The following is a 461,373-nucleotide window of genomic DNA, read 5'->3' on the forward strand; positions in this document are numbered from 1 at the left end:
TGACCTTCGACAGCCCTTCCGCCGATATGAACCAGTGGCGGAAAGCCGTGAGCCTCACCCTGGAGGGGCGGCGCTTCGACAGTAAGCGGCTCTATCAGTTGATCCTGCGCGACAGCGAAACGGGCGTGGAAGAGACGCGCTTTGACGTAACCATCGATCTGGCCTTCAGCAATGACTTCTGACGCACTCAACGCCGACATCGATACCCTGCTGAATCGACACTTCGCCGGCAAGGTGGTCCGTAAGGATCTGACCAAGCTGATCAAGGAGGGGGCGAACGTCCCCGTCTATGTGCTGGAGTATCTGCTCGGCATGTACTGCGCCTCGGATGACGAGGCGATCATCCGCGACGGCCTGGAGACGGTGAAGACCATCCTGGCCGAGAACTATGTGCGCCCGGACGAGGCGGAGAAGGTCAAGTCCAAGATCAAGGAGCGCGGCAGCTACAAGGTCATCGACAAGGTGACGGTGCGGCTCAACGAGAAGCGCGACCTCTACGAGGCCCTGCTGTCGAACCTGGGGGTCAAGGATGCCGAGATCCCCGGCACCTACGTCAAGCAGTTCGAGAAGCTGCTGGTCGGCGGGATCTGGTGCATCGTCACGGTGCACTATTTTTTTGAGGAAGGGCAGAAGGGTTCTCCTTTCACCATTGGCGACCTCAAGCCGATTCAGATGCCCAACCTGGATCTGGAAGGGCTGTTCGAGGGGCGCCGGGCCTTCTCTGAATCCCAGTGGCTCGATGTGCTGTGCCGCTCGGCGGGGATGGAGCCCGCCAATCTCGCGGAGCGGGTCAAATGGCACCTGCTGGCCCGGATGATTCCCTTCGTTGAGAACAATTACAACGCCTGTGAGCTGGGACCCCGCGGGACCGGCAAGAGCCATCTCTATAAGGAGATCAGTCCCAATAGCATCCTGATCTCCGGCGGGCAGACCACGGTCGCCAACCTCTTCTACAACATGGCGCGCCGCCTGGTCGGCCTGGTCGGCGTCTGGGATGTGGTGGCCTTCGACGAGGTGGCGGGCATCTCCTTCAAGGACAGGGACGGCGTCCAGATCATGAAGGACTTCATGGCCTCGGGCTCCTTCGCGCGCGGACGGGATGCGGTCCAGGCATCGGCGAGCCTGGTGTTCGTGGGCAACATCAATCAGCCGGTCGAGACCCTGGTGAAGACCAGCCACCTGCTGGCTCCCTTTCCCGCGAACATGATCGATGCCGCCTTCTTCGACCGCTTTCACGCCTACATCCCCGGCTGGGAAGTGCCGAAGATGCGCCCCGAGTTCTTCACCAATCAATATGGCCTCATCACCGACTATCTCGCCGAGTTCATGCGCGAGATGCGCAAGCGTAATTTTTCCGATGCCATCGACGGCTTCTTCAAACTCGGCAGTAACCTCAACCAGCGCGACACCATTGCGGTGCGGCGCACGACCTCGGGGCTGTTGAAGCTGCTGTATCCGCATGGCGAGTTTGACAAGGACGCCGTGCGCCGCTGTCTGGAGTACGCCCTGGAGGCTCGGCGGCGGGTGAAGGAGCAGTTGAAAAAGATCGGCGGCATGGAGTTCTACGACGTGCATTTCTCCTATCTCGATCAGGAGACACGGGAAGAGACCTTCGTCAGCGTGCCCGAGCAGGGCGGCGACCGGCTGATCCCGGATGGCCCGCTCAATCCGGGTGTGCTGCATACCATCGCCACCGGCAGCGGCGGACATCTGGGTCTCTATCGGCTGGAGACCCAGACTACGGCGGGCAATGGCAAATTCAATGTCTCGGGCCTGGGGTCGAGCAGCCTGGCCAAAGAGGCGGTCAAGATTGCGTTCGACTACTTCAAGGCCAACCTCTGCCGGGTGAGCAGCCTGACCAAGGCCGGCGAGCACGACTATCACCTGCACACCGTCGAGCTGCACCACACGGGGGCCGCCAAGGCGCTGACCCTCACGAGCTTTGTCGCGCTCTGCTCGGGCATTTTGCAAAAACCCCTGCAAAGCCAGATGGTGGTCTTGGGTGACATGAGCCTGGGCGGCAGCGTCATTCCAGTCGAGAATCTTGCTGGATGTTTGCAGGCCGCCTTTGACTCCGGGGCCAGGCGTATTTTGCTACCAATGGCCAGCGTCGTGGATATTCCGACCATTCCGGGCGAGCTGTTCGCCAGATTCCAGACCTCTTTCTATGCCGATCCGGTGGATGCGGTGTTCAAGGCGCTGGGAGTGGAGTAATCCGAGACTGACCAGGACGCATGGCCGAAGGGGCGGCAATCACTCGATCATCTGACTCAACCCATGCCCCGGCTTGACCATGGGTAGTACGTCTTCCGTCTTGTCGATCCAGATGTCCACCAGGGTGGGGCCTGGGGTGGCCAGGGCCTCCTGGATGCCCTCCCACAGTCGGGCGGTCTGGATGATGCGCGTGGTGCGGATGCGTGGATAGACCTGTTCCAAGCCTAATAGATCGGGAATCTGACGGCGGCAGGCGGGGTCGGTCAGGGTGCAGTCGGGTTTGCACTCGGCGCTGCGCGCCAGGCAGGTCTCGTAGTGATGGCCCCCGTCCATCATGTCTTCCCACTGGCGCACCATGCCCAGGAAACTGTTGTTCAGAACAAACATCTTCACCGGGATACGGTTCGCCGCCACCGTTGCCAACTCCTGGATATTCATCTGAAAGCTGCCATCGCCGTCGATCAGCACCACAGGCTTGTCCGGGTTGGCGAACCAGGCGCCGATGGCCGCGGGTAGGCCAAAGCCCATGGTGCCCAGGCCGCCGGAGCTGATCCACTGCCGCGGCCGGGAAAAGCGGTAGTACTGGGCCGCCCACATCTGATGCTGTCCAACCCCGGTCACCAGGGTTGCGTCGCCCTCCGTGAGGCTGGAGACGGCCTCGATCACCGCCTGAGGCTTGATGTGCTCGGTCTGAAGATAAGGCTTGGGCATCTGGAGGCGCCAGTGGGCAATGCGGGCCATCCAGTCCGGGTGTTGGGCGCGCTGGCCGGAGGCAAGGCCATATTTGAGGAAGCTCTTGAGGTCCGCAGTCAGGGATAGGTCGGCGTGGATGCGCTTGTCCAGTTCGGAGGGGTCTATATCCACATGGGCGATGCATTTGCCCTTGGCAAAGTCCTTGACCGCCACGCGATCATCGAAACGGCCCCCCAGGGTCAGGATGAGGTCCGCATCGCGGAGGGCATAGTTCGCCGGGATGGCCCCGTGCATGCCTGGCATGCCAAGGTTGTAGGGGCTAGGGAAGGGGATGGCCCCCAGGGCGTTAAAGGTGGTGGAGACCGGCACATCGTAGCGCTCGGCGAAGACTTGCAGGGCCCCGGCCGCGCCCGCATGAATGATGCCGCCGCCGGCCTTGATGACCGGCCGCCGCGCCTTGGCCAGGGCATCGAGAATGGCGTCCGCGGCCTGGCTGTCAAAGGGGCAGGGCTCGCGGTGACGCACGCGCGGGCTATTGCCCGTGCCGGCGGTCGATAATTGGACGTCCTTGCAGATATCCACTACCACGGGTCCAGGCCGTCCGCCTTGGGCGAGGGCGAAGGCCTCCCGCAGCACCCACTCCAGGTCGCGCACATCCTTGACCAGATAATTGTGCTTGGAAATGGGCCGGGTCATGCCGATGGTGTCAACCTCCTGAAAGGCGTCCGTGCCGATGGCGAAGCTGGGCACCTGGCCGGTGATGAAGAGGGTGGGGATGGAATCCTTGTGGGCGTCGGCGATGGGGGTGACCAGGTTGGTGGCACCGGGACCCGAAGTAGCCAGGGCCACCCCCACCCGGCCGCTAACGCGGGCATAGCCCTCCGCAGCGTGTCCCGCCCCCCCTTCCTGGCGGCAGAGGATGAATTGCGGTGACTTTTGGCCGCGCCGCATGCGCTTATTCAACTCCACATGCAGGGGGATGACGGCCCCGCCCGTGTGCCCGAAGATGTGCTCCACGCCGAGATCAACGAGAACATCGAAAAAGAGGCTGGCGCCGGTCTGGCTGGGGCTGGACATGGTGGGGAACCGCTGGCTGGGGAATGACAGGGCCTATCCTGACGCCGTTAGCGCCCTGGAATCAAGATGAGGTTGTCGGGAATTTACGAGTTGTCAGGCGGCAGCCTTGGTCGGCTTGTAAAAGATATGGTTGCCAATGCGGGTGGTCTTTTTGAAGGTGCGTGACCAGTCGGGTTTGACGCGGGTCGCGTGGAAATAGAGGGCGCCCTCGGTGGGGTCCTTATGCAGGCCAGCCAGGGTCTTGCGGGCAATTTCCAGGGAGTCTTGCCAGGCGTCCGAGTCCTTGGGAGGCGCTTTGGGCTTCTGGCACCACCAGGAAAACTGGCAACTCTTTCCGTCGCGCTGCTTGACGACACCACAGACCGACTTCGGGAAGGCAGCGGACTTGACGCGGTTGAGGGTGACGGCGGCCACGGCCTGTTTGCCGGTATGCGACTCCGCGCCGGCCTCGTGAAAAATGTTGAGGGCCAGACAGTGCAGTTCCCCATCCAGGTTGCCGGCGCCCTTGTCCGCTTGGGAGTTCGAGGATTTCACCTTTTTGATTGAGGGGTTGCGGGGCTTTTTGGCGTCGCCGTCGCCGCTGGCCTCGGCATCCCGATCGGCCTCCTGGCGATTTTTGGGATCCTCGTCAAGGGCGACGGGGAGCGGGGATTCATGGTCCAGGTTAGCCGAGGCCGGGTTCATCGGGGCGGAAGCCATGATGCTAGCCGCGAGAATCAGGGTGCGGACGTCCAGGTTCATGATCGAAACCTCATGACAAATCATTAAGTCAGGAGGTGGATATCCTAAGGGTTTCCCTATTCCCAGTCAAGGCGTAGGAATCTATTGGTAATTAATATGTTTATAAACAATTAGTTATTAGAGTAATGCCGAGGGTCTAAGGACTGGAATGGCCTGAGGCTGTAAACCCGTTCCATCATGCGCGTCAGGCCTTGCGCGCGGTAGCGCGGGGTGGTGGCGAAAAGATCCAGGGCCGCGATTTCGGTGAGGTTGAAGCGGTCGGCGAAAAGAGCGCGGACCTCGGGCTCGGTTACGGCGAAGGGCGGTCCTGCCCGCTCGGTCTGTTCATAGTCCAGGGTTATAAGGAGTCCGCTGACCGCTGGCGGTAGCAGGTTACGCAGGTGATGGGCGTAGGCGGCCCGCAGGGCCGGTGGCAGGGCGATCAGGGAGGCACGGTCAAAGAGGGCGGTCACGTCCGCGACCTCTTCAGGTCCCAGGTCAAAGAAGTCGCCACACAGAATTTCCAGTTCGTCGACGCGGTAACGCCTGAAGGGTGGTTCCTCGCTAATGCTGGGCGTGAGGCCGTTTTCGGTGAAGAAGGCCTCGACCCCGAGGGTGCTGATCTCAACCCCCAGAACTCGGAAACCCTCGCCCGCCAGCCAGAGCATGTCCCGGGTTTTGCCGCAGAGGGGTACCAGGACGCGAGCGCCGGCCTTCACCCCGGGAGGAGGCCAGTAAGCCTGCAAGTGGGGGTTGATGTCGTTCTGATGCCAGCCGGTCTCGCCCTTGAGCCAGCGTTGATGCCAAAAGTCATGATTCATGGTGGCTGGGTTTCCCGTGGGTCGGTGGGGTACGGGCCAAAATGACGCGCCTCTTCCTGAAGGGGAACTGGCTTGCGGGTAGCGAGGCCCTGATTGAGTGGGGCTCATTTTTAGTTTCGCCTTCAGGCTGTTACTCCCGTCAGCCGGTGGGCCAATCCGCCCCGGCCTGGTCCAGAAAGCGGCTGGCATCCTCCGCCAGGGGGCGCAACAGGTGGGCGGGGAGCTGATCGCCCGCCTGTCCCCGGGCGATGGCGCGCATGAGCAGCGCCGCCTGCTCCTGGGTCAGGAGGCCTTGGGGCAAGGCCTCGCCAAGAGCCAGATGCCAGCCTGCTGGGGGCTCGGCGCCTGCTCCTGGCCAGCCGCCTGGGCGGCGGTGCAGAGGAGGGCGCCGAGAATGAGTTCGGCGGCGGGGCCAGGACAGGATTGGGCGATGAGGACCTCGGTGGCCTGAAGCCTTTCCCGTGCCTGGCGAAGCAGGCGGGGGAGGGGCGGAGTGGGCGCCGGGGCGACGGTGGCATCAAAGAGGGTTTCGGTCTCGATGGCGGGAGAGGTGGTGCCCAGGCGCTGGAGGCTGATCAGGGTGCGGCGGTCGATGAGGGCGACGGGGACTGGGTCGGACCGGTCGCGGGCGGCGAGATCGGCGGCCTCGTCCACCTGGTCCAGGACCACCAGCAGGCCACCCCGGGCGCCGAGAATCCGCTCAATGCGCGGTCCGAAGGTCTGTTGGATCAGGAGCAGAGTGGTGCGCACGGCCTCCTCCAGCCCCGGATTTTCCCGAGTAGAGGTCGGAGTGGGGGCCTGCCCCTCGGCTGGCATCGTGAGTTCGTCCGGGGAGTCGCCCAGGCTGTCCGCCTCGGCGAGGGGTTCCATCGGGGTCGATGCCTCGGTCTGGGCCTTGGGCCCCTGACCCAGATCCTCGGCCAGGACCTCCGCCAGCTTTTTCGAGACGCTGACGACGTCCTCGGTGGCCTCCGGATCGACGACATTGTCGAACAGGTGGCGCTTGCCCTTGACCAGGTCGAGGACGCGCTCCTCGTAGGAGTCGGCGGAGACCAGGAGCAGGACCTGGACGGTGCGCGTCTGGCCCAGGCGATGGACCCGGGCGATGCGCTGGTCGAGGACCGCCGGGTTCCAGGGGACGTCCAGGTTGATGAGGACCGAGGCGCTCTGGAGGTTGAGACCCGTGCTCCCGGCGTCGGTGGAGATGAAGACCTGAATGGCGTCGTCGTCGCGGAAGCGATCCATGAGGTCGCCGCGCCTGGCACTGGGAACCCCGCCGTGGAGGCGCACATAGCCGAGGCCGAGACGCCGCACCCGTTCCTCCACCATCTGGGTCATGAGTTCCCACTGGGAGAAGACGACGGCCTTGAGGCCGGACTGGTGGCACAGCTCGTCCAGGATATTCTCCAGTTCGTCGAGTTTGGGGGCGCCCTCCGTGACCTTGTCCACCAGGCCCGCGGCATCGCAGGCCATGCGCGCCCTCTGCAGGGCGGCCATCATGCGGTTTTGTTCGACGGGGGTGAGGGGGCGTCTCTTCAGGATATTGGCGTACTGGGTGGCGGCCTTCAGGGCATCGTCATGGATCTCCGCCTGCTTGGGGGTCAGTGGCAGGTCCAGGCGTTGTTCGATGCGGTCCGGGAGCTGGTCGCGCACCAGGGTCCAGTCCCGCCGGAGCATGACGGGGGCAAGACGGCGGCGGAGTTCCGATAAATTGCGGTAGCCCAGCAGCTTGCCCCGTTCGTCGGTGATGTGAAAATCGGCCAGGTAGCGCCAAAGAGGGCCCAGGACATGGGGGTCCACGAGCTGCATCAGGCTGTAGAGGTCCTCCAGGCGGTTTTCGAGGGGGGTGCCGCTGAGGACCAAGGCATGGCGCGAGGGGATGCGTTTGACGGCGGCGGCGATTTTGGTGCGCCAGTTTTTGATGCGTTGGGCCTCGTCCAGGATCAGCAGGTCCGGCCGCAGGTCCTGGGCGATGACGGAGAGGTCCCGCATCACCAGCTCGTAGTTGAGGATGAACCAGCCCTTGCCCCCCCGATATTGCACCTGCCGGGTTGCCACCGGACCCTGGATGACGCGGGCTTCCCCACCGCTGAATTTGTGGATCTCCCGCGCCCATTGCTGCTTGAGGGAGGCCGGACAGACCACCAGGATGCGCTCGACCTGGGCCTCCCGCTGGAGCCAGGTGGCGGCGGCGATGGCCTGGAGGGTCTTGCCCAGGCCCATGTCGTCCGCAAGCAAGGCGCGGCCCCGGCCGGCGAGGAAGGCGACGCCCTCGACCTGGTAGGGGTAGAGGCGGGCGTTGATGCCCGGCAACCGGCCCTGGGTGGCGGTGTTGCGGGCGCGGATGTCCGCCGCCCGCACCTTCTGGGCGGCGATTTCCGCCAGGCGCCGGGCATATTCCAGGGCATCTTCCCCCAGGTCGATATCACCACGGCCGGCAACGAGTTCCGCGAAGCGCAGGAAGTCCTCGGGCAGGCGCCGCCGGTAGTGGCCGTTGCTATCAAAGTGCTCTTGGAGCAGGGGGCTCAGGGAGGTTTCGGTCTCGGCCCCTCGATGCAGGCGGATGACCGGTGCCTGGGCCAGATCCCAGTCCAGGAAGACATAGGCGTACGGGGGCGGCAGGACCCCGATCCGCTTGAAGTCCTTACGCTTGCGGATGCGGTGCAGTACCGCCTCGATATGCTTGCAGGTGCCGAGTTGGTTGGTGGCGAAGTCCGGGCAGGTGCAGTGGTTGGCGCGCCGCTCCAGGGACCGGATGTGGACCCGGTAGTGGCTATCGAAGTGGCTGCTGGGGCTGACCGAGTGGGCCCGCCACTGGCCGAACCAGGGGTCGCCGGAGACGGGCTCAACCACTACCTCGGCACGGCCACGTTTGGCCCGCTCCTCGATGGCGCTGTCCAGGGCGCCGGTCAGTTCGCCAGGGCTGTCGCCCCCGTGGGCGAAAAGGGCGGCGATGCCGTGAACGCAGATCGCCCCTTCGCTTGGGTTCTCGCCGCAGGCGCAGGCACAGAGCAGATTGCCATCCGGGTCATAGGCCAGGCTCAGGCCCAGGATCTCCTCCGTTTCGGCGTCCTCCACCTCCGCCCAGAGGGCGTTGGCCTCCAGGCCGAAACGGGTGACCCGCTGGTCCCGAAAATGCTGGAGCCCCGCGCGGATAAGGCTGGGAGCGGCCAGGGCATGGAGCTGTTCGTTATCGAGCAGGAACGGGTCCTGGTCGTTAGGAGAGAGGGAGGGCTTGTCCATCGAAAGGGCCTGGGATCTGGATGCGGAGGAGGGGGATAGGATTGACAAAGATCGTAGGCTTGCCGAGGCGGTGGGACCTGGGCGCGCAATCCGGGCCCCTGGCACTCCATCCCTGCCAGGTTGGCCGTGGGGGCCAGAACCCGGCTGGGCGGAATTGGCTCTAACGGCCGAGGGAGGTCAGCACCTCCCGAGCGGCGGCCAGGGTGGCGTCAATGTCCGCCTCGCTGTGCGCGGCGGAGACGAAGCCGGCCTCGAAGGCGGAGGGGGCCAGGTACTGACCACGGGCCAACATGGCGTGGAAGAAGACCCGGAAGCGGTCCACATTGCAGGCCGTGGCCCCCGCGTAATCCGTCACCTGGTCCGCCTCGGTGAAGAAGATGCCGAACATGCCGCCGACCTGGTTGGTGGTCAGGGGGATACCCGCGTCCCGGGCCGCCTGTCGCAAACCCGCCGTCAGCCGCTGGGTCTTGGTGCCCAGGTCCTCGTAAAAGCCCGGGGCGGAAATAAGCTCCAGGGTCTTGAGGCCGGCGGTCATGGCGACCGGGTTGCCGGAGAGGGTACCGGCCTGATAGACGGGGCCCAGGGGCGAGATCTTCTCCATCACCTCGCGCCGGCCGCCAAAGGCGCCCACGGGCATGCCGCCGCCGATGATTTTCCCCAGGGTGGTCAGGTCGGGTGTCACCCCATAGAGGGCCTGGGCGCCGCCAAGGGCGACGCGGAAGCCCGTCATGACCTCGTCGAAGATGAGCAGGGCGCCATGGGCGTCGCAGATTTCCCGCAGACCGGCCAGGAAGCCGGGGACCGGGGGGATGCAGTTCATGTTGCCGGCGACCGGTTCGACGATGATGCAGGCGATCTCGTGGCCGAGGCGGGCGAAGAGGTCGCGGACCGGGTCGAGGTCGTTATAGGTCAGGGTCAGAGTGAGTTCGGCCAGGGCGGCGGGGACGCCGGGGGAGCTGGGCTCGCCCAGGGTCAGGGCACCCGAGCCGGCCTTGACCAGCAGGGAGTCGGCATGGCCGTGATAGCCGCCCTCGAACTTCAAGAGTCGATCGCGGCCGGTGAAGCCGCGCGCCAGCCGGATGGCGCTCATGGTGGCTTCGGTGCCGGAACTGACCATGCGCACCAGGTCCATGGAGGGCACCAGTTCGCAGACCCGGTCGGCCATCTGAGTTTCGAGTTCAGTGGGGGCTCCAAAGGAGAGGCCGGAGTGGATGCGGGCGCCGACGGCGGCGATGACCTCGGGGTGGGCGTGGCCGAGGATCATGGGGCCCCAGGAACCGACGTAATCGATGTAGCGTTGGCCATCGGCGTCAAAAAGGTAGGGACCGCTGGCACGCTCGAAGAAGACCGGATCGCCGCCGACGCTGCGGAAGGCGCGCACCGGCGAGTTGACCCCGCCGGGTATGTGGCGCTGAGCCGCGGCAAAGAGGTCGTGGGATCGGGACATGGCGGTGGGTCTCCTGGTCAAGGGGCGGGCCGGGGAAAAGGGTCGGTGCAGGCGTGGGCGCCCGTCCATGATTGAAGGCTCGGCATTTTCCGGGGTTAAGGCGCCGATGGCAACCCGTGGCAGGGTAGGTTCTCCAGCCATTTTGCCGACAGGGGCCCCAGGGCATTGCTCATCGCGGGGTGCATGGCTTGTCCAGGGCATAGAGGCGATTAGGTGTCCACTGGCCCTGGCCGGTGCGGGTCGCGCGCTTGAGACTCTGCCAAGTGTAATCCTGGGCCTCCGCCACTGCCTTTTCCATGGTCTGCCCCAAGGCGAGGCGGGCGGCGATGGCGCTGGCCAGGGTGCAGCCCGAGCCGTGGTATTCCGCGGGCAGCCGTGGCCAACTCCAGGCGTGCTGGCTGCCGTCTTGGCCGTAGAGCCGATTGATGACTTCGGGGCTGTCGTCGTGGGTACCGGTGATGAGCAGCCATCGGCAGCCGCTGGCCAGCAGGCGCGCGGCACAGTCATCCGGGGCCTGGACGCCGCTCAGGGCTTGGGCTTCCGGAAGGTTGGGGGTAGCCAGGTGGCAACGGCCGAGCAAATGCGCTCGCATCTGATCAAGTAGATGGGGATTCGCCACCCGCTGCCCGGTGCCCGAGGCGAGTACGGGATCCAGGATCAGGGGAAGTTCAGGGCGTTCGTCCGCCAATTGGCACAGCCATCGCGCCAGGTCGGGACTGCCCAAGAGACCAATTTTGATCGCCCGGACCTGGCTATCCGCCAGGATGAGGCGGCATTGGGCCTCTACCTCCGCCACCGGCTGGGGCCAGAGTCCGCGTAGGCCTTGGGTATCCTGGCGGGTGAGGCAGGAAACGACGGTTGCCGCATGGATGCCGTTGGCGCGGGCGGCCTCGGCGTCCGCCTGAATGCCGGCCCCGCCACTGGGGTCATGTCCGCCGATGCAGAGGAGGATGGGGGCTAGGTGAGATTTGGACATGTCTGATAGGCGGGGGAAGGAACCATGGGAGTCATGTTAAACCAGGCGGGAGCCAGGTAAGGGCCGAAATCTCGGCTATGCTTCCTTCAGCACCGCCATTTCCCATCGAGATTCCAGATGATTCCGCCCGATGAGGTAATAACGGGCCTTGCCCAAAGCTATTGCCGGCTCATCGAAGCCGCATGCCATAACGAGCCCAACTGGTTGGCCCAGGTGGCTGACCTGCTGCCACGCCTGCACGCCGCCCTGATCGCCCTTCCTGGCGATGATCCCGCGATGGCCGGCGGTCCGGTGCCGGATTTGGATGCCCGCTTCGAGTTGTTTGGCTGCCTCCGCGATCGGCTCGGCGACCGGGACCACTATTGGCTGGAGTTTGATCCCATTGGGGATGGGGAGGCCATGACCGGAAGTCTGGCGGATGATCTCACCGACATCTATTACGAACTCCGGCAGGGTCTGTCACTCGCAGAATCCTTGCCCCTGGGTGCCGGGCAAGGCTGGCTCATGGGCTTTGAGGCGCACTGGGGGCGACATCTCTGCGACGCCGAGCGCCACCTCTCCAACCTGGCGGCTCAGGGCCGATTGGTCTCGTGAGTGGCGAGGGTGGGTGCTTCTTTGGTATCTTAGGCCCAGTCCTTACCCCTTTACGGAGATGATTCCATGTTAGCGGCCCTTTCCGAACAAGACCTTTCCCTGACCGGCACGGCTCACAGCAAGATGGGCGAACTCTTTAACCAAGTTGAAGAAGGCATCCAGGGGGTGCGCGTATTCGCCACGCCTGGGGGGTGCAGCGGCATTAGCTTCGGCATGACCTTCACCGATAGCATCAATGACAATGACGGCGTCCTGGACTGCGAGGGTTTCAAGGTGGTCGTCGATGACAGCACCTTGCCCTACCTGCGTGGCGTCGAGATCGACTTTGTCGATCGCGGCGATGGCGCCGCCACCTTTGTCTTCAACAATCTGCCGTCCATGGGCGGTGGCTGTGGCAGTTGTGGCTCGGGTGGCGGAGGCGGTGGCGGCGGTTGTTCCTGACCTCGGCGGAATAACAGGCTGGCGCCTGTCCTGGGTCGCCAGGGTCACAGCTCGGGAGACCGGCGTACGCCGGTTTTCCTTCCTTCAGCGGCATGGATTGATCGGGAATGGAGCGCGCTAGACCATGATCAGTGTCGGCATCGTCGGCGGAACGGGTTATACAGGTTCCGAGCTTCTGAGAATCCTGGCGCGCCACCCCCAGGCATCCTTGGTCGCCATCACCTCGCGCGGCGAGGCTGGCCAAGCGGTGGCGGACCTCTTCCCGCATCTGCGCGGCCAAATCGATCTTATGTTCAGCGAGCCCGATGTGGGTCGTTTGGGCGAGTGCGATCTGGTCTTTTTCGCGACCCCCAACGGTACGGCGATGAAGATGGCCCCCGATCTGTTGTCACGGGGGGCCAAGGTCATCGACTTGGCCGCCGATTTTCGCTTGAAGGATCCCGCGATTTGGGCGCGCTGGTATGAGATGCCCCACGCCTGCCCCGAGCTATTGGCCGAGGCGGTTTATGGCCTGCCGGAGGTCAATCGCGCTGCCATTCGCGAGGCGCGGTTGGTGGCCAATCCCGGTTGCTATCCTACCGCGGTGACTCTAGGCTTTCTCCCGCTGCTGGAGCAGGGGTGGGTCGATGCCGGGTGGCTGGTGGCGGATGCCAAGTCCGGGGTCAGCGGTGCCGGGCGCAAGGCCAGCGTGGGTATGCTCATGGCGGAGGTCGGCGAGAGCTTCAAGGCCTACGCCGTGAGGGGTCATCGCCACCAGCCGGAGATTTTTCAGAATCTGTCCGGAGTAGCGGGTCCGGGTCTGCGGCTGACGTTCGTGCCTCATCTTTTGCCCATGATTCGTGGCATTGAGGCGACGCTCTATGCACGTTTGAAGGGGCCGGAACATAATCTCCAGGATGCCTACGAAAGCCGATATCGCGCGGAACCCTTTGTCGATGTCCTGCCAGCCGGTTCCCATCCCGATACCCGCTCGGTGCGGGGGTGCAACAGCTGCCGCATCGCCGTGGCGGAGCCCCTCGGCGAGGGTGTTGTCGTGGTCCAGTCTGTAATTGATAATTTGGTGAAGGGCGCGGCGGGGCAGGCCGTGCAAAATATGAATCTCATGTTTGGGCTAGACGAGACCGAAGCGCTGGGAGCCTTGGCCCTGCTGCCCTGAGTTTGCAATCATGGATAAATCCTGGCGGGTACCATCGCCTCGCATCGTCCTTGATCAGGGTGGGGGCTGGGGGTTGCGGCTGCTATTGGTCGTCCTGGTACTGGGTGCCATCGCCGGGGCCTTTTTTGCGGGAGTTTTCCTGGCACGCGAGGAGGGTAAACCCCAAATAGCCCTCTCCGCGACCCTGAGGCAGGAAAACCAGGCACTGGTCGAGGAGATGGCCGTCTTACGCGGGGATAAGACGGCGATCGAACTGAGTCAGCGTATCGACCAGGATACCCTCCTGGCCGCCCAGCAAAGCCTGAAGGCGGAGCAGGAGGTTCGGCAGACCCTGGAAAAGGATTTGTCCGCGCTTAAACGCTTGATCCGCGAGGGTGGTGACGGCATCCTAAAAATTCAGGACTTTGTGCTGATGACCGTGGGTGAAGGCCTGTATGAATACAGTTTCACCACCAGCCAGGTGATATCGGATTATCCCGAATCCGTCGCCACGGCCTCCATCAAGCTGGTGGGTAAGCGAGGGGGCAAAGAGATCGAGCTAGGTCTTAACAAGCTTCCGGGCTCGGAACCCCTGTCTCAGGCGCTGAAATTCAAACACTTTCAAAATGTGAGGGGGACCATCAGGGTTCCGGCTAATTTGGAACCCGAGGCAGTGACTATCGAGATTAAGCCGACCAGTAAGCAGTTGATTCCAATCACCGAATCCTTTCCCTGGCCGAAATCGCCGGAAGCTGGAGGCTGACCTTGGGCAAGAAGCTGAATTTGGCTAAGAAGAAGAAATTCAGGTTTCCCCCCTACGATACCCTTATTGGCAAGGGTGCCGAGGTTCAGGGCAACCTGCGTTTCGTCGGTGGCTTACATGTGGATGGCAAGATCCATGGCGATGTCGTCGCTGAGATAGCCCCTACGGGCGAGGCGGCGGTGAGTCTGTCCGCGACCGGGGTCATTGATGGCAACCTGGAGTCGCCCTACGTGGTACTTGATGGGCGGGTTACTGGGGATGTCCGCGCCTCCGAACGAGCCCTCCTGGCCGCCGGGGCCCGTATTGAGGGCACCCTCTATTATGGCGCCCTGACGATCGATGAGGGTGCCGAGATCCATGGCGGTTTGGTGCGACTGGATGCCGATGGCGTTCCCTTCGGGCAGATCGCGGACACCGGGGTCACGGCTGATCCAGCTAATCAGGCTTGAATATCGGGAGGGGCAAGCACACTTACTTATATTGAGACTCCGATCTTCCTTACTACGAGGTTCTAACCCATGACGGCTGATTTCGCATTGGAAGCCCCACTCATTTTTACCTCCGCCGCCGCCGCCAAGGTGGCCGATCTGATCCAGGAGGAAGGCAATCCCAGCCTTATGTTACGCGTTTATATCCAAGGCGGAGGTTGTTCAGGATTTCAGTACGGATTCACCTTTGAGGAAATCCTGCAGGATGGCGATACCGAGGTCATGACCGACGGTGTCAAGTTGGTCGTGGATCCCATGAGTCTGCAATACCTTACGGGGGCGGAAATCGACTATACGGAGGGGTTGCAGGGCGCTCAGTTCGTTATCCGCAACCCCAATGCCACCACCACCTGCGGTTGCGGCTCATCCTTTTCGGCCTGATCGGCGGCAGCCAGGATGGGTGCCGCTGTCCCAATCTCATGGCAATCAACTTCTTGTGGATCCGCCTATAACTAGGGGCCTTACTGCTCTTCGGCTACCCGGGTTCAATGGCCGTGGGTGGCAGCGGGGGTAGAATTAATGGGATGACGTCTGGATTCCTGTCCTCTTCACCTACAAAGGATGGCCATCCCAGCCAGGAAGGGGCGAAGGCAATGGCAAGCCCGAGGACTAGGGCCAGGGTGAATACGAGGAGAACCGGCATGACCAAGCTACGCTTTCGCTTCCGGTAGCTCGGTTCGACCTGTCGAAATTTGTAGTCGCGCATGGACAAAGCCGACGCCATTTATTGAAATTTCAGGAAAATCAGTGGGTCTAGTTTAACCCTTTAGCCCTGACTTCGAAACCTTCTTTTCCTGATCCTTTATCAGCCGTTTCCCGGAACCGGGCCGCCGGACCCGGTTTCGACTATCATCCCACCGCCCTATCCAACCCCCCCCATATCTTATCCGGAGAACTTGTCCATGATTGCTGTTGACGAGGCCGTGAGCATCCTGTCGCGCGGGACCGAGGAGATCCTGGTAGAGGATGCCTTGCGCAAGAAGCTGGCTAGTGGCCGTCCCTTGCGGATCAAGGCGGGATTCGATCCCACCGCGCCCGACTTGCATCTGGGGCATACGGTTCTTATCAATAAGTTACGTCACTTCCAGCAACTGGGGCACGAGGTGCTTTTCCTGATTGGTGACTTCACCGGCATGATTGGTGATCCCACGGGTAAGAACGTCACTCGCAAGGCTCTGAGCCGCGAAGAGGTTCTGGACAATGCCCGGACCTATGAGGAGCAGATTTTCACCATGCTGAGTCCGGAGCACACGCTGGTGGTATTTAACTCCAGTTGGATGGGGGAAATGCGGGCAGCGGACCTGATCCAATTGGCCGCCCGCCACACGGTAGCCCGCATGCTGGAGCGCGATGATTTCTCCAAGCGCTTCAAATCGGGACAGCCAATCGCCATCCATGAGTTTCTTTATCCCCTTGTCCAAGGCTATGACTCGGTAGCTCTGCGGGCGGACGTGGAGCTCGGTGGCACCGATCAGAAATTTAATCTTCTGGTGGGGCGGCAACTTCAGGAATCCTATGGCCAGGAGCCCCAGGTCGTCATCACCATGCCGATCCTGGAAGGGCTGGATGGTGTCCAGAAGATGTCTAAGTCCCTGGGAAACTACATTGGGATCGCGGAGCCACCGGATCAGATGTTCGGCAAGCTGATGTCGATCTCCGACGACCTCATGTGGCGCTACTTCGAGCTCTTGAGCGATGTCGCCCAAGAGGAGGTTGCCGGGTGGCGGCGGTCGGTGGCAGAGGGCGTGAATCCTCGCGATATCAAGTTCCGCCTGGGGGAGGAGATGGTCTGCCGATTCCATGGCAAGGTAGCGGCGTCCCGGGCCTTGGAGGAATTTATTGCGCGGTTTCAACAGGGCGTCATGCCGGAAGCCATCCCCGAGGTCACGGTCATGGCACAGAGCCAGGGCTTGCCAATCGCCAACCTGCTCAAGGATGCCGGCTTGGCCAAGAGTACTTCGGATGCCTTGCGCCTCATTGATCAGGGTGGGGTGCGTATCGACGGAGAGCGGGTGGAGGACAAAGGGCTGAGCCTCCAGACCGGGTCTGTCCATGTTTTCCAGGTTGGTAAACGGCGGTTCGTACGGGTGTCCGTGACAGCCGCCCCGGTCTCGGCTGCGAATAACTGAGCGTGAGGCAGGGTTGGGCAACCCTGCTCCGAGGTCAGCCGCCGGATAACAGCTTCCGGGAAGCAAGCGGGGTTAAGGGCTAGTTGGTCTATTTACTTATGCGGGCGATTTCTCTTTATAATCAGATTAATATGGCATCGGTGCGGCACGTTATCGGGAGGAATCGGCGGCTCTTTAGCGGGGTACCCCCATAATCCGCTTGACAGTCCCGCGTCACATCCTGAGAATGCGCAGCTTCCCGTCGGGTCCAGGGTGGACCGGGAGTTCAGAGCGGGAGCGCCACCGTAGATTTGGCGTCAGGGTCGAGGGGGAGGCCGCCGGACGCGCGCCGCCGTCAGCACCGAGTGCTTGACAGCCCCCCGCCCCCCTGTATAATAGGCGGTCTTCCCTGAGGGAAGCGTTACCGACACGGTAACCAGCTCATTAACAAACTGTTCGGATAACTTGTGTGGGTGCTTCGTTGGCGCCGAGCGATCGGCATAAACGACGGAGCATCTTTGAAAAAAGGTCAGCTGTCGAGCAAAGGATAGGCTCTCGCGAGAGAGCAAGTCATGAACTGAAGAGTTTGATCCTGGCTCAGATTGAACGCTGGCGGCATGCTTAACATGCAAGTCGAACGCGAACGGGCTTCGGCCCAAGTAGAGTGGCGGACGGGTGAGTAATGCGTGGGAATCTACCCTCGAGCGGGGGACAACCCGGGGAAACCCGGGCTAATACCGCATACGTCCTACGGGAGAAAGCGGGCCTCTACACTATGCTCGCACTCGAGGATGAGCCCACGTCCGATTAGCTAGTTGGTAGGGTAAAGGCCTACCAAGGCCACGATCGGTAGCTGGTCTGAGAGGATGATCAGCCACACTGGGACTGAGACACGGCCCAGACTCCTACGGAGGCAGCAGTGGGGAATATTGGACAATGGGCGCAAGCCTGATCCAGCAATGCCGCGTGTGTGAAGAAGGCCTGCGGGTTGTAAAGCACTTTCAGTGGGGAAGAACGGATACGGGCCAATACCCCGCATCACTGACGTTACCCACAGAAGAAGCACCGGCTAACTCCGTGCCAGCAGCCGCGGTAATACGGAGGGTGCAAGCGTTAATCGGAATTACTGGGCGTAAAGCGTGCGTAGGCGGCCTGTTAAGTCAGATGTGAAAGCCCCGGGCTTAACCTGGGAATGGCATTTGATACTAGCGCGCTCGAGTCTGATAGAGGGGGTGGAATTCCAGGTGTAGCGGTGAAATGCGTAGATATCTGGAGGAACACCGGTGGCGAAGGCGGCCCCTGGATCATGACTGACGCTGAGGTGCGAAAGCGTGGGTAGCAAACAGGATTAGATACCCTGGTAGTCCACGCCGTAAACGATGTCGACTAGCCGTGCGGTCCATTTAAGGATTGCGTGGCGCAGCCAACGCGATAAGTCGACCGCCTGGGGAGTACGGCCGCAAGGTTAAAACTCAAAGGAATTGACGGGGGCCCGCACAAGCGGTGGAGCATGGTTTAATTCGATGCAACGCGAAGAACCTTACCAGCCCTTGACATCCTCGGAATCCTGCGGAGACGCGGGAGTGCCTTCGGGAGCCGAGAGACAGGTGCTGCATGGCTGTCGTCAGCTCGTGTCGTGAGATGTTGGGTTAAGTCCCGTAACGAGCGCAACCCTTGTCCTTAGTTGCCAGCGGGTAATGCCGGGAACTCTAAGGAGACTGCCGGTGATAAACCGGAGGAAGGTGGGGATGACGTCAAGTCCTCATGGCCCTTATGGGCTGGGCTACACGTGCTACAATGGTCGGTACAAAGGGCTGCAACCCCGCGAGGGTGAGCCAATCCCAAAAACCGATCGTAGTCCGGATTGCAGTCTGCAACTCGACTGCATGAAGTCGGAATCGCTAGTAATCGTGGATCAGCACGCCACGGTGAATACGTTCCCGGGCCTTGTACACACCGCCCGTCACACCATGGGAGTTGGTTGCACCAGAAGTCGGTAGCTTAACCTTCGGAGGGCGCTGACCACGGTGTGGTCAATGACTGGGGTGAAGTCGTAACAAGGTAGCCGTAGGGGAACCTGCGGCTGGATCACCTCCTTAAAGCACACGCCGCGACCGACGCGTCGGCGAAGCCCCCCACACAAGTCATCCGAACACCGCGTCCGCGGACCCCAGGTCAAGCGACGGGTCTATAGCTCAGTTGGTTAGAGCGCACCCCTGATAAGGGTGAGGTCGCTGGTTCAACTCCAGCCAGACCCACCAGTCACGGGGCCATAGCTCAGCTGGGGAGAGCGCCTGCTTTGCAAGCAGGAAGTCGGGAGTTCGAACCTCCCTGGCTCCACCACCCCGGACCGCCACCCCGCAGTCAAGCCCCGAAGCCGGCGTGCCGGCCTCGGGGCTTTGCTTCGGCAAACCCGCTCATTAACAACATAGAGAGATCGTAAGGCACCTGTTAGCGGCAACGCTGACAGGACACGTAACCATGTTGCCCGAGAGCCCAGAACGTTTGGGGTTAGAGGGTCAAGCAACAAAGCGCATACGGTGGATGCCTAGGCGGTAGGAGGCGATGAAGGACGTCGTAGCCTGCGAAAAGCCTCGGGGAGCTGGCAAACAAGCCTTGATCCGAGGATGTCCGAATGGGGAAACCCACCGGCCGTAAGGCCGGTATCGTTCGCTGAATTCATAGGCGGACGAAGCAAACCCGGGGAACTGAAACATCTAAGTACCCGGAGGAACAGAAATCAACCGAGATTCCCTGAGTAGCGGCGAGCGAAAGGGGACTAGCCCTTAAGCCCGATCACCCATAGCAGAAGCTTCTGGAAAGGAGCGCCATAGCGAGTGATAGCCTCGTACGCGACATGGCTGGTCAGGTGAAAACGAGTAGGGCGGGGCACGAGAAACCCTGTCTGAACATGGGGGGACCATCCTCCAAGGCTAAATACTCCCTACCGACCGATAGTGAACCAGTACCGTGAGGGAAAGGCGAAAAGAACCCCGTAGAGGGGAGTGAAATAGATCCTGAAACCGTATGCGTACAAGCAGTCGGAGCCCGCCAGGGTGACGGCGTACCTTTTGTATAATGGGTCAGCGACTTACATCTCAGCGGCAAGCTTAACCGAAGAGGGAGGCGTAGCGAAAGCGAGTCTTAAATGGGCGTTTGAGTCGTTGGGAGTAGACCCGAAACCGGGCGATCTACCCATGGCCAGGGTGAAGGTGCGGTAACACGCGCTGGAGGCCCGAACCCACGTCTGTTGAAAAAGACGGGGATGAGCTGTGGGTCGGAGTGAAAGGCTAATCAAGCCCGGAGATAGCTGGTTCTCCCCGAAAGCTATTTAGGTAGCGCCTCGCGTCTCACTCTCGGGGGTAGAGCACTGTTTCGGCTAGGGGGTCATCCCGACTTACCAAACCGATGCAAACTCCGAATACCGAGAAGTGCAATCGCGGGAGACAGACGGCGGGTGCTAACGTCCGTCGTCAAGAGGGAAACAACCCAGACCGCCAGCTAAGGTCCCTAAATCATGGCTCAGTGGGAAACGATGTGGGAAGGCCCAGACAGCCAGGAGGTTGGCTTAGAAGCAGCCACCCTTTAAAGAAAGCGTAATAGCTCACTGGTCGAGTCGGCCTGCGCGGAAGATTCAACGGGGCTTAAGCCATGTACCGAAGCTGCGGAAGCACGTTTACGTGCTTGGTAGGGGAGCGTTCCGTAAGCCTGTGAAGGTGTGCTGTAAGGCATGCTGGAGGTATCGGAAGTGCGAATGCTGACATGAGTAACGATCAAGGGGGTGAGAGTCCCCCTCGCCGAAAGCCCAAGGTTTCCTGCGCAACGTTCATCGGCGCAGGGTTAGTCGGCCCCTAAGGCGAGGCCGAAAGGCGTAGTCGATGGGAAGCGGGTTAATATTCCCGCACCTGCTGTTACTGCGATGGGGGGACGGAGAAGGCTAGGTCATCCGGGCGACGGTAGTCCCGGTTCAAGCGTGTAGACAGGTGGCTCAGGCAAATCCGGGCCGCTAATGTCGAGGCGTGACGACGAGCCTCCACGGAGGCGAAGTGATTGATGCCCAGCTCCCAAGAAAAGCCTCTAAGCTTCAGGTAACAGGGGACCGTACCCCAAACCGACACAGGTGGGCAGGGTGAGAATCCCAAGGCGCTTGAGAGAACTCTGGTGAAGGAACTAGGCAAAATAGTACCGTAACTTCGGGAGAAGGTACGCCCCTAGTACGTGAAGGCCCTGCGGCCGGAGCGGACGGGGGTTGCAGTGACCAGGTGGCTGCGACTGTTTACTAAAAACACAGCACTCTGCAAACGCGTAAGCGGACGTATAGGGTGTGACGCCTGCCCGGTGCCGGAAGGTTAAGTGATGGGGTTAGCCGCAAGGCGAAGCTCTTGATCGAAGCCCCGGTAAACGGCGGCCGTAACTATAACGGTCCTAAGGTAGCGAAATTCCTTGTCGGGTAAGTTCCGACCTGCACGAATGGCGTAACGATGGCCACGCTGTCTCCACCAGAGACTCAGTGAAATTGAAATCTCGGTTAAGATGCCGAGTACCCGCGGCTAGACGGAAAGACCCCGTGAACCTTTACTATAGCTTCACACGGGACTTTGAATCGACTTGTGTAGGATAGGTGGGAGGCTAGGAAGCCCGGACGCCAGTTCGGGTGGAGCCACCCTTGAAATACCACCCTGGTCGATTTGGAGTTCTAACCTCGGTCCGTGATCCGGATCAGGGACAGTGTGTGGTGGGTAGTTTGACTGGGGCGGTCTCCTCCCAAAGCGTAACGGAGGAGCACGAAGGTACCCTCAGCGCGGTCGGAAATCGCGCATTGAGTGCAAAGGCATAAGGGTGCTTGACTGCGAGACAGACACGTCGAGCAGGTACGAAAGTAGGTCTTAGTGATCCGGTGGTTCTGTATGGAAGGGCCATCGCTCAACGGATAAAAGGTACTCCGGGGATAACAGGCTGATACCGCCCAAGAGTTCATATCGACGGCGGTGTTTGGCACCTCGATGTCGGCTCATCACATCCTGGGGCTGAAGTCGGTCCCAAGGGTATGGCTGTTCGCCATTTAAAGTGGTACGCGAGCTGGGTTTAGAACGTCGTGAGACAGTTCGGTCCCTATCTGCCGTGGGCGTTGGAGATTTGAGGGAAGCTGCTCCTAGTACGAGAGGACCGGAGTGGACGTACCTCTGGTGTTCCGGTTGTCACGCCAGTGGCATTGCCGGGTAGCTATGTACGGACGGGATAACCGCTGAAAGCATCTAAGCGGGAAGCCCCTCCCAAGATGAGATCTCCCTGGACCCTTGAGGTCCCTAAAGGTCCGTCACAGACTATGACGTGGATAGGCGGGATGTGGAAGCGCGGTAACGCGTGCAGCTAACCCGTACTAATTGACCGTGCGGCTTGACCCTCTAACACCCAAGCGCTTTGCGCGGGGTGGGGACGTGTCCCTCACGCCAACGATCTCTCTATTCCCAAGGGGGTGGCCCACCGCCACCTCCTACCCTTTTCCCTGGCGGCCATGGAGCACTGGTACCACCTGATCCCATCCCGAACTCAGCAGTGAAACGGTGTATCGCCGATGATAGTGTGGGGCCTCCCCATGTGAAAGTAGGTCACCGCCAGGACCTTTTCTTAAAACCCCGCCTTGTTACTCAGGGCGGGGTTTTTCGTTGTAGGGGGTTGGGGGGGACGCCCACTCGCACGAAATTACGGGTCTTGACATGAAGACGAAATTTGTTTGGTTGTCTCTAGGCGCCTTTGCCCTTGGTTTGACCGTCCTTTCTCTTTACAGGGTCTGGCCAATTCTATTTCCACCCATCGTCACCATCGCTCCCCTGGTTCCTGGTTGTGATCTGCGCCAGGGTCCCTGCACGGCTGGCTTGTCGGGGGGCGGCAAGGTTCGTTTTGGGATCGAACCGCGCTCGATGCCTGTTCTCCAGCCCCTAGTCTTGAGTGTCCGTATCGAAGGCATCGGGGTCCGTGTGGTTGAGGTGGATTTCTCGGGCACGGACATGAATATGGGCTACAACCGGGTCCAGCTAGAGGCGGCGGATTCTGGTGACTGGCAAGGTCAGGTGACCCTGCCCATTTGTGTGCGCAATCGCATGGATTGGGAGGCGAAGGTCCTTCTCTCCACGGAACTCGGCCTGATGGCCGTCCCATTTCGCTTCATTACCTTCAGTTCACCCCCCGAAGGTTGACGGGAAAAGCCTTGCGTCGCCGCATCCGGTAGAATTCGGCCCACCTCCGTCAATGGCTCGGCTGCATTGGCCAGCCAATTGATGCATCTGCTTACCTATCGGAGACCTCAATGCCCCGTTATCGCTCCCGCACCACCACCGAAGGTCGCAACATGGCTGGCGCTCGCGCCCTGTGGCGCGCCACGGGCATGACCGATGCTGACTTTCAAAAGCCTATCATTGCTGTCGCCAACTCCTTCACCCAGTTCGTTCCGGGCCATGTCCATCTGAAGGACATGGGTCAGTTAGTAGCTCGAGAAATCGAGCGGGCCGGGGGCGTGGCCAAGGAATTCAATACCATTGCCATCGATGATGGCATCGCCATGGGCCATGGCGGCATGCTCTATTCCCTGCCGTCGCGCGACCTCATCGCTGACTCAGTGGAATTCATGGTCAATGCCCACTGCGCCGATGCCTTGGTCTGTATCTCCAATTGCGACAAAATCACCCCCGGGATGTTGATGGCCGCCCTGCGCCTCAACATCCCCGTCGTCTTTGTTTCTGGCGGTCCCATGGAGGCGGGAAAAGTCATGCGTCAAGGGACCGAGATCCACCTGGACCTAGTGGACGCCATGGTGGTGGCGGCCAACCCCGGGGAAAGTGACGCCCTAGTCCAGGAATACGAGCGTTCCGCCTGTCCAACTTGCGGCTCATGCTCTGGCATGTTTACCGCCAACTCTATGAATTGTTTAACAGAAGCCCTAGGGCTGAGCCTTCCCGGCAATGGGACTCTGGTGGCGACGCACGCCGATCGCGAGGCTCTCTTTCTTGAGGCGGGGCGCTTGGTGGTTGACCTCGCCCGCCGCTGGTACGAACAGGATGACGCCAGCGTTCTGCCCCGTTCCATCGCCAACTTCCAGGCCTTCGAGAACGCCATGAGCCTGGACATCGCCATGGGCGGTTCCACCAATACCGTGCTGCATTTACTGGCCGCCGCCCATGAAGCCGAGGTGGATTTCACCATGAGCGATATCGACCGGCTCAGTCGCAAGGTTCCTAATCTGTGCAAGGTCGCACCTTCGACCCCGAATTATCATGTGGAAGATGTCCATCGTGCCGGTGGTATTATTGCGATACTGGGTGAGATGGATCGAGCGGGGCTTCTGCATAGTGAGGTGCCAACCGTCCATGCCGAAAGCCTAGGCGTGGCGCTGGACCGCTGGGATATCAGTGGCAATGCGAGTGATGAGGCGCGTTCCCGGTTTCTGGCCGCCCCCGGTGGTATTCCAACTCAAGTCGCCTTTAGCCAGAATGCCCGCTGGCCGAGCCTGGATCTGGATCGTGTCCAGGGCTGCATCCGCGATCTCGAGCACGCCTACAGTCGCGACGGGGGCCTGGCCGTGCTGTTTGGGAATCTTGCGGAGCAGGGCTGTATCGTCAAGACGGCGGGGGTGGATGCCACTATCCTGACCTTTACCGGGCCGGCGCGCATTTTCGAAAGCCAGGATGATGCGGTCGCAGCCATCCTTGCCGACCAGGTGCAAGAGGGTGATGTGGTCCTGATCCGCTACGAAGGTCCCATGGGGGGGCCCGGCATGCAGGAAATGCTTTATCCGACCAGCTATCTCAAATCCAAGGGACTCGGCAAGGCTTGTGCCCTCATCACCGATGGGCGCTTCTCCGGTGGCACCTCCGGTCTCTCCATTGGCCATGTCTCCCCCGAGGCCGCCGGGGGTGGGACCATTGGCCTGGTGGCGGAGGGCGATCTTATTGCCATCGATATCCCCAATCGACGCATAGATCTCCAGGTCCCGGCCGATGAGCTGGACCGGCGGCGCCAGGAGATGGAGGCCAAGGGGGCCTCGGCCTGGCATCCCGTCTCGCGGCAGCGTCAGGTCTCCCAGGCCTTGCAAGCCTACGCCGCCATGACCACCAGCGCCGCTCAGGGAGCCGTTCGGGATCTATCCCGGCTGAAGTGAGGCGGGGCCACTTCGGATAATCTGACCGTTAGAAACATCCGGAGGCGAGCTTTGCAGGCCGCCTCCGGACTGCCCTCCTTGTGGTTTTTTACAGCTTCGGGATTTGCGCCATGACCTCGGTTGGCAGACTGAGCTTGGCGGCCCGTTCGATGAAAAACTTCGCGAGTGCCTGCTGGTCCTTTTCAAAGGCTGACTGGTCCTTCCAGGTCGAGGCCGGATCCAGAATCGTGGCGGAGACGCCCGGGCAAGTAGTTGGTACCTCGAAGCCAAAGACCGGATTCGTCCTGAAGGCCGCCTGATTCAACTCACCACTCTGAATGGCCCGGATGATGGCGCGGGTTACCGGGATATCGATCCGCTTGCCCACCCCGTACTTACCGCCGGTCCAGCCCGTGTTCACCAACCAGACGGGCACCTGGTGCTTGCGTAACTTCTCCATGAAGAGATTGATGTAGGTGGCGTGGGGTCGCGGGAAGAAGGGCTCGCCGTAGAGGGCGCTGAATACCGGTTCCGGCTCCTTGACCCCACGTTCGGTCCCCGCCACCTTGGCGGTGTAGCCCAGGCTATAGTGAAAGGCCGCTTGCTCGGGGGATAGCCGCGCCACGGGTGGCAGCACCCCGAAGGCATCGGCCGTGAGGAAGATGATGCAATCGGGGTGTCCCGCCTTGCCGGAGAAGATGGCGTTCGGGATGGCTTCAAGGGAAAAGGAGGCGCGCCCATTTTCCGTGTAGCCGCCATCGTCATAGTCGATGTGCCGGGTGAGGGGGTCCCAGGCGACATTTTCCACCGTCGTGCCATGGCGCTCGGTGGCCGCGTAAATCAGGGGCTCATCCTGCGCGGAAAGGCGGATGGTTTTGGCGTAGCAACCCCCCTCAAAGTTATGGACCCCGTCGTCGCTCCAGCCGTGCTCGTCATCCCCCAGAAAGAGGCGCTCCGGGTCCATCGACACGGTCGTTTTTCCCGTTCCAGAAAGCCCAAAGAAGACCGTGACGGCCCCTTGTTGCCCTACGTTGACGGAGGCATGCATAGGCAGAACGCCCTGATCCGGCATCAGGTAGTTGAGGACGGTGAAGATGGATTTCTTGATCTCCCCGGCGTAACCCGTGCCACCAATCAGGATCAATTTGCGTGCAAAACTGATCAGAATAAAGTCATTGGACTTTAGACCCAACTCGTGGGCGGTGGGCTCGTCCAGACCCAGATTGGGTAGTCCGATGACGTTCCACTCTGGCTCGAACCCCGTCAATTCCTCATTCGAGGGCCGGATGAACATGTTGCGCACGAACAGGGTCTGCCAGGCGGCGGTGCCGATAAAGCGTACCGGTATGCGATAACGCGCGTCGGCGCCAGCGTAAACATCCTGCACATAGACGCTATAGGCGCGCACATACTGGCGAACCCGCTCGAAGACCCCATCGAAGGACGCTTCGCTGATGGGCTGGTTGATGTTGTTCCACGAGACGCTGTTATGGGATGTAGCGTCGTCGACGATGAAGCGATCTTTGGGCGAGCGGCCGGTATGCCCGGTCCGGACCGCGAAGGCCAGGTGGTGGAGCAGGTGCCCCTCGCGATTCTTCACCGCCTCCTCGACCAACCTGGGGGTTGGCCAACGAAAGCAAACCACATCAGGGTTAATGCCCAGATAACTCAAGTCCACATTACCCATGGAAATCTCCTGTCTAGGATTAAAGTTCGATAAATGAAAGTTCGCCTGGCATGACCTCGCCGACTAGCGCCGGGGATGGGGCGGACAAGGTAGGCTGCGCAATTCACACGCCAATAGGAGCGGTTAACGTGGCGCCAAGGCGCCAAGGAACCGGATCTGGTGTATGGCTGCAACGGGTTGATCTGAATTGAACTCACGACCTTAGGGGACGGGCCCTTGCTACCGGACTGGCCGGTGGTAGCCAGCATGGCGGGGTGGCCAGGTCCTTGATCCCGCTTTTGGCGAGAAAGGCTATGAGCATCCGTCGGGAATCTCAGGGCAGGAGGACCGGTTGCGACGGGTTCCAGTCCGGAGCTCGGTGCTCGGCGACCACCGTGGTAAAAATCCCGCCGCGCACGTTGAATTCGGCGGTCAGGCGCATGAAGCGGGGGAGGGTGGCTCCAACAAGATCCGCCAGCATCAGATTGGTGACGGCCTCATGAAAGGCGCCCTGGTTGCGGTAGGACCAGACATACAGCTTTAACGACTTCAGCTCCACGCACAGACGGTCCGGGACGTATTCCAGGGTCAGTTCAGCAAAGTCGGGCTGCCCCGTCTTGGGGCAGAGGCAGGTGAACTCGGGCACCCGGATGCGAATGGTGTAGTCGCGTTCCGGGGCGGGATTAGGGAAGGTTTCCAGGTCTCGGCTGGGGGCGCTCGGCATTTCAGGCTCTTGATGGTGCAAAACTCAAGGGGCATTTTAGCAGATCCATCCCCCGTCCAAGCTAGCCAATCGCTTGGGGAAATACTTCGCCGTCCTTTGGTCTCGGGGTCGCGCGGTTTTGCCCTGCAACCCCGGGTCCTGTATCTTGCGCCGATGCGGTTGGAGAAGATCAAACTTGCCGGTTTCAAATCCTTCGTGGACCCCACGACGGTGCTCTTCCCGAGCAACCTGTCCGGGATCGTGGGGCCGAACGGCTGCGGCAAATCGAACGTCATCGACGCCGTGCGCTGGGTCATGGGCGAAAGCTCCGCCAAGATGCTGCGCGGCGAGTCCATGGCCGATGTCATCTTCAACGGTTCCACCAGCCGCCAGCCGGTGGGTCAGGCAACCATCGAACTCCTCTTCGATAACGCGGATGGCGGTGCCGGGGGCGAATACGCCCAGTACGCTCAGATAGCTGTCAAGCGCCAGGTCAGCCGCGACGGCCAATCCAACTACTTCCTCAACGGCGCCCGCTGCCGGCGCCGGGATATTCAGGATCTCTTCCTCGGTACCGGTCTGGGCCCCCGCAGTTACGCCATCATTGAACAAGGTACGATCTCGCGCCTCATCGAGGCACGTCCCGAGGATCTGCGGCTCTTCCTGGAAGAGGCCGCGGGCATCTCCAAGTACAAGGAACGCCGCCGCGAGACCGAGACCCGTATCCGCAACACCCGCGAAAACCTTGACCGCCTCAACGATCTGCGGGAGGAGGTCGCCAAGCAACTGCTGCACCTGGAACGCCAGGCCGCCACGGCGGAGAAATACAAGCACCTCAAGGAAGAAGAGCGCCTGCTCGACGCCCAACTCAAGGCCCTCCGCTGGCGGGCCCTGGACCAGGATCTGCGTCAGCGCGACGTGATTCTGGATGAGAAGGAATTGGGCCTGGATGCCGACCTGGCCCGCCAGCGTCACCTGGAAGCGGACATCGAGGCCAAGCGTGCCCATTTTGCCGAGGCCTCGGACCACTTTAATGGTGTTCAGGGCCGTTATTACGCCGTGGGGGCCGAGATTGCCAGGCTGGAGCAGGGCATTCAATTCGCCCGCGAGAACCGCCGCCGCCAGGAGGTCGAGTTGGCTCGTCTGGAACGGGAAAGCGCGGATGCCGCGGGCCTCCTAGAACGTGACCAGGCAGCATTGACGGATCTGGACCAGCGGCTGGCCCAAGACGAGCCGGCACTCCTGGCCGCGGAAGAAGATCGCGAGGCCGCCCTGGAACGCGTCGAGGTAGCGGAAGCGGCCCTCAAGACCTGGGAAGCCCAATGGGATGACCTCAATCGCGAGGCGGCGGGCCCGGCCCAACAGGCCCAGTTGGAGCGTGCCAGGATCAATCATACGGAACAGCGCCTGGGTCAGGACCGGTCCCGTCTGTCGCGTCTGGTAGGGGAACTGAGCCGCCTCGCTACCGATGAACCGGAAGAGCAGATCGAAGCCCTGGAGGAGCGCGAGGGGACCCTGAACGGCGAACTGGCGGCCTTCGGCGGTGAGCGTGACCGGCTGGCGACGGCCCTGGGCGAGCTAGAGGCCGAGCGGCGTGACCTGACCGCCCGTCTGGACGCGGCCCGTACCCAGCTTCAGGCGGCCCGGGGCCGCCAATCCGCCCTCACCGCCCTCCAGGAGGCGGCGGTCGCCGACGGCGATGGTGAGACCGCCACTTGGGTGGCCGCCCAAGGCCTGGTCAAGGCCCCCCGGCTGCTGGATGAACTCAAGGTCGAGCCCGGCTGGGAGCTGGCGGTGGAGTCCGTTCTGGGCCTGCAGCTCAAGGCCATCTGCACCCCGGATATGACGCGCCACGCCGGGGCCCTGGCGTCCGCCAAGGGTGCCATGGCCCTCTTCGACACCCAGGCCCCGGCTGGCCCACAACCGGCGCCCGGCAGCCTGTTCGACCAGGTCGCTTGCCCCTGGCCCCTGCAAGGGCTCCTGGATGGCGCGCGGCCGGTCGCGACCCTCACCCAGGCCCTGGCGGAGCGCCCGGGGCTCTTGCCTGGTCAGGTCCTGGTCACCCGGGAGGGTATCCAGGTCGGTCCTAACTGGCTGCGCGCCCCGGCCCAGGACCACCCCCTCGGCGGCGTTCTGGTCCGCGGCGAGGCGCTGAAGGCCCTGGAGCACCAGATTGCCGATCTGGATTCTCAGGTACTGGCCCTGGTCGAGGCCCAGGAAGAGACGCGCGACCGCCGCCGCGCCCTGGAGGCCGAGCGCGAGGCCCTGGGGACCCGGGTCGCGGATCTGAATCGGGCCATCGCCCAGGTCCGTGCCGACCTTACCGGACGCCGCGCCCGCCTGGAACACCGTAACGAGCGCCGCCATGCCCTGGAGTCGGAGGGACGCGAGTTGCAGGAGTCTCTGGAGGAGGCCCTGGAGGACATGGGGGAATCCCGCGAGCGGCTCCATGCCGCCCTGGAGGCCGTCGAGATCCACACCGAGCGGCGCGAGGCCCTGTCCAGTCATCGCGAGGGTCTGCGCGCCGAGGTCGCCACGGCCCGTGGTCAGGAGCGGGACGGGCGCGAGCGGGAGCATCGACTGCGGGTCGGCATCGAGTCCCGTCGTGCCAGTCGCGAGGCCATAGCGCGGGGTCTGGAGCGTGCCCGTGAGCAGGGTGACCAGCTCATGGAGCGCGCCACCGAGGTGCGCGAGGCACTGGAGGACTTGGTCGAACCCCTGGCGGACCAGGAGGAGCGGCTCGAAGAACAGCTTGGCCTGCGCCTGGAGGCGGAGGCGGCCCTGAGCGCGGCCCGCGATGGCATGGAGGCCCTGGACCAGGGGGTGCGGGCCTTGGAACAGGAGCGCCATCGCGTGGAGGAGGCCATCCGCGTTGCCCGCGCTACCCTGGACGGTCTGCGTCTGGAGCGCCAGGAGCGCCTGGTTCTGCGCCGCACCCTGGAGGAACAACTCCAGGCCCAGACCTTTGATCCCCTGACGGTGCTGGGCGCCCTGGAGGACCCCGCCGCGGACGCAACGGAATGGCAGCGGCGTCTGGAGCAGGTGACCCAACGTGTCGCCCGCCTGGGCAACATCAACCTGGCCGCCATCGACGAATACCAGGCCCAGTCCGAGCGTAAGTATTATCTGGACGCCCAGCACGATGACATCTTTCGCTCACTGGAGACCCTGGAGACGGTGATCCGCCGCATCGACCGCGAGACCCGGGGCCGCTTCAAGGACACCTTTGACCAGGTCAATCAGGGCCTGCAGCAGCTCTTCCCCCGCCTCTTCGGTGGTGGTCATGCCTATCTGGAATTGACCGGCGAGGATCTGCTGGAGACCGGCGTCTCCGTCATGGCGCGCCCGCCGGGCAAGCGCAACTCCAGCATCCAACTCCTGTCCGGCGGCGAAAAGGCCCTCACCGCCGTGGCTCTGGTCTTTGCCATCTTCCAACTCAACCCGGCGCCCTTCTGCATGCTCGACGAGGTGGACGCCCCCCTTGACGACGCCAATGTCGGGCGCTTCTGCGAACTGGTGCGCTCCATGTCCGATCAGGTGCAGTTTATCTTTATCAGCCACAATAAGATCACCATGGAGATCGCCGACCACCTGATGGGCGTCACCATGCACGAGCCCGGGGTCTCCCGCCTGGTTGCCGTGGACGTGGAGGAGGCGGCCCGCCTGGCGGCCAGTTCGTGAGACCCTAACCATGCCCCGCACCCCCTCGACTGCCGCCCCTCACGCCCCGGGCCGCTCCAAGAGCAGCCGCCGCTGGCTCGATCGCCACTTCAGCGACGAATACGTCAAGCGCGCTCAGAAAGAGGGCTATCGCTCCCGCGCCGTCTTCAAGCTACTGGAGATTCAGGAGAAGGATCGCCTCTTGGCCCCGGGCATGCGGGTCGCCGACCTGGGCGCCGCCCCCGGGGGTTGGAGCCAGGTCGCCGCCCGTCTGGTGGGTGACAAGGGGCACCTGGTGGCGCTGGACCTCTTGCCGATGGACCCCTTGCCGGGCGTAACCCTCATCCAGGGCGATTTCCGTGAGGAGGAGGTGCTGACCCAGTTGCGGGAGACCCTCGCCGGCGAGCCCCTGGATCTGGTGCTCTCCGACATGGCCCCCAATATGAGTGGCACGGCGGCGGATCAGCCGCGCCTCATGTATCTGTGCGAACTGGCGCTTGATTTCGCCGTCCAACATCTGAAACCCGGAGGTGCACTGGTCATCAAGACCTTCCAGGGCGAGGGCTTTGATGACTTCCTGAGAACCCTGCGCCGGCATTTTCGCCAGGTCGCCAGCCGGAAGCCCAAGTCGTCCCGCCGCGAGAGCCGGGAACTTTATCTGGTGGCCCGGGGCTTCGTGCCCACGGGCTTTGTTTCAGGTTAGGTTGGCCCCATATTTCCCGGGTATGATGCGGTATCGCCGCATATTTTTTGCCTCAGCCGAGGCGCGAGAGGGTAGCAGCCGTGAATGATATGGCGAAAAATCTCCTGCTCTGGGTGGTCATTGCGGTCGTCCTCATGTCCGTGTTCAACAATTTCACGGCCACTAAGACGGTGCCAAAGTCCATGCCCTATTCCGACTTTATCGATCTGGTGCGCCAGGGCGATGTCAAGTCGGTGACCATCAGCGGGCGCACGATCGAGGGCGTCAAGGAGTCTGGCGAGCGCTTCTCTAGCTTCGCCCCGGATGACGACGGCCTAGTGGGCGAGTTGCTCAAGAACAATGTCGCCATCAGTGCCCAACCCCCGGAGAAGCCGGGCGTGTTGATGTCCCTCTTTATCAACTGGTTCCCGCTCCTCATTCTGGTCGGGCTCTGGATCTTCTTCATGCGCCAGATGCAGGGTGGCATGGGGGGACGCGGGGCCATGTCCTTCGGCAAGAGTCGAGCGCGCATGTTGTCCGAGGACCAGGTCAAGGTTACCTTCCAGGACGTGGCCGGGGCCGACGAGGCCAAGGAAGAAGTTACGGAGATCGTGGATTTTCTCCGTGACCCCAGCAAGTTCCAGAAGCTCGGTGGCAAGATACCCAAGGGCGTGCTGATGGTGGGACCACCCGGCACCGGCAAGACACTGCTGGCACGGGCCATTGCCGGCGAGGCTAAGGTGCCCTTCTTTACCATCTCGGGCTCCGACTTCGTGGAGATGTTCGTTGGCGTCGGCGCCTCGCGGGTGCGCGACATGTTCGAGCAGGCCAAGAAGCATGCCCCCTGCATCATCTTCATCGACGAGATAGACGCCGTGGGCCGCCATCGCGGCGCCGGCCTGGGCGGTGGTCACGACGAGCGCGAGCAGACGCTCAACCAGTTGCTGGTGGAAATGGATGGCTTTGAGGGCAACGAGGGCGTGATCGTCATCGCCGCCACCAACCGCCCGGATGTGCTGGACCCCGCCCTGTTGCGGCCCGGTCGCTTCGACCGCCAGGTGGTGGTACCCCTGCCGGACGTGCGTGGGCGTGAGCAGATCCTCAAGGTCCACATGCGCAAGATCCCCGTGGCGGACGACGTCAAGGCCTCCGTTATCGCCCGGGGCACGCCGGGTTTCTCCGGCGCCGATCTGGCCAACCTGGTCAACGAGTCAGCCCTTTTTGCCGCTCGCGGCAACAAACGGGTGGTGGACATGGAGGACCTGGAGAAGGCCAAGGACAAGATCATGATGGGCGCAGAGCGCCGCTCCATGGTCATGTCCGAGGATGAAAAGCGCCTCACCGCCTATCACGAGGCCGGGCATGCCATCGTCGGGCGCCTGGTGCCGGAGCACGACCCGGTGCACAAGGTCAGCATCATCCCCCGTGGCCGGGCTCTGGGTGTCACCCTCTTCCTGCCGGAGGAGGATCGCTACAGTTACACCAAGCAGCGGTTGGAGTCGCAGATCTCCAGCCTCTTCGGGGGGCGTATCGCCGAGGAGATCATCTTCGGGGCTGATAGCGTCACCACCGGCGCCCAGAACGACATCCATCGCGCCACCGACATTGCCCGCAACATGGTCACCAAGTGGGGCCTCTCCGAGCGCCTCGGGCCCCTGACCTATGGTGAGGACGAGCAGGAGATCTTCCTCGGCCATTCAGTGACTCAGCACAAGAATGTGTCCGACGAGACCACCCACGTCATCGACGAGGAGGTGCGCAACTTCATCGACCGCAACTACGAGCGCTCCCGGCGCCTGATCACCGACAATCTGGACAAGCTGCACGCCATGGCGGCGGCCCTGATGAAGTACGAGACCATCGATCACGAGCAGATCGACGACATTATGTCGGGCAAGCCGCCGCGACCGCCCCGTGACTGGATCGAGGACGAGGGGCGGCGACCCCGGGGCGGCACCCATGCCGGTCCTGACGCGGCCGCCACGGGCGAGGGGCCCATCGGGGGCCCCGCCAGCGAGCATTGAGCGGAACGGCAGCCTCGGCGCCCGAAGTTGGCCAGGCGCGATTCATGCCCCACGGCATCCCTCGGGCCCGGTGACTGATCCGGCCTTGCAAACCTTTGGCCTTCTTGACTGTGGCGGCCGGTCCCTGGACTTGAGCCGCCCGGTCGTGATGGGCGTACTGAACGTCACCCCGGACTCCTTTTCCGACGGAGGCCTCTATGCCAACCCCGATACCGCCCCGCGCCAGGGCGAGCGACTGGCTGCGGAGGGCGCTGACATCCTGGATGTGGGCGGTGAATCCACCCGTCCCGGCTCCCGCGGCGTCTCGGTTCAGGAGGAGATCGATCGGGTGGCCTCGGTCATTGAAGCCCTGGCCACGCGTCTGGCATTGCCCATTTCCGTCGATACCAGCAAGCCCGAGGTCATGCGCGCCGCCGTGGCCGCTGGTGCCGGTCTCATTAACGATGTCCATGCCCTGCGCCGGCCCGGGGCTCTGACCACGGCGGCGGCGTTGGCGGTCCCGGTCTGCTTGATGCACATGCGGGGCACGCCGGCCTCCATGCAGGAGGCCCCGGTCTATGCAGACCCCGTGGCCGAGGTTGCCGACTTTCTGTGCGAGCGGGTCCGGGTCTGCGAGGGCGTTGGCATTCCGCGTCAACGCCTGATCCTGGATCCCGGATTTGGCTTCGGCAAGACCCTGGCGCACAACCTGGCCTTGCTTGGGGGCCTGGGGCGGCTGGCCGAACTGGGTCTGCCCCTCCTGGTGGGCCTGTCGCGCAAGTCCATGATCGGCGCCCTCACCGGGCGTGAGGTCGATGACCGCCTCGCCGGCAGTCTGGCCGCGGCGGTGCTGGCGGTGGAGCGGGGGGCGATTCTGATCCGGGTCCACGATGTGGCCGCCACGCGAGACGTCGTTAAGGTAGCCTGGGCCCTGATGCAGGCCTCGGGCGAGAACTGAGGGGGAGAGGAGAGCGCGATGCGCAAGTATTTTGGCACTGACGGCATTCGGGGTCGGGTAGGCGAGGGGAATATCACCCCGGACTTCATGGTCAAGCTGGGCTGGGCGGCGGGCCGGGTCCTGGGCCCTGGTCGTGGCAGTAAGGTACTGATTGGTAAAGATACCCGCATCTCAGGCTATATGTTCGAGTCCGCTCTGGAGGCGGGGCTGGCGGCGGCTGGCGTCGATATCCGGCTCCTCGGCCCCATGCCGACTCCGGCCATCGCCTATTTGACCCGCACCCTGCGCGCCGCTGCGGGCATCGTCATTAGCGCTTCGCATAACCCCTACGATGACAATGGCATCAAGTTTTTCTCCGCGGGGGGCGACAAGTTGCCGGATGAGGTGGAACTGGCCATCGAGGAGGCCTTGGATCAGCCCTTGATGACGGTGGACTCCGCCTCCCTGGGCAAGGCCCGGCGCGTCGAGGACGCCCCCGGGCGCTACATTGAGTTCTGCAAGAGTACGGTTCCCTCCGCCCTGTCCCTCAAGGGGCTTAAGCTGGTGGTGGACTGCGCCAACGGCGCCACCTATCACACTGCGCCCTGTGTTTTCGAGGAACTGGGGGCCCAGGTCACGGCGATCGGGGTCGATCCCGATGGCTTCAACATCAATCGTGGTGTCGGCTCCACCTCCCCTGAGCGGCTGCGGACCATGGTCCTCAAAAAGAAGGCGCATCTGGGCATCGCCTTTGATGGCGATGGGGATCGGGTGCTGATGATGGACGCCCAGGGCCGCCTGGTGGATGGCGACCAGCTTATCTTTATCATAGCCAAGCAACGCCAGTCCCAGGGCACCTTAGGGGGGGATGTGGTCGGGACCCTCATGAGCAATCTGGGCTTTGAGCACGCCTTAGAACGCCTGGGCATCGGCTTTTCCCGCACCCGGGTGGGCGATCGCTACATTATGGAGCGCCTCAAGCGGGATGGCGGCCTCCTTGGCGGGGAGCCCTCGGGCCACATTATCTGCCGGGACCGGACCACCACGGGTGACGGTATCGTCGCCGCCCTCCAGGTTCTGGAGGCCCTCGTGGAGTCCGGCCGGCCCATCGAAGAGCTGGTGGCCGAGGTCGAACTCTATCCCCAGATCCTCATCAACGTCCGCCTTGACGAGCAGCGGGAGATCGTGGGCCTGCCCGCCATGCAGGCGGCGGTCGCCGCCGCCGAGCGGGAACTCGCGGGCCAAGGCCGCATACTCCTGCGCCCCTCCGGCACCGAGCCCCTGATCCGGGTCATGGTCGAGGGCGATGACCCGGTCAAAGTCGAGACCATCGCCCAGCGGTTGGCGGACCTGGTGCGGGAGTTGATCTGAGTGGCTATTGTCAGCAAGAGCGCCTTGGTTCACCACTCCGCCGCCCAGATGTTCCAACTGGTCAGGGACGTCGAGGCCTACCCTGGTTTTCTGCCCTGGTGCCAGGCCACCCGCATTCTCAGTCGGGAGGAAGGCCGCCTCTGTGCCGAACTGGTGGTGGCCCGAATGGGCATTCGTCAGACCTTCTCGACCTGCAATCGCTTTGTCGAGGATGAATGGATGGAGTTGGATCTGTTGGATGGGCCCTTCAAATATATGCGGGGGCGCTGGAGCTTTCTCTCCCTCCGGGAGGATGCCTGCAAGGTTGCTCTGACCATGGACTTTGAATTCGCGGGGGCCCTGATCGACAAGGCCTTTGGCGCCGTCTTCCACCAGATCGCCAATTCCCTGGTGGATGCCTTCTGCAAGCGGGCGGACGAGGTGTATCGTGGCTGAAGAGGGGATTCAGGTGGAGGTGGCCTATGCCCGGCCGGACGCCCAGGCACTCCTGTCGGTGACCGGCGACCCGGGCATGATGGTGCGCGAGGCCATTGAGCGTTCTGGGGTTCTGAAGCGCTTCCCGGAAATCGATCTTGCAATCAATAAGGTGGGTATCTTTGGCAAGCTGGCCAAGTTGGACCAGCTCTTAGTCAGCGGCGATCGGGTCGAGATCTATCGCCCCCTGATCGCGGACCCGACGGCTCAACGCAAGAAGCGGGCGGCGGCGGGAAAGGCTATGCGCAAGGGTGGGGGGGAAGAGGGCGCGGACTGAGGAATGGGGCCGCGAGTTGCCCTGCTAAAAGGCGGTGATCCCTTCCGCCTTTAAGCCCTTGCCCTCCCTTCCCCCGCGCCCCTGATGGCCGAACCAGGCCTGCTCGGCGCGAGGGGCGGGAAGGAGAAGATGCGGAGCTATCAGTAGCCACCCTTGCGGGCTATGTAGGGCAGCCCGGCGACACGGTTACCCTGCTTGCTGGGGGCCAGGGGGAAGAGCTTATAGAGGTCCTTGCTGCTGACCGTCTTGCCCCACCGCTTGCCCATGTCCTTATTGATCTGACGCTCCATCGGCTGGTTGCCGTTGTCGTTCTGAAATTCGTCCCGCAGATATTCCAGAACGTCCCAGTGTTCCTGGGTCAGTTCGATCGCCTCGATGGCGGCCAGCGCCTGGGCCACGTCCCTGTCCCAATCTTGATAGTTGACCAGATTGCCGTTGTCATCGGTCTCGATGGTCCTGCCGTTAACTTCAATGGCCATTGTTGTGTCCTCTCGTCAAGGTGTGCCGCTATAGCGGCGGAATAACCGGGCCCTGATGGGTGCCTTAATCCCTGTCTGGCTTGGCTGGCGGGGTCGCCCTCGTCGGCAAGCCTGTTAATAGCCGCTAATTTTATGAAATTGCGCGGCGTTCGTCATCCATCCTTCAAGGCCTTGAGCGAGCGGGAGGCCCGGAATATTTGACCGCACCCTTCATGATCCCGGCCAGAGGTTTGCCGCTCCGCGTACCCCCGAGGCGTCGCCGTACCGGGCCGGTAGGAGGCGGGTGGCCACCTGATCCGAGAAGATGTGCGCCCCCCAGCGGGCGGGCACGTTGCGATAGAGTCGCTCCAGCCTGGATAGGCCGCCGCCGAGCACGATGACGTCCGGGTCGAGCAGGTTGATCACCCCCGCCAGGGCTCGTGCCAGGCGGGCCTCATAGAATTGCAGACTGCCCTCGCAGGCCGGGTCACCAGTGGCCGCCGCCAACCCGATGGCGACAGCGTCCAGTGTCCCTCCCTGCCGGCGCGCATGATCCGCCGCTAGCCCCGGGCCGGAGAGATATGTCTCGATGCAGCCGAGGCGCCCGCAATAACAGGCTGGCGAGGGCAGGTCCTGGGCCTCCGGCTGGGGCAGGGGGGAGTGCCCCCACTCACCGGCGATGCGGTTGATGCCGGTCAGCAACCGGCCATGGGCCACGATGCCGCCGCCGACCCCGGTACCCAGAATGGCCGCGAACAGGGTGGGGGCGCCGGCGCCGGCGCCATCGGTGGCCTCGGAGAGTGCCAGGCAATTGGCGTCATTCTCCAGCCGGATGGGACGCCCCAGACGCGTCTCCAGATCCTGTTGCAGCGGCTGGCCGTTCAGGCAGGTGGAATTGGCGTTGCGGACGAGCCCGGTCCGGGGCGACACCGAGCCCGGGATGCCGATGCCAACCTGGGCCCGGTCACCCAGCGCCTCCTCCGCCGCCCGTACCAGGCCCAGGATGGCGTCCTGGGTCCCCGCATAATCCCCTTTTGGGGTCCAAACCCGCTGGCGCCAGAGTTCCTGGCCCTGGACATCCAGGGCCACTCCTTCGATCTTGGTCCCTCCCAGGTCAATGCCGACGCGGATCATGACTCAATGATGTCTGGGTGAGGGCCTGAAAGCAGTAGCCCGGCGCTGGGCCGGGCGGAGGGGGCTTAGACGCAACCCGTGGGCTTAGGCAGGCCGCCCCATTTGCAGATGAGCTTCATGGGCCCTTTCTTGAAAATATCGTAGAGTTCCTTGGTGGAAATATTGAGTTCCTTGGCGAATTTTCGGATGGGGGGGACAACGCCATCGTTTTCGTACCTGGCGCGGGCTTCGCGGATGTAACTCATGATCTGATCGTCGATCTCGAATTCATCGGCCTTAGCGAGTTGGATGGCGATTTCCTCGCTCCAGTCGTCACGATTGATGAGAAAACCTTCGCCGTCCACGGGAACGCTGACTGTCATTTAGTGCCTCCGGTTAATATTTGGCTGGAAAACCCTGGGATGTTAGAGCCTAAATTGGGATCTTGGCCACGGATTCCAATCCCGGGGCCTAGCAAGCCTCCGCTTGCGAGCCTGCTGTCATGATGGCGGGGCGGTACCCAGGGCGATCCTTAGGCGGCCCGCGCGGCGCGAGCGGCTTCGATGGCCTCCAGGACCCCATCCCAGAAGCGGAGGCGGGCGCAAAGCGCCTCCTCGGCGGCGGTTTCGGCCTCATTAATCTTGACGGGATCCTGGTCGCAGAGTATTTCCAACATGCGCAGTGATATAGGCCCGTGGAGCTGCCCATCGAGATGAATGTGGCGCTCCAGGTAATAGTGGAAGCTGGGGGCCTGATCCACCCCCATCCGGCTCAGCTCTATGAAGCGGCGGAACATGTCCGGGATTATCTGCTCGCGACCCAGGGCGAGGGCGGCGGCGACCTCGTGGGGTTTGTCGTCGCGGATGAAGGCGAAAGTGGTCTCGGAGAAATAGCGGGCGGGGAGGGGGACCAGGTCCGAATAGAGGGCCTCGTCAACGCCGCGCTGCCGCACCTGGTCGAGGAAACGGGTCGCCAGCTCGCCGTCGCCGCCGATCTCCGTCAAGGCCCTGACGTAGAGTTCGAAATGGCTGGCGTAGCCGGCCTCGCCGCCGCTGTGGGCAATATCCGACTCTTCCTCCAGGACCAACTGATTGATGAAATGCCGCAGCGCGGGGTCCCCCTGGGGCATCCAGGGGACCTGGGTGGGGGCCAGGTGCCGCTGCAGATACTTGACCAGGGACATGAAATCCCATACCGAGAAGAGGTGGTGCCCCATAAAGACCCTCAGGTCGTCACGGGTTTGCAGGGATGCGTAAATGGGATGACTGGCCAGCCTGTCCCGCAGGGGGAGCAGATGGTCGAGATTGAGTGCCGTCATGCTAATGTTCTCCGCAGGCCGCCCGAAACCGCCCGAAACCGCCCGGCAACCAGACTGGGATCCTGATCGGGACTGGATCGGGAAACAAGTTTCTCCGCGATCATAAGTAATTGCAAATATACCTTGGAGGTCCTGCCCCCCGGAAAAGATGGGGATGGGGGCCGAATCTGTTAAGCTTTTCGCCCGGTGATGCCGGTACCCGCCGGCCAAACACGTCTTGAACCTTGAGATGAACACCGCCTACCCCCTCGCCTTTGTGATCGGCTTACTCAGCGCTATGCATTGCTTAGGGATGTGTGGGGGCATCGCCGGGGCCCTGAGCCTCCTGCCCCCGGCGGGAAAACGCGCCGAATGGCCGGTTTTCCTCGGTTTCCTGCTGGCCTTCAACAGCGGCCGGGTCTTGAGCTATGCCCTGGCGGGGGCCCTGTTCGGCTCTCTCGGTGGCGCTCTCCTGGGCACGGGTCACCTCTGGCTCCATGATGGCTTGCGCTGGCTCGCAGCGCTGGTCATGGTCGGGGTCGGGCTCTCGATCGCGGGCTGGCTACCACGCCTGGACCGGATCGAACGCCTGGGCGAACCCTTGTGGCAACGTCTGGAGCCCCTGGGGCGGCGCTTGCTCCCCGTGGATTCCCTACCCAAGGCGACCCTTTATGGCGCCATTTGGGGCTGGCTCCCCTGCGGGCTGGTTTATACCATGCTCCTTGGCGCACCAGCCCAGGGGGGGCCTCTGGCGGGAGCCCTCTACATGGCCCTCTTCGGTCTCGGCACCTGGCCCGTCCTGATCGCCACCGGGCTTTTCGCGGGTCGCCTTCATCGCTTCGCGGGTGATGGGCTCCCACGGCTTCTGGCAGGCCTGTCGGTGGCTGGACTCGGGCTTTTTACCCTGACCTTCCAGGGCTACAATATGGGCGCAAATGGCTGATGCCTCCGAGGTCCATCTGGTTGCATTGAACCGAACCTGTTAATTCTTGGAAAAATCTGGTGGAACAGGTCATGACTGAATCCGGGCCCCAAAGACTGATCGGCGACGCGCCGGTTTTTCGCCGGCTCCTGAATGCCGCCCGACTCGTGGCGGCCACGGAGGCCAGCCTGCTCCTGATGGGCGAGGACGGGACTGGCAAGGAATCCCTGGCGCGAGAGATTCACCGGCTCGGTACCCGGCGGGAGGGTCCCTTTGCGGTGGTGCGGGTCGCCGGTCTGACCCAGGAGGATACCGTGGTGGCCCTGGACGGGGCCTTTTTCGCGGCCCGAGGCGGCAGCCTCTTTGTGGATCAGGTAGGGGAACTCACCGCCAGTGGTCAGGCACGCCTCCTGCGCTGGCTGGAGGGGCTGGCGGAAGAGGTGCGGGTCATGGCCGCCAGTCGCCAGGATCTTTGGGATCTGGTGCGCGTCGGTAGCTTTCGGGATGACCTCTATTATCGATTGTGCGTTGTTCCCCTCGAATTGCCACCCTTGCGGGAGCGCATCCAGGACATTGGGCCCCTCCTGGAGCTTTTTTTGACCAGCGCCGCCTTGATCCACGGAGTTGCCCGACCCCGGTTTTCCCTCACCGCCCAGCGCCAATTGCGTCGCTATGCCTGGCCGGGCAACCTCCGCGAGTTGCGCAACTTCTGCGAACGCATGGTCATCCTCTGTCCAGGTCGCGATCTGGGGCCCGACAACCTGCCCCCGGAGATCCGCCAGGGCGGCGTGGTCGGGGAGGATGGTCCTGGCTTTAAGCTCCCGGCCTCTGGCATCAAGCTGCAGGATTTGGAGATCGACGTCATCCGCCAGGCCCTCGCGCTGTCGGGAGGCAACAAGAGCCGCGCCGCCCGCCTGCTCGGTCTGACCCGAGATACCCTGCTCTATCGCCTGAACAAGTACCTGATCCGCGCCTAAGCCCCGCTAGCCGCCCCTGGCCTGGCGGAGGCGCCCGAAGGCAGGGACACCGCCCCGCCTAATTGATTGAACCCGTGATGGGGCAGTCGGCCATGCCGTCGAAAATGGATTTGAGGCCCTCGGAATTCAGGGAGCCATGTACCTCGGTCTCCAGGTATTCCTGCTTGTTGGCCTCGGACTCGAAGTAGATCTTGATGCTACTGTCGCCGCTGCCCTCGATGATGAAGGGGGCCTCTTCCAGGTTCGTAACATCGTTGAGGGTGATGGGGTCGCGGGTGAAGGTCATCATACTGGTGGATCTCCGTGTGGTTTTCTCGGGGCCCAGGGCCTGAGCGGTCCCTGGGATGGGTTGTGTACTCGGCGCTGGTCACGCCTGGGTCCGGTAAACCCAAGACTTAGGTATTTTGGGTATCAATGGCGCCTTTCCTGGTCGAGGGAGGTGCCTGGAAACCTTAGATGGGCAGGGCGCCGCGCCAGCCGGGCTTGGCCAGGAGCATCTGTACCGTGCCCAGGTCCCGCTCCCGGAACCCGCCCTCGCAATAACTGAGATAGAAGTGCCACATACGCAGGAAGCGTGTGTCGAAGCCGAGCCCCCGCACGGCATCGAGACGGCCGAGGAAGTTGTCCCGCCAGCGGGCCAGGGTCTCGGCATAGTGGGGGCCAATATCTTCCAGGTGGACGGTACGCAGATCGCAGGCCCGGGTCATGGCGCCGGCGAGGGCGGTCACGCTCGGCAGGAAGCCGCCCGGGAAGATGTGCTTCTGAATGAAATCGACCTCCTTGAGGGCCGCCTCGTAACGCTGGTCGGCGATGGTAATGGCCTGCAGCAGCATGGCCCCCGCCGGCTTGAGCAGCCGCCCGCACTGGCGGAAGTAGGTCTCCAGGTGCTCGGCGCCCACCGCCTCTACCATCTCGATGGAGACCAGCTTGTCGAATTGGCCCTGCTGATCCCGGTAGTCGCACAGGCGCACCTCGACGCGGTCCGCCAGTCCCGCCGCCGCGACCCGCTCCCGGGTCAGTGCCAACTGCTCTTGCGACAGGGTGAGGCTGGTTACCCGGCAACCGTGGCGGCCGGCGGCGTGGAGGGCGAAGCCACCCCAACCGGTGCCGATCTCCAGCACCTCATCCCCGGGCTTCAGCTCCAGTTTGCGGCAGATGCGCTCCAGCTTGGCGGTGGAGGCCTCCGCCAGGGTCATGTCCGGGCGTTCAAAGACCGCGCTGGAGTACATCAGAGTCTCGTCCAGCCAGAGGCGGTAGAAATCATTGCCCAAGTCGTAATGGGCGGCGATATTGCGGCGGCTACCGAGGCGGTCGTTGCGGCGGGCGCGATGCAGCAGGGCGCGCAGGGGGGCGGAGAGTCGGGCGAGCCCCCCTTCCATGTCCATCATCGCCGGCCGGTTGCGCAGCAGCAGGCATACCAGGCCGGTCAGATCCGCGCAATCCCAGTCGCCCGCCATGAAGGACTCGCCGGCGCCGACGGTGCCGCCAAAGGCCAGGGCCGGCCAGAAGGCGGGATGGCGTATCTCGACCTGAATCAGGGGTTCTCCGGTGCCAAAGCGCCAGTCGCGTCCGGCTTCGCGCACCAGGAGTTGGCCAGACCGGAGACGAGCCAGCTTGTCCAGGACCAACCGACGGGCCAGGGCCTGGAGGGCGGAGGCGCGCCGGGGCGCCGTCAGGGGGAGAAGGGCGGTAAGAATCTCTTCGTGCATGCGCTTACGCCTGGCCAGGCGCCTCCTTGGGGGGTTCGGGGGGCGGGTGGTCGATGATGGGCACGCCCTTGAGCCAGAGCCGGAGGGCTTGCCAGTGGATATTGAAGATGACCTGGAACGTCATGGCCGGGTAGCGCCAGAGGACCCGGGCCAGGCTGCGGCCGTCGATCTCCCGGCGCGCCAGTACCAGGGTTGCGTCGAGGATGTTCTCCGCCCCGCGCCGGTCGTCCATGTGGACCGTGAGGCGTTCCCTGGGTAGGTTCAGGTGCCAGTGGTATTCCATGTCCATGGGCAGGAAGGGCGAGACGTGCAGGCCCTTGGGGAAACGAAACTGGGGCTTCTGTGGTCGGCCCCGGTTGGCGCTCATGGGCAGCACATAATGGATACGCTCACCCCAAGGGGTGCTGGTCACCTCGCCGACCACCGTCTCCAAGGTCCGGCCGTCCGCGGCGTAGCAGTAGTAAAGGCTGATGGAGTTGAAACAATAGCCGAAGGTGCGCGGGTTGGTGAGGATGCGCACCGGGCCATCCGGACGCTCGCCCGTTTTGGCCGCCACCAGTTGGCGGATGGCCTCGTCCAGGGGCAGGGCCGGGTCGCCGCCGTAATCGGCGCGGCGGAACCAGACCAGGTTGGGGCCCCGGGTGGACCAGAGCCAGCGCCCCTTGAAGACCTGGTCCAACTCACCGAGGTCTAGCCAGAGCATGAAGAGCGGGTAGCGGAATTCATGCCGTTTGGGGGAATAGCGGCGGTGGCGCAGCCAGCCTTCGTAGAGGCAGCTTTCCATCAGGGGGTGCCCGTGGGGTAGGGGTTACCGGCCAAGGGCGCGGCCAGGGTCCTGGCGGCGGCGTAAGCCGCTAGCCCCCCGGTGGACGGCGGCGGGGATCCGTCGCGGGCCGATAGCGACCTGGCGGTTGTCTGGAAAGAGGCGCCGCGGGTCAAGGTCGTCGCCTCCGGCTGACGCTGGGTGTAGCCGGGGTTCATCCCTGGGCGCGGGGCGGATCCTGGCGGCAGGCCGAAATCCGCGCGGAAGTGGTCCAGCGCCGCCAGGGCGCTGACCAGGCCGTCCTCGTGGAAGCCGTTGCGCCACCAGGCGCCGCAATAATAGGTGCGGCCGGTGCCGTTGATCTCCCGCTGGCGGGTCTGGGCGGCGGCCCCCTCCAGTGTGAAGAGGGGGTGGTGATAGGGTACCCGCGCCAGCACCATAGCCGGGTCGATGCCCTCGCTGGCATTCAGGGTGACGCAGAAGGTCTCGGGGGCATCCAGCCCTTGCAGGATGTTCATGTCGTAGGTGAGGGCCAGACGCCCACCGGGGCCCTCGGGCATGAGGTAATTCCAGGCCGCCCAGGCCAGGGGCCGGCGCGGCAGCATGCGGGTATCGGTGTGCAGCACCGCTTCATTGGGCTGGTAAGGGATGGCGGCGAGAACCTCCCGCTCCGCCGGTCTGGGGTCCCCGAGCAGGGTCAGGGCCTGATCGCTGTGACAGGCCAGGAAAATGGCGTCGAAGGTCTCGGCGCCACCGGCGGGGCTGTGGAGTATGACCCGATCCTCTTGACGCTCGACGTGCGTCACCGGGCAGGCCAGTCGCACCCGCTCCCGGAAGGGAGCGACGAGGCGATCCACATAAGACCGGGAACCACCCCGGACGACCCGCCAGACGGGGCGATCCTTGACCGCCAGCAGGCCGTGGTTGAGGAAGAAGCGGATGAAGAAGCGCGCCGGGAAGCCCAGCATGAGTCTCGGGTCCGTGGACCAGATGGCGGCGCCCATGGGCAGGATGTAGTAATCCCTGAAGAGGCGGCCATAGGCGTTGGCGGTGAGGTAGTCGCCGAGACTGAGTTCGTTGCCTTCCTCCGCCAGGAGCTGGGGGGCCTCGCGATTGAAGCGCAGTATGTCCCGCAACATGCCCCAGAAGCGCGGCTTGAGCAGGTTGGCGCGTTGGGCGAAGAGGCTGTTGAGGGTAGCGCCATTGTATTCCAGGCCGCTGGGACCGCAGGAGACGCTAAAGCTCATGTCGCTGGCTTGGCTGGCCACCCCCAATTCGTCCAGTAGGGCGATGAAATTCGGGTAGGTCCAGTCGTTGAAGACGATGAAGCCGGTATCGATGCGGTAATCGCGCCCACCCAGGGTGATCTCATGGGTATGAACATGGCCGCCGACGTGGCTAGCCGCCTCGAAGAGGGTGATGTCATGCTCGGGGTGCAGGCGATGGGCGGCGGTGAGGCCGGCGATACCGCTGCCGACGATGGCGATCCTCACGGCTTGGCCTCCCAGCGCTGGGGCACGTCCCGCACCGCCGCCAACGGGTAGCCCAGGGCCAGGAGATGCTCATCCACCGCCTGGCGCTCGGCCGCGCTGATCTCGGGGGTGCGCGCCATAACCCAGACATAGTCCCGCTTCTCGCGGGAGATGACGGTGATGCGGTAGTCCGGTGTCAGGTAACTGATGCGGTAGTCGGCCTTGAAGGGCCAGAGGAACTGCATGCCCCAGATGGCGTTGCTCTGGGTGTCGGTGACATAGCCGGTGGGGGTCATCTTCTTGGGCTCGCCCTCGAAGCCTCCCTCGCGGAAGGTGAAGGTGGTGGCGATGCTGCCATCGGGGTTGATGGTGTATGACTCGATCGCGTTCCAGGCGTTGCGCTCTGGCCAGGTGGGGATGTGGGCGATGAGATACCAGTCGCCCATGAAGCGATCCAGATCCACCTGGGGAACCGTCGTCAGGGGTGGTAGGGTTGCGGATTGGCAACCGGCGAGCAGGCCGGCGCACAGGAAGCAGAGGAGACGTTTCATTATCAGGGCTCGCGAGTGTTTGGGCTGGCGGCGCCACCCAGGTCGGCAGTGCCGGTGGAGTCGGCGCTAGCCGGCCGGGGCGGCCAGGGGAAGAAGGCGCTGGTGCGGGCGATGTAGTCCCGGTAGGCGGGGCGGCGCTCACCTATATCCTGTTCCAGCAGGGCGACGCCGGAGACCTTGAGGAGCAGCACCGTCATCAGGAGGGGCGAAATCAGGGTCCAGGCCCCACCGGCGGCGAGGGCCACCAGCCAGACGCCCCACCAGACGCAGAACTCGCCGAAGTAGTTGGGGTGGCGGCTATAGCGCCAGAGGCCCCGATCCATGACCCGTCCGGCGTTGGACGGGTCGGCCTTGAAGCGCGCCAGTTGCTGGTCGGCGATGCCTTCGATGGCGATACCAAGGAGCCAGAGCCCGGCGCCGAGGTAATCCATCAAGCCCAGGGGTTGAGCGCCGGCCAGGGCCGCCATCAAAGGCCAGGCGACGATCCACGCCAGGGCCGCCTGGAGGCCGAACACCAGATAGAGGCTCTTGAATTCGAAATGGGGCTGGTTGCGGGCACGGATGGCCTGGTAGCGGTGGTCCTCGCCGTGGCCCCAGTTGCGCCAGGTGATATAGCCCGAGAGGCGGATCATCCAGAGGCTGGTTAGGAGCAGCACCAGGGTTTCCCGAGGACCGGTCTGGGGCGCAGCGAGGGCATAGACCCAGGCCCCAAGGGTGATTATCACCGCCCAGAGGCTATCGACGATGCTGACGTTACGCAGGGCCAGGCTCGCCAGCCAGGTCGCCACGCCGGCAACCGCCATCCAGGCCAGGGCCAGGAAGGCGATGTCCCAGGCAAAGGGGTGATTCATGGGGCTCTCCTCCGTACCTTCTGGCTCCCTTCCCCCCGGTGGGGGAGGGTTGGGCTCCGCACTTTCTGGCCCCATCCCCCCTGGTGGGGGAGGGTTGGGGGGAGGGGGGGGTCGCTGATGGGCGCGCTCAGCAAGCGGGCCAGGGCCAGCAGGAGCGGAGTCAGGATGCCCCAGCCCAGGGCCAGGGCGACGAGGCCGGCGGTGGGGTCGAGAAAGCTCATGGCCCCCAGTTCGCCGCCTCCCCAGTAGGCAGAGGGTCCCCCCACCAGCCCCAGCAGTGCGGCCAGCCAGGGTCGGGTTTGCAGGCTGACCAGGGAGACGTTGAGGGTGGTGGCGAAATTGGCCCAGAGCGCCGTCATCCAGAGGGGCGGCAGTCCCGGGCCAAGGCCACTCGCCAGGTCGCCGCCACTGAAGCTGACCCAGCCGCTGACCAGCAGGAGGCTGTCGAAAAGGAAACCGATCAGGGCCGCCAGGCCAATAAGGAGGGCCTCCGAGCCCAGGGGCCGGACCCGACCCAGGTGCCAGGCCAGGAGTAGGGCCACGACCCCAAGACCGAGTTCCGGCCGGCCCTGGGCCGCCGTCAGCACCAGTGCCCACCAGCCTGCCTGGAAGGCCACCAGATTCAGGACCCAGGAGGGCTGGTCCCGGCCCGGGGCCGGGGAGGAGGGCGAAGCGCCAATGTCGGTCATGCCGCTAGCTCCCGCCGTTCGAAGAGGTAATGGCTTACCCACCAGCTCTGGCCCCGGTCGTAGGCGAAGGTCTCGGCGACGGCGAGAAAAAAGAGGCGCCAGCGTTGGCACCAGAGCGCGGCCTGGTCCGGGCCATAGGCAGCGGCGAGGATGGGCAGAATGGCGGTCCGGCGCTGGTCCAGGTTGGCCAGCCAGGCGTTGGCGGTCCGCTCGTAGTGCTGCCCGGACCAGCGCCACTGGTCGAGTAGGCGCAAAGAGTCCTGGAAGCGCAGGGGCAGGGCATCGCTGGGCATGATGCCGCCCGAGAAGAAGTACCGGCTCATCCAGTCGTCGTCGCCCTGATCCTCGAAGGGGTAGGGCCGGTCGCGATGACAGAAGATGTGCATGAAGAAGCGCCCACCCGGGTGCAGCCAGCCCTGGATGCGCTGGAAGAGGGTGCCCCAGTTGCGCATGTGCTCGAACATCTCCACCGACACCACCCGGTCAAAGCGGCCCTCGGTGTCGAAATCGTTCATATCGGCGGTGATGACCTGGATGTTGGTCAGGTCGCGTTGGACGGCGAGGTCCTCGATGTGCTGGCGCTGGGCGCGGGAGTTGGAAACGGCGGTGATGTGGGCCGTCGGATAATGCTCCCCCAGCCAGAGGGTCAGGCTGCCCCAGCCGCAGCCTAATTCGAGGATAGCCTGGCCATCCGCCACGCCGGCTCGCTCGCAGGTCAGGGCCAGGGCGGCGGTCTCGGCGGCCGCCAGGTCCGTTACTCCCGGGGGCCAGTAGCAGCAACTGTATTTGCGGCGCGGCCCCAGCACCTGGTCGAAAAAGGCGGCGGGCACCTCGTAATGTTGGGCATTGGCCAGTTCGGGTAGGGGGGCGATGGGGGATTCGGCCATGGCGTCGATGAAGGCCCGCGACGCGGTAGCCGTCGCTTCGCCATCAGCGGCGGCGATCTCCTCCAGGCGGCGGCGGCACAGCCAGCGGATGCCCTGGCGTATCAGCCGGTCGGGTACATAGCCCTGTTCCACCCAGTCGATGGCAATGCGCGCGGGGGCAATCATGGGTTTCTCGGACTCCTTAACTCGCCTTGCGATAGCTTTTCTGATAAGTGGCACCAATGCGCTTGAGGGCGTCAGAGGCGTCCCGGCCGACGCAGACCTCGATCAAAATCAGGAAGTTGGGGCTGGCCAGGGCCTCCGTCAGGGCCTCCTCCAGTTCGCCCTCGGTGCTCACCAGGAAGCTGATGGCGCCATCCCCGAAAATATAGGGCAGTTCCGCGTAACGCCAAGGCTGCAGGTCGTTGTAGATCTGATCCTGGTGCAGATAGCGCTCGATCAGGTAGCCGTCGTTGTTGACCAGCAGGATGATGGGCCGGCAGCCCTGGCGCAGCAGGGTCGAGACCTCCTGGGCCGTCATCTGAAAGGCGCCATCGCCCACCAGGACCACGGGTCGCTTGTCCGGTCGCGCCAGGGAGACGCCCAGGGCGGCGGGCGTGGCGTAACCGATGGACATGTAATAGGCCTGGGTCAGGAAGTTGTCGGCCTCCTCGATGTGCATCTCGCCCACGGCGCAGATGACGTCGCCAATATCGGAGACCAGGATCATGGAGTCGTCCAGGAACTGTTCCACCCGCTGATAGAATCGCCCCGCGGACAGGGGCTGGTCGGCCTCCGCCACATAGGAGAGGACCTGGGCGCTGGGGCGGACCGGGTGGGAGTCGAGAAAGCGGCGGGGGTGCGCTCGCTCCGCCAGGCCCTGGACCAGGTCCGCCAACTGGACCCCCGGGTAAAGGTGCTGGCCGATACGCACCTGGTCGAGGTTGGCGCGTACCAAGCCTGGCTGGGCCAGCTTGGAGGTGTAGAGGCCCGTGTCCCAGTCGGTGAGCCAGACGCCGAGTTCGATCAGACAGTCGGACTCCTCGATCTGGGCGCGGGTCTCGGGGCGGCTCATGCCCCCTTGATAAATACCCAAGCACTGGGGATGCAACTCCGGCAGGCAGCCCTTGGCACTGACAGTCATGGCGTAGGGCAGTTCAATCCGCTCGATCAGTTGCAGCACCGCCGTGCCTAAACCAAAGCGGGCGATCTCGGTGCCCACCAGGATCGCCGGATTCTTCGCCTTGTCCAGATGCGCCACCACCTCCGCCACGCACTCATCCAGGGTCAGGGGTTCGGAGATCTTCTCGACCTGGAAAGAGATGGGCGCCGGCCGCCGGCAGGGCATTTGCGCCACGTCCATGGGCAATTCCAGATAGACAGGCCGCTTCCAGGACAGGCACTGGGTCAGAACCCGGTCGATGTCGTCCGGGGCCGATTGGGGGCCGGAGAGCAGGGCACAGTCCACCGTCAGTTTGCGGTAGATGGCGAGCTGCATTTCGTGGTCTCCCGCCAGGTGGTGGACCAGGGCGCCGCTCTGGCGTCGGGCCATGGCCGGGGCGCCGCTGATGATGACCAGGGGGACATGCTCCGCGTAGGCCCCCGCCACCGCGTTCAGGATGCTGAAGCCGCCCACGGCATAGGTGACGACCGCCAATCCCGCGCCCTTGACCCGGGCGTAGCCATCGGCGGCGTAGCCCGCGTTCAGTTCATTGCAGTTGCCAACCCAGGCGATGGGGCTGGTCACCAGGTGATCGAGAAAGTCGAGGGTGTAGTCGCCGGGCACCCCGAAGGCGTGTTCGATCCCGATCTCCTGGAGTCGTTGGATGAGGTAATCGGAAACCGTAAAGGGGGCGGCGGGCGCGGTCATGTCAGGGCTTCGGGGGTTAGGGATGGAGGGCGGGTGTTAGTGATCAAAATATGAGGGGCAACCAGGGGCCAATCCTAGTGTTTGGCACCCAGGGCTTGGGCCCGGGCCAGGGTGGCGGGGTCGCCGCCGGTAACCCGCTCCCAGCCCTGGAGGTGTCGCTCGATCAGATCGCGCAGGAAGCGGATGTGCCCCGCGCCGTCATTGAGGCAGGGGATGTACTGGTAAGATACGCCACCCGCCGCCAGGAAATGGTCGCGGTTTTCCATGGCGACCTCCTCCAGGGTCTCCAGACAGTCGGCGCTGAAGCCGGGGCATACCACCTGGACGCGGCGGATGCCCTGGGCGGGCAGGGCTTTCAGGCTCTCGTCTGTGTAGGGCTTGAGCCAGGCCTTGACCCCCAGACGACTCTGGAAGGTGACGGCGTAATCATGGGCCGTCAGGTTCAGGCTTTCGGCCAGGAGCCGCGCGGTCTTCTGACAGTGGCAGTAATAGGGATCACCCGCGTCAAAGTAGGCCTGGGGCAGGCCATGGAAGGACATGATGAGCCGCTCCGGACGGCCATGGGCCTCCTGAAAGGCCTGTACCGAATCCGCCAGGGCCTGGATGTAGCCGGCATCGTCGTGATATTGGTTCACGAAGCGCAGTTCCGGTATCCAGCGCCAGCCGCGGAGCCGGGCGGTCACGGCGTCGAAGACACTGGCGGTGGTGCTGCCCGAGTATTGGGGATACAGCGGCAGCACCAGGATGCGCCGCGCCCCGGCCCGGCGCAGGGCCTCCAGACCCTTGGCGATGGAGGGGTTGCCGTAGCGCATGGCCAGTTCCACCCGGATATCCGGGCCCAGGGCCTCGGCCAGTCGCTGGTGCTGCGCCCGGGAGATGGCCAGTAGGGGCGAACCCTGCTCGCTCCAGACGCTGGCGTAGGCGTGGGCCGATCGCCGAGGGCGGGTGTTGAGAATGATACCGTTCAGAATCAGCCACCAGAGAGGCCTGGACATCTCCACGACGCGGGGGTCCCAGAGGAACTCCTTCAGGTAGCGCCGCACCGAGACCCGATCCGGACCATCCGGGGTGCCCAGATTAGCCAGCAGTATGCCGGTGCTGGCCACCTGGTCATGGGGGTAATCGGGCTCCGAGAGGTATTTCATCACGGTTGGGACTCCAGGGGATTAATGCTCAGGTCGGCGCCGGGCCCAAGCCGCGAAGAGGGGATCGGACAGCTCCAGCTCGCCGGCGCGGGCATCGTCCTCGGGCCGGGGCAAGCCGCGGCGGCTGAAGGTATTGAAGTGGTCCAGGCGCTCATCTCTCATCAGGCTGGCCAGGACGTATCCCAGGCGTTCGAAGGGATGAATCTCGGTCCAGACCTGGATGGCCTTGGTTGGAAACCAGCGATCGGAAAAGGTAATGATACAGTAACCGCCTGGCTTCAACACCCGGGCGATCTCCGCCACCATCCGCTGGGGTTGGGTCAGATATTCGAAGGAAGCGGTGCAGACCACGGCGTCGAATTGGGCCTTGGCGAAGGGCAGGCTCGGCTCCTGGTTCAGGTCCCGGATGACCCGCTCGGCCAGGCGCGGGTTGGCCTCCAGTTCGGCGCGGTTCATGCCCAGCCCCGTGACCTGGCAGGAGGGATCGAGGCGATCCAGATGGGAGACCCAGCTCGACATGAGGTCCAGGACTTGGCCCCCCGGGGGGATCAGCGAGCCGTAGAGCCGCTCGATTTGGTCGCGGCAATGACTGTCAAGGTGGTGGACCAGGCGGGTGCGTTCGTAGAAGACCTCGTCCATGCGGCTATCCAGGCGGCCCAGGGCCTCGGGATACCAGAAATCACTGGTCCCGGCGGGCAGGGGCAGTTGCATCCCGGGTCCTTCGCCCGCCGCGAGCAGGGCGATATCGTTACAGATGCCGCCATGCTCCTCGCCGGCCTGCCAGCTACCCAGGACCCTGACCCCGAGCCGCACGGGTACCGCCGCCAGAGGATGGCGGCTGTCGATGCCGATCCGCTGCTCCGACAGTCCCGTGACCCGTAAGGGCCGGCGGTCCTCGGAAAAGAGCCCCCGCTGGCCGGCCATGAAGCCCCGGGGATAGAAACGCCCCAGGCGCGGCTCCAGGTCGCGGCGCGCGATCTTGCGGGTGCGGAAGGCAGCGCGGGGGGCGGTGAAACATTCCCCCTCCTGATAATCCGTGAGGGTGCCGGGCCCGAAGACGGCCTCGACCCGTTCGCCAACCGGGAGTCCCATGAGTACCCTGTCCAGGGCGCCAGGAAAGTAATCTCGCCAGAGGTTGGACTTGCGGATGACGCGGCTGTCACGGCAGGTCACGTCGCCGGTCTCGAACTGGAGGTCCAGTTCCAACTCCATCAGTGCCCCCGGCGCCACGCGCTCAAGCGCGCGCTCGGCAATCTGGCCGCTTTCGAACGGGGGTAACGCAAGGTGGTTCAGGCTGATCATGGCGGCTACCTATCGCGTATCAGGTTTGTACAAATATTGTATAATTATGGTATAACAATTTGGCGCGTCACGGCAAGCCCTCCCGGCGATCATATTTCTCGCCGGGGTGACAGGGGTTGGCTGGGCGTGCCTATCCACCGGGGCTGAGGCCCCAATGGGTCAAAGGCTGGAACAGGAAAGGATTATGAGTGAGGGCTTGGTGGGCGAGAACGGCGAGCGGGAGGGGCTCCGGCAGGGTCTCTATCCGATCCGCACCGTCTCCCGCCTCACGGGTGTCCCGGCGGTGACCCTGCGGGCTTGGGAGCGGCGTCACCGTCTGATCAGCCCTACCCGCACCGACAAGGGCCATCGGCTCTATACCGAGGCCGAGGTGGAGCGTATCCGGCAGGTCCTGGCGCTACTCGATCGGGGGGTGGCGGTGGGGCAAGCTGGCTTGCTCCTGGAGCCCGTGACCCGCGAGGACGCCGTGGCCGCGCCGACCCGGGTCAGGCTGAGTCTGGCGGAGGCTCCCCCCCAGGACAGGAGTCCGGCTGGGGATCCCTGGCCGCGCTATCTGCAGGCCATGCTGGAAGGGACGCGCCGCTTCGACGCCGCTGCCTTGGAGGCCATTTATAGCGACGCCCTGTCGCTTTATCCGATTGACCAGGTTTCCCGGCACCTCACCCGCCCGCTGTTGGAGCGCCTGGGCGCCGAATGGCCCGACCAGGAGGCCAGCATCGCCCGGGAGCACTTCTTCTCGAATTTCCTGCGTAATAAGCTGGGAGCCCGCTTCCATCATCTGAACGCCCTGTCCCAGGGGCCCCGCCTGGTTGCCGCCTGCCCGTCCGGGGAGCATCATGAACTGGGGCTGCTCCAGTTCGCCCTGATCGCCGCCGGTCAGGGCTACCGCCTGGTCATGCTCGGGGCCGATGTCCCCGAGGCGGAGATTGCCGCCGCCGTTCACATTGCCGCCGGGCGGGCGGTGGTCCTCTCTCTTTCCGCCCGGGCCGAGCCGGAGACCCTGGCGCGACAAGTCGCGACCCTGGTCGCCTTGACGTCCGTGCCCGTCCTGGTGGGCGGTGCCGCCGCGGATCTCTGGCCCCAGCATATCCAGGCGGCCGGCGCCCGGGTCCTGGGCACGGATTTCGACCTGGCGCTGCGGCGCCTGGGCGAATGCCTGGGGTCGCCCTAGGCGACGCGGCGATTTAGGTTTTCAGCACCCTCGGACATCCAGGAGTCCCATGTCAGCGCCTCCCGTCATCCTTTGGTATCGCGACGATTTGCGCCTTGCCGACCACGCCCCCCTTCTGGCGGCGGTGGCGAGTGGCGCCCCCATCATCCCCCTCTATATCCTCGACGAGGCGAACCCGGGGAGATGGCGGCCCGGCGGTGCCAGTCGCTGGTGGCTGCATCACAGCCTGGCCGCCCTGACCGCGGATCTGGAGGGACTGGGCAGCCGCCTGGTCATCCGGAGTGGCGACAGCCTGGAGGTCATCACCACCCTGGCCCGCCAGCATCAGGCCCGGGCCCTCTATTTCCACCGCAGCCATGAGCCCGCCCAGGCGGCCCTGGAGGAGCGCCTCTGGCGGGAACTGGGCGAGAGCCTGGAGATACGGCGTTTTCGCGGCCGCCTGCTCCAGGAGCCTGAGCAGGTCCGTACCGGTGCGGGGGACCCCTTCCGGGTCTTCACCCCCTTCTGGAAGGCCTGCCTGCGGCTCCCGGAGCCGGAGGCCCCGTTGCCCGCCCCCGCCCGTCTGGCACCACCCCCACCCGAGGTTACCGGTTTGGCGCTGGAGAGCCTCCCGCTTTTGCCTGGGACGCCCGACTGGGCCGTCGGCCTGCGGGAGCAGTGGCGGCCGGGAGAGGCCGGCGCCGGCTGGCGCCTGGAGACCTTTTGCGAGGAGGCCCTGCGGGGCTATGCCGAGGGCCGCGACCAGCCGGGCCGGTCGGGTACCTCCCGACTCTCCCCCCATCTGCACTTTGGCGAGATCTCGCCGCGCCAGGTCTGGCAGGCTGTGCGCGGGGTACAGGCCACCCTGGCCGCCACCACTCGGGGCGGCGACGCCTTCCTGCGGGAACTGGGCTGGCGCGACTTCTGTCATCATCTGCTCCATCACTGGCCCCAACTCCCGGAGCAGCCCTTCAACCCGCGTTTCGCGGATTTTCCCTGGCGCGAAGACGGTGAGGCCTTCAGGGCCTGGACCCGGGGGCAGACCGGCTATCCCCTAGTCGATGCCGGCATGCGGGAACTCTGGCACACCGGCTGGATGCACAACCGGGTGCGCATGGTTGCCGCCTCCTTCCTGGTCAAGCACCTGCTGGTGCCCTGGCAACAGGGCCAGGACTGGTTCTGGGACACCCTGGTGGACGCGGATCTCGCCAATAATGCCGGCGGTTGGCAATGGGTCGCCGGCTGCGGCGCCGATGCCGCCCCCTATTTCCGGATCTTTAACCCCGTCCTCCAGGGTCAGAAATTCGACCCCGGCGGTGACTATGCCCGCCGCTGGCTGCCGGAATTGCGCCGCTTGTCCGATAAGGATATTTACGCCCCCTTCGCCGCCAACCCGGCCAGCCTCGCCGCCGCCGGCGTCCGCCTCGGGGTGGACTACCCCGAGCCTTTGGTGGTACATGATTTCGCCCGCCGTAGGGCTTTGGGGGCACTGGGTACCCTAAAGAGTGCGTGATCCGCCGTGGAACTCTCCCACTCAAGGATCTTTAACTCGGATAGTAGCCTCTCGGGGGCTATATCTTGTTCATTTGGCCATGTCACCGCCCCAAATGAAATGTAAACTTGATTGAAGTAATTGATGCTCTTCAGCTCTTTAAATATACCTTTATTAAGATAAGGCTTCATATCGAATATTCCTTTTCTACCATCCTGAAGCTCAACATAAATTCGAAAATCTTCAAGAGGCCGGACAACCGTGGCGTCCCAATACATAGATCACCTCATAGCGGCGCAATTTTGTAAGGCTTTTCCTCGTTAATAGCCAACTCCCAATCAGCCATCAATTCATCTCTGTGAAGCTCGATCCAAGCCTGTACGAGACGGAGTTGCTTCCTCGGTAACTCGCCTGCTAAAACCTCCCCATCCGCTATGTCCATGGAAGCCTCGTATTCGGCATACTTGGCATGAATATGGGGTAAATTATGCTGAATATTATCAAGAAGGTACATCTTGATGATGATTCCGTAAAACATCGATATTATCGGCATGACCAATTCTCAAGCTGGATAATGAGTCAAATATAACCGAACCTTAAGGTTGCGGCAGGTAGGGTACGAGATTACCTCTGCCATAGGGACGTCGGTTCCCCGGCGCTCTAGCGCAGGCCCGGACCTGGGGGTTTCCCGCACTCGGTTCTTCGGATGTTCCCGCTTCTCCCAAGCAAACTTAAACGCTTTTCCCGGCACTGGGCAAGCGGAATTGCCGCCCGCGCGCCTGGCCTCTCCCTCACGCTCCCTAGACCCGAAGTTCGGCGGCGTCCCGCCAACTTCGTCGCCCTAGCCCGGTAACGCGTGGGCCCGGGGGTGCGGTCACCCTCAGCCGTTCGAGTAGCACTTCGGACAGGGATAGCCGATGAAGGTGTCGATTTTCGGTCGCGCGACTCCTTGGCCGGCCGAGGTATTTGTTAGGATTCCGCGAAATTCCTCTGACCAGACCCCAATAATCCCGGTTCATGCTGCTACTATTCAGTTCCCGGAGGTCGGCGGATCTGGCCTTGGCCAGTTCACCGGGATATCTGGCAAGGATGCCGCCCCGTGACCCGGCTGGGGATGGGGCTGGCAGGTGTGAAACGCCCCCATCCATCCTAAAATATTGAGACAACCTGGCGTGGTCCCAGTCCAGGTCAACAGACCGGAGAATCAAGAAAATGAAAGTCAGCCTGATCGGTGGCACCGGATTTGTCGGCTCCCATATCGTCCCGGCGCTGATCGCTGCCGGACATGTGCCGCGCCTCTTGATGCGTAAACCCGAGAGCGGGCAGGGCCTACCGCTGGATCGCTGCGAGGTGGTCTTGGGCGATGTGGAGGACCTGGGGGCGGTGACCCAGTGCGTCACGGGCGCCGACGCCGTCATCTATTTGATTGGATTACTGCGGGAATTTCCATCCCGTGGGATCAGTTTCGAGGGGCTCCAGTCGCGTGGCGTCGCCCTGACCCTCTCGGCCTGCAACCTGAAGGGCGTCGGGCGCTTCCTGCTCATGAGCGCCAATGGCGTCAAGCCGGATGGTACCGCCTACCAAAGCACCAAGTTTCGGGCGGAGGAGGCGGTCAAGGCCTCGGGTTTGCGCTGGACCATCTTCCGGCCCTCCGTCATCTTCGGCAGGCCCCAGGGGCGGATGGAGTTCTGTACCCAGTTGCGCCGGGACATCATCGATACTCCGCTCCCGGCGCCGCTCTTCTACCCGGGCCTCTTGCCCATGGGGGCTGGTAGTTTCCAGCTCGCCCCCGTGGCGGTGGAGGACGTGGCTCAGGCCTACGTCCGGGCCCTCGCCAAGCCGGAGACCGAGGGTCGTACCTTCGAACTGTGCGGGCCGGAACCGAAAAGCTGGCGGGAGATTCTGGAGACCATCGCCGCCGCGGTGGGTAAGCACAAAATGATGCTGCCGGCGCCCGCCCTGGGGGTCAAGACGGCCGCCGCTTTGTTCGATCGCTTCCCCTGGTTTCCCATCACGCGGGACCAGATCACCATGCTGCTGGAAGGCAATGTCTGCGCGGAGGCGAGCGCCTACCCCCTGTTAGGCATCCAGCCCCAGGCCTTCACCGTCGCCAGCCTGGAATATCTGAAAGAAAACTGACAGCTGCCGGCGATCTGGGTCATGGCGGCGATTCGCGGGGCGTGCCGCCGGCCTCCTTTAATTTCACCAATGATCGGCGGCGTACCCTGGGGTGTGCCCCGGCAGACACCCTGGAGAGGGGTTGGAGCGACCTTGTCGAAATCGAAACGCAAACCCCTGCCGGCGGAACCCGTCGAGGTAATGATCGAGTCCCTGACCCACGAGGGCCGGGGGCTGGCCCGGGTCGAGGGCAAGGCCGTCTTTGTCGATGGCGCCCTAGCGGGGGAGCGGGTTCGCTTCCGCTACACCCGGCTGCAGCGCCATTTCGACGAGGGTCGGGTGGTGGAGGTGCTGGAGCCCTCGCCCCAGCGCGTGACACCCCTCTGTTCCCACTTTGGGGTCTGCGGCGGTTGCAGCCTGCAACATCAGGCCCCGGAGGCCCAGATTGCCATGAAGCAGGAGATCCTGGCGGATGTGCTGCGTCGCATCGGCGGGGTCGCGCCGGAGCGCTGGCTGCCACCCTTGGCGGCGGGGCATTGGGGCTATCGCCGCAAGGCGCGGGTGGGGGTCCGCTATGTGGCCAAGAAGGGTAAAACCCTGGTGGGCTTTCGTGAGCGGGGCTCGGGCTTTCTCGCCGACTTGACGCGTTGCGAGGTACTGCACCCGGATGTGGGTGAGCGGATCCAGGCCCTGGCCGAACTGGTGGACGGGCTGAGCATCCGCGACCAGGTGCCGCAGATCGAGATCGCCAAGGGCGAGGGGCCCTGTGTCCTGGTGTTTCGGGTGCTGGCGGCCCCCTCCGCGGCGGACCTGGCGCGTTTGGAGACCTTTGCCGCCGCGCATGAGGTGCGGGTCTATCTTCAGGACGGCGGCCTCGAGACCATCCGCCCCCTGCCGGGCCAGGCGGTCGATCTGCATTACCGCCTGCCGGACTTCGGGGTCCAGATCCACTTCGAGCCCTCCGACTTCACCCAGGTCAATCTGGAACTGAACCGCCTCATGGTGCGGCGGGCGGTGGACCTCCTCGACCCAGGTCCCGAGGAACGGGTGCTGGATCTCTTCTGTGGTCTGGGCAATTTTACCCTGCCCCTGGCGCGGCGCGCGGGTGGGGTCGTGGGTGTGGAGGGTGACGCCGGCCTGGTTGAGCGCGCCCGGCGCAATGCCCAGGCTAACGGCATCGAGAACGCGACTTTTCAGGTCGCCGACCTTTATAGCGCCAACGTCGCCATGCCCTGGGCTGGCGACCGTTTCGACAAGGCCCTGCTGGACCCGCCCCGGGCCGGCGCCCTGCAAGTTCTGGATTATCTGCCAGCCTTGGGCGTCCGGCGGCTGGTCTATGTCTCCTGTTTTCCCGCCACCCTGGCCCGCGACGCCGAGCGCCTGGTGAAGGGCCTCGGCTATCGCCTGCTGGAGGCGGGGGCCATGGATATGTTCCCGCACACCGCCCATCTGGAGTCCATGGCGGTGTTCGAGCGGCCCTGATGCCGACACCAGCAGGCCGGCGACGGTCTTGGTGGTAGCCGTCCCTTTTCTTCACCTCCATCCACAACATCCGGAGTTTGTCTGAATCATGCCCGTTGAAATAGAGCGCAAGTTTCTGGTCGAAGGCGATGCCTGGCGTGGCCAGGTGGCCTCCGAGTCCCACATCATGCAGGGTTATCTCGCCAGTAGCCCGGAGGTGACGGTGCGGGTCAGGGTCAAGGGCGATCAGGCCTTTCTGACCATCAAGGGGGAGTCGCGGGGCGTGACGCGCAGTGAATACGAATACCCCATCCCGGTGGTGGATGCGGAGGAGATGCTCCGCGATCTGGCGGTCCTGCCACCCATCGACAAGGTCCGCCACCGCATCCCCCTCAATGGGCATGTCTGGGAGCTGGATGTCTTCGCCGGCGAGAACGCGGGTCTGGTGATGGCGGAGATCGAGTTGTCGGCGGAAGACGAGGCCTTTGTCATGCCCGATTGGGCGGGCCAGGAGGTTTCGGATGATACCCGCTACTTCAACGTCAATCTGGCCAAGAATCCCTATCGGCGTTGGTGATATCGTTCTGGCGGCGGCTCGCCAGGGGTCGCGGCCATGCGCCGCCGCCCCGTCCTGGGCTGGCCTGCCTGCTGGTCCTGGCGGTGGTTGGCTGCGGGTGCGAGGCCGGCGACCTCCCCATCCGCATGGGCCTGGCCGGCCCCCCCCGTAACCTGGACCCGCGGCTGGCCACCGATGCCACCTCCGAGCGGGTCAATCGCCTCCTCTATCGCCGACTGACGACCTTCGACTCCGAGTCCCTACCCTCGCCCGAACTGGCGCGCTGGGACGCGCTGTCGCCCACCCATTACCGCTTCACCCTGGGGGCGGAGGGGCGAGACTTCAGCGACGGTAGCCGCTTGACCAGCGCGGACGTCAAGGCCACCTTTGACTCGGTGCGGGACCCGGCGACCGCCTCCCCCCACCGGGCTACTCTGGCGACCATCGCCGAGATCACCACCGAGGGACCGGATCTTCTGGACTTCCATCTACGCGAGCCCGATCCCCTCTTTCCCGCCTATCTGGGCATGGGCATCCTGCCGGCGGCCCTGATCCAATCCGGTCATCCCTTTGCGGAGGCGCCGGTGGGCAGCGGGCCCCTGCGCTTCGAATCCTGGCCCCAGCCAGGCCGGCTGGTCCTGAGGCGCCAGCGGGATGGGCAAGTCCTGGAACTGCTGGCGGTCAAGGACCCCAATGTCCGGGTCATGAAGCTGCTGCGCGGCGAGATCGATCTGTTGCAGAACGACCTCTCGCCGGAGTTGATCGGCTTTCTGCGCGGTCGGGACGAGGTCCGGGTGGAACGGGCGCCCGGGGTCAATTTCTCCTATCTCGGCTTCAATTTGGAGGACCCGGTGACGGGGCTGCCTCAGGTGCGTCAGGCCCTGGCGCACGCTATCGACCGCGATGAGATCCTGCGCTACCTCCTCCAGGGCGACGGCCGCCTGGCGACAGGCCTGTTCCCGCCGGAACACTGGGCCGCCAGCCGGGATCTCCCCTCCCCCATCTTTGACCCGGACCGTGCCCGCGCCTTGCTGGCGGAGGTCGGCTATGGTCCGGAACGGCCCCTGCACCTGAGCTACAAGACCTCCAGCGACCCCTTTCGCATCCGCTTCGCCACCATCATCCAGGCCCAGTTGGCGCGGGTGGGCATCGAGGCGCGCATCCAGAGCTACGACTGGGGGACCTTCTTTGGCGACATCAAGGCCGGTCGTTTTCAGCTCTATGGCCTGACCTGGGTCGGCATCCGCACCCCGAACATCTTCCGCTACGTCTTCCATAGTGCCTCGGCGCCGCCGGAGGGGGCCAATCGGGGGCGTTACCGCAACCCAGAGGTTGATCGCCTGATCGAGACCGCCCATGCCGAGCCGGACCTGGGGCGGCAGGCGGTGCTTTATCGCCAGGTCCAGGCCCTCATCCTCGCGGACCTGCCCTATATCCCCCTCTGGTACGAGGACCAGTTTTACGCGGCCCGCCGCGAGGTTCGGGGCTACCAACTGGCGCCGGATGGCAACTATGACGCCCTAATGGCGGTCGAACTGGCCGGAGAGACCCTCCCGCGGGCTGGGGTGAAATAGCCCGACTTGTCGCCCCATGCCGTTTTGGCGGGGTCGCGCTAGCCGTCGCGGTTGCCAGCAAGTACCCGGATGGCGGAGATTTTGCATTCCGGAACGTCCCGCCCCCATGGCGGTTGCTCAGGTTGCGGATTCCATGGACAATTGGAGCAACTTCAGCCAGGGTAGCCACCGTGATCGATCCGGAAGGTTTTCGCCCAAACGTGGGCATCATTCTGTGCAACGCCGAGCGCCAGTTGTTCTGGGGCCGGCGTATTGGTCAGAATGCCTGGCAGTTTCCCCAGGGTGGCATTCGCACCGAGGAATCCCCGCTGGATGCCATGTTTCGCGAACTGGAGGAGGAGGTTGGGCTCCAGCGCCATCAGGTGACCCTGCTGGGCAGCACCCGGGGCTGGTTGCGCTATCGCCTCCCCAAGCGCTTTATCCGCCACCATTGCGGCCCCGTCTGCATTGGGCAGAAGCAGCGCTGGTTCCTGCTGCGGGTGGATTGCGGCGAGGATGCCTTCTGCCTCGACCGGTGCCGTAAGCCGGAATTCGATGGCTGGCGCTGGGTGCGTTACTGGCAGCCCCTGCGCGAGGTGGTCTATTTCAAGCGCCACGTTTACGAACAGGCGCTTGATGAGTTAAGCCCCCTCCTCTATCCGGAAGGGGTACCCGAGCGGCATTGGCCCTTGTCCCGGCTAGACCAGAATCCCTTGCTGTAACTGCTGAGGGGTGTTGGCGTGAGCCCTCACCGGGCCGTATGTCTTCGTCAAGAGCACTCACGCATTGAGATGTGAATTATCCACGGATTAGCCAGGCTTGGAGCGCGCGGCCCACCACGCCATCGCCCTTGACTAATTTCCCCGTCACGGACCCTTTTCCCCGGATGCTGTTTTCATGCTGGAGCAACTTCTTCGTATCGTCCAAGAGGTCAACGAGGCCCCCGATCTCGAAAAGGCCCTGGCCATCATCGTTCGCCGGGTCAAGAAGACCGTCGGTGCCGATGTCTGCTCCGTCTATCTCAGTGACTTTGACAAGCGCGAGCAGGTGCTGCAGGCCACCGACGGCCTCAACCGCTCCGCGGTCGGACGGGTGCGACTGCCGCTAAACCGGGGCCTGATCGGTCTGGTCAGCGAGCGCGCCGAACTGGTGAATCTGGATGACGCCTCCACCCACCCCCGATACCTGTTCATCCATGAGACGGGCGAGAAACGCTATCGGGGCTTCCTGGGCGTGCCCATCATCCAGAACCGTCGGGTGCTGGGGGTCCTGGTCCTGCGCCACCGCGAGGCGCGCCGCTTCGGGGATGACGAAGTCACCCTGGTGGTCACCATCGCCTCGCAACTGGCGGGGGCCATTACCCATGCCCGCGCCAGTGGCGAGTTGGCCCGCCTGCAGGGGGCGGAGGACCTGCCCAATCGTTTTCTCCAGGGCCTGGCGGCCTCGCCCGGCATCGCCATTGGCACGGCGGTTGTGGTCTATCCCCTGGCGGATCTGGATGCGGTACCCGACCGTGTGGCGCAGGACCCCGCCCATGAGGAGGCGGCCTTCCGCGAGGCTGTCGCCGCCGTGGTGCGTGAGATCGACCATTTCGCCAAGCGTTCCGCTCGGTCCCTGCGCCCGGAGGATCGCGCCATCTTCGATGCCTGGCGCCTCATGTTGGAGAGCGATATTTTGCTGGATGGCACGGTGGAGCAAATCCGGGCCGGCAACTGGGCCCCAGGCGCCCTGCGCCACGTTATCGCCGAGCATGCGCGCGTCTTCCAGGCCATGGATGACCCCTATCTGCGCGAACGCGCCTCGGATGTCCGCGACCTGGGCCGGCGTATTCTGATGCACCTGCAGAATGTGGAACCCCGGCATGTCACCTATGGCCCGGAGACCATCCTGGTGGGTGAGGAGATCAGCGCCATGCAGCTGGCCGCCGTGCCCCGTGAATCTTTGGCGGGCATTGTGTCGATCAAGGGCTCCAGTTCCTCCCACATCGCCATCCTCGCCCGCGGCCTGGGCGTACCCGTGGCCATGGGCGTGGCCGATTTGCCGGTGGGTCGCCTGGAGGGCAAGGAGGTGGTGGTGGATGGCTACCGTGGCCGCGTCTATCTTGCCCCCGGTCCGGTGGTGCGGGCGGAATATCAACGTCTGCGCGATGACGACCTGGCCCTCACCAACGAGTTGGAAAATTTGCGGCCCCTGCCCTCGGAGACCCCCGACGGCTATACCGTGCCACTCTTTCTGAACAGCGGCCTGGTATCGGAAAATCGCCCCATCGGTATCGAGCAGGCCGACGGCATTGGCCTATATCGAACCGAGTTGCCCTTCCTGGTGCGGGACCGTTTCCCCGGGGAGGCGTCGCAGTACAGCAATTACCGGCAGGTGCTGGAAACCTTCCACCCCCGCCCGGTGACCATCCGCACCCTCGACATCGGCGGCGACAAGCCCTTGCCCTATTTCCCCATCGAGGAGTCCAATCCCTTTCTGGGCTGGCGAGGTATTCGCATTACCCTGGACCACCCGGATATCTTCCTCACTCAGGTCCGCGCCATGCTGCGTGCTAACCTGGGCCTGGGCAACCTGCACCTGCTGCTGCCCATGATCAGCTCGGTTGGGGAGGTGGACGAGGCCAAGCGCCTGATTCGTCGGGCCCGCGACGAGTTGCTGGAAGATGGTCACGAGATCGAGATGCCGCCATTGGGCGTCATGATCGAAGTGCCCGCGGCGGTCTATCTGATCGACGCCCTCGCGCGTCGGGTCGATTTTCTCTCCGTGGGCACCAATGACCTCACCCAGTACCTCTTGGCGGTGGATCGCAATAATTCTCACGTCGCTAAGCTCTTCGATGAACTCCACCCCGCCGTCCTCAAGGCCCTGGAACTGGTGGTGGCCGGCGCCCGCGCCCATCATCGCGAGGTCAGCATCTGTGGCGAGATGGCCGGTAATCCCTTGGCCGTGCCGCTCCTTATTGGCATGGGCGTGCATGCCCTGAGCATGAGCGCTGGCAGTCTGTTACGCGTCAAATGGGTGGTGCGCAACTTCAGCCGCGCCAAGTCGCGTGAATTGCTGGAGATTGCTCGTCAATGCGAGGATGCGGGCTGTGTGAGGCGGTTGATGATGGAGGCCCTGGAAGAGGTCGGGCTGATCGGTCTGGTGCGGCCTGGGAAGTGACGTTGGGGTCAAGGGGCGGCTGACAGGGCCGCCAAGGCGCTATCACCTTGCCGCCCGGCGCCGCGGCCTTTATGGAGAGTTAGCCCCCATGGCCATCAAAGCCGACCGCTGGATTCGCCGCATGGTCGCGGAAATGGGCATGATCGAGCCCTTCGAGCCCGGTCAGGTGCGGGAATCCCCCGCCGGCGACCGTCTCATTTCCTACGGCACCTCCAGCTATGGCTACGATATCCGCTGCGCCGATGAGTTCAAGATCTTCACCAATATCAATTCCGCGATCGTCGATCCCAAAAACTTCGACGCCAATAGCTTCGTAGATCTTAAATCCGATGTCTGCATGATCCCCCCGAACTCCTTCGCCCTGGCCCGCACTGTCGAGTATCTGCGCATCCCCCGCGACGTCCTGGTCATTTGCCTGGGCAAGAGCACCTATGCCCGCTGCGGGATTATCGTCAACGTCACCCCCCTGGAACCCGAATGGGAAGGCCACGTCACCCTGGAGTTCTCCAATACTACCCCGCTGCCAGCTAAGATCTACGCCAACGAAGGCGTGGCCCAACTTCTCTTTTTCGAATCCGACGAGGGCTGCGAGACCTCCTACCGCGATCGCGGCGGCAAGTATCAGGGCCAGCGGGGGGTGACCCTGCCAAGACCTTAGGCAGGGCGTAACCAAAGTTTCAAAAAGACCGCGGGTTAGCCTATAATTCCACTTCTTTCGCGCCCTTAGCTCAGTTGGTAGAGCATCTGACTTTTAATCAGGTGGTCGTGGGTTCGAGCCCCGCAGGGCGCACCATTTTTCAAACACTTAGGCCGCCTTTGCGGCCTTCATTTTTCGGTGCGGCGGAAAGTGGGCGTTCGCCTTTCCGCGCCTTCTCCGATGGGTTCCCTACATCCCCCACAGCGGAAATGGCCCTCAGGATACCGCCTTGGCGGTTTGATGGATCAGGGCCCGACCCAAAAAGCGCTTGAGTTGCCAGGCACGGTTGATCATCCAGGCATAAAGGCCCAAGATGGCCATAAAACCCAAGAACATCAGGTGCTCGGGGACGCTATGAACATGACCCGCCAGACCAATGCCGGCGATCGCCAGGGCTACCAGCAGTATGATCCCCAAGGCCTGTTTGGGCGAGAAACCGGCGGCGAGCAGAATGTGATGGCAGTGCTGGCGATCGGCGCGGAAGGGCGATTGTCCCTTGGCGATCCGCCGTCCCATGATGACCAGGGTATCAATTAGGGGGAGGGCGATGAGCCAGAGGGCCGTCACGGGCGCCATGAGCCGGTCCGGTCCCTGAGAGAAATGGATCAGGAACCAGCAAAGCGCGAACCCCAGGAACAGGCTGCCGGCATCGCCCATGAAGACCAAGGCCTGGCCCCGGGGGCGCAGATTGAAGACCAGAAAGGCGAGCAGGGTGGCGATCAGCGGGGCCAGCAGGCTGGCTTGGTGGTCCTGTCCGCTCATATTCGCGATCAGCACCAGGGCTGAGAGGGCGATCAGCGCCAGGGAGGCCGAGAGGCCATCGACTCCGTCGCTCATGTTGATGGCATTCATTATCCCGGTCGCGGCGAAAAGCGTGAAGGGAATCGCCATCAACCCCAGAACCACCAGCCAATCAGGACCGAAGAGATAGCCGAGGTCCGTGACGACCACGCCGGCCCCCACCGCCATCAGGCAACCGGCCCCCAGTTGAGCCAGGATCCGCGACCTGGGCGAGAGTTCCCTTAAGTCGTCCAACACCCCCACCATCACCAGGATGAGCGCCCCACCGAAAAAGGCGCGAAAGGGCGACAACGGCAGGCCAGAGGCGAGGGCGGCCAGAAAAAAGGCAGTGACGATGGCGATACCGCCAATCAGGGGGGTGGGTTTGGCGTGATGCTTACGACCACCCGGGCGGTCCACCAGGCCGATACGGGTGGCAATGGGGCTTAGCACCCACAGCAGCACCACCGTGACGCCGAAGGCCATGCCGCTAGCGAGGCCTAATCCTTCAGACATGAGGTGGCCTCCGGCTCGGTTGGGAAAGGGGTGACTGGGTCATGAAGGGTCGTCCAGGAAGGGGTTGGCGATCTGGTCTGCGGCCGGCCCGGCGGGGTGGGGTTTGGCTGCCAGAGTTTCGACCCCGGAGGCCGCCCCGGACAGGTGGGGTGTCCGGCGTTTGTGCCGGCGCCGGCCAGGGGCGCTGTCAGTCTGATCCGCCTCCGAAAAGAAGACACCCGCCAGCAGGGCGAAGACGACCATGATGGCCGGGGTGTGCAGGTTGTAGTCGAAGAATTCATGGATCAACAGCATCAGCAGGCCAATACCCGCGGCAACCTGGACGAAGCGATACCTGGACCAGGTATCGCGACTGTAGATACGCGTCCACTGGAAGAGGTAGAGGCCAAGGAGCAGGAGGATCAGCAGGGCGGCCGGGATGCCGCCATCAAAGACCCATTCGACGTAATCGTTGTGGGCACGGTTAATGAACCAGGGTCCCAACTCCAGCGGCTGGAAGGCCGGAAAGACCGTGGGGAAGGTTCCCGGCCCGCTGCCGAAGGGCAGGAAGGTCCCGAGCCCTTCGATGGCGGCGGCGGAAATGGTCCAGCGGGCGTCCTCGAGGGCCCCCCCGAAGGAAAAGCGGTCCAGGACCGGTGCCAGGCCAATGCTGACCCCGATGCCGACGACGATGGCCACCAGGGTGCCGGTGGGACCGTACACATTGTCGCCGCCAATGCGCCGCGAGAAGAGGAGGGTCGTCAGGAGGATACCGAGCATGGCGAGGGCGATGCCGGTGCGGGAACGGGTGAAGATGATGCCGAGCACCAGCAAGATGGCCAGGGCACCGTAAACCAGGGCCGTGTGGCCGCGCAGAGAGGCCAGAAAGGACACCTTCCGGCGCCAGCCGCTTTTGCGATCGCCGCGATCACGGCCGAGATAATAAAGGAGTAAGGCCAGGGCAATCGGCAGCGTCATCACCAGGAGCCCGGCGAGATGGTTGCGGTTGGGAAAGGTTCCGGCCGCGCCGCTGCCCGAGGGGTCGAAGCCGAACAGTAGCAGTCCGCCCTGGCTGGCGCCGAACTGGACCAGGGCGAGGGTGGCCTGAAAGGCCGCGATGGCCAGCAGCAGGCTAATGAGGCGTAGCTGACTCTGCTCGCCCAGGGAGCGGGTGGCCAGGTAGACGGCGATGGGAATCAGGAGCACCAGCCAACTCGTTTGGGTCTGGAGGGCGACCAGTGTCAGGGCGCCGTCCAGACTCTCTCCGGATACCAATCCCAGGTTGGCGCGATAGGCGCCCTGTCCGGGTACGCCGTCGAGAACCCCGGCGGGCAGATAAACCAGATAGAGTAGAGGCAAGAGCAAAATCAATCCCAAGGTTATGATTTCCATGGAATTGACCGATATTTTTCCGGGGTTCCACAGGGCTAAACCCAGCAGGGAGACCGCCAGGAGTTCCAGCGCCAGCAGGGGGAGGGGGGCCAAGCCAGCGCGGAAGAGGGGCGCGAAAAGCAGGGTGATGATCAGGAGACCGAACAGCGCCCGTGCGCGCGGGGAGGCATGAAAGGGAGAGGATGCTGTCATGGGTCTGGGTGTGCCTGAGGCTGGGGACGTTCGATAAAAAGTATTGGCGTGTTAGAAACAGGGTGTCTAATTTTAATAAAATCAATAAGCTAAGTGAATAAGGGTGGCAAAACCAATAGGGGGAAGACACCCGCGCCGCTGCGGCACCTTGGGACTGGACATCCTTCCACCTAGTGTTTTCCGTAGCCTACTCTGGTTTCCGAGGCCTGAACAGGGGGTTGTTCGCGACCAAATACGACATTTTTGGAATTTTCCATCGTCTTTACTGTACGTTATGCACCTTGTCCCTGGAGATTATTTTCATCAAGCGCTGTTGGTGCTTTACGAAACATTCGAATGATTGTTATGCTCGCGAGCGGTTAGGGCTCTTCGGGGCCTTAAACTTGCGCGGAACCCCAACCCACCGGAACAGATGCCATGAAGATTACGTTGGTCCGTACGATCGCCTGTGCGGCTATCCTCCTTGTCATTCAAGGCTGTAAATCCTCGGGGGGGGTGACCGGCATGGGGAATGAGGGGTCGTCGTCAGGTGCCTCAACCGCGAGTGCCAAGGTGGTTCCCACCGTCCAGGGCTTGCCTCCGGACCCGGGCCCCGCCGCCATTCCCCGGATCAGCGAAGGTGATCTGTTGCAACTCGCGGTCTTCCAGGCTCCGGAGATGTCCACGAAGGAAAGGGTCATGGCGAGTGGGGAGATTTTTCTCCCTCTCATCGGTGCCGTCAAGGTTGCGGGGCTGACTCAAGAAGAGGCGGAGCAACTCATTACCCGCAAGCTTTCGGAAAATTACCTTCAAAATCCACAAGTCAACCTCTTCGTCGAGGAATCCGCCAGCCTCAAGGTCACGGTGGTCGGGGATGTGGGCGCCCCCGGCGTCTTCCCCCTCAAGGGGCAGATGACCCTGATGGAGGCTATCGCCTTGGCGCGTGGCGTCAAGGGTACGGCCAAGGACGAGGTGGTTCTCTTCCGTAAAACAGAGCCGGCGGGAATTAGGGCTTATATCATTGACATAGGCGAGATTGAAGAGGGCTCGTTGGGCAATCCTCCCTTGATTGGCGGCGACACGGTCCATGTCGTGCAGTCCGGGACCATGGTCTTTTTTGATCGCCTCTTTGGCAAACTCGCCCTGGCTCCGGTGGCCTTTTAGCATGAGTGATAGCAATCAGCCCCCTGTTCCCGCCGAGGCCCCGCCGCCTGCTGGTCCTCTGGCTCGGCCGGGCCAGCGGGCCTTGATACCCCGCCCCTATCCGCAGGTCCCTGCGGTGGCGACCGCCACCCCTGACGAAGAAGACTTCATTGATCTGCGCCACCTGTGGGGCATTCTCCTGCGGCGCAAGGGCACCGTCTTGCTGGCCGCGGCCCTGGTGGTGCTGATCGGCCTTATTTATACCTTCACCGCTACGCCCATTTACCGAGGCACCCTGCTCCTGCAAATCGAACGCCAGGAGGGGCAGGTCGTGAATTACAAGGATGTCACACCGGATGAGGACGCTCGGTCCGGCCAGGATTTTTACCAAACCCAATACGAACTCTTGAAGAGTCGCAACCTGGCGCGGCGGGTCATCGACCAGCTTGGCCTGGAGCCCCAGGCCTGGAAAAAGACCGCGGGAGATAGTAATTCCTTCCTGGGAAACCTTGCCAGCTCCCTCCAGGTCTGGCTGGCCGGCATCCTGGGGGCCGAAACCAAGATGTCCGCGGACCCCGGTCATGCCGAGCCGGAGTTGCCACCACCAGCGTCCCAGGAGACCGCCCTCCTGGCCAATCTGAACATCGAGCCGGTCCGTAACTCCCGGCTGGTGAAAATTTCCTACGAGAGCCCCCGTCCCGCCGAGGCGGCGGCGGTTCCCAACGCCATCGCCAATAATTTCATCAACATGAACCTGGAGCGCCGCTTCGAAGCCTCCTCCTACGCCACTCGCTTCCTGCAGGAACAGTTGCAGCAGGCGCGCGTTACCCTGGAGGATTCCGAAAAGCGCCTGGTGCAGTACTCCCGCGAGCGCGAGATTATCGATTCGGAAAACCGACTCTCGACCCTCATGGCCCGGCTCCAGGAGATGACTACCTCCCTGGTCAAGGCCGAGGCCGCCCGCATCGAAGCCGAGGCCGCCTACCTGGGCCTGACCAAGGCCGATAACCCCGGGGTCGCCGGCCTACTTGACAGCGCGGCCATCGAGAAGTTGAAGGGGCGCCGCGCCGAGTTGCAGGCTGAATACGAGCAGAACCTGGAGGTCTATAAGCCCGGCTACCCCAAGATGCAGCAGATCCAGCGGCAGATCGCGGACATCGACAAGACCATCGCCAAGGAGGTCGCCGCCATCGCCGGCAGCATCCGCCTGAAGTTCGAGACCCGCCAACTCGAGGAAGCCAAGCTCAACCAGCGCATCGCCGAGATCAAAGAGGAGGTTCTGACACTCCAGGATCGCAGTACCGACCACCAGACCCTCAAGCGCGAGGTCGAGACCAATCGCGAACTCTACGAGGGCCTCCTGCAGCGCCTGAAGGAGGTCGGCGTGACCGCCGGCATTGGCACTAACAACGTCTCGGTGGTAGATGCCGCAGAGGTTCCGAGAGGACCCTATAAGCCCAGCCTGTCCAAGAATCTGGCGATCGCCCTGGTGCTCGGCCTGCTGCTGGGCGTGGGCCTGGCCTATCTGCTCGAGACCCTGGACGACAGCATCAAGACCAGCGAAGACGCGGAGCGGCGTCTCGGTGTGCCCGTACTTGGCCTCATGCCCATGGCCGCCGGGGAGGAGTATGGTCTGGAGGGTGAAACGCTGGCCTTGCTGGTGAATCGCGACCCCAAGAGCCCCCTGGCCGAGGCGGCCCGCTCCCTGCGTACCTCCCTGCTCTTTTCCACCTCCGAGGGCGCTCCGCGTATCTGCCACTTCACCAGTGCCTCCCCATCGGAGGGCAAGACCACCTCGGCGGTGGTCATGGCCATCGTCTTCGCCCAGGCGGGCGGCAAGGTGCTGCTCATCGATGCCGATCTGCGTAACCCCTCCCTGCATCGCACCTTTGGTCTGGCCAACACCGAGGGCCTGACCAACTTCCTGGCCGGGGACATCGAGCCGGCCAAAATCGCGCGGCCGACCGAGGTGGCCCGCCTCTTTACCATTACCAGCGGTCCCCTACCACCCAACCCGGTGGAACTCCTCTCCAGCCCGAAAATGCTGGATCTCCTGCATCTGGCCGTCGAGCGGTTCGACTATGTGATCATCGATGGGCCGCCGGTGATCGGGTTGGCCGATGCCCTAGTCCTGGCCAATCTGGCGACGGCCACCATCTTCGCCATTCATACCGGCGAGACCCGGGCCGGGGCTATGGAGGGGGCCGTCAAGCGCCTGCGGGGCGCCAATGCCCATGTCATCGGGGGCATCATGACCATGGCTGGCCGGCCTGGGGGCGGTTACGGCTACGGCTATGGTTATAGCTACGACTATCACTACACCTATGCCTACGGCAACAAGTCCGGCGCCGAGGCCCTGCCGGACAAGGCGGGGGCTTGAGGCACATAGCCATGGAGGCGGTGCTGATCGAACTGGCGCTGGCCTACTACCGGGAGCCTTTGCGTTATCCGCGCCTCACCGATTCCCGCCAACCCCTGCCCACGGGTTTTGCCGCCCTGGTGCCGGCCTTCGGCGTGGCACTGGTCCCCCGGCACCTCCCGGCCACGGCGGCGGCCCTAGGCGCGAGTCCGGAGGAAATACTCGCGGCCGCGCGCTTCCTGGTCCGTCAGGTCCTCCTGGCGCCGGGGGCCTCGCCCTGGCGCATGCTCGGCTTCGAGGCGGAGGCCCCGCCAGCCCGGGTCCGTCAGCACTATCAACTTCTGATCCGGCTTTTCCACCCGGATCGCCAGGCCCGTATGGGCGACCTGGACACGGATTACGCGGCGCGCCTCAATCATGCCTACCATACCCTGCGCGGGGATGCGGCGGCGATGGAGGACGACCTGGAGGCCGATGCCGAGACCGAGGAATGCCAGTCGTCGGGCGTCGCCAGCGATGAACTCAGGCGGTTTTTTCAGCCGCAGCAACGCCTTGACTCGGGTCAGGCCCCCAGGGTCAAACGGGGGCAATGGCGTCGCCTGACCCGGCGGTCCCTGCTGGTGGCCGCCCTGGGTTTAATCGTGGGCGTGGCCGTGTTCATTCTGGTGAGCCTGATGTCGCCCGCCAACCCGCATCTCCAGATGTCGCCCAACCGAGCCGCCCAGGAGACGGCAACCGAACGTCAACCTTACTATCTCCAGGGAACGGCTCTCAAGACGTCCGACGGGAAGCCGGCATTGATCCAGCCCCTCGATGCCGAGGTCTTGTCCCCCTCGGCGAGCCCCCTGGTCTCCCCACCGCAACGCACCTCGGTTACGGGATTGGTGGGGCCGGAGGGTGATCGCCTGGCGGCCATGGAGCTTCGGCAGGGAGAAATCGCCGAGGAAATGGCCCGCATGGTGGCGGAGCGCGAGGAACTCGCTCGTCAACAGGTTGAACAGGCCCGGCAAAGGCAGGAGGAGGCCCAACGTCTGGATGCGCGTCGTCGGGTGGCCTTGGCGGAGGCGGAGCGTCAAGAGCGCCAGGTGGCGGAGGCCGAGGCCCGGCTCCAAGCGGAACGAGAGGCTTTGGAGCAGCAGCGCGGCAAGCTGTCACGGCAGGAGGGCGGGGGGGCCAGTGCCTGGGAGGCCGAACAAGGGGCCGCATTAGTGGAGGCCGAGCGCAAACTGCTGCTGGCCGTCGAAGCCGAGGCCCGCCTCAAGGCCGAGCGCGAGGTCCTGGAGCGGCAAAAGGCCGAGCAGGCCCGGCGCGAACAGGAGCTGGCCAAACAGCAAGAGGCGGAGCGCCAGGTGGCTATGGCGGAGACGCAGCGCCGGCAGCGGGAGGCCGCCGAGGCCGAGACCCGCCTCAAGGCGGAGCGTCAGGCCCTGGAAAGACTGAAGGCGGAACAAGCCCAGCGCGAAAAGACGGAGGCCAAAAGCCGGGAGGCTGAACGTCAGGCCGAATTGGCGGAGGCGAAACGTCAGCAGCGTAAGGCCGCCGAGGCCGAGGCTCGCGCCCAGGCGGAGCAAAAGGCCCTGGAGCGACAAGCAGCCGAGCAGGCCCGCGGCGAGCAGGCCCGCGTGGTGGCGGAAGCCGACCGCCGCCGCGAGGCGGAATCGAAGCCGGCTCCTCCGGTGGCCGACCCCAACAATGTCGTCGCTCGTCTGACCCATGTCTATGGGCAGGGCGACCTTGAAGGTCTCGTGAGTCTCTTCACGGCCGATGCCCAGGTGTCCGGAGGCCGGGGCAAGGCCTTCATTCGTGGCGATTATGCCGCCTTCTTTGCCCAGTACCCCTATCGTCAACTCCAGATCAAGGGCCTGAACTGGCAAGCGGGCAAGGATGGGCGGCTGGTGGGTAGGGGGAGCCTGGCGTTGAAGACCCGGCAGAACTCCGAGGAGGCCTGGTGGAATGCCACCGGTACCATTCGCTTCGAACTCCTGCCCGTGGCGGGTGGTTACAAGATTTCCGGGATGGAGCATAAAATTAATTGAATATTAACGGGATGGGAGTTACGAAGACGGGTGCCGGGGTGCTCGCCTGGCGGGTGCTGATCATCCTCATCGCCGGATTTCTGGCCTGGCGGATTGTTGTCTCCGGGCTGGCGGACCATGCCCTGGAACAGCTTCGGAAGGGGGATAAGGCGGCGGCCCAGCGTGTCCTCGGCCTCATGCCGGGGCAAGCGGATGCGCTCTATCAGGAGGCTATCGACCAGCGCCCAACCGATGGGGCTGGCGCCGAGGTCCAGCTTGTCCAGGCCTATCGCCAGAACCCGACCCGCGCCCGGCCCCTCATGGCCCTGGCGGATCTGGCCCTGGCCAGGGGCGAAGTGGAGCGAGCCGATGCCTTGGTGGAGGCGGCGGTAAAACTCGAACCCGTTAACCACGCGATCCACCGGAGCGCTGCCGTATTCTGGCTCAATCGCGGCCAATTGGAGCGGGGATTGCAACACCTCTCCCTAGCCCTCGAAGCCTGGCCCGAACCCAATCAGGACCTGCTGGATATCTTCGTGCGCTTCGCCGAGGACCCCGAGGTCCGTATGGCCCTCAAGCCCCTGGCTCAAAACCCACCCTCCTGGTGGCCCGCCTTCTTCCAGCGGTTGGCGCGGCGGGCCTTGAATGTCGAGGCGGTGCGCTTTGCCTATGGCCTGCGCGCCCTGACCTCCCGCACTCCGGTGACGCCGGAGGAGCGCCAGGCTTACATCCAGCGCCTGCTCAAGGAGTCCCTGATCACCGAGGCCTATCTGACCTGGGTCAATGGCCTCTCCGCCGAGGATCGTAACCAGATGGGGTTGCTGCATAACGGTAGCTTTGAATTGCCTCTGGGCAAGGAGGTCTTCGACTGGCAATGGAGCCCCCATCGCCAGGTAGTGGCCAGGACCGCGGCGGCCGTCGGTGTTGCGGGCGAGCGGGCGCTGCAACTGATATTTCGCAATCAGGAGGGTCGCTTCCAGCACCTCCATCAGGCCATCTACCTCGAACCCGGCACCTATCGTCTGTCCGGCAAGGTCCTGCTAGACAGCCTGACTAGCCAGGGGGGACTGCGGTGGACCTTACGGTGTCTCCGACCACGTCAGGCCGTATTGGGGGAGAGTGAGCGCTTCCTGGGTTCGGAGAAGTGGCGCGGTTTCAAGATGGATTTCGAGGTGCCCGAGGGCTGCCAGCTCCAGGAAGTTCGGCTGGAATCCGCGGGTAGGCAGGGCCTGGAACAGCGGGTCGGCGGTGAAATCTGGTTCGACGGCCTGGCCATTCGCCGTACGATCGGCCTGACGGCCGCCGCGCGAGCGGACGGCCTGGCACGGGGTCGCGATACCGGACCGGGGTCCGAGTCCGATGCGAATGCCATGGGCCAGGAGGGGTCGCCCGAGCAAGATAGCCAGGTGCCTGCATCCAAGGATGCCCAGGATGATCGGACCCTGGATCAAGGCCTCGGCAATGCCGAGGCCCCAAATTCACCTCTGGTCGATAAAGGCGAAGAGCCGGGTGGGTCCGGCCAATAAAAAGAATCCTTTTCGGGGGTTAGGGGCCAACCTCACGTTGACGCCCCTGGGCATCGAGCTCAGGTGCGGAATGCAAGGAAGCCGTTGACAGGGGGTTACGGCATATCTAATATGCCAATAACTGGATTTTTTTAGCTATCGGACCATGGGCCTGGTCGCGAACACAACATTCAATTAGATGGAGAAGAAACAATGAAGATACGTAATCAAATCAGTATGGCCGTATTGTCAGGCCTTGGCTTCATAGGCATGGCGGTAGCCGCCGATCAGGCTCAAGTTGCAACACTGGTTCGCATCGATGGCGCGGCGGTTGCCAGCCAGGATGCCAAATATGTACCCGCCCGCGAGGGCATGACCCTAAAGGAAGGTGACCGTCTCATGGTTCTGGAGGGCGGCAGCGCCATCCTGGCCTTTGCCGATGGCTGCCAATACGAATTGGGTGAGATGGCCATGCTCGCGGTGCAGGGCGTCAGTACTTGCGCGGCTAAGGGTGTTGGCGTTTACAAGGTCGATCCTAAGTCCGGCGTCGCCGACGGCGCTCTTCCCCAGGCCCAGTTGGCCGCCATTGGCAATAAGAAGGCTCGCAGCAAGGCCCAATGCGATGCCGCCGCCAAGAATGCCAATCCCAAGGATGATTGCGACTGCGAGGAGCGCCGCAATAACGATGACAAAAACGATGATTGCCCGCCCGTAGCCGTGGTTGGCAGTGGTGCGGCAGTGGCTGGTACGGGAGGTGCTACGGGCGGCATCCTGGGTATGGGTGCCGCAGCTACGGCAGCGGTTGTGGGCGCAGGGTTTGTTGGCGTCGCCGCAGCCGCAGCCGCCACTAATGACGACGACAATAATAACCCCACCCCCCCTCCCATCAGCAACTAAACCGTTCCGACAATAAGAAATGCCAGCCCTAGGTCGAGGGCTGGCTTTTTTATGTCTAGGAATCGACGGGTATTGTGGTTTACCGGGTTAAATCTTACCCACCGGATTTTGCCCGAAACCAGCGGGAAAACCAGCCGCCACTTGCCTGCGCGCGCTCACGACTCCTATCCCATTCTGGTCCCCCAAGACCTCGGGGGGGAATAACGCTCCCCGGCTCCTGGTCGGCGATGATCGCCCGGGGGCGATCCAGGACCAGCCGCGCCGCCTCTTCCGGTCCCACCCATTTGGCCGCCGCCTTGCGACCTTCCGCCAACAGGGGAGGGCGGCGCTGGAAATGATGGGCGTCCGTGGCCAGGAGGTGCACCAGACCGTCGTCCAGGAAGCGCTCCGCCCAGTATTGCGGCTGCTCGCGAAAACGCCCGGTGACAGCGCCAGCCGTCACCTGAATCCAGGCTCCCTGGCGCGCCGCCTCCACGAACCAGCCATAATGCTTGTCATCCAACCAGGTCAGACGCTCCGGGTGGGTGATGACCGGCACAAAGCCCGCGGACAGGGCATCGAAGATCGTATCCAGAAAGCGTGGCGGCACCGTGTGATGGGGTGGCTCGAAGAGAAAATAACGTGAGCCGTGCAGGCAGGGAAATCGCCCGGATTTCAGGCCATCCAGGAGTTCCGGGACGATTTGGATATCGGCGCCGGTGGTGATCTCCAAGGGGATGCCGGCCTCCCGCAGATGCAGGCGAAAGGCGTCGACCGCGGCCGAGATAGAGTGGGCATCGTTCTCGAAGAGCCCGGGGTAGATGTGTGGGGTGCAGGCGGTCAGGGTGATGCCGTCCCCGACGGCCACCCGGGCCATCTCCAGCGCGGTCTCGAGTTCCGTAGGTCCATCGTCGATGCCGGGCAGCATATGGCAGTGCAGGTCGATCATGGGGGGGGGCTGGGGTTCCTTGAACTTGCGGACGGATTGTACGCATTTGCGGCCCCCGGGCCCAGGATCAAGCCTTCCTGGGTGGTGGGGTCGCGGGGGCCCGGCAAGGCCAGGCCCCCTAACCGGCTACTGACAGGCCTCGCACTCCGGGTCGAGGATGGAGCAGGCCTTAGGGATCTCGGCCTTGCCGGCGGTCTTGGTGGTGAGGTAATTGCCGCCGACGGCGCTGGGGCGGGTCCTGCCGGTGTTGGTCATGGTGGACTTCTCGACGTGGGTGGCGCCCATGGAGCGCAGGTAGTAGGTGGTCTTGAGACCCCGCACCCAGGCCAGTTTGTAGAGGTTGTCGAGCTTCTTGCCGTTGGGCTCGCTCATGTAGAGGTTGAGGCTCTGGGCCTGGTCGAGCCACTTCTGGCGGCGGCTGCCGGCCTCCACCAGCCAGCGGGCGTCGATCTCGAAGGCGGTGGCGTAGAGTTCCTTGAGGGACGCGGGAACGCGGTCGATGGCCTGGACCGAGCCATCGAAGTACTTGAGATCATTGACCATCACCGCATCCCAGAGACCCAGTTCCTTGAGGTCCCTGACCAGGTAGGGATTAACGACGGTGAATTCGCCGGAGAGATTCGACTTGACGAAGAGGTTCTGGTAGGTGGGCTCGATGGACTGACTGACGCCAGCGATGTTGGAGATGGTCGCCGTGGGGGCGATGGCCATGCAGTTGGAGTTGCGCATGCCGACCTGGAGGACCCTCGCCCGCAGGGCCGCCCAGTCCTGGGTCTGGCTGCGATCCATCTGCAGGAAGCCGCCGCGGCCGGTCTCCAGGAGATCGATGGAGTCCAGGGGGAGGATGCCCTGGCTCCAGAGACTGCCCTCGAAACTGGAGTAACGGCCCCGTTCCTCGGCGAGATCGGTGGAGGCGCGGATGGCATAGTAGGCGATGGCCTCCATGCTCTCGTCGGCGAACTGGACCGCCTCCTGGGTGGCGTAAGGGATGCGCAGCTTATAGAGGGCGTCCTGGAAGCCCATGAGGCCCAGCCCCACGGGCCGGTGGCGGAGGTTGGAGCGCCGCGCCTGGGGGACGTTGTAGAAGTTGTAATCGATGACGTTGTCGAGCATGCGCATGGCGGTGGTGACCGTGCGTTGGAGCTTGGCGTTGTCCAGGCCCTGGGCGCCGACGTGGGCGGCCAGGTTCACCGAACCCAGGTTGCAGACGGCAATCTCCTGGTCGTTGGTGTGCAGGGTGATCTCGGTGCAGAGATTGGAACTGTGGACCCGGCCGACGTGTTGATTGGTATAGCGCAGGTTGCAGGGGTCCTTGAAGGTGACCCAGGGGTGGCCGGTCTCGAACAGCATGGCCAGCATCCGGCGCCAGAGGTCCACGGCCTTCAGCCGCTTGCTGACCTTCATCTCGCCGCGGGCGGCGCGATCCTCATAGGCGGCATAGGCGGTCTCAAAGGCCTGGCCGGTGAGGTCATGCAGATCGGGTGTCTCGTCCGGGGAGAAGAGGGTCCAGTCGCTATCCTCCGCCACCCGCTTCATGAAGAGATCCGGCACCCAGTTGGCGGTGTTCATGTCATGGGTGCGGCGGCGGTCGTCGCCGGTATTCTTGCGCAGATCCAGGAATTCCTCGATGTCCAGGTGCCAGGTCTCCAGATAGGCACAGACGGCGCCTTTGCGCTTGCCCCCCTGGTTGACCGCCACGGCGGTATCGTTGGCCACCTTGAGGAAGGGCACCACACCCTGACTGCGGCCGTTGGTGCCCTTGATGTGGGCGCCCATGCCGCGTACCCGGGTCCAGTCGTTGCCCAGGCCGCCGGCGAACTTGGACAGGAGGGCATTGTCCTTGATGGCGCCGTAAATGCCGTCGAGGTCATCCGGGACCGTGGTGAGGTAGCAGGAGGAGAGCTGGGGCCTCAGGGTGCCGGAGTTGAAAAGGGTGGGGGTGGAACTCATGAAGTCGAAGCGGGACAGGAGTTCGTAGAACTCGATGGCGCGTTCCTCGCGGTCGATCTCGTTGATGGCCAGGCCCATGGCCACGCGCATGAAGAAGGCCTGGGGCAGCTCGAAGCGCAGGCCTTCCGCGGTATGGATGAAGTAGCGGTCGTAGAGGGTTTGGAGGCCGAGGTAGGTGAACTGGAGGTCTCGCTCGGATTGGAGGGCGGCGCCCAGGCGGGCCAGGTCGAACTGGCCGAGGCGGCGGTCCACCAGCTCCAGGTCGCCGGCCTGCTTGATGTAGGCGGCGAAGTAGTCGGCATAGCGATCGGCCAGGTCCGCCTGAGTTTCGGCGCCCTGGCCCAGCCCCAGGAAGCCGAGGGCCTCGCGGCGCAGGATGTCGAGGAGCAGGCGGGCGGCGACCTGGCTGTAGTCCGGGTCCTTTTCGATCAGGGCACGGGCGCTCATGACCAGGGCCTGGGCGACATCGGCCTCGCGGACACCGTCAAAGAGGTTGCGGCAGGTATCGGTGAGGATGGCCTCGCCATCAATGGCCTCGCTATCGCGGCAGGCCTCGCTCAGCAGGCGGCGCATCCGGGCCAGATCCAGGGGATGGAGGCTGCCGTCGGGGAGGGTGACCCGCAGACCAGGGGTGGGCGTCGCTGGGGTCTCGGCCGCGACGGCCGCGGCGCGGGCGGCGCGTTCCCGGGCGCGCTCCTCGCGGTAGAGGACATAGTCACGGGCGATCTTGTGCTCCCCCGCGCGCATCAGGGCCAGCTCCACCTGATCCTGGATATCCTCGATGTGGACCGTACCCCCGCTGGGCAGCCGGCGGGTGAGGGCCATGACGACCTGATCCGTGAGTTCGCGCACCCGATCGTGAACGCGGCTGGAGACCGCGGCCGTGCCACCCTCGACGGCGAGGAAGGCCTTGGTCATGGCCACCATGATCTTGGTGGCGTCGAAGTGGGTAACCTGGCCGTTGCGGCGGATCACCTGAAATTTGCCGGAGGCGGGTAAGCCGCCCTCGGTCTGGCTGGCGTGGGTCTCGGCCGCTAGCGGGGTGGCGGCATTCGGTGCGACGGCGGTCGGGTTGTCGGCCATGGCTCTCCTCAATGATGGGGCAGTCGGTGGTGGCAGGGATCTTGTCGGGGCTTTACCGACCACTTCCGGGTGCAACGGGGGCTGTGGCTAGCGGGGTCGATAAGGTGGGATAGCACAATATCCAGGGTTAGTGATCATCGTCAACCACTAGATATTGTGGTTAAGAGTGCTTGTGGTGGTGAATAGGCTGTGGAAGGCCTGTGGATAATTTTCGGGTTCCCGGGTCCGCCGGCGGTCCCTTTTCCCGGCGCTGGCGCGACTTGGGAGCGGCGGCGCTTGTGGATAAATCAACCCTGGACGCGGCGGGGCGGGCATGGGTTGCCGGAGCTAAAATGACAGCGCCAGGAATCACAAAAGGGGGCTATGGCGGGTATAATCCCGCGACGATCACTGAAGGGGGACGGCGCATCCCGAGCGGGGGACCGCCAGATCGGCTGATATTCATAAAAATCCAACGGAGAACTGATTCCATGCAAGTCAGAGACGTCATGAACAAGTCGGTGCGCGCGGTGCGTCCCGATACCCGGGTGATGGAAGTAGCCTCCCTGATGTGCCTTTACCGTTACCACGGTTTACCGGTCACGGAGGAGGACGGCACCCTCATTGGCTTCATCGCCGAGAAAGACCTGCTCCACCATCTCTTCCCCACCTTCGAACGCCTGATGGAGGAGGGCCTGGGCAACGTGGATCTCGATCTGGAAATGGGCCGGTACGCGGAGGTTCTCGACCTCTATGTGTCCGATCTCATGACCCGCAATCCCATCGCGGTGACGCCGGATATGCATGTGCTGCGGGCCACGACCATCATGGTCCGCAACAAATTCCGCCGCATCCCGGTGGCCGAGAATGGCCGCCTGGTGGGGGTTTTGAGCTTGGGTGATGTCCACAAGGCTATATTCCACGCCAACGTAGCGGGCACCCTCAAGTCCCGTTAGCCGGGCCCTGGGCTCCGGTTACGCGCCCGGCCCCTGGCGCGATTGGCTGGGAACCCTAGAGCAGGGGTCTGGTCACACTCAGTCTGGAAAAACAAACCTGGCCCGCGGCATTGCCGGCCGGGTTTCCGAAACCGTGATGGCACATGGCGCGAGCCCCTTGGTGGGCTCCTTCTCCGGACCTTTAGGAGGCAGATATGAAGACGCGGATTGTCCATGGGTGCCGCTGGCTCGCCCTGACCAGCCTGGGGTTGGCCCTGGTGGCGGGTCCAGTGGCGGCATCCACCTCGGCCGAGGTCGCCCAGGCCGAGTACGACGAGGTGCTGGCGCTGACCCCGAATCCCGCCAACGGACACAAGGCCTACATCACCTGCGCCGTTTGTCACCGGCCCGAGGGCTGGGGAACTCTCGATGGGACCTATCCGCAGATTGCCGGCCAACATCGGACCGTCATCATCAAGCAGTTGGCCGACATCCGGGCGCGCAACCGCGATAATCCCCTCATGTACCCCTTTTCGGTGCCGCAGGTACTGGGCGGTCCCCAGAATATCGCCGATGTGGCGGCCTATCTGGCGCAACTCCCCATGAATCCCCAAAACGGGGTGGGGCCGGGCACCGATCTAGAACTGGGTGCCCAGCTTTACCAGGACAATTGCGCCAAGTGCCATGGCGACCGGGGGCAGGGGGACGAGCAGGAGCATGTCCCCGCTGTCGCGGGCCAACACTTCAATTATCTGGTGCGCCAGTTCGATGCGATTCGGGACGGCCGACGCAGGAACTCGGATCCCAAGATGGTGGAGCAGATCAAGGGTATGGCGCCGCGCGAGGAAATGGCGGTCCTGGACTATACCTCGCGCCTGCGTCCTTCCGCCGAACGTCTCGGCGCGGCGGATTGGCGAAACCCGGATTTCCGGGGCTATGTCTATCCGAGTCCGCCCGCGAACGCCACGGTCCCTGGCCTGCCCGCAACCCCAGCGCCAACTACGCCACCCCGGCCCTGATGATGATCCCGTCCTCTACGCTGGTTGACCCCAAGGTTGGCGCCAGGGCCGCGGCCCTAGGTTGAACGCTGTATGACCCTCATGCTCATTGTCCTACTGCCCTTTCTGGGCGCAGTGGGGGTGGCCTGGGCCAGCAAGCAGGGCCGAGCCGCCGCCATTCTCGTCACCTTCCTGGTCGTTCTGGCCCCGGTGATCCTGCTGTTCTCCCTCCTGGATCCCCTGGTGGCGGGGGAGACGCGCATCGAGCGCTGGGACTGGCTGCCAGGGGTGGGGCTGGATATCTCCTTCCGTCTGGATGGCCTGGGCCTCCTCTTTGCCGGCCTCATCCTCGGCATTGGCGGTTTGGTCGTCCTCTATGCCCGCTATTACCTGTCCGAAAAGGACAACCTGGGGCGTCTTTACTCCTATCTGCTCCTATTCATGGGCGCCATGCTGGGGGTGGTGCTGTCGGAAAACCTGATTCAGATGCTGATGTTCTGGGAACTGACCAGTCTCAGTTCCTTCCTGCTCGTCGGTTACTGGCGCCAGCGCGCAGACGCCCGCCGGGGTGCCCGCATGGCCCTGGCGATGACCGGTGCCGGTGGCCTGGCCCTCTTTGGCGGCATTCTGCTGCTTGGCCAGATGACGGGCAGCTATGAGCTGAGCGTCGTCCTGGCCTCGGGGGATCTCATCCGCGCCCACCCCTTTTACGGGCCGACCCTGCTCCTGATCCTGCTGGGGATTTTTACCAAATCCGCCCAGTTCCCGTTCCACTTCTGGCTACCCCATGCCATGGCGGCCCCCACGCCGGTCTCCAGCTATCTGCATTCGGCGACCATGGTCAAGGCCGGGGTCTTCCTGCTGGCGCGCCTCTTTCCGGCCCTGTCGGGGACCTGGGAATGGAACTATTTCGTGACGGGCTTTGGCATGATGACCTTGCTGACCGGTGCCGTCATCGCCCTCTTCCAGCACGATATCAAGGGTCTACTGGCCTATTCCACCATCAGCCACCTGGGGCTCATCACGGTCCTATTCGGCATCGGTACCCCCATGGCGGCGGTGGCCGGGGTCTTTCACATCATCAACCACGCCACCTTCAAGGCGGGCCTCTTCATGGCCGCCGGCATCATCGACCACGAAACCGGCACCCGAGACATGCGGCGCATCAACGGGCTCTGGCGCGTTATGCCCTACACGGGCACCCTGGCCATGGTGGCGGCCTCGGCCATGGCCGGCGTGCCTCTCTTCAATGGCTTTCTGTCCAAGGAGATGTTCTTTGGCGAGGCCGCCGCGGTCGCCGGGACCCTGTGGCTCGGTTGGTTGGTGCCGGTAGCGGCCACCCTCGCGGGGGCCTTCGCGGTCGCCTATTCCCTGCGGTTTGTCCACGATGTCTTTTTCAATGGGGAGCCGGTGGACTTACCCCACCAGCCCCACGAACCCCCGCGCTGGATGCGGGTACCGGTGGAGGTGCTGGTCGTCCTTTGCCTCCTGGTGGGCATGGCCCCGGCCCTGACGGTGGAACCGATCCTGAATCTGGCGGTAGAAGCCGTGCTTCAAGGGCCGCCACCAGTCCATGACCTGGCCCTCTGGCATGGCTTCAGCCCCGCCGTCTTCATGAGTCTCATCGCCATGACCGGCGGCGTCCTCATCTACGCCGCGCGCAAGCCCCTCTATGTCTGGTGGGATCGGGTGGGGGATCGGCTCGACGCCCGGCGGGGCTATGATTGGGCACTGAACCGCTTGGTGCTTCTGGCCCAGGGTGTCACGGCCTGGCTGGGTAAGGCCTCCCTGCAACGGCTGCTGTTGACCTTTCTCATCTCGGCCTTGGTGCTGGGGACCGCAGGTTGGCTGGGATCGGGTTCCTCCTTGACGGGGCCCTTGCCCTTGCTGCCCCTCGACGTCGTCAGCCTGGTGGCCAGTATCATCATGGTCGGGGCAGCCCTCGCGACCCTGATCTGGCATTGCCAGCGCTTTCTCGGCCTCATCCTCCTGGGTGCCGTCGGCCTGATGGTCGCCCTGATTTTTGTCATCTTCTCCGCCCCCGACCTGGCCTTGACCCAATTGTCCGTCGAAGTGGTGACCGTGATCCTGCTGCTCCTGGCCCTCTTTTTCCTCCCCCAGGCCTCGCGCCCGGAGACCCATCGCCTCAGGCGCATCCGGGACCTGGTGGTGGCGCTGTTCGCGGGTCTCGGCATGAGCGCCCTGACCTGGGCCCTCCTGACCCGGCCCTACGAGAGCATCGCCGGCTACTTCCTGGAGAACAGCATTCCCGGCGGCGGGGGCCGCAACGTGGTCAATGTCATCCTGGTGGATTTTCGTGGCTTCGATACCCTGGGCGAGATCACGGTCCTGGCCCTGGCAGGTCTGGCGATCCACGCCATGCTGGAGAATCTCCGGCTGGCGGGCCAGCCTGGCGATGGCCTGGACCGGCTCTGGGACCGGGACGCGCATCCCATCATCCTGTCTTCGCTGGCGCGCCTGGTATTGCCCCTGACTTTGCTGGTGGCCGTCTTTATTCTGCTCCGGGGCCATAACCTACCGGGTGGTGGCTTTATCGCCGGCCTCGTCACGGCCATCGCCCTCATTCTGCAGTATCTGGCCAATGGCGTGGCCTGGACCCAGAAGCGCTTGCCGGGCAGGATGCAGCCCCTGATCGGCACTGGCCTGCTCATCGCCACCCTCACGGGCGTGGCGAGCTTCCTCTTTGGCTATCCCTATTTGACGACGACCTTCGGTCATTTCGACTGGCCCCTGGTGGGTGAATTCGAGCTGGCCTCCGCCATGATCTTCGACCTGGGGGTGTGGCTGGTGGTAGTGGGGGCGACCTTGTTGATCCTCATCCATCTGGGCTTGATGCACGATGCCACCCGGGAGACCGGGCCTGGCGGCGCGCCGGAGGCGATGGCCGCGGGGAGGGACGGCTGAATGGAGGCCATCATCTCTCTCCTGGTCGGTGTGCTGACCACCTGTGGCGTCTATTTGCTGCTGCGGGCCCAGACTTTCTCGGTGGTGCTGGGGCTAACGCTCCTTTCCTACGCCGTCAATCTCTTTCTCTTTGCCTCCGGGCGGCTGGTGATCGGCCGGCCGCCGGTGATTGGCCTCGGCCCCTCCGGGTACACCGACCCCTTGCCCCAGGCCCTGGTGCTCACGGCGATCGTCATCGGCTTCGCCATGACGGCCTTTGTCATCCTGCTGGCGATCAAGGCCCGGGCGGAGTTGGGGACCGACCAGGTGGATGGGGAGGCAAACCATGAGTGATTTGGCCATAGCTCCGGTCCTGGTCCCCTTGGTGGTGGGGGTGGTGCTGCTCTTGTTCCGGGAAGGGAACCTGCGCTGGCGCCGCGGCCTGGGGCTCCTGTCCGTGGCGGTACAGGTCCTGCTGGCCATGGCCTTGCTGGATGCCACCCTGGACGGTGCCATCCTGACCCATGCCCTGGGCAACTGGCCCGCGCCCTACGGTATCGTCCTGGTGGCGGATCGGCTGGCGGCCTGGATGCTACTGATCACGGCCCTGGTGGCTCTGTTCGCCCTCTGGCACGCCTGTCAGGGCCTGGATGCCCAGGGCCGGCACTTTCATGTCCTCTTCCAGTTGCAGTTGTTCGGCCTCAATGGCGCCTTCCTCACCGGCGATCTGTTTAACCTCTTTGTCTTCTTCGAGGTCCTGCTGCTGGCCTCCTACGGTCTGGCCCTGCATGGGGGTGGCGCCGCCCGGACCCTGGCGAACCTGCACTATGTGGTGATCAACCTGGCCGGTTCCGCGCTCTTTCTGATCGCCGCCGGCCTCCTCTACGGCCTCTTCGGCACCCTGAACATGGCTCATCTGGCCCTGCTCATGGCCCAGACGCCGGAGGCCAACCTGGGTCCGGTGCGCACGGCGGTCCTGCTGCTGTTTGGCGTCTTCGCCCTTAAGGCGGCGCTCCTACCTCTGCACCTCTGGCTGCCCGCCACCTATGGCCGCGCCAGTGCCCCGGTGGCGGCCCTCTTCGCCATCATGACCAAGGTCGGGGCCTACGCTATCCTGCGCATCGCCACCCTGATGCTCGGCGCCGCCGCCCCGGGCTTCACGGGCCTCTACCAGGACTGGCTCCTGCCCCTGGCCCTGGTGACCCTGCTGGCCGGCATGGTGGGGGCCCTGGGTGCCCGGCGCCTGACGGATCAAGCCGCCTATCTGGTGATCGCCTCGGTGGGGACCCTGCTCATCGCCTTCGGTCTCGGCGGTCGGGACGCCATCGCCGCCGGTCTCTATTATCTGCCCCACTCGACCTTTGCCGCCGCCGCCCTCTTCCTGCTGACGGACCGCATCGCCCAGGGGCGGGGGGCGTTCGGCGATCGCTTCGAGCCCGCGCCGGATATCCCCTCGGCCCCCCTGGTCGGTGCCCTCTTTTTCCTGTGCGCCGTGCTGCTGGCGGGTCTGCCGCCCTTCTCGGGCTTTATCGGCAAGTTCCTACTGCTGCGGGCGTCCCTGGCCCATCCGGCCTGGCCCTGGGTCCTGGGGGTCGTCCTGACGAGCGGCCTCCTGGGCATTCTGGCCCTGGCCCGCTCCGGGAGCCTGCTCTTCTTCCGGTCGGCGGCGGTCCCGGGGGTGGTCGCGGTGGGCAACCGGCCCGTGACCCTGGGCCCCGCCATCGGTCTACTCATGCTGACGTTGATTCTGACCTTTGGGGCCGGAACCTGGCTGGAGGTGACGACCGCCATCGCGGATCAGTTGCTGGAGCCGGGGCTCTATATCCAGGCGGTCCTGGCAGAGGGGTGATCCGGGGATTGGACCACCGCCACCCGGCCTTCCCGCTACAGAGGCCGAACAATGACTGGCGCTGGGATTATCTTTCAAGCAAGCGGCCTCTCACCGGGGTTCGCATGGGTTTCGTCAACCCCCTATACTTCAACCTTCGATGCCGTTTGGTGGATGCCGATTTCATCAACCAAGATGACAATAACCCCCAGAGAGGAAACACCATGCCGAAAATACGACACCTATTATTGGGACTGGCCCTGGTTTTGATGTCCGCGGTAGTGCTGGCGGAGGATCTCGTCGTTTACCACATCGATGATGCGACGGTGGCCCCCAAGGCCTTGCGCAATGTCCAAAATCATCTGGATGTTGATCCCCTCGCCAAAATCTCCGTGGTATCGCATGCCAATGGCGTGGATTTCCTCATGACCGATGCCAAGGATCCCAAAGGCAATCCCTACGAAAACCTCATCAAGCCACTCGTCCAGCGGGGCGTAACCTTCGAGGTATGCCAGATCACCCTCAAAAACCGTAATCTGAAGCCGGAGCAGTTTATCAGCGAGGTGGTGTACACACCCTCCGGCGTGGTGCGGCTGGCCCAACTTCAGCACGAGGGCGCGGCCTATATCAAGCCTTGAGAGTAGATGAGAATCTTGATGACCCCGTTCCCGCGCTGGCTGCCCCAGCCCCGGCTGACCCTGGTCCTCGTCCTGGTATGGCTCCTGCTCAACAACAGTCTGGCGCCGGGGCATATCCTGCTCGGGCTGTTGCTGGGCTGGCTGATCCCACTCTTTACCTGGCGCTTTTGGCCAGAGACCCTACGGTTGCACGCGCCTCTGACCCTGCTGCGCTTCATCGGCGTGGTCCTGTGGGACATCCTGGTGGCCAACCTGACCGTGGCCCGGCTCATCCTGGGCCAACCCGGGAAGCTGAGGCCGGCCTTCTTCGAGGTGCCCCTGGACCTCAAGGGCGAGATCGGCATCAGCCTTCTGGCCAACACCATCAGCCTGACGCCAGGCACCGTGTCCCTGGAGCTCAGCCCGGATCACCGTAGCCTGCGGGTACATGCCCTGGATGCCCCAGACCCGGATGCCCTGATCCAGGAGATCAAGGCGCGCTACGAGGCCCCACTGAAAAAGGTGTTCGAACCATGCTCGCCATCGTCCTGAACATGGCCTTTGCCCTGGTGGCCGTGGCGATCGCCCTCGGCTTTTGGCGTCTCCTGGTAGGTCCCAGTGCCCCGGACCGCATCCTGGCCCTGGACACCCTCGCCATCAATGCCATCGCCCTCTTGATCCTGCTGGGGATCCGGTTGGGTTCCGGCCTCTATTTCGAGGCCGCCCTGCTGATTGCCCTCATTGGCTTCGTCAGTACCGTGGCCCTGTGCAAGTATCTCTTGCGCGGGGATATTATCGATTAGCCCGGCCCCGGGAGTCTCTCAAGATGCTGGAACTGTTGCTGTCCTTCCTGATCCTGGCCGGGGCTATTTTTACCTTCATTGGCGCCCTGGGGCTGGCGCGCCTGCCCGATTTTTACACCCGCCTCCATGCCCCCACCAAGGCCACGACCCTGGGAGTGGGGAGCCTGCTCATTGCCTCCGCGATTAATTTCAGTACCCAGGGCCCTGGCATCAGCCTGCACGAGATTCTGGTTACCCTCTTTCTCTTCATCACCGCCCCCGTCTCCGCCCACCTGCTGGCCAAGGCGGCGCTGCACCTGAAGGTGCCGAGGGTTGGGCAAAGCGCGAGACCGGGGGATTCATCCCAATAGCGGCTGGGGGGCCTGGAAACAAGCGGGGATAAGCCGCCAGGGTTCTCGGGCGGCCAGGGCAGGGGGAGATTCGTCGGCGGGCGGGCTGATTTCCCAGAGCCCGTCCCTCTTTGGCACATAACAGGAGGGTCGGGTGGGGGCTGGCGGGGGTGTCGACAGCAGGGATGCTGTCGCCAAGCCTACAGGGACGTATTCACGGCGTCCCCCGCCAGACACCACCCGGCCCGGGAAACCGAAAACACAGGTGTTGTTGGGTATACATCAGGGTGCGAAGGGCATCCAGGGCATCATGCGTCCGGCGCGGCCCATGGTGGAGTCCAGGTTACTGGTGATAACGCTCATTTTGACGTTGATTTGATTGAGTTCGCCGACGATGGCGGGCAGGGCTGCCATTTGACCGCTCATGACGCGCATGTTCCGTTCCATCTCCGGCAGGGTATCCATGGTCTTGGTCATACGAAAGAGCATCAGGGCCACCAGGGCGCCGGCCTGATCGGGCTCCCAGGTCTGCATGTAATGGTCCAGCCATTCCGCCTCCTTAGCGAATTTCTCCAGTTCCGCCCGTGTTGCCTCCGGCAGCATGGCCAGGAGTTCCCGGCGTTGGGCGGCACGGGCCTCCGGGCTCATCGCGGTCGCTGGCGCGGTAACGGGGGCCTGGGGCTCGGCGCTGGAAATGGCCTGGTAGCCGGACCAGCCCGCCAGGATCGCCATCAATCCCAGTCCCAGGGCCATGAGGCGCAGACGGCTTGACTGGTGACGGGTTTCGGCGCGGGCGATTTGCAACTCATGGAGGATGAGCCGCAAGCCTTCCTCCCCGAGGATGGGCTGGGTTTGCTCCGCCGGGGACGCAGCGAGGGGGCGTGGCATGGGGTTCTCCGAAGGGCCTGGGTTGATGGCCGGGGATGAAGGATCAGTGTGGGTACGAATCTCTAACCGCATCAGGGTACTCGGCACGTCTTTATAACTGCCCGCCCTGGGCGAGAATGATCTCACGCACCGCCGATTCCACCACCCTCATATCCGTCAGGGGGTAGGGCGGGATGGCGAGTTGGCGCAGGCGTTCCTGGTAATTAACGCAGTAATCGAAGTGGAAGCCGAGAAAGCCCTCCTCGCGCTTGACGCCCTGTATATCCTTGACATATGCGGCATAGTTGGCGGTTTGGGCCATGTGATAAGGGGTCGGCGCCAGGCCCCGCCGAAAGCCCTCGACATGGGCATCCCAGGTTGGGTAAAGGGCGGGGTTGGCGAAATGCAGCACCCGGGAGGCCGCTACCAGAGACTGGAGGCAGCCGGCGACCGCGTTAACGTCCTGCTCGGCAAAGTCCGTCTGCTCGCCCCGCGACCGGCTGAAGGCCTGCACCGCCGCGGTCAACCAGCCCTGCTCGATGCGCAAACTGCTTGGCAGGGACCCATGGGCGAAGGTCGCCGCGAGCAGGAAGGCGTCGGCGGCGCGATCGGTCGCTTGGATCGCCGCCAGCAGGGCCGGGTAGGCCCGCAGCAAGGCGGCCTCCCGGGAGCCATCGGCGAGTTTATTGACGCGCACCAGGTCCACCGCCTGGTCCAGGGTGGCAAGCGTGATATGGGTGAGGTCCGGAATCCGCCTGCCTGAATCCGGTGTCGCCGCGCCGCCCGGGGCGCGAAAGAGGTGCCTTGCTTTCATGGCGATTAGGTTGACAGATCGGCGCGGCGAGGTCGAGGGGCCGAGGCGGGAAAATGCCGGGCGCTTTGCCCTCGGAGGGGTCTGAACAGGCCATACTCCGGCTTGAGGTCGCTGCCTGGGTGTCCCGTTGGGCAAGAGAGCCAAATATTAGGCCGGGCGGATGAAAATCCCGGGGCCTTGGGGCAATATGGTCCGGTATCACGTCCACTGCTCTCAGGAGACACCATGTACCGCATCCGCGCCATTCTCGGAGGCTGGCTGATTGGCCTCGCCCTCATGGTCCTGGTACCCCTCGTCACCGGGGCGCAAGAGGGGCCGAGGGCTCGCCAGCAGGCCGAGGTCACCCCAACGCCCCGGATCTGGTCCGGTTCTCCGGGCATGCGGCTATGGGGACGGGGCTGGCAAGACTCCCTCCCTGGGTCGGGCGCGGGACAACCTCGGCTGGCGGCCATGGCCGATGGCGGTTATGTCCTGGCCGGCACGGTACCCGGGCCCGCGGGTCACGAGGCCTGGGTCGCGCGTTTTGACCCCCAGGGCGCGCCAGTCTGGACGCAAGTCCTGGCCGGTCCCTTCGACCTCCAGGTACAGGGGCTGGATGCCCTGTCGAATGGCGGCCTCTTGTTGGCTGGCGATTTAGGCCCGGCCCGGCCGGGTTTCCTGATGGCCCTGGACGCGGCGGGCGAGACCCTCTGGTCACGGACCACGACCGCGGATGAGGCCGCCACCGACCACTTGCTGGGACTGGCCACGGGTACCACCGGCCTGGGGCTTGCCGTAGGGCAGACCCGGCGCGCGGAGGGGACCGAGGTCGGCCTCCTCACCTCCGTTCCGGCGGATGGTTCCTCCGGATGGCGGTTGGAAGCCACGGGAGCCTGGTCCGTCCGGGCCCTGATCCAGGATGGCGATGGCTGGTTGGTGGCTGGCGCCAGCCTGGAGCCGGCCCAGGCCGCCTGGCTGGCGCGGGTCGATGCGACGGGAGGGATCGACTGGCAGCGCACCTATGGCCCGGCGGGCAGCGGCGCCGTCGTGGCCCTGCTGCGTCTGGCGGATGGCGCCGTCCTGCTTGCGGGGCACCCGGCCGAGGGTGGTGAAGTCTGGCTGCGCCGGGTCGATGGTCGGGGGGAAATCCTCTCCGAACAGCAGCCGCGACTGGCCGGCGATGGGGTGGCACCCGTCCGCTCCCTGCTTGGCCTGGCCCCGGCCGAGGATGGCGGCTATTGGCTGGGGGGGGAGACACTGGGCGGCGATGCCTGGCTGGCGCGCCTCGACCCCGCCGGCGAGACCCTCTGGGTGCGCCACTATGGTGGGGAGGGTGCTGATCGCTTCACCGCCCTCCTGTCACGCCCGGGCGGGGTGCTGGCCGCGGGCCTGAGTGTCTCTGGCCAGGGGGCAGGCGCCCCAGGCCTCTGGCTGGCCACACTCGATGCCCAAGGTACCCCTGGATGTCACCCCCCCTGTCCGACCGGGCGGCCAGGATCCTGGCCCTTGTCCAGCAGGGGCTGGGGCCTGAATCCGGCCTCGCCGCCGGCGGCGAGTTCGAGGTCCGGGAGGCGACCGATGGCACCCTGCGGCTCTGGCTCCCCTTTGCCCGTCTGAAGGACACCTCGGCGGAGGCCGAGGGGCAGCAACTCGAACTTGGCACCCTGGCGTTGCTAGCCCGCCCTCCGGAGACCGCCAAGGGGCCCTGGCGCTTCACCCTGGCAGGGCCGGCCACCCTCTGGATTCCCGGGGATGACGGAGGGGATGTCGCCCGGCTGACCCTGGCGCGGCGCGACTTTGCCCTGGAACTGGACCCGGACTCCGGCCTGACGACGGCGATCGACCTGCGGTTGGCGGGGGTCGAGTTGCGCCTGGACCCGCCGGCACGGCTGGCGGGCCTTTACCAGGACCAGGCCCTGGGGATCGACGCCGCGACGCCCCCTGCGGGCGAGGAGGCCAGCCCCCTGGCCAGCCTGGGTCTTGGCGAATTTACCCTGGCGGTCAAGCTGACACCCGATGCCGCGGGCCGTTGGGGTGGGAGTTTGCGACTCAGGCTCGCTGACCTGGCGGGGCGCGATGGGCAAGGCCAGGAAAGGGGCCATCTGGGCGGATGGCGGCTGGATGCCGACTATGCCGACATGGATCTCACTATGCTGGAGGCCCTCTCGGGGCGGCTGGAGGCCCTGCAGCTTCAGGAACCCGTCCCCTTGCTGGAGGAGGTCGGCGCCCTGGTGGAGGCCTATCTGCGGGCTAGTGGCCAGGCGCGGGGCGAATGGCTCCTGACCGATCTGGCCATGCCTCTCGATGGCGCGGGCGAGTACCTGCGTCTGGGCGAGTTCGGCCTGGTGGGTTCCGTCGCGCCGCCCCTGGACCAGCCCCTGGCGCGGGATCTGCGGCTGCAATTCCACCTCAAGGGGCTGGACCTGATGGCGGAGGCTAGCCAGGTCGCGTTGGGGGAGGCGCGTTTCGAGGTCGGCATGGAGCGATTGGCGCTCGCCAACCTGGTCGAGGCGGTCCTATTCGCCCTCCAGCATCCAGCCGCCGGCCCCGCGGCCCTGCCGGAGTGGCTGCCCCGCATCCTGGGTGGCATCGAAGTCACCCTCGCGACCAACGGCCTCCGGGCCACCCTGCCCGCGGAGGCCCCCCTGGCCATCGAGGGCCTCAGGCTCCATCTGGCCCTGAAGGGGCTGGACTCCCCGGTGCCCGTCCTGGCCTTGGCCTATTCACAAGAGGGTGTCTCGGGTCTGGAGCTGGTGCTGCCACCCTGGGCGCCCCGGACGGTCAATCTCGATCTGGCCCTGAGCGGCCTGCCTCTGGCCGAGCTGCTGGCCGTCTCCCTGGGGAAGACGCCCGATCCTCTGGCCGCCCTCACGCTGATGGGCACCCAGCCGGTTCGGCTCGACATCAACGACATCACCCTCGATCTGCCCGCCGGCGGGATGCGGCTGCGAGGCCAGGCACTGACCCAGGTCCCGGCCACGCCCCAGGCCTTGCCCGAGGGGACCCTGACCGCGAATATCGAACTGCGCAATCTCGATGCCCTGGCCCGACTCATGGACGCGGCCGCGGACCCCGCCGAGCGCGAGAACCTGGCCGCCCTGGTGGCCTTCCTGCGGCTGGTGGGCATCGAGCGTCCCGCCGCTGAGGGCGGCCAGCTACTCAGCTTCGCCCTGGAAGCCAACAGTCGGGGCGAGGTTGTGGTCAACGGCAAGGACCTGACCCCGCTTCTCAATAACTCGGCCAGCCCCGTTCGCGGTATGAATCGCTAGCGCCGCGTCCGGACAGCAGGCAGAGTCGCCCATGATCAAGATCAGACCCGGGACGGACGCGGATCGGCCCCAGATCATTGCCCGCATGGCGGAGGTCTTCGGTCCCGAGCCCGCGGCGCGGGCGGAACGCCTCTGGGACTGGCAGTGGCACCAGGACCCCCGTCTGCCAACCCCCGGGTATCGGGGGGTCGTCGCCGATTGGCGCGGCCAGATCATTGGCAATCTGGCCACCATTCCCGCCGGGCTGCATCTTGGCGGGGAGCCTGTCACTGCCCACTGGTGCGTGGAGGTGCTCACCCACTGGGGTCTGATGCGCCAGGCTCTCCGCGACCAGCGGCGCCAGGCCGGCAGGGGACCCGACTTCACCCAGGGCATCGCCGCCGCCCTCTTTGGCCACCCCGCCGCAGGGCCCATTCAGCTCGCCAAGCACATCGCCGATCCCATGATGGTCATTCTGCACCGCATCGGTTTCACCGCCCTGCCGGGCACCTGTTCCCTACGGCGCCGGGTCTCGCTACGCCATACCCTGGCACGCGGCCTGGGCCGGCCGCTGGGGGAGCTGATCGGCGCGGTGGCGGATCTGGGCCTGCCCCTCGGCCCCCGGTCCCGGCTGCCGATCGAGGTCTTGACGGGGGGGTTCGACTCCCGTTTCGACCGCCTGTGGGAGCAGGTCCGGGGCCAATACCCCGCCCTATGCCAGCGCGATGCCCGGACCCTGGACTGGCGGTATCGACAGCACCCGGAAGGCGACTACCGGGTCCTCACGACCGGGGCTGGGGAAGAGCTGCGTGGCTACCTGGTACTGCTCACCTATCAAACCCGGGGCCGGCGCCGGGCCAAGTTCGTGGACCTGCTGACCGCCCCCGAGGATACCGAGGCGATCCGCGCCCTCCTGAGCGGCGCCCTGCGCTGGCTGCGCGACTGGCGGGCGGAGAAGGTCGAGACCTTCGCCGGCGGGAACGGCGTCGCCGCCATCCTCGGCTCCATGGGTTTTACCCCGCCTCTGAATAAGGCCGGCCAACCCCACCCCCTGATGGTCCGAGGTCTGCCGGCGGCCGCCGAGCGGATCTACGTCACCCAGGGTGATGGCGATGGTGGTTGAGGTCGGCGAGAATCTAACCCCATGCAACCCTTGCTAGGCATTCACTCCCGTCTGGTCCGCGCCCTCCAGAAACGCCGCGATGACCAGAATGAGCGTACCCACTGGCCCCAGTGGTTCCTCCTTGCCGGCTTGCGTGCACGGGAGGCCTGGAGTCATCCGGACCCCGCGGGGCTGACCCCCCTCTGGCCCCCGGCGGATACCTTTTGGGCGGACCCCTTCGCCTGGTCGCTGGGCGGGCGGCGCTTTATCTTTCTGGAGGAATATCCCTTCCACACCCAGCGCGGCCGGATCAGCGTCCTCGAATTGGGCCCAGACCTGACGCCCCGGGGACCGGCCGTGCCCGTCCTGGACGAGGACCGGCATCTGTCCTACCCCTTTTTGTTCAGCTTCGAGGATGAGCTCTATATGGTCCCCGAGTCGGCGGCCTCCCGCCGGGTGGACCTGTATCGCTGCCAGTCCTTCCCCGACCGCTGGACTTACGTCCGGACCTTGATTGCCGGGTTCCCGGCGGCGGATGCGACCCTCTTCGAGTACGAGGGGCGCTGGTGGCTCTTCTGTAGCGCGCGGCAGGGCAGGGCGCGGCTCAATAACTCGCTACTGGCCTTCCATGCGGACTCACCCTGAGCGAGCGCTGGCTCCCCCATGCCCGCAACCCCCTGGTGCGGGACTATGGGGGCGGTCGGCCCGGCGGTCGGGTCTTTGTCGATGAGCAGGGCCGCCTCCTGCGCCCGGCCCAGAATTCGGTGCCACGCTACGGCTATGGCCTGGTCCTGCAGCAGGTGCAGGCCCTCACCCCCGGGCATTATCGTGAAAGGCGGGTCTGGCAGACGACCGGCGCGGCGACAGGCGGCTGGCGCGCCCTGCACCACCTGGATTGGCACCAGGGTCTGCTCGTCATGGACGCCCAGCGCCTCATCCCCCGACCGCTAACCGCATGATGGCCATCAATGCCTTGAAATTCTTGCCACCGGGCCCCGGCCGCCGCGACCGCCTGGCCCTGCCGCTCCTGGTCCTCTTCGCCTTCTCGGCCTGGAGTATGACGGCGATCGCCAATCTGGCCCTGGCCCTGCTCGGCCTGCTGTGGCTCCTGGAGGGGCGCCGCGCCGGGGTAAGCTGGCGGCGGGACCCGGCCCTCGGGCTGCTGCTCGCCGGGGTCCTGCTGATGACCCTTCTGGCCGGGCGGGCGGCGCTGCTGTTTCCCGACCTCGCCGCTCAGCAGTGGTCCGCCATTCCGGGCTGGATTCGGCCCCTCCTCTTCGTCGTCCCGGCCTGGTGGTTGCGCGGTGATCCCGTCCGGATTCGCTGGGTGCTGGTGGCGGCCCTCCTGGGGCTGCTGGTCGGGGTGCTGCAGCGGGCGGATGGGGACGACGTGGCGGCCATCCTCGCCCTGCTGCGGGGGCAGGTCGGCTTCGACGCCCGGGGCGACTTCGGCTTTACCGCCCTCGGACTCGGCTTTCTCGTCTCCATCGCCCTGCTGGGTTTCTTCAGCTTCCGGCGCGAGATCACGGGGCTGTGCCTCGGGGGCCGGCCCCGGCCACTCCTGGGCTGGGTCCTCTGGACCACGGGCGTGGCCCTCCTCCTCGCCATCCTCCTGGTCTTGCAGACGCGGGGGGCGGTGCTGGCCCTGGCCCTCGTCATCCTGGTCTCCCTGCTGGTACGCGTCAGGACCGACCCGACCCAGCGCGGCGGGACGCGGCGGGGACTGGGCCTGTCCCTCCTCGGCGCCGTGCTGCTGCTGGCCCTGGCCGGTGCCGTCCTCTGGACCAGCGGCGACCGGATCGCCGGCGATGTGGCGGCCCTGACCCAGCCTGACGCCCAAGGTCATTACGACTATGGCTCCTCCTCTGGCACCCGGCTCAATCTCTACCGGATCGGTGTCGCCCTGATCCGGGAGCGCCCCCTGCTGGGCTGGGGGCCCGGCACCCGCGGTCCCCTGGATCTGGTCCCCGCCGGGGTGCTGGAGTGGTCAGCCTATGATCGCGCCCATGCCCCGGAGTGGGCCCATCTGCACAGCGTCCCCATCGAAATTTGGGTGCGCTTCGGGTTGCCTGGCCTGGTCTTTGCCGGCCTCTTCCTCGCCCTCATGGTGCAGAACTATGGGGTGATGTGGCGGCGCGTCCCGGATCCACCCCTGTTTCGCTTTCTGCTCCTGGGGGGCATCATGACCCTGTTCTTTTGCCTCTATGACTTTCGCCTGATCCGCGTGGACTTCGGCCTGTTCTTCGTCCTCTTCTTCGGCATCCTCCATAGCTTTCGGTTTGCGCCGCCCGCCCAACCGGGCCAGCCGGCCGGTACGGAACCATGAGGATCGCCAAGATCGCCCTGCTGGTGAGCGATTTCGAGGACGGCGGGGTCGAGCGCAATTTCACCAGCCTGGCCGCGGGCCTGGCCGCCCTGGGCGTCGAGGTCCATTTCCTGGTGGGCAACCCGGATCATCCCTACCTCCAGGAGTTGGGCCAGGGCGTGCGCATCATCCCCGTGGTGGGCGATCCCACCCCGCTGCTGCGGATCTATCTGCCCCAGCAGCAACCGCCGTTCCTCCTGACCGGCAAACTCTCCGACGATTTCGCGGCCCTGGGGGTCAAACGCCTCCTGGGGCTGGAGACCCGCCTGGTCGCCGCCGTGGGCACTCCCCTGTCCGGACGCTTCGCGGCCCATCGCTGGAACTTCCTCAAGACCCTGCGGGAGACACGGCAGATCCGCCGGGCCTATGGGCAATTCGATGGCCTCACCGCCCTGACCGCCACCGTGGCCCGGGATCTGCGCGACTATTTCCGCATTCGCGGCGTGCCGATCGCGGTCCTGCCTAACCCCATCATTCCGCCAGACCTCGCGACCTTGGCGGCGGCACCTTGCGGGCATCCCTGGCTGGCACCCGGCCAGCCCCCGGTGGTGCTGGCGGTCGGGGGGTTACGCAAGGTCAAGGACTTCCCGACCCTGCTGCGCGCCTTCGCCAGACTGGCTATAGGGCGGGAGGTCCGGCTGCTCATCCTCGGCGAGGGCAAGGAACGGGGGCGCCTCGGGCACCTGGCGGCGCGCCTGGGCATCGCGGAGCAGGTCGCGCTCCCGGGTTTCGTCGCCAACCCCTTCCCCTTCATGGCCCGCTGCCGGGTGCTCGCCCTCTCCTCGGTGCGGGAGGGACTGGGCAATGTGCTGGTGGAGGCCATGGCCCTGGGGACGCCGGTGGTCGCGACGGCCTGCACCGAGGGGATCCATGACCTGCTCCAGGGCGGCGACTTGGGGGGGCTGGTGCCGGTCGGGGATGATCAGGCCCTCGCCCGGGCGCTCCAGGCGGCGCTCGACCGCCGGCCCGATCCCGAGGTCATGAGGCGGGTGACCCGGCCCTTTGGCCGCGAGGCGGCCTCGCGGGCCTATCTGGACTTTTTTACCGGGCTCGTCAAATAGGCGCCGATGCGTAGCCGGGCCGCCACAAGCTTGTGGGGGCGGCAGCCGGGTGCTAACGGGTGCATATTGACCCCATGATTTACCTGCTCAACACCCCCATCCTCACCGCCTACGGCGATTTTCGTTTCACCGGACCCCTCGGCCTGGCGACGGCCCGCCAGCGCTTGACAGCGGGTTTCATCTCGGCCATTGGCCATGAGGCCGCGGCGGATTTTCTGTCCACCCTGCTGGGCTGCCCCGTGCCGGTCAACCGCGTCGCCGTCGCCATGGCCCCCGGCGATACCGCCCTGGTGCTGCGTCTCCGAGACCGCCTGCCGGAGGGTAAGGTCCTCGCTGCCCAGGAACTGGCGGCGACGCCCTACGAACTGGGTTGGCTGGAACGGTTGGCATAAGACGTTGCCCCTGGCTTAACCCCCTTTGAGAACCTCCCATGTCCCTGGACGCTGTTAGCCTCACCACCCCGCCGGCCCTACCGCCCCTGATGCGTCTGCGCGCCACGCTGCGCGCCCTGGACCCCATCCGCCAGCCGCCCTATGCCGGTTCCGCCTGGCGGGGCCTGCTGGGCCATGGCCTGCGCCAGGCCGCCTGCGTCACCCGCGCCGCCGATTGCGCCGGCTGCCTGCTCCTGACGCACTGTGTCTATCCGCGCGTCTTCGAGCCCCCGGCCCCCGCCGGTGCGGAGGGCCGCCGTTTCGCCGCCCCCCCGCGGCCCTTTGTGCTGAACCTCGACCCCCAAGCGCCCCGGGACTACGCCCCCGGTGATCCCCTCCACCTGGGCATCACCCTGCTGGGGGAGGCCACCCACCAGGTGCCCTACCTGCTCCACGCCCTGCAACTCGCCGGCCAGCGCGGGCTGGGCCACGCCCAGGGGCATTTCGCCCTGGAGCACCTGGACCAGGAGACCGACCCCGGCACGGACGACTGGCGCCGGGTCTATGCCCCGGCCACGGGGCACTATCTCCCCCTGGTCCCGGCCAGCCCCCGGCCCCCGCCGGCCCCGCCCCAGGCGCGCCTGCGCCTGCTGACGCCGCTGCGGCTCAAGCGCCAGGGCAAGCTGGTGGGCCCGGCCCAGTTCACCCTGCGGGAACTGGTGTTCAATCTCATCGGCCGCCTGCGCCTCCTCGCCCAGCACCAGGGCGGCGACACCCGCTGCCTGGACCCGACGGCCCTGCTCCAGGCGGCGGACACCCTCAACCCCGACCGCGGCGCCTTGCACTGGCACGAATGGACCCGTTATTCCTCCCGCCAGCACACCCTGATGGAACTGGGCGGTCTGCTCGGCCACCTCGACCTGGCGGGCGCCGGCCTCGCCGACCTCTGGCCCCTGCTGTGGCTGGGCCAATGGGTCCATGCCGGCAAGGGCACCACCTTTGGTCTAGGCGCCTATCGCCTCACGCCCCCCTAACCACAAGCTTGCGGTCCCGGCGCGCCGGCGCTAGGGGGGCATGGCATGCTGGCCTCCGTACCGCAGGCGCTGATTTGCCAGGATCACGCAGGAGCAGCCGATAGTCGCCAGGGAGCACCGGACGCCACGGTTCTTTGCCACCTTGCCACACGACGAGTACCATCGCTCAGATAATATAAAGGGACGACCATGACGGATCACTCCTAATCCCCGTCGGATCCTGCCCGCCGTGGCCGGGCTCATCCCCCAGGTCTACCATCTGGATGCGGCCCTGCCCTACGAGGATTACCTGGCCCGGGTGGCGAGCGTCCCTGAGCACCTGGAAAGCAGCAAGCATGAAACGCAGATGGAGCTGTATGAAAACAACTGAGCAACTCGATCCGCAGACGCGGGTGGCGCTGGAGCGATTCAAGCCGATCCTCAGCGCCCGTTACGGCCCGCACTTGCGGGGTCTGTATCTCTTTGGGTCGCGGGCGCGTGCCGACCACCGTTCCGATAGTGATGCGGATCTCGCCGTGGTCCTCGACGTCGCGGATGATCCCATTGGCGAGCAATGGTCACTCATCGACCTGGGGTACGACATCCTGCTCGACACCGGGGTGCTTATCCAACCGTGGGTGTTAACCCAAGATCGCTGGAATAGGACGCCGGACCCATCACGCGGCCTCGTCGAAGCCATTCGCCGGGAGGGTATCGCACTCTGATCGAGCGACTCCTCGCGGTCTTGATCATAATTCCGGCCAAGGATGGATCCATGCCGGCAAGGGCACGACCTTTGGCCTGGGCACCACCTTTGGTCTAGGCGCCTATCGCCTCACGCCCCCCTAACCACAAGCTTGTGGCCCCGGCATCCATCCGCCGAATCGGGCATGCTGTCCTCCGTACCGCAGGCGCTGATGGGCAAATCAACCGCCAGGGAGACTGGGAAGTCGCGGTACTTTCCACCCCCGCCGCCGGGGGGTAATATCATCGAAAAAAAGGCACCGCCCTCATGGCCACTCGCTTTGCGCGTCGGATACTCTTGGCCGTGACCGGGCTCACCCCCCAGGTGGTGACCGAAACCCTCTATGCCCTGGCGGTGCAGCGCCAGCCGCCTTTCATCCCTACCGAAATCCACCTGCTGACCACCGCCGAGGGCGCCGAGGCGGCCCGGCTGGGCCTGTTGAGCGCCGACCCCGGCTGGTTCCATCACCTGTGCCGGGATTATGAGCTGCCGGCCATCGACTTTGACGCCCGCCATATTCAGGTACTGCGCGACGCCGACGGCGCGCCGCTGGACGACATCCGCACCCCGGCGGACAACCAGCGCGCCGCCGACACCATCACCGAGCTGGTCCGCCACTTCACCGCCGATCCCGACGCCGCCCTGCACGTCTCCATCGCCGGGGGGCGCAAGACCATGGGCTACTACCTCGGCTATGCCCTCAGCCTCTTTGGCCGCCCCCAGGATGTCCTGTCCCACGTCCTGGTCAGCGCCCCCTTCGAGGGCTGCCCCGCCTTTTACTACCCGACGCCTTACCCCAGCGTCATCACCCTGCGCGACAACAAACTGGCCGACACCCGCGACGCCCAGGTGACCCTGGCGGAGATCCCCTTCGTGCGGTTGCGCGAGGGCCTCAACCCGCGGTTGTTGACCGGCGCCGCCAGCTTTGGCCAGGCGGTGGCCGCCGCCCAGCGCGCCCTGCAGGCGCCGGAACTGGTGATCGACCTGGCGGGCCGGCGCCTGCGCGCCGCGGGCGAGTGGCTGGACATGAAGCCGGTGGAACTGGCGTTTTACAGCCTGATGGCGCGCCGTCAATGCCAGGGGCGGGACGGGGTCCGGCGCGGCGACGCGGGCCTCGACGCGGCCTTCCTGAAGGAATACCGCCAGATCGTCCCGGAATACTCCGGCGAACTGGAGCGGTGCGAGGCGGCCCTGGCCGCCGGCATGAGCGTGGAATACTTCGACCAGCGTAAATCCCGCGTCAACAGCACCCTGGCGGCGGCTTTAGGCCCCGCCCTGGCCGCCCCCTACCTGATCCAGGGCGAGGGCCGGCGGCCCAGAACCCGCTATGGGCTGCGCCTGATGGCCGGGGCCATCCGGTTTGGGGCCAGCGAGGCCCCGACAAGCTTGCGGGGTGGGGCGGAGGCCGCGCCCCCAGCGGATACTTGAATCCAGCGCCAGGGGGGCGACCCCGGCAATCTCTAGCACCTACCTATTCTGTGGACCGCGATACTTAACCATGGACAATCAGCCGTTACTCGACGCCACCGCCCGCCTCGCCTTCTGCGCCTATCCGCGAATCCTCGGCGGCTCGCCGCCGGACACCCCGGCGATGACCCTGGAAGGGACCGCGGGCCTTTTGGAGGGATTAGCATGAAAACTACCCTGGTGAGTTTTTTGGGCAAGAACACGGGCGATCCGAAAACCGGTTACCGCACCGCTACCTACCGTTTCGCCGACGGCCATGACCACGTCACCCCCTTTTTCGGCCTCGCCCTGGCGCGGGACCTGAACCCCGACCTGATGGTCATCCTCGGCACCTCTGGCAGTATGTGGGACGTGCTCATCGAACACCTGGCGGAAGACGAGAAGGACGAGGCAGCCGAAGAAACCCGCCTCGAACTCATGGAAGCCGTACGCAACGCCACGGTGGACGCCGCCCTGCTCCAGCGCGTACAACCCCTGGCCGAACGGCACATGGCCCGCCCCCTCATCCTGCGTCTCATCCCCTATGGCCGGGACGACCAAGAACAGGCTGGCATCCTGCAAGCCATCGCCGCGGCCGTCCCGCCGGGTCGGGTGCACATCGACCTCACCCATGGCTTCCGCCACCTGGCCGCCCTGGGGCTGCTTTCCGCCTTTTTTCTCGAATGTCTCGCCCGCCTGAAGGTGTCCGGCCTCTATTACGGTGCTTTGGACATGACCCGTGACGGCGTTACGCCGGTACTGCGACTGGATGGCCTCCTCGCCATCCAACGCTGGATCGACGCCCTCGACCGTTTCGATCAGAGCGGCGACTACGGCGTCTTCGCGCCCTTGCTCGTGGCCGATGGCATCGCCGAGGACAAGGCCCGCTGCCTGGAGGATGCCGCCTTTCATGAGCGGACCTTCAACCTCTCCGGCGCCCGGCGGAAGCTCATGACCTTCCTGCCTCTGCTCGATGCCGGTCTGCCCGGTAGCGCGGCGCTATTCCAGAATCAGATGAAGGAACGCCTGGCTTGGGCGCGTGAGAGCGATCTCGCCGTCAACCAGCAGCGCCTTGCCTATCTCTACCTCGACCGGCGTGACTATGCCCGCGCCGCGATCTTCGGCTGGGAGTCGCTGATTACCCGCGAATGCGGAGCGCGGGGTTATGACAGTCAGGATTACAGGTCAGGACGGGAACCGGCCACGGATGCCCTCGATGCCGAAGTCCGTGCCCGTGCCAAGCGGCTGCCACCGGACTGGATCACTGCCTACTGGACGCTCAAGAGCCTGCGCAACGGGCTCGCCCACGGCAATCCCGCCTCCGTGGATCAGGTGCGGAAGATCATCGCCAGCCCCACTCGCCTGCCGGACGAGCTGCGCCGCGCCTTCGACAGGCTGTTGAACTGACGTCGCAAGCTTGCCGGGTCTGCGTTATCACCCTGGGCGCGCCATCATCCGAAAAATCTTCAGAGACAATCTATGAATATCTATGAATACACCCTCCGTTTCAACACCCCCGCCTTTCTCGGCAACGCCGAGCAGAACGCCCAATGGCGCACCCCACCCATCAAGGCGCTGCTCCGACAGTGGTGGCGGATGGCCTATGCCGCCGATCAGGGGTTTCGGGTCGATGTGGCGACCATGGGCCGGGAAGAGGGTCGGTTGTTTGGAGTCGCCAGTGATGGCGAGGGCGATAGTCGCAAGAGCCTGGTGCGCATCCGCTTGGACAAGTGGGCTGAAGGCTCTCTGAAAAGCTGGGAAGGGCCGGACCAGAGCGTTGCACATCCCGAGGTGAAGAATCCAGTAGGTTCGCAACTCTATCTTGGCTATGGCCCGCTGAAGTTTCTTAAGGGAACTGCGCTCAAGGCCAACGCCGCCATCCAGGCTGGCGATTCAGCCGCGATCTCCCTGGCGATACCAACGGCGCATCAGGATGCCGAACTCTCCCGCCTGCTCGAACGCAATGTCCCGCTCATCGAACGCGCCTTATGGCTCATGGACCACTACGGCACCCTGGGTGGACGCAGCCGCAATGGTTGGGGCTCCTTCGCCCTCACGCCGAAAGAAGGCACGCCAGACTTGGCGGGCAACCCGCCGCTACGCCCCTGGGGTGACTGTCTGAAACTGGATTGGCCGCACGCGCTCGGCCAGGACGACCAGGGCGCCCTGATCTGGCAAACCAGCCCGTTCGAAGACTGGAAGCCACTGATGCGAGAATTGGCTGTCATCAAGATCGGGCTGCGGACGCAATTCATCTTTACGACTGGGAATGAGGCCTCCCAAACGGAAGCGCGCCACTGGCTGAGTTACCCCATCACCAACCACTCGGTGAAAGCCTGGGGCAATAACGCTCGATTGCCCAACAGCCTCCGTTTCAAGATCCGCAAGACAGCGAACGGCAAGTTTGTCGGCGCGATTTTTCATGTGCCTTGCCTGCCACCGTCCACTTTCATTCCCAACCAAAATAGCCAAGCCATCAAGCAAGTGAGCCAAGCCATCAAGCAAGTGTGGTCCCAGGTACACCAGTTCCTGGATGGACCAACACCACTATTGACCCGCATTGGGGTATAAGTCATGACCAACGACCTCATCTGGCAAACCAAGCTGGCCGCGCGTGTCCACGACCCGGCGGAGAAGGCGCTGGTGCTGCTGCGCGACCCGGCCGGGCACGAGGGCGGTACGTCAAAGGCACTGACCCGCTTGCTGGGCCTGTCCGACCTCGGCGCGGCAACCCTTGACTCGGACAACGCCGAGGCGCTGTCCACGGTGATCTTCAAGAAGGGCTTACCGTTGGCCCTGTACCGGCATGTCCAGCGCGCCGACTGGTGGGCGGCGGCGGCGGACCGGCCCCAGTGGCCGATGCAGGCCATCACCGTCACCACCCGGAAAGGTGAGCAGAAAACCTTTGGGGTTGCCCCGTGGGCGCAGGTGCGCTGGACCCAAAAGCCGGTGTTGATCCACCCGCTGACGGGCGAGCAGTTCGACCTGGCGAAACAGGGTGGCCTCAGCGACACCGATTTCAAGGACATCAAGCAACGCAGCTTCGACCATTTCTCGCGCCTGCTCACCCGCTTGTCCCTGGCCGACCTCGCCGAAGACCCCCGCAAGATCTTGCTTACCTACTGGCGTTTCGGCCCGGAACTGGCCGAAGAGGCAGACAACGGCAAACTCGGCGCACTGTGGGGCGTACTGCCCGCCGATACCCGGGTGCCGGACCACTCGATCTGGGATCACCTGGACTTGACCTCGGCCTTCGCCGGCGCCTTTGCCGCTGACCCGGATGGCGAGGCCGCGCTGCTGGCGCTGTCCATTGGCCCGGTGCAGGGCTTCATCGCTAGCGCGCGCACCACCTCCGACCTCTGGGCCGGTTCCCATCTCCTCTCGCGCCTGGCCTGGGAGGCGATGAAACCCGTTTGCGAAGCGCTGGGGCCGGATGCCATCCTCTTCCCGCGGTTGCGCGGCGTGCCGCAAGTGGATCTGTGGCTGCGCGACCGGATGAACCTGCCCGACGCCCTGTTCAAGGACTGCGAATGGATGAAGCGCGGCACCGATGCGAACCCCCTGTTCTCCGCCGCCTTGCCCAACCGGTTCGTGGCGATCGTGCCGGCCAGTCAGGCGCAAGACATCGCCGACCAGGTTACCCAAGCGGTTCGCGGTTGGTTGCAATCCCAAGGGCAGGATGTTGTTTCCCGTTTGCTCAAGGAGGCCGGCTTTGATGTCGAATCCACCGGTCACCCCTACCAACAGATGCAGGAACAACTCCAGGGCTTCCCGGAGGTGCATTGGGCGGTGGTGCCATTCTCCCTGATTCACCCGCGTAACCCAGCCAAACAGACCGATCTGGATGTCAGCCAGCTTGCCCATGCGATGGCGCCTTTCTTCGGCGTGGCCGCCGGCCAGCCCTGCGGTTTTCTCAACAAACCCGCCTGGCGGGCGCTGCAACAGGCAATCGACTGGGGCGATGGCACCACCTTCTTCGCCCCCAACCCTGGCGTGCTTTATCCGGCGGTGTATGACCTGGCGGAACGGGTGCTGGCGGCGGCAAAGACCGTGCGCCCTTTCGACCAGACGGAACAACAAGGCTGGCGTTGCTCGCTGACCGGCGAGGCCGAATGGCTGACCACCGACCCGGCGCAACTGCGGAAGTCCTATCGCCAGCAGACCGATACCCTGTGGGCAAGAGTGGCGGCGCACAATCCCGCTTGGGCTAAGAAGGGCGAACACCTCAGCGCCTTGCCCGCCATCAAACGCCTTTGGCCAACCCTCTTCACCGAGGAAGTCCGCAATGCGCTGGGGGCGGGCGAACGCGGCGAGCAGGAGACCTTCCGCCGCTTCGTTGTCTCCACCCATACCATGGCGCTGGCGCATCAACTTGACCAATGGCTGGAGCGCGGCGGCCTGACCTGCCCAGGCTTCAAGCAAGCCCGTAACCAGGCCGGTGCGGTGGCTTTGCCGCGCCGGCTGATGCTCCGACACCTCAATAACCCGGCCCTGGCCGATGCCAAGCGCCTACCCGGCTTGCTGGAGGCGGCACGCGATGCCGAGGATGACGCGGCGCTGGAACAGGCCCAACGGCTGGTGCGGCAAACCCTCGCCCCCCGCTCCCCCGGCCCCTCTGCCGCCGAGGAGCAGAGCTTCAGGCTCGAAACCTATTACGCCCTCCTCATGATGGACGGGGACCGTATGGGCGCCTGGCTCGCCGGCGGCGACGACTATGCCATTCCTTACCGCCAGAGCTTTCACCCACAAGTGCAAGACGGCTTTGATAAGTTCGCCGTCAAGCAGAAGCTGATCCAGGCCTATGGAGCGCAACCCCGGGCGCTCTCGCCCAACCGGCATCTGGCCATTTCCGGCGCGCTTAACGACTTCTCCCTCAGCGTGGTGCGTCATGTGGTCGAGGAGGAACATTTGGGCCGCGTCATCTATGCCGGTGGCGACGACGTGCTCGCCATGTTGCCGGTGGCCGACCTGCTCACCGCCATGCAGCGGCTGCGGCTGGCTTATTCCGGGGACGACCCGACCCATGAAGGTGGGCGCGACCCGCGCGGCCTGACCCTGCACCAGGGTTTCGCCCTGCTCAAAGGCAAGCTGATGCGGATGATGGGCACTCAGGCCACCGCCAGTTGCGGTGCCGTCATCGCCCACCACCAAGCCCCCTTGGGCGCGGTGATGCGGGAACTGCGCGCCGCGGAACAGCGCGCCAAGAACGAGGGCGGCCGCGATGCCTTTTCCATCACGGTCATCAAGCGTTCCGGTGGCTCCCTCTACCTCACGGCCAAATGGGGTGAGCCGGTGGCGCTGCTTGCCGATCTCATGGCCTTCCTGCGTGACCCTGGCGTCTCACGCCGGGCGGTCTACAACAGCCTGGCATGGCTTACCGACCTGCCCGAACCGGCAGGCGATGGCGCCATGCTCGCCACCTTGCTGGCCTATCAGTTGGCCCGACAGGCGGACAGGGGGGCAAAGGTGTTTGCTCCGGATCTGGCCCGTCGGCTGGCCGCGCTCACCCTGCGGCAACCCGGGAAGCGGCTGGTCTGGCTACAAAACTTTATGACCGTGGCCGAGTTCCTGGCCCGGGAAACCCGCGCGGGAGAACCAGCATGAACGCCGTTGAATACCGCTTTCTCGAACCGCTGGATGTGCTGTTTCTGCGCGGCAACAAGCTGTTTGGCGACCCCGGCAGTTACGGCGAATCGCTGGTGCCGCCCTGGCCGTCAGTGGCGGCGGGGGCCTTGCGTTCGCGCATGCTGACCGACGACGGCGTGGACCTGGTCGCTTTTGCCGCCGGTCGCGTGGTGCATCCGGTGCTGGGCACCCCCGACCAACCTGGCACTTTCCAGGTCACGAGCTTCCAGATGGCGCGCCGGCTGGCCGATGGCCGGGTGGAACCGCTGATTGCGCCGCCCGCCGACCTGGTCATCGGCGAACAGGATGGCAAGGTCAAGGCGGTGCGCGCCCTCAGCCCCACCCGACCCGCCGCCGGGGTGCTGTCCTCATCGCCCCTGCCGATGCTACCGGTGCTGGCCGAGACCGAACGCGGCAAGGCGGCCGCGGGTTACTGGCTGACCGCAGCCGGTTGGCGCACATACCTGGCGGGCCATACGCCGCTGCCGGGCGACCTCATCAAATCCAGCCAACTCTGGTGCATCGACCCGCGCGTGGGCGTGGGCCTTGATGCCAGCACCCGACGCGCCGCCGACGGTCGGCTGTTCTCCGTGCAGGCGGTGGCGATGCAACCCGGCGTGGGTTTTCTGGCCGGTATCGCGGGCGCCGCGCCACCCGCCAGCGGCCTGGTCCGCTTTGGCGGCGACGGCCGGGCGGCGGCCATCCACCCCGCCGCGCCGCAGACAGCCGCGCCGGACTATGGGGCCATCGCGCGCGCCGGACGTTGCCGCTTGGTGCTTGCCACGCCGGGCATCTTCCCCGCGGGCTGGACATTGCCGGGCACCGATGCCGCAGGCCGATTCCACCTGGGCGAAGTCAGCGGCCGTCTCGTTTGCGCCGCGGTCACCCGCGCCGAGATCGTTTCCGGCTGGGACTTGGCCCTTTGGCAGCCCAAGTCCGCCCGCCGCGCCGCCCCCGCCGGTAGCGTTTATTGGCTGGACGACGTCGTCGCCACGCCGGAGGCGCTCCGCAAGCTTGCCGCATCGGGTTTGTGGGACGCCGGAGGCGAGAATCGGCAACGTCAGGCCGAGGGTTTTAATCGTTTTACATTTGCCGCTTACTGATCAGGGAGACCTTCATGTTCGAAAAACACGCCGCCGTATTTTTTTACGCCGTTAGTCCCATCCACATGGGCGCCGGTCAGGCGATTGGGGTAATTGACAACCCTATCCAGCGGGAGCGCCATACCGGCCACCCCTGCTTTGCCGGTTCCGGCATCAAGGGCGCGGTTCGGCATGGCTTCGAGGCGCTTTCCAAAGGGATGACACTGGAAAAACCCTTGAAAGAATTGATCGACGTGCTGTTTGGCCCGGATGCCGGTAGCAGCGACCTGCATGCCGGGGCGGTCAGCTTCGGCGACGCTCAACTCGTGGCCTTGCCGGTGCGCAGCCTCAAGGGTGGCTACATCTATGCCACCTGTCCGCAGGCGCTGTCCCGCGCCCAGCGGTTGCTGGGGCTGATCGGTATCAAGACAGACTGGCCGGCGTTGCCCGTGGTGACGGAAGGCGGCTGCCTGCTTGCCAATTCGACTCTGGCCACCGAGCGCCAAATCAACGGGAGGCAGGAACATGTGTTGCACCTGGAAGCCTTCGAATACACAGTTGCAGGAGCAGGCTCTGCCCGCGATCAGGTCGCCAAGATCGCCGCCGACCTTGCCGCCAAGGCCTTTCCGGTGGACGCGGCCTATGCCTTCTTCCGCGATAAGTTCAGCCAGGATCTGGTGGTGCTGTCCGATACCGACTTCGCCTACTTCGCCCAGAATGCCATGCTGGTGGAACCCCACGTCTGCATCAACCCCGACACCGGCACGGCCAAGGGAACAGGCCTTTTCTACACCGAAAACCTGCCCCCCGAATCGCTACTCATCGCGCCCATGCTGGCCAGCCAGACCCGCACCGGCCAGCGGGACGATCGGATGGACGCCCTGGGGGTGCATTTGAAGATGAAGACCCTGCTCGATGGCCGCCTGCTCCAGATCGGCGGCGACGTCACCACTGGACGCGGTCTGGTGGTGACCACGGTCGTGGAGGGTTGAGGCGATGAAACCTAGCGCCACATCCGCCCCCCCGGCCACGGCCGCCAAAAACCGGCTGACCCTCGAACAACAACGCGCCCAGGATGCCTGGACCCAATGCGCCACCTACACCAAGGAACACGTCAACGTCGCCAAGGGCCTGCCCGCCCTCATTATGAATTCCGGGTTGATGCAGGTGCTGGCGTTCTGCCATGAGAAGGGTCAGAAAGAATCCGGCCGTCACAACGAAGCTGTCGCCAGCCATTTACGCCACTGGCTACAACGACGTTTTCCGCAATGGATCCAAAGTGCCAACTTTGCGCCCTTCATGGAAGCCCTCATGAAAGCCAAGCCCAACGACTACCAGGCCATCACCGCCGAAGCCTTCGCCTGGCTGCGCTGGATGCGGCAAATGGCCGCCGCCCGCCAGGGAGGGGAGTAACATGCCCGTTGCCGCCGCGCCCGCCTATCTGGGTAAGGATTTCAAAGAGGCCTCGCCGGGGATGCGCTTTGGCATGTATCTCCAGCTATGGAACGAAGGCTCCTGGACGAAAGCCAAGGAAAGGCCGCTTGATGGGGCCAAACGACTGAACGACAACGACCGTAATACCATGCGCGGCCTGCTGGAGCGCCAACGACGAGTGTTCGACATAGCGGCCGCGCCCAGTGCGTCCTACCGCCTCGACGCCCTCGCCATTGCCCCCTTCACCACCGGCCTGGGTAACGAGCACCCGCTGGAAAACGGCTTTGCCTTTCTCAGCCCCTACGGCCTGCCCTACCTCCCCGGCAGCGGGGTCAAGGGCGTGCTGCGCCAGGCGGCGCGGGAACTGGCCGGCGGCGACTGGGGCGAGGCGCAGGGCTGGGATGATGCCGCCATCGAAATCCTATTTGGTCGAGAAGCCACCGACGGTGCAACCGACCATCTACGCGGTGCCCTGATGTTTTGGGACGTCATCCCGCAAATTGCCCCGGCAGATCCGAAAAGGCCCGACCAGATCAGCCTCGCGGTTGAAATCATGACCCCGCACCAGGGCCACTACTACCAGAACGGCGCCTCGCCGCACGAATCCGGCCAGCCCAACCCCATCAGCTTCCTCACCGTACCGCCGCAATCCCGCTTTGTCTTCCATGTGCAATGCCATCTGGCCCACCTTGAGCGCCTCGCGCCCAGGTTGGCGCAAGACAGCCGCTGGAAAACCCTGCTCGCGGCCGCTTTTCAGCATGCCTATCAGTGGCTAGGGTTCGGGGCGAAGACCGCCGTCGGTTACGGCGCCATGCAGGAAAACCCTGAAGCCCGGGCCGAAAGCGAACGGCAACAAGCCGCGGCCCAAGCAGAAGCCCAGCAACGAGCCGAGGCGGCCCACCGTGCCACCCTGTCACCCGAAGACCTGGCCTGGGAAGAACACCAGCCGGTCGTCGCAGCCTTCCGGCAGCAATTCGAGACCGCGAGTAAAAGCCCCTACCAGCCCGGCAGCCAGTTCGATAACCAGCGTAAGAACTTCATGAATGTGGCCTTGACCTGGGAAGATGCGACCAGCCGACAAGCCGCCGGGGAGTTGCTCAAGGCAACGATGACCAAGGCTTGGGGTACGCCGGGCAAAAAAGACAGCAAGCAACGACTGATGGATGCCGCTGTCGGGCTGTGTCCCTTGACGAGGTAACTCCATGTCCAGCGTTTTACTCACCTTCCTCGGCCGCGTCCCCAAAGACCAGCAGGGTTACCGCGTCACCCGCTATGACTTCGGGGACGGCCAGCCCCAGGCGGCGGCCGAACACCTGGCGCGTCTGGCCACCATGAGCGCGGAGGAACAGGCCCTCGCCACCAGCCGCGCTCTCCTGGAACGTGACCGGACCGAGGGGCGCGCAAAGAGGCGGGCGGTGAGCTGGCCAACGCCCTGATCTAGGCCGTGCGAGAACGGGCATAGGGGTGTCGACCAGCCAGCCGATTGAGAATATGGTCGGCAAAGCCTAGAATGACATTTGTAAAACAATTTGGAGTAAGGATAGATGTACGCCATAAAAATATCGGAAGGCGGGCGGGTCGTGGTCCCGGCGGAGGTGCGTAAGGCCCTGGGCGTGACGGAGGGCGAAACGCTCCTGGGCGAACTGCGCGATGGCGCCTTGGTGTTGACCACGCGCCGCGCCCAACTGGCGGCGTCCCGCCGTCTGTTTCAGCAGTCTTTTCCCCCGGGTAGTCCCTCCCTGGCGGATGAACTCATCGCCGAGCGGCGCGAGGCCGCGGCGAACGAGGACCGGTAGGTGGTCAGCGTCCTGGATACCTCGGCATTGCTCGCGGCCCTGCAGGGCGAGCCGGGCCAGGAACAGGTGGATGCCGCCTTGTTGGGGGGTGAATGTTGCATGTCAACGGTCAACCTGGCTGAATTTGCCGGTAAATGCCTGGCGGGCGGCCTGGCGGACAGCGATCTTGAGCGCTTGCTGGCCGGATTTGATCTGACCATCCACGCCTTTGATCGCGCGCAGGCGCTGACCACGGGCAAGCTGCGCGCCACGACCCGCCATCTTGGCCTCTCCCTCGGCGACCGCGCCTGTCTGGCCCTGGCCATCGAGCTGAACGCCACCGTCATCACCGCCGACCGCCTCTGGACCCAAGTCGCGCCTCTGGGCATCCGCATCGACTGCATCCGACCCGACCGGCATTGAGCACACCATGACCCGCCACACCGCACCCCAGGTCCTCATCACCTTCCTCGGCCGCGTCCCAAAGGACCAGCAGGGTTACCGCGTCACCTGCTATGACTTCGGGGACGGCCAGCCCCAGGCGCCGGCGGCCTTTTTTGGCTGGCCTCTGCGCCAGCACCTGGGCGCCGAGCGCCTGGTAATCCTGGGCACGGCGGGCAGCATGTGGGAACACCTGTTCGAAGGGGACTACGACTTTGGCGACGCGGACGAGGAGGCCTGGCTGGCCCTGGGCGAGGCAGTGGAGCTGAAGAACGTCACCGCCGCGCATCTGGGACCTTTGACGCCGCTGCTGGCCCAACGCCTCGGTTGCGAGGTGCGGCTCGAGATCATCCCCTATGCCCAGGACCCCGCCGAACAGGTCGCGCTGTTGCGCATCATGGCCGCCCACGTCGAGGTCGGGGATCGGGTCCATCTGGATGTCACCCACGGCTTCCGGCACCTGCCCATGCTCGGCGTCCTCTCCGCCCTGCACCTGCGCATTACCCGCCAGGCCCACATCGAGGGGATCTGGTATGGCGCCTACGACCCCGACACCGGGGCGGCGCCGGTCCACAACCTGGTAGGCCTGCTCAACATCGCCGATTGGGTGCAGGCCCTGCATACCTACGACAAGGATGGCGACTATGGCGCCTTTGCCGACCTGCTCGACCTCGGCCGGGGCCAGAGCGGCCGGTTGTTACGGGAGGCCGCCTTTTTCGAGCGCACCAGTAACCCGGTCAAGGCCCGCGAAAAGCTCAATACCTGGGGTGGGCTACCGGACCGCTACCCCAACGGCGATAGCACGGCCGAGCTGTTCCGCGACGAACTGGAGAAGCGCCTGGCCTGGGTGCGGGGCGGCAACCGCGCCGCCTGGGAGGGCGCCCTAGGCTGGCAGCATCTGAAGCGGGGGGATTATGTCCGCGCCGTCATCTATGGCATGGAAGCGGTGATTAGCGGGGAGGTGACGCGCCAAAATGACGACTTGAATAACTTTGATCACCGGGATTACCACCGCAAGGCACTCATGACCAAGGATGACTTCAAGACCCTGAGCGGGCTGCGCAACGCCTTGGCTCATGGGGTCCGCCCCTACGACCAGCGACTGGCCCACATGATCGGCAACGCCAAGGAACTGCAGGCCAGCCTGCGCGGGCTATTCCGCAAGCTGGGGGTGCCCCGCTGACGACCTAGGGGGTCTCCCGCAAGCTTGCCATCCCTGCCTGGTGACCGCCGCTCTGTCAGCATGACCACCACGGACCGCCCGGTCCGCCACTGTTCAGCCGGAGACCTCGCCATGCTCGCCTTCTGGATTTCCCTCCTCCTCTTCCTCTACAAGCTGGGCCAGCGGGGGTAGCCCGCGCCGCAGCCATGGCCAACCACGCGCCACAGCTCTTTCTGCTCGCCTACGACATCGCCGACCCGCGGCGCCTGGCCCGCGTCCACCGTACCGTCAAGCAGCAAGGCATGCCCCTGCAATACTCCGTGTTCCTGATCGCCGACACCCCCGCCGTCCTGGATGGCCTCTTGGCGGAGCTGGACGACATCATCGACCCGCGGGCCGACGATATCCGCGTCTATCCCCTACCCAGCCACCTCGATGCCGAGCGGTATGGCCGGCAGTTTCTGCCCATGGGGGTGATGCTGCTGGGCGATGACCGGCTGGACCGCCAGCTTGGCGCCCTGATGGACAGGGAGCCTGCGCCAGCCTCAGCGGGGAGCGGCGCCCCGCAAGCTTGTGGTCCCGGCCCCGCGTCCCCCCTTGTGGCAGGCTAAGTCCCGTCAACCATCCGAGCGCCACACGGCTGATGCCGGCGGAGACTCCTACCATGTCGACCCTCTATCTCGATCGTCGCGAACTGGCCCTGAAACTGGAAGGGCGCGCCCTGGTGATCTACGCCAGCGGCGAGCGCCAGGGCACCGTGCCCACCCATCTGCTGGACCGGATCGTGATGCACAGCGCGGTTGCGCTGGACTCCAGCCTGCTGGCGCGGCTGGCGGACGATGGCATCGCCATCCAGCTCCACGGCGGCCAGCACGGCGCCAAGGTGGCCCTCATCCATGGCCGGGGACCAGGCGATGCTACCCGGCGCATTGGCCAATACCGCGCCTACGAGGACGACGCCTGGCGGCAGCGTTGGGCGCGCTTGCTGGTCCTGGCCAAGGTCAAGGGTCAGGTGGGATTACTGCGCCAGGCCCTGGCCGAGCGCCCCGAGCAACGCCGGCCCTTGACCCAGGGCCTGGAGCGTCTCGGTCAGGCGCGGGAGCGCCTGCGCCAGGAGCCGCAGCCCGCCATCGCGCGCCTGCGCGGCCTGGAAGGCGCGGCGGCCGCGGCCTATTTCCAGGCCTATGGCGCCCTGTTCGCGCCCAGCCTGGGCTTTGCCGGCCGCAACCGGCGCCCGCCCCGCGACCCCGTTAATGCCGTCCTGTCCCTCGGCTATACCCTGATGCACTTCGAGGCGGTCCGCGCCTGCCAGACGGCGGGCCTCGACCCCTTCATTGGCTTTTTCCACGAGCTGGACCCCGGCCGGGAATCCCTGGCCTGCGACCTGGTGGAACCCCTGCGCCCCCGGGTGGACGCCTGGGCGTGGTCCCTGTTCCGCGCGGAGGAACTGCGGGAGGACCATTTCGACCGCCACGGCGAGGCCTGCCTGCTCGGCAAGGCCGGCCGCGGCCACTTCTACGCCGCCTTTGAACCCATGGCCCAGTTGCCGCGCCGCTGGCTGCGGCGCGTCACGCGCCGGCTGGCCCAGGGTCTGCATGAGCGCGGGAGGGTCACCCTGCCCAGCGAATGGCCATGATCATCCACACCGCCCGACCCTGTGGCGAACCGGCGCCACGCCCCCGGGATGATGACGCCCGCCCCCTGTACATAGCGCCGGGTGGCGACACCCAGATCCAGCTCGATGGCCCCGCCCTCAGCATCCAGCGCGGCGAGCGCGCCGAACAGCTCTTCCCCTTACGACGGCTGTCGCGCATTCATTGCGCCGAGGACACCTACTGGACCACGGAGGCCCTGATGGCCTGCGCCAAACGGGGCATTGCCATCCTGTTCGTGGATGAAACCGGTAGCGTGGTCGCGCGCCTGCTCGGGCGGCCGGGCCTCCATGACCACCTCGGCCACCGCTTGGCGGAGTTCCTGCTCCTGCCCCAGGCCATGGGCATGTATGAGCACTGGCGCCAGACCTACGAGCGGCGCGTCGCCGCCTGGACCGGTACCCGGCTCGGGTTGGCGACCAGCGAACGGGACCCCGTGCGCTGCCGCGCCGGCCTGCAAGCCCTGGCGGCGCATTACGCCGGCGACCCACAGGAGATGCGCACCCGCCAATGGCTGCGGGGCATCGCCCTGGGCTGGATGCAGGCGCACCTCCAGGAACTGGGCCTGGGCGCCCAAAGTGAATTGGCCCAATCCGGGGCCCCACCCCTGGCGCGGGATTTGACCGAGTTACTGTATTGGTATCTGGAACCGGCCCGCATCGGTTGGCTCAAGCGCCGCTGGCTCGCCGCCGAGCGCCAAGGCGTGGCCGTCAGACCACCCGCCCATGCGGAGGTCGTGCGCATCTTTGAAGCCCACGCCACCCGCGTTGCCGCCCATGGCCTGGAAATAACCGGCAACCTCCACCGCTGGCTGATCCATGAGACCTAAAGAACCACCCCCCGGGCAACCGGGACCCAGGCCTGACCTATGACCGAACGTACCCTCTACATCGCCGCCTACGATGTCTCCAGCCCCAAGCGCCTGCGGGCCGCCCTGCGAGTACTCAAGGATTATGCCAGCGGGCGCCAGAAATCCGTCTTTGAGTGCTTCCTCACCCGCGCCGAACGGCAAGAATTGCTCGAACGTATGCAAGACCTGTTGGACCCCGAACAAGACCGCTTTGTCCTGGTACGGTTAGACCCCCGTGGCAAGATCCGGGCACGCGGCAAGGCCGTCATCGTGAAAGATCCACCCTGGTTTTACATCGGTTGAGTAATGTGCTCGCCGGGCGACGGGAAACCCTTGGCGTGGTTAGCCTTCTGCGCTACGCTAAAGGCGGTTGGTAGGCCGCCAACCCCCTAAAGTGGCCCGGTTCTCCATAGATTTTGCTTATGACGCTGCACGTCAGCTTTGCGGATTTGGAAATCTTCTGGAACCCCCCTGGCAGGGGTCTGATTGTAAAGCGTTATTTTGGGGGAGGGTCCGAACGTAGACCCGATCTTGAGGGGATTAAGACCTCGACAACGCCCCAGACGAAGCCGCTGTTGCTCTGTCCGAACGTAGACCCGATCTTGAGGGGATTAAGACCGGGGATGAGATCGTTATCCATTATTTTTTCCTCCGTCCGAACGTAGACCCGATCTTGAGGGGATTAAGACGCAAGCTGCTGGATCACTTCAATGCTGTTCGCCGTGTCCGAACGTAGACCCGATCTTGAGGGGATTAAGACAATAAATGCCTGCGAGTTTTCGCGTGCCTTACTAAGTCCGAACGTAGACCCGATCTTGAGGGGATTAAGACGTAGGTGTTCATTCTTTCTCTCTCTCGTGGTGGGGTCCGAACGTAGACCCGATCTTGAGGGGATTAAGACAAAATATTTCATCCTTACCCGTTGACGGCGATTTAGTCCGAACGTAGACCCGATCTTGAGGGGATTAAGACACCAGATTACGCAATTGTTCGGTGAGATAGACCAGGTCCGAACGTAGACCCGATCTTGAGGGGATTAAGACACGCCATAGGCTTGGCAGCCTTATCGAGTGCCTTGTCGTCCGAACGTAGACCCGATCTTGAGGGGATTAAGACCTTTTTCGCCGTGCCGCATCCAAGCGTTGACGGTGGTCCGAACGTAGACCCGATCTTGAGGGGATTAAGACTACACACAGATCGTATGGGTAATGTGGGCGCCGAGGGTCCGAACGTAGACCCGATCTTGAGGGGATTAAGACGCGGATGCGGATTCGATAGCCGCGTTGATCTTGTCGGTCCGAACGTAGACCCGATCTTGAGGGGATTAAGACGCCATCGGTTTAGCGGACTTGTCTAGGGTTTTGTCCCGTCCGAACGTAGACCCGATCTTGAGGGGATTAAGACATCTAGCGCGGGTTGCTTGCATTGTCGCTTGCCTGGTCCGAACGTAGACCCGATCTTGAGGGGATTAAGACGGAATTCCAGGGAAAGGTCCAAAGCGCAGCCAGCCGTCCGAACGTAGACCCGATCTTGAGGGGATTAAGACACCACGAAATCTACTTATCGGCTTAGTTCTGCCGGGTCCGAACGTAGACCCGATCTTGAGGGGATTAAGACCCAGAGCGAACGGACGGGGCGGAAAATCGAAACCCGTCCGAACGTAGACCCGATCTTGAGGGGATTAAGACTTGATTGCGCGGTAGCCATCCGCATCTTTTCTATCTTGTCCGAACGTAGACCCGATCTTGAGGGGATTAAGACTTGGCTATCGCCCAATGCTGCTCCGACAGCTTTGTCCGAACGTAGACCCGATCTTGAGGGGATTAAGACCGGAAATGCGTTTTCAATGTGTCTATGTAAGTCCGGTCCGAACGTAGACCCGATCTTGAGGGGATTAAGACAGGATACGCTTGGCCAGGTCAAATTTAGCCTGAGACGTCCGAACGTAGACCCGATCTTGAGGGGATTAAGACCGGTTGCCAGTTCATGGTGTGCTACTCAGAAGCGTCCGAACGTAGACCCGATCTTGAGGGGATTAAGACATGCGACCCTGATCCCATAGAAACGCGATCATGTCTCGTCCGAACGTAGACCCGATCTTGAGGGGATTAAGACCAGTCGAAGCCGGGTAGGGTCTGCCGGTCGGTTTGGTGTCCGAACGTAGACCCGATCTTGAGGGGATTAAGACGGGGAATTCCCGGGAAAGGTCCAGGGCGCAGCCAGCGTCCGAACGTAGACCCGATCTTGAGGGGATTAAGACTTCCGTCCGGCGTGCAGGTTGGTGCTCGACCGCACGTCCGAACGTAGACCCGATCTTGAGGGGATTAAGACTTGGTTGCGGCCTCCTTTGGCCGATCAGAAGATGTGTCCGAACGTAGACCCGATCTTGAGGGGATTAAGACCAGGATAGGACGAATGGCCATATCCAAAGCGTCCGAACGTAGACCCGATCTTGAGGGGATTAAGACGCCGCCGCCGGGTGGACGACGACAACTCCATCGAAGTCCGAACGTAGACCCGATCTTGAGGGGATTAAGACGCCAGATCCAAAGCACCCCCAGCAAGATCGCGAGAGTCCGAACGTAGACCCGATCTTGAGGGGATTAAGACGCTCGGCAAGCTGGTCGTCCCGCCACTTCTCCGCCGGTCCGAACGTAGACCCGATCTTGAGGGGATTAAGACAGAACTCGGACGATGCCAACCCTTCTCTCGATACCCGGGTCCGAACGTAGACCCGATCTTGAGGGGATTAAGACCTCCTGGTACTGCCGAGCGTACACCCAAGGATAAGTCCGAACGTAGACCCGATCTTGAGGGGATTAAGACTCATAAAAGGTCTCCTACTCCAGCGCTGAAATAAGTCCGAACGTAGACCCGATCTTGAGGGGATTAAGACGTTGGCACTTCAACCCACCCATGACCAGCATCCTGGTCCGAACGTAGACCCGATCTTGAGGGGATTAAGACCTAACGTCAACCCCGCGGGTAATTTCCCGCATAAGTCCGAACGTAGACCCGATCTTGAGGGGATTAAGACTGGAACCATGGCGGACGATTCGATGATTGTGCCAGGTCCGAACGTAGACCCGATCTTGAGGGGATTAAGACGTTGGTAAGCGAGTAATTTATTATCAGTGTCAGTTGGTCCGAACGTAGACCCGATCTTGAGGGGATTAAGACTAAAGGTCTTCGCGGTGATGTTAGTAGACATGATAAGTCCGAACGTAGACCCGATCTTGAGGGGATTAAGACATGATAAGCTCCTAGATTGTTAAAGACCGGGTTCAGGTCCGAACGTAGACCCGATCTTGAGGGGATTAAGACCCGGACTTGGGCGAGTAGCGCGCAGACTTTTTGGTCCGAACGTAGACCCGATCTTGAGGGGATTAAGACCTTCAAAACTTGCGTACATGTCAATTCGCCTGTGTCCGAACGTAGACCCGATCTTGAGGGGATTAAGACCCGCACTGTTTGATGGTTGCGATGGCCATCGCCACCGTCCGAACGTAGACCCGATCTTGAGGGGATTAAGACTGAAGGACATTTAGGCGACTTCGGTAGCGACTTCGGTCCGAACGTAGACCCGATCTTGAGGGGATTAAGACCCATGGAGCTGGACGGGCGCCTGTATGAAGCCCAGGCCGCCCTGTCGGCAGCGATTCGCAATGTGCTGATGACTGTCAAAACCGCAGTATCTTCCAACAAGAAAAGCATAGGAGCCTACGCATGAACCTTGACCACACCCCGTCCCCGATCGTCGTCGCCGACTTCGGCACCTGGCTGGACTACTGCATCCTCGGCGCCGGGGAGATGGGCCGGCGGTTGCCGGAGCGCCGGGGCGTTGAAGACCGCACCTACGACCGGCCGCTGACGCCCCAGCAGCAGCGCACCCGCGAGGAGTGTCGGACGGCGGCCGCCCGCCAGGGGGCGCGCGCATGAAGACGCTGCTGCTCGGCCTCCTGTTGGCCGCCTCGCTGGCGGTCCACGCTTATTCCCAACTGCCGGTGCCGCTGACCGGTAGCCTCTGCCCGACCGGCTACTACCGCAACAACGGCTATTGCGTGGCGCTCAATGAGCGCAGCAAACCCGCCGTGCCGCTGGTCGGCACCCTCTGCCCGACCGGCTACTACCGCAACAACGGCTACTGCCTGAAGAATAAGTAGCCAAAAAAAAGCCCCCAGGGAAGAGGGCTGAACGAGCCCGGCCAGTGGGCCGTAGGCTCGATGAGATGAGCACTACTCGGACAGAGGTCCGAGCGTAGACCCGATCTTGAGGGGATTCCGCATCAGCCTCACCTGGCTGAATGCCGACGGCAGCCTGAATGCGGCTCAACCGCTGGACGCCTTCCTCGCCTTCTGGCGCCGCCACGGCCAGCCGCTCTTGGGCAGTGCTCCCTATCACGAGATCGCCCCGCACCCGGGGCTGATGGCCTTCCTGCACCGCGTCGTCAACGGCGACGGCACCCTGGAGCGGGAATACGCCATCGGCTCGGGACGCATGGACCTGTGCCTGCCGAGCGGCGGGAGTTGCTAGACGGCATGCGTGGTCTGCTTGATCCACGCGGCAAGATTCGCGCGCGCGGCAAGGCCGTGATTCCCCAAGAAGGCCAAGATGGCCTGACTTGGGGAATGCCCGGGTCGCGCGGCGCCCGCGCCTGGTCTAAAATCAATCCCGGCGGGACCTCCGTACCTCTTTTCGAACCCCCGGTGAGTTTGCACTGTTAATGGGCGTTGATCTCGCGATATTTTTTGCCACCTCCGGCCACAGTGGCGTGGACCGGCTGGCCCGGAATCTGGTCTCCGCCCTGGCCCGCCGGGGCTACCGGGTGGACGTGCTCAAGGTGCAAGGGCATGGGCCGAATTTCCAGGAGGTTCCGGAGGGGGTGCGCATCATCGAGCTGGGGACAGCCCACGCCTATTCCAGTCTGCCGGCGGTCGTCCGCTATCTGCGCCGCGAGCGGCCCGCAAGCCTCTATTGCGACAAGGACCGCATCAATCATACCGCCATCCTGGCCCGCGCCCTGGCCCAGGGCCTGGCGCGCCCCAGCACCTTTCTCGCGGTCGGCACGGGTACGACCCTGTCCATCGATTGCGCCCGGCGCGGCTGGTTTCATGCCCTCAGGACGCGCTTTTCGACGGGGAAGCTCTATCCCTATGCCGACAGGGTCATCGTGACCTCCCGGGGGGTGGCCGAGGATATGGCCGCTTACACCGGCCTTGCGCGCGACCTGATCGAGGTGGTGCCTTGCCCCGTGGTGCCCGCCGCGGTCTTCGCGGGCCGCTGCCAGCCGCCCCGGCACCCCTGGTTCGGCGATGGCGGTCTACCCATCATCATGGGGCTCGGCGAATTGTGCGAGCGGAAGGATTTTCCTACCCTGATGCGCGCCTTCGCCCTGATCCAGGGTGAATACCCCTCGCGCCTCATGATTCTGGGGCGGGGCAAGCATCGCGACCCGCTCCTGGCCCTGGCCCGGGAGCTGGGCATCGCCGGGGCACTGGATCTGCCGGGTTTCGTGGAGGCCCCCCTGGATTATCTGGCCCAGGCCAGCCTCTTCGCCTTTACCTCGACGCTGGAAGGGCTGGGGTTTGCCTTGATCGAGGCCCTGGCCGTGGGGGTCCCCGCGGTCGCGACGGACTGTCCCAGCGGGCCCCGGGAGATACTGCAAGACGGCAAGTTTGGCCCCCTGGTGCCGGTGGGCGATCACCAGGCCCTGGCGGCCGCCATGCTGGCGACCCTGCGCGACCCGCCGGACCCGGATTTCCTGAGGCAGGCCGCCTGGCCCTATGAAATCGAGAATGCCACCAGCGCCTACGTCCGGGCGCTCAATCTTCGACTCCTTTAAGTGGATTAGCCTCATGTGCGGCATCGTCGGCCTCTTCAACCGTAGCGGCCCCGTGCGGATCGCGGCCCTCGAGACCGCCGTGGCGCGTCTTGCTCATCGGGGACCCGATGACCAGGGGACCTTTGTCTCGGGTCATTTCGGCATGGGGCACACCCGGCTGTCGATCATCGATCTGGCCGGCGGGCATCAACCCCTGAAGACCGCCGACGGCACCCTCACCCTGATCGCCAATGGCGAGATCTATAACTTCATCGAGTTGCGCGCCCTGCTGGAGTCCCGGGGCCACCGCTTTCTCACCCATTCCGACTGCGAGGTGATCCTGCACGCCTACCGGGAATACGGCGAGAATTTCCTGAAGCATATCCTGGGCATGTTCGCCTTCGCCCTCTTCGATAGTGCCCATGACCGCCTGATTCTGGCCCGGGACCGCCTTGGCATCAAACCCTTGTTCCTGGCCGTGCGCGGCAGCGGCGTGGCCTTTGCGTCGGAGATCAAGGGCCTGCTGCCGCTTCTGGACGAGCTTCCCGATATTGATGCCCTGGGATTGGCCCGCTACTTCCAGAACCAGTTTGCCGGGGGGGCAACCACCCTGCTGCAAGGGGTGGAGCGGGTGCTGCCGGGGGAAAGCGTCTGGATCGAGCAGGGCCGCATTGCCCGCCGCTACCGCTACTGGTCGCCCCTCCAGGTGCAATGCCTGGACCTGGGTTTCGAGGAGGCCTCGACTCGCTTCGACGCCCTTATGGAGGTGGTCATCACCGAACATATGCGTTCGGATGTCCCCTTTGGGCTCTTCCTGTCCGGGGGCGTGGATTCCGCCGTCTTGTTGGCCCAGTTGAGCCAGCATTCCGATCGGCCGATCCGCACCTTCTCCGTCGGTTTCCCGGGGACCTCCGTGCAGGATGAACTCCCCCTGGCCCAGATGATTTCACGGCGTTTCGGCAGCCAGCATCGGGAGATATGCCCTAGCTCTAGGGATATCCTCCAAAGTTTTCCCCTGACCATCTGGGCGGCGGACGAGCTCATGCGCGATAACGCCAACATGCCCACGGCCCTGCTCGCCCAAGCCGCCGGTCAGGAGCTGAAGGTGGTGTTTTCCGGCGAGGGCGGTGACGAGGTCTTCGCGGGCTATGGCCGCTATCGCAGCTCGCCCCTGGAACTGTGGTTCAAGAACCTGCTGAACCCCGGCTCCATGGGTTTCCGGACCCGAGGCACCTTTCGGGGGGGGTGGCCGCGGCAATTGTTTACCCGGTCGATGCGGGCGCAGTTGCCGCTGATCAGGCAGCTAGTGGTCGATGGCTGGCGGCAAACGCCCGCGGCCTGGAGCGACCTGCAGCGCAGGCAGTACATCGATCTCACGCAGGCACTGCCGGACAACCTGCTGGTCAAGGCGGATCGCATGATGATGGCCTGGGGCCTGGAGGGGAGGGTGCCCTTCCTCGATCATCGCCTGGTGGAATTTGGCCTGGGCCTGCCCGACAAGCTGAAGGTCGCGGGGGGCGTGGGCAAGCTCTTCCTCAAGCGCTGGGCCCGGCGTGATCTACCCGAGGAGTATTTGTTCGCCCGCAAGCGCGGGTTTTATGTCCCCCTGGGTGACTGGATGGGGGCTGACCTGCTGGGCCGCTTGAACACCCTGCTCCCGGAACATCCGGCCCTGCGGCCCTGGTTCAGGCCGGATGGGGTGCGGGCCTTGATCGCCCGCTGCCGGGATACACGCAACGGCAGCGCCATGCTGTGGGCCATCATTCAGTTTGTGATCTGGACCCACTTTCTGCGGCAGGGCTTTGCGGAGCGACCGGCGGCCCTGACCGATCCCCTGGAACTGATCCGTGACTTGCAGGGCTTCGAGCCTTGATCCCTCAGGCCAACTGATACCGATCCTTCATGTCCTGGTAAACGAGGTTGGAGACGGAACGGATGGCATTGCCGCGCTGTTTCATCCAGCCGAAATACTTTTTGACGGGGACCGGGCTTTCGATGATGGCGACGAAGGTATAAGGGTAACTGCCGCCATTCTCACCCGGCGCCACCACGATGCCCATGTCGCCACAGAGCATGGCGGTGGATCCCGTCTTGTCGTAAACGCGGACATTGTCTGGCATGGAGTCCACTCCATCGACGATGCGATCGCGATTAGACAGGGAGAGGAGGGCGCGCATCTCGTCGGCGTAGGGCAACTGGCTCCGCCAGAAGGCGGCCAAAAAGCGGTGATAGTCGCCGGCGGAGGCCAGGTTACGGTAAGTGCGCCCCCCTGCCGGGATCTGCTCCACGATGCGGATGTCCTGGAAGATGTCGGGCCCATTCTGTTTGAGCACCCGCTCCACGTCCCCGGGTCCCCGGTTGCCGGCGTTCTGGCTGACCAGGGTCATGATGCGGTTGGTGGACTTGTTGCAACTGGAGCGGATCATGCGCTCCATGGTCTTGCGGACCTCGGGGGTGTAGCTGATCCGGCTCGACTGGCTGGCCTGATAGAACCAGGCCTGGCAGACAAAGGGCTTGATCATGCTCGCCGCCTGGCGGGGCACGTCCTCGTTGATGGCGACCAGCTTCTCGCGGCTGGTGAAGTCATAGACGGACCAGGAGACCTTGTCCCCGGCGCCAATCAGGCCTTGGGCGCGCAGACTGGCGATGTGGTTGACGACCCGGCTTTGCAGGCTGCCATAGGCGCTGCCATAGGCCACCTGGGCCTGGGCCTGGGTGAGGGGCGCCAGGGTCAGAGGCGCCACTAAGAGGCCCGCGGAACCCAGGGCCAGGGTCCGGAGGAATTCGCGACGGCTTGGGTTTGCGCTCATGGTCGAAGCAGCCTCCTGTTGGGGCGGTTGGGCGGATACAAGGGCGGGAGTTGAATGGGGTGTCGAATTCAAGGCCGGGCGCGGCCTGGGCTCGCGCCCCTCATGGAATGGAAAGGAGCATAGCCCCGCATCCGGGGCGGGGCAAGGAGGGACGCGGCGTTTTTTGACCCAGGTCAGGGTCATTGGGCGGGTTATTCAATTTTGCGGCAGGGCCGGGGGCTAAGCTGCTCTTCCCGAGCCCTTGGCCCCGGCCATCATGGGAGCGTCAGGTAATGACATCCGGCGCGGCGCGGCCAGTCCGGGCCTGGATTTGCGCCAGTTCATTGGCGATGAGGATGAGGGGTGCCAGGGCCTCCTGGGTGTCCTGGCCATGGCGTGTCGGGTCGGGCTCGTAGGATTCCAGATAAAGGCGCAGGGTGGCGCCCTCGGTGCCCGTGCCCGAGAGGCGGAAGACGAGGCGCGAGCCGCCCTCCAGGCCAATGCGGATGCCCTGGCGGTCCGAGCGGCTGGCGTCCACCGGGTCCGTGTAGGCGAAGTCGTCGGCGTAGGTCACCTTGAAGTCACCGAGCCGCTTGCCGGGCAGGGTCGGGAGGAGGGCGCGCAAATTGTCCATCAGGGCCTCGGCGGCCGGGGCGTCCACGGCCTCGTAGTCATGACGGGTGTAAAAGTTGCGACCGTAGCGCCGCCAGTGTTTCTGGACGATATCGGCGACGGCCTCCTGGCGTGCCGCCAACAGGTTGAGCCAGAAGAGGATTGCCCAGAGGCCATCCTTCTCGCGCACATGGTCCGAGCCGCTGCCAAAGCTTTCCTCGCCGCAGAGGGTGATGCGGCAGGCATCGAGGAGGTTGCCGAAGAACTTCCAGCCGGTGGGGGTCTCGTAACAGGGGATGCCGAGCCGTTCCGCGACCCGGTCGGCGGCCTGGCTGGTGGGCATGGAACGGGCCACGCCGACGATGCCGTCCGCGTAGCCGGGCACCCGATGGGCATTGGCGGCCAGCACCGCCAGGCTATCGCTGGGGGTGACGAAGAAGTCGCGGCCCAGGATCATGTTGCGGTCGCCGTCGCCATCGGAGGCGGCGCCGAAATCCAGCCCCTCCGGCCCCTGGCACAGGGCCACCAATTCCTGGGCGTGTGCCAGGTTGGGGTCCGGGTGACCGCCGCCGAAGTCCTCCAGGGGCACGCCGTTCATCACGGTGCCCACGGGGGCGCCGAGGCGGTTCTCAAGGATCTCGGTGGCATAGGGGCCGGTGACGGCGTGCATGGCATCCAGCTTCATGCGGAACTCGCCGCTGGCGAAGAGGCGGCGAATGGCCTCGAAGTCGAAGAGGCTGGCCATGAGATCGGCGTAATCGGCCACCGGGTCCAGGACCTCTATCCGCATCTTGCCAAACTTGCCGAGGCCTAGCGTGTCGATGTCCAGTTCCGGGGCCGCGCAGGTGCGGTAACGGTCCAGGCTCTGGGTGCGCCGGTAGATGGCCTCGGTGATCGCCTCGCTGGCGGGCCCGCCGTTGGCAGCGTTGAACTTGATGCCAAAGTCCTCGTCTGGGCCGCCGGGGTTGTGGCTGGCGGACAGGATGATGCCGCCTTGGGCGCCATACTTGCGGATGAGGTGTGAGGCGGCGGGGGTCGAGAGGATGCCACCGCGCCCCACCAGGACCCTGGCCACGCCATTGGCGGCGGCCATGCGTAAAATGATCTGAATGGCGGTACGATTGTAAAAACGGCCGTCGCCGCCGACGATCAGGGCGCCACCGGCGAGCTCCTTCTGGGTATCGAAAATGGCCTGGACGAAGTTTTCCAGGTAGCCCGGCTGCTGGAAGACCTTGACCTTCTTGCGCAGCCCGGAGGTACCCGGACGCTGGCCCGGGAAGGGCTTGGTGGCGACGACTTGCGGCTCCATCGGTGAAAACCCCTTGAAGTTGTATGAATCGGCCTTATTCGGGCGCCCTGATACTATGGGTCAGGAGGCGCCCCGTACGGGCCGCTATTGTAGCGCCCTGGCGCCAGACCTGACATCACCCCCGACCCTAACAGAAGGTATAGATCCCCATGACTGTAGAGGCCCATAAGGAAACCCTGGAATTCAAGGCCGAGGTGAGCCAAATACTCGACCTGGTCATCCGTTCTCTCTATTCGAATAAGGAAATCTTCCTGCGCGAGCTGGTGTCCAATGCCTCGGACGCGGGCGAGAAGCTGCGCTTCGAGGCCCTCACGGACGACGGCCTGCTGGCGGAGGACCCGGATCTGCGCATCCGGATCGAGGTGGACAAGGAGGCGGGGACCCTGACCGTCAGTGACAACGGGATTGGCATGAGCCGCCTGGAGGTCATGGACACCATTGGCAGCATCGCCAGCTCCGGCACCCGCCGCTTCCTGGAGGCCATGACCGGCGATCAGACCAAGGACAGCGCCCTCATTGGCCAGTTCGGCGTCGGTTTCTACTCCGCCTACATCGTCGCCGACAAGGTCAGCCTCATCACCCGCCGCGCCGGCCTCGCGCCCGAGCATGGGGTGCGTTGGTCCTCCGATGGCCGCGGCCAGTACGACATCGAGACCCTGGAGGTGGCCGAACGCGGTACCCGCGTCACCCTGCACCTGAAGGAGGACGAGAAGGAATTCCTCGAACCCTGGCGGCTGCGCACCATTATCTCCAAGTTTTCCGACCACATCGCCCTGCCAGTGGAGATGCTCAAGGAGACCTATGGCGAGGAAGAAGGAGAGGGTGAGGAGAAGAAGGAGGCCAAGGCGCCCGAGTGGGAGCGCGTCAACCAGGGCACGGCCCTCTGGATGCGCAACAAGGCGGAGGTGACGGACGAGGAGTACAAGGACTTTTACAAGCACATCTCCCACGACTTCGAGGAACCCCTGGCCTGGGTCCACAACCGGGTCGAGGGCACCAACGAATACAGTGCCCTGCTGTTCGTGCCCAAACGCGCCCCCTGGGACCTGTGGGACCGCGACCAGAAACACGGGGTCAAGCTCTATGTCCGCCGCGTCTTCATCATGGATGAGGCGGAGAAGCTCATGCCCCACTACCTGCGCTTCGTCAAGGGCGTGGTGGACTCCGACGACCTGCCCCTCAACGTCTCCCGCGAGATCCTGCAGCACAATCGCAAGATCGACACCATTCGCGGTGCCAATATCAAGCGCGTCCTGAGTCTGCTGGAGACCATGGCCAAGGACGAGGCGGAGAAGTACCAGGAATTCTGGAAGGAGTTTGGCAAGGTGATCAAGGAGGGCCCGGGCGAGGACTTCCCCAACCGTGAACGCATCGCCAGCCTCCTGCGCTTTGCCACCACGCACCAGGAGGACGACGACCAGAGCCTGTCCCTGGACGCCTACATCGAGCGCATGAAGGAAGGGCAGGACAAGATCTACTACATCACCGCCGATACCCCCGCCGCCGCCCGCCACAGCCCCCACCTGGAGGTCTTCCGCAAGAAGGGCGTCGAGGTGCTTTTGCTTTCGGACCGGGTGGACGAGTGGCTGGTGTCCTCCCTGACCGAGTACAAGGGCAAGCACCTGCAGTCCGTCACCAAGGGTGACCTGGACCTGGGCGACCTGGCGGACAAGGAGGAGAAGGAGCAGCGCGAGAAGGCCGCCGAGGAACATGGCGATCTGCTCAAGCGCCTCAAGGACGCCCTGGGCGACCGGGTGGACGCCGTGCGCGCCAGTACCCGCCTGGTCGATTCCCCGGCCTGCATCGTGGTCGGTGAGTACGATATGAGCGCCAACCTGGCGCGGGTCCTCAAGTCCGTGGGCCAGAACGCCCCCGCCTCCAAGCCGACCCTCGAAGTGAATCTGGATCACCTGCTGGTCAAGCGTCTTGAGTCCGAGAGCGACACGGGGCGCTTCGGCGATCTGGCCCTGATCCTCTTCGACCAGGCCCAACTGGCCGAGGGTGGGCAACTCGATGATCCGGCCGCCTTCGTGGGCCGCCTCAACAAGCTCATGACGGGTTTGATGCTGTCGGGGCGCTAAGGCCTGACTGCCCCAGCTAAGGTGGCGCCGGCCCTGGGTCGGTGCCACCCTTATCGGTCTTCCCGCGGTAGGGTCCCGTCCGCATTACTCCGGCCCACCCTCTCAACCATTGGGCCACGGGCCCCCGCGTGGCACAATTACCCCATCGACCCAGGCCACCCAGGCGCCCGCCATGTCCCTTCCCCCGGAAAACCTGACCCACGCCCTGTCCGACCTCACTCGGCTGAGGATTCTCATGCTCCTCTTGCCGTGCGGGGAGCGGTGCGTCTGCGATCTCACGCTAGCCCTGGAACTGCCCCAGCCCAAGATCTCGCGCCACCTCGCCGTTCTGCGGGAGACGGGGTTGCTGCTGGACCGCCGGGCGGGACTCTGGATTCACTATCGCCTCCATCCCGATCTACCCGCCTGGGCCCTGGATGCCCTGGCCGCCTTCCGCCGCGGGTGTAACCGACAGGAACCCTTCGACGCGGATCAGGCGCGCCTGGCCCGCCCCGCGGGGCAGGGTGGGGAGACTCCGACATGCTGAAGGCATACCGGCTGCAGGATTCCCGTCTCATCACCCTCAAGCCCGAGGCCGATACCGAGGGTCACTGGCTGGCCGAGGCCCAGTGGATCGAACTGGTGAAGCCCAAGCCGGAAGAACTGGCCCAGGTCAAGCCGTTCTGCAAGGTGCCTCTGCCCAAGATGCGCGAGCTCGATGAGCTGGAATCGGGCTCCCACCACCAGGATTTTGATCAGGGGTTTCAACTCCACTGTCTATTTTTCCACCGCCCGGATGGTGAACCGCGCAATACCAACGCCGCCTTCATTCATGACGGTGAGCGGCTGGTATCCCTCTGTTCCCAGGTCTTGCCCCACCCGCGCCTGTTGCGCCGCCGTAACAAGCTCGGCATGAAACCCCTGGCTGATCCGCTGGAGATCCTCCTGGCTCTGCAGGACATCAAGGTCGAGGGCCTGGGAGACGAGACGGAACAGGCCTATCTCACCCTCTCGGATATCCAAAAGGAGGTTCTGGGCCGGCGCAGCGAGGACCTGGAGGATGCCGTGGACGGCCTGGCGGATCAGGAGGACCTGATCGGTAAGATTCGCCTCTGCCTCATGGATGCGCAGCGCGATATCCGCTTCCTGATCCGTCAGCCCCAGATGCCTAAAAAATATCGCAAGCTGGGGGCTGAATTGCTGCTCGATGTCGATTCGCTCATGCCCCACAACGACTTCCTCTCGGAGAAGGCGGACTTTCTGCTCAACGCCACTCAGGGTTTCATTAACATGGAGCAGAATCGCCTGCTGAAGATCTTCTCCGTCGCCGCCCTTATCTTCCTGCCCCCGACACTGATCGCCGGCATCTACGGTATGAATTTCGAATCCATGCCGGAACTGAGCTGGGCCTGGGGCTATCCCATGGCCCTGGGTCTCATCGCTATCGCCGCCGTCGTCCCCATCCTGTACGTCAAGCTCAAGGGCTGGTTGTAGCCAATCAAACCAGCCGTTATCCGGAACATCCAATAACATGCGCTATTTCCTGCTTGCCTCGCTCCTGCTTGCCCCTTTCGCTCCCGCCGCTGAAAATTTTCAGACCTACCATAACTCCCGTTTTGATTACGCCATCGAGTATCCCGCCAACCTCCTGATTCCACAGGGTGAAGCCGATAATGGCGACGGTCAGGTCTTTGTCTCTCCCGATCAGCAAGCCCGTTTTAAAATCTACGGTACCCATAATGTGCTAGAGGAATCCATCAAGGACCTCTATCACAAGGAATCCCAGGATGTCGCAACCGGAAAAATCACCAAGAAGGTGACCTATAAACGCCAGAAGAATAACTGGTTTGTTATTTCCGGCTACATCGGCAACAAGATCTTCTATCAGAAGACCCTGCTTTCCAATGACCAGTTCAAGACCTTCTACATGGAATACCCAGAAACCCAGCGTCACCTCTATGATCACATCCTGGGACGGATGGCAAGTTCCTTTAAGGGGTGACGGCCATTCCAGTTGGGTGATCCATACTTGAAAGGGGGGTAGTGCCCTAATCGGTAGGATGGCGGCGAGCTTGGGCCTTTATTAACAGCCTGTTAGGAAAATGCGTCCTACGCATTGGGGCGCTACTAGCACCCGCGGGTAGCTTGTCGTGCCGGTGTTACGAATGCCAGTCAACCAGCCCCGTATAGGCGGTGCCGAGCACGATCAGCCCAAAGACGATGCGGTACCAGGCAAAGGCGTTGAAGTTGTGGTGGGAGATGAAGCGCAGCAGGCCCTTGATGGCGAGCATGGCGAAGATGAATGACGTCACGAAGCCCACTGCGAACACCGGGAAGTCATCCAGGGACAGGATGTCGCGGGCCTTGTAAACATCCAGGACGGTGGCGGCCAGCATGGTGGGAATGGCGAGGAAGAAAGACAGCTCGGTTGCTGCCTGGCGGGAAAGCCCGAAGAAGAGGCCGCCCAGGATGGTGGCCCCCGCCCGGGAGACGCCGGGGAACATGGCGATGGCCTGGGCAAAGCCCACCTTGAGGGCCTCCCGCCAGGTGATGTCCTCTACCGCGGCGAAACGCACCGGCAAGTCGCGCTTTTCCACCCAGAGGATCACGAAACCACCCACGATCAGGGCGAAGGCCACGGAAATGGGATTGAAGAGGTGGGCCTTGATCAGGGAGTGCAGCAGAAAGCCCAGCACCGCCGCCGGCATGAAGGCGATCAGGATGTTGAGGGCGAAACGCTGCTCGGGCCCCTGCGCCCACATGCCCTTGATCACCCCCAGGAGCCGGGCTCGATACAGCCAGCAGACCGCCAGGATCGCCGCGAACTGGATGACGATCTCAAAGACCTTGCTCTGATCGTTGGTGTAGTCGAGCAGACTGCCGGCGATGATGAGGTGGCCGGTCGATGAAATCGGGAGGAATTCAGTCAGTCCCTCGACGATGCCGAGGATCAGGGCCTTTAACAGCAATGGCAATTCAAACATCTGAGGTTCCTGGGTGTGACTTGGCCGAGAGGGTTAAGGGTAGCTGGACCCGTGGGTAGAGGTCGGGTCGGGACCGCCGCCCGATGGGAGGCGCGATTGTAGCAGTCGCTCAATCCGGGGGCCGGTCGATGAGCGGTCAGCCTGGGAACAGGAGTCGCAGCGCCGTCCAGGAGGCCAAGGGCGGCGGCTCCCGGCTGGCAAGGGCAGCCACATAGCCGGGTTGCGGCGCGAAATGGATAATTTCCGGCGGGGGGCCGCCGGGCTCGGCGGGCTGGAACAGGCCCCGCCCATCCAGCTTGACGCTGGCCTCCAGGGCCGTCCAGAAACAGGTGAAGAGGGCAGGGCGTTCCGCCTCGGTAGCGGCGAGCAGCCGCGCGACCTCCGACGCCGGGAAGAGGCGGCGGGCAATCCCCAGCAGGTTGCGGTTGGCCGTCGGTCGCTCGCAGTCGATGCCCACCGCCCGATCCCAGCGCAGGGCGACGAGGGCCAGATCGCCGCTGGTGGTCAGGTTGAATTCCAGGGGCCCGGCAACGGCGGGCTTGCCCTGGGGCCCCTGCTGGAACGCGATGCGCGCGGGCGGGGTAGCGAGGGGGGTCGCCAGAATCAGCCGGAGCCCCGCATGGGCGCGGATATAGGCCCCGCGGTGCCCCGGCACCAGGCGTCGATCGGCCCGGGCCTGCTCCGCGCCGGACAGCAGTGGCCAGAGGGCCTCGGGATCGCCATTATCGGCGCCGCAGGGGATGATCCAGATCTGGAGATCCTGGGGCCCGAGAAGCGGTCCCGGGCGAGCAGCAATCCAGGGTAGGGTGGTTAATGCCAACATCTCGGGGTGTCGCTTGCGGAAATAACGAGAGCCATAGCGTCTTCGGGCATTAACGGGAGGGTCACCCGGCCCGGAAATCCAGGCACTCAAGTTGCTCCGGTCTCACCCGGATCAGGTTACTGGCCTGGTTACCCCGGTCCCCGACGTTGGAGTCAGCCCACCCGCTCCCTATAATGAGCGACCGCCACTCAGGAGCTAGCCCCGTGGAGCCCCACGACCACAAGTCCCCGCATGCCGTCATCGAAGCCCTCTGCGCCAAGGGCTGCCGCCAGGTGTGGCGGGAAATCCAGGCCCTTGAGGCGGGCGATCCCCCCGAGGAGGCCCGCGGGCTCACCGATGCCGAATGTGACCAGGTGTTGACCGAACTCAAGGCGATCATGGCGGTTTACGATAGCTGTCGCCCGGACCCTGGTCCGGACCCTTTCCGCGGACATGGATAAAGATGCAGAAGATCATTGATCGGATCAGCCAGGAACTGGCGGCACGCCCGGAGCAGGTAGCCGCCGCCGTCCGTCTGCTCGACGAGGGCGCTACGGTACCCTTCATCGCCCGCTATCGCAAGGAGGTCACCGGCGGCCTGGATGACATCCAGTTGCGCCTGCTGGAGGAGCGCCTGAGCTATCTGCGGGAACTGGAAGAGCGGCGCGACCTGGTCCTGAGGAGCATCGAGGAACAGGGCAAGCTGAGCGCCGAACTCCAGGGCGAGATCCTGGCGGCGGACACCAAGCAGCGCCTGGAGGATCTCTATCTGCCCTTCAAGCCCAAGCGCCGCACCAAGGCTCAGATCGCCCGGGAGGCGGGGCTGGAGCCCCTGGCCCTGGGCCTGCTGGAGGACCCCAGCCAGAACCCGGAGGCCCGGGCGGCGGGCTTCATCGACGCCGCCAAGGGGGTGGCTGATACCGCAGTGGCCCTGGAAGGGGCCCGCCAGATCCTCATGGAGCGCTTCGCCGAGGACGCGGAACTCACGGGCCGGTTGCGGACGGGCCTCTGGGAGCAGGGCCAACTGCGCGCAACCCTCATCCCGGGTAAGGAACAGGAGGGCGCCAAGTTCTCGGATTATTTCGACTATGGCGAGGCCCTGGCCAAGATCCCCTCCCATCGCGCCCTCGCCCTGTTTCGCGGTCGCAACCAGGGGGTGCTGGCCTTGGAGCTGATCCCCAGCGCCGGCGAGGACCCGGACGCGGTCTGGATTCAGGCGGTGGCCAACCACTTCGGTATTCGTGACCGGGGCCGGCCGGCGGATGCCTGGCTGCGAGAGACGGCGCGCAAGGCCTGGCGGGTCAAGTTGCTAACGCGCTTGGATCTGGATCTCAAGTCGCGCCTGCTGGAGGCGGCGGAGGAGGAGGCCATCCGCGTCTTCGCCCGCAATCTCTCCGCCCTCCTGCTGGCGGCCCCCGCCGGCCGGCTGCCCACCCTGGGCCTGGATCCGGGCCTGCGCACCGGGGTCAAGGTGGCGGTGGTGGACGGCACCGGACGGGTGGCGGCCACGGACACCCTCTATCCCCATGTGCCCCGCAACCAGTGGGATCAGTCCATCGCCCGCCTCGCCGTCCTGGCCAAGGCCCATGGCGTCAAGCTCATTAGCATCGGCAATGGCACCGCCTCCCGGGAGACGGACCGCCTGGCGCGGGATCTCATTAAACGCCACCCGGACTTGGGTCTGCGCTCTCTGGTGGTGAGCGAGGCCGGGGCCTCGGTCTATTCCGCCTCGGAGTATGGGTCCCGCGAGTTGCCTGACATGGACGTCTCCCTGCGCGGGGCCGTGTCCATCGCCCGCCGGCTGCAGGACCCGCTGGCGGAACTGGTCAAGATCGAGCCCAAGGCCATCGGTGTCGGCCAGTACCAGCACGACGTCAACCAGTCACGCCTGTCCCGGGCCCTGGAGACGGTGGTGGAGGACTGCGTCAACGCCGTCGGCGTGGACCTGAATACGGCCTCGGTGCCCCTCCTGTCTCAGGTCTCGGGCCTGAGCCGGACCCTGGCGGAGAACATTGTTCGACACCGCGAGGAGCGCGGCGCCTTCCCCAACCGCGCCGCCCTGCGTGCGGTGCCACGGCTGGGGGACAAGACCTTTCAGCTCTGCGCCGGCTTCCTGCGCGTCCCGGACGGGACCGAGCCCCTGGACGCCTCCGCCGTGCACCCCGAGGCCTATCCCGTGGTGCGCCGCATCCTGACCCAGGCCGGCAAGGGCATCCGCGAGCTTATCGGCGACGTGGCGACCCTGCGCCGCCTCAATCCGGCGACCCTGACGGACGACCAGTTCGGTCTGCCCACGGTCAAGGACATCCTGGCGGAACTGGAGAAGCCGGGCCGGGACCCGCGCCCGGAATTCAAGGCGGCGGAGTTTAGGGAGGGGGTCGAGACCCTGGATGATCTCAAGGAGGGCATGGTGCTGGAGGGCACGGTGACCAACGTCACCAATTTCGGTGCCTTCGTCGATATCGGCGTCCACCAGGATGGGTTGGTGCACATCTCGGCCCTGGCGGACCGCTTCGTCAAGGACCCCCACGAGGTGGTCAAGACGGGGGATCTGGTGAAGGTCAAGGTGATGGAGGTGGATACACCCCGGAAGCGGATCGCCCTTACCCTGCGGCTGGGAGACGAGCCGGGGGCCAGGACCGCCACTCCGGAAATGCGCGGTGGGTCCGATGCCCGGTCCCGGCCTGGCACCAGCCCCCGTACCGACGCCAGAGCCGAGCGGGCAGCGCCCCATCGCAAATTAAGCCCCGAGCCGGCATCCGGACCAGCGGCAACTGCCCCCGGGGGGGCTATGGCCAGTGCCTTCTCCCAGGCCCGGGATGGCCTGAAACGCCGCTGAAGCGAGGTGTAAAGGGAGGGGAGCCGGGAAGGGGGCCTCAGGCCGCCTTTTGGGTCTCCTCCTGGGCCTCCAGGCTGCGCATCAGGGGATAGAGGTGCTCCGTCTCGCGCTGAATGCGGTCCAGGACCAGGTCGAACATATGATTGGTATCCTCGACGAAGGTCTGATAATCCTTGATACGCAGTTCGCAGAGGCGCTCGACGGCATACTGCTTGAGGTAGGCGGCGAAGATGCGCTTGATTTCTGATGAGCCAGCCAGGAAGCGATCGGCGCTATTGCGCATCGTCTGGCTCTCATGGGTCAGCAGCCGGCGGCAGAAGTCCCGGTCCACCTTCTCCATGTGATTACGGACCAGCTTTACATAGTCAAAAAAAATGCACTGCGCGATCTTGGTGTCGCACATGAGGCGATCCTGGATGAGATAGCGGAAGACATTATTTTTCTCGGTAATCTCATGAATCTCTTCGTGCAGTGTCGTAAAGGTGGCCATGGCGTGAATTCCTGTGGGAGCGAGCCAGGTAGCAGGTGGCACCAGGGTGACTGGCTTGGGTGGTCATGCGTTTCTGGATGCCCGCCACCGGGCGATCGAAGCGATCTGGGCGGCGGGCAAGAATGGAAAGTTTAGCCCACCCGGCGGGGTCATGCCATGAGTTTGGAGCCCAGGGATTTGACTCACCTCAAGGCGTCCGCGCGCCCCGGGGTTTGTCATGTTTCCGTTTAAGTCCAAGATAAGAGCCAGGCGATGCGAAGGGGGGCGACATGATGGATAAATCCGGTAATGGGCGGGGCAGGAGCACCCAAGGGGATTTCGGGCCGGGAGGGGTCGGGATGGCCTTGGGCCGCTACCTGGATAAGATGCGCGGCCGGACCCTGGAAGGGCCGCCTCCCGTGCCCCTGAGCGAGGTCCTCTGGTCCTGGCTGGGCGCCTGCGGTGGTATCGGCGTCCTGTCCTTCATCAATCAGGCATTCCTGCCCAGTGGCGACAATCTGCTCCTGATTGGCTCCTTCGGTGCCTCGGCCGTGCTCGTCTATGGCGCCCCTCGGGCACCCCTATCCCAGCCCCGCAACCTGGTCGGGGGACATATTCTCTCCGCCACCATCGGCGTCATCTGCTTCCAGGCCCTGGGCTTTCTGCCCTGGCTCGCGGCACCCCTGGCCGTGGCCACCGCTATCGCGGTCATGCACCTGACTCGCACCCTTCACCCGCCGGGGGGCGCCACCGCCCTCATCGCCGTTGCCGGTTCGGACCAGATCCACGCCCTGGGATTCCTTTATATCCTCATGCCCGTCGGCGTCGGCGCCCTGGTGCTGCTCCTGGTCGGGCTCCTGGTGAACAACCTCCCCCGCCAACGTCAGTACCCGGAACACTGGCGCTAAGCCGCGCCACCCGGGGTGCCAAGGGCCTCACTTGCCCGCGGTTACCCTGGTGCCGAAGCCGGCGGCCCCCGCCCGGGAGGCCATTGACCAGTGGCGGCCGGAAAAAGCTTGCTGTTATACTGTCAAGGTAGCCTGACACATGAGATAGTGAAGTGGACATGACACCACCCTTGCCGCGGGGCACTCCGAGGCCTACCGACCGACCCGCTCCCCACGCCGTCATTATCGGCAGTGGCTTCGGTGGCCTGGCGGCGGCGATCCGGCTGGGGGCGCGCGGCTACCAGGTCACGGTCCTGGAGCGGCTCGACGCAGCGGGCGGCCGAGCCTACGTTTTTCACCAGGACGGTTTCACTTTCGACGCCGGGCCGACCATTGTTACCGCGCCCTTTGTGCTGGAAGAACTCTGGAGCCTGTGCGGCAAGCGCTTCGCCGACGATGTCGATCTGAGGTCTATGTCGCCCTTCTATCGTATCCGCTTCGACGATGGCGACATCTTCGACTACAGCGGCGACCCGGATCAGGTGCGCGCCGAGATAGCCCGCTTTGCTCCCGGTGACGAGGCGGGTTACGACCGCTACATGCAAGAGAGCGAGGCCATCTACCGGGTCGGCTTTGAACAGCTCGGCCATGTCCCCTTTAATACCGTATGGGACATGGCGCGGATCGCTCCGGACATGGTCCGGCTGGGCAGCTACCGCAGTGTCTACGGACTGGTTTCTAAACATATCAAGGATCCGCGCCTGCGCATGGTCCTCTCCTTTCATCCCCTGCTGGTCGGCGGTAATCCCTTTACGGTCACCTCCATCTATGCGTTGATCTCCTTTCTGGAGCGGCGCTGGGGTGTCCACTCCGCCATGGGCGGCACCGGCAGCCTGGTGCGCGGCCTGGTGGGGCTGATCGAAGGGCAGGGGGGGCGGATTCGCTGCGGCGCCGAGGTGAGCGAGATCACCGTCGAGGGCGGTCGGGCGACGGGTGTCCGACTCTCTTCCGGCGAGCGGATTCCCGCGGATATCGTGGTCTCCAACGCCGATGCCGCCTGGACTTACCGCCATCTGGTTCCCGCTGGGGTCCGGCGCCGCTGGACCGATCGGCGCCTTGATCGCGCCCGTTACTCCAACGGCCTCTTTGTCTGGTATTTCGGTACCCGCAAACGCTATCCGGAGGTGCCCCATCACTCGATCCTGCTTGGTCCCCGCTATCGCGGTCTGATCGACGACATCTTCAAGCATAAGCGTCTCGCCACGGATTTCAGCCTCTACCTGCACCGCCCTACGGCGACCGATCCCTCGCTGGCGCCGGAGGGTTGCGATACCTTCTATGCCCTCTCCCCGGTGCCTCATCTGGGTAGTGGCACGGATTGGGCTCAGGCGGCGGAGCCTTATCGGGCCGCCATCGCCCGTTATCTCAGCGAGAGCGTCCTGCCGGACCTGGAGGCGCAGGTGATAAGCTCTCGTGTCGCGACCCCAAGGGACTTTCAGGACCGCCTCCTGTCCTACCGGGGGGCCGGTTTCAGCCTTGAGCCAGCGCTGTCCCAGAGCGCCTGGTTCCGCCCCCACAATCGCAGTGAAGACATTGATCGCCTCTATCTCGTGGGCGCCGGCACCCATCCCGGGGCCGGTCTCCCTGGGGTCATCTCCTCCGCCCGCGTACTCGACATGGTGGTTCCCGATGCATCAGACCTGGCTTGATCCCGCTCTCGCGACACCCGAGGACCTGGCCGCCTGCCGGTCCCTGCTCTGCGGCGGCTCCCGCTCCTTTTATGCCGCCTCTTTCCTGCTCCCGCGCCGCCTGCACGAGCCCGCCACGGCCCTCTATGCCTTCTGCCGGGTGGCGGATGACGAGATCGACATGGACGGTGGGCATAAGGACGCGCTCGGCCGGCTGACGGGGCGCCTGGACCGCATTTACGCACGTCGCCCGGACCCTATTGCCGCGGATCGCGCCCTGGCGGCCGTGGTGGCGCATTACGATATGCCGCGTACCCTCTTGGATGCCCTGCTGGAGGGCTTCGCCTGGGATGCGGAGGGGCGGCGCTATGCCGACCTGAGCGCCATCTATGCCTACTCGGCCCGCGTGGCCGGCAGTGTAGGGGCCATGATGGCGGTGCTGATGGGGGTGCGCTCCACGGAGGCGGTCGGTCGCGCCTGTGACCTCGGCGTGGCCATGCAGCTCACCAATATCGCCCGGGACGTCGGTGAGGACGCCCGTAACGGGCGCCTCTATCTCCCCGAGGAATGGCTGCGGGAGGAGGGTGTTGAACCTGACGCCTGGCTCGCGAATCCGGTCTTCTCTCCGGCCATTGGCCGGGTGGTCCGACGCCTCCTGCGGGCGGCGGATGTCCTCTATGCCCAAGGGGACGTCGGTATCGCGGGTCTGCCTTTTAGCTGTCGTCCCGGCATTTACGCCGCGCGCTTCATCTATGCCGAGATCGGGCGCGAACTGGAACGGCTGGGGTGCGACTCAGTGCGGCAGCGGGCGGTGGTCCCCGGTGGACGCAAGGCGGCGCTCCTGGCGCGCATCCTGAGATGTTCCATTTTGCCCCGGGGCTGTGAGTCTATTCTCTCCGTTCCCGAGACCGATTTTCTCGTCGAGGCCACGGCCTGGGCGGGGGCCGTGGGGACCTTGCCGGGCCTCCCGCGCACTCACACCCTGTCGGGGCTGTCCCTCGCCCAGATCGAGGCCCGGGCGGTCTGGGTTCTCGATCTGTTCGAACGGCTGGAGCGGCGGGACAGATTGGCAAGGGCGGCGCTGAGCGGGGGGAAGCAGGTCGCCGCGGCCCTGCAGGGCTGAGGCATGGACAAAGGCATGCTGCCCTTGCTGGAGTTGCTGCTGATTGTCGGGGTTGTTTTCGGTTTCGGCTTCTGGCAACTTGCCGCCCTCAAGCGCGACGAGCAGCAGCAGAAGCGGGAGAGCGCCAAACAGCCGAACCACCCGGCGGCGGCGCCGCTTAGCCAAGCCGACGCAAAATCCTCTGATAACCATTAACCAATTGGAGATATCGCTATGAAATCCTATGCATTCCTGGGCGGTGCCGTGATCGGCCTCATTGTCGGCACCGTCCTTGGCTTCTTCTTCCTGCCCACCTTTCTCGCCTAATGCCCGGATCTTAGGACCGGGCGCGGGGCATCCGAAACGGCAGCAGCATCTGGACCCAGGGCTGGCGAAAGCGGTCCAGGGACAGGCTTTCGTGGATAGCCGTGACCTTTTCGCCCCGCAGGCACGAGGCCACCAGGGAGCGGGCGTAGAAGGGGGTATCCTCCAGCGTCTCGATGATGGTGGCGGGGGCCTCGGGGTCCGCGCGGGTGCCCCGGTGGATACGCCAGATCCGGGTCCGCGGTAAAGAGACCCGGCCCGGCGCCTCGAACTCCCTCACCTCCCCATGGCGATCAAAGTGCAGCGCCAGGTTCGCGCCGGTCCCCCCTGCCGTCCCCACGGCTCCGGCTTGCCGCTGGAGATCGACGTGATAGAGCACCGAGGTTCCGTCCAGGGAAGGGGCCCGCGACCAGTCCCAGCCATGGAAGGCCGCCTCCAGCGGTTCGTCCCCCGCGTTAGCGTCGAAGTAGGCGGGTCCCGACCAGTTCAGGGCCGGGCTGCTCATCGCCACTTCCACCCGGGCACAGGGGGCGATGGGGGTCCAGCGGTGGCGGCCCGCGGGGTCCAACGGGGCCTGATAATTGACCAGTGCCTCGGGAAAGAGCCGGATGCGTCCCCGTAGCCGGCTGGGAATGGGCATGGTGACCTCCGCGATGTCGATGGTCAGGACATCCTGGTCCCACCGCAGGGTGCTGGGGCCAATGGCGAGGGAAGAATCATCCCGCGCCAGTGCCGAGCGGGGCCGCTCCGTAAGGCTCCAGCGTTTGCCACCGCGTCCATAGAGGGCAACGTTGAGACCGCAATGGTTCAGAGGGTCGGCGGGCCCCCGCCGTCGCGCCCAGGCGTAATAGGGCGAGAAGACGCTGCCGATCATGGCGATGAGGGTGAGACCCTGGTGGCCGTCGTCGCTCAGGGCATCCAGGTACCACCAGGCGTAGCTCCCCGGGCCTAACGCCGGGTCGAAGCGAGGTCCGCGAGCACGCAGTTGGCCGCCAGTCGCCCGGACAGGGCCGCCATCGGCACCCCCGCTCCCGGATGGACGCTGCCCCCCGCCAGGTAGAGCCCCGGCAGTTTGGTGCGCGTGCCAGGCCGGTTGAAGGACGCCTTCCAGCCATGCGAGGCCTGGCCGTACAGGGCCCCCCCGGTCGCCGGAAAGAGCCGGTGAAAATCCGTTGGGGAGGTGATGCGGCAGGTCTCGGGGTTCAGGCGAATCCGCAGACCACAGCGTTCCAGGAGGTGGAAGGCGTGATTCTGGCATTGCTCGATCTCCGGGGGACTAAAGGAATGAATGTCGCCGATGGCGGGGGCATTGACCAGGCAGAGCAGGCGCTCTGGACCCGCGGGGGGCGGGCCATCCTGGCCTGCGCGGTCCTGGGCGCAGATATAGACGGTGGGCCCCGTCGGCAGTCGGGCGTCGCGGAAGATGGCGTTGAATTCACCTGGGTAGTCCCGGGAGAAGAAGACCGAGTGGCGTAGGAGGGGAAAGCCCTGGGTCTCGGCCACCAGGTTCCAGGTCAAGGCCGAGAGGGAGCGCTCCGTCCCCGGGGCCGGGGGGGCGAGGCCACGGACTGCCTCGCCGAGCAGGCCCTGGTGGAGGGCGGCCACGTCCACATTGGTTACCACGGCGCCCGCTTCCAGATGCTCCCCGGTCGTAAGCCGGACACCGCGCACGCCCTGGCGGTGGGTGATGATCTCGGCGACCTCGGTTTGATAGCGGAAGGTCACCCCCTTCGCCTCGGCCAGCCGGGCGATGGCCGCCGCGGTCTGGTGCATGCCGCCTTCCACCGTCCAGACCCCTTCCTGCTCGACGTGGGCGATGAGCATGAGGGTGGCGGGGGCCAGGAAGGGCGAGGAGCCGCTATAGGTGGCGTAGCGCCCGAAGAGTTGACGCAGCCTGGGGTCCTTGAAGTGGCCACCGAGGGCCCCCCAGAGGGTCTCGAAGGGCCGGATATTCCAGAGCCGCCGGGCACCGAAGGGTCCGATCCGGCCCGCCAGGCTCAAGGGTGTGGGTCGCGAAGCGCGGATGAAGGGTTGCTCCAGGGTCTCGTAAATATTCCGGGCGGCTTTATGGAACCCGAGATAGCGGCGCGCCTCGGCGGCACCAGCGAAGTCCCCGATGGCCTCCGCGGAGCGCTGGGCGTCGGCGAACAGATCGAGACGCCCCCCCGTGTCCCAGGCGTGGCGGGCAATGATCTCCAGGGGGAGCAGTTTCAGGTGGGCGTCGAGGCGGGTGCCCGCGTCCGCGAAGAGGTCCTCGAAGACCCAGCGCATGGTGAAGACGGTGGGTCCGGCGTCGATGTACCGGCCTCCGACCTCCAGCTCCCGCATCTTGCCCCCGGGCCGCGAGGCGCGCTCAATGACGGTTACCGCCACGCCCCGGCTGGCCAGCAGCACGGCGGCGGCCAGCCCGGCCATTCCGGCCCCGATAATAAGGACAGCACCCTTTGACATGGGCCGTCGCCTCCGGCGATTAATAAATTGACGGCTGGAAAGTGTAAGTCTATCTTAACATGCTTGAATGTCATGGGTGGTTTACACCCGGATGGCCATCCGCATAATAATTGACCATGAGCGTTACCACCAGAATCGATCAGGCCTTGCAGGCGGCGGTGACCCAAGCGACCCTTGGCGGCTGTCCACCGCGGTTGGCGGAGGCGCTGCGTTACAGCCTCTTCCCGGGAGGGGCGCGCGTCCGGCCCCGTCTCTGTCTGGCGGTGGCGGCGGCTAGCGGGGACGAGGCTCCGGAGCTGGCCGATGCGGCCGCGGCCGCCATCGAATTGCTCCACTGCGCCTCCCTGGTCCACGACGATCTGCCCTGCTTCGACGATTCGCCCCTGCGGCGCGGCAAGCCTTCGGTGCATCACGCCTTTGGCGAGCGCCTGGCGGTACTGGTGGGGGACGCCATGATCGTGCTCGCCTTCCAGACCCTGGCGCGCGGGGCGGTGGCCATGCCCGAGCGGCTGGTGCCCCTGCTGCTGACTGTCGGCGACGCCGTTGGCATGCCCCGCGGCATCGCCGCCGGCCAGGCCTGGGAATGCGAGCCGCGCGTGGCCCTCTCTGATTATCACAACGCCAAGACCGGGGCCCTGTTCGTCGCGGCCTGCGTCGCCGGCGCCCAGGCGGCAGGGGCTGATCCCGCGCCCTGGCGGCGGGTGGGCGAGTGCTTGGGCGAGGCTTATCAGGTGGCCGACGACCTGCGGGATGCCGTCTGTGACGTGGACGAACTGGGCAAGCCTGTCCAGCGTGATGCCGTACTCGGCCGTCCCAGCGCCGTGGAGGAGCTTGGCGTCGCGGGCGCCGTTCAACGGCTGCAGGACCTGGTGGCCCAAGCCGGGGCCAACGTTCCCCCGTGCCCGGGCGGGGAGGGACTCAAGGCCCTCATTGCCGGGGAGGCCACGCGCATCTTGCCCAAGGAACTGGTCGGAAGCGCGGCCTGAGATGTCCAGGGTTCTGGAGGATTGAATAGTGACAGGTCATTTAACGCCCCCTGGGTGGTTCACCAGCCCGCGTGAGCGCTGGCTCGACCTGCGTAATCGCCTGCTCGCCAGCCCCGCCTTTCAGCGCTGGGCGGTGGATTTTCCCCTGACGCGGCCCATCGCCCAACGGCGGGCCCGGGCTCTATTCGATGTCACCGCCGGCTTCGTCTATTCCCAGGTCCTGTTCGCCTGTGTGCGGCTGGAACTCTTCCCCCTCCTGGCCCAGTGCCCCCTCTCCCTGACCGATCTGGCCAGCCGCCTGGGGCTGCCGGAGCCCGCCGCCAGAAGATTGCTGGAGGCCGCCGCGACCCTGGGTCTGGTGGACCCCCGCTCCGAGGGCCGTTATGGCTTGGGTCCCCAAGGGGCTGCCCTGCTGGGCAACCCCGGCATCGCGGCCATGGTCGAACACCATGCCATGCTCTACGCGGATCTGGCGGACCCGATCGCCCTGTTGCGCGGCGAACAGCGTCGTACCGATCTCGGGGCCTACTGGTCCTATGCGGGTGCCGATCAGCCCGCGTGTCTGACGGAGGAGCGCGTCGCGGACTACACCACCCTCATGGCCAGCTCCCAGTCCCTGATCGCTGGCGATGTCCTGGATGCCTACCCCCTCAAGCGCCATGCCTGCCTCCTTGACGTCGGCGGCGGGGATGGCGCCTTTACCTCCGCCGTGGCGGCGCGCTGGCCACATTTGCGCCTCATGCTCTTTGATCTGCCGCCCGTGGCGGCTCGGGCCGAGGCCCGCTTCGCGCGGGAAGGGCTGGCCCATCGGGCCCAGGCCCATGGCGGGGATGTGATGAATGACCCCCTGCCCCGCGGGGCGGATATCGTCAGTCTGGTCCGGGTGATCCATGACCATAACGACGATGCGGTGCTGCGCATTCTGACCGCCGCGCGCCAAGCTCTCCCCCTCGGGGGAACCCTGATGCTGGCGGAGCCCATGTCCGGAACCCCTGGGGCCGAGCCCATTGGTGAGGCCTATTTCGGCTTCTACCTGCTGGCCATGGGGAGCGGACGGCCGCGTACCCCGGCGGAACTGGAGGGGCTGCTGGGCCGCGCTGGCTTCTCGCGGATACGGCTGGTGCCGACGCGGCGACCCATGCTGACCCGCCTCATGACCGCCGAGGCCGTCTGAAGTTGTAAATCACGCTTGACACTTATTGTAGTCAAGTTAAACTGACATGAACGCGTTTCGCCTGGGCTGAAACGCCATCTCTATCCCGAGCGAGATCACTGGTGAATTTCGATACCTTGGCCGTCGTCCTTGATCAGCCCGAGCAACTTCAGCTCAAGCGGCTCGATCTCTCTCCCCCGGGAGAGGAGGATGTCGTGGTTGACGTCGAATGGAGCGGCATTAGCACGGGTACCGAGCGCCTGCTTTGGTCGGGCCTCATGCCGCAATTCCCGGGTATGGGCTACCCCCTGGTCCCCGGTTATGAATCCGTCGGCAGAGTGGCCTCGGCCGGGAAGCTGTCCGGAATCCCGGTGGGTGAGCGCGTCTTCGTCCCTGGGGCGCGCTGCTTCGGCGAGGTCCGGGGCCTCTTTGGGGGCGCCGCGGCGCACTTGGTGGTGCCGGGATCGCGCGTTGTCGCGGTGGATGAGCGTCTGGAAGAGAAGGCGATCCTCATGGCCCTGGCCGCGACCGCCTACCATGCCTTGGCCACCCCGGGGGCCCGGCGCCCCGATCTGGTGGTCGGTCATGGGGTTCTGGGTCGCCTCTTGGCGCGGATTGCCATCGCGGACGGTGGCGAGCCCCCGATGGTCTGGGAGAAGAATCCCGAGCGGACCAGCGGCGCCTTGGGTTATGAGGTGCTCTCGCCCCAGGATGACCCCCGCCAGGACTATCGCGCCATCTATGATGTCAGCGGCGACGCCCATATCCTTGACAGCCTGATCGCCCGGCTGGCGGCCGGTGGTGAAATCATACTCGCCGGTTTCTACAGTGCCCCGGTCGCCTTCAGCTTTCCCCCCGCCTTCATGCGCGAGGCCCGCCTGCGGGTCGCAGCGGAGTGGCGGGAGCCCGATCTCGAGGCCGTCAAGACCCTGATCGACGCTGGCCGTCTGTCCCTGGACGGCCTGATCACGCACCGCCGGAAGGCGACCGATGCGGAAGCGGCCTACCGCACCGCCTTCACGGACCCGAGTTGCCTCAAGATGATCCTGGACTGGAGGGGTCTCGCATGAGCCCGGCGAGCGTACCCCTGGCCTCTATCACCGCGCGGCCCGCGGCCGACGAGCCCTTCTCCGTCGCGGAGGCGGGTGGCTTGAGCAGCGGGGGTGGCACGGGCAAGCGTGCTCAGATCATCGCTATCTACGGCAAGGGCGGCATTGGCAAGAGCTTCACCCTGGCCAACCTCTCCTACATGCTGGCCCAGCAGGGCCGGAAGGTTCTGCTCCTCGGCTGCGACCCCAAGAGCGATACCACCACCCTTCTGTTCGGTGGGCGCGCCTGTCCGACCATCCTGGCGACCTCGGCCAGCAAGAAGGCGGCCGGCGAGCAGGTACACATTGGTGACGTCTGCTTCAAGCGGGACGGGGTCTTCGCAATGGAATTGGGCGGGCCCGATGTTGGGCGCGGTTGCGGTGGGCGCGGCATCATCCATGGCTTTGAACTCCTGGAGCGGCTCGGCTTCCACGACTGGGACTTCGATTACGTCCTGCTCGACTTTCTCGGCGACGTCGTCTGCGGGGGCTTCGGCCTGCCGATTGCCCGCGACCTGTGCCAGAAGGTCGTCGTCGTTGGCTCCAACGATTTGCAATCCCTCTATGTGGCCAACAATGTCTGCTCGGCGGTGGAGTACTTCCGCCGACTGGGGGGCAATGTCGGTGTCGCCGGCATGGTCATCAACAAGGACGACGGCACGGGCGAGGCACGGCAATTCGCCGAGGCCGTGGGTATTCCCGTCCTGGCCACCATCCCCGCCAACGACGAGATTCGTCGCCTGAGCGCCAGTTACCAGATCGTGGGGCGTCCGGGCGATACCTGGGCCCCCCTGTTCGAGCAGTTGGCGGACAATCTGGCCGAGGCTCCCCCCCTCCACCCCAGGCCTCTCGGTCAGGACGAACTCCTGGCGCTCTTCAGCGGCCGGAATACGGGGGTCAGCGTGGTCATGGAGCCAGCGACCCCCAGCGATATGTGCGGCAAGGTGGCCGTCGCCAAGCCTTCTCTGGAGGTCATCTACGACGAGTCCTGAAGGGCCTCGCCGAGACATACCAAGATGACCTCCCAGCCTCATCTACCAAAGGCCGTTTTCAGAACCGCGGAAGCCCTTGCGGGTGGTAGCGGACCGCTTGAGTCGGCGGCGCTGCCTGGGCTGAAACCGGGCCGCGCGACCGGGACTCCGGCGGTCAAGGCGAATACTCTGATGCCTCGGGGGCCCCATGGTCAGCCCCAAACCATGTGCCCCGCCTTTGGCGCCCTGCGGGTGGGGTTGCGGATGCGCCGCACGGCTACGGTGCTCTGTGGTTCGGCCTGCTGTGTCTACGGGCTCAGCTTCACGGGCCACTTTTATGGCGCGCGCCGTTCGGTTGGTTACGTGCCCTTTGATTCCGAGTCCCTGGCCACGGGTCAGATCTTCGAGGATGTCAAGGCGGCGGTCTTTGAATTGGCCAATCCGGATCTCCACGATGCGGTCGTGGTCATCAATCTCTGTGTCCCCACCGCCTCCGGGGTGCCTTTGCGCCTGCTGCCACGCCAAATTCGCGGCGTGCGCATCATTGGTCTGGACGTCCCCGGATTCGGGGTGCCGACCCATGCGGAGGCCAAGGACCTGTTGGCGGGCGCCATGCTCGCCTATGCCCGGGCCGAGGCGGAAATGGGACCGGTCCAGGCCCCTCGGGGTGGCCGCGGCGCCCTGCCCACGGTGACCCTGGTGGGCGAGATGTTCCCCGCCGACCCGGTCGGCATCGGCATGTTGCTGGAGCCCCTGGGCCTGGCGGCGGGTCCCACGGTGCCCACTCGCGAGTGGCGGGAACTCTATGCCGCCCTGGATTGCGCCGCCGCCGCCGTCCTTCACCCCCAATACACCAACGTCGCCGCCGAGATGCAGGCTGCGGGTCGCGCCGTGATCGGCTCGGCCCCGGTGGGGCGCGAGGGCACCGCCGCTTGGATCGATGCCGTCGCCCAAGCCTGCGGCATCGCGCGGGACCAGGCTGACGCCGCCAAAAACCGGGTGCTACCGGCCATCTCCGGCGCCCTGGCGCAATGCCCGATCAAGGGTCGTATCACCCTGTCCGGCTACGAGGGGTCCGAACTCATTGTCGGGCGGCTGCTGGTCGAGAGCGGGGCGGACCTGCGCTATGTGGGAACCGCTTGCGGTCGTACCCCCTGGTCGGCAGCGGATTGCGACTGGCTTGAGGCCAAGGGTGTGACGGTGTGCTATCGCGCCACCCTGGAGCAGGATCTGGCGGCGGTCGCGGAGTTTCAACCGGCTCTGGCCATCGGTACGACCCCCGTCGTCCAGCAGGCCAAGGAATGGACCATCCCCGCCCTCTACTTTACGAATCTGATCTCGGCCCGGCCCCTCATGGGCCCTGCGGGGGCTGGCTCCCTGGCGCAGGTCGTCAATGCCGCCATGGCCAGCAAGGGGCGCTTCACGGCGATGCGTGACTTCTTCGCGCCTGAGTTGGGAAGCTCGGTAGCGGCGGCCGTCGCCGCATCCCCTGGCGCGCTGTCAAGCCGGACGGGAGGGGCGGTCTCGTGCTAATCCGCGATCTCGATCGGGCTGGAGGCTACTGGGGTGCCGTCTACGTCTTCAGTGCCATTGACGGGCTACAGGTCATCATCGACGGGCCCGTCGGTTGCGAAAACCTCCCGGTGACGGCCGTCCTGCACTATACGGACGCCTTGCCACCCCGGGAGCGGCCCATCGTGGTCACCGGCCTCGGCGAGGAAGAACTCGGCCAGACCGGCACCGAACAGGCCCTGCATCGCGCCTACGCCAGCCTGGATCAATCCCTGCCGGCGGTGGTGGTCACGGGCTCCATCGCCGAGATGATTGGCGGGGGCGTGGTGCCCGATGATGGGAAGATCAGGCGCTTCCTGCCGCGCACCATCGACGAGGACCAGTGGCAGACCGCCGATCGGGCGATGTCCTGGCTCTGGAACGAGTTTGGGGCCCAGGCTGGCCGCGGTGCCAGGCGGGCGCGGCCAACCCGGGGCGCCGGCCGGCCGCGCGTGAACCTGATCGGACCCAGCTACGGTTGCTTCAATAGCTGGTCGGACGTCGCCGAGATCCGCCGCCTGGTCGAGGGCATCGGCGCCGAGATCAATCTGGCCTTCCCTCTGGGCACGCACCTGTCCGAGATCCCGCGTCTGGCGGATGCCGAGGCCAACATCTGTCTCTATCGTGAATTCGGGCGCACCCTCTGCGAGGCCCTGGATCGGCCCTATCTCCAGGCCCCCATGGGGCTCCACGGCACCACCCGCTTCCTGCGTGCCCTCGGTGAGGTGCTGGGACTCGACCCCGAACCCTTCATCGAGCACGAGAAAAAGACGACCCTCAGGCCGGTCTGGGATCTGTGGCGTTCGGTCACCCAGGACTTTTTCGCCACGGCCAGTTTTGCCGTCGTGGCGGGCGAGACCTATGCGCGAGGGCTATGCCGCTTCCTGGGTGATGAGATGGGCTTGCCCTGTACCTTCGCCTTTACCCGCCGCCCGGGCGAAAAGACCGATAACGATGCGGTGCGGATCGCGACGCGGGAGCGGGCGCCCCTGATTCTGTTCGGCAGTTACAACGAGCGCATGTATCTGGCGGAGGCAGGCGCGCGCACCGCCTATATCCCCGCCTCCTTCCCGGGAACCTTGATCCGGCGCCACACGGGTACGCCCTTCATGGGCTACGGTGGGGCAACCTATCTGGTGCAGGAAGTCTGCAACGCCCTGTACGACGCCCTGTTCCACATCCTGCCCCTCGGAACTGAACTGGATAAGGTGGATGCGACCCCGTCCAGGCTTCACGAGGAGCTGCCCTGGGACCCGGATGCCAAGTCGCTGCTGGACGATTTGGTCCAAAGCCAGCCGATGCTGATTCGGATCTCGGCGGCCCAGCGGTTGCGCGAGGCCGTGGAGCGGGGGGCCAGGACGGCGGGTGAGCGACGCGTGACGGTGGAGCGGGTGGCGATGTCCTCCGATACCCTGGGATGGACTTCCTAGAGCAAGGGGCGCGGGGAGTAGCGGAATTATTCCGTCTTGCCGTGAGGGGGGATGGGGCTATTTGGGTCTAGCGCCTGGCTATGTCAGGGGGCCCGGGGCCATGACGTATGGCGTCGTGGCGATCCTGGCCACGCGGATTGAGCGTGGCAACGACAGCATGGTCATTCTGAGATCGGGAGAAAACATTATGAGCGAAGTAAAAACGAGTCTTTCCGGGCTGACGGATAATGAGGCGAAGGAGTTCCATGGCGTATTCGTGTCCAGCTTCCTCGCGTTTACGGCGGTAGCGGCGATAGCCCACATCCTCGTTTATATGTGGCGCCCCTGGTTCTGAAAAACGGCTGAATCCATCAATACTTTCATTAATATGGGGAGCAACAAATGATAAATGCGCTCACAAGCAGAATGTACCAGATCTGGTTGATCTTCGATCCGCGCCTCGTGCTGGTGGGATTGGGCGCTTTCCTGATCTTCCTGGCCGTGGTGATACACACCCTCCTGCTTAGTACGGACCGGTTCAACTGGCTTGAAGGCGTTGGAACCAAGGGCGCCCCCACCGCCGTCCATTACGTGGCGCCGCCGGCCAAGTAGTTTCATCGGCGAGGGTAGCGAGCGAGGCAGTCACCAGCCGCCACGCCTATTTCGTTGTCCGGGCCGTTAATAGGAGGCAGCTCGTCTGGCGCCTCCCGATCAGAGGGTTAAACCATGGCCATGTTAAGTTTTGAAAGAAAATACCGCGTTCGCGGAGGAACGCTGATCGGGGGAGATCTTTTTGACTTCTGGGTGGGGCCTTTTTATGTCGGCTTCTTCGGAGTCACGGCGATCTTCTTCGCACTGCTGGGCACGCTACTGATGATCTGGGGCGCGGCTCTGGGGCCGACCTGGAACCTCTGGCAGATCAACATCACACCCCCGGATCTCAGCTATGGTCTGGGGTTGGCGCCGCTCAGGGAAGGAGGACTCTGGCAAATCATTACCATCTGCGCCATTGGCGCCTTCGTCTCCTGGGCCCTGCGTCAGGTTGAGATTTGTCGCAAACTTGGCATGGGCTATCACGTACCCTTTGCCTTCAGCGTAGCGATATTTGCCTATGTGACCCTGGTCGTCATTCGCCCCGTTCTGTTAGGCGCCTGGGGCCACGGCTTCCCTTATGGCATCATCAGCCATCTCGATTGGGTATCCAATGTTGGGTATCAATTCCTGCATTTCCATTACAACCCGGCGCATATGCTCGCCATTACCTTCTTCTTCACGACGACCCTGGCCCTGTCGATGCATGGCTCCCTGATCCTTTCGGTCACGAATCCACGCGAAGGTGAGCCGGTTAAGACCGCCGAGCACGAGAATACCTTCTTCCGGGACGAAGTGGGCTATTCGATCGGGGCTTTGGGCATCCATCGGCTGGGTCTTTTCCTCGCCCTGTCAGCCGCCTTCTGGAGCGCCATCTGTATCGTGCTCAGCGGTCCATTCTGGACGAGAGGCTGGCCCGAGTGGTGGAACTGGTGGCTCAATCTGCCGATCTGGGCTTAATACGGGGTTATTGTCATGGCTGAATATCAAAATATTTTTACGCAGATCCAAGTTCGCGCCCCAGCACATGCCGGTCCGCCCCTGGTTGGGGGACATTGGGCACGGCAGGGTGGGCCCTTCTTCAATTACTGGGCAGGTAAGATTGGCGATGCTCAGATAGGTCCTGTTTATCTGGGCGCCACGGGGGTTTTCTCTCTGGTCTTTGGCTTCATCGCCTTTGAAATAATTGGACTCAATATGTGGGCCTCGGTTGACTGGAGCCCCATCGAGTTCATTCGCCAACTGCCGTGGCTGGCATTGGAGCCGCCACCCCCTCAGTATGGTTTGAGCATCCCGCCGTTACATGATGGTGGTTGGTGGCTGATGGCGGGCTTCTTCCTGACGGCTTCCATCATTCTCTGGTGGATCAGGACCTATCGGCGCGCTATCGCCCTGGGGATCGGTACTCACATGGCGTGGGCCTTTGCCGCAGCGATCTGGCTCTATCTGGTGTTGGGCTTTATTCGCCCGGTCCTGATGGGCAGTTGGGCGGAGGCGGTGCCATTTGGTATCTTCCCGCATCTGGATTGGACCGCAGCCTTCTCCATACGCTATGGCAACCTCTTTTATAATCCCTTCCACATGCTGTCCATTGCCTTCCTCTATGGTTCCACTCTGCTCTTCGCCATGCATGGGGCCACGATTCTGGCGGTGAGCCGCTTTGGTGGCGACCGCGAGATCGACCAGGTTGTCGATCGTGGTACCGCCTCGGAAAGAGCGGCCCTCTTCTGGCGCTGGACCATGGGCTTCAATGCCACCATGGAGTCGATCCATCGTTGGGCCTGGTGGTTCGCCGTACTGACGGTTATCACGGGCGGAATCGGTATCCTTTTGACCGGAACGGTCGTCGATAACTGGTATCTCTGGGGAGTGAAGCACGGTACCGCGCCAGCCTATCCGCTGGTGCCGCACGCCTTGCCGGATCCCGCCTTGCTGCCGGGAGGTGCGCAATGAACCGAGCTCATTTTTCTCGCAGGACCCTGCCTCTTGCCGTCGCCGGAGCCGCCTTGGTCGGTCTCGCTGGTTGCGAGCGGCCACCGCAGGAAACAGTGCAACTGGGTTATAACGGCCTAGGCATGGAAGCGGTGGTCAATCCGCGCCTTCTGGCGGCCAAGGTGGCGGAGAACATCCCCCCCGAGCCGGAGCCGCCCGCCGCGGTCATTCCCGCCAAGGCGTCGGAGATTTACCAAAACGTCCAGGTTCTCGGCGATCTGAGTATCACTGAATTCAACCGGCTCATGCTGGCCATCTCCAAGTGGATAGCCGCCGACCTGCCCGAGGCGGAAAGGTGTAATTACTGTCATTCCACGGAAAATCGTGCCCTGGATGACAAGTACACCAAGATCGTCGCCAGGAACATGCTCAAGATGACCCTGGATACCAATTCGAAATGGAAGACGCATGTCGCCGAGACCGGGGTCACCTGTTACACCTGCCATCGGGGCAAGCCTATTCCGGCAAATGTCTGGACCACGGATCCCGGTCCCGGACATCCGGATATGAATATGGCTTCGGGTCAGAACATCGGATCGGCGACGGTGGCTTACACCTCCTTGCCTTATGATCCGCTGACGCCCTTCCTGTTGCAGGACTATGATATAAACGTCATTCCGAAGGATGCCTTGCCCCCTGGGGAGCCAACCAGTCGCAAGTCCATCAAGCAGGCGGAATGGACCTATGGTCTGATGATGTATACCTCCGACTCCCTGGGAGTCAATTGCACCTTCTGCCATAACAGCCGTTCCTTCTTTGACTGGGATCAGAGTACACAGCAGCGGACTACGGCCTGGTATGCGATTCGTCATGTGCGTGACATCAATAATGACTATATTTTGCCATTGAAGGATGTTTTGCCAGACAATCGCAAAGGGATACTGGGGGATCCCCTCAAGGTGGGGTGTGCGACCTGTCATCAGGGCGCTTATAAGCCCCTCTTTGGCGCAAGCATGTTGAAGGATTACCCTGAATTGGCGGGGCCGGCGAATGTCAAGGTAGCGGATGCGCCGAAAGCGGAGGCGGCTCCCGTAATAGCACCGGCACCGGCACCGGTAGCCGCACCGCAACCGGCCACCCTAGCGGCGCCGGTAGCTGCACCGCAACCCGCACCCCTAGTGGCGCCCGTGGCCGTGCCGAAACCGGCACCCGTGGCCGTTCCCCAACAGGCACCGGCACGGGTAGGGGCACCACAACCTGCCCCAAGGGCGGCGGCTCCGGTCGTGGCTCCGGCGCCAGCAGCGGCTCCGGTAATGGTACCTAAACCCGTACCAGCGGCGGCACCGGCTCCGGTTCAGGCACCGAAACCCATGGCGGCACCGGCGGCGGTAGCTCCGGCTCCCGCAGTGGCACTGCCAGTGGCGCCGGCGCCAGCGCGGCATCCGGCTTCGGCCGTCCCGCCGCCCCCGGCACCGGTAATTTCCCCGCCACCAGCACCCGCGGTAGCACCGGCCCCAACGGCGCCCAAGTGAAGGGGATGAACTCGATGCCTGAACCGCCGTGTCCATAGGGCTAAAGCGGGGTCTCGTGGGCATCGAACAGTCAGCAAGTTGTAGCACAAGATAAGGGAATAGCTTGGTTGGAGTTAGGTGGCGTTGGTTGTTTCGAATCCTTGATCCAGCCCACGCCACAAAACGGAAAAGGAATTCATGGCCCGGGTACATTACGGGCGACCTATTACCCTGACCTAGGTCAGAGTACCCTCGCCGCGCGGGGTTAGCGCGGGAACGGCCAATTTGGCTATTTTTTAAATCCGGAGGGTAATCCAATGGCGGAAGAGAAAAAAACCAGTCTGTCCGGACTGACGGAAGAAGAAGCGAAAGAGTTCCACAAAATCTTCGTCTCAAGCTTCCTCGGGTTCACGGCAGTTGCAGTTGTGGCCCACATTCTGGTCTGGGCTTGGCGTCCCTGGCTTTAACCAAAGTCACTAAACCCATACCGATCTTTGTATAGGAGTCCCAAGCATGTACCGTATATGGCAGATCTTTGATCCGCGTAGAACCTTGATTGCGTTGTTCGCATTCCTGTTTACTCTGGCCATTTTGATTCACTTCATTCTGCTCAGCACTTCCAAATACAACTGGGTGGAAGGTCCTGTTGCAGCTCCGGCGGCGGCGCAGATGGCGCCTCTTCCCAAAGGGCAATAACAATAACGCCCGCGGTCAGCGTGGCGGATTCGGGTCGATCGATTTCGGCCCGGACCGCCCCAAGGAAAGGATGCGCGCCGTATATGAAATCCGTACTCAAAAAGGTTCGGTTAGGGACGACTGAACCTATTCAAGTCATGGACATTACTACCCAGATCAAGCAACTCCTTGCCGAGAGTGGGGTTAGTAACGGCCAGCTTACCTTGATATCCAGTCACACCACGGCCTTTGTCAGCCTCAATGAATTCGAGCCGGGGCTGCAACAGGACATGGTTGAATATCTGGACAGGGTTGCCCCGCCTGGGGCTGGCTACCGGCATGATGTCAATCCCGTCGATGGGAGGCTAAATGCCCATTCCCATTTGGCGGGCCTTTTTTTGAATCCCTCCCTGACTATCCCGATCGTCAAGGGTAGGCTCTTGTTAGGGGGCTGGCAGTCGATTCTCTTCATCGAACTTGATGGCCCTCGGGAGACGCGATCCCTTCACGTCCAGATTCTTGGGGTTGATTGAAGGTTGAACGCCGCCGATGTCGAGGGTTTTTTCGCCAATCCGCGCGATTTAGACCCCGAAAGCTATCTCTGGCTTGACTATTACATCGAGTGTGTCGGCGATCCGCGTACCGCGGCCGCCCATTTTTGTAGCGAGCAGTCCACCGCCCAATGGCAGCGTGTCGGCCATTGTGAAGACTTGCGGGCCCGGTTCGCGGCCAAAGTCGTCGATTTGAGTGTGGAGGCCCGGCTGCCGAGCCTGAGCTACCTCCCATCCTTGGCGTGGGGGAGGGCCCTATCCACGCCTGCCGTCTGAAGATTGCCCACCCTCATGGCAATTTTGGGCCCCGGATTCCCAACCTGCTGAGTGCCGTGTGCGGCGAGGGTACCTTTTTCTCCCCGGGCATTCCGATCGTGAAGTTGCTGGATATTGAATTTCCCCACTCCTTTCTCGCCCAGTTTCAGGGGCCTCAATTTGGTATCGAGGGGATCAGGGCGCGCTTGGGGGTGTTTGATCGACCCATCTTCTTTGGCGTGATCAAACCGAACATCGGTCTGCCGCCGGAGGCCTTTGCCGAAGCCGGCTATCGGGGGTGGGTGGGCGGCCTGGATGTGGCCAAGGACGACGAGATGTTGGCGGACATGGACTGGTGCAGCCTGGAGCGCCGTTCCGCGCTGCTGGGTGCCGCGCGGCGGCAGGCCGAGGTAGAGACGGGGCAGTCCAAAATCTACCTGGCCAATATCACGGACGAGGTGGATCGGTTGTGCGATCTCCACGATATCGCCGTCGGCAATGGCGCCAACGCCGTGCTGGTCAATGCCATGCCGCTGGGACTGAGCGCGGTGCGTATGCTGAGACGGCATGCCCGGGTGCCCCTGATCGCCCATTTTCCTTTCACCGCCGCCTTCAGTCGTCTGCCTCATTACGGGGTGCATTCGCGGGTGATTACCAAACTGCAACGGCTGGCGGGTTGCGATGCCATCATCATGCCCGGCTTCGGCTCACGCATGATGACCCCCGAGGCGGAGGTGGTCGACAACGTCGCTGCCTGCCTGGCCGAGATGGGACCCATCAAGCGCTCTCTGCCGGTGCCCGGGGGTAGTGATTGGGCCGGCACCCTGGACATGGTTTATCGCAAGGTCGGGTCCGTGGATTTTGGCTTCGTGCCCGGCCGGGGCGTCTTTGGACACCCCCTGGGGCCCGGTGCCGGGGCCGCCAGCATCCGCCAGGCCTGGGATGCCTGTCGGTTGGGTATCGCCATTGAGCAACATGCGGAGGCAAATCCCGCTTTACGCAGTGCCATCGCGGCCTTCGGCGAGGTGCCGCCGGTTCCCTTGGCCGTCACCGAGCATCAGCCATGAGTCCGGGGGCCCCACCCTTCGCCGAGCCTGTTGGCCTACCGGCCTTTCCAGGACCCGATCGCGAGGAGCGGATCATCCTGGTGGATGGCCGTGATCAGGAATGCGGCACGGGGGGGAAGCTGGAGGTGCACCAGCAGGGTCTGCTGCACCGGGCCTTTTCCATTTTCATTTTCGATACCGAGGAGCGATTGCTGCTCCAGCGCCGGGCGGACGGCAAATATCACTTCGCGCGGCTCTGGTCCAATAGCTGCTGCGGGCATCCCCGCCCCGGCGAGCGGACGGCGGATGCGGCGGCGCGGCGGCTGGAAGAGGAGTTTGGCTTCATAACGCCGCTTGACCAATTTGCCCAAGTCACCTATAAGGCCACTGATCCGGTTTCCCGTCTCGTGGAGCACGAATACCTCCACGTCTTCCGGGGTGTCTATGCCGGAGAGCCGCAGCCGAACCCCGATGAAGTCAGCGCCTGGCGCTGGTTGGCGTTGCCAAGAGTGGGCAAATGCCTGCGGAGATGCCCCCAATCCTTTACACCCTGGTTTGCTCTGCTGTTCCAAAGGGTCTTTGAGGAAACCAGCTAGCGGAAACAACCGGAGTAAGCCATGGGCAAGGCCCACCTAGGACTGATTGGTCTCGCGGTCATGGGCCGCAATCTGGTCATCAACCTCAGCGACCATGGCCATCAGGTGGCCGTTTACAACCGCACCTGGGCGCGGACCCAGGAGTTCCTGACGGGGGAGGGGGCCGGGCGCGGTATCCTGGGTTGCGACTCCCTCGCGGAGTTGGTCGGGGCCCTGCGCTCGCCGCGGCTGGTCATGTTGATGGTGCGCGCGGGCCCCGGGGTCGATGCGGTCATCGATCAGTTGGTGCCGCTGCTGGCGCCCGGTGACGTCATCATCGATGGCGGCAATTCCCATTACCCGGATACGGCGCGCCGCTACGCCCGGCTTGCCGTGGTTGGGTTGCGCTTTCTCGGTATGGGCGTGTCGGGCGGGGAGGAGGGGGCGCGCCACGGGCCCTCCCTCATGCCAGGGGGCGATCCGGAGGCCTGGCCCCTGGTGCGGGATATCTTCCAGTCCATCGCGGCGGTGGCGGAGGGCGAACCCTGCTGCCAGTGGGTGGGCGAGGGCGGTGCCGGACATTACGTCAAGATGGTGCACAACGGCATCGAGTACGGCGATATGCAACTCATCGCCGAGGCCTATCAGCTGCTGCGTCAGGGCCTGGGTCTGAGTACCGACCAGGTCGCGGCGGTGTTCGCGCGCTGGAATCAGGGCCTGCTGGAGTCCTACCTCATCGAGATCACCGCCGCCATCCTCGCCGTCCGCGACCCGGATGGCGTACCGCGTGTCGATCGCATCCTCGACAGCGCGGGCCAGAAGGGCACGGGCCAGTGGACCGCCCTGGATGCCCTGGAGCAGGGTATCCCCCTCACCCTCATTGGCGAGGCGGTCAATGCCCGCTTCCTCTCGGCTCTAACTGACGAGCGCGAGCGCGCGGCTCAGGCCTTTCCGGCCGCACCTCAGGCGGGGGATTTGGATCCCTCCCAGCCCTGGGTCGAGTTCGTCCACGATGCCCTCTACGCCGCCAAGCTGGTGTCCTACGCCCAGGGCTTCATGCTGCTGCGGGCGGCCAGCAACCGCTTCGGCTGGCGGCTCGCCTATGGCGACATTGCCCTCCTCTGGCGGGGTGGTTGCATCATCCGCAGTCGCTTTCTCGGCGATATCAAGCGCGCCTACGACCGTGCCCCCGACCTGGAGAACCTGCTGTTCGACGACTTCTTCGCCGCCGCCATCCGCCGGGCCGAGGCCGGCTGGCGCCGGGCGGTGACCCTGGGTGTCCAGCTTGGCATCCCCTTGCCGGGTTTCGCCGCCGCCCTGAGCTTCTTCGATGGCTACCGCAGTGCGCGCCTGCCGGCCAATCTCCTCCAGGCCCAACGGGATTATTTCGGTGCCCACACCTATGCCCGCCGGGACGCCCCCGCCGTCGAGCGCTTTCATACCGACTGGACCGGCGATCAAGAGGAGCGCCGGATCGATGAGTGACGCCTGCGCCTATGTGATCTTCGGGGCCACCGGCAACCTGGCGACGACCAAGCTGCTCCCCGCTCTATACCACCTCGATCAGGCCGACCGTCTGGGCCCGGGCCTGCGCATCATCTGCTCCGGCCGGCGGCCCCTCACTGCCGAGGCCTGGCTGGCCCAGGTGCGCGAGGCCATCGCCGCCAAGGCGCGGGGTGGCCTTGACGAGACCCTGTTCGCCCGGTTTGCGCGGCGCGTCGAATACTTTCGCGGCGATCTCGAGGACCCGGGGCTCTACCAACGGCTGGGGGAGCGGCTCGCCGAGGTAGGCGCGAGCAAGGTCGCCTGCTACATGTCGATCGGGCCGGACCAGTATGGCGGCGTGATCAGCCAGCTGGGCGAGGCGGGCCTGCTGAGCGAGGAACGCGGCTGGCGCCGGGTCGTCATCGAAAAACCCTTTGGCCATGACCTCTCCAGCGCCGCCGACCTGCAGCGCCGCCTGGGTCGCTACCTCCAGGAGTACCAGATCTACCGCATCGACCACTACCTGGGCAAGGCGACGGTGCAGAACGTCCTGGTGTTCCGCTTCGCTAATCTCATGTTGGAGCCGGTGTGGAACCGCCATCATATCGATCACGTCCAGATCACCCACTCCGAGACCCTGGGGGTGGGTTCCCGGGCGGGCTTCTACGATGGCACCGGCGCCCTGCGCGACATGATCCAGAGCCACCTGCTGCAGCTCCTCACCCTAGTGGCCATGGAGCCGCCGGTGTCCATGGAGGCCGAGGCCCTGCGCGACGAAAAGGTCAAGGTGCTCAAGTCGGTGCGGCCCCTGGTCAAGTCCGCCGTCCACGCCCAGGCCTTTCGCGCCCAGTACGCCGCCGGTGAAATCGCGGGTAAACCAGTGCTGGCCTATGTCCAGGAGGACCGCGTCGATCCCCGCAGCGTCACGGAGACCTACGCCGCCCTCAAGCTCTACGTGGACAACTGGCGCTGGCGCGGCGTGCCCTTCTACCTGCGCACCGGCAAACGCATGGCCGAAGCCCGCTCCCTGGTGTCGATCTGTTTCCGTCATCCGCCGCTGCAGCTCTTTCGGGGCACCCCGGTCGAATGCATGAATCCCAACTGGATCCTGCTTGGCATTCAGCCCGAGGAATGCCTGCGGGTGCAGCTCACCGCCAAGCAGCCGGGGCTGGAGATGCTCACCCAGCAGATCAGTCTGGACGCCCAATTCCGGGGCGACCCCTCGCAAACGACCGATGCCTACGAGGGCTTGCTGCTAGATGTCATCGAGGGCGACCGCTCCCTCTTTCTGCGTTACGACGAAGTCGAGTCCGCCTGGCGGGTCGTGGAACCGGTGCTGGACGTCTGGGCCATGGAGCGTGACTACATTCCGACCTATCCCGCCGGCAGTTGGGGCCCCAAGGATGCCCGGCGGCTGTTCGACCGCGAGGAACACCGCTGGCGCCAAACCCTGGATCCTGACGAGGTCACGGATTGAATCCGGCCCTGATGGGCTGGCGGGTCTTGGCGGATGCCGATGCCGTGGCGCTGGGGGCGGCGCGACTGATCGCCGAGACGGCCGCCGAGGCTATCGCGCAACGGGGCCGGTTTCGCCTGGTGCTGGCCGGCGGGCGGACTCCCGAGGCGGCCTACCGGCTGCTGGCCCAACAGGGCGCCGACTGGAATCTCTGGGAATTTTACTTTGGCGATGAGCGCTGTCTGCCGGCGGATCACGCCGAGCGCAATAGCCAAATGGCCGAGGGGGCGATCCTGTCCCAGGTCCCGCTGAACAAGCGCAAGGTCCATCCCATCCCGGCGGAGCAGGGGGCCGAGGTGGCGGCGGCCGCTTATGCCCGGATCGTGGCGGCGGCGGTCCCCTTCGACCTGGTGCTTCTCGGCGTCGGCGAGGACGGCCATACCGCCAGTCTTTTTCCGGGACAGCCTCTGAATCCCGAAGCCCTGACGGTGGCGGTCCATGGGGCGCCGAAACTACCCCCCGATCGGGTCAGTCTGGGCCTGGGGGCTCTCCAGAGCAGCCGGTACCTGCTGGTGCTCGCCGCCGGCGCCGGCAAGCGCGAGGCCCTTGAGCGCTGGCAGGCTGGGGAGGAATTGCCTATAACCCGCGTCTGCCATGGCCAGCGGGTCACCGTCCTGTTGGATGAGGCTGCCAACCCGGGGGCCTAACGGAGGATCACATCTCCGGTTGCGGCCGTAACGGACGCCGGACCAATCCCGACGATACCCTAAAGTGCGGTCCCAAGGCCCGCGCGGTCCGTCGGACCCACGCCCCCTTGCAAGGTACTGCATAGCGCTCTACATTGACGACTCTCACCTTCAGCATGGCTATCCGTATCATGGCCAACGCTTCAACTAGCCTCATGGTCCGTCTCGACCCGGACAGCAAGACCTGCGTCGCCCGGGCGGCGGGACTGCGCCACGTGAGCGTCAGCGACTATGTCCGCTCGGTCGTTGTCGCCCAGGCCCGTCGCGAGATCCATGCCGCGGAGCAGCAGGTCATCGTGTTGACACCGGCCGAGCAGCAAGCGTTCTGGCAAGCGCTTCAAGAGCCGCTCGCCCTCACTGCCGCGCAGCAGGCCCTCGGCGCGCTGATACGCGGCGAATGAGCGCCGTCCGTTTCCCGCCTGGATACCGCATCGAACCACTGCGACGGGATCACCAGAGATCGGCGTTTCGCAGTGGCCAGGCTCAGGTCGATGATTGGCTCGCGAGCAAGGGGCTGCAGAATCAGGAGAAGCACCTTTCCGCAACCAAAGTCCTGATCGATCCGGTCTAGACTATCGCGGGGTTCTATACTCTCGCCACGTCTCAGGTCGATTTTGCCGATCTACCGCCGGAACTCATCCGGCGCCTACCGCGCCGCAATCTACCAGTTGCCGTCGTGGCCTGGTTCGGCATTCGAGACTCCGATCAGTGTCACGGCCATGGGCGCTGCCTGCTCGCCCAGGCCCTGAGGGATAGCTACGACGCTGGCCAGACCTTTCCCTTCGTCGCGGTGATCCTCGATTGCATCGATAACGAGGCCCAGAGATTCTACCGGCGTTGGGACTTCCGCCCTCTACCCGGCCATAACAACAAACTCTTTCTGAGCTGGAGCCAGCTCCAAGCCATGGTGACGGGTCGCTGACAGGCGCCGACCCCTTGCAGACCCCAGCGCTTCGCCGGCTGGGGTCCGTAGACGAGTGGTTAGCGGACACAGTCGTCGTGGCCATGAACTACGTGTACTATCCCCGAAATTCGCCTATCTTCGTCACATTTCGGCACCGTGCGAGACAGGGTGGGAAGGTTCGTAATCGACCCATTGCTGGGCCAGGAGCCGCGGCACCTCACGCTCGCGCCCGGTCAGCAGGGCCCGGTCCAATCCCGCCTTGGCGCTGCACTCCTCGAAAACGGCTCGCGGAATCTGAACCTCGTAGAACAGGTTACGCAGGAGCCCCAGGGCTTCGACCCCGGCCAGGGCGATGAGCGGTCCGGCGTCAATCAGGACGCCAGCCATGCAGAGAGGTCTTGCTGTTCGTGGGCGGTGGTTTCGTTAGGTGCGGCGACATCTATTCCGAGCGAGCCCAGATGACGGATAAAATCGGCGAGGGCCAGCCCGCTCATTTTCGACGCCGCGCCGAGTGAGAGAAGGCCGTCGCGCAACAACCCGGCGGCGAGGGCAGGACGGAGGCCCTGTTCAGCTTCGGTAAGGGAGGCGTCAAGATGCAGCAACACCGCGTTGGGCTCGTGCCCCTTGAGGATCAGCTCCGGGGCAAGCTCCGCCTCCCGCAGTGCGCGCGAGGGGCTTTTCTTGAGGTTTTGAACAGGCACAATGGGAACGATAACGGGAAAGGCGACCGCACGGCGGGCTGGGGTCAGGGGGAACCTAGCATCGAAGGAAGGTGATCTGCAAGGGAAAACGCAAGCAATACCCCATTAGTCAAGGCCCACCGGGAATTCCGGGGCCAGTATACCTATTTCGCCCGAATGCTCTGGTTTCGGTGCGAGCCAATCTGGCGCCGGGTCTCCCAGCCCAGCCGGAGCAACGTCGCCAAGTCGCGCTCGGGCTCGGCGGTAGACCACTGGCCCATGCGGCGGCCAAGAGCGAAGAGCCGGTGGCTGGGGCTCCTACTCCCCGTGCTCAAGCCACTTTGCGAGCACCCGAGGGCTCAACACACCCCCGCGATACGTGCGGGCACTGTCGGGACCGGCCAACCCGAGGCAGATGATCGTCGCGGAACTGGGCCCTCTGGTCAACGGCCGCTGCGCCGCAGAGGCCGACGAGGACAGGTCCATCGAGAAGTTGCTCGCGGGACAGGGTGCCATCGCGTAACCTGGGCGCAAGGTCGCCTGATTGGCAGGGCCTGGGGATTCCGGCGCGGGTCATCGGACACGCCGGGTTGGTTCCATCCGCCCATGCAGTACGCGCACGATCTCGATCAGACCTGGCATACCGCCCTGGACTCGAAAGTAGATCACATGGCTCTGTTGCGGATAGCTGTACAGCCCCTTGCCGATGTCCGGCCTACGCTTCCACAGCGACATGTTGTCGCGGAGCCAGTCGAAACGGCCCATCATGGCATCAAGGTACTGATCGGCCTGCTCGTAGTTTCAGCGTTCGGCCGAGTGGACCCAGATCCCCGCGAGATCCGCTTGCGCCTTGGCCGAAAGCCGATAGATCACGTCTTCATAAGGCGCTCGCGGCCAGCGGCCTTGATCCGCTCGGCGAGCCTCGGTAGCTCGTTCGCCGCGAAGTCGGTAGAGGCGCCACGCTCAAGGTCCGCGAGCCCCAGGTGGATTTCCGTGCGCAGTTGCCGGAGTTTGATGTCGTTCAGGTCGTCGTACTCCTCCTTGGAGAGGACGACAGCAACGGCTCGACCGTGGCGCTCGATGACCACGGGCTCGCTCCGGGCCCTGTCCAGCAGTTGGCCGAAGCGTGCCTTGGCGTCGTGGGCGGAGATGTTCTGCATGGGGACTTCCGATAGCTTGGTCCGATTTGGCCAAATTAGGTGAATGTTCCGCGAACTGCAAGCAGCGCAGCAGCGCCCCCGCCGCTTGGGCCGCAGCCCAGGGGGCGCCCGGGGTCTACCGCGTAGCCCCCGCCCTGACTGCCCTGCGCCCGCGGCCCCTGGCGCGATGCCCCGGGCCTACTCGACCGGGGCTATCCCGGCCGGGTTGGCGAAGCGCACCAGGCCGGCCAGGGTGTCGATGCGCAGCTTCATCATGATCCGGGCGCGGATGGCCTGGATCAGGTCGGCGCTGGCCTCGTTCTTCAACACATAGGCCCTGGCTTCGGCCGCCATCATGCGTTGCAGATAATGGGCATCGGCATACATAGAGACGGCGACGATGCAGGTCGCCGGGGCGGCGACGCGGATCGATGCCGCCGCGTCGATGCCGTTCATGCCCGGCATAGCCAGATCGACCACCGCCACGTCGGGCCTGAGCGCGGTGGCCAGGTGCACCGCCTCGGCCCCGTCGGCGGCCTGGGGCCAGGACCTGCCAGCCCGGCTCGCGGGTAATCAGGGACGCCAGCCCTTCGCGGAACAGGGTGTGGTCGTCGCACAGGATCAGGCTGAGGGTCACGGTGGGGCTCGGCGTTACGTGGCGGGGCCCTTGCTTACGCGGGGACCGCGACAGCGCCGGCGGGGGTCCGGCCAGCGTGTAGGTCATCGGGATGCCCCAGCGCGCCTGGGTGCTGGCGGCCAGCCACTCCAGGGCGGCGGGCAGCCCCTTGTGCTCCAGTACCGGCTGGCTCAACCCGAACTGGAGGGTGCGCAGCAGGGTCATCGCCGCTTCGATGAGGTCGTCCGCGGTCCAGACCCGCGTCGGGTCGGCGACGACGCCTTTGACCACGATGCCCGTGTTGGCATAGTCCAGGATGCCCCTGCGCACCCCCGCGAGCTGATCGACGGTGATGCCGGGGATGGCGAGGTACCGGGTAGCGAGGTCCGGCAGGACCTCCCCGATCCTGGACTCGAGCTTCAGCCTGCCCGCGGCGACCTGCTCCAGGACGGCAACGACGGTGGAGGTCTTGGTCACGCTGCCGATGCGGCGGTGATCGTCGATGGTCGCCTTGGCGCCGCCCTTGACCCCCTCGCCGGAGGCCTGCGTGTAGAAGCCCTTGGCCGAGTCCCAGACCCCGATCCACAGGCCCGGCAGGTCCGGGTTCTGGGCCAGCGCGTCCCGCGCCAGCTCGTCGATCACAGCGGCGTCCGCGGCACTCATGGGCGTGGCGGTGAGACTGGGTCCGGAGCGTTGGTACGGCACCCGGACATGGCTAAGGTGACGATCTTGTGGCACCGCCGGGAAACCAGGCGGCAACAGTTTTGAGTCCTCAGCGGGGTGACGCCGAGGGTGCGCGACAGAGCAGCGCCAGTAGCTTGTCCCCGCCAAGAGTCCGGGGAGGGCCATGCCGAGCAGCAAGGGGCGCGCGGACCCGTCATGGGCCAGGCTGACCACCGAGCCGACGGCGGTGCCGAATCCGAAGCGCGCTGCCCCGGAGAAGGCGGATGCAGTGCCCGCTATGCGCGCAAAGAGGGTCATGTAGGCGGCCATGGCGTTGCCGAGCGCCATCCCGACCATCCCCTGGTTGAGGAGTGTCGCCAGCACGATCGCCCAGAGAGGCGGCATCCCCAGCAGGGCGAGAGCAAGCAGCACCAGGGCGGCCGGCATCTGCACCATGAGACCAAGGCGCCGGAGGCGCGCCGCCCCCAGGCGCGTCACCAGGCGGGTGTTGATCGCTTCGTGACCTTGGCCGCCGCCACGTTGGCGCCGAACAAGACCCCGAACCAGGAGGTCGGCACCTGGTGCAGCACGATGTAGACATAGGGAGAGGCGACGATGAAGGACATCATGCTGGCTAAGGTGCCGGCGCCGGTAAGTAGATAGCCTATGCCGAGCCGATGGCGCAGCAATCCCCGGTAATCCCGGGGGGTGGTTTACAGCAGCGGTTCCAACACCGGCCAGACATTGGCGAGGATCCGGGGTTGGGCCTGGGCGGTGGGATGCAGGCCATCGGCCTGCATGAGGCTACGATCCTCGGCGATGCCGGCGAGGAAATCCGGGACCAGGGGCACCCCTTCGGCCTGGGCGACCTCCTGGAACAAAGCTTGAAAGACGTCGTTGTAGGCCGCACCGTAGTTGGGCGGCAGGCGGATGGCGCTCAACAGGACCTGGGCGCCACTCTCCCGCCCAGCCCGTATGATCGCCGTCAGATTATCCCGGATGACCCCGAACCCCAGCCCGCGCAGCCCGTCGTTGGCCCCCAGTTCGATCACCAGCAGGGCGGGCTGGTGCTGGACCAGGAGGGCCGGGAGTCGGGTCCGCCCCCCGGCGGTGGTCTCCCCCGAGATGCTGGCGTTGACGACGCGGTATGGAAGACCCCGTTCCCGGAGGCGCTCCTCCAGGAGCCACACCCAACCTTGCCTGGGGTCCAGGCCATAACCGGCGCTCAGGCTATCGCCGAGCACCAGGATGACTGGGGCCGGGGACGCGGGGGTCGGCTCCTCCCCCAAGGCCAGGGCGGGCAACCACAAACCAATCAGTAGGAGTAGAGGCATCATGTCAGCACCCGCGGCGGCGGCCGTTTCCAGGGCGGTGGGATTGGCCAAACATGTTACAGGCCCAGCCGGCGTCTTGACCATCCTGGAAGGGCTCGACCTGGACATCCAGGCCGGGGAAGCCGTGGCCATCCTCGGTGCCTCGGGGTCCGGCAAGTCCACCCTGCTGGGGCTCCTGGCCGGCCTCGACAATGCCTCCGCCGGTTCCGTCTGGCTCTGTGGCCAGTCCCTGGATACCCTGGACGAGGATGGCCGCGCCGCCCTGCGCGGGGGCCGGGTCGGCTTCGTCTTCCAGAACTTCCAGCTCCTGCCGACCCTCACCGCGCGGGAAAACGTCTTGCTGCCCCTGGAGTTGACCGGGGCGGCGGATGCCCCCCGCCGCGCCGACGAGGCCTTGGAGCGCGTCGGACTCACCCCCCGGGCCCGCCATTACCCCCGGCAACTCTCGGGTGGTGAACAGCAGCGCGTCGCCATCGCCCGCGCCTATGCCCCCCGCCCCCAGGTGCTCTTCGCCGACGAACCCACCGGCAACCTGGATCAGGTCACCGGCGACCAGATCATCGACCTGCTGCTGGACCTGCGCCGCCAGGCCGGGGCCGCCCTGGTGCTGGTCACCCACGACCCCCGGCTCGCCACCCTTTGCGACCGCCGGCTACGCATGACCGCCGGCCATCTGGAGCCCGCCCCATGATGACCTGGCGTATTGCCCTGCGACTGCTGCGCCAGGATGGACGCAGTGGCGAACTCCATCTGCTCGCCGCGGCCCTGATCCTGACGGTCGCCGCCATCACCGCCGTGGGTTTCTTCACGGACCGGGTCGAACAGGCCATGACCCGCCAGGGCGGCGACCTCATCGCCGCCGATCTCCTCCTGGAGTCATCCACGCCCCTGCCGGCCACCTATCGTCAGCGGGCGGAGGCGCTGGGCCTCGCCACGTCCCAAATAATCGCCTTTCGCAGTATCGTCATGGGCGAGCAGGGGCCGCAGCTCGTGGAGGTCAAGGCCGTGGAGCCCGGCTACCCCCTGCGCGGGCGGCTCAAGGTGCGCGATGGCTTCGACGCCCCCGAGCGGGCCGTCACGGCGGGACCGCCCCCGGGCCAGGTCTGGGTCGAATCCCGGCTGCTGCTGCTCCTGGACGCCGACCTGGGCGCGGAGGTTGGGCTGGGGGCCGCGCGCCTGCCCCTGGGCGCCATCCTGGGGGAGGAGCCCGATCGCGGCGGCGCCCTCTTCGCCCTGGCCCCCCGGGTCATGATGAACCTCGCCGACCTACCGGCCACGGGCCTCGTCTCCGAGGCCAGCCGCGCGGAGCATCGCCTGCTGGTGGCCGGGGACGCGCGTGCCCTGGAGCGCTTCAAGCGGGAGCTTGAGCCCCTGCCAGCCCATCTGCGCCTGGTGGACAGTGCCAGCGCCCGCCCTGAATTTGCCTCCGCCGTGGAGCGTGCCGGGCGCTTCCTGCGCCTGGCGACCCTGGTCACCCTTCTCGTCGCCGGGGCGGCCATCGCCCTGGCTAGCCATCGCTTCGTCGAGCGCCAGATCGATGCCGTGGCCATCCTGCGTTGCCTCGGGGCGCCGCATCACCTGCTGCGGCGGGTCTTTCTGCTGCGGCTGGTCCTGTTCGGGCTCCTGGCTAGTCTGGCGGGCTGTCTCCTGGGGTGGCTGGGCCAAGTGGGGCTGATGGCCCTGCTGGCCGACTGGTTCCCCGCCGACCTCCCGCCACCTTCCCTAACTCCAGTGCTCGCCGGCATCACCACGGGGTTGATCGCCCTCCTGGGCTTTGCCCTGCCGCCTTTGCTGCAATTGGCCAAGGTCACGCCCCTGCGGGCCTTGCGCCGCGACTTGGGACCGCCCCGGGGTTCCACCCTGCTCGCCGTGGCGGCCGCCGTTCTGGCCATCGCTCTTCTTATTCTCTGGCAGGCCGGTGATCCCCGGCTCGCCGGTCTGCTGCTGGCGGGGGTGGTGGGGGCGGTCGCCAGCCTGGCCGTGAGTGTGCTGGTCCTGGTGCGGCTCGCGGCGGGACTCGCCGGGCGTGCCCGGGGCGTCTGGCGCCTGGGTCTGGCGGGCTTCACCCGCCGCCCTGGCGGGGCCGTCCTCCATATCACCGGCCTGGGCCTGGGCATCCTGGCCCTGCTCCTGCTGGCGGTGGTGCGCGTCGATCTGCTGCGGGCCTGGCAGGAGCGGCTGCCGGCGGGGGCCCCCAATCACTTTCTGATCAACGTCCAGCCCCATGACGTGGCGCCCCTCAAGGACTTTCTGGGCGAGGCGGGCATTGGTCCGGTGGCGCTGTATCCCATGATCCGGGGCCGGCTGGTGGCCATCCAGGGGCATGCGGTGGAGCCCTCCGCCTATGCCAATCCCCGCGCCCAGCAACTGGCCGCGCGGGAGTTCAATCTGAGCCAGAGCCTCGCCTTGCCGTCCGATAACCAGTTGGTCGCCGGCGACTGGTGGGCGGGTGCCGAGGCGCCGCCGCAGTTTTCGGTGGAGGAGGGGCTCGCCGAGACCCTCGGCATCCGTCTGGGCGACGAAATCACCTTCCTCATCTCCGGCCGCGAGCTCAGCGCCCCGGTCACCAGTCTGCGCAAGGTCCAGTGGGATAGCTTCAACGTCAATTTCTTCGTGGTCTCATCGCCCGCCCTGCTGGGGGGGGAGGCCGCTACCTTCATCACCAGCTTCCACCTGTCCCAGGAGCAGGAGACCCTGATTCCAGATTTGGTGCGGCGTTTCCCGAGTGTCACCCTGCTCGACGTGAATGCCATCCTCAATCAGGTACGCCAGGTCGTCGAACGCGGGGTGTTGGCGGTGGAGTATGTCTTTCTCTTCACCCTGGCCGCCGGGCTCCTGGTCATGTTTGCCGGCATCCAGGCCAGTCTCGAGGAGCGCCGCCTCGAACATGGCATTCTGCGCACCCTGGGGGCCGGCCGCCGGGCCCTGCTGACCAGTCTCGCCGTGGAGTTCACGGCCTCCGGCATCCTGGCCGGCATTCTGGCCTCCCTCTTCGCCGAGGTGACCGGCTGGCTCCTGGCGGAACACCTCTTCGGCCTGGAGTTCAGTTTCAACCCCCGGCTCTGGCTTGTGGGCGTCCTGGGCTCCGGCCTCTTTATCGGCCTGGCGGGAACCCTGGCAACTTACCCTTTGCTGATCCGGCCGCCCCTGAAGACCCTCCGCGCCGCGACCTAAGGCCGGTAACCGCTGGTTAGAGCCATCGGTTACGGGTAGTGCTACTCGCTGCTGTTACTCCGGGTGTTCATCAATGCGTCCACTGGAAGGAGGCGGTGGCGGCGCCATAACCGGGAACCTTCATGGTCCGCTGATGTTTTGTGCCGCCGTAATCCAGAGTCACGAGATACTCACCCTGGGGGACCTTGGCAAAGAAGAGGGGCCCCGTCGCCTCGGCCTCCAGCAGGGTCCTGTGGCTGGAGGCTTCCTGGACGCGGACGCCAATGGCCAGGGGCTTGTGATCCGCGCCAGTGACCGTGAAGACAAGCCGCAGATTGTAGGGCTCCTGGCTGGCCTCCAGGCGCGCCTTCTCCTCGGGGTCGCCTCCGCCGCTGAGGTAGGGGATACCGCCGCGGCTCATGAGGGGCCGCATGGGCGGGATCGCCGCGGAGGCCTGGCCCGGCGCGGATTGGATGCCCCAATCGCTGGTTCCCGCCTCGGGAAGGGCGCTCAGGGGTCCGGCCCAGTAGATGTTCTCGACCGTCGCCCCCTGGGGCGTAATTCTGATATGGCGCGTCTGGATCTGGCCCTGGTTGTCAAGGGTTAGGACATAGGGGCCAGGGGGTAACTGGGCGTAGAACCAGGGGCCATTGGAGGTGGCGTCAAGCAGGGTCGCGCCCCTGGGGTCCTGGACCCTCACCTTGACGGCGGACAAATAACTGCCCGAGCCGCTGACCGCGAACAGGAGCCTCAGATTGTATTGGGATTTGGCCGCTTCCATGCGGGCGCGCTCGTCATAGCCGACCCCACCACTGATATAGGGCACGCTGGAGGCCCCGCCGGGGGCGGGCGCCGCTACGGCCATCTCGGTCGGTACGGGGGCGTAAAGGGGGGCGGCGGGCTGGGCCGGGGCAGTACCGGGGGCCGGGGCAATGACCCACTCCGCCCGGTTGACGCCAGCGGTCTCGCCTTCGCGGATGGCCTGCTCCAGTTCGCGCTCATCCAGGGTCGGCGCGACCGATGGGTCAGGGATGGTACTGACGGGCGATGGCTGAGCGCTGACCGCGGTTCCGCCCAGACCCACCAGCATCACGAGTGGGATCAGGCTGGCTTGAATGGCATTTTTCATGGCGATCTCCAGAGCAATTGAAGGGAAAGAACTGGTTTTTGTAGGCTTTAAAGGTCTCAATAACCAGCGCCGATAGCGCCTCGGGGCTCACAGGAGGGCCGGGTGGGGGCTGGCGGGGGTGTCGGCAGCAGGGATGCTATCGCCAAGCCTACAGGGACCTATTCACGGCGTCCCCCGCCAGACACCACCCGGCCCGGGAGAGCGAAAACTCAGCAGTGCTGGGCACAAATCATAGTCGAGGGATTGGGTCCCGCCAACTGCCGAGGAGGACCAGCCCGAGCGGTTGCCTGTCTTCGAGGGCAGCGGCCACCGCTTCGTGTATGGGGCTGAGGGTTGCTTTTGCAAAGCCCCCGGCGGGCGTCGGGGAGCGGTGGATCCAGATGACTGCTTGAATTTCTGGCCAGAACCCCTAACATCCGCGCGTCCCTAGCACTTGGCGATGTACGAGGATTTAACATGCCATTCTACGAATACCGCTGCGAACACTGTGGCCACGCGATGGAAGCCCTGCAAAAGCTCAGTGATGCCCCCCTGGTCAATTGCCCCGCCTGCGGTCAGCCCGCCCTCAAGAAGCTGATATCCGCGGCGGGCTTCCGCCTCAAGGGTGGCGGCTGGTACGAGACCGATTTCAAAAAGAGCGGCAAGAAGAACCTGCACGACTCGGGCGGCAAGGAGTCGAGTGGCGGTGCCGAGTCCAAGAGCCCGGCGAGCAAGTCCGAGACCTCCTCCGACTCGGCTCCCAAGAAGGCGCCGGAGAAGAAGGCCGCCGATTAAGCCGCCTCCAGGATGCCGGTCGGGCCCTGCACGCTGGCCTTGACAGGCTTCGCGGCCCGCCTCCCGGCACTTCCCCATCAACTCCATCGAAAGCCCGGATGGGCGTTCCCCCTAACCCAACAGGTAGTAAGCCCATGTTTGAACGCTGGATTGAAAAATCCCTCTTCGCCAGCCGCTGGATCCTCGCCCCCATTTACCTCGGCCTGACCATTGCCATGCTGGCAGTCGGCGTCAAGTTTTTCCAGGAGGCCTTTCACGTACTCTTCTACGTCTGGACCATGTCGGAAGCGGATATGGTGCTGGCGGTGCTGGCCATGATCGACATGGTGCTGGTCGCCAGCCTGGTGGTTATGGTCATGCTCTCGGGTTACGAAAATTTCGTCTCCCAGATCGAACTGGCCGACGAGGGCAAAAAACTCGACTGGCTCGGCAAACTGGATGCCACCGCCCTCAAGCTCAAGGTCTCGGCTTCCATCGTCGCCATCTCCTCCATCCATCTGCTGCAAATCTTCATGAATGCCCAGCAGACCCCGAATGACAAGATTCTCTGGTACGTCATCCTGCATTTGACCTTTGTCGTCTCCTCCGTCCTCATGGCGGTGATGGATCGGATTGGCGGTCACCGCGCCCACTGATCTCATCCCCCTCCAGCCGATGCACCGTGATCTCCGGCTGGCAGTTGAAGCGGACGGGGACCACGCAGGAACCCGCGCCGACGGAGGTATAGCCCTGCATCTCGCCCCACCGCCAGGGGCCTCGGCCCAGGTGGCGGGGACAATGGGCGTTGTAGGTCAGCGGAATACCCCCGGGCAGACAGATCTGGCCGCCGTGGGTATGTCCGCAGAGCATCAGCTTGAAGCCGGCATGGGCGGCGTGGCGGTAGATCTCCGGTGAGTGGCTGAGCAGGATGGCCACGGCCCCCGGGGGGATGTCGTCTGCGGCCTTTTCCAGGTTGTCGGCCTGGTAGTAATGGGGGTCGTCGATGCCCGCCAGATAGAGGCAGGTCCCCTCCCGCTCCAGGGGCAGGGATTCATTGAGCAGGACCCGCACCTCCAGGGCCTCCAGGCCTGGTACCATTTCGATGAAATCGTGGTTACCCAGGACCCCATAGACCGGGCCCGTCAGGTGAGGCCTCAGCCGCTCCAGGGCGGTGATCGCGGGCTGGCAGTCGCCGTGGGTGCGGGCGCGGAAATCCCCGGTGATGACGCACAGGTCGTGGGGGGTCGCCGCCACGCGGCTGATCAAGGCCGCCTGGATCTCCGGGTCCATGTCGAGATGGATATCGCTCAGATGCAGCAGGCGCAGGCCATAAAAAGGCCTGGGCAGGCCCGGAATCCTCACCCGATTGCTCCGGACCTGGATATCCGCCGCGTTGCGTCGGCCCCGGCCGTAGAGGCCGGTCAGTTGCAGGGCCAGGCGCATCAGGCTGTGAATGGAGTACCAGTTCTCGATGTGGAAGAAGTTACGCCCCCGGCCGAAGATCTGGTCCACATGATCACGCTGGATGCCCTGGCGTAGCCAGAGATGCAGGCGGCCCACTCGCTGATTAAGCTGGTTTTGGGTCTCCGGAGAGGGTTCGGGGTAGCGTTGTTGCGGCGTCATGGTGGCTAGGGTCTTGGGCGGGTCTGAAGGGCAAGCGGGCGAGAGGGGCGGCGGGATTGCAATGGCCGTCAGCCCATGCCTTAATTCTAGATGAGGATCCGCCTGGTCAGGGTCCTGTTCGCGGTGGCCGGGACCCTGGGCGGGCGGCGCCTTTTGCCCTCTGTCGCTACCGCCGCTTGTCTTCCTCCTCGGGCTTTGTTAGTTTGTCTGTCCGCCCAGGCTCGTGCCAGGGCGGATTCGATGGCGGACCCGTCGGTCCCCTCGCAACGCGAAACCGTGAACCCGGTCAGGCCTGGAAGGGAGCAGCCGCAGCGGTAGATGTGTGTGCCGGGGTGTGGCTGGCGGGGCCCGCCGCCCTCAATCGACCTTCCCGAGCCCGCCTGTCCCCTTGCTTTCCAGGGCCAGCGCCGTCTCCGCGCGTGATCCAGCGCCCGCCATGGGTTAAACTCCCCCATCCTCCATCGCCAACCACCAGCCCTTATTCATCCCGCATGTCCTATCAGGTTCTGGCCCGCAAGTGGCGCCCCCGGTCCTTCGCGGACATGGTCGGACAGGCCCATGTGGTGCGGGCGCTCGGCAATGCCCTGGATCAGGACCGGCTGCATCATGCCTATCTCTTCACCGGCACCCGGGGTGTCGGCAAGACCACGTTGGCGCGGATCCTGGCCAAGGCCCTGAACTGCGAGGCGGGGGTCAGCTCCACGCCCTGCTGTCAGTGTCCCTCCTGCCGGGAGATCGATGAAGGGCGGTTCGTGGACCTGCTGGAGGTGGACGCCGCCTCCCGCACCCGGGTCGATCAGACCCGCGAACTGCTGGACAATGTCCCCTTCGCCCCGGTCAAGGGCCGCTTCAAGGTGTACCTTATCGACGAGGTCCACATGTTTTCCACCAGCAGCTTCAACGCCCTCCTGAAGACGCTGGAGGAGCCGCCGCCCCACGTCAAATTCCTCCTCGCCACCACGGACCCGCAAAAGGTCCCGGTGACTGTCCTGTCGCGCTGCCTGCAGTTCAACCTCAAGCGCCTGGTGCCGGAGGAGATCGGCGCCCAGCTCGCCCACATCCTGACGGTCGAGGGCCTGCCCTACGAGGATCAGGCCCTGGCCCTGCTGGCGCGGGCGGCGGACGGCAGCATGCGCGACGGTCTGAGTCTGCTCGATCAGGCCATTGCCTTCGGCGGCGGCCGGGTGGGGGCCGAGGACATCCGCGCCATGCTCGGCACGGTCGGGCGCGACATGAGCCTGAATCTGCTCTCCGCGCTGGCCAGCCGGGATGGTGCCCGCCTGCTCGAGGAGGTGGGGCGCATCCACGAGTTGACCCCGGACTTTGGGGGCCTTCTGCAAGAACTGCTGGTCTTTCTGCACCGCATCGCCCTCTTCCAGCAGGTGCCGGCGACCCTGGCCGCCGATGACCCGGAACGGGAGACCCTGGAGGCCCTGGCGCGGGTCCTGGCCCCGGAAGACCTCCAGCTTTTTTACCAGATTGCCCTCCTGGGGCAGGCGGACCTGCCCCTGGCCCCGGACCCGCGTACCGGCATGGAGATGGTGCTGCTGCGGATGCTCGCCTTCCGGCCGGTGGACCAGGAGGGCAAGGGTAGCCTAGTCGCGGGCGGCGTCCAGACGCGTCCGGGCGCTCCGTTGCCACCGCGACCGGCGGTGCCGACCGGCGCGGCGGGCTCGGGACCGGCGGGGGAGCAGCGCCTGGATGTGAGTCCTGGCGTTCCCCCCGTTACGGCTACCCCCAGCGCCGAGACGGCGCCTGTTCCCGCTCCCGCTCCAGGTCGCGCCTCCCCGGCGAGCGCCGCCCTGGCGGCGGCCCGTCTGGCGACCACCCTGGACAAGCCTGGTTCGGGCCGGTCCAGAGCCCCGGCACCGGCCCCAGGGACAGTAAGCGCCAGAGCATCCGGCCCGGGCGGCGCCGCCCCCACCTCAGGAGTAGCGACGGCCCCGGCCCCCGCGCCAGTAGCCATCAGCGCCACAGGCTCTGGCGTCGCCCTCCAGGCCCAGCGACCCGGGGTGGCCTTGGCCGCGCCTAAATCCGTCCCGACCCGCCCCCGGTCCGCGCCGGTCATGGACCCGGTGCCCGCGGAGGATGGCCCGCCGCCGGATCTCTGGGCGGATTGGGACGCGGCTGTCGTGGCGCCAGCCGTGGCGGTTGGTGGCCAGCCAGCCCCCACCGCCCCGCTCGCGCCAGTCGCAACCTCCGGCCTGGCCCCCAACACCAGCCCGCCCGCCAGCGCCCCCGCCGCTCCCCGTCTTGAGGACAAGGAGCACTGGCACGCCCTGGTAGCGGCGCTCGATCTGGGTGGCCTGGCGAGCGAACTGGCGCGCAATTGCGAACTGGTGGATTGGGATGGCCAGCGCTTGCGACTCATCCTGGATCAGGCCTCCGAGCGGCTGCGGGTGGAAACCACCGAACAGCGCCTGCGCTCGGCCTTGGCGGCGGTCCTGGGCGAGGGGTTGCGTCTGGAGATCCAGGTCGCGCGGCCCGAGGGCGAGACGCCCTCCCAACGGCGCGACCGCGCGCGGCGGGACCGCCAGCGGTCGGCGGAGGAGGCCATGGCCCATGACCCGATCGCCGCCGCCTTGCGCGACACTCTGGGCGCCCGCCTCATGCCCGGCACGGTCCGGCCTCCGGGCTAGGCCGGGGGCCGGGGGCCAAGGGCCAGGTGGGATCGGGAAACGACACGAAATTCTTGGATAAACAGAGGTGAATCAAGCGTGAAAGGTGGATTAGGCAATATCCTCAAGCAAGCCCAGAAAATGCAGGAAGACCTGCAGAAGACCCAGGAACGGCTGGGGCGGGAAGAGGTCACCGGTGAGTCCGGCGGCGGCATGGTCAAGGTCACCATGAATGGTCGGCACGAGGTCAAGCGAGTCGAGATCGACCCCTCCCTGCTGACCGACGACAAGGAGATGCTGGAGGATCTCGTCGCAGCGGCCGTCAACGGCGCCGTGCAAAAGGTGGGGGAAATGACCCAGGAGGGGATGGCGAGCCTGACCAGCGGTCTGGGTAACATCCCCTTGCCCCCAGGTTTCAAGATGCCTTTCTGACCCGTCTCGGGACTTAGGCCGAAACCCACCACCATGTCGGACCGTTCGCTCCTCAATCAGCTCGTGGACGCCTTGCGTTGCCTGCCCGGCGTGGGGCCAAAATCCGCCCAGCGCATGGCCTTCCATCTGCTGGAGCGGGACCGGGACGGTGGCCGCCACTTGGCCAGGGTCATGGCCGAGGCCATGGAGCGAGTGCGCCGCTGTGACCGCTGCCGCACCCTGAGTGAGCAGGCCCTCTGTGGTCTGTGCGCCAACCCGAACCGGGACCCGGGCCTCCTGTGCGTCATCGAGCATCCCTCGTCCATGGTGGCCATCGAGCAGGCGACGGGCTACCGGGGGCTCTATTTCGTGCTCGGTGGGCGCCTCTCGCCCCTGGATGGCATCGGGCCGGGGGAACTGGGGCTGGATGCCCTGGAGGCACGCCTCGCCGAGGGTCGGATCCAGGAATTGATTCTGGCCGTCAGCCCCACCGTCGAGGGCAGCGCCACCGCCCAATATATCGCTGGCATGGCGGCGGATCACCAGGTGCGCACCACCCGCATCGCCCATGGCGTGCCCCTGGGGGGCGAACTGGAATATGTGGATGGCGGCACCCTGGCGCATGCCTTCGCCGGGCGCCAGGGGGTATGAGGCCCAGGCCTTTTTTTCTTCGGGAGACGAGATGTTGGACACTATTTTCGGTAAAATCGCCCGCGGCGAGATTCCCGCGGATATCCTGTACCAGGACGAGGACGTGGTCGCCTTCCGGGACCTGAATCCCCAGGCCCCGACCCATGTCCTGGTGATCCCCCGCAAGCCCATCCCAACCCTCAACGACCTGGAGGAGGGCGATGCGGCCCTCGTCGGCAAGCTCTTCCTCGCCGCGCGCAGGGTGGCGGAACAGGAAGGCATAGCCGCCGCCGGCTACCGGGCCGTGATTAATTGCAACGCCGCGGCGGGGCAGACCGTCTTCCATCTGCACCTGCATCTGCTGGGTGGACGGCCCTTGCGGTGGCCACCGGGTTGAAGCGCGGGCGGCCCCCGGGCTGGCCCCGGGTGCCTTTGCCGCTTTTTCTTTCCGCCCCAAACGGATAGGATGAGCGATGTTTTTTCCAGGCTGCCTCCGGGCCGCCCTGGCATTGTTTCCGGAATCCAAGGAACTCCTCGACCCGATGGCGTTTAAATCAACAACAGGGGCGACAAGCCCCACCCCGGTCTTTGAACTCAAGGCCGCGACCTTTACCCTCCCCGTGATTCGGCTCCTGGGGGTTGATATGGACGTCGTGGCGGACCAGTTGGCGGTCAAGGTCGATCAGGCGCCCGACTTCTTTCGCAACACCCCCGTGGTCATCGACCTGTCTGGCCTGCCCCCGGGTTCCGGACAACTGGAATTTCCCCAGCTCGTCGGCCTGATGCGCGGCTTCGGCATGATCCCGGTCGGAATCCGGGGCGGGACCGACGAACAGCACGAGGCCGCCCAGGCCATGGAGTTGGCGATCCTGGGCGATGCCTTCGTGCGCCGCACCCCGCCCGCGCGGGAAACGGCGAGTCCGGCCCCCGCCCGCTCGGCCACCGCCCGGTCCGTCCCCGAAGAAGCGGCCCCGACCGCCAGCCAGCGCCTGGTCACCCGTCCGGTGCGCTCCGGTCAGCGGGTCTATGCCGCCGGCGGCGACCTCTCGGTCATCGCTCCGGTGAGCAATGGCGCCGAACTGATGGCGGACGGCAATATCCACGTCTATGGTCCCCTGCGGGGCCGGGCCATGGCAGGCATGAAGGGTGACACCAGCGCGCGCATCTTCTGCCAGGACCTGCGGGCCGAGCTCATCTCGGTGGCGGGTCATTACCGCATCAGCGAAAATATCCCGGAAGATGTCAAGGGCGTTCCCGTCCAGATCTTCCTCGACCAGGATGTACTGCGCGTTGAAAAAATCTAAGCGGATTCATGCACCAATCCAATCCGCCGCAAGTACCAGACAACCCCCGCGCCTAAGGGAGGGCGAGACATTGGCGAGAACTATCGTAATTACATCCGGCAAGGGCGGCGTGGGTAAGACCACCACCAGCGCCGCGCTGGCCATGGGCCTGGCTCAGCGTGGGCACCGCACCGTGGTCATCGACTTCGACGTGGGCCTGCGCAACCTCGACCTCATCATGGGGTGCGAGCGGCGGGTGGTCTATGACTTCATCAACGTCATCAATGGCGAGTCGAATATCAATCAGGCCCTGATCCGTGACAAGCGGTGCGATGCCCTCTATGTCCTGCCCGCCTCCCAGACCCGGGACAAGGACGCCCTGACCAAGGAGGGCGTCGGCAAGGTCCTGGAGGACTTGGGTAAGAGCTTCGACTACATCGTCTGCGACTCCCCGGCGGGGATCGAGCATGGCGCCCATATGGCCATGTACTACGCCGACGACGCCGTGGTGGTGACCAACCCCGAGGTCTCCTCGGTGCGTGACTCGGACCGCATGCTCGGCATCCTCTCCAGCAAGTCGCGCCGCGCCGAGCAAAACCAGCCGCCCATTCGCGAGTATCTGCTCCTCACCCGTTATTCCCCGGAGCGGGTCGCCAAGGGAGAGATGCTCAGCGTGGGCGATGTGCGCGAGATACTGTCGCTGGACCTGCTGGGCGTGATCCCGGAGTCCAAGGCGGTCCTCACCGCCTCCAACTCCGGCGTGCCCGTCATCATGGATCGGGAGAGCGATGCCGGCCAGGCCTATAGCGACGCCGTGGCGCGCTATCTGGGCGAGGATCTGCCTCACCGCTTCCTGGAGATCAAGAAGAAGGGCTTCTTCAGTCGGATGCTGGGGGGTTAAGGTATGGGTCTGCTCGACTTATTCCGATCCCACCGCAACAAGGGCACCGCCGCGATCGCCAAGGAACGGCTGCAGATCCTGGTGGCCCATGATCGCGCTACGCGCAATCAGCCCTCCTATTTGCCGCAACTGCAACGGGAACTCCTGGAGGTCATCCGCAAGTATGTGGATGTGGACATGAACTCCATCTCGGTCAACTACGAGCAAGACGAGACCCGCGAGGTCCTGGAACTCAATATCGTCTTGCCAGAGGCCGCGGCCCCGAAAGGCCACTGACGTCGTGGCCGGTGTCTCCCCTCGCCGGCGTCCTTTTTCAAGCCCTTGGCCTGCCCTGGGTCTGATCCTGCTCGGCTGGCTGGGCCTGTTAGGCGGTGCCCCGGCCTGGGCCCTGGATCCGCCGCCCGCGCCAGATCCGGCCTCGCCCGCCCTCCTGCTGGCGAACAGCTACCATCCGGGTATCGATCTTGACCGCTTCTGGGTCAGCGAGAAGTTGGATGGCGTGCGCGCCCGTTGGGACGGCGCACGGCTCATCAGCCGGGGCGGCCGGCCCATCCAGGTGCCGGCCTGGTTTCTGGCGGGATTCCCCACGACCCCGCTGGATGGCGAACTCTGGATGGGGCGGGGCACCTTCGAGCACATGTCCGCGACGGCGCGCCGGGGGGAGCCGGACTCCGTCGCCTGGGGCCAGGCGCGCTTCATGGTCTTCGACCTACCCGACCAGGAAGGGCCCTTCGGACAGCGGCTGGCGGCCTTGCGTGTCCTGCTAACGCCATCCCCCAGCCCCTATCTCGTCCTCATCGAGCAGTTCCGCGTCCCTGACCACGCCAGTCTCATGGCACGGCTGCGGGAGGTCGTGGCCGGCGGCGGCGAGGGCCTGATGCTGCATCGGGAAGATTCCCACTATCGGGCCGGGCGCTCCGATGACCTGCTGAAGGTCAAGCCCTATCTGGACGCCGAGGCTCGGGTAGTTGGCCATCTGCCCGGCAAGGGCCGCTTCCAGGGCATGCTGGGCGCCCTCCTGGTGGAGGAGGCCGACGGCACCCGCTTTCGCCTGGGTACCGGCTTTAGCCACGGCCAACGGCGCGATCCCCCCGGGCTGGGCAGTCTGATCACCTTCAAATTTCAGGGCCGCACCGCCAAGGGTATTCCCCGCTTTGCCAGCTTCCTGAGGGTCAGGCTTGAGGAGTGAGTCGACACTCCTTGTCGAGTCTTATTGTTGCTGGAAAAATTGAGACGGGATGCCTTGGCGGTGGAGAGTGCTGGTGCGGTCCGTTGCCGGAATTCGGTTGGTAACTTGGTTTTCCGAATATCACTTTGTCTGGGGCGCTGGGGTGGTTGGTCGTCCCGGACCCGGAGGTGGTGGAGAAGGCCGGCCGGCGGCGGTTTACGGCCAAGTATCAGCTCCAGTTGTTGGCGGAGCAGGCCGGCCCTGATGGCTGCGCGGCCGAGACGCTGGGCAACGCGCCCGGCGCCGCCGCTGAAGCTGACCCCTGAAGAACGCGATCACGCCCTGGCCATCCGGCACGCAGAGCGCTTTGTCGATGCCTCGCCCCACACCAGCCACGCCACCCGGCTCGACGAGCTGTCCTCGCCGCTCAGGCGGGCGAAGTCCTCCCGTTGCTGGCCCGGGTTTTCGAGCGAAATTTCCAAACGAAGCCCTTTCAGCGGCTCTTGGGTCTGCTGATGGGATGCGGTGGTCAGGGCGAAGAGCGCGGCGACCCGCGCCTTATTCTTGCCAAATGAAGTGAACCACGGTTTAATCAGTCGGCACCACCGGGGGTGATTAGCGTCAAAAACCCCGCTCTCCAGACCGGACCCCCTCCTGGCACCTGAATCCCCGCATTCCCTGCCGGTATGACCAATTTTGAGGGCGTCATTTCGGCAGGGAATGCCGGAACTCAGTAACCCCGGTAGGTCGCCGGCCGGCTATCATCCTGGAGGGGGAGATAGGCGGGTCGATACAATTCATTGTAGGGCGTCATAACTTTGCACCGAACAATGCACGGAGACTCTATGAACCCGAGCGCACACTCTGCTGATGAATCCGCTATTCGCTCCGTCCTCGACGCTTGGACGCGCGCCACTCGTGAGGGCAGACTCGACGACGTACTCACGAATCACGATGAGAAAGTGCTCATCTACGATGTGCTGCCTCCAATGAAGTATTCGTCAGCGTCCGAGTATCGGAAGACCTGGGACGAGTGGCAGCCAGATGCGCAAGGTGAGATGCGATTCGAACTCGAAGGCCTAGAGGTCACAGTAGGTACCGACGCGGCCTTTGCATACGGGATTCTCCAGTGTGGCGGCACCTTACTTGACGGAAAGGCTTTTCGGGATACTGTGCGTGCCACATTCTGTTTCTCGAAGAAGGATGGGAAGTGGAAAGTCGTACACCAACACATCTCAAAGCCCTACGATCGTGGTTGAGCGCTTCCGGTGAAGTGGAACACGTCCAATAATCGGCTCAACGGCGGCATTGGGCAGCCTTACGCGTTCGTGCGCAGACACTTGCCGCTATGAAGAAAGCAACCCCCGCATCAAGCCCTGACGCCTACGTCTCTGCGCTCTCCGGGTGGCAGCGCGTCACGGTGGAAAAGCTAAGGGCCGTTGTTCTGCCCACTGCCACCCTTGATGAAGTCATCAAATGGGGGCATCTGGTGTATCTGTCAAACGGACCCGTGCTGCTCATCCGCGCCGAAGAACATCGCGTCCTGTTCGGCTTCTGGAGAGGGAAGCGTCTGCGTGAGATCGATCCGCCCTTAAAGCTCGGCGGGAAGTACGAGATGGCCACAATCGAATTGCACCAGAACGAGGAAGTCATCAGTAGCACGGAGCGCCGCCTTGTTAGCGAGGCGGTCAGACTGAGCAAGAACCTTGGCAATCCCACCAACGTTTAGTGCCATGAAGATGCCGCCCAACAACAGGTTGCAGCAGACGGTCCGCTGCGCGGCCCGCCGCTGAACCGGAGGTTAGGCCTTAATGAACAGGTCTTCTACATGAGAATGCTAGAAGAGAGGGAAATAGGGGACAGACCACGTTTTCTGCATGAGAGTCATGCCGCCTGCGACGAAACTATCTGATGGGAAAGACACAGAGAGTACTACAAGCCGTCTTAGGCGGAACCGCTGACGCAAATGTTGCGTTCAAGGGCTTATGCAATCTTCTTACGCGGTTGGGGTTTGCTGAGCGCGTCCGGGGAGACCATTTTATATACACGAGGCCGGATATCGAAGAGATTCTAAACCTGCAACCTATCGGCTCAAAAGCAAAGGCGTATCAGGTGAGGCAGGTCCGTAACGTAATTCTGAAATACAAACTCGGTGAGTCCAATGTCAATTAAATATGAAATAATTATCTACTGGAGCGCTGCCGATAGCGCATATGTTGCGGAAGTTCCGGAGTTGCCTGGGTGCATGGCTGACGGCAATAGCTATCGAAAGGCTTTGGAAAACGCTGAAATTATTATTCAAGAGTGGATTGAAACGGCAAGGGATCTCGGTCGTACTATACCGGAACCCCGCGGGAAGCTAATGTATGCCTAACATGGCGCTCAACCTCGCTCCCTTCGGTCGCTGGACGCTGCGCGATAAAGCCGCGCAGCGCCGGTTAGCTCTACGTTCGGCCACCAGCCTGGTCCGAGGCCGATTCCTTGAAACGCCGAGCCAGTCCGAGAATCGAGGCAGATATGCGGTTAGCTGAATTCATCCTGAGTAATATGGAAGCCATCCTGGTGGAATGGGAGGCTTTTGCCACCACCCTCCAGTCGGCCGGGACGAGGATGACGCTGCTCGCCTTGCGCGATCATGCGCAGCAAATACTAGCAGCCTGTCGGACTTAGGTCCTGCCTTCCGGCGGAGCCGGGGGTACAATGGCGTCGTACTCTAAAGATGGCTGGCGAAGATGAGCAAGTTCCACCTGATCGACCGCGACATCGACTTCCTCCTGCCCCCGTCGGTGCAGGAGTGGCTGCCCGAGGGGCATCTGGCGCGCTACGTGGTTGAGGTGGTGGAAGGGCTGGACCTGAGCGACCTAGAGCGAGCCTATGCCGGCAAGGGCAGTGCCGCGTATCACCCGGCGCAGCTGCTGTCGTTGTTGATCTACGGCTACGCCACTGGCTGTTACTCCAGCCGCAAGATCGAGCGAGCGACCTATGACTCGCTGGCGTTTCGTTACATTGCCTGCAACCGTCACCCCGACCACGACACCCTGGCCACCTTTCGCAAGCGCTTCGGCAAGGAGTTCGAGACCGTGTTTGTCGAGGTGCTCCAGGTTGCCCGCGAGAACCAGTTGAGCCGCTTCGGCACCGTCAGCCTCGACGGCACCAAGATCCACGCCAATGCCAGCCGTCACCGCGCCCTGTCCTATGGGCATGCCGAGACCATTGAGGCGCAATTCAAGGCCGAGGTCCAGGAACTGCTGGCATTGGCCGAGCAGGCGGACGGCGTCAACGTCCCCGATGGGATGAGCGTGCCCGAGGAGCTCAAGCGCCGCGAGGACCGCTTGGCGGCTATCGCCGAGGCTAAGGGCAAGCTCGAGGCGCGCGCCGCCGAGCGCTACGCCCGCGAGCAGGCCGACTACCAGGCGAAGCTCGCGGCCCGCGAGGCCAAGGCCAAGGCCAGTGGCAAGAACCCTGGCGGCAAGGCCCCCAAGCCACCGGAGCCCGGCCCGCGCGCCAAAGACCAGATCAACCTCACCGACGAAGCGTCCCGGATCATGGTCGTGGCCGGCGGTGGCTTCGAGCAGTGTTACAACGCCCAAGCCATCGTCGATACCGAGACCCTGCTGGTGCTCGTTCCCCAGGTGACTCAGGCGGCCAACGACAAGCAACAGGTCGTGCCCATGGTCGAGAAGCTTCAGGCGCTCCCCGAGGGCCTGAACCAACCCGAGCAATTGCTCGCCGACGCCGGGTACTTCAGCGAAGCCAACGTGGACGCCTGCGAGGTCGCTGGCATCGCGCCGCTGATGGCGGTCCAGCGCGATGAACACCATCCCCCTGTCTCAGAGCGCTTCGACGAACCACCCGAACTGCCCGCCAACCCGACCCCGGTGCAACGCATGACGCGCCGCCTCAAGACCGGGGCCGGCCGAGCCGCCTATGCGCTGCGCAAGAGCACCGTCGAGCCGGTCTTTGGCATCATCAAATCCGTGATGGGCTTCCGCCAATTCCTCACCCGCGGATTGGACAACGTTCAGGGCGAATGGACCCTGGTGTGCCTGGCGTGGAATCTAAAACGCATGGCCGTATTGCGTCCGCAGTAAGGGAAAAACCCGAGAAACGTGCGCTTTTGGCCGAAAATCGTCTCGTTTATGCAACAAATGGCCTTCGGGGGGCCTTCAAGGGGCGACTTCGAGGAGCAAGTCCGACAGGCTGCTAGAAGCTGTGGTTGCAGATTTATCAGCGCCCCAGACGAGGCAAGCGCAGGCCGACAAGTCGCAAGGTCGGGCACTCAAGCCGGTGGATGCCCCGGAGACGGCGGCCGAAACGCACGCGATCCTGCGGGCGGAAAGCGGCTTCGACATCAACCAACTGGCCGCCGAATACCGCGCCCTCCGCGCCAGCGTCCTCCGCCTGTGGATGGACGCATGTCAGCCCGACAGCCCCAACATGGACGATATCATCCGCTTCAACGAGGCCATTGACCAGGCGGTCGCCGAATCCATCAGCTTCTTTTCCGCCCAGGTGGAGCAGGCGCGGAACCTGTTTCTCGGGATGCTGGGCCACGACATGCGCAGCCCGCTGAACGCCATTCAGATGACCGCCGCGTACCTGGTGGCTCTGAACGCCGGGGAGGAGGTGTCCGCCGCCGCGTCCCGCCTTTTCCGCAGCGGCGCGTCAATGAAGGCCCTGCTGGACGACCTCGTGGACTTCAACCGAACCCAAATGGGCTTGGGGATCACCATCTTGCCGAAGGACGCCGACCTCGCGGCACTATTCGCCGACGAGCTGGAGCAGCTGCGCGGGGCGCACCCGAGCCGCCAACTCGAACTGGAGGTGGTCGGCGACACCCGGGGCCACTGGGATGGCCCGCGCCTGCAACAGGTGCTCCGCAACCTCGTCACGAACGCGATCAAGTACGGGGTGGCGGACGCGCCGGTTCGCGTAGCGCTGACCGGCGAGGAGGCCGACGTCCGGTTCGAGGTCACGAACCGCGGGCCGGCCCTCGAGCCATCGGCCTTGGACCAGATCTTCGACCCACTCAGGCGAGGCCCCGCACAGGAGGACAACCGCAACGCCGACGGCGGCCTCGGGCTCGGACTGTACATCGTGCGCGAAGTGACCCGGGCGCACGGGGGCCAGGTGGGTGCGCGTTCCATCGGGGGAAAGACCGTTTTCGCGGTGCGTTTGCCTCGCCGCCATGCGGGTGCGCCGACGTGAGTGGCCGAAAACGGGGGCGAGATCAGCGGCCGAACTTGGCGCTGCAGCGGACGGGGGCCGCATGTCGGGTTCGCGAGCTCCAAGCTCGGCGTCTCTTGCTCCTGCGCGTTTGGGGGTTGCGGATCTTTCCGGTCTGAAATTTGCCCTGGCGATTGCCCTGTTTCGGCAGGGCAATGTGTCGCTGGCGGAGAATCCCGGAACCATGCCAATGAGAGATCTATCCTCAATGGAACCGCCAAAGAAGGAGGGAAGCTCTTCCAGCCACTCTCCTGCTTTCGCGCCTTTTCGCGGATTTTATCGCCTGTGGTCTGCCTACGGGAGTGCTCAAAAAGGTCTAAATTACCAAACGAACCCATTCCGCGGGCTCAGTCCCGAGGCAATTCCATCGGCGCCTTGTTGCGGGGATTGGCGCGGAAGAAGGCGGCGACGTTGCCGATGCGGTCGATGAGGTCGCTCTGGGTGCGGCTGGCGATGGTCGCGATGAATTCATCCCGCAGGTCCCGGTCGCCAGCGGCGATCTTGACCTTGATGAGTTCGTGATGATCGAGGGCGATCTCGATCTCGGCGAGGACGGGCGCGGTGAGCCCGGCCTGGCCGAGGCTGACGACGGGTTTGAGGTGATGGACCTGCTTTTTGAGCCAGCGCTTCTGGTGCTCGGTGGGCCTCATGGGGGCGTTGCTCCGGTGCGGAATGGGGTAAAGGAGCGCATTCTAAACGAGTACCCCGGACGAAGCTCGGTAACTGTCCAGGACCTGGACATAGTTGCCGCGCTCGAATTCCGCCGGATTGGGTACGGCCAGGGCGCTCATGCGGCCCCGGAAATCCGCCAGGGTCTCGAAGCCCTGATCCGCCATCCAGCTTTCAATCCCCTCGCGGACCCGCCTCAGGGCGTCGGGTCCCTCCCGCAGTAGCAGGCTGCACAGATGGACCACGTCCGCGCCAGCGAGCAGCAGCTTGAGGGCGTCCTCGGCGGTGTGAACGCCGCCGGTGGCCCCCAGTGACAGCTCGACCCGGCCATGGAGGAGGGCGATCCAGCGCATCGCCAGCAGGGATTCGGGGGAGGTGGAGGGGTAGAGGGCCGGGCGCAGGCGCAGGCTGTCGAGATTTATGTCCGGCTGGTAGAAGCGGTTGAAGAGGGCGACCCCGTCGGCTCCCGCCGCCTCCAGCCGTTTCACCATGTTTGCGACGGAGCTGAAATTGGGCGACAGCTTCATGTTGATGGGCAGGCTGACCTGATGGCGCAGGGCGTCGAGCAGGCCCAGGTAACGCTCCTCCACAGCGGCGCCGCTCTCCTCGGGGTTGGCGGCGACGTAATAGACATTGAGTTCCAGGGCGTCGGCGCCGGCCGCCTCCAGGGCGCGGGCATAGGCGATCCAGCCACCCACCGTCACGCCGTTGAGGCTGGCGATGACCGGAATCCCCAGGGTCTCCTTGAGCCGGCGCAGATGCTCCAGATAGCTGTCCAGGGCGGGCGGATAGTCGTGGTAATTGGGCAGGAAGTTGGAGGCCTCGGCGAAGCCGGTGTGCTGTTCGCTCAGGAAGCGGACGCTGGTCTCGGTCTCGGCGGTCAGGGCCTCCTCGAACAGGGACCAGAGGATGATGGCGCCGGCGCCGGCGTCCTCCAGTTGCCGGCAGGTGTCGAGGCCGCGGCTGAGGGGCGAGGCCGAGGGGACCAGGGGGCTGGTGAGGTCCAGGCCTAAATAGTGGGTGCTGAGGTCCATGGGAGGCCCCTCCAAGGGGTGGGTTGCCAAGGGGTGATCGAAAGGGGTTAGGGGGCGGACTCGGGGCCGGCCGGGCGTCGGGCCGGTAGGGCTGGGGTCCCGGGCCCGGCGCCACGGCGGTCAGGGGCCAGGTCTCACCCCTGCTTGGCCACCGCCAGGTGGGCCAACTGTTGGTAGAGGCTGAAGCGGGTCTCCACATGGCGCTGGGCCAGGCGCAGAAAGCGCTCCGCGTCCTCGGGGTGGGTGTGGTTGAGGACGCTGAAGCGGGCCTCCGTGGCGATGAAGTCCCGGTAGGGTAGGCTCGGCGGCTTGGAATCCAGGCTGAGGGGGTTCTCGCCGACGGCGGTCTTGCGGGGGTCGTAGCGGAACAGGGGCCAGTGGCCGGAGTTGACCGCCATGTCCTGCTGGCGCAGGTTGTTGGACAGGTCCACGCCGTGAGCGATGCAGGGTGAATAGGCGATGATCAGGGAAGGCCCGGGGTAGGACTCGGCCTCCAGGAAGGCGCGGATGGTCTGGAGGTCCTTGGCGCCGAAGGCGACCTGGGCCACATAGACGCTCTCGTAGGCCATGGCCATCATGGCCAGGTCCTTCTTGAAGGTCGCCTTGCCGCCGGCGGAGAACTTGGCGACCGCCCCCAGGGGCGTGGCCTTGGAGGTCTGGCCGCCGGTGTTGGAATAGACCTCGGTATCGAGCACAAGGAGATTGATGTCGCGCCCGGAGGCCAGGGCGTGATCGACGCCGCCATAGCCGATGTCGTAGGCCCAGCCGTCGCCGCCGATGATCCAGACGCTGCGCCGGGCCAGATTCTCGCAGAGGGAGGCGAGGGTCCTGGCCTCCGGTTGGTCCAGGCCCGCCAGCCGCTCCTTCAGCAGGGCGATGCGCTGGCGCTGCTCGAAGATACCCGCCTCGCTGGCTTGGTCGGCCTCCAGCAGGCCCTTGGCCAGTTCCCCACCGACGCGGTCCGCCAGCCCCGCCAGTAACTCGCGGGCGTGGACGGTCTGCTTGTCCACCGCCAGGCGCAGGCCCAGGCCAAACTCGGCGTTGTCCTCGAAGAGGGAATTGTTCCAGCTCGGCCCCCGGCCCTCCGGGTTGGTGGCGTAGGGGGTGGTCGGCAGATTGCCGCCGTAGATGGAGGAACAGCCGGTGGCGTTGGCGACCAGCATGCGGTCGCCGAAGAGTTGGGTCGCCAGCTTGATATAGGGGGTCTCGCCGCAACCCACGCAGGCCCCGGAGAATTCGAACAGGGGCTGGAGCATCATGGCGTGCTTGATCTTGCTCGCGTCCAGGCGGGTACGATCGAATTCCGGCAGGCCCAGGAAGAAGTCCCAGTTGGGGCGCTCCAGGTCCCGGCGCTGGTCGATCGGGACCATGTTGATGGCCTTGCGCAAGGGATTCTTGCGGTTGCGGATGGGGCAGACCTCGACGCAGAGGCCACAGCCCGTGCAGTCGTCCGGGGCGACCTGATAGGTGACCCGATAACCCTCGGGAAAGTCCTTGCCCTTGATGGGGGCGTGCTGGAAGCTGGCCGGCGCAACCGCAAGGCGTTCCGCCGGATAGACCTTGGCGCGGATGGCGGCATGGGGGCAGACCAGGGGGCACTTGCCACACTGGGTGCAGAGGTCTTCCTCCCACAGGGGCACTTCCAGGGCGAGACCGCGCTTTTCATAGCGGGTGGTGCCCAGGGGCCAGGTGCCGTCGGCGGGCATGAGGCTGACGGGCAGGCTGTCGCCCTGGTTCGCCATCAGGAGGGCGGTGACCCGTTGCACGAACTCCGGGGCCTCGGTTGGCACCCGGGCGCTGATGCTGAGGGTGCTGGTGACCTTAAGGGGGATCTGGACCTGGCGCAGGCCCGCCAGGGTGGCGTCAATGGCGATGAAGTTACGCTCCAAGAGGCCCTGGCCCTTGCGGCCATAGGTCTTTTTGACCGCCTCCTTGATGCGGGCGATGGCCTCGGTCTGCTCCAGGACGCCCGAGATAGCGAAGAAGCAGGTTTGCATGATGGTGTTGATGCGCCGGCCCATGCCGGTACGCTCGGCGATGCCATAGGCATCGATGACGAAGAGGTGCAGGCCCTTCCCGATAAGTTGTTGCTGCAGGTGCCGGGGCAACTCGTCCCAGACACGCTCCGGCGGGGTCGGGGTGTTGAGCAGGAAGATGCCGCCCGGGGCGGCCTTGTCCAGCATCTCGTAGCGTTTCAGGAAGATGGGCTGATGGCAGGCCACGAAACCGGCCTCCCCATCACCCACCAGATAACTGCCCCGCAGGGGCCGGGCGCCAAAGCGCAGGTGGGAGATGGTGACCGCCCCGGCCTTCTTGGAGTCGTACTGGAAATAGCCCTGGCCAAAGTTAGGCGTCTCCTCGGCGATGATCTTGATGGAGTTCTTGTTGGCCGAGACGGTGCCGTCCGAGCCCAGGCCATAGAAGACGCAGGCCGTGACCCCCGCCATCGCGTCGGGGCGGAAGGCCGGGTCCCAGTTCAGGCTGGTGTGGCCCACATCGTCGATGATGCCGACGGTGAAGGGGTGCCGGGGCCGGTCCCTGGCCAATTCCTCGAAGATACCCAGGACCATGCCCGGGGTGAATTCCTTGGAGGAGAGGCCATAGCGCCCGCCCACCACCCGCGGCAGTTGCTCCCGCTCGCCCTGGGTGACCGCCTGGGCCAGGGCGGTGAGCACATCCTTATAGAGGGGCTCGCCGTCGGCGCCGGGTTCCTTGGTGCGATCCAGGACGGCCAGGTGGGTCGCCGTGGTGGGGATGGCGGCGAGCAGTCGCTCGGGGGAGAAGGGCCGGAAGAGGCGCACCTTGACCAGGCCCACCTTGTCGCCGCGCGCGACCAGATGCTCCACCGTCTCCTCGGCGGCGCCGAGCCCCGAACCCATGAGCAGCAGGACCCGCTCCGCGTCCGGGGCGCCGATATATTCGAAGGGCCGGTAGTGGCGGCCGGTGAGGGCGGCGAAGCGGTCCATGACCCCTTCTACGATGGCTGGCAAGGCCTGGTAATAGGGGTTGACGGTCTCGCGTCCCTGGAAGTAAACGTCGGGGTTCTGGGAGGTGCCGCGCAGGACCGGGTGATCCGGGTTCAGGGCCCGCTCCCGATGGGCTCGCACCAGGTCGTCGTCGATCAGGGCGCGGATGGTCTCCAGGGCCAGGCGCTCGATTTTATTGACCTCGTGGGAGGTGCGGAAGCCGTCGAAAAAGTGGACGAAGGGCACCCGTCCCGCCAGGGTCGCCGCCTGGGCGATGAGGGCGAAGTCCATGACCTCCTGCACCGAGGCCGAGCAGAGCATGGCGAAGCCGGTGGTCCGGCAGGCCATGACGTCGGAGTGATCACCGAAGATGGAGAGGGCCTGGGCGGCCAGAGAGCGCGCCGATACATGCATGACCAGCGGCGAGAGTTCGCCGGCGATCTTGTACATGTTGGGGATCATCAACAGCAGGCCCTGGGAGGCGGTGAAGGTGGTGGCCAGCGCCCCCGCCTGGAGGGCGCCGTGGATGGCCCCGGCCGCCCCGGCCTCGCTCTGCATCTCGATCACCTCGGGTACCGTGCCCCAGAGATTGGGTACCTTGAGGGAGGACCACTCGTCCGCCCATTCGCCCATGGCCGTGGAGGGGGTGATGGGGTAGATGGCGATGACTTCGTTGGTGAGGTGGGCGACGTAGGCGGCGGCCTCATTGCCGTCGAGGGTGACCATGGACTGCTTTGACATGGCGTGGTTCCGGGCATAGGTAAGGGGTGTGGTCCCCCGAGGGTTACTCTTGATTGTAAACTGAAGTTGTCCCTACGTAACATTAGGGTAATCTAATTGGCCCTGCCTCATGAGGGTGGCGGTTCAGGTGGTGTCGGGCTCGGTGTTAGGGTGGATCGCCGCCTTGCGGCGGGGCCGCGGGAGGAATGGGGGTATGCGTGGAGGTCCGGGATGGTGGTGGCGCTGAGTGACGGAGAGGTGGCGGCTAGCCCGCTCGGGCTGACCTTTCGCCCCATGGCGGACCCGGATCTGACCGCCGTCATGGCGGTCGAGGTGCAAGCCTACCCCCACCCCTGGAGCCAGGAGATTTTTCGCGATTGCCTGCGGGCTGGCTACCACGCCTGGGTCTTGCAGGTCGGCGACCGCCTGGTGGGCCACGGCGTCATGTCCATCGCCGTGGGCGAGTGCCAGATCCTCAATCTCTGCGTCCACCCCGACTGGCAGGGCCGCCAGTTCGGCCGCCGCCTCTTGCGGCGCCTCCTGTCCATCGCCAGCCAGCGCCAGGCCGACACTGCCTTCCTTGAAGTCCGCCGTTCCAATCATGCCGCCATTCATCTTTACCAGATAGAAGGCTTCTGCGAGGTCGGCCTGCGCCGCAACTATTACCCCAAGGGTCAGGGGCGGGAGGATGCCATCCTCATGGCCAAGCCCTTGTTGGGCGCGTTGGCGGATTAGGGGGCCGGGTCGGCGGCGTCCGGGTCGGCTAGCCCGTCGCCCCGAGCCAGGGGACCCAGCGCCAGGATGCCTCCCAGGGAGAAGCGCCACACCCGTTCCACCAGCTCCTCGACTCTGTCCTCCAGGGGCGGCTGGTCTGGATTCAGGCGGCTTATGAGGGGGCGGGCGAGGAAATAACGGAGGATCTGGCCACTGACGCTGGCGGCGGCGTCCACGACCAGGGGGGTCCGGGGATGCAGGTCGAGCAGGTCGGCCACGATGGTCAGGAGTTCATCGTTGCTGGGTTTGATGTGGAGGGCGACGATCCGATCCAGGGTCTCGGTGGGGTGGGCCATCTCCGCCAGGTAGATGGCGCTAAGGTCGGCGTGGTCGGCGGCGTCACCCTTGTCCCCCAGGATCTCCTCCAGGGCTGCCTGAATATAGACCCGGAGCCGCTCCGCCGCCGGGGCCGCGGCGGGCAGGTAGCGGGCCCGCCGCTGGCGGAACATGCCCGAGACCTGCTCGAAGATGGCGGCGTAAAGGCCTTGTTTGTCGCCGAAATAATAATGCACCGAGGCCAGGTTGGCCTGGGCGCGGCGACAGATGTCGCGGATGGTGCCGCCGGCGTAGCCGCGCTTCGCGAAGACCTGGATGGCGGAGCGCAGGAGGCGCTCGCGGGTATCGGGAGAGGTGGGTTCGGTGGACAAGGGTCTGGCCTCGGTCACGCCTGGGAGGAAGGAACAGATTAATGCTTTTGGGGGCCGGGATCGAGTCATGGCGCCCGGCCCGGTGGACCTGGGGTCTGTATTCAGATCAACTCATTGAAATAGATAATTATAATGGGCAGGGCAGGCAAAGAAGGGCCACCAGGTACCGGGTGCCTGTTGTAGAATCCTCCCTCAAATTGACCAGTGGACGCTCACGAGGATCGAGGTTTGGGACAATCCAGGGTGCTTAATCAGGGGGCCAGGGTCAAAAGGCGTCGCCGCGGGCTCCTGGCGCGCCTCGGCCTCATGCTGGCGTCGGGGGTGGCTTTGGGGCTGAACCTGGCGGCGGTGGGGCTGCTGGGGGTCGGGATTCTGATCGCCACCACCCTGGCCGACCTGCCGCGGACGGACTCGCTGCGCGAGGTGCGGTTGCAGGAGCCCATGCGGGTCTTCAGTGCCGATGGCGTCCTCATGGCGGAGTTCGGGGCCGAACGACGCCAGCCCGTGCCCTATGCCGAGGTCCCGCAGCGGCTGGTCGAGGCCTTTCTGGCCACCGAGGACAACCGCTTCTTTCAGCACGAGGGCGTCGACCTCATCGGCCTCAGTCGCGCCGCCCTCAGCTTTCTGCAAACCGGCGAGCGCAGCCAGGGCGGCAGCACCATCACCATGCAGGTGGCGCGTAATTTTTATCTCTCCCCGGAGAAGACTTTCCGCCGCAAGCTCTCGGAACTCCTGCTATCCCTCCACATTGAGCGGACCCTGACCAAGCAGGAAATCCTGGAGCTGTACTTCAACAAGATCTTTTTCGGCCATCGCGCCTACGGCATCTCCGCCGCGGCCGACATCTATTACGGCAAGAGCCTGCGTCAACTCACCCTGCCCCAGATGGCCATGCTGGCGGGTATTCCGAAGGCGCCCTCGGCGAACAACCCGGTCTCGAACCCTAAGCGGGCCCTGGAAAGGCGCGACTTCATTCTGGGGCGGATGCGCGAGTTGGGTTACATCACCCCCCAGGAATATCAGGAGGGGGTGGCCGCCCCGGATACCGCCCGGCTGGCGCGCCGGCCCATCGAGCTGGAGGCGGGTTATGTCTCCGAGATGGTTCGTCGGGATTTGGTGGCCCGCTATGGGGAGGAGGCCGCCTATGGGAATGGCTTCCAGGTCACGACTACCCTCGATTCCCGCTACCAGCGGGAGGCCGAGGGCGCGGTCCATCGCGCCGTGCTGGATTATGACCAGCGTCATGGCTACCGGGGCGCCGAATCCAAGCATAAGCTGGCGGGACTCAGTGACGAGGCCCTCGACACCCTGCTGGGGAAGGCCGGCAAACTACCGGAACTGACCGCCGCCCTGGTCCTGCGGTCCGGTGACAAGGAGGCGGAGGTCTACCTCGGCCAGGGCAAGCGGGCCAAGTTGACCCTGGGCCAGATGAGATGGGCCAGCCGTTACCACAACGAGGACGCCAAGGGCGCGGCGCCGGGCAGGGTCGCCCAGGTGGTGGCCAGCGGCGATCTGATCCGGCTGCGCAAGACCGCCGGCGGGGGCTGGGAGTTGTCGCAGGCCCCGCACGTCTCGGGTGCCCTCAGCGTCCTGGACCCGACCAATGGGGCCCTGCTGGCCCTGGTGGGCGGCTATGACTTCCAGGACAGCAAGTTCAACCGGGCCGTGGATGCCCGCCGCCAGCCCGGCTCCAGCTTCAAGCCCTTCGTCTATGCGGCGGCCCTGGATCAGGGCTGGACCCCGGCCAGCCTCTTGCAGGACAAGCGCCTCGAAATTCGCGTTAATAAAGGCAAGGTCTGGCGGCCCGACAATTTCGACGGCAAGACGATGGGCCCGATCCGGCTGCGTCTCGCTCTGATCAAATCCCGCAACCTGGCCTCGGTCTGGCTGCTCCGGGAGATCGGGCTGGATTCGGCCCTGGATTTCGCCACCCGCTTTGGCTTCGATGTCGCCAGCCTGCCCCACGGCCTGACCCTGGTCCTGGGCACGGCGGCGGCCTCGCCGACCCAGATGGCCGCAGCCTATGCGGTCTTCGCCAATGGTGGTTTTCGGGTCATACCCCACTTCGTGGATAAAATCCTGGATGGCAACGGTACCCTGATCTTCGCAGCCAGGGCCCCCCAGGCCTGCGCCGACTGCTGGTTCAGCTACCCGGAGGCCCCCGCCGGGGCTCGTGCCCTGGGCGCCGCGGCGGGGCCAGCCCCGGAGGCACCGCGGGTGCTGGACCCCCGCGTGGTCTGGCAGATGAACTCCATCATGGGCGATGTCATCCGCCAGGGCACCGGCCGCAAGGCCCTGGAGCTCAAGCGCGAGGATATCGCCGGCAAGACCGGCACCACCAACGAGGTGCGGGATTCCTGGTTCTGCGGCTATCAGAAGGACCTGGTGGCGGTGTCCTGGATGGGCTTCGATGATTTTTCGCCCCTGGGTAAGGGGGAGACCGGTGGCCAGGCGGCACTGGGACTCTGGGTCGATTTCATGGGCCAGGCCCTGGCGGGTAAGCCCGAGGCCACCCTGGAGGTCCCCGCCGGTCTGACCGAGGTGAGGGTCGCCAAGTCCGATGGTCGCCTCACCCGCAAGAAGGGGGATGCCAGCCTGCCGGAGTGGGTGCGCCAGGAGGATGCCCAGGCCCCCGAGGGCCCGGCGCCGACGGGTGAGACCCAGGAGTTCGTCACCGAGGATCCTGGCTACTATGAAAGACCTAAAAGGCCCACGCCCTCCGGCCCGCCCTCCGGCGCGCCACGTCTGATCGACGATCTCTTCTGAGTATCCCGGCGCCCGGGGGCGAGGTGCTATGATTTGGACCGAATCAAGGCGGGCACGACATCCTTGCCCCTGAGTTCTTTTGGCTTGACGGCTGACTTATGCGCCGTCGCCTCCCCAGCCCCTGACCGCCATACCCGGATATTCACCTAATGGATTCAAACCCCATTCTCGTTAAAAACACCCCGACCGATAACATCAACTACTCTGAGTGTAAGATCATCCTGCAGCCCCAGCACTTCCTGAGTGCCCAGGGCTTCAAGGACTTCTGGAAGATCGTCAAGCGCACCGCCAAGAAGCATGGGGTGGAGGTTCTTGAAGACAAGAATGCCTTCGTCAATCAGGTGCGCGAGGTCCTCTTCTATGACACCCCGGATCATGACCTCTACAACAACCATTTCATCGTGCGGCTGCGCTCCTTTTATAAGGGGGGCTGGCCCGATGGCCTGCCGGAATTGACGGTCAAGTTCCGCCACCCGGAATTTGCCGCCGCCGCCGCCGTGAATGTGCGACCGGCCACCCCCGGCTCCCTGGCCCGGATCAAATTTAAGGAAGAACTCCTGCCCCTGCGCGAGGGTCTGGGTGGTTTGCGTTTCATCTATTCCCACAACTGCGTCATGTCCATGCCTCGGGAGCAGATGAACCTGGCCGTGGCGGATTTGACGCGTTCCTTCCCCGCCCTGGCCCAGGCGCAGGCCAATCCCGATCACCGCATGACCCTGGTCAACGACTTTGCCGTCGAGGAGGTGCAGGTCAATATTGGCACCCTGGGCTTTGGCCATGGCATCAAGGCCAAGACGACCATCGCCGTCTGGCGTAATCGCCAGCATGAGAACGCTATCTGCGGCGAATTCGCCTTTCAGGCCAAATACGATCGCCGCGAGGAACTGCACAAGGACAGCATCAATCGGGCCGCCAACTTCTATAAGGCGCTGCAAATGGATGCCTTTGATTGGGTGTCGCTGGGTACCACCAAGACCGCGATTGTCTATGGGCTGGGATCCAAGGTTTCCACCAATCATGAATGATTCCCCTACCTCCGTAGCCTTGCCAACCCGGTATTGAAGGTCCTGTCAAGTATTGAAGGTCCTGTCAACCCACTTTAAAGGGGCAATAATTCGTTGGAATATTCTGTGCAGCACTACTTGTTGGGACTATTCGCGGTCGCGAACAACTTTCCCGCCCTGGCCCCCTTTCTCGCCCTCAGCATGGGCTTGAACCGGTTCCAGAAGCTGGGGCTGATCACCCTCGGCTCGGTGGGCGCCTTCATCATCATGACCACCAGCATGCTCGCCGGCACGGCGATCCTGGGCTTTTTCGGCATTACTATCAGTGCGTTCCAGATCGCTGGCGGTATCCTGCTGGGGGGCACCGGCATGAGCATGCTGAACGCCAAGGGGGCTGGCGATGTTCACGGCAAGGAGGTGGAGAGGCCCGCCATCGATCGCTCCACCCTGATCTCCACCATGATCGTGCCCGTGACCCTGCCCCTGACCACGGGTGCCGGCACTATTTCCACGGTCACTGTCTTTGCCCACGAGGCCGTCCAGGCCCACGCGGACCTCTTTCTCTTCCTGGCGATCTGCGCCATGACGGTCATCATCTTCCTCATCTTCCTGTTCGCCATGTCTCTGATGAGGTTCCTGGGCGAGGTGGGCATGAGTGTCCTGATCAAGGTGATGGGCCTCTTTACCCTGGCGATTGGCGTGCAGTTCATCGTTAACGGCGTCACCAGGATTTACCCCTCCCTGCCTGGCCATTGAGTAGCGCCCCAAGCCCCCGGGGCCTAGCCGGGAGCCGGTGGCTGCCGCGGGGCCTCCAGGCGCACCAGGATCTTGGTGAGGTGGTGCAGGGCCCAGGCGACGAATTCGAAATCCACGAAGAGGGCGCTTTGATCGAGGGACCCGCCGGATGGTGGGCCCAGTTGCTGGCGAATCTCCGCCATGAAGTCGCCATGGATCTTGGTGCGATCACGGATGGCGGTGATGGCGGCGATATCGTCGTCGTCCATGGCCTTGGCCATGGCACCCAGCAATTCCAGGAGGCTGTTATCCAATCCCTGGCGCTGGTCGGGGGCGATGACGCCCGGGATTTGGGCGCGGGCGACAAAGAGGCGCGCGGCTTCCTCCAGGTGGCGGATGCCACTGAGGGCACCGCGCAGGGCGTGGAGCTTGAAGGCATCGCCCTCGCTCATGGGGGCGCGGGAGGCGAGCTGGCTGGCGAATGTCTCGATCGCGTTCGACAGCTTTTCGAAGTTGGCCGAGGGCCCGGAATCCTCGGAGGCATCCCGCGGGGCCCCCGGCTCCCCCGTCACCATCCGCAGCAGCCGCGCCAGTTCCTTGCGGATCAGGGCCAGGGCGGTGGCGGCATCATTGAGCGCCTGGGTGTTCAGAAACTTAGGCGCCCCGGGTACATCGGGCGCCTCGCTGGGCCAGATTTTCTTCAGAAGCCGGGTGACCAGGGGGATGAGGGGCGATATCACCAGCGCGGGGATCAGATTCGAGAGCAGAAACAGGATGGCCAGGCGCTTATCCGTCGCCGCCGAGATCTCCCCGGACAGGGCCAAGACCAGGGGGATGCCCGCCTGTTCCAGGTAATAGAGCCCGACCATGAGGCCGCCACCAAGGAGGCAGAAGAAGTCCTCCATCCGCACCAGCCGGAGGGCCTGACCCCGCAGGCCGGTGGCGAGCATGAGCCGCAGGGTGATGGCCCCCAGATTGGTCCCATAGATCATCAGCGCGGCATCCGGCAAGTCCAGTGCCCCGGCATTGGCCAGGGTAATGATCATCATGGTCGCGCCCGAATTGGATTGGAGGATGGACGCCACCAGGATGCCGCTCAGGAAGGCGAGGGGCGGGGAGGAGACAGCCAGGCCGATGGCATCGCGGAACCAGGGCTCGTCCTTGAGGGGCGCCGCCCCCGCGCTCATTTGTTCCAGGCCGAAGAGAATGAGGCCGATGCCGATCAGGACGCTCGCCACCGTCTGCCAGGAGCGATTCCGCACCACCCCCATCACGATCCCCGCCCCACCGACGAGGAAGGCCACCGCCGGGTGAATGTCCAGGGTGGCGACGAAGGCGAGGACCGTCAATCCGACATTCGACCAGACGATGACCAGGCTGGCGGCATTCGCCGTCAGCAATTCCGCCGCGACCAGGCTCACGCAGATAAAGGTGACTGCGGTGGCGCTCTGCATCAGGGCCCCCGAGGCCAGGCCTAGGGCCAGGCGGGGCAGGGGGCGGCGCGTCGTCCGGGCGATGCCATCGCGGAACCGGCCACCACTCAGGGCTTTGAGGTTATCGCCGACCAGATGCAGGCCGATAAAAAAGAGCCCCAGACCGAGGACAAGGGCGTTAAGGGGGGGCATGGCGCTCCGGGCTCCGCAAGAGACACCCCAGGGGACCCAAGGTGTCTCGGGGTGAGGTCATCAGCCGGCTTGCTTGAGGCTCTTTTCCTTTTTCCTGACCAGCTTGGCGATCTTTTTCTGGTTCTCGGGAGATTCCTCCGACAGGGCCTTGGCGTAATCCTGCTTGATCACCTCCAAATCCACCTCGGTCTTGGGGAGTTGCAGATTCATCCCCTCGATGGCGGCGACGATGACCTCCGAGATAGCCAGGTCGCGGAACCACTTATTGTCCGAGGGGATCACGAACCAGGGCGCCTCCGCCGTGCTGGTCTGGGCGATGGCCTCCTCGAAAGCCGCCGTGTATTCGTCCCAGAGCTCCCGCTCCGCATAGTCCGTCTTGCTGATTTTCCACTCATGATCCGGCTCGTCGAGGCGGACCTTGAAGCGGGCGAGCTGGGCCTCGCGGGAGATATGCAGATAGAACTTGAGGACCGTGGTGTCGTTGCCCGCGGCGAGGAGGTGTTCGAAGTTGCGAATATGTTCGTAGCGCGACTTCCAGACGACCTTAGGCACTAACTGGTGGACCCGGACGACCAGGACATCCTCGTAATGCGACCGGTTGAAGATGACGATGTCCCCCTTGGCGGGGGCATGGGGGTGGACGCGCCAGAGAAAATCGTGGGCGGCCTCCTCGGCGGTGGGCTGCTTGAAGGAGGCGACGCGCGTCCCCTCGGGGTTGAGGCCGGACATGACATGGCTGACCACCCCGTCCTTGCCCGCCGCATCCAGCCCTTGCAGGACGATCACCAGGGCGTTGGTCTTGGTCGCGTAGAGCTTGGCCTGGAGTTCGCGCATCTTGACGAGGAGTTCCTCCTGGCGTTGGGCCGCATCGGCATGGTTCTTATAGTCACCCGTGTCCGCGGGGTCGATCTTGCCGAGCTTGACCTTGGCGCCGGGGACGATCCGAAATTTGTCTATTTTCATGGTTACCAGGTTTTCCCTTGATGGAGATGGCCAGGATGGGGGCGCAGCGCTGGGTATTGTCATTGCCAGACGCTGACGGACTGCTACGTCATATTACCGAAAAAATTTTCCCGAGACGTGATCGGGTCTGACGGGCTTGCCCCTAGCCGGCTTTAACCTGGGGCTTGCCAATATATCCGTTTCTTCGTATATTTTAGCGGACAGATGTAACCACCCACTCACCCGGAGAAATCAGCATGACGATTCGTATTGGCATCAACGGTTTTGGTCGCATGGGCAAACTGGGCTTCCGCGCCGGCTGGGGGAGTCAGGAGTTTGAGATCGTCCACGTCAACGAGATCAAGGGCGATGCCGCCTGTCAGGCCCACCTGCTGGAATTCGACTCGGTTCATGGTCGCTGGTACAAGGACCAGATCAGTTCCCGCCCCGACGCCCTCATCGTCGCTGGCCAGGAGGTCGGCTTTAGCATGGGCGCCACCCTCGAAGAGATCGACTGGGGCGCCAAGGGCATCGATATCCTGGTGGAGTGCACCGGGCGCTTCAAGACCGCGGAGGCCCTCCAGCCCCTATTTGATCAGGGCGTGAAGAAGGTGGTGGTGTCCGCCCCGGTGCCCGATCCGGCCCTGAACCTCGTCTATGGGGTCAACGACCACCTCTACGACCCGGCGGTGCATGACATCGTCACCGCCGCCTCCTGCACCACCAACTGCCTGGCGCCGGTGGTCCAGGTCATGCACGAGAAGATTGGCATCCTGCGCGGTAGCATGACTACCATCCACGACATCACCAATACCCAAACCATCGTGGATCGTGGCCACAAGGACCTGCGCCGGGCCCGCGCCCTGGGGCAATCCCTGATCCCCACCACCACCGGCTCCGCCAAGGCCATCACCAAGATCTTTCCCGAACTCACCGGTAAGCTCAACGGCCACGCCGTGCGCGTGCCCCTGCTCAACGCCTCCCTCACCGACTTCGTGTTCGAGGCGGCCAGGCCGGTGACGGCGGAGGAGGTCAATGCCCTCTTTAAGGAGGCCGCCGCCGGCGAACTCAAGGATATTCTGGGTTACGAGGAGCGACCCCTGGTCTCCGTTGATTTCAAGGGCGATCCGCGCTCCTCCATCGTCGATGCCCTCTCGACCATGGTCATCGATAACACCCAGGTCAAGATCTACGCCTGGTACGACAACGAGTGGGGCTATGTGAACCGCATGATGGATATCACCCGCAAGCTGGCGCGGATGCTGTAGCCATGGATGCCGCCCTGCGCACCTACCTGGTCGTCACCGGCGCCTATTGGGGCTTCACCCTGACGGACGGGGCCATCCACATGCTGGTGGTCCTGCACTTCCACAATCAGGGTTTCACCCCCCTGGAGATCGCCTTTCTGTTTCTCCTCTACGAGGTGTTCGGCATCATCACCAACGGCATGGGGGGCTGGATCGCCTCCCATGTCGGCCTCAACCGCACCATGGTCGCGGGCGGCTTCCTCCAGGTCCTGGCCCTGGGCATGCTGGCGGTGGACCCGGCCTGGTTGACCGTCACCTATGTCATGACCGCCATGGCCCTGTCCGGTATCGCCAAGGACCTCAACAAGATGAGCGCCAAGTCCAGCGTCAAGACGGTGGTGCCCAAGGGGGCGGACGCCGAGACGCGGCTCTTCAAGTACGTGGCCATCCTCACCGGGTCGAAAAACACCCTCAAGGGCGTCGGCTTCTTCCTGGGGGGGCTGCTGCTCTACACGGTAGGCTTCCGGTGGGCCCTGGCGGGCATGGCGACGTCCCTTTTTGTCCTCTATGTTTATGTCGCCTGGGCCTTGCCGTCCGGGCTGGGGACGACCAAGGTCAAGGCCAAGATCAGCCAGATCTTTTCCAAGACCCGGGAGATCAACGTCCTTTCCGGGGCGCGCTTCTTCCTGTTTGGCTCGCGGGATGTCTGGTTCGTGGTGGGCCTGCCGGTCTTCCTGGCCTCGGTGACCGGCTGGAACCATCTGGAAGTTGGCGGCTTCCTGGCCCTCTGGGTAGTGGCTTATGGCTTCGTCCAGGCGGGGGCACCGGCCCTGCTGCGCCAGGGCCATGGCGGCAAGGGACCTCAGGGTAAGAGCGCGCGCAACTGGGCCCTGCTCCTGGCGATCTTCCCGGCGGGCATCGCCCTGGCCCTGATGAATGGCCTTGATCCCGCCCTGTCGCTGATCATCGGCCTCTTTGCCTTCGGCGCCGTCTTCGCCATCAACTCCGCCGTCCATTCCTACCTGATCCTGGCCTACTCGGACCAGGACAAGGTGGCCATGAACGTCGGCTTCTACTATATGGCCAATGCGGCGGGCCGATTGACCGGGACGGTGCTGTCCGGCTGGGTCTATCAGACCCATAGCCTGGAGGGCTGCCTCTGGGTGTCTACCGCCTTTGTCCTGGCGGCGGCGCTGATTTCCTTCATGCTCCCGCCGGTGAAGGGGGAGGAACTGGAAGTCAAGCCGGCAACCTGAGAAGAAAGCGCGGCCCCTCACCCAGGCCGCGCGCTCTTCCTGGTAACCCGGTTGCTAAGTTTTACTGGATCAGGCCGCCCCAGGCGGCTTCCTTTGTGAGAGCGTGCCATGAATTCCAACGTCTTATTTGTCTGTTCGGGCAACTCCTGCCGTTCGCAGATGGCCGAGGGCTGGCTGCGGGCCTTGAGCGCGGGCCGCATCGCGACCAACTCCGCAGGCATCAGTCCCCATGGCCAGAACCCACGGGCTATTGCCGTCATGGCCGAGGCCGGAGTGGATATCTCCGGACAGTCGTCCAAGGAACTGACCCAGGAGCACCTGGATTGGGCCGATCGGGTTATCACCGTCTGTGGGGATGCGGAGGAGACCTGCCCCCTGCTGCCACCCGGGACCCGCAAGGAGCATTGGCCCCTCCCAGACCCGGCCAGGGCCACCGGCAGTGAAGAGGAGATCCTGGCGGTGTTTCGTGCCAGCCGGGATGACATCCACCGCCGCGTCGCCGATCTGCTCGTTCGCCTCAACCACTAAGCCGCCCAGAGGAGAAATATCTTGAGTGCCCAATGTGAAGTCGCCGGCAAACAGGCCGCTGGCGCTCCCCTGAATCCCTTTGAGCGCTGGCTAACCCTGTGGGTCGCGCTCTGCATCCTTGTCGGTATCGGGCTCGGCCAGTTCTTCCCCGCCCCCTTCCAGTTCCTGGGCCGGCTGGAGGTCGCCCAGGTCAATCTCCCGGTGGGGGTGCTCATCTGGGTGATGATCATCCCCATGCTGATGAAAATCGACTTCGGTGCCCTGGGCCAGGTCAGGTCCCATTGGAAGGGCATCGGCGTGACCCTCTTCATCAACTGGGCGGTCAAGCCCTTTTCGATGGCCCTGCTGGCTTGGGTCTTCATCCGTCAGGTCTTTGCCCCCTGGCTGCCGGTTGAGCAATTGGATAGCTATGTCGCCGGGCTGATCCTGCTGGCCGCCGCGCCCTGTACCGCCATGGTCTTCGTCTGGAGCCGGCTCACCGGCGGTGATCCTTATTTCACCCTGTCCCAGGTCGCCCTCAACGACGCCATCATGATCGTCGCCTTCGCGCCGATCGTGGCGCTGTTGCTCGGGCTCTCGGCGATCGTCGTGCCCTGGGCTACGCTCTTGACGTCGGTGGTGCTCTATATACTGATCCCGGTCGTCCTCGCCCAGGTTTGGCGCTACTGGTTGCTTCAACAGGGGCAGGCCCGCTTTGACGCCACTCTGGCGACCCTGGGCCACGCCTCCATCGTCGCCCTGCTGTTGACCCTGGTGTTGCTGTTCGCCTTCCAGGGCGAGCAAATCATCAAGCAACCCCTGATCATTGCCATGCTGGCGGTGCCGATCCTGATCCAGGTCTTTTTCAACTCATCCCTGGCCTATTGGCTGAACCGCCAGGTCGGCGAGCAACACAGCGTCGCCTGCCCTTCGGCCCTGATCGGCGCCAGCAACTTCTTCGAGTTGGCGGTGGCGGCGGCCATCAGTCTTTTCGGCTTTCAGTCCGGTGCCGCGCTCGCGACCGTCGTCGGGGTCCTGATCGAGGTGCCGGTGATGCTGCTGGTGGTCAAAGTGGTCAATGCCAGCAAGGGCTGGTACGAGGCAGGCATCTCTTCGCAATCAAGGGGATGGTCATGAACAAACTCGAAATCTTTGAACCCGCCATGTGCTGCTCCACGGGCGTATGCGGTGTCGAGGTCGATCCCGTGCTGGTCCAATTCAGTGCCGACCTGCACTGGCTGGCGGGGCAGGGGGTCGCAGTCAGCCGCTACAACCTGTCCCAAAATCCTGGGGAATTCGCGGTCAATCCGCTGGTGCTCCAGGAGTTGGCGGCTGGGATGGAGCGGCTGCCCCTGACCCTGGTCGACGGGCATATTGTCGCAATCGGCGCCTATCTATCGCGGGACCAGTTGCTCCAGAAACTGGCTTTACCGCCAACAGCTACGGCAACGGCCCCCCCGACCAAGCCCCACCTCAAAATCCCCGTCAGCGGTTGCTGCACCCCCGGCAGCGGGTGCTGCTGATGGCTATCCCGGACGCCCGCACCCGCCACCTCTTCTTCACCGGCAAGGGCGGCGTCGGCAAGACCTCGCTCGCCTGTGCCACCGGCCTGGCGCTCGCCGATGCCGGGTGCCGGGTGCTGATCGTCAGCACCGATCCCGCCTCCAATCTGGATGAGGTGCTGGGGGTGGCGCTGGGTCAGATCCCGACGGCCATTCCCGACGCAACCGGACTCTTCGCGCTCAACATCGATCCCGAGGCCGCCGCGCACGACTACCGGGAGCGGATGGTCGCACCCTATCGCGGCCTCCTGCCCGCCGCGGCCATTACCAGTATGGAGGAACAGTTCTCCGGCGCTTGTACCCTGGAGATCGCCGCCTTCGATGAGTTTTCCAAACTGCTCGGTGCGCCGGAGGCTACGGCCGGGTTCGATCATGTCATTTTCGACACCGCTCCCACCGGCCATACCCTGCGCCTGCTGACCCTGCCCTCGGCCTGGAGCGAGTTCATCGACTCCACCACCGGCGGCGCCTCCTGTCTCGGTCCGCTGGCCGGGCTGGAACAACAGCAGGCGCTCTATACCGCAACGGTGGCCCAACTCGTCGACCCGGCGCGGACCACCCTGGTGTTGGTCAGCCGCCCGGAGACCGCCGCCCTGCGCGAGGCCGAGCGCACCCGCGAGGAACTGGCGGCGCTGGGGGTGGGCAATCTGCATCTGGCGCTCAATGGCGTCCTGGCCGTGGCCGAGACCGACGATGCCATCGCCGACGCCATGATGCGCCGCGGCGCCGCGGCGCTGGCCGCGCTGCCTGCCGGGCTCGCCGCCCTGCCGGCGACCGTTACCCCGCTCCTGCCACTGGGCACGCTGGGGCTCGATGCCCTGCGTCAGATGGCAAATCCAGCGCGGGTCCAGCCGTCGAGCGCCGAGCAGGACACCGACTGCCCCCTGCCGGGGCCCTTGTCATTGCTGGTGGACGAGCTGGCCCAGGCCGGACGCGGCGTCATCCTGACCATGGGCAAGGGCGGCGTCGGCAAGACCACGCTGGCGGCGGCGATCGCTGTCGCGCTGGCCCGTCGCGGTCATCCGGTGCATTTGTCCACCACGGACCCGGCCGCCCATGTGGCCGAGGCCCTTGGTGAATCCCTACCTGGCCTGAGCGTCGGTCGCATCGACCCGGTGGCCGAGGTCGCCGCCTATCAGGCCGAAGTGCTGGCCAAGGCCGCCGCTAACCTCGACCCCAACGGCCGGGCCATGCTGGCAGAGGACCTGCGCTCGCCCTGTACCGAGGAGATCGCGGTCTTCCGCGCTTTCGCCCGTGCGGTGGATGGCGGTCAGGACGGCTTCGTGGTGCTCGATACCGCGCCCACCGGCCACACCATCCTGCTCCTCGATGCCGCCGAGGCCTACCATCGCGAGGTCTCGCGCACCCAGGGCGACCTGCCCGAGGCGGTGCGCCAACTGCTGCCGCGCCTGCGCGATCCCGTCTTCACCCGGGTACTGGTCGTTACCCTGCCCGAGGCGACACCGGTCCATGAGGCCGAGCGTCTGCAACAGGACCTGCGTCGCGCCGGGATCGAGCCCTTCGGCTGGGTCATCAACCAGAGCCTGCTGGCCAGCGGCACCCACCACCCGCTGCTGCGCCAGCGCGGCCTGGCCGAGGCCCCCTTTATCAGCCAGGTGGCTACGACACTCAGCCAGCGGTGCGTCTTGGTTTCCTGGCGGTCCGAGCCGCCCGTCGGGGTGCGCGGCCTGGAACAGTTGACCCAAGCGGCGGTCTCTTGATAACCCTCTCCATCATGGAATCCATAGCATGTCTCATCCCTACGATAAGTTGACCCTCGCCAACGGTGGCACCCTCATCTTCACCCCTTGCCCCGGAACCAAGGACACTACCCTGGATGATGCGGTCCTGACCCTGAAGGAAGCGGGTGCCCAGGCCCTCATTACGCTGATGCCGGCGGACGAAATGACAAAATTCGCCGCTGCTTCCTTGCCTGGCTGTTGCGCCGATTACGGTATCTCATGGTTCCACCTGCCCGTGGAAGACGATCAGGCCCCGGATGAGCGCTTCGCGGGCGCCTTCGCCACCCATAAAGAGGCTCTGCTGTCCTTGCTGGAGCAGCAGGGGACCCTCGCCATTCACTGCCGGGGCGGCTCGGGCCGTACCGGCTTCATGGCGGCTATCTTGCTCCGCGAGTCCGGCCTGCCCTGGGACGAGGTCGTGCGCCAGGTCCAGGGCTTGCGGCCCCACGCCTTGAAAATGCCCGTGCATCTGGACTACCTGGCACAAACTTATCCCTGAGGGTTGGACACGCCGGCGCCAGCCTTGCTGGCCGTGACCGAGCCATGGCTCACCCTCCCCAACCCACCGCCGCCCCCCGGCGGGAGATCACCATGAAGTACCGGACCACCCTCCTCAGGCTCATGGCCGTCGTCGCCCTGATCGGCGGTGGCATGGCCATGCAGCACTGGGTTGGCAATCGCCAGCCCGCGGAAACCGCGGCGGTAGCGCCGCCCCACCCCGAAGTCGCCGTCGCGGCACGCCTGCCCACCCTGATGGAATTTGGCATGGAGAGCTGTGCCAGTTGCCGGGCGATGCAGGGCCAGCTCGATAAGCTGCGGGCCCGTCACCCCGAGACGCTGCGGGTGGTCACGGTCAACCTGAAGGAACAGCGGGCGCTGGCCGACCAGTGGCGCATTCGCGCCATGCCGACGCAAATCCTGCTGGATGCCGAGGGCCAGGAAATCGATCGGCACTTGGGCTTCATCACCGCCGAGGCCATCCGCGCGCGCTTTGCCACCGCCGGCCTATCCTTGGACGGTCCCGAGGGGCTCGCCCCATGAGCGGGATGGCCATCTTGTCGGACGCCCTGGGCGCCACCCCCCTGGTGGCTTTGCCCGCTGCCCTTGCCTGGGGCCTGGCCAGTATCTGGCTCAGTCCCTGTCACCTGGCCGGGGTGCCACTGGTGGTTGGCTGGCTGGCCACGACCCCCGCGGCCAGGTCCGCGGTCGGCTCGCCACCCGCCACCGCGGTGACGGGGCGCCGCCATACCCTCATCGTGCTGGCCTTCGCCTTCGGAATTTTGCTGAGCCTGCTGCCCCTGGGCGCGGTGGCGCTCCTCCTGGGCCGCCTCGCCGGTGACCTGGGCTTTTCGGGAAACTGGCTCGCGGCGCTGCTCTGCCTGGTCGGGGGACTGTACTTGCTGGACTGGTTGCCCTTGCCGAGCATCGGCAAGGGCTTGCCGCAGCCTACCCGGCGCGGTCCCTGGACCGCGCTGCTGCTGGGGTTGGTCTTTGGCCTGGCGTTAGGGCCCTGCGCCTTTGCCTGGATCGCCCCCGTGCTGGGCGTCGCGGGGCTGCAGGCCGCCGGTGGCTTGATTTTGCCGGCACTCCTGTTGGCGATGTTCGCCCTTGGCCACCTCTTGGGCGTCTTGCTCGCCGCCGGCTCCCTGAGCCTGGTGCAACGCTGGTTGGATGCCCTGGGCCAACATCGGGGACTGGCCTTGGGGCGCGCGGCTTGCGGCCTGTTGCTTCTGGTGATGGCCGGGGCGCTGATCAAGGGTGCCTGAGATGCCACCCGTCACCGCCCAACCGAGCCTGACCCGGTCGTGTCTCATGACCGCCTGGACCGCGCACCAGCGCGAAGTCCGTGCCTGGTTGGTGCATCAAGTGAGGGATGTCAGCCTGGCCGAGGATCTGTTGCAGGATCTTTTCATCAAGGCGTTGGCTAATGACCAAAAGTTTTGCGAAATGGCCAATTCCCGCGCCTGGCTCTATACCGTGGCACGCCATGCCCTGACCGATCATCGGCGGCGGTGTAAGTCGTATCAAGCCTTGCCGGAAGACCTGGTGGCCCCCCAGGAGGAGACGGCACCCGTGGCGGCCCTGGCCAACTGTCTGCCAAGGGTACTGGCGGACCTGGCACCGGATGACCGCGAGGCCATCACCCTCTGTGACCTCGATGGGCTGAGCCAGGAGGCTTATGCCCGCTTGAAGGGCCTCACTCTTCCCGGGGCCAAGTCGCGCCTCCAACGGGCCCGTAAACGGCTGCGCGATCAACTGGCCACCGCTTGCCAGGTGCGCTTTGATGAGACCGGGAGGGTCTGCTGCTTCATCCCGCGACATGGCCGCGGCCATGCCGTTGCGATGCCAGTCAGTCGGCCCTCTAACGACAAACCTGGGACCCGTAATAAGGGTCTCGGTCCAACGTCATGAGGCGATCGTGCGGCGCAGCCTTGCTCCAGGCGGGACCGGATCGCGAGCCGATGGATGTTTTTTTGCGCCCATGGCAACCTCTGGCGCATCTTTTTTTCACCTCGTTCGTCTTCCGACTTATCCCCACCTTTCTACTTGATACCGAGGAATGCCATGGCCATGACCCGTCGCGATTTCCAGGCTCTTTTATTCGGCGTGCTCGGTAGCGCCCTTTGGCCCGGCGCCTGGGCAACGGTATGGGTGGAAGACCGGGATTGGCAGGCTCTGCCGGTTCCGGCTGGTAATTCCCCGGGGCCGACGGTCAAGGTTACGGAGTTCTTCTCCTACGGCTGTCCCCATTGCGCCGCTCTCAATCCCCTTATTACCGCCTGGGCCCGGCAATTGCCCGCCGATGTGGAGTTTCAGCGCTTGCCCGTCACCTTTGGACGCACGGCCTGGACGAGCCTGGCGCGTCTCTATTACGCGCTGGAAATGGATGGCAGCCTGGCGCGTCTGGATCAGGCGGTCTTCGCTGCCGTTGGTAAGCAAGGGGTCAACCTCTACAGCGAAAGGGCGATCCTGGACTGGGTGGGCCAACAGGGCCTGGACACGGCGGCCTTCCAGGAGATCTTCGCCAGCTTTGGGGTCGAGATCCGGTTGCGCCAGGCCCAGGCGATTGCCGAGCGGTTTCGTGTCGATGCCGTGCCGAGCATCGTTGTCGATGAGCGCTATCGCGTCATCGGCGATGCCGGCCGGGGCCACGAGGGCCAACTGGCCATTGCCACTGGGCTGATCGAGCAGGCCCGGGCGCGGCGCCAGGCCGAGGCTTTGGGGGGGTCGGGTTCATGATCAAGAACGCCCATGCGACGCGCGCCTTCATGGCCTTTCTGGTGACCTGGTCATTCATCCTGCTCACGGTGACGGGTATCGTTCTCTACGTGGTCCCCCATGGTCGGGTGGCCAACTGGACCTTCTGGTCCCTGGCGGGGTTGCACAAGGAAGGTTGGGCCGATGTGCATATCCTGTTCGGAGCCATCTTTATCCTTGCCGGGGTCTGGCATCTCTATTTCAACTGGAAGCCATTCATGAACTATCTGGCCCAGCGCGCCCGGGGCCACTGGACATTGAAGCGCGAGTTACTGACCTCGCTCGCGGCCACGCTCGCCTTGACCCTCGGTGCCCTCTATAGCCTCCCGCCCGTGAGTTGGCTGTTTGACCTGAATGACGCCGCCAAATCCGCTTGGGGCCGGGGGCCCGGACAAGAGCCACCCTATGCGCGGGCCGAGGCTACGCCCTTGCCGATGCTGGCCGAACGACTGCACCTGGATCTGATAGCGGTGCGCGGTGAGTTGGGCAAGGCCGGCATCGATGCCTCCGATCCAACCGCCAGTCTGGAGACCTTGGCCCGCGCCCATGAAATGACCCCTGCCGGGCTATTTGCCTTACTGCCTAAGCCACCACCCCTGGCCATCGCCGGTCGCGCCGATCCCAAGGCGATCGAGGCGCGTCTGACCGGCATGGGTATTGGCGCCAAGACCCTGGCGGATTTCGCCGGGCAGGAAGGCCTGCCCCTCGCGGATGCTCAGCGCCAACTTGCCGCGGTGGGTATCGAGGCCACGGGGGAAGAAACGCTCAAACAGTTGGCCGAGCGTCACGGCACCCGTCCGATCGAGATCGCCAAGAGCCTGTTGGTTACAGGTTATCACCCGCTGGGTCAACCCTGAGTGGTCCGCGCGGCCCAGCCATGCCGGTCCGTGGCCAGCCCCTGGGGTCATCCCCGGCCGTCGGGAGATCTGACGTGAGTCACCAGGAACACCATCACCCGGAAGCGCCCGATTTCAGCCGTGCCTTCGGCATTGGCATCGGTCTTAACCTGCTCTATGTCGCCGTGGAGGCCTTTTACGGTTGGCAGGCGGATTCCCTCGCCCTCCTGGCCGATGCCGGCCATAACCTGTCCGATGTGGGCGGGCTGGCAATGGCCTGGGGCGCCGCCCTGGCGGCACGGCTCGGGGCCAATCCCCGCCACACTTATGGATGGCGACGTGGCTCCATCCTCGCCGCCTTCGCCAACGCCACGGTGTTGCTGGTCGCCATGGGCTCCCTGCTCTGGGAGGCGATCGACCGGCTGCAAGCGCCCGTCGCAACCGCCAGTCTGACCGTCATCCTGGTCGCGGCGGTGGGCGTGGTCGTCAACGGCGTCACGGCAGCCCTGTTCCTGTCCGGGCGCCGGTCCGACCTCAACCTGCGCGGCGCCTTCCTGCATATGGCCGCGGATGCCCTGGTCTCCCTCGGGGTGGTCGCCTCCGGGACGCTCTCGTGGTGGCTGGGCTGGGGTTGGATCGACCCGGTGACCGGTATCGCCGTGGCTTTGGTCATCCTGGCGGGGACCTGGGGCTTGTTCCGGCAGTCCCTCCATCTGCTGTTCGATGGCGTTCCGGATCAGGTGGACCTCCCCGCTCTCACGACCTGGCTCGGCGAGCGCCCGGGGGTGGCCGAAGTGCATGACCTGCATGTGTGGGCCATGAGTACCACCGAGACCATCCTCACCGTCCACCTGGTCATGCCCGAGGGGCATCCCGGCGACGGTTTTCTTGCCGAGATGGCCACCGCGCTGCACGAGGGTTTCGCTATTGACCATCCCACGGTACAGATCGAGATTGGCCGGTCGGAGGGCGGATGTGCCCATCCGCTCACCTGTCCGCCGCGGTCCTGAGCGGGCCCCCAGGGTAAACCCACTGCATCCTTTTGCCATCCCCTGCGTCTTCTCCTTCACAGCGGCGATCCTGCCGCCATCAGCCACCCACCAGAGAACCGAATCGTGCCGCGTACTGCAAGCGAGGTCTTCAGTCAACCGCTGGAATACCCTGTCCATGCCTTTGCCGGGCCGCGCGAGCCGCGGGCGACGTCGTGACCTTGTTGCTGCTCGCCGCTCTGGCCACCTTTGCCCTGACCACCCTCTTCAGCATGGCCGGGGTGGGGGCGGCGCTGGTCCTGATCCCGGTGTTTCTGGCCTTCGGCATCGAACTGCACACCGCCATGGCCACGGCCTTGCTACTCAACGCGGTGGGGATGGCGGTCGCCTCCGTTACCTTTGTGCGCAAGGGCCTGGTGGATTGGCGGCTGGTACTGCCCATGCTGGTGCTGGCGGTGGGTCTTTCCCCCGTCGGGGTCTGGGCCGCCCATGGCATGGATCCTATCCCGCTTCTCTGGCTCTTTGTGGGGTTCCTGCTCTTTGCCGCGGGGATGCTGTTGCTGTATCGCCCAAGGCCGCGCCCTTCCCAGGCGACCCTGACGGCGACTCTGGCGCTGGGGCTGCCGGTGGGCGGGGTAGCCGGCTTTATCGGCGGCCTGTTGGGGGTTGGGGGCGGTAACATCATCGTCCCGGCCCTGGTGGCAGCGGGCATTGCGCCTCAGCGTGCCTCCGCCAGCGCTTCCTTCGTGGTGATTTTCGCCTCCTTGAGCGGCTTTCTCGCCCAGGTCCAGGTCGCCCGCATCGACCCCAGCCTGCTCGGCGTGACCGCGCTCGCCACCGTCGCTGGGGCGGCCCTGGGGGCGTGGCTGGCGACGGAGCGCCTGTCGGGCCCGCAGTTGAAGCGCATCATCGCCCTCGTGTTGCTCGCCGTGGCGGCCAAGACCGCCTGGGGGCTGCTCTAACCTCACCGGCGGGGTTTCCCGCCGGATCTCCACCTCCAACCCGGCACCAGGAGTCACTCTAATGATCGACGACCATCAAACGCTAATCAAGGCGCTCGAATTCCACGGCCATCGCTGCTGGGCCAGCGTGGCAGGAGTCCGTGCCGGGCTTGCCGCCCTGCGCGAACTGGGTGTCAAACGCTCGGGAGGTCGCCAACTACATGCCTTCGTCGAGATTGGCGAGGATCACGGTGGCATCTGCTTCGGGGATGGGGTGCAGTACGCCACCGGCTGCACCCTCGGCAAGGGCAATCTGGAAAAGACTCCTTACGGCAAACTCGCCGTGACCGTCATCGAACGGTCGAGCAACCGGGCCCTGCGCATCGCCTATAAGCCGACCCTGCAACAGCAGATCGCGACCTCCGCCTTCATGGTCAAGCGCGGCCAGGGGATTGAGCCCGATGATATTCCCGAGGCCGAGGCGATCGAATTGGTCGACCTGATCTGGAATGCGCCAGAGACGGAGGTGCTGACAGTGGGCGGTATGTTCCAGTTCGAGCGCGACTGGCTGCCGGAGGTCATGGGCTTCGTGCCCTGCGCCGCCTGTCATGAACTGACCGCGCGGGCCTATCTGCGGGTGGTGGGCGCAAAGCATCTGTGCATCCCCTGCTCGGGGTATGAGCGGTGAGCGCGGTTCGCGCCACTGGCCCTGTTCCATATCCGCGCCCTGGGGCGCTCCACCTTCCGGATTCGAAAACTCGTCGTCATGACCCTGTCATCCCGTGCCCCGGGGCCCTTGTCGGCCCTGATTCTCGCCTTTTTTTTGGTCGCCTGTGATCGCGGTGGCCAGGTCCCAACCAAAGCCACGCCCGCGCCGGTGGCGGTGACCCTGGAGACCCTGCAAGCAGGAACCTTTACCCGTTGGTTAACGGTGACCGGGACGGTGGAGCCGACCCGGGTGGCGGGGTTAGCCTCTCCGGCGGAGGGCCCGGTGATGAATTGCCAGGTGCGCGAGGGCGAACTGGTCAAGGCTGGGCAGGAGTTGGCGCGCATCGGTCGCCAGGTTTCGGCGACTGCCTTGGTCACCGCAGCCCGAGAAGAAGTGCGCCAGCGTGAACAGGAACTTGGCCGGGTGCAGGAGTTGGTCACTCACAAGTCGGTCTCCCGCGACCAACTCGACAGTGCCCGCGCTGCCTTGGAGCGGGCCCGCGCCGGGCTCGCCCAAGCGGAACAGGCGACTAGCGACTACTCGATCAGCGCGCCCTGGGACGGCGTGGTATCGCGCGTGCGGGTATCCGACGGAAACTACATCGCGCCGCGCGCGCCCCTGATCGACCTCTTTGACCCCAGCAGCCTGGTGCTCCGGTTGGCGGTGCCGGAGGCCGAGGCCTTTGCCCTGGCCCCCGGGGACCGGGTGCGGGCGACCTTCGATGCCATTCCCGAACGCCGCTTCGATCTGGTGATCATTCGCGCCTGGCCTGATCTGGACCGACGCCTGCGCACCCGGCAATTCGAGGCGCAATTGCCGACCGGGACCGAATTTGCTCCCGGCATGTTTGCCCGGGTGCGGGCCGTCCTGGAGGAGGTGCCGGCGGCCCTGACGGTCCCCGCCGAGGCCCTGCTAGGGGATGCCAAGTCTCGCTTTGTCTTTGTCTATACCCCCGGGGAGCCGACCGGCAGGGCGCGGCGGCGTCCGGTCGAGACCGGCTTCGACCAGGATGGCCGGGTGTGGGTGCGCGGTGGGCTGACGCCGGGGGAACAAGTGATCGTTGGGGGTATCGAGCGGGTACGCGACGAAGGGCCGGTCCGGCTGGAGGGCATTGGGCAGCCGCCTGGGGGGCCCGCGCCATCGCCCCACGCGGCTCCGCCATCCCCGGTGGCGCGATAAAACCGGAATAAAATCCTTATGCTCCATACTGCTATCACCCGCCGCGTGTCCACCGCCGTGCTGGCCCTCGGGCTGGCCCTGTTCGGGGCCTTGAACCTCGGCCAACTGCCGGTCGACTTTCTACCCTCCATCAAATATCCCCTGATCAAGATCTCGATTACCTGGCTCGGGGCCACCCCGGAGGACATCGATCGCAACCTGGCGGACCCCATCGAGCGTCAGCTTGCCTCGGTGGATGGGCTGGATTTCCTGAATTCCAGCGCCCTGGAAGGGCTCTACCAACTGGATGTCAATTTCCGCTATGGCGTGGACGTGGACACCGCCTATCAGGACGCCCTGGCTGCCTTCGCCCGCGCCCAGAAGGACTTACCAATCGATATCGATCCGCCGGTCATCATCAAGGCCGACCCTTCCCAACTGCCCGTGGTGCAGGTAGCCTTTGAGTCGGATCGTATGGATCTCACCCAATTGCGTACCTGGGTGGACAATTGGTTGACGGACCGGTTGCTAGCCGCTGGCGGCTTGGCGGCGGTGGACATCGCCGGTGGCTTGAAGCGAGAGATCCGCATCCTCCTCGACGCGGGGGCCCTGGAGAAGCACGGCATCAGCCTGGAACTGGTGGAGCGGCGGCTGCGCGAGGAAAACGTCCAACGCCTGGGCGGCCGGGTCACGGGGCTGCATCAGGAGACCATTGTGCGGACGGTTGGGGAGTTTGCCGACCTGGAAGCGATCCGTCAGATCGTCCTGCTACGCGAAGGGGTGTTAAGCGTGCGATTGGGCGATATCGCCCAGGTCGAGGACAGTCATGAGGAGGTGCGACTCATCACCCGGCTCAATGGCCGGCCGGCCGTCAAGGCCAATATTATCAAGCAGGCGGACGCCAATACCCTGGTGGTGGTGCGCAACCTGGAGCAGCGCCTGAGTGAACTGGCCCCGGGCTTCCCCGCGGGGCTGTCCTACAAGCTACTGGAAAATCAAGCTGATTACATCAACGACTCCTTGCGCGGGGTGCGTAATACGGCGCTGGAGGCCCTGGTCCTGGTGGTGCTGGTTCTGTTTCTCTTTCTGGGCAGCCCACGCCAGGTCCTGATTATCGCCATTGCCCTGCCTTTTGCCTTGCTCGCCAATTTTTTCCTGATGCGTCTGGCGGGCTTCTCCCTCAACATCTTCTCTCTGGGCGGCTTGGTGGTCGCCATCGGCGTGCTACCCGATGCTTCCATCGTGGTGGTGGAGAACATCACTCGGCTGCGTGGGTTATCGGCGGGCGGGCAGGGGGTGGCGCCCACTGCCAAGGGGTCGGCGGCAACCCCTGAGTCGCTGGCCGAACGAGGGACCCGCGAGGTCGGCGGCGCCATCCTGGCCGCGACCGTCACCTTCATCGCCCTCTTCGCGCCCTTTTTGCTGGTAGCGGGGATGATCACGCTGCTGTTCAAGGAGTTGGTGCTGGTGGTGCTCGGGTTGATGGTCATCGCCGGGTTGGCCGCCATCTCCCTCACCCCCATGCTCGCCGCCACGCTGGCGCCAACCCAACCCGCGCCCGGGGCCTGGAGCGAGCGATTCAACCGCGGGCTGCAGGCCGGCTATGGCTGGCTCCTGGGTCTGGCCTTGCGTCAGCGGGTCTTGACCTTGGTGCTGTTCCTGGGTCTGGCGGGGTTGGGAGTCTATCTCTTCCAGCAGGCAGGGGCTGAATTCTTCCCAGCGGTTGATGATGGCCGGGTGATGGTCAAGGTCCGGATGCCGGCGGGCGCGGCCCTGGGGCGACTCGACGCCATCAATGCCCAAATCGAGGCATTAGTCCGCGATGATCCGCGGGTGCGCAGCGTCTTCACCCTGAGTGGCGGGGCGGTGCGCGGCCTCTATACCAGCAAGATTGGTAACGAGGGCCAGGTTGATATCGAACTGGTTCCCGCCGCCGAACGCGATATCACCACCGCCGCATTCATCCGCGAGCTTCGCCCCAAGGTCGCCAAACTCCATGCTCCCGGCGCTATCCTGGGTGTCAGCCAGGCCAAAATGCGGGGCATTCGCAGCCTTGGCCAGGCCGAGATCGAGGTTGAGATCAGCGGTGCCCAGATCGCAACCCTGTTTGACCTAGCCAATTCCGTCGCTGGGCAGTTGAGCGAAGGTGCGGAGTTGACCAATGTCACAGTCTCCCTGGACTACTCCAAACCCGAGTGGCAGGTACGGGTGGACCGCACCCGTGCCGCTGATCTCGGCCTCACGGTGGCGGCGGTGGCGGCGGCCCTGCGTGGCTATATCGGTGGTGACGTGCCGACACGTTTCCGCGAGGCGAATAAACTCTATGATCTGCGGGTATTGGTACCCGAACGTTCGCTTGCCTCCCGCACCGACGTGGAGAACATGATCCTGAGTACCCCGACCGGCGATACCGTGCGTCTGCGCGAGATCGCCACGGTCAATGCCGCCGCTGGCCCGGTGGAAATCGTGCGCCAGAACCAGGTCAAGCAAGTCATCGTCCGGGCCGATCCCCAGGGCACCAGCCTGAGCGCGGCTCAGGCGGTGGTCAACGAGGCCTTGACCGCGGTGTCCTGGCCGGCCGGCTATACCTGGACCATCGGCGGCAAGGCCAAGCAAATGGCGGAAATGCAGTCAGTGGTTAAGCAGATCCTGGCCCTTGGCCTGTTTTTTTCCTTTATCGTGCTGGCGGTGCAGTTCAATAGCCTGCGTCTGCCACTGGTGGTGCTGCTCGCCGCACCCTTTTGTCTCACCGGACTGGGCTTCGGTCTGTGGTTGGCGGGCCAGCCCTTTGGCGCTACCGTCATCATCGCCGTCATGGTGGTGCTGGCGGCGAATGTGATCGACGGCGTGCTGCTGATCGAGACCGCGGAACATTTGCGGCGGGGCGGCCAGGGCCTGATGGACGCTACCCGGGAGGCCGGCCTCAGTCGGCTGCGCCCCCGGCTTATGACCGTACTGCCCGCCACCTTGGGTTTCGCGCCGCTGGCCTTTGCCTTGGAGGAAGGGGGCGAGCTGTTGCGGCCCATGGCCGCGGCGGCCATCGGCGGCCTGTTGATGAATGTGCTGGTCGCCCTGCTGCTGGTCCCGGTACTTTACACCTGGCTGACACCCCAGCGTGACTCACTGAAAGACGGATAAGGGGATGAACGCATGAACGCCTTACCCAGTCGCCACATCCAGGTCTTGGGTTTCGATTGCCCCACCTGCCGCAAGACCCACGATCGCATCGCCGCGGTAGCGGCCCGGCTGGGGGTGGTCCTTCATCTTGAGAAGGTCAGCGATCCACGCCAGATCGCCGCCTATCGACTGCTGGCGCCACCGGGGGTGGTGGTGGCGGGCCGGCTGGTGTACTGCGGCGGTCTGCCAAAGGATAGGCTGATCGAGGCTTGGCTGATGGAATCTCAACCAACGTCTGGGACAGAGGAATGAGCCTGATTGTGCAATATTTTGTACAAAGGCATCCGTTGTGAAGAAGGCGGGATTGAATTTGATTTTCCTGGCCCGGAAAACCACGGCCAGGCAGCTCCTCTTTATCACCCTGATGGCCTCTGGCCCAGTGGCGGGGGAGGATTTGGACGCCCTGCTCAACCAGGGCCATTGGGAGCGTCCACTCCCCCTCCAGGGCCCACCGCCACTCGTCTTTGGCGACGTCGAGGTGTTGACGGACCTATCCGCCGGCGCTTGTGCCCAGTGCCACCCTCTCCAGTATGCCGCCTGGCGCGACTCGCTCCACGCCACCGCACTCTCCGCTGGCGTGCTTGGGCAGCTTGATGCCTTTGACGAGGCCACCCGGCGTGACTGTCTGGCCTGCCACGCCCCTCAGGTAGTGGCGGCGGAAGGGAGGGAGCCGGAGGGCCTGGCTGGGGTAACCCAGGCGGTGGGGATCGATTGCTCGGTCTGCCATGTCCGCGCCCATCGCCGTCACGGTCCCCGCGCCCTCGCCGAGACTCCCCATGGGCCGGTGGTTGAGTTGCCGCTCTTCCGTCGAGCGGAATTCTGCGCCCCCTGTCATCAGTTCGATTCGACCGGGCTGGTAGTCAACGGCAAGCCGCTGGAAGATACCTATGCCGAGTGGTTGGCATCGCCCCAGGCGGCAGCGGGAATCACCTGTCAATCTTGCCATATGCCCGATCGGGCGCATGGCTTCAAGGGTATCCACGACCCGGAGATCACCCGTCGCGGCTTGGCGCTGGAGGTGAGGCGCACGGTGCGGGGCTTGGCGGTAACGGCGACCAACGTCGGGGCCGGGCACCGACTGCCTACCTACGTTACCCCCCGCATCCGCGTCCAACTGGAGGGTGAGGGTGACGTGCGCCGTGAGCATGTGATCGCCCGGTTGATGCGCTGGTCCAGAGAGGCGGGCTGGGAGGAATTGAGCGACGACCGACTGGCGCCGGGGCAATCGGTCGAACTGGCCTTGGACTTGCCGATGGGGGCGCGGGGCCGGGTAGTGGTGCGGGTAGAACCGGATTGGGACTATCATGAGCGCGTCTATCCAGCCTTGCTCAAGATGCTGGACGAGGAACTGAGCGATGTGGCCCGCGCCCTGCTGGAGCAGGCCATGGCGGCCTCCGGGCGCACGGCCTACGATCTTTACCGCTTCGCCTGTCCCCCCTGGCAGGGGCACCAAACCTCCTGCATCGAACACTCCGCCGAGGAAGCCCCATGAGCCACCGCCCCGCCCCTTGTCTGTTCGCCGGGCTGGGCCTCGCCTTGGCGCTGCTCCTCTCGGCTTGTGGTAAGACTGCCCAGCCCCCGCCCGCCCAGGCTCCCGCCGCCGGCGCGCCGCAAGGCGATGCCCTGCTTTTTGCTATCCACCCCTACGACACCCCTAGCCGTCTGTTGGCCCGTTTCCAGCCGCTGTGCGACTACCTGGGCGCGGAGATTGGACGCCCGGTGCGCCCCTACATCGCCCACTCCTACGACGACCAGATCCGCCTGATCACGGGCGGTCAGGTGGACCTCGCCTACCTTGGCCCCGCCCCTTACCTGAGTGCCAGTGGACGCATTCGCGATGATCCGACATGGGGCGGGCTCGAACTCGTGGCCGCCGAGACCCTGCATGGGGTGGCGGGCTACCGCAGCGTGATCCTGGTCCGCGAGCAGAGCCCTATCCAGACCCTTGCCGACCTGCGCGGGAGGCGTTTCGCCTTTGCCGACCATCGCTCCTATGGCGGTCACTTCATACCGCGCGCCCAACTCTGGGAAGCGGGGCTCACCCTGGCCGACCTGGGGGACTACAGCTACCTGGGCCGTCACGAACGGGTCGCGCTGGCGGTGGCTCACGGTGACTTCGATGGCGGGGGGTTGCGCGAGGACGTGGCGCGCCTTTACCTGGACCGAGGTTTGCGTATCATCGCCACCTCGCCCCTGCTGCCACCCCATGTGATCGTGGCCCGTCCGGGGCTGGACCCTGACCTGGCGGCCGCGGTGCGGCAGGCCCTCATCGAACCAAGCCCGGCCCTGGCATCGGCCCTGGCCGCCCTGGGCGAGGGCGAGGGCTTCGCCGCCGTGGAGGCCGGGGCCTTTGAACCCGCCCGCCAGATGGTGAAGGCCATCGAAGGGGCGCTCCCGGCACTGGAGGCGCCATGAAACAGCCCACTACCCTCTCGGCGATGCTTACTCTTTATATCGGTGGTGGCCTCCTCGCCCTTGGACTGCTGCTCGGCCTGATCGCACTCCAGGGGGGCGGGCGGCTGCTGGAACAGGCTTTTCAGGACAAGGCCGAGGCCTTGGCGCGCCAACTCGCCACCATTAGTCTCGACGCCCTGCTGATTTACGACTACGGTACCCTCGAGCGTTATCTGCATGACCTTCAGGCCCAGCCGGGGGTGCGCTACCTCAGCGTACGCCGCGCTGACGGCGAGACTCTGGGCGAGGCCGGGATCGCCCCCCAAGGGGCGGCGGGGGTGGTGGTCTGGCCCATCCAGTTAGGGGCCAACCATCTGGGCGAGGTCACCGTAGCCTATGACGTCAGCCCGGTACGGGAGGCGGTGCGGCGCATCGCCCTGCTGGGTGCCCTGAGTCTCATGGGCGCGGTGGGGCTGCTCTACTTCTGGTTGCGCCGGGTGCTGGAGCTACGCTTGGTGCGGCCGGTGCAGGCCTTGGCCGACCAGGTCGGGGCCTCGCCGGACAACCCGGCCCTGCCCTGGGCGCGGATGCCCGAGGAACTGCGCCGGGTCGCTCAAGCCTTGGTCGGCATGTGCGCCCAGGTAGAGGAGTCGGGGCGCCAGCGGGAACTGGCCGAACGCCAGGCCCGCGCCGCCACCGAGCGGATGTGCCGCGACCAACGTCTGGCCAGCGTCGGCCAGATGGCCGCCGGGCTTGCCCACGGCCTCAATACCCCACTGGGCAATATCATTGGCTACGCCCAGCAGGCAAGGCGAGGGGCCACCGACCCCCGGCTGGTGGAGCGTTTAGGGGTGATCGAAGAGCAGGGTGGGGTGTGCGCCAGCATTGTACGCAACCTGCTCGACTCGGCGCGTCCGCCAGAGGCCCGTCCCCATCCCCTGTTACTCAGCGACAAGCTCGATGCCTCCGTGCTCCTGATGCGCCCGGTGCTGCGTGACCAGGGGGTTGGGCTGATCGAAGTCAGCGGTAGGGCGGCTTCACCCATCTGGGCCGACCCGACCTGTGTCGAACAGGTGCTTTTCAATATCATGACCAACGCCGCCGATGCTGGCGCTCACACCCTCCGACTCCAGGTCGAGGAGGATGCCCGGCAGGTGCGGCTGACCCTGCGCGACGATGGTGGCGGTATGTCAGAGGCGATCCGCGCCCGGCTGTTCCAGCCCTTTGTCACCGGCAAGCCCCCCGGCAAGGGGACCGGCCTAGGGCTGCACATCTGCAAGACCCTGCTCAATTCAGTGGGAGCCGACATCGAACTCCTGGAGACCGGCCCCCAGGGCACCGCCTTTCGCGTCACCTGGCAGGTGGCCGGCGGTGAGGGGGTGGCCCCATGAGCCGTCGCTACACCCTGCTGATCGCCGAGGACGACCAGCGCATGGCCGAATTACTCGCCGAACTGGCTGTCGCCCAGGGATTTGAGCCGCGTCTGGCCGCCGATGGTGTCGAGGCCGTCGGGATTTTGGAGCGCGGCGAGGCCGAAGCCTTGTTGACCGATCTGCGTCTGCCGCCCCCGGACGGAGTCGCCCTGCTCAAACTCGCCCGGCGACTTGATCCCGAGCGGCCCGCCGTGCTCATCACGGGCCATGCCACCCTCCAGGTGGCGGCGGACGCCTTTCGCGGTGGGTTGTTCGATCTCATCACCAAGCCCTTTGACACCGCCGAGGTGGAGGCCCTGCTCGGGCGTATTCGCCGCCTCCTCGATCACCATGCCCGTGGGGAGGCCCTGGATGCCCTGCTTGCACGTATGGAGGGCAACCCGGTCCCGCCTATCGTCCAGAGCCCGGCCGCCCGCGCGGCCCTGGCCCTGGTGGAACAGGTCGCCCCCCTCAATGTCCCGGTGCTCCTTGATGGCGAGACCGGCACCGGCAAGAGCGCCACCGCCCGCCTGATCCACCAGGCCAGCCCGCGCCACCAAGGGCCCTTTTTCACCCTGAGTTGCGCGGCCCTTGCCGAGGAGTTGACTGAAAGCGAGCTCTTCGGCCATGAAGTTGGCGCCTTCACCGGCGCCACCAAGCGCAAGCGCGGCCTCTTGGAGCTGGCCGAGGGCGGTACCCTGCTGATCGATGAAATCAATAGCGCAGGACTCAAGGTTCAGGCCCGACTGCTTCAGTTCATCCAGGAACGCACCCTGCTGCGGGTGGGTGGCACCCAGGCGGTGACTGTGGACGTGCGCCTGATTCTCGCCGGCAACCAACCCCTGGAGCCGATGGTGCTCGCCGGGGCCTTTCGCCAGGACCTTTGGTACCGCATCAATGTCTTTCCCATCAAACTGCCGCCACTACGGGAGCGGCGCGAGGATATTGCCCCTCTGGCCGAGGGGATGCTTGCTCGCTTCGCCCGGGAACTTGAACGTCCGGCCCGCCGATTCCACCCCGAGGCCTTGGAGGGGCTTATCGCCTACGACTGGCCCGGCAACATTCGCGAGCTGGAGAACCTGGTCCAGCGCGCCGTGATCCTCGCTCCCGGGGAGACGGTAACCCTTGCCCACTTGCCCCTGGAGTTGAGGCCCGCCCCCGCGCTCCTGGCGTCCCTCCCAGCCCCTATCCCCCTGGATGCGACCCTGGCCGAGGTGGAACGAATCTGGATCGCACAGACCCTGGCGCGCTGCGGCGGCAATAAGAGCGAGGCGGCGCGACGCCTGGGGATCGACGCCTCCACCCTGTATCGCAAGCGGAGAGGTTAGGGTGAGGGGACCGGGAGCCTGGTAACCGCCCATGCAAAATGCCATGCTCTGGCATTTTGCATGGGGCATGGGACCAGGCCCATTGCATTACTAATTGAATTTGTTCGTATTAATAATTGGCATCACTCCTGCATAAGAACTTGGAGCCGGGCACAGACCCGGATATCCCAATCCAAGATTCAAGAACTGGAGGAGTGTTATGCAACCATCCTTAACCCGCGCCTTGGGGCGCACTCTCTTCGTGGTCCTCTGCGCGGCCATGGCCTGGCAGGTCCAGGCGGCACAGGTACCCGGCCCGGTGGTGGATACCGAGTGGCTGGCGGGCAATCTCAACCAGGTCGTGGTGCTGGACGTGCGCCGCGACCCCCAAACCTTCATCCGCAAGTCCGGGGGCGGTGGCGAGGTAGCCGGGGTCCAGGCCTGCGGTGCCAAGGGCGCCGCGGGCGGGGTCTCCGGCCACATCCCGGGCTCCGCCCTGCTGGAATGGAAGGAGATCGCGGTCAAGACCAAGACCGATGGCATCGAGCTATTCGACAGCGTCCCGGACAAGGCCTCCTTCGAGGCCTTGATGCAACGCAGCGGCGTCAAGAAGGACAGCGCCATCGTGATCACCAATCCCGGCGATGGGGTCCCGGCGGTCGCCGACGGGGCACGCCTCTATTGGACCCTCAAGTACTTCGGCTATGACAACGTGGCCCTGCTCGACGGCGGGGTAGCCAAGTGGGCCGCCGAAAAGCGCGACATCGAGTTTGGCCGACCCAAGACAGTGGCCGGCAACTGGACGGCTGGTGCGGAGCGTCGGGAACTGCTGGCGACCCTGGACGATGTACAGGCCGCCAGCACATCCGGCAGCGCTCAGATCGTCGATATCCGTACCCCCGAGTTCTACCTGGGCCTGACCCACAAGGCCGACAAGGTGGCCAAGAAAGGCCACGTCCCCGGCGCCAAGAATCTGTCCTTCCTGGTCCTGGCCAAGGAAAGCGACAAGGGGACGACTTTCTACGCCGTGGACGACCTCCGCCGCGTATCCACCGAGTTGGGGATCGATCCCAACAAGCCTGTCATCACCCACTGCAATACCGGCCACCTGGCCGCCGCCGGTTGGTTCGTCATGCACGAACTCCTCGGCGACAAGCAGGCGCGCCTCTACGACGGCTCCATGAACGAATGGGCCGCCGACCCGGCGCGCCCGGTCAGCAACAAGGCCGACTAGGCACAATTCTCTGCCAGGGATGGCAAAGGAACCGCCGTCCCCGCCCCAGTAGCCAGGCAGTGCAGTTTCGCGTCCGCGGATGCGTCGCTGTACCCCAACCAACAAAAAGACCTCAAAGGAGAACCGCTTCATCATGCACGCATCGACAGCCGTATTCGTGGGGGACGCCCCCCAAGAGACCCTCGGCAAACGCCTGCTCACCCGCCAGTGGCCCTTCTGGCTCGGCGGGCTGCTGGTCGGCCTCGCCGAGATCCTGTTCTACTTCCACACCGATATGTTCATTGTCGTCACCACCGGACTGGCCCAGATGTTCGCGGTCTCCGAGGTGCATCTGTTCGGGATCGACTGGGTAGCCCGTATCTATGAGCCCGGCGTCCACTGGACCATCATCGCGGCGGTGGCCGGGGCGCGCCTGGTGGCCGTCACGGAAAAGGAGTCCCGCGGCTGGGTGAAATACAACTGGAAGATGCTGGTCCTCGCCTTCATCGGCGGCCTGCTGTTCTCCTTCGGGACCCGCTTGGCCGCCGGCTGCACTACCCATCACTTCATGGGCGGCCTCCCCGCCATGAGCATCGCCTCCTGGGTGGTGCTTTTGTCGGGCATCCCGTTTGCCTTCGTCGCCTTCCTGATTGCCATGAAGGCCGGCCTGGGCGGTTATTTCAAGCACCAGGAGACGCTGAGCACGGCCCGCCACAACCTAAGCAACCCGCTCAATCCACAGCCCGGGTACGACCCCGATTACAACCCCTGGCTGAGCCCCCTGCGCTGGGCACTGAACGCCTTCCTGATCCTTATCCTCCTGGCCCTGCCCATCTGGTTCGGCGTGACCAGCTGGATCTCCGGCTCGGTGAATCAGATCGGCTGGACCGAGGTGATCTGGATGGCCATCCCCGGCTTGCTCCTGGGCTACGGCATCGCCAAGACCGGCTTCGGCACCGAGTGCTCGGTCATGGCCCCGGAGGCGACCTTCACCAAGGAATCGTTTTACCTCGCGGGTGGGGTACCCCAGTGCACCTACCGGATGTTCCGCGGCATGTTGCCCCTGCAAGGCTTCATGGTGGCCGTCGTGACGTTCAACCTGTTCATCGTGGCCTGGTGGCTGCTGGGTCTGGGGACCATCCCCAACGCCTCGGGGCAGGCGGGTCTGTACTGGGGCCACATCCTGGGCGGTCCGCTGCTCGGCATGGGGGCGGTCTTCATGATCGGCTGCGAGGTACGCACTTACGCCCGCCTTGGGCTTGGTTATTCCACTGCCCTGGTCGCCCTGCCCGGCTTTTATGTTGGCTACCTGCCTTATACTTTTTTCAAGGAACCGATTGACGCCGTCGTCTTCGGCGAGGGCCTGACCCAGTTCATCACCATCCCGGAATGGGCAGCCTACACGCTGGGCGGGACCGAAGTGCAGTGGGTCATCGCCTACAGTCTGGCGATGATCGGCATTCTGATCATGTCGTTCAAGGCGGCCCACGGCTTCCTTGGTCTCAACTTCAAGCAGCTCTTCTACCGCAACACGGATGAGATCGTTTACGCCTCGCTGCGGGAGCCCCAGGCGATCTGAAGGCGGCCAGAGACGGCGTGCAAGAATCGGAACCAGCCCCGGCCACGGCTGGGTTGGTTCCGGCGGGTGAGCAACAACTTACGGCGCATAATAGGGGTTGTCCACTGCAAGGACGTCACCGCTAGGGCTGAATATGACTGACTGCCAGTCCACTCGAGACAACCACCACAAGGCATCCCGGCAACATTTTTTTACGAGGAGTGATTCAGATGGCAAGAACCTTTCGTTCCCTTTCCGCGGCCCTGTTACTGGGTGCCGTCTGTGCTGTACCCATTTCCGCCCAAGCCCTGACTAGCATCTCTAAGGAGACCGATGTGGAGGCGGTGGCCCTCAAGGTCGCCAATGAGACCGTACAGGGCGGTTACAAGCTGATCACCATGGAGGAGGTCAAGAAGCTGATCGACGCCAAGGACGCGTTTGTCCTGTTGGACGCCCACCCCAAGTGGGAGTTTGAAATGGGCTATATCGACGGTGCCCGTCACTTCGGCTTCCAGTCCAACATGAGCGGTGAATGGGAGAAAGACGTGGACGCCCCGGGGGCTACCCAGGACGACTACCGTAAGGTACTGGGTCCGGACCTGGACATGAAGATCGTGATTTACTGCGGCTTCACCAAGTGTGGACGTTCCCACAATGCCGCCACCTGGGCCAGGAAGCTGGGCTACACTCAAGTTTACCGTGCTCCCGGAGGCATCACCGCCTGGAAGGACCTGGGCTACCCTTACCAGGTGGTGCCCAACCCGGGCAATGGCTACCCTAACAAATAGCCCGTTCGCGCCCTGTCCGGAACGCCTTGCCCCGCCACTAGCGGGGCATTTTCTTGGTGTAATCGAAAAATCGAGGAGACCCCGATGTTGAGACGTTTGCTAATTTCAGTCCTCCTGTCCATTCTCGCCTTCGCTCCCGCGGCCCAGGCCGCCCGCGACTTTCTGGTCGACGCCGATTGGCTCGCCGCCGAGCAGGCCAACAACCCTAAACTCATCGTCCTGGAGGTGCGCTATCACCCGCACCGCTATTTCACCGTCGGGCATATCCCAGGCGCCATCCAAGTACAGCGGTTTAAGGATTTGGGCGACAACGACGGTCGTTCCATCATGCTCTTCCCGTCCCAGGAGGACTTCCAGGCCACCCTGCGCCGCTGGGGTGTGAATGACGACTCCACCCTGGTGATCTACGACGACTCCCGCTCCGCCCTGGCCGCTCGGCTTTACTACCTGTTGGGGCTCTACGGCTTCGATATGGCGCGAGTTAAGGTGCTCAATGGCGGAGCCCTGGAATGGAGCGGGTTCAACAATCTGACGCAGGAGCCTACCCCCAACCCAGCCCCCGGCTTCGTCACCCTCAAGGGCGCTAACCCCGCCCTGTTCGTGCCCTGGCAGGAGGTTTATGACGACGTGGTCTCCCGCCGCGACCCCGGGGTCGTGCTGGTGGACGCCCGCCCCGCCGATATGTATAGCGGCAAGACCATCCGCCATTCGGTGCAGGGTGGGCATATCCCTGGCGCCCTCAACGTCGTCTCCCTGGACGGCACCGACCCACTAACCCAAAAGTGGCGAGATGAGACCGAGTTGGCCGGGCTCTACCAGGCTGTTTCCAGGGACAAGACCGTATACCTCTATTGTCACGATGGCTTTCGGATGAGCCTTGGCTGGTTACAGCTCCATGCCATGGGCTTCCAGGATATCCGTCTGCTGGATGGCGGCTGGGGGGTGTGGGACCGTGCTTTCACCCTGCCGGTGGTGACCGGAGACCAGCCTTACGATGAGGAGTTCGCCCTCTAGCTCAACCCTTACCGTCGGCCTCGTGGATGCCGACGGCCTCGTGGATGCCGAGCCTCCTGCTCTTCTCCCATAGGGTCTTGCGGCTGATACCTAGACTCTCGGCGGTGCGGGCAACCTGCCAGTCGTTCGCCACGAGGGCCTTGCGAATGTAGTTGCGCTCGCACTCTTGGAGATAACCCGCCAGATCCCCCGAGCCAAACCTTGCGTTCTCTTCCAGGATTTCCTCCTCGAAGAAATGCCAGGGCTCAAGCACCTGGTCGCTGGCCATGATGCAGGCGCGCTCGATACAGTGCATCAGCTCCCGGATGTTCCCAGGCCAGGGGTAGTCCAGGAGGGCCTGCTCCGCCCGCGCGCTGAGGGAGCGCCGCTGGCCGCCCCAGCGCACCGCGAACTCGTCGAGAAAGATCCCGGCGAGCCACAGGATGTCGTCCTTGCGTTCGCGCAGCGGCAGGATCCTGATCTGGATGACATTGATCCGGTAGAAGAGGTCCTCGCGGAATTGGCCCTGGCCGACCATCTCCTTGAGATCGCGGTTAGTGGCGCAGATCAGGCGCAGGTTGACCGCAATCGAGCTCTCGCCGCCGACGCGCACGATGCGCCGCTCTTGGATGGCCCGCAGTAGCTTGACTTGCATGGCCAGCGGCATCTCGCCGATCTCGTCGAGGAACAGGGTGCCGCAGTGGGCCTGCTCGAAGACCCCCTTCTTCGCGCGGATGGCCCCGGTGAAGGCACCCTTTTCATGTCCAAATAGCTCCGCCTCGACCAGGGTCTCGCTGACGGCGCCACAGTTCACCGCGATGAAGGGGCACCGCTCGTCCTCGCGAGCCATGCGATGCAGCTCGCAGGCGACCCGCTCCTTGCCGACCCCGGATTCGCCGCTGAGCAGGATGGTGTTGGCGTGCCGAGCGATGCGCGGCAGCACTTCCTCCACTCGGCGCATGGCCTGGGATACTCCGAGGCGCGCCGCCCCCTTCGAGGCTTGGTGGTCGTGGAGGCGCACCAAGGCACCGATCTTCTCGATCAGGTTCTCCAGGTCGAAGGGCTTGGTGATGTAGTCGGCGGCGCCCTGCTTCAGGAGTTGGACTGCGCGGTCGATCGACCCGTAGCCGGTGATGAAGATAAAAGGCGGCAGGGGGGCCTGGCCTTGGCGCAATTGGGCGAACATCTCCCCACCGTCCCGGTCGGGCAAGCGGATGTCGCTGATCACCAGCGCATAGGGCTTGACGCCGATCCAGGCCACTGCCTCGGTGGCCGTCTGGAACCAGTCGAAGGCAATCCCCTCCAGCTCGAAGCGCTGACAGAGGGACTCCCCCATGATGGGGTCGTCTTCCACGAGACAAATCGGTAGGCCGGAATTCTTCATGTGCAGGGTGCCGGTAGCGGCAAAGAAACGGCAAAACGTGTGTCGCCCGGCACGCTTTCGACGACGATCTCGCCGCCAAGCTGGGTGACGATCTGGTAGGTGACCCAGAGACCCAGGCCATGACCGGATTCACGCCCGGTCGAGAAGGGCTCGAAGAGGTACTCCGCACGCTCCGGGGGAATGTAGCCTCCGTCGTTCCTGACTACTAGATGCAGATGGGTGCTGTCGCGATAGACCTGGCAGCCCATCTGGCCCCGCTCCCCGATCGCCTGGGCCGCGTTCAGCATAAGGTTGATCAGAATCTGGCGCACCAGTGTCGAAGGCAACGGCAGGGTCTCGACGATGTCGTTGTCCCAGGCGAAGTCGGCGCGCTTGCGTTGGATGTCGGCCTGAATCAGGGTATGGGTGTCCTCGATGTCCTGGCGAGTCAGCGGGTGGGTCTCCACCCTGGCCTCGACCAGCAGGGCGGCGACCGTGTCCCTGATCTGCACCAGGCCGCGCTCGAGCAGATTGATGGTGCGCTCGGCAACGGGGTCGAGCTTACCGTGGTGCTTAAAGGTGTCGATGGCATTGAGCATGCCGCCCAGCGGGTTGTTGATCTCGTGGGCGATACCCGCCGAGAGGCGTCCGATGGCCGCCAGGCGTTCCGACAACATGACCGCGCGCTTGAGCGATTCCTTTTCCCGCAGCTCCCCGACCATGCGCTTGAAGGCAGTGCCCACCTGTCCGAGCTCATCGCGCGATTCCTCGACCTGAATCTCCTCGTCGTCGGGGATGCGCGCGCCCACCTTACCCATGCTCTGCGCCAGCCTCACCATCGGCACGGCAAAGCGCTGGGCCCAGAGCCAACTGGCCGGGATCAGGAACGCGATCACGACTAGGGTGACGAGGGCGGCCCGCCGTGCGATGGCGAGGAAGCGCGGCACGAAGACACCCTTCGAATAACCCATCACCAGATGCCCGAGCAAGACCCCGTCGGCGACGATCGGGGTCACCATATAGATCTTGTCCGACCCGGGGATCTCCACCGGCCGGGTCTCGAATTCGCGGTACTGGGTCAGGGCCGGCGCCAGCGCATGGAAGTCGGGGTTGATCCGCGCCGGATCGGCCAGCATCGGGTACTGGCTGGGTTGGGTCGAGACATAGACCTGCTGGCGGGGGTCGAGCACCAGCACTACCTCCACCCCGAGCTGGGCATACTCCTGGGGGTGGGTCTGGAATGGCGAGTTGATGATCTCGAAGGCCCGCCACAGGTCGTCGTGGGTGATGGGGGTGACCAGGGTCTTGGCCAGCAGCCGGCCCAGGCTCGCGGAATTGGCCAGGAGGTCCTGCTTGAGCTCGTCGTACTCCCGGACGATCAGCGAGGTGGTCACCGCGGCCGCCGTGACGATGACCAGCACGCTGCCGCGCAACGGGATCTTGTAACGGAAGCTGAGATCACGAAGCCGCCGCATGGGACGCCGCGTCGACCGCCTTGACCATGTGGGCGATACCCTCGAACAGGGCCTCTTCACCCGCGACGAAACCGTCGAGATTCAGCCGCCGCAACAGCGCGGCGCCATCGGCATCGCGCCCCATCTCCAGCAGTACCTGGCGCATCGCCAGGAGGGGTGCGGGCTCGGCCCCCCTTCGCGCGACCAGCGGCGGAAAGCCGAACTCGGGCGACTTCACCACGATGCGGGTCTGCCCCGTCAGTTGCGGCTGGAGCCGCTGCACCGTCTCCCAGACATAGCCATCGACCGCACCCCCCTGGGCCAGGCCGGCCGCCACCGCCTCCAGGACCTTGCGGTGCGCCCAGGTGAAGAAGGTGCGGGCAAAGAAGGCCTTGGGCCGCTCCTGCAACTGGACTAGGGCATAGTTGGGATAGAGCCAGCCCGAGTTGGAATCGGGGTCGGAGAAGGCGAAGACCTTGCCGCGCAGATCGAGGATGGAGCGCGTCACCGTATCCGACGCCAGCACGATCAAATAGGACCGATAGAGCGGCTTGCCCTCGAACAGCGGTACGGCGAGCAACTGGAGGTCCGCGGCCTGGCGCACGTAGGGATAGCCGCAGACCCAGGCGTAATCGAGCCTGTCCGTGCGCAACAGGTCCATGATCTCGCGATAGGTGCCGCGCTGCACGAAGCGCACCGGGTGCAGCAGCCGCGCCTCCAGGTACAGGCGCCAGTCGCTGAGGAAGGCGACCTGATCGTCGAGAAACACCGGGGTCAGACCGATGCGTAACGCATCGGTGCGCTCATCGGCCCGCGCGAGCCCCCAGGGCGTCTGGGTCGCCGCCATCGCCGCCATCAGGAAAGCCCGGCGCCTCACCTGCACACCTCCGGATCTGGTCTCTTATCGATTGGGCCAAGGGTTCCTGGCCCTCTTAGATTGGACCAGCAATGGGACGGCGGCGCAAGCTACTGCGCCGCCTGGTCCAACAGGTGGCGACACCCCATGGGACCCGGTCACGGGGTCTTTGCAGCATGGGAGGTTGCGCCCGCGTAACGCGGCGCCGGGGCGCGGTTACGCGGGCGTAACCTTCCGCCCTGCGTAATCACATTAAACACATAAAAAAACATTATGTTAATGATTGGCTCGCGACTTGCGGTGTGGTTGGCGTGCCCCGGGGAAGTGGTATTTCCGGGAACCAATAGGCCGCAGAGGGTTGTTACGGGCTTTAACGATGACCCAGGAGTGAAGCTATGAGCGAAGAGTTGAGGCTTTCGCCGATCGAGACACGGGGCGTGGCAGGCAAGCGACGCTTTGCCATGGTAGTGGACGTGCGCCGCTGCATCGGCTGCATGGCTTGCCAGGTGGCGTGCAAGGCGGAATACGACACGCCGCTGGGCGTCAATCGTACCTGGGTGCCGTACAAGGTCGTGGGCACCTATCCCACCGTCAAGAAGCACTTCCTGCCGCGGCTGTGCAACCACTGCGACGATCCCCCTTGCGTGCGCGCCTGCCCGGTGGATGCGACCTACAAGGTCGAGGACGGCGGCTTTGTCCTTCAGCGCTACGAGCGCTGCATCGGCTGCAAGGCCTGCATGGCCTCCTGCCCCTACAACGCCCGCTTCATGCTGCCGGCCCACCGCACCTACACCGCAATCACGAACGTGGTGGACAAGTGCACCTTCTGCTTCCATCGCGTGACCCAAGGGTTGGTCCCGGCCTGTGTGCAGACCTGCATCGGCCGCTCGCGGATCTTCGGCGACCTCAACGATCCGGCGAGCGAGGTCTCCTACCTGGTGGCGACCCACGCGACCCAGGTCCTGCGGCCCGAAGAGGGTACCAAGCCGCACATCTTCTACATCGGCGCCGACCGCAACCTGACCGAGCACGGGCGCAATCTCTACAACCGCCCCAAGGTCCTCGACGAGGACCAGCGGGCCTTCAACAAGCACTTCCGGGACCTAAGGGGGACATCATGGGCGACTACACCGTATTTCACGCCATCCCCTGGACGGGGGCCTACGCCATCTACTTCTTCGTCATCGGCATCTCGGCGGCGCTGTTCTTCTTCTCCGCGCTCTCCTACTACCGGGACGAGTTCAAACCGATTCGCATGAGCGCCTTCCTGTTGTCCTTCGCGCTGCTGCTGGTCGGGGGTGTGCTGTTGATCGAGGACCTGTCGCAGCCGGGGCGCTTCCTCAACATCATGAATCCGGCCTATCTCAGCTTCAAATCGCCCCTGGCCTGGGGCGGGCTGAACCTGATCTCGTTTGGGTTGGTGTCGGTGCTCTATTTCCTCGCCATGCGCCTCGGCAACGAGCGTCTGGCACGGACCCTTGGGGTCCTGGGGTCGTTGCTCGCCGCCGGCCTGCCGATCTACACCGGCTTCGACCTGACGGTCCATCAGAACCGGCCGGTGTGGAACACCCCGCTCATGCCGGTACTTTTCCTCGGGCTTTCCTTCCTGTCCGGGGCCGCCGTGGCCTCCTTCCTCGCCTGGAAGGACCAGCGGTTGCTCGGCTGGCTGCGCCAAAAGATGCTGTGGTCCGGCGCCGTGGTCGCCGCCATGCTGATCTCGCTCATGGGCACCACGGCCTATGGCGGCACTGGCTCGGAGCTGACGTTCATGCTCATGACCACGGGCACCCTCGGGATCGTCTTCGTCGGCCTCGGGATGTTCGCAGGGCTGGCGGCGCCGCTGGCGCTCTTGCTGGCGCCCTTTGGCCGTGAGCAAACCGGCATCGCCATCGCCGCCCTGCTGCTACTCGTCGGCGGCATGGCCCTGCGCTACGCGATTCTGATCGGCGGCCAGCTCGTCCAGACCCAATATTATTGAGATTTCGGAGCCACAGTCATGTTCAAGCTGAATCGACGGACCTTCCTCAAGGTTGGTGGCGGCACCGCCCTGGCCGCCGCCGCGGCCCCGAGACTGCTCACGGCAATGGAGCTCGACCTGGGCGGCAAGGATGTGAGCCCGGTGGACTTCACGGAGCGCAAGGCCATCCCCATGAACTGCCACGTCTGCAACATTCAGGACGGGGCCATCGCCTATGTGGAGAAGGGGCGCGTGGTGAAACTGGAGGGCAACCCGGAGCACGTCTCCACCCGCGGCCGGCTCTGCGCCAAGGGCAACTCGGGTATGTGGTACAGCTATGACCCGGACCGCATCCTCTATCCGCTCAAGCGGGTGGGTGCCCGCGGCGAGGGCAAGTGGAAACGCATCACCTGGGACGAGGCCCTGGGGGAGGTCGCGCAGAAACTCGACGCCGCCCTCAAGGAGGACCCCAACACCATCATGCTCAAGTGGGGGCGCAACCGCACCGGCGGGACCCTGGAGCGGTTTATGAAGACCCTGGGCTCGGCGACCGTGCTCAACCATACCTCGGTGTGCGAGTCCTCCAAGAAAGTCGGTCAGGAGCCCTGCTGGGGCCCGGACATCGAGACCCCGGACTTCGCCAACACCAAGTACGTTTTGAACTTCGGCTCCAACGTCCTGGAGGCGTCCTACTTCCACAACCCGCTGTCGCAGCGCGTCACCGAGGGCCGCGTCGACAACCAGATGAAGATCGTCACCTTCGACGTGCGGCTGTCCAACACGGCGGGGTTCTCGGACGAGTGGATCCCGGTCTTCCCGGCCACCGATGGGGCCGTGGCCCTGGCCATGGGTCACGTCATCCTGCGCGACGACCTGCAAGACTCCGATTTCATCAACACCTGGACCAATGTCACGGTGGATGAACTCAAGGAACACTACAAGCAGTACACGCCGGAATGGGCGGAGAAGCTCTCCGGGGTCCCGGCTGCCACCATCGAGCGTATCGCCCGGGAGTTTGCCACCACCAAGCCGGCGACCCTCTTCACCTACCGGGGTCCGGCCAAGCACCTCTACGGTTCCTACAACGAGAAGGCCTGCATGATGCTGCCCATCATGACCGGCAACATCGAGCGCAAGGGTGGCTACTGCCTGCCGCGCGGCATGGGCTGGCTCCAGCCCACGCCCGAGCCGCCCAAGCCGGCCAATGGGTCGGTGCTCGCCCATCCGCCCGAGTATCCGTTGGCGTCCCATAAGGTGTCCCACCTGACGCCCTTCTGGATCGCCGAGGGCCGGCAGAAGATCAATGTCTACTTCACCTATCAGGACAATCCGGTCTATACGAATCCCGGTGCCCAGGCCGTCTGGGGCAAGCTCTTCCGCGACGAAAAGCTGATCCCCTACTTCGTTTCCATGAGCTCCCACATGGGCGAGGAGACGGCCCTGGCGGACATCATCCTGCCCGACTGCCCCTACCTGGAGCGTTGGGAACCGGAGTCCATGCCCAACTCCCTGTGGCCCTGGCTGGGCATCCGCCAGCCGGTCCATGCCTCCCTGGGGGAGTCGCGGGAGAACCGCATCCTGCTGCGCGACATCATCCACAAGCTGGACCCGGACGGCAGCCGCGGCATGAAGCAATACTGGGACTTCAAGGACGGCGAGGACTACATGCGTCGGCACTTCGACAATGTCCCGGGCCTCAAGGAGGCCGGCGGTCTGGACTTCCTCAAGAAGCACGGGGTCTGGCCCATCTACGGCAAGCTCGACCCCAAGACCGGCAAGGTGGTGGACAAGACCGGGCGCGAGATCAAGGCTGAGTACGGCCTGCACAGGAAGGAGTTGAGCGCCGAGGACATGACCGGGGCGGTCGTGGAGGCCGGCGGCCTGATCGTGAAGAACGGCAAGGCCATCGGCGTCCAGCGCAACGGCAGGAACGTCGTGGGCTTCTCCACCCCAGACCGGCTGCTCAACGTGCGGGTGGAAGAATGGGCCAAGTACGGCTTCAACCCCATGCCGACCTTCAAGCAGATTCCCTGGCACAAGGAGATGACCGACGACGAGCTGATCCTGTCCACCTACAAGATTAACGTGCACAAGCAGTCGCGCACGGCGGCGGTGAAGTGGCTGGCGGAGATCATGCACAGCAACCCGGCCTGGATGAACCCGGTGACGGCTAAGAAGCTCGGGGTCAAGACCGGCGACCTGGTGCGCATCCAGACCAAGGTCGGCCATCTGGTGACCAAGGTCTATGTCACCGAGGGCATCCACCCCAAGGTGGTGTCCATCCCCACCGCCTTTGGTCATTGGGAGTATGGGCGGCTGGCGACCCTGCGGCTCAAAGAGAAGCCCGCCTTCGGCGGCCAGGACGACCCCGACCTGAATAACGTCTGGTGGGATGACAAGGGCGTGCATCCGAACGCCATCATCCCGGTGGTGGCCGATCCCATCGGGGGCTCCCAGGGCTGGTACGACACGGTCGCCAAGGTGACCAAGGCCGGGCCGAACGACCAGTACGGCGACGTGCAGGGCGACTGGGACAAGCATGTCGAGGCCTTCAAGGAGACGCTGCGCTACGCCTACACGGGGGACCTGCACCGCAAGATGCACCCGGAGATGGTGGCCTGGGCCGGCCCCGAGAGTGTCAAGCCCAGCGACCACGGCGGCGGCCATTAAGGCGCAGGCCAGGACCACGCGGCCGCCGATCCTGTAACGCCGCCCTTCCCGGCCCACCCCTGGTGGGCCGGGACCTATTCGGGGAACCCAAATGCTGACCGGACTTGCCTTCGAACCCCAACCGCCGGCCGCGCCCATCCCGTCTGAGTTGGCGCCCGACGAACTCCGGGAGGAGTGTGTTGCGCGTGCGCGCCTCTACCGCTTACTTTCGGCGGTATTCGTCGAGGAGCCGACAGAGGCCTTTCTCGATGCCCTGCGTACCCCGGAATCCCTGGCCGCCCTGGCCGAGGCCGGGCTGGCCTTCGACGAGGACTTCGTTGCCACCGAGACCCCTGTGCTCGCCGACCAACTGGCCTGCGAATTCACCACGCTCTTCGCGGCCTCGGGTGGGTTCCCGCCGGTGGAGTCGGTGCGGCTTACCGGACGCTACCAGCAGGAGCCCTATTTTCGCGTGAAGCAGGGCTACCGCCAGGCGGGTTTCCTCCTGGGCAAGGGGCGCTTCGCGGTGGTGGAGGACCAACTGGGCGTGGAGTTGATGTTCGTCGCCGAGCTGCTCGAGCGCTGCGTCGTGGCCCTGGATGGCGATGACCGCGCCGCCTATCAAAGCTGGGAACGGGAAATCAAGCGTTTTTGGGCCCAGCACCCGGGCCTGTGGGTGCGGGGCTTCGGCTCGCTGGTGGCGCGTGCCTCCGAGCATTCCTTCTATCGGGAGATGGGGAAACTGCTCCAGGCCTTCGCCGAGGCGGAACTGGCCCTGCTGCGGTTGCGGGTCGAGGACGTCGATCAGGGCAAGGCCGTGGTACCCAAGGCGGAGGTCCAGGTGGAGTTCAACCCGGACGAGCCGGTGTGCGATGGCTGCGGGGCTGGGGATGCCCTGCGCGAACTGCGCGCCTGAACCGGGGAAGGCCCGCCATGGCGACCCTGCTGGACCTCAATCCATCCCTGCCGACGATCCTCCTGGACGAGCGCCCGGCGACCTACCCCTGGGAGGACCTGGCGTATCTCTGGGATCGCAACGACATGGGCGGCGTCCACGACTGGCTCAATGCCCGCTGGTCGCGGCTGGTGGAGACTCGGCTCCTGGGTCAGCGCGACCCGGAGGCGGAGTTTCTCCAGGCCCTGGCCTTCGCGGCACTGGCCCTGCATTTCACCCAGAACCGCAATCAGGAGGGGGCCCTGCTCCTGCTCGACGACGCCCTCCTAGCCCTGGGCCGCTATCGTCCGGGTCTGTTCGGTGTCCGTGTCGAGCCCATCATCGACACCCTCAATGAGCTGCGCCCCATGATCGTCGCCCTGGCCCCGGACGACGATTGCCCCATGCAACCCTTTGTCTATCGCCGCTTTGAGCTTCGTCGTACATCATGAACCCAGCCCCAGACCAGACCGTTACCCTGTGTTGCCTCGGCGACGACCCCAGCACCCCCCCGGCGGGGCCGTTCTTTTTCGTGGATGGCGACGTCCTCTCGGACGGGCTGGACCGCTGTCTGGGGATCGTGCTGCCGCGGGCCGGGGAGGCGCGGGCGCGCGAACTGCTGGTGGCCGGGGCGCCCCGCGTCCTGATGGGCGAGGCGGCGCTGCGCGACCCGACCCTGGTCCAGACCCTGGCCCAACAGTTCGGCCCGGATCGGGTCGGGGTCTATGTGCCGGCGGCGCGCCAGCGGGTGAGCTGGAGCCTTGACTCGGTCTGCAACGCGGACTTCAAGGTCATGGCACCAACCCAGTGCGAGCCCGCCTGGGAGGTTCTCCTGGCCGATGACACCCCCAGCGGGACCCATGTCGCCTGGTGGGTCCGGGAGATGTTCAAGCGCGGCGCCGCCCTCGCCCTGGTGCGGGCCGATATGGTCGACGACGCCGACCTCAATATCTGCGCCGGGCTCGCCGAGGAATGCGGTGACCGGCTCTGGTTTGGTCCGCGCCACCAGGCGCCGGACGCCCTCGGCGACTGGATTGCCTATGGACATGCGCGGCAATTGGTCTTCACCCAGGCTATCTACGAGGGCCACGAGGCCGTCCTGGCGTTTGTTGCCAGGCCGGAACACCCGGTGCCGCGCCGGGAGATCGCGGCATGATCGCGCCCGCGAGCACTCTTCGGCGGGCCGTCCTCGCCACGGCACTGCTCCTCGTCGCCCCCGCCTGGGGGGATGGCGTTGGGCTCTATGACAAAGCCGAGCTCGAGACCGCCTTCAAGCAGTCGGCCCCCTGCTGTGTCGTAGACGCCCGCTCCGAGGCCACCCGCGGTGCCCGACCCCTGGCAGATGCCGTGATCTACCGCCTGGGGGTGCGGATCGCCCCCACCGCGGCCGTGGTCGTCATCGGCGACAACGACGTCCAGGCCATGGCGGCCGGCAAGGCCCTGGCGGCGACCAGCGGGGCTAAGGACGTCTACGCCGTCAAGGGTGGACTGGCGACTTGGCAGGCCCTGATGCCCCCGGCGCCCGAAGCAGCGGAAGGCGTCATGCCATCCACCTTCATTATCCCTAAGAACACCTGCGAGCACGGCCCCCCCTTGCAAGAGCTGCGGTTCGATCGCCAGTGAAGCTGTCGCAACCTGAGTTCCGGGCCGGCCGCTGTACCCGCTACCGCTTTCGCTATAGCCTCTGCCGACGCTGCGCCGATGCCTGTCCCCACGAGGCCGTCACCCTCTCGGAGGAAGGGGTCGCGCTGGACGGCGCACAGTGCCAGAACTGCGGCCTGTGCGTCTGCGCCTGCCGCACCGGGGCTCTGGCGGCGGCGAATCTCCCCCTGATCGATCTGCTTAAGAAGGCCATCCGGCTGCCGGCCTTCTCCTTTGCCTGTGCCCCCTCGGGCATGGGGGGCGACGCCCTGGTCCCCTGCCTCGGGGCCCTGGACGCCGCCGTCCTGGGCTATCTGGCGAAGCGGCGCATCCCGATTGAACTGAGGGGTAGCCACCACTGCGGGGACTGCCCCCACGGGGAGCGGGGGGCGGCGCAACTGGCGATCAATCTGGACGCCTTGGGCGCACTCCAGGAGGCCGCGGGCGAGGCCGAGGACTGGCTGACCCCGATCCTGCCGGTGCCGGTCGGCGCGCAAGGGGCCGAGCCTGAGACCTTCGTCGCCTCCCGGCGGCAGCTCTTCCGGCGGTTCCTAGGCCCTGCCGTGGGCGAGGCGGGGAGCGATGGCGAGCCGGCCGCGGTGGCGATCCCCGACCGGGCGATCCGCGCCGGTGCCCCCATGCTCCCCGAGCAACGCGAACTCCTGGGGATCGTCGGCAAGCTGGCCAACGCCGAGCCCTTTCTCCTTCGGCCCCACCAGGCCCTGCCCCTCATGGACCTGGACCTGGCCCCGGGCTGTACCGCCTGCGAGGCCTGTTTCCGGGTCTGCCCGACCGGCGCCCTGCTGGTCGAGGAAAGTGCGGAGCGCTGGGCACTCAGTTTCGATTTCAACCGCTGCGTGGCCTGCGAGGTCTGCCTGGAGGTCTGCCAACCCGGGGTGCTGCGCCCGCTGGATCCCATTGATGCTGCGTCGCGCCCGGCGCGCATCAGGCTTCACGGCCTGACCAAGCAGCGCTGCACCCGGTGCGACCGTCACTTCGTCTCCCCCGACCCGCGGGAGCTGTGCGACATCTGCGCCGACGACGAGGACGCCTTCGCGGCGATCTTCGGCTAACGCACCCATCAACCGCCAAGTCGATTCGAGACCAAAATGGAGTGGGAATTTACCCCCGAGGCCGTCGTAAAGGGCGACGCAACCTACTGCCTGGAGGACTTCCGCCGCGACCTGGCGCTGGAGGTGCGCGGGAACCTGGGACCGGTTTCCGCCGCCGAGTTCCAGCGCACCTACGAACTGATCTACGACCTCTGCTATTGGCTCGCCACTGGCAAGCCGTTCGAGGGGTTTCTGCTGACCCTGGAGGATGATCCCGCCGGTATCCGGCTGGCGAAGGCGGTCGAGGTAGCCATGCAGAACAATGTGGTTATGCTCGGCGCCATCCTGCAGCGCATGATTATGGACCGGGTCGAAGGCGGCATGCCCCTGGACGACGCCCTGGCGGCGGTGGACGCACAGCATCGGACGGTCGCGGAAGTGTCAAGGCAGTTGTCGCATTAGTCATGCCGCACGTACTTGGTCTATGACGGTGCTCGGTGTGCAAGGCCGCCGCCTCCGCCAGGGCTCGGTCTTTGCGCTGCAACTCCAAAAGTGGCGCGATGAGAACGAGGCGGCTCGCTTCCGTGCTAACAGGTTGATCCGCATGATGGCCCGGTCCATGCTAAAAAACAGCCTATAACCCAAGCGGACCGGTCGAGATGCCAGGGCGTCCCCTGAACCACCTGTCTTTCTTCTGGAGTTTTACCTGTCCTCCTTGTCAGGCCGCGCGTCCTTTTTTGGAGGCCCTGCCGCCCCTGGTTATCAGGCTGGGCCTTGCCCGCAGCCTGCGCGGCCTTGACGCCCAAAAACCCTAACGGGTTTCTTTGGTTAAGAGGCCGATTTCATACTCCAGGTTGTAACGGCCAAAGACGAGATTGGCTTCATGTGTGAGCTCCTCGCACAGATCCTGAGGGTCCTCGCCCGCCGCGATGCGCTGGTTGACCAGATCTTCGAGCGCCTCTTTGAAACTGGTAGTCATGATGTTCTCCCGTTGTGGTTAACCCGCTTTAAAGTCTAGCAGCCCCAGCGGGAGGAAGATCGAACCGGCGAAGTAAACTTTAGGGCGTGCCCAAACCACGCCTAGAGCACCGACATCCTCGCGCCCGCTCTGGGCGCGAGGAGGGTTTGAAAAGAGGGGGTGAGCGGGGGAGGCAAAAGGGTCTTTGCGGAGTGCTCTGGTTACCTTTCCTCGTGATAGCCGGTGATCATCATCTTGAAATGGGTGCTGACTCGAGACCCACAGCTACCCAGATAGATGTGGCCGATGATAAAGGCGATGAGAAAGACCCCGATGATGTAATGCAGCATGGCAACGGGAATGAGACCATCCATGCCCATGACCTGCTTGGGGGCGAAGTCGGGCCAGTTAAAGATGAGCCCCGTCACGATCAAAAGAGGCATGAGGGCGTACATCACCAGCCAATAGATGATTTGCTGCATGGCATTGAAGTTTGCCTGTTCCGTGGGGTGGTAGGGTGGTTGTTCACCCCGGAAGATACCCCATGCATAATATCCAATCTGTCGATTTATCTTTTCACCAAAGCCCCCGGGTTTGGGGACGTACTGCCACCAGTTGCCCGTGACGATGTTGGCGATGACGAAGAAGATATAAAGGGCGGCCAAGGCCAGCCCACCGATACTATGGACGCGTGCCGCCAGTTCGAAGGGCACCAGTGGTAGATCCGGGTCGGAAAAATGCAGGCTGAGACCCGTGATGGCGAGAATGATCATCAGCAGGGCATTGGTCCAATGCCAGAGGCGTATCCATAGGGGAAGAATGAAGATGCGTTCGCTCATTACCAGTTACCTCCGGCGCCGGAAAATGCCGGCCAGGATGCGAATGAGGCCATGGACGGCGACGCCGGCCAGGGTCAGGCCGAGAAGCCAAACCGCCAGGCGGTCGAGGTGCACATTGCGCGTTGCGCCAATAACATAGGCGTCCCCAAGCAGGGCGCTGTTAAGGAATCCCAAGTCGTTAGCCTCTGCCTGGGTGTATCGGTACAGACGCGTTCGCAGTTCAGTGTCCTGGGAATGACAGGTCACGCAGTCACGTTGGGCCCGTTCCTTGTCCAGGATCTCGTGCGAGAGGGCGAGCTTGCCATGAGTGGAAATGGGCGTGTGGCATTCGACACAACGCACGGCTTGCCAATGCCGTTGAGTATTGGGCAGGAACTCATGGATGCTGTCGATATCGGGTCGCGTCTTGCCCTCGGTCAGTTTACCGCTGAATTTCGCAAATTCCTCGTCGGAATCGTGGCAGGCCATGCATCGGGCATTGTCCAGCGATACGGTTTGGCGCGGGTCTCCGACGTTTTGCGCGATCCGGTCGACGTGGGGGTCGTGACAGGTGTTGCAGTTGAAGTGCTCGGACAGATTGCGGGCATGCACGCTCTTGTCAAATTGAGATTGAACCCGGAAGGCGAGCTGCGCGTGGCATTCAGCGCACTCCAAGGCCTTGCCACCCTTACCCTCCTGGTGCGGGTACTCTACATAAGCCTTGCCATGGCAGGTTTTGCAGGCCATGCCGGCGTGATCCGACTTCTGGAACTGGAAGGGGTCCAGCAAGGCCCCCGCGAGCCGTTCCAGGTCCATGCCGCTACGCGGCGGAAATAGCAGGGCTTGCTCGGTGTGGCAGGCGATACATTCCCCGTTCCAGGTGCGCACCATCAGTTGCGTTTCGGGGTCCTTAGGGGGGGCGCCCAAAGGCTCCTCGCTGGTTGCCGGAGAGGCGACCAACCCAGCAATGACCACAATGGCCGCCTGCGCCATCGTACGAAAAGTTCCAATCCTGTTCATGCCGCTACCCTCTTAGGCCGACGGTCACTGGAGCCCGTTCGCTGAGAGGAGACCTTGCTGGTGTCCATGGCGAGGACATCCCCGGCGATTATGGCTCCGGTGACGCGCGCCAGGGCCGCGTACAGGGGTTCACGGGATTGGCGCGCCAATTCCTGACAGTAATGGGGGACCCACTTCAACAGGTGTGCGCCAAGGAAGTCGCTCTGGCGTTCCCGTGCCCATACCGCCTCGCCAGTTTCTCCGTTGGCGGTCGCCTCGGCCTCGGCGTTGCACAGGCTCGCCAGGAACCTGAGTTCACTGGCGATGTGATCGCAAGGCCCGCACGGGCTCGTATCCTCGAAACCGGCCTCGCTATAGGCCGTTGCCACGGCCAGGGTACTATCGCCGAGGATACGGGATTCCCGCCACACGGATTCGTAGGGTGGGGGAGGTGCATAACCCTGACGTAGGCCCAAAAAGAGGCGGGCGTGTTCGATGGCAAGCCGCTGGCTCAGGTCGTCGAGGTCCGATTCAGCAACCGCCGTCAAGGCCTGGCGCAATTCACCGCCAATATCTGTCTTGTCCTCCGGGCTGTTGGCAGCGGTGCTGGCCAGTCTTGCCAGGACTGGGCCCGCGATCGGTTGACCAAAGAGCGAGGCGAGAAACCAGTAGGTCTCGGCGCGCCGCCGTTGCTGTTGGATGGAATTATCCCGTTGCGCCATGGTTAGTTACCCGGGAAGGCGTAAAAGGGGGTTGCCAGGGCACCCTCGCCCCGGTGGCAACCCAGGCAGATACCCCGATCCACCGCGCCGGGATAGGCGGCGATGGGGAACTCCTCGCGACGCAGGAACTGCGCGTCCTTGGGGAATACCACCCCGACATGGCAGGAGATGCAGTTATAGGCCATGAAGCGGGCATGGATGCGGTGGAAGCGCCCACCGACCTCCAGGGTGTACTCATCGCCGGGGGAAATATCGCCCTCACGGATGAGATCGGCGAGGATGCCGGCCCCCAGCGGGGACTTGGCGTAGGGGCCTTCCGCCGTGGTCGTGGTTTGATCGGCGGCCAGGGCGGTTCCCAGCAAGGTGAGCCCGGCCAGGCCGATGAGGATGGGTCTCAGGGCTGTTTTCATCGCTTCTCCCCCCCTTCCAGGACGTAATAGACCTGAGGCGCCGTGCCATATTCACGCTTGAGTTGCGCCGCCCTTTTGTGGCCGATCATCTTGGAGACCTTGGAATCCGGATCATCCAGGTCGCCGAAAAAGCGGGCATCCACGGGGCACACCAGGTCGCAGGCCGGGGTGTATTGAGGTTCCTGTCCAATGCGGTCGGCCTTGCCATCCGCCAGGGCCTGTTCCAACCGATGCCAGCAGAAGGTGCATTTTTCGGCAACCTTGGGCTTCTTGCGATGGGTCCAGTGCCGCTCGGCGCCGGGAATAGCCTCCAGGGGCGTCGCCTCCTGGCCCGGATAGAGGTTCTCGATGGTGTTAGTGATTTGCGGTACGCCATAGGGGCAGACCGCCGCGCAATAGCCGCAGCCAATGCACTTCTCGTAGTCGATGAGTACCACCCCCAGTTCGTTCTTGGAGATGGCAAAGGCCTTGACACCGTCGCAGGCCGTCTTGCATGGCGGGTTTTCGCAGTGCATGCAGTTCATGGTCACGAAGGTGCGGTAGAGATTGGGGTAGGTCCCCTGCTCGGCTTCGATCATGACGTTCCAGGGGGCACCCGGGGTGAAGTGATTCTCCACCGCGCAGGCAGCCACGCAGGACCGGCAGCCCATGCAGCGCTTCGTGTCGATCACGCGTACTAGCTTCATGTTTACCGCTCCTTCCCTTAGGCGGGATAAATGTTGCACTTGGTATCGTTATAGGAGTTCATGCCCGAGATCCGGTCGGGATGGAGTTCGAGCACGCTATTAACGTCGATGCCCTTGCGTGCGTAGGCGGGGAAGCCGGGGGAAGACTGGCCGTAGTGATAGGAGATGCCGAGGGTATCGGGCCTGATGCCCTCCGTAAGTTGCACCCTGCCTTTCACCATGCCGACGCGGGTCTCGATGATCACCTCGTCACCCTCTTTGATGCCCAGGTCAGTGCCGGCGGCGGTGTTCATGAGGACCCGGTTGTCGTCAATGCCCTTGCCAAGTGCCTGATTTAGGATGGGGTTGGTATTGTGGCAGGCCATCTGATTGCGATACATGCGCTTAAAGGTGATCAGATAGAAGGGCAGGTCCGCGGCCTCCCGGTGGGGCGTGGGAAAGGCGTGCTCCTTGGTCGGAATAGGGGAGTAGGCAATGGCGTACTGGTCCAGGTCGATGTTACCGATACCCTTTTCCGAAACCGTCTTGCGCAGTTTTTCGAGGGTGTGGGTCATTTGGTCGGCGTAGAACTTCATTTTTGGCTTGCCTGGACCCTTGAACTGGGCCTCGACGCCTTTCAGATAGGTATCCGCTGGCTTGACCTTCTTGCCGATGAAGCCATGCTTCAGGGCCGTCTCGAAGGGTTCACCCTTGGTCTTGTCGGCCCAGATCACCTCCACCGCCTCGCGCGCGCTGTAATCCCGGCCTGGCTGGAAGACATGTTCCTTGAGTTTCCAGGCGTTGTTGATCTCGGCGATATAGGCGTCGCGCAGGTCCAGGCGTTTGGCGAGTTCCCAGAGAACATCGTAGGCATCGTGTTGGATGCCATAGACATTGGCCACCGGCTGACGAATGGCCGTGTGCTTGGTGGTCGGCGTCCAGCGCGTCGGCGAGAGGTGCCAGGCTTCGAGATAGGTAAGGTCCGGTAGCACCATGTCCGCCATCCAGGCCACCTCGCTCATGTGTACCTCGATGACGACGTTGTAGGTCTTCTGGAGGGAGCGGAACTGGGTGGTGGTGTCCGAGGTGGAGACCGGCCGGTTGGTGGCATAGAAAATTTGCATCTCGGGCTCGTAGGGCAACCCATAGGCGGCGGGGTCCAGCACCGTCAGCGCCACCTGCTGACAGACGTCGTGGTGACCGTTGGGGAAATAAACGCTCTTGGCCAGGTCCGCCCGCTTAGGCGGGTATTCGCATTTGGCGGTTTCCATGTACTCGGGTTTGTCATAGACCTTGCCGAGTACCATGCCGCCCACGGCATCCGGGTTGCCGATCAGCATTTGCAGCATGAGACCGGCGCGCCAGGTCTGGACCCCGTGCTCCTTGGCCGAGAGCCCCCGCCAGGTATGCACCATGACCGGCCGGTATCTGTGGGTCAAATCGCCCACCTTTGTGGTTTCACCGATGTGCGCCGCGCGGGCGATATCCGCGGCCAGTTGGCGGATGGTCTCCGCGGAGACCCCCGCTACCTCGGCGGCATAGTCCGGTGTCACTTCCTTCAGACTATCGGCGAAGACATCGAAGGCGGTGCGCGCCTGTATACCTTTGACTTCGTGGCTGCCGCGCAGTGCCGGGACCACACCTTCGGCAAAGGCCGTTGCCCCCTGGGTTACGCTGTCCCATACCAGGGGTTCCCCCTTGTCGTTGACCAATATTTTGCCATCATCCCCCACCAGTTGCGGAGCGTTGGTGTAGGTGATGAGGAAATCAGCGTCGAAGGCCCCGGCCTGAATCAGCAGGCCCGAGAGCGCCAGTAGGATGACGGCATCCTTGCCCGGCCGTACCGGAATCCATTGGTCCGCCTTGGCCGCGACATGCGAAAACCTGGGTTCGACCGCCACCACTTTCATGCCCCGCTCATGGGCATCGGTGACGGCGTGATCCAGCCAGCGGGCGTACTGCTCGGCCTCGAAGTAGTTGGAGCCGAAGACCAGGAGGAGGTTACAGCGCTCTACATCGGGAAGAAACCCGTGGTATCCCCAGGTCATGTCGTCCGCCACATGGCGGGCTGCTTCGCAGGAAGTGGTGCGGTGGATGACATTGGGAGTACCGAAAACCTTGCAAAAGGCCTTGGGGAACTGGTCGCCAATCAGGTATTTACCGTGGCCGTGCTGCCAGATCAGCTTTGAAGGATTGTCCTTGCGGATCTTGTCCAGCCGCTCCGTCAAGGTTTGGAAGGCTTCCTCCCACGAAATCGGGACCCATTTGGGGTCCTGATCCATGCCCTTGAGGGGATTGGTGCGCTTGAGTGGCACCTTGACCCGATAGGGGTTGTAGACCGAGAAGACACCGGAAACCCCCTTGGGGCAGATACCGTGGTTGTAGTAGTCGCGGCGAGCGGAGTCGGGAAAGATGGAGCGGATGACGCCGCCTTGCTTGTGCACCTCGATGCCGCAGAAATTGACGCACTGCACGCAGGTGGATTTGAAGATCTCGTCGGGCGAGCGGTTTCCCGCCAGGGCCGAGCCCACTTTCGGGAAGGCAATCAGGCCACCCGTGGCTGAGACATAACCAGCCATGGCGCTGATTCCCTTAATGAAATCGCGTCTTGTGATCATTATAATCCCATGTTTTTAATGGTTGATAGAGGCTGCGGGGAGGGTTTTTGGGTTTTTCATTCGATCAGGAGGCGGACTCGTTGCCACCCTTTGCTTATCCAACCACAGAATTGATAAATGTCAGCGACAATAAGCCTGTTACTTGATCTCAATCAATCAGGCCGTTTCCAGGTCGGCTTGACCACAGGATTCTGGGTGCGATCCAAATGAGCGCCTGATGGCGCGACTGAAACAGCACCCGCAGTTGCGCGGCCGGGTCGAGCGCCTGGTTGATCTTGTCGAGGACGCTGGGGATGACCTGCGCCAAGCCAACGAGGCGGAGCGGCGCGTGATCGAAGAGGTGCGCGGGCTCGGCCGAGAGCTGTTGGGGGACTGGGCGGATAGGCAGGTGGCCAAACGGACGGATGAGATGGAGCGGGCGCCAGGAATCTGGCGCGAGGGTAAAAAACTCGGCTGGCACAGTACCTTCGGCGACATCGAAGTAGACGAACCGCATTACCGGGAGGGGCGGCGGCGACCGTTTGCACGCAGTGCCCAAGTGCAGCACCGCGGCGGCTCGTTGCCGTTGCAGCGGGTGGTGACGGACCTGGGGGCGGATCTGCCGTTCGCACCGGCGACAGGGCGGCGTGGATCGCCGATCAGGTCGCCACGCGCTTCGGCACCCAGGGCCGTTATACGGTGGACTTCTTCCCTGTCGGCGATTATCTCGCCGATGCGACCAAGGGTTGCGCCGGGCTCGCGGGAAGGAGCGCGTAGCGCGACTGGAGGCGAGCCCGGCGCGGCCGCCATCGTTACGCGCTGGTCGGCGGGGCGGAAGAAAGCGGTGGTGCTGCGGCTGTTGCGCGGCGAGCCAGTGGATGTCGTTTCGCGGGAGGTCGCGGTGCCGATCTTCAAGCTCGAACGCGGGCGCGGCCGGGCGCTGGCGGGCATCGACGCGGGCCTCAAAGAACGCGAGAACGACCCGCTGGAAAACGCGCTCGACGAAGCGAAGCGGCGGATCGGAGAACTCGTCATGGAAGTCGAGATTCTGCAGAAGGAAAGGCGGGCGAAACGCCCTTTGGTCGGTCGGAGGTCGTCGCGATGAGCCGCGAGACCTCTGAAGGTGTAGGCAAGCCCTACGGCCTGGAACGGGTGTGCCGGGCCCTTGAATTTCCCCGCTCGACGATCTACGCCCAGCAGGCGCGGGAATCGGCCAACGTGCTTGCTTTGCGCCCGCAGCGCCGGGGACCGAAGCCAAAGATGGCCGATGCCGATCTCCTGGTCGCCATCCGTGCCGATCTGGACGCCTCGCCCTTCACCGGCGAGGGTCACCGCAAGGTCTGGGCGCGTCTGCGCATCCTGCGCGCCATCCGCGTCTCTCGCGCCCGCGTACTGCGCCTGATGCGCGAGAGCAGCCTGCTGTCGCCGCATCGCCGACTCCAGGGCGATCCCAACCTGCACGACGGATCGATTGGCACCGATCGCCCGAACGACATGTGGGGCACCGATGGTATCCGGATCGAGACGGTCGATGAGGGCTGGGTCTGGGTCTTCTCGGCGGTTGATCATTTCGATGCGTGCTGTGTCGGCATCCATGTCGTGAAGACCGGCAACCGCTTTGCGGCCTTGCAGCCCATTGCGCAGGGACTTCAAACCGAATTCGGCGCCACCGGGGCGGAGGCCGGACGTGGCCTGACGTTGCGCATGGATCACGGGACGCAATATACGGCCGATGACTTCCTCAATCAGATCAGGTTCTGGGGCATTGCGCCGAGCTTCGCCTTTGTTGCCGAACCACAAACCAACGGTATCGTCGAACGCTTCAACCGCACGCTGAAGGAGCAGACGATTCATGGGCGCGTCTTCCGCAACCTCGAAGAGGTCAGGAATGCTGTTACCGCGTTCAAAGATCGATACAATCGTCATTGGCGTCTCGAAAAACTGGGCTTCATGTCACCCCTCGAAGCCCGTCAGGCTTATGCCATACGAAAGGCCGCCTGAGTTGCAAAACCGTGTCCAGAAAATGCGAGCCGGTACATAGATCTGCATACACTTCGCAAGACCACCCGCGGCCCCAAGCATCCGCCCACCCCGCGCACGCGGTTCCCAGGCTAACTGCATGTCTCGACCGCCCGCTGACTCGCTGGCTACAAGCCAAGGTCAACATGACCTTATAAGGGTTAGAGTTGGTCTCCTAAGAGTAGGTCGGCCCACGCCTTGGCAACTTTCTGCTGTCCCGACGCACTAAAATGGCAATCGTCATGGCGATCAAAATCGCCAAGCAAAGCGTCTGTATTTACGCCGCTTCTGATTCCTTTCTGGGCATTTGGAAGCGCCATTTGGGCGCGTACTATAGGATTATCCGCTGAATGAAAACGAGTTCCTCCATTGCTTGCTTCCAAGCACTTTGAAGCTACAGAAACAAATACGGGGGCTTGAATTTTATGGTCGCGCAATGAATCAACCATCGATATAAATTTCTGATAATACGACTCCTCGCTTGTGCCAATAACATAATTGAACTCTCCTTGGTGCCAGAGAGTATGTGTTACATGATAGTTGTCATGCTGTAGTTGAACTACGGTACTTATCATAACAGCATTAAGGTCGCCGCCTCGCGACCAACGAGAAATGTCTGAGCCGCTTAAAGTCACCGGGGCCAACACGACTTGGTCAAAGGCACCAGAAGCGACTAGGAGGTTACCTAGCTGGGTCCAATACTCTCCATTGCTACCACTCGAGCCCAATAGGGGCGATGCGGCGATGAAGCATTGCCCATCAAAAAAATTGATTACCTTTGCACCATGTGCGGATTGTAACCGCTGCCCTCCGTGATTGCCGGCATTGGACTGCCCGATCAGTAACAATACTGCAGTGCGATCGGTCTGCTGAGGACACGGAACGGCGGATTTTTTATCATCCGAAACAAGCCGCCCCACTTGGTCGAAAGCAAAACGGCTAGGCGCATTTGGCGGAGGAGGAATGATGAGCGCCTTGACAGCCTGCAAAGCAGGAAGTGGAAAAATATTGTAACGCTCACTATATACGCCAAACAAATAAGTGATAAGCAAGACCGCTACGCCTACAGACAATCTCGTGTATATACCCAACAGATTTCCCCTTTCAGCTTTACAGACCAATGATCTCGAAATTCTCAGTCAGCAGGGTGCGTAACCGCTGGGCATGATGGCCAGGATTCGCAATGAGCGGCTGCACCTGCGGGTCTCCTGCGCCGACCCCCACCGCCCCTAACAGCGCCTTACCCACGCGGACATCAACGGCCTGCGGCGGGAGTACCTCCCCAAGGGGATAGACTTCTCCGGGCTGTCCCAGCGCTACCTGACCCAGGTCGCCGCCGCGCTGAACACCCGCCCCAGAAAATGCCTGGGCTTCCTGACACCCGAAGAGGTCATGTCGGCCGAAATCAACCAACTAACCCGTACCGTTGCACTTCAAACTTGGGTAGTGCTCAAATGCGCAGGACGTATTTTGCCTAACAGGCTGTTAATAAAGGCCTAAGCTCGCCGCCATCCTGCCGATTGTGGCACTACCCCCTCGTACGAACTGACGTCCGCACTCCTGGCAACGGTAAATTTGCTTGTGGAGTGGGTTAAATCCGTTTTTGACAAGGTGATCAGAGTTGTAAGCGGGGCAGTGCACGTGAGAATGAACCTAATGCCGAAAATATTATGGTTGCAAACTCTGCTAAGCAACCCTAGTGATAATGGGGTGCGGTCCAAAGTGATGTAGTAGGTTAAAATACAGCGCTAATTGTATACAAATACGAGAACCGCAGTGAGCGATTCGCTGACGCCCGAAGATGAGCGCCTGATGGCGCGACTGAAACAGCACCCGCAGTTGCGCGGCCGGGTCGAGCGCCTGGTTGATCTTGTCGAGGACGCTGGGGATGACCTGCGCCAAGCCAACGAGGCGGAGCGGCGCGTGATCGAAGAGGTGCGCGGGCTCGGCCGAGAGCTGTTGGAAGCTGGGCGGACGGGCAGGTGGCCAAACGGACGGATGAGATGGAGCGGGCGCCAGGAATCTGGCCCGAGGGTAAAAAAACTCGGCTGGCACAGTACCTTCGGCGACATCGAAGTAGACGAACCGCAATACCGGGAGGGGCGGCGTGGATCGCCGATCAGGTCGCCACGCGCTTCGGCACCCAGGGCCGTTATACGGTGGACTTCTTCCCTGTCGGCGATTATCTCGCCGATGCGACCAAGGGTTGCGCTCCCGACGCCTCCAAAATCTGGCTTGAGCTTCAGAAAAGCGTCTGAAAAACAACGATAGCGCCGCAGTCCTGGCGGCATTGAGCGAGGCGCTGGAGCCCGCCGCCGTGCCCGATGCGGACGCCCCGGTGCGGACCTGTCATCGCTATCTGAGCAACCGGATCGCTCAGATCGACTACCAAGGCGCCCTCGCGCAGGGGTTGCCCATCGGCTCCGGCGAGATCGAAAGCGCCCACCGCCACATCGTGCAACAGCGCCTCAAACGCCCCGGCGCCTGGTGGGCGCCCGACAACGCCGAGGCCATGCTCGCCTTGCGCGTTGCCAGCGCCAACGGGCACTGGTCTGGGTACTGGCAAGACCTCAAGCAAGCAGCGTGACAGATCCGGCGACCACATCAGTTTGGATCGCTCCCGGCCACACCTCCATCCTGGCACTGCTCCTGACCCTGGTGTTGTTGTTCGCCTTCCAGGGCGAGCAAATCATCAAGCAACCTCTGATCATTGCCATGCTGGCGGTGCCGATCCTGATCCAGGTCTTCTTCAACTCGTCCCTCGCCTATTGGCTGAACCGCCAGGTCGGTGAAAAGCATAGCGTCGCCTGCCCCTCGGCCCTGATCGGCGCCAGCAACTTCTTCGAACTGGGGGTCGCGGCGGCCATCAGCCTCTTCGGCTTCCAGTCCGGTGCCGCGCTCGCGACGGTCGTGGGGGTCTTGATCGAGGTGCCGGTGATGCTGCTGGTGGTCAAAGTGGTCAATGCCAGCAAGGGTTGGTACGAGGCGGGCAGCCCTCCATCGCAACGGTGAACAACATGAAAAAACTGGAAATCTTCGACCCTGCCATGTGTTGCTCGACCGGCGTCTGCGGCGTCGAAGTCGATCCGGTGCTGGTGCAGTTCAATGCCGATCTGCAATGGCTGGCGGACCAAGGCATCGCGGTCAGCCGCTACAACCTGTCCCAGGCGCCCCAGGTCTTTGCAGCCAACCCGGAGGTACTGAAGGAGCTACTGCCACTGGGCAGGCTGGAGCTCGATAGCCTGCGTCAGATGGCAAATCCAGCGCGGGTCCAGGCGTCGAGCGCCGAGCGGGACACCGACTGCCCCCCTGCCGGGGCCCTTGTCATTGCAGATCTGGCGCACTACCCCCGGCCAGGCCCAGCCCACCGCCAGCTAGGCGGCCCACTCCAGGGACAGGCCGGGTTGCGCTGAAAGACCATCGACCCGGAAAGCGGCGCTAAGCCTCTGGCTGGGTGTCTGGGCCAGTTCCAGATGCCAGGACAGCGGCGCCTGTTCGAGCCCCCAGGGCAGGGACAGGAAGACGGCCAACGGCAGGCCCAGGGAGAGCGGGCCGATGCCGGGTGGCGACGCCTGCCGGCGTGGTCATGTGTCGGCGCGCTGCTGGTGCCAGTGTCGCCAGGCGAGCACCAGCAGGGTTGCGGCCAGCAGCGGTAGCACGAAGCTACCCATCACCGCGCTATAGCCTTGCAGGCCATCATGGCCGGTGGCATACAGGATCAGGTAGGCCGTATAGGCGACATACAGGCCGAGAAATAAGGCCCCTTCCCAGCGGTCGATACGGTTACCGGTGAAGAAGATGGGCAGGCAGGCCAGCGCCACCGCGACCATGATAGGAAGGTCGAAGGCCAGCAGGGCCGGCGCCACCGCCAGGTCGGTGGGCGCCAGGCTGGCCGACAGGCCCAGCACCGCCAGGATGTTGAAGATATTGCTGCCGACCACGTTGCCCACGGCGATGTCCCGTTCGCCCCGGATAGCCGCCATGATGGAGGTGGCTACTTCTGGCAGGGAGGTACCGGCGGCGACGATGGTCAGGCCGATGACCATCTCGCTGACGCCCAGGTCGCGGGCGAAGCCCACCGCCGCCTCCACCAGCCAGTTGGCACCCAGCACCAGCAGCGCCAGGCCGGACAGAATCAGCAAAATTTGGACACCCCAGTGAGCGCGCCATCCCGGCCCAGCGCCATCAAAGGCCTCGGCATACTCGGCGTCCACCTCGGCCTGAACCGCCGCGGTTTCACGCCGGCTCTGGCGGATGAGCATGACGGTGTAGCCCACGACCAAAACAAACAGCAGCAACCCCTCCCAGCGGCTCATGCCGCCATCCGCCGCCAGCAACCAGAGCAGCAGGGAAGCCCCGATCATTACCGGCACTTCCTGGCGGATAACCTGCTGGTGCACCACGAGCGGGACAATCAGCGCTGAAAGGCCAAGAATGAACAACACATTGAAGATGTTGCTGCCCACCACGTTGCCCAGGGCAATGTCCACCTGGCCGGACCAGGCCGACTGCACCGATACCGCCATCTCGGGCGCGCTGGTGCCGAAGGCGACCACGGTCAGACCCACCACCAGCGGCGAGATACCGAAGGCCATGGCCAGTCGGGAAGCGCCGCGTACCAGCAACTCCGCGCCCAGCACCAGGGCGATTAATCCGATTATGAATCCAGTCATGTCATGGTCCCCATCACATCCAGGCGCGCAGCATTTTTTCCACCTCAAAACCAAGAACCAGCAGCCAGGCCAACATGGCGATCCCCACCGCCGCCGCGGCGATATCCTTGATGATGCCAATTTTATCGTTATGCCGGGTCTCGACGAAATCGCAGAGCGCCTCGATGGCGCTGTTCATGATTTCGGCGACCAGCACCAGGGCGGTGACCACGATAATCAGCAGGGCATCGACCCAGTCGCGTGCCAGCAGGGCCAACGCCAGCACCGCCAGCGACACGAGCAACTTCCAGGCCACGCTGAAGTCATAGATGACGGCATAGCGCAGGCCGGAAAAGATGGTGCGCAGCTTTCTCAGCGGGTGGTAACCAGGCTCGCCGGTGCCGAGAAATTTGTGTCTCATGGGTTGTCTTGCGCCTTTTTCACCGTCTTGTCGTCCCCGCCAGATTTGACCGCTCGCCCAAAGAGCAAGGCGTACAGGCCAAAAACCCAGAATGCGGCGGCCAGCCCGCCGGCCAGGACATCGCTGGGGAAATGCACTTGCAGATAGATGCGCGACAGGGCGACGCATATCACCAGCGCAGCGAGCAAGACCCCAACCGTCAACGGCCGCCGGCTTGTTCGATGGCGCAGGAGGATCAGAAACAACGCCACGGCCGCCGCCATAACCTGCATGGTATGGGCACTGGGATAAGACCAGTCGGCGGGCATGGCTGTCGTGAAGGGATAGAGCGCCGGTCGCGGCCGCGCCACCCAGAGTTTGACCAGATGCGCCAGCAGAGCGGAACCGATCAAGGCCAGAGGCATGAAGGCGGCTTCAAGCCGATGCCCGCGACGCAGACGCCACCATGCCGCCAAGCCGGCCAATGGCGCCAGCACGAACAGCGAACCCAGCCAGGTGACTGCGGCCATCGCCCGATCCAGCGGCCCACTGCGCAGATCGTTTACCAAGCTCAACCCCCAATGATCCAAGGTGGTCAGGCCGCATTCGCTGCCCGGACAAACCTGTACAGCACCGATGGCGAGCACGGCAAGACTCAGCAACCAATAAGGCAAGAAATGCGTGCGCATGCTCGGCCTTTCAAATCAAAGGATAAAGGAAAGGAAATTTACCCACCCGGGTGGTCACCTGCGGCCGGCGTGGCGAGTAGGTTACAGGCGTTGGGGGGCCGGTGACCAGCGCTGCGTGCGGGCCGAGCGGGACGGACGGGCGTCAGGTGGCAGTCTGGGCGAGGCCGAGCGGGCGAGCGGGGGGTGCGCCGGCCAGGCTGATCCGCGGCGGCTCGGCGGGTTTGCCGATGTGGGTGAGCATCCGCGGCGCGCCCGTAGGCGGTGGTGGCGGTGCGCAGTGGTGAATGGGGTGCAGCTTGTGCGCGCAGGGCGAGGCGCTGGTCTGGGTCTCTGCAGTACAGGGGAGGTGGGGCGATACCGCCAGGGTAACGAACAATACCCCAATAATTGGGGATCGGAGATGACCATGGATGAAAAGTGGGCTTGACGATATATTCGTATGTGCGTATATTTTAATTCCCTTACCCGTCTTACCCTTCGACCCCTTCTAAGGCGTCAACGAACATCTTTACGATCCGGCTGACCAAAATGTCGTCACCGCCGCCTTCTGCACCACCCAGTGGCCCTGGCCCCTGGGTCAAGATCATGCCTAGGGTAAGTGGACGCTCGGCGGTGGTGCCGCCCACATCGTCACCTTCATCGATATCCACCTCGCCGTTTTAATAACTCAGGGTTATGTCAGGAGCATGGCGCTATGAAAAATATCAAGGTGTTGGGTTCGGGTTGTCGCAATTGCGAGGTCACCGCCAAAGCTATTGCCCAGGCGGCCAGGGAGGCGGGGGTGGCGATCGAACTGGAGAAGATCACCGATCTCCAGGCCATCATGGCCTTCGGTATCATGTCCACGCCGGGGGTGGTGGTGGACGGACAGGTGGTCCATAGCGGCGGCATCCCGGGGCCGGATCAGGTCAGGTCGTGGGTGAACGATTGAGGCATTCTCGGCACTGGGCGCTAGTACCTGGAATTACGGACGACAAACATGACTGCTAGGACCGCCACCCGCTTTCCGACCCCCTGGATCTGGAGTCTTCCCCTGGCCGCCATGGTCTGGGTGGCGCTCTATATCCATCTCCCCGCTTTCGCGGACCTGGGGGTAGCGTTGCTCGGCCTGTCGCGGGACACGCACCTCGGCGAGGCGGTCCATTTCTTCCTGTACGATACTCCCAAGGTATTGTTACTTCTGGTCGGCATCGTTTTTGTCATGGGTGTCATCCAGACCTTTTTTGCCCCGGAACGCACCCGTGCCCTGTTGGCTGGTCGCCGGCTGGGGGTGGGTAACATGCTGGCCGCCAGTCTCGGTATCGTCACCCCCTTTTGTTCCTGCTCGGCGGTGCCGCTGTTCATTGGCTTTCTATCGGCGGGGGTGCCCCTCGGCGTGACCTTTTCCTTCCTGATCGCCGCGCCCATGATCAATGAGGTGGCCCTGGCCCTGCTGCTTGGGCTCTTTGGCTGGTACATCGCGGCCATCTACCTGGGGCTGGGGTTGCTGGTGGCGATCGTCTCCGGGCTGGTGATCGGGAAGCTAGGTATGGAACCTTATCTCGAGGACTGGGTGCGCGCCATCCACCTGGGCCAGGCGTCGGCTCCAAACGGCGCGGGATATATCTGGCGCGAGCGTTTCCAGGCAGGCCTGCGCCATGTGCGGGAGATTCTCGGCAAGGTCTGGCCCTATGTCCTGTTGGGCATCGGTCTGGGCGCCCTGATTCACGGCTATGTCCCGGGTGATTTCATGGCGAGTTTCATGGGGCGAGAGGTCTGGTGGGCGGTGCCCGCGGCGGTGGTCCTGGGGGTGCCCATGTACACTAATGCCGCAGGCATAATCCCCGTAGTCGAAGCCCTCATCGGCAAGGGGGCGGCGCTGGGCACCACGCTGGCCTTTATGATGAGCGTGATCGCCCTCTCCGCCCCGGAGATCATGATTTTGCGCAAAGTGTTGCGGTGGCCGCTGATCGCGACCTTTATTGGGGTGGTGGCCGCCGGCATCATGTTGGTAGGCTACGTGTTCAATTGGGTGCTGTGACCCGGGAGAGGGAGAATAGATGTCGTTTGTGCCTACGTCCGAGTTGAAGGGAGTGTCCCATGACGATCGATAGAGATCGCAAAACCTGGCTGATCCTGGCCGCGGGCAGTGCCGCCCTGGCCCTGGCCAGCATCCTGGTGACCCATTGGCTCGGCTTGCAGCCCTGTCATCTGTGCATTTTCCAGCGGCTGCTCTTCATGCTGATCGCCGTATTGGCCCTGGTTGCGGCCCTCTCGCCGGGACCGGGTCTGGCGCGCCGGATCACGGGTGGTTTAGTCGCTCTCGTCGCGGCGGGTGGTACGGTTACGGCGGCCTATCAGACCTGGCTGCAGGAGCAGCCCCCGGGCGCGGTGGCCTGTCTTGGCAGTGAACTGGATCCGATCGAGCGGCTGGTGGAGTGGCTGGGTCAACTAGAACCCGATCTGTTCCTGGCGACCGGGTTCTGCGAGGATAAGGCCCTGGTGGTTTTGGGCCTGTCCCTGGTCCAGTGGGCGCTGCTGTTTTTTATCCTGGTTCTGGTCACCAGCCTCTGGTCCTGGCTTCGCGCCTTCCCAGGCCGGGGGCAAGGCCTGTCATAATCAGTCAGCACCAGCGGTGCGGACGGCCAATCCCCGGAATCCGCCGCTTGCCAGGCCCCATTTACTCCCTCAAGGTACGCTATGGTCATGACCCGTCGCGATTTTCATGCTGGTTTGGCGGCTGCGCTGGCCATGGCCGCGATGCCCCGGGCCTGGGCCTGGCCTTGGGGCGAGGATTGGGTGGAAGGTCGGGATTGGGAAGCCCTGCCTGACCCGGTGGTGCATACTCCGGGGCAGGTGGTCAGGGTCAGTGAGTTTTTCTCCTATGGTTGCCCGCATTGCGCCGACCTGAATCCCTTGATCACGGCCTGGGCCAAGGAACTGCCAACCGACGTGGAGTTTCAGCGCCTGCCCGTCACCTTCGGCCGCGCGGCCTGGACCATTCTGGCCCGACTTTACTTTGCCCTGGAACTGGAAGGTGCCCTGGAGCGTCTGGATCAGGCGGTGTTCGATGCCATCGGCATCCAGCGGGTCAACCTCTACACGGAAAAGGCGGTCCTGGACTGGGTGGCCAAACAGGGGCTTAACCCGGAGGCCTTTCAAAAGCAGTTCAACAGCGTCGCCGTGGGCACCCGGTTGCGCCAGGCGCAGGCCAGCGCCAAGCGTTTTCAGATCAACTCGGTGCCGAGCATCATTGTCGATGAGCGTTATCGGGTCATCGGCGATGCCGGCCGGGGTCACGAGGGTCGGCTCGATATCACCGATTGGCTGATCAAGAAGGCCCGCCAGGATCGCCCGGCCCAGGAAGCGGGCGGGGCGAGCACCTGATCCGGAACCTCCTCAGAAGACCCGGGTGGCGGCGAAGGCCGCCAGCACCAGGAAAAAGATCCCGCTGACCTGGTGGAGCCGATGGATGGGGATGCGTCGCAGCAGGGTGACGCCCAGCCAGACCCCCAGGGCCGAGGTGGTGATCAGGGCCAGGGTGGCGCCGATCCAGACCGCCAGGGCGGGCAGGGTGCTGGCCAGGCCGGCAATGGCGATCTGGGTCTTGTCGCCCATCTCCGCCAGCAGGAGCATGAGGAAGGTGGTGGCGAAGATGCCATGGCCGGGCTTTTCCTCGACCTCGCCATCCTCCCCCACCTCCTCCTTGGTCAGCAGAGACTTGATGCCAAAGGCCCCGAAGAGTATAGCCACGGCCCCGGCCAGGATCTTTTCCGGTATCCATTGCGCCAGACCGGCGCCAAAGACCACCGCCAGGGTATTGAGGATGAGGAAGGCGGCGATGGCGCCGAGCAGTACGGGCAGGTGTCGATGGCGGGCAGCCAGGGTCATGCAGACCAGTTGGCTCTTGTCCCCGATTTCGGCCAGGAAGATGAGGCCGAAGGTGGAAAAAATGGCGGTGAGGGTCTCTAGTGCGGACATGTCATTGATCTCGTTATTGGGCTGGTAGAAGGGGGCAGCGGGAAACCAGAGGGAGGCCTTTCAGGCCGGCGCGGCGCGGGGCGGGGGCATGGCGTCCGGGCAAACCTGGATCTCGATGGTCGAGTGGACGATCTCCTCGTGGACCGCCAGGCGCTGGCGAATAGCGTCCGGGGTGATGGCAAGGTCGTGGGTGAGGACCGTGAGGGCGCAGGCATAGACATTCTTGCCCACCCGCCACACATGCAGGTCGGTGATGCGTGTCTCTCCCGCCTCGGGACCGGTTTCCACGACCTCGCGGATTTCATCGACCACCGGGTGATCCATTTCCCGATCGAGGAGCACCTTGCTGGTCTCGATAATCAGCCCCTTGGCCCAGATGGCCACCAGGATGGCCCCCAGGATGCCCATGGCCGGGTCGAGCCACATCCAGCCGTAAATCCAGCCGCCCATCAGGGCGACGATGGCCAGTATGGAAGTGGCCGCGTCGGCGATGACGTGCAGATAAGCGGACTTCAGGTTCAGATCGGGATTTTGCCCCTGGTCGTGGGGGTGATGCTGGTGATGCCCGTGATCCTGGTGATGATCATGATGATGATGGCCATGATCATGGTGATGCGCCTTGCCAAGAATGAGCGCGGACACCAGGTTGACCAGTAAGCCCAGCACCGCGATGACGATGGCTTCCTGGTACTGGATCGGCTGGGGGGATAGGATGCGCTCGACGGAGCCCACCACCATCATGAGGGCCACGCCCAGGAGGAAGATGGCGCTGGCGAAGCCCCCCAGCACCTCGATCTTCCAGGTGCCGAAGGTAAATCGCGGGTCCCGGGCGTAGCGCCGCGCCGAGGCGTAAGCCATCGCCGACAGGCCGATGGCCACCGCATGAGAGCTCATGTGCCAGCCGTCCGCCAGCAGGGCCATGGAGTTGTACCACCAGCCGGCGGTGATCTCGATCACCATCATGGCGGCGGTGATCCACATCACCAGCCGCGTGCCCCGTTCGGCGGCCTCGCTGCCAACGTCAAAGACGTGATCGTGCTGCCAGTTCGCAAGATTGTCGATATGCATTCTCATTCTCCTTACCAGTCCGGTGCCGCGCGAGCATCAGGCCAGGTCGCCCTGCTCATCGGTGCCGGGATTCCGCGATATCCGATTGAACAATTTTGTATAAAACTCATGCCGCTGGCGGTGGGGAACCTCGGGCCCGGGGACGACGCCAGACGGGAAACATCCCGTGGAGTGGCCAGGAAGGCAACCGGCAAGGGGAAAGGCGGGTGGCGGGGGACCGGAGGATAGCGGCCAGGGTCGGGATCGGGTGACCGATTGCAGGGTTGGCGAGTATGCCGGGAGAGGAGACGAGGAGCGGTGCCATGAGTTTTCCTAGGCCGGACTTGAAGACAAATGACCATGATCCCTCCTCGGCCAATCAGGAGGCATCATGGTCAAAGGTCTCGCCAAGCCAGGAAACTGCTTACGCCATGACCTGCCGGTCAAGTATGTTGACGTAAGCCTCTAACAAACGCAGAGCGGCTACTCCCCAATGACGTGGGTATTCTAACGGACGGGGTCTCGCCGGTCGATGGTTTTGCGGCCCCTCCGGGCCCGTCGGCAGGGGTGCTGAATCAGGAGGTTCCCCATCGGATGCCAGCCCCCACCTGGCCCGGGAACCCAAAAACTCAGCTGCATTGGGTTCAGGCGGATGCCAGGGGCTTGACTGCCTCGATGGTGGCCGCCACCAGATAGTCCTCCACCCCTCGGCCGGGCGCCCAGTCGCGGATGAATTCCCGGGACTGATCCTTGGGCTGGATGGCGATTCGGGTGAAGCCCGCCGTGGCGAGTATGGCATCCAGGTCCTCGATCCGCGCCGCGCCGGCCATGCAGCCGGAGTGCAGCCTGGGGTCATCCCGCCATTCCGGGGGAAGTTCGGCGGTGGCGACCACGTCCGAGATGGCCAGCCGTCCACCGGGCTTGAGGACGCGGAAGGCCTCGCGAAAGACCTGGGGTTTGTCCGGCGACAGGTTAATGACGCAGTTAGAGAGGATGACATCCACCGAGGCATCCGCCAACGGCAGATATTCGATCTCGCCGAGACGGAACTCCACGTTAGTGAAGCCGCCCCGTTCGGCATTGTGTCGGGCCTTGCTGACCATGTCCGGCGTCATATCGATACCGATGACGCGGCCCGTGGCGCCGACTTCGCGGGCGGCAAGGAAGGCGTCGATGCCACCGCCCGCGCCCAGGTCGGCCACCACCTCCCCAGGCCGCAGGGCGGCGATGGCGCCCGGGTTGCCGCAACCCAGTCCCATGTCCGCTCCGGCCGGCATCAGGTCCAGATCTACCTGGCTGTAGCCGAGGCGCAGGGAGACCAGGGTGTTGATGCTCACCTCCGGGGCGTCGCAGCAACAGGCGGGTGCGGGGGTGGGGCCGCAACAGCCGCCCGCCCCGCCGCCCTGGGCCACGCGGGCATAGTCCTCGCGAACCTGGCTACGGATGGCGTCATCAGCTTTACGTGCTGGCGTGGCGGATGGATTTTCACTGGAGTTCATTGGCATGGGATCCTCGGAATGATTTTATTTAACCCGCATCCGCAGCCGGTTGAGCCCCTCGACGTGCTCGTAGGCGATGTCCTCGGCATAGTTGCGGATGATGGCGAGGGCCAGGTCGTCGGGGAGATAGGCGGTTTCGAGGGGGTTACCGGCGGGACCGGCGCTGTCCAGACGCAGCTCCAGGCTGCGGAGCTTTTCGGAATAGGCCAGCACCAGGTCGATGCCGTGGGGTCCGGGACCGGTCAGGAGGATGCCCAGGATCTCCTCCGCCAGGAGTTGCGCCGCGTGAGCGGCGCGGTGCGGGATCAGGTGCTTTTCGCAGAAGCCCTCGATCTTGCCGACCAGGGCGTAGAGGTCGTAATCCGCGGTCTCGACCCGCCAGGCCAGGCTGCGGACCTTGCCGATAAAGTCGCGGGTGCGCTCCCGCTGGGGGTTGTCGAAAATCTGCTCGGGCGGGCCCTCCTCGTAGATCAGGCCCTGGTCCATGTAGAAGACCCGGGTGGAGACGTCGCGGGCGAATTCCATCTCGTGGGTGACGATGGCCATGGTCATGCCCTGCTTGGCCAGGCGCCGGATCACCGCCAGCACCTCGCTGACCATGGTCGGGTCCAGGGCCGAGGTGGGCTCGTCGAAGAGGATGATCTCCGGCTCCATGGACAGGCAGCGGGCGATAGCCACGCGCTGCTTCTGCCCGCCGGAGAGTTCGTCGGGAAAGCTGTGGGCCTTTTCCACCAGGCCCACCATGCGCAACAACTCCAGGCCGTTCGTGGTGGCCTCCGCCGCCTTTTTGCCGAGCAGGCGCACCGGGCCGATGGTGAGGTTCTCCAGGGCAGTCAGGTGGGCGAAGAGGTTGAAGGACTGAAAGACCATGCCCATGCGCCGCCGCAGGGCCGGTACCCTGGCGCCGGGGGCTAGGATGTCCTGGCCGTCGATTTCGATGTGGCCGCCAGAGGGCTGGTCAAGCAGATTCAGGCAGCGCAGGAAGGTGCTCTTGCCGGTGCCGGAGGGCCCGATGATGGAGATGACCTCACCCTGGTCGATCTCGACATTGATATCCTTGAGGACTTTCAGATCGCCAAAACGCTTGGAAAGATGTTCGACCCGGATCATGCGGATTTCACCCCTGGCGGTTGGCGAGGAATAGGCTGAGGCGCATGATCGGGCATTGAGATGCCCAAGGCAACCAGGCGGGTTTCCCGGCTCGGCGGGCGGATGACAACCTCGCCCTGTTTTGGTACCCCTAAGGGACTGCTGGACGCCTATCATACCCAGCGTCAGCCCCTCCTCGGGCCCTGGCGGTGGGGCCGGGTGGCCGGTGGCGGCTGTCGGGGGACGCCGTGAATACATCCCTGTAGGCTTGACGACAGCATCCCTGCTGTCGACACCCCCGACAGCCGCCACCGGCCACCCGGCCCGGGAATCCCCTAACCCCGCTGTTTTGGATATCCCAAGGATTTAGCTTGAATAATCCTCTCCTGGACGCCAACCTGGACTGGTCGGGGCGTGACGCTGGATCGCGCGCATCATGATGACCTGGGGCCTCGTCTCCCTGGCCATGATGTGGGTGACGACGGCGGAGATGTTCTACCTCCTGAGCTTCCTGCCGGGCATTGCCGAGGCCGGTTTCTTTCCCGGCATCATCCTCTACCTGACCTATTGGTTCCCGGCCGAGCGCCGGGGGCGGATCAACGCCTTCTTCATGATCGCCATCGCCCTGGCGGGCCTGATAGGCGGACCCCTGTCCGGTTGGATCCTCGATAATTTTGATGGCCATTTCGGCTGGGCTGCCTGGCAGTGGCTCTTCCTGCTGGAGGGGCTGCCCACCCTGCTGCGCGATAGTGGGACCTCGGACCCGCTCATGATCGGCTTGCTGAGCGCCATCCCCTATGCCCTGGCGGTACGTACCCACCATGGTTTTGGTCGGCAAAGCGGCGGATCGCCGGGGCGAACGGCACTGGGCCCTGGTCCTGCCCGCCCTGGCCGGCTCCCTGGGCCTGGGCTTGAGTCTGCTGTGGGCCGACAACCCCTGGCTGGCGCTGGCCGCCCTGAGCCTGGCCACCATGGGGATCATGAGCGCCCTGCCAGCCTTCTGGAGCTTGTCGGCCGCCCTGCTGATCGGCACCGCCGCCGCCGCGGGTATCGCCCTGATCAATGCGCTGGGCAATCTGGCGGGCTTTCTCGGCCCGGTGGCCATCGGTTGGTTGCGGGATGCCACCGGGAATCCCGGGGCCGGCATGCTCCTGCTAATCCTGGCCCTCGTCCTGGGGGCCATCCTCGTGCTCCGGATACCGGCCCGGCTCGTCAATGACGATCGGAAGGCGGGGTGACGTGGCTTGGATAGGCCCTGCGCGAGGATTCAACCACAGGGGATTCAGGCCAGACCTCCCGGTCTCGCCCCATGGCGTCACGCCAGCTCCAGGGCAGCGCACCCCGCGCCAGCGCTGGGTTTTGAGTTAGCAGCGGGTGGTAGTGCCCCGATCAGCAGGATAAGAATTTATAACATGCTGATTAATATCTATAAGTTTTGTCATCATCCTACGGATTGGGGCACTACCCTGATTTCTTTGGGGGCAGAAGCAACGCCACGCAGAAGGTCCTCAAGGCTGCCCGCAAAACCGCCCTGGAAGAATTGCGTAAGGAAGCGGAGGAACTGGGGGCCAACGCCGTGATTGGGGTCCGCCTGGATTACAGCGAATTCAGTGGGGATGGTAAATCGATGCTGTTCCTGGTCGCTTCCGGGACGGCGGTGGTTGTTGAACGCAGCACCAGCCCTTTTAAGGTGTCATTTTGAATTCGACTCGGAGGCGGCAAGCAACCTGGCGGTCGAGATGTGCGGTTTACCTTTGAACTCGGTGCGTGGTGTCGGCGGCGACTTCGGTCCCCGCGTGGTCTTTCGAAGTTTACGCAGATCCACGTGTTGCGCCAGCAGGAGTAAATACCCCGCCAACTGCTCCGTGCTGGCCTGGGCGAAGGGCGCCCACTCCGCTGCGGACACCGCGATCTCCAGACCGGTCATCGTGGTGGCAATTTCCTGCGCCAGATAGTAGGCCGACACCGTGTTATCGATGTCCAGCGTGGGATGAGCGGCGCGTAACGCCGCCATCACCACGGCGTAGAGATTGAACGCGACGAGTGCCAAGCAAAAACCAAACAGCGCCGCCTGCGGGTAACCCAGCGTTTCAATTTCCGAGTTGAGATAGCTTTCCAGCTTTTGAAAGGCCGTTTCGATGCCCCAGCGCGTCCGATACAAGGCGGTAATCGTGATGGCGGCGGCCGCCGTTGACGGCAAATTCGGTAAAAGAGTGAGTGCGGTATCGCCGTTACGGGTCTTGGCCTTCAGCTTCACCGTCACCCGGCGCAGGGTCCACGTCTCGCCGCTGGCTGATGTCAATTGCACGGTTTGCTCATACACATCGCCCGTCGCCGACGCGCCACTAAACTTGATTTTCTCCAAGGGGTTAGTCATGAGATTGGCATGCTGGCGGATGATAAAAAACGCCGGTTGCCGGTGGATCTTGAACAGCAAGCGTGAGACGCAAAAATGGCGATCCGCCACCCACACATCGCCAGGGGTGACGGTGGGGATGACTTGGTCTATAAGGCCCGTTCTTGGGTATGACCATCCGCACCGGGAAAGACATCAATCGCCATAGCCAGTTGTGGATCGAAGACCACCCGTGATTTGCCCGGCAAGGGGCCGGCGGCCGTCGCGCGCAACGGCTTCAGGCGATGCTCGCTGGCGGCCAGGCAGTTACCATCCAAGTATTTCAACCGATACCCAGGCAACAAGGGGGCGCGCGCCCTCGCGCGCCCTGCATGGTCACGATCACGGCTTGGGCCTCACGGGCGATGTAGCGGACCAGCGCTTGGGAGGTGGTCAGTTCGACCCCTTGCCATTTCGCGTAAACGGCGACGATCGAGGTCGCGATGTGGGCATGGCGATACGCCGCGTGCACGCTAGCTTGCGTCTTACAGACGATGTGCAGCATCAGTCCCACGAGCGACGAGAACAAAATGTCACGCGTATATTGGGTCTGGCGCGTGACCTCGAACCATTGGTCCAGTTTCTCGGCATTGAGCAACTGCTCCAGCAGGGCGCGGACCATGACGGTGGCGGGGCTTCTCTCGGCAAATTTCTGGAGGATCTCACCAAACATGGCGGCGGCAGTTCGCGGGTAGCGCTAAAAATCTCCTTATATTACAATATGCTGATGGCACCTTAAAAGGGCTGAACGCAGCACTTGACCCGCACGGCGGGATCTCATGAGTAGCGCATGATGCTGTGGTTTTAACGCGGGGTCCCGGTCCTCAGTCGATGAATACCGCCTTTGCCGACAACATTCTCAACATCTACGTTACCGGCCTGTTAGTGCGCATTGACTTCGGTACCGTGGTCAGGGTCATTAACCCTAATGGTCAGGAAGAAACCAAGACCACGATTACGCAGCAACTGGTGATGACCGCGGATCGAGCCCAGGAACGGCAAACCTTTCTGAATCGCTGAGAGCAATCCATCATGAACCACTCACGGCTGGGGATGAGCGTACCGAGGTTGGTGGTCTTGCTGCTGTGGGCAACCAGCACCCCGGGTGCAGAACCCATCGTGCGGCAAGGCGCCGTGTGTCCACCGGGCTATTATCGCAACGGCGAATACTGCACTCCCGCCCGGCCCGACACCCAGCCAGCGATCACCCGGCAAGGAGACGTCTGTCCTCCCCACTACTCGCGGAATGGTGACTACTGCGTCCCTACCAGGGCGGGCACTGACCCACCGCTCACCCGACAGGGACCCACTTGTCCACCCCATTATTACCGGAACGGTGATTACTGCGTGAAGAATCGATAGATCGGCTATGCCGTATTTACTCACCCGGTGCCCATCCTAGCTTTGATAGACATTGGTGTAGCCGTTGTAATTTGAGCATCTCCAGATTATCCACAAACCAATCATTCGCAAATTGGGCGATGACACTGGCAAATGCCTTGGCATGAATGGACCTTACTTGGCCTAACGAGAGGCCCAATCGTTGCCTTTCCTGTAACACATAAGCAAGTTCCTGGTCGGTGATATCCAGATCCGCCACCACCGTTTTCAAGGTGTCAAAATAAGCAGCAATGGGGTGTTGGGTGCGCTGCTCATGAACAGCGATTACCTGATCCGAGCGCGAACGAAATTTTCCGTTGGTCTTAAGATTGAGTGTCGCGGGATGCGGGAAAGGGGTGTGGGTGAAACTATCATTGAATTTATACTTTTTGAGTCCCGCCAGATCGCCAAAGGTCTTTATGCCTCTATCCAGGGCTATTTGTTCATAACGGCGATACAGCCTCCCCGAGGCCAGCGCATCATGGGCAGCAATATGACCACCATTAAGGGCTATGCCTTGTGCCCGGCAGGCTTCCTCCAGTTTGCAGCGACCGCCCAGACCCAGCATGGACCGCAGATACATCAAACAAAAATGGGGGGGATCGAAAGAAACGCCGGCATTCTCTAGTTCAAAATTCAGGAACTTGATGTCAAAGTAGACGTTGTAAGCCGCCAAAACACAGCCATGCAGGACCCCGATCAGATCGCCAACTAAGTCCGCAAACCGAGGAGCATCGACTACATCGGCATCGGTTATCCCATGAATCTCCGTCGCGCCCATCCGCCGCATGGGATTAACCAGGGTGTCCAGGACCAGTCGAGGTTCTTCACCAGGATCAATCCTGGCCACCGAAATCTCCACGACCCGATCCACGCCAGGGGTCAATCCCGTCGTCTCGAAATCGAAAACCGCGATGGGCGATTCTGAGATGTTGCGAGTTAAAATTTCTGAGTTTCCGCCCATTTTAATGACCACCTGGTTGAAAAATAATGAGCATTCAGCGCATGAAAGGATGGCTTGCCGGGATGACAGGTGTGCCACGATCCGCAATCATCAAGCCCGAGTAGGATATTCATGACCCGCCGTTAGCACCAGGAACAAGAGCCGCCAGAGTGCCCATGAGGTTTTCCCGCTTCCAGCCTAGTTACTGTTGAATGAAATCATGCTGTTGAAAGGTATAGTGGACCCCGAAAATCGGACAACGGTTTAAGCTAAGGAAAAGCGATGAATCATGAGGGTCCAAATGATGAGCGACACCAAGACACGTAAGGTTCACAGTGCTGGCTTCAAGGCGAAGGTCGCCTTGGAAGCCGTCCGCGAGACCAAGACGTTGAACGAAATCGGCCACGAGTATGGGGTTCACCCGGTGCAGGTGAGCCACTGGAAAAAAGCGCTCCTGGAGAAAGCCGGCGAGCTGTTTGAGGGGAAGCGCGGTCCGCCGGCGGTCAGTGAGCAGAGCGACCCGGAGCGGCTCTATAGTGAAATCGGGCGGCTCAAAGTCGAACTGGACTGGCTGAAAAAAAAGTCCGGGCTGAGCCTGTCGCGATAAGGCAGGCTTGGATTTCAAGTACAGACCCCCTGCCGGTGCTTCGGCAATGCCGCTTGGCGGAAGTCTGTCGTGCGACTTATTATGACCATCAACATCCGCGCCCGGCTGACGCGGAAGACACGCTACTGCTCCGACTCCTTGACGAAGAATATACGCGCCATCCCTTCTTCGGCAGTCGGCGGATGGTTCCGTTTCTGCGGGAGCGCGGCTGGGTGGTCAACCGGAAACGGGTGCAGCGCCTGATGCAGCGCCTGATGCAGCGCTTGGGCTTGGCGGGCATGGCCCCCGGTCCACACACCCGTCAGCCCCATCCCCAGCATCCGGTGTATCCCTATCGGTTGCGAGGGGTGGCCATCACCCGGCCTAATCCGGCGTGGAGTACTGATATTACCTACCTTCGACTCACCCGGGGCTGGGGCTATCTGGTGGCGATTATCGACGGGTATAGTCGTAAGGTATTGACGTGGCGACTGAGCAATACTCTGGAGGTGGGCTTTTGTGTGGACAGTCTCCAAGAGGCGCTGCGCCGCTTTAGCACACCAGAAATTTTCAATACGGATCAAGGATCACCGTTCACCAGCCAAGCCTTCATCGCCGTTTTGAAGGCCCATTCGATTCGGATCAGCATGGATGGACGGGGCCGCGCGGCGGACAATATTTTTGTCGAGCGGCTGTGGCGCACGGTCAAGTATGAGGACATTTATCTCAAGGACTATGCAACCTTGGCCCACCGCCAAGAGGGTCTGAAAACCTATTTCGCGTTTTACAATGGCGAGCGACGACACCCGTCGCTGGGGTATCAAACCCCGGATCAGGTTTACCTGACTGGGCGGGGCGGTGGGGCGAAAATCATCGATAAATTTGATCGTCCTTCACCGTCAGCGCCTCCCGGTAACACTCAGCAAGCATTCTGCTGGGCATGAACCCTTAACTTAAACTTTGATGATCTTTGTCTTGACGATGGGGTCCACCTCACACCTCAAGGGTAGGGTAGAGAGTTATTTCCTGCCGGTAAACCCGTCACCTGGTAAGTCTAACCTTAATCACGGCTTCTAGAATAATCCCACTTGCTGACGGGTTGACCCACCATTCCCGCTTGTAGAAATCCCCTTGCGCTCACTGTCCGGTCACGGCGCCTCGATCTTAACCAAAGCGCCAACTCCTCCTACCCGGTTCCTGGCGATGATGCTCGCTAATGTGAAGCCTGGCACTGACCCTTGGAGGACCCAAGGGCCAGTGGTGAGGTCAACGAGGGGTTGGTTTCAGTTCCTTCGCCGTGGTGCTGCCGACTTTCCAGGGGGCTTAGATGATCGAGGGCGTTCGTGGCGGAGGATGATGAATATATTCGGGAAGGCGTATGCACATTTTCCGGCACAGCGGAAAAGAAAAGGCGCCCTAAAGCGCCTAAGTCTATGAAATATGGAGCCGATGAGGAGATTCGAACTCTCGACCTACTGATTACGAATCAGTTGCTCTACCAGCTGAGCTACATCGGCATTAAACGACAAGTATAAGAAATCCCTCGTGAGCGGACAAGGCTCATGGTGGCTTTGTTAGCCCAAAGTAGTAATGTCCCCTTTGTGCAGTTTAGAAATGTCCCCTTTTGGTTAACGGGGGGGGCGATGCCAGAGGAGATGATCGAGTTGACGAAGCGAGCGCTACACCGCCTGAAGGTCGTCGAGGCGGTCACGGACCGGCGGCTGACACAGGCGGAGGCCGGGCGGCAAATGGGACTCACGACGCGGCAAGTGAAGCGTCTGGTGGCGGCCTACCGGGCGCAGGGGGCCGCGGGATGGTCTCCCGGCGCATCGGGGGAGCCGTCGAACCGACGGCTCAAGGAGCCGCTACGCGAGGCGATTCGCGCCCTGCTGGTGGATCGTTACCCGGACTTTGGGCCAACCCTGGCCCAAGAGAAGCTCGCCGAGCTGCATCAGATCGAGGTCTCCGTCGAGACGATCCGCCAGCTCCAGATCGAGCTGGGGCGGTGGCGACCCAAGCGGCGCAAGGCCGCGCGGGCACATCAGCTGCGCGAGCGGCGAGGGCGCTTCGGCGAGCTGATCCAGATCGACGGCTCACCCCACGACGGGTTTGAGGGGCGCGGCCCGCGCTGTACCCTGATCGTTTTCATCGACGACGCCAGCGGGCGCCTGGTGCAGTTGTGGTTTGCCCCCAGCGAAACCACCGCAGTCTACATGCAAGTGCTACGGTGGCATCTGGAGCAGTACGGGCGGCCGGCAGCGTTCTACTCCGACCGCCATAGCATCTTCCGCATCACCCGGGTGGAGCCCGCCAACGGCGCCACCACCACCCAGTTCGGACGCGCCCTCACCGGACTTGAGATCGAAGCGATCCACGCCCGCACCCCGCAGGCCAAGGGGCGCGTAGAGCGGGCCAACCAGACCCTCCAAGACCGGCTGGTCAAGGAGTTGCGTCTGCGCGGCATTAACGATCTGGAGAGCGCCAACGTCTACCTGCCGGAGTTCATGGCCGACTTCAACCGGCGCTTCGCAGTCGCCCCCAGTTCAGGAGAGGACGCCCATCGTCCCCTCGTGCATCGCCCGCGGGAACTGGACCTGCTGCTCTCGGCGCAGGAGGAGCGGACCCTGTCCAAGAACCTCACCGCGCCGTACCGCAACGTCGCCGATCAGCTGCAACACCCTGGACCGGGATACCGCCGACGTGGGGCCAAGGTGACCGTCTGCGCCCTGGCCGATGGCGAGGTCGCGCTGCTCCAGGAGGGCCGCTAGCGGCCTTACACCACCTACCGCACGGGGGAGCAACCGCCGCCGGTCGCGGACGAGAAAACCCTCAACGAGCGGGTCGATGGCGCTCTTGACAAGCCACAACGGCAGCGTGCCAAGCCGGCCCTCGATCACCCGTGGCGCCAGGCCGTGGCGAGGGCAGCCGCCCGCACCGCCACCTCATCCGCCGCCCCCTGACCCCACGACCACACGCCGCCGGCTGGGGGCCAGACGCCCGTCGCCCTCGGGCTCCTGCCGTCTGGCCCGCCCAGCCGGCGTACCCCCCGGTTCTACCCCCTCCCTAGCCGAGCCGAGCCGCTAACAGGGGACATCTCTATTTTGGACAGAAGGGGACATTTCTACTTTGGGTTGACAGGCTCATGGTGGCTTCCCTGGCACCTTGGGCGATGATTAAGTCCAAGCGCTCCAACGCGGCCAGGATTATCAGAGGCATTTACCGGCCGCCGGCGGGCAAACCAGTTCCCGGGGGAGGGCGAAGACGACCTGCTCGCGGATGCCGGACTGTTCCACCACCTCGCCGGCGCCCCATTCCTTGAGCCGGGCGATGACGCGTTCCACCAGAATTTCGGGGGCGGAGGCCCCGGCGGTGACGCCGACGGTGGGGGCATTCGCCAACCAATCGCGTTGAATGTCCTCGGCGCCATCGATGAGATAGGCGGTGATGTCTTGTTTCTGGGCAAGTTCGCGTAGCCGGTTGGAGTTGGAGCTATTGGGGGAGCCCACCACCAGCAGGAGTTCACAGCGCCGGGCGAGATCCTTGACCGCGTCCTGGCGGTTTTGGGTGGCGTAACAGATGTCGCTCTTGCGCGGGCCCTGGATGAGGGGGAAGCGCGCCTGGAGGGCGGCGATAATCGCCTGGGTGTCATCCATGGATAGGGTGGTCTGGGTGACATAGGCCAGGTGTTCCGGGTCGTGCACCGGGAGGTTGGCGACGTCGGCGACTTCCTGGACCAGATGGATGCGGTCCCCGGCGCCGCCCTGTCCCATGGTGCCTTCCACTTCCGGGTGGCCGCGATGGCCGATCAGGATCACCTCGCAGCCATCGCGGCAGTGTCGCGCGACCTCCAGGTGGACCTTGGTGACCAGCGGGCAGGTGGCGTCAAAGACGCGCAGTTGGCGAGCGGCGGCGGCGGCCCGCACCTGTTGGGCGATGCCATGGGCGCTGAAGATGAGGGTGGCGCCAGTGGGGACTTGGTCCACTTCATCGACGAAAACGGCACCCCGCTCCCGCAGGTTCTCGACCACGAAGCGGTTGTGGACGACCTCGTGGCGCACGTAGATGGGGGCGCCGAAAAGATCCAGCACGCGCTCGACGATCTCAATGGCGCGATCGACGCCCGCGCAGAAGCCGCGGGGATTGGCAAGGAGTATGTTCATGGATTCCGGAATGGCGAGACCTAGGTTGGATACAAGGAGGGATGGCGACTGTCGGGATGGATAAGCGGTAGCGTCGTCATGGGGGCTGATCCAGGCCAGTGCTAGGCGGGGTCCGTGACCGCGAGGATCTGGTAACGCAGGCGCAGGACCCGACCAGAGAGGGGGTGGTTGAAGTCAACCTGGACCTGGTCGCCCTGGAGGTCCTTGATGATGCCCGGGGTTTCGACCCCGGGGGGGGTGGTGAAGACGACCAGGCTGCCGGGCTGGGGCACGGCGTCCGGGAATTCGGTCTTGGCCAGCCAATGCAGATTATCCTCGCGCCATTGCCCGAAGAGCTGGTTGCCGTCGGCAAGGCGCTCGACCTCCGCGCCCGGGGTCAGACCCAGGAGGCCGTGCTCGGTGCCCGGGGTCAGGGTCCCATCTCCCAGGGTGAGCTCCAGCGGGGACTCGCCGAAGGTGGAGAGCGCCTCGGTGCCATCGCCGAGGTGAATGGAGAGGTGTAGGAGCACCCGGGACCCTGACCGGATGCTCGGCTGGGAGTCGCTAGGGTTCGGGGCGCCGGGTGGCAGGATGGCCGTCACAGTAGTTCTTGGGTGATGAAGACATAGGCCATGCCGATGGCGACCGCGCCCACGGCGGCGTAGAAAACCAGGATACAGATGCCGGGCAGGGGGTTGCACAAGCGGCGATAACGACAAAGTTTGCAATTTTTCAATCTGACCACTTCCAATTTCCAAGCCGCGAGGATGAAGGGGGAGGGCTGAGGGCGAGCTCTGGCCTGCGCATCAGCTTGGGCCTAAGTATCCCCCGGGCAATGGAAAAAGATCAACTCAGTCGTGATGGCCCCTGCTTTCCCGTTTGAATGGCTAGGGTCCCGGCTTTACTATCCCCCGTAGCCCATTTCCAGTCCATTGAGGAGCCGCGTTTGAGCAGAGCCAACCCCACCCCCGCCATCGGTTTCGTCAGCCTGGGCTGTCCCAAGGCGACCGTCGATTCGGAGTGCATCCTTACCCAGTTGCGGGCCGAGGGCTATGCTATCTCATCGACTTACGCCGATGCGGATCTGGTCATCGTCAACACCTGTGGCTTTATCGACGCGGCGGTGGCGGAGTCCCTGGAGGCGATTGGCGAGGCACTGGCGGAAAACGGCCGGGTGATAGTCACGGGCTGCCTGGGGGCGCGGGCCGAACTGGTGTGGGAGGCCCATCCCAAGGTCGCGGCGGTGACTGGCCCTCAGGCCTTCGCGGCGGTGATGTCGGCGGTGCATGCCCTAGTGCCTGCCCCGCACGACCCCTTTTTAAGCCTCCTGCCGCCCCAGGGCGTCAAGCTCACGCCCAAGCATTATGCCTACCTCAAGATCTCGGAAGGCTGTAACCATCGCTGCACCTTCTGCATCATCCCCAGTCTGCGGGGCGATCTGGTCAGCCGTCCAATTGGCGCCGTTCTGGACGAGGCCCATCGCCTGGTGGAGGCGGGGGTGCGTGAACTCCTGGTGATCGCCCAGGACACCAGCGCCTATGGATTGGATCTACGCTACCGGACCGATATCTGGCGGAGCCAGCCGTTGCGTACCGACATCGAGACCCTGGCCCGCCAACTCGGAGAACTGCCGGCCTGGGTGCGGCTCCACTATGTCTATCCCTATCCGCAGGTGGATCGGCTGATCCCCCTGATGGCCGAGGGACATATCCTGCCTTACCTGGACATGCCCCTCCAGCACGCGAGTCCGCCAATCCTGAAGGCCATGCGCCGGCCGGCGGCGGCGGAGCGGTTGCTGCAACGCCTGGCGGGCTGGCGCGAGATCTGTCCCGAACTGGTCCTGCGCAGCACCTTCATCGTCGGCTTTCCGGGGGAGACGGAGACGGATTTCAACCTGCTCCTCGACTTTCTGCGCGAGGCTCGACTCGACCGGGTGGGCGCTTTCGCCTATTCCCCCGTCGCGGGTGCCGCCGCCAATGCCCTGCCGGACCCGATCCCCGCGCCTTTGCGGGAGGAGCGCTTGGCGCGGTTCATGGCCGTTCAGGCGGAGATCAGTCGGGAAAAGCTCGCTCAGCGCGTCGGCCAGCGCCTCATCGTTCTGGTGGACGAGGTCGAGGAAGGGCGCCTGGTGGCCCGCACCGCCGCCGATGCGCCGGAGATCGACGGCAAGGTCATCATCCCCGGGGAGTGGGAATTGGATCCCGGTGATTTCATCGAGGTCGACATCACCCGTTCAGGCCCGCATGATCTGCTCGGGGTGCCGGTGCAGGAGGGGTCGTGAGTCTGGTAACACCTATTTAGGAGAGGCTTTATGTTCAATGCCATTGTGCTGACCCAGGAGGAAGGCAAGACCCAAGCGCAAGTCCAGGTCCTCGACGAGGCCGACCTGCCCGCGGGTGACGTGAGTATCCGCGTCGCTTATTCCACCCTTAATTACAAGGACGGTCTGGCGATCACCGGCAAAGCGCCGGTGGTGCGGAGCTTTCCCATGGTGCCGGGCGTCGATCTGGTCGGGCAGGTGGAGGCGAGCAGCCATCCGGACTGGCACCCGGGGGATGCCGTCATTCTCAATGGTTGGGGCGTGGGGGAGCGCCATTGGGGGGGGCTGGCCCAGAAGGCGCGCCTGTCCGGCGATTGGCTGATTCCTCTGCCCAAGGGCTTGAGTTCCCGTCAGGCCATGGCCATCGGGACGGCGGGTTACACCGCCATGCTCTGCGTCCTGGCCCTGGAGCGTCACGGCATCCGGCCCGCTGATGGCGATATCCTGGTCACCGGCGCCAATGGCGGGGTCGGTGGCATCGCCATCGCCGTGCTCGCCAAAAAAGGCTACCGCGTCATCGCGACCACCGGCCGGATTATGGAATCTGCTTACCTGCTCGGCCTGGGCGCCGCCGAGGTCATCGACCGGGCGGAACTAAACGGCCCGGGCAAGCCCCTGATGAAGGAGCGCTGGCTGGGGGTCGTTGATACCGTCGGCAGTCACACCCTGGCCAACGCCTGCGCCTCGACCCATTACAACGGCGCTGTTGCCGCCTGTGGTCTGGCCCAAGGCATGGACTTCCCCGCCACGGTCGCGCCCTTCATCCTGCGCGGGGTCACCCTCTATGGCATCGACAGCGTCATGGTCCCCCGGGAGCGGCGCATTCAGGCCTGGGAGCGGCTCGCCGCCGATCTGGACCCCCAACGCCTGGAGGCGATCACGCGGGAAATCGGGCTGAACCAGGCTATCGCCGCCGCCACGGACCTGCTGAACGGCGAGGTCCGTGGGCGTTTAGTCGTCGATGTGAATGCGTGAGCGGCTGGGCGGCCTGCGGATCAGATCAGATCGGGCGTCGCTGGTGGGGTCGGTGAATTGGGCACCAGACCAATCTCGTCGCCGTCCTCCAGCTTGGTGAAGCCCTCGGCAAACTGACGGTTAACGGTCACCCGCAGCCGCTCCATATTAAAGATAGGGGTAGCGCCCTTGCGGCGCTTGCCCAGCCAGATCAGGAGGCTGTTCACGTCCGTGACGCTGGCGGGCAGGGTCGCATCCTCGGACTCCTTGCGCATTTTCCTGGCCAGCCAGGAGAAGTACAGCAGCCGCGCGCGCTTTTCGCCTCCGCCCGGCTCTTGGCGCTGGTAGCCCGCCTGCTCCAGGCGATGCAGGTAATCGGCCCAGTTGGCTGCTTGGTGGGTGCCGAGGGCGTAGAGGGTGTCCCAGGAATAGATACCGGTGTCGTGGCCGTCATCGAAGAGGATGCGGATGGCGTACTGCCCCTGAGGGTCGATGCGCTCGATATTGACGGCCTCTTTGCCGGTGACCAGCGTATCCGGCCCGGCGGCCTTGGAGAAGACCCGCAGGTATTCGCAAGGCAGTTCAAAGCGGGCGCCATCACTGAAAACGATGCTCAGCAGTCGTGATTTAGCATGCAGATTGATCTCGGTTGGCAGCAATTTGCCGGCTTCATCATTCATGGTTTTCAAGTCCCAACCGGTTGCATCTCCCCGCCGGCGGGGGCTGTCGGTCCCATGGTCCGGCAGGCGAGCCGGCGAAGTTGTTTGCGGGCGCCGGCAAAGACCCCGGAAACCGCCGCCAAGGCCTCCTTCTGGGCCTCGCGCACCATCAATTGCCGCCGCCCGGGGAGGTCGGCGGCCAATTCGCAACGGACGCGATGACCTCGGGCGGGATCGAATTCCTCACTGATACCGATGCGTAGCGCCACCGGGGTCGTGGGGTAGCGTTGCTGGAGGCGTTCCGCCTCGGCGGTGATGTAATTGCGGATCTGGGGATCGAGGGCGAGGGTGTCTCCGCTGATATGGATGGCGGGACGGCTAGGACTTATAGGATTCATCTATGGCAGGAAAGACTCCAGGATGGCCGATCCGGGGACCGGTAGGACACGTTTGAGTGGTTGGGACGGGTTGACGCATAAACGCCGATGACCCATGGGGCTTGGGTGCCCATGCGGGACGAATAAAAAGGAGTTGGACTGGGGGTGCCAGTAGCCTGAAGTATCGGCACCTGGGCTGCCGCTATCTTAGATGGGGCAGAATCATCAAGGGCGCCACAGGCTTTTGTTATTGGCTATAAGGATGGCCATAGCGGAGCGGAAATGCAAGCACCTCGTGATGGGATGGCACTTAAAGGCGACGCGCGACCCCGTCATTCCTCGCAGGAATAGCCGTGGATGACCAGTCCTTCCTCCAGATGGTCAGCGACCATGGGGTGAGAGAGCAGGTAGTGGGCGGTATTGTCATGCTCTTCGTAATCGTCCTGAGCATCGGCGAGGGCGCTATCCCATTCCTCGATCGCGTAATCACCGCGGCCCAACCACATGAGGGCGATGAGTTCCGCCTGCAGGTCCGGGTCCAGGTCCGCCACCGCGGCCTCGACCTCCTGGACGGTCAGGTCTTCGTGGTGATCCGCCAGGATCTGCATGGCCCAATCGTCGCTGGAACCCGCGGGTGAGTCGGGGATGACGACCTGCTCCTTGGCTTGAAATTCCCGAGCCCGGGCGATGATATGGCAGACGGTTTCGATACCGAGGTTAAGCATGATGGGGTTCCTGAATGGCTTGGCGGAAGTTTACACGTTCGACGCTCTTGAAGTCCCGGAGGATTCTCCGGGTTACCCGCCAGGGGGATGGGCTTAGCCGTTGCGCGGCAGGTACCGATCCCGGTAGGACAGGGTGTCTCCAACCGTTTCGGCCTGGAGGATGGCGTGGACGATGGCGCGGGTGAGGGTATCGGCCGCCGCGGCGCCGGCCCGGATGAGGCCGGCGGGGACGGAGCCCCAGGCGGCGTCTTCCTGGAGGGCCGCGAGGGAGATCTGGCCGGTGGCCAGGGAGAAAATCGTGTCGCCGTCGAACAGGGTGTGGGCGGGGCTGATGGCCCGGGCCAGGCCGTCCTGGGCCATCTGGGCGAGTTTAGTGGCCTGGGCCTTGGTCAGCTCCAGATTGGTGGCCACCACGCCGATGGTGGTGTTGCGGATGGGCTGGGGAGTCTGGGTTTCCGCGCCGGGGTGGACACTGGGGCAGGGCAGGGACCCGAATTCGTCGCCGATGCCCAGATAGGCCCCGAACAGTTCACCCGTGATGGGGTTGACGACACTACCGAAGGGATTGACGGCGACGAGAGCGCCGACGATGACGCCCTGGCCCAGATCGATACTGGCGGACCCCAGGCCGCCCTTGAGGCCCCCCGCGATGGTGCCCGCGCCCGCGCCGACGTTACCCAGGGGGAAGACGCCGGCCGTCAGGTTCTCGCAGGCCTGGCGGCCAAACTCCGCCGTGGGCCTGTCCCGGAAGTCCCGGCCAAAGCGGCCAGGGTCGAAAAGGACCGCCGCCGGGACGATGGGAACGACCTGGCCGTCGCCCATGGGCCAGCCCAGCCCCCGAGCCTCCAGCCAGCTCATGACCCCATCCGCCGCGGCCAGACCGAAGGCGCTGCCGCCGGAGAGGACGATGGCGTTGACCCGATCCACCAGATTGACCGGATCGAGAAGGTCGGTTTCTCGGGTGCCGGGGGCGGAGCCGCGTACATCGACACCGCCAACCGCGCCGCCCCGCGCGAGGATGACCGTCGTCCCGGTGTGATGGGCGGCGTAATGGCCAACCTCGATGCCGGGTACGTCCGTTATCAGGTTGTTAAGACCGGTCTTGGGTGTGTGCGCGTCGGAGTGAGTCATGGCCTGGAGCGATAAAGGGGCTGATTAAAATAGGCAACCATAAAAAAGGCATCGGGGCGTACCCCGATGCCTGTGTCGGCCCGGTGGCCGAACCGCTGTAATCAGGGCTTCGCGATCATCTTCTCGGACTCGGCAATCAAGACCGGGGTCTTGAGGTCATCCGGCAGGTGGGCGAACTTCTTGACCAGGGATGGCCACAGCAGGCTGTAGTAAAGCTCGCCACGGACCAGGGCGACGTCCTTGGCGGGGATATCGTAGCTCAGGACGCGGGTCTCGTGGGGCTTGAGACGGGAGTCCGCGCCGGCCTTCTTGGCCTCGGGGGGCGGTACCGGCTTGCCTTCGTCATTGACCAGGGTCAGGAAGAAGTAGGCTTCAGGATCGCCTTCGCTGGGGTGACCCTCGGCATTCCGCCAGACGACCTGCCCCTTGGCGTCGTAGGCGGTGACCTTGAGGTACATGTTGCGGAAGGGCGCCCCCGTGGGGAGTACATGGGGTTGCTGGTTGGTCAGGCTGGCGCTGATGGCGAGTTTGCCATCCTTCTTGGGTTCGACGCCGAGGTCGAAGAGGACGGCGCGTTCCAGCATGGGCTGGTCATGGCCGCCGCCGATGCTGTGATCCGCCAGGCCGCCCGCGATAGGCATGTGGCAGGAAATGCAGTTCACCTGAGTCCGGGACTGAACATATTCGTCGCCCGTACCGCAGAGGGCCACGCCATGGGGGTTGTTGCGCTTGTCATGACAGCCCATGCAGGCGTCATTGGTGCGCATCAGTTTGGGGTTACCCTCCATGGGCAAGCCGGGAATCGTCTTGCCCTCGAACTCCACGGGTTCGCCCAAGTGGGGATTGGGCTTCTGCTCGCCGCTGGCACCCGCGCCGCCGAAGGGGTCGTCACCCTTGGTGAGTTTTTGCAGGCCCTGATTGAGGCCGGTGGGGGCCTGAATCTTGTCGGAAAGCACATAGGCGTTGATGCCCAGGCGCAGTTTGCCGCCCTCGTCGTTAATGCCCTTGTAGCTGGCCAGGGTATGACAGGCCACGCAATTGACGCCCTCGGCATAGGCCGGCTTGGCGTCCAGCTTGGTGGTCTTGTCACGGGCGGCGTTGGGTGCGTGGCAGGCGAGACAGGCCGGGTATTGCTTATTGGCCTTGGCGACCTGGCCTTCTTCCGTCGGGGAGCCGACCTCCGAGTTGTAAAAGGCCGCGTGGATCGGGTCTTTCATGGCGGAGGACTGGGCGTGCATGGACCCGCTCCACTGCTTATAAATCTCCTGGTGGCAGTTTTTGCAGACCTCGGCGGAGACCTGCTGGATGGGTTCACTGGCCCAGGCGCCGCTGGCGCCGAGACCAAAAAGCGCCGCCAGGAGGGCGGGCTTGATCAGGAAGGTGGGACTGGGCATGGTCGTGTGTCTCCTCGTGCCTCTTTAGGGTGTTAGGGGCGGTCATTGCCGGCCTGGAGACTATAGTTGTCGCCCATGGCTCTCCCGTCAACCAAGTAGTTTTATAAGCTATTGTGTTTGCTAATATAATCAAAATTTAAAATACTAATATATTTGCTGATTTAGCCTAGCCGCAGCATAATTCCTCCCTGATAACGCCCCGCCGGCGGGAGTCTGGCGCGGTCCTGGTAACGCATAAGTCGGCGTTAACCCAGAACAATAACAAGCCCCAGGCTGTTTCACGAGAGGAGGAATCACGGATGCCCGACATCCCTATCGGTTTGATGGCCGCTGCCCGGATCGGTGCCGCGCTCGGTTTATTCTGGTGTGCGGGGCCCCTGATGGCGGCCAAGGTGCCCCTGGACCCCAGTCACTGGGGCAATCCGGTGGGCGAGGAATGCGTGAACTGCCACACCAAGTCCTCGGCGGGGTTGGCCCAGGAGTGGCGGGAGAGCGCGCATGCCAAGGCTGGGGTCAATTGCATGGACTGTCATCAAGCCGAGGTGGCGGACCCGGACGCCATCAAGCACGAGGGTCAGTTCATCGCCACCATCGTGTCGCCCCGGGATTGCGCGCGCTGTCACGAGGCCGAGTTCCGGGACCAGCAGGGTTCGGTCCATGCCGAGGCCTACAGCCTCATCAAGGACCGCATCCCGGCCCTGGCCGAAAACTTGACCGGAATGGCGGTGCAGGCCGCCGGCTGCGACCAGTGTCACGGTTCCCGGGTAAAGGTGAAGGGGGATGGCACCCTTGACCCGGACACCTGGCCCAATTCCGGCATTGGCCGTATCAACCCGGATGGCTCCAAGGGCTCCTGCTCGGCCTGTCATGGCCGGCACCTCTTCTCCAAGGCCCAGGCCCGGGAACCGGAGGCCTGCGCGCGCTGCCATTCCGGGCCGGACTCGCCCGACGCGGAGATTTTCGCGGCCTCCAAGCATGGCATGATCTTCGCGTCCCAGCGGCAGCGCATGAACCTGGATGCACCCGAGTGGGTCGCTGGCAAGGACTACACGGCGGCGCCCACCTGCGCCACCTGCCACATGGGGGCGGCCGGCAAGTTGCCTTCGACCCACGACGTGGGCATGCGTAATGCCTGGGCCCTTAATTCGCCCGTGTCCCACCGCCAGTATCTGGTGCTGCTAGAGGATGGGGGTAAGCTGGAGATCCCCGCGGGGGCACCCGTGCCCAAGCGGGGTGAGGAAATCCCTAAGCTGGACGGCAGCCTTGCCAAGGTGAAAGCAGTGGTGACGCCCGAGCGCCGGCGCGAGGTCATGAGCATGGTGTGCCTGGAATGCCATAGCAAGGCCCTCACCCAGGGTTTCATGAAGCAGTTCGACAATGTCGTGGAATTGTTCAATACCAAGTTCGCCGAGCCGGCCAAGGCCATCATGGCTGACCTCTACCAGGGTGGCTATCTGACCCCGCTCGCCTTTGACGAGCCCCTGGAGTTCACTTACTGGGAACTCTGGCACGACGAGGGCGCCCGTGCTCGGCATGGCGCCTCCATGGCCAGCCCCAATCATGCCTGGTGGGAAGGCATGTATCTGGTTGGCCGTAACTTCTATGGCCGCTTCCTGCCCCAGGTCCGGGAAGAGGCGGGGGCCGAGGCCCAGGCCATCATCAACCGGCATCTGACGGACGAGGCGGGTCATGGCTGGCTGGCCCATCCCGACCAGGTCAACCCCATCCTGGGCCTTGGCCAGCGCGAGGCAGGCGATGATGGCTAGGTTCCTCGCCGCGATCCCCATCAGCCGCCCCATCTTCATCGCCCTGATCCTGGGCGGTCTGGCCGGGATGCTGTTCATGGTGTTTTTGCTGGAGTTCGACCACTACTCCAGCACCAATGAATTTTGCACCTCCTGTCATTCCATGACTTACGTCGAGGAGGAATACCAGAAGTCGGTCCACTACAATCCGGTCTCCGGGGTACGGGCCGGGTGTGGGGATTGTCATGTCTCGGCGGGGGTGTTCGCCGCTACCTGGGACCACATCAAGGGCGGCAAGGACCTGTGGAAGCAGCTCTTTGGCGCCGATTATGATGATCCGGTCGTCAATGCCCTGCATCTGCCCGAGGCCGCCTTTGTGACGCGCCAATGGTTCCGGGATACCAACTCGGCCACCTGTCAGCGTTGCCATGTCCTGGAGGCCATCCAGGGCAAGCGCGCCGATACGGCGGCTATCCATCGCGAGGAGACCCAAGGTAAAAGCTGCATCGACTGTCATGAAAATCTGGTCCATCGGCATGTCCCCAGCCAGGAGACCTTTAAACGCGAGGCATGGAACCAGATGATAGAGGAGGAATTTGGACTGCTGCCGGGCACGGCAGAACGGCTGCTGGCGGAATAGCCGGCGGGGGATTAGCCTCGGGATGATCCGGTCAGGCCGGACCGTCCCATTCTCGATAATAAAGCTGTCGTGAGCCCGCCTGTCCTCACTTACGGCATGAGGACAGGCGCTGGTCGCTGCCGGGCAGGAGGGCGATGATCAGGGTGATCGCCAGGACGGCAACGGCGGCTAACCCCGAGAAGAGGGCCAGACCCATGATAGGGGCGGGGAAGCTGAACAGTCGCGCGGCGAACTCCAGCGTCAGACTGGCGAGGAGCAGGAAGGCGGAGAGGAGGACGGCGAGGCGCAAACCTTGACAGTTGAGCATGTCAATCTCCAGTGGTGTGTAGATAAGTAAATACTAATACACTAACTTTATTTTAGCAAGAATCCCATCAAAAACTGTTGAATTACATCCTGCCATTGTCGCCATTTGCGACCCGCTTGGCCTTGGTGCTGCTGGTGGCCGTGCTGACCCTGGTGGGTTGCAGCGCGCTAACTATCGCCTACAACCGGGCCGATTTTTTCATGAAGGCCTACGCCAAGGATTACCTGGACCTGGAGCCGCTACAGGTCGCGAGCTGGGAGCCCTTGCTCACCCGGGAGCTGGCGCGCCATCGCGCCGAGGAACTACCCCATTTGGCCGCCTATGCGAACCAAGTTCTGCGGGCAAGCCGGCTCGGTTTCGACGAGCGCAACATCACCTGTCTGATCGATTCATCCCGCGACCTCTACCAGCGTCAGGCGCGCTACGCGGTGACCCTGGTGACGCCCCTGCTGGTGGGGCTGAGCCCGGCGCAGATCAAGAGTCTGGACAAGCGGTTCAAGGAGGAGGCCGAGGAGGATCTGGCGGAGTTGGCCGAAGGCGGCGGCGCGGGCGAGCGTAAGCAACGGACTCGGCGCCTGGTGGATGCCATCGAGGACTGGACAGGCCCTCTGGCGAGCGCGCAAGAGGCCCTGGTGGCCGAGGCTATGGGCCGCCTGCCCGAGACCCGGAGGCTCTATCTCGACTATCGCGGCCGGCAACGCGGCGACTTGATCGCCTTGCTGGAAGCCAGGGCGGGAGAGGCCAGCATCAGTGCCTTCCTGACGGCTTGGCTGGTGGATTGGCGTGATATGCCGCCCGCGCTGGATCAGGCGAGAGGCGCCATGAATGCGGGTATCGCCGAACTCTTCATCCGTCTTGCCGCCAGCCTGGATCAAACCCAGCGTGATCGGTTGGACAAGCGATTGCGCGACCTGCGCGACGATCTTATGGAACTCCAGCGGCAACCCCAGATGGCGACCCTGTCCTGCTAGCGGGTCCCGCCGGGCCTGATAGCCGGAGATCCCGTTGGCTGGGAGGGGCGCGCGACGGGCGGCAAGGCGGCAAGGCGGCCTGGACCCTCGGCCTCAGGCTCAGGCCTCTAGGAACTCCAGAGAGAGATGCTTATCGGGGACTCCCCTGTCCCGCAAGCCTGCCGCCAGCGGTTCGATCCGCGCTCGCGGACCCGCCAGATAGAAGCGCCGGCTGATCGGATCGGGGTGGTCGGCGATCACCAGGGCCAGGATGTCCTCCAAGCTGGCATCGACCATGGGCGTCACGAAAAAGTTATCCAGGGCGTCCTTCATGGCCCGGTACCAGCGCCACTGGTTTTTGCAGGAGAAGGGCTCCCCGGCGGGGCATGCCAGTAGAGATGGAAGGATTCGATCAGATCGATGGAGACGCCATGCTCGATCAGGCCCCGCACCGGGGCTATGCCCTCGCCGAAGGCGATGAAGACCGCCGGCGCCGGGGAGGATTCATCGAGGACGAAACGGCCCATGGGGCCCTCCAGGTTGACGAGGTGGCCTGGCCGCACCTGGTCGCTGAAGAGGGCCTCGGCAAAGGGGTTGCCAGGCCGTCGCCGGACCAGAAACTGAAGGTGGCGAGGATCGCAGGGACAACTGGCGATGGGGAGTTCGGCGCTGGCGCCATCCTCCAACCGCAGCAGGGCGCGCTGGCCGGCCATGAAGCGGAGGGTGTGGGTGCGGGGGGTCTGGATCTGGAGACCCAAGAGGTCCGGGTCCAGCACCTCCTTTTTGCGCACCGAGGCGCGGATCTCCTGACACGGCAGGTCATCGACACTCAGGGCCTCCGCCGCCTCCAGCACCAGGTCGGTGACGGCGGTGTTGGAGCAGGCCAAGATATAGCCCATCTGTTTTTCGCGGGTACTGAGGAGGTAGTCGTGGTCGCGCATCTTCCAGACCTCGCCGCTCACCACCCGGGCCTTGCAGGCGCCACAATTGCCGCTGGAGCAGCCGTAGGCGAGATTGAGGCCGGCGCGTACCGAGGCATCGAGAATGCTCTCGTTGCCCTCGACGAAAAAGTCACGTCCACTGGGGATGATCTTGATATTGGCGGCCATGAGACGCAGGAAGGTGTCCTTGGCAAAGAGCTGGGCTTCGCGGTCGGGCTGGGGGCCGGCCGCCAGTTCCAGGCGGGCTTGGGCCAGCCAATCGGTGAGTTCCTGGGCCAGGGCCCGGGGATCCGCGCCTTGGCTGACCAGGGTGGCCAGCCGCGTTTCGACTTCGTCGAGGAGGGCCTGGGCGGCATCCAGGGCCGTCGCTTTGGCCACCAGGGCCTTGCTCATGGCCTTGAGGCGGGTCACCAGTACCTCCGGGACTGGGCAGCATGGTGTCGGCATCATGGGAACGCGGCAGGGCCTCGGCCTTGATGCGCTGTACCCGCTCAAGGGCGTCGTCATTTTCCAGGCTCACCCGCGGAAAGACCCGTAACAGGTCGCTAACCGCGATTTCACCCTCGAAGGTGGTCAAGTCGCCGCGCCGTATGTGTCTCTGGATCTCGGCACGGGTCACCCCGGCGAGACGCGCGGATCGGGAGAGGCTCAGGAGTTGGGTCATCGGCAAATCCCGGGGGGGTTGGTGGTGGCGGCCTACCCCCGCCAGGGCCGGCCTGGTGGACTACTTCCTTGTCTTGGCCTTGGGGATATTTATACCCCCTTGCTGGCTGCTTGGCCAGCCAGGGGCATCTGGGGGAGGAACTTGAGCTAGCCTCGGGCTGTCTTTAACGAATTGCCTAGCGGCCTGCTTAAGCCTTTGGCCAGCGGCTAAGGGGTTGCTCAGGGTATTTCATGGCACATTTCAACCATCACCTCTTCAGGAGCAAAACTCATGGTAAATGGTCTCTTTGATCAACTGTTGAAGTCTGGACAGGATCTGCTCAACAAGCAGCAGACCGGTGGACAGGGCGCTGGGCCGGCCAGCGGTGGGGGCGCGCTGGACGGCCTTGGCGGCCTATTCGGCAAGGATCAGGGCAGCGGTGGCGGTGGTGGGGTAATGGACGTCCTGGGTGGCCTCTTCAATAAGGGCCAGGAGGGTGGCAATTCCTCACTGAGTAGCTTCCTCACCGGCGCCGGTGGCGGCGCCCTGGCGGGAAGCGCCCTGAGTCTGCTGCTGGGCAATAAAGGCGGGAGAGAGATCGTCGGCAATGTCCTTACCTACGGGGGCATGGCGGCGGTGGGGGCGATTGCCTACAAGGCCTACAACAATTGGCAGGCCAACCAGGCCCCGGGCACCACCCAGGCCGAGCCCCAGACCCTGGACCGTCTGCCCCAGGCCCAGGCGGAGCAACATCAGCGGGCGATACTCCTGGCCATGGTCACCGCCGCCAAGGCCGATGGTCATGTCGATGAACGCGAACAGGGCTTGATGAAGGAGGCCCTAACAAAGCTGGGCGGCGGCAATGCCGAATTTGAACAGTGGCTGGCCACCGAGCTGAACAAACCCCTGGACCCCGCCGCGGTGGCGCGGGCCGCGACCACCCCGGAAATGGCGGCGGAGATCTATATCGCCAGCGTCCTAGTGGTCAATGAGGAGCATTTTCTGGAGCGGGCCTACCTGGAGGAGCTGGCGCGCCAACTCCGTCTGGAACCTGGCCTCAAGGCCGAGTTGGAGCAGCAGGTCAAGCTGGCGCTGGCCAAGGGTTAGCAATAGACCGATAACCAAAGAGTTTTCTGGCCTGCAGGGCCGGGTGGCGGCGGGTGGGGGACGCCGTGAATAGGTCCCTGTAGGCTTGGCGACAGCATCCCTGCTGTCGACACCCCCACCCACCGCCACCCGGCCCTGCTGCTGTTATGCCGAAGATGGACGAGTTCTGGATATCCCGATGGGTCCCGATCAGGGCGCCGTATCGTCGCTGAAACCATAGTCCACCGGGACCCGCAGATAAAAGAGGTTTAGCCCCTGACCCTTGAGGTGGGCCAGAAAACGGTCGGCCTCCTCCGAGGTGGTGACGAAGCTGACCTCTACCGGCAGGTCGCCGGCCAACTCGAAGAAGTGTTCTTCATGGAGTCGCCCCTGGCGGCCAAAGCCCGCCAGGGCGCGGAAGGCGGAACCCCCCTGGAGACCCAGGCGCTGGGCCTCCTCCAGCAGCCACTCGTAGGCCAGCAGGTGGTGGTGGCGGCGATTCTCCGCTACGTAGAATTTGAGAAAACAGCCGTTCATGGGTCGTGTCTCAGTGAGGGGTGAGGAGGGCATGGGCCAGGCCCATGCCGAGGGCGGTCAGGAGCAGGGAGCCGAACAGATGCGCCGCCGCCGCAGACAGGCCCAGTAACCACTCACCGCGCGAGAGGAGGGTCACTACCTCGGCGGAGAAGGTGGAGAATGTCGTGAGGCCCCCCAGGAAGCCGGTGATCACCAGGAGACGTATCTCCGGGGGCAGGCCGGGGTGGCGGTTGAGCCAGATCAGCAGGAAGCCCACCAGGAAGCCGCCCAGCAGGTTGGCGGTCAGGGTGCCAAGCGGGACGCTGGGAAAGACCGGGTTCAGACGCTGACCCAGGAACCAGCGCAGTAGGGCCCCAAGCCCGGCGCCGACAAAGACGGAGAGGGCGGCAAGCTGGCTCATGGCACTCCGGGGATGGGTCGGGGGTTGGTACCGCCGGCGGGCCGATCCATCGGTGGTGGTGCGCCCCTAATCCGGCCGAATGGCATCAGGTTCTACCGCCCGGCTAGGCCGCGGCCTGGACCAGCTTCGCCTTCAGCAGGGCCAGGGCCGGCTTGGGATCGATTTCAATCAGATAGCCCCGTTTGCCGCCGTTGATATAGATGCGCGGCAGTTCGGCGATGCTGGACTCGGCATGGACCGGCATGGGGTGGCGGGTACCGAAGGGGGAGGTGCCGCCCACCTGGTAACCAGAATGGCGGTCGGCGGTCTTGGGGTCGCAGGGCTGGATGCGCTTGACCCCCAAGGCCCGGGCGAGGAGGCCGGTGGCAACCTCGCGGTCGCCGTGCATCAGCATGATCAAGGGGTTGCCAGCCTCGTCCTCCATGACCAGCGTCTTGATGACCCGATGCTCGTCAACCCCCAACTCCCTGGCCGAGTGGGCGGTGCCACCCCCGGCCTGGTAAGGATAAGGGTGGCCCACGAAGGGAATGTCGGCGGCGCGCAACAGGCGCACCGCCTGGGTCACGGGTTCCTTCTTCTTGCTGGACAACAACTTCCGACCTCTCGGTTCCGTCTGGGATCAGTGCTCGCCCACCGGGCCAGCGACATGGCCAGGACCACTGGAGGGACCCTTGGTGGCCGGGCGTTCGCCGCTGGCGGTCCCCCCGGGGCCACCGGTGGGGTTGGTACCGCTGTCTTCGTCCTCGGGGGCAAGGGCGGGTCGGCCCGCCATGATGTCGTTGATCTGGGACAGGTTGATGGTCTCGAATTGCAGCAGGGCCTCGGCCATGGCATGGAGCTTGTCCATCTCGCTGAGGAGGATTCCCCTGCTGCGCTGGTAGTTGCGATCAATGATGGCGCGGATCTCCTGATCGATGGACCGTGCCGTTCGTGCCGAGATCTTGCTGGTCTGGGTCACGGAGCGGCCAAGGAATACCTCGCCCTCGTCATCGGAGTAGGCCAGGGGCCCCAAGCCATCGGACAGGCCCCAACGGGTGACCATGTTGCGGGCGATCTCGGTGGCGCGCTCGATGTCATTCGAGGCCCCCGTCGTGACGGATTCAGGCCCGAAGATGAGTTCCTCCGCCAGTCGGCCCCCGAAGAGGGTGGAGATCTGGCTTTCGAGCTGGCGCTTGGTCATGCTGTAGCGGTCCTTTTCCGGCAGGAAGAGGGTGACGCCTAAGGCTCGGCCACGGGGGATGATGCTGACCTTGTGCACCGGGTCGTGGTCCGGCACCAGGCGGCCGATGATGCAATGACCGGCCTCGTGATAGGCCGTCAGCTTCTTCTCGTGGTCGGACATCACGACGCTGCGGCGCTCGGTGCCCATCATGATCTTGTCCTTGGCCTTCTCGAACATGGTCATGGTGACTTGGGTCAGGCCGGTGCGCGCGGAGAAGAGGGCCGCCTCGTTCACCAGATTGGCCAGGTCGGCGCCCGAGAATCCCGGGGTGCCACGCGCCAGGGTGCGGGCCTCCACGTCGTCGGCGATGGGCACCTTACGCATGTGAACCTTGAGGATGGCCTCGCGTCCGGCCAGGTCCGGCAAGCCCACCACGACCTGACGGTCGAAGCGGCCCGGCCGCAACAGGGCCGGGTCCAACACGTCGGGCCGGTTGGTGGCGGCGATGACGATGATGCCCTCGGTACCTGCAAAGCCGTCCATTTCCACCAGCATCTGGTTGAGGGTTTGCTCGCGCTCGTCGTGACCACCGCCCAGGCCTGCGCCCCGGCGGCGGCCCACGGCGTCTATCTCATCGACGAAGACGATGCAGGGGGCCTGCTTCTTGGCCTGCTCGAAGAGGTCGCGTACCCGCGATGCGCCGACACCCACGAACATCTCCACGAAATCCGAGCCCGAAACGCTGAAGAAGGGCACCTTGGCCTCGCCCGCGATGGAGCGGGCAAGGAGGGTTTTGCCCGTACCCGGGGGGCCCACCATCAGCACGCCCTTGGGGATCTTGCCACCCAGCTTCTGGAACTTGCCGGGGTCCCGGAGGAAGTCCACCAGTTCCGAGACCTCCTCCTTGGCCTCCTCGACGCCCGCCACATCGGCAAAGGTGACCTTGACCTCACCCTCTGCGTGCTGGCGGGCGCGGCTCTTGCCAAAGTTGAAGAGACCGCCCCCGCCGCCACCCCCGCCGCCACCCATCCCCCGGCGGACGAACCAGAACCAGACGCCGATGAGGACCAGGAAGGGGAGCCAGGAGGCGAGCATCTGGGCCAGCAGGCCCGGGCGATCCGGCGGCATGGCCCGCACCGTCACCTTACTATCCAGGAGATCGCGCATCAAGGCGGGGTCGCCGGGGCTGTAGGTCTCGAAGAAGCTGCCATCCGTGCGCGTCCCCTGGATATCCTGGTCCTGGATGGTCACCTCAGTCACGGCGCCATCCGCGACGTCCGCGAGGAACTCGCTATAGGTGATGCGACTGGGATTGGGCCCGGGGTTAAACTCGAAGCCGTTGATCAGCATCATCAGCCAGAGGCCGGCGGCGAACCAGAGGAAAATGGTAATGGGCTTGTATTTCATCGGCTTGATCGATCTCTTTGGGTCGGTTGGGCAGCGTAAAAACGCTTTGAGTGACAAAATCGGGGTCGAAGCCGTCAATTAAAAGCGGCGCAGACATAATTGCGGCCAGGAGGCGGGCGGCCTGTCTAAAATCCTGGCCATATTTTCAACATGTTAACCCAAACGCGTTATCCTTGGCGGCTTCCCGGCGAATTTCCCCTGGGATTCGTCACTGGGCAGGGGCCGGCGTACAATTTTCGGCACCCACCCTTCCGCAGGCACGGTACCATGAACGCGAATCACCTTCAGGACGAGGAAATCCGCCGCCTGCGCTGGCAGTGCCGGCGCGGCATGTTGGAACTGGATGTTGCTTTGCTGAGGTTTCTGGACGAGGACTACAGGTCCCTGGATACCGTCCAGCGAGCCACCTTCTCCCGCCTGCTCGAGGCCCAGGACCAGACCCTGCACGGCTGGCTGATGGGGCGCGACCAGCCCGAGGAGGCGGATGTCCAGCGATTGGTGGCCCGCATCCGGGCCTTCGGGCGCGATGCGCGGCCCTCCCCCCGGTTAAATCCTTAAGCCAAACCCTGAAATCTGCCGGAAAGTCTGTAGCCAAGGTGGGTCAGGCGGGAGTCGCCTCGCTGGCCACGGATGTCGAACAGGCGTTGCCAATTTCTAGCCCATTAAATAGCGAAGCGAACCATGCGAGACGGGATGAAAGGGCGGGTGATGGCTGTCGTGATGCTGATCGGGCTCTGGTTGGTCGCTGGTTGCCGTCCGAGTTCCGACCCGGCGGCGACCGGGGACTTGCCGCCTTTTGTCCTCACCGCCCAGGTCGAGGACATCTCGACCGATACCTGGAGCCTGACCGGCGCGATTCGCCCACGCTACGAACCCGCCCTGTCCTTCCGCATCGCCGGCGAGATCCAGGAACGCCTGATCAATGCGGGCGAGCGGGTTGAGGCCGGCCAGGTCCTCTTTCGCCTGGATCCGCGTGACGTCACCCAGCAGCGCCGGGCCGCGGAGGCCACGGTGGCGAGGGCCCTGGCCGAGCAGGAGAATGCCGAGCGGGAGCGCGCGCGCCTCACCGACCTCATCCCCAAGCGACTGGCCAGCGAGCAGGATTACGACCGGGCCGTAACCGCCGCCAGCGCCGCCGAGCAGGGCCGTCTTGCCGCCGAGGCCAATCTGGAACAGGCCCGCAATGCCATTGGCTACGCGACCCTCACGGCCCCGCGCCCCGGGGTCATCCTCGAGGTCATGGGCGAGGCCGGCCTGGTGGTCACGCCGGGCCAGGTGGTCGCGCGTCTCGCGGAGGATGGGCGCCTGGAGGTCGAGGTCTATCTGCCCGAGGACCGCCGGCAGGGCTTGCCCACCCAGGCCCAGGCGCATCTGCTGGGTCGGGACCAGCCCGTGACGGCGGAGCTGCGCGAGATCGCGGGCAGCGCCGACCCCATCACCCGTACCTGGCGTGCCCGTTTCCGCCTCCCTCCCCTCGACCCCGAGCCAGGTTTCGGTACCACGGTCACTTTGCTGTTCTCCTCGGCGACGGGTCATAACCCGAACCGGGTTCGGGTCCCCAGCGGCGCTATTCTGGAACGTGGCGAGGGCCCCCTGGTCTGGCGGCTGGAGGCGGGACGCGTCGTGGCCGAGCCGGTCACCCTGCTGCGGATTGTTGGGGAGCATGCGGAAATCCGCTCGCAATTGGCCCCAGGCACACCGGTGGTCGCCCTGGGGGTGCATCTGTTACAGCCTGGCCAGGCGGTGCGGGTGCGCGCGCCATGAGCCAGAACCCAGAAGGGGAGTCGCGCCAACCCGCTACCAGGGCCGCTACCCCCTCGCGCTTCAATCTCTCGGCCCTGGCGGTACGGGAGGGTTCGGTCACCCTCTTCTTCATCCTCCTCACGGCCTTGGCCGGTCTTCTGGCCTTCCTGCAACTGGGGCGGGCCGAGGACCCGGCCTTCACGGTGCGCGTCCTGGTGGTCTCCGCCTTCTGGCCCGGAGCCAGCGCCCAGCAGATGCAGGACCTGGTCGCCGATCCCCTGGAGAAGCGTCTCGGCGAGGTGGAGTATTTTTACAAGCTCGAGACCACCTTGCGCGCCGGCCGGCTGGATATCCTGATGGAATTCCAGGACTACACCCCATCCGAGCGGATCGCGGGCCTCTTCTACGAAGTCCGCAAGCGCATGCTGGACGAGGCCGGCAAGCTGCCAGCCGGGGTGCGGGGGCCCTTTGTCAACGACGACTTCTCGGATGTTTATTTCGCCCTCTATGCCCTGTCCGCCCCCGATCTGCCAGGGCGGCTGCTGGTCCGCGAGGCCGAGGGGATACGCGATCGGCTGGCCCGCGTTCCCGGCGTTCAAAAGGCCCGGGTCCTCGGCGAGCGCCCGCAACGCGTCTTTGTTGAACTCGATAACGCCCGGCTGGCCAACCTGGGGCTGACCCCCGCCGCTATCCGCGACGCCCTGGATGCCCAGAATCGGTTGTTGCCCGCCGGGCGGGTGGAGACGGCGGGACCACGGCTCTATCCGCGCCTGGACAACGAACTGGATGACCTTGATCAGATCCGGCAGGTACCGGTGCGGGTCGGTGGCCAACTGCTCGCCCTGGGCGAGATCGCCGAGGTCCAGCGCGGTTACGAGGACCCACCGGATTATCTGATCCGCACCAGCGGCACCGACTCGGTCCTGCTGGGGGTGGTGATGGGGCGCGGCGAGAATGGCCTGACCCTTGGCGAGCGCCTTGCGGCCTTCGAACAGACCCTGGGGGAGGAACTGCCGCTCGGCTTCCGCTTCACCAGCATCACCAACCAGGCGGACGCCATCGCCCGGGCGGTGAACCTTTTCCAGATCAAATTCATGGTCGCCGTCGCCGTGGTGATGCTGGTGAGCTTCCTGGCCTTGGGGTGGCGAGCCGGGCTGGTCGTCGGCATTGCCATCCCCTTGACCCTGGGACTGACCTTCCTCCTCATGGGCATCCGGGGTATCAACCTGGACCGCGTGACCCTGGGGGCCCTCATCATCGCCCTCGGCCTACTGGTGGACGACGCCATCATCGCCATCGAGATGATGCTGGTGAAGATGGAGGAGGGCTGGGATCGGCTGCGGGCGGCGGCCCATGCCTGGACGGTGACCGCGGCGCCCATGTTGAGCGGTACCCTGGTGACCGTCATTGGCTTTGTCCCCATCGGCTTCGCCCGCTCCGGCGTGGGTGAATACGCCGGCAACATTTTCTGGGTCCTGGCCTTTGCCCTGCTGGTCTCCTGGCTGGTGGCCGTGACCTTCACGCCCTATCTCGGGGCCAGGCTCCTGGCCGTGCCCCAGGCCGCCCCTGGGCATCAGGCCTCGGCCTACGATAGTCCCCTCTACCTGCGGTTAGGTGGCATCATCCGTGGCTGCGTGCGTCACAAGCTCTGGGTTGTGGCGGCCACCGTCGGTGTCCTGATCCTCTCCATCCTGGGCCTGGTCACGACGGTGGAGAAGCAATTCTTCCCCTCCTCCGATCGGCCGGAGGTCCTGGTGGATATCAGTCTCCAGGAGGGCAGCGGCATCCGCGCTACGACGGCCGTCGCCGATCGCGTCGAGGCGATCCTGAAAGATGCGGCGGGGGTAGAGTCGCTTTCCTCCTATATCGGTGCCGGCGCACCGCGCTTCTTCCTGGCCCTCAACCCCGAACTACCCAACCCCGCCTTCGCCAAGTTGATCATCGTGGCCCACAGCCCCGCGGACCGGGACAACCTCATGGAGCGGATTCAGTCACATATCGATGCCGGGGACTTCCCGGAGGCCCGGGTGCGGGTCCACAAACTCCTCTATGGCCCACCGGTGATCTGGCCGGTGGTCTTTCGGGTGGTGGGGCCGGACGCCCAAGTCCTGCGCAAGATCGCGGGCCAGGTGCGTGAGCGGGTTGCTGCTAACCCCAACACCCTGAATGCCCATCTCGACTGGGGCGAACGGGTGCCGGTGGTCCGGCTGAAGCTCGACCCGGAACGGCTGCGTCTGATCGGCCTCACGCCGCGCGAACTGGCCGGCCAGTTGGAGTACGAACTCTCGGGCCTGCCCGCGACCGAGATCCGCGAGGATGTCCGTAATGTCCAGCTGATCCTGCGTGGCCTGGTCGATACCACGGGGGCGGGGGTCGGCCGCCTGGCCGATATCAATATCAAGACCCTGGATGGGCGCTCCGTCCCCCTGGGCCAGGCAGGTGTCCTCTCTATCGATTTTGAGGACCCCGTGCTCAAACGCTACAACCGCGAGCCAGTTCTGGCGGTGCAGGCCGATGTGACCGATGCTCAGCCCCCGGATGTCACTCAGGCCATTTGGGCCGATCTCCTGGATGTGATCGCGACCCTGCCGCCCGGCTATCGTATTGATATTGGGGGTTCGGTGGAGCAGTCCGGCAAGGCCGATGCGTCCATCCAAAAGGTCCAACCCATCATGCTGGGTCTGATTCTCATTGTCATCATGCTGCAGATGCGCAGCTTCTCGGGAACCCTGATGGTGATCGCCACCGCGCCCCTGGGCATCATTGGCGCTACCCTGGCGCTGCTGATCGCCGACCGGCCCTTTGGCTTCGTCGCCCTGCTGGGGCTCATCGGGCTGGCCGGCATCCTGATGCGCAACACCCTGATCCTTGCCAAGCAGATCGAGGATAACCTGCATCAGGGCATGGAGGCAGCCAGCGCCGTCATTGATGCCACGGTGCGGCGCTCGCGGCCGGTCGTCCTCACCGCCGCCGCCGCCGTCTTCGCCTTCATCCCCCTGACCACCGACACCTTCTGGGGTCCCCTCGCCTTTGTTCTCATCGGCGGCATCATCGTCGGTACCGCCGTCACGCTCCTCTTCCTGCCAGCCCTTTATGCGCTCTGGTTTCGGGTCCGCCTCCCGGCATGAGGGTAATCCTGGCCGATGAAATCCCATAAAAAAAGGCTCCACTTGGGAGCCTTTAAAATTTGGTGCCGAGGAGAGGACTTGAACCTCCACGGGCTTTCGCCCACAAATACCTGAAACTTGCGCGTCTACCAATTCCGCCACCCCGGCAGGGGTCTAGAGGCCGGACAAGGGATGCCGAACTCCAGGAAGCCGCCATCCTAATGAGACAGAAGGGGCTTGTCAAGGTTACACTAGCCGTCAATTCAGCCAGCAGCAAAGACCTGATAAGAGTGACCAAGCGCAGCAAAGAAGCCTCACCCCGCCTCGCCGACCCGCATCGCGCACGCGAGGCGCGCAAGTACGCGAACCCCATCCCCAGCCGTGAATTCATCCTGGAGGCCCTGACCCAGGCCGGGGTTCCCCTGGTCTTCGATGAACTCAGGCAGCTTCTTGAACTGGATGGCGAAGAGGATCGGATCGCCCTGGAGCGCCGCCTGGGGGCCATGGTCCGGGACGGCCAGTTGGTGCGCAACCGCAAGGACGCCTTCTGCCTCGTCAACCGGCGTGATCTGATCGTCGGGCGCGTCATCGGCCACCAGGATGGTTTCGGCTTCCTGATCCCGGACGAGGGCGGCGACGACGTCTATCTCGTTCCTCGCCAGATGCGCGCCCTCTTCCACAACGACCGGGCCGTGGTGCGCGTCACCGGCCGTGATGCTCGGGGTCGGCTGGAAGGCTCGGTGGTGGAGATCCTGGCACGCAACACCCGCACGGTGGTTGGGCGCTTCTATCGGGAGAGCGGGGTCGGCTTTGTGGTGCCGGACAATAAACGCCTGGCCCACGACATCATCATTCCCAGCGACCGCCTGGGCGAGGTGGAGCAGGGCCAGATCGTCGTCGCCGAGATCACGGACCAGCCCACCAAGCGCACCCAACCCATCGGCCGCATTCTGGAGGTGGTGGGGAACAACATGGCCCCGGGCATGGAGACGGATATCGCCATCCGCACCCACGACCTGCCGGTGGAGTTCCCCGACGAGGTGCTGGCGGAGATCGCCGGTCTGGGCGCCGAGGTGCCCGAGGCGGCCAAGGCGGGGAGGGTGGATCTGCGCAAGATGCCGCTGGTGACCATTGATGGCGCCGATGCCCGCGACTTCGACGACGCCGTCTTCTGCCAGCGCCGGCCCAAGGGCTGGCGGCTGCTGGTCTGCATCGCCGATGTCTCGGCCTATGTGGAACCGGGTAGCGCCCTTGACCTAGAGGCCCACAGCCGGGGCAATTCCGTCTATTTCCCGGATCGCGTCATCCCCATGCTGCCCGAGATCCTGTCCAATGGTCTCTGTTCCATCAATCCCGAGGTGGACCGGCTCTGCCTGAGCTGTGAACTGTTGGTGGGCCTGGACGGCAAGGTCACGCGCTCCAAGTTTTATCCGGCCGTGATGCGCTCCCAGGCCCGCCTGACCTATGACCAGGTGGCGGCCATGGTGGTGGAGGGCGACCCAGACCTGTGCGCACGCTTCGCCACCGTCCTGCCCCACCTGCGCGAACTGCACGCCCTTTACCAGGTCCTGCTCCAGGCCCGCAAGGAGCGGGGCGCCATTGATTTCGACACCACCGAGACCCGCTTCGAGTTCACTGACCAGGGTCGCATCGCCGCCATCCACCCCCTGATCCGCAACGATGCCCACCGCATCATCGAGGAGTGCATGCTGGCGGCCAACGTGGCGGCGGCGCGCTTCTTCGAGCGCCAGAAGATGCCGGCCCTGTTCCGCATCCACGAGACGCCCAAGGAGGAAAAGCTTAACGATCTGCGCCAGTTCCTGAACGAGCTGGCGCTCACCCTGCCGGGCGGCAAGAAGCCCACCACCCAGGATTACGCCGCCCTGCTGGAGTCGGTGCGCGAGCGGCCCGATCATCGCCTGATCCAGACCGTATTGCTGCGCTCCATGCAGCAGGCCATGTATAGCTCGGACAATGTCGGCCACTTCGGGCTGGCCTATCCGGCCTACACCCACTTCACCTCCCCCATCCGCCGCTACCCGGACCTGATTGTCCATCGCGCCATCAAGCATCTGCTCGATGGCGGCAAGGCCGAGGATTTCGACTATACCAAGACCGCCCTCCAGAGCATCGGCGAGCACTGCTCCGGTACCGAGCGCCGCGCCGACGAGGCCACCCGCGACGCCGAATCCTGGCTCAAGTGTGAGTACATGCAGGACAAACTGGGGGAGGAGTTCGACGGCACCATCACCAGCGTCAATTCCTTTGGCATTTTCGTCGAACTCGATGGCATCTATGTCGATGGTCTGGTCCACATCACGGCCCTGGACAACGACTATTACCACTTCGATCCCATTGGCCACCGCCTGACCGGTGAACGCACCGGTACCGTTCATCGGCTGGGGGACCGGTTGCGCATTCAGGTCGCCGCCGTCAATCTCGATGAGCGCAAGATCGACTTTGTCCTGGCCAAGACCACGGAGCAGGCGCGGAGCGGTTCCGGGACGCGACCGAGACGGCGCAAGACCTGATCGGGTCCCGGGGACGGTTGCCCCATGGCCGTCCGCGCTTGCCTGGACGGCTCGGGGCCTAATCCCAGCCCCTGTTCCCGCCTACCCCACCTCGGGAGTAACCATGCCGTCCCCGTCCACATCCGCCCAGCTACCGCCATCCGATAGTCCCCGGCCGGGACAGCGCGGCGAGTTGCTTGTCGTCCTGCAGTTCGTCCTCTTCTTCGCCTTTCTCTTTGTACCCGCCTGGAATCCCTGGCTGAGTCAGGACCTGATGGCCAGCACCACCTACCCCCGTCTGGGCCTCCTGGTGATGTGCGGGCTGATCGCCCTAGCCATTGGCCTACTTGGCCTTTTCAACTTGGGCCGCAACCTGACGCCCCTCCCTTATCCTCTTGACCATAACCAATTGGTAACCCAGGGCATCTATGGCTGGGTACGCCATCCCCTCTACAGCAGCCAGTTATTCGCCGCCCTCGGCTGGGTTTGCTACAGCCTGAGTCTCGGTCATCTGCTCCTGCTAGTCGCCGGCTTTTTCTTCTTCGACTACAAGGCCCGCAAGGAGGAGGGCTGGTTAAGCCAGCGTCACCCGGAATATGCCGATTACGCGAAACGGGTCAGCAAATTGGTGCCCTGGGTTTATTGAAGCAGCCTCGCCCTCCTGGGCTAGGGTAGGTGTGCCATGCGGAACTTGAAGACGGGAGCCAGCAAATCGGTAATCTAGCCGTTTAAGGTGGCCTTAAGGCTGGCTTGATACTCTGACCGCTCTTGGATCGAGGAGCGGAAGCTTACCTGGCCCCTTGATAAAGCCCTCCGGTCCGCGCTTGGCGGCCGACCTTTTCCATCCTCCTTGTCAGGAGAACATATCTTGAGCATGCCACACAAGCTCACTCCTCTGGTGTTACTGCTGCCGCTCGTGGCACTTTAGGCCTTGGCGGCGACGGTATCGTCCACCTCGCAGAGTTTGATCCCGGGTCAAGCATCCACCCTCTCGGTCCCCAGCATCCAGGGAACCCTGAAGCTAACCGACTCGGATAGTAAGGTAGCATCCACCTGCTACCGCGTCCTGCGGGCTGTTGACCAACGCGCCCGCCGCGGAAAACCCACTGCGCCCGCCCGCGTGCGCCCGGCGCCCTTGGCGGCCACTGGCCCCCATCAGGTCTGGGAATGGGACATCACCTCCCTGACCACCACCGTGCGCAGGGTCATCTACTATCTTTACCTGATCATGAACGTCTACCGCCGCAAGATCGTCGGCTAGGAGGTCTACGATCGCGAGTCCGCCGACCCTGCCGCCAGCGTGGTCCGAAGGTCCATCTGCGCGAGGGGGTGGGCACCGGTACCTTGGTGCGGTATGCCGATTCCGGCAATTGGGTGCAGACCTTTATGCACGGGTACCACACTGAGCACCGCCATAGCGGCCTGAAGTTCGTCACCCCCAACCCGCGCCATCGCGGTAAAGACATCGACTTGCTGGCCCAGCGCTATGCCCGCTATCAGGCGGCCAAGGCGCAACATCCCGAACGCCGGAGTGGTGTCAAGCGCAACGGGCAGCCCGATACCACCGTCTTCCTCAACCCCGGGAAACCCATCAAAGCGGAGCACCAGAACCAAGCACGCGCGGCATGATGCTAAGACCCGTATGATTATATACCGAGACGGAGTTGCCCGTTATTCTAAGCCAGGGATGTGCTTCGCCTTTTGGGAGAAGATGCGCGGTGTGCCCGACAGGCAGCACGCCCGACGTCGAAATGATCCACCCGGAGACCGGCCAGCGATAAATCTGAACCTACATAAATATGCGCGGACCACGCCCGCGATTCGCCAGGAGCTGCGTGAATCCACCAAGTCAGAGCGCGAACTGGCCCGCGAGTACCACCTGAATCGCGGCACGGTACGTAAATGGCGGCGCCGCGACAACGGTCAGGATGCCTAACATCGTCCTCATCGTCTGCACACGACCCTGACACCCGCCCAAGAGTTAGTAGTCATTGAGTTGCGTAAAACCTTGCTCCTACCCCTGGATGATCTCCTCGCAGTGACACGCGAATTTATCAATCCGAACGTGTCGCGCTCGGGTTTGGATCGCTGCCTGCGGCGGCATGGCGTCTCCCATCTCCAGGCCCTGATTCCCCAGCCGGAAGACGACGATCAACCCAGATAAAACCTTTAAAGATTATGAATCTGGCTTTATCCATGTCGATGTCAAGTAGCTGCCGCGGATGCCGGATGAAGACGCGCATCGCTAGCTGTTCGTCGGCATCGATCGCGCCTCACGCGGGGTGTGCGTGGCAATGCTCGGCGAGAAAACGGCAGCTAACGCGGCCGCCTTTTCCCAGCGACTCATCGTGCATGCGCCCTTCCAGGTGCAAAAAGTCTTGACCGATAACGGCAAGGAATTTACCGACCGCTGTTGCGCCACCGGCGAACGCGATCCCACCGGAAGTCATCGCTTTGATCGCACCTGCGCTACCCACGGCATCGACCACCGGTTGATCAAGTCCCGTCATCCCCAGACCAACGGCATGGTCGAGCGCTTCAATAGCCGCATCAGCGAGGTGCTGGCCACCACCCGCTTCGATGCGGCCCAGAACCTGGAGGACACCCTGTGCCGCTCTGTACGGCGGTATCATCATCAGATTCCCCAGCGCGCGTTAGGGCACATCACGCCGGTTCAGGGCCTGCAAGGTGGGCAGGAGAAATGCCCCAGATTGTTTAAAAAGAAGGTATACAATCTCATGGGGCTTGACAATCACTATCAATCAACTGGATCTGTACCTCGGCGAGCGCGTCAAAGCGCTCACGGGCAACAAACAGACCCCCACCACCAAGCCCCAAACAGTCACTGATTTCCCCATCGCCCTTAGGCGCTAATTGGGCTTCAACCAGTGCATCCGGGGCGATCACCATATCCTCAGTCATGCGGGGGTGGTCGAGATTTTGAACTTGCAACCACTGAACGGCACGGCCAAACCCTGCCTGGCCAAACCAGTACGCCAGGTCAACCTGGTCTATCAACTAACCCCGTGGCCGGCTGATATATGCGTGATGCGGGGAAAAGGGGAAAAGTGGCCAGGGTCGAATGGCACTAGGAAAATCAGATTATTTTCAATTAATTTTCAATTAATTAGGTGAGCACGTCCCCGAGCCATTGCGCGCGGCAGCGTTTGCTCATCGCTGCCCTTACCCACGCAGGGACCAATGCCATGGCCAGGATATGGGTGACGCTGGCGGAGATGTTCTCCTTCCGCGCTTCCCGCCGGGCATTCCCGGGAGCCCCGCTTGGCCAGGGGTATGATTCATACTCGCGACATATTTTGCAGCTAGGCCCCCTCGGTACGGGGGGCGCGAGCCGTCAGCCCTGCAGAAAGTCCCGCACGATGGCGATCTGCGCCTCGTCGAGAAAGGGGGGTGCATGACCGACATCGGGGATCTCGGCGAGGGTCGCGCGGGGACCCCGGGTGGCCATGGCCTGCCAGACCTTGGTGGTCAGCAGATCGGAATCGGCGCCGTGGATGGCCAGGGTGGGGCAGCTGATGGCCTCGTAAAGGGGCCAGAGGTTGGGGTTCTGGGTGGGATCAACGGCGCGCAGGGACAGGGCGATGCGTGGGTCATAGCGGGTCCGCCACCGGCCTTGGGCGTCCTGGACCAAGCCAGGTAGCAGAATCTGGTGCCACTGAGCGGGGCTCAGATTGCCAAAGGGCGCCAGGGCCTGGCTTTGTTGGGCCAGGGCCTCTTCCAGGCTGTCCCAGCGTTCGTCACGACCGACATAGTGGGCGATGCGTGCCAGGGATCGGCCCGAGATCTCGGGACCCACGTCGTTGAGGATGAGCCGCTGGATGGGGCTCTCGGGCTGGGCGGCGAGGGCCATGCCGATGAGTCCGCCCATGGAAGTCCCCAGCCAATCGACCTTGGTTGCGCCAAGGTTTGCCAGCAGGGCCAGCATATGCTGGGCGTAGGTGGGGATGCCGTAGCCAGCGTGGTCATCGAGCCAGTCGCTGAGGCCGCGACCGATGACGTCCGGGCAGATGACCCGGTAGTCATCGGCCAGCGCCTCCGCCAGGGTGTCGAAATCCCGCCCACAACGGGTCAGGCCATGGACGCAAATCAGCAGCCTGGGGTTGTCGATGTCCCCCCAGTCGGTATAAGCCATGCGCAAGGGCTGGGTCTGGCCCGGACAATTAACAAAGCCTTCGCGAAAGCGGGACATGGGCTTAGAGGGGGACTCGGTAAAGCAAGAGAGGGGTGGCGCCGGCGAGAAGCCGACCCGGCGCCGGAAGCCATGGGGCCTTACGCCAATTCGGCGAGGGCGGCTTCCTTGGTGTCGCAGATGCGCAGGATGGTATGGAAGCCGGAGAGATGGAACACCTCCCGCACCTCGTCGGTGAGGCCGGTGAGGATCAGGCGGCCAGACCGGGCCTTGACCTGCTTGGCGACCATCAGAATGCTGCGCAAGCCGGCGCTGCTGATGTATTCCAGGCCATTGAGCTGAATGACAAAGTCCGAGGCCTCCGGGGTGGCAGCCTCGGCGAAGGCCTTGTCGAAGAGGGGCGCCGTGACGGCGTCCATCCGCCCCTTGAGTTCGATGATCCGGATGGCGCCTTGCTGGCTATGGGTAATATCCAATTGCTTACTCCTGGCTGGGGGTTGCCGTTAAAGTCGCGCCGTCGAGGCGCGGAGTGAAAGTTGGCACGGATTATATCGCCGAGATAGGCTGGCGGGGAGGATTTTGCTGTCGGCGGGCGAACACCGTCCGGAGGGGGGCCGGGGCGGGTTCCCTCGCGGCGCGCGCCTGCTGGCGCGGCCAGCCGGGAGGCGGCATGGGCCCCCCTGGCCAGGGTTCCACCTGGGTTGAAAGCTGTCATACTGGCTAGATTCCGCTTACCCGATCCCTGCCGAGCACTCCGACGACTCCCTCTCCCCCACCCCTCTTGCGTGTCGAGGGCCTTGAAACCCATCTCGGCCAGGGTCATCCCCCCCTCAGGGTAGTGGATGGCCTGGATCTGGTGATCAGCTCCGGCGAGACCTTTGCCTTGCTGGGGGAGTCGGGTTGTGGCAAGTCTATGACGGCCCTGTCCCTGATGCGTCTGCTGCCCCCGTCGGGCCGCATTGCCGCTGGGCGGGTCTGGCTCGGCGGAACCCCGCTGTTGGCCTTGCCGGAGAGCGCCATGCGCCGGGTGCGGGGCGGGCGCATGGGCATGATCTTCCAGGAGCCCCAGACCTCCCTCAACCCCGTCCTGACGGTGGGCCGCCAGATCGCCGAGGCCGTGACGGCCCACGCCGATCGTGATCGCCGGGCGGTGGCCGCCCGGGTTCTGGAACTGCTCAATGCCGTCGGCATCCCGGACCCGGGGCGGCGTGTCGGGGAATATCCCCATCAACTCTCCGGCGGCATGAAGCAGCGCGTCATGATCGCCATGGCCTTGGCCGGCGATCCGGAGCTGCTGATCGCCGACGAGCCCACCACGGCCCTGGACGTGACTATCCAGGCCCAGGTGCTGCGCCTGCTCAAGCGGTTGCAGGCCGAGACCGGGCTGGCGGTGCTCCTCATCACCCACGATCTTGGGGTGGTGGCCGAGACCGCGGACCGGCTGGCGGTCATGTACGCCGGTCAGATCGTCGAAACCGCCAGCAGCGCCGATTTCTTCGCCCATTCCGCCCATCCCTATAGCCGGAATCTCCGGGACAGCCTGCCCGCGCCGGAAAAGCGCCAGGGCCGGCTGGCGGTCATCCCCGGCCGGGTGCCGCCCCTGGATCAGGTCTTTGTGGGCTGCCGGTTTGCGGATCGTTGCGACCGGGTGATGGCTGTCTGTCGGGAGCAGGCTCCGGTATGGGTGGCGCCCTGGACGGGACATGGGGTGCGATGCCATCTCTGGGACCCCGGGCAGCCGGGGGTTGGCGTTCAGACCCCTCTACCCAGCCCTCCCTCACCCGGGGGGAGGGGATCGGCAGGGTTACCGGGGGGGCGGCCGGTGGCGGTGGCGTCGCTCCCCCTGGCCGAGCCAGAAAGGGCCACCGCTGCCCTGGTGGTCCCGGTGGCCCTGGGCGAGACGATTCTGGCCGTGCAGGGGCTCCAGGTCCATTTCCCCATCCACAAGGGCCTGTTTCGCCGTATCGTGGGGCAGGTGCGGGCGGTCGATGGCATCGATCTGGAACTCAAGGTGGGCCGCACCCTGGCCCTGGTCGGAGAATCCGGCTGCGGCAAGACCACGGCGGGCAAGGGGCTGCTCCAGCTCATCCGCCCCACCGGTGGCGCCATCCACTACCAGGGTCGGGACCTGGCGGGTCTCGGCCCTGGCGCCATGCGGCCCTATCGCAAGGACCTCCAGATCATCTTTCAGGACCCCTTCGCCTCCATGAACCCGCGCCTGCTGGTGGGGGACATTATTGGAGAGGGCTTGCAGGCCCTGGGTCTGGCCCGCGGCCGTGCCGAGCGCCGCGCCCGTGTCGCCGCCCTGCTGGACGAGGTCGGCCTCGCCGCCGATGCCGCCGACCGCTATCCCCACGAATTCTCCGGCGGTCAGCGCCAGCGGGTCTGCATCGCCCGGTCCCTGGCCGTCGCCCCTCGGCTCATCGTCTGCGATGAGCCCACCAGCGCCCTGGATGTCTCGGTCCAGGCCCAGATCCTCAATCTGCTCAAGGATCTCCAGGAGCGCAAGGGCCTTGCCTACCTCTTCATCACCCACAACATCTCGGTGGTCTCCTATCTGGCCCACGAGGTCGCGGTCATGTACCTGGGACGTATCGTCGAACGCGGGCTGGTCCATGAGGTCCTCGACGACCCCAGGCACCCCTACAGCCGCGCCCTCCTGTCGGCGGTACCCCGGCTCGCTCCGGACCCCAGCCGGCCGGTTATTCGCCTGGAAGGGGACCTGCCATCCCCCGCCGCCCCGCCGCCCGGTTGTCACTTTCATCCCCGTTGTCCCGAGGCCCTGCCCGAATGTGCCCAGGCCTATCCCCCGGCGGTCCGCTGGGGCGGGACACGGCAGGTGCATTGCATCCGGGTCCGACCGTAAATTGCTCTTTGATGAACCCCGCGTTCGGTCTGTTCAGTGCGCCAGGTGGAGGAAAGAGGTGCCAAGCTCAGGGTTGCGAACAGTCCCCATTAGGTCCTAGTATAAGTAAATGATGTAAGAGTAATGAGGGATGGTCCCTCCCGGTCCTGATATCTAATAGTAAGATTTATAAAATTTTATCTTGATTCCTACCGGATAGGATCGGCGTATTTATCCACTAGCGCCAGGGGTTGGCATGTCAATTTCATCCCATGAGGCTGTCACCCGGATGGTTGCCCGCTTGCTGGCGACCCACGGCCATGAGCCAGAACTCCTCCTCCAGCACCTGATCGCGATTCAGCAGGCCTTCTCCTATGTGCCCCCGGCGGCCGTCGAGGCGCTGTCGGCGGCCATGGGGGTGACGCGTTCCCGCATCCTGGCCTCCATCGATTTTTACGCCTTCCTGCACGCTCGGCCCCGCGGCGATTTCGACATCCTCTTCAGCGACAACATCACCGACCGCCTGCTGGGTAGCGAGGGGTTGCGCGCCCGGCTCTGCAAGCGGCTGGGGGTTGGCCTCGATGAACCCCGCGAGGATGGGCGGGTGACGATTGGCCTGACCTCCTGCACCGGCATGTGTGATCAGGGACCCGCCATGCTGGTCAATGGGCTGGCGGTGACGGCCCTGACCCCGAGACGCATCGACCGCATCGCGGAACTGGTGGAGGCCGGGGTGCCCCTGGAGCACTGGCCGCCCAAGTTCTTCGTGGTGGAGGACAATATCCACCGTGTCGGTGACCTGCTGAGCAATGCGGAAAAGATGGGCGCCGGCCTGCAGCGCTTCCTGGAGCTGGGCCCGGTGGGAGCCATGGCGGAGCTGGAGGCCTCCGTCCTGCGGGGCCGGGGTGGGGCGGGTTTCACCACGGCCCTCAAGTGGCGCATCTGCCGGGATACCGCCAGCGATGAACGCTACGTGGTCTGCAACGCGGACGAGGGCGAGCCGGGAACCTTCAAGGACCGGGTGCTCCTCAACCGCTACGCCGATCTGATTTTCAAGGGCATGACCCTGTGCGCCGGCATCGTCGGCGCGCGCAAGGGCTACCTCTATCTGCGGGGTGAATACCGCTATATGGTGCCGCGCCTCAAGTGGGTGCTGGAGCGGCGGCGGGAGCAGGGCCTGCTGGGGTGGGACATCGCGGGCCAGCCGGGTTTCGACTTCGACATCGACATCCACCTCGGCGCCGGGGCCTATGTCTGCGGCGAGGAGTCGGCCCTCATCGAATCCCTGGAGGGCCGGCGCGGCGTCGTTCGCAAGCGGCCGCCCTATCCCGTCGTCAGCGGCTTCCTGGGGCGGCCCACGGTGGTCAACAACGTCGAGACCTTCCTGGCCGCCGCGCGCATCATTGAGTGGGGTGGTCACTGGTTCCGGGGCGCCGGTACCCAGCAATCCACCGGCAGCAAGCTGCTGAGCATCAGCGGCGACGTGGCCCGGCCGGGCATTTATGAATATGATTTCGGCACCCCGGTGAGTCAGATCCTGGCGGATTGCGGCGGCAGTGGCGCCCAGGCCGTCCAGGTCTCCGGCGCGGCGGGGGTGACCCTGGCGCCGGCCGAGTTTCACCGCTCCCTGTCCTTCGAGGACCTGCCCACCGCCGGCTCCTTCATGGTGCTGGGTCGGGAGCGCGACCTCATGGACATGACCCGCAACTTCGCCCGCTTCTTCGCCCACGAGAGCTGCGGCTTCTGCACCCCCTGCCGGGTCGGCTGCCGCCTGCTGGAGGCCCTGGTGGAGAAGGTCGCGGCCGGCAAGGCCTCCGCCTACGACCTTGAGGAGCTGCGCAACCTGGGCAACCTGATGCGCCAGACCAGCTACTGCGGCCTGGGCACCACGGCCTCCAATCACGTCCAGGACATCCTCGACAAGTTCCCCGACACCTTCCACCGGCGCCTGAGCGGCCCGGACTACACCCCGGCCTTTGATCTGGATGGCGCCCTCTCGGTGGCGCGGGCCATCAGCGGGCGCACCGATGCCGGTGCCCACCTGGAGGCGGTATGACGCCCTTCAACCAGTTCCGGATCGACGGCCAGGCGATCCCCTTCACCCCCGGCCAGACCATCATGGACGCCGCCCTGGCGGCGGGGGTCTATATCCCCCACCTCTGTCACAACCCGGAACTCGCCCCCCACGGCAGTTGCCGGGTGTGCGTGGTGCGGGCCGGCGGGCGCCTGGTGTCCTCCTGCACCGCCCCGGCGGCGGCGGGCCTGGAGGTGGAATCCGCCACTCCGGACATCCAGGCCAGTCGGCGCACCATCCTGCAGCTGCTGTTCGTCGAGGGCAACCACATCTGTCCCGCCTGTCAGAAGACCGGCGCCTGCCAGCTTCAGGCGGTGGCCTATTACACCGGCATGCTGGCCCCCCACTTCACCCACTTTTTCCCGCGTCGCGACCTGGATGCCTCCCATCCGGACTTCGTCATCGACTTCAACCGCTGCATCCTCTGCGAGTTGTGTGTGCGCGCCAGTCGTGACCTGGACGGCAAGGACGTCTTCGCCATCAGCGGGCGGGGCATCGCTAGCAAGCTGGTCATCGAATCCCCTACCGGCCGGCTCGGCGATAGCCGCTTCAGCGCCGAGGACCGCGCCGCCCACGTCTGCCCGGTCGGCGCCATCCTGCCCAAGCGCGGCGGCTATAGCGTGCCCATCGGCCAGCGCCTCTACGACCGCGCCGCCATCGACACCGTCGGCGACGTCGCTGCCAACGAAGACAGGACCACCCCATGAGCGCCAAGATCAAGGTCGCCACCACCTCCCTGGCGGGGTGCTTCGGCTGTCACATGTCCTTGCTCGACATCGACGAGCGCATCCTGGAGCTGGTCGAACTGGTCGAATTCGATCGCTCCCCCCCTCACCGACATCAAGCAGATCGGTGCCTGCGACCTGGGCCTGATCGAGGGCGGGGTCGCCAATGCCGAGAATGTCGAGGTGCTGCGGGAGTTCCGCCGCCACTGCAAGATCCTGGTCGCCGTCGGCGCCTGCGCCATCAGTGGCGGCGTCCCCGCCATGCGTAACTCCTTCGCCCTGGCGGATTGCCTGACGGAGTCCTACGTCACCGGCATCGGCATCCACAACCCCGGCGTGCCCAATGACCCCGAGATCCCCCTGCTCCTGAACCAGGTCCATCCCATCCACGAGGTGGTCAAGGTCGATTACTTCCTGCCCGGCTGCCCGCCCTCCGGGGACGCCATCTGGACCTTCCTGACCGAGTTACTGGCCGGCCAGCCCATCAGCCTGCCCTACACCCAGTTGCACTACGACTGACCGGCCCGCGCCACCGAGGACACCGCCATGCACCGCCACCCGGAAATCACCCGCCTGGAGACGGCGGCCCAGCCCGCCGGCCTCAAGCGCATCGCCATCGATCCCTTGACCCGGGTCGAGGGCCACGGCAAGGTCACCCTACTGCAGGACGCCGATAACCACATCCAGCAGGCGCGCCTGCACATCGTCGAGTTCCGGGGCTTCGAGAAGTTCATCCAGGGGCGGCCCTACTGGGAACTGCCGGTGCTGGTGCAGCGCCTGTGCGGCATCTGCCCGGTGAGCCACCACCTGGCCGCCGCCAAGGCCACGGATCAGTTGGTTGGCGTCGATGAACTGACGCCCACGGCGGACAAGGTCCGGCGCCTTATGCATCTGGGCCAGACCCTCCAGTCCCACGCCCTGCATTTCTTCCACCTCTCCTCGCCGGACCTGCTCTTCGGCTTCGATGACGCCGTCGCCCACCGCAACATCATCGGCGTCATCCAGGACTATCCCGAGATCGCCAAGCAGGGGGTACTGCTGCGCAAGTACGGCCAGGAGGTCATCCGCGTCACCTCTGGCAAGCGCATCCACGGCTCCGGCGCCATCCCCGGCGGCGTCAACAAGGCCCTCACCACCGAGGAGCGCGACTACCTGCTCACCGACAGCGACCAGATGGTCACCTGGGCCGAATCCGCCGTGCAGCTCATGAAGCGCGTCTTCCTCGGCAACCCCGACTATCACTACCGCTTCGGCGCTGTCGATGCCAACACCCTGAGCCTCACCGGGCCCGAGGGGGCCTTCGAGCTCTACCATGGTGGCCTGCGCGCCCGCGACCCCCGGGGCCGCACCCTCTTCGATGACCAGGACTACCGTCACTACGAACAACTGCTGCACGAAGAGATCAAGCCCTGGAGCTACATGAAGTTCCCCTTCATCGCCGCTCTGGGGCCCGCTACCGGCTGGTACCGGGTCGGACCCCTGGCGCGGGTCAACAACTGCGACCGCTTCGATACCCCCCTGGCGGAACAGGAGCGCGAGGACTTTCGCGCGGCGGGGGAGGGGCGGCCCCTGCAGGCGGCCCTCGCCACCCACTGGGCGCGGCTCATCGAACTGCTCTATTGCGCCGAGGCCATCCGGGAACTGCTCCGGGACCCGGACCTGCTGGGCGACGACCTGCTGCGGGTGGGCGAGCGCCGGCTCCAGGGCATCGGCGTGGTCGAGGCTCCCCGTGGCACCCTCTTCCACCACTACGCAACCGACGCCGACGGCCTGGTGACCCAGGCCAACCTCATCGTCTCCACCACCAACAACAACCAGGTCATGAACGCCGCCATCCGCCAGGTGGCCGCCCACTACCTGGACGGCCAGGAGCTGACCGAACCCCTGCTCAATCACATCGAGGTCGCCATCCGCGCCTACGACCCCTGCCTGTCCTGCGCCACCCATGCCGTGGGCAAGATGCCCCTGGAACTGGAGTTGGTGGACACCACTGGCCAGGTGGTGGATCGCCTCTGCCAGCGCGCCAGCGGGGCCATCGAGCGGCCCGGGGTCGGAGACTAGCGGCCGCGCCTGGGGTCCGTCGCCCATGGCCCCGATCCTTATCTTCGGTTACGGCAACCCCTCCCGGGGCGATGACGCCCTGGGACCCGCGCTCATCGCCCGCCTGGAGGCCTTGCAGGCCACGCGAGGGGCCGGCCAGCCGCCCCCCTGGGACCTCCTCACCGACTTCCAGCCCCAGCCGGAGCATGCCCTGGACCTGGTCGGGCGTGAACGGGTGATCCTGGTCGATGCCGACGTCAGCCTGGCGGTGCCCTACCGACTGGAGCCTATCGTCCCCGACCGGGATGCCAGCTATACCACCCATGCCATGAGCCCCGGCGCCCTGCTGTGGGTCCATACCCAGATCGGCTATGGCCCGCCCCCGCCCTGTTTCCTGCTGCGCATCCGGGGCCATCACTTCGCCCTCGGCGCGCCCTTGAGCGCGGGGGCGGTGGCCAATCTGGCCCGAGCGGAGGGGGTTTTACGGGGGTTTTTGGGGGTGGGGTGAGGGTTGAGGGGGGCTGAGTGGGGTTGCTGAGCGTCCCGGTCGGCTCTATGCTGGTGAGTAACACGGCCCCTTTCCATTGAACCGCCTCGGCGGGGAGATGGCTAAGGGGTTTTTTGTTGCCGGCGATAAACCGCTGACCGTGCCCCCGGATGGACTTGCGTGGGGGCGACTTACGCTTTGGTCACCTGCGGATTCTGACGCTAGCCCATTTGCTGAGGGACTACCCATGAGCACCCTGACCATCCGCTTGCCGGACGACACAGCCGCTCGTCTTAAGACTCTGGCCCACCCTCCAGGGACTGAGCATGAACAAGCTCATCGAAGAATTGAGCGCCCAGGTCCTGGCCGCCTGGGACACGGAAAACCACTTCCGAACTCTGGCCGCCACCGGGGATGTCGCCCAGGCCTTGGCCATCCTCGACCGCCTGGATGCCACTGACCGGCAGACCCACTAAGCCCACCTTGACCGCACTAAAGCCCGGTCGTCTCCGCCGGATAAACTCGGGTCGTTTTATCAAGGGTGAGGAGGCCATTCGCCTGGATTGACGGCGATCGCTTCGTAAGCCAAGTACAGTCTTCTCGCCCTCCCTGGCAAGAATAAGGCTGTGATGTGGTCAGACCGATCAGCGCCAGTTCAGCACCAGGAACTGCTGCCTGCTGCCTTTCCGGAGCAGCAGCAGGGCGCGCTTGTCGGGGCTCTGTTCGATGGCCAGCTTGAAGCTGGTGGCATCCTTGACCGGCTGTTGGTTGACCTGCAGGATGAGGGTGCCGGGCTCGATGCCCGCCTGCGCCGCTACCGAGCCGGGCTTGACCGTCGTTACCACGACGCCTTCGCCGACCGCTACGTCGAATTGTTCAGCAAGTTGCGGCGTCAGCGTCTGCACCTTGAGGCCCAGGGCCTCGGCATCCAGGGCCTGGCCCTGGCGGGTACCGCTGGCTGCTAGTGCCTCCTCCGTCAGGGTGCCAATGGTCACCGGTAGCTCCAGGGTTTGGCCGTTGCGCAGGATACTGATCCGCGCCTGTCCCCCGGGCGGGGTGAGGGCGATGCGATTACGGAAGGCACCGACATCGGTGACCGTCTCGCCCTGGTGGCCGATGATCACATCACCCTGACGCAGACCGGCCGTGGCGGCCGGTGAACCCGGGGTGACTTGGGCGACCAGGATGCCTTGGGCTTGCCCCAAGCCGAAGGACTGCGCCAGTTCCGGGGTGAGCTGCTGAATCATGATCCCCAGATAGCCGCGGGTCACCTCGCCGGCCTGGATGAGCTGGTCGGCCACCGCCCCGATCAGGTTGCTCGGGATCGCGAAACCCACCCCCATGTAGCCGCCGTTGCGGCTGACGATGGCGGTGTTCATGCCGACCACCTCGGCATCGAGATTGATCAGTGGCCCCCCGGAGTTGCCCGGGTTGATGGCGGCATCGGTCTGGATGAAATCCTCGTAATCATTGATCCCCAGGCTGGTGCGCCCCGTGGCGCTGACCACGCCAACGGTCACGGTATGACTGAGCCCGAAGGGATTGCCGACCGCGATGACCCATTCGCCGATATCGAGCCGTGAGGAATCGGCCAGCGGCAGGGGCGGCAGGCCACCAGTCGGGATCTCGATGATGGCGATATCCGAACGCGGGTCACGCCCGGTGATCGTGGCCTCGAATTCGCGCCCGTCGCGCAGCTTGACGCGGATCTTTGCCGCGTTCTCCACCACGTGATTATTGGTCAGGATGTAGGTCTTGTCGGCCGGCATGCCGGATTTGGGGCTGAAGATAAATCCCGAGCCCTGGCCAACCACCTGACGTTTGGAGCGCGGCGCTTCCCGTTGTGGTAGTCCTGGATGGCGATCGCCGAAGAAGTGTTCGAAGAAGTCCTGGCCGTAAGGCAGGGGATGGCTGAAGGGCAGGGCGCCCGGGGGTTGATCGGCACCCACCGGACCGGCGCCGCCCTCGGTCTGGATGTTGACCACCGAGGGTGACACTTGCCCGGCGACCGAGGCGAAGGCCTTGCCGCTCTGCCGCAGGCTCTCGATGCCGCCATTGGCGGCCAGAACCGATGCGGTACCGAGCAGGCTGATCAAAAGCATGCCCAGGACTGCAAGCGTCCGCCGACCTCCGCCCGCGCCGGTGGCCAGCAACCGCGAGACAGGGCGGTGCTGTTCGCTGGGTGGCTGGATTTTTTGGATGAGGTATCGTTGCATCAATCAGGCTCCATTCAGTGTTCGGCACCTCCGCCGGTCGGTCATGCCTGACCGCTAGGGGACGCCAAACGGGTTAAACTGCGGGGCATGGCGGCCAATACCCGGCCAGCCAGGTAGCGACCTCTGCCGCCGGCTTGCCCGCCACGGGCGGTAAGACGCCAGGGCCAGGCAGGTGGTTCCCCGGCTTGCACCCTCGGCCGACCGCATCCTGGATGACCCAACCATCGAAGCGGTCCTTTGGGTCCAGGCGGGTGGGCCCTTTTCGGGTAGGATGTGGCCGGCCTTTGCTCATTCATCCCCTTCAGGTGCTTGATCCATGCGACCCTGGCGATTTCTGATCTTTGCCTCCCCATTGCTCCTCGGCTATCTGTTTCTTATCGGATTCATGACCATGAGCCAAGACCAGTTGCTGTACCTGCCCGATCCCACGCCGCCATCGGCCGCGAACCTGCGCTCGCGCCTGGGGCCGGCCCTTGCAACCTGGCCCTTGGCCAGTGGGCCGGCTTTTCGGGGCTATGTCCGCGCCGATGCCATGGCGACTCAGGGTTGGCGTGGCACCCTGGTGCTGTTTCATGGCAATGCGGGCAGTGCCCGGGATCGGACCTGGTACCTGAACGCTCTCGAACCCCTGGGACTCCGCGTCATTCTGGCGGAATATCCCGGCTATGGCGGGCGGGAGGGCACCCCGAGCCAGGCTTCCCTGGTGGCGGATGGGCGAGAGACGGTCCGCCTGGCAAGGGCGGCCTTTGGTGAACCCTTGTGGGTATGGGGCGAATCCCTCGGCGCCGCCGTGGCCGCCCAGGTGGCGGTGGCTCCCGAAGGGCCGGCCAGGGGGTTGGTGTTGATTACCCCCTGGGACAACCTGCCCGATCTGGCCCAGGCGCTCTATTGGTACCTGCCCGCGCGGTGGCTGGTGCGGGATCGGTATGACACGCGGGCCGCCCTCCAGCCTTTTCAAGGGCCGAAGGCGGTGCTGATCGCTGGCCAGGACCAGATCGTGCCGCCGGCCCATAGCCAGGGCCTCTATGCGGCCTTACCCGAGCCCAAGCGGCTCTGGCTGTTTCCGGAGGCCGGCCACAATGATTGGCCCGCCTACGCGGCGGCGGCCTGGTGGGGAGAGACGGTGGCGTGGCTTGAAGCGAAGGCCCCTCAAGCCGTGAACACTTCGACCATCAGATAGCCGGTGTAGGCGATATAGGCCAGGAGCAGCAGGGTGCCGTCCAGGCGGCTGATCCGTCCCGGCCTGCCGCCATAGCCCCGGCCCAGGACAAAGAGCGACAGGGTCAGCACCGCCATGGTCATGATGTCGCGGCTAAAGACTTCCGGTCCGACGGTCAGGGGGCTGATGGCCCCGGCGATGCCGACCACGGCCAGGGTGTTGAAGATATTCGAGCCGATGATGTTGCCCAGGGCCAGGTCGTGCTCCCCCTTGCGCGCCGCGACGATGGAGGAGGCGAGTTCCGGCAGCGAAGTGCCCACGGCGACGATGGTCAGGCCAATGATCAGGTCGCTGATCCCCAGGCCCTGGGCGATCGCGACCGCGCCCCAGACCAGGAGCCGGGAACTCAGGATCAGCAGCACTAGGCCGGCGAAGGTCCAGAACAGGGCCTGGCGGGTGGTCATGGCCAGGGCGGCGACTTGTTCCTCTACCTCGTGATCCAGGGTATCCGCCGTCTTGCGCAGACCTTGCCAAATCATCCAGCCCATGACGCCGGCGAAGACCGCCAGCAGCGTCCAGGCATCCCCGCGGGTGATGTGCCCCGCTCCAGACCTGCCATGCCGCCAGGGCCGTGACGGCGGCGAGGATGGGCAGTTCTTTGCGAAGCACCTGTGAGTTGACGACGATGGGGCTGATCAGGGCCGTGATCCCCAGGATGAGGGCGATATTGGCGATATTGGAGCCGTAGGCGTTGCCGAGGGCGATGCCGGAACTGCCCTGATAGGCCGCCAGGGCGGAGACCGTCAACTCCGGCGCCGAGGTGCCGAAGCCCACGACGACCATGCCGACGAGGCGCGGCGGCATGCCGAAATGATGGGCGGAGGCGGCCGCTCCATCCACGAACCGATCGGCGCTCCAGACCAGGAGGGCCAGGCCAACGACAAGGGCGATAAGGGGAAGAATCATGGTGGGCTAGGGAAAAATTGAAACATGAGTCCGTGATATAGCGATCGACCCCGCCTTGCAGGAGGGAGACGCAGCGCGTTCCTGGTCTCCGATCCCTTCTGGGGCGATCCCGCGGCTATTCAATAGCCCCGAAAGTACCAGCGGTTATCCCAGCCGTTCAGGGGGGTGTTGGGTTTGTCCGGTGAGGCTTCCGGGTTCGGGGGGGCAGGCGGTGCTGGGGTTTGCCAGGGACCCTGGCCAAGAAAATGTTCGCGGTCGCGTTCGATCTGTCCCAGGAAGATGTCGTGACGCCGCTCTTGATCTAAAAGAATGGCCTCTGCCCTGGGGTTATGCTGGCGGCGGCGGGCATCCCGGGCCTCCCGCGAGGCGCGGCGGCGCTCTTCCCAGGCCTGGCGCTGAGCGCGCACGGCGTCAAGCCATTGATCGCCCGTTGCGCTTGCGATGGGCTGGTCGGTGGGGGGGAGTGGATCCGCCCCGGAGGACTCGGTGGCACTCGGGGGCGAGGAAAAAAATGCAAAGGATAACAAAATAATACAAAAGCGGATCGCCTTGCTCATGTCGCTGACCACCCTCTAAAGTGCCCGCGCGACGGCTATGCCGACGACTGCCGTGGGTCTGAAATTCAATATTTAATTATTTACCAAATTTACCCAGGGATGCCTTGTCCTGCATCAAGTTTTTGGATGTTGCCCCGCGCGATTACGGGACGGGCGAGGGGGCTGGCGGGGGGACTCAATCCCCCGCCTGCTCCAGACGGCGGTGGATCTCGGAGCGCAGCCAGCGCAGGGAGGTCTCGGCGGTGATGGGGGTATCGTTGCGGGTGGTGATGAAAAAGACGTCATCCACCAAGGCCCCGACGGTGGCGATCTTGGCGTTGTGGAGCCGGATGCCACCCTCCTCGAAGATGGCGCCGATCTCGGCCAGGAGGCCCGGGCGGTCGAGGGTGGCGAGACGCATGAGGGTGCGATGATTGCGCGGGTCCGGCAGAAAGCTGACCTCGGTGACGGTGGGGAAGTTCTTGAGCTTGCGGGGCAACCGGCGGACGCCCTGGATTTCATCCTCCGGGTGGGCAAGGACCTTGCGCAGGGCATCCGCCAGTCGTCGCATGGCGACCGGGTCCGTGAGAGGCTGGCCCTGGTAGTCGAGGACATGGAAGGAGTTGAGGGCCATGGCATCGTCCGTGGTCATGATGCGGGCATCGACGATGTTCAGGCCCTGCTGGTCGAGGACGGCGGTGGCCCGGCTGAAGAGGAGGTTGCGGTCCGGGGTGTACATGAAGACCTCGGAGCAGCCGCGGGTCGTCACGGGGCGGATGGCGACCAGGGGCAGGTTGCCGGGGGGATTGGTCAGAACCAGCCGGGTCTGCCAGGCGATCTCGTCCGGGGCGTTGTGTTGAAAGTAATCAAGGCTGAACTTGATCCAGAGGAGGGTGCACTGGTTACGGCTCAGACCATAAGCACCCACCTGGCGCAGGGCCTGATCCTGCTTTTGCTGGATGAGGTCGTCCTGGGCCAGGGGGTTTTCCAGGCCCCGTTGCAGGGCGAGGCGGGTGGCCTGGTACAACTCCTTGAGGAGGGAGTCCTTCCAGGCATTCCAGCGCCCGGGATCGGTGGCGCGCATATCGGCCACGGTGAGTAGATAAAGGTAGTTGAGCCGATCGACGTCGCTCACCAGGGTGGCGAATTCCTGGATGACGCGGGTGTCGCTCAGGTCCTTGCGCTGGGCGGTCATGGACATGACCAGATGCTTTTCGACCAGCCAGGAGACGAGGCGGCTGTCAAACTCCGGCAGCTCATGGAGTTGGCAGAAGTCCCAGGCATCGCGGGCGCCGAGGACGGAATGATCGCCGCCGCGGCCCTTGCCGATGTCGTGGAAGAGTCCCGCCAGGTAGAGGAGCTCCAGCTTGGGGATCTCTTGGGCGACGTTGGCGCGGAAGGGCGATTCTTCATCGCCCTCGGGGTTGGCGAAGTCGCAGAGGTGATGCAGCAGCCGCAGGGTGTGCTCGTCCACGGTATAAACATGGAAGAGGTCGTACTGCATGCGCCCCACGATATTGGCGAAGGCCGGCAGGTAGGCCGCCAGGACTCCGTAGCGATTCATACGGGAGAGGGCCTCGGCGGGACCCTTGGGATGGCGCATGATCTCCATGAAGAAGCTGCGCGCCCGCAGGTCGGCGCGGATGCGGTCGTCGATGAGGTGGCGGCGCTCCCGGATGAGGCGGATGGTGCTGGCCCGTACGCCCCGGATCTCGGGGTGGGTCTGGAGCAGGTGAAAGATCTCCAGCAGCGCCACGGGGTTGTGGCGGAAGACGTCCGGGTGGGTCACCTCCAGGAAGCCGCCGACGGCCTGGAAACGCCGGTTGATAACCACCGGCGGCCCCAGTTGGTCCCGCAACAAGATGGCCTCCTGAAAGAGCTGCAGCAGCATCTCGTTGAGCCGGTTCAGCTCGATGACGGTGCGGTAGTACTGCTGCATGAACTGTTCGACGGCCAGGTTGTGGTTGCCGTCATCCACGAAGCCAAAGTCGCGGGCCAGGCTGCGCTGGTAGTCGAAGAGGAGCCGATCCTCGCGGCGTCCGGCCAGGCGGTGGAGTTGAAAGCGGATGCGCCATAGCCGGGCCTGGCCCTCGATCAGGGTGAGGTACTCCCCTTCGGTGAGAAAGCCATGCAGGACCAGGTCGTGGAGGGTGTCGGCGGCAAAATGGCGCTTGGCGACCCAGCCGATCATCTGGATATCACGCAGGCCGCCGGGATTTTCCTTGATGTTGGGTTCGAGGTTGTAGGCGGTGCCACCGTACTTGTGCCAGCGTTGCCGTTGCTCGGCGGTCTTGGCGGCGAAAAAGGCGTCACTGGGCCAGAGGCGGTCCGGCCCGGTGGCGGCGCGCATGGCGGCGAGGAGCTGGGCATCACCCGTGATCAGGCGGCCCTCCATGAGGTTGGTCATGACGGTGACGTCGGCCCGCGCCTCCGCGACGCACTCGTCCAGGGTGCGCACGCTCTGGCCGACCTCGGTGCCGATGTCCCAGAGGAAGGTGATGAAGGCCTCTAGGGGGCCATCGAGGGCGGCCCGGTCTTCGCCCTTGTCCTCGCCCAGGAGGATCAGGATATCCAGGTCCGATCCAGGGTGCAGCTCTTCCCGGCCGTAGCCACCGACGGCGACCAGGGCGAGGGGTAGTGCTCCGGGGCTGGCCGGGGGCAGGTGACGCGCCCAGGCGCGGGTCAGGATGGTATCGACCAGGAGGCTGTGGGTCCGGACCAGATCGGCGGCGGGGACGCCCTGGTCAAAGGCCTCGAAGAGGCGTTGGCGGCCCTCGCGCAGGGCCTGGCGAAAGGCGGGAATGGGCTCGGAGCCCGCGGTCAGGGCCTCGTCGAGACGCGCTTGGGCGAATGCCACCAGGGCCTCGGCCTTGGACCCCATCCTCATGGCTGGCTCGGCTCCCCGCGCTCCTCGTGGCGCAGGGTCAGGACCTCGTGGCCATCGGGGGTGACCAGGACCGTATGTTCCCACTGAGCCGAGAGGCCGCGATCCTTGGTGACGACCGTCCAGCCGTCCGGTAGCAGCTTAATGTAGCGTTTGCCCGCGTTGACCATGGGCTCGATGGTGAAGCACATGCCGGCACGCAGCACCATACCCGCGCCGCGCTTGCCATAGTGCAGAACCTGGGGCTCCTCGTGGAAGTCGCGGCCGATGCCGTGGCCACAGTATTCCTCCACCACGGAGAAGCGGTGGCTCTCGACGTAACTCTGGATGGCATGGCCGATGTCACCCAGGGTCGCCCCGGGGCGGACCTGGTCCAGGCCGATCCAGAGGGCCTCGTGGGTCACCTTTACCAGGCGGCGGGCCAGAATGGAGGGTTCGCCGAGGCAGAACATCTTGCTGGTGTCACCGTGATAGCCATCCTTGATGACGGTGATGTCGATGTTGAGGATGTCGCCCCTCTTGAGTTGCTTGTCGCTGGGGATGCCATGACAGACCTGATGGTTGACCGAGGTGCAGATGGAACGGGGAAAGCCGCGGTAGTTCAGGGGGGCGGGGATGGCCCCCTGCTCCTGGACGATGTAGTCATGACAGCGGCGGTCGAGTTCCTCAGTAGTGGTGCCGGGGACCACGTGTTCCTCAATCATCTCCAGAACCTCCGCGGCCAGGCGTCCGGCCACGCGCATTTTCGCGATTTCGTCCGCGGTCTTGATGGTCACGCTCATGCTGGGGCTGGTACTTCCGGAGTGGCGAAAGGTGGGAATGGTTCGGGAGACAAGCCGGGATTGGCTTGAAATTGCTCGAATCCAGTCGCTTATGGTATAAAAGGCGACGCTGATCGGCAAACCGATTCGCCATTTTTGGCTGTTGGATGTTTGCCGTTAGGCCCCAAGGCGCGAGAAACAAAAGGTTTTTCGCGCTATTTTTTGGCTCGCGCCCGGCGCGGGCCCTGTCATCGCCACACACGGCTCGTCACCGGGATAACCGGGTGCCCGCTTGCGCGGGTTGTTTCCTGGGGAGGCGTGGAGGTTCAACCCAACCAATCGAGGTTTTTATCATGAGCCAAATATCCATGCGGGACATGCTGGAGGCTGGCGTCCACTTCGGACACCAGACCCGTTACTGGAACCCCAAGATGGGGGCCTATATCTTCGGCCACCGCAATAAGATTCATATCGTCAACCTGGAAAAGACCCTGCCCCTTTTCCGCGAGGCCCTGAATTTTATGGGCTCCCTGTCCGCCAACGGCGGCAAGGTGCTCTTTGTCGGCACCAAGCGCGCCGCCCGTGACGCCATCCGCGAGGAGGCCATCCGCTGCGGCATGCCCTTCGTCAACCATCGCTGGCTCGGCGGCATGTTGACCAACTTCAAGACCATCAAGCAGTCCATCAAGCGCCTCAAGGACCTGGAGGCCATGTTCGAGGATGGCTCCGTCAACCGCTTCAATAAAAAGGAGGCCCTCGGCCTGAGCCGGGAGAAGGAGAAGCTGGAGTTGAGCTTGGGCGGTATCAAGGAGATGAGTGGCTTGCCGGATGCCATCTTCATCATCGACGTGGGCCACGAGAAGCTGGCCGTGACCGAGGCAAACAAACTGGGTATCCCGGTGGTGGGCGTGGTGGACACCAACAATGATCCCGGCCCTATCGACTATGTGATTCCCGGCAATGATGACGCCATCCGCGCCGTGCGCCTCTACATCTCCGGCTCCGCCAACGCCATCCTGGACGGCCGGCAAAGTGCCGCCGCTATGGCCGGCCGGGTTGATGACTACATGGAGTCCGCGCCGGCGGCGGTCGCCGGCTGACGTCCTGGCCCCGGCCAAACCTCATCAGGGGCGAACCCCCTGCCCGGCCCCTCGGGCAGGTGCCCCTGAATCCAGTTTTCGCCCCGCGCCGGACCTAAGGGCCGCGCCGGGCACTTTCGCGATACCAGATTTTCGGAGATTTGTTTGATGGAGATTACCGCCTCATTGGTCAAGGAGCTCAGAGAGCGTACCGGGGCCGGCATGATGGAGTGCAAAAGGGCCCTGGTGGAATCCCAGGGTAGTATCGAGGCCGCCATCGAGGCCATGCGCAAGTCCGGTCAGGCGAAGGCCGCCAAGAAGGCTGGCCGCATCGCCGCCGACGGCGTGGTGGTCATCAAGGTCGCCGCCGATGGTAAAAGCGGCGTCATGGTCGAGGTCAATAGCGAGACCGACTTCGTCGCCAAGGATGCCAACTTCAAGGATTTCGCCGATGCCGTGGGTGAGGCCGCCTTGGCCGCCCGGGTGGCGGATGTGGAGGCCCTGAGCGCCCTGCCGATTCGCGCGGGCGAGGCGACCACCATCGCCGAGGCCCGGGAGGCCCTGATCGCCAAGATCGGCGAGAATATTCAGGTGCGCCGCCTGGTCCGGTTCGAGGATGCCCAGGGCCAGTTGCACAGTTACCGCCATGGGGTACGCATTGGCGTCCTGGTGGAGATGGAGGGCGGTGACACCGAGCTGGGCAAGGACATCGCCATGCATGTCGCCGCCAGCAACCCCCTCTGTGTCGATGCCACCCAGGTTCCCGCCGGGGTGCTGGAGAAGGAAAAGGATATTTTCCGCGCCCAGGCCCTGGAGAGTGGCAAGCCGGCGGAGATCATGGACAAGATCATTGACGGCCGCGTCCGCAAGTACATGGAGGAGATCACCCTGCTGGGTCAGCCCTTCGTCAAGGACGTCGAGGTCACGGTGGAAAAGCTGCTCGGCCGCGCCGGAGCCAAGGTCCATCGTTTCTCCCGCGTCGAGGTGGGCGAGGGCATCGAGAAGAAGCAGGAAAACTTCGCCGACGAGGTCATGGCTCAGGTGCGGGGCGACTAGCCAGGTGATGGGGGGCGCGCAACGGCGTAAGTCGGCGTGGGCCCCCTCCCTGGGGCCAGGCGGCCCCTGGAACGGCGCCGGTCTGGCCCCTCCGCCCCTGTCGCAGCGGTCCAATCTACTCACGCGGAACACCCTAACGGAGACTTCAACCCGTGTCCCAACCAGCCTATCGGCGGATTCTGCTCAAACTTAGCGGCGAGGCCCTCATGGGCGGCGGCCAGTTCGGTATCGATCCCGGCGTTATGGGCCGGCTCGCCGCGGAGGTGAAGGGGCTGGCGGACACGGGCATTCAGCTCGCCCTGGTCATCGGTGGCGGTAACATCTTTCGGGGCGAGGGCTTGGCCGGAGCCGGCATGGACCGGGTCACCGGTGACCACATGGGCATGCTGGCCACGGTCATGAATGCCCTGGCCATGCAGGATGCCCTGGAGCAGATGGGTGTCGCCACTCGCGTGATGTCCGCCGTGCGCATCAACCAGGTCTGCGAGGATTACATCCGCCGGCGCGCCATGCGTCATCTGGAAAAGGGGCGGGTGGTCATCTTCGCTGGCGGCACGGGTAACCCCTTCTTCACCACGGATTCCGCCGCCAGTCTCCGCGCCGTCGAGATAGGCGCGGAACTGCTCATTAAGGCCACCAAGGTCGATGGCGTCTATTCCGCCGACCCCATGAAGGACCAAGCGGCCGTCTTCTACCCCCGCCTGACCCATGATCAGGCCTTGCGCGAGAACCTCAAGGTCATGGATACCACGGCTATCGTCCTGTGCCGGGATAATCGGATTCCCATACGCGTCATGAACATCCATCAATCCGGGGCCCTGATGCGCCTGATCAAGGGCGAGGCCATCGGTTCCCTGGTCGAGAGCGGAGACTGAGATGATCAACGATGTCAACAAGGACGCCGAGTCGCGGATGGCGAAGAGCGTCGAGGCCCTAGGCCTCGAACTGGCCAAGATCCGCACCGGTCGCGCCCACCCCTCCCTGCTGGACCACATCCGGGTCAATTACTACGGCAACGAGGTGCCCATCAAGCAGGTGGCCAACGTCACCGCCGAGGATGCCCGTACCCTGGCCGTGGCCCCCTGGGAAAAGGGCATGGTGACGGCGGTCGAGAAGGCCATCATGCAGTCCGACCTGGGGCTCAACCCCAACACCGCCGGGGCCGTGATCCGGGTGCCGATGCCGGCGCTGACCGAGGAGCGCCGCCGGGATCTCATCAAGGTGGCGCGCTCCGAGGCGGAGCAGGGCCGGGTGGCCATCCGCAACATCCGGCGCGAGGCCAATAACGAATTCAAGGAGATGGTTAAGGAGAAGATGATTTCCGAGGACGACGAACGTCGGGGCCAGGAAACCATCCAGAAACTGACCGATAAATATGTCAAGGAGGTCGACCTGCTCTTGGAGGAAAAGGAAAAGGACCTCATGGCCATCTGATCCGACGGACCAGGACACGAGCACCGCATGGCCGAAAATATGAGCGAGCAGGCGGGCGCGGGCGCCGTCCCCCGGCATGTCGCCATTATCATGGATGGCAATGGCCGGTGGGCCCGGGCGCGTCAACTGCCCCGTGGCGCCGGGCATCGCGCGGGAGTTAAGAGCGTCCGGGCCGTGGTCGAGGAAAGCATCCGCCAGGGGGTCGAGGTCCTGACCCTCTTCGCCTTCAGCAGCGAGAATTGGCGGCGGCCCAGACCCGAAGTCGATTTCCTCATGCAACTCTTCCTGACCGCCTTGAGATCCGAGGTGAAAAAACTCAAGCGGAATGGTGGGCGCTTGCGCGTCATCGGCGATCTCGGGGCCTTCCCCGAACGTCTGCGCTCAGAGATCGCCGAGGCCGAGGTGGCGACGGCCACCAATACCAAACTGACCTTGCAAATCGCCGCCAACTATGGTGGCCGTTGGGACCTGGCTGATGCGACGCGCCGTATCGCCCAGGCAGCCGTCGCGGGGCAGCTGGACCCGGTCACCCTCAATGAGGCCACCCTCGCAACCCACCTGGCGACCGCTGGCCTGCCGGATCCCGACCTCTTCATTCGTACCGGTGGCGAGCGGCGGTTGAGCAACTTTCTGCTCTGGCAGTCGGCTTACGCCGAACTTTATTTTACCGATCTCATGTGGCCGGACTTTGGCGCCGCGGCCTACGCCGAGGCCCTGGCCGACTACGGGCGGCGCCAGCGTCGCTTTGGCCAGACCTCCGAGCAGGTGATGGGACAGGGCTCCCGGGCTCTCGATTCGGCCCCTGAATCTCCCCACGATCCGGACCGGGTATCCTCGTGGCCCTGACCAGCCTCCAGCTTCGCGTTCTGACCGCCTCGGTCCTGGCCCCGATCGTCCTTCTGGCGGTGCTGGCCCTGCCACCGTGGGGCTTCGCCCTGGCCCTGGGCCTGATCCTGCTGGGTGGTGCCTGGGAGTGGTCTTCCCTGGGGGGCTTGACCAGGCCAGCGGTGCGGCTGGCCTATGTCGCCCTCCTCGGCGCCGCCCTGATCCTGCTCTGGCTTCTGCCCAAGGCGGGGGTGGTGCCCCTGCTCCTGCTGGTCAGCCTCTGGTGGTGGCTGGTCGCGGTCTGGCTCTTCCGGCTGAAGCAGATCGAACCGGGCGTGGGTCCAGCCCCGGGACGCCTGCTGGCGGGGCTGCTGGCACTGACCGGTCCCTGGCTGGCCATGACCCAGCTCCACGGCGCCCCGTCCCAGGGCCCCGCCCTGGTACTCTTTCTCCTGATCCTCATCTGGACGGCGGACATCGCCGCCTACTTTTCCGGCCGCCGCTGGGGCAGGACCAAGCTGGCGCCCGTCCTCAGTCCGGGCAAAACCTGGGCGGGGGTTCTGGGGGCCGGGGCGGGCGCGACCTTGCTGGGCCTGGTGCTGGGCTACTGGCTGGATTTGGCGCCCCTCGCCACCCTGGGTGCCCTCCTGCTGTGCCTGGCCACCGCCTTCATCTCCGTGGTGGGCGATCTGTTTGAAAGTCTCCTCAAGCGCCGCCAGGGTGTGAAGGATTCCGGCCATCTCCTGCCCGGTCATGGCGGCCTCCTGGATCGCATCGACAGCCTGACCGCCGCCGCGCCCTTTTTCGTCCTGGGTCTGATCTGGCTGGGAGTCCCGACATGAAGGGGATCTGCGTTCTGGGGGCCACGGGCTCCATCGGCATCAGTACCCTGGACGTGGTGGGACGCCACCCAAAGCTTTATCGCGTGGTGGCCCTAACCGCCAACCGGGATGCGGAGCGCCTGGCCGAGCAGTGTCGCCGCCACCGGCCGGCCCTGGCCGTCCTGGCGGATGTCGGGGCGGCGGAGCGCCTGCGTGGCCTGCTCGCGGACATGGCTGGGGCCCCCGAGGTGCTGACGGGGCCCGAAGCCCTGGCCCAGGTGGCCGCCCTGCCCGAGGTCGATATCGTTATGGCGGCTATCGTCGGCGCCGCCGGTCTGCTGCCCACCCTGGCCGCCGCCCGGGCCGGCAAACGACTGCTGCTGGCTAACAAGGAGGCCCTGGTCGTCGCCGGCGAGATCCTAATGTCCGCCGCCGCCGCCAGTGGCGCCCTGCTGCTCCCAATCGATAGCGAACACAACGCCATTTTTCAGTGTATGCCCGCGGGTTACGAGCATGGCCTCGACCAGGTTGGCGTGGAGCGGATCTTCCTCACCGCCTCCGGTGGTCCCTTCCGCGACTGGCCCCTGGCGGAACTCGAACGGGTGACGCCGGACCAGGCCTGCGCCCACCCCAACTGGCGGATGGGGCGCAAAATCTCGGTGGATTCCGCCACCATGATGAACAAGGGCCTGGAACTCATCGAGGCGTGCTGGCTGTTCGGCACCCGCCCGGAACGCATCCAGATCGTCATTCACCCCCAAAGCGTCATTCATTCCCTGGTGCAGTACGTGGACGGCTCGGTACTGGCCCAGTTGGGCAACCCGGACATGCGCACCCCCATTGCCCATGCCCTGGCCTGGCCGGAACGCCTGAGTTCCGGCGTGTCACCCCTGGATCTTTTCGCCGTCGGCCGCCTAGACTTCGAGCCACCGGGGCTGGATCGATTCCCCTGCCTGTCCCTGGCAATCCAGGCCGCCGAGTCCGGGGGTACGGCCCCCACCATCCTCAATGCCGCCAATGAGATCGCCGTGGCGGCCTTTCTGATGGGGCGCATCCGCTATACCACCATCGCCCGCCTGGTCGGCGCGACCCTGGAGCGGGTGCCAGCCCAGGCCGTCAGTCGGGATGGGCTGGAGAGTCTCTTGGAGGCGGATCGCCAGGCACGCGCCTTGGCGGAACAATTGCTGCCAACCCTGGTCGAATAAAAGACCATGCCAGACCTGCTCCATACCATCCTCTCCTTCATCGTCGTCCTCGCCATCCTCATTGCGGTGCATGAGTTCGGCCACTTTTGGGTGGCTCGACGCCTGGGGGTCAAGGTTCTGCGGTTTTCCATCGGCTTCGGACGACCCCTGCTGCGTTGGGTGGGGCGGCGGGATGGCACCGAATACGTTTTGGCAGGCATCCCCTTGGGCGGCTACGTCAAGATGCTTGATGAGCGCGAGGAAGAGGTTGATCCGGCAGAGGTCCATCGGGCCTTCAACCGACAGAAACTCTGGAGGCGCGCCGCCATCGTACTGGCCGGTCCCCTCTTCAATCTCCTTTTCGCCATCCTGCTCTACTGGGGCATTCTGGTCACCGGGGATACCGGCAGTCGCGCCCTGATCGGCACCGTGGCTACCGGCTCCATCGCCGCCGAGGCGGGGCTGGAGGCCGGAGACGAACTGCTGCGGGTGGGTGATCGCCCCACCCCGACCTGGGAGGCAGCGGTTTTTGCCCTCATGGCCGAGGCCCTGGACGGCCGGGATCTGCCGGTGCGGATACGTGATGCGGAGGGGGACGAGCGGACCTACGTGCTCAATGGCCAGGCCCTGGCGGCCCTGCCGGAAGATCCGGCCATCCTTGGTAATCTTGGCCTGGCGCCCGCCCGCCCCCTGCTCCCGCCGGTGCTGGGCGAGGTCATTCCCGGCGAGGCGGCCGCGGAGGCCGGTCTCCAGACCGGCGATCTGATCCTCGACACCAACGATAAGCCCGTCACCAGTTGGGACGCCTGGGTCGCCATGGTGCGGGACCATCCGGGCCAGACCCTCCGGGTGCGGATCGCCCGCGGCGGCCAGGAGCTGGAACTGGCCCTGACCCCGCGCACCGCCCCAAGCCCCACCGGGGAGATTGGCCGGGTCGGTGCCGGGGTGGAAGTACCCGAGGAACTGCTGGCGCAATATCGCGCCGTGGTGCGGCTGGGGCCGGTCGATGCCTTGGGCGCCGCCGTCGCCAAAACGGCGGACATGAGTTGGCTGATGCTCAAGGTCATGGGCCGCATGCTGACGGGCCAGTCCTCCATCGAGAACCTGAGCGGTCCCATTTCCATCGCCGAAAGCGCCGGGCGCAGCGCCAATCATGGCTGGAGCTATTTCATCAAATTCCTGGCCGTTGTCAGCATCAGTCTGGGCGTGCTCAACCTCCTGCCTATTCCAGTCCTGGACGGGGGGCATCTGCTGTTCTTTCTGGTCGAGGCGATCAAGGGCGGACCCCTGTCCGAACAGGTGCAGATGCAGGGTCAGCGTATCGGAGTCGCCCTGCTCGCCGCCCTCATGTCCCTGGCCTTCTTCGTCGATATTCAACGCCTGTTGAATTAAGAGGACCCGGCTGGCGCTCCTCGCCCGCCTTTTAGGTCCCCGCCGGGGGTATTCCTTGGCCGCAGGGCCGCCATGGTGGTTTTGTTCGTGATTCCCTTCGCCTATACTAGCCCGTCATTATTTTGGCCGTCGAGGCAGGCGGCTTCTCCGCACAGGGGGATGAGCTTTGGGCGTTTCCAAGAGAAGTTTTTCAGGGGTGGCCCGCCATGCCCTGGTCCTGATCGTCCTGGCGCTGGGCCTGCTGTTGAATGGGCCCCTGACCGCCTTGGCGGACACTTTCAAGGTGACCGACATCCGTATCGAAGGCCTCCAGCGGATTTCCGCCGGCACCGTCTTCAGTCTGCTCCCCGTCAAGATTGGCGATAGCACCACGGAAGAGGTCACGGCCAAGAGCATTCGCGCCCTTTATGCCTCGGGATTCTTCGAGGACGTGAAGGTCGAGCGCGACGGCACCGTCCTGGTCGTCACGGTTCAGGAACGACCCGCGGTCTCGGAGATCATTCTGACGGGCTACAAGGATATCGACGAGGAGGCATTGCGCGCCGCCCTCAAGGAGATCGGCCTTGCGGAGGGCCGTGTCTTCAACAAATCCATCCTGGACCGCATCGAACAGGAACTGAAGAATCAATACTTTTCACGCGGCAAATACGGAATCGAGATCCAGACCACGGTATCACCCCTGGATCGCAACCGGGTACGGGTCACGATTGATATCATCGAGGGCCTGACGGCGCGCATCAAGCAGATCAACGTCATCGGCAACGAGGCCTTCCCCGAAAAGGAATTGCTGGGACTTTTCAAGCTTGGCAAGTCCAATTGGGCCTCCTGGTATTCCAAAAACGATCAGTACTCCAAGCAGAAGCTGGGCGGCGACCTGGAGACCTTGCGCTCCTTCTACCTGGACCGGGGCTTTATCAAGTTCGAAATCAAATCCACCCAGGTCTCGATCAGTGCCGACCGCAAGGAAATCTACATCACGGTCGTTATCAATGAAGGCGACATCTTCATGGTCAGCGATATCCAACTCGCTGGCCAGCCGACCTTGCCGGCCGAGGAGGTCTTTCCCTTGATTCACATGCGCCGCGGCGAGCCCTTCTCGCGCAAGGCGACGACCCAGAGCGCGGAGCGGGTATCCCGCCGCCTCGCGGACGAGGGCTATGCCTTCGCCAATGTGAATACCATCCCCGAGATCAATGATGAAAAGAAAGAGGTCAAGGTCATCTTCTTCGTTGATCCTGGCAAGCGGGTTTATGTCCGGCGCGTGAATATGAAGGGTAATACCCGTACCCGCGACGAGGTCCTGCGCCGGGAGATGCGGCAGCTTGAAGCAGCATGGTTCTCCTCGGAACTGGTCAAGGAGTCTCGGGAACGCCTGCAACGCCTGGGCTTCTTCGACGAAGTGAATATCGAAACCCCGGCGGTCCCGGGTTCCCCGGATCAGGTGGACGTGGATGTCACCGTCAAGGAAAAGCCTTCCGGCAATCTCATGGCCGGTGTGGGCTATTCCCAGACCCAGGGCATCCTCTTCAATACCAGCGTGACCCAGAATAACTTCATGGGCACGGGTAAGCGGGTCTCCTTTGCCTTCAATACCAGCGATGCCAATACGGTTTACGAATTGGGCTACACCAATCCCTATTACACCATCAACGGTATCAGCCGCGGCTTCATCCTGTCGTACCGGGAGACCGATTTTGAAAATCTGGATCTCGCTCCCTACTCAACTGATTTGGGCATTGCTGGCATCAACTGGGGCCTGCCCATTTCAGACGTCAGCCGCGCCGGTTTGGGACTCCAATATCAATACATCAATTTGAAGCCGGGCTTTTCGACAGTGGCCGAGGAGTTTGCCCTCATTAATGGCGATAGCTACAACAATTACGTCCTGAATGCCTCCTATACCAAGGATTCGCGTGATACCACCGTCTTTCCGACCAAGGGCCTGCTGCAAAACCTCGCCCTTGAGGCGGCCGGGCCAGGGAGTACGCTGGAGTACTGGCGCCTCACCTATCGCCACCGCCACTATTACCCCCTGGCGCGGCGATTTACCCTTTCCATGCGTGCCGATCTGGGTTATGGGGACGGTTACGGGGATACCACCACACTGCCCTTCTTCGAGAACTTCTACGCCGGTGGCTCCCGGTCGGTGCGTGGCTGGGAGGAGAATTCCCTGGGACCGCGCGAGGTCGCTGGGGTAGGCGATCCCATCGGCGGTAACATCAAAATTATAGGGGGTATGGAACTCTTCGTGCCGCCGCCCATTTCCGGAGATTTCGCCGATACCATCCGGCTCAGCGCCTTCTTTGACTTTGGCAACGTCTGGACAACCTCTTCCATGAACGGTCTGATCGCGCCCGATGGTTTTGCCCTGGAAGACCTGCGCTATTCGACGGGGGTGTCCGTGGTCTGGCTGTCGCCCGTCGGCGCCATCTTCGCCAGCGTCGCCTACCCCATTAACGAGAAGGAGGGTGACCAGACCCAGGTCTTCCAGTTTGGTTTGGGCTCTGCCTTCTAGGGTGATGAGCATCATGTCGAGGTTTTACTTTCTCCTGGTCACGGTCTGTCTGTTGGGGTCCACCGGGGCCCAAGTGCGGGCGGCGGATTATGTGGTGGCCGCGATCGATCCCGACCGTATCGTGGAAAGATCGCCTCAGTACGAGCAGGCACGCAATGAGTTGCAGCAGGCGGTCGCCGACCGCGAGCGGAAGTTACGCGAACAGCAGGAAGAACTGACGGCCTTGCAGGCGCGTCTGGAACGGGATGCCGCCCTCATGAGCACCGAGGAGGCCCAGCGCCTCTCCAACGATATCCGTAATCGGGATCGCAAGCTCAAGTACGCCCAAGGTGAAGCGCGGGAGGATCTCACCCTCCGCCAGAACGAGATGCGCACCAAGCTTGGCAAGCAGGTGGAGGAAGTGGTGACCGAACTGGCCAAGCAACGCGGCATTGACCTCATCGTTAGCGGCAAGGACGTCTTCTATTTCAGTGAACGCATCGACATCTCCGACGAGGTGGTGGAACGGATGCGGGCCAAGCACCAGGCCAAGTAGGCATAACCCGGCCCCTTTCCCCGTTCCGGCGATCATTATCTTGGAATATTCCCTCGGAGAACTCGCCCAGCAACTTGGTCTCGCGCTAGAGGGAGACCCGGATGCCAGGGTTGGTCGTATCGCAACCCTTGCCGATGCCGGTCCAGGGGACCTCTGTTTCTATGCCGACAAAAAATATCGCGCCCCCCTGGGCCTGACCCGAGCGGGCGCGGTCATTCTCGGCCCCGGTGACCGCGAGCATTGCCCCGTTCCGGTCATGATCGGCGACAACCCCTACCTGGCTTATGCCAAGGCGGGCTGGCTCCTCCATCCCCCACCCGCGATGCCCACGGGTCGCCACCCCAGTGCGGTCGTGGCATCAACGGCCCAGGTGGACCCCAGCGCCTGGATTGGCCCCGGTACCGTGGTGGAGGAGGGCGTCGAGATCGGCCCCCGTGCCTTCATTGGGCCGGGTTCCGTCGTTGGCGCCCACTGCCGCATTGGCGAGGAGGCGCGACTGGTGGCGCGGGTCACCCTCTGCGCCGGAGTGCGGGTGGGCCGCCGCGCCCTGCTCCAGCCCGGTTGCGTCATCGGCCGGGATGGCTTTGGTTTCGCGCGGGATGGTAATCGCTGGTTCCGCATGCCCCAACTGGGGGGGGTGGACATCGGGGATGATGTCGAGATCGGCGCCAATAGCTGCGTGGATCGCGGCGCCCTGACGGATACCATCATCGAGGCCGGGGCCAAGCTCGACAACCTGATCCAGATTGGCCACAACTGCCGCATCGGCGAGAATACCGCCATGGCGGCCTGTTCCGGCATTTCGGGTTCCACCCACATTGGCCGCGATTGCACCATCGCCGGGGCCGTGGGCATGGCCGGGCATCTGGAGATCGGCGATAACGTGCATTTCACCGGGATGGCGATGGTCACGCGCTCCTTCCCGGAACCAGGCGTCTATAGCAGCGGCATCCCAGCTATGTCGAACGCGGACTGGCGACGCAACGCCGCGCGCTTCCGTCATCTCGACGATCTGACGCGGCGCGTCAAGCACCTCGAGGCCGAGCTGGCAAAATTGATCCAGGGAGTGGAACAGGACTCCGAATAGCCGGCCCCCCGCCGCGTCTCTTCCCCTGCCAGCCCTCCTTCACCCAAGGGAGACAGCCTTGAACACGATGGATATTCACGAGGTGCTCAGTCATCTGCCGCACCGCTATCCCTTTTTGCTGGTCGACAAGGTGCTGGATTTCCAGCGCGACGATTATCTCGTGGCCTTGAAGAACGTGACCTTCAACGAGCCATATTTTACGGGCCATTTCCCGACCCGGCCCATCATGCCCGGCGTTCTCATCATCGAGGCCATGGCCCAGGCCACGGGCCTGCTGGCCATGGAGTCCCGGCCCGATGAGGTCGGCTCCAAGCTTTACTATTTCGTTGGCATCGACAAGGCCCGTTTCAAGCGCCCGGTGGAACCTGGCGATCAGCTCATCATGACCGTCAAGCTGCGGGCCGTGCGGCGCGCCATCTGGATGTTCACGGGCGAGGCCCATGTGGATGGCAAGCTGGCGGCCTCCGCCGAGATCATGTGTACCGCGCGGGATTTCTAGGCATGATCCATCCCACCGCCATCATCGACCCCGCCGCCGAGCTCGACGAGGGCGTTGAGGTCGGGCCCTATGTCATCATTGGACCCCGGGTGCGCATTGGGCGCGGCACCGCCATAGGCCCCCACGCCGTCCTGCGCGGACCTACCGACATCGGTTGCGATAACCGCATCTTTCAGTTCGCCTCCGTGGGCGAGGACCCCCAGGACAAGAAATACGCCGGCGAGGAGACGCGGCTGGAGGTGGGGGATCGTAATGTCATCCGCGAGTTTGTCACCCTGCATCGGGGCACGGCCCAAGGTCTGGGGGTGACCCGGATCGGCAGTGACAATCTCTTCATGGCCTATGTCCATGTGGCCCACGATTGCCTGATCGGTGACAACATCATCATGGCCAATGCCACCACCCTGGCGGGTCATGTCAGCGTCGAGGACTGGGCCATCCTCGGGGGCTTCACTATCATCCACCAGTTCTGTCGCATTGGCGCCCACTGTTTTTCCGGCGGCGGTTCCGTCGTGGCCCAGGACATCCCGCCCTTCGTCCTGGTCAACGGCCATCCGGCGCATCCGCGTGGCATCAACTCCGAGGGCCTGCGCCGGCGAAACTTCAAACCCGAGGCCATCGCCGCCATCAAGCAAGGTTTTCGCCTGCTCTACAAGTCCAAGAAAAGGTTGGCGGAGGCCTTGGTGGCCATGCACGCCCTGCGGAGCCCGGAGGTCGATCATCTGGCGGATTTTGTCGCCAATAGTCCGCGCGGCTTTGTGCGCTGAGCCTGTCGCGCCGATGCGCATCGGCATCGTCGCCAACGAGCCCTCCGGCGATCAACTGGCCGCCGGTGTCATTCGTGCCCTGCGCGAGGCGCGGCCCGATATCAGCTTCATCGGCGTGGCCGGGCCGCGCATGGCCGAGGCGGGCTGCGAGACCCTGCTCGATCAGGAGCGCCTCTCCGTCATGGGGCTGGTGGAGGTCCTCAAGCACCTGCCAGAGGTCCTGCGCCTGCGGCGCCAACTGGGCGACTATTTTCTGGCCCACCGCCCGGATCTCTTCATTGGCGTGGACGCCCCGGACTTCAACCTGACTCTGGAACGGCGCCTGCGCCGGGCGGGTATCCCCACCGCCCACCTGGTCAGCCCCACCGTCTGGGCCTGGCGGCCCGGGCGGGTCAAGGGCCTGCGCTCCGCCGTCGATCTGGTGCTGAGCATTTTCCCCTTCGAAGAGGACTTTCTGCGCGAGCGGGGCGTGGCCGCCCGCTACATCGGTCACCCCCTGGCGGACGAGATCCCCCTTGAAACAGATCGGGGCGCGGCCCGCCAGGGCTTGGGTCTGCCCCTCTCCGGGCCGGTGATCGCCCTCCTGCCGGGCAGTCGCGTCAGTGAGGTCAAGCTGCTGGCGCGGCCCTTCATCGAGACGGCCGCTTGGTGTCAGGGGCATCAACCCGGGCTCGCCTTCGTGGTGCCACTGGTATCCCCGCGCCTGCGGGACCTGTTTGAGGAGATCCTGGCGCGGACTGGCCTGAAGATCCCCCTGACCCTGGTCGATGGCCGGGGGCGGGAGGTCATGATTGCCGCCGATGCCGTCCTCACCGCCTCCGGCACCGCCACCCTGGAGGCCTTGCTGCTCAAACGTCCCATGGTGGTGGGCTACCGGCTCGATGCCTTCGCTTATCGCCTGGTCAAGGTGTTCAACCTCATCAAGGTCCCCCAGGTCGCCATGGCGAATATCCTGGCCGGCCGGGAACTGGCCCCGGAATTCATCCAGGACCGATGCCGGGCGGAACTGATGGGGCCGGCCCTGCTGGCGCTCCTGGCGGATGAGCCGCGGCTGGTCGAGATCCGGGAGACCTACGCCGGCATCCATCGGCAACTGCGCCGGGACGCCGGTCGCCAGGCCGCCCAGGCCTTGCTGGAACTGGCCGCGGCCCCTTGATGGTGCCAGGCCCGGCCAGGGGGCTAACCACAGTCCTGATCGCCGGCATTGACGAGGCGGGTCGCGGGCCCCTGGCCGGCCCCGTAACCGCCGCCGCCGTCATCCTCGATCCCGCTCGGCCCATCCCGGGCCTGGATGACTCCAAACGCCTGTCCCCCACCCGGCGCGCCCTCCTGGAGCCCGAAATCCAGCGGTTTTCCCTGGCTTGGTGTGTGGCCAGCGCCAGCCCCGTGGAGATCGATACCCTCAACATCCTCCAGGCGACCCTGCTGGCCATGCGCAGGGCGGTCCAGGGTCTGGCGTTCCCCCCGGATCGGGCCCTGGTGGACGGCAACCGCTGCCCATTGCTGAGCTGTCCCGTCGCGGCCATCGTGGGCGGCGATGCCAAGGTGGCCGCCATCTCCGCCGCCTCCATCCTGGCCAAGGTCGCCCGGGACCGGGAGATGGCGCGGCTTGATCTGCTTTATCCTGGCTATGGACTGGCCCTTCATAAGGGGTACCCGACTCAAGCTCATATTGCCGCCCTGCGGGCCCTGGGTCCCAGTCCCATCCACCGCCGCTCCTTTCGCCCGGTGCGCGAGGCCCTGGAGCTGTTGGCCTGACAGGGGCCGGGGGCGGGCGGGGCGGCGAATGTCGCGGCTGAGGGGGGACGCCGACCCGTGACTCGGGCAGATGACCCCTAGGCCTGCATTGACCTGCCGGCAAGCCGAGGATTCACCGGGAGCGACTGAATCGTGACTTAGGCTGTCCTGTACCCTCAGGCCTCCGGCGCGCCGATCTGATCGGCGAGGTCCTTGAGGGTCAAACCGGCCAGGGCCTGGTGACGGGCCTCGTCGAGGCGGATCTCGATGGCGGTGGTGGCGGGAACGGCGGACGGGGGCGGGGGGGTGCCCAGGGTCTCTGGGTAGCCCCGGGCGAAGTCCAGCAGCCCGGCGAGGGTCAGGGTATCCGGGGCGCGGCTCGGGACAAAGCGGCTGGGTTCCCCGGCGGTACGCACCAGGTAGCCGCCGGCCTCCAGCAGCTCGAGCCTATTCCCGACGAGGCAGCAGGGCAGTCCCAGGGCCTGGGCCAGGCTGTCCCTGTCCCAGGGTGACCCGCCATGGTAATGGCGATGCGCCACCTGTCCCGCCACTGCCAGGGTCCAGCGCTCCTGGAGCTGGCAACTGGGCAACACCTCCCCGTCGGCCGTCGTCAGGTATTCGGGGTGCTGGAGGTAAAAGGCGAGGCTGGCGCCGGCCAGGAGGATGAGCCAGGCGATATGGACCCAGATCATGAAGAGGATGGGGATCGCGAAGCCGGAATAGATGGCGGTGAGGTGGGTGGAACCGGCCATGAAATAGGAGAAGCCCCAGCCCGTGAGCCGCCACAGGGCCGTCGCCGCCAGGGCACCCACCAGGGCGGGGCGGAAGTGGACGCGGGCCTGGGGTAGCGAGACGTAGATGAAGGTGAAGGCGGCGGCCAGTATCAGGTAAGGAAGCAGCCAGTCGAGGAGGGCCAGCAGCCCGGACCCGGGGGCGCTGGTCAGCAGGCTGGTGAAGGGGGCGCTGGACTGGATGGAACCGGCCAAACCCGAGGCCGAGAGAAACAGCACCGGGGCGACCAGGATGACGGTCAGGTAATGGCTGAAGCGATTAGCCAGGGATCGCGGTTGGGCGACATGCCAAATATGGTTGAAGGCCTCCTCGGTCTTCTCGATCAGGGAGACCGAGGTGTAGATGAGGAGCACCAGTCCCAGGGTGCCCAGCACGGCGACCCGGGCGTTTTCGACGAATTGGATGAGCTGGGTGCCGATGATCACGCCCGTCTCCCCTAGCGGTACCAGGGCCTCCAGGAGCAGGGGCTCCACCCGGTTGTGGACGCCGAAGCCCTTGAGGACGGAGAAGCTCACCGCCAGCAGGGGCACCAGGGAGAGGAGGGTGGTATAGACCAGGCCCATGGCCCGCAGATTGAGCTGGCCCTGGGTGAAGTCGCGCACCAGGGCCCGGGGGAGGGGCGGGAGCCTCAAGGCCAGCCGCGCGACGAGATCCGGGTCTGGCCGCCGACTCCCGAGGGTCTCCGCGCCCGGGCTGGCGAAGTCAAGAGGCTGGGTCATAGGGGCGGGTCCAAAGAGCGTTTGAGGTGGCGGGCGGCAAAAGAATAACCCCCAAGAGGCCGTTACTCTATACCGATCGAAGGGGCAAAAGGGTCGATTCTGGCCCGGCGGGGCTACAATAGGGCCCCTATCGTCACCAAATACTTAAATTAGACTGGTCCTTGGCGGTCATCGCCAGGCCATTTTCGCCCTAACGGACCCCATGAAGAAACCAACCATGCGCATGCCCAGGACCCTTTCCCCAGTTCACAAACGTCTCCCTCCCGGTCAAGTGGGCCGGGTGCTGAAGGCGGCCTTGACCGCCACCCTCTTGATCCTGAATGGGATCGCCCTGGCCGCGCCCAGCGGCGAGGCGCGGTTGAAGGACTATCTCAAGGGGTTGAACACCCTGTCCTCCGAGTTTCGTCAGTACACCCTGAGCGCCGATGGTGGGCGCATGATCGAGTCCGAGGGCACCCTCTATCTCCAGCGGCCCGGCCGCTTCCGCTGGGAATATCGGGCGCCGATGGAGCAGGTCATCGTGGCCGATGGCGATCGCGTCTGGCTCCATGATATCGAGCTGGATCAGATCTCCCACCAGAATCAGTCCAGCGCCCTGGACGGTACGCCGGCCCAGTTACTGTCGTCCAATGAGCCCATCGATCGTCACTTCGAAATTTTCGCCTGGGACCCCGGCGACGGGCGGGACTGGGTGGAACTGCAACCCAAGAAGGCGGATGGGCAGGTCACGCGTATCCGTATCGGCTTCATTGGCGAGGCCTTGGATACCCTGCTCATGGAAGACAGCTTCGGCCAGATCACCCGCTTCAGCCTCCTGGACACCAAGCGCAACCCCAAGCTGGATCCCAAGCTCTTCAAGCTGGACCGGCCCATCGGCGGAGACTTTCTCGAGATCCAGTAAATGACGATCCCTGCCGCCGCACGTCAGGCCGCAGCCCACCCCATGGCCCCCCTGGCGGAGCGTATGCGTCCCCGCACCCTGGCGGAATTCCGTGGCCAGGCCCACCTCCTCGCCCCCGGCAAGCCCCTGCGCCGGGCGATCGAGATGGATCGGCCCCACTCCATGATCTTCTGGGGGCCGCCGGGTACCGGCAAGACGACCCTGGCGCGGCTCCTTGCGGGCTCTTCCGGTTGCCATTTCATGCGCCTCTCGGCGGTCCTGTCCGGGGTCAAGGACATCCGCGAGGCGGTGGAGGAGGCCCGGCGGGTGCGCGCCGCGGATGGGCGGGGCAGCATCCTCTTCATTGACGAGGTCCATCGGTTCAACAAGGCCCAGCAGGATGCCTTCCTGCCCCATGTGGAGGAGGGGGCCCTGGTCTTTATCGGCGCCACCACCGAGAACCCCTCCTTTGAACTCAACAATGCCCTCCTGTCCCGTGCTCGGGTCTATGTCCTCAAGGCCCTGGAGCTTGAAGACCTGGAAGGGGTCATGGACCAGGCCCTGGCGGATCGGGAGCGGGGCCTGGGTCAACTGGGTCTGACCCTGGCCCCCGAGCAGCGCCGGGTGCTGGCGGAGGCGTCGGATGGTGATGCCCGCCGTGCCCTGAATCTGCTGGAGTTGGCGGCGGACCTGAGCGAGGGCGGGGAGATGGGCGAAGGGGTGGTGACGGAGGTCATCGCCGGTCATGCGCGGCGTTTTGATAAGGGCGGTGATATCTTCTATGACCAGATCTCCGCCCTGCACAAATCGGTGCGCGGTTCGGCCCCGGACGCGGCCCTCTATTGGCTGGCGCGCATGATCGACGGCGGTTGCGATCCCCTCTATATCGCCCGGCGGGTGGCGCGCATGGCGAGCGAGGATATTGGCAATGCCGACCCGCGGGCGTTGGAGTTGGCCTTAAACGCTTGGGATATGCAGGAGCGCCTCGGCAGTCCCGAGGGGGAGCTGGCCATTGCCCAAGCGGTGGTTTATATGGCCTGCGCGGCGAAGAGCAATGCTGTTTATCTGGCCTGGAAGGCCGCCCAGGAGGATGCCCGCCAGTCCGGCTCCCTGGAAGTCCCCGTCCATCTGCGCAATGCCCCGACCCGGCTCATGAAGGAGCTGGGGTATGGTCACGACTATCGCTATGCCCATGATGAGCCGGAGGGCTATGCCGCTGGCGAGGTCTATTTCCCCGACGGTCTGCGGCCGCGACGGTATTACGCACCGGTGGATCGCGGGTTGGAGATTCGCATTCGGGAGAAGCTGGGGCATTTGCGGGAGCTGGATAGGCTGGCGCGGGCGGGTTCTGGTGCTCCTGTCCGGGGGTCGCCGTAAATCCATCCCTGGAGGCTCGGGCATGGCATCCCTGCCATGCACGCCCCCGGACAGAAGCACCAGACCCCGCTTGTGAGCGTCTGGTGGCTGGGTATGCTGGGAGTAGCGGCTTCCCGGCCTTGGCGAAGGCCTTGATCACGGGGGTTGCCCCTCAGTCATCAAAGCGCATGGTCACCGTGCATTGACCATTCTGTTCATCAACCTTGAGGCCGTCGGCCTGGCGTCTGATCAAAAAGCCGGCCAGCTCCGCCAGGGCATCGGGATCATCCATCAGCCGCTCGGGGTCTGGGGGCTCATGGGCAAGGCGCAGGGGTCTGCCGGCATAGGTGACACGGATTTGGCATTGGTATTCATCGAAGCGGGCCACCAGCTCGACGTGGGGATCGTCCCCGTCCGCCAGTAGTCCATGGGCATAGACGGCATCCAACAGCTCATGGGTGGCATGATCGAGGCGCATCACCACCTCCGGGCGGGCGCCCCACTGGTGCCCGAGGTGCCACAAGTATTTGTTGACCGTTGTTGGCCATTGGGCATCGAGTGGAACGCTATGGGCCACGAATTGATGAACTCCCAGCCGGAATAGGGCGTTGAGCCCGATGGCAACGATCACTGCCAGAGCGACCATACTGGACAGCGAGGTATCGATTATCCCCACGGACTGGCTAGTATTCACCAACACCGTGTCGTGACCGATGGCGGCGATGAGCGCCAGGCCCAGGGTCAGGGTCTTGCGCGGGTCTAGCAGGCGCGAGGTGATGATCTTGATGCCGCCCAGGATGATGAATGACGCGACGAACATCAGTACGGCTCCGATCACCGGCGGCGCCAGCAGGGTCCAGAGGCTGGCCACGGGGGGGAAGAAGGCGAGGGCGATGAAAACCCCACCCAGGGCAAAGCCCACGATACGACTGGTCACCCCGGTCGCCAGAGCCAGGCCAAGGGCACCGCCACTGGCCGTCTGGGCGACGCCATTGATCAGCGAGCAGGCGGCGTTGGTCAGGCCCTCGGCCATGAGCCCGCGGCCGATCCCGGCCATGTCTGGGCGCTTCCAGCCGGCGTCGTTGGCCCGCTGGGCGATGGTGAGGACGCCAAAGCAGTTGAAGGAGAGCGCCAGGCCGACGAGGAGGAATTCTGGCACCAGGGTCCAGTCGAAGGCCCAGCCAAACTGGCCGATGGGGGGAACCCCGAACAGGGGGACTTGAGAGATGACCGCCAGGCGCTCCGTATCCACCAACCCCAGCCAGAGGGCCAGGGCCTGACCGACCACCAGGCCCGTGAAGACGGAAAAGGCGCGCAACCGCCCCTTGCCCCAGATGTTGAAGAGAATGATGGTCGACAGGGTCAGGAGGCCTACCTGCAGGATGCGAGGATCCCCGGTATGAGGGGTATCGATGGCGAGGAAATTGCGCAGGCCGACCAGGCCGAGCCCAAGGCCCAGGATGAGGACGATGAGGCCGGCGATTTCCACCGGAAAGAGGGCGCGCAGCCGGGGCAGGACCCGGGCCAGAGCCATCTGTACCCCCGCCGCTACCAACATCATGCCAAAGGCGAGCCCCAGGCCACCCATCTGGACGGCGGCCAGGGAGGCGGGAAAGGCCACCGAGGAGGTATGTAAGGGACTAAAGAGGCCGACGCCAATCCCGCCGCGATTAAGCGCCTGAAGGATAACGCCGATGCCCGCCCCCATCATGGTCAGCGCCACCAGTCCCGCCGCGCCCGCCATGTCCAAGCCTGCTTGGCGGGCCAGCACCACGGGCAGGGTCATGATGGCGCCGAGGAAGGCCACCTGCTGCAGGGCCACAATGAGGATTAGACTGGCAGGTGGGCGCTCATCCACCCAGTAGTCGATACCGTCGGGCCGTATCGCCCGGTCACGGGCCAACTCAGTGCACCTCGACCGGGAGGAACTGGCCTGTGCGGGGGTGGGTGGCCCAGAGGTCGCCGGTTTCGAGATCAAACCACCAGCCATGGAGGCTCAGGGAGCCCGCGGCGACACGCTCGGCAATCCAAGGGTAAGTAAGCAAATTGTTCCGGGAGTTGAGCACCGCGGCGCGCTCGACCAGGTAACTGTAATCCTTTAGCCGCTCTACGGGCACCGGGCGGGGCTCGCCTGTTACCGGGTCCTCAATCTCGGCATGGCAGGCATCCTTGGCCAGGGCCAGCCAGGGACCGAGGAAGTCCGAAGGCGGTGCCTGACCGGCGGCGGTCTGGATGGCCGCCTGGATGCCTCCGCAGTGGGCGTGTCCGAAAACGACGAGGTGAGAGACGTTTAGTGCCTTGACCCCATACTCGATGGCCGCGCGTACGCCATGTTCGGTGCCCTGGCCTAAGGTATAGGGCGGGACCAGATTGGCGACATTCCGGATGATGAAAACCTCGCCCAGTTCCGCTCCGCTGATGCGCGTCAGGTCTACCCGTGAGTCGGAGCAACCGATCAAGAGCACCTCGGGTTTTTGGCCTTTGGCCAGCTCCATCATGCGCGTCTGGCCACTGAGGTATTCCTGTTGCCGAAAGGCCATGACCCCGTGAACGAGGCGTAGCATGACCCCCTGATACAGGGTATCGTCAAAATTCATGGTGTCTAACACTCCTGCAGTGACGGATAGGCGCCTGAAGATAACATAGTCCCTCGGAGATAGAAGCTGGTGCATTTTCCGGAGCTGGACAGGCTGGCGCGGGCGGGTTCTGGTGCTCCTGTCCGGGGGTCGCCGTAAATCCATCCCTGGAGGCTCGGGCATGGCATCCCTGCCATGCACGCCCCCGGACAGCAGCACCAGACCCCGCTCATGAGGGTCTGGCGGCTGGGTACGCTGGAAGAAACGGCTGCCCGGCCTTGGCGAGAGCCTTGGTCACGGGGGTGCTTGAAGGGGGTACTACCCAGGAGTGGATGCGCCAGCCACGCCTTGGCCTATAGAAGGAGGGTCGGGTGAGAGCTGTCGCCAAGCCTACAGGGATGTATTCACGGCGTCCCCCGCCAGCCCTCACCCGACCCGGGACAGCGACAGCTCAGATGTTTTGGCCACAGGGTCAATCCGCTAGCAGTATCCCTTGGCGGGCAAAGAGGGCTATGAGTTCCTGGGTGGCTGTCTGGGTGCGGGCCAGTAGCTTGTTTCTGGGCCAGTTGGTGGTGCCCAACGCCTTGGGCGGGGCGAGACGGCCCTCCATGAGGTCATCGGTCAGGGCCAGCGCCACCTCATCCGGGGTGCGCGTCCCATCCAGATAGCCGATGAGCTGGATGGCGAAGGCGTCCAGGTCGAGATTGGTGTGATTAACCGAGGTAATGCGTCGGGCACCCCCGACGAGTTGGGCCCGGGCCAGGGGCCAGATCTGGGGCCGGTCCAGGGCCGGCGGGGGCAGGTGTCGGGGGTCTGGCTGGGCGCCGATGCCGTTGTGGGCAAAGAGGCTGAAGAGCTCCGGCAGGCAGTCATCCACCGCCTGGGCCAGGGCGCCGCCGCCCGCGGCCTCGACGTGCGCCATGGCGGCGGGCAGGACCTCCGCCAGGGTCAGGGAGTCCGGGAAGCGGGCGCCGAGTTCCAGGAGCAGGGCCTTGGTCAGGGGTTGGCTGACCTGGAGGGTGACGCCGGCGGGGGTCAGGAAGGGGCTGTCCTTGACCCGCCGCAGGTCGGGCCGGGCGGCGGGGCGCAGGTCCGCGCGGAAGGCCAGGCCGGCGAAGCGGTCCAGGTCGATGGCGATCTCCTCGGGCAGGTCCGCATCGGCGCGGCACAGCAGGCTCTGGCGGAAGTTGCGGTTGGTGACGAAATCCAGCCATTGCTCCAGTTCCAGGCCGTCCTCGATGGGGGCCAGGGCCTGATCCACGGCCTCGCCATAGGTCGATGGGAAGAGGGTACGCGGGTCGGTGTCGCAGAGATAGCGCAGCCCGGCCTGTTCCGCGTCGGCGGCGAAGTCGCTGAAGAGGAAGGCCCGGTTGTGCTCCGCCAGGTACTCGAACAGCAGGTAGCTGGGGTGGACCTGATCCAGATGGGTGATTTCCGCCAGCAGATAACGGGCGCTATGGGCGTCCAGCCCCTGGAGACTGGCGCGCAGTCGGTCCAGGGCCGCCCGCGCGGCACTGATGCGTTCGGTGGGGGTCTCCAACCCGCGGCAGGCGTAGAGGAGGATGTCCCGCAGCATGCCGCGCATCCGCCAGCCCGGCAGGCAGTTGTAGCTGACATAGAAGATGCCGGCGGGGGCGAGGAGGTGGCTAGCCAGTCGTAAAAGATGTTCCCGCACTGGGTCGGGAACCCAGGAATAGACACCGTGGGCAATGATGTAGTCGAATGGGCCCAGGCTGGGGTCCAGGTCGAGGATGTCGCCCTGCCGTAATTCCAGGTTAGCCAGGCCCAAGGTCTGGATCAGGTCTTGGCCCATGGCGATCTGCCGCGCCGAGAGGTCGATGCCCAGGCAAGAGGCGTCCGGCAGGCTCTGGGCCAAGGGGATGAGATTGCCGCCGCCGGCGCAGCCCATTTCCAGCACCCGGGCGGTCGCGGGGGGCGCGGTGTCTAGTCCCAGCAGCCGGCCAAGCACGGCCAGGTGATGAGGATGGGTCTCCGGGAAGGCGATGCTCTCGTAGGGGAAGGCGTCGTAGTCGTCCATCGGGGTGGCGGTCCTGGGCGTTGGGAGAGGAAGGCGAGAGGATTTTAAGCCATGACAGGCTCCATCGAACGGCCAGCCTTGGTCATCCGCCCCGGGGTCTCCCGGCGTCTGGCCCTCTGGGTGCTGATCGCGCATGGGCTGACCCTGGCGACGGTCCTTTTCCTGCCCCTGGCCCTGTCAGGACGCGCCGGGCTGGCCTTGGCCGTGCTGCTGGGGTGCGCCCTGAGCCTGGGCGGGGCCGTCTGGCATTTCTGGCCTTGGAGCCTGAGGGAGGCGGTTTGGTGGCCGGATGGCGCCTGGTCCCTGATCCAGGGCGACGGGCGGGAACGGGACGGGCGTTTGTTGGGATCGACCTATGTCAGCCCGGCGCTGGTGGTACTCAACTTCCGGTGTGGCCGCTGGCGCACCGCCTCCCTGGTCCTGCTACCGGATAACCTGGAGGCGGACCTGCTGCGGCGGCTGCGGGTCCGGCTGCGGTTGGAGGGGGCGCGGCTGGGGAAGGTGGCGATGAGGGTCTCGGAGACCGAACCCCCACTGCGTTAACCGCTTTACGGAACCCCCTGAGCTTTTCTTGCCCTGGCACTGCTGCCGCGAGCCGCCAGGTCAAGAGGGTGCTTCAGGCCTTCCTTAACCGGAGGATGAGCACCGACAGGCCGACACCGAGCACGGCAAGTCCCGTGAGGGTCATCAGCATGGCGTTATCGTCGAGGAAGGCGATACCGACGCCGCTGCCCACCAGGAAGAGGCCAAAGAGGCCCATCTTCCAGTCCACATAGACCCCGGCCAGGATGGCGGAGAGACCCAGAATATAAATATCCACGAAGCCATGGGTTTCGGCGTTCAAATAGACCAGGACGGTGGGCCAGAAAAGGATATGAAGTACCCCGGCGGTCGCCCCCCAGTGCAAAATCTGTCTGATCAGGTAACCAGGAAGGCTGCCTCCCGAGGACCTCATCCGGTTCCAGCCGCCATAGATCGCAATCAGGCCGACAGCGGGGATGAACCAGAGCCAGAGATTACCTGCCCGCTCGGGGCTGCTATCCGTCATGGCCACCAGCCAGACGGCAACGACGTAGAGCGCCACATAGGGCACCACCATCAACAACACTTTCACCCAACTGAAAGATCTGGAGGGGGTCTCGGCCGGGAAATCCGGGGTGGCAAGGGTTTCGGACATTTTGGGGCTCCTCTCGGTGGTTGGCGGGGGGCGCCGCTTGGCTTTCGGGTGAGATGCCCATGCCAGGCCCGACCGCGGCGGGTAAAATTGTGCCGCGATCATTGCGCGAACGGGGATGGGCGTCAATGAGAGGAGTACGGGATTTTTCTTGGGGGCCTTGAAACGACATGGGGCCATGACCACGGAGCTATCGCGATGCATATTTTGGTGACGGGCGGGGCGGGTTATATCGGCAGCCATACCTGTGTGGAGTTACTGGCCGCGGGATACGCGGTCTTCGTGGTCGATAATCTCTGTAACAGCAAGGAGGAGTCCTTGCGCCGGGTGGGGGAGATCAGCGGCCGGGCCCCCGGCTTTGCCCGGATCGATCTGCGGGATTCGCCCGCCTTGGCGGCGGTATTTCGCGCCAACCGCTTCGATGCCGTCATCCACTTCGCGGGCCTCAAGGCGGTGGGCGAGTCCACCGAGATCCCGCTGGCCTATTACGACAACAATATCGGCGGCACCCTGAGTCTCTGCCAGGTCATGGCCGACGCCGGGGTGCGCAATCTGGTCTTCAGTTCCTCGGCCACCGTCTATGGCGACCCCGCCAGTGTCCCGGTGCGGGAGGATTTTCCGACCTTCGCCACTAATCCCTACGGCCGTTCCAAACTCTTCATCGAACAGATTCTGACCGACCTGCGGCAGGCCGAACCGGGTTGGAATATCGCGCTGTTGCGTTACTTCAACCCGGTGGGCGCCCATCCCAGCGGCCGTATCGGCGAGGACCCCAATGGCATCCCCAACAACCTCCTGCCCTTCATCGCCCAGGTGGCGTCGGGTAAGCGGTCGCGCCTGCGCGTCTTTGGCGGTGATTACGCGACCCCGGATGGGACGGGGGTGCGGGATTATATCCATGTGGTCGATCTGGCGCGGGGGCATCTCCGGGCCCTGGAGCGGCTGGCCACCAACCCCGGCCTGATGATCTGCAACCTGGGTACGGGTCGGGGCTACAGCGTGCTGGAGATGACGCGGGCCTTCGAACAGGCCAGTGGTCGGCCCGTGCCCTACGATATCGTGGGCCGGCGGCCAGGGGACATCGCCATCTGTTACGCCGATCCCAGCCAGGCCCGAGAGGCGCTGGGCTGGTCCGCCGAGTTAGGCCTGGATGAGATGGTGCGCGACGCCTGGCGGTGGCAGTCCGCCAATCCCAACGGCTATGGTCCGGAATAAAGGTTAGGGCCCTGGCTTGGGGCTGGCCAGGGCCTCCAGGGGCGCGATCAAGTCGGCAAAGGCGTCCCGATTCACATACTGGATAACGACCCCGCCTTTTTTATCCATGGCCAGGTCCATGCCCTGGTCCGGGTAGAGCCAGTGGGTCACCCCGGTCTCGGGCTCCAGGCGTTGCTCCGCCGGGGTGCCGAAACGCTTCGCGACGATCTCGGCGTCCAGGGATTTCCAGGGCAGGTAGGTGATGGCGGAGATGGGCAGGGTCTCCAGGGTCGCGATATCCCCCGGGTCCAGCTTGACCTTCTTGGCGCCGCTGCCCAACTGGCTGATGCGCAGGCCGCGTTCATACATAGGGGCCAGGATGGCCTCGTCCGCCTCGATACCGATGACGAAATCCCCGCGGATGCGGTTCAGATAAATCTGGTCGAAGTAGGCCTCCACCGTATAACCGATCGCCTGGTGATCGGGGTCCAGGCGGGCGAAGAGGTTGATCTCCCCTTCCTCCTGGAACAGGCGGCGAATTTCGCCCAGGGTCGTCTCCCCCAGAGTAAAGCCGAAGGCTCGGGTGCGGCCCTGGCCGTCCTGCTCCACCTGCCAGGGCAGGCGAGGGGTCTGGTCCTCGATGTTTTCATCCGGCAGCAGCAGCATGATGCCGATGAAGGCGAAAACGGCAAAGGCGAGGATCGAGAGGATCATCTTGCGATCCATGGGGGAAAACTCCTGGGCGGCGGTTCCTGGGAAGGGGCGGGTGAGGGGGCTAGCCTCGGATCGGCAGAAGTCCAGCCACGACGTGCCGGCCCTCGGCCATGAGGATGTTGTAGGTGCGGCAGGCCGCCCCCGTGTCCATGACCTCGATGCCAACGCCCCGCGCCATGGCGGGCGCCAGCAGAGCCATGGCGGGGAAGACCTGGCGGGCGCCGGTGCCGAGGAGGATGACCTGGGGGTCGAGTTCCAGCAGGGCGTCGATGTGGGCCTCCGTCAGATCGGTGGCTAGCTCGGGACCCCAGGCGGGCAGGAGGCGCTGGGGGGTCAGGATGAGCCCCGAGCCAAAGAAGTTGCCATTGATCAGGATGCGGCCAGTCTCGTAGCCCTCGATGATGTAACCGTCGCCGGGATCTGCTTGGGAAAATTTCATAGGGGCAACATACCCCAAGCTCCCCTGGGTCGGCAAGACTTCGAAAAGGGGCTTCCCGAAACCCTGATTTAATTCCGTCCGGCTTGGGGGTAAACTCCCCAGTCCCTCCTTATGTTCGCCCGGCCGAGAGGTTCTCATGGTCGCTCCCAGTTCCGAATTCAGCCGCATTCAGCGCCTGCCGCCCTATGTCTTCAATATCGTCAATGAGTTGAAGGCGGCCGCGCGCGCGCGGGGGGAGGACATTATCGACTTTGGCATGGGCAATCCCGACCAGCCCACCCCGCGCCACATCGTCGATAAGCTGGTGGAGGCTGCCCAGCGCGAGGATACCCATCGCTATTCGGTATCCCGGGGTATTCCGCGCCTGCGCCGCGCCATCTGCCACTGGTATCGCGAGCGCTTCGCGGTGGACCTGGACCCGGACAAGGAGGCTATCGTCACCATCGGTTCCAAGGAGGGCCTGGCCCATCTGGCCCTGGCGACCCTGGGCGCCGGCGACACCGTCCTGGTGCCAAACCCCGCCTATCCTATTCATCCTTATGGCTTTGTCATCGCCGGGGCGGACGTGCGCCATGTGCCTCTGGTGCCGGGGGTCGATTTTTTCGAGGAGTTGCGCAGGGCCATCCAGGACTGCTGGCCCAAGCCCAAGATGCTGGTCATCAACTTCCCCGGCAACCCCACCGCCCAATGCGTCGAACTGGATTTCTTTGAGCGGGTCGTCGCCGTGGCCCGGGAACAGGGCATCTGGGTGGTGCATGACCTGGCCTACGCCGACATCGTTTTCGATGGCTACAGGGCGCCTTCCATTCTGCAGGTCCCCGGCGCGACGGAGGTGGCCGTGGAGTTCTTTTCCCTCTCCAAGAGCTACAACATGCCGGGTTGGCGGGTGGGTTTCATGTGCGGCAACGCTGACCTGGTCGCCGCCCTGGCCCGCATCAAGTCCTATCTCGACTACGGCACCTTTACCCCCATCCAGGTGGCGGCCATCACCGCGCTGGAGGGGCCTCAGGATTGCCTGCGCCAGATCAGTGGCCAGTACGAGAGCCGCCGCAACGTCCTCTGCGAGGGCCTGGCGGCGGCGGGATGGGTCATGGACAAACCCAAGGCCACCATGTTCGTCTGGGCACCCATCCCCGAGCCCTATCGCGCCTTGGGTTCCCTGGATTTCTCCAAGAAGCTGCTGAGCGAGGCCAAGGTGGCGGTCTCCCCGGGTATCGGCTTTGGCAAGTATGGCGATACCCATGTGCGCTTTGGCCTGATCGAGAACGAGCACCGGACCCGCCAGGCCGTCCGCGGCATCAAGGAGATGTTCCGTCGCGACGGTGTCCAGGGCTAATTCCGGAATACCGCCCCTGGGGCACCTGCCCGGTTACCGCCGGCCGACCTTGCGCCGCCGCATCATCCTGGTTCTCGCCTTGGCCATGGTGTTGCCGAAGGCTGCCCTGGCCGCGGTTCCCATCGGCAGTGAAAACGGTCTCGGCGCCTCTTATACCGGGGCCAGGGCCGAGTTCGAAAGCCGTAACGCTGTCAACCGCGCCTTCCTGAGCCGAATGCTTGACCCCCCCGCGGGGCGTCCCCTTCGAGCGCTTCACGCGGGTGGAGTTCCCGGGTTCTCCGCTGGTGGGAGGTGTCTGGATCAGGGTTGATCCTGATGCGGCGGAGCCTTTTGCCGCCAAGCCGGTGTACGCGGTTTCCTTGGAGACGTTTGGGAACTGAGTCAGGCGCGGTTCAGAAATAACCGGTACCTGCCTAGGTTTCTCGCCTCGCTATCCCCTTGACCCTTATACTAGCCGCCTAGCATCCAGGCCCCGGGGCCCTGTCGTGAAGTCCCGCCGTCGGTTCCCGGTCCGGTACGGGGCGCCCCTGGCGGATACGGTGCTACAAAATAACCCAGCGTTTCAGAATAGAGGAATACAGCTATGGAGCCGGTGAAGATCGGATTGTTGGGATTGGGCACGGTCGGCGGCGGTACGGTCACCGTCCTGACCCGCAATGCGGCCGAGATCGCCCGCCGCGCCGGACGCGAGATCCACATCGCCCGCGCGGCGGCCCATCAGTACAACCCCGACATCCCAGGCCTCGATCAGATCGGCCAGATCGGCAACGATGGTTTCGCCCTGGTGGACGACCCGGAGATCGATATCGTCATCGAACTGATCGGCGGCTATTCCCCCGCCCGCGAGTTGGTCCTGCGGGCCATCGCCAACGGCAAGCATGTCGTCACCGCCAATAAGGCCCTCATTGCCCGCCATGGCAATGAAATCTTTGCCGCCGCCCGGGAACAGGGCGTGGTGGTAGCCTTCGAGGCCGCCGTCGCCGGTGGCGTGCCCATCATCAAGGCCCTGCGCGAGGGCCTGGCCGCCAACCACATCGAGTGGATCGCCGGCATCATCAACGGCACCGGCAACTTCATCCTCACCGAGATGCGCGATAAGGGCCGCGACTTCGCCGACGTGCTGGCGGAGGCCCAGGCCCTGGGTTATGCCGAGGCGGACCCGACCTTTGATGTCGAGGGCATCGACGCCGCCCATAAGCTCACCATCCTGGGCGCCCTGGCCTTCGGTATCCCGCTCCAATTCGAGAAGACCTTCACCGAGGGCATCTCCCGCATCCAGGCCCAGGATGTAGCCTACGCCACGGAATTGGGCTATCGCATCAAACACCTGGGCATAGCGCGGCGCTCCGGGCATGGCATCGAAATGCGCGTCCATCCCACCCTCATCCCCCATCGCCGCCTCATCGCCAATGTCGATGGCGTCATGAACGCGGTGCTGGTCAAGGGCGACGCCGTGGGCCCCACCCTCTATTACGGCGCGGGCGCGGGCGCCCTGCCCACCGCCTCGGCGGTAGTGGCGGATGTCCTGGACGTTACCCGCGTCCTCACCTCCGACCCCGGCAACCGGGTGCCGCACCTCGCCTTCCAGCCAGACGAGATCGCCGATATCCCGGTGCTGGCCATGGAGGATGTCGAGACCGCCTACTATCTGCGCATCGCCGCCCTGGACCAACCGGGCGTCATGGCCGAGATCGCCGGCATCCTGGGCGCCGAGGGCATCAGCATCGAGGCCATCAAGCAAAAGGAGCCGGAGGAGGGCGAGACCCATGTCCCCCTCATCATGCTCAGCCATCGGGTCCGCGAGGGCCGCATGAATCGGGCCATCGCCCGCATTGAGGCCCTGAACACGGTCAAGGGCGAGGTCATGCGGATCCGCATGGAGACCCTCGCCGGTTGAGCCGGCGCCTCGATCTCCTGGTCCCCGGCCTCTTCGGGGCGGTGCCGGTGCCTCCCGCGGAGGTTCCGCCGACACCGGTCCTGTCCCGGCTTTTGGGCCGCGCCGACCGCCGGCCCGGGGCGGGCGCGGCCGATCCCTGCCGGACCCTCTTCCACCTCTTCGGCTATGCCCCCGCCTCGGATCGGGACTGCCCCAGCGGCCCCTATTGCCGCCTGGCCGATGATCCCGGCGCCACGCCTGCCGCCTATGTCCTCCACGCCGATCCCGTCCATCTGCGGCCGGACCGGGACCGGCTGGTGCTCTTTGCCGGGCCCGACTTCGCCCCGGACCGGGCAGAGGCGGACGCCCTCGTCGCCCTCTTCAACCAGCATCTCGGCACCGATGGCCTGCGCCTCGAGGCCCCGACCCCGGAGCGCTGGTACCTCCTGACCGAACAGCCCCCCGACCTGGTCACCCAACCCCTCGCCAACGTCCTGGGCCGGCCCATCGCCGGCCAATTGCCACAAGGACCGGAGGCCCGCAGCTGGGCCCGCTACCTCAACGAGATCCAGATGCTCTTTCACCACAGCGCGGTGAACGAACGCCGGGAGGCGGCCGGCATCCCCACCCTCAACGGCCTCTGGCTCTGGGGCGGTGGTCAGCGATTGCCGGTCCCCGCCACGGCCCCCCCTTATACCCGGGTCTTTAGCCCGGACCCCCTGGCCCTCGGCCTCGCCCGCAGCCAGGGCATCCCCACCGCGCCCCTGCCCGCGGACCTGGGAGCGGTCCTCGCCGCCGGAGATGCTTCCACCCCAACCCCGACCCCATTAGCCACCGGTGCCGACCTCATCCACTGGTCTGGCATCTGGGAGGCGGTGCTGGCCGCGGATGGTATGGCCTGGGCGGCCTCCCTGTCCGCCCTGGAGCAGTGGCTCACCGGGCTGGCCGGTCGTGTCAGCGCCACCGGCGGAGCAGCCCCGCTCCCCGGACTTAACTTCAACCTTTATCCCGCCAACGGTGAGCACTTCCGCTACCGTCCCCACCATCGCTATCGCTTCTGGCGCCAACAACTCGACCTCGCCCCGTGGCTGGGGGACCGCGGGGTAAGGGGCCCAGCGAACGTCAACCAGACCTGACCACACCTCGCCACGGTGCCCTGGTCTCCATCAGCCAGGTGGACCCTGGGATTGGCGTCCGTCGTCAGAGCTGGACGAGGATGGTTCCGCGTTGGCTCGGAGTAGCCTGACCTGCATACCACAGCGAAACGGTGTAACTACGACGGCTGAATCGCAAATCCCGAATGTCGACCTCCACCCATGTCATCGGCTTACTGTCAATCCAGGTTCCGGTATTCGCATAAATCCTGCCTGGCCAACCGAATCGCTGCCAGAGAAGTGGCTTATGGGTGTGCCCAAACAGCACGATGCGCGGCGTGAAGGGGTAGCGATCCTTGATATTATTAGGCATTTTAAACAACAGGTTGGCGCTGTTTATCATGTAACCCAATTCGTTCAACAAGGCCATGTCCGGCAAGACGATGTTTTGCCGATCCGGCCAGGCGGACATGATGGCGGCGTACAGGCGGGTGACATCCGCGACGGTGGGATCGGGAATGAAGCCGTCTTTTCCCTGCATGACAAAGAGATCCTCCGGCCCCTTACCCGCCCAGAGGGCGATGGCGTTGAAGATGGCCGCAATTAGGGAGATCCTGCCTCTCGGCTGATTGGGGTAACCTCTTGAGGTGTGGCGTTACAAATTGTTTGATGATGTCAGGCGAGGTATGGATGGTACCTTCCGCTTGAGACTGGGATGCGGCCAAACGGGTAATGAAGTAACCCAAGGGCAAGTGACTGCCGCCGTGACTCCAGATATCCGGGGCGTTGAAGAGGGTATAGCGATGGCCATGTTCCGCCCAAAGCACGTCATCAAGCGTGTAGGCGCCCAGGCCGGGTTCGTCGGAGTAAATCACCATGCCGGGGAATGTATCTTCGATCAGCAGCTTGGCCGCGGGTTCGAATGACAGCAGATCATGGTTGCCCGTAACGTAGGTGACCTGGATAGAGGGATTCTCACAGATTTCCTGCAGGGCGGTTACGACCGGCTGGTTGTGCTCTGCATCAAGGATCTCCGCGAATGTTGTTGGCGCATCCTCGATAGGAACCATCCAGTCATCGAGGAGATCACCGAGGATCACCAGTTCCGAGACGTCATGGCGGGCGTTCAACGCATGAAGGTAATTGGCCAGGGGGCCGATATGCTCATACATCCAGGAAGTGCTGGCATCGGCGCTGAGGTGAATATCGCTGATGAAGACGACCTTTCTGCGTCCGCCGCCCTGTACGAGTCCCGACGCCAGGAACTGAGTCTTGGCAAGTGCCGGGGCAGCCAGTCCCGCCATGGCGCCCGCTAGTAAGACATGGGTTAGAAATTCGCGACGTTTCATATCATCCCCCTGCTGGATAAGCTGTTTTGAGGTGGCTTGGGCTTAGGGTACCGCCCTCTGAAAGTTTAGGACGTTCAGTTGGGGGCTGCTGAACACCAGGACGGTCAGGTGCTTTGCCCGGAGCTCCGGGGCCCATCTGTCTCGGGTTCAACCGTCGCTGGGGCCCCACCTGGGGTCTCGGGAGCGGTTCGCGGGATCCGGACAGCCACCGGTGGCACGGGGGGTCCGGCCGCGGCGGTGCCCTCTGCTTCCGGGGACACCGATCCCAGGTGTCGCCGAAACGGCTGCTGGGTCGCGATGGCTCCCTGCGACTCCGGACAGAGCACCATGACCTCGGTGCCGTCGGCCCGGTAGTAGGAGAGATTGATCTGCGCGAACTCGTCGTCGGGCTTGCGCTTATTTGTCAAGCCCCGGGAGATTATTAATCTCTGAAACGAACAGCTCAGGCTGCTTTACCCGCCACTGTTCCAGGGCTGCCACCGGCCACACCTGACCCAGTGCCCGCTGTGGAATGTGGTGATTATAGACGGTGACATAGCGCTGCAGGGTCTCCGCCAGTTTGTCTGGCGTCAATTATCTTGGCCGGTTGGCCCCGCTGTTCGTTAGGGGCAGAGTCTCCTGTATTTTGGTGTGGGAGGGGGTGCCCTTGGTGGGGCCGTTGTCGCGGCTTTGCCGACACGCGCGGTAGCGACAATGGCCCAGCCGCTGGCCCTCACCCCGAGGGGGTGTGCGGGTGGACGTCGCCGCTTCGGTCACCCGAGACCGGCGCCGTAGTTGGCGCTGACGCCGGGATAGTTGTCGTTGTCGGCGTGATGGCGGTTGCCGTCCGGGCGGCGACCTGGCCGAGGGCCTCCTTGCGCCGGTAGCTGTCGCTGCTGACCTCGATGAGGGTGGCGTGGTGGACCAGGCGGTCGACAGCGGCGACGGTCATCATCTGGTCAGGAAAGATCCGGTCCCAGTCGGCGAACGGCTGGTTAGAGGTGATAATCAGGCTGCCGGTTTCGTAGCGGTGGGCGATGAGTTCGAACAGGACCTGGGTCTCCTGCTCGGTTTTTTTGACGTAGCCGAAATCATCCAGGATGAGGGCGGTGGTGACGCAGTAGCGCACGCGTACGCTCTGCTCGGCCAGTCCGTGGCCGATGGCAGCCGCCAAATGGGTCTTGCCCACGCCGCTGGCGCCGAACAGCAGGACGTTGCGGGCCTGGCGCGTCCAGTCGCTGGAGCCAGCCAGGGCCTCGATGCGTGCCCGGGACAGGCCGGGGACCTGGGCGAAGTCGAAGCTGGCCAGGCTCTTGGCCGTAGGCAGGTGGGAATCCTGGGTGTAGCGGGCGATGCGCCGGCTGTCGCGCTCGGTCAACTCCTGCTCGCACAGGGCGCTTAAGTATTGGGCGCTGTTCCAGCCGTTGTGCTCGGCGGTGGCCAGCATCCCCTGCCAATGGCGGGCGACGCTGGAGAGGCGCAACTGCTTGAGCATCAGAGGTAAGGTGGCGGTCTGGACCATGTCAGTGCAGCCTCCCCGGCTGGCCGTGGGAGGGCAGCAGGCTGCTGTAGAGCGATAGCGGGTGCTGCGCACCCTGCAGGCCCTCACGGTCGGTGCCGCCCGTGCGTCCGGGTTCGAAGCGTTGCTCCAGCGCCGGTAGGCTGGGGATCTCCCCGGCGGCGATGCGCTCGAGCAGGTACGCACCCAGGGCCTGCTCGCAGTCGGCCCGTGCCGCCAGGGCGAGGATACCGACGAGGCGCTTGCACGCCGCCCGTGCCTCCAGGTGGCGGTCCAGATGCTGCCAGATCGCCCGGTAGGTGGCGTTCGGCAGCAGGTCTTCGCGCAACTGCGAGTAGCGGAACGCCTGGGGCTTGCGTGCTAGGGCGGCGATGAGGTGGCGGTAGTCGATCCGGCGTGCCCGCTCGTGATGGACGGCATAGACCCGCGGCAGAACGACCGCCTGAGTCGCGCCGACGAACGCCTCGATGCGGTCGTCGAAGAGGTGCAGGCGCAGCCGCTCGCCGATCAGACGCGCGGGGACGCTGTAGAGCACCCGCCTGACCTCGATGGTGCTGGAGGTGGTACCGCTACGACCTGCTCGCTGTAGTCGGTGGTGCGCCGCGCCGGCAGCCCCTGGAGCCTCTCGCGCTCCAGGGCCAGGGCCTCGCTGCAACGGCGGTTGAAGCGCCCGACCAAGGCGTCGAGCCACTGACGGTAGTCGTCGATGGCGGTGAAATCGGCCGATTCGCGCAGCAATAGCGCCTGGGCGATGCGCCGCTTGAGGTGCCCGTGGGGCGATTCCACCGCGCCGTTCTCGTGGCCGACACCGCGGTTGTTGCGTGTGGGCGTCATACCATAGTGTGCACACAGGCCCTCGTAGCGTTCGGTGAGGTCATCCTGGGCCTCGACCGTGAGGTTCTTGTAGGCCGCCGAGAGGCTGTCGGTACGGTGCTCCGCCTGGGCCCCGCCAAGGCGCTACAGGGCCTCCTGCAACCCCTCGGCCAGGGCGCTGAACGACCCCCCCGCCCAGCACGACCTTGACGTGACTCCAGCCGCTGTAGGCCAGCCGAAAATGGTAGAGACGGTGCGCCAGGGGCACCCCGCCGATCGTCACCGCGATGCCCTTGAGCTCGGTGAAGTTCGACAACCCCTGCCGGCCCGGCTCCTGCACCTGGCGGAACATAACCTCCTTGTCCGCTCCATGCAGCGCCTTCCACGCCTTGACGCGGCGCTGGAAGGTGCGCTTCCCCCCGTTGCCGAACCGGCCTGGATGCCGGTCCAGCAACTCCTCGAACAGGGTCGTGGCGTCCAACTCCGGCTGCCTCTCCAACAGCGCGACGACCTCGCTCTCCCAGACCCCCGCGAAGGGGTCCTGGCGCGTGCGCCAGTCCCGCCCCTTGGCCTCCAGCACGCCGATCCCACCCCCATCGATCCGCCGGGCGCTGCGCTCGCTTACCCCCGCCTTGGCGCCGGCTTGCGCCTGCGTCGCCCCCTGACTCTTGCCGTTCATGTATAACCTGACCTGTTGCATGGTGATCCGCTTGCCGGACATTCCCGCCCCTCTTCGTTGCGAAAATGCCTGCTACCTTAGCCTCCAAGAGCGGCCAAGATAGTTGTCGTCCACCGGCCAAGTTAATGGCTATGTCTGCGTTAGATGTTGGCCCCCGGTGATGGCCAGATCCAGCACCAGTGGCGGCGCGAGGGACGAGCCGAAGCGCTCCAGGAAGCGTCGCCAGCCGAGGTAGTTGGGCAGGTAATGGAATGGGTGGCAACGCCGTGGAAGCGCGCCATCCAACCCTTGAGCCGGCCGTGGTAGGCGTTGACGTTCTGGATGTGGAAGGCATGGTCGATCACGCGGATGCCGGCGCTGAGGTTGACGGCGGTGTGGGCAATGTGGGCGGCCGCGGCAAAGCTGCGGTAGATGGCGGCGCTATCGGAGCACAGCACCGCATCGGGGTCCACGATAGGCCCGAGCACGGCCGTCACGGCCGCGGTGTTGGCCTTTGGCAGTACCGCGTCGGTGGTGCTCGCGCTGCGATCGCGCACGATCAGCACGGGATCTGCTCGTGAGACAGGCCGCGTTTCGTTGCCGTACCGCCGCGCTTACGCGGCGGGCGCGACAGATGGCGCTCGCCCTTGTGGGATTCGAGGAAGTAGGTCTCGTCGGCCTCGACGATCCCGTGCAGGTGGGTCGGCTTGACCTCGGCCGGGAGGGCCAGGAAGCGGTGGCGCCAGCGGAACGAGGTGTTCTTGTGCACACCGCAGCGGCGCGCCGCCGCGCGCACGGTCTCCCCGTCAATGAGGGCCTGGGCATACTCGCCCCAGCGCTCGCGGTGGCGCAGCCGGGCCAGCGGCGTGCCGGTGAGGGCGTTGAACGTCTTGCCGCAAGCGGCGCAACGCAACCGCGGCAACCCATGCGCCTGCCCCCAAGGCCGGCAGACCGTGTGATGGCAATGCGGGCAGGTCCGGCTGACATCGCGTACTGCGGCCAAGGGGTCCGGTCCCGAGCGGCGCTCTTGTCGCAGCCCTTCGATGGCCTGGTGTCGCTGTGCCGGTGTGAGTTCCCCCGCCTTCGCCAGCCAAGCGCGGAACGCTGCGACGTACATGGCATCAACCTCCACGTTTCCAATAACTATCATAAGGATAGCTCATGGCAACATCTAATGCAGACATAGCCAAGTTAATTGTCACCAAACAACCTTGAGTCCGTCCTGTAGACAGTGCCCCCGCTCCCTCTTCCCGACCTTCTCCGAGTCTGGACGGTATCCGAGGCCCGGCCGCTGGCCGTGAGCCTGCATGTACAAGGTAAGACAGTTAAGAAGATCCCCTCGTCAGCACGGTTTTGGAGGCAGCAGTCATGCAGTTCATCGGCATCGACGTCAGCAAGAAGCGCCTGCACGGCGCCTGGTTGCGAGATCCCCGGCAGGGTTCGGTCCGCGCCAAGGCAACCGACAACAGTGGCGAGGGGCATGAGCAGTTGCTCGCCTGGGCACAGCGCGCCAGCGGCGCACCCGCCGGCAAGCTGTGCTTCGTACTCGAAGCCACCGGGGTCTACCACGAGGCCGTGGCGTTGTTCTTGCACCAGGCCGGCGGCCTGGTGGCGGTGACCAACCCGCTGCACGTCAAGCGCTTTGCCGAGAGCCACGGCATCAAGATCAAGAATGATGCCCACGACGGGCGGGTGCTGGCCCTTTACGGCCATGAGCGCAACCCCAAGCCCTGGCAACCGCCGCCAGCCCAGGTACGCGATCTGCACGCCCTGCTGCGGCGCCTGGACGCCTTGGAGGAGGACCGCCAGCGCGAGGCCAACCGCCTGGAAAAAACCCAGATCGAGGGAGCCCCTGGGAGCGTCCTGGACTCCCTGCAGGCCATGCTCGCGACCCTGGGGGAGCAGATCAAGCGGCTGCGCCTTCAGCTCGACGAACATATCGACCACCATCCCGAACTTAAAAAGCAACGCGGGCACCTGGAAACCATCCCGGGCGTCGGTTCCAAGCTCTCCGCCGAGTTCCTCGCCCTGTTTGGCTCCAAGCACTTCCGCAACGCCAAACAAGCCGCCGCCTGCCTCGGCCTGGTCCCGGTGGAGCACCAGTCCGGCACCAGTATCCTCAAGCGCCCGCGCTTGGCCAAGAACGGCGACAGCCGCTGGCGCGCCCGCCTGTTCCTGCCCGCCCTCACCGCCGCCCGCTACAATCCAGACGTGTGCGCCCTTTATCAGCGCCTTATCGCCGCCGGCAAATGCAAGATGAGCGCCACCGGTGCCACCATGCGCAAACTCGTACAGATCGCCTTCGGCGTCTTCAAACACCAACGGCCCTACCAACCGCAGAGCGTCTGACCGGGTGCAGTCTCCCACTCACTCCGGCACCCGCACCAGCGCAGCCAACGGTCCCGGCTCTCGCTGCTCTTTTGCCTAACTGCTCAAGACACGACGGGGGAACGGCTTCTCGACATCCCGGCCTCCTGCCCACAAGGGGGTCGTTTTCTGCTGTCGGGTCTTACACCCAGCCCAGCCGCCGGTGCTTGACGAAGAAGACGGTATCTACGGGCTCCTGCTGTCTAGCCCCCAGCGCCTCGACCTGAACCTGTTTCAATCGTACTGCCATCGGTGATCTCCTGACCGCCCTACAGTAATTGAACCGGGGGGTGCTGTCTCACCTACATTGGCACAGAGGGGATTGCGGTCAGTCCGGCCCCCCGGAGGCGGTCCTGTCAGAAGGGACGGGGAGCTCTCAATGCAAATCGGCTGGCGTCTTGGGGAAGTTCCCGAAGTTTCATCCTGCAACGCCTGCACGTCGTGATATGGAGCATGATCTGCATTGCTCGAACCTCGCATAGGCGTTCGAGTTGTCGCATCCAATACAAGGAAAGCTCCGCTTCCTTCGGGTATGGGTCGAGGTGCGACTACCTGTTATCGTCCATCGAAAGTTCTTCCTGGGGGGAGTGTACCCCGAACGCGGGAGGCGAATGCGTCACTCCGCAGCGGTGCTCACCCTGGTGTTTTCCCAAGCGCCGGGAATCTCTCAGGGCCCCCGTCCCCCCCTGCACCGACTTTCACCGGTTCCCTCAGCGGTGACCCCTCCCACCCCATGAACAGATCGTCCGTGCAGGCAATGCACGGGGGTGGGTATGCATCCGCGCGCGTCCCCCTGGTCCGGTTCCTCCTCCCCGCCGCTCGGCCCCAAAGGCTACGCGCCCCTGAAATAAAGCCTCGACCTGGAAATAGACGTCAGTTAGGGAGCGGTGAGGCTCCCGGCGCGCCGCCCCGGGCCTTAGGCCGCCAGCCATGGCCGGTTTTCACAACCCCAACACGAGGTGATCCACATGGCCCTGTTCGTCTGGCAACAACGCCAACCGACCGACCGCCGCCCCGGGCTGCAACCGGTCCGCCCGTGGCGCGCCCGCCGCGGGGCTGCCTTCATGCACCAGATCAACCCCCTTGGCCCCGATTACCATCCCCTGCCAATGGCCCCGATCGCACGGGACGAGACACCTGCTGAGGCATCAACAACGCGAGGACTACAGAACCTTCCCGGTGAACAGCCTATTGAAACCGGTCGTCACGATCCTTCTGTCGTCCAACGGCTCCTTGCTTGCCAATACCTTTCACCTGGGGACCTGGATCGGGTGCCACCCGATCAATAGTCTCTCGGTTTTCCCGCTGCGCCTTGGCGCTTTCGGCCAGCAAACGCTGGGTCTCTGGGGTATCGAGCCGGCTGGCCGTCTTGACAGACTCGTACCGTGCGTCCACGATTTTGAGTCGAGTCTGTTGCGCCTCCTTCATTGCCTGCGCTCGCAAAGCGAGCCCGCGTTGGGCATAGGGCTTTTCCAGATGCCCGTTCGACCTGGCCATCTCGTGCCACAGGTTCCAGCCGGCTTCTCGATCGCGGATCTCGTCCAATGTCGGTTCGTGGTGGTGCTCAGCCTCGATGATTCTGGCCGCTCCGTCGGTGTCGCCGGCACAAGGTGCTAGATGGTCATAGATGGGTTGGTCCGAGCCGCGACGGTAGACCTGAACACGATGGGCAAGCCCGCGCTGCTCGATGCGCCTGAGCGATTCCGGGAAGCCGGCCACGGCCTTGTCGTGGACGGTCTCCGGCACCCAGCGGCCGCTACCCGTCTTGGCATGCGGCACTTCGTAACGCAGATACACACCGAGGCGGCTGTCCTCGGGCGGGACCGCCAGCGCTCTGACCTCGACTCGATAACCGGCCCCCTGGAGCCGCGCGCACAGGTGCTCTGCGTTCTCCGGGTTCTTCAACGTCCCATCGATGATCAGGTTACGGCGGCCAGCGATAGCCGCGTCGCGCAGTTCGTCGGCCCATCGGCTTGCGTCGTGCTGGGTCTTTTCGGCGGCGGTCAGATCGTCCCGGTCGAGGAACCCGAGATTGTGCCGATGGTACCCGCGCAGATCGTCCGCATTGACAACGACGCTGCCGCCGTTGGGCCGCAGTTCCTCGCGCGCTTGCTTCTGTAAACCGCTCTTGCCAGCCCCCGGTTGGCCGGCCAGGATAACCGCAGTTGGTCTGTCCTCTCCGACCCCGGCGGTCTGCGCGAGCGAGTGCTCGACGATCTGATCACGGACTCGGGCGTGTTCTTCCGGAGGCAGGTCCCAACGACGATACAGATCGTCCCTCATGTTTCTTCATCCAGATGATCGAACTCATCGTCAGCGGCATTACGAAGCTCGAGGAGACGGGCTACATCGACGTAATCCTGCCGCTCCTCCGCGGTAGCAATCTGCGCCGACAGCTCGGAGATCCGCCTGATGATGCGCATACGCCGCACCTCGACATCAAGCTCGTGCTCTCGCTCGGCCGCCAAGTCCTCGTAGGTCGACCGACGCGCGGCCTCGGGGGTGAGATAGCGTTTCCAGGATTCATCCTCTGCCATTACAGGTTCTCCCGAATAGGGGTTGCGCGTTGAAACTCAGGGCTGCATCCACCAAAAGGTCGCTGCCAGGCTGGTTGTGAAATGATCGACAAGACCTTTGCCGAACCAAAGAAGAACGGCGCAGGCCAGAATAATGCCAAGCCAGCGGATGATCATCGGGTACTCATTGGATTGGATGAACCTTCCAGTGTTGCCGGACGCGACCGATCGGGCCCCGCGCGCCCAGCCAGGTCATGGACTCTGCATAGCCGATGCCCTCGGCCCGGGATGGTTCAGCGAGGCCCGTAAAGACCTCTTTGCGCACTGCCGCACCGTATTGGGTGTTGCTACTGAGCGAGGAGGACCCAGATGCGGCGGTGCGCAGACCCACACCGCCGGTGCTGGACTGGGTGCCGGTCAGGGTCTCCAAGCGCTCGCCGAAGACCTTGGAACCGTAGTCGTTGGTCGCATCGTCGTTGTTGCGCAGGAAAATCTTGGTGGCGCAAAGCCCGAGCAGGTTCATCACTGGCTTGTCGTCCGCAGTTTGCTTGAGCAAGGAGAGTAGGTTCTGGGTAGCGATGATGTTGGCATGATTGCTCTCGCGAGACCGTGCCAGAAAATCTTCGTCCCCACCCTTACCTCCGAAATCCGGGGTGAAGAACGCCTGGTACTCGTCGCAGAGAAAGAGGCTTGGGCGTGGCTTGCCGCGCCGTCCAGGCCGCAGCACCTCGCGTTGGAAGGCGATCTTGATGAAGGTGCACACGACCCGCGACATGACCGGCCACTCCGCGATGGGCATGTAGACATAGAGTAACTTGCCCTCATCCAACGCGGCACCGAGGCTGACGGTCGAACGCTCGCCGAAGATCTGACGGTAGGGCGAGGCGAGGAAATCCTTCAACATGTGTTGGAGTTCAGCCTGAATTACCGATCGAGTTGTCTCGACCAAGGGGACCCAGGTGAACAGGAACCAGTTCCGGGCGAGGTCGAACGACTCACCCGCGGGCGGCAAGACGCCGTCGCCGGCTGAGGCAAGCTGTATCGCGCGGGCTTGGGCGCAAACGTGACGGCGAAGTTCCGGGGCCATGTCCCACCAGTCATGCACCAACTGGGTCATAGCATTGGCAGGACGGCCAGCCTCGAAATACGCAGCCATCGCCTCTCCGAGGGCGGTCTCGTCCTCGATCATCCGCACGGCCTCGACCAAGGTGGCGCTGGCGTCAGTGGCGTGCAGCAATTGCACGTTGTTGGCGAGCAGCAGGCGGGCGCGCAGATAAAACTCGTTCCCCGCTAGGTTGCTCACCTGCGCCAGGGAGGGCGGCGTTCCGGGCGAATTCGAGGCCCGCAACAGGGCGATGGCGTGCTGGATAAAGAGGCTCGCCTGCTGAATCCAGAATGGCTGCTTGTCATCCCTCGTCCCCAGCGTTTCCATGACCTTGGTGAACCCTCCGGCCAGCTCGATCTCATCGTCGTCGTTGTCGAAGGGATTCCAGCAGAGGGACGTCTGGGGCTGAGTCGGGTCCAGGATCAGCAGGTCGGCCTCGCGTCCCTGACGACGGCAAAGCACCCGGAGCTTGTCGCGGAAGTCGCCCTTGGGGTCCAGGAACAGGCCGGCAGCGGGCGGTTCGCTCGCGGCGAGCAACCCTTCGAGCAAGGCATTGAGTACGCAGACGGTCTTGCCGCTGCCGGGTTGGCCGAAGACGATGAGGTTCTGGAAGAAATCGTCCCAGACCCAGTCATGGCCCCCGGCCCGAAAACGTCCCGGCCCCATGACCTGCACAGCGGGCTCGCTCGCCAGGGCAGAACCCGCACCCGCCTCGGACTCCTTGGGAGGCACAAAACCGGAGGTCAATTCCTGCTCGGCAAGTGCTTTGCCGCGAGCGACGAGGTCCCTCAGTTGCTGGGAAGCGCCGACAAGGTAGAGGGGCAGCGCAAGCAGGGCAAGCCACCAGCCCCAGACCAGCAGACTATGGGCAGGTGCCAGGAAGGCGAGTTGTGGCCAGTCCCCTAGGACGCGTAGCGCCGTGATGGACACCAGGGCGATCAGGACCCAGGCGGCCCCAGCGATGTAGTTGGCCAGGGCATAGGCGTAGAGCTTGCCGGTATGCTCTAGGGCCGGCCCGGCGTCGCGATATCGCCAGACGCAACGGGCGCCCAGGAATGCCTGCAAGGGGCGGGTCAGACCCCACAACAGGGTGATGATCCCGCCGAAGAAGCAGGCCGTCAGGACCAAACGATAGCCCTGTGCCGCCGGGTCCTTCGGCAGCATCAGGATTAGGGCAACAACCGCAGAACCGCCGGCCCAGTATCCATAGACCTCGGAGCGGGCCTTCAAGAGCTTGGCATACGTGGGGTCCATGGGTAAGTGGTCGGTCCAATGGGTGGGGGACTATGGCGTCAGGCGTGCGTTCACCGCGCACGGGTATCGAGCCCCCAGGGATGCTATTCGGTAACGGCCCGCACATCGTCGGCCGTGAGAGTTATAAGATCTTCATCCGAAAGACGCTCCGAAAGGCTCTCAAAGTCGTCACTCGGGCCTACAATGCGCTGCGCCTGTATCGGCAGCATGCTCTCGAACAATTGGCGCACGGCGCGAGCATTGCCGAATCTTTCATCGGCACCTCTACGCATCCGATCGATTTCTTTCTGGATCAATCGCTTGGCCTCTGGCGTGAGCTGGTAGCGGGCATCCTTAATAAAACCCTCGAAAATTTCAAACAACTCTTCAGCGGAATAGTCATCAAATTTGATGAAGCGGGTGAATCTGGACTTGAGTCCGACGTTCTGGTCGATGAAGCGACGTATTTCGTTATCGTAGCCCGCCACAATGACGACGAGACGGTCACGGCGGTCTTCCATCAGCTTGAGCAGCGTGTCGATAGCTTCTTTTCCGAATAGGTCGGCGGGTTGCCCAGGAACCGCGCCGCCGAGTGTGTAAGCCTCGTCGATGAACAGAACCCCGTCCGTGGCTTCATCGACCTTGTCCCTGACCAGTTTCGCTGTGTCGCCGAGATGATTACCGACGAGTTGGGATCGATCAGCCTCAACAAACTTGTCCGTTTTGAGCAGTCCTATCGCATTCAACAACTTACCAACTTTACGCGCAATGACAGTCTTGCCGGTGCCGGGAGAACCGGTGAACACCATGTGCAAGCTAAGCGAAGGTTCGGGCAGATCGCGGTCGCGCCGGATTGCCACGACCTGGGCAAAGTTCATCAACTCTTGGAGCTGAGTCTTGACCTTTCTAAGGCCGGTCATAGACTTGATTTCCTGGATGACCTGGCGCAGAGCATCACGGCGGTTTGTTTTATTCCCCCGTGACGAGGCTTCAGTCACGATACGAAAGTCGTCGGTCATGTCTTAACTCCAGGGTTCAATCTCGCTTGCAGGCCTCTCGCAGGCACGGACATCCGCATCGGAAATGCTGTAACGGTCTTCGGGATCAACTTCCACCTGACCAGGCTGACGCGCAGACCGAGCAGCAGCGTTCTGAGTCAGACAGTCGGCAAGGCGCCGCACCGCGGTAGCATTGTCGAAATCCACCCCCGTAGCTAACTTCTCCAATAGCTTGTTGGCCCTTTGTTCGGCCGCCGGCAGCATCCGATAGTGCCGCCGCTCGATCTGAACTCTCAGCAGGTCCGCCAACACGTCAAGGGGCAGGGGTTTGAAGTTGATCCGCCGATCCATCAGTTTGCGCAGCCACGCTCCCCATTCCAAATTGTTGTAGAGACGATCGGCAGCATCTCCGCTGATGGTCATCACCACCACGAGACGCCCGGGATTGGCCTGCGCGATCGCGGTCAGGGTTGGTCCGAGGTCCGCCGCCGAGTTGGGTCCTGTGGTATTCATTGGGTGGGCGATCCAGTCCATATCGTCTAATAGCAGTACACCATCGAGTGAGCGCTCGGCTAGCGCACGGACGCGTTCGATCATGGAGCCTCCCAGACGCGGCGACAGCACAGCAGTGCCCGCTTCTTCGGTATGGGGAGTCGCGATGGCACCTAAGCCGCAGAACAAGGGAGCGATCTGGCGGGCCAGGGTCGTCTTGCCGACCCCGCGGGGTCCGGTGATCAGCAGGACAACACCGGGCGCATCCGTGCCGAAACCGCTGGCACCGCGATTGCGTTGCGCCTTGACTTTCTCGACCAACTCGCCGAGTTGTTCCTTTGCCCTGTCCACCCCTCGCAGCTCCCCGAGCGCTGCCTGCACGTCCCGCAGCAGTCGTTCGCGCTCGGCCTGGTCGGGCGGGGTAGCGCCTAGCGGGGGTCGGTGGTTTGCCGCGCGACTCCCGGCCAAGGGGACCGTGGCCGTTCGGTGAGCACCTGCCACCCCCGGCTGACCTCCGGTAAGACGAACCAATGCCGTGACGAGCACCGGCGGACCTGACGGACGCAGCCACCCCAGCGCATAGCCCAACCCGGCCAGCACCAGGACCCAAAGCAGGGCGGCTAGCGGGACGAGCAGCCAGCCGAGACCAGAGAATAGCTGGAATAGTGCGAATCCCCCTACGATTCCAAGCAGGATTTGCACCGGGAAGGGCAGGTCGCGCCAAAAACGGGCTATGGCGTTCACGGCGCCGCGACGACCGGAATGCCAATCGTTTGGCCAGGTGCCATTACGGGGACTCTGACCGGGTTTCCGCCGGACAATACCCCAACGGTGATGCCGCCGCCGCCGTCGTTCACGCCCGTCAGGTTGACCACACCGGAGTTAGGCAGGGGCATGGCGACGGTCGTTTTGGCATTCAGGAGTGCCACAGGAATGGTCAAGCTGTCGCTGCTCAGCAGCACCCGGTCACCGTCCTCCACGTAGTTATCCCAGAGGGTGATCCACCCCAGCTTGACTTGACCTTGATCCACGGCGGTTGCAATGGCGGTGCGCTCGGCGGGAGGCAGCTTCATGCTGTCAAGTGCCCGGTCACGGTCGGCGGTGGCGACGGCGGGGAGTTGCACCGAACTCAGGGCATTAAACTCGGCCTCGATCCGCGAGCGCTCCTGGTCCGTCACTTGGTCGGCGGCGCCGCCTCCGAGAAACAGCGCGCCAAGCGCGACCCCCACGGCAACTGCTGCGGCGATCGCGACGGTCTTCCAGACGGCCCCGGGACGAACCGTGCCTGAACCTTCGTCGGGTTGAGAAGCTCTGGCCGGAGCATCGGTGGGTTGCTCGATGCCAGATTCGGCTTGGCTTCGGGTCCTGATCTCGGGCTGAGGGGGTGGCGGCGCATAATCCGGCATGTCTGCGATTCTCCTGGCTTCTCGCGGTGATGGCAGTTTACCCAAGACGGGTGGGGGTTGATACGCGAGCGAGATGTCCTCGGGTCTTGCGACGTGCTATTGCTCCGGCAGGCTCGCCTCGGTCTCGATCCGGGCGATCAGCGCAGCCGTCGGGTAGGCGTCGGCGGGCAAGCCGCGGGCCTGTTGGTAGTCTTGGATGGCGTCACGGGTCCTAACCCCGATCATCCCATCCGGTTCGCCCAAGTCGAACCCCAGGCGGTTGAGGCCCCGCTGCATGGCGATGATGCGGGAGTGCGGCAGGGCCTGATCCCCTGGTGGCGGCTGACCGACCAGGGGGCCGGCGCCGCCGAGCCGGTCGGACAGGTGGCCGACCGTGAGCGCATAGTACAGCGAGCGGTTCCAGGTGCAGATGACGTTGAAATTGGGGTAGACCAGGAACGCGGGGCCTCCGCCCCCAGCGGGCAGCACGATGGAGGCTGTGGTCTCACCGCCGGGCAGGGGTTCCCCGGCGGTGCCCCGGACGCCCAAACGGCCCCATTCCGTAAGGCTCTTGGTATGGCTCAGGCGGGCCTGTGCCAGCACGAAATCCGGCGGCAGCAAGACCTCGCGGCCCCAGCCTTCTTCTGGTCTCCAGCCGCTGGCGCCGAGGTACTCTGCCGCGGACTCCAGGGAGTCGGCGACGCTGTTCCAGATATCGGCACGGCCATCCCCGTCGCCGTCCCGCGCGTAGCGCCGATAAGTGGAGGGCATAAACTGGGGCTGTCCCATGGCGCCAGCCCACGAGCCGGTCATTCTCGCGGCCTCGGCCTGGCCGCTGTCGATGATGCGCAGGGCTTCGATCAGTTCGGTGGTGAAGAAATCCCGTCGCCGGCCGTCATACGCCAGGGTGGCCAGTGCGGCGATCACGGGGAAGCCGCCGGGTTGGGTGCCATAGTCCGTTTCCATCCCCCACAGTGCGACGAGCAGTTCGGCGGGGACACCGTGGCGATGCTGGATACCTGCAAGCAACGCGGCATGTTTCTGAAGCAGTGCCCGACCGCGGGTGATGCGCGCCTCGGAGACCGAAGTCTTCAGGTAGTCGGAAAAGGTGCGAACGTATTCAGTCTGCCGCCGGTCCAGGGTGATGATCGGGCGAACCGGCTTGACACCCCTGAATGCCACGTCCAGCGTGGCTGGAGCGATGCCGATCGCAGCGGCGTGCGACCTTAGGGCTGCGCGCCAGGTCTCGAACGATGCCGGCGGGGGGGGTAACCCTGGGGACGCTGAGGGTTGTTGGGCAGGGGTGCTGTCCTGGTTGAGCGGGTCCGCCCACAGCATCGTGCAAGCCGCGACCAGCAACGTCCCCGCAACCAGGGTCAGCAGCAGCGGACGACGACGCATAAATTCTCCTTGCAGTTGTGCCGATTCAGGCAGCAGTGAGGTTATAATCGAACCTGGCCAGGGACTCATATCGCCGAGGAAGATGGGACATTGGCGATTCGTGTCTATTATGAGGCAGTATGTTGGGGGGATTCGTGGTCGCTCGGCAGTGGACGAGAACTTGAGTATACACCAGACCAGGGTGTCGCCGACGAGCGAGACGTGCCTCGTCGCCAGATCGATGCGGCTCAGGTCCCGGCGAAGTGCGGCCAAGTGAGATGAGCCGGCCATTGACAGATGCTGCTGTCGTTCTTTGGCGTGAAGCGCCGCCTTGGCGGTATCTGGTCATCGCAGCGAGCGTGACGACGGTTCTGGCGGTGGTCTCCGGCTGGACCGGGTCTAACTCCGGCAGACAGCCGCCTACGACAGGCAGCTTGGCACAGGTGCCGGGCACGGTCATTCAACCTACCATCCCAGTCAACCAGGCATCCGCCGCTCGCCTGCAAGCCTTCGAAGCGCGTTACAGGCAGTTGCGCAACGAGACCCAAGATGGGCTCAAGTGCGAGGAACTGGCCGCGGCGGCGCAGGTCCTCGCCGGAGATGACCGGGTTAACCCCTCCTCGACTCAGGCGACCGCCCTGGCCGAGGCAGACCGCTGCCGAAACCGGTTGCAGGAGAGCGATAGCCGTTGGTCGCGCTTCGTCACCGCCTCGAAGGCTGCTCCCTCTGACGCTTCCGCGACGTTGGACCTGGTCAATGCGGCTGGGAGCATGACCCCCTTTGACAAGACGCGCACGCTCGCGGCCGAACAGCGTGGCGCGCTGCAGGCCGGCGATCGGGCGACCGCCGACTTGGTCGCCAGCGACCAGCGGCTCGCCGCGCTGGAAAAGGCGGTGGGTGCCTTTTCCCCGACCGATGCGCCGGCTGCCTATGCCCCGGTTGCCACGGCGACTCAGGCCATCACGCGCCTCGATCAAGGCCGCATGAATGAAGTGCAATCGAAGGCATACCAAGCCGCAATGGCAGTGGCGAGCGCCTTGGAGGAAAGCCGTTCAAGGCTGGGTGCTGCGATCACCGCAGTCGAGAGTTTCGAGCGGGCGCCATCAGCCGAGACCCGCGAGGCTTTGGTTTCGCAGGTACCCAAGGTGACGACTTTCGACCTAGCCCTGGCCGATTCCGGCCAACAGGCCGCCCTTGCCAGGGGACGAAGCGCGGCCCGAGTATCGGGTCTTGATCTGCTCGTCACCAAGGCACGGGACTATCGGGAGGACCCCTCGGTCGACGCCCATGAGGCCCTTGCCGACCTGGTTCCGCTGCTTGCAGATGTCGCCACTGCCGAGCTATCCAACGAGCAGAAAGAAGCGCTTGATGTGGCCCGTCAGGCGGCAGGTGCCTTGGCAACGAGCGATAGCCGCATCAAGGCCGTCACGGGGGCGGCGGAAGCCTGGCGCAGGGGCCACACCGGCAGCGCGGCGCGCATGGTGACGAATGCCTTCGATGCCTTGACGGATTTTGATCGCGCTCGGCTTGGTCCCAGCGGAAACGCTGCGCTCGACCAGATCCAGCGCGCCTATTTCATCGTTCAGGGGCCGAAGTCGCCGCTTACGCAGGCCAACAAACGCTACCTGAATCTGTTCGTGCAGGCGAGCGATCCCGGCGTTGCCCGTACCTTCGAGACCGCGCTGCGCCGCGCTGGCTGGCAGATCACTACTGACCGCGAAGCTGCGGCGCTTATCGTCAAACTCGAAGGTACGGTGACCGGGCAGGGGCAGACCCTGGTGGGATCGCGCACCGTGGAATCCGCACGCAGCCAGTTGAGCGCAAGAATCGACTGGGCCTTTACTAACGAACAGCTATTCTATGACGCCGCAGAGGGGAATGGTGTCGGATCAAGCAACGCCCTTGCCATCGAGAAATCGTTCGAGCGGGCAGCGAGTGTGTTGGTCAAATCGCTTGATAAGCGGGTGGGAAGCTGAGTCGCAAGGGCGGCGTGCTAATGGCACTATTTCAACGGGGGAAAGAAAAATGACGGCAAGAAACGGTTTGTGGCGTCGTTCCTGTTTTGCGGCGATGATCCTAGTTTTCGCGGGCGCGCCAGCGGGCGCGGAAGTCGCCGGCTCCGTCGACGCAGGGCTGCAAGACCTCGCGGCGCAGATCGTTCAGAAGTCAACGGCAGCGGATCGCACCAAGATAGCGATCCTGCCCTTTCCCAACGCCGACAAGACCTGTAGCGTCCTCTCAACCTACATCGTCGACGAGCTCACCCTCGCGCTTTTCTCGGTGCCCGCTTCGAAGCTGACCATCGTAGAACGGGCTCAACTGGAGTCACTGATCAATGAGCTGACGATCGGTGAGGGTGGGTTGCTGAATCCGGAAACCACCAAAGAGCTAGGAAAGATCAGCGGCGTCCAGGCCTTGGCGGTCGGCACCATCACGGTCATCGGAGACACGTTACGAATCAATTCCCGGCTGGTTGCAACGGACACCGGAGAAACTATCTCGGCGGCCGCCGTCAATGTACCGAAGACCAATGCTATTCACGAGTTGCTGGGGCAGCGGACACCCTGTGGAACCTTGATCGGTGGTACATCTAATGGTGTCGGTACTGGCAGCTCTTCCGGTACGACCATGCCTGGCCGGAAAGGAGGCACCCCGCCTATGCCTATGCCAGTGCTGTCGGGCAGCCAGTTTACTACCGGCGATCTAACCTTCAGCGTGCAAAGTGCTTCCCGCAGCGAGGATAAGAAGGCGGTAAACATCTCGTTCATGGTGATAAATGGCGGTAGCGAGCCACTGGACGCGATGTTCCTCGGACCGCAGGCTTTGCTTAGCGACAGTCAGGGTAACTCGGCGCTTGCAACTCATGTAACCGGAATGGGAGTCTGCGTAATTGAGGGGCATGGCGATGGCTGGCAGACGGATCTGCCCAGGTGTTGGGATCGTGCTGGCGGAAACATGACGACGCTGATGCCGCAGGGCCAGAATTTGGTCCTGATGCGCTTTTCGGTCCAAGAAGACAAGAAGCCTCGCGATGAAGGAGGCGGCGAGACGAAGCCCGTTGTCCTGTCAGGAGATTCCGTGTCATTTTCCAGCCGCCTCGGCGTGAAAAAGGGCGAGAAAGGGAAGCCGCAGGGCTACTCGATTGGCATTGCGAACATTCCGCTGAAATGAACGCTTCCGCCATCTATTGACACAGCAGGCTCAACCACCCGGATCTGAGAATCGACCAGATGGATATGATCCCGACGGTTTTCTCAAGCGTGGTGCGCGAGTATACCCGCGATGCGTTTTTGGGCTATTTCGCGGGTCGCTCAAGCAACTTGGTCATCTTTTAGCCGGGCTGCGGCGCAAGTAAGCCAGGGGGACAAATCCGCACAGACCAATACGGAACTCTGATGCCGAAAGCGATGGAGCGCGCCACGTACCATAAATCCACTTGAAGATCGTCGAGCCTTCCAATACCCGGGAACGGCGCACGCCGAGCTGAGCTTTTCAGTTTGGATTGGCGCTGGGGTGGAAGGGAATGGGTTCCGGAGGAACGATCGGAACAATCCGGGTGTTGAGTCCCCTGTGGTTCGGATGCGGGGATTCTGCACCTTATACATCGGCTATTAGGAACGAGGGTAATGAAGATGAAGTCCGGCGAGTTTACTGAGCCACGCTTGTTCAACCGGTTCCCTAGCGTCCTCGTTCTCCCAATTGCGCGAGCAATCTATCTCTTCATCGCCCTCGCCAGCCTCTTGGCTGTGGTCGGTGGAATTCTTTTTGCAGTTTATCTGCAAGTTTCCACCTCCGGTTACCCGAGTACAGTCCCCGTGCCGCCGCCGTACCAGGGAACCGTGACGGTGCCTAGTATGCCCCAAGCGATGTGGATCTTTCGGTCGTCCAGGCGCGACTGAGGCCGCCAACCAACATCAGATTCGTGGTCACCGCGGGAGCCATCACAAAGCCGTTGCAGCAGGGGGCGGTCGTGGGGCATTTTGTCGCGGAGACGCCTAACCAGATTGCAGCCTATCCTGAGGGCGCCAGTATTCTCGGTGGTCCAGACGCCGAGCGATTCACGCGCGGACTCGACGAGAAATCCAAAATGGTCGGCCTGGCGGCGACCCCTATGCTGGCTAGCGAGATCGCGGAGGCGCTTCGTGATATCAAGGAGGAGCAGCAGCGGACCTTTCAGATTCGCGTGGCGATGAGAGATCAGTTTGGAACGACTTCCGCTGCCGAAGATATCTCGTTTACCCTGAGATTAGCGCCTGCACTATTGGTTTCTCCGGAACCGAAACCGGACCCTCAGACGCCGCCGACGGAAATTCAGAAGATCGCTCGGGAGGTGGCGAAGACCATTGAGCCAACGGTAAATCCTGCGCACTTCAGTGCCTTTGAGAAAGCGACAAAGGTACCTCGGCAGTGCGGAGCCTCAGACACCGATCAGGTTTTTCTCGGAAATTACCGCAGGGCTGTCGAGGATGCCCGGTTAAAGTTGACTTCGGCGAATGTCGAGGCGTTCTACACGGGCTTGTGCGATGCCTGGAAAGCGGTTCTGAAAAAACAGGCCGATGCGCGGGAACAGGCGGAGCAGCTTGTGCGCGCTGCGAGGGAACAGGCCGAGCGGGCGCGAGAGAACGCTCAGGCACATAACAGCGCTTTGCAGCAACGTCATTCTGAGCAAGTATTTCAGGCGAAGGCATACACCGCAGTGACGCTTTCCGTCATTGGTGGTGCGATTGGGATCTTCCTCGCCGTTTCACTGGTGCTGGCCTTCCTTGCGATCGAAGGCCACTCCCGGGCGGTGCGCCTAGCGATTGAGACCATGGTCAGAGTATCTGAGCAGGGTAAGTCTGTCGATACCTCGGGGAACAATCCATCGTGAGTACAGTGTCAATCCACCAGTGGCTGCGGTCACACGTAGGACAGTTTTGCGCCGTACAGGACTTTTTCGCTGGATGTCCGCGGGCATTTAATTCTCCACCATTTGTGCTAATGGTATGTTTGGTCATACTGGGGGTGCCTGTCACAGAATTGCGAGCAGAGGATGCCAATGAGTTGCAGACGTCCGTGAAGGCAGTTCCCGAAGCGCCGCCCGAGGACACCGAGGGGCAGAGTAAGAAGGCCGATGAATCACCGGCGGATAAGCGAAGGCGGGAACTCACTGAGCAGCACGGACCTGAGATTGCGGAGGCGATAATAGCGAGGACTGTTATCAATGGCATGACCTTTGAGCAGGTTCTGATGATCCGCGGTACCCCGACCGGTAAGCAGGTCATCCCGCCCGACGCAGAGCTTTGGCGCTATCCCGACGGCGAGATTGCCTTCTCCGCCGGCCGGACGAGCTATGTAGGGTTGTCAGGCAAGAAAGACACGGCGCGTCCCGTTTCTGGAGGTGCACAGGGAACATGGGGGCAGGATACAGGTAATAAGCCACCCGCGGACAGCAGTCTTACCATTCCTCGCCCTTCCGTGAGGGTGGGGGATAGCTATGTCTATGAGACAAGGGACCCGGCAAACGTCGAGCCGCTCATTACAACAAAGAGAACAGTCACAACTGCCGATAAGGAGATCGTGCTGTCGACAGTGGCCCTTAACAGTAAGAATGCAAAAACAAGAAGGCTCTACTTCGATCGTGATTGGAATTTGGTGAGATCGAGGAACGCAGATAACAGCGGACTGGACTATTCGCCTCCAATTAAATATTACGATTTTCCATTATATCCTGGCAAGAAATGGCAGCAGGTTTCCACCGAAACGGACATCAAAAGTGGGAAGATCCGAATGCACACAATATCAGGGATTGTTGGAGACTGGGAGGACGTCGCAGTGCCAGCGGGGAATTTCCGGGCCATGAGGGTCAGCCTGGAAACTGAGGTTTTTGATTCCGCGACAGGTGAGAAGACTCGTGGCACCGATATCTCCTGGTATGTTCCGGAAGTCCGTCGCAGCGTGAAATCGATAACGAGCGGTAAAGACGGTAAGAGCAAGATCATCCAATTGATGTCGTATCAGCTTTCCGCGCAGCGGTGAACGAGCGGGTTTCTCTGACGATCCGTACCGAAAGCACGGGCAACGGTGTCCGGTTGAGGTCATAGGCAGGCCTTCAGCATAGGCCCTAACTCGCGTTCATAGAGCCCTGGCGAGGCTGTTTTGAGGGTGGTCGTTCACACCCCTGGCTGAGGCGGTGGTGTTAGGGGCAATCGCGCACGCCGGTCAGCGATCGTCTTGATCAGGTAAGTCCAGGGTGAGTGACCGCGTTGCCGGCAGGTGTCAATCACGCTGACCAGCAGGGTAAAGGCACGGGAGCCAACCGCCGTCCGGGTGCCATGGCTGAGGCGACGGGCAATGACCCAGTGGCGTAAGGCCCTTTCGGCTTCGTTGTTGGTTAGGGGCAGCTCTGGATGGTGGAGCACCGCGAAGATGGCCTCCCCATCATTGAGGAGTTCCACCGCCAGCGCCTGGGTCTTGTCATGACGATGATGGAGGCGCGCCGTGACCGCCTGGCGCAGGAGGTCCAGTGGGCAGGCAAAGGCGCGGGGCAAGTCCACCGCCTGGCCGTTGGGGGGGCTCGCGTTCGGCATAGATGGCGACCCTGAGGTCTTCCAGCGTGGTCCGCACCCGGTGGCCGAAGGCGCGGCCATCGGGATCGTAGCACTCCACCAGCCCTTGAGCTTTACGCAGCAGGTGCGCCCAACAGCGCAGACGGTGCGGGTAGTCCCAGTAGGCGAACCAGCCGTCCCTCATCAGCCAACCGGTGAAGCCACTTAACAAGCGCACGACGGTGGCCTTACCCCGAGCGGCAATGACATAGATGTTCCGCCCCGTGTGATTATATACCCAGAAGGAGCTATCCTCTGTTCCGTGCTCGGGAAGTACTCGCGTACCTGGCCCTCGGGGGAGACGCCGCCCCGGGGTTCACCGCACCGCTGGCCGCCACCCCAGACGGAGACCCCACCGATGCACGTGAACCTGCATAAGAATGCTCGTACCACCCCGCCATTCGCCGCGAGTTGCGCGAGTCGCCGCTGCCCATCGCAGAACTGGCCCGGCGTTATCACCTGAGTAAGGCCACGGTGCGCAAGTGGCGCCGCCGCGCGGAGACCACCGACCGTTCCCATCGCCCGCACCGCCTGCACACCACGCTCTCGCCGGCCCAGGAGGCGGTGGTGGTGGCCCTGCGCCAGTCCTTGCTGCTGCCCCTGGATGACTTGCTGGCGGTGACCCGCGAGTTTCTCAACGCGCGTGTCTCGCGCTCCGGGCTGGACCGTTGCCTGCGCCGCCAGGGGGTCTCGGACCTCAAAGCGCTGCTGCCCCGTGACGAGCGCGGCAAGCCGGCCTATCAGCCCTTCAAAGGCTATGCCCCCGGCTTTGTGCATGTCGATGTCAAGTACTTGCCGCAGCTGCCCGACGAGGACCCGCGTCGCTACCTGTTCGCCGCCATCGATCGCGCCACCGCGCTGGGTTTATGTCGAGATCCGGCCCGAAAAGTCCGCCGCCTGCGCCCAGGGCTTCCTGACCCATCTCCTCCAAGCCGCCGCCTTGAAGATCACCAACATCTTGACCGATAACGGCAAGGAATTCACCGACCGGTTCTGCGCGACCGGTGAGCGGGAACCGACGGGTCAGCATGGCTTCGATCGGATCTGTCGCGCACAGCACATCGAGCACCGCCTCATCCCGCCGCGCCATCCCCAGACCAACGGGATGATCGAGCGCTTTAACGGCCGCATCAGCGAGGTCCTGGCGACCAACCGCTTTCGCTCCGGGGAGCACTTGGCGGAGACCCTACAGCGCTATGTCAACGTCTATAATTACCACCTTCCACAGCGGGCACTGGGTCATGTGTGCCCGGTGGAAGCTCTGGAACAGTGGCGGGCAAAACAGCCTGAGCTATTCGTTTCGGAGATTAATAATCTCCCGGGGCTTGACACTTATGCAGATTGACTTGCATGGATAGGGTCTCAGTCTGGGGTGGCGGCCAGCGGTGCGGTGACCCCCGGGGCAGCGTCTCCCCCGATGGCCAGGTACTCAAGTACTTCCCGAGCACGGAACAGAGGATAGCTCCTTCTGGGTATATAATCACACGGGGCGGAACACTTAGCGGTATTGTCATGCGGCATCGGGGATGCAATCGCCCGATCCGCGAATAGATCCAAGGTCTAGCCCACCTCCACGCAGACGTACTTGATCTCCAGGTACTCCTCGATGCCGTAGCGGGAGCCCTCGCGGCCCAGGCCGGATTGCTTGACGCCGCCGAAGGGGGCGACGGCGGTGGAGACCAGGCCGGTGTTGATGCCGACCAGGCCGTACTCCAGGGCCTCGGAGACCCGCCAGGCGCGGGCCAGGTCGCGGGTGAAGAAGTAGGCCGCCAGGCCGAATTCGGTAGCGTTGGCCAGGCTGATGGCCTCGGCCTCGGTCTGGAAGCGGAAGAGGGGGGCGACGGGGCCGAAGGTCTCCTCCCGCGCCACGAGCATGCCGGGGTCCACGTCCGCCAGCACCGTGGGCTGAAAGAAGGTGCCGCCCAGGGCGTGGCGGGACCCGCCGGCCAGCAGGCAGGCGCCCTTGGCGAGGGCATCGGCGATGTGGGCCTCGACCTTCGCGACCGCCGCCGGGTTGATGAGGGGCCCCTGGACCACCCCCGCCTCCAGGCCGGGGCCCACCTGGAGCTCGCCGGCCTGTTCCGCCAGGCGGGCGGCGAAGTCGTCATAGATGCCGTCCTGGACCAGGAAGCGATTGGCGCAGACGCAGGTCTGGCCGGTGTTGCGGTATTTGGACTGAATGGCGCCCGCCACCGCCGCCTCCAGGTCGGCATCGTCGAAGACGATGAAGGGGGCATTACCGCCCAGTTCCAGGGACAGCTTCTTGAGGGTATCGGCGCACTGGCGCATCAGCAGCTTGCCCACCGCCGTGGAGCCGGTGAAGCTCAGCTTGCGCACCACCGGGTTACTGGTCAGCTCCTGGCCGATGGGGACCGGGTCGCCGGTGATGACGTTGAAGACCCCCGCCGGGATGCCGGCCCGTTCCGCTAGCACCGCCAGTGCCAGGGCGGAGAGGGGGGTCTCGGAGGCGGGCCGGGCCACCAGGGTACAGCCCGCCGCCAGGGCCGCCGCGGCCTTGCGGGTGAGCATGGCGGAGGGGAAGTTCCAGGGGGTGATGGCGGCGCAGACGCCGATGGGCTGCTTGAGCACCAGGATGCGTTTGTCCGCCTGGTGCGGCGGGATGATGTCGCCATAGACCCGGCGCCCTTCCTCGGCGAACCAGTCGAGGAAGGAGGCGGCATAGGCGATCTCGCCCCGGGCCTCCGCCAGGGGCTTGCCCTGTTCGGCGGTCATGAGGCGGGCCAGGTCCTCCTGGCTTTCCAGCATGAGGTCGTGCCAGAGGCGCAGTCGCTGGCCGCGCTCGGCGGCGGTGAGGGCGCGCCAGGCCGGCCAGGCCGCCTCCGCCGCCAGGATGGCGCGCCGGGTCTCCGCCATGCCCATGGCGGGCACCTCGGCGATGACCTCGCCGGTGGCGGGATCGGTCACCGTCAGGGTGAGCCCCGAGTCCGCCCCGATCCATTCGCCACCCAGGTAAGCCTGCCGCCGCAGGAGATCCCGATCCTGAATTTTCATCTGTCTTGCTCCCCGTTTGAAACCGATGCGGATCCGTTTACGGGATCTGGGCGCCCCGTACTAAATCACCTTGGAGAAGCCGGCCACGGTCTCGGGGCCATTGCGGTAGGCGTCGAAGGCCATGCAGATGTTACGGATCAGCAGCCGGCCGCGGGGCAGGACCCGGATGCCCTGGTCGTCCATCTCCAGCAGGCCATCCGCCTGCATGGGTTGGAGCCGGGGCAGGTCCTTGGCGAAGTAGGCCCCGAAATCGATACCCCAGCGGTCCGCGATGTCCGCGTAATTCAGGGCGAAGTGACAGATCAGTTTGGTGATGGTGTCGCGGCGGATCTCGTCGTCCCGGCTCAGCTCGACGCCCCGGAAGACGGGCAGGCGCCCGGCGTCGATATCGGCGTAATACTCGTCCAGCTCGCGCCGGTTCTGGGCATAGGTGTTGTCGATCTTGCCGATCGAGGTGACGCCCAGGCCAACGAGGTCGCAATCGGCATGGGTCGAGTAACCCTGGAAATTGCGGTAGAGGGTGCCGTCGCGCTGGGCCAGGGCCAGTTCGTCGTCCGGGCGGGCAAAGTGGTCCATGCCGATATAGACATAGCCGGCCGCCGCCAGCTTGTCGCCGGTGGCGCGCAGGATGTCCAGCTTGATCGGGGCCGTGGGTAACTGGTCGGGGTCGATGCGCCGCTGGGGCTTGAAGCGTTGGGGCAAGTGGGCGTAGTTGAAGATCGAGAACCGGTCCGGGGCGAAGGCCAGGACCTGATCCAGGGTGCGTTCGAAGCCCGCCACGCTCTGATAGGGCAGGCCGTAAATAAGATCGATGCTGAGGGAGCGGAAGCCCTGGGCGCGGGCCGCCTCCAGGACCGCCAGGGTCTCCGCCTCGGTCTGGATACGGTTGACGGCCTTCTGGACCAGGGGATCAAAATCCTGGACTCCCAGGCTCATGCGGTTGAAGCCGAGTTGGCGCAGCAGGGCGACGCTCTGGGCATCGGCCTCGCGGGGATCGATCTCGATGGAATACTCGCCCACCTCGTCATCCGCCAGGTTGAACCAGCGCCGGGTCTGGTCCATGAGTTCCCGCATCTGATCCTGGCTGATGAAGGTCGGGGTGCCACCGCCCCAATGCAGTTGCTCGACCCGGCGGCCTGGGCCGAAGAGGGCGCTTTGCAGCTCCAGTTCGCGATAGACCCGGTCCAGGTAGGGCTGGGCCAGGGTGCGGTCCTTGGTCGCGATCTTGTTGCAGGCGCAGTAAAAGCAGACCGTGTCGCAGAAGGGGATGTGGAAATAGAGCGACAGGGGGCGATCGGCCTGGTTGCTCCGTGCGCAGGCGGCGCGGTATTGGGCCTCACCGAAACCCTCGTGAAACTCCACCGCCGTCGGGTAGGAGGTGTAGCGCGGCCCGCTCTGGTCGTAGCGGCGGATCAGGTCCAGGTCGAATTCGATGCGTTGGTCAACGGCGGCCATGTTAGTCCTCCCCATCCAGGTCGAGGCCCCGGCGGTGGGTTTCGTTAATCTGCTTGAGCAGGGGGTGAAAGGGGATCTGGTCGGCGTAGCGGGTCGCCAGGTCCATGAAGGGTAAATCCTCGCGCCCGAACAGGTAGTTACCCTCGAGCATGGACTGGTGAAGGGCGAGGATGCCTTGTTGCAAGGGGTCCAGGAAGGCCGGGAAGCGGTTGAGGTCTTCCAGTTCAAACTCCAGGCATTCGCGCAGGTCGCCCACCTCGAACACGGCCTGGCGCACCCACTCCACGTACTCATCGGCGGTCTTGGCTCGTCTCAGGGTCATGGTGCTGTCGTCTCGCGGGCAAAGAGGGGCTGATATTCGAGCAGGCGGGCCCGATCGAGGAGGAAGACACCCTCGCCGCCACGCTCAAACTCGATCCACATAAAGGCGATTTCCGGGAAGATGGCCTCCAGGGTCGCGGCCGTTTTGCCGACCTCGACGATCAGGACGCCGTCCTCCTTCAGGAACCGCGGGGCCTCGCGGAGGATGCGCAGGACCAGGTCCAGGCCGGTCACGCCTCCCGCCAGGCCCAGGCGGGGCTCGCGCTGGTATTCAGCGGGCAGGGCCGCCAGTTCCTCGGCGGAGACATAGGGCGGGTTGGTGACGATGAGGTCATACTTCTGCGCGCCCAAACCCGCGAAGAGGTCCGACTCCACCACCCGCACCCGGTCCTCCAGACCCTGGGCCGCGATATTGCGGGTGGCGACCGCCAGGGCGGCGGGCGAGATGTCCGCCAGGTCAATGTCGGCGTCCGGCAGATAAACCCCGGCGGCAATGCCGATACAGCCGCTGCCCGTGCAGAGGTCGAGCACCCGGGCGATGGTATCCGGTTCCACCCAGGGCCCAAAGCCGGTCTCCACCAATTCCGCCAGGGGCGAGCGTGGCACCAGGACGTTCTCGTCCACATAGAATTCCAGCCCGGCGAACCAGGCCTGGTGGGTGAGATAGGCCGCGGGTATCCGTTCCAGGAGGCGCCGCTCGAAGAGCTCGACGATGGCCAGTCGTTCCTCGTCCGTGAGGTGGCAGTCGTGGAAACGGGCGGGCAGGTCCGGAGGCAGACTCAGGGCATGGAGCACCAGATGCGCGGCCTCGTCCAGGGCGTTGTCGGTACCGTGACCAAAGAAGAGACCGGCCTTGTTAAAACGGCTGGCGCCCCAGCGGATGTAGTCTTGAATAGTCGTGAGGCCGTCGGGGATGCTTGCCATGCGTAATTAGGATTAGTGTCAGCGGGTTAGGAATGGGGGGAGGGCTGGGGTAGCCAATCCTGGGCCATGGGGGTCATTGCCGGCCGGGGTAGCCAGGACCGGAATCAGCGGCGTTTGACCGCCTTAGTCTTGGCGGGCTTCTCTTCTGTCAACATCCGGGCATGCTTTTCCATGCCCCGGGCGACCAGGTCGGAGAGGCTGATGCCATTGAGGAAGTTGTAGATCTCGTCGCTGAGGTGATCCCAAAGGGTATGGGTCAGGCAGCGCTCGCCGTCACGGCAGTCCTCGCGACCCCCGCAACGGGTAAATTCGACCCACTCGTCAACGGCGCAGATGATGTCGGCGATGGAGATCTCGGCCGAGGCCTTGCCCAGATAGTAGCCGCCACCCGGGCCGCGCACTCCACGGACGAGTTGCTTGCCGCGCAGGGCGGCGAAGAGTTGCTCCAGATAAGAGAGGGAGATGCCCTGATTGATGGAGATGTCGGCCAAGGTCACGGGCCCCTTACCCTCGTGGAGGGCAAGGTCAAGCATGGCCGTGACCGCGTAGCGGCCCTTGGTGGATAGTCTCATAGGGGATACCTGTCGCTGGAAGATGATAACTGGGGAAACTTGTAGGAAAACAGCATACCCATAGGGTCAAAAACCCGTCAAGCAAATCCTCAAAATATTTCAGGGACTCGCGGGGGGAAAGGTCAAGGAAGTGTCCGGTCAGTACGCATTAAGTCAGCTATTTGCCTTAGAAAAGTTTGGCTCCCCTTCGGCTTACAGGGCTGATAATCGCTTCTTATCTCCCGGGCTGGCCTCCACGGCTGGTCTTTTGAGCCCCTCGCCCGAGAGGGGCGAGGGGTTGGGGTGAGGGGCGAACCCCCCAAGGGCCCTGGGGGGTGCGGAGGGTTACTGCTTATCCCCCCGCGACCCAGCACCCATCAGGGGTGCGAGACGACCTGGAGCAGGGCGTCGATGACCCGGTCCACATCGTCCAGCGAATGGAAGAGGTGGGTGGAAATGCGCAGCGGACTGGAGAAGGTCCCCAGGGCCGCATTTTGGTCCGGGTTGTCGCGCAGGGTATGGGGCACGGAGTTGTTGCGGATCACGATGTTGTGATTCGTCCGCATGGCCGTCACCGCCGCCCCGGAGGCGGTCCTCTGGGCGCTGGACTGGGTGGTGGTCAGGGGGGCGTTGTAGTCATAGCCTGGCGAGAAGGGGTTGAAGGAGGTCAGGCCGGTGCGGCCGGCGGTCTCGGCGGGGTCGTCGTAGGGAATCGACAGGCACTTGAGGCCCCAGATGTCCACGATGCGGGCGCGCAGGTACTGGGCCAGGGAGACGATGTAGTCCTCGATTTCCTTACGGCCCCATTCGTCCCACATCGTGCAGCACTGGGTCAGGGCCTTCTGGGTCGGGCGGCTGCCATTGCCGATGAGTTGCAGCACCGAGGCGATGTTGTGGGCCGGGTTGCGCACCCCGTTGGCCAGGATGCCCGCGGCCCCGTACAGCAGGGTGTTGGTCGGGTAGTAGGTCGGCAGCGGGTTGGTGTTGGTGTAACCGGGGAGGGTCATGGTCACCATCGGCGAGGGGACGCCGAAGGGGGCCAGGTCGCCGGTCGGGCGTTGCACCGTCTGGGGGTTGGGGTCGAAGCCGTTGCGGATGTACATGAAGCCGGTCTGCCCAGGGCCGCACTGCCACTTGTGGCCGGCCCCGGAGAAGAAGTCGCAGCCCATGTCGTGCAGGTCCAGGGTGCACATGCCGGGCAGGTGGGCCCCATCGACGATGGAGAGGACATTGTTGGCCGCCGCCCAGCGGCACAGCTCCTTGGCGGGCAGGCGGGCCCCGGTGAGGTAGATGGGCGAGGAGAACAGGATCGCCTTGGTGTTGGCGGTCAACTGATCGGCGAAGCGGTCCAGGACCTCCTGGTCGCTGTAGGCGTCGTTGGTGGGCAGGTTGACCGTCTTGATCACCACGCCGTAGCGGTCGCGGAGCATCTTGTAGACGGAGATGCCGGCGTCCTCTTCCATGTTGGTGGTAATGACCTCGTCACCGGGCTGGAAGGGGATGCCCATGACAATGCGCCAGAGCCCGTCCGTGGTATTGAAGCTCATCACCAGCTCATAGGGGTCGCAGCCAAAGCCGGGGGCTATGGTATTGCGCATGACCTGCTGGCCGAAGAAATAGGCCGTGGGATTGCTGGCGATGTCCTCGTAGTCCGCATCGGCGTCCTTGACCACCTGCTTGGGCGAGGCCCCGGTGGTGCCGATGTTCATGTAGAGCAGTTTGGGGGCGAAGTCGAAGGCCTTCTCGTAGGGGCTCTTCTTCTTATTTGACTTGGCGAAGGCACTGCCAACCAGTTGCGGTACCCCGTCCTCGCCGAGGGATAGCCCGCCCATGCTCAGCGCGGCGGCCCCGTAGCCGAACATCTTGAGGAAATCGCGGCGTGTCGTGCGCACCCGCTCCGCGGCCTGTTCCGCGGCCTGCCTTGAGTTCGTCACATCCTCGGCATTGAATCCGGCCATGAATTGCTTGTTGTTCACGATCTGGGCCCTCGTTGGTGGGTTGGTGGTATGCCGCACTGCGCACGCAGTGTGTAGGGTGCTCCAACCCGGCAACCGGGTGGGAGAATAGGGAAACAATGCCAGTTTATCGCTATTAGATTACCACTGTTGTGGCGGGCTTCGATATCAAGCAATTCCAGAAAATATTTCAGGAACTCGCGGGGGAGGTCAAGACGAAGAGGTGTCCAGTCCGGACGCAGTAAGCCAGCCATTTTCCCAGGAAAGAATTGGCTCGCCACTTGGCCTCCAGGGCCGGTGACCGGTAATGATTATGGAGGGGAAGGGCCGTTTGGCGCAGGTCCAGCACCTCGACCTGGCGGGCGTCGTGATAGGCCCGCAGCAGCGCATCCGGGTCCGCCAGCGGGATGCGATGTTCCTGGCCGTCGAACTGTGGAAAGAGATAGGTCAGGCGCAGGAGGCTGGTATAGGGGGACTGCTCGATGACCTCCAGGTGCAGCCTCATGCCATCCTGGCCGCGGGATTCAAGCTCCCCGCGCCAGTCCGCCAACCCCGGCGCCAGGCGCCTGAGCCAGGCATAATTTTCCTCGCACAGGCGCATCAGGTCGCCGACGCTGGGTCTTGCCTGCGTCAGCAGGGTATCGGACCAGGGATAAAAGGCGGCGCGCCCCCGGGGGACCGCCAGGGTCAGCACGGGGTGGGCCTGGCCTGGGCGGGGAGGTTCGCCGCGGGGCCGTCCTCGGGCGTCAGGGGCGCGGGTGACGGCATCAGGCGGTGGCGGTCTTCTGGGCTTCGACCTGGTTGCGCACCTCATCCATGTCGAGTTCCCCGGCCTTCTCCAGGAGTTGACGGAAGGAGCCCTCGGGCAAGGCCCCAGCCTGGGAGAAGATGACGATCTGCTGGCGGAAGATCATGAGGGTCGGAATCGAGCGAATCTGGAAATGACCCGCGATCTCCCGTTCCTCCTCCGTGTTGACCTTGGCGAAGAGGATGTCGTCATTGTCCTCCGAAACCTTGTCGTAAATGGGGGCGAAGGAGCGGCAGGGCCCGCACCAGGGAGCCCAGAAATCCACGATGATGAAATCGTGATCCTTGATGGTTTGCTCGAAGTTGTCTTTGGTGAGTTCGACGACGGCCATGGGCTACTTCCTGGGGCAGTGAAATTGGCGCGCATCTTAACAGAATGCCGCGCCGCTCGCGGGTCCTTAACTGGTCAAGTCACGGATCAGGGCGCCAACCCGCGCCACCCGTTTCTGAGGTTCCGCCAGATCGATGAAGAACTTGAGCTTGTCCCCGCCCTCCATCCGAAACTCCTTGGGTCGGCTCTGCATCATTTGGATCAGCCGCAGGGGATCGATCTTAGGCTGATCCCCAAAGAGGATGCGCCCCCCCGCGGGGCCAGCCTCGATCTTGCGGATGCCCAGGGGCTGTACCGCCAATTTCAATTCGGTAATGGCGAAGAGGTTGCGCGCCGGCTCGGGCAAGAGGCCGAAGCGGTCGATCATCTCCACCTGGAGTTCCCGCAGTTCCCCGGCATCGGCGGCGCTGGCGATGCGTTTGTACATGACCAAACGCCCGTGGACGTCCGGCAGATAATCCGCGGGCAGCAGGGCGGGCAGGCCCAGGTCGATCTCGGCGCCGTGATCCAGGGGCCGGTCCAGTTCCAGCACCTGGCCGGCCTTGAGGGCAGCGACGGCTCGCTCCAGCAGGTCCATGTAGAGGCTGAAACCGATCTCGTGAATCTGGCCGCTTTGCTCGTCACCCAGCAGCTCGCCGGCGCCGCGGATCTCCAGGTCGTGGGTCGCCAGGGTGAAACCGGCCCCAAGCTCCTCCAGGGATTCGATGGCCTCCAGGCGCTTCTTGGCGTCCGCCGTCATCAGCCCCGCCGGGGGCGTGATGAGATAGGCATAGGCGCGGTGATGGGAGCGCCCGACCCGGCCGCGCAACTGGTGGAGCTGGGCCAGGCCCAGCTTGTCGGCGCGGTTCATCAGGATGGTGTTGGCGCTGGGGATGTCGATGCCGCTCTCGATGATGGTGGTGCATACCAGCAGATTGAAGCGCTGGTGGTAGAAGTCGCGCATCACCCGCTCCAGGTCGCGCTCGCGCATCTGGCCGTGGGCGACCCGTACCCGCGCCTCCGGCACCAGGGCCTCCAGCTTCTGGGCCATGTTCTCGATGGTCTCCACCTCGTTGTGAAGGAAATAAACCTGACCGCCGCGCTTGAGCTCCCGCAGCACCGCCTCCTGGATGAGGGCGTCGTTCCAGGGGGTGACGAAGGTCTTGATGGGGTGCCGGGCCACCGGCGGGGTGGCGATGATGGAGAGGTCGCGGAGGCCGGACATGGCCATGTTGAGGGTGCGCGGAATGGGGGTGGCGGTAAGGGTGAGGATGTCCACCTCGGAGCGCAGGGCCTTGAGGGCCTCCTTGTCGCGCACCCCGAAGCGGTGCTCCTCATCGACCACGACCAGGCCGAGATTTTTGAAGCGTACCGACTTCTGCAGCAGCTTGTGGGTGCCGACGACGATATCCACGGTGCCGCTGGCCATGCCATCCAGGACGACCTTGGCCTCCCTTGCGGTGCGAAAGCGCGACAGATTCTCGACCTTGACCGGCCAGTCGGCGAAGCGGTCGGAGAAGTTCTGGTAGTGTTGCTGGGCGAGGAGGGTGGTGGGTACCAGCACCGCCACCTGCCGGCCGCCGCTCACCGCCATGAAGGCCGCGCGCATGGCCACCTCGGTCTTGCCGAAACCTACGTCGCCGCACACCACCCGATCCATGGGCTGGGGGGCGGCCATGTTGTCGAGAATAGCCTCGATGGTCCGCTCCTGGTCGGGGGTCTCCTCGAATTCGAAGGCGGCGGCGAAGGCGGCATAGTCATCCCCGGGGGCTGGGAAGGCGACGCCGACCCGGGCGGCGCGACGGGCATAGATGTCCAGCAGCTCCGCCGCCACGTCGTGGGCCTTCTCGGCGGCCTTGCGCTTGACCCGGTCCCACTGATCGCCGCCCAGGCGGTGCAGGGGGGCATTCTCCGGCGAGGCACCGGTGTAGCGGGAAATCAAATGCAGGGAGGAGACGGGGACATAGAGCTTGTCCCCCCGGGCGTATTCCAGGGTCAGAAATTCCGTGGTCATGCCGCCCACCTTGAGGGTCTGCAAGCCCAGGTAGCGGCCCACGCCATGATCCTCGTGGACCACGGGGGCGCCCTCGTGCAGCTCGGTGAGGTTGCGCACCACGGCGTCGCCGTCCCGGGCGCGGGCCCGCTGGCGGCGCTCCTGGCGGACCTTCTCGCCATAGATCTGGGTCTCGGTGACCAGGGCCAGGTCTTCCTCTACCAGCCAGAGCCCCTGTTCCAGGGGGGCCACCGTCAAGCCCAGGCTGACCTTGCCCTTCAGAAAGCCGATCCAGTCCGCGACCGGGGTGGGGCTGAGTCCCAGGCCCCTCAGGCTGTCCGCCAGCATCTCCCGCCGCCCGGTGCTCTCGGCGACCAGGAGGGTGCGCCGTCGGGGGGCGGCGAGAAAGCCCTTGAGCTGCGCCGCCGGCTCGGTGGCACGGACCTGGATCGCCAGAGGGGGCAGGGTCGCCGTGGCAAAGTGGGTGAGCCGGGAGAAACCCCTGCGCCGCTCCGGGGCCTCGACGGACTGGCAGAGCACCCCCGTCAGGCCATTCAGGCGATGGGCCAGCTCCTCCGCCGTCATAAAGAGGTGGCGTGGTGGCAGCAGGGGCCGCTCGATGTCATGGCGGCGCTGCTCGTAACGCCGCTCCACGGCCTCGAGAAATCCCGCCGCCGCCTCGCGGCAGCCCTCGGTCTCGATCAGCAGGACCTCGTCCGGCAGATAATCGAAGAGGGTCGCCGTCTCCGCGAAGAAGAGCGGCAGGTAGTATTCCAGCCCCCCCGGCGCATGACCGTCGGAGACCTCGCGATAGATGAGGCTGGCCTGGGGATTGCCCTCGAACTGGGCGCGGTAGTGTTGGCGAAAGCCCGTGATCGCCTCCTCGCTCAGCGGAAACTCCCGGGCCGGCAGCAGGCGGATGGCCTCCACCTTGTCCCTGGAGCGCTGGCTGTCCGGGTCGAAGGTGCGGATGCTCTCCACCTCCGCGTCGAACAGGTCAATGCGGAAGGGCTCCTGGCTGCCCATGGGAAAGACGTCCAGCAGTGAGCCGCGGACGGCGTATTCACCATGGGCGATGACCTGGGAGACGCACTGGTAGCCCGCCCGGTCCAGGCGCAGCCGGGTCAGGTTCAGGTCCAGCCGGTCGCCCAGAGCCAGCACCAGGGAGTGGCCATCCAAATAATGGCGGGGAGCCAGCCGCTGCAGCAGGGTGGCTACCGGCGCCACCAGCACCCCGCGCTTCAGGCCAGGGAGCCGGTGCAGGGTCAGGAGCCGTTCCGAGATCAGCTCCGGCAGGGGCGAAAAGACGTCGTAGGGCAGGGTCTCCCAATCTGGAAAGCCCAGCACCGGCGTCTCGGGATCGTCGAGAAAGAAGCCCAGCTCAGCCGTCAGCCGTGCCACCCCCTGCACGTCCGGCGTCAAGGCCAGGATCAGCCGTTCCCCTTGCCCCGCCGCGCGGGCAATGGCCAGGGCCAGACTGGATCCATAGAGACGTCCCCACTGATGACGTTCCCCAGGACCAAGGGGTAAGGGCGGCTGGAGGGGGGAAGAATGGACTTCGGAGGACATCACAAAGGCGGACCAGGGCTGACTGCTAAGCGCGGGATTCTCGCACAGGCCGCCGTCATGGGCATCTGTTCAGCCTGGATAGTTGCTTCGGGTTGGCGCCTGGACCTTTGCCCTGGGGCCTAAATGCGGGTTGCGCTGGAAGGCTAAGCCCGGTATCATTGCTAATCTCAGATGCGGGGTGGAGCAGTCAGGCAGCTCGTCGGGCTCATAACCCGAAGGTCGTAGGTTCAAATCCTGCCCCCGCTACCAAATAAAAAAGGGCTTACGGATTTATTCCGCAAGCCCTTTTTCATTTTGGGCCCCGGTGCTAAATTCTATCCCACGCGCACCCGGTTGAAACCCATGAGCAACATGTCGCCATCTTCGAGCGGGTGTTACCGGACTACCTGGCCGTCCGTGCCCAGTATGCTGGCGAGGCCAGGTAGGGGCATGCCCTGGCCAGGGTGTCTCCGAGTTGTCGGCCTCTTCCACCCCCCGTTGACTTGGGAAAATTCAGATGTCTGAAGAACTGCGAAAGAGCGCGCTGGATTATCACCGGTATCCGCGTCCGGGCAAGCTGGCGATCCAGGCGACCAAGCCACTGGCCAATCAGCGCGACCTGGCCCTGGCCTACTCCCCCGGGGTGGCGGCGGCCTGCGAGGAGATCGTCGCCGATCCCCTGGCGGCGGCCCTTTATACCAGCCGCGGCAATCTGGTGGCCGTCATTACCAACGGCACCGCGGTGCTAGGGCTGGGGGCCATCGGCGCCCTCGCATCCAAGCCGGTGATGGAAGGTAAGGCCGTCCTCTTCAAGCAATTCGCCGACATCGATGTCTTCGACATTGAGATCGATGAAGGCGACCCCGAGCAACTCATTGAGACCATCGCCCGTCTCGAACCCTCCTTCGGCGGCATCAATCTGGAGGACATCAAGGCCCCGGAATGCTTCATCGTCGAAAAGGCCCTCAAGGAACGCCTGAAGATCCCGGTCTTCCATGACGACCAGCACGGCACCGCCATCGTGGTCTGCGCCGCCGTCCTTAATGGCCTAAGGCTGGTCGGCAAGGAGATTGGCGAGGCGCGACTGGTGACCGCCGGCGCCGGCGCCGCTGCCCTGGCTTGCCTGGACCTCCTGGTCTCCCTCGGCCTCAAGCCTGAACACATCATCGTTACCGACATTGTCGGGGTGGTCTATGAGGGCCGCGCCGAGGTCATGGACCCTTACAAGGCCCGGTACGCCGTCGCTACCCCTTACCGGACCCTGGAAGAGGCCCTGGACGGCGCCGATATCTTCCTGGGCCTGTCCGCCGCCGGGGTCCTCAAGGCGCCCTGGCTGATGAAGATGGCCGAAAACCCCCTGGTCTTCGCCCTGGCCAATCCCAACCCCGAGATTCAGCCCGAGGAGGCGCGGGCGGTCCGCCCCGACGCCATCCTGGCTACCGGCCGGACGGATTATCCCAATCAGGTCAACAATGTCCTCTGCTTCCCCTTCCTCTTCCGTGGCGCCCTGGATTGCGGTGCCACCGAGATCAACGAGGCCATGAAGCGCGCCTGTGTGCAGGCCATCGCCGATCTGGCCCGGGCCCGGCCTTCGGAGATCGTCCGCCAGGCCTACGGTGGCATGGACCTGCGCTTTGGCCCTGAGTACCTGATCCCCAAGCCCTTCGATCCCCGCCTCATCGAGCAGGTCGCCCCGGCGGTGGCCGAGGCCGCCATGGCCTCGGGGGTCGCCACGCGGCCCATCGCGGACATGGTCGCCTATCGCCAGACCATGCACGACAGCGTCTTCCGCACTGGCATGACCATGAAGCATGTCTTCGACCTGGCGCGCAAGACGGTGCGGCGGGTGGTCTTTGCCGAGGGCGAGGAGGAAATGGTGCTACAGGCGGTGCAGCAGGCGGTTGAGCAGGGCATCGCCCTGCCGGTTCTGATCGGGCGCCAGGCCGTGATCGAGCGGCGCCTGGCCAGTCTGGGGTTGGGCATCAAGGTCGGCGAGGATTTTCGCCTCATTGATCCCCAGAACAATCCGGATCGCGAGGCCCATTACGAGGCCTTTTTCCAGCGGGCCAAGCGGAGGGGCTATACCCCGGCCGAGGCGCGCGTGCATATCCGCAACTCGCCCACGGCCCTGGCCGCGGTGCTGCTCCGGACCGGCGAGGCGGACGCCATGATCAGCGGGACCGTCGGGGGCTACCGGAGCCATCTGGAACAGATCGAACTCATCATCGGCCGCGCCAAGGGCGTGGATCATATGGCGGCGATGACCGCCGTGGTGCTGCCGAGCGGGCCTCTCTTTATCGCCGACACGGACGTGCAGGCGGACCCGAACACCGAGTCCCTGGTGGAGATCACGGCCCTTTGTGCCGCCGAGGTGCGGCGGTTTGGTATCAAGCCCAAGGTTGCGCTGCTATCCCATTCCAATTTCGGCAGTCACAAGGATGCCTCGGCGCTGAAGATGCATGAGGCCTTGTGCCTGATCCAGCATGCCTTTCCGGAACTTGAAGTCGAGGGCGAGATGCGTGCCGACCTGGCCTTGTCCCATGCGATGCGGCAGCAGCGTTTTCCGGATTCCCTGCTGGAAGGCCGCGCCAATCTGCTTATCATGCCGAATCAGGACGCAGCCAATATCGCCTTTAATCTGCTCAAGGTGATGGGGGATGGAACCGCGATTGGTCCTATTCTCCTGGGCGCCGCCAAGTCGGCCCATGTGGTTACGCCTGGGGTCACGGTGCGGGGCCTGTTGAATATGACGGCCCTGGCGGCGGTGCAGACCCGTTGAGAAGAGCGGGGCAAGGCAACCCAGCCCGTTTTCGCACCCCCACACAAAGCCGGCGCCCTAGGGACGCCGGCTTTGTGTGGGGGGATGGTTTATCCAAGGAAATAAATTGGTTAGCTGCCGAAGGTGCTGTCCTGGTGTTTGGCGGCCTGGGTTTCGACCCTGGATACCTGAGATTGGCTCATGAACCCCTGATCATCTTCCGAGACCGTAACAGCGGCGGAGACACCACCAACGAGTAGCGCTAAAGCAGCGATTACACCTAACATTGTCTTCTCCAGATGAGATGTGATGGATGATGTGGATTAGTATATTAGGAAATTCTAATTCATCAAGCCATCATCTGTAACAAGATGTAACCGGCGCTGGCACCGTCCGCGCCATCCACTCCTTTCCTGAAGGGTCAAGCATGAAAAAAACGCTGGTAGCCGCGGTGTGTCGCGGCGGCTTCGCCCTAACCGGGGCCATTCTGCTGGGTGCTACCCTGGGCCTTGCCCATGCGGCCCCGGATCAGCCCTTCGAGGTCGCCGCCCTGGGCAAATCGGCCCCGGTCACGCCCGCCTGGGAGCGGCTGGATGGGGCTGGGCTGCATCTCCAGTCCGCCGCCGTCATGGTGGCGGACTCGGCGGGCCATCCCATCTATTCCAAACATGAGGACGAGCCCAAGTCCATTGCCTCCGTCACCAAGCTGATGACCGCCATCGTGGTGCTGGATGCCGGGGTGGACCTGAACGCGGTCATTACCATCCGGCCCGAGGACAAGGACCTGTTGCGCAACAGTCGCTCCCGGCTCCAGATCAATCGCGCCCACCTGACCCGCAGGGAACTCCTGCTGGTGGCTCTCATGTCCTCGGATAATCGGGCGGCGGCGGCCTTGGGGCGTACCACCTTCGCGGGCGGGACTCCAGAGTTCGTCGCCCACATGAACCGTAAGGCCAAGGCGCTGGGGATGAGCAATAGTCACTTCGCCGACAGCAGCGGCCTGAACGCCGACAACCGCTCCACGGCGCGGGATCTGACCAAGCTGGTGGGTGCCGCCTCCGGTTACCCCCTGATCCGGGAGGCCACGACTACCCGGGATGCCATGCTGCAGCCCCACCCCGGTGGTGGCGCCCTGGGCTATCGCAATACCAATCCCCTGGTCTCCAGTGAGGCCTGGGAGATCGAGCTGAGCAAGACCGGTTATATCACCGACGCGGGCCGCTGCCTGGTCATGCAGGCCATGGTTGGCGGTCGCCGCCTGCGTTTCGTGCTGCTGGATTCACCCGGCAAGCACACGCCCATGGGCGATTCCAACCGGTTACGTCAGTGGATCGAGCGGAGTCTGGCCAAGCAAGAGGCGGGTTGATGGGGTCTGTGCCGGAAGGGGGGCGGCGATAGGGCCCCTGCGCTGGAACCGGGGCTAACCCGACCGGGAACCACCAAAGGTCAGCGCCGTTCCTGCGGCCGGAAGTCGTAACCGGGCTTGGCCCATTGAGGCGCATTGGCAGGGGCGGGGTAGGCGGATAGCTCCCCTGGGTTGGGAGCGCCGGCTTTCTGCCGCTGCTGTTCGCGCGGCTTCAAGGGTCGATAGCTAAAGGCTTCCGAGGGGTTGGGGGTGGCCGGCGCATATCCTGACGGGTCCGACGGCTGCCAGGTGGTTTCCGGGGCTGGGGGCGGAGTCCAGGGCCGCCCTGTCGGCGATGCCTGACGGGGCGTATCGGCCTCTGGGGGTGGCGTCTCCTCGGTGGGCGCGAACAGCAGCCATCCCCCACCGATACCCAGCAAGGCGGCGACCAGATAGCCGGTGATCCTCATGACTCAAGCTGCCCCCGTCTCCCGTGATACCCTGTAGTGAGTATAGGCCAGGAGGGCGGCCCTCAGGCCGCTTCCGTCTCCTTGTCCCGTTCGATCAGGGCATAGGCGGAGTGATTGTGGATGGACTCAAAGTTCTCGGACTCCACAATGTAGGCGTCGATGCGATCATCCGCATTGAGCCGCACGGCCACGTCCCGCACCATGTCCTCGACGAATTTTGGATTGTTATAGGCTCGTTCGGTCACATACTTCTCGTCCGGGCGCTTGAGCAGGCCGTAGAGTTCGCAGGAGGCCTCCTTTTCCACCAGATCAATGATCTCCTCCAGCCAGATAAAGCCCCGGGTACGGACCTGGACGGTGACATGGGAGCGCTGATTGTGGGCGCCGTAGGCGGAGATCTCCTTTGAGCAGGGGCAGAGGCTGGTGACGGGCACCACGACCTTGATGAACATTCGCGGCGTGCCCTGGCTGATCTCGCCGATGAAGGTGACATCATAGTCGAGCAGGCTCTGGACGCCGCTGATGGGGGCCTTCTTGTTGACGAAGTAAGGGAAGCGCATCTCGATATGGCCCATCTCGGACTCCAGCCGCTCAGCCATCTCCGTGAGCATCTCCTTGAAAGACTCGATGCCGATCTCCTTCTCATGCTTGTTAAGGATCTGCACGAAGCGGGACATGTGCGTGCCCTTGAAGTTGTGGGGCAAATAGACGTACATGTTGAAGGTGGCGATTGTGTGCTGTTCGCCATCGCTGCGATCCCGTACCCGGACCGGATGACGGATGTCCTTGATGCCAACCTTATCAATGGCGATCTGGCGGGTGTCGGCGCTGGCCTGGACATCGGCGATGGGCAGGGGGCAGGATGACTTCTTGAGCGCTGAATCCATCGGGAATTCACCTTGACGCTAGGTCGTTGGGGGTGGCTGTTGGCCGATTATGGGGGCCAACTGGGGGCGGGACCGGGAAAAGCCAAGCCAGGGGACGGCCGGTCGGCGTGGCGATGGCGCGCTGCTTACCGGTCCCGCTGCACGATGTAAAGGGCAATCCAGCGCAGGGGATCGGCCTTGGCGTCGAAGGGCTCCAGGCTGACGAGCGCCTCGGCAACCAGATCCGCGGCCGCCTGGCGGGCGCCATCCAGGCCCATGATGGCCGGGTAGGTGGCCTTGAACTGGGCCTGGTCCTTGCCATGGGTCTTGCCCAGGATTTCGGTGGGGGCCTCGATATCCAGAATGTCGTCACGAATCTGGAAGGCCAGCCCCAGGCACTTGGCGTAGCGGTCCAGCCGGTCCGCCAGGTCCGGAGCCAGGTCCGGCGCGGCTTGGCTGGCCATGTTCACGCTGGCGCGAATCAGGGCGCCCGTCTTATGGATGTGGATGTTTTCCAGGGTGATGAGGTCGATCTCCTGGCCTTCGGCCTCCAGGTCCATGGCCTGGCCGCCGGCCATGCCGCGGGAACCCGAGGCCCAGGCGAGGCGGTCGATCATGGCCAGGCGGGCCTCGGGCCCAACCGCCAGGGTCTCGTCCCGGGCCAGCACCAGAAAGGCCTGTGTCATGAGGGCATCGCCGGCTAGGATGGCGGTGGCCTCGTCGAAGGCCTTGTGACAGGTGGGACGGCCCCGGCGCAGATCGTCGTCATCCATGGCCGGCAGGTCGTCGTGGATCAGCGAATAGGCGTGGATCATCTCCACGGCGCAGGCGATGGCGTTGACCTCTCCCGGCGCCAGGCCGACGGCGGCGGCGGTGGCGTAGACCAGGGTCGGGCGGACCCGCTTGCCGCCACCGAGGACGGCGTAACGCATGGCCCGGTGCAGCTTGGCGGGGGGTGCCTGTTCCGGGGGCAGCCAGGCCTCCAGGGCAGTCTCGATGCGCTGGCCGCAGGCGGCGAGAAACTGTGTCAGTTGGGTGTCAGACATGGTCGGCAAAGGGCTCCAGTTCGGCATCCGCGGATTTGGCGGAGAGGATCTGGACGCGTTGCTCGGCCTGGTCCAGGGTCTTCTGGCAGGTGCGCGCCAGGCCAATGCCCCGCTCGAAGGCCTCCAGGGAGGCCTCCAGGCTCAGGTCCCCCTTTTCGAGGCTATCCACCAGGGCTTCGAGATCGCTCAGGGCCTGCTCGAAGCCGGTCAGCGGAGTCTGGGTATCGGGGGTCATGGTGGGCTGCGGCCTGCTGGTTGGGAGGAGGGAGGGGATTCTCAAGGGCCCCTGGGGACGCGGAACCCCCATGCGCATTTGAATCCGCCGAAGCAGCTAGGTTACCTTTCACCCCTTTTGGCGGTCAAATCTCGCAGAGGAGCGCGCATCCGGCATGACAAGCACCTACAACGCCGCCGCCATCGAGGTCCTGAGCGGCCTGGACCCGGTCCGCAAGCGCCCGGGCATGTACACCGACACCACCCGGCCCAATCACCTTGCCCAGGAGGTCATCGACAACAGCGTTGACGAGGCCCTGGCCGGCCATGCCAGGACCATCGCCGTCGTCTTATATGCCGATGGCTCCCTGGAGGTCGGCGACGACGGCCGCGGCATGCCGGTGGATATCCACCCCGACGAGGGCCTGCCCGGGGTCGAGGTCATCCTCACCAAGCTCCACGCCGGGGGCAAGTTCTCCAACGATAGCTATCGCTTCGCCGGCGGCCTCCACGGGGTCGGCGTCTCCGTTGTCAACGCCCTCTCCCAGCACCTGGAGGTCTGGGTCAAGCGCGACGGCCAGGAGTACAACATGGCCTTCGCCCATGGCGACAAGGTTTCGGACCTGGAGCCCGTCGGGAAGGTCCCCCGCAAGGAGACGGGCACTCGCCTGCGCTTCTGGCCCGATTCCGGCTATTTCGACAGCCCGCGTTTCTCCACCCGCCGCCTCAAGCATCTGCTCCAGGCCAAGGCCGTCCTCTGCCCTGGACTGACCGTCAGTTTCCGCGACGAGGCCAGCCAGGAAGAGACGACCTGGTACTACGAAGACGGCCTCAAGGACTATCTGGTCCAATCCCTGCCCGACCGCGAAATCCTCCCCGCCGACCCCTTCACCGGCAATATGGAAGGCACCACCGAGGCGGCCGCCTGGGCCCTGGTCTGGCTCCCCGCCGGTGGCGAGCCCTTCGCCGAGAGCTATGTCAACCTCATTCCCACCGTCCAAGGTGGCACCCACGTCAATGGCCTGCGTACCGGCCTGACCGAGGCGGTGCGGGACTTCTGCGAGTTCCGCAACCTCTTGCCCCGGGGCGTCAAACTGGCCCCCGAGGACGTCTGGGCGCGCTGCGCCTACATCCTCTCCGTCAAGCTCCTCGACCCCCAGTTCTCCGGCCAGACCAAGGAGCGTCTCTCCTCCCGGGAGTGCGCCGCCTTCGTCGCCGGGGTCGTCCGCGACGCCTTCAGCCTCTGGCTCAACCAGCACGTCCAGGAGGGCGAGGCCATCGCCCAGCTCGCCATCGGCGCCGCCCAGGCCCGGCTACGCGCCGGCCGCACCGTGGTGCGCAAGAAGATCACCGCCGGTCCCGCCCTGCCCGGCAAGCTCGCCGACTGCACCGCCACCGACCCCGCGCGCGGCGAGCTCTTCCTGGTCGAGGGCGACTCCGCCGGTGGCTCCGCCAAGCAGGCCCGCGACCGCGAGTTCCAGGCCATCCTGCCCCTGCGCGGCAAGATCCTCAATACCTGGGAGGTCGAATCCAGCGAGGTGCTGGGCTCCCAGGAGGTCCACGACATCGCCGTCGCCATCGGGGTGGATCCCGGGGAAGACGATCTCTCCCGGCTCCGCTTTGGTAAGGTCTGCGTCCTCGCCGACGCCGACTCCGACGGCGCCCACATTGCTACCCTCTTGTGCGCCCTCTTCCTGCGCCACTTCCCGCGCCTGGTGGCGGAGGGCCATGTTTACGTCGCCCTGCCGCCCCTCTATCGCATCGATGTCGGCAAGCAGGTCTTCTACGCCCTCGACGAAGACGAAAAGCGCGGCATCCTCGACCGCATCGCCGCCGAAAAGCTCAAGGGCAAGGTCAACGTCCAGCGCTTCAAGGGCCTGGGCGAGATGAACCCCGGCCAGTTGCGCGAGACCAGCATCCACCCCGACACCCGCCGCCTGGTGCAACTGACCGTCGACGACCCGACGGAGAGCCGACTGCTCATGGATATGCTGCTCGCCAAGAAACGCGCCAGCGACCGCCGCGCCTGGCTTCAGGACAAGGGGGATTTGGCGGAGGTGACGCTGTAACTCTCGCTCAGGAAGCCTCTACGCTTCCCGGTCCAGATATGCCGCGCGCGCGGTTTTGACACCGCTATGATGCCAACTGATGCTTTCTCTTCCACAGTTCCTCGCAGGGGTTGGGTAGATCCCGGATGGTGGCGGCCTTTTCGCCCGGCGGTTTCTAGTATCAAGTGCAACACCTATTAGTGAACCGACCCATTGGGCTGGTTGAGACGTTCCAGCCTGGCCCGATAGACACTGATCGGCGGGAAGTAGCCGTGGATCGCGCGTGTCCGCTGGTTGAGGCGTTCCGCGATCGCATCCAGTTCTTCCTGGCGGTAGACGGACAAGTCCGTCCCCTTGGGAGGTATGGGCGCAGGAGGCCGTTGGTGTTCTCGCCGGACCCGCGTTGCCAAGGACTATGCGGGTCGCAGCAGGAGACCGTGACCCCGGTCTGGGCGGTCAGCTCGGCAGGGCACGCCATCTCCTGCCATGAATCATCCGTCGTCGTCCTTGTCCAGCGTGGCCCTGGGCCTGCAAGCGCCCTGGGAAGTGGTCAATGTGGCCTTCGCTCCCGGGGCGGGGCGCATCGACTTGCAGGTCGCCTTCCGGCCGGGCACGCGCTTCACCTGCCCGCACTGCGGGGCGGAACACCAACCGGTGCATGACACCCTGGAGCGGGCGTGGCGTCGCCTCAACTTCTTCCAGTATCAGGCGTACCTCCACGGCAAGGTGCCGCGGGTGCGCTGCGGCCCCTGCGCCAAGACCACGCAGGTGGCCGTGCCGTGGGCGCGTCCCGACAGCGGTTTCACGCTGCTGATGGCAGCCCTGATCGTCACCCTGTGCCAGGCGATGCCGGTCCGCCCGGTGGCGCAGCTGCTGGCGGTCAGCGACGTGCGCGTGTGGCGCACCCTGGATCACGACGTTGACCAGGCGCGTGCCCAAGAGGACTTCTCCGCCGTCGCCGCGGTGGGTCTGGACGAGACCGCCGCACGGCGCGGGACGACGACATCAGCCTCTTTCACGACCTGGAGGCGGGGCGCTTGCGGTACGCCTGCGATGGGCGCAAGGCCGAGGTCGTGGCACCGTTTGCTGACGACCTTGAAGCCCACGGTGGCGATGCCGAGAACGTTCGCGCGGTGTGCATCGACAGGTCCACCCGCTATCGCGCCGGGGTTGCCGAGCACCTGCCCTGGGCGGCGGTGACCTTCGACGAGTTCCATGTGCTCCAACGGGTCAACCAGGCGGTCGACGAGGTCCGCCGCCAAGAGGCGAAATCCACCCCTAGCCTCAAACGTCGCCGCTACCGGTGGCTCAAGGACAAGCAGGACGGGAGCATCCGCCAGATCAGCCACTACACCGATCTCAAGCGCCTGAACCTCAAGACCCACCAGGCGTTTCGCATCAAAGAAGCCCTGCGCGAGAGGTTCCACCGGGCCGCCAACCGCGCGGAGGCCGAACCGCTGCTGGAGCAGGGGTACCGCTGGGCACGCCGCTGCCTCCTCGAACCCATGAAGCAGGTCGCCACGACCCTCAAGAACCACTGGGACGGCATCCTCAACGCCTTCGATTCCAAACTCACTAACGGCCGGGTCGAAGGGGCCAATGCGCTCATCCAAGGCCGCTAAGGCCAAGGCCCGTGGCTATGGCACCACCCAGCACCTGATCACCATCGCCTACCTCCTGGTCGGCAAGCTCCGTCACCTACCGGCATCCCCCTTCAAACTCAACGCGTGTGCCACGGTCGCAGCATGAATCAAAAGCGTCAGACCCCTTGCCCATACCAAACGTAAGAGAGCCGTTTTTGCTTGCCTAAGGCGGATGAGCACTTAATTGAAGGGATGGGGCCGCGGGGTCTTATCGGAAGACGGGGGTAGGATCGGCAACTGGAAGCTGGGCTGATCGCCGGTCAGGGTCTTGAGAAAGGCGACGATCTGGGCATTTTCCTCCGGGGTGAACTTTTTGCCGAGCTGGATACGGCCCATGATCTCCACTGCCTCGCCCAGGGTGTCGGCGGCGCCGTCGTGGAAATAGGGGTAGGTCAGGGCGACGTTACGCAGGGTTGGCACCTTAAAGTTGAAGCGGTCGGCGTCTTTGCCGGTAACGCCGGCGCGGCCTTCGATTTCGGAGGTCCCCTTGTAGGGCTCGACCACCCCCATCTTCTGGAAGGAGTTGCCACCCACCGCCTCGCCATTGTGGCAGGCGACGCAGCCGCTGTTCTTGAACACCTGGTAGCCCGCCAGCTCTTCCTGGGTCAGGGCGTCATCCTTGCCCAAGAGCCAGATGTCGAAGCGCGAGTTGGGGGTGACCAGGGTCTTCTCGAACTCGGCGATGGCGGCGGTTACCTGATCGATGCTCATCTGGTCGGTGCCGAATACCTGGCGGAACTCGCGCACATATTCGGGTATGGACCAAAGTACGCCAATGGCCAGGGTGTGCGAGAAGGCCATCTCACCCGGGTTGGCGATGGGGCCGCCGGCCTGCTCCTTGAGGTCCGCCGCGCGGCCGTCCCAGAACTGGGCCACATTCAGACTCGAGTTGAGTACGGTCGGGGAGTTGATGGGGCCTTGCTGCCACTTGTCGCCGATGGAGGTTTTGATGTTGTCTGTGCCGCCCATGGACAGGTTGTGGCAGGAGTTGCAGGAGATGAAGCCGGAATTGGACAGACGGGGGTCGAAGTAGAGCTTCTTGCCCAATTCCACCATGCCCAGGTTGATGGACTGCGGCGGGCGGATAGGGGTGATGGGCTCGTCCCTCATGGCCGAGGCGGTGGCGGCAAGGCTCACGCTGGCCGTCAGAAGGGAGAGGGTGAATGTCGTCAGTGCCTTCATCGAGCGATCTCCTGCGAGCGTGGGACTAGCCGGTTGACCCGGCCAACGAGGTTTTGGAGCGGTGAACTCCGGGAATAAGTCATGGGCGGCCACCCTCTGGTGGGGTCGGTAAAGCTACCGGTTCCTCAGGGTTAGGGAGCGCGGGGCCCCGATCGCCCCGCCTTTGAGCACAGGGATGATTCTTGAGGGTTTCAGGGTTGCTTTGCATTGATTTTTGACAAACAGCCCCTCTCCTAAAGAAATCCGGATCCCGGAAATACCCCCTTGCCGCCGATGACCGCCGCCCCTTGGGCATCAGGCGATGGTCACTTCCGGGGACAGGTAAACATCCTGGATGGCATTTAACAGCCGCACCCCCTCCGCCATGGACTTCTGGAAGGCCTTGCGTCCCGAGATGAGGCCCATGCCCCCGGCCCGCTTGTTGATCACCGCCGTACGCACCGCCTGGTGGAGATCGTCCTTACCCGAGGGACCACCCGAATTGATCATGCCCACCCGGCCCATGTAGCAGTTGGCCACCTGATAGCGTACCCAGTCGATGGGGTGGCTGCCGGAGAGTTCTGCGTAAACCCGCGGGTGGGTCTTGCCAAAGCCGATAGCGGTGTAGCCCCCGTCGCGGGTGGCCTGTTTCTGTTTCACGATGTCCGCCTCGATGGTTACGGCCAGGTGATTAGCCTGGCCGGTGAGATCCGCGGCCTCGTGATAGTCGACACCCTCATGATTGAAGGCGGCGTTGCGCAGATAGGCCCAGAGCACGGTAACCATGCCCAGTTCATGGGCCCGGGCGAAGGCGGCGCTTACCTCCTGGATCTGGCGTCGCGACTCGGCGGAGCCGAAATAGATGGTGGCCCCTACGGCCACGGCCCCCATGTCAAAGGCTTGATCCACCGAGGCCCAGATCGTCTGGTCGTAGATAGTCGGGTAGGCGAGCATCTCGTTATGGTTGAGCTTCACCACGAAGGGGATCTTGTGGGCATGGCGCCGCCCCACCGAGCCCAAGACCCCGAGGGTGGAGGCCACCGCGTTGCAGCCCCCTTCGATCGCCAGGCGCACGATGTTCTCGGGGTCGAAATAGATGGGGTTGGGGGCGAAGGAGGCTCCCCCCGAGTGCTCCACCCCCTGGTCCACCGGCAGGATGGACAGATAGCCGGTTCCCCCCAGGCGGCCGTGGTCGATGAGGGTCTGTAGGGCCCTCAGCACCCCCGGCCGACGGTCTGAGTCCATCATGACCCGGTCCACGAAGTCCGGTCCTGGCAGGTGCAGCAGGGACCGGGGAATGCCCTGGCAGATGTGGCCCAGGAGATCGGGTGCCTCTTCGCCCAACAAACCTTGGATTTCGGTCATTGCTTCCTCCGTTTTATTGGCAGGGTTGGTGGCGTGGCATCATGCATCCAGACGGCTTTTAGGAGGGCCCGATGACAGGCAGAAGTCAGGATGCACGCGAATGAGGATAGCAGGCGATCCCTCTTCCTGCCGGAGAGAAGCCTGGCTTGCCAACACCATTCGGAAATGGATGCGGGACCTGGTTCCTGGTCACCAGGTACTGGAATGAGGAGGCGGGTGAGCAGTGCCGCTAGCGGCAACGCCGGCCCAGGGGGGCTGACGGCGCCGCCAAGGGTCGGAACAGCCGCCCCTCGGCGCGCAGGAAGTGGACGAAGAATTCGAACAGGACGAGGCGAGTAGTCTGAACGAAGACCACCAGGCCTTCCAGCACCACGGCGAAGACATTGCCCATGATCACCACCAGCCACCAGCCCAGGGGGTGTTCCACGCCCTGGGCCAGGGTCATGATAGTGTGGGAGAGGGCGGCGTGGGCGAGGGGCGAAGGCGCCCACCCGGGCGAAGGACAGGGTGTTCAGCAAGAGTTCGAACAAGCTATAGAGCAGCCGCCCCAGGGCCCCGGCCAGGGCCTGGATACCCGCCCCGCGGCACTGCCAGAGGCTGCCGGCGATGAAATGGAGCAGGGCCAGGCCGGCGACCCAGAGGGCCTGGGGATAGGCCATGGTCACCAGCAACGCCAGGTAAAGGATCAGGACGGCCGCATCCACCCCCGCCAAGGCACATGGCCGGCTAACCGCCAGCGCCTCGTCACGCGCGATCCACGCACCCTGGGTGCTCACCGGCTCAGCCCGGACTTTTCTTCAGCCAGTCCCGTTCCATCTTTAGCCGCCCGCACTCGCGGTAGAGCCGTTCGGGCCCGGGCTGCTCCAGAATCTCCTTCTGCCACCGCCCCACCTGGACTGGATGGCCCCCATGCTCCTGCCCGATCTCGTTCGCCGTCTTGACCCAACGGATCGCCTCCAGACCGACTTTGGCCTTGAAAGCGCCGGGTACGTCTTGCGCTGCGCTTCACTCATGCTGACATGCCGCTTTGGGTTCGGCGCAAGCTTAAATGACTGTCCGGTTTTCGAGGTCCGCTTTAGTCGACTCCCTCCAAGCCTTGGTCATGATCTGCGAGGGCAATTCGCCGCAGTTGGGGTAGGCGGCGTCAGGGGTACCTGAACCGTTACGTAATGCGCACCGCCTCCGTATATGTACTGATTTCGTCCAGTCCGCAGTGCGACTATGCTCTCGGGTAAATTCTAACTCCGACCGCCGCGTGCTCAGCCGCCCACGGCATCACCGGATGCTGGCCAACTCGGCGCGGTGATTCGCTCCGCCGGGTGGCCGGAGCGAAAGCCATACGCGCATTGTTCCGCCATGCGTCATAAGCGAGAGGAAGCGCCATGCGTCAGCAACGAGAGGAAGTGGTGGTCGGGGAAAGAATCGCGCGCGGTTCGTTGCGAATGCCCGTCGCTCGCGCGAAGCGGCACGCACCGGCTGGTTGCGCGAGAGAGTGCTGGTCATGATCGTTGAGGCGATGGCGCTCCTTCTCCGGCAACTGAACGGCTTTATCGCGCAGAACGACAGCAGTGCAGGTGCACCCACGCAGGCCGTGTGGGGCAACATTGCGCAACTCGATCGTCAGGAAATCGCGACGGAGTTGGACAACCATCTCGTCTTGAGCCTGGTCAACCTCGAGGAGGAGCGGGCGCTCAAGAACGGTAGGGCCTCGACGACCACGAGCACCGGCGATGTCGCGTACCGGAATCGTCCGATTCACCTCAACCTGTTCCTGCTGTTCACAGCAAACTACCGCAACTACGGGACCGCTCTCCGCCGCCTGGCGCAGGTGCTGACGTTCTTCCAGGGAAAACAGAAATTTACGTTCGCCAACTCCCCCGGTCCCAACCTGCCACAGGGCGGCATCGCGGAGTTCTCGCTGGTGCTGGATCTGCTCTCTCTGAGCTTTGAGGAGGTCAATCACCTCTGGGGGTTTTTGGGCACCAGGGAAAGTCCGTTTGCGGTGTACCGTGGGCGACTGGTCGTCATTGCCGACCAGCGTCTGCTTGAAACCGGGGCGAGAATCCAGGACTTCGATATCACCAACCGAAGTAACACCGCATGATTCGCTACCGGCCATTGTTCGACGTCGCGATTGCCCACGACTATTTCCTGAGTCGAGGGGACATCGTATTCGAAGCGCAGCCCGATCTCGATCGCGCCGCCCTCACCAATCTGTATTCCGTGGCCAATTCTCTCGAGCTGTTTCCGGATGCCGAGACAGTCTCGGTGCTGGCCGGGTACCGGATGATCTTCCGGGCAACGGCCGCCGGGTTCACCGTCGCCGTACAGCTCGATCCGGCGGCGAACGACATCCGGCCGATCATGCCGCCGGCGGCCGACTTCAGACTGACGTTCGTTCTGCGATCCGCCGACTCGTGGTTTGCCAACTATACGGAACTCGGTCCGGTCACCACCGGCTTCTACCGGTTCGGCAACGACTCGCAGAACAGGGTCGCGGGAGTGAATTTCCTTTCGAGGCCCGTGCTGCCGTTCGATGCCGCGCGGCGTTACGCCGCCGGTGAAGTCCATGCGCAGGCGGTGGTGCCTACGTTCGATCTGTTCCTCGCGTTAAGGGACACTGGACCTGCGGCGGCTTCGGTGGCCGCCGACTGGAGGCGCATTCCAGCGGACACATTCAGCGTGTCCACCACCTACCAGAGCGGAGCGATCGTTCTTTCGAACAATCGGCTGTTTCGCGCGCTCGTTAACAACGCCGGCGCAGACCTGACCAATGCCGCGAACTGGCAGCCCGTGAGTATCCTTGGGAATCAATACGTTACCGCTGCTGATGCTGTTCTGCCCGTTGCCGGACTCTTCGATCTGGATATCAGGGACCTGGCAGTTTCCCAAGCGTTCGTTCGTGCGTTTTCTTCCAACGGAACGGCGCCGGCTAAGGAGCAGATGTTCGCAACCGAACAGGGGACGCTGGATCGCGTGCAGGTCGACCTTCGTGGTCTCACGCCGGGCCCGTACCGCATCGAGATCCTGAATGCCGGTTCTATCGTGCGGGCGCTCTCTTGCTACCTCGCTCCTGTAGCAAAGACTGAGAATTGGTTCGGCGTCATCGACATCCAAAGCGGCGCCGGCGACTTCGCGCTGCTGAACGCCAACGGTACCCTCCGGACGCCACACTACGTACTGCGCTTTCTCAACCGCGCTACTCGCTGGCGCTACATCTTTCCGTCGGCCCAGCAGATCGGCACGGGCGGCGAGGTAACGCCGGACCCGGCGAACGACCGCGTTCTCGTTACGCCCGATCCTCGCCCGCTCACGCGCTTCGGAGTTGGCTCGCGGCTGCAGGCCGACAACGCAGCGACGGCAGCGGTTTCCGAAGAGATTCTCTTGCCGGCCCCTGAAGTGAAACAGATACGGCGCGAGAACGCGGAATGGTTTTCCGAGACCTACGTACCCAATTTCACATTAGGAGCATGACCGATGGCTCTGAATCTGAGAACGCCAGGCGTCTACATCGTTGAGGAATCGAAATTTCCGCCGTCGGTGGTTCCAGTCGAGACTGCGATTCCCGCATTTTTTGGCTACACGCGCGCGACGCAATACAAAGGCGCCAACCTCCTGAACCGTCCAGTCGCCGTTAACTCGCTACTCGAGTTCCAGGAGATTTTCGGCGACCCTCCAGGAATCGGCGACTTCGCGATCTCGCTCGACGAAGATGGCAACGTCGCGACCCCGGTAGCCGACCCGGCCGCGGTCGCAAAGGGCCGATTCCGGCTCGCATACGCGATGCGTCACTTCTACGACAACGGAGGCGGCCGCTGCTACATCGTGAGCGTCGGCAGTCACGCGTCGAGCACGCTGGCGAGCGACATCGCCGACGCGCATACCGCCGGCCTGGAGGCGCTGGCGCGCGAGGACGAGCCGACGCTGCTGGTATTTCCGGATCTGTCGGGCATGCGGCCCGATGATCCGAACAACGCGGGACAGGTCGCCGCAGTGCGCGCCGCGTACCACGGCGTGCTCATCCAGGCGCTCAACCAATGCGCCACGCTCGGCGACCGCTTCGTCATCTGCGACCTGTGGGACGGCGCCGCGGCCGGCAGCGCCGGGATTACCGCGTTCCGCAACGGCATCGGCACACGGAACCTGAAATACGCCGCGGCCTATCACCCGTTCATCGAGACCAGGATGCCGTGGAACTGGGATGAAGGCACGATCAAAATCTCGCAGATCGCCCGCCGCAACGATGACGGCACGTTGACGCGGCCGAGCCCACATGACAACAAGCCGCTCGCTGAGCTTAAGGCGGGTTCACCTGGGTCGAACCCGCTCATCTACGGCAATGTGCGCAACGCGCTCGCCGGCTACAGCGTGACCCTGCCGCCGGCCGCGGCCGTCGCCGGCGTCTACGCGACCGTCGACAGGACACGTGGCGTCTGGAAATCACCGGCCAATGAGAGCTTGGCGTCGGTCCGCTCGCTGACGGTCGCGATCGACCAGGACCTGAACGACGGCATGAACGTCGATGCGACCGGAAAGTCCATCAACGCCCTGCGGGCCTTCGCGGGCAAGGGATTTCTCGTCTGGGGCGCCCGGACGCTCGCCGGCAACGACAACGAGTGGCGCTACGTGTCGGTGCGCCGCTTCTTCAACATGGTGGAAGAGTCCTGCAAGAAGGCCACGGAACCATTCGTGTTCGAACCAAACGACGCCAACACCTGGGTCAAGGTGAAGGCGATGATCGAGAACTTCCTGGTCGTTCAGTGGCGCGACGGCGCGCTGGCGGGAGCCAAGCCCGAAAACGCGTTCTACGTCCGCGTCGGGCTTGGCACGACGATGACCGCGCAGGACATTCTCGAGGGCCGGATGAACGTCGAGATCGGCATGGCCGTGGTGCGGCCCGCCGAATTCATCGTCCTGCGCTTCTCTCACCAGATGCAGGAGGCCTGAGTCATGGCTTACAAGACACCCGGAGTGTACGTCGAAGAAATCACCACGCTCGCGCCCTCCGTGGTCGCCGTCGAAACCGCCATTCCGGCGTTCATCGGCTACACGGAAATCGCGACCGGTGGCGCTGGCGGCAATCTGCGATTCGTGCCGACGCGCATCAAATCGCTGCTGGAGTACCAGAGTCTCTTCGGCGGCGATTTCGTGCCGGCCACGTATGAGGTGATGCTGGACACGGCGGCTAACGATGCCGTCGGCGCGGTCTCGCCGCGGGACGCCGCCGGCAACGAGCGGCGATATCGGCTGTTCAATGTCGTTCGCCACTACTACGCGAACGGCGGCGGACCTTGCTACATCGTCTCGGTCGGGTCGTACGACGACGCGCCGGCGCTCGGTACGAGCACGACTGGACTGCTCGGCGGCCTGGCCAGCGTCGCGCCGGTCGACGATCCGACGCTGCTGGTGTTTCCCGACAGCGTGTCGTTGATCGCCAAGGAAATGGGCTCGTTGCAGGCCGCGGCCCTGGCGCAGTGCGAGCTGTTACAGGATCGGTTCGTCATCATGGATCTGTGCCAGGGAGATCAGCCGATCTCCCTGGCACTCAACCCGATTAAGGTTTTCCGTGACAACGTCGGCATGAACAGCCTCAAGTACGGCGCTGCGTACTACCCGTGGGTTCGGACGATCTACGAGCCCAACGTGCATTTTCGGCAGCTGAGCGTGAAACCGGCCGCGCAGTCGGTCTCCAGCATCACCCGGTCCACCACCACGGCCACGGTGACCACCGCGAGCGCACATGGGTTCACCACAGGGCAGAGCGTGACGATCGCCGGGGCCGATCAAACCGAGTACAACGGGACCTTCACGATAGCGGTTACGGGCGCCAGCACCTTCACGTACACGGTCACTGGCACCCCAGCCACACCGGCGACCGGCACGATCACAGCGCAGGCCGCGCTGCCGATCTCCAACGCCACCATCGACAGCCTCACCGGCGACACCACGCTCGACGCGCTGCCGGGCGCCGTGCGCGCAGCCGATGCCATCGTTGGCACCGTTGTGAGCGCCGTGAACGTGGGCGCGATGACGGCTCCCGGCGCGATCACGTTGGCGCGCGCCAACTTCACGCAGTTGTCAGATCACTTCGCGGGGCTGGTCGACAGGCTTAGGCAGTTACCGGCTGCCGCTCCCGATGCCGACGTCCAGCAGCGGTTCAGCAATCTCCTTGTGCTCCCTCGCGCTCTCGCGCTCGGATTGCGAGCGCTCGACACGCAGTCGGTCTCCAGCATGACCCTCTCCACCACCACGGCCACGGTGACCACCGCGAGCGCCCATGGGTTCACCACAGGGCAGAGCGTGACGATCGCCGGGGCCAATCAAACCGAGTACAACGGGACCTTCACGATAGCGGTTACGGGCGCCAGCACCTTCACGTACACGGTAACCGGCACCCCCGCCACACCGGCGACCGGCACGATCACGGCGCAGGCCGCGCAGTCAGTCTCCAGCATCACCCGGTCCGGCGGCACGGCCACGGTGACCACCGCGAGCGCCCATGGGTTCACCACAGGGCAGAGCGTGACGATCGCCGGGGCCAATCAAACCGAGTACAACGGGACCTTCACGATAGCGGTTACGGGCGCCAGCACCTTCACGTACACGCTAACCGGCACCCCCGCCACACCGGCGACCGGCACGATCACGGCGCAGGCCGCGCAGTCAGTCTCCAGCATCACCCGGTCCGGCGGCACGGCCACAGTGACCACCGCGAGCGCCCATGGGTTCACCACAGGGCAGAGCGTGACGATCGCCGGGGCCGATCAAACCGAGTACAACGGGACCTTCACGATAGCGGTTACGGGCGCCAGCACCTTCACGTACACGGTGACCGGCACCCCCGCCACACCGGCGACCGGCACGATCACCGCGCAGACCGCATTGCCGGCGACGTTGGTGATCGTACTTACCGAGCTGCGGCGGGATACCCAGCTGCGGTCGAGGATTTCCGATGTGGTGGCCTACGAGAAGAACGTTGGCGTGATGAGCGCAGTGGCGTCGGCTCGAACGGCTGCCGACGTGGCAACCGACTACGCCAGTCTCAATGGCTCCGACTGGATTTTGCCCAACGCCAATGTCGGGGCGATTGCCGCCAACACCGCTGACTTCACCACTGGCGCCGCCAACCTTCGCGCGACGGCGCTCAACGCGTCGACGGCCTTGCGCGAGTTGTTCGACCCGCTCGCCGCGGCGGTGCTGTCGCTGTTCTCCGCTGCGGAGTTCCTGGCGAGCGAAGCCGAGAAACAGCTCTTCGCACGGCATCCGGTGTTCGGCAACATCGTCAGCGAGGTGACTCGCGCCATGGTGCTGCTACCGCCGTCCGGCGCGGTGGCTGGCGTCTACGCCGCCGTCGACCGCACGCGTGGTGTGTGGAAAGCGCCTGCCAATGTCTCTCTGGCCGACGTCAGCGGCGTGGCGGTGAAGGTCAACGATCAGATCCAGGAAGACCTGAACGTCACGACGACCGGCAAGAGCGTCAACGTCATCCGCGCGTTTACCGGCAAGGGCTCGTTGATCTGGGGCGCGCGGACGCTCGCCGGCAACGACAACGAATGGCGCTACGTGCCGGTGCGTCGCTTCTTCAACATGGCCGAGGAGTCGATCAAAAAGGCCTCCGAGCCGTTCGTCTTCGAGCCCAACGATCGAGGCACGTGGGTACGCGTGCGCGCGATGATCGAAAACTTCCTCACGGTGCAGTGGCGGCAGGGCGCACTGGCGGGCGCGGTGACGCAACAGGCGTTTTTCGTCAAGGTGGGCCTTGGCGAGACGATGACCGCCCAGGACATTCTCGAGGGCCGGATGATCGTGGCGGTCGGCCTGGCGGTGGTGCGGCCCGCGGAGTTCATCGTCCTGAGATTCGCCCACAAGATGCAGACCTCGTAAGGAGTTGAGACATGGCCGAATATCCGTTGCCGAAATTCCACTTCCAGGTGCAGTGGGGTGGCGCCAAGATCGGCTTCACCGAAGTCACCGGCCTCGAGGTGACGACAGAAAAGATCGAATACCGTGATGGGGCCAGCAAGGAGTACCACAAGGTCCGCATGCCCGGCATGCAGACTTTCGGCGACCTGACGCTGAAGCGCGGGGTCTTTGCCGGCGACAACGAGTTCTACGACTGGTGGAACACCGTGGCGCTGAATACGGTGGAGCGGCGCGACATCACCATCAGTCTGCTCAACGAGGCGCACGAGCCGGTCGTGGTGTGGAAGGTCAAGAATGCCTGGCCGACGAAGGTCACCTCGACCGATTTGAATGCCTCGGGCAACGAGACCGCCATCGAGACGCTCGTGCTCGCACACGAGGGGCTCACGATGGAGAACGGCTGACGCCATGGACCTGTCTTACCCCCACCCGGGATTCCATTTCCTCGTCGTCTTCGAGCTCGCGCCGCGGTTCCCTGACGACACGCGCTGGCAGGAGGTCTCGGGGCTCACGGTGAGCACCGAGTTCGAGAGCTGGCCCGAGGGCGGGGAGAACCGCTTCGCGCATCAGCTGCCGAAGAGCCTCAGCTTCGGCGAACTCGTACTGAAACGCGGGAAGTTCATGGGCTCGGGCGTGCTGCACTGGGCGCGCAAGGCCATGGAGCAGTTCGAGTACAAGCCCACCAACATCATGATCTCGCTGCTCGACGACGAGCACCTGCCTATCTACAACTGGTACGTGGTGGGCGCGGTGCCGAAACGGCTGGAGATCTCCGGCATCAACGCGGGTAACAACGAGCTGCTGATCGAGACGCTGGCGCTCCAGTACCAGTACTTCAAGTACTACGATCCCGCGAGCCTGGCACTGGACGCGGCCGCGGCGATCAGCGGCGGCATAAAGGCGGCGTTGTAACCATGCCCATCGAAATCCGAGAACTGGTGATTCGCGTCACGGTGGATCCCGCCAGCGACAAGAGCGGCAAGTCCGCCTGCGGCGCGGGCTCTGCGGAGCCATCGGGCAGCGCCGGCGCTTCCGGCGGCAAGCCTTCCGCCGAAGGTGACGTCGTGCAGACCTGCGTGCGCGAAGTGCTGCGCATCCTCGCGGACCGGCAGGAGCGCTGAGCATGCTGTTCGACAAGGGCAAGCTGGAGAAGATGACCATCCGGGCGATGAAGCCCGCGACCAGCCCGAAGGAGCCACCGCAGCCCTCTGACCTGGCCGCAGACACCTTCGTGGTGCAGGTGAACCCGCGCAGCTACACGCTGAACCGGTATCTCACCTACACGTATCACCGCGGCCAGGGATTTTCCGCCAGCGAGGCTATCTACAAGGACAGTCCCCCGGTCAACCTGGCCTTCGAATTCCTGTTCGATGGCACGGGCGTGGTGCCCAAGCCCTCGGAGCTCGGCGACGTTCCGCTGGTGGGCGCGATTGCTTCGGCGCTGTCGCCGCCGAAGGAATACATCGTCATGGACGAGATCAAGCGGTTCAACAAGCTGGTCTACGACTACTCGGGAAAGATTCACCGGCCGCGCGAGTTGCTGCTGGTGTGGGGCAGCTTGGTATTCAGCTGCGTGCTGAGCTCGGTGGAATACCGCTACACGCTGTTCAAGCCTGACGGCACGCCGCTGCGTGCCGTGGCCAATTGCACGTTCTGCGAATTCGTGCCCGACGCGCTGCGCGAACGCAAGGACAACGCGACCTCTCCGGACCTCACGCACCTGCGCGACATCCGCGATGGTGACTCACTGCCCGCACTGGCCTACGACATCTACGGCAAGCCGGAGCTCTATCTGCAGGTGGCGCGCGTCAACAAGCTGGTCAACTTCCGCAAGCTGCGTTCGGCGACCCGGGTCGCCTTCCCGCCGCTGGTCGCGCCGGGGTCGACGTGAGCGCGCTGCCCATCACACGGCCGACCGACGTGGTGACGCTGTCGGTGCGCGTCAATGAAACCGAGCTGCCACGCACCGTGCCGATACTGGCCGTCGAAGTGGTCATCCAGGCGAACCGCGTGCCGTACGCGCGCCTGCGCATCGGGGATGGTGACGCCGCGCGCGGCGATTTCGCGCGCAGCAGCGGTGAACTCTTCGTCCCGGGCAACAAGCTGGCGCTGCAGGCCGGATATCACGGCGACACGCGGCAGATCTTCAGTGGCATCGTGTTGAGCCAACGCATCGTGGTGCGCGACGGCTCCTCGTGGCTCGAGGTGGATTGCCGCGACCCCGTGTTCGCCATGACGCTGGTCCGGCAGAACCGCTACTTCACGGATTCAAAGGATTCGGCGGTCGCGAGTGAGCTGCTCGGCAAGTACGGCAGCCAGGGTGTGTCTTCGCAGGTGGCTTCAACCGACGTGACGCATCCGCAGCTGCTGCAGTACCAGGCCACCGACTGGGACTTCATGATCGCGAGACTCGAAGCGGCGGGACACATTTGCTTCGCCGAGGCCGGCAAGGTGACCACGGTCAAGCCGGCGCTCGATGGAGCGCCGGTGGCCGATATCGGCTTCGGCGCGACGGTGCTGGAGCTCGACGCGGACATCGACGCACGCACGCAGTCGGGCGGCATCAAGGCGGCAGCCTGGGATCCCTCCGGGCAGAAGCTGCAGGAAGTGACGGCTGCGGATCCTGGCTGGAGCGGCAATGGCAACCTCAAGGCGAGCAAGCTGAGCGATGCGGCGAGCCGCAAGGAAGACGTGCTCTGGCACGGTGGCAGCCTGGGTAGTGAGGCGCTGCAGAGCTGGGCGGATGGCGCACTGCTGCGCTCGCGTCTCGCCGGCGCGCGTGGGCGCGTGCGCTTCAAGGGACTCACCGACGTCAAACCCGGCACCGTGTTGCAACTCTCGCGCTTCAGCGATCGCTTCAATGGCAAGGTGTACGTCACCGGGGTGCGCCACGAGTTTAGCAGCAACAACTGGACGACCGACGCCGAGTTCGGCATGACGAGCGACCTGCATGCGCAGCGCGTGGCGATCGGCCATCTGCCGGCAGCGGGCATCGCCGCACCCGTCCATGGACTGCAGATCGGCGTGGTGACCGAGATCGTCGACGAGGACGGCAAGGAGCACCGCGTGCGCGTCAAGGTGCCGCTCGCCGGCATGGACGAAAAGAAAGGTGTCTGGGCGCGGGTTGCGATGCTGGATGCCGGCTCCAAGCGCGGCACGTTCTTCCGTCCCGAGCTCGAAGACGAAGTGGTGCTGGGCTTCTTCCACGACGATCCGGCGCAGCCCGTGATCCTCGGCATGCTCCACAGCAAGAAGAAGGAGCCGCCGTTCAAGGCGGAGAAGTCCAACGACAAGAAGGGCTACGTATCCCGCGAAGGAATCTCGCTCACCTTCGACGACAAGAAGAAGGAAGTTAAGCTCGAGACTCCCGGCGGCCGCAGCCTGCTGCTCAGCGACGACGACGGCATGATCGTGCTGGCCGACAAGAACGGCAACTCCATCACGCTGAGCGACAAGGGCATCGTGCTGGTCAGCAAGGAAAAGGACGTGAAGTTCGAAGCCAAGGCCGAAGTGGAGATCAAGGGCAAGGACGTGAACGTCAAGGCGCAGTCCGCTTTCAACGCCAAGGATGCCGCGCAGACCGAAATCGGCGGCAGTGCCACCCTCACGCTGAAGGGTGGCCTGGTGATGATCAACTGAGGCGGAGGAAGCAATCCATGCCACCCGCAGCGCGCGCCACCGACATGCATGTCTGTCCCCTGGTGACGGGAGTGGTGCCGCATGTGGGCGGACCTGCCTTGCCGCCGGGCGAGGCCACCGTGCTGATCGGTGGACTGCCGGCGCTGCGCGTGGGCGACATGCTTACTTGCACAGGACCTCCGGACACGGTCGTTGCCGGCAGCGGCACCGTGTTGATCGGCGGCATGCCCGCGGCGCGGCTCGGCGATTCCTGCGCGCATGGCGGCAGTCTCGTGCTCGGCTGCTTCACCGTGATGATCGGGGGTTGAAGTGGCGGACGAACAGTTTCTCGGACGCGGTTGGGGATTCCCGGTGACCTTCGGCAACCAGGGTCGCAGCGTCGAGATGGCCGATGCGGAAGAGGACATCCGCCAGAGTCTCAACATCCTGCTGTCCACCGGCCTGGGCGAACGCGTGTTGCGCCCCGCCTTCGGCTGGAAACGCGACGCGCTGATGTTCGAGCCCATGTCGACCTCTTTCGGCTCCTACCTCGCGCGCGAGATCGAAAACGCCATCCTGTTCTTCGAGTCGCGCATCGAGCTCAACCGCGTCGACTTCGAGAACCCCGCGGACCAGACCGGGCTGGTGCTGATCCGGCTCGACTACACCGTGCGCACCACGAACACGCGCACCAATCTCGTCTATCCCTTCTACCTGGACTACCAGGAATCGAACACGTGACGTTGGATCTCTTCAGGCGCTATGGAAACCTGCTGCGGCTGGACGGCACCAACCAGCTGCAGCGGCTGCTGCCTGGCCTGGAGTCCGACTACATCGTTCCCGACGAACGCACATTCGCCGATCTCGTGCAGTACGCCAGGAAGGTCGCGGAAGAGGTGCGTTACTTCGATCTCACCGGGCAGTCCACCGGCGACTGGTCGGCATTGCTCGAACCACTGCTGGGTCCGGGCGGCGCGAATGCACCGTCCACCGAAGAATTGCAGCTGCTGCTCGCCTCGCGCGACGACTGGCCGCCGCACCTGGTGCTGTTCCTCTCGTTCCTCAAGCTGTTCCAGTACCTGCAGACGGACCTCAACCAGCTCACGCAGAAGCACCTGCTGCACTACTACGAGAAAGAGCTCGGGCTGCTGCGTCGTCTGCCTTCGCCAGACGACGTGCACGTGCTCTTCGAGCTCGAACCCGATGCGCCGCCGACCTTGCTGAAAGCTGGCACGCTGCTCGATGCGGGCAAGGACGACAATGGTCGTGTGCTGACGTATGCGACCCAGAACGACATCGTGGTCTCGGCCGGCAGTGTCGGCGACATGCGCCGCCTGGTGGTCGAACGCGACCTGCGCGGCTTCCGCCAGTTCTTCGTCGCGGAAGGTTTCAGCGTGAAGGAGGGCGCCAGTGGGAATACCTTCGGGGCGCGCCAGGTCGACGTCGACGCCACGCAACGATTCATGACGGAAGCGCGTCTCGGCTTCTCGGTCAGCGCGCCCGTGCTGCAGATGGCCGAGGGCGATCGCACCGTCAAACTACTGGCCCACCTGAAGCTGCCCGCCGGCGCCGCGCCCCTGATTACCCAGGGCATCACCGGCGCATTGAATGTTTCCCTGACAGGCGCGAAGGGCTGGCTGGCGGCGGACAGTTTCGAGGCGACGCTGCTCGCGAACGGTGGGCTTGGCATGCCGGCATTGTCCATCGCCGCGAACGTTGGCGCGCTGGCGCCGGCGGTGGTGTCGGTCGACCCTGTGCTCCATGGCGCCGAGTTCGCGGGTGCTCACGCCATGATCCGCGTCCTGGTCAAGGGCGTGTCCGGTATCTACGACGCCTTCGATGGCATGACCGTGGAGCGCGTCGACCTGAAGGTGGACGTCGAGGACGTGCGCATTCTCGTCGCGCAGAACGACGTCGGCATGCTCGATTGGAAGAAGCCGATGCCCTTGTTCGGCAGCCAGCCGCGGATCGGCAGCGCGTTCTACATCGGCAGTGCGGAGGTTTTCAGCAAGCGCCTCACAGCACTAAGGCTAAACCTCGAGTGGAAGGCGCCGCCGGACAACCTGTTCGATCACTACCGCGCTTACTTCGACAACATCCCTGTCGACTTCCAGGACGTCTTCTACTCCTACTTTTGCGCCAACATCGATCTGCTCTACGAGCGGACCTTCCGCACGTTGCGGACCAACCAGAATCTCTTCGAGCCGGTGCCGAATGATCCGCGCGAATTGGATGCGGATTCGAGCGCGTTCGACCTCGCCTTCACGGGCGTCGACTACCGTGAGCAGCCGGATCTTGCCGAGCCTTCGGGCTTCGATGGAGCGAGCCGATTCGGCTTTCTACGCCTCGAGCTCCGCAACCCGACGCGCACCGATCTTGCGCCCTATGCGATTGAAGTACCCTTCGAAGCGTTCGGGCATGGCGTCTTCTCCGCACGGTACGCGCGCCAGGCCATCGAGCTCAGCAAGTATCCCGGCACAGGCGAGAAGCCAAAGCTGCCGAAAGAGCCCTACACGCCGGTATTGAGCGGGTTGTCGCTCGACTATTCGGCGACCGCCACGCTGGCGCCCGTCGACGTGGACGGAAACGCGGTGGCGCAGTACTTCGTGGTCACTCCCTTCGGTGCTCGCCTGTCGCGCGCCCCCGGCGACGCGCGCCTGGCGCCGGCGATCGATGGCAATGCGGCGCTCATGCTGGGCGTCCAGTCCTTCGCCGCGCCGGGCAATGTATCACTTCTGTTCGACATCGACCTCGGCACGGCGACTGCGGCCCCGAACCTCGCGAGTGGTGAGGCGGAATGGACTTACCTGGACGCGCGCGACGTCTGGCAACCACTCGACTCCGCGGCGGTCCTCATCGATGGAACCCAGGGTTTTCAGAAGTCCGGAATCATTTCGCTGTCGGTGCCGGCCGATGCTTCGTCGATCCATCGCAGCATGCCCGCCGGCCTCGTGTGGCTGTGTGCCTTAATTCGCCGGCCGCCGGAGACCGCAGCGCGAACGCTGACGATCACGGCCAATGGAGCGCTGGCGCGCTTCGAGCCGGGTGCGGTGCCGCTCGCGGAATTCGAGTCCCACCTGCAATCCGGCGTGCCTGCCGGCGCGATTGCAAAGCTCGTGCAGCGCAATGCGAACATCGCACGCGTCGTGCAGCCACGGGCGTCGTTCGGCGGCCGCGGCGGCGAGGGCAACGACGACTTCATCCGGCGCAGCAGCGAAAGGCTGCGCCATCGCAATCGCGCCGTGGTTCCCGGGGATGTCGAGCGGCTGGTGCTCGAGCGTTTCCCCGAAGTGTTTAAGGTCAAGTGCCTGCCTCATACGGACGGGAACGGCGAGACGCGGGCTGGGCACGCGGCAGTGGTCGTCATTCCCAACCTGCGGCGTACCGGCGGGACGAACCCGCTCGAGCCACGCGCCGGTGTGGTGTTGCTGGCGCAGATCGCCGAATATCTCGAGTCATCGACGACGCCGTTCATGACGCTGCAGGTCATCCGGCCGGCGTTCGAGCGGCTGCGCGTCGAGGCCAAGGTGGTCTTCAACCGCGGTTTCGATCCGGGCTACTACGCAGCCGTGCTCAATGACGACCTGTGCCGCTTCCTGTCGCCGTGGGCCTTCCAGGACGGTGAGGACATCCTGTTCGGTGCGCGCATCTACCGGTCGGAGATCCTGGCCTTCATCGAAAGCCGGGAATACGCCGATCACATCGTCGGATTGCGGCTGTATCACCACCAAGACGGGGTGGTTCACCAGGGAATCGGCGCCATGACCATCGGGCTCGATTTCATCGTGAATCCCCGTCCGCGTCCCGCGCTCGAGCAGATGACCATCGGCGACGACTTCATCGTCGGGCGGCCGCTCGAGGCCGCGCAGACCACGCAGGCGCACGCGATCCTCGTGTCGCATCGGGCGCACCTCATCACTCCCGTCCCGCGCGGCGCGGAAATCTGTTCCGGCGTCACGCGCCTGGGCATCGGCTACATGACCGTCGGGCTCGACTTCAACGTGGGCCTCAGGGTCACGGCGTAAATAAACTACTTACAGGGTGTAAATCATATGACTGAAGTGAATCGCGTCGCCCTCATGGGCAAGTTCCAGAACGGTGACCGTCCCGACGAATCCGATTTCGGCAACCTGATCGAAAGCTGCCTCAACAAGGTGTCGGACGGATTGAAGGTCGACGGCGACATGAACTTCGTGTTGTCGCGTGGCCTGCAGCTTGGAGACAGCGCGTCGACGGTCGCGGGCACGCTGCGGTTCAACAGCGGGGCAGTGCAGTTCAACAACGGCAGCACCTGGCTTCCGGTAGGCGGCAACGCCGGCGTCTTCACGTCGCTGAGCCCGACGACGGTTGCGTACAACGGCGGCGGACTCGTGGGTATCGGATCGACGTTTTCCACCGCGACACCGCCTATCTACCGTTTCGAGGTGAACCTGGCGGCGAACACGGCGCTGACCGAGCAGGTCCGGTTCGGAAGCGCCGTCATCGCCAATGGCGCCGGCGCCTTCAGTTCGGCCGCCGTATTTTCGCATCGCAACCACGCCACGGATACCAACTACGCGCTGCGACAGGTGACCAGCGGCGCGGTGCATCTCAATGCCGCCCTGAACCAGGTCATCAGCATCCGCCAGAACAACGTGCCGGTGCTCAGCGTGGCGACCGGTGGACAGGTGGTCATCGGCGGCGGCGGCGACGTCATCGATCCCACGTCATCGGGTGAAATCCTGCAAGTGCATGGCCAGGTGATCAAGAACACTCCCGGCACCGCGTGGGCGAACTTTTCGGATGAGCGCATCAAGGAGGACGTGCGCGATCTCGAGGAGGGGCTTGCACAGCTGCGGCGTGTCCGGCCAGTGCGTTATCGCTACAACGAACTGGCCGGCAGCGCGGCAGGCGCCGAAGGCGTCGGCATCCTCGCGCAGGAAATGGAAAAGGTGTTCCCGGAGACGGTCTCGCGCATCCCGGGCGCGCCGAAGGAGACTCGCGGCATCGAGGACATGCGCATCTTCGACGGCTCGATGCTGACCTTCGTACTCATCAACGCCGTGAAGGAGCTTGCGGCGAAGGTCGAGCAGCTCGAGTCCGCGCTGGCCGCGCACAACGGAACACCGGCCTGACGATGGGCGACGTGGTCCACATTTCGAGCGCGCTGCCACCGAAGGCCAGCCTCGACTATTCCGCGCTGCGCGAAAGCGGCATGCAGTGGATCCGGTTGTGGGCGAAGCGCAGCTGGACCGACCACAACGTGCACGACCCGGGCATCACCATGCTCGAGGCCGCGAGCTACGCGATGACCGAGCTGGGCCTGCGTCTCGACCTCGACGTCGCGGACCTGTTGCGCAGCGGACAGCGGCGCGCGCCGGCCGAACTCGAGCCCGCGCATCGCGTGCTGCCGATGGGACCGGTGAATGCGCGCGACCTGCGGCGCGTGCTTCTCGATCATCCCGTCGTCGGCGATGCCCGGGTTTTCGAGCCGGCGGAAACCGAGGTGGCGTTTTACGAGCTCGCGAATACCAACAATCCGCCGCTGACATTCGCTCCCGGCACGACGCGACTCCGGCCGCGTGGGTTGTACGAGGTTCTCGTCGAGCTGGCTGATCGCCCGCTCAACAGCAACATCTACAAGTTGACGGTCAACTCGGGTGGCCAGGCATACGACCTGGAATTGGCATTGCCGTTCTGGGATGAACCCGAGGCGGCGCCGTTCCGCAGGCCCGCGGTGATCAATTCGATCGCCATGGTGCTCACGGGTGGTGGCTGGCGCGCGCTGCCGGAGCCGCAGAGTCACTACGCGCGGTTCACGGTCAACTACACCGACGATTCGGGCACGCCAGGCAGTATCGAGGTATGGGCTGTGCTGCGGATCGCGGCCCCGTTGGCGCAGCCGGCCCTCGTGACGCCGGGAATCCTGGCCGAGGCGCGTAACGCGATCCAGTCCACCACGGCGGGCCGTCCACTGCTGCAATTCGCTCAGCAGGTGGCCAAGGCGGCCAGCACCGTCGAGCAGATGCGCGCCTATCTATCAGGCTGGCGCAATCTCGGGGAGCAGGCGGTGGGCATCGGGCTGGCGCGCGTCCAGGACGTTGCCGTGAACGTCACTCTCGAAGTCACCGGTGGCAAGGACGTCGAGCAGCTCGTGGCACACATCCTGATGGATATCGACATCGAATTGTCGCCGCGCGTCCGCTTCGTATCGCTCGACACGCGCCGCGCCACGCAGCCGGATCCGGAGTCCATTTACGATGGTCCGTTGCTGCGGCGGGGCTTCCTGTCCGTGGAGTCCGAGGCGCACGTGCCGCCGGACGTGATCTACACCTCGGACGTACTGCGCATCATCATGCGGCGCCGCACCGACACCGGGACGGATCTCGTCACGCAGGAAAATCCGGCCGGGCGCGACATCGTCGCGGTCACCGATCTCACGCTGGGTAACTACATCAACAATCGCGCCATCACGGTGGATGCCGAGGACTGCCTGCACCTGGTCGAAATCGAGCGTTACCGGCCGCGCATCAGCATCGCGAAGTCACGTATCACCGTGGTGCGCAACGATTCCAGGGTGAACGTGGACCTGTCGCGGGTGGAGAGCCTGTTCGCGCAGTTCCAAAAGGATGCGGACGACAGCGCGGTCACCGACGATCCCTCGCCGGAATGGCCCGTGGTCACGGGCGCCGAACTGCCGATCGACGATTTCACACCGCTGCAGATGGAGCTGCCGGCTTTGTATGGCGCCGGGGATGCGGTGCTTCCGGAGAGCGCCGGGCCGGAGCGGCGCGCGGCGGCGAAACAGCTCAAGGGCTATCTATTCCTGTTCGAGCAGTTCCTGGGTGACCTGACGGCACAGCTCGGCAACGTCAATCGCTTCTATTCGGGCGCGGACGGCGACCTGCCCAGTTATTTCGTACGCCCGCCGTTCGATCTGCCGGATGCACCGGCCCTGCTGCGACGATTCCCTGCCAACGGCAACTGGCCAATCTTCGTCACCAACCCTGCCAATCCGGTGACGCGCGCCCTGCAGGATGCCGCCGAAAGCGTCGATCGGCGGCTCGACCGGCGCAACCGGATGCTCGATCACCTGTTGGCACGCCAGGGTGAGGATGCGACCGCGCTCGGGCAGGAGATACACCGCTGGGCGCGCCTCGAGCTCGATGTTTCGGGTCTCACGCCCGCCCAACAGGACGTCCTGCTCGGGACGCGGCGCAACGCGGCGAACACGCGGCTCCTGCGGATCAAGTCAGCCCTGCTGCGCGACACACCCGAGCTCAACGCCTGCCGGCTGCTCGCCAACCGCAATCCGTTCATGCGCGATGCGCGCCTGCTGCGCATCGAGCCCGACGGTGCGAATTTTCGCTGGCGCCTTTCCATCGGCGGGGTGGAACAGCTGCGTGCCGTGGATGTGCAGCCCAGCCTCGCGGCCGCGGCGATCGCGGCCGAGCGCGCGCTCAACTATGCGGGCCGCGCGACCAACTGCATGGTGTTCGACATCGGTGGCGGACATCGCGGGCTGCGCGTCATGCACGGCACCGGATCCGGCGCGCAGGTGCTCGGGGAGAGCGTGCAGTCGTTCGGGTCCGTGGCCGATGCCAACGCGGCACTCGCGCCCATGGCCGCGGCCTTCGCCAGCTATCGACTGCAGTCCTCGCTGTCGCCGCTGGAGCGCCGCATCGCGCATCACGCCGGTATCCGCGGTGCCACGCGCCGGCGTTCTCTGGTGGCGTCGAGCCTGTTTTTCGAAATATTCGGCGTGGCCGCGCCGCCGGGCTTCGTCGGCAAGCGTTGGCGGCTGCGGGGCCTGCCGGCGGTCACGGGGCCGGTCATCCTGGTGAGCGACGGCCAGTTCGAACAGACGACGGATCCGTTGGCCACCGCGCGCGCCGAAGCATCGATCCAGCAGGTCCTGCGTTACGGGCTTGATGACTGGAACTACACCATCGACGAGGCCTTGGGCGTGTTCACGCTGAAGCTGAGCACCCCGGCCGGAGCCGTCATCGCGCGGGCGCCGGCGTCGTTCGCATCGAGCGCCGACGCGGAAGCGGCGCGGGACACGATCGTCGCGCACCTGTACGGTACCTACGGCGCCGAGACGCTGTACCTGGTCGAACACCTGCTGCTGCGTCCCCACCAGGCCGGCGACAGGTTCCTGGGCCTGCCCGAAGGCGAAGGTACGCGCGAACGCGATCCCTACAGCCAGCGCGTGTCGCTGGTTTTCCCGTCCGGACGCGTCCGCAACTTCGCCTCGGTGGCGGCGCCGGACTTGGCCGCGCCGCATCGTTTCCGCGATCCGGAGTTCCGTCGCCACGTCGCCGACGTGGTGCAGCGTGCCTGCCCGGCGCACCTGGTGCCGACTATCTACTGGGTCGATCGGCACGTGGGTCCCGGCGCGCCGCCGGCGAGCTTCGGGGAATTCGAAGACCGGTATTTCAAATGGCTGGACACCGTGCTGATTCCCGGCGCCGCACCCGCGGCGGTCGACGCGGCCCGCAACAACCTCGTGGAGGCGCTCAACGCGATCGCCGATGCCGCAATCTAACCGCCATCGAATCCAGCGGCAGCTGATCGAGCTGCGGCTGATCGCCGAGTCCTCGGGGCCGCGGATCCAGGAGAGCATCGCGCGCACCTTTCGCGAGCAGCTGTTGCCGGCGCTGGCGCAGGTGTTCGACCGGCAGGTGAATGCGCACGAGATGTTGCGCCTGGACCGGCTCGAGATAGACCTGGGTTCGATCACTTCGGAGGATTGGGAACAGGAGTTTCAGCAGCGCGCCGTGGCGGAGGTCACGCGCCACCTCGAACGCTACACGCCGGCGCCCGTGGAGCGCGGAGAGGCGGCGAACGACGACTGGCAGGGCGACGCGCTCGCGCAATGGCTGTTCTTCCTCGTTCATGGCTGCCTGCCCTGGTGGGGTGTGCGGCCGCCGGACGGCTGGAGCGCCGTGGCCAAGGGCGCGCTGGATTCTGAATCACCCGAGTTGCGCCAAACCTTGTGCGCCAACCTGCATGCGCGCGCTCGATTGGTCGATGTGCTGGACGATGAAACGCTCGGCATCGCGGTGGAACGCTGGACCGGCGTCGCGCAGGCGGCGCGGGTGGTCGAGATCCTCGTCCCGGAACGGATGGCACCCGCCGTGCGCGCACGGCTGCGACGTCGGCAGTGGATGGCGATCCTCGACTGGGCACTCGACGACGGGGGTCGCGTCGAATGCCGCATTGCGCTGGCGCGCGAGCTTCTCCAGATATGGCGCGAGATGGTTTCGTCCAGCGCCGCCGAGTCAACCGCGGAATCTGCCGATCGGTCGGCTGTGCAGGTTCAGCGCATCCCGGAGGCCGAAGCGGCGACCCAGTCCCTGCCGCGGCCCTGGATTGAGTGGCTTTCCGCGGCAACGCATCCGGGAGTAGACGCGAAGCGCGAAGAGCCGCCCCGCGTACCGCGTGCAGATGCGCGCGGCGACGAGGCCCGGCCCATGCCGCCCGCACCCGCGCGCCGGCCGGCCGAATCCGGGCCGCCGGTCGACGAAGACCCCATCTATCTACCTTGCGCCGGCGTGATACTGCTGCATCCATTCCTGGAAACGCTGTTCCACGATCGCGACCTGCTCGAGGGAAGGGATTTACGTGACGCAGAGGCGCGCGAACGTGCCGTGCGGCTGGTGGGCTTGCTGGGATTTGGAGAAGTCGACGTTCCCGAGTACGACCTGGTGATCGCGAAGCTGCTGTGCGGCCATCCGCTCGAAGCGCCGCTCGGTCCAGAGCTGCCGGGAGCGGAGGACGCGGCCGCCTGCGATGAAGTGCTCGGCGCCGTCCTGAAACATTGGAGCGCACTGCGCAGCAGCTCGGTCGCTTGGCTGAGGACGCAGTTCTTCCTGCGGGACGGAAAACTCGAACGCGTGGATGAAGGCTATCGACTCACCGTCGAACACCGGGCACAGGACGTGCTGCTGGCGCGATTGCCATGGGGACTCGGCGTCATCAGCCTGCCCTGGCAGAAGGAACACACATTCGTGCATTGGCTGGACTAGAAGAAAGGAGAATCAACATGAAAGAACCATTACGGGTCTCGGGACTACTCGCGGCCCTGTACGCGATGCTGGCGACGATCGCCGTCGTCACACCTGCGCAGGCGGCGCTCTATGAAGATATGGATCTCGCTACCTGCCCGGCGGAGCGGACCTACGCCGCCGACTCGGCGGCGCCGGAAGCGATCAATACGAAGTTCGGTTTCAAGGACACCGCGTCGAGCTTCTTCCTCGAACTGAAAAGCGGCCTGGGCTGCACGGGAACTCATCCGACGATCAATTGCAACAGCGCCAGCGGAGCGCTGAAGGTCGAAGAATCGCCGACCGCGAACAAGGACACGGCGATACCCGGCTCGACGATAGTGAATATCACCACCCCCGCAGCGGTGAGCGACGGGCAGCTCGGCATTTTCCAGGCGATCTACGCCGATGCGCCGGATGCCAATACTCTATGCATCACGAATTTCAAGTTCCGCGCCATCGCCAATGGCAAGGGCTGGGGTGACCCGCACCTGGTGACCGTCGACGGCGTGCACTACGACTTCCAGAGCGCCGGCGAATTCACCGCCCTGCGCGAACCGGAGTTCGAGGTACAGACGCGACAGACGCCGGTGCCCACCGCGACCGTGCCCATCACCAACGAGTACACGGGCATCACGCATTGCGTGGCTATCTACACGGCGGTGGCGGCGAAGTTCGGCAAGACGCGCGTCACGCTGCAATCGGGTGTCGGGGGCAGGGTCAATCCCGAATCCATGGAGCTGCGCGTGAATGGCACGCTCACGCCGCTCACGAACGACGGCATCATCCTGCGCACCGGTGGCGGAGATTCGCCGAGCACGCACGTCCCGACGGTCAAGGTGGATGGCGTCATCAAGAAGGCCGCGGGCGGCGCGATCGAGATGACCGACGTCAATGGCACGCAGCTGGTGGTCACGCCGACGTTCTGGAATGGCCAGAACCTGTGGTACCTCGATGTGCAGGTCTTCCAGACCATCGCGACGCAGGGAACCATGGGCAAGATCGCCGAAGGCAGCTGGCTGCCCGCGCTGCCCGATGGCAGCTCGTTGGGAGCCAGGCCCGACGACGAGAACCAACGCTACCAGGATCTTTACGAGAAGTTCGCGGACGCCTGGCGCGTGACGGACTCGAGCAGCCTGTTCGACTACGCGACGGGTGAGAGCACCTCGACCTACACGCTCGATGAGTGGCCGCGCAACCATCCGCAGTCCTGCGATCTTCCCGGCAAGACCTCGGTGCAACCGGCGACGGCGGCACAGGCCGAGGCGGCATGCAGCGCGGTCACCGATCCGGTGCAGAAGAAGGACTGCGTCTATGACGTGACCGTTACCGGCAACACCGGCTTTGGACAGAGCTACGTGCGGCTGCAGGAATACCGTCCGCATGGCCCGGGCTGGCAGACGCAGGCGCCGTCCTCGGGCCCGTCCACGCCGCCGCCGGACAAACCGCATCGGCCCTGGTGGTGGTGGATCGTGGCGCTGATCCTGCTGCTGATCCTGATCTTCTGGTTCATGTCCCGGCGCAAGAGCACGCCGTGAAGACCGGGCATTCCAGCCTGCATGAGGCATCCGCGCGCCGGAGACGGCGCGCGGGTCTCGCGATCCTGCTGGTGTGTGTCGCCGGTTTTGCGTGCGCCGCGCCCCAGGATTTCGACCTCGATCGGCCCTGCGCGGGCGCCCTGCCAAGGCACACGTTCAATGCCAAGGCGGGCACTGCATTCGATGGGCGCATCGGCCTGCTGAACGGCGATGGCAAGCGGATTTTCTGGGCATTCCTGAGTCCGCCGGCCGCCGGATTCGGTGAGTTGCGTTGTTCCGAGGTCAGGCCGGGCGCGGTGTTCAGGTGTGGCGACGTCACCATCGCGCTGCCCACGGGAGCGCCGAAGGCGTCCGTACCGGACCGCGAATTCACGCGGCTCTCGGGGACCCCGGCCATGAGCGGGGCGATCAACTTCAGCCTGATCATCCAGGAAGATGGTGCGGACGGTGCGAGCTGCGAGCGGCCCTATCTACTGGAAATCCGTCCGGCGGTGATCGACCGGCAGCCGCCGGCGGCGCCCGCCGAGTTCAGCGCCGAGGTGCGGCTGCCGAGCCCGCAGAACATCGTCGACCTGCGCTGGCAGGCGGCGCCCGAAGCGGACGGCGTGGTGCGCTACGAGATCCAGCGCTGCGAGGGCGAGCTCTGCCCGAACTTCACGCGGCTAGCGTCGATCGAGCCGGGCACGCGTTTCACCGATGGGCAAAAGCTGCGCGGTGACGCGAAATATCGCTATCGCATCCGCGCCTTCGACGCAGCGGGCAACGCCGGGGAATTCTCCGGGATCGCAACCGTGCAGACTCCGGCGCCGGGTCCGCCGGATCATCCGCACTAGGCGTCTCATGGGCAGGATGTGGCGCAAGCAGTGTGATGGGACGCAATGCCGCGACCCGGCGTTCAAACCCGCGCGCTCGCCGCGCGGCGACGCCGCTTTCTTCCGTCCCACGCTGGCCGGTCCCGACGCTCCGCCGGTACAGAAGCAGGAAGCACTCGGCGCGGCCGAAGAGGAAAAGAAGGACCCGCTGACGGAGGGACTCAAGACCACTGCGGGCAAGCTGGCCGAGAACGACTCCTTCAAGAAGTGGTACGAGCCGCGGCTGGCCAGCCTCAAGTACACGCTCTGGGACAAGGCCAGTCCCGCCGAGAAGGCCGCCATGGCCAGCTTTCTCGGCATCAACGTCGGCATGGCGGGCCTTGCGTTCGCCTCCAACCCCAAGCTGCGCGAGAGCCTGTCGGGCGTGAATATCGGCAAGCCACTGGGGTGGATCCCGTATTCGCCGGTCGAAGGCTTCAGCTACAAACTACCCGGCGCCGGCAAGACCGCCACCGAGTTCTCCACGGATTTCACGCTCAATCCCTATCTCGACCTGTGGAAGAACCGGCCCGGCTTCATGCCCTCCGGCGCCACGTTCGGGCTGGAATCCCGCTACGACCCGCGCCAGGGATTCAACCTGACCGGCGGCAAGCTATGGCTCGACTTCTTCGGCGGTAGTTTGAAGGCGCAGGGCAGCATCTCGAACGAGCTCTCGCCCTATCCGCGCCTCGACTTCGGGCGCGAGGGGCAGCCGCCCAACTGGTTCATGCAGGAGTATCCGGCGCTGCCGATGATCAAGGGGCCTGACTACCGCTTCGTGCTCAGCGCGGATCTCATGGAGCTCATTCCCGACCTGCAAAACCGCTTCCGCTCGCGGTGATTCGTCATGCAGACCCACGCAACTGCAAGCAAGGAATCCAGCAGCCACGTGAACCGCTCGTTCTTCGCGTCGCGCAGCACCGCAACGCCGTTCTTCGCGCCGATGATCCAGGAGAAGTGCGCAGCGTGCGAAGAGGAGGAAAAGGTTCAGCGCAAGGCGGAACGCGATCAATCGTCGGCGTTCGAGCCGGCCGGGGCGGGCGCGGACGGCGCGGACGACGAGACACCGAATCTGCAGTCGAAGTGCGCCGCTTGCGATCACGAGCCGCCGAAGCTGCAGACGAAACTCACCATCGGCGGGCCGGGAGATCGCTTCGAACAGGAAGCGGATCGCATGGCCGACACCGTCATGCGTTCGCCCGACCTGCGCGCGAGTCCGCTGCAAAGGGCGACCGCCGGACCGTTGCACATACAACGCGAATCGACCGAGAGCTGCGCCATTAGCGAAGAAGAGAAGGAGCCGGACGAGGTCGAAGAAGAGCACGAGGACATCGACCCGGCCGAGCAGGAGCAGGAGACGCTGGTCAGCCCGAAGCGCGAGCCCGACGAAGTCACGCCGCCCTCGGACATGGAGTCGCGGCTCGAAAGCTCGCGCGGTGGCGGCGCCGCGATGGCAACGCCGACGCGCGACTTCATGGAGTCGCGTTTCGGCCATAACTTCTCCGAAGTGCGCATCCACACGGGCGGAGCGTCGGAGGGTCTGAACCGCGACGTGAAGAGCCTCGCGTTCACGAGTGGCAGGGATGTCTACTTCGGCTCTGGCCAGTACCGCCCCGACACGGATTCCGGCAAGCACCTGCTTGCGCACGAGCTCACGCACGTGGTGCAGCAGTCGGGCTCGGGTTCCGGAACCGTACGCGAGAAGGCGGACCCGAACACGATTTCGCCGGCGCGCGAAATGAAGCCTTACTACTCGACGGGAGGCGCGTGGGTGTCGGGCACGGCCACGCACGGCGTCATCGAGAAGCTGTTGCGGGATCACGACGATCAACTGGTCACGGAGGCGGCGATCCCCGGCGCGGACCGGTTCATCCCGATGCTCAACCTGATCGGCGTGGCGGACCTCTACAAGTCCTCTCCCGCGCATCACGTTACCGGCGTCAAGGCTTACAAGGAGGCCGACACGCCCGATCGCTTCGTCAACATGAACAACACCGACTCGCGTGGCACGCAGCCCGCGGTCGATTCGCTGCCGCGGCGCCTCAAGCGCAAGAAGGGCGTGCGCGACTGGGATGGAGACTTCCCCGGGAAAGTCTGGCTGGGCGAGCTCAAACCCTTCGCCACCAGCAAGCTGAGCGCCGGTGTGAACCAGCTCAACAGCTACACGAAGGGCTACATGGCCTTCGTCACGCAGGCCAACAAGATCAATGGTGGCCAGACGCGCGCCAGCATCGAGGTCGAGCGGCTCGACCTAAAGATTCCTGACTACCTCAACTTCGACAACATGGCCACGCAGCAGCATATCCCGTCGAGGAAGAGCACGACGCCGGACGAGAAGACCCGGCTGTGGGTGGCAAGTGCGGGCAAGGGTGTCTATCTGTACGCGGCCTTGCCGGGAGATACGAAGGCGGTGCCACCACAGCGGTACTTCGACGAGCTTGCGGACATGCGCAAGGTCGTGACCGAGCTTGGGCCGAAGAAAGAACCTGCCAAGACCACGGCGCGCATGAAGTTCGCCTCGTCGACAACGAAGCTCGCGATCTCGCGCGCGGGCGCCGGGAGTGCGCGCCGCGTGCAGCGGAACACCACGGAGCGCGGACCCACCTACTGGAGCGACCGCGCGCGCAACTGGGAAACGCTCCGCTCGACCTGGGGCGCGAAGTTTCGCGCGCAAACCAAGGGCGGCCTGAAATCGCACGTGGCAAAAGTGCGCTTCGAAAAGGCGCTGGGCCGGTCGGGACGATCGATGCGCGCGGTCGAAAAAAAGGAGGTGGGCGAATACAAGAAGCTCATGTTCTGGAGCGGCCGCGCGGGCAAGTTCATGGGCAAGGTGCGCTTCCTGCTCGGCGGCGCGTGGGACAAGGGCCTCGCCATCTTCGAGAAGATGAAGACGAAGATGACGGGCATCCGCACCAAGGTCACCGGCCTGAGCGAGACCGGTCTCGTCAAGGTAAGCTGGCAGTCGAAGCTCATCCAGGCACTCATGGTCGTCTGCAAGGCGGTGTTCTCGTCATTTATCACCGAGAGCTTCAATTTCTTCGCGCGATGCTTCGAATCGGCCATGGACAAGGTCATCGAGAAGTTCCAGGAGGAGATGCACAAGCGTTTCGGCGAGGAGCTCTGTCGCGCGCGCAAGCTGTTCGAAGACAGCAAGCAGAAGCTTGAGGAAGAGTGGGGCGACGTCATCCGGCAGATCGAGGCCATCGTCGAAGCGATTCAGAACGTGAAGCGCTGGGTAGACATCTGTACGACCGCGGTGGATTTGATCCGCGTCGGTGTGCAGATCATTTCATGCCTGACGCCGCCTGGCCTGGGCTGCTTGTGGGGCCTCGTGGCGCAGCTCGGCATCGGCGCGATGGTGGGCCTCGTCGTCGGCACGCAGTGGTTCAACGACTACATCATCACGCCAAACGTGCGCCAGTTGATCGACGATTACATCGCGCCTACCTACCAGAGCCTTATCAACCGCGTGCTCGGGCCGGGGCTCTCCGACTATCACTGCCACATCGCGGACGACGCGATCCCGGCGCTGAAGTTCGAGGCGAAGGGCGGACTGACGAACGGTTCGGCGGCGCTGCGCGCGCATCGCGACTCCTGGGAATCGGAATTCGAACCGCAAATCATGGCGGATTTGCAGCGAGTGTTCGGCAATCCGAATGCCAAGCCGGTGACGAAGGAAGACGTGCAGAAGCTTCTGAAGAAAATTAAGGACAGCGGACTGTCGATGGAGGAAGTCAAGGATCGCGCCACGATGCAGAAGCTGCTCGAGCAGGCGCGCGATCCCAAGTCGGGGAAACTCGACATCGAGAAGGCGAAAAAGCAGGCTGTGAAGACGGAGGCGCCTGAGGCCAAGCCCGTCGAACGCAAGATCGACTATGAGCATGCGCGCAAGCAGAACGTCATCTTCCAGAAGATGCACGGTTGGGATCCAACCACTTTCGTCGCGAAGCCCGGTATCAAAGTCGACAGCGATGAGTTCGCAAATGCCGTCTACGACATGCAGGGGAAGGTCGGGGTCAAGCAGGACGGCATACTCGGCGATGACACGCTCATCGCGTTCTACGACAAGAACAAAAAGAAGCCCGATCATTTCTACAAGGAGTCGCAGATGGCGATCGAGGAAAAGAAAGCCGCGGCTGAGCGTGCGGCGACGGAGAGGGCCGAGCGAGAAGCGGCGAAATATCCGGTTAGCGAAGGGCCGGAGTACACCACCGTGGTCACCGGCCTTCCGCGCGACGTCAAGATCCTGAACGCACACACCGTTCCGGCGGCGTCTCGCGACGACCACATCCCCAAGGGCGCACGAATCAACGTGTACGTCGTCGATGTGGGGTCATACGTGAAGGCGGCCGGAGATCGCGACACCGTGGATCCAGAGCCCAAGTTCATCGACCTCGACGTCTGGGTAGATAAGAAGCACGTCTATCGGCTCACGAATGTCGCGGTGTCGAGTTTCTACATCGCCAAGATGTTCGGTTGGGCGTGTTACTGGACGCTGATGCTCGAGATGACCGACGGCTTCACCGTCGATACGCCGAAAGGTCCTTTCACCCTGCATCGTACGGAATGGTGCTGGAAGGACAAATGAACCCGGCAATGAAATCCGTGCGCGTGGCCGCGACGAAAGAATGAAGGAGAAGCAGGTGGAAAAATCACAACGCGCCGCGGTCGTATCGCTGATTCCTGAAAGGAGCTCGCTCGAGAGCGCCTACCAGCGTTTCGAAGGCGCGATGGAATCTAGGCTGCGCGCTCTGTTCGGCGCAGGCGCGCACGAGCCTGCGCAGCCCCCGCTAGCGGTATCCAGGACGGGCGTGGATGAAACGGGCTACGGCTTGTTCCTGCGCGATTTCAACCCCGACAGGGACGCGCAGCTGCTGCTCATGCTGGCGTTTGCGCCGTCGCTCAAGCCCGAGTTCTTCGATTCACTCCTGCAGCGCGTGCATCCTGGCGCGGGTGAATACCCGCAGTTCGGCGGCATCCGCGGCAAGCAGCACCGCGGTTTTTTGCCCACCGGCGACACGGCGCTGTTCCTTCTTGCCGGCGACGATCTCGAGGCGCGCATGCGCTGGCAGACGTTGTTGTGCGGCGAGCATCCGCTCGTGAAAGCTGGCGTGGTCTATCTGGAGGATCCCGCGGATGGCGACCCGCCCATGAGCGGGCGCCTCGTAATCGACAACGATCACGCGGAGCTGTTCATCAATGGCAAGGCGCGTGCGCCCCGCATGTCGCTCAGGTTTCCTGCGCAGCGACTCGAAACCGCGATGGAGTGGGACGACCTGGTGTTGCCGGCGCGTACCGCCGCGGAACTCAAGGATCTCGAAAACTGGGTGCGCCATGGCAGCGAGTTGCTGGACACGTGGGGCATGCGCAAAAAACTGAGGCCCGGATGTCGTGCGCTGTTCTTTGGTCCGCCAGGCACGGGCAAGACGGTGACTGCGACGGTGCTGGGCAAAGTGACTGGCCGTGAGGTCTACAAAGTTGACCTGTCGATGGTCGTTTCGAAATTCATTGGCGAGACCGAAAAGAATCTCGCCACGTTGTTCGACAAGGCCGAGCACAAGGACTGGATCCTGTTCTTCGACGAGGCCGATGCGCTGTTCGGCAAACGCACGCAGGTACGCGATGCGCACGATCGCTACGCGAACCAGGAAGTCTCCTTCCTGCTGGCGCGGATCGAGACGTTCAACGGTCTCGTGATCCTCGCGTCGAATCTCGCGGGCAATGTCGATGAGGCCTTCGCGCGGCGTTTCGAACAGCTCGTGCATTTCCCGATGCCGCGCCAGCATGAGCGACTCTCGCTCTGGCGGAAGGGGCTGCCCGGTCCTGCGTCACTGGAGCCCGGCGTCGATCTCGCGCAGATCGCCGCGCGCTACGAGTTGAGCGGCGGCATGATTATGAACGTGATCCGCTACGCGTCGTTGCAGGCAATCGCACGCGGGGAGCGGCTGCTACGCCAGCAGGATCTGCTGGACGGAATCCGGCGAGAGTACGCGAAGGAAAACAGACTCGAATAGCCGCCATATGTATTACATATTGATAGTATTTGCGATTTTCTGAATCGCTGGAATCTCAAAAAAATGGAATCATCGCTTCCTCTTTATATTTCGTATGAGTCTCCGCTAAGCAATCTGAATCCGATATGGTCGAGTAGGCCGGAGACCCAGATGAAGTCTTCTCTTCCCCGTCCGGAGCCTTCATTGGACGCCTGCCTGCACGCAGCTACTAAGTGATCGGCGGAAAGAGCGGTTCACTATCGGAGGCTCCAAGCCCCTCACAGAACCGTGCTTGCGCTATTTCGGGGTCTGCTTGGGATACGTGTAATTTTTTGTAACTACTCAGGCCCCCGGAGCGGCCTCGCCTGTTTCGCTTGAACACGAGGCGCCGAAGCAGATCATCGCTTCGCCTAAGCGGGGGCAGCGTCCGAGCGGGGTACCTGGGTAGTTACAATCCGGGTTAAATTCTCTTGGGAATTCTGCGGTCCCGGCGAGGGTGATACCGCTAGCGGCAACGCCGGCCCAGGGGGGCCACCGGTCCCGCCAAGGGTCGGAACAGCCGCCCCTTGGCGCGCAGGAAGTGGACGAAGAATTCGAACAGGACCAGGCGGGTGGTCTGGACGAAGACCACTAGGCCCTCCAGCACGATGGCGAAGAGATTGCCCAGGATCACCACCAGCCACCAGCCCAGGGGGTGTTCCACGCCCTGGGCCAGGGTCATGATAGTGTGGGAGAGGGCGGCGTGGGCGAGGGCGAAGGCGCCCACCCGGGCGAAGGACAGGGTGTTCAGCAAGAGTTCGAACGAGCTGTAGAGCAGCCGCCCCAAGGCCCCGGCCAGGGCCTGGATACCCGCCCCGCGGCACTGCCAGAGGCTGCCGGCGATGAAATGGAACAGGGCCAGGCCGGCGACCCAGAGGGCCTGGGGATAGGCCATGGTCACCAGCAACGCCAAGTAAAGGATCAGGACGGCCGCATCCACCGCCAGCCAGGGGCCCAGGGCCCGGTTCCAGTGGGCCTCGAATCCGGCCAGGACCAGCCCCAGCAGCAAGAGCCCGACGCCAAAGGCCAGGGGCACCGCCAGGACGATGATGGGCTGCTCCAGGGGCTTGAGCCAGAGGGCGGGGATCAGGTCGTCGAAACCAAAGAGGTCGCCAAAGAGCAGGCCAAAGGCCATGGCGGCGAGCCCGCAGGGCAGCAGGAAACGGATGTCGGGCCAGCGTTTGCTGAACAGCAGGGCGAAGAGAACCAGCAGCAGGCCATGGCCCACGTCGGGAAACATGTAGCCAAAGAGCAGGGGCACCAGCAGGGCCAGGAGGCCGCTCGGGTCCACCTCCCTGGCGTCAGGGGTGCCCCAGAGCATGAGTAAGGGCCGGTAGGGTTTGGCCCACCAGCTTTGCAGGGTGGTGACCGGCGGTGGCGCCGAGGCCGGTGGGTCCGGGAAGCGCACCACGACCTCGATGCCAGCCCCCCAGAGGGCCTCCTGCAGGCCATCCAGATCCTCGGCGGTGGTCCAGCCGGTGACGTGGCAGAGTTCCTGGCCGCCGAGGTAGCAAGCCACCTTGTCCAGATACCAGGCCAGGGTGTCGATATCGGCCCGGGCGGCGGCGATGCTGGGGTCGGCGCGCAACGCCTGCAGGGGCCTTTCCAACCGGGTGATCTCTTGCTCAATGTCGGTGAGGTAGACATGCAGGCGGTGGATGCGCTCATCCGGCGCGCCGGACAGCCAGGCGGGGATGCCGACTTGCTCGCAGCCCTGTTCCACCACCAGGTGACGGATGAGGGCGCGCTGATCGGGCATGCCCATCATGAAGGGAAAGTCGTGCCGCGGTCCCCGGACCACCAGGGTGGTCTGGGCGGCGACGGTCTCGCTCTCCTCGAGGCGGCAGGTCTTGGGGCAGGCGAAGAGGCACTTGCACAGAAAGCGGGTCTCATGGAAGAGACCTTCCAGGTCCACGCCATCCCGGCGCATGGCGCGCAGGGCCTCGTCGAGGAGGCGCAGGTCCTCCCGCTCCGCCTGCCGCTCCGCCACCTGCTCCTTGAGGTAGTCCAGGCGGGCACTCCAGATGCGCAGCCGGTGCAGGGCCTGGTTGGCCACATGGACGGGATTGCCCAGCAGGGCGCTGGGCCGGTCACGGCCCGCGGGCAGATCTTCCAGGTGGCGGGCGATCAGGTCCCGCCCGCGCTTGACGAAATAGCGCAGCTTGTGGGTATTGAGGGGTTCCGCTAGGCGAGGGTCTATCTCTAGCTCCACCACCCCGGTTCGGGCCAGGATTTCAGTGGCCCGGACCGTATGTTCGTGAGGGACATAGGTCTCGAACCAGCGGGCTTGCATGGGGCGAAGAGAGAGCATATTACTAATTTAGCAGATTCGTATATTTGGCGTTCGCCGGGAATCAAAAAAGGGCCATTCGGCCCTTTTCTATTCAATCACCGGCGAGGCCTTAGCGATCCAGGTTCATTACTTTGTTCCAGGCGGTGATAAAGTCTGTAACGAACTTCTCCTTGGCGTCATCACAGGCATAGACCTCGGCAATTGCACGGAGCTCGGAGTTCGAACCAAATACGAGATCAACCCGAGTGCCCGTCCATTTGACCTGGCCCGAGGCGCGATCCCGTCCCTCGAAGACGCCCTCGGTGGCCGAGGGTCGCCACTCGGTCGCCATGTCCAGCAGATTGACGAAGAAATCGTTCGTCAGGGTTCCCGGCTTGCTGGTCAGGATGCCTTCCCGAGCGCCGCCAAAGTTGGTGTCCAAGGCCCGCATGCCGCCGACCAATACCGTCATTTCCGGGGCGGTCAGGATCATCAGTTGGGCGCGGTCCAGCAACATCTCCTCGGCGGGCGTTTTCAGGCCGGCACGCTGGTAATTTCGGAAGCCGTCCGCCAGTGGCTCCAGGACGGCGAAGGATGCCGCATCGGTCTGCGCGGGCGATGCGTCCGTTCGCCCGGGGGTGAAGGGCACCCTGACCTCATGGCCAACCTTCCTGGCGGCCTCTTCGACCGCCGCGCCGCCCGCCAGCACGATGAGATCCGCCAGCGAAATCCGCTGGTTGCCAGATTGGGCAGCGTTGAACGCCTGCTGGATGGCCTCGAGTTTCCCCAATACCTTGGCCAGTTCCGCTGGCTGGTTGACCTCCCAGTCCTTCTGCGGCGCCAGGCGGAGGCGCGCCCCGTTCGCGCCGCCGCGCTTGTCCGAGCCGCGGAAGGTCGAGGCCGACGCCCAGGCCGTGGTCACGAGTTGGGGGATGGACAGGCCCGAGGCGAGGATCTGGGCCTTCAGGGACGCCAGGTCCTGCTCACCGACCAATTCATGGTCCACCGCCGGCACCGGATCCTGCCAGATCAATTCCTCGGCCGGTACCTCGGGCCCCAGGTAGCGGGCGCGCGGGCCCATGTCGCGGTGGGTCAACTTGAACCAGGCCCGGGCGAAGGCGTCGGCGAAGGCTTCCGGGTCCTGGTGGAAGCGGCGCGAGATCGGCTCGTAGATGGGGTCGAGGCGCAGCGACAGGTCCGCCGTGGTCATCATCGGCCGATGCTTCTTCGAGGGGTCGTGGGCGTCGGGGATCATGTGCTCTTCCTTGACGTCCTTCGCCTGCCATTGCCAGGCGCCGGCGGGGCTCTTCACCAGTTCCCACTCGTAGCCGAAGAGCATGTCGAAGTAGCCCATGTCCCAGGTGGTGGGGTGCGGCTTCCAGGCCCCTTCGATGCCGCTGGTCGTGGTGCAGACACCCATGCCAGACCCGAACCTGTTTCTCCAGCCCAGGCCCATCGCTTCAAGGGGTGCCGCCTCCGGAGCCGGACCGACCAATGACGGATCACCCGCGCCATGGGCCTTGCCAAAGGTGTGGCCGCCGGCCACCAGGGCGACGGTTTCCTCGTCGTTCATCGCCATCCGGGCGAAGGTCTCTCGCACGTCGCGACCAGAACCTAGCGGGTCAGGGTTGCCATCCGGGCCTTCCGGATTGACGTAGATCAGACCCATCTGTACGGCCCCCAGGGGGTTTTCCAGCTCCCGGTCGCCGGAGTAACGGCTGTTGGGCTTGTCGCTGGTGGCCAGCCACTCGGCCTCGGCACCCCAGTAGATTTCGTCCTCCGGCTCCCAGATGTCCTCGCGCCCACCGCCAAAGCCAAAGGTCTTGAAGCCCATGGATTCCAGCGCGCAGTTGCCGGCCAGAATCATGAGGTCCGCCCAGGAGATCCTGTTGCCATATTTCTGCTTGATGGGCCAGAGGAGCCGGCGCGCCTTGTCCAGGTTGCCGTTATCGGGCCAGCTGTTGATGGGTGCGAAGCGCTGGTTGCCGTGGCCGGCGCCGCCGCGCCCGTCGGAGATGCGGTAAGTGCCCGCGCTATGCCAGGCCATGCGGATGAACAAGCCACCGTAATGGCCCCAGTCGGCGGGCCACCAATCCTTGGAATCCGTCATCAGGGCGTAGAGGTCTTGTTTCAGCGCGGCAAGGTCGAGCTTCTTGAATTCCTCGGCATAGTTGAACTGCCCGCCCAGGGGGTTGGACTTGGCGGAGTGTTGATGCAGGATCTTGAGGTTGAGTTTGTTGGGCCACCAGTCCTGATTGGACTGAGCACTAACTCTGGTGCGGGCGCCGGTTATTCCAGCAAATGGGCATTTGGCTTCGGTGGACATGGTTATCTCCTCAGGATGATAGCGTTACCGTGCGGCTAGGAGGTCATACCTCTCCGTCTATCGGTCTGGTTATTTGACAAACTTTGTTCATGCGGGTTCTCCAGGGTGAGGGCATGGAGGGGCTCGCCGGCACCCGCCAGTGGGGAGCGGAGAGGCATTTTCCGTCGCCAGCGAATTACGACGATGGGATTATTGGATCAGAGGCCGAGAAACATCGCCAATCGTTAAAACCGAGAATAGCCATCGGGCCAGACGATAAACGAGCCCTGATACCCGGTGCGCGGCTTGCTTCTCCAGTAAGTAAATGAGAAGCTTTCTCGACTAGCGTTTAGGGTGCTGGCGGTCACCGGTGCAAGGCGCCAAACCACGGGGTCCCTGGAGACGCGGGGCGGGAATCCGCCCATCGCCACGCAAGGGGGGAAGGTCTTGGACGAACGTCAGATTAAGCAGGCGGGGCTGAAAGTCACCCTGCCGCGCATGAAGATTCTGGAAATCCTGGAGACCAGCGGCGAGGGCCAGGGCCCGCGCCACCTGCGGGCCGAGGATGTGTACCGCATCCTGCTGGCCCGGGGCGAGGTGGTCGGCCTGGCCACGGTTTATCGCGTCCTCACCCAGTTCGAGGCCGCGGGCCTGGTCTCCCGTCACAACTTCGAGGGTGGTCAGGCCTTCTTCGAACTCGAGCGCGGCGCCCATCACGATCACCTGGTATGCATCAAGTGCGGTCAGGTGGTGGAGTTCCTGGACGAGGCCATCGAGGAGCGCCAGCGAGCCATCGCGGCGGATCATGGATTCACTCTGGAGGACCACACCCTGAACATCCTTGGCTTTTGCCCCAACTGTCAGGCGGGGCACTGAAGACCTTCATGAACGGCAGCTTGCCGCCCCACAACCCATCTCCACCGCCCAGGGTCAGCCCATGAGCCTGTCTGTCCCGGCCTTCCCCCTCCACGGACCCACCCTGCGTGGCTCCCGCCGCCCCCGCGTGGCGATTGTCGGCCGGAACGGCAGCGGGAAGCACAGCATCTTCCACGCCGCCGCCAGCACCCGAACCCGTCACGAGCGCCTGGCCGGCATCGGTCCCGCCTATGAGGAATGCCTGGTCGAGGTGGGCGTCGATCAGATCTCCCTGGTCGCCTTGCCCGCCATCGAGGGCTTTCATGCCCCGGACGAGGACGAGCGGGTGACGCTGAAGTATCTCCTGTGGGGCGACCGCTGGCCGGCCATCGCCCAACACGAGGACCATCTGCCGGCGACGGTCTTTGCCGCGCCCGATGTGCTCTTGATGGTGATGGACGCCACGGCCCTGGAGCGGGATCTGGAGCTCGCGCTGGAACTGATGCCCTTAGGCCGGCCGATGGTCTTTGCGCTCAACCGCATGGACGAGGCGCGCGCCAGGCGCCGCTTCATCAACGTTCGCTCCCTGGCGGCCAAACTGGGCGGCCCCGTGGTGCCGACCGTGGCACACATGGGCATCGGCCTGGCCGAACTCTTTACCACCCTGACCCGGGTCGCACGGGAGACCCGCAAGGCCCCGCCGGTCCTCTGGGCTCATCCACCCAGTCCGCACATCGTCGCTCAATGGGGAGCGGTTGCCGGGATCGCCCGCGAGCCGGAGGTGGCGGCGGCCTTCGCCGTGCCGGAGGCCTTGTTAACGCTGCAACTGGTGGAAAACGAGGATTACTTTGCCCAGGAGTTGCAGGCCCATTTCCCCGACGCCTATTCCCGGTTGCTCGCCGCCCGCGCCCAGGCCGACGCGGCCTTGCCCCGCCCCCTGGCGGAAGAGATCCACGCCGACCGGCATCACCGGGCCGCCGTCCTCTTCGAGGCGGTGACCCGCCCCGGTCAGGAAGACGAAACCCCCGCCTGGCAACGCTGGGCGGACGACCTCTTCCTGCACCCCCAATGGGGCTTTGTTGGCACCCTGGTGATCTTTGCGATGGTGCTGTTTTTTGTGTTCGAGGTGAGCGCCTTTCTCGACGGGCTCACGGTCGCGCGCCTCATCGCCTGGGCTGAGCCCTGGCAACCCACCAATCTTTTGGGGGTCCTGGCGCGGGCCGTGCTGGATGGCGTCATCGGCCTGGCGGGCATCGTCATCCCCTATATGATCCCGCTGGTGATGCTGCTGGTGGTGCTGGAGGAGTCCGGCATCATGCACCGCGTCGCCTTTGTCGTCGATCGGGGCTTCCATCAACTGGGGCTGCATGGCGGCGTCGCCCTGCCGTTTTTGATGGGGCTGGGCTGCAATGTCCCGGCCCTGGCCGCCACCGCCGCCGTCACCCGGGGCCGCGACCGCACCGTGGCCTCGCTGCTGATCACCTTTCTGCCCTGTTCGGCGCGGTCCGCCATCCTGCTGGCGGTGGGCGGCAAGTATCTGGGTGGCTTCGGGGTGTTCGCCCTCTTCATGCTCATCCCCGTCGTCGTCAGCCTGGTGGGCAAGCTGCTTCAGCGCCGCTATCCCGAGACCACGCCGGGCATCATCCAGGAGATCCCCGCCTACGCCCTGCCGACCCCGCGCCAGGTGGTGGCCAGTACCTGGGATCGCAGCCGCGATATCGTCACCATCGTCCTGCCGCTGCTGGTGGCGGGCAGCGTGGTGCTGGCGCTGCTGGACCGCTATGGCGCCGATGCCTGGATCAACCTGACGCTGACGCCCATCACGAGCTGGTGGCTGGGTCTGCCCGTGGCGTTGGGGGTGCCGATCCTCTTTGGCGTCCTGCGCAAGGAGCTGTCCCTGTTGATGGTGTTTCAGGCCCTCGGCACCCAGGAACTGTCGAGCGTGCTCGACACCACCCAGATCGTCACCTTCCTGGTCTTCCTGACCTTCTACGTGCCCTGCGTGTCCACCTTCGCCATGATGTTGAAGCTCCTGGGCCCGCGGGACGCCTACTACTCCGTCGCCCTCTCCATCGGGGTGGCCCTGGTGGTGGCAGTGGCGGTGCGCTGGCCGCTGGAGCTGGTGGGGTGGCTGGTCTAGCTAATCCAGGCAGATCGGCTGGCCGCGCAGGCCCTGGCGCACCATGGCGCGGCGCAGAGGCGATCTGGGTCTGGAGGGACAGGCCCTTGGGGCAGACGTCGTGGCAGCCGAGCAGACTCATGCAGCCGAAGACTCCCTGATCGTCACCAATGACTCCGTAGTAATCCGCTTCCTCCCGCCGATCCCGGGGGTCCAGGCGGAAGCGGGCGATCTTATTGAGCCCGGCGGCGCCGACGAAATCCTGGCGCATCTGCGCCGTGCCGCAGGCGGCGATACAGCAGCCACACTCGATATAGCAATCCAGTTCGTAGATCCGTTCCGCCAGTTCGGGCTCCATGGGGTCATCGATGGCATCCAGGTCCGGTTCGCCCTGGAGGGGGATCTAAGTCTCCAGCCGCTCGCTCAGGGCGCGCATCCACTTACCCGTAGGGGGCACTGGCGACGAGGGCGGCGGCCTCCGGGGCCACGATAGCGCTCGGGCAGCAGAGGGTGGAACGGCATGAGCTGATCCTGCAGGGCTGTCGCCTCTCCGGGCGCGGCGCTGGCCCGCAGGGCATCGACCTCGGCCTGGCGCTTGGCCGTGTCCGGGTGTTTCCGGACCCTTGCGGAACAGGCCCACCTGATCCGTCAGGATCCGCCCCATGGCTCCGCCCAGGTCGGGGGGTGGCGTTTGCCCGCGTGGGGGGCGGGATCCATGAGGGGCGTTCCCCCGCCACGCGGGCTGAGACCTGGAGGTGTCGGGGAATCGAGGCCGGGGATGCGGGCTATTCGATCCAATCAATCAGGTGGTGGACCAGGGGCCCGGCCTCGGCCGCGGGGATGACCCGACCGGCGACGCACTGGCCCGCGCGGCTTACGGAGGTGGGGTCGCCGCTGAGGAGGGGGTGCCATCGGGGCAGGGAGCGGCCCTCGCGTAGGCGGCGATAGGCGCAGGTGGTGGGGAGCCAGTGGGGGTCGGCGACGGTGGCCGGCGTGAGTTCGATACAATCATGCACCAGGCGGGAACGATGCGGATAGTCGCCGCAAGCCCCGGTGGCGGGGTCGAGCAGCTTGCAGGCAACGTTGGTGTAGAAGATGCGCCCGGTCTCCTCTTCCTCCAGTTTCTCCAGGCAACACTTACCACAGCGGTCGCAGAGGGCCTCCCACTGGTCGCTGGTCATGGCGTCCAGGGGGGTGATTTCCCAGAAGGGGCCTTGAGGGTTGCTCACGATGGGGCAAAGGGTTCCGCGTGTGGGTGGCAAGGAGACGCATTGTACTCAATTTTCGCATCTCTAGCGGTCGGCCAGAAATTCGGCCCTGGCGCAAGCTTGTATATCGAGCACACATATTATCTAGCGCGCAATCGCGCCGCCCAAGGGGAGCGCAATGCCCGGCGCCGGTCTGCTCCCTATCGTTCCCCGTCGGCTCGCGCTGTGTCCTTGCGGCGAGCCTTCCTGCGGTGTTATCGTCCCCCCACTTCAGATACCGGGCGGTTGGGTTTCCTATAATTCTTCGATCGGGAGTATGAGCTCGATCGGCGATTGAGGTGGTACGCGAACTGCCAACGGCTACCGGAGGGCTCTTGCCCGTCTCGTTAAAATCGCGTCCCGCACCTGAAGAAACCACTCCAAGACCGAAAAGCAGTCCGGCCTCTAGGGACCAGAACCCTGCATCACGGCCCGACAGGGGGTATTTTCCCCCCTTGTCCAGGCCATAGCGTGAGTAGACACTACAGGTTGTTGAACGGGGCTGGATTTCCTTTTCTTCTTGCTTGGCCTCGGTCCGAATTCCGGGCCAATGGCCGAGGGTGATCGCTACTTGAGCATCAAGGTTATTCTCGCCGACGACCATGCGGTTTTCCGCCAAGGGCTAGCGCTGCTGGTCCAAGCGGCGGACGATATTGAACTCCTCGCCCAGGCTACCAATGGCACCGAGGCCTGGACGCTCATCAAGTCGCTTCGGCCCGATGTCGCCATCCTCGACGTCAGCATGCCGGAAGCCACTGGCATCGAGGTTGTCCGTAGGGTCGAGGCTGAGGGTCTCGACACCCGGGTGGTGCTGCTCACCATGTATGACGATCCCGCGGCTGCCCTCTCGGCACAGGAGGCGGGTGCCGCGGCGTATGTCCTTAAGGATAATTCCTTCGAGGAGTTGGCGATGGCCGTCCAGACCGTCGCAGCGGGTGGCACCTTCATCTCCTCTTCGATCCGCAGCAAGCTCCGCGAGCTCCAACGCAGCGGATGCACAACGGTCGCCCTATCACCGCGGGAGCGCGAGGTCATCCGGCTAATCGCGCTTGGCAACAGCAGCAAAGAGATCGGACGGATCATGGCCATCAGTCCCAGGACCGTGGATACATACCGTAACCGGTTTATGGATAAGCTTGGGCTACATACCCTGGCCGAGGTGGTGCGGTATGCGGTTCGGGCGGGGATGGTCACTTAGCGGCGTGCCCACCGCCACGGACACACCGACTGCTTACCTCGCCCTGTAACAATCCGAAGAAGCGGCACAGGGGGTATGGAGAGCGTACCCCTGCCTTCAATCATGCATGCGCCGACCGAGCTCGTTCGTGCGTGGGCACCTGTTCAGGCGTTAGCGAGGCCAGAGCCTGCTCTCCTACAACCCCTACAGCAAGGTGGCTGCTGGCGAGCCGCTTTCCCGGACACATGCCCGGATGGCTGCAACCAACTCGGCCGCTGAGCATCCCTTGTGCTTATAATCGACGGCACCGGCCTCCAGCATGATCTGGGCACGTTCCTGATTTTGAAAAATGGACAAACCAATAATCCGGATATCTGGATACTCTTGATGAATGACTCGCGTAGCCTGTATGCCGTTACTCTGCGGCATGCTGATGTCCATTAGGATAACGTTCGGCTTAAGCTTACGCGCGAGATCAATCGCTTCGCGCCCGTCTTTGGCATAACCGACAACAACGATATCCGGCTCCTTCTGCAATAGCCGATCAATGCCATCGCGGAACAGGGCATGGTCGTCTGCCAGCAGCACGCGAATGCCTACGCCTACAGCTTGGGGATCAACAGGTTTTTGCCCCGATTGATTAGCCGTGGTAGATTCCAAACCAGCAGCAGGCAGAACGTCCGGCTGATGGCTCATTAAGGTAAGGGGAACCGTCAGGGTGAAACAGCTTCCTTTTCCTTGCTTCCTCCGCTCCCGAAAGGGAGCGGCTGTAACTGGAACCGTCAGGGTGAAACAGCTTCCTTTTCCTGGGGCACTGACGATATCAAGATTTCCGCCAAACAGCCTGAGCCGCTCGATGACGCTGAATAATCCGAGCCCACTCCCGTTAACGCTCCCTGACCTGAAAATGCTGTGGACATCGAAACCCACACCCTGATCGCTGATGGTGACCCTCAGTGTGGTTGCATCTATTTGCTGCAGGCTCAAGCACGCTCGGCTAACGTTTGAATGCTTACGGGCATTGAAGAGCAACTCCCGGACCACCTCAAATAAGAAAATCTTCACGTCCTCCGCTAGAAAAATGACCTCCGGCTGCATTACAAGATCGATGTTCATGTCATGTTTGTCGCACATCCAGTGACCCAGCCATTCCATGATAGCCTGTAAGCTTCCCTCTTGCAGGATGGGCGGGTATAGCTCGGTAGCCAGGGAGCGGGACATGGTCAATGAATCGTCCAAGATTGCTACGATCTGCGTCACTTCCTGGCCCATTCCCTCAAGGCAGGACAAACGCAATTTCGCCGATGCCAGCATTTGCTGGAGATGATCATGTAGAATCCTGGCCAATCGCTTGCGTTCACAATGCTCAGCCATCGTCAATTGACCGGCCAGGGCACGTAGCTGGTTTGTAAGAGTTTGTAACGCCTCATTCGCCGATGAGAGTTTAAGTTCGGTTTGTTGGCGATGCTCGATTTCGACCTGGAGGGTATCCACAGTTTGACGCAAGGCGGCAGTGCTTTCCCGGACCCTCTCGTCGAGTAGCTCATTGGCCTGCCGCAGGGCGCGCTCGGTTGTAAGCAGGTTTAGCTCGACCATTTTAGGAGTGGTGATGTCCCTCAAGGTTCCAACCATTCTCAGCGCCGTCCCTGTTGCATCCCGCTCGATGACTTTGCCCCGGGCCGAGACCCATTGCCATTGGCCTGATTTCACCCTCATCCGGACGTGGATCTCAAAGCCCACACCCGCATCAATGCTGGCCCGCAGCATCTGTTCGGCCTGAACGATATCTTCCGGATGTACTCGCTCTCGCCACGCAGCATAGGAGGCGGGGAATTCATGGTTCTCGTATCCAAGCAGCGAGTAATATTGCTCGGTGAAAAAGGCCTTGCCGCTTGGGATGTCCCAATCCCAGAGACCATCGCTAATCGCCGTGAGCGTAATAGCATAACGCTGCTGGCTTTCCAACAGGGCCATCTCCGCCAACTTGCGGTCGCCGATGTCGCTCATTACCACCCGGCACAGGGGCGCACCAGTTTCACGATCCTGATCAGCGGTTCCGTCCAACCGAGCCCAAAATGGGCTGGCGGCCGTGCGCAGCATGCGCAACTCGCAGTTCTGGGGTGAGCCCGTTTCGAAGAGCCGTTGGTGGCACTGGTAGAGGATGCCCTGATACTCGGGAAGGACAAAGTGGGACATGGGCTGCTGCAGCAGCGTCTCTCTCGGCACCCCCAACAGGGTGGCCGCGGTGAGATTGGCTGCAAGGATCACCCCCCTTTCGCTGGCCGTGAAATAGCCGATTGGCGCCAGATCGTATAGGTCCATATAGGCTGCCCGAGACGCTTCCAGTGCCTTTTGGCTCCGGTGCAGTTCTTCGTTCTGCATCTCCAGCGTGGCATGGCGCACCTGCAGTTCGTGGCACCTCTGCTGCGTTTTCTTGGGGCACGGCGTTTCCTTGTTTTTTGTTTCGTCCATTCTCGCCCTTTCTTTCGCCCGCCGACGTAAATCTCCTGCCTGGCCTGAGGGGATCTGTTTCTTAGTCATGGTTCGGTTCCTCTACCTAGGTGACGTCAGCCTTTCCACGTCGCAATGGCGTATGCATGCCCAGCCTTGGAATGATTATCGCCAACGCTTTGGCTTCGCTCCAGCCATAAATTCTCTCTGCTCCAGGTTTCCAGGCCTGGATGGGGTCCTCAAAATCCTGTACCCTGATCGTATCGTGCGCGTCACGCACCCACCACCGGAAGGTGGATCACGCCCTCGGATTCCCCGCACCGTCGCCTGCGCCTTTTCGTCTCCGTGATGTCCGTAAAGCTGAAAAGCTGATAATCGTGCCCTTGATCAGGTTCTCCAGGGTGCGATAGGGCCGGATGCGTAGCAGACACCAGGCGCCCGCTTTTGTCCGTACTTCCTTCTCGGGGTGTCCAACACCTCCATTACGTCGTCCAATAAAAAATTATAGCCCAGTAGGGTGGAGACAATGTGGCCCACCCTGTCCCCCCGCATGGCCCGGAATGAGGTTTATCAACTCGGTGGCCGCTGGAGTGAAGCGTAGGATGCACAGCTGAAGGTCCATAAAGACCCTGCCTACGCCCGTACCGGCCAGCAGATTGTTCATGTGGTCGTTGTTGGCCCGCGACAGATGGCCACCCTTTGTCGAAGCTCTGCGTTCACTGTGCCAACTCTGGGTTCACGGATTGCAGCCCTTCCTTGGAGGTCTCCAGTTTCCTCGTTGGTGCTCTGGAGGTACTCCTCCTTGACCCGCAATCCTTGCCTCAATGCTGCGACGCATGCCTCGACGTGCCTATCGCCCTCGCCTGCGACTGAATCCACGACGGTGGTTTTCTCTGCCTGTAAAACCGTTTGTAAGCGATTTTGCGGACAACCGTTTGGGTTAAACCCCGGACATACGGGCGTCGGGCGCTGCCCTATGCTTTCCACAAGCTCTCGTGAGCCCATCCAATACCACCAGCGACCCAAGGGGTAAATCGATGACTACCGCGCCCAATCTTAACCTAGTGGAAGTGGGCGAGTATTGGTTCGCGTGGGTGGGCCGCGCGGGAAGCAAGAAACCGGCTCGGGTGCGCGGGGTCGTCCATGGGGGTCAGGGGCATGCGGATACCATGGCGGCAGCACGGGCCTTGGTCGGCTCGGACGACAGGCCGAGCACCTGCGTCGCCATGGGGAAGGGGCGGCCGGTCATTCTGCGCGATATCGCGCACGAGTCGGATCGTACATCCTGGGCAGAGACGGCGCTGCGTTTCGGCTATCGCTCCATGATAGCGCTGCCGCTGAAGGAGGGCGCAACGCCCTTCGGTAGCTTCAGTATCTTCTCCGCTGAATCCAGCGCCTTCCGAAAAAAGGAGGTGGCTCTTCTTGAAGTGCTCGCGCAGGACCTGGCCTGCGGCATCGTACAAAGGGTTCGGGTCCGCGGGCGGGCGCGCCCGGTCGATGGCGAGGTTGACCAGGGCGAGCGTAATCGCATCCTAACGACCCTGCAGGAGGGAGTCGGCCAATCCATGCAGGCCGTTAACCTAGGGCTAAAGCGGGGACGGGCCATGGCCGCGAAGAAAGAGCCTGTGCTCACCGAGCTGCTCGACCAGCTTTCCGCCGAGGTCGGTTCTGCTATTCAGGGGTTGCGGGACCTGGGCCAAGAGCTGCGACTAGGCTTCCTCGAACACTTACCCTTCCCTGATGCGATCCGCTTGCATTGCCAGGAGACCAGCTTACGGGCCGGCATCGCAATCGACGTTCGTGCCAAGAATACCGGCTTTGAGCTTGACAAGCAGGTCAAGGAGCAAGGCTTTTTTTGCTTTCGCGAAGCCCTGGATAACGCGGTGAGGCATGCCCAGGCGAGCCGGATCGAAGTGTCCCTGGAGGTCGGACCATCCGGCTGGCTCCACCTTGAGATCCGCGACAACGGGGTCGGTTTCGACACCCGCCAGGCGTCCCGGCGATTCGACGGGCTCGGGCTTTGCGCGATTCGCGAGCGCGCCGAGAGCGTCTTTGGCCGTGCGAAGATTCAGAGTTTCCCCCGCCATGGGACTCGGGTCCGGATCTCCGTGCCGCTGTCCCTGGTACAACCCGTTAAATCCGCGATAGCCAGGGGCGGCGTACAAGCCCGCACCGCCCCGCATACACAACCAGAGGAGCCTACGGCATGAACAAGCACAACATTCGCAACCCGACCGTTGCGCCTGAAATGAACATCGGAAGGCGCGATTTCCTGAAGGCATCCAGCGCCGTAGCGCTGGCGCCAATAATCCTAACCTCGCGCAAGGGCGGGGCCCAGATCATCGATCCGGTGATTCCTCCCAGCCCACCCACCAGACCGTGGCGGGAGGAACTGCCCAATGCGATCGCGCCGCTGGAACAGGTCGACGCCTTGAGCCCAACCCCCACGGGTGTGGCGGACCCCTTGGGCGACGAATGTGGGCGAGCCGATCATCAGCGTTGGGGGGAGTTTTTCGGAGATTCGTCTCTACCGCCGGGCAGCGCGGATCTCTATGAGTTGAGGGCCACGGAACGTTCCGACTGGGTGTTCCACCCGGACTATCCACCACAGCGCATCTGGGGGTTCGAAGGCAACACCGCAGATGGGCCCGCCCTCAATCCTACCCTCTTCGGGCGTTATGGAAGGCCTATTATCTGCCGTCTTTACAACGAGTTGCCACAGGACCACGTCGGCTTCGGCACGCCCGAAGTGAGCATGCATCTGCATAATCTACATGCACCGTCGGAGAGCGATGGCTTTCCCGGGGACTACTTCAGCGCGTTCAAGGCAGGCCCAACCTTGGGCGGGCCGGGGAGGTTCAAGGACCACTTCTATCCGAATGTCTATGCGGGCCTCGACGAGTACGGCGGCATCGGCGATCCAAGACAGGCCTTGGGGACGCTCTGGTATCACGACCATACCCTGGATTTCACCGCCCCCAACGCGTCCCGCGGCCTGGCCGGGTTTTATCTGCTGTTCGACCACCTCGACTCGGGCGATGAACACGATCGTACCCCAGGGGCGCTGCGACTGCCGAGTCATCCCTACGATTACCCACTCGTATTCCAGGATAAGCGTTTCGATGCGGACGGTGTCCATTTTTACGACCAGTTGAATCCCGAAGGCACGCTGGGCGACAAGGTGACGGTCAATGGCAAGATCGAGCCGGTCCTGCGGGTGGCAAGTCGTAAGTATCGTCTGCGCCTGCTTAACGCGGGGCCGACCCGATTCTATGAGTTCTCTCTCATCGCACCCAGGAGCGGGGCGCAGCCTTTCCAGTACATCGGTAACGACGGCAACCTACTGCCCGCCCCGCTCACCCGGAAACGCATTCGGCTCGGTATGGCCGAACGCGCCGACATTGTCGTGGACTTTTCGAGGTACGCGATTGGGACTGAACTCTACCTTGTCAACCGGCTGGGCCAGTTGACGACACGTGGGCCCGACGGTGTGGAGGCACCAGGCACCCGGGTGCTAAAGATCATCATCGATCGCCCCCCCCCCAAGAAGGATGTAAGTCGGGTGCCGGCGGCATTGCGCCCGCTGCCGCCGCTCGATCCCTTGGAAATCGCGGCCGCGCCGGTTCGGCGCTGGGAGTTCGCCCGCAAGAATGGGCTGTGGACGGTGAACGACCTACTGATCGACGTGACGACGCCGCGCGCGGAAATCGTCAGAGGCAGCGCCGAGGTCTGGGAGTTGGTAAACCCTTCCGGTGGCTGGGCCCATCCGGTTCACATCCACTTCGAAGAGGGCCGCATCCTCAGCAAGACCGTGGATGGGATCGATGTGCCCATCCCGCTGCATGAGCGAGGACGCAAGGACGTCTACGTGCTCGACAAGAACACGACCATGAGGGTGTTTCTGCGCTTCCGCGATTTTACGGGGAAGTACGTCATGCACTGCCACAACCTGGCGCACGAGGATCACGCGATGATGGTGCGCTTCGACATCACGGAAGCCTGAGTGGCCGGTAACAATCTGAGATTCGGAGGATTCGACATGAATACACGTAGACAACTCTTGGCTGGCATGGGCGCGGCCGCGCTCGGAGGACTTGGCTGGGCGGGTTGGCATGCACTGGATGTCGGGCCGGAGCAGGCTCGCCCCAGGGATCTGGGTGCTGGCCGTTTTCCCAACACGAAACTCTACACCCACGAAGGCCGGGAGGTCAGATTCTATGACGACCTGGTCCGCGGCAAAGTGGTCGCCGTCAACTTGATGTACGTGCTGTGCAGAGGCATCTGTCCACTGGCGACGCGCAATCTGCTCGGGGTGCAGAAGATGTTGGGCGAGCGAGTGGGTCGTGACGTCTTCCTGTATTCGATCACGCTGCAGCCAGAGCATGATTCGCCGCGTGGCCTGAAGCGGTACGCCGAGACGCATGGCGTCAAGCCGGGCTGGTTGTTCCTGACCGGGGCCCCCGCGGACGTTAAGGACCTCCGCTATCGACTCGGTTTCTACGATCCCGATCCGAGCATCGATGGCGACGTAGAAACCCACACTGGCATGGTACGCATTGGCAACGACCGGTATGACCGCTGGACCATGGCGCCGGCGCTGTCGCCTCCCGGCCAGATTCTGGCGACCATCAACCATGTTGACAGGCTCATCGTGCACGCCGCTCCAGCGCAAGCAGGAGCCTGAACCGCCCGGAATCGGCGGGCTCTGTCCTGTAGGGCCACCCTTTCCATCCCTATACTGCCGAAATCCCGGGGCCATGCTTCTTCGATCCTTGTCGCGGCAGACGGAAACTCACAACCGAGACTGTTGGTTTGGCTCCCGTTCACCTGTAATGCCCAGCACGCATCCCTGTAAGCCGTCCGGCTGGATGGCCAGGGATCCGATGCCGGATGGGTTGAGCGATTCACCCGGCACGAAAACCTCTCCAGCGCATGGGCGGCCACGCCATGAGCACCTAGACACCGCCACAGACACCTGTTTCTAAGCACATTATTACCTGAGAAAGGCGAAGGGCCGCCCGGCTTGTAAGCGATTTTGCGGACATCCGGTTGGGTAAAACCCCGGACATACGGGCTTCGGCGCCTTCTCTACACTTCGACATAAGCTCATCTGAGCCCGAACCATTCGCCCGATAACCCTTAAAGGGGAAGAACAATGCCTACCGTGCCGAACCACATCTCCCGCATCAAGCGCACCGCTCTTGGAGTGGCCAGCATCTTGTCGTCAGCCGCCATCATCGCGGGCGGTTTTGTCTTTACCCCGGCTGTCCAGGCGCAAGTGGCGCCGATTGGACAGGGATTCACCCTCAACGCCTCCGACCTGCGGTTCATCCTGGCGCAGATCAAGATCGCCGAGGAACATGCGGCAACGCCGGGCTATCCCTGCAGCACCATCCTCAGCCGGATCGGTAGCCCGGTGCTCCCGTTCGGCCTGCGCACCGTGGATGGGACTTGTAACAACCTCCTGCCCGGTCAGGAGAAGTTTGGCGCCGCGGATTTGGTGTTCCCGCGCTTGACCGAGCCGAGCTTCCGCCCAGCGGAGGACGGGACTAGCTACCTGCAGAAATCTGGGCTCGTCAATGACTCCCAGCCGCGCATCGCCAGCAACCTGATCGTCGATCAGACGGTGACGAACCCCGCCGCCCTCGTGGCGGCCGGTACAGGCGCCGTACCCGATGCTTCCGGTACCCTGTTTATCCCGAACGTGGCGCCGGACGTCGGTCTCTCCGCACCGTACAACTCCATGTTTACGCTGTTCGGCCAGTTCTTCGACCACGGTCTCGACCTGGTGACGAAGGGCGGTGGCACCGTCCTCGTGCCGTTGCAGGCGGATGATCCGCTGTTTACTGGCGGCCCGACCGACTTCATGGTCCTGACCCGGGCCACCAACCAGCCGGGCCCGGACGGCATTCTCGGGACCAATGACGATATCCAGGAGGCGACGAACACCACTACCCCCTTCGTCGATCAAAACCAGACCTACACCTCGCATCCCTCGCACCAGGTGTTCCTTCGCGCGTACGTGTCGGGTGGATCCGGGCCGGTGGCGACGGGCAAGCTGATTGACGGCGCGATCGCCGGCAACATCGGCAACTGGGCCGAGGTGAAGGCGCAGGCCGCCAGCCTGCTTGGCATCCAGCTCACCGACCAGGACGTGCTGAATGTGCCGAAGCTGCTGACCGATCCCTACGGCCGTTTCATTCCTGGTCCCCTCCGCGGGTTACCGCAGATCGTGACCGCCACGGGCGTCGTCGAGGGTGACCCCTCAGCCAACGGCGGGCTCGGCCTTCTGGTCCCGGCGAACGCGGTCCGCACCGGCCACGCCTTCCTCGACGACATCGCCCACCACGCGGCCCCCTTCGGTGATCATGACAACAATCCGGGAACGCCCCGGCAGGCCCTGAATCCGGATGCGGATTCGGGCACCCTCGATGACGGCGATCCTGCCACCTACGACGACGAGTTGCTCGCTGCCCACTTCGTCACCGGCGATGGTCGCGGCAACGAGAATATTGGTCTGACCACCGTCCACGCCATCTTCCACGCGGAGCACAACCGGCTCGCCACCGACATCGACGGGCTGATCACCACGTTCGGCACGTCGGGGGAGCTCACCCCGGCCGAGATCGCCGACTGGCGGTCGGTGACGAACCCCTCCGGCTGGAACTACGGCGAGCGGTTGTTCCAGGCGGCGCGCTTTGTCACCGAGATGGAATACCAGCACTTGGTGTTCGAGGAGTTCGGGCGCAAGGTGCAGCCGCAGATCAACCTCTTCGCCGGCTACCACACCGAGATCAACCCGGCGATCTCCGCCGAGTTCGCGCACACGGTTTACCGCTTCGGCCATTCAATGCTGACCGAGGTAGTGGCGCGCACCGATGCCAATGGGGCTCTCCATGACATCCCGTTGCTCGACGCCTTCCTCAACCCGCTAGCCTTCAACGACGTAGGAACGAATGCCAGCGAGGCGGCCGGCAGCATCGTGCGCGGCATGACGGACCAGGTCGGCAACGAGCTCGATGAGTTTGTCACCGAGGCCCTGCGCAACCGCCTGCTCGGCCTGCCGCTGGACCTGGCCACCATCAACATGGCCCGGGGCCGCAGCGAGGGGGTCCCGACGCTGAATGTGGCGCGCCAGCAGTTCTTCGACGCCACCGGCAACTCGGCGCTCGCGCCTTACGAGAGCTGGGCGGACTTCGAGCTCGGCCTGCGACACCCGGAGTCGCTGGTCAACTTTATCGCGGCTTACGGCACCCATCCCCTGATCGCCTCGTTCGATGACGGCGGCGCACTCACGGCGGGCAGCATGGAGGCCCGGCGTGCCGCGGCGGAGATCCTGGTGGCAGGTGATGTGAACGATCCGTTAACGCCGGTGGATAGCCTCGACTTCATGCTCGCCACCGGTACCTGGAGCACCGATCCCACCGGTCTAAACGCTGTCGATTTCTGGGTCGGCGGTCTGGCCGAGAAACAGGCCCCGTTCGGCGGCCTGCTGGGCTCCACCTTCAACCATGTCTTCGAGACGCAACTGGAAGACTTGCAAGATGGCGACCGGCTTTACTACCTCACCCGCACGGCTGGCCTCAACCTGCTGGTTCAGCTCGAGGGCAATTCATTCTCCGAGCTGATCATGCGCAACACGGACGCAGAAGGCCTCCCGGCGGATGTCTTCTCGCGGGCGGACTTCACGTTCAACCTGGTGGCTCTCGGGACGACCGGCCCGATTCTGAATGATCCCAGCACCCCTTACGATGAGTCGACCCTGCTCACCCGCACGCCCGCTGGGATGATCGTTTACCCTGGCCCCGCCCACGTCATCTGGAATGGCCGGAACATCACTGATATCGACCGCATCAGATCCAGCGAAGGGGATGACACCCTCCGCGGCAATGGCGGCCGGGATATCATGGAGGGTGGTGCCGGCAACGATCAGTTCATCGGCGGCGATGGCGACGACATCTTGACCGACAGCTTCGGCGACGATGTCCTGAAGGGTGGCAACGGTAACGACGCCATGAGCTCAGGTCAGGGCTTCGACCTGAACCAGGGCGGTCTGGGCAATGACTTCATGGTGGGCGGCTCGGATCCCACCGAGACCTTCGGCGGCCCGGGAGACGACTTCATCTTCGCCGGCGACTCCACCGACACGGTCTTCGGCGACGACGGCGACGACTGGATCGAGGGCGGCGGCCAGGCCGACCTGCTGCAGGGCGACAACGGGGCGCCCTTCCAGAACGACCCGAACCAGCCCGGCCACGACGTCATCATCGGCGACGGCGGCGACGACGACTACGACGCGGAGGGCGGCGACGACATCATGGTGGCCGGCCCGGGCGTCGAGCGGAGCGAGGGCATGCTCGGCTTCGACTGGGTGACCCACCGGGGCGATCCCCAAGCGGCCGATTCGGACATGAACTTCACCGGTCTGCTGCCGCCTGACCTCGAGAATATTCGTGATCGGTTCGACCTGGTTGAGGGTCTATCGGGATGGCGGTTCAACGACATCCTGCGGGGCGACAGCGCCGATGCCACGACGATGGAAGGCCACGAACTGAACGCGGCGGGTATCGCGCGGATCACCGGGCTGAGCACCTTGCTACCGGCCGGCGCGACTTCCTTCACCGGCGGCAACATCATCATCGGCGGTGCCGGGAGTGACCTCATCGAGGGTCGTGGCGGCGATGATCTCATCGACGGTGACGCCTGGCTGAACGTGCAGCTCCAGGCGCCGGGGAATCTCCTGGTTGACAGCATGACCCAGCTTCGCACGGCCGTGTTTGCGGGCACGCTCAACCCCGGTTCAATCAGCATCGTGCGCAGCATCGTGACGACTGGGGCCTTGCCGGCAGATGTGGACACCGCCGTGTACTCCGAGGCCCTAGTCAACTACACCGTCACCAGCAATGCGGACGGCACCGTCACCGTGGCGCACACCGGCGGTACCTTGGCCGACGGGACCGACACGCTTCGGAACATGGAACAACTGGCGTTCCTCGACCAGACCATCCCGGTTCCGAACAACCTCCCGGCAACCGGCACGGTTACAATTAACGATACCACGCCGGCAGAGGACCAGCTCCTGACGGTGACCAGCGTACTCGCTGATTCCGATGGCCTCGGCGCTATCACCCACAGCTGGCAGGCCGAGACCGCCCCCGACGTGTGGGCCACCGCCGGAACGGGGGACACCTTCACCCCGAGCGACCCAGTCGTGGGCCAGAGGCTGCGTGTGGTCGCCAGCTTCACCGACGGCGCCGGCAATCCGGAAAGCGTCACGTCCGACCCGACCGTCGCGGTCACGGCCGTAAACGACCCAGCAACCGGTGCTCCAACCCTCTCCGACACCACGCCCGAAGTGGGTGCCCCGGTCTCGGCCATTACCACAGGGATAGCGGATGTCGATGGCCTCGGACCCTTTACCTACCAGTGGCGGGCCAATGGCGTAAATATCGCTGGCGCGACGGCGGCGACCTTCACACCCACACTTGCCGAGCTTGGCCTAAGGTTGAGGGTGGACGTGTCATTCACCGACGGTCAAGGCTTTGCGGAGACCCTGACTGTGACACCACCCAGCGCCCCGGTTGGCGCCGGCGGGATCGGACCCGTCGCCACCCTACCGGCAACCCTGAACTTCGGTGCCCGGCGCATTAACACCAACAGGACCCAGAATGTTAGGGTGACGAACACGGGCACCGCCCCCCTCACCATCAGCTCGGTCACGACCACGGGAGCAGCCTTCATCAACCCCGTGCTCGGCACCTGCGCGACGCCGCTTGCCGTGGGCAGGACCTGCAGGCTCTCGGTGACCTTCCGGCCGACCGCGGTCCAGGCCTACTCCGGGACCCTGAGGGTGGTGAGCAACGCGACGAACAGCCCGGCGATTGTGGACCTTTCGGGGTCCGGGAGATAACGCGTATCGGGAGCTAGTCGAGCGCGCAGAGCAGGACGCAACGGCCGCCGGGGGCCTAGGCCCCCGGCGGCCGTTGCTATTGGGGGACGCATGGAGAAAAAGAGATCTAACCTTGGGGTTCCCGGGGAATCGTTGCGCGCGGACAAGGGCCGTAGGATCTGGCTCACTGCGTTCACCGCATATTTGGGTGTGCCCGGTATGCCATTGGAACCTGTCAACCTTTTTCGGGCAGTTGGGCCTGTTCGCGCTGCGCACGGCATGGACATGACTCGTCTGGGTTCGCCGAATCGCCGTCTACGGAGCCGTATTTAGGGTGGAAGAGGGCGGTCGGCAATGGCCTACCCTTCCACCAGATGCCGAGGATTGACGGGCAAGGTATATACTGCTCGACTTTCAACCAGCGTTATGACAGCAGGCGTTATGAAAGCAGGGCAGTTACGATCGGGAACCCTGACCTCGGGAGCCGTGGAATCCGGCGCTCTGGCGACCCCCTTGGGGATCCTGGTCGTTGCCTGGGAGGAGGAGCGATTGGTGCGCCTGAACCTGGCCGCGGACCCGGACCCGAGCACCTCCGAGGGGCTGGCGCCATCCGATGACGCGAGCCTCGAAGAGGCGGTACCCCTGACCATCCGCGCGGGCTTGGCAAGCTATTTTGACGCGGGTGCGACTGGCTTGAATTTGCCCCTGGCCGCGCGGGGCACGGACTTCCAACACCGCGTCTGGCGCGCCCTACAAGCCATCCCACCTGGTGAAACCCGGACTTATGGAGACCTCGCCCGGCAACTCGGCACCAGCGCCCGCGCGATCGGCGGTGCCTGTCGCGCCAACCCCTGCCTCATCGTCGTGCCTTGCCATCGCGTCATCGCCAAGGATGGACTGGGGGGCTTCGCAGGGGATGTCTCTGGCCGCCGCTTGGAGGTCAAGCGCTGGCTGCTGCGCCATGAGGGCGCCCCCGCGGCCTTGGTGGGGGCAGGGGAGGGATGACGCGCCCTGGGCCGGACGAGGAGGCCATCCTTGCCGTCATGGCCTCGCCCCTGACCCAGGGGCCGCCGCTGGACGAGGTCGGTGCCACCTATGCCATTGGCGATGTCCAGGGCTGCTTCGATGACCTGCTGCGGCTCCTCGACCGCATCGACTTCGATCCCGCCGTCGATCGCCTCTGGTTTACGGGCGATCTGGTCAATCGCGGGCCCAACTCCCTGGGCCTGCTGCGCTTCGTGCGTGACTTGGGTCACGCCGCCGTCTGCGTCCTCGGCAACCACGACCTTCATCTGCTGGCCGCCGCCTCCGGCGCCCTGACCTTCGGCAAAAAGGATACCCTGGCCAGTATTCTGGAGGCCCATGATCGCGAGGAACTCCTCTTTTGGCTGCGCCACCAGCCCCTGCTCTATCACGACGAGCGTCTTGGCTTCGCCATGGTCCATGCCGGCCTGCCGCCCCAGTGGGACCTGGTTACCGCCAAGGCCCGCGCCGCTGAACTGGAGGCCCTACTGCAGAATCCCGCCTATGGAGACCTGCTGCATCAGTTGGGGCCCCACAAGCCCTGGCGCTGGCACGATGACCTGACCGGTTGGGATCGCCTGCGCTATATCGCCAACTGCTTCACCCAACTGCGCTGGTGCGATGCCACGGGCCGCCTGGACCTCGACGGCGAGCGCCGTAAGCGCAAGGGCGTCCGGCGGTCCCAGCCCTGGTTCCAGGTCCCCGGCCGCGCCAGCCAGGGCCTCCCCATCCTCTTCGGCCACTGGGCCCGGCTCGATCGCGAGAGTTTGGGGCGCGGGGATTTGGATAGGAGACTCGTCCACCCCCTCGACACCGGCTGCGCCAATGGCGGCCGGTTCACCGCCCTGCGCCTGGAGGACGGCCGTTACTACAGTGTCCGTTGCCGCAACGAGGCGGTGCCTTGGGCCGAGGGGTGAAGAGGGACCCTTGGGCGATGCTATCGAGCCTGGCGGATAGCCCATGAACCGCGCTGTCCCGGATTCACCGCATGTTCTGGCCGAACCGGATAGCCTCATCGAAAGCTTCGCCGATGCCCTCTGGATGGAGCGGGGGCTGAGCGCCAATACCCTGGCGGCCTACCAGTCCGATCTGCGGGCCTTTGGCGCCTGGCTGGCCAGGGAGCGTGGCCTGGGGCTGGCGGGGGCGACGCGGCTGGAGGTGCTGGATTACCTGGCCTTGCTTTCCCTGCAGGGCCTGAAACCACGCTCGGCCGCCCGGCGCCTGTCCTGCCTTCGCCAGTTTTACCAGTATCTGCTGCGTATCGGCACCCTGCGCGAGGATCCCAGCGCCCGGGTGGATACCCCCCGGCTCGGACGTCCCCTGCCTCGGATCCTGACGGAGGCGGAGGTGGAACGGCTGTTGCGGGCCCCGGATACCGAGGAACCCCGCGGGCATCGCGACCGCACCATGCTGGAGGTTCTCTACGCCACGGGGCTGCGGGTTTCCGAGCTGGTCGATCTCAAGCCCGGGGAGGTGAGCCTCAATCAGGGCCTGGTGCGGGTCCTGGGGAAGGGGGGCAAGGAACGCCTGGTGCCCCTGGGCGAGGAGGCCATCGCCTGGCTGGCGGATTTTACCCGCGGTCCGCGCCAGGATCTGCTGGGCGGCCGACTCAGCGACTTTCTCTTTCCCACGAGTCGCAGCGACCACATGACCCGCCAGGCCTTCTGGCAACTCATCAAGCGCCACGCCCTCGCCGCCAGCATCCAGAAGGAGCTGTCACCCCACACCCTGCGTCACGCCTTCGCGACCCACCTGCTCAATCACGGTGCTGACCTGCGGGTCGTGCAGATGCTCCTCGGCCACAGCGACCTTTCCACCACCCAGATCTACACCCACGTCGCCCGGGAGCGACTCAAGCAGCTCCACGCCAAGCACCATCCGCGTGGCTGATACTGGCATTGCCGCCAGCCTTGCTCTAATGTAGCCAGCCTTCACCAGCCGGGTAGGGGAGAGAAGATAGATGCCGTCTTTCGATGTGGTTTCGGAGGTGGACCTGCAGGAGGTCCGCAACGCGGTGGACCAGGCCAACCGCGAGGTGGGGACCCGGTTCGACTTCAAGGGCATCAAGGCGAACTTCGAGCTGGCCGACGATGTCATAAAGCTGACCACGGAGCGGGATTTCCAGTTGCGGCAGATGATGGATATTCTGCGCCAGAAGCTGGCCAAACGTGGCGTCGATATCGGCAGCCTCGACCTTAAAGACCCCACCAGCAGCCTGAGCGCGGCGCGTCAGGAGGTGGGCCTCAAGCAAGGGATCGATACCGAAACGGCCAAGAGCATGATCAAGGCCCTCAAGGCGGCCAAGCTCAAGGTCCAGGCCCAGATTCAGGGCGAGCAGTTACGGGTGTCGGGTAAGAATCGCGACGACCTGCAGGAGGCTATCGCGCATCTGCGCGAGGGCGATTGGGGCTTGCCCCTCAAATTCACCAATTTCAGAGATTGAGGTTAACGCATGAATGTGAAGATCAAGATAGGGCTTGCGGGCGCCATGCTGGCCCTGGTCTCGGCCCAGGCCCTGGCGGATGCCGCCGCCATCAAAAAGAGCCTGGCCAAGATCCTGCCGGAGTACGAGGTCGGTAGCGTCCACGAGACGCCGGTGCCGGGTCTCTTCGAGGTGCTGGTGGGTTCCGACGTCATCTACGTCAGCAAGGACGGCCGCTACATGGTCCAGGGCCGCATGATCGACCTGGTCAGCAAGGAGGACCTGACGGAGACCTCGCCGCGGCTGGCGGAGGCGCGCAAGCAGGAGGCCAAGGAGCGGGTGGCAGCCGTCAACAAGCTGGGCGAGGAGAATATGATCATCTTCTCGCCGCCGGGCAAGGCCGCGCACACCATCACGGTCTTCACGGATATCGACTGCGGCTACTGCCGCAAGCTGCATGGCGAGATCGACGGCTATCTCGCCGAGGGCATCAAGGTCCGCTACCTCTTCTTCCCGCGCTCCGGGGTGGGCACCCCCTCCTTCGACAAGGCCGTCTCCGTCTGGTGCGCCGAGGATCGCAAGGCCGCCCTGACGGACGCCAAGGCCGGCAAGACCATTCCGGACAAGAAGTGCGATAACCCGGTCAAGGAGCAGATGGAACTCGGCGAAAAGCTGGGCGTCTCCGGTACCCCCGCCATCATCCTGGAGAGCGGCGAGATGGTACCGGGCTATGTCCCCCCCAAGCGCCTCGCGACCATGCTTGGCGAGAAATAGGGCTGATCCCGGGACCGCCCCCCGGTGTGTTCGGGCAGGGATGCCCGTCAAAAGCCTTCGGTGGAGGTGAAGAGCCCCACCCGCAGGTCCTTCATGGTGTAAATCTCCCGGCCGTCCACCCTGACGCTGCCATCGGCGATGCCGAGGACCAGCTTGCGGCTGATGATGCGTTTCATATCAATCTGATAGGTGACCTTCTGGGCCGTGGGCAGCACCTGGCCCGTGAACTTGACCTCGCCGACACCCAGGGCGCGGCCCCGGCCCGGGTTCCCGATCCAGCCCAGAAAGAAGCCGACCAATTGCCAGGTGGCGTCCAGGCCCAGGCAGCCGGGCATGACCGGGTCGCCAGGGAAGTGGCAGCCAAAAAACCAGAGATCCGGAAGGATATCCAGCTCGGCGAGGATCTCGCCCTTGCCGAAGGCACCGCCCTCGTCACTGATTTTGACGACGCGGTCCACCATGAGCATGTTAGGCGTCGGCAGTTGGGCATTGCCCGGGCCAAACATTTCACCGCGACCGCATTGCAGTAGCTGGTCGTAGCTGAAGGCTTCCTGTCGCATGGCAAGGATTTCCTGGGTTAGATGCCGCTCCCTGGCGTGTGGAAGGGGCGGTCGGGTGAGGAACGGATCTGGGCGAGCAATAGGGAGGCCTTTCAGGTCCGCCCTGCCCTGGGCGGTGGCCCTGACACATCCGGCCGCGGGTCAGGCCGCGGCCAGCGAGAGGCGTTCGCGCAGGAAGCTCAGGACCTCGCCGATGGGCACCAGGGTCATCTCCGCGTCCCGGCGACCCTTGTATTCCAGCAGACCCTGGTCCAGCCCCTTGTCGCCGACCACCAGGCGATGGGGGATGCCGATGAGTTCCATGTCCGCGAACATGAAGCCGGGGCGTTCGTCCCGGTCGTCAAGGAGGACCTCGATGCCGGCGGCGGTCAGTTCCTGGTAGAGGGCCTCGGTGGCCTCGCGCACCCGGTAGGATTTGACGAGCTTCATGGGCAGCAGGGCGACCTGGAAGGGGGCGATGGGCTCCGGCCAGATGATGCCGCGCTCGTCGTGGTGCTGCTCGATGGCGGCGGCCACCACCCGCGAGACGCCGATGCCGTAGCAGCCCATCTCCAGGGTCAGGGCCCGGCCGCCCTCGTCCAGGACGGCGGCCTTGAGGGCCGCGCTGTACTTTTGTCCCAGCTGGAAGATATGTCCGACCTCGATGCCGCGGGCGATGGTGATCTGGCCCTGGCCGTCGGGGCTGGGATCACCCTCGACGACACTGCGCAGGTCCGCCACCTCCGGCAGGGGCAGGTCGCGCCCCCAGTTGAGGCCAAACCAGTGATAGCCGTCCTGGTTGGCCCCGGCGCTGAAATCGGGGGTGACCGCCACGGTGCGATCGGCCACGCAGGGGATGGGCAGGCCCAGGGGCCCCAGGGAGCCGGGGCCAGCGCCCAGAGCGGCGCGGATCTCCTCCTCCGTCGCCATCCGCAGGGGCACGGCGACCTGGGGCAGCTTTTCGGCCTTGATGGGGTTGAGTTCGTGATCGCCGCGCACCAGCAGGGCCACCAGCCTGGCGCCACTGCCCTCCGCCGCGGCGACCACCAGGGTCTTGACCGTGTGGGCGATGGGCTGGTCGAACTGCTCCACCAGTTCCTGGATGGTCCTGGCCGCGGGGGTGGCGACCAGGCGCTTGTCCTGAGTGGGCGCCGGCAGGCTGGCCGCCAGGGGCAGAGCCTCCGCCAACTCGATGTTGGCGGCATAGTCGCTCACCGTGGAGAAGGCGATGGCGTCTTCGCCGGCGTCCGCCAGGACATGAAACTCATGGGAGGCCCGGCCGCCGATGGCGCCCGTATCCGCCTGCACGGAGCGAAAATCCAGGCCGCAGCGCTGGAAGATGCGGCTGTAGGTGGCGTGCATCACCTGATAGGTCTCGGCCAGGGAATCGTGGTCCAGGTGGAAGGAGTAGGCGTCCTTCATCAGAAATTCCCGCGCCCGCATGACCCCGAAGCGGGGCCGGATCTCGTCGCGGAACTTGGTCTGGATCTGGTAGTAATTGACCGGTAACTGCTTGTAGCTGCGTAGTTCCCGGCGCGCCAGGTCGGTGATGATCTCCTCGTGTGTGGGGCCGAAGCAAAATTCCCGCTGGTGACGGTCCTTGATGCGCAACAGCTCGGGCCCGTACTGCTCCCAGCGCCCTGACTCCTGCCACAGCTCGGCCGGCTGTACCGCCGGCATCAGGACCTCCAGGGCCCCGGCCCGGTCCATCTCCTCCCGGACGATCCGCTCCACCTTGCGCAGGACCCTCAGCCCCAGGGGCAGCCAGGTGTAGAGCCCCGCCGCCAGCTTGCGGATCATGCCCGCCCGCAGCATCAGGCGGTGACTGACCACCTCCGCGTCCGCGGGGGTCTCCTTGAGGGTCTGCAGGGGGAACCGAGATGTGCGCATGGAAGGGGACCGGCGAAAAAGAGCTTCATTGTAGGGAGCCGCCCCCAGCGGGACAAGTCCCGCCGGCCCGAACCGGGTTATTCCCGATTGCGAGGCCGCCAATCGACACGCCGTCCTTGACCAATCCGGGTCCTATCCTGTAGCTTTTCGACCCTTTATACATCTCCCACTTTTCTGTCTCGCCGCGTGTACCGGGGGCAGGCCGGCAAGGGCCTTCCCGGAGTGGTCTTAACAGATGGAGGTTAGCTGAATTGGAACTGAGTGGAGCCGAGATCATCGTTCAGGCGCTGATCGATGAGGGCGTGGAGTATGTCTTCGGGTATCCCGGGGGCGCGGTCCTTCATACCTACGATGCCTTGTTCAAGCAGGACAAGGTCAAGCACATCCTGGTCCGTCACGAGCAGGCCGCCACCCATGGCGCCGATGGCTATGCGCGGGCCACCGGTCGCTGTGGCGTCGCCCTGGTCACCTCGGGACCCGGGGCCACCAACGCCGTCACCGGTATCGCCACCGCCTACATGGACTCCATCCCCATGGTGATCCTGTCCGGGCAGGTGCCGACCCCCGTGATCGGCAGTGACGCCTTCCAGGAGGTGGACACGGTCGGCATCACCCGCCCCTGCGTCAAGCACAACTACCTGGTCAAGGATGTGCATGACCTGGCGCTGACCATCCGCAAGGCCTTCTACATCGCCACCTCCGGCCGGCCGGGTCCGGTGCTGGTGGACATCCCCAAGGATGTCACCGATCCCAACATCAAGATCCCCTACCACTACCCCAAGGACATCAAACTGCGCTCCTACAGCCCGGCGCTGAAGGGGCACCCGGGGCAGATCAAGAAGGCGGTGGATGTGCTACTCCAGGCCAAGCGGCCGGTGCTCTATACAGGCGGTGGCGTCATCCTGGGCGAGGCCTCCCAGGCCCTGCGCGACCTGGTCGAGAAGACGGGTTTCCCCATCACCAGCACCCTCATGGGGCTGGGGGCCTTCCCAATGACGGACCCGCGGTTCCTCGGCATGCTGGGCATGCATGGGACCTACGAGGCCAACATGGCGATGCACGAGACGGATGTCCTCTTCGCCATCGGTGCCCGCTTCGATGACCGGGTGACGGGCAAGATCGAGCAATTCTGTCCCCACGCCACCATCATTCACCTGGACGTGGACCCCTCGTCTATCTCCAAGAATGTGCGGGTGGATATCCCCATCGTCGGCCCGGTGGGCAGCGTCCTGGCGGACATGGCGCGTCTCCTCCGGGAGCATAAGCAGGGTCCGGACCCGGTGGCCCTGGCGGAATGGTGGCGGCAGATCGAGGAGTGGCGAGGGGTCAATTGCCTGGCCTACGATCGCCACAGCCCCCTCATCAAGCCCCAGTTCGCCGTCGAGACCCTCTACAAGGTCACCGAGGGCGGTCTCTACCTGACCTCCGACGTGGGCCAGCACCAGATGTTCGCCGCCCAGTTCTACCCCTTCGACGAGCCCCGGCGCTGGATCAACTCCGGCGGTCTGGGCACCATGGGCTTCGGCCTGCCGGCGGCCATGGGCGTCCAGCTTGCCTACCCCGACGCCACCGTGGCCTGCGTCTCCGGCGAGGCCAGCATCCTCATGTGCATCCAGGAGATGGCGACCTGCAAGCAGTATGACCTCCCCATCAAGGTCATCCTGCTCAACAACGGTTACATGGGCATGGTGCGTCAGTGGCAGGAGTTCTTCTACGAGAGCCGCTACTCCCACTCCTACGTCGATGCCCTGCCGGACTTCGTCAAGCTCAGCGAGAGCTTTGGCCACGTCGGGATGCGGGTGGAACAGCCGGGGGACCTGGAGGGCGCCATGCGCGAGGCCTTCGCCATGAAGGATCGCTTTGTCTTCATGGATATCGTGGTCGATCCCGCCGAGAACGTTTACCCCATGATCGAGGCGGGCAAGGGCCATCACGAGATGCACCTCTCGCCGGAAAGGGAGCTCGCCTGACATGAGACACATCATTTCCGTCCTGCTGGAAAACGAGGCCGGCGCCCTGTCCCGGGTGTCCGGGCTCTTCTCCGCCCGCGGCTACAACATTGAGTCCCTGACCGTGGCCCCCACGGATGACCCCACCCTGTCGCGCATGACCCTGGTCACCACCGGCAGCGAGGAAATCATCGAGCAGATCAAAAAGCAGCTCAACAAGCTGGTCGATACCGTCAAGCTCCTCGACCTTACCGAGGGCCGCCATATCGAGCGCGAGATGATGCTCATCAAGGTCCGGGCGGTGAAGGAGGGGCGCGAGGAACTCAAGCGTCTGACCGACATCTTCCGCGCCAAGATCATCGACGTCACCGAGACCAGCTATGTGGTGGAGTTGACCGGCACCTCCCAGAAGCTCGATGCCTTCATCCAGGCCGTCCCCGAGGGCCTGGTGGTGGAGGTGGTGCGCTCCGGGCCCACCGGCATCGCCCGCGGCGAAAAGGGTCTCACGCTTTAATACGCATTACATCGCCCGGCCGCGCGCCGGCGCCCACTTCAAGGTTACGACTATGGCCATCAACGTTTACTACGACAAAGACGCCGACCTCTCCCTCATCCAGTCCCGCCAGGTCGCTATCATTGGCTACGGCTCTCAGGGCCACGCCCACGCCAACAACCTCAAGGACTCCGGCGTCAAGGTCACCGTCGGCCTGCGCCCCGGCTCCGCCTCGGCGGTCAAGGCCGCCCACGCCGGCCTGGACGTCAAGCCCATCGCCGAGGCCGTCGCCGCCGCCGATGTGGTCATGGTCCTGGCCCCGGACGAGCACCAGGCCTGCCTCTACCGCGAAGACATCGCCCCCCACATCAAGCCCGGCGCGGCCCTGGCCTTCGCCCACGGCTTCAACATCCACTTCGGCGCCATCGAGCCCCGCGAGGACCTGGATGTCATCATGATCGCCCCCAAGGGCCCGGGCCACCTGGTGCGCTCCACCTACACCCAGGGCGGCGGCGTCCCCAGCCTCATCGCCGTCCATCAGGACGCTAGCGGCCAGGCCCGCGACATCGCCCTGGCCTATGCCTCCGCCAACGGCGGCGGCCGTGCCGGTGTCATCGAGACCAGCTTCCGCGAGGAGTGCGAGACCGACCTCTTCGGCGAGCAGGTGGTCCTCTGTGGCGGCCTCACCTCCCTGATTCAGAACGGCTTCGAGACACTGGTCGAGGCCGGCTATGCCCCCGAGATGGCCTACTTCGAGTGCCTGCACGAGGTCAAGCTCATCGTCGACCTCATCTACGAGGGCGGCATCGCCAACATGCGCTACTCCATTTCCAACACCGCCGAGTATGGCGACCTGACTCGCGGCCCGCGCATCGTCACCGACCAGACCAAGGCGGAGATGAAGCGCATCCTGACCGAGATCCAGTCCGGCGACTTCGCCAAGGAATTCATCCTCGAAAACCAGGCCGGCGCCCCCAAGCTAAAGGCCCTGCGCCGCCTGGGCCAGGAGCACCCCATCGAGGAAGTCGGCGAGCGCCTGCGCGAGATGATGCCCTGGATCAAGGCCGGCAAGCTGGTGGACAAGAGCCGCAACTAATCCCCGGGAGTCCGGCTTGATAGCGGCGTTAGGGCTCGGGTTGGCCGGGGCTAAGGATGGCGCCCCGTGATCCTCATCCCCGCCCGTGATGAGGCCCATTCCATCGCCCAGGTCATCGTCGAGGCCCGCCGCCTCTACCAGGCGCCCATTGTCGTCATCGACGATGGCAGCCAGGACGACACGGCGGTGATCGCGGCGACGGCGGGGGCCCTGGTGTTGCGCTTGCCCTTGCATCTCGGGGCCTGGGGGGCCATGCAGACGGGACTCCGTTATGCCCATCGCCAGGGCTGGGATCTGGCCGTCACCCTGGATGCCGACGGCCAGCACCATCCCGCCGATATCCAGGCCTTGATCGCGCCCCTGCTGGCTGGCGAGGCGGACGTAGTGATCGGCGCCTGTCCCCTGAGGGTCAGTCGCGCCCGGCGGCTGGCCTGGCACTATTTCCGCGGACTCACCGGTATTGCCCTGGAAGACTTGACCTCGGGTTTCCGGGCCTACAACCGGGCCGCCATGGAGCGCCTCATCCGGCCGGATGCCACCCTGCTCGACTACCAGGATGTGGGGGTCCTCTTGATCCTGCGCCGCCAGGGTCTGCGCATGCGGGAGGTGCCGGTGACCATGCGGGATCGTTACGACGGTAAATCCCGCATCTTTAACTCTTGGTGGACTGTCGCTGGTTATATGCTCCGCACCACCGTCCTTTGTCTGGCGGGCATCGGCGGCAACCGGCAGCACCTCGCCCCCGACCGGGATTGATCTCAACGCGTATGACCTACCAACTGACATCCCTGTTCATCGGCTTGGCCATTGCCGGCAGCATCCTCTGGCTGGTTCGTCAGGCTCATTTGCATGGGACCCAAGCCCTCTGGTGGATTGCCTTCGCCTCGGCTGTCGTCATCCTTGGTATCTGGCCGCGGCTATCGGACTGGGCCGCGGGCTATCTGGGCATAGGTTACCCACCGATCATCGCCATCGTTCTGGGTTTTGGCCTAGTGCTCATCAAGATGCTGACCATGGACCTCGAGCGCTCCCGGCAGGGGCGGCGCATTCGTCGGCTGGCACAACGCATGGCCCTGCTTGAAGCCAAGCTCGAGGAGGCCGTCCGTCCACCAGTGGCCGCAGCGAAATGGCAAACCCCAGAATCCCAAAAATCCCCAACAGCTCCAGATGACCAGGTGTTTCCGGCGCCCCTAGAAGCCCCGGTACCCTCGGTAACCATCGCAACCTCGCCAGGTTCGCACCACCCGCAAGCCGAGGTTTGATGGGCTCTTCCAGACCACCTGCAGTCAATAGCCATGCGCGTCCTCCATGTCGGCAAATTCTTTCCTCCCTTTGCGGGCGGTATCGAGCACTTCCTCGCCGACTTACTGCCAGCCCAACAGGCGCTCGGCATCCGAGTAGCCGCGCTGGTGCACCACGAAGGCCCTGGATGGCGCGGCGTCGTACCTCCTCCGGACACTACCAGTAACTCGGAAATCGACAAGGGTGCTGGCATGGGTCGGGGCGTAGGCCCGGACACGGCCCAGGACCAACTTCCTCCTCTGATCTACCGGGCCCCCTGTCTGGGCCGGATACTTTATGTTCCCCTGAGTCCAACCTTCATCCTCTGGTTGGATCGCGTCATCCGCGAATTCAGCCCGGACCTGCTGCACCTACACCTGCCCAACACCTCAGCCTTTTCTGCCCTGATGTTGCCGCGGGCGCGCCGGCTGCCCTGGGTAGTCCACTGGCATGCGGATGTTGTGGCATCCGCCATCGATCGCCGCCTCGCCCTGGCCTACCAGCTCTATCGCCCCTTCGAGCAGCGGCTGCTGGCCCATAGCCAGGCTGTTATCGCTACCTCGCCGCCCTACCTTTCCGCTAGCCTCGCCTTGAGGCCTTGGCGTACCCGTTGCCATGTTATTCCCCTGGGGTTGAACCCTGCCCGCCTTCCCGAGCCCGATCGTGCCAGCCTGGACCTGGCCGCGCAGGATTGGGGCCATGCAGGCTTGCGTATCCTGGTCATCGGCCGGCTCACCTATTACAAGGGCCATGAAATTCTCATCCGAGCCGCTGCCCGGCTAACCGATATTCGGGTGCTGATCGTCGGCGGGGGAGAACACCAGGACCGCTTGATACGGTTGGTGCATGAGCTAGGGCTTGGTGATCGCGTTAGCTTGCTGGGCCACCAGACCGCGGCACAAGTCACTGCCCTTCTAGCCAGTTGCGATATCTATTGCCTGCCCTCCCTGGAGCGCACTGAGGCCTTCGGCCTGGTGTTGCTCGAGGCCATGCGTTTTGCCAGGCCGGTCGTTGTCAGCGACATACCGGGTTCCGGGGCGCCCTGGTTGGTGCGGCAGGCGGGTAATGGCTGTCTGGTTTCGCCGGGTGATGCGGTGGCTCTAGCCGAAGCTCTCGCGGCCTTGCAAGCCGATGCGCTGAAGCGCCAGGACTTGGGTGAGGCGGGTGCCCGAGTCTTTGAGCGGGAATTTGGCATCGGTCCCGTTGCAACCGCTATACATGGCCTCTATCAGCGCGTGCTTGCCGAATATGGTGGACCATCCCAGCTTTGACCCTCCCGCGGCCTTGTTCATCATCCCGGCCACCGTTGTCAGGCCGCGACCGGCATCAGATAGGCAGGTTTTGGCGGGGGCGGTCGTCGGCCTCGCGGGGCCGCGGCGGCAAGGGCAGGCGCAGGAGGGCTTGCTCGAAACAGGGCTTCGGGTGCACACCCAAAGCTGCGCTCGGCGGCGGTCGTCCCGGCGGCGTGGCGGTGCGCTCGAGGTGCAGCGCGGGGATGATCTGCTTGAGCACGGCCGCGTCAGGTCGGGAGGCAGCTTGAGGGCCTCGACCCTGGCGGTCACGGTGGCGAAGAAGCAGGCGATGTCCGCAGTGAGTTTGCCCTTCCAAGGATAGGAAATTTCGAGGGTCCTGCCTAATCCCTGCACACCGTTCACCACGCCCTGGACTCGGGCTTGACCGGGCTTATGAACAACGCCCCCTTAAAACCTACTGCCTGCTTACAGCTTTCAGGATTTCCAGTAACTGGGGCGCAAGTCGCGCACTCTGATCATTAGTGATATGCTTTCCATCCCGATAATTAAATTTTCCCCCGTCCGCGCTGCGACACATACCTCCCGGGCAGACTGAATCAGCCAGATCAACAACCATGGCTCCGGTCTTTTTGCCAACCTCCTCGATGACATTGTAAACCGCAGCCTGTCGGTTTCGTGCGTAGGATAAAGGCATTTCAACCCTGCAGGATTGATTTAGGATGTTAAATAGTAAGCAACTATCTGGAGACCATTTATAATTTTCCAGAAAATGTGGCAAGGTGTGAAATACAGAAACCTTGTGACCAAAACCCTCCAGTAATCGAACCGTTTCGATCAGCTCGTTCTCAAGCGTATTCAGACGTCCTTGTTCTCTCGGCGTTACCACTTCATTATCAGTAGGTAGCCAGGCTGCGTCTGACATCGCCAATATTACGTGACCGTCGGTGGATTGAGACAGCCATTCCGTAAAATGCGCGTAAAATTTCCGACAGCGTTCAATGCCATGTGAACGAATTGGTTGACAGCCCCTTGCGGTAGCTAAAGCCAGGGGTTGATTTGATTGTTTAGCGGCAAGAATCATTCCGCTCTCAAAATGTGCCGCATTGGAATCACCAATAAGATAGACGGGCTCGCCAGGGGCCCCCTGATGCCATTTACAGACCCGGAATTCGTCATCTTCCTTAGCCATATCGCATCCCCGGTTGCCGTATGCGGAGGGACCTCTTAATTCATGTTTCAACTGCTGCATCATCGGAAGCCAGTAATTATCGGCGATTTGGCGCAAGATGATAGATGATGCGGTGGTAATCGCCATAAAACCAAGCGCTGGCCATAGCGCGCGCCAAAACGGAAGATGATATCGCCTACGCAGAGGATTCTCGACAAAAGTATAAGAAAGCAGGGCTGGAATAAGGGAAGTTACCGCGGCTAGTGGTGCTGACCAGGGTGAATTCGGCCATATCATTGAAGCAAATACGATCAACGGCCAGTGCCATAAATAGATGGAATAGGATCGATCACCAACCCATTCCAGTCCCCGACTACCCAATAGGGCCGAGACAGGATTGGTGGGTTGCTCTCCTGCTATGATCAACAGTGACGTGCCAATTACGGTTGGCATAACCACCCAGCTGGAGAAGGTGGTCTGATCTGAGATCAGCCAGAGTCCGATAAGTAAAATAGCAGAACCCAAGATGGCCAGGATGGTCGCGATCACAAACGGGATGCGGCGCCACCAGGGACTGCAAAGAACCAGAAGAGAACCTACGCCGAATTCCCAGGCTCGGGTTAGTGGACTATAAAAGCCGCTGAGCCATTGTGCCTTTTCTGGAAAGTTAACGGATCCCCCCGCAATTGCCAACCAGAGTGAGCCTTGAATAACCAATATGATTAAAATAAACGGAAGCATTCGCCATGCACTACCACGCCGAGCAAGAAGCCAGCTAATAACGAGCATCAGAGGAAAAAAGAAATAGAACTGCTCCTCGACTGATAACGACCAAATATTCAAAAAAGGTTCAGTCTCGGCCGGTGCTGCGAAATAATCTCCTGTAACCTGTGCTATTCGGTAGTTTGCGGCGAATAGCAGGGCGAAGATGGCGGTTTCAGATGCTGCCTGTTGCTGCCCAAGCGGCGGTAGGATTAGGCCTGACATCGCCAGTGTAACCAGAATTACTAAAGCCAAGGCTGGTATCAAACGCAGCGACCGCCGTAAATAGAACCTGCCGAGAGAAATACGCCCGGATACTTCCCATTCGCGATTAAGCATTCCCGTAATTACATAACCGGATATCACGAAAAATGCATCAACACCCGTAAAACCACCCGGAATCGGCAACCCTGAATGGAATGCGACCACCATCAGCACCGCAACGGCTCGTAAGCCTTGGATATCAGGGCGGTGCCAACTATTTAGCGAACTTATATCCGTTTTTTGTGACAATGGGTGAATACCGTAAAAGTCCCTTACCAGATCGGCGCGATATCCGAGTTCAGCCAAGGTCGGTCGTTACTATGCTGTCGTCTGGCCTCGCGTAGTCCAGCCACACGGTCATGATCCAGAACAACCAGGCAGGTACGAAGTGCAGCGCTACGCGGTTGATACTAGTCGCCTTGATAGCCCAGAGCGAAGCCTCGGTCCAAAAGAAGAGGAAATATAAGGCGGTCAGGCTACCCAAGCACCAGGTCAGACCGGCAACCCGCCAGGCAGCCTGCCGGGTCCCCCGAACCCTCCAGACGGCAAATCCGGCTGCAACCAAGGCACTCATAAGTAGATATGGCAGAAGATGCCATTGGCTATAGAGTAAGGTATGCCGTAGTACAGGTTCCCAGGGCGATTCCTTGCCTAATTCCATAGTCCCAACGTAAGGCAGTTGAACAAAACCCGGGCCCAACTGTATGTGACCCAGGACAGGCAAATCCAGGCCAAGGCCACCGATGGCCCACAGTGCGCCCAGCAGAATTGCTGCTAGCAGGCTGATCCCGGCCAGCCAGCATCTTCCCAGTTTCGCGACTAGCAGGGCAGGGAGGAACAAGAGGCCCCATATCATTCCCTCCCGCTTGATCGCCCCGCAGGCCAGGATGAGCACGAGGGCCATCAGCCCCTGGCGCCGGTCGCCGCTCCTCAGCCACTGCAAGAAGGCTATGAAGGCCAGACCCAAGGTGGTGGCTAACCAAAGGTCCGCATAACCCGCCAGGGCAATCTGAGTGTTCAGGATGGGTAGCGACAACAGCAGCCAACAAAAAATGATGGCCGTTAGGGGCGAGGTCCCCCAAAGGCGTGCCTGCCCATAAAAGCCAAGCCCCAGGGCTAGACCGATTCCTAGCCAGGGAAGGTTGGCCAGCGTCTCATTCCAGCCACCAAATGCCAGGGGTAGCCAG

At 64.3% G+C, this 461,373-nt stretch carries 389 protein-coding genes, 6 tRNA genes, 3 rRNA genes, 1 other RNA gene, 26 pseudogenes and 1 CRISPR repeat array (2 of these 426 only partly in view); of the genes and pseudogenes, 276 read left to right on the forward strand and 149 right to left on the reverse strand.

The window, feature by feature from the left end; translation table 11 throughout:
* Both pglZ and brxL read left to right on the forward strand, forming a co-directional pair.
* Window positions 1-182 carry the 3' portion of a BREX-1 system phosphatase PglZ type A gene (gene pglZ / locus IPN92_07190; protein ID MBK8638074.1) on the forward strand. The gene continues 2,425 nt to the left of window position 1, outside the view, so only the last 182 of its 2,607 coding nucleotides appear in the window; its start codon lies off the left edge, out of view; its stop codon occupies window positions 180-182.
* Window positions 172-2,214, forward strand: coding sequence for a protease Lon-related BREX system protein BrxL (gene brxL / locus IPN92_07195; GenBank protein MBK8638075.1), 2,043 nt, complete (start codon window positions 172-174; stop codon window positions 2,212-2,214). The genes pglZ and brxL overlap by 11 nt, the downstream gene beginning before the upstream one ends.
* Before the next feature lie 39 nt (window positions 2,215-2,253).
* Here brxL and ilvB read toward each other — a convergent pair whose 3' ends face one another.
* The 6 genes and pseudogenes from ilvB to IPN92_07225 form a co-directional block, all read right to left on the reverse strand.
* Window positions 2,254-3,984, reverse strand: a complete 1,731-nt coding sequence (gene ilvB, locus IPN92_07200; protein ID MBK8638076.1) for a biosynthetic-type acetolactate synthase large subunit — start codon at window positions 3,982-3,984, stop codon at window positions 2,254-2,256.
* 93 nt (window positions 3,985-4,077) lie between these two features.
* Window positions 4,078-4,725, reverse strand: a complete 648-nt coding sequence (locus IPN92_07205; GenBank protein MBK8638077.1) for a cell wall hydrolase — start codon at window positions 4,723-4,725, stop codon at window positions 4,078-4,080.
* Between the two features lie 110 nt (window positions 4,726-4,835).
* Window positions 4,836-5,525, reverse strand: coding sequence for a thiopurine S-methyltransferase (locus IPN92_07210; protein ID MBK8638078.1), 690 nt, complete (start codon window positions 5,523-5,525; stop codon window positions 4,836-4,838).
* 139 nt (window positions 5,526-5,664) lie between these two features.
* Window positions 5,665-8,768, reverse strand: a pseudogene (locus IPN92_07215) (DEAD/DEAH box helicase).
* A gap of 160 nt (window positions 8,769-8,928) precedes the next feature.
* Window positions 8,929-10,215, reverse strand: a complete 1,287-nt coding sequence (gene hemL, locus IPN92_07220; GenBank protein ID MBK8638079.1) for a glutamate-1-semialdehyde 2,1-aminomutase — start codon at window positions 10,213-10,215, stop codon at window positions 8,929-8,931.
* Window positions 10,216-10,384: 169 nt separating this feature from the next.
* A complete protein-coding gene (locus IPN92_07225; protein MBK8638080.1) occupies window positions 10,385-11,191 on the reverse strand; it encodes a hydroxymethylpyrimidine/phosphomethylpyrimidine kinase in 807 nt (268 codons plus the stop codon).
* A 117-nt stretch (window positions 11,192-11,308) separates the two neighbouring features.
* Here IPN92_07225 and IPN92_07230 point away from each other — a divergent pair, with 117 nt between their 5' ends.
* From IPN92_07230 to ilvD, 14 genes are all read left to right on the forward strand, one after another.
* The gene (locus IPN92_07230; GenBank protein ID MBK8638081.1) at window positions 11,309-11,785 is read left to right on the forward strand and encodes a DUF5063 domain-containing protein; all 477 of its coding nucleotides are present in this window, start codon (window positions 11,309-11,311) and stop codon (window positions 11,783-11,785) included.
* 66 nt (window positions 11,786-11,851) lie between these two features.
* Window positions 11,852-12,226 carry an iron-sulfur cluster assembly accessory protein gene (locus tag IPN92_07235; GenBank protein ID MBK8638082.1) on the forward strand — a complete coding sequence of 125 codons (375 nt, stop codon included), beginning with the start codon at window positions 11,852-11,854 and terminating at the stop codon, window positions 12,224-12,226.
* Between the two features lie 124 nt (window positions 12,227-12,350).
* Window positions 12,351-13,382: an N-acetyl-gamma-glutamyl-phosphate reductase gene (locus IPN92_07240; GenBank protein ID MBK8638083.1), complete on the forward strand. Its 1,032-nt coding sequence runs from the start codon at window positions 12,351-12,353 to the stop codon at window positions 13,380-13,382.
* A gap of 10 nt (window positions 13,383-13,392) precedes the next feature.
* Complete coding sequence (locus tag IPN92_07245) at window positions 13,393-14,124, forward strand: hypothetical protein (protein MBK8638084.1); 732 nt, start codon at window positions 13,393-13,395, stop codon at window positions 14,122-14,124.
* A gap of 2 nt (window positions 14,125-14,126) precedes the next feature.
* Window positions 14,127-14,573, forward strand: a complete 447-nt coding sequence (locus tag IPN92_07250) for a polymer-forming cytoskeletal protein (GenBank protein MBK8638085.1) — start codon at window positions 14,127-14,129, stop codon at window positions 14,571-14,573.
* A gap of 69 nt (window positions 14,574-14,642) precedes the next feature.
* Window positions 14,643-14,993: an iron-sulfur cluster insertion protein ErpA gene (gene erpA, locus IPN92_07255; GenBank protein MBK8638086.1), complete on the forward strand. Its 351-nt coding sequence runs from the start codon at window positions 14,643-14,645 to the stop codon at window positions 14,991-14,993.
* Window positions 14,994-15,514: 521 nt separating this feature from the next.
* The gene (locus tag IPN92_07260; protein MBK8638087.1) at window positions 15,515-16,741 is read left to right on the forward strand and encodes a tyrosine--tRNA ligase; all 1,227 of its coding nucleotides are present in this window, start codon (window positions 15,515-15,517) and stop codon (window positions 16,739-16,741) included.
* Window positions 16,742-17,294: 553 nt separating this feature from the next.
* Window positions 17,295-18,819, forward strand: a 16S ribosomal RNA gene (locus IPN92_07265).
* Window positions 18,820-18,904: 85 nt separating this feature from the next.
* A tRNA-Ile gene (locus IPN92_07270) sits at window positions 18,905-18,981 on the forward strand.
* 5 nt (window positions 18,982-18,986) lie between these two features.
* A tRNA-Ala gene (locus IPN92_07275) sits at window positions 18,987-19,063 on the forward strand.
* A gap of 174 nt (window positions 19,064-19,237) precedes the next feature.
* Window positions 19,238-22,125 (forward strand): 23S ribosomal RNA (locus tag IPN92_07280).
* A 100-nt stretch (window positions 22,126-22,225) separates the two neighbouring features.
* Window positions 22,226-22,341, forward strand: a 5S ribosomal RNA gene (gene rrf / locus IPN92_07285).
* Together the 16S, 23S and 5S rRNA genes with 2 tRNA genes alongside form the textbook arrangement of a ribosomal RNA operon.
* Before the next feature lie 96 nt (window positions 22,342-22,437).
* Window positions 22,438-22,917 carry a hypothetical protein gene (locus tag IPN92_07290; protein ID MBK8638088.1) on the forward strand — a complete coding sequence of 160 codons (480 nt, stop codon included), beginning with the start codon at window positions 22,438-22,440 and terminating at the stop codon, window positions 22,915-22,917.
* A gap of 110 nt (window positions 22,918-23,027) precedes the next feature.
* A complete protein-coding gene (ilvD, locus tag IPN92_07295; GenBank protein ID MBK8638089.1) occupies window positions 23,028-24,875 on the forward strand; it encodes a dihydroxy-acid dehydratase in 1,848 nt (615 codons plus the stop codon).
* Window positions 24,876-24,963: 88 nt separating this feature from the next.
* On the opposite strand, the gene pckA is transcribed toward ilvD, so the two are convergent.
* Window positions 24,964-26,541, reverse strand: a complete 1,578-nt coding sequence (gene pckA / locus IPN92_07300; GenBank protein MBK8638090.1) for a phosphoenolpyruvate carboxykinase (ATP) — start codon at window positions 26,539-26,541, stop codon at window positions 24,964-24,966.
* 313 nt (window positions 26,542-26,854) lie between these two features.
* Window positions 26,855-27,244 carry an NADPH-dependent 7-cyano-7-deazaguanine reductase QueF gene (gene queF, locus IPN92_07305; GenBank protein ID MBK8638091.1) on the reverse strand — a complete coding sequence of 130 codons (390 nt, stop codon included), beginning with the start codon at window positions 27,242-27,244 and terminating at the stop codon, window positions 26,855-26,857.
* Window positions 27,245-27,397: 153 nt separating this feature from the next.
* On the opposite strand from queF, the gene smc reads away from it, so the two are divergent.
* The 7 genes from smc (at window position 27,398) to IPN92_07340 (ending at window position 36,627) form a co-directional block, all read left to right on the forward strand.
* Complete coding sequence (gene smc / locus IPN92_07310; GenBank protein ID MBK8638092.1) at window positions 27,398-30,904, forward strand: chromosome segregation protein SMC; 3,507 nt, start codon at window positions 27,398-27,400, stop codon at window positions 30,902-30,904.
* A 10-nt stretch (window positions 30,905-30,914) separates the two neighbouring features.
* The gene (gene rlmE, locus IPN92_07315) at window positions 30,915-31,586 is read left to right on the forward strand and encodes a 23S rRNA (uridine(2552)-2'-O)-methyltransferase RlmE (GenBank protein ID MBK8638093.1); all 672 of its coding nucleotides are present in this window, start codon (window positions 30,915-30,917) and stop codon (window positions 31,584-31,586) included.
* Window positions 31,587-31,675: 89 nt separating this feature from the next.
* Entirely contained in the window at window positions 31,676-33,589 is a 1,914-nt protein-coding gene (gene ftsH, locus IPN92_07320; GenBank protein MBK8638094.1) for an ATP-dependent zinc metalloprotease FtsH, read from the forward strand.
* A gap of 148 nt (window positions 33,590-33,737) precedes the next feature.
* Complete coding sequence (gene folP / locus IPN92_07325; protein ID MBK8638095.1) at window positions 33,738-34,526, forward strand: dihydropteroate synthase; 789 nt, start codon at window positions 33,738-33,740, stop codon at window positions 34,524-34,526.
* 18 nt (window positions 34,527-34,544) lie between these two features.
* Entirely contained in the window at window positions 34,545-35,876 is a 1,332-nt protein-coding gene (glmM, locus tag IPN92_07330) for a phosphoglucosamine mutase (protein MBK8638096.1), read from the forward strand.
* Complete coding sequence (locus tag IPN92_07335; protein MBK8638097.1) at window positions 35,877-36,311, forward strand: type II toxin-antitoxin system RatA family toxin; 435 nt, start codon at window positions 35,877-35,879, stop codon at window positions 36,309-36,311.
* Window positions 36,271-36,627: an RnfH family protein gene (locus IPN92_07340; protein MBK8638098.1), complete on the forward strand. Its 357-nt coding sequence runs from the start codon at window positions 36,271-36,273 to the stop codon at window positions 36,625-36,627. Before IPN92_07335 ends, IPN92_07340 begins: the two co-directional genes overlap by 41 nt.
* Before the next feature lie 140 nt (window positions 36,628-36,767).
* Here the strand turns inward: IPN92_07340 and IPN92_07345 are convergent, their stop codons facing one another.
* The 4 genes from IPN92_07345 to IPN92_07360 form a co-directional block, all read right to left on the reverse strand.
* Window positions 36,768-37,106 (reverse strand): TusE/DsrC/DsvC family sulfur relay protein, encoded by a 339-nt coding sequence (locus IPN92_07345; protein MBK8638099.1) that lies wholly within the window; start codon window positions 37,104-37,106, stop codon window positions 36,768-36,770.
* A gap of 210 nt (window positions 37,107-37,316) precedes the next feature.
* Window positions 37,317-38,219 (reverse strand): ROK family protein, encoded by a 903-nt coding sequence (locus tag IPN92_07350; GenBank protein ID MBK8638100.1) that lies wholly within the window; start codon window positions 38,217-38,219, stop codon window positions 37,317-37,319.
* 65 nt (window positions 38,220-38,284) lie between these two features.
* Window positions 38,285-38,581, reverse strand: a complete 297-nt coding sequence (locus IPN92_07355) for a TusE/DsrC/DsvC family sulfur relay protein (GenBank protein MBK8638101.1) — start codon at window positions 38,579-38,581, stop codon at window positions 38,285-38,287.
* Between the two features lie 149 nt (window positions 38,582-38,730).
* On the reverse strand, window positions 38,731-39,516 hold the full coding sequence (locus tag IPN92_07360) for a DUF3050 domain-containing protein (GenBank protein MBK8638102.1): 786 nt from the start codon (window positions 39,514-39,516) through the stop codon (window positions 38,731-38,733).
* 229 nt (window positions 39,517-39,745) lie between these two features.
* On the opposite strand from IPN92_07360, the gene IPN92_07365 reads away from it, so the two are divergent.
* Together IPN92_07365 and IPN92_07370 are read left to right on the forward strand one after the other, a co-directional pair.
* Window positions 39,746-40,438 (forward strand): sulfite exporter TauE/SafE family protein, encoded by a 693-nt coding sequence (locus IPN92_07365; GenBank protein ID MBK8638103.1) that lies wholly within the window; start codon window positions 39,746-39,748, stop codon window positions 40,436-40,438.
* 71 nt (window positions 40,439-40,509) lie between these two features.
* Window positions 40,510-41,394, forward strand: a complete 885-nt coding sequence (locus IPN92_07370; protein ID MBK8638104.1) for a sigma-54-dependent Fis family transcriptional regulator — start codon at window positions 40,510-40,512, stop codon at window positions 41,392-41,394.
* Between the two features lie 58 nt (window positions 41,395-41,452).
* Here IPN92_07370 and IPN92_07375 read toward each other — a convergent pair whose 3' ends face one another.
* From IPN92_07375 to IPN92_07425, 11 genes are all read right to left on the reverse strand, one after another.
* Window positions 41,453-41,683 carry a hypothetical protein gene (locus IPN92_07375; protein ID MBK8638105.1) on the reverse strand — a complete coding sequence of 77 codons (231 nt, stop codon included), beginning with the start codon at window positions 41,681-41,683 and terminating at the stop codon, window positions 41,453-41,455.
* Between the two features lie 163 nt (window positions 41,684-41,846).
* The gene (locus IPN92_07380; protein MBK8638106.1) at window positions 41,847-43,103 is read right to left on the reverse strand and encodes a class I SAM-dependent methyltransferase; all 1,257 of its coding nucleotides are present in this window, start codon (window positions 43,101-43,103) and stop codon (window positions 41,847-41,849) included.
* Between the two features lie 4 nt (window positions 43,104-43,107).
* The gene (locus IPN92_07385; protein ID MBK8638107.1) at window positions 43,108-43,887 is read right to left on the reverse strand and encodes a DUF1365 domain-containing protein; all 780 of its coding nucleotides are present in this window, start codon (window positions 43,885-43,887) and stop codon (window positions 43,108-43,110) included.
* Complete coding sequence (locus IPN92_07390; GenBank protein ID MBK8638108.1) at window positions 43,887-45,359, reverse strand: FAD-dependent oxidoreductase; 1,473 nt, start codon at window positions 45,357-45,359, stop codon at window positions 43,887-43,889. The genes IPN92_07385 and IPN92_07390 overlap by 1 nt, the downstream gene beginning before the upstream one ends.
* Entirely contained in the window at window positions 45,356-45,889 is a 534-nt protein-coding gene (locus tag IPN92_07395; GenBank protein MBK8638109.1) for a lipocalin family protein, read from the reverse strand. Before IPN92_07395 ends, IPN92_07390 begins: the two co-directional genes overlap by 4 nt.
* A gap of 2 nt (window positions 45,890-45,891) precedes the next feature.
* Entirely contained in the window at window positions 45,892-46,740 is an 849-nt protein-coding gene (locus IPN92_07400) for a DUF1295 domain-containing protein (protein ID MBK8638110.1), read from the reverse strand.
* Window positions 46,737-47,429: a DUF2878 domain-containing protein gene (locus IPN92_07405; GenBank protein MBK8638111.1), complete on the reverse strand. Its 693-nt coding sequence runs from the start codon at window positions 47,427-47,429 to the stop codon at window positions 46,737-46,739. Before IPN92_07405 ends, IPN92_07400 begins: the two co-directional genes overlap by 4 nt.
* Window positions 47,426-48,481, reverse strand: a complete 1,056-nt coding sequence (locus IPN92_07410) for a class I SAM-dependent methyltransferase (protein MBK8638112.1) — start codon at window positions 48,479-48,481, stop codon at window positions 47,426-47,428. Before IPN92_07410 ends, IPN92_07405 begins: the two co-directional genes overlap by 4 nt.
* A gap of 16 nt (window positions 48,482-48,497) precedes the next feature.
* Window positions 48,498-50,165 carry an alpha-keto acid decarboxylase family protein gene (locus tag IPN92_07415; GenBank protein MBK8638113.1) on the reverse strand — a complete coding sequence of 556 codons (1,668 nt, stop codon included), beginning with the start codon at window positions 50,163-50,165 and terminating at the stop codon, window positions 48,498-48,500.
* 74 nt (window positions 50,166-50,239) lie between these two features.
* Window positions 50,240-51,310, reverse strand: a complete 1,071-nt coding sequence (locus tag IPN92_07420; protein ID MBK8638114.1) for a ferrochelatase — start codon at window positions 51,308-51,310, stop codon at window positions 50,240-50,242.
* Window positions 51,311-51,331: 21 nt separating this feature from the next.
* Complete coding sequence (locus IPN92_07425) at window positions 51,332-52,612, reverse strand: methyltransferase domain-containing protein (protein ID MBK8638115.1); 1,281 nt, start codon at window positions 52,610-52,612, stop codon at window positions 51,332-51,334.
* A gap of 184 nt (window positions 52,613-52,796) precedes the next feature.
* Between IPN92_07425 and IPN92_07430 the strand changes: the two genes are divergently transcribed.
* On the forward strand, window positions 52,797-53,783 hold the full coding sequence (locus tag IPN92_07430) for a MerR family transcriptional regulator (protein ID MBK8638116.1): 987 nt from the start codon (window positions 52,797-52,799) through the stop codon (window positions 53,781-53,783).
* A 49-nt stretch (window positions 53,784-53,832) separates the two neighbouring features.
* On the forward strand, window positions 53,833-55,275 hold the full coding sequence (locus IPN92_07435; GenBank protein MBK8638117.1) for a deoxyribodipyrimidine photo-lyase: 1,443 nt from the start codon (window positions 53,833-53,835) through the stop codon (window positions 55,273-55,275).
* On the opposite strand, the gene IPN92_07440 is transcribed toward IPN92_07435, so the two are convergent.
* Window positions 55,197-55,532, reverse strand: a complete 336-nt coding sequence (locus IPN92_07440; GenBank protein MBK8638118.1) for a DUF2442 domain-containing protein — start codon at window positions 55,530-55,532, stop codon at window positions 55,197-55,199. The genes IPN92_07435 and IPN92_07440 overlap by 79 nt on opposite strands.
* Window positions 55,533-55,540: 8 nt before the next feature.
* Window positions 55,541-55,807 carry a DUF4160 domain-containing protein gene (locus IPN92_07445; GenBank protein ID MBK8638119.1) on the reverse strand — a complete coding sequence of 89 codons (267 nt, stop codon included), beginning with the start codon at window positions 55,805-55,807 and terminating at the stop codon, window positions 55,541-55,543.
* A 659-nt stretch (window positions 55,808-56,466) separates the two neighbouring features.
* On the opposite strand from IPN92_07445, the gene IPN92_07450 reads away from it, so the two are divergent.
* The 8 genes from IPN92_07450 to IPN92_07485 all read left to right on the forward strand — a co-directional run bounded on the left by IPN92_07450 (window position 56,467) and on the right by IPN92_07485 (window position 64,897).
* Window positions 56,467-57,393: an NAD(P)H-binding protein gene (locus tag IPN92_07450; GenBank protein ID MBK8638120.1), complete on the forward strand. Its 927-nt coding sequence runs from the start codon at window positions 56,467-56,469 to the stop codon at window positions 57,391-57,393.
* Between the two features lie 69 nt (window positions 57,394-57,462).
* The gene (gene rlmD / locus IPN92_07455; GenBank protein ID MBK8638121.1) at window positions 57,463-58,854 is read left to right on the forward strand and encodes a 23S rRNA (uracil(1939)-C(5))-methyltransferase RlmD; all 1,392 of its coding nucleotides are present in this window, start codon (window positions 57,463-57,465) and stop codon (window positions 58,852-58,854) included.
* A gap of 88 nt (window positions 58,855-58,942) precedes the next feature.
* Window positions 58,943-59,410, forward strand: coding sequence for a CYTH domain-containing protein (locus IPN92_07460; GenBank protein MBK8638122.1), 468 nt, complete (start codon window positions 58,943-58,945; stop codon window positions 59,408-59,410).
* Window positions 59,411-59,535: 125 nt separating this feature from the next.
* Window positions 59,536-60,963 carry an ABC transporter substrate-binding protein gene (locus IPN92_07465; protein ID MBK8638123.1) on the forward strand — a complete coding sequence of 476 codons (1,428 nt, stop codon included), beginning with the start codon at window positions 59,536-59,538 and terminating at the stop codon, window positions 60,961-60,963.
* A 170-nt stretch (window positions 60,964-61,133) separates the two neighbouring features.
* Complete coding sequence (locus IPN92_07470) at window positions 61,134-61,664, forward strand: RNA pyrophosphohydrolase (GenBank protein ID MBK8638124.1); 531 nt, start codon at window positions 61,134-61,136, stop codon at window positions 61,662-61,664.
* A 175-nt stretch (window positions 61,665-61,839) separates the two neighbouring features.
* On the forward strand, window positions 61,840-64,104 hold the full coding sequence (gene ptsP / locus IPN92_07475; GenBank protein MBK8638125.1) for a phosphoenolpyruvate--protein phosphotransferase: 2,265 nt from the start codon (window positions 61,840-61,842) through the stop codon (window positions 64,102-64,104).
* An 88-nt stretch (window positions 64,105-64,192) separates the two neighbouring features.
* Window positions 64,193-64,762, forward strand: a complete 570-nt coding sequence (locus IPN92_07480; GenBank protein MBK8638126.1) for a dCTP deaminase — start codon at window positions 64,193-64,195, stop codon at window positions 64,760-64,762.
* Window positions 64,763-64,821: 59 nt separating this feature from the next.
* A tRNA-Lys gene (locus tag IPN92_07485) sits at window positions 64,822-64,897 on the forward strand.
* A 120-nt stretch (window positions 64,898-65,017) separates the two neighbouring features.
* Here the strand turns inward: IPN92_07485 and IPN92_07490 are convergent.
* Both IPN92_07490 and IPN92_07495 read right to left on the reverse strand, forming a co-directional pair.
* Entirely contained in the window at window positions 65,018-66,097 is a 1,080-nt protein-coding gene (locus tag IPN92_07490) for an undecaprenyl-phosphate alpha-N-acetylglucosaminyl 1-phosphate transferase (GenBank protein MBK8638127.1), read from the reverse strand.
* Window positions 66,098-66,136: 39 nt separating this feature from the next.
* On the reverse strand, window positions 66,137-67,660 hold the full coding sequence (locus IPN92_07495) for an O-antigen ligase family protein (protein MBK8638128.1): 1,524 nt from the start codon (window positions 67,658-67,660) through the stop codon (window positions 66,137-66,139).
* A gap of 552 nt (window positions 67,661-68,212) precedes the next feature.
* On the opposite strand from IPN92_07495, the gene IPN92_07500 reads away from it, so the two are divergent.
* From IPN92_07500 to IPN92_07520, 5 genes are all read left to right on the forward strand, one after another.
* On the forward strand, window positions 68,213-68,803 hold the full coding sequence (locus IPN92_07500; GenBank protein MBK8638129.1) for a polysaccharide biosynthesis/export family protein: 591 nt from the start codon (window positions 68,213-68,215) through the stop codon (window positions 68,801-68,803).
* A 1-nt stretch (window position 68,804) separates the two neighbouring features.
* Window positions 68,805-71,162, forward strand: coding sequence for a polysaccharide biosynthesis tyrosine autokinase (locus IPN92_07505; GenBank protein MBK8638130.1), 2,358 nt, complete (start codon window positions 68,805-68,807; stop codon window positions 71,160-71,162).
* Window positions 71,159-73,177 carry a hypothetical protein gene (locus tag IPN92_07510; GenBank protein ID MBK8638131.1) on the forward strand — a complete coding sequence of 673 codons (2,019 nt, stop codon included), beginning with the start codon at window positions 71,159-71,161 and terminating at the stop codon, window positions 73,175-73,177. Before IPN92_07505 ends, IPN92_07510 begins: the two co-directional genes overlap by 4 nt.
* Window positions 73,178-73,188: 11 nt before the next feature.
* On the forward strand, window positions 73,189-74,682 hold the full coding sequence (locus tag IPN92_07515; protein MBK8638132.1) for a hypothetical protein: 1,494 nt from the start codon (window positions 73,189-73,191) through the stop codon (window positions 74,680-74,682).
* A 192-nt stretch (window positions 74,683-74,874) separates the two neighbouring features.
* A complete protein-coding gene (locus tag IPN92_07520; protein ID MBK8638133.1) occupies window positions 74,875-75,558 on the forward strand; it encodes a hypothetical protein in 684 nt (227 codons plus the stop codon).
* A 94-nt stretch (window positions 75,559-75,652) separates the two neighbouring features.
* Here IPN92_07520 and IPN92_07525 read toward each other — a convergent pair whose 3' ends face one another.
* Both IPN92_07525 and IPN92_07530 read right to left on the reverse strand, forming a co-directional pair.
* Window positions 75,653-76,486 (reverse strand): capsular biosynthesis protein, encoded by an 834-nt coding sequence (locus IPN92_07525; protein MBK8638134.1) that lies wholly within the window; start codon window positions 76,484-76,486, stop codon window positions 75,653-75,655.
* A 126-nt stretch (window positions 76,487-76,612) separates the two neighbouring features.
* Window positions 76,613-79,519 carry a ribonucleoside-diphosphate reductase subunit alpha gene (locus tag IPN92_07530; GenBank protein ID MBK8638135.1) on the reverse strand — a complete coding sequence of 969 codons (2,907 nt, stop codon included), beginning with the start codon at window positions 79,517-79,519 and terminating at the stop codon, window positions 76,613-76,615.
* A gap of 470 nt (window positions 79,520-79,989) precedes the next feature.
* Between IPN92_07530 and IPN92_07535 the strand changes: the two genes are divergently transcribed.
* The 9 genes from IPN92_07535 to IPN92_07575 all read left to right on the forward strand — a co-directional run bounded on the left by IPN92_07535 (window position 79,990) and on the right by IPN92_07575 (window position 87,933).
* Window positions 79,990-80,454 (forward strand): CBS domain-containing protein, encoded by a 465-nt coding sequence (locus IPN92_07535; GenBank protein ID MBK8638136.1) that lies wholly within the window; start codon window positions 79,990-79,992, stop codon window positions 80,452-80,454.
* Between the two features lie 194 nt (window positions 80,455-80,648).
* A complete protein-coding gene (locus IPN92_07540; protein ID MBK8638137.1) occupies window positions 80,649-81,452 on the forward strand; it encodes a c-type cytochrome in 804 nt (267 codons plus the stop codon).
* Window positions 81,453-81,524: 72 nt separating this feature from the next.
* Window positions 81,525-84,356, forward strand: coding sequence for a monovalent cation/H+ antiporter subunit A (locus IPN92_07545; protein ID MBK8638138.1), 2,832 nt, complete (start codon window positions 81,525-81,527; stop codon window positions 84,354-84,356).
* Window positions 84,357-84,689, forward strand: coding sequence for a Na+/H+ antiporter subunit C (locus IPN92_07550; protein ID MBK8638139.1), 333 nt, complete (start codon window positions 84,357-84,359; stop codon window positions 84,687-84,689).
* The gene (locus IPN92_07555; protein ID MBK8638140.1) at window positions 84,682-86,184 is read left to right on the forward strand and encodes a monovalent cation/H+ antiporter subunit D; all 1,503 of its coding nucleotides are present in this window, start codon (window positions 84,682-84,684) and stop codon (window positions 86,182-86,184) included. Before IPN92_07550 ends, IPN92_07555 begins: the two co-directional genes overlap by 8 nt.
* Before the next feature lie 203 nt (window positions 86,185-86,387).
* Window positions 86,388-86,801, forward strand: a complete 414-nt coding sequence (locus IPN92_07560) for a DsrE family protein (protein MBK8638141.1) — start codon at window positions 86,388-86,390, stop codon at window positions 86,799-86,801.
* 18 nt (window positions 86,802-86,819) lie between these two features.
* Entirely contained in the window at window positions 86,820-87,332 is a 513-nt protein-coding gene (locus IPN92_07565; GenBank protein MBK8638142.1) for a Na+/H+ antiporter subunit E, read from the forward strand.
* Window positions 87,314-87,583 (forward strand): K+/H+ antiporter subunit F, encoded by a 270-nt coding sequence (locus IPN92_07570; GenBank protein ID MBK8638143.1) that lies wholly within the window; start codon window positions 87,314-87,316, stop codon window positions 87,581-87,583. The genes IPN92_07565 and IPN92_07570 overlap by 19 nt, the downstream gene beginning before the upstream one ends.
* Before the next feature lie 23 nt (window positions 87,584-87,606).
* Window positions 87,607-87,933, forward strand: a complete 327-nt coding sequence (locus tag IPN92_07575) for a Na+/H+ antiporter subunit G (GenBank protein MBK8638144.1) — start codon at window positions 87,607-87,609, stop codon at window positions 87,931-87,933.
* Window positions 87,934-88,194: 261 nt separating this feature from the next.
* Here IPN92_07575 and IPN92_07580 read toward each other — a convergent pair whose 3' ends face one another.
* Both IPN92_07580 and IPN92_07585 read right to left on the reverse strand, forming a co-directional pair.
* Window positions 88,195-88,800: a hypothetical protein gene (locus tag IPN92_07580; GenBank protein ID MBK8638145.1), complete on the reverse strand. Its 606-nt coding sequence runs from the start codon at window positions 88,798-88,800 to the stop codon at window positions 88,195-88,197.
* Window positions 88,801-88,891: 91 nt separating this feature from the next.
* Window positions 88,892-89,593 carry a hypothetical protein gene (locus IPN92_07585; GenBank protein ID MBK8638146.1) on the reverse strand — a complete coding sequence of 234 codons (702 nt, stop codon included), beginning with the start codon at window positions 89,591-89,593 and terminating at the stop codon, window positions 88,892-88,894.
* 1,442 nt (window positions 89,594-91,035) lie between these two features.
* On the opposite strand from IPN92_07585, the gene IPN92_07590 reads away from it, so the two are divergent.
* The 32 genes and pseudogenes from IPN92_07590 to asnB all read left to right on the forward strand — a co-directional run bounded on the left by IPN92_07590 (window position 91,036) and on the right by asnB (window position 122,638).
* Window positions 91,036-92,841 (forward strand): hypothetical protein, encoded by a 1,806-nt coding sequence (locus IPN92_07590; GenBank protein MBK8638147.1) that lies wholly within the window; start codon window positions 91,036-91,038, stop codon window positions 92,839-92,841.
* 31 nt (window positions 92,842-92,872) lie between these two features.
* Entirely contained in the window at window positions 92,873-93,943 is a 1,071-nt protein-coding gene (locus IPN92_07595) for a hypothetical protein (GenBank protein ID MBK8638148.1), read from the forward strand.
* Between the two features lie 21 nt (window positions 93,944-93,964).
* Complete coding sequence (locus tag IPN92_07600; GenBank protein ID MBK8638149.1) at window positions 93,965-94,567, forward strand: hypothetical protein; 603 nt, start codon at window positions 93,965-93,967, stop codon at window positions 94,565-94,567.
* A gap of 35 nt (window positions 94,568-94,602) precedes the next feature.
* Window positions 94,603-94,881, forward strand: coding sequence for a hypothetical protein (locus IPN92_07605; GenBank protein ID MBK8638150.1), 279 nt, complete (start codon window positions 94,603-94,605; stop codon window positions 94,879-94,881).
* Window positions 94,878-96,248 (forward strand): O-antigen ligase family protein, encoded by a 1,371-nt coding sequence (locus tag IPN92_07610; GenBank protein ID MBK8638151.1) that lies wholly within the window; start codon window positions 94,878-94,880, stop codon window positions 96,246-96,248. Before IPN92_07605 ends, IPN92_07610 begins: the two co-directional genes overlap by 4 nt.
* Window positions 96,245-97,348, forward strand: coding sequence for a glycosyltransferase (locus tag IPN92_07615; GenBank protein ID MBK8638152.1), 1,104 nt, complete (start codon window positions 96,245-96,247; stop codon window positions 97,346-97,348). Before IPN92_07610 ends, IPN92_07615 begins: the two co-directional genes overlap by 4 nt.
* Before the next feature lie 74 nt (window positions 97,349-97,422).
* Window positions 97,423-97,740, forward strand: a complete 318-nt coding sequence (locus IPN92_07620) for a DUF1874 domain-containing protein (GenBank protein MBK8638153.1) — start codon at window positions 97,423-97,425, stop codon at window positions 97,738-97,740.
* A 38-nt stretch (window positions 97,741-97,778) separates the two neighbouring features.
* On the forward strand, window positions 97,779-98,753 hold the full coding sequence (gene cas6, locus IPN92_07625; GenBank protein MBK8638154.1) for a CRISPR system precrRNA processing endoribonuclease RAMP protein Cas6: 975 nt from the start codon (window positions 97,779-97,781) through the stop codon (window positions 98,751-98,753).
* Window positions 98,754-98,982: 229 nt separating this feature from the next.
* Window positions 98,983-99,123 (forward strand): hypothetical protein, encoded by a 141-nt coding sequence (locus tag IPN92_07630; GenBank protein MBK8638155.1) that lies wholly within the window; start codon window positions 98,983-98,985, stop codon window positions 99,121-99,123.
* Window positions 99,110-99,457, forward strand: coding sequence for a nucleotidyltransferase domain-containing protein (locus IPN92_07635; GenBank protein ID MBK8638156.1), 348 nt, complete (start codon window positions 99,110-99,112; stop codon window positions 99,455-99,457). Before IPN92_07630 ends, IPN92_07635 begins: the two co-directional genes overlap by 14 nt.
* A gap of 287 nt (window positions 99,458-99,744) precedes the next feature.
* Window positions 99,745-100,905 (forward strand): TIGR02584 family CRISPR-associated protein, encoded by a 1,161-nt coding sequence (locus IPN92_07640; protein MBK8638157.1) that lies wholly within the window; start codon window positions 99,745-99,747, stop codon window positions 100,903-100,905.
* 70 nt (window positions 100,906-100,975) lie between these two features.
* A complete protein-coding gene (locus IPN92_07645; GenBank protein ID MBK8638158.1) occupies window positions 100,976-101,113 on the forward strand; it encodes a hypothetical protein in 138 nt (45 codons plus the stop codon).
* Window positions 101,110-102,330: a TIGR02221 family CRISPR-associated protein gene (locus IPN92_07650; protein ID MBK8638159.1), complete on the forward strand. Its 1,221-nt coding sequence runs from the start codon at window positions 101,110-101,112 to the stop codon at window positions 102,328-102,330. Before IPN92_07645 ends, IPN92_07650 begins: the two co-directional genes overlap by 4 nt.
* 72 nt (window positions 102,331-102,402) lie before the next feature.
* Window positions 102,403-103,494, forward strand: a complete 1,092-nt coding sequence (locus IPN92_07655) for a hypothetical protein (GenBank protein MBK8638160.1) — start codon at window positions 102,403-102,405, stop codon at window positions 103,492-103,494.
* 3 nt (window positions 103,495-103,497) lie between these two features.
* Entirely contained in the window at window positions 103,498-106,527 is a 3,030-nt protein-coding gene (gene cas10, locus IPN92_07660; protein ID MBK8638161.1) for a type III-B CRISPR-associated protein Cas10/Cmr2, read from the forward strand.
* Window positions 106,524-107,651, forward strand: coding sequence for a type III-B CRISPR module-associated protein Cmr3 (locus IPN92_07665; GenBank protein ID MBK8638162.1), 1,128 nt, complete (start codon window positions 106,524-106,526; stop codon window positions 107,649-107,651). Before cas10 ends, IPN92_07665 begins: the two co-directional genes overlap by 4 nt.
* A gap of 14 nt (window positions 107,652-107,665) precedes the next feature.
* Window positions 107,666-108,622: a type III-B CRISPR module RAMP protein Cmr4 gene (gene cmr4 / locus IPN92_07670; GenBank protein MBK8638163.1), complete on the forward strand. Its 957-nt coding sequence runs from the start codon at window positions 107,666-107,668 to the stop codon at window positions 108,620-108,622.
* Window positions 108,623-108,626: 4 nt separating this feature from the next.
* Window positions 108,627-109,043 (forward strand): type III-B CRISPR module-associated protein Cmr5, encoded by a 417-nt coding sequence (cmr5, locus tag IPN92_07675; protein ID MBK8638164.1) that lies wholly within the window; start codon window positions 108,627-108,629, stop codon window positions 109,041-109,043.
* Between the two features lies 1 nt (window position 109,044).
* Window positions 109,045-110,262, forward strand: coding sequence for a type III-B CRISPR module RAMP protein Cmr6 (gene cmr6, locus IPN92_07680; protein ID MBK8638165.1), 1,218 nt, complete (start codon window positions 109,045-109,047; stop codon window positions 110,260-110,262).
* Between the two features lie 4 nt (window positions 110,263-110,266).
* Window positions 110,267-110,500, forward strand: a complete 234-nt coding sequence (locus tag IPN92_07685) for a hypothetical protein (protein ID MBK8638166.1) — start codon at window positions 110,267-110,269, stop codon at window positions 110,498-110,500.
* A gap of 108 nt (window positions 110,501-110,608) precedes the next feature.
* Window positions 110,609-110,860: an AbrB/MazE/SpoVT family DNA-binding domain-containing protein gene (locus IPN92_07690; protein MBK8638167.1), complete on the forward strand. Its 252-nt coding sequence runs from the start codon at window positions 110,609-110,611 to the stop codon at window positions 110,858-110,860.
* Window positions 110,861-111,262: a type II toxin-antitoxin system VapC family toxin gene (locus IPN92_07695; GenBank protein MBK8638168.1), complete on the forward strand. Its 402-nt coding sequence runs from the start codon at window positions 110,861-110,863 to the stop codon at window positions 111,260-111,262.
* Window positions 111,263-111,269: 7 nt separating this feature from the next.
* A complete protein-coding gene (locus IPN92_07700; protein ID MBK8638169.1) occupies window positions 111,270-112,463 on the forward strand; it encodes a TIGR02221 family CRISPR-associated protein in 1,194 nt (397 codons plus the stop codon).
* A gap of 185 nt (window positions 112,464-112,648) precedes the next feature.
* Complete coding sequence (gene cas2 / locus IPN92_07705; GenBank protein ID MBK8638170.1) at window positions 112,649-113,053, forward strand: CRISPR-associated endonuclease Cas2; 405 nt, start codon at window positions 112,649-112,651, stop codon at window positions 113,051-113,053.
* Between the two features lie 53 nt (window positions 113,054-113,106).
* Window positions 113,107-114,078: a CRISPR-associated endonuclease Cas1 gene (gene cas1 / locus IPN92_07710; protein MBK8638171.1), complete on the forward strand. Its 972-nt coding sequence runs from the start codon at window positions 113,107-113,109 to the stop codon at window positions 114,076-114,078.
* Window positions 114,075-114,923 (forward strand): CRISPR-associated endonuclease Cas1, encoded by an 849-nt coding sequence (locus IPN92_07715; GenBank protein MBK8638172.1) that lies wholly within the window; start codon window positions 114,075-114,077, stop codon window positions 114,921-114,923. Before cas1 ends, IPN92_07715 begins: the two co-directional genes overlap by 4 nt.
* A 39-nt stretch (window positions 114,924-114,962) precedes the next feature.
* Window positions 114,963-115,247, forward strand: coding sequence for a CRISPR-associated endonuclease Cas2 (gene cas2, locus IPN92_07720; protein ID MBK8638173.1), 285 nt, complete (start codon window positions 114,963-114,965; stop codon window positions 115,245-115,247).
* Between the two features lie 208 nt (window positions 115,248-115,455).
* A CRISPR array of direct repeats spans window positions 115,456-118,549; the repeat unit is 36 nt; unit sequence GTCCGAACGTAGACCCGATCTTGAGGGGATTAAGAC.
* A gap of 121 nt (window positions 118,550-118,670) precedes the next feature.
* Window positions 118,671-118,883, forward strand: a complete 213-nt coding sequence (locus IPN92_07725) for a hypothetical protein (GenBank protein MBK8638174.1) — start codon at window positions 118,671-118,673, stop codon at window positions 118,881-118,883.
* A complete protein-coding gene (locus tag IPN92_07730) occupies window positions 118,880-119,107 on the forward strand; it encodes a hypothetical protein (protein ID MBK8638175.1) in 228 nt (75 codons plus the stop codon). The genes IPN92_07725 and IPN92_07730 overlap by 4 nt, the downstream gene beginning before the upstream one ends.
* Before the next feature lie 130 nt (window positions 119,108-119,237).
* Window positions 119,238-119,456, forward strand: a pseudogene (locus tag IPN92_07735) (ATP-binding protein).
* Between the two features lie 211 nt (window positions 119,457-119,667).
* The gene (locus IPN92_07740) at window positions 119,668-120,786 is read left to right on the forward strand and encodes a glycosyltransferase (GenBank protein MBK8638176.1); all 1,119 of its coding nucleotides are present in this window, start codon (window positions 119,668-119,670) and stop codon (window positions 120,784-120,786) included.
* 13 nt (window positions 120,787-120,799) lie between these two features.
* The gene (gene asnB, locus IPN92_07745; GenBank protein MBK8638177.1) at window positions 120,800-122,638 is read left to right on the forward strand and encodes an asparagine synthase (glutamine-hydrolyzing); all 1,839 of its coding nucleotides are present in this window, start codon (window positions 120,800-120,802) and stop codon (window positions 122,636-122,638) included.
* Window positions 122,639-122,642: 4 nt separating this feature from the next.
* Here the strand turns inward: asnB and IPN92_07750 are convergent, their stop codons facing one another.
* Window positions 122,643-123,575: a serine hydrolase gene (locus IPN92_07750; GenBank protein ID MBK8638178.1), complete on the reverse strand. Its 933-nt coding sequence runs from the start codon at window positions 123,573-123,575 to the stop codon at window positions 122,643-122,645.
* Between the two features lie 265 nt (window positions 123,576-123,840).
* Window positions 123,841-125,475 carry an alpha-D-glucose phosphate-specific phosphoglucomutase gene (locus tag IPN92_07755; protein MBK8638179.1) on the reverse strand — a complete coding sequence of 545 codons (1,635 nt, stop codon included), beginning with the start codon at window positions 125,473-125,475 and terminating at the stop codon, window positions 123,841-123,843.
* Between the two features lie 149 nt (window positions 125,476-125,624).
* Here IPN92_07755 and htpG point away from each other — a divergent pair, with 149 nt between their 5' ends.
* The 4 genes from htpG to IPN92_07775 all read left to right on the forward strand — a co-directional run bounded on the left by htpG (window position 125,625) and on the right by IPN92_07775 (window position 129,537).
* Window positions 125,625-127,556, forward strand: a complete 1,932-nt coding sequence (gene htpG / locus IPN92_07760; protein ID MBK8638180.1) for a molecular chaperone HtpG — start codon at window positions 125,625-125,627, stop codon at window positions 127,554-127,556.
* Between the two features lie 172 nt (window positions 127,557-127,728).
* Window positions 127,729-128,082, forward strand: coding sequence for a metalloregulator ArsR/SmtB family transcription factor (locus tag IPN92_07765; protein MBK8638181.1), 354 nt, complete (start codon window positions 127,729-127,731; stop codon window positions 128,080-128,082).
* Window positions 128,076-129,029, forward strand: a complete 954-nt coding sequence (locus IPN92_07770; protein ID MBK8638182.1) for a magnesium transporter CorA — start codon at window positions 128,076-128,078, stop codon at window positions 129,027-129,029. The genes IPN92_07765 and IPN92_07770 overlap by 7 nt, the downstream gene beginning before the upstream one ends.
* 37 nt (window positions 129,030-129,066) lie before the next feature.
* Window positions 129,067-129,537: a hypothetical protein gene (locus IPN92_07775; GenBank protein ID MBK8638183.1), complete on the forward strand. Its 471-nt coding sequence runs from the start codon at window positions 129,067-129,069 to the stop codon at window positions 129,535-129,537.
* A 157-nt stretch (window positions 129,538-129,694) separates the two neighbouring features.
* Here IPN92_07775 and IPN92_07780 read toward each other — a convergent pair whose 3' ends face one another.
* Window positions 129,695-130,519 (reverse strand): undecaprenyl-diphosphate phosphatase, encoded by an 825-nt coding sequence (locus IPN92_07780; GenBank protein MBK8638184.1) that lies wholly within the window; start codon window positions 130,517-130,519, stop codon window positions 129,695-129,697.
* Between the two features lie 136 nt (window positions 130,520-130,655).
* Window positions 130,656-131,342, reverse strand: a complete 687-nt coding sequence (locus IPN92_07785) for a 4'-phosphopantetheinyl transferase superfamily protein (GenBank protein MBK8638185.1) — start codon at window positions 131,340-131,342, stop codon at window positions 130,656-130,658.
* 173 nt (window positions 131,343-131,515) lie between these two features.
* Between IPN92_07785 and IPN92_07790 the strand changes: the two genes are divergently transcribed.
* Entirely contained in the window at window positions 131,516-131,782 is a 267-nt protein-coding gene (locus IPN92_07790; protein ID MBK8638186.1) for a hypothetical protein, read from the forward strand.
* 2 nt (window positions 131,783-131,784) lie between these two features.
* Entirely contained in the window at window positions 131,785-134,160 is a 2,376-nt protein-coding gene (locus tag IPN92_07795; protein MBK8638187.1) for an RNA-binding transcriptional accessory protein, read from the forward strand.
* Window positions 134,161-134,197: 37 nt separating this feature from the next.
* Here IPN92_07795 and IPN92_07800 read toward each other — a convergent pair whose 3' ends face one another.
* Window positions 134,198-134,650 (reverse strand): hypothetical protein, encoded by a 453-nt coding sequence (locus IPN92_07800; GenBank protein MBK8638188.1) that lies wholly within the window; start codon window positions 134,648-134,650, stop codon window positions 134,198-134,200.
* Between the two features lie 338 nt (window positions 134,651-134,988).
* Here IPN92_07800 and IPN92_07805 point away from each other — a divergent pair, with 338 nt between their 5' ends.
* From IPN92_07805 to IPN92_07820, 4 genes are all read left to right on the forward strand, one after another.
* On the forward strand, window positions 134,989-135,537 hold the full coding sequence (locus IPN92_07805; protein MBK8638189.1) for an HPP family protein: 549 nt from the start codon (window positions 134,989-134,991) through the stop codon (window positions 135,535-135,537).
* Window positions 135,538-135,695: 158 nt separating this feature from the next.
* Window positions 135,696-137,225 carry a phytoene desaturase gene (locus IPN92_07810; protein ID MBK8638190.1) on the forward strand — a complete coding sequence of 510 codons (1,530 nt, stop codon included), beginning with the start codon at window positions 135,696-135,698 and terminating at the stop codon, window positions 137,223-137,225.
* Window positions 137,206-138,327: a phytoene/squalene synthase family protein gene (locus tag IPN92_07815; GenBank protein MBK8638191.1), complete on the forward strand. Its 1,122-nt coding sequence runs from the start codon at window positions 137,206-137,208 to the stop codon at window positions 138,325-138,327. The genes IPN92_07810 and IPN92_07815 overlap by 20 nt, the downstream gene beginning before the upstream one ends.
* Window positions 138,328-138,330: 3 nt before the next feature.
* Window positions 138,331-138,522, forward strand: a complete 192-nt coding sequence (locus IPN92_07820) for a hypothetical protein (GenBank protein MBK8638192.1) — start codon at window positions 138,331-138,333, stop codon at window positions 138,520-138,522.
* A gap of 121 nt (window positions 138,523-138,643) precedes the next feature.
* On the opposite strand, the gene IPN92_07825 is transcribed toward IPN92_07820, so the two are convergent.
* Both IPN92_07825 and crtI read right to left on the reverse strand, forming a co-directional pair.
* Window positions 138,644-139,543, reverse strand: coding sequence for a carotenoid 1,2-hydratase (locus IPN92_07825; protein MBK8638193.1), 900 nt, complete (start codon window positions 139,541-139,543; stop codon window positions 138,644-138,646).
* 35 nt (window positions 139,544-139,578) lie between these two features.
* On the reverse strand, window positions 139,579-141,081 hold the full coding sequence (gene crtI / locus IPN92_07830; protein MBK8638194.1) for a phytoene desaturase: 1,503 nt from the start codon (window positions 141,079-141,081) through the stop codon (window positions 139,579-139,581).
* A gap of 116 nt (window positions 141,082-141,197) precedes the next feature.
* Between crtI and IPN92_07835 the strand changes: the two genes are divergently transcribed.
* From IPN92_07835 to IPN92_07935, 21 genes and pseudogenes are all read left to right on the forward strand, one after another.
* Window positions 141,198-142,067 carry a polyprenyl synthetase family protein gene (locus IPN92_07835; GenBank protein ID MBK8638195.1) on the forward strand — a complete coding sequence of 290 codons (870 nt, stop codon included), beginning with the start codon at window positions 141,198-141,200 and terminating at the stop codon, window positions 142,065-142,067.
* A gap of 28 nt (window positions 142,068-142,095) precedes the next feature.
* The gene (locus IPN92_07840; GenBank protein MBK8638196.1) at window positions 142,096-143,241 is read left to right on the forward strand and encodes a methyltransferase; all 1,146 of its coding nucleotides are present in this window, start codon (window positions 142,096-142,098) and stop codon (window positions 143,239-143,241) included.
* A gap of 101 nt (window positions 143,242-143,342) precedes the next feature.
* Window positions 143,343-144,290: a chlorophyll synthesis pathway protein BchC gene (gene bchC / locus IPN92_07845; GenBank protein ID MBK8638197.1), complete on the forward strand. Its 948-nt coding sequence runs from the start codon at window positions 143,343-143,345 to the stop codon at window positions 144,288-144,290.
* Window positions 144,287-145,300: a chlorophyllide a reductase iron protein subunit X gene (locus tag IPN92_07850; protein MBK8638198.1), complete on the forward strand. Its 1,014-nt coding sequence runs from the start codon at window positions 144,287-144,289 to the stop codon at window positions 145,298-145,300. Before bchC ends, IPN92_07850 begins: the two co-directional genes overlap by 4 nt.
* 24 nt (window positions 145,301-145,324) lie before the next feature.
* Complete coding sequence (gene bchY, locus IPN92_07855) at window positions 145,325-146,812, forward strand: chlorophyllide a reductase subunit Y (protein ID MBK8638199.1); 1,488 nt, start codon at window positions 145,325-145,327, stop codon at window positions 146,810-146,812.
* Complete coding sequence (gene bchZ, locus IPN92_07860; GenBank protein ID MBK8638200.1) at window positions 146,806-148,260, forward strand: chlorophyllide a reductase subunit Z; 1,455 nt, start codon at window positions 146,806-146,808, stop codon at window positions 148,258-148,260. Before bchY ends, bchZ begins: the two co-directional genes overlap by 7 nt.
* A gap of 187 nt (window positions 148,261-148,447) precedes the next feature.
* Window positions 148,448-148,594, forward strand: a complete 147-nt coding sequence (locus tag IPN92_07865; protein ID MBK8638201.1) for a light-harvesting protein — start codon at window positions 148,448-148,450, stop codon at window positions 148,592-148,594.
* Between the two features lie 71 nt (window positions 148,595-148,665).
* Window positions 148,666-148,851, forward strand: coding sequence for a light-harvesting protein (locus IPN92_07870; GenBank protein ID MBK8638202.1), 186 nt, complete (start codon window positions 148,666-148,668; stop codon window positions 148,849-148,851).
* Window positions 148,852-148,965: 114 nt separating this feature from the next.
* Window positions 148,966-149,790, forward strand: coding sequence for a photosynthetic reaction center subunit L (locus IPN92_07875; GenBank protein ID MBK8638203.1), 825 nt, complete (start codon window positions 148,966-148,968; stop codon window positions 149,788-149,790).
* Between the two features lie 15 nt (window positions 149,791-149,805).
* Complete coding sequence (locus tag IPN92_07880) at window positions 149,806-150,783, forward strand: photosynthetic reaction center subunit M (GenBank protein MBK8638204.1); 978 nt, start codon at window positions 149,806-149,808, stop codon at window positions 150,781-150,783.
* Window positions 150,780-151,850, forward strand: a pseudogene (locus IPN92_07885) (photosynthetic reaction center cytochrome c subunit). Before IPN92_07880 ends, IPN92_07885 begins: the two are co-directional and overlap by 4 nt.
* 740 nt (window positions 151,851-152,590) lie before the next feature.
* Window positions 152,591-152,740 (forward strand): light-harvesting protein, encoded by a 150-nt coding sequence (locus IPN92_07890; protein ID MBK8638205.1) that lies wholly within the window; start codon window positions 152,591-152,593, stop codon window positions 152,738-152,740.
* Window positions 152,741-152,786: 46 nt separating this feature from the next.
* Complete coding sequence (locus tag IPN92_07895) at window positions 152,787-152,969, forward strand: light-harvesting protein (protein MBK8638206.1); 183 nt, start codon at window positions 152,787-152,789, stop codon at window positions 152,967-152,969.
* An 83-nt stretch (window positions 152,970-153,052) separates the two neighbouring features.
* Window positions 153,053-153,481, forward strand: coding sequence for a YjbQ family protein (locus tag IPN92_07900; protein ID MBK8638207.1), 429 nt, complete (start codon window positions 153,053-153,055; stop codon window positions 153,479-153,481).
* A gap of 3 nt (window positions 153,482-153,484) precedes the next feature.
* Window positions 153,485-154,821 (forward strand): annotated as a pseudogene (locus tag IPN92_07905) (ribulose 1,5-bisphosphate carboxylase).
* On the forward strand, window positions 154,818-155,396 hold the full coding sequence (gene idi, locus IPN92_07910; GenBank protein ID MBK8638208.1) for an isopentenyl-diphosphate Delta-isomerase: 579 nt from the start codon (window positions 154,818-154,820) through the stop codon (window positions 155,394-155,396). The pseudogene IPN92_07905 and the gene idi overlap by 4 nt, the downstream one beginning before the upstream one ends.
* A 21-nt stretch (window positions 155,397-155,417) precedes the next feature.
* Window positions 155,418-156,860: a decarboxylating NADP(+)-dependent phosphogluconate dehydrogenase gene (gene gnd, locus IPN92_07915; protein ID MBK8638209.1), complete on the forward strand. Its 1,443-nt coding sequence runs from the start codon at window positions 155,418-155,420 to the stop codon at window positions 156,858-156,860.
* A complete protein-coding gene (locus IPN92_07920; protein ID MBK8638210.1) occupies window positions 156,853-158,337 on the forward strand; it encodes a glucose-6-phosphate dehydrogenase in 1,485 nt (494 codons plus the stop codon). Before gnd ends, IPN92_07920 begins: the two co-directional genes overlap by 8 nt.
* 11 nt (window positions 158,338-158,348) lie before the next feature.
* Entirely contained in the window at window positions 158,349-159,023 is a 675-nt protein-coding gene (pgl, locus tag IPN92_07925; protein MBK8638211.1) for a 6-phosphogluconolactonase, read from the forward strand.
* A gap of 170 nt (window positions 159,024-159,193) precedes the next feature.
* Window positions 159,194-159,463: a DUF1778 domain-containing protein gene (locus IPN92_07930; protein MBK8638212.1), complete on the forward strand. Its 270-nt coding sequence runs from the start codon at window positions 159,194-159,196 to the stop codon at window positions 159,461-159,463.
* Window positions 159,460-159,984: pseudogene (locus tag IPN92_07935) on the forward strand (N-acetyltransferase). Before IPN92_07930 ends, IPN92_07935 begins: the two are co-directional and overlap by 4 nt.
* A gap of 123 nt (window positions 159,985-160,107) precedes the next feature.
* On the opposite strand, the gene IPN92_07940 reads toward IPN92_07935, so the two are convergent.
* From IPN92_07940 to IPN92_07970, 7 genes and pseudogenes are all read right to left on the reverse strand, one after another.
* Entirely contained in the window at window positions 160,108-160,353 is a 246-nt protein-coding gene (locus tag IPN92_07940; protein ID MBK8638213.1) for a hypothetical protein, read from the reverse strand.
* On the reverse strand, window positions 160,338-160,667 hold the full coding sequence (locus IPN92_07945; protein ID MBK8638214.1) for a UPF0175 family protein: 330 nt from the start codon (window positions 160,665-160,667) through the stop codon (window positions 160,338-160,340). Before IPN92_07945 ends, IPN92_07940 begins: the two co-directional genes overlap by 16 nt.
* A gap of 552 nt (window positions 160,668-161,219) precedes the next feature.
* Window positions 161,220-161,519: pseudogene (locus tag IPN92_07950) on the reverse strand (type II toxin-antitoxin system RelE/ParE family toxin).
* Entirely contained in the window at window positions 161,516-161,806 is a 291-nt protein-coding gene (locus IPN92_07955; protein ID MBK8638215.1) for a type II toxin-antitoxin system Phd/YefM family antitoxin, read from the reverse strand. Before IPN92_07955 ends, IPN92_07950 begins: the two are co-directional and overlap by 4 nt.
* A 115-nt stretch (window positions 161,807-161,921) precedes the next feature.
* The gene (locus IPN92_07960; GenBank protein ID MBK8638216.1) at window positions 161,922-163,520 is read right to left on the reverse strand and encodes a serine hydrolase; all 1,599 of its coding nucleotides are present in this window, start codon (window positions 163,518-163,520) and stop codon (window positions 161,922-161,924) included.
* Window positions 163,521-163,558: 38 nt separating this feature from the next.
* Window positions 163,559-163,753, reverse strand: a complete 195-nt coding sequence (locus IPN92_07965; protein ID MBK8638217.1) for a hypothetical protein — start codon at window positions 163,751-163,753, stop codon at window positions 163,559-163,561.
* 24 nt (window positions 163,754-163,777) lie between these two features.
* Complete coding sequence (locus IPN92_07970) at window positions 163,778-164,401, reverse strand: arylesterase (GenBank protein MBK8638218.1); 624 nt, start codon at window positions 164,399-164,401, stop codon at window positions 163,778-163,780.
* Here IPN92_07970 and IPN92_07975 point away from each other — a divergent pair.
* Complete coding sequence (locus IPN92_07975; GenBank protein MBK8638219.1) at window positions 164,400-165,089, forward strand: ATP-binding cassette domain-containing protein; 690 nt, start codon at window positions 164,400-164,402, stop codon at window positions 165,087-165,089. The genes IPN92_07970 and IPN92_07975 overlap by 2 nt on opposite strands.
* Entirely contained in the window at window positions 165,086-167,572 is a 2,487-nt protein-coding gene (locus IPN92_07980) for an FtsX-like permease family protein (protein MBK8638220.1), read from the forward strand. The genes IPN92_07975 and IPN92_07980 overlap by 4 nt, the downstream gene beginning before the upstream one ends.
* Before the next feature lie 70 nt (window positions 167,573-167,642).
* On the opposite strand, the gene IPN92_07985 is transcribed toward IPN92_07980, so the two are convergent.
* The gene (locus IPN92_07985; GenBank protein MBK8638221.1) at window positions 167,643-168,680 is read right to left on the reverse strand and encodes a hypothetical protein; all 1,038 of its coding nucleotides are present in this window, start codon (window positions 168,678-168,680) and stop codon (window positions 167,643-167,645) included.
* Window positions 168,681-169,136: 456 nt separating this feature from the next.
* Here IPN92_07985 and IPN92_07990 point away from each other — a divergent pair, with 456 nt between their 5' ends.
* On the forward strand, window positions 169,137-169,454 hold the full coding sequence (locus IPN92_07990) for a zinc ribbon domain-containing protein (GenBank protein MBK8638222.1): 318 nt from the start codon (window positions 169,137-169,139) through the stop codon (window positions 169,452-169,454).
* 134 nt (window positions 169,455-169,588) lie between these two features.
* A complete protein-coding gene (locus tag IPN92_07995) occupies window positions 169,589-170,089 on the forward strand; it encodes a TIGR00645 family protein (GenBank protein ID MBK8638223.1) in 501 nt (166 codons plus the stop codon).
* On the opposite strand, the gene IPN92_08000 is transcribed toward IPN92_07995, so the two are convergent.
* Entirely contained in the window at window positions 170,046-171,056 is a 1,011-nt protein-coding gene (locus tag IPN92_08000; protein ID MBK8638224.1) for a metallophosphoesterase family protein, read from the reverse strand. The genes IPN92_07995 and IPN92_08000 overlap by 44 nt on opposite strands.
* 250 nt (window positions 171,057-171,306) lie before the next feature.
* Here IPN92_08000 and ffs point away from each other — a divergent pair.
* The 15 genes from ffs to IPN92_08075 all read left to right on the forward strand — a co-directional run bounded on the left by ffs (window position 171,307) and on the right by IPN92_08075 (window position 183,275).
* Window positions 171,307-171,403: signal recognition particle sRNA small type (gene ffs, locus IPN92_08005), an RNA gene on the forward strand.
* 144 nt (window positions 171,404-171,547) lie between these two features.
* Window positions 171,548-173,695, forward strand: coding sequence for a DNA polymerase III subunit gamma/tau (gene dnaX, locus IPN92_08010; protein ID MBK8638225.1), 2,148 nt, complete (start codon window positions 171,548-171,550; stop codon window positions 173,693-173,695).
* Window positions 173,696-173,773: 78 nt separating this feature from the next.
* Entirely contained in the window at window positions 173,774-174,106 is a 333-nt protein-coding gene (locus tag IPN92_08015; protein MBK8638226.1) for a YbaB/EbfC family nucleoid-associated protein, read from the forward strand.
* 33 nt (window positions 174,107-174,139) lie between these two features.
* Window positions 174,140-174,736, forward strand: coding sequence for a recombination protein RecR (gene recR, locus IPN92_08020; protein MBK8638227.1), 597 nt, complete (start codon window positions 174,140-174,142; stop codon window positions 174,734-174,736).
* Between the two features lie 31 nt (window positions 174,737-174,767).
* Complete coding sequence (locus tag IPN92_08025) at window positions 174,768-175,112, forward strand: histidine triad nucleotide-binding protein (GenBank protein ID MBK8638228.1); 345 nt, start codon at window positions 174,768-174,770, stop codon at window positions 175,110-175,112.
* A 145-nt stretch (window positions 175,113-175,257) separates the two neighbouring features.
* Window positions 175,258-176,019, forward strand: a complete 762-nt coding sequence (gene minC, locus IPN92_08030; protein ID MBK8638229.1) for a septum site-determining protein MinC — start codon at window positions 175,258-175,260, stop codon at window positions 176,017-176,019.
* 70 nt (window positions 176,020-176,089) lie between these two features.
* Window positions 176,090-176,899: a septum site-determining protein MinD gene (gene minD / locus IPN92_08035; GenBank protein ID MBK8638230.1), complete on the forward strand. Its 810-nt coding sequence runs from the start codon at window positions 176,090-176,092 to the stop codon at window positions 176,897-176,899.
* A 3-nt stretch (window positions 176,900-176,902) separates the two neighbouring features.
* Window positions 176,903-177,175, forward strand: a complete 273-nt coding sequence (minE, locus tag IPN92_08040; GenBank protein ID MBK8638231.1) for a cell division topological specificity factor MinE — start codon at window positions 176,903-176,905, stop codon at window positions 177,173-177,175.
* A 61-nt stretch (window positions 177,176-177,236) separates the two neighbouring features.
* Window positions 177,237-178,088, forward strand: a complete 852-nt coding sequence (locus IPN92_08045) for a DNA ligase (protein MBK8638232.1) — start codon at window positions 177,237-177,239, stop codon at window positions 178,086-178,088.
* Window positions 178,089-178,213: 125 nt separating this feature from the next.
* The gene (locus IPN92_08050) at window positions 178,214-178,393 is read left to right on the forward strand and encodes a hypothetical protein (GenBank protein ID MBK8638233.1); all 180 of its coding nucleotides are present in this window, start codon (window positions 178,214-178,216) and stop codon (window positions 178,391-178,393) included.
* 519 nt (window positions 178,394-178,912) lie between these two features.
* Complete coding sequence (locus IPN92_08055; GenBank protein MBK8638234.1) at window positions 178,913-179,326, forward strand: nuclear transport factor 2 family protein; 414 nt, start codon at window positions 178,913-178,915, stop codon at window positions 179,324-179,326.
* A gap of 89 nt (window positions 179,327-179,415) precedes the next feature.
* Window positions 179,416-179,796, forward strand: a complete 381-nt coding sequence (locus IPN92_08060) for a DUF1801 domain-containing protein (GenBank protein ID MBK8638235.1) — start codon at window positions 179,416-179,418, stop codon at window positions 179,794-179,796.
* A gap of 432 nt (window positions 179,797-180,228) precedes the next feature.
* A complete protein-coding gene (locus IPN92_08065; protein MBK8638236.1) occupies window positions 180,229-180,441 on the forward strand; it encodes a type II toxin-antitoxin system HicB family antitoxin in 213 nt (70 codons plus the stop codon).
* Window positions 180,442-180,799: 358 nt separating this feature from the next.
* Entirely contained in the window at window positions 180,800-182,158 is a 1,359-nt protein-coding gene (locus IPN92_08070) for an IS1182 family transposase (GenBank protein MBK8638237.1), read from the forward strand.
* A 109-nt stretch (window positions 182,159-182,267) separates the two neighbouring features.
* Entirely contained in the window at window positions 182,268-183,275 is a 1,008-nt protein-coding gene (locus tag IPN92_08075) for a HAMP domain-containing histidine kinase (protein ID MBK8638238.1), read from the forward strand.
* A 365-nt stretch (window positions 183,276-183,640) separates the two neighbouring features.
* Here the strand turns inward: IPN92_08075 and IPN92_08080 are convergent, their stop codons facing one another.
* The 3 genes from IPN92_08080 to nifJ all read right to left on the reverse strand — a co-directional run bounded on the left by IPN92_08080 (window position 183,641) and on the right by nifJ (window position 188,703).
* On the reverse strand, window positions 183,641-183,943 hold the full coding sequence (locus tag IPN92_08080; protein MBK8638239.1) for a YhbY family RNA-binding protein: 303 nt from the start codon (window positions 183,941-183,943) through the stop codon (window positions 183,641-183,643).
* Between the two features lie 42 nt (window positions 183,944-183,985).
* Window positions 183,986-184,996: a dihydroorotate dehydrogenase-like protein gene (locus tag IPN92_08085; protein MBK8638240.1), complete on the reverse strand. Its 1,011-nt coding sequence runs from the start codon at window positions 184,994-184,996 to the stop codon at window positions 183,986-183,988.
* A 134-nt stretch (window positions 184,997-185,130) separates the two neighbouring features.
* Window positions 185,131-188,703, reverse strand: coding sequence for a pyruvate:ferredoxin (flavodoxin) oxidoreductase (gene nifJ, locus IPN92_08090; GenBank protein MBK8638241.1), 3,573 nt, complete (start codon window positions 188,701-188,703; stop codon window positions 185,131-185,133).
* Window positions 188,704-188,913: 210 nt separating this feature from the next.
* Here nifJ and rimI point away from each other — a divergent pair, with 210 nt between their 5' ends.
* The gene (rimI, locus tag IPN92_08095) at window positions 188,914-189,417 is read left to right on the forward strand and encodes a ribosomal protein S18-alanine N-acetyltransferase (protein MBK8638242.1); all 504 of its coding nucleotides are present in this window, start codon (window positions 188,914-188,916) and stop codon (window positions 189,415-189,417) included.
* Here the strand turns inward: rimI and IPN92_08100 are convergent.
* Window positions 189,414-190,103 carry a CerR family C-terminal domain-containing protein gene (locus tag IPN92_08100; GenBank protein ID MBK8638243.1) on the reverse strand — a complete coding sequence of 230 codons (690 nt, stop codon included), beginning with the start codon at window positions 190,101-190,103 and terminating at the stop codon, window positions 189,414-189,416. The genes rimI and IPN92_08100 overlap by 4 nt on opposite strands.
* A gap of 228 nt (window positions 190,104-190,331) precedes the next feature.
* Here IPN92_08100 and IPN92_08105 point away from each other — a divergent pair, with 228 nt between their 5' ends.
* From IPN92_08105 to IPN92_08115, 3 genes are all read left to right on the forward strand, one after another.
* On the forward strand, window positions 190,332-192,869 hold the full coding sequence (locus tag IPN92_08105; protein ID MBK8638244.1) for a penicillin-binding protein 1A: 2,538 nt from the start codon (window positions 190,332-190,334) through the stop codon (window positions 192,867-192,869).
* Window positions 192,870-193,018: 149 nt separating this feature from the next.
* A complete protein-coding gene (locus IPN92_08110) occupies window positions 193,019-193,894 on the forward strand; it encodes a hypothetical protein (protein ID MBK8638245.1) in 876 nt (291 codons plus the stop codon).
* Window positions 193,895-193,999: 105 nt separating this feature from the next.
* On the forward strand, window positions 194,000-194,629 hold the full coding sequence (locus IPN92_08115) for an NAAT family transporter (GenBank protein MBK8638246.1): 630 nt from the start codon (window positions 194,000-194,002) through the stop codon (window positions 194,627-194,629).
* Window positions 194,630-194,652: 23 nt separating this feature from the next.
* Here the strand turns inward: IPN92_08115 and IPN92_08120 are convergent, their stop codons facing one another.
* Both IPN92_08120 and IPN92_08125 read right to left on the reverse strand, forming a co-directional pair.
* The gene (locus IPN92_08120; protein ID MBK8638247.1) at window positions 194,653-196,233 is read right to left on the reverse strand and encodes a Na/Pi cotransporter family protein; all 1,581 of its coding nucleotides are present in this window, start codon (window positions 196,231-196,233) and stop codon (window positions 194,653-194,655) included.
* 60 nt (window positions 196,234-196,293) lie between these two features.
* On the reverse strand, window positions 196,294-197,196 hold the full coding sequence (locus IPN92_08125; protein MBK8638248.1) for a polyphosphate kinase 2 family protein: 903 nt from the start codon (window positions 197,194-197,196) through the stop codon (window positions 196,294-196,296).
* Window positions 197,197-197,432: 236 nt separating this feature from the next.
* On the opposite strand from IPN92_08125, the gene IPN92_08130 reads away from it, so the two are divergent.
* The 26 genes from IPN92_08130 to IPN92_08255 all read left to right on the forward strand — a co-directional run bounded on the left by IPN92_08130 (window position 197,433) and on the right by IPN92_08255 (window position 224,243).
* On the forward strand, window positions 197,433-198,443 hold the full coding sequence (locus IPN92_08130; GenBank protein MBK8638249.1) for an ArsJ-associated glyceraldehyde-3-phosphate dehydrogenase: 1,011 nt from the start codon (window positions 197,433-197,435) through the stop codon (window positions 198,441-198,443).
* 2 nt (window positions 198,444-198,445) lie between these two features.
* Window positions 198,446-199,678, forward strand: coding sequence for an organoarsenical effux MFS transporter ArsJ (gene arsJ, locus IPN92_08135; GenBank protein ID MBK8638250.1), 1,233 nt, complete (start codon window positions 198,446-198,448; stop codon window positions 199,676-199,678).
* A 108-nt stretch (window positions 199,679-199,786) separates the two neighbouring features.
* Window positions 199,787-200,206 (forward strand): arsenate reductase ArsC, encoded by a 420-nt coding sequence (locus IPN92_08140; protein ID MBK8638251.1) that lies wholly within the window; start codon window positions 199,787-199,789, stop codon window positions 200,204-200,206.
* Window positions 200,207-200,227: 21 nt separating this feature from the next.
* A complete protein-coding gene (arsB, locus tag IPN92_08145) occupies window positions 200,228-201,322 on the forward strand; it encodes an ACR3 family arsenite efflux transporter (GenBank protein ID MBK8638252.1) in 1,095 nt (364 codons plus the stop codon).
* The gene (arsD, locus tag IPN92_08150; GenBank protein ID MBK8638253.1) at window positions 201,319-201,708 is read left to right on the forward strand and encodes an arsenite efflux transporter metallochaperone ArsD; all 390 of its coding nucleotides are present in this window, start codon (window positions 201,319-201,321) and stop codon (window positions 201,706-201,708) included. The genes arsB and arsD overlap by 4 nt, the downstream gene beginning before the upstream one ends.
* Entirely contained in the window at window positions 201,708-203,468 is a 1,761-nt protein-coding gene (arsA, locus tag IPN92_08155; protein MBK8638254.1) for an arsenical pump-driving ATPase, read from the forward strand. Before arsD ends, arsA begins: the two co-directional genes overlap by 1 nt.
* Window positions 203,469-203,496: 28 nt before the next feature.
* On the forward strand, window positions 203,497-203,988 hold the full coding sequence (locus tag IPN92_08160; protein ID MBK8638255.1) for a tyrosine-protein phosphatase: 492 nt from the start codon (window positions 203,497-203,499) through the stop codon (window positions 203,986-203,988).
* A 44-nt stretch (window positions 203,989-204,032) separates the two neighbouring features.
* The gene (locus IPN92_08165) at window positions 204,033-204,530 is read left to right on the forward strand and encodes a thioredoxin family protein (protein ID MBK8638256.1); all 498 of its coding nucleotides are present in this window, start codon (window positions 204,033-204,035) and stop codon (window positions 204,528-204,530) included.
* Complete coding sequence (locus IPN92_08170; GenBank protein MBK8638257.1) at window positions 204,527-205,255, forward strand: cytochrome C biogenesis protein; 729 nt, start codon at window positions 204,527-204,529, stop codon at window positions 205,253-205,255. The genes IPN92_08165 and IPN92_08170 overlap by 4 nt, the downstream gene beginning before the upstream one ends.
* A gap of 46 nt (window positions 205,256-205,301) precedes the next feature.
* Window positions 205,302-205,901, forward strand: a complete 600-nt coding sequence (locus tag IPN92_08175) for a sigma-70 family RNA polymerase sigma factor (protein ID MBK8638258.1) — start codon at window positions 205,302-205,304, stop codon at window positions 205,899-205,901.
* A gap of 153 nt (window positions 205,902-206,054) precedes the next feature.
* Window positions 206,055-206,729 (forward strand): thiol:disulfide interchange protein DsbA/DsbL, encoded by a 675-nt coding sequence (locus IPN92_08180; GenBank protein ID MBK8638259.1) that lies wholly within the window; start codon window positions 206,055-206,057, stop codon window positions 206,727-206,729.
* The gene (locus tag IPN92_08185; protein MBK8638260.1) at window positions 206,726-207,604 is read left to right on the forward strand and encodes a DUF4405 domain-containing protein; all 879 of its coding nucleotides are present in this window, start codon (window positions 206,726-206,728) and stop codon (window positions 207,602-207,604) included. Before IPN92_08180 ends, IPN92_08185 begins: the two co-directional genes overlap by 4 nt.
* Before the next feature lie 20 nt (window positions 207,605-207,624).
* Window positions 207,625-208,593: a cation transporter gene (locus tag IPN92_08190; protein MBK8638261.1), complete on the forward strand. Its 969-nt coding sequence runs from the start codon at window positions 207,625-207,627 to the stop codon at window positions 208,591-208,593.
* 146 nt (window positions 208,594-208,739) lie between these two features.
* Entirely contained in the window at window positions 208,740-209,534 is a 795-nt protein-coding gene (locus IPN92_08195; protein MBK8638262.1) for a sulfite exporter TauE/SafE family protein, read from the forward strand.
* A gap of 61 nt (window positions 209,535-209,595) precedes the next feature.
* Entirely contained in the window at window positions 209,596-210,201 is a 606-nt protein-coding gene (locus IPN92_08200; protein MBK8638263.1) for a formylmethanofuran dehydrogenase, read from the forward strand.
* Window positions 210,202-210,279: 78 nt separating this feature from the next.
* The gene (locus tag IPN92_08205; protein ID MBK8638264.1) at window positions 210,280-211,401 is read left to right on the forward strand and encodes an efflux RND transporter periplasmic adaptor subunit; all 1,122 of its coding nucleotides are present in this window, start codon (window positions 210,280-210,282) and stop codon (window positions 211,399-211,401) included.
* A gap of 18 nt (window positions 211,402-211,419) precedes the next feature.
* On the forward strand, window positions 211,420-214,518 hold the full coding sequence (locus IPN92_08210) for an efflux RND transporter permease subunit (protein MBK8638265.1): 3,099 nt from the start codon (window positions 211,420-211,422) through the stop codon (window positions 214,516-214,518).
* Window positions 214,519-214,530: 12 nt separating this feature from the next.
* Window positions 214,531-214,809, forward strand: coding sequence for a thioredoxin family protein (locus tag IPN92_08215; GenBank protein ID MBK8638266.1), 279 nt, complete (start codon window positions 214,531-214,533; stop codon window positions 214,807-214,809).
* A 52-nt stretch (window positions 214,810-214,861) separates the two neighbouring features.
* Window positions 214,862-216,049: a hypothetical protein gene (locus IPN92_08220; protein MBK8638267.1), complete on the forward strand. Its 1,188-nt coding sequence runs from the start codon at window positions 214,862-214,864 to the stop codon at window positions 216,047-216,049.
* The gene (gene phnD, locus IPN92_08225; protein ID MBK8638268.1) at window positions 216,046-216,972 is read left to right on the forward strand and encodes a phosphate/phosphite/phosphonate ABC transporter substrate-binding protein; all 927 of its coding nucleotides are present in this window, start codon (window positions 216,046-216,048) and stop codon (window positions 216,970-216,972) included. The genes IPN92_08220 and phnD overlap by 4 nt, the downstream gene beginning before the upstream one ends.
* Window positions 216,969-218,342 (forward strand): hypothetical protein, encoded by a 1,374-nt coding sequence (locus tag IPN92_08230; GenBank protein ID MBK8638269.1) that lies wholly within the window; start codon window positions 216,969-216,971, stop codon window positions 218,340-218,342. Before phnD ends, IPN92_08230 begins: the two co-directional genes overlap by 4 nt.
* Window positions 218,339-219,691 carry a sigma-54-dependent Fis family transcriptional regulator gene (locus IPN92_08235; GenBank protein ID MBK8638270.1) on the forward strand — a complete coding sequence of 451 codons (1,353 nt, stop codon included), beginning with the start codon at window positions 218,339-218,341 and terminating at the stop codon, window positions 219,689-219,691. The genes IPN92_08230 and IPN92_08235 overlap by 4 nt, the downstream gene beginning before the upstream one ends.
* A gap of 199 nt (window positions 219,692-219,890) precedes the next feature.
* Entirely contained in the window at window positions 219,891-220,904 is a 1,014-nt protein-coding gene (locus tag IPN92_08240; protein MBK8638271.1) for a sulfurtransferase, read from the forward strand.
* Window positions 220,905-221,037: 133 nt separating this feature from the next.
* Window positions 221,038-222,462: a YeeE/YedE family protein gene (locus IPN92_08245; GenBank protein ID MBK8638272.1), complete on the forward strand. Its 1,425-nt coding sequence runs from the start codon at window positions 221,038-221,040 to the stop codon at window positions 222,460-222,462.
* Between the two features lie 209 nt (window positions 222,463-222,671).
* Entirely contained in the window at window positions 222,672-223,229 is a 558-nt protein-coding gene (locus IPN92_08250; GenBank protein MBK8638273.1) for a rhodanese-like domain-containing protein, read from the forward strand.
* An 84-nt stretch (window positions 223,230-223,313) separates the two neighbouring features.
* A complete protein-coding gene (locus IPN92_08255; GenBank protein ID MBK8638274.1) occupies window positions 223,314-224,243 on the forward strand; it encodes a sulfurtransferase in 930 nt (309 codons plus the stop codon).
* A gap of 1 nt (window position 224,244) precedes the next feature.
* Here the strand turns inward: IPN92_08255 and IPN92_08260 are convergent, their stop codons facing one another.
* Genes IPN92_08260 through IPN92_08270 form a run of 3 tightly spaced genes read right to left on the reverse strand, consistent with a single transcriptional unit; the run spans window position 224,245 to window position 227,895 of the window.
* Window positions 224,245-225,606, reverse strand: coding sequence for a sigma-54-dependent Fis family transcriptional regulator (locus tag IPN92_08260; protein MBK8638275.1), 1,362 nt, complete (start codon window positions 225,604-225,606; stop codon window positions 224,245-224,247).
* Complete coding sequence (locus IPN92_08265; GenBank protein MBK8638276.1) at window positions 225,603-227,060, reverse strand: HAMP domain-containing histidine kinase; 1,458 nt, start codon at window positions 227,058-227,060, stop codon at window positions 225,603-225,605. Before IPN92_08265 ends, IPN92_08260 begins: the two co-directional genes overlap by 4 nt.
* Window positions 227,044-227,895 (reverse strand): PhnD/SsuA/transferrin family substrate-binding protein, encoded by an 852-nt coding sequence (locus IPN92_08270; GenBank protein MBK8638277.1) that lies wholly within the window; start codon window positions 227,893-227,895, stop codon window positions 227,044-227,046. The genes IPN92_08265 and IPN92_08270 overlap by 17 nt, the downstream gene beginning before the upstream one ends.
* A 395-nt stretch (window positions 227,896-228,290) precedes the next feature.
* On the opposite strand from IPN92_08270, the pseudogene IPN92_08275 reads away from it, so the two are divergent.
* The 9 genes and pseudogenes from IPN92_08275 (at window position 228,291) to IPN92_08315 (ending at window position 236,590) form a co-directional block, all read left to right on the forward strand.
* Window positions 228,291-229,001: pseudogene (locus IPN92_08275) on the forward strand (4Fe-4S dicluster domain-containing protein).
* 11 nt (window positions 229,002-229,012) lie between these two features.
* Window positions 229,013-229,873 (forward strand): polysulfide reductase NrfD, encoded by an 861-nt coding sequence (gene nrfD / locus IPN92_08280; GenBank protein ID MBK8638278.1) that lies wholly within the window; start codon window positions 229,013-229,015, stop codon window positions 229,871-229,873.
* Between the two features lie 18 nt (window positions 229,874-229,891).
* A complete protein-coding gene (locus IPN92_08285) occupies window positions 229,892-232,522 on the forward strand; it encodes a molybdopterin-dependent oxidoreductase (GenBank protein ID MBK8638279.1) in 2,631 nt (876 codons plus the stop codon).
* 91 nt (window positions 232,523-232,613) lie between these two features.
* On the forward strand, window positions 232,614-233,417 hold the full coding sequence (locus IPN92_08290; protein ID MBK8638280.1) for a molecular chaperone TorD family protein: 804 nt from the start codon (window positions 232,614-232,616) through the stop codon (window positions 233,415-233,417).
* A 17-nt stretch (window positions 233,418-233,434) separates the two neighbouring features.
* Entirely contained in the window at window positions 233,435-233,887 is a 453-nt protein-coding gene (locus IPN92_08295) for a DUF309 domain-containing protein (protein ID MBK8638281.1), read from the forward strand.
* A complete protein-coding gene (locus IPN92_08300) occupies window positions 233,884-234,591 on the forward strand; it encodes a hypothetical protein (protein ID MBK8638282.1) in 708 nt (235 codons plus the stop codon). The genes IPN92_08295 and IPN92_08300 overlap by 4 nt, the downstream gene beginning before the upstream one ends.
* The gene (locus tag IPN92_08305; protein MBK8638283.1) at window positions 234,588-235,058 is read left to right on the forward strand and encodes a hypothetical protein; all 471 of its coding nucleotides are present in this window, start codon (window positions 234,588-234,590) and stop codon (window positions 235,056-235,058) included. Before IPN92_08300 ends, IPN92_08305 begins: the two co-directional genes overlap by 4 nt.
* Entirely contained in the window at window positions 235,055-236,149 is a 1,095-nt protein-coding gene (locus IPN92_08310; GenBank protein ID MBK8638284.1) for a 4Fe-4S ferredoxin, read from the forward strand. Before IPN92_08305 ends, IPN92_08310 begins: the two co-directional genes overlap by 4 nt.
* Window positions 236,150-236,185: 36 nt before the next feature.
* Window positions 236,186-236,590: a hypothetical protein gene (locus IPN92_08315; GenBank protein ID MBK8638285.1), complete on the forward strand. Its 405-nt coding sequence runs from the start codon at window positions 236,186-236,188 to the stop codon at window positions 236,588-236,590.
* Window positions 236,591-236,939: 349 nt separating this feature from the next.
* Here the strand turns inward: IPN92_08315 and IPN92_08320 are convergent, their stop codons facing one another.
* From IPN92_08320 to IPN92_08350, 7 genes are all read right to left on the reverse strand, one after another.
* Window positions 236,940-237,107: a hypothetical protein gene (locus IPN92_08320; GenBank protein ID MBK8638286.1), complete on the reverse strand. Its 168-nt coding sequence runs from the start codon at window positions 237,105-237,107 to the stop codon at window positions 236,940-236,942.
* Between the two features lie 200 nt (window positions 237,108-237,307).
* On the reverse strand, window positions 237,308-237,925 hold the full coding sequence (locus IPN92_08325) for a cytochrome b/b6 domain-containing protein (protein MBK8638287.1): 618 nt from the start codon (window positions 237,923-237,925) through the stop codon (window positions 237,308-237,310).
* Window positions 237,926-237,931: 6 nt separating this feature from the next.
* Window positions 237,932-238,897, reverse strand: a complete 966-nt coding sequence (locus tag IPN92_08330) for a hypothetical protein (protein MBK8638288.1) — start codon at window positions 238,895-238,897, stop codon at window positions 237,932-237,934.
* A 23-nt stretch (window positions 238,898-238,920) separates the two neighbouring features.
* Window positions 238,921-239,625, reverse strand: coding sequence for a molecular chaperone TorD family protein (locus IPN92_08335; GenBank protein ID MBK8638289.1), 705 nt, complete (start codon window positions 239,623-239,625; stop codon window positions 238,921-238,923).
* A gap of 2 nt (window positions 239,626-239,627) precedes the next feature.
* The gene (locus tag IPN92_08340; GenBank protein ID MBK8638290.1) at window positions 239,628-240,035 is read right to left on the reverse strand and encodes a hypothetical protein; all 408 of its coding nucleotides are present in this window, start codon (window positions 240,033-240,035) and stop codon (window positions 239,628-239,630) included.
* Complete coding sequence (locus IPN92_08345) at window positions 240,032-240,721, reverse strand: 4Fe-4S dicluster domain-containing protein (GenBank protein ID MBK8638291.1); 690 nt, start codon at window positions 240,719-240,721, stop codon at window positions 240,032-240,034. The genes IPN92_08340 and IPN92_08345 overlap by 4 nt, the downstream gene beginning before the upstream one ends.
* 17 nt (window positions 240,722-240,738) lie before the next feature.
* On the reverse strand, window positions 240,739-243,279 hold the full coding sequence (locus IPN92_08350; protein MBK8638292.1) for a molybdopterin-dependent oxidoreductase: 2,541 nt from the start codon (window positions 243,277-243,279) through the stop codon (window positions 240,739-240,741).
* A 751-nt stretch (window positions 243,280-244,030) separates the two neighbouring features.
* Here IPN92_08350 and IPN92_08355 point away from each other — a divergent pair.
* Both IPN92_08355 and IPN92_08360 read left to right on the forward strand, forming a co-directional pair.
* Entirely contained in the window at window positions 244,031-244,402 is a 372-nt protein-coding gene (locus tag IPN92_08355) for an IS3 family transposase (protein MBK8638293.1), read from the forward strand.
* Window positions 244,399-245,298: a DDE-type integrase/transposase/recombinase gene (locus IPN92_08360; protein MBK8638294.1), complete on the forward strand. Its 900-nt coding sequence runs from the start codon at window positions 244,399-244,401 to the stop codon at window positions 245,296-245,298. Before IPN92_08355 ends, IPN92_08360 begins: the two co-directional genes overlap by 4 nt.
* Before the next feature lie 179 nt (window positions 245,299-245,477).
* Here IPN92_08360 and IPN92_08365 read toward each other — a convergent pair whose 3' ends face one another.
* The gene (locus IPN92_08365) at window positions 245,478-246,401 is read right to left on the reverse strand and encodes a hypothetical protein (protein MBK8638295.1); all 924 of its coding nucleotides are present in this window, start codon (window positions 246,399-246,401) and stop codon (window positions 245,478-245,480) included.
* A gap of 25 nt (window positions 246,402-246,426) precedes the next feature.
* A complete protein-coding gene (locus IPN92_08370; GenBank protein MBK8638296.1) occupies window positions 246,427-246,729 on the reverse strand; it encodes a hypothetical protein in 303 nt (100 codons plus the stop codon).
* Between the two features lie 399 nt (window positions 246,730-247,128).
* Here IPN92_08370 and IPN92_08375 point away from each other — a divergent pair.
* The 3 pseudogenes from IPN92_08375 (at window position 247,129) to IPN92_08385 (ending at window position 248,528) form a co-directional block, all read left to right on the forward strand.
* A pseudogene (locus IPN92_08375) lies at window positions 247,129-247,903 on the forward strand (UPF0236 family protein).
* Between the two features lie 44 nt (window positions 247,904-247,947).
* Window positions 247,948-248,328: pseudogene (locus IPN92_08380) on the forward strand (arsenical-resistance protein).
* 5 nt (window positions 248,329-248,333) lie between these two features.
* A pseudogene (locus IPN92_08385) lies at window positions 248,334-248,528 on the forward strand (arsenic metallochaperone ArsD family protein).
* A 372-nt stretch (window positions 248,529-248,900) separates the two neighbouring features.
* Here IPN92_08385 and IPN92_08390 read toward each other — a convergent pair.
* The 3 genes from IPN92_08390 to IPN92_08400 are packed head-to-tail and all read right to left on the reverse strand — an operon-like array spanning window position 248,901 to window position 251,015.
* The gene (locus IPN92_08390; GenBank protein MBK8638297.1) at window positions 248,901-249,989 is read right to left on the reverse strand and encodes a calcium/sodium antiporter; all 1,089 of its coding nucleotides are present in this window, start codon (window positions 249,987-249,989) and stop codon (window positions 248,901-248,903) included.
* Window positions 249,990-250,002: 13 nt separating this feature from the next.
* Window positions 250,003-250,389, reverse strand: coding sequence for a diacylglycerol kinase (locus IPN92_08395; protein ID MBK8638298.1), 387 nt, complete (start codon window positions 250,387-250,389; stop codon window positions 250,003-250,005).
* Window positions 250,386-251,015 carry a phosphatase PAP2 family protein gene (locus IPN92_08400; protein MBK8638299.1) on the reverse strand — a complete coding sequence of 210 codons (630 nt, stop codon included), beginning with the start codon at window positions 251,013-251,015 and terminating at the stop codon, window positions 250,386-250,388. Before IPN92_08400 ends, IPN92_08395 begins: the two co-directional genes overlap by 4 nt.
* Before the next feature lie 736 nt (window positions 251,016-251,751).
* Here IPN92_08400 and IPN92_08405 point away from each other — a divergent pair.
* From IPN92_08405 to IPN92_08420, 4 genes are all read left to right on the forward strand, one after another.
* Window positions 251,752-251,988 carry a thioredoxin family protein gene (locus IPN92_08405; GenBank protein ID MBK8638300.1) on the forward strand — a complete coding sequence of 79 codons (237 nt, stop codon included), beginning with the start codon at window positions 251,752-251,754 and terminating at the stop codon, window positions 251,986-251,988.
* Between the two features lie 48 nt (window positions 251,989-252,036).
* On the forward strand, window positions 252,037-253,077 hold the full coding sequence (locus IPN92_08410) for a permease (GenBank protein MBK8638301.1): 1,041 nt from the start codon (window positions 252,037-252,039) through the stop codon (window positions 253,075-253,077).
* 59 nt (window positions 253,078-253,136) lie between these two features.
* Window positions 253,137-253,655, forward strand: a complete 519-nt coding sequence (locus IPN92_08415) for a disulfide bond formation protein B (protein ID MBK8638302.1) — start codon at window positions 253,137-253,139, stop codon at window positions 253,653-253,655.
* An 87-nt stretch (window positions 253,656-253,742) separates the two neighbouring features.
* A complete protein-coding gene (locus IPN92_08420) occupies window positions 253,743-254,423 on the forward strand; it encodes a thiol:disulfide interchange protein DsbA/DsbL (protein ID MBK8638303.1) in 681 nt (226 codons plus the stop codon).
* A 12-nt stretch (window positions 254,424-254,435) separates the two neighbouring features.
* On the opposite strand, the gene IPN92_08425 is transcribed toward IPN92_08420, so the two are convergent.
* The 4 genes from IPN92_08425 to IPN92_08440 form a co-directional block, all read right to left on the reverse strand.
* A complete protein-coding gene (locus IPN92_08425) occupies window positions 254,436-255,017 on the reverse strand; it encodes a TMEM165/GDT1 family protein (GenBank protein MBK8638304.1) in 582 nt (193 codons plus the stop codon).
* A 60-nt stretch (window positions 255,018-255,077) separates the two neighbouring features.
* The gene (dmeF, locus tag IPN92_08430; protein MBK8638305.1) at window positions 255,078-256,085 is read right to left on the reverse strand and encodes a CDF family Co(II)/Ni(II) efflux transporter DmeF; all 1,008 of its coding nucleotides are present in this window, start codon (window positions 256,083-256,085) and stop codon (window positions 255,078-255,080) included.
* Between the two features lie 623 nt (window positions 256,086-256,708).
* The gene (locus tag IPN92_08435; protein ID MBK8638306.1) at window positions 256,709-257,563 is read right to left on the reverse strand and encodes an arsenite methyltransferase; all 855 of its coding nucleotides are present in this window, start codon (window positions 257,561-257,563) and stop codon (window positions 256,709-256,711) included.
* Between the two features lie 24 nt (window positions 257,564-257,587).
* Window positions 257,588-258,673, reverse strand: a complete 1,086-nt coding sequence (locus tag IPN92_08440; protein MBK8638307.1) for an amino acid ABC transporter ATP-binding protein — start codon at window positions 258,671-258,673, stop codon at window positions 257,588-257,590.
* A gap of 415 nt (window positions 258,674-259,088) precedes the next feature.
* Between IPN92_08440 and IPN92_08445 the strand changes: the two are divergent.
* Window positions 259,089-259,890: pseudogene (locus tag IPN92_08445) on the forward strand (MFS transporter).
* A gap of 197 nt (window positions 259,891-260,087) precedes the next feature.
* Complete coding sequence (locus IPN92_08450) at window positions 260,088-260,354, forward strand: YbjQ family protein (GenBank protein ID MBK8638308.1); 267 nt, start codon at window positions 260,088-260,090, stop codon at window positions 260,352-260,354.
* Here the strand turns inward: IPN92_08450 and IPN92_08455 are convergent.
* From IPN92_08455 to IPN92_08465, 3 genes are read right to left on the reverse strand one after another with little or no spacing between them, the layout of a single operon-like run.
* Window positions 260,346-261,125 (reverse strand): transposase, encoded by a 780-nt coding sequence (locus tag IPN92_08455; protein ID MBK8638309.1) that lies wholly within the window; start codon window positions 261,123-261,125, stop codon window positions 260,346-260,348. The two genes, IPN92_08450 and IPN92_08455, sit on opposite strands and share 9 nt — an antisense overlap.
* 32 nt (window positions 261,126-261,157) lie before the next feature.
* Window positions 261,158-261,334, reverse strand: coding sequence for a hypothetical protein (locus tag IPN92_08460; GenBank protein MBK8638310.1), 177 nt, complete (start codon window positions 261,332-261,334; stop codon window positions 261,158-261,160).
* Window positions 261,331-261,720 (reverse strand): hypothetical protein, encoded by a 390-nt coding sequence (locus IPN92_08465; GenBank protein ID MBK8638311.1) that lies wholly within the window; start codon window positions 261,718-261,720, stop codon window positions 261,331-261,333. The genes IPN92_08460 and IPN92_08465 overlap by 4 nt, the downstream gene beginning before the upstream one ends.
* Before the next feature lie 158 nt (window positions 261,721-261,878).
* Here IPN92_08465 and IPN92_08470 point away from each other — a divergent pair, with 158 nt between their 5' ends.
* Entirely contained in the window at window positions 261,879-262,067 is a 189-nt protein-coding gene (locus IPN92_08470) for a hypothetical protein (GenBank protein MBK8638312.1), read from the forward strand.
* Between the two features lie 358 nt (window positions 262,068-262,425).
* On the opposite strand, the gene IPN92_08475 is transcribed toward IPN92_08470, so the two are convergent.
* Window positions 262,426-263,469, reverse strand: a complete 1,044-nt coding sequence (locus IPN92_08475) for a 3'-5' exonuclease (GenBank protein ID MBK8638313.1) — start codon at window positions 263,467-263,469, stop codon at window positions 262,426-262,428.
* 205 nt (window positions 263,470-263,674) lie between these two features.
* On the opposite strand from IPN92_08475, the pseudogene IPN92_08480 reads away from it, so the two are divergent.
* A pseudogene (locus IPN92_08480) lies at window positions 263,675-264,900 on the forward strand (IS3 family transposase).
* 497 nt (window positions 264,901-265,397) lie between these two features.
* On the opposite strand, the gene IPN92_08485 reads toward IPN92_08480, so the two are convergent.
* A tRNA-Thr gene (locus IPN92_08485) sits at window positions 265,398-265,473 on the reverse strand.
* A gap of 147 nt (window positions 265,474-265,620) precedes the next feature.
* Here IPN92_08485 and IPN92_08490 point away from each other — a divergent pair.
* A pseudogene (locus IPN92_08490) lies at window positions 265,621-266,916 on the forward strand (ISNCY family transposase).
* 246 nt (window positions 266,917-267,162) lie between these two features.
* Here IPN92_08490 and ispH read toward each other — a convergent pair.
* The 3 genes from ispH to IPN92_08505 all read right to left on the reverse strand — a co-directional run bounded on the left by ispH (window position 267,163) and on the right by IPN92_08505 (window position 268,831).
* Window positions 267,163-268,116: a 4-hydroxy-3-methylbut-2-enyl diphosphate reductase gene (gene ispH, locus IPN92_08495; GenBank protein MBK8638314.1), complete on the reverse strand. Its 954-nt coding sequence runs from the start codon at window positions 268,114-268,116 to the stop codon at window positions 267,163-267,165.
* Between the two features lie 101 nt (window positions 268,117-268,217).
* A complete protein-coding gene (locus IPN92_08500; GenBank protein ID MBK8638315.1) occupies window positions 268,218-268,643 on the reverse strand; it encodes a peptidylprolyl isomerase in 426 nt (141 codons plus the stop codon).
* Between the two features lie 50 nt (window positions 268,644-268,693).
* Complete coding sequence (locus IPN92_08505; protein MBK8638316.1) at window positions 268,694-268,831, reverse strand: hypothetical protein; 138 nt, start codon at window positions 268,829-268,831, stop codon at window positions 268,694-268,696.
* A gap of 147 nt (window positions 268,832-268,978) precedes the next feature.
* Here IPN92_08505 and rimO point away from each other — a divergent pair, with 147 nt between their 5' ends.
* Together rimO and IPN92_08515 are read left to right on the forward strand one after the other, a co-directional pair.
* Window positions 268,979-270,376, forward strand: coding sequence for a 30S ribosomal protein S12 methylthiotransferase RimO (gene rimO, locus IPN92_08510; GenBank protein MBK8638317.1), 1,398 nt, complete (start codon window positions 268,979-268,981; stop codon window positions 270,374-270,376).
* Window positions 270,377-270,406: 30 nt separating this feature from the next.
* Entirely contained in the window at window positions 270,407-271,390 is a 984-nt protein-coding gene (locus IPN92_08515) for an oxidoreductase (protein MBK8638318.1), read from the forward strand.
* A 20-nt stretch (window positions 271,391-271,410) separates the two neighbouring features.
* On the opposite strand, the gene IPN92_08520 is transcribed toward IPN92_08515, so the two are convergent.
* The 5 genes from IPN92_08520 to IPN92_08540 all read right to left on the reverse strand — a co-directional run bounded on the left by IPN92_08520 (window position 271,411) and on the right by IPN92_08540 (window position 275,655).
* A complete protein-coding gene (locus IPN92_08520; GenBank protein MBK8638319.1) occupies window positions 271,411-272,049 on the reverse strand; it encodes a DUF971 domain-containing protein in 639 nt (212 codons plus the stop codon).
* A gap of 5 nt (window positions 272,050-272,054) precedes the next feature.
* The gene (locus tag IPN92_08525) at window positions 272,055-272,426 is read right to left on the reverse strand and encodes an HPF/RaiA family ribosome-associated protein (GenBank protein ID MBK8638320.1); all 372 of its coding nucleotides are present in this window, start codon (window positions 272,424-272,426) and stop codon (window positions 272,055-272,057) included.
* 311 nt (window positions 272,427-272,737) lie between these two features.
* Window positions 272,738-273,130, reverse strand: a complete 393-nt coding sequence (locus IPN92_08530) for a DUF3775 domain-containing protein (GenBank protein MBK8638321.1) — start codon at window positions 273,128-273,130, stop codon at window positions 272,738-272,740.
* Between the two features lie 93 nt (window positions 273,131-273,223).
* Complete coding sequence (locus IPN92_08535) at window positions 273,224-274,261, reverse strand: P1 family peptidase (protein MBK8638322.1); 1,038 nt, start codon at window positions 274,259-274,261, stop codon at window positions 273,224-273,226.
* 101 nt (window positions 274,262-274,362) lie between these two features.
* On the reverse strand, window positions 274,363-275,655 hold the full coding sequence (locus IPN92_08540; protein MBK8638323.1) for a cytochrome c family protein: 1,293 nt from the start codon (window positions 275,653-275,655) through the stop codon (window positions 274,363-274,365).
* Between the two features lie 299 nt (window positions 275,656-275,954).
* Here IPN92_08540 and IPN92_08545 point away from each other — a divergent pair, with 299 nt between their 5' ends.
* Window positions 275,955-277,421: a hypothetical protein gene (locus IPN92_08545; GenBank protein ID MBK8638324.1), complete on the forward strand. Its 1,467-nt coding sequence runs from the start codon at window positions 275,955-275,957 to the stop codon at window positions 277,419-277,421.
* The gene (locus tag IPN92_08550) at window positions 277,414-278,040 is read left to right on the forward strand and encodes a NapC/NirT family cytochrome c (GenBank protein MBK8638325.1); all 627 of its coding nucleotides are present in this window, start codon (window positions 277,414-277,416) and stop codon (window positions 278,038-278,040) included. Before IPN92_08545 ends, IPN92_08550 begins: the two co-directional genes overlap by 8 nt.
* Before the next feature lie 85 nt (window positions 278,041-278,125).
* Here IPN92_08550 and IPN92_08555 read toward each other — a convergent pair whose 3' ends face one another.
* The gene (locus IPN92_08555) at window positions 278,126-278,347 is read right to left on the reverse strand and encodes a hypothetical protein (GenBank protein ID MBK8638326.1); all 222 of its coding nucleotides are present in this window, start codon (window positions 278,345-278,347) and stop codon (window positions 278,126-278,128) included.
* Window positions 278,348-278,442: 95 nt separating this feature from the next.
* Between IPN92_08555 and IPN92_08560 the strand changes: the two genes are divergently transcribed.
* Window positions 278,443-279,318 carry a hypothetical protein gene (locus tag IPN92_08560; protein ID MBK8638327.1) on the forward strand — a complete coding sequence of 292 codons (876 nt, stop codon included), beginning with the start codon at window positions 278,443-278,445 and terminating at the stop codon, window positions 279,316-279,318.
* 99 nt (window positions 279,319-279,417) lie between these two features.
* Here IPN92_08560 and IPN92_08565 read toward each other — a convergent pair.
* Window positions 279,418-280,902: pseudogene (locus tag IPN92_08565) on the reverse strand (2Fe-2S iron-sulfur cluster binding domain-containing protein).
* A 270-nt stretch (window positions 280,903-281,172) separates the two neighbouring features.
* Between IPN92_08565 and IPN92_08570 the strand changes: the two are divergent.
* Window positions 281,173-281,988, forward strand: a complete 816-nt coding sequence (locus IPN92_08570) for a tellurite resistance TerB family protein (protein MBK8638328.1) — start codon at window positions 281,173-281,175, stop codon at window positions 281,986-281,988.
* 189 nt (window positions 281,989-282,177) lie between these two features.
* Here IPN92_08570 and IPN92_08575 read toward each other — a convergent pair whose 3' ends face one another.
* The 4 genes from IPN92_08575 to ftsH (IPN92_08590) all read right to left on the reverse strand — a co-directional run bounded on the left by IPN92_08575 (window position 282,178) and on the right by ftsH (IPN92_08590) (window position 285,473).
* On the reverse strand, window positions 282,178-282,504 hold the full coding sequence (locus tag IPN92_08575) for a DUF190 domain-containing protein (protein ID MBK8638329.1): 327 nt from the start codon (window positions 282,502-282,504) through the stop codon (window positions 282,178-282,180).
* 10 nt (window positions 282,505-282,514) lie between these two features.
* Complete coding sequence (gene crcB, locus IPN92_08580) at window positions 282,515-282,904, reverse strand: fluoride efflux transporter CrcB (protein MBK8638330.1); 390 nt, start codon at window positions 282,902-282,904, stop codon at window positions 282,515-282,517.
* Between the two features lie 103 nt (window positions 282,905-283,007).
* A complete protein-coding gene (locus tag IPN92_08585; GenBank protein MBK8638331.1) occupies window positions 283,008-283,493 on the reverse strand; it encodes an aminoacyl-tRNA deacylase in 486 nt (161 codons plus the stop codon).
* Window positions 283,494-283,523: 30 nt separating this feature from the next.
* The gene (gene ftsH / locus IPN92_08590; protein ID MBK8638332.1) at window positions 283,524-285,473 is read right to left on the reverse strand and encodes an ATP-dependent zinc metalloprotease FtsH; all 1,950 of its coding nucleotides are present in this window, start codon (window positions 285,471-285,473) and stop codon (window positions 283,524-283,526) included.
* Window positions 285,474-285,740: 267 nt separating this feature from the next.
* Here ftsH (IPN92_08590) and IPN92_08595 point away from each other — a divergent pair, with 267 nt between their 5' ends.
* The 3 genes from IPN92_08595 (at window position 285,741) to IPN92_08605 (ending at window position 290,344) form a co-directional block, all read left to right on the forward strand.
* A complete protein-coding gene (locus IPN92_08595; protein MBK8638333.1) occupies window positions 285,741-286,031 on the forward strand; it encodes a succinate dehydrogenase assembly factor 2 in 291 nt (96 codons plus the stop codon).
* A 123-nt stretch (window positions 286,032-286,154) separates the two neighbouring features.
* Window positions 286,155-287,237, forward strand: coding sequence for an efflux RND transporter periplasmic adaptor subunit (locus IPN92_08600; GenBank protein ID MBK8638334.1), 1,083 nt, complete (start codon window positions 286,155-286,157; stop codon window positions 287,235-287,237).
* Window positions 287,234-290,344 carry an efflux RND transporter permease subunit gene (locus tag IPN92_08605; GenBank protein MBK8638335.1) on the forward strand — a complete coding sequence of 1,037 codons (3,111 nt, stop codon included), beginning with the start codon at window positions 287,234-287,236 and terminating at the stop codon, window positions 290,342-290,344. Before IPN92_08600 ends, IPN92_08605 begins: the two co-directional genes overlap by 4 nt.
* 60 nt (window positions 290,345-290,404) lie before the next feature.
* On the opposite strand, the gene IPN92_08610 is transcribed toward IPN92_08605, so the two are convergent.
* A tRNA-Leu gene (locus IPN92_08610) sits at window positions 290,405-290,491 on the reverse strand.
* A gap of 53 nt (window positions 290,492-290,544) precedes the next feature.
* On the opposite strand from IPN92_08610, the gene rnr reads away from it, so the two are divergent.
* The 4 genes and pseudogenes from rnr (at window position 290,545) to IPN92_08630 (ending at window position 295,568) form a co-directional block, all read left to right on the forward strand.
* Entirely contained in the window at window positions 290,545-292,854 is a 2,310-nt protein-coding gene (rnr, locus tag IPN92_08615) for a ribonuclease R (protein ID MBK8638336.1), read from the forward strand.
* Window positions 292,855-292,957: 103 nt separating this feature from the next.
* On the forward strand, window positions 292,958-293,479 hold the full coding sequence (locus tag IPN92_08620; protein MBK8638337.1) for an isoprenylcysteine carboxylmethyltransferase family protein: 522 nt from the start codon (window positions 292,958-292,960) through the stop codon (window positions 293,477-293,479).
* A gap of 740 nt (window positions 293,480-294,219) precedes the next feature.
* Window positions 294,220-294,462, forward strand: a complete 243-nt coding sequence (locus tag IPN92_08625) for a hypothetical protein (protein ID MBK8638338.1) — start codon at window positions 294,220-294,222, stop codon at window positions 294,460-294,462.
* Window positions 294,463-294,610: 148 nt separating this feature from the next.
* Window positions 294,611-295,568: pseudogene (locus IPN92_08630) on the forward strand (transposase).
* Between the two features lie 620 nt (window positions 295,569-296,188).
* On the opposite strand, the gene IPN92_08635 reads toward IPN92_08630, so the two are convergent.
* On the reverse strand, window positions 296,189-297,043 hold the full coding sequence (locus IPN92_08635; protein ID MBK8638339.1) for an alpha/beta fold hydrolase: 855 nt from the start codon (window positions 297,041-297,043) through the stop codon (window positions 296,189-296,191).
* An 80-nt stretch (window positions 297,044-297,123) separates the two neighbouring features.
* Entirely contained in the window at window positions 297,124-297,459 is a 336-nt protein-coding gene (locus IPN92_08640; GenBank protein MBK8638340.1) for an STAS domain-containing protein, read from the reverse strand.
* 266 nt (window positions 297,460-297,725) lie between these two features.
* Between IPN92_08640 and IPN92_08645 the strand changes: the two genes are divergently transcribed.
* The 7 genes and pseudogenes from IPN92_08645 to IPN92_08675 all read left to right on the forward strand — a co-directional run bounded on the left by IPN92_08645 (window position 297,726) and on the right by IPN92_08675 (window position 305,630).
* Window positions 297,726-299,849 carry an ABC transporter ATP-binding protein gene (locus IPN92_08645; GenBank protein MBK8638341.1) on the forward strand — a complete coding sequence of 708 codons (2,124 nt, stop codon included), beginning with the start codon at window positions 297,726-297,728 and terminating at the stop codon, window positions 299,847-299,849.
* 235 nt (window positions 299,850-300,084) lie between these two features.
* Window positions 300,085-301,884 (forward strand): NAD(P)H-dependent oxidoreductase subunit E, encoded by a 1,800-nt coding sequence (locus IPN92_08650; GenBank protein ID MBK8638342.1) that lies wholly within the window; start codon window positions 300,085-300,087, stop codon window positions 301,882-301,884.
* Window positions 301,881-302,609 carry a (2Fe-2S)-binding protein gene (locus IPN92_08655; GenBank protein ID MBK8638343.1) on the forward strand — a complete coding sequence of 243 codons (729 nt, stop codon included), beginning with the start codon at window positions 301,881-301,883 and terminating at the stop codon, window positions 302,607-302,609. The genes IPN92_08650 and IPN92_08655 overlap by 4 nt, the downstream gene beginning before the upstream one ends.
* Window positions 302,606-303,146 (forward strand): annotated as a pseudogene (locus tag IPN92_08660) (NADP oxidoreductase). Before IPN92_08655 ends, IPN92_08660 begins: the two are co-directional and overlap by 4 nt.
* 27 nt (window positions 303,147-303,173) lie before the next feature.
* Entirely contained in the window at window positions 303,174-304,688 is a 1,515-nt protein-coding gene (locus tag IPN92_08665; GenBank protein MBK8638344.1) for a Ni/Fe hydrogenase subunit alpha, read from the forward strand.
* Window positions 304,689-304,713: 25 nt separating this feature from the next.
* Window positions 304,714-305,175 (forward strand): hydrogenase maturation protease, encoded by a 462-nt coding sequence (locus IPN92_08670; GenBank protein MBK8638345.1) that lies wholly within the window; start codon window positions 304,714-304,716, stop codon window positions 305,173-305,175.
* 226 nt (window positions 305,176-305,401) lie between these two features.
* Window positions 305,402-305,630: pseudogene (locus IPN92_08675) on the forward strand (ribbon-helix-helix protein, CopG family).
* Between the two features lie 168 nt (window positions 305,631-305,798).
* Here IPN92_08675 and IPN92_08680 read toward each other — a convergent pair.
* Complete coding sequence (locus tag IPN92_08680) at window positions 305,799-307,256, reverse strand: Do family serine endopeptidase (GenBank protein ID MBK8638346.1); 1,458 nt, start codon at window positions 307,254-307,256, stop codon at window positions 305,799-305,801.
* 505 nt (window positions 307,257-307,761) lie between these two features.
* On the opposite strand from IPN92_08680, the gene IPN92_08685 reads away from it, so the two are divergent.
* Complete coding sequence (locus IPN92_08685; GenBank protein MBK8638347.1) at window positions 307,762-308,550, forward strand: alpha/beta hydrolase; 789 nt, start codon at window positions 307,762-307,764, stop codon at window positions 308,548-308,550.
* Here the strand turns inward: IPN92_08685 and IPN92_08690 are convergent.
* From IPN92_08690 to map, 4 genes and pseudogenes are all read right to left on the reverse strand, one after another.
* A pseudogene (locus tag IPN92_08690) lies at window positions 308,520-309,495 on the reverse strand (calcium/sodium antiporter). The gene IPN92_08685 and the pseudogene IPN92_08690 sit on opposite strands and share 31 nt — an antisense overlap.
* 119 nt (window positions 309,496-309,614) lie before the next feature.
* On the reverse strand, window positions 309,615-310,052 hold the full coding sequence (locus IPN92_08695; protein ID MBK8638348.1) for a hypothetical protein: 438 nt from the start codon (window positions 310,050-310,052) through the stop codon (window positions 309,615-309,617).
* A 175-nt stretch (window positions 310,053-310,227) separates the two neighbouring features.
* Window positions 310,228-312,912: a [protein-PII] uridylyltransferase gene (gene glnD / locus IPN92_08700; protein ID MBK8638349.1), complete on the reverse strand. Its 2,685-nt coding sequence runs from the start codon at window positions 312,910-312,912 to the stop codon at window positions 310,228-310,230.
* 2 nt (window positions 312,913-312,914) lie between these two features.
* On the reverse strand, window positions 312,915-313,697 hold the full coding sequence (gene map, locus IPN92_08705) for a type I methionyl aminopeptidase (protein MBK8638350.1): 783 nt from the start codon (window positions 313,695-313,697) through the stop codon (window positions 312,915-312,917).
* Between the two features lie 347 nt (window positions 313,698-314,044).
* On the opposite strand from map, the gene rpsB reads away from it, so the two are divergent.
* The 15 genes from rpsB (at window position 314,045) to rnhB (ending at window position 328,628) form a co-directional block, all read left to right on the forward strand.
* Window positions 314,045-314,776 (forward strand): 30S ribosomal protein S2, encoded by a 732-nt coding sequence (rpsB, locus tag IPN92_08710; protein MBK8638351.1) that lies wholly within the window; start codon window positions 314,045-314,047, stop codon window positions 314,774-314,776.
* 147 nt (window positions 314,777-314,923) lie between these two features.
* A complete protein-coding gene (locus tag IPN92_08715; GenBank protein MBK8638352.1) occupies window positions 314,924-315,811 on the forward strand; it encodes an elongation factor Ts in 888 nt (295 codons plus the stop codon).
* Window positions 315,812-315,963: 152 nt separating this feature from the next.
* Window positions 315,964-316,686 carry a UMP kinase gene (locus IPN92_08720; protein MBK8638353.1) on the forward strand — a complete coding sequence of 241 codons (723 nt, stop codon included), beginning with the start codon at window positions 315,964-315,966 and terminating at the stop codon, window positions 316,684-316,686.
* A 1-nt stretch (window position 316,687) separates the two neighbouring features.
* Window positions 316,688-317,245 (forward strand): ribosome recycling factor, encoded by a 558-nt coding sequence (gene frr, locus IPN92_08725; protein ID MBK8638354.1) that lies wholly within the window; start codon window positions 316,688-316,690, stop codon window positions 317,243-317,245.
* Between the two features lie 27 nt (window positions 317,246-317,272).
* A complete protein-coding gene (gene uppS / locus IPN92_08730; protein ID MBK8638355.1) occupies window positions 317,273-318,091 on the forward strand; it encodes a di-trans,poly-cis-decaprenylcistransferase in 819 nt (272 codons plus the stop codon).
* The gene (locus tag IPN92_08735) at window positions 318,088-318,912 is read left to right on the forward strand and encodes a phosphatidate cytidylyltransferase (GenBank protein ID MBK8638356.1); all 825 of its coding nucleotides are present in this window, start codon (window positions 318,088-318,090) and stop codon (window positions 318,910-318,912) included. Before uppS ends, IPN92_08735 begins: the two co-directional genes overlap by 4 nt.
* Entirely contained in the window at window positions 318,909-320,096 is a 1,188-nt protein-coding gene (locus IPN92_08740) for a 1-deoxy-D-xylulose-5-phosphate reductoisomerase (protein ID MBK8638357.1), read from the forward strand. Before IPN92_08735 ends, IPN92_08740 begins: the two co-directional genes overlap by 4 nt.
* Before the next feature lie 6 nt (window positions 320,097-320,102).
* Complete coding sequence (rseP, locus tag IPN92_08745) at window positions 320,103-321,467, forward strand: RIP metalloprotease RseP (GenBank protein MBK8638358.1); 1,365 nt, start codon at window positions 320,103-320,105, stop codon at window positions 321,465-321,467.
* A 196-nt stretch (window positions 321,468-321,663) separates the two neighbouring features.
* Complete coding sequence (bamA, locus tag IPN92_08750; GenBank protein MBK8638359.1) at window positions 321,664-323,982, forward strand: outer membrane protein assembly factor BamA; 2,319 nt, start codon at window positions 321,664-321,666, stop codon at window positions 323,980-323,982.
* A 4-nt stretch (window positions 323,983-323,986) separates the two neighbouring features.
* Window positions 323,987-324,517: an OmpH family outer membrane protein gene (locus tag IPN92_08755; GenBank protein MBK8638360.1), complete on the forward strand. Its 531-nt coding sequence runs from the start codon at window positions 323,987-323,989 to the stop codon at window positions 324,515-324,517.
* 40 nt (window positions 324,518-324,557) lie between these two features.
* The gene (lpxD, locus tag IPN92_08760; GenBank protein MBK8638361.1) at window positions 324,558-325,604 is read left to right on the forward strand and encodes a UDP-3-O-(3-hydroxymyristoyl)glucosamine N-acyltransferase; all 1,047 of its coding nucleotides are present in this window, start codon (window positions 324,558-324,560) and stop codon (window positions 325,602-325,604) included.
* Window positions 325,605-325,671: 67 nt separating this feature from the next.
* Window positions 325,672-326,103, forward strand: coding sequence for a 3-hydroxyacyl-ACP dehydratase FabZ (gene fabZ / locus IPN92_08765; GenBank protein MBK8638362.1), 432 nt, complete (start codon window positions 325,672-325,674; stop codon window positions 326,101-326,103).
* Window positions 326,104-326,105: 2 nt separating this feature from the next.
* Window positions 326,106-326,870 (forward strand): acyl-ACP--UDP-N-acetylglucosamine O-acyltransferase, encoded by a 765-nt coding sequence (lpxA, locus tag IPN92_08770; GenBank protein ID MBK8638363.1) that lies wholly within the window; start codon window positions 326,106-326,108, stop codon window positions 326,868-326,870.
* Window positions 326,871-326,883: 13 nt separating this feature from the next.
* Complete coding sequence (gene lpxB / locus IPN92_08775; protein MBK8638364.1) at window positions 326,884-328,026, forward strand: lipid-A-disaccharide synthase; 1,143 nt, start codon at window positions 326,884-326,886, stop codon at window positions 328,024-328,026.
* Window positions 328,026-328,628: a ribonuclease HII gene (gene rnhB / locus IPN92_08780; GenBank protein ID MBK8638365.1), complete on the forward strand. Its 603-nt coding sequence runs from the start codon at window positions 328,026-328,028 to the stop codon at window positions 328,626-328,628. The genes lpxB and rnhB overlap by 1 nt, the downstream gene beginning before the upstream one ends.
* A 155-nt stretch (window positions 328,629-328,783) precedes the next feature.
* Here rnhB and IPN92_08785 read toward each other — a convergent pair whose 3' ends face one another.
* Window positions 328,784-330,118, reverse strand: coding sequence for a YihY/virulence factor BrkB family protein (locus tag IPN92_08785; GenBank protein MBK8638366.1), 1,335 nt, complete (start codon window positions 330,116-330,118; stop codon window positions 328,784-328,786).
* 223 nt (window positions 330,119-330,341) lie between these two features.
* Here IPN92_08785 and lolA point away from each other — a divergent pair, with 223 nt between their 5' ends.
* A complete protein-coding gene (lolA, locus tag IPN92_08790) occupies window positions 330,342-331,019 on the forward strand; it encodes an outer membrane lipoprotein chaperone LolA (protein MBK8638367.1) in 678 nt (225 codons plus the stop codon).
* Window positions 331,020-331,061: 42 nt separating this feature from the next.
* Window positions 331,062-332,375, forward strand: a complete 1,314-nt coding sequence (locus IPN92_08795) for a replication-associated recombination protein A (protein ID MBK8638368.1) — start codon at window positions 331,062-331,064, stop codon at window positions 332,373-332,375.
* 151 nt (window positions 332,376-332,526) lie between these two features.
* Here IPN92_08795 and IPN92_08800 read toward each other — a convergent pair whose 3' ends face one another.
* The 3 genes from IPN92_08800 to IPN92_08810 all read right to left on the reverse strand — a co-directional run bounded on the left by IPN92_08800 (window position 332,527) and on the right by IPN92_08810 (window position 336,968).
* Window positions 332,527-334,257: a hypothetical protein gene (locus IPN92_08800; GenBank protein MBK8638369.1), complete on the reverse strand. Its 1,731-nt coding sequence runs from the start codon at window positions 334,255-334,257 to the stop codon at window positions 332,527-332,529.
* A gap of 1 nt (window position 334,258) precedes the next feature.
* Window positions 334,259-334,951, reverse strand: coding sequence for a carbonic anhydrase (locus IPN92_08805; GenBank protein MBK8638370.1), 693 nt, complete (start codon window positions 334,949-334,951; stop codon window positions 334,259-334,261).
* Window positions 334,952-335,402: 451 nt separating this feature from the next.
* Window positions 335,403-336,968 (reverse strand): class I SAM-dependent methyltransferase, encoded by a 1,566-nt coding sequence (locus tag IPN92_08810; protein MBK8638371.1) that lies wholly within the window; start codon window positions 336,966-336,968, stop codon window positions 335,403-335,405.
* 51 nt (window positions 336,969-337,019) lie between these two features.
* Between IPN92_08810 and IPN92_08815 the strand changes: the two genes are divergently transcribed.
* Window positions 337,020-337,511 (forward strand): hypothetical protein, encoded by a 492-nt coding sequence (locus IPN92_08815; protein MBK8638372.1) that lies wholly within the window; start codon window positions 337,020-337,022, stop codon window positions 337,509-337,511.
* A 73-nt stretch (window positions 337,512-337,584) separates the two neighbouring features.
* Here the strand turns inward: IPN92_08815 and IPN92_08820 are convergent, their stop codons facing one another.
* On the reverse strand, window positions 337,585-338,145 hold the full coding sequence (locus IPN92_08820) for a hypothetical protein (GenBank protein ID MBK8638373.1): 561 nt from the start codon (window positions 338,143-338,145) through the stop codon (window positions 337,585-337,587).
* Window positions 338,146-338,340: 195 nt separating this feature from the next.
* Here IPN92_08820 and galE point away from each other — a divergent pair, with 195 nt between their 5' ends.
* On the forward strand, window positions 338,341-339,357 hold the full coding sequence (gene galE, locus IPN92_08825; GenBank protein MBK8638374.1) for a UDP-glucose 4-epimerase GalE: 1,017 nt from the start codon (window positions 338,341-338,343) through the stop codon (window positions 339,355-339,357).
* Between the two features lie 3 nt (window positions 339,358-339,360).
* Here the strand turns inward: galE and IPN92_08830 are convergent, their stop codons facing one another.
* Both IPN92_08830 and IPN92_08835 read right to left on the reverse strand, forming a co-directional pair.
* Window positions 339,361-340,062, reverse strand: a complete 702-nt coding sequence (locus IPN92_08830; protein MBK8638375.1) for a hypothetical protein — start codon at window positions 340,060-340,062, stop codon at window positions 339,361-339,363.
* Between the two features lie 49 nt (window positions 340,063-340,111).
* A complete protein-coding gene (locus tag IPN92_08835) occupies window positions 340,112-340,489 on the reverse strand; it encodes an Mth938-like domain-containing protein (protein MBK8638376.1) in 378 nt (125 codons plus the stop codon).
* Between the two features lie 136 nt (window positions 340,490-340,625).
* Between IPN92_08835 and alaC the strand changes: the two genes are divergently transcribed.
* The 3 genes from alaC (at window position 340,626) to IPN92_08850 (ending at window position 344,837) form a co-directional block, all read left to right on the forward strand.
* Window positions 340,626-341,825: an alanine transaminase gene (gene alaC, locus IPN92_08840; protein MBK8638377.1), complete on the forward strand. Its 1,200-nt coding sequence runs from the start codon at window positions 340,626-340,628 to the stop codon at window positions 341,823-341,825.
* Between the two features lie 583 nt (window positions 341,826-342,408).
* Window positions 342,409-343,722: a homoserine dehydrogenase gene (locus tag IPN92_08845; GenBank protein ID MBK8638378.1), complete on the forward strand. Its 1,314-nt coding sequence runs from the start codon at window positions 342,409-342,411 to the stop codon at window positions 343,720-343,722.
* Window positions 343,719-344,837: a phosphoglycerate mutase gene (locus IPN92_08850; GenBank protein ID MBK8638379.1), complete on the forward strand. Its 1,119-nt coding sequence runs from the start codon at window positions 343,719-343,721 to the stop codon at window positions 344,835-344,837. Before IPN92_08845 ends, IPN92_08850 begins: the two co-directional genes overlap by 4 nt.
* A 64-nt stretch (window positions 344,838-344,901) precedes the next feature.
* Here IPN92_08850 and IPN92_08855 read toward each other — a convergent pair whose 3' ends face one another.
* The 6 genes and pseudogenes from IPN92_08855 to IPN92_08880 form a co-directional block, all read right to left on the reverse strand.
* Window positions 344,902-345,336, reverse strand: coding sequence for a hypothetical protein (locus IPN92_08855; protein MBK8638380.1), 435 nt, complete (start codon window positions 345,334-345,336; stop codon window positions 344,902-344,904).
* Between the two features lie 22 nt (window positions 345,337-345,358).
* Window positions 345,359-346,144, reverse strand: a complete 786-nt coding sequence (locus tag IPN92_08860) for a metallophosphoesterase (protein MBK8638381.1) — start codon at window positions 346,142-346,144, stop codon at window positions 345,359-345,361.
* Window positions 346,145-346,540: 396 nt separating this feature from the next.
* Window positions 346,541-346,717 carry a hypothetical protein gene (locus IPN92_08865; GenBank protein MBK8638382.1) on the reverse strand — a complete coding sequence of 59 codons (177 nt, stop codon included), beginning with the start codon at window positions 346,715-346,717 and terminating at the stop codon, window positions 346,541-346,543.
* Between the two features lie 139 nt (window positions 346,718-346,856).
* Window positions 346,857-347,645 carry an ATP-binding protein gene (locus IPN92_08870; GenBank protein ID MBK8638383.1) on the reverse strand — a complete coding sequence of 263 codons (789 nt, stop codon included), beginning with the start codon at window positions 347,643-347,645 and terminating at the stop codon, window positions 346,857-346,859.
* 1 nt (window position 347,646) lies between these two features.
* A pseudogene (locus IPN92_08875) lies at window positions 347,647-349,176 on the reverse strand (IS21 family transposase).
* 87 nt (window positions 349,177-349,263) lie between these two features.
* A pseudogene (locus IPN92_08880) lies at window positions 349,264-350,230 on the reverse strand (IS1595 family transposase).
* Window positions 350,231-350,481: 251 nt separating this feature from the next.
* Here IPN92_08880 and IPN92_08885 point away from each other — a divergent pair.
* Entirely contained in the window at window positions 350,482-351,462 is a 981-nt protein-coding gene (locus tag IPN92_08885) for an IS110 family transposase (GenBank protein ID MBK8638384.1), read from the forward strand.
* Between the two features lie 1,206 nt (window positions 351,463-352,668).
* On the opposite strand, the gene IPN92_08890 is transcribed toward IPN92_08885, so the two are convergent.
* From IPN92_08890 to IPN92_08920, 7 genes are all read right to left on the reverse strand, one after another.
* Window positions 352,669-353,763 carry a zeta toxin family protein gene (locus tag IPN92_08890; GenBank protein MBK8638385.1) on the reverse strand — a complete coding sequence of 365 codons (1,095 nt, stop codon included), beginning with the start codon at window positions 353,761-353,763 and terminating at the stop codon, window positions 352,669-352,671.
* Window positions 353,760-354,017 carry a hypothetical protein gene (locus IPN92_08895; protein ID MBK8638386.1) on the reverse strand — a complete coding sequence of 86 codons (258 nt, stop codon included), beginning with the start codon at window positions 354,015-354,017 and terminating at the stop codon, window positions 353,760-353,762. The genes IPN92_08890 and IPN92_08895 overlap by 4 nt, the downstream gene beginning before the upstream one ends.
* Window positions 354,018-354,180: 163 nt before the next feature.
* Complete coding sequence (locus tag IPN92_08900; protein MBK8638387.1) at window positions 354,181-356,355, reverse strand: type IV secretory system conjugative DNA transfer family protein; 2,175 nt, start codon at window positions 356,353-356,355, stop codon at window positions 354,181-354,183.
* Between the two features lie 83 nt (window positions 356,356-356,438).
* Entirely contained in the window at window positions 356,439-357,353 is a 915-nt protein-coding gene (locus tag IPN92_08905; GenBank protein ID MBK8638388.1) for an AAA family ATPase, read from the reverse strand.
* A 3-nt stretch (window positions 357,354-357,356) separates the two neighbouring features.
* Window positions 357,357-358,568, reverse strand: coding sequence for an AAA family ATPase (locus IPN92_08910; protein ID MBK8638389.1), 1,212 nt, complete (start codon window positions 358,566-358,568; stop codon window positions 357,357-357,359).
* Window positions 358,565-359,230, reverse strand: coding sequence for a hypothetical protein (locus IPN92_08915; protein ID MBK8638390.1), 666 nt, complete (start codon window positions 359,228-359,230; stop codon window positions 358,565-358,567). Before IPN92_08915 ends, IPN92_08910 begins: the two co-directional genes overlap by 4 nt.
* A 96-nt stretch (window positions 359,231-359,326) precedes the next feature.
* The gene (locus tag IPN92_08920) at window positions 359,327-360,610 is read right to left on the reverse strand and encodes a lytic murein transglycosylase (GenBank protein MBK8638391.1); all 1,284 of its coding nucleotides are present in this window, start codon (window positions 360,608-360,610) and stop codon (window positions 359,327-359,329) included.
* 257 nt (window positions 360,611-360,867) lie between these two features.
* On the opposite strand from IPN92_08920, the gene IPN92_08925 reads away from it, so the two are divergent.
* From IPN92_08925 to IPN92_08940, 4 genes are all read left to right on the forward strand, one after another.
* Window positions 360,868-362,565, forward strand: a complete 1,698-nt coding sequence (locus IPN92_08925; protein MBK8638392.1) for a hypothetical protein — start codon at window positions 360,868-360,870, stop codon at window positions 362,563-362,565.
* Window positions 362,566-362,614: 49 nt separating this feature from the next.
* Window positions 362,615-363,760: a hypothetical protein gene (locus IPN92_08930; GenBank protein ID MBK8638393.1), complete on the forward strand. Its 1,146-nt coding sequence runs from the start codon at window positions 362,615-362,617 to the stop codon at window positions 363,758-363,760.
* Window positions 363,761-364,559: 799 nt separating this feature from the next.
* Window positions 364,560-365,459 (forward strand): hypothetical protein, encoded by a 900-nt coding sequence (locus tag IPN92_08935; GenBank protein ID MBK8638394.1) that lies wholly within the window; start codon window positions 364,560-364,562, stop codon window positions 365,457-365,459.
* Window positions 365,460-365,644: 185 nt separating this feature from the next.
* A complete protein-coding gene (locus tag IPN92_08940) occupies window positions 365,645-366,607 on the forward strand; it encodes a hypothetical protein (protein MBK8638395.1) in 963 nt (320 codons plus the stop codon).
* Window positions 366,608-366,741: 134 nt separating this feature from the next.
* On the opposite strand, the gene IPN92_08945 is transcribed toward IPN92_08940, so the two are convergent.
* Both IPN92_08945 and IPN92_08950 read right to left on the reverse strand, forming a co-directional pair.
* Window positions 366,742-367,158 carry a transposase gene (locus tag IPN92_08945; GenBank protein ID MBK8638396.1) on the reverse strand — a complete coding sequence of 139 codons (417 nt, stop codon included), beginning with the start codon at window positions 367,156-367,158 and terminating at the stop codon, window positions 366,742-366,744.
* Window positions 367,046-367,441 (reverse strand): annotated as a pseudogene (locus IPN92_08950) (transposase). Before IPN92_08950 ends, IPN92_08945 begins: the two are co-directional and overlap by 113 nt.
* Window positions 367,442-367,534: 93 nt before the next feature.
* Here IPN92_08950 and IPN92_08955 point away from each other — a divergent pair.
* A pseudogene (locus tag IPN92_08955) lies at window positions 367,535-368,521 on the forward strand (IS481 family transposase).
* A gap of 215 nt (window positions 368,522-368,736) precedes the next feature.
* On the opposite strand, the gene IPN92_08960 reads toward IPN92_08955, so the two are convergent.
* From IPN92_08960 to mfd, 9 genes are all read right to left on the reverse strand, one after another.
* Window positions 368,737-370,188, reverse strand: a complete 1,452-nt coding sequence (locus tag IPN92_08960) for an NAD-dependent succinate-semialdehyde dehydrogenase (protein MBK8638397.1) — start codon at window positions 370,186-370,188, stop codon at window positions 368,737-368,739.
* Between the two features lie 60 nt (window positions 370,189-370,248).
* Entirely contained in the window at window positions 370,249-371,643 is a 1,395-nt protein-coding gene (gene hemN / locus IPN92_08965) for an oxygen-independent coproporphyrinogen III oxidase (GenBank protein ID MBK8638398.1), read from the reverse strand.
* A 1-nt stretch (window position 371,644) separates the two neighbouring features.
* Entirely contained in the window at window positions 371,645-371,965 is a 321-nt protein-coding gene (locus IPN92_08970) for a general secretion pathway protein GspF (protein MBK8638399.1), read from the reverse strand.
* On the reverse strand, window positions 371,962-372,888 hold the full coding sequence (prmB, locus tag IPN92_08975) for a 50S ribosomal protein L3 N(5)-glutamine methyltransferase (protein ID MBK8638400.1): 927 nt from the start codon (window positions 372,886-372,888) through the stop codon (window positions 371,962-371,964). Before prmB ends, IPN92_08970 begins: the two co-directional genes overlap by 4 nt.
* A gap of 104 nt (window positions 372,889-372,992) precedes the next feature.
* Entirely contained in the window at window positions 372,993-373,460 is a 468-nt protein-coding gene (locus IPN92_08980) for an Rrf2 family transcriptional regulator (protein ID MBK8638401.1), read from the reverse strand.
* A 356-nt stretch (window positions 373,461-373,816) separates the two neighbouring features.
* Window positions 373,817-375,415, reverse strand: coding sequence for an aminotransferase class V-fold PLP-dependent enzyme (locus IPN92_08985; GenBank protein ID MBK8638402.1), 1,599 nt, complete (start codon window positions 375,413-375,415; stop codon window positions 373,817-373,819).
* A gap of 169 nt (window positions 375,416-375,584) precedes the next feature.
* A complete protein-coding gene (locus tag IPN92_08990; protein ID MBK8638403.1) occupies window positions 375,585-375,995 on the reverse strand; it encodes a DUF1249 domain-containing protein in 411 nt (136 codons plus the stop codon).
* A gap of 166 nt (window positions 375,996-376,161) precedes the next feature.
* The gene (gene trxA, locus IPN92_08995; protein MBK8638404.1) at window positions 376,162-376,533 is read right to left on the reverse strand and encodes a thioredoxin; all 372 of its coding nucleotides are present in this window, start codon (window positions 376,531-376,533) and stop codon (window positions 376,162-376,164) included.
* A gap of 66 nt (window positions 376,534-376,599) precedes the next feature.
* Window positions 376,600-380,073, reverse strand: a complete 3,474-nt coding sequence (gene mfd, locus IPN92_09000) for a transcription-repair coupling factor (protein ID MBK8638405.1) — start codon at window positions 380,071-380,073, stop codon at window positions 376,600-376,602.
* A gap of 172 nt (window positions 380,074-380,245) precedes the next feature.
* On the opposite strand from mfd, the gene IPN92_09005 reads away from it, so the two are divergent.
* From IPN92_09005 to IPN92_09015, 3 genes are all read left to right on the forward strand, one after another.
* Window positions 380,246-380,322, forward strand: a tRNA-Met gene (locus IPN92_09005).
* Between the two features lie 247 nt (window positions 380,323-380,569).
* Complete coding sequence (locus IPN92_09010) at window positions 380,570-382,831, forward strand: NADP-dependent malic enzyme (GenBank protein MBK8638406.1); 2,262 nt, start codon at window positions 380,570-380,572, stop codon at window positions 382,829-382,831.
* Window positions 382,832-383,237: 406 nt separating this feature from the next.
* Window positions 383,238-384,176 (forward strand): serine hydrolase, encoded by a 939-nt coding sequence (locus tag IPN92_09015; protein ID MBK8638407.1) that lies wholly within the window; start codon window positions 383,238-383,240, stop codon window positions 384,174-384,176.
* A gap of 80 nt (window positions 384,177-384,256) precedes the next feature.
* Here the strand turns inward: IPN92_09015 and IPN92_09020 are convergent, their stop codons facing one another.
* From IPN92_09020 to xseB, 4 genes are all read right to left on the reverse strand, one after another.
* Complete coding sequence (locus IPN92_09020) at window positions 384,257-384,625, reverse strand: hypothetical protein (protein MBK8638408.1); 369 nt, start codon at window positions 384,623-384,625, stop codon at window positions 384,257-384,259.
* A gap of 62 nt (window positions 384,626-384,687) precedes the next feature.
* Window positions 384,688-385,512, reverse strand: a complete 825-nt coding sequence (locus tag IPN92_09025; protein ID MBK8638409.1) for a GTP cyclohydrolase I FolE2 — start codon at window positions 385,510-385,512, stop codon at window positions 384,688-384,690.
* Between the two features lie 125 nt (window positions 385,513-385,637).
* The gene (gene ispA, locus IPN92_09030; GenBank protein ID MBK8638410.1) at window positions 385,638-386,537 is read right to left on the reverse strand and encodes a (2E,6E)-farnesyl diphosphate synthase; all 900 of its coding nucleotides are present in this window, start codon (window positions 386,535-386,537) and stop codon (window positions 385,638-385,640) included.
* Window positions 386,530-386,772 (reverse strand): exodeoxyribonuclease VII small subunit, encoded by a 243-nt coding sequence (gene xseB / locus IPN92_09035; protein MBK8638411.1) that lies wholly within the window; start codon window positions 386,770-386,772, stop codon window positions 386,530-386,532. Before xseB ends, ispA begins: the two co-directional genes overlap by 8 nt.
* A 154-nt stretch (window positions 386,773-386,926) precedes the next feature.
* Here xseB and parE point away from each other — a divergent pair, with 154 nt between their 5' ends.
* The gene (gene parE / locus IPN92_09040; protein MBK8638412.1) at window positions 386,927-388,819 is read left to right on the forward strand and encodes a DNA topoisomerase IV subunit B; all 1,893 of its coding nucleotides are present in this window, start codon (window positions 386,927-386,929) and stop codon (window positions 388,817-388,819) included.
* Between the two features lie 260 nt (window positions 388,820-389,079).
* Here the strand turns inward: parE and IPN92_09045 are convergent.
* Window positions 389,080-389,225, reverse strand: a pseudogene (locus tag IPN92_09045) (IS30 family transposase).
* Window positions 389,226-389,284: 59 nt separating this feature from the next.
* Here IPN92_09045 and IPN92_09050 point away from each other — a divergent pair.
* Window positions 389,285-390,547, forward strand: a pseudogene (locus IPN92_09050) (ISL3 family transposase).
* A gap of 74 nt (window positions 390,548-390,621) precedes the next feature.
* On the opposite strand, the gene IPN92_09055 reads toward IPN92_09050, so the two are convergent.
* The 3 genes from IPN92_09055 to IPN92_09065 form a co-directional block, all read right to left on the reverse strand.
* On the reverse strand, window positions 390,622-391,623 hold the full coding sequence (locus IPN92_09055) for a cytochrome-c peroxidase (protein MBK8638413.1): 1,002 nt from the start codon (window positions 391,621-391,623) through the stop codon (window positions 390,622-390,624).
* 294 nt (window positions 391,624-391,917) lie between these two features.
* The gene (locus tag IPN92_09060) at window positions 391,918-392,967 is read right to left on the reverse strand and encodes a class I fructose-bisphosphate aldolase (protein ID MBK8638414.1); all 1,050 of its coding nucleotides are present in this window, start codon (window positions 392,965-392,967) and stop codon (window positions 391,918-391,920) included.
* 229 nt (window positions 392,968-393,196) lie between these two features.
* The gene (locus IPN92_09065; GenBank protein MBK8638415.1) at window positions 393,197-393,412 is read right to left on the reverse strand and encodes a hypothetical protein; all 216 of its coding nucleotides are present in this window, start codon (window positions 393,410-393,412) and stop codon (window positions 393,197-393,199) included.
* Between the two features lie 1,056 nt (window positions 393,413-394,468).
* Between IPN92_09065 and IPN92_09070 the strand changes: the two genes are divergently transcribed.
* From IPN92_09070 to IPN92_09165, 20 genes are all read left to right on the forward strand, one after another.
* Window positions 394,469-395,071: a DUF4255 domain-containing protein gene (locus IPN92_09070; protein MBK8638416.1), complete on the forward strand. Its 603-nt coding sequence runs from the start codon at window positions 394,469-394,471 to the stop codon at window positions 395,069-395,071.
* Window positions 395,068-396,441, forward strand: a complete 1,374-nt coding sequence (locus IPN92_09075; protein ID MBK8638417.1) for a hypothetical protein — start codon at window positions 395,068-395,070, stop codon at window positions 396,439-396,441. The genes IPN92_09070 and IPN92_09075 overlap by 4 nt, the downstream gene beginning before the upstream one ends.
* Before the next feature lie 3 nt (window positions 396,442-396,444).
* Complete coding sequence (locus tag IPN92_09080) at window positions 396,445-397,914, forward strand: phage tail sheath family protein (protein ID MBK8638418.1); 1,470 nt, start codon at window positions 396,445-396,447, stop codon at window positions 397,912-397,914.
* Between the two features lie 1,080 nt (window positions 397,915-398,994).
* Window positions 398,995-400,851 carry a phage tail sheath subtilisin-like domain-containing protein gene (locus IPN92_09085; protein MBK8638419.1) on the forward strand — a complete coding sequence of 619 codons (1,857 nt, stop codon included), beginning with the start codon at window positions 398,995-398,997 and terminating at the stop codon, window positions 400,849-400,851.
* Between the two features lie 11 nt (window positions 400,852-400,862).
* Window positions 400,863-401,294 (forward strand): phage tail protein, encoded by a 432-nt coding sequence (locus IPN92_09090; GenBank protein ID MBK8638420.1) that lies wholly within the window; start codon window positions 400,863-400,865, stop codon window positions 401,292-401,294.
* Window positions 401,295-401,298: 4 nt separating this feature from the next.
* Window positions 401,299-401,802, forward strand: a complete 504-nt coding sequence (locus IPN92_09095) for a phage tail protein (GenBank protein MBK8638421.1) — start codon at window positions 401,299-401,301, stop codon at window positions 401,800-401,802.
* A gap of 2 nt (window positions 401,803-401,804) precedes the next feature.
* Window positions 401,805-402,011, forward strand: a complete 207-nt coding sequence (locus IPN92_09100) for a hypothetical protein (protein ID MBK8638422.1) — start codon at window positions 401,805-401,807, stop codon at window positions 402,009-402,011.
* 2 nt (window positions 402,012-402,013) lie between these two features.
* Window positions 402,014-402,781, forward strand: a complete 768-nt coding sequence (locus IPN92_09105; GenBank protein MBK8638423.1) for a hypothetical protein — start codon at window positions 402,014-402,016, stop codon at window positions 402,779-402,781.
* Window positions 402,778-404,529, forward strand: coding sequence for a type VI secretion system tip protein VgrG (vgrG, locus tag IPN92_09110; GenBank protein MBK8638424.1), 1,752 nt, complete (start codon window positions 402,778-402,780; stop codon window positions 404,527-404,529). The genes IPN92_09105 and vgrG overlap by 4 nt, the downstream gene beginning before the upstream one ends.
* A 17-nt stretch (window positions 404,530-404,546) precedes the next feature.
* Complete coding sequence (locus IPN92_09115) at window positions 404,547-404,837, forward strand: PAAR domain-containing protein (protein MBK8638425.1); 291 nt, start codon at window positions 404,547-404,549, stop codon at window positions 404,835-404,837.
* 76 nt (window positions 404,838-404,913) lie between these two features.
* A complete protein-coding gene (locus tag IPN92_09120; GenBank protein MBK8638426.1) occupies window positions 404,914-405,249 on the forward strand; it encodes a GPW/gp25 family protein in 336 nt (111 codons plus the stop codon).
* A complete protein-coding gene (locus IPN92_09125; protein MBK8638427.1) occupies window positions 405,246-408,533 on the forward strand; it encodes a hypothetical protein in 3,288 nt (1,095 codons plus the stop codon). Before IPN92_09120 ends, IPN92_09125 begins: the two co-directional genes overlap by 4 nt.
* A gap of 27 nt (window positions 408,534-408,560) precedes the next feature.
* Window positions 408,561-409,622: a tail fiber domain-containing protein gene (locus tag IPN92_09130; GenBank protein ID MBK8638428.1), complete on the forward strand. Its 1,062-nt coding sequence runs from the start codon at window positions 408,561-408,563 to the stop codon at window positions 409,620-409,622.
* Window positions 409,623-409,624: 2 nt separating this feature from the next.
* Window positions 409,625-413,035, forward strand: a complete 3,411-nt coding sequence (locus tag IPN92_09135) for a hypothetical protein (protein ID MBK8638429.1) — start codon at window positions 409,625-409,627, stop codon at window positions 413,033-413,035.
* Complete coding sequence (locus IPN92_09140; protein MBK8638430.1) at window positions 413,022-414,518, forward strand: hypothetical protein; 1,497 nt, start codon at window positions 413,022-413,024, stop codon at window positions 414,516-414,518. Before IPN92_09135 ends, IPN92_09140 begins: the two co-directional genes overlap by 14 nt.
* A gap of 17 nt (window positions 414,519-414,535) precedes the next feature.
* On the forward strand, window positions 414,536-416,074 hold the full coding sequence (locus IPN92_09145) for a hypothetical protein (GenBank protein MBK8638431.1): 1,539 nt from the start codon (window positions 414,536-414,538) through the stop codon (window positions 416,072-416,074).
* A complete protein-coding gene (locus tag IPN92_09150) occupies window positions 416,071-416,907 on the forward strand; it encodes a fibronectin type III domain-containing protein (protein MBK8638432.1) in 837 nt (278 codons plus the stop codon). Before IPN92_09145 ends, IPN92_09150 begins: the two co-directional genes overlap by 4 nt.
* Window positions 416,908-416,923: 16 nt before the next feature.
* Window positions 416,924-417,766: a hypothetical protein gene (locus IPN92_09155; protein ID MBK8638433.1), complete on the forward strand. Its 843-nt coding sequence runs from the start codon at window positions 416,924-416,926 to the stop codon at window positions 417,764-417,766.
* Window positions 417,767-417,772: 6 nt separating this feature from the next.
* Window positions 417,773-421,513, forward strand: coding sequence for a DUF4157 domain-containing protein (locus IPN92_09160; GenBank protein ID MBK8638434.1), 3,741 nt, complete (start codon window positions 417,773-417,775; stop codon window positions 421,511-421,513).
* A gap of 40 nt (window positions 421,514-421,553) precedes the next feature.
* Window positions 421,554-422,939: an ATP-binding protein gene (locus tag IPN92_09165; protein ID MBK8638435.1), complete on the forward strand. Its 1,386-nt coding sequence runs from the start codon at window positions 421,554-421,556 to the stop codon at window positions 422,937-422,939.
* Between the two features lie 484 nt (window positions 422,940-423,423).
* On the opposite strand, the gene IPN92_09170 is transcribed toward IPN92_09165, so the two are convergent.
* Both IPN92_09170 and katG read right to left on the reverse strand, forming a co-directional pair.
* A complete protein-coding gene (locus IPN92_09170; GenBank protein MBK8638436.1) occupies window positions 423,424-425,268 on the reverse strand; it encodes a hypothetical protein in 1,845 nt (614 codons plus the stop codon).
* Between the two features lie 91 nt (window positions 425,269-425,359).
* Window positions 425,360-427,555 carry a catalase/peroxidase HPI gene (katG, locus tag IPN92_09175; GenBank protein ID MBK8638437.1) on the reverse strand — a complete coding sequence of 732 codons (2,196 nt, stop codon included), beginning with the start codon at window positions 427,553-427,555 and terminating at the stop codon, window positions 425,360-425,362.
* 426 nt (window positions 427,556-427,981) lie between these two features.
* Between katG and fur the strand changes: the two genes are divergently transcribed.
* Together fur and IPN92_09185 are read left to right on the forward strand one after the other, a co-directional pair.
* Window positions 427,982-428,410: a ferric iron uptake transcriptional regulator gene (fur, locus tag IPN92_09180; protein MBK8638438.1), complete on the forward strand. Its 429-nt coding sequence runs from the start codon at window positions 427,982-427,984 to the stop codon at window positions 428,408-428,410.
* A 127-nt stretch (window positions 428,411-428,537) separates the two neighbouring features.
* Window positions 428,538-430,529 (forward strand): ferrous iron transporter B, encoded by a 1,992-nt coding sequence (locus IPN92_09185; protein ID MBK8638439.1) that lies wholly within the window; start codon window positions 428,538-428,540, stop codon window positions 430,527-430,529.
* On the opposite strand, the pseudogene IPN92_09190 reads toward IPN92_09185, so the two are convergent.
* A pseudogene (locus tag IPN92_09190) lies at window positions 430,530-431,172 on the reverse strand (hypothetical protein).
* A gap of 121 nt (window positions 431,173-431,293) precedes the next feature.
* Complete coding sequence (locus IPN92_09195; protein ID MBK8638440.1) at window positions 431,294-431,689, reverse strand: YcgN family cysteine cluster protein; 396 nt, start codon at window positions 431,687-431,689, stop codon at window positions 431,294-431,296.
* Window positions 431,690-432,326: 637 nt separating this feature from the next.
* Here IPN92_09195 and IPN92_09200 point away from each other — a divergent pair.
* Window positions 432,327-432,953: a response regulator transcription factor gene (locus IPN92_09200; GenBank protein MBK8638441.1), complete on the forward strand. Its 627-nt coding sequence runs from the start codon at window positions 432,327-432,329 to the stop codon at window positions 432,951-432,953.
* A gap of 183 nt (window positions 432,954-433,136) precedes the next feature.
* Here IPN92_09200 and IPN92_09205 read toward each other — a convergent pair whose 3' ends face one another.
* Together IPN92_09205 and IPN92_09210 are read right to left on the reverse strand one after the other, a co-directional pair.
* Entirely contained in the window at window positions 433,137-435,473 is a 2,337-nt protein-coding gene (locus IPN92_09205) for a PAS domain-containing protein (GenBank protein ID MBK8638442.1), read from the reverse strand.
* A 208-nt stretch (window positions 435,474-435,681) separates the two neighbouring features.
* Window positions 435,682-436,388 (reverse strand): annotated as a pseudogene (locus tag IPN92_09210) (PAS domain-containing protein).
* A gap of 32 nt (window positions 436,389-436,420) precedes the next feature.
* Between IPN92_09210 and IPN92_09215 the strand changes: the two are divergent.
* The 9 genes from IPN92_09215 to IPN92_09255 all read left to right on the forward strand — a co-directional run bounded on the left by IPN92_09215 (window position 436,421) and on the right by IPN92_09255 (window position 449,491).
* The gene (locus IPN92_09215) at window positions 436,421-437,593 is read left to right on the forward strand and encodes a GAF domain-containing protein (GenBank protein MBK8638443.1); all 1,173 of its coding nucleotides are present in this window, start codon (window positions 436,421-436,423) and stop codon (window positions 437,591-437,593) included.
* Window positions 437,590-439,386 (forward strand): multicopper oxidase domain-containing protein, encoded by a 1,797-nt coding sequence (locus IPN92_09220; GenBank protein MBK8638444.1) that lies wholly within the window; start codon window positions 437,590-437,592, stop codon window positions 439,384-439,386. The genes IPN92_09215 and IPN92_09220 overlap by 4 nt, the downstream gene beginning before the upstream one ends.
* Before the next feature lie 36 nt (window positions 439,387-439,422).
* Window positions 439,423-440,067, forward strand: coding sequence for an SCO family protein (locus IPN92_09225; GenBank protein MBK8638445.1), 645 nt, complete (start codon window positions 439,423-439,425; stop codon window positions 440,065-440,067).
* A 471-nt stretch (window positions 440,068-440,538) separates the two neighbouring features.
* Window positions 440,539-445,293, forward strand: a complete 4,755-nt coding sequence (locus tag IPN92_09230) for a choice-of-anchor D domain-containing protein (GenBank protein ID MBK8638446.1) — start codon at window positions 440,539-440,541, stop codon at window positions 445,291-445,293.
* 420 nt (window positions 445,294-445,713) lie between these two features.
* The gene (locus IPN92_09235) at window positions 445,714-446,277 is read left to right on the forward strand and encodes a methylated-DNA--[protein]-cysteine S-methyltransferase (GenBank protein MBK8638447.1); all 564 of its coding nucleotides are present in this window, start codon (window positions 445,714-445,716) and stop codon (window positions 446,275-446,277) included.
* 38 nt (window positions 446,278-446,315) lie between these two features.
* Window positions 446,316-447,212, forward strand: coding sequence for a symmetrical bis(5'-nucleosyl)-tetraphosphatase (locus IPN92_09240; protein ID MBK8638448.1), 897 nt, complete (start codon window positions 446,316-446,318; stop codon window positions 447,210-447,212).
* A 43-nt stretch (window positions 447,213-447,255) separates the two neighbouring features.
* Window positions 447,256-448,185: a site-specific tyrosine recombinase XerD gene (xerD, locus tag IPN92_09245; GenBank protein MBK8638449.1), complete on the forward strand. Its 930-nt coding sequence runs from the start codon at window positions 447,256-447,258 to the stop codon at window positions 448,183-448,185.
* Between the two features lie 70 nt (window positions 448,186-448,255).
* Entirely contained in the window at window positions 448,256-448,738 is a 483-nt protein-coding gene (locus tag IPN92_09250) for a YajQ family cyclic di-GMP-binding protein (GenBank protein ID MBK8638450.1), read from the forward strand.
* Window positions 448,739-448,747: 9 nt separating this feature from the next.
* Entirely contained in the window at window positions 448,748-449,491 is a 744-nt protein-coding gene (locus IPN92_09255; protein ID MBK8638451.1) for a DsbC family protein, read from the forward strand.
* Between the two features lie 47 nt (window positions 449,492-449,538).
* Here the strand turns inward: IPN92_09255 and fabA are convergent, their stop codons facing one another.
* Complete coding sequence (gene fabA / locus IPN92_09260; GenBank protein MBK8638452.1) at window positions 449,539-450,051, reverse strand: 3-hydroxyacyl-[acyl-carrier-protein] dehydratase FabA; 513 nt, start codon at window positions 450,049-450,051, stop codon at window positions 449,539-449,541.
* A gap of 141 nt (window positions 450,052-450,192) precedes the next feature.
* Window positions 450,193-451,920, reverse strand: coding sequence for a proline--tRNA ligase (locus IPN92_09265; protein MBK8638453.1), 1,728 nt, complete (start codon window positions 451,918-451,920; stop codon window positions 450,193-450,195).
* 251 nt (window positions 451,921-452,171) lie between these two features.
* Here IPN92_09265 and IPN92_09270 point away from each other — a divergent pair, with 251 nt between their 5' ends.
* From IPN92_09270 to IPN92_09295, 6 genes are all read left to right on the forward strand, one after another.
* Entirely contained in the window at window positions 452,172-453,890 is a 1,719-nt protein-coding gene (locus IPN92_09270) for an acetolactate synthase 3 large subunit (GenBank protein MBK8638454.1), read from the forward strand.
* A 1-nt stretch (window position 453,891) separates the two neighbouring features.
* A complete protein-coding gene (gene ilvN, locus IPN92_09275; protein MBK8638455.1) occupies window positions 453,892-454,383 on the forward strand; it encodes an acetolactate synthase small subunit in 492 nt (163 codons plus the stop codon).
* A 58-nt stretch (window positions 454,384-454,441) separates the two neighbouring features.
* Window positions 454,442-455,458 (forward strand): ketol-acid reductoisomerase, encoded by a 1,017-nt coding sequence (gene ilvC, locus IPN92_09280; GenBank protein MBK8638456.1) that lies wholly within the window; start codon window positions 454,442-454,444, stop codon window positions 455,456-455,458.
* Between the two features lie 66 nt (window positions 455,459-455,524).
* A complete protein-coding gene (locus IPN92_09285; protein MBK8638457.1) occupies window positions 455,525-456,214 on the forward strand; it encodes a glycosyltransferase family 2 protein in 690 nt (229 codons plus the stop codon).
* An 11-nt stretch (window positions 456,215-456,225) separates the two neighbouring features.
* Window positions 456,226-456,720 carry a DUF2304 domain-containing protein gene (locus IPN92_09290; GenBank protein MBK8638458.1) on the forward strand — a complete coding sequence of 165 codons (495 nt, stop codon included), beginning with the start codon at window positions 456,226-456,228 and terminating at the stop codon, window positions 456,718-456,720.
* Between the two features lie 33 nt (window positions 456,721-456,753).
* A complete protein-coding gene (locus tag IPN92_09295) occupies window positions 456,754-458,010 on the forward strand; it encodes a glycosyltransferase (GenBank protein ID MBK8638459.1) in 1,257 nt (418 codons plus the stop codon).
* A 55-nt stretch (window positions 458,011-458,065) separates the two neighbouring features.
* On the opposite strand, the gene IPN92_09300 is transcribed toward IPN92_09295, so the two are convergent.
* The 3 genes from IPN92_09300 to IPN92_09310 form a co-directional block, all read right to left on the reverse strand.
* On the reverse strand, window positions 458,066-458,251 hold the full coding sequence (locus tag IPN92_09300; protein ID MBK8638460.1) for a hypothetical protein: 186 nt from the start codon (window positions 458,249-458,251) through the stop codon (window positions 458,066-458,068).
* Window positions 458,252-458,446: 195 nt separating this feature from the next.
* Window positions 458,447-460,492: an acyltransferase gene (locus tag IPN92_09305; GenBank protein ID MBK8638461.1), complete on the reverse strand. Its 2,046-nt coding sequence runs from the start codon at window positions 460,490-460,492 to the stop codon at window positions 458,447-458,449.
* On the reverse strand, window positions 460,485-461,373 hold the 3' portion of the coding sequence (locus tag IPN92_09310; protein MBK8638462.1) for a hypothetical protein. The gene runs 584 nt beyond the window's last position; only the last 889 of its 1,473 coding nucleotides appear in the window; its start codon lies beyond the right edge, outside the window; its stop codon occupies window positions 460,485-460,487. The genes IPN92_09305 and IPN92_09310 overlap by 8 nt, the downstream gene beginning before the upstream one ends.

This window comes from Chromatiaceae bacterium, assembly GCA_016714645.1.
Classification (GTDB): domain Bacteria; phylum Pseudomonadota; class Gammaproteobacteria; order Chromatiales; family Chromatiaceae; genus M0108.

What these genes read in the sequence shown, in the direction of transcription:
- IPN92_08415 (MBK8638302.1), top strand. Translation starts at nt 253,137, where the DNA reads ATGACGATCGATAGAGATCGCAAAACCTGGCTGATCCTGGCCGCGGGC.
- IPN92_07460 (MBK8638122.1), top strand. Translation starts at nt 58,943, where the DNA reads ATGCCCGTTGAAATAGAGCGCAAGTTTCTGGTCGAAGGCGATGCCTGG.
- IPN92_07565 (MBK8638142.1), top strand. Translation starts at nt 86,820, where the DNA reads ATGACCCCGTTCCCGCGCTGGCTGCCCCAGCCCCGGCTGACCCTGGTC.
- galE (MBK8638374.1), top strand. Translation starts at nt 338,341, where the DNA reads ATGCATATTTTGGTGACGGGCGGGGCGGGTTATATCGGCAGCCATACC.
- ftsH (MBK8638094.1), top strand. Translation starts at nt 31,676, where the DNA reads ATGGCGAAAAATCTCCTGCTCTGGGTGGTCATTGCGGTCGTCCTCATG.
- IPN92_07350 (MBK8638100.1), bottom strand. Translation starts at nt 38,219, where the DNA reads ATGATCCGCGTCGGCATTGACCTGGGAGGGACCAAGATCGAAGGAGTG.
- IPN92_08855 (MBK8638380.1), bottom strand. Translation starts at nt 345,336, where the DNA reads ATGCAGGGAAAAGACGGCTTCATTCCCGATCCCACCGTCGCGGATGTC.
- IPN92_07225 (MBK8638080.1), bottom strand. Translation starts at nt 11,191, where the DNA reads ATGTCCAAATCTCACCTAGCCCCCATCCTCCTCTGCATCGGCGGACAT.
- IPN92_07755 (MBK8638179.1), bottom strand. Translation starts at nt 125,475, where the DNA reads ATGGAGCCGCAAGTCGTCGCCACCAAGCCCTTCCCGGGCCAGCGTCCG.
- lpxA (MBK8638363.1), top strand. Translation starts at nt 326,106, where the DNA reads ATGATCCATCCCACCGCCATCATCGACCCCGCCGCCGAGCTCGACGAG.
- alaC (MBK8638377.1), top strand. Translation starts at nt 340,626, where the DNA reads ATGGTCGCTCCCAGTTCCGAATTCAGCCGCATTCAGCGCCTGCCGCCC.
- IPN92_09015 (MBK8638407.1), top strand. Translation starts at nt 383,238, where the DNA reads ATGAAAAAAACGCTGGTAGCCGCGGTGTGTCGCGGCGGCTTCGCCCTA.
- IPN92_08815 (MBK8638372.1), top strand. Translation starts at nt 337,020, where the DNA reads ATGACAGGCTCCATCGAACGGCCAGCCTTGGTCATCCGCCCCGGGGTC.
- rlmE (MBK8638093.1), top strand. Translation starts at nt 30,915, where the DNA reads ATGCCCCGCACCCCCTCGACTGCCGCCCCTCACGCCCCGGGCCGCTCC.
- IPN92_08335 (MBK8638289.1), bottom strand. Translation starts at nt 239,625, where the DNA reads ATGGCGCAACGGGATAATTCCATCCAACAGCAACGGCGGCGCGCCGAG.
- IPN92_07385 (MBK8638107.1), bottom strand. Translation starts at nt 43,887, where the DNA reads ATGGAAAGCTGCCTCTACGAAGGCTGGCTGCGCCACCGCCGCTATTCC.
- IPN92_08920 (MBK8638391.1), bottom strand. Translation starts at nt 360,610, where the DNA reads ATGCGTCGTCGTCCGCTGCTGCTGACCCTGGTTGCGGGGACGTTGCTG.
- frr (MBK8638354.1), top strand. Translation starts at nt 316,688, where the DNA reads ATGATCAACGATGTCAACAAGGACGCCGAGTCGCGGATGGCGAAGAGC.
- IPN92_08755 (MBK8638360.1), top strand. Translation starts at nt 323,987, where the DNA reads ATGAGCATCATGTCGAGGTTTTACTTTCTCCTGGTCACGGTCTGTCTG.
- cas2 (MBK8638170.1), top strand. Translation starts at nt 112,649, where the DNA reads ATGGCCAACCACGCGCCACAGCTCTTTCTGCTCGCCTACGACATCGCC.
- IPN92_09065 (MBK8638415.1), bottom strand. Translation starts at nt 393,412, where the DNA reads ATGACCCTGGCCCAGGGCGTGGAACACCCCCTGGGCTGGTGGCTGGTG.
- IPN92_08830 (MBK8638375.1), bottom strand. Translation starts at nt 340,062, where the DNA reads ATGGATCGCAAGATGATCCTCTCGATCCTCGCCTTTGCCGTTTTCGCC.
- IPN92_07545 (MBK8638138.1), top strand. Translation starts at nt 81,525, where the DNA reads ATGACCCTCATGCTCATTGTCCTACTGCCCTTTCTGGGCGCAGTGGGG.
- IPN92_08620 (MBK8638337.1), top strand. Translation starts at nt 292,958, where the DNA reads ATGCCGTCCCCGTCCACATCCGCCCAGCTACCGCCATCCGATAGTCCC.
- IPN92_07260 (MBK8638087.1), top strand. Translation starts at nt 15,515, where the DNA reads ATGATTGCTGTTGACGAGGCCGTGAGCATCCTGTCGCGCGGGACCGAG.
- IPN92_08550 (MBK8638325.1), top strand. Translation starts at nt 277,414, where the DNA reads ATGGCTAGGTTCCTCGCCGCGATCCCCATCAGCCGCCCCATCTTCATC.
- IPN92_08945 (MBK8638396.1), bottom strand. Translation starts at nt 367,158, where the DNA reads ATGCCGAACGCGAGCCCCCCCAACGGCCAGGCGGTGGACTTGCCCCGC.
- rseP (MBK8638358.1), top strand. Translation starts at nt 320,103, where the DNA reads ATGCCAGACCTGCTCCATACCATCCTCTCCTTCATCGTCGTCCTCGCC.
- IPN92_07555 (MBK8638140.1), top strand. Translation starts at nt 84,682, where the DNA reads ATGAGTGATTTGGCCATAGCTCCGGTCCTGGTCCCCTTGGTGGTGGGG.
- IPN92_08390 (MBK8638297.1), bottom strand. Translation starts at nt 249,989, where the DNA reads ATGACTGGATTCATAATCGGATTAATCGCCCTGGTGCTGGGCGCGGAG.
- IPN92_07540 (MBK8638137.1), top strand. Translation starts at nt 80,649, where the DNA reads ATGAAGACGCGGATTGTCCATGGGTGCCGCTGGCTCGCCCTGACCAGC.
- IPN92_08070 (MBK8638237.1), top strand. Translation starts at nt 180,800, where the DNA reads ATGAGCAAGTTCCACCTGATCGACCGCGACATCGACTTCCTCCTGCCC.
- IPN92_08165 (MBK8638256.1), top strand. Translation starts at nt 204,033, where the DNA reads ATGGCTCACCCTCCCCAACCCACCGCCGCCCCCCGGCGGGAGATCACC.
- IPN92_09025 (MBK8638409.1), bottom strand. Translation starts at nt 385,512, where the DNA reads ATGGATTCAGCGCTCAAGAAGTCATCCTGCCCCCTGCCCATCGCCGAT.
- IPN92_09135 (MBK8638429.1), top strand. Translation starts at nt 409,625, where the DNA reads ATGGGCGACGTGGTCCACATTTCGAGCGCGCTGCCACCGAAGGCCAGC.
- IPN92_07395 (MBK8638109.1), bottom strand. Translation starts at nt 45,889, where the DNA reads ATGAAACGTCTCCTCTGCTTCCTGTGCGCCGGCCTGCTCGCCGGTTGC.
- ispH (MBK8638314.1), bottom strand. Translation starts at nt 268,116, where the DNA reads ATGAACATACTCCTTGCCAATCCCCGCGGCTTCTGCGCGGGCGTCGAT.
- IPN92_08330 (MBK8638288.1), bottom strand. Translation starts at nt 238,897, where the DNA reads ATGGCGCAGGCGGCCATTGTGGTCATTGCTGGGTTGGTCGCCTCTCCG.
- IPN92_07960 (MBK8638216.1), bottom strand. Translation starts at nt 163,520, where the DNA reads ATGGTGCAGATGCCGGCCGCCCTGGTGCTGCTTGCTCTCGCCCTGCTG.
- IPN92_09170 (MBK8638436.1), bottom strand. Translation starts at nt 425,268, where the DNA reads ATGCTCTCTCTTCGCCCCATGCAAGCCCGCTGGTTCGAGACCTATGTC.
- IPN92_08895 (MBK8638386.1), bottom strand. Translation starts at nt 354,017, where the DNA reads ATGGCAGAGGATGAATCCTGGAAACGCTATCTCACCCCCGAGGCCGCG.
- IPN92_08080 (MBK8638239.1), bottom strand. Translation starts at nt 183,943, where the DNA reads ATGAGGCCCACCGAGCACCAGAAGCGCTGGCTCAAAAAGCAGGTCCAT.
- IPN92_07290 (MBK8638088.1), top strand. Translation starts at nt 22,438, where the DNA reads ATGAAGACGAAATTTGTTTGGTTGTCTCTAGGCGCCTTTGCCCTTGGT.
- IPN92_07640 (MBK8638157.1), top strand. Translation starts at nt 99,745, where the DNA reads ATGGCCACTCGCTTTGCGCGTCGGATACTCTTGGCCGTGACCGGGCTC.
- IPN92_09165 (MBK8638435.1), top strand. Translation starts at nt 421,554, where the DNA reads ATGAAGGAGAAGCAGGTGGAAAAATCACAACGCGCCGCGGTCGTATCG.
- IPN92_07770 (MBK8638182.1), top strand. Translation starts at nt 128,076, where the DNA reads ATGCTGAAGGCATACCGGCTGCAGGATTCCCGTCTCATCACCCTCAAG.
- IPN92_08525 (MBK8638320.1), bottom strand. Translation starts at nt 272,426, where the DNA reads ATGAATCCTATAAGTCCTAGCCGTCCCGCCATCCATATCAGCGGAGAC.
- trxA (MBK8638404.1), bottom strand. Translation starts at nt 376,533, where the DNA reads ATGGCCGTCGTCGAACTCACCAAAGACAACTTCGAGCAAACCATCAAG.
- IPN92_07450 (MBK8638120.1), top strand. Translation starts at nt 56,467, where the DNA reads ATGAAAGTCAGCCTGATCGGTGGCACCGGATTTGTCGGCTCCCATATC.
- IPN92_08670 (MBK8638345.1), top strand. Translation starts at nt 304,714, where the DNA reads ATGGCCCCGATCCTTATCTTCGGTTACGGCAACCCCTCCCGGGGCGAT.
- IPN92_07970 (MBK8638218.1), bottom strand. Translation starts at nt 164,401, where the DNA reads ATGATGCCTCTACTCCTACTGATTGGTTTGTGGTTGCCCGCCCTGGCC.
- IPN92_07765 (MBK8638181.1), top strand. Translation starts at nt 127,729, where the DNA reads ATGTCCCTTCCCCCGGAAAACCTGACCCACGCCCTGTCCGACCTCACT.
- IPN92_08465 (MBK8638311.1), bottom strand. Translation starts at nt 261,720, where the DNA reads ATGTTTGGTGAGATCCTCCAGAAATTTGCCGAGAGAAGCCCCGCCACC.
- IPN92_08345 (MBK8638291.1), bottom strand. Translation starts at nt 240,721, where the DNA reads ATGAAGCTAGTACGCGTGATCGACACGAAGCGCTGCATGGGCTGCCGG.
- IPN92_09160 (MBK8638434.1), top strand. Translation starts at nt 417,773, where the DNA reads ATGCAGACCCACGCAACTGCAAGCAAGGAATCCAGCAGCCACGTGAAC.
- cmr6 (MBK8638165.1), top strand. Translation starts at nt 109,045, where the DNA reads ATGCCCGTTGCCGCCGCGCCCGCCTATCTGGGTAAGGATTTCAAAGAG.
- rlmD (MBK8638121.1), top strand. Translation starts at nt 57,463, where the DNA reads ATGATCGGCGGCGTACCCTGGGGTGTGCCCCGGCAGACACCCTGGAGA.
- IPN92_09075 (MBK8638417.1), top strand. Translation starts at nt 395,068, where the DNA reads ATGATTCGCTACCGGCCATTGTTCGACGTCGCGATTGCCCACGACTAT.
- dnaX (MBK8638225.1), top strand. Translation starts at nt 171,548, where the DNA reads ATGTCCTATCAGGTTCTGGCCCGCAAGTGGCGCCCCCGGTCCTTCGCG.
- rnr (MBK8638336.1), top strand. Translation starts at nt 290,545, where the DNA reads ATGAGACAGAAGGGGCTTGTCAAGGTTACACTAGCCGTCAATTCAGCC.
- IPN92_09155 (MBK8638433.1), top strand. Translation starts at nt 416,924, where the DNA reads ATGTGGCGCAAGCAGTGTGATGGGACGCAATGCCGCGACCCGGCGTTC.
- IPN92_08290 (MBK8638280.1), top strand. Translation starts at nt 232,614, where the DNA reads ATGCTGACCGGACTTGCCTTCGAACCCCAACCGCCGGCCGCGCCCATC.
- IPN92_09220 (MBK8638444.1), top strand. Translation starts at nt 437,590, where the DNA reads ATGAACAAGCACAACATTCGCAACCCGACCGTTGCGCCTGAAATGAAC.
- IPN92_08810 (MBK8638371.1), bottom strand. Translation starts at nt 336,968, where the DNA reads ATGGACGACTACGACGCCTTCCCCTACGAGAGCATCGCCTTCCCGGAG.
- arsJ (MBK8638250.1), top strand. Translation starts at nt 198,446, where the DNA reads ATGGATGCCGCCCTGCGCACCTACCTGGTCGTCACCGGCGCCTATTGG.
- nifJ (MBK8638241.1), bottom strand. Translation starts at nt 188,703, where the DNA reads ATGTCAAAGCAGTCCATGGTCACCCTCGACGGCAATGAGGCCGCCGCC.
- IPN92_08685 (MBK8638347.1), top strand. Translation starts at nt 307,762, where the DNA reads ATGAGCCAAGACCAGTTGCTGTACCTGCCCGATCCCACGCCGCCATCG.
- uppS (MBK8638355.1), top strand. Translation starts at nt 317,273, where the DNA reads ATGGCCGAAAATATGAGCGAGCAGGCGGGCGCGGGCGCCGTCCCCCGG.
- IPN92_07875 (MBK8638203.1), top strand. Translation starts at nt 148,966, where the DNA reads ATGGCCATGTTAAGTTTTGAAAGAAAATACCGCGTTCGCGGAGGAACG.
- IPN92_09060 (MBK8638414.1), bottom strand. Translation starts at nt 392,967, where the DNA reads ATGACCGAAATCCAAGGTTTGTTGGGCGAAGAGGCACCCGATCTCCTG.
- lpxB (MBK8638364.1), top strand. Translation starts at nt 326,884, where the DNA reads ATGCGCATCGGCATCGTCGCCAACGAGCCCTCCGGCGATCAACTGGCC.
- IPN92_09080 (MBK8638418.1), top strand. Translation starts at nt 396,445, where the DNA reads ATGGCTCTGAATCTGAGAACGCCAGGCGTCTACATCGTTGAGGAATCG.
- IPN92_07790 (MBK8638186.1), top strand. Translation starts at nt 131,516, where the DNA reads ATGAGCGACCGCCACTCAGGAGCTAGCCCCGTGGAGCCCCACGACCAC.
- brxL (MBK8638075.1), top strand. Translation starts at nt 172, where the DNA reads ATGACTTCTGACGCACTCAACGCCGACATCGATACCCTGCTGAATCGA.
- IPN92_09230 (MBK8638446.1), top strand. Translation starts at nt 440,539, where the DNA reads ATGCCTACCGTGCCGAACCACATCTCCCGCATCAAGCGCACCGCTCTT.
- IPN92_07440 (MBK8638118.1), bottom strand. Translation starts at nt 55,532, where the DNA reads ATGTATTGGGACGCCACGGTTGTCCGGCCTCTTGAAGATTTTCGAATT.
- IPN92_07750 (MBK8638178.1), bottom strand. Translation starts at nt 123,575, where the DNA reads ATGAGCGCAAACCCAAGCCGTCGCGAATTCCTCCGGACCCTGGCCCTG.
- IPN92_08210 (MBK8638265.1), top strand. Translation starts at nt 211,420, where the DNA reads ATGCTCCATACTGCTATCACCCGCCGCGTGTCCACCGCCGTGCTGGCC.
- queF (MBK8638091.1), bottom strand. Translation starts at nt 27,244, where the DNA reads ATGCCGAGCGCCCCCAGCCGAGACCTGGAAACCTTCCCTAATCCCGCC.
- IPN92_07975 (MBK8638219.1), top strand. Translation starts at nt 164,400, where the DNA reads ATGTCAGCACCCGCGGCGGCGGCCGTTTCCAGGGCGGTGGGATTGGCC.
- IPN92_07405 (MBK8638111.1), bottom strand. Translation starts at nt 47,429, where the DNA reads ATGACCGACATTGGCGCTTCGCCCTCCTCCCCGGCCCCGGGCCGGGAC.
- IPN92_08860 (MBK8638381.1), bottom strand. Translation starts at nt 346,144, where the DNA reads ATGAAACGTCGCGAATTTCTAACCCATGTCTTACTAGCGGGCGCCATG.
- IPN92_07585 (MBK8638146.1), bottom strand. Translation starts at nt 89,593, where the DNA reads ATGAAAGCAAGGCACCTCTTTCGCGCCCCGGGCGGCGCGGCGACACCG.
- IPN92_08265 (MBK8638276.1), bottom strand. Translation starts at nt 227,060, where the DNA reads ATGCGGCGGCTTCGTGATCTCAGCTTCCGTTACAAGATCCCGTTGCGC.
- IPN92_09235 (MBK8638447.1), top strand. Translation starts at nt 445,714, where the DNA reads ATGAAAGCAGGGCAGTTACGATCGGGAACCCTGACCTCGGGAGCCGTG.
- IPN92_07590 (MBK8638147.1), top strand. Translation starts at nt 91,036, where the DNA reads ATGTCACCCCCCCTGTCCGACCGGGCGGCCAGGATCCTGGCCCTTGTC.
- IPN92_08230 (MBK8638269.1), top strand. Translation starts at nt 216,969, where the DNA reads ATGAAACAGCCCACTACCCTCTCGGCGATGCTTACTCTTTATATCGGT.
- IPN92_08540 (MBK8638323.1), bottom strand. Translation starts at nt 275,655, where the DNA reads ATGCCCAGTCCCACCTTCCTGATCAAGCCCGCCCTCCTGGCGGCGCTT.
- folP (MBK8638095.1), top strand. Translation starts at nt 33,738, where the DNA reads ATGGGCGTACTGAACGTCACCCCGGACTCCTTTTCCGACGGAGGCCTC.
- IPN92_07730 (MBK8638175.1), top strand. Translation starts at nt 118,880, where the DNA reads ATGAAGACGCTGCTGCTCGGCCTCCTGTTGGCCGCCTCGCTGGCGGTC.
- IPN92_07785 (MBK8638185.1), bottom strand. Translation starts at nt 131,342, where the DNA reads ATGTTGGCATTAACCACCCTACCCTGGATTGCTGCTCGCCCGGGACCG.
- htpG (MBK8638180.1), top strand. Translation starts at nt 125,625, where the DNA reads ATGACTGTAGAGGCCCATAAGGAAACCCTGGAATTCAAGGCCGAGGTG.
- IPN92_09070 (MBK8638416.1), top strand. Translation starts at nt 394,469, where the DNA reads ATGATCGTTGAGGCGATGGCGCTCCTTCTCCGGCAACTGAACGGCTTT.
- IPN92_07520 (MBK8638133.1), top strand. Translation starts at nt 74,875, where the DNA reads ATGAAGATACGTAATCAAATCAGTATGGCCGTATTGTCAGGCCTTGGC.
- IPN92_08130 (MBK8638249.1), top strand. Translation starts at nt 197,433, where the DNA reads ATGACGATTCGTATTGGCATCAACGGTTTTGGTCGCATGGGCAAACTG.
- crtI (MBK8638194.1), bottom strand. Translation starts at nt 141,081, where the DNA reads ATGTCAAAGGGTGCTGTCCTTATTATCGGGGCCGGAATGGCCGGGCTG.
- IPN92_08535 (MBK8638322.1), bottom strand. Translation starts at nt 274,261, where the DNA reads ATGACTCACTCCGACGCGCACACACCCAAGACCGGTCTTAACAACCTG.
- IPN92_07870 (MBK8638202.1), top strand. Translation starts at nt 148,666, where the DNA reads ATGTACCAGATCTGGTTGATCTTCGATCCGCGCCTCGTGCTGGTGGGA.
- IPN92_07865 (MBK8638201.1), top strand. Translation starts at nt 148,448, where the DNA reads ATGAGCGAAGTAAAAACGAGTCTTTCCGGGCTGACGGATAATGAGGCG.
- ispA (MBK8638410.1), bottom strand. Translation starts at nt 386,537, where the DNA reads ATGTCTGACACCCAACTGACACAGTTTCTCGCCGCCTGCGGCCAGCGC.
- IPN92_07595 (MBK8638148.1), top strand. Translation starts at nt 92,873, where the DNA reads ATGATCAAGATCAGACCCGGGACGGACGCGGATCGGCCCCAGATCATT.
- IPN92_08820 (MBK8638373.1), bottom strand. Translation starts at nt 338,145, where the DNA reads ATGTCCGAAACCCTTGCCACCCCGGATTTCCCGGCCGAGACCCCCTCC.
- IPN92_07990 (MBK8638222.1), top strand. Translation starts at nt 169,137, where the DNA reads ATGCCATTCTACGAATACCGCTGCGAACACTGTGGCCACGCGATGGAA.
- IPN92_07490 (MBK8638127.1), bottom strand. Translation starts at nt 66,097, where the DNA reads ATGTCTGAAGGATTAGGCCTCGCTAGCGGCATGGCCTTCGGCGTCACG.
- ptsP (MBK8638125.1), top strand. Translation starts at nt 61,840, where the DNA reads ATGCTGGAGCAACTTCTTCGTATCGTCCAAGAGGTCAACGAGGCCCCC.
- IPN92_08235 (MBK8638270.1), top strand. Translation starts at nt 218,339, where the DNA reads ATGAGCCGTCGCTACACCCTGCTGATCGCCGAGGACGACCAGCGCATG.
- IPN92_09195 (MBK8638440.1), bottom strand. Translation starts at nt 431,689, where the DNA reads ATGACCAGCGACCAGTGGGAGGCCCTCTGCGACCGCTGTGGTAAGTGT.
- IPN92_08160 (MBK8638255.1), top strand. Translation starts at nt 203,497, where the DNA reads ATGTCTCATCCCTACGATAAGTTGACCCTCGCCAACGGTGGCACCCTC.
- IPN92_09295 (MBK8638459.1), top strand. Translation starts at nt 456,754, where the DNA reads ATGCGCGTCCTCCATGTCGGCAAATTCTTTCCTCCCTTTGCGGGCGGT.
- IPN92_07340 (MBK8638098.1), top strand. Translation starts at nt 36,271, where the DNA reads ATGCCTTCTGCAAGCGGGCGGACGAGGTGTATCGTGGCTGAAGAGGGG.
- rpsB (MBK8638351.1), top strand. Translation starts at nt 314,045, where the DNA reads ATGCGGGACATGCTGGAGGCTGGCGTCCACTTCGGACACCAGACCCGT.
- mfd (MBK8638405.1), bottom strand. Translation starts at nt 380,073, where the DNA reads ATGTCCTCCGAAGTCCATTCTTCCCCCCTCCAGCCGCCCTTACCCCTT.
- IPN92_08170 (MBK8638257.1), top strand. Translation starts at nt 204,527, where the DNA reads ATGAGCGGGATGGCCATCTTGTCGGACGCCCTGGGCGCCACCCCCCTG.
- IPN92_08260 (MBK8638275.1), bottom strand. Translation starts at nt 225,606, where the DNA reads ATGAAGAATTCCGGCCTACCGATTTGTCTCGTGGAAGACGACCCCATC.
- IPN92_07685 (MBK8638166.1), top strand. Translation starts at nt 110,267, where the DNA reads ATGTCCAGCGTTTTACTCACCTTCCTCGGCCGCGTCCCCAAAGACCAG.
- gnd (MBK8638209.1), top strand. Translation starts at nt 155,418, where the DNA reads ATGGGCAAGGCCCACCTAGGACTGATTGGTCTCGCGGTCATGGGCCGC.
- IPN92_08205 (MBK8638264.1), top strand. Translation starts at nt 210,280, where the DNA reads ATGACCCTGTCATCCCGTGCCCCGGGGCCCTTGTCGGCCCTGATTCTC.
- IPN92_08915 (MBK8638390.1), bottom strand. Translation starts at nt 359,230, where the DNA reads ATGCCGGATTATGCGCCGCCACCCCCTCAGCCCGAGATCAGGACCCGA.
- IPN92_08885 (MBK8638384.1), top strand. Translation starts at nt 350,482, where the DNA reads ATGCAGTTCATCGGCATCGACGTCAGCAAGAAGCGCCTGCACGGCGCC.
- IPN92_08930 (MBK8638393.1), top strand. Translation starts at nt 362,615, where the DNA reads ATGACGGCAAGAAACGGTTTGTGGCGTCGTTCCTGTTTTGCGGCGATG.
- lolA (MBK8638367.1), top strand. Translation starts at nt 330,342, where the DNA reads ATGCCCAGGACCCTTTCCCCAGTTCACAAACGTCTCCCTCCCGGTCAA.
- IPN92_08715 (MBK8638352.1), top strand. Translation starts at nt 314,924, where the DNA reads ATGGAGATTACCGCCTCATTGGTCAAGGAGCTCAGAGAGCGTACCGGG.
- IPN92_07505 (MBK8638130.1), top strand. Translation starts at nt 68,805, where the DNA reads ATGAGTGATAGCAATCAGCCCCCTGTTCCCGCCGAGGCCCCGCCGCCT.
- IPN92_09085 (MBK8638419.1), top strand. Translation starts at nt 398,995, where the DNA reads ATGACGGCTCCCGGCGCGATCACGTTGGCGCGCGCCAACTTCACGCAG.
- IPN92_08065 (MBK8638236.1), top strand. Translation starts at nt 180,229, where the DNA reads ATGTCAATTAAATATGAAATAATTATCTACTGGAGCGCTGCCGATAGC.
- prmB (MBK8638400.1), bottom strand. Translation starts at nt 372,888, where the DNA reads ATGGCAAGCATCCCCGACGGCCTCACGACTATTCAAGACTACATCCGC.
- IPN92_08060 (MBK8638235.1), top strand. Translation starts at nt 179,416, where the DNA reads ATGAAGAAAGCAACCCCCGCATCAAGCCCTGACGCCTACGTCTCTGCG.
- IPN92_07580 (MBK8638145.1), bottom strand. Translation starts at nt 88,800, where the DNA reads ATGCCACGCCCCCTCGCTGCGTCCCCGGCGGAGCAAACCCAGCCCATC.
- IPN92_08635 (MBK8638339.1), bottom strand. Translation starts at nt 297,043, where the DNA reads ATGTCCCGCTTTCGCGAAGGCTTTGTTAATTGTCCGGGCCAGACCCAG.
- fabA (MBK8638452.1), bottom strand. Translation starts at nt 450,051, where the DNA reads ATGCGACAGGAAGCCTTCAGCTACGACCAGCTACTGCAATGCGGTCGC.
- IPN92_07775 (MBK8638183.1), top strand. Translation starts at nt 129,067, where the DNA reads ATGCGCTATTTCCTGCTTGCCTCGCTCCTGCTTGCCCCTTTCGCTCCC.
- IPN92_07445 (MBK8638119.1), bottom strand. Translation starts at nt 55,807, where the DNA reads ATGCCGATAATATCGATGTTTTACGGAATCATCATCAAGATGTACCTT.
- IPN92_07480 (MBK8638126.1), top strand. Translation starts at nt 64,193, where the DNA reads ATGGCCATCAAAGCCGACCGCTGGATTCGCCGCATGGTCGCGGAAATG.
- katG (MBK8638437.1), bottom strand. Translation starts at nt 427,555, where the DNA reads ATGTCCACCGAAGCCAAATGCCCATTTGCTGGAATAACCGGCGCCCGC.
- IPN92_08655 (MBK8638343.1), top strand. Translation starts at nt 301,881, where the DNA reads ATGACGCCCTTCAACCAGTTCCGGATCGACGGCCAGGCGATCCCCTTC.
- IPN92_07880 (MBK8638204.1), top strand. Translation starts at nt 149,806, where the DNA reads ATGGCTGAATATCAAAATATTTTTACGCAGATCCAAGTTCGCGCCCCA.
- minE (MBK8638231.1), top strand. Translation starts at nt 176,903, where the DNA reads ATGGGTCTGCTCGACTTATTCCGATCCCACCGCAACAAGGGCACCGCC.
- hemN (MBK8638398.1), bottom strand. Translation starts at nt 371,643, where the DNA reads ATGGCCGCCGTTGACCAACGCATCGAATTCGACCTGGACCTGATCCGC.
- fabZ (MBK8638362.1), top strand. Translation starts at nt 325,672, where the DNA reads ATGGATATTCACGAGGTGCTCAGTCATCTGCCGCACCGCTATCCCTTT.
- IPN92_07400 (MBK8638110.1), bottom strand. Translation starts at nt 46,740, where the DNA reads ATGAATCACCCCTTTGCCTGGGACATCGCCTTCCTGGCCCTGGCCTGG.
- IPN92_07210 (MBK8638078.1), bottom strand. Translation starts at nt 5,525, where the DNA reads ATGAATCATGACTTTTGGCATCAACGCTGGCTCAAGGGCGAGACCGGC.
- IPN92_07665 (MBK8638162.1), top strand. Translation starts at nt 106,524, where the DNA reads ATGAACGCCGTTGAATACCGCTTTCTCGAACCGCTGGATGTGCTGTTT.
- IPN92_07795 (MBK8638187.1), top strand. Translation starts at nt 131,785, where the DNA reads ATGCAGAAGATCATTGATCGGATCAGCCAGGAACTGGCGGCACGCCCG.
- IPN92_08835 (MBK8638376.1), bottom strand. Translation starts at nt 340,489, where the DNA reads ATGAAATTTTCCCAAGCAGATCCCGGCGACGGTTACATCATCGAGGGC.
- IPN92_07655 (MBK8638160.1), top strand. Translation starts at nt 102,403, where the DNA reads ATGAATATCTATGAATACACCCTCCGTTTCAACACCCCCGCCTTTCTC.
- IPN92_08215 (MBK8638266.1), top strand. Translation starts at nt 214,531, where the DNA reads ATGAACGCCTTACCCAGTCGCCACATCCAGGTCTTGGGTTTCGATTGC.
- phnD (MBK8638268.1), top strand. Translation starts at nt 216,046, where the DNA reads ATGAGCCACCGCCCCGCCCCTTGTCTGTTCGCCGGGCTGGGCCTCGCC.
- IPN92_08905 (MBK8638388.1), bottom strand. Translation starts at nt 357,353, where the DNA reads ATGACCGACGACTTTCGTATCGTGACTGAAGCCTCGTCACGGGGGAAT.
- IPN92_08255 (MBK8638274.1), top strand. Translation starts at nt 223,314, where the DNA reads ATGTTGAGACGTTTGCTAATTTCAGTCCTCCTGTCCATTCTCGCCTTC.
- dmeF (MBK8638305.1), bottom strand. Translation starts at nt 256,085, where the DNA reads ATGCATATCGACAATCTTGCGAACTGGCAGCACGATCACGTCTTTGAC.
- IPN92_08605 (MBK8638335.1), top strand. Translation starts at nt 287,234, where the DNA reads ATGAGCCAGAACCCAGAAGGGGAGTCGCGCCAACCCGCTACCAGGGCC.
- IPN92_07635 (MBK8638156.1), top strand. Translation starts at nt 99,110, where the DNA reads ATGAAAACAACTGAGCAACTCGATCCGCAGACGCGGGTGGCGCTGGAG.
- IPN92_08285 (MBK8638279.1), top strand. Translation starts at nt 229,892, where the DNA reads ATGTTCAAGCTGAATCGACGGACCTTCCTCAAGGTTGGTGGCGGCACC.
- glnD (MBK8638349.1), bottom strand. Translation starts at nt 312,912, where the DNA reads ATGGGGTCCAAGGCCGAGGCCCTGGTGGCATTCGCCCAAGCGCGTCTC.
- IPN92_09095 (MBK8638421.1), top strand. Translation starts at nt 401,299, where the DNA reads ATGGACCTGTCTTACCCCCACCCGGGATTCCATTTCCTCGTCGTCTTC.
- IPN92_09250 (MBK8638450.1), top strand. Translation starts at nt 448,256, where the DNA reads ATGCCGTCTTTCGATGTGGTTTCGGAGGTGGACCTGCAGGAGGTCCGC.
- IPN92_07360 (MBK8638102.1), bottom strand. Translation starts at nt 39,516, where the DNA reads ATGACGGCACTCAATCTCGACCATCTGCTCCCCCTGCGGGACAGGCTG.
- IPN92_08405 (MBK8638300.1), top strand. Translation starts at nt 251,752, where the DNA reads ATGAAAAATATCAAGGTGTTGGGTTCGGGTTGTCGCAATTGCGAGGTC.
- IPN92_07700 (MBK8638169.1), top strand. Translation starts at nt 111,270, where the DNA reads ATGACCCGCCACACCGCACCCCAGGTCCTCATCACCTTCCTCGGCCGC.
- cas6 (MBK8638154.1), top strand. Translation starts at nt 97,779, where the DNA reads ATGTCCCTGGACGCTGTTAGCCTCACCACCCCGCCGGCCCTACCGCCC.
- IPN92_07345 (MBK8638099.1), bottom strand. Translation starts at nt 37,106, where the DNA reads ATGGCCATTGAAGTTAACGGCAGGACCATCGAGACCGATGACAACGGC.
- IPN92_07940 (MBK8638213.1), bottom strand. Translation starts at nt 160,353, where the DNA reads ATGGCTGGCGTCCTGATTGACGCCGGACCGCTCATCGCCCTGGCCGGG.
- cas10 (MBK8638161.1), top strand. Translation starts at nt 103,498, where the DNA reads ATGACCAACGACCTCATCTGGCAAACCAAGCTGGCCGCGCGTGTCCAC.
- IPN92_07410 (MBK8638112.1), bottom strand. Translation starts at nt 48,481, where the DNA reads ATGATTGCCCCCGCGCGCATTGCCATCGACTGGGTGGAACAGGGCTAT.
- IPN92_08960 (MBK8638397.1), bottom strand. Translation starts at nt 370,188, where the DNA reads ATGAAAATTCAGGATCGGGATCTCCTGCGGCGGCAGGCTTACCTGGGT.
- parE (MBK8638412.1), top strand. Translation starts at nt 386,927, where the DNA reads ATGACAAGCACCTACAACGCCGCCGCCATCGAGGTCCTGAGCGGCCTG.
- IPN92_07570 (MBK8638143.1), top strand. Translation starts at nt 87,314, where the DNA reads ATGCTCGCCATCGTCCTGAACATGGCCTTTGCCCTGGTGGCCGTGGCG.
- minC (MBK8638229.1), top strand. Translation starts at nt 175,258, where the DNA reads ATGGCGTTTAAATCAACAACAGGGGCGACAAGCCCCACCCCGGTCTTT.
- IPN92_08360 (MBK8638294.1), top strand. Translation starts at nt 244,399, where the DNA reads ATGAGCCGCGAGACCTCTGAAGGTGTAGGCAAGCCCTACGGCCTGGAA.
- IPN92_09090 (MBK8638420.1), top strand. Translation starts at nt 400,863, where the DNA reads ATGGCCGAATATCCGTTGCCGAAATTCCACTTCCAGGTGCAGTGGGGT.
- IPN92_09215 (MBK8638443.1), top strand. Translation starts at nt 436,421, where the DNA reads ATGACTACCGCGCCCAATCTTAACCTAGTGGAAGTGGGCGAGTATTGG.
- IPN92_08925 (MBK8638392.1), top strand. Translation starts at nt 360,868, where the DNA reads ATGAGCCGGCCATTGACAGATGCTGCTGTCGTTCTTTGGCGTGAAGCG.
- IPN92_08695 (MBK8638348.1), bottom strand. Translation starts at nt 310,052, where the DNA reads ATGAGCAAGGCGATCCGCTTTTGTATTATTTTGTTATCCTTTGCATTT.
- IPN92_09115 (MBK8638425.1), top strand. Translation starts at nt 404,547, where the DNA reads ATGCCACCCGCAGCGCGCGCCACCGACATGCATGTCTGTCCCCTGGTG.
- IPN92_07465 (MBK8638123.1), top strand. Translation starts at nt 59,536, where the DNA reads ATGGGCCTGGCCGGCCCCCCCCGTAACCTGGACCCGCGGCTGGCCACC.
- IPN92_08245 (MBK8638272.1), top strand. Translation starts at nt 221,038, where the DNA reads ATGCACGCATCGACAGCCGTATTCGTGGGGGACGCCCCCCAAGAGACC.
- IPN92_09100 (MBK8638422.1), top strand. Translation starts at nt 401,805, where the DNA reads ATGCCCATCGAAATCCGAGAACTGGTGATTCGCGTCACGGTGGATCCC.
- IPN92_08625 (MBK8638338.1), top strand. Translation starts at nt 294,220, where the DNA reads ATGCACGGGTACCACACTGAGCACCGCCATAGCGGCCTGAAGTTCGTC.
- IPN92_09255 (MBK8638451.1), top strand. Translation starts at nt 448,748, where the DNA reads ATGAATGTGAAGATCAAGATAGGGCTTGCGGGCGCCATGCTGGCCCTG.
- cas2 (MBK8638173.1), top strand. Translation starts at nt 114,963, where the DNA reads ATGACCGAACGTACCCTCTACATCGCCGCCTACGATGTCTCCAGCCCC.
- cmr5 (MBK8638164.1), top strand. Translation starts at nt 108,627, where the DNA reads ATGAAACCTAGCGCCACATCCGCCCCCCCGGCCACGGCCGCCAAAAAC.
- cas1 (MBK8638171.1), top strand. Translation starts at nt 113,107, where the DNA reads ATGTCGACCCTCTATCTCGATCGTCGCGAACTGGCCCTGAAACTGGAA.
- IPN92_07615 (MBK8638152.1), top strand. Translation starts at nt 96,245, where the DNA reads ATGAGGATCGCCAAGATCGCCCTGCTGGTGAGCGATTTCGAGGACGGC.
- IPN92_07420 (MBK8638114.1), bottom strand. Translation starts at nt 51,310, where the DNA reads ATGAAATACCTCTCGGAGCCCGATTACCCCCATGACCAGGTGGCCAGC.
- IPN92_08305 (MBK8638283.1), top strand. Translation starts at nt 234,588, where the DNA reads ATGATCGCGCCCGCGAGCACTCTTCGGCGGGCCGTCCTCGCCACGGCA.
- hemL (MBK8638079.1), bottom strand. Translation starts at nt 10,215, where the DNA reads ATGTCCCGATCCCACGACCTCTTTGCCGCGGCTCAGCGCCACATACCC.
- IPN92_07550 (MBK8638139.1), top strand. Translation starts at nt 84,357, where the DNA reads ATGGAGGCCATCATCTCTCTCCTGGTCGGTGTGCTGACCACCTGTGGC.
- IPN92_07820 (MBK8638192.1), top strand. Translation starts at nt 138,331, where the DNA reads ATGGACAAAGGCATGCTGCCCTTGCTGGAGTTGCTGCTGATTGTCGGG.
- IPN92_08650 (MBK8638342.1), top strand. Translation starts at nt 300,085, where the DNA reads ATGTCAATTTCATCCCATGAGGCTGTCACCCGGATGGTTGCCCGCTTG.
- IPN92_07235 (MBK8638082.1), top strand. Translation starts at nt 11,852, where the DNA reads ATGTTAGCGGCCCTTTCCGAACAAGACCTTTCCCTGACCGGCACGGCT.
- rimO (MBK8638317.1), top strand. Translation starts at nt 268,979, where the DNA reads ATGGCTAGGGTCCCGGCTTTACTATCCCCCGTAGCCCATTTCCAGTCC.
- IPN92_08175 (MBK8638258.1), top strand. Translation starts at nt 205,302, where the DNA reads ATGACCGCCTGGACCGCGCACCAGCGCGAAGTCCGTGCCTGGTTGGTG.
- ilvB (MBK8638076.1), bottom strand. Translation starts at nt 3,984, where the DNA reads ATGTCCAGCCCCAGCCAGACCGGCGCCAGCCTCTTTTTCGATGTTCTC.
- IPN92_08190 (MBK8638261.1), top strand. Translation starts at nt 207,625, where the DNA reads ATGCCGGTCCGTGGCCAGCCCCTGGGGTCATCCCCGGCCGTCGGGAGA.
- IPN92_08125 (MBK8638248.1), bottom strand. Translation starts at nt 197,196, where the DNA reads ATGAAAATAGACAAATTTCGGATCGTCCCCGGCGCCAAGGTCAAGCTC.
- crcB (MBK8638330.1), bottom strand. Translation starts at nt 282,904, where the DNA reads ATGAGCCAGCTTGCCGCCCTCTCCGTCTTTGTCGGCGCCGGGCTTGGG.
- IPN92_08410 (MBK8638301.1), top strand. Translation starts at nt 252,037, where the DNA reads ATGACTGCTAGGACCGCCACCCGCTTTCCGACCCCCTGGATCTGGAGT.
- IPN92_09240 (MBK8638448.1), top strand. Translation starts at nt 446,316, where the DNA reads ATGGCCTCGCCCCTGACCCAGGGGCCGCCGCTGGACGAGGTCGGTGCC.
- IPN92_07835 (MBK8638195.1), top strand. Translation starts at nt 141,198, where the DNA reads ATGAGCGTTACCACCAGAATCGATCAGGCCTTGCAGGCGGCGGTGACC.
- pgl (MBK8638211.1), top strand. Translation starts at nt 158,349, where the DNA reads ATGGGCTGGCGGGTCTTGGCGGATGCCGATGCCGTGGCGCTGGGGGCG.
- IPN92_07600 (MBK8638149.1), top strand. Translation starts at nt 93,965, where the DNA reads ATGCAACCCTTGCTAGGCATTCACTCCCGTCTGGTCCGCGCCCTCCAG.
- IPN92_08055 (MBK8638234.1), top strand. Translation starts at nt 178,913, where the DNA reads ATGAACCCGAGCGCACACTCTGCTGATGAATCCGCTATTCGCTCCGTC.
- IPN92_08320 (MBK8638286.1), bottom strand. Translation starts at nt 237,107, where the DNA reads ATGACTACCAGTTTCAAAGAGGCGCTCGAAGATCTGGTCAACCAGCGC.
- erpA (MBK8638086.1), top strand. Translation starts at nt 14,643, where the DNA reads ATGACGGCTGATTTCGCATTGGAAGCCCCACTCATTTTTACCTCCGCC.
- IPN92_08440 (MBK8638307.1), bottom strand. Translation starts at nt 258,673, where the DNA reads ATGATCCGGGTCGAACATCTTTCCAAGCGTTTTGGCGATCTGAAAGTC.
- IPN92_07620 (MBK8638153.1), top strand. Translation starts at nt 97,423, where the DNA reads ATGATTTACCTGCTCAACACCCCCATCCTCACCGCCTACGGCGATTTT.
- IPN92_08110 (MBK8638245.1), top strand. Translation starts at nt 193,019, where the DNA reads ATGGATTCAAACCCCATTCTCGTTAAAAACACCCCGACCGATAACATC.
- IPN92_07530 (MBK8638135.1), bottom strand. Translation starts at nt 79,519, where the DNA reads ATGGCCGACAACCCGACCGCCGTCGCACCGAATGCCGCCACCCCGCTA.
- IPN92_07920 (MBK8638210.1), top strand. Translation starts at nt 156,853, where the DNA reads ATGAGTGACGCCTGCGCCTATGTGATCTTCGGGGCCACCGGCAACCTG.
- IPN92_08845 (MBK8638378.1), top strand. Translation starts at nt 342,409, where the DNA reads ATGGAGCCGGTGAAGATCGGATTGTTGGGATTGGGCACGGTCGGCGGC.
- IPN92_08325 (MBK8638287.1), bottom strand. Translation starts at nt 237,925, where the DNA reads ATGAGCGAACGCATCTTCATTCTTCCCCTATGGATACGCCTCTGGCAT.
- IPN92_08595 (MBK8638333.1), top strand. Translation starts at nt 285,741, where the DNA reads ATGAACGCGAATCACCTTCAGGACGAGGAAATCCGCCGCCTGCGCTGG.
- IPN92_07800 (MBK8638188.1), bottom strand. Translation starts at nt 134,650, where the DNA reads ATGGCCACCTTTACGACACTGCACGAAGAGATTCATGAGATTACCGAG.
- IPN92_08340 (MBK8638290.1), bottom strand. Translation starts at nt 240,035, where the DNA reads ATGAAAACAGCCCTGAGACCCATCCTCATCGGCCTGGCCGGGCTCACC.
- xerD (MBK8638449.1), top strand. Translation starts at nt 447,256, where the DNA reads ATGAACCGCGCTGTCCCGGATTCACCGCATGTTCTGGCCGAACCGGAT.
- IPN92_07985 (MBK8638221.1), bottom strand. Translation starts at nt 168,680, where the DNA reads ATGAAAAATGCCATTCAAGCCAGCCTGATCCCACTCGTGATGCTGGTG.
- IPN92_07810 (MBK8638190.1), top strand. Translation starts at nt 135,696, where the DNA reads ATGACACCACCCTTGCCGCGGGGCACTCCGAGGCCTACCGACCGACCC.
- asnB (MBK8638177.1), top strand. Translation starts at nt 120,800, where the DNA reads ATGTGCGGCATCGTCGGCCTCTTCAACCGTAGCGGCCCCGTGCGGATC.
- IPN92_09010 (MBK8638406.1), top strand. Translation starts at nt 380,570, where the DNA reads ATGTCTGAAGAACTGCGAAAGAGCGCGCTGGATTATCACCGGTATCCG.
- recR (MBK8638227.1), top strand. Translation starts at nt 174,140, where the DNA reads ATGTCGGACCGTTCGCTCCTCAATCAGCTCGTGGACGCCTTGCGTTGC.
- IPN92_07715 (MBK8638172.1), top strand. Translation starts at nt 114,075, where the DNA reads ATGATCATCCACACCGCCCGACCCTGTGGCGAACCGGCGCCACGCCCC.
- IPN92_09105 (MBK8638423.1), top strand. Translation starts at nt 402,014, where the DNA reads ATGCTGTTCGACAAGGGCAAGCTGGAGAAGATGACCATCCGGGCGATG.
- nrfD (MBK8638278.1), top strand. Translation starts at nt 229,013, where the DNA reads ATGGGCGACTACACCGTATTTCACGCCATCCCCTGGACGGGGGCCTAC.
- smc (MBK8638092.1), top strand. Translation starts at nt 27,398, where the DNA reads ATGCGGTTGGAGAAGATCAAACTTGCCGGTTTCAAATCCTTCGTGGAC.
- IPN92_09265 (MBK8638453.1), bottom strand. Translation starts at nt 451,920, where the DNA reads ATGCGCACATCTCGGTTCCCCCTGCAGACCCTCAAGGAGACCCCCGCG.
- IPN92_07240 (MBK8638083.1), top strand. Translation starts at nt 12,351, where the DNA reads ATGATCAGTGTCGGCATCGTCGGCGGAACGGGTTATACAGGTTCCGAG.
- IPN92_07355 (MBK8638101.1), bottom strand. Translation starts at nt 38,581, where the DNA reads ATGACAGTCAGCGTTCCCGTGGACGGCGAAGGTTTTCTCATCAATCGT.
- pckA (MBK8638090.1), bottom strand. Translation starts at nt 26,541, where the DNA reads ATGGGTAATGTGGACTTGAGTTATCTGGGCATTAACCCTGATGTGGTT.
- map (MBK8638350.1), bottom strand. Translation starts at nt 313,697, where the DNA reads ATGAGCGTGACCATCAAGACCGCGGACGAAATCGCGAAAATGCGCGTG.
- IPN92_07375 (MBK8638105.1), bottom strand. Translation starts at nt 41,683, where the DNA reads ATGATGACCTTCACCCGCGACCCCATCACCCTCAACGATGTTACGAAC.
- IPN92_07930 (MBK8638212.1), top strand. Translation starts at nt 159,194, where the DNA reads ATGGCCAACGCTTCAACTAGCCTCATGGTCCGTCTCGACCCGGACAGC.
- IPN92_08140 (MBK8638251.1), top strand. Translation starts at nt 199,787, where the DNA reads ATGAATTCCAACGTCTTATTTGTCTGTTCGGGCAACTCCTGCCGTTCG.
- rimI (MBK8638242.1), top strand. Translation starts at nt 188,914, where the DNA reads ATGGTGGTGGCGCTGAGTGACGGAGAGGTGGCGGCTAGCCCGCTCGGG.
- IPN92_08425 (MBK8638304.1), bottom strand. Translation starts at nt 255,017, where the DNA reads ATGTCCGCACTAGAGACCCTCACCGCCATTTTTTCCACCTTCGGCCTC.
- IPN92_08470 (MBK8638312.1), top strand. Translation starts at nt 261,879, where the DNA reads ATGAATACCGCCTTTGCCGACAACATTCTCAACATCTACGTTACCGGC.
- cmr4 (MBK8638163.1), top strand. Translation starts at nt 107,666, where the DNA reads ATGTTCGAAAAACACGCCGCCGTATTTTTTTACGCCGTTAGTCCCATC.
- IPN92_09055 (MBK8638413.1), bottom strand. Translation starts at nt 391,623, where the DNA reads ATGAAGGCACTGACGACATTCACCCTCTCCCTTCTGACGGCCAGCGTG.
- IPN92_07725 (MBK8638174.1), top strand. Translation starts at nt 118,671, where the DNA reads ATGAACCTTGACCACACCCCGTCCCCGATCGTCGTCGCCGACTTCGGC.
- IPN92_07415 (MBK8638113.1), bottom strand. Translation starts at nt 50,165, where the DNA reads ATGACCGCGCCCGCCGCCCCCTTTACGGTTTCCGATTACCTCATCCAA.
- arsA (MBK8638254.1), top strand. Translation starts at nt 201,708, where the DNA reads ATGGCTATCCCGGACGCCCGCACCCGCCACCTCTTCTTCACCGGCAAG.
- IPN92_07370 (MBK8638104.1), top strand. Translation starts at nt 40,510, where the DNA reads ATGACTGAATCCGGGCCCCAAAGACTGATCGGCGACGCGCCGGTTTTT.
- IPN92_08575 (MBK8638329.1), bottom strand. Translation starts at nt 282,504, where the DNA reads ATGAACGGCTGTTTTCTCAAATTCTACGTAGCGGAGAATCGCCGCCAC.
- IPN92_07980 (MBK8638220.1), top strand. Translation starts at nt 165,086, where the DNA reads ATGATGACCTGGCGTATTGCCCTGCGACTGCTGCGCCAGGATGGACGC.
- IPN92_07895 (MBK8638206.1), top strand. Translation starts at nt 152,787, where the DNA reads ATGTACCGTATATGGCAGATCTTTGATCCGCGTAGAACCTTGATTGCG.
- ilvN (MBK8638455.1), top strand. Translation starts at nt 453,892, where the DNA reads ATGAGACACATCATTTCCGTCCTGCTGGAAAACGAGGCCGGCGCCCTG.
- IPN92_08545 (MBK8638324.1), top strand. Translation starts at nt 275,955, where the DNA reads ATGCCCGACATCCCTATCGGTTTGATGGCCGCTGCCCGGATCGGTGCC.
- IPN92_08000 (MBK8638224.1), bottom strand. Translation starts at nt 171,056, where the DNA reads ATGACGCCGCAACAACGCTACCCCGAACCCTCTCCGGAGACCCAAAAC.
- IPN92_08355 (MBK8638293.1), top strand. Translation starts at nt 244,031, where the DNA reads ATGCGACCAAGGGTTGCGCCGGGCTCGCGGGAAGGAGCGCGTAGCGCG.
- IPN92_08185 (MBK8638260.1), top strand. Translation starts at nt 206,726, where the DNA reads ATGATCAAGAACGCCCATGCGACGCGCGCCTTCATGGCCTTTCTGGTG.
- IPN92_07900 (MBK8638207.1), top strand. Translation starts at nt 153,053, where the DNA reads ATGAAATCCGTACTCAAAAAGGTTCGGTTAGGGACGACTGAACCTATT.
- IPN92_08420 (MBK8638303.1), top strand. Translation starts at nt 253,743, where the DNA reads ATGACCCGTCGCGATTTTCATGCTGGTTTGGCGGCTGCGCTGGCCATG.
- IPN92_08870 (MBK8638383.1), bottom strand. Translation starts at nt 347,645, where the DNA reads ATGGTCCAGACCGCCACCTTACCTCTGATGCTCAAGCAGTTGCGCCTC.
- IPN92_07230 (MBK8638081.1), top strand. Translation starts at nt 11,309, where the DNA reads ATGATTCCGCCCGATGAGGTAATAACGGGCCTTGCCCAAAGCTATTGC.
- IPN92_07575 (MBK8638144.1), top strand. Translation starts at nt 87,607, where the DNA reads ATGCTGGAACTGTTGCTGTCCTTCCTGATCCTGGCCGGGGCTATTTTT.
- IPN92_08680 (MBK8638346.1), bottom strand. Translation starts at nt 307,256, where the DNA reads ATGCTTTTGATCAGCCTGCTCGGTACCGCATCGGTTCTGGCCGCCAAT.
- IPN92_09145 (MBK8638431.1), top strand. Translation starts at nt 414,536, where the DNA reads ATGAAAGAACCATTACGGGTCTCGGGACTACTCGCGGCCCTGTACGCG.
- IPN92_07995 (MBK8638223.1), top strand. Translation starts at nt 169,589, where the DNA reads ATGTTTGAACGCTGGATTGAAAAATCCCTCTTCGCCAGCCGCTGGATC.
- IPN92_09225 (MBK8638445.1), top strand. Translation starts at nt 439,423, where the DNA reads ATGAATACACGTAGACAACTCTTGGCTGGCATGGGCGCGGCCGCGCTC.
- IPN92_08890 (MBK8638385.1), bottom strand. Translation starts at nt 353,763, where the DNA reads ATGAGGGACGATCTGTATCGTCGTTGGGACCTGCCTCCGGAAGAACAC.
- IPN92_08555 (MBK8638326.1), bottom strand. Translation starts at nt 278,347, where the DNA reads ATGCTCAACTGTCAAGGTTTGCGCCTCGCCGTCCTCCTCTCCGCCTTC.
- IPN92_09140 (MBK8638430.1), top strand. Translation starts at nt 413,022, where the DNA reads ATGCCGCAATCTAACCGCCATCGAATCCAGCGGCAGCTGATCGAGCTG.
- IPN92_07805 (MBK8638189.1), top strand. Translation starts at nt 134,989, where the DNA reads ATGGCCTTGGGCCGCTACCTGGATAAGATGCGCGGCCGGACCCTGGAA.
- IPN92_08250 (MBK8638273.1), top strand. Translation starts at nt 222,672, where the DNA reads ATGGCAAGAACCTTTCGTTCCCTTTCCGCGGCCCTGTTACTGGGTGCC.
- IPN92_08085 (MBK8638240.1), bottom strand. Translation starts at nt 184,996, where the DNA reads ATGGACCTCAGCACCCACTATTTAGGCCTGGACCTCACCAGCCCCCTG.
- ftsH (MBK8638332.1), bottom strand. Translation starts at nt 285,473, where the DNA reads ATGAAATACAAGCCCATTACCATTTTCCTCTGGTTCGCCGCCGGCCTC.
- IPN92_08520 (MBK8638319.1), bottom strand. Translation starts at nt 272,049, where the DNA reads ATGAATGATGAAGCCGGCAAATTGCTGCCAACCGAGATCAATCTGCAT.
- IPN92_08530 (MBK8638321.1), bottom strand. Translation starts at nt 273,130, where the DNA reads ATGCTTAACCTCGGTATCGAAACCGTCTGCCATATCATCGCCCGGGCT.
- IPN92_08395 (MBK8638298.1), bottom strand. Translation starts at nt 250,389, where the DNA reads ATGAGACACAAATTTCTCGGCACCGGCGAGCCTGGTTACCACCCGCTG.
- IPN92_07205 (MBK8638077.1), bottom strand. Translation starts at nt 4,725, where the DNA reads ATGAACCTGGACGTCCGCACCCTGATTCTCGCGGCTAGCATCATGGCT.
- IPN92_09120 (MBK8638426.1), top strand. Translation starts at nt 404,914, where the DNA reads ATGGCCGATGCGGAAGAGGACATCCGCCAGAGTCTCAACATCCTGCTG.
- arsD (MBK8638253.1), top strand. Translation starts at nt 201,319, where the DNA reads ATGAACAAACTCGAAATCTTTGAACCCGCCATGTGCTGCTCCACGGGC.
- IPN92_07740 (MBK8638176.1), top strand. Translation starts at nt 119,668, where the DNA reads ATGGGCGTTGATCTCGCGATATTTTTTGCCACCTCCGGCCACAGTGGC.
- IPN92_08900 (MBK8638387.1), bottom strand. Translation starts at nt 356,355, where the DNA reads ATGGACCCCACGTATGCCAAGCTCTTGAAGGCCCGCTCCGAGGTCTAT.
- rnhB (MBK8638365.1), top strand. Translation starts at nt 328,026, where the DNA reads ATGGTGCCAGGCCCGGCCAGGGGGCTAACCACAGTCCTGATCGCCGGC.
- IPN92_07780 (MBK8638184.1), bottom strand. Translation starts at nt 130,519, where the DNA reads ATGTTTGAATTGCCATTGCTGTTAAAGGCCCTGATCCTCGGCATCGTC.
- IPN92_07650 (MBK8638159.1), top strand. Translation starts at nt 101,110, where the DNA reads ATGAAAACTACCCTGGTGAGTTTTTTGGGCAAGAACACGGGCGATCCG.
- IPN92_07245 (MBK8638084.1), top strand. Translation starts at nt 13,393, where the DNA reads ATGGATAAATCCTGGCGGGTACCATCGCCTCGCATCGTCCTTGATCAG.
- IPN92_08665 (MBK8638344.1), top strand. Translation starts at nt 303,174, where the DNA reads ATGCACCGCCACCCGGAAATCACCCGCCTGGAGACGGCGGCCCAGCCC.
- IPN92_08980 (MBK8638401.1), bottom strand. Translation starts at nt 373,460, where the DNA reads ATGAGACTATCCACCAAGGGCCGCTACGCGGTCACGGCCATGCTTGAC.
- IPN92_07525 (MBK8638134.1), bottom strand. Translation starts at nt 76,486, where the DNA reads ATGATCGACCTGCACTGCCATATGCTGCCCGGCATCGACGATGGACCT.
- IPN92_08805 (MBK8638370.1), bottom strand. Translation starts at nt 334,951, where the DNA reads ATGAATTTTGACGATACCCTGTATCAGGGGGTCATGCTACGCCTCGTT.
- IPN92_08600 (MBK8638334.1), top strand. Translation starts at nt 286,155, where the DNA reads ATGCGAGACGGGATGAAAGGGCGGGTGATGGCTGTCGTGATGCTGATC.
- IPN92_09205 (MBK8638442.1), bottom strand. Translation starts at nt 435,473, where the DNA reads ATGACTAAGAAACAGATCCCCTCAGGCCAGGCAGGAGATTTACGTCGG.
- IPN92_08570 (MBK8638328.1), top strand. Translation starts at nt 281,173, where the DNA reads ATGGTAAATGGTCTCTTTGATCAACTGTTGAAGTCTGGACAGGATCTG.
- IPN92_07560 (MBK8638141.1), top strand. Translation starts at nt 86,388, where the DNA reads ATGCCGAAAATACGACACCTATTATTGGGACTGGCCCTGGTTTTGATG.
- IPN92_08785 (MBK8638366.1), bottom strand. Translation starts at nt 330,118, where the DNA reads ATGACCCAGCCTCTTGACTTCGCCAGCCCGGGCGCGGAGACCCTCGGG.
- IPN92_08240 (MBK8638271.1), top strand. Translation starts at nt 219,891, where the DNA reads ATGCAACCATCCTTAACCCGCGCCTTGGGGCGCACTCTCTTCGTGGTC.
- IPN92_08350 (MBK8638292.1), bottom strand. Translation starts at nt 243,279, where the DNA reads ATGGCTGGTTATGTCTCAGCCACGGGTGGCCTGATTGCCTTCCCGAAA.
- IPN92_08970 (MBK8638399.1), bottom strand. Translation starts at nt 371,965, where the DNA reads ATGACCCTGAGACGAGCCAAGACCGCCGATGAGTACGTGGAGTGGGTG.
- IPN92_08025 (MBK8638228.1), top strand. Translation starts at nt 174,768, where the DNA reads ATGTTGGACACTATTTTCGGTAAAATCGCCCGCGGCGAGATTCCCGCG.
- IPN92_08990 (MBK8638403.1), bottom strand. Translation starts at nt 375,995, where the DNA reads ATGCGCCTGTGCGAGGAAAATTATGCCTGGCTCAGGCGCCTGGCGCCG.
- IPN92_08300 (MBK8638282.1), top strand. Translation starts at nt 233,884, where the DNA reads ATGAACCCAGCCCCAGACCAGACCGTTACCCTGTGTTGCCTCGGCGAC.
- IPN92_08515 (MBK8638318.1), top strand. Translation starts at nt 270,407, where the DNA reads ATGTTCAATGCCATTGTGCTGACCCAGGAGGAAGGCAAGACCCAAGCG.
- IPN92_07955 (MBK8638215.1), bottom strand. Translation starts at nt 161,806, where the DNA reads ATGCAGAACATCTCCGCCCACGACGCCAAGGCACGCTTCGGCCAACTG.
- IPN92_08295 (MBK8638281.1), top strand. Translation starts at nt 233,435, where the DNA reads ATGGCGACCCTGCTGGACCTCAATCCATCCCTGCCGACGATCCTCCTG.
- IPN92_07365 (MBK8638103.1), top strand. Translation starts at nt 39,746, where the DNA reads ATGAACACCGCCTACCCCCTCGCCTTTGTGATCGGCTTACTCAGCGCT.
- IPN92_07890 (MBK8638205.1), top strand. Translation starts at nt 152,591, where the DNA reads ATGGCGGAAGAGAAAAAAACCAGTCTGTCCGGACTGACGGAAGAAGAA.
- IPN92_08200 (MBK8638263.1), top strand. Translation starts at nt 209,596, where the DNA reads ATGATCGACGACCATCAAACGCTAATCAAGGCGCTCGAATTCCACGGC.
- idi (MBK8638208.1), top strand. Translation starts at nt 154,818, where the DNA reads ATGAGTCCGGGGGCCCCACCCTTCGCCGAGCCTGTTGGCCTACCGGCC.
- IPN92_07380 (MBK8638106.1), bottom strand. Translation starts at nt 43,103, where the DNA reads ATGCACGAAGAGATTCTTACCGCCCTTCTCCCCCTGACGGCGCCCCGG.
- IPN92_07850 (MBK8638198.1), top strand. Translation starts at nt 144,287, where the DNA reads ATGAGCCCGGCGAGCGTACCCCTGGCCTCTATCACCGCGCGGCCCGCG.
- IPN92_07690 (MBK8638167.1), top strand. Translation starts at nt 110,609, where the DNA reads ATGTACGCCATAAAAATATCGGAAGGCGGGCGGGTCGTGGTCCCGGCG.
- IPN92_08740 (MBK8638357.1), top strand. Translation starts at nt 318,909, where the DNA reads ATGAAGGGGATCTGCGTTCTGGGGGCCACGGGCTCCATCGGCATCAGT.
- IPN92_08120 (MBK8638247.1), bottom strand. Translation starts at nt 196,233, where the DNA reads ATGCCCCCCCTTAACGCCCTTGTCCTCGGTCTGGGGCTCTTTTTTATC.
- IPN92_09290 (MBK8638458.1), top strand. Translation starts at nt 456,226, where the DNA reads ATGACCTACCAACTGACATCCCTGTTCATCGGCTTGGCCATTGCCGGC.
- IPN92_09130 (MBK8638428.1), top strand. Translation starts at nt 408,561, where the DNA reads ATGACTGAAGTGAATCGCGTCGCCCTCATGGGCAAGTTCCAGAACGGT.
- IPN92_08180 (MBK8638259.1), top strand. Translation starts at nt 206,055, where the DNA reads ATGGCCATGACCCGTCGCGATTTCCAGGCTCTTTTATTCGGCGTGCTC.
- IPN92_07815 (MBK8638191.1), top strand. Translation starts at nt 137,206, where the DNA reads ATGCATCAGACCTGGCTTGATCCCGCTCTCGCGACACCCGAGGACCTG.
- xseB (MBK8638411.1), bottom strand. Translation starts at nt 386,772, where the DNA reads ATGACCCCCGATACCCAGACTCCGCTGACCGGCTTCGAGCAGGCCCTG.
- IPN92_08435 (MBK8638306.1), bottom strand. Translation starts at nt 257,563, where the DNA reads ATGAACTCCAGTGAAAATCCATCCGCCACGCCAGCACGTAAAGCTGAT.
- IPN92_09020 (MBK8638408.1), bottom strand. Translation starts at nt 384,625, where the DNA reads ATGAGGATCACCGGCTATCTGGTCGCCGCCTTGCTGGGTATCGGTGGG.
- IPN92_08270 (MBK8638277.1), bottom strand. Translation starts at nt 227,895, where the DNA reads ATGGCGGCGATGGCGGCGACCCAGACGCCCTGGGGGCTCGCGCGGGCC.
- IPN92_08795 (MBK8638368.1), top strand. Translation starts at nt 331,062, where the DNA reads ATGGCCCCCCTGGCGGAGCGTATGCGTCCCCGCACCCTGGCGGAATTC.
- IPN92_07425 (MBK8638115.1), bottom strand. Translation starts at nt 52,612, where the DNA reads ATGATCAGCCTGAACCACCTTGCGTTACCCCCGTTCGAAAGCGGCCAG.
- IPN92_07430 (MBK8638116.1), top strand. Translation starts at nt 52,797, where the DNA reads ATGAGTGAGGGCTTGGTGGGCGAGAACGGCGAGCGGGAGGGGCTCCGG.
- IPN92_07515 (MBK8638132.1), top strand. Translation starts at nt 73,189, where the DNA reads ATGGGAGTTACGAAGACGGGTGCCGGGGTGCTCGCCTGGCGGGTGCTG.
- IPN92_07610 (MBK8638151.1), top strand. Translation starts at nt 94,878, where the DNA reads ATGATGGCCATCAATGCCTTGAAATTCTTGCCACCGGGCCCCGGCCGC.
- IPN92_07495 (MBK8638128.1), bottom strand. Translation starts at nt 67,660, where the DNA reads ATGACAGCATCCTCTCCCTTTCATGCCTCCCCGCGCGCACGGGCGCTG.
- IPN92_07645 (MBK8638158.1), top strand. Translation starts at nt 100,976, where the DNA reads ATGGACAATCAGCCGTTACTCGACGCCACCGCCCGCCTCGCCTTCTGC.
- IPN92_07435 (MBK8638117.1), top strand. Translation starts at nt 53,833, where the DNA reads ATGTCAGCGCCTCCCGTCATCCTTTGGTATCGCGACGATTTGCGCCTT.
- IPN92_08315 (MBK8638285.1), top strand. Translation starts at nt 236,186, where the DNA reads ATGGAGTGGGAATTTACCCCCGAGGCCGTCGTAAAGGGCGACGCAACC.
- bchY (MBK8638199.1), top strand. Translation starts at nt 145,325, where the DNA reads ATGACCTCCCAGCCTCATCTACCAAAGGCCGTTTTCAGAACCGCGGAA.
- IPN92_07535 (MBK8638136.1), top strand. Translation starts at nt 79,990, where the DNA reads ATGCAAGTCAGAGACGTCATGAACAAGTCGGTGCGCGCGGTGCGTCCC.
- ilvD (MBK8638089.1), top strand. Translation starts at nt 23,028, where the DNA reads ATGCCCCGTTATCGCTCCCGCACCACCACCGAAGGTCGCAACATGGCT.
- glmM (MBK8638096.1), top strand. Translation starts at nt 34,545, where the DNA reads ATGCGCAAGTATTTTGGCACTGACGGCATTCGGGGTCGGGTAGGCGAG.